406 protein-coding genes, 5 tRNA genes, 1 other RNA gene, 28 pseudogenes and 1 riboswitch (1 of these 441 cut by a window edge) are annotated in these 459448 nt (G+C 59.2%); of the genes and pseudogenes, 253 read left to right on the top strand and 187 right to left on the bottom strand.

Annotated elements, in window-relative coordinates:
* Together gcvP and gcvH are read right to left on the bottom strand one after the other, a co-directional pair.
* Nucleotides 1–1342, bottom strand: the 5' portion of a protein-coding gene (gene gcvP, locus JTY93_RS20275) for an aminomethyl-transferring glycine dehydrogenase (RefSeq protein ID WP_205477484.1). It extends 1508 nt beyond the left edge of the window; 1342 of the gene's 2850 nt are visible here — the first part of the coding sequence; its start codon is at nt 1340–1342; its stop codon lies beyond the left edge, outside the window.
* Between the two features lie 10 nt (nt 1343–1352).
* On the bottom strand, nt 1353–1736 hold the full coding sequence (gcvH, locus tag JTY93_RS20270; protein WP_169999533.1) for a glycine cleavage system protein GcvH: 384 nt from the start codon (nt 1734–1736) through the stop codon (nt 1353–1355).
* A 344-nt stretch (nt 1737–2080) separates the two neighbouring features.
* On the opposite strand from gcvH, the gene JTY93_RS20265 reads away from it, so the two are divergent.
* Nucleotides 2081–6745 carry a hypothetical protein gene (locus tag JTY93_RS20265; RefSeq protein WP_205477483.1) on the top strand — a complete coding sequence of 1555 codons (4665 nt, stop codon included), beginning with the start codon at nt 2081–2083 and terminating at the stop codon, nt 6743–6745.
* Nucleotides 6746–6754: 9 nt separating this feature from the next.
* Here JTY93_RS20265 and gcsR read toward each other — a convergent pair whose 3' ends face one another.
* From gcsR to arcD (JTY93_RS20235), 6 genes are all read right to left on the bottom strand, one after another.
* Complete coding sequence (gcsR, locus tag JTY93_RS20260) at nt 6755–8263, bottom strand: transcriptional regulator GcsR (protein WP_205477482.1); 1509 nt, start codon at nt 8261–8263, stop codon at nt 6755–6757.
* Nucleotides 8264–8673: 410 nt separating this feature from the next.
* Nucleotides 8674–9036: a DUF5064 family protein gene (locus JTY93_RS20255; protein ID WP_205477481.1), complete on the bottom strand. Its 363-nt coding sequence runs from the start codon at nt 9034–9036 to the stop codon at nt 8674–8676.
* Nucleotides 9037–9097: 61 nt separating this feature from the next.
* Nucleotides 9098–10027: a carbamate kinase gene (gene arcC, locus JTY93_RS20250; RefSeq protein WP_029296314.1), complete on the bottom strand. Its 930-nt coding sequence runs from the start codon at nt 10025–10027 to the stop codon at nt 9098–9100.
* Between the two features lie 167 nt (nt 10028–10194).
* On the bottom strand, nt 10195–11205 hold the full coding sequence (locus tag JTY93_RS20245; RefSeq protein ID WP_010169901.1) for an ornithine carbamoyltransferase: 1011 nt from the start codon (nt 11203–11205) through the stop codon (nt 10195–10197).
* A gap of 11 nt (nt 11206–11216) precedes the next feature.
* Nucleotides 11217–12473, bottom strand: coding sequence for an arginine deiminase (arcA, locus tag JTY93_RS20240; RefSeq protein WP_205477480.1), 1257 nt, complete (start codon nt 12471–12473; stop codon nt 11217–11219).
* Nucleotides 12474–12507: 34 nt separating this feature from the next.
* Nucleotides 12508–13935 carry an arginine-ornithine antiporter gene (gene arcD, locus JTY93_RS20235; protein WP_169998892.1) on the bottom strand — a complete coding sequence of 476 codons (1428 nt, stop codon included), beginning with the start codon at nt 13933–13935 and terminating at the stop codon, nt 12508–12510.
* Nucleotides 13936–14384: 449 nt separating this feature from the next.
* On the opposite strand from arcD (JTY93_RS20235), the gene arcD (JTY93_RS20230) reads away from it, so the two are divergent.
* Nucleotides 14385–15812: an arginine-ornithine antiporter gene (gene arcD / locus JTY93_RS20230; RefSeq protein WP_205477479.1), complete on the top strand. Its 1428-nt coding sequence runs from the start codon at nt 14385–14387 to the stop codon at nt 15810–15812.
* 302 nt (nt 15813–16114) lie between these two features.
* Here the strand turns inward: arcD (JTY93_RS20230) and JTY93_RS20225 are convergent.
* From JTY93_RS20225 to JTY93_RS20195, 7 genes and pseudogenes are all read right to left on the bottom strand, one after another.
* A pseudogene (locus JTY93_RS20225) lies at nt 16115–17462 on the bottom strand (CoA transferase).
* A 40-nt stretch (nt 17463–17502) separates the two neighbouring features.
* Nucleotides 17503–18846 carry a sensor histidine kinase gene (locus tag JTY93_RS20220; RefSeq protein ID WP_205477477.1) on the bottom strand — a complete coding sequence of 448 codons (1344 nt, stop codon included), beginning with the start codon at nt 18844–18846 and terminating at the stop codon, nt 17503–17505.
* A 64-nt stretch (nt 18847–18910) separates the two neighbouring features.
* A complete protein-coding gene (locus JTY93_RS20215; RefSeq protein ID WP_029296329.1) occupies nt 18911–19372 on the bottom strand; it encodes an LTXXQ domain protein in 462 nt (153 codons plus the stop codon).
* Between the two features lie 284 nt (nt 19373–19656).
* On the bottom strand, nt 19657–20334 hold the full coding sequence (locus JTY93_RS20210) for a response regulator transcription factor (RefSeq protein WP_169998900.1): 678 nt from the start codon (nt 20332–20334) through the stop codon (nt 19657–19659).
* A 7-nt stretch (nt 20335–20341) separates the two neighbouring features.
* The gene (locus JTY93_RS20205) at nt 20342–20749 is read right to left on the bottom strand and encodes an SH3 domain-containing protein (RefSeq protein WP_070995318.1); all 408 of its coding nucleotides are present in this window, start codon (nt 20747–20749) and stop codon (nt 20342–20344) included.
* Nucleotides 20750–20855: 106 nt separating this feature from the next.
* Nucleotides 20856–21155 carry a YciI family protein gene (locus JTY93_RS20200; protein ID WP_169906744.1) on the bottom strand — a complete coding sequence of 100 codons (300 nt, stop codon included), beginning with the start codon at nt 21153–21155 and terminating at the stop codon, nt 20856–20858.
* A 1-nt stretch (nt 21156) separates the two neighbouring features.
* Nucleotides 21157–21753 carry a septation protein A gene (locus tag JTY93_RS20195; protein WP_169998902.1) on the bottom strand — a complete coding sequence of 199 codons (597 nt, stop codon included), beginning with the start codon at nt 21751–21753 and terminating at the stop codon, nt 21157–21159.
* A gap of 87 nt (nt 21754–21840) precedes the next feature.
* Here JTY93_RS20195 and JTY93_RS20190 point away from each other — a divergent pair, with 87 nt between their 5' ends.
* The 8 genes from JTY93_RS20190 to arfB all read left to right on the top strand — a co-directional run bounded on the left by JTY93_RS20190 (nt 21841) and on the right by arfB (nt 29225).
* Nucleotides 21841–22704 carry a PHP domain-containing protein gene (locus JTY93_RS20190; RefSeq protein ID WP_169998904.1) on the top strand — a complete coding sequence of 288 codons (864 nt, stop codon included), beginning with the start codon at nt 21841–21843 and terminating at the stop codon, nt 22702–22704.
* Nucleotides 22705–22717: 13 nt separating this feature from the next.
* Nucleotides 22718–23347, top strand: coding sequence for an L-threonylcarbamoyladenylate synthase (locus JTY93_RS20185; RefSeq protein ID WP_205479564.1), 630 nt, complete (start codon nt 22718–22720; stop codon nt 23345–23347).
* Complete coding sequence (locus JTY93_RS20180; protein WP_057960502.1) at nt 23348–24166, top strand: segregation and condensation protein A; 819 nt, start codon at nt 23348–23350, stop codon at nt 24164–24166. It begins immediately after the preceding gene.
* A gap of 12 nt (nt 24167–24178) precedes the next feature.
* Complete coding sequence (gene scpB, locus JTY93_RS20175; RefSeq protein ID WP_205479572.1) at nt 24179–25105, top strand: SMC-Scp complex subunit ScpB; 927 nt, start codon at nt 24179–24181, stop codon at nt 25103–25105.
* 37 nt (nt 25106–25142) lie between these two features.
* Entirely contained in the window at nt 25143–25334 is a 192-nt protein-coding gene (locus tag JTY93_RS20170; RefSeq protein WP_205479574.1) for a DUF1289 domain-containing protein, read from the top strand.
* Nucleotides 25335–25468: 134 nt separating this feature from the next.
* Nucleotides 25469–26707, top strand: coding sequence for a 23S rRNA pseudouridine(2605) synthase RluB (gene rluB / locus JTY93_RS20165; RefSeq protein WP_076964731.1), 1239 nt, complete (start codon nt 25469–25471; stop codon nt 26705–26707).
* Nucleotides 26708–27317: 610 nt separating this feature from the next.
* Nucleotides 27318–28739 carry an amino acid permease gene (locus JTY93_RS20160; protein ID WP_205479576.1) on the top strand — a complete coding sequence of 474 codons (1422 nt, stop codon included), beginning with the start codon at nt 27318–27320 and terminating at the stop codon, nt 28737–28739.
* Between the two features lie 72 nt (nt 28740–28811).
* Nucleotides 28812–29225, top strand: a complete 414-nt coding sequence (gene arfB, locus JTY93_RS20155) for an alternative ribosome rescue aminoacyl-tRNA hydrolase ArfB (RefSeq protein WP_205479578.1) — start codon at nt 28812–28814, stop codon at nt 29223–29225.
* Here the strand turns inward: arfB and JTY93_RS20150 are convergent.
* The 5 genes from JTY93_RS20150 to JTY93_RS20135 all read right to left on the bottom strand — a co-directional run bounded on the left by JTY93_RS20150 (nt 29222) and on the right by JTY93_RS20135 (nt 32008).
* Nucleotides 29222–30421 (bottom strand): MFS transporter, encoded by a 1200-nt coding sequence (locus tag JTY93_RS20150; protein WP_205479580.1) that lies wholly within the window; start codon nt 30419–30421, stop codon nt 29222–29224. The two genes, arfB and JTY93_RS20150, sit on opposite strands and share 4 nt — an antisense overlap.
* 119 nt (nt 30422–30540) lie before the next feature.
* A complete protein-coding gene (locus JTY93_RS20145; RefSeq protein ID WP_169998920.1) occupies nt 30541–30723 on the bottom strand; it encodes a hypothetical protein in 183 nt (60 codons plus the stop codon).
* A 74-nt stretch (nt 30724–30797) separates the two neighbouring features.
* Nucleotides 30798–30926, bottom strand: coding sequence for a hypothetical protein (locus JTY93_RS29635; protein ID WP_262381292.1), 129 nt, complete (start codon nt 30924–30926; stop codon nt 30798–30800).
* A 151-nt stretch (nt 30927–31077) separates the two neighbouring features.
* Entirely contained in the window at nt 31078–31668 is a 591-nt protein-coding gene (locus JTY93_RS20140) for an HD domain-containing protein (protein WP_205479589.1), read from the bottom strand.
* Nucleotides 31669–31696: 28 nt separating this feature from the next.
* The gene (locus JTY93_RS20135) at nt 31697–32008 is read right to left on the bottom strand and encodes an Mpo1-like protein (RefSeq protein ID WP_029296363.1); all 312 of its coding nucleotides are present in this window, start codon (nt 32006–32008) and stop codon (nt 31697–31699) included.
* 172 nt (nt 32009–32180) lie between these two features.
* Here JTY93_RS20135 and JTY93_RS20130 point away from each other — a divergent pair, with 172 nt between their 5' ends.
* Nucleotides 32181–33242, top strand: a complete 1062-nt coding sequence (locus tag JTY93_RS20130) for an AraC family transcriptional regulator (RefSeq protein WP_169998926.1) — start codon at nt 32181–32183, stop codon at nt 33240–33242.
* Here JTY93_RS20130 and JTY93_RS20125 read toward each other — a convergent pair.
* The 9 genes and pseudogenes from JTY93_RS20125 to JTY93_RS20085 form a co-directional block, all read right to left on the bottom strand.
* Nucleotides 33199–34653 (bottom strand): TrkH family potassium uptake protein, encoded by a 1455-nt coding sequence (locus JTY93_RS20125; RefSeq protein WP_169998928.1) that lies wholly within the window; start codon nt 34651–34653, stop codon nt 33199–33201. The genes JTY93_RS20130 and JTY93_RS20125 overlap by 44 nt on opposite strands.
* A gap of 259 nt (nt 34654–34912) precedes the next feature.
* Nucleotides 34913–36337 (bottom strand): annotated as a pseudogene (locus JTY93_RS20120) (IS1182 family transposase).
* Between the two features lie 106 nt (nt 36338–36443).
* On the bottom strand, nt 36444–37787 hold the full coding sequence (locus tag JTY93_RS20115) for an imelysin family protein (protein WP_205480936.1): 1344 nt from the start codon (nt 37785–37787) through the stop codon (nt 36444–36446).
* Nucleotides 37788–37948: 161 nt separating this feature from the next.
* Nucleotides 37949–38611: pseudogene (locus tag JTY93_RS20110) on the bottom strand (putative bifunctional diguanylate cyclase/phosphodiesterase); the annotation flags it as partial.
* A 45-nt stretch (nt 38612–38656) separates the two neighbouring features.
* Nucleotides 38657–39806: pseudogene (locus JTY93_RS20105) on the bottom strand (integrase core domain-containing protein).
* An 83-nt stretch (nt 39807–39889) separates the two neighbouring features.
* Nucleotides 39890–41281, bottom strand: a pseudogene (locus tag JTY93_RS20100) (diguanylate cyclase domain-containing protein); the annotation flags it as partial.
* A gap of 235 nt (nt 41282–41516) precedes the next feature.
* Nucleotides 41517–41735, bottom strand: coding sequence for a hypothetical protein (locus tag JTY93_RS20095; RefSeq protein WP_169998934.1), 219 nt, complete (start codon nt 41733–41735; stop codon nt 41517–41519).
* A gap of 130 nt (nt 41736–41865) precedes the next feature.
* Nucleotides 41866–42462 carry a superoxide dismutase gene (locus JTY93_RS20090; protein ID WP_003212997.1) on the bottom strand — a complete coding sequence of 199 codons (597 nt, stop codon included), beginning with the start codon at nt 42460–42462 and terminating at the stop codon, nt 41866–41868.
* Between the two features lie 178 nt (nt 42463–42640).
* Nucleotides 42641–43240 carry a LysE/ArgO family amino acid transporter gene (locus JTY93_RS20085; RefSeq protein WP_205479123.1) on the bottom strand — a complete coding sequence of 200 codons (600 nt, stop codon included), beginning with the start codon at nt 43238–43240 and terminating at the stop codon, nt 42641–42643.
* A gap of 95 nt (nt 43241–43335) precedes the next feature.
* On the opposite strand from JTY93_RS20085, the pseudogene JTY93_RS20080 reads away from it, so the two are divergent.
* The 8 genes and pseudogenes from JTY93_RS20080 to JTY93_RS20045 all read left to right on the top strand — a co-directional run bounded on the left by JTY93_RS20080 (nt 43336) and on the right by JTY93_RS20045 (nt 52109).
* Nucleotides 43336–44230 (top strand): annotated as a pseudogene (locus tag JTY93_RS20080) (LysR family transcriptional regulator ArgP).
* 52 nt (nt 44231–44282) lie between these two features.
* The gene (locus JTY93_RS20075; RefSeq protein WP_205479129.1) at nt 44283–45281 is read left to right on the top strand and encodes an NAD-dependent epimerase/dehydratase family protein; all 999 of its coding nucleotides are present in this window, start codon (nt 44283–44285) and stop codon (nt 45279–45281) included.
* 112 nt (nt 45282–45393) lie between these two features.
* The gene (locus JTY93_RS20070; protein WP_205479131.1) at nt 45394–46236 is read left to right on the top strand and encodes an ATPase; all 843 of its coding nucleotides are present in this window, start codon (nt 45394–45396) and stop codon (nt 46234–46236) included.
* 144 nt (nt 46237–46380) lie between these two features.
* On the top strand, nt 46381–47640 hold the full coding sequence (locus tag JTY93_RS20065) for a D-mannose isomerase (protein ID WP_205479133.1): 1260 nt from the start codon (nt 46381–46383) through the stop codon (nt 47638–47640).
* Nucleotides 47641–47746: 106 nt separating this feature from the next.
* A complete protein-coding gene (locus JTY93_RS20060; protein ID WP_205518902.1) occupies nt 47747–49033 on the top strand; it encodes an ABC transporter substrate-binding protein in 1287 nt (428 codons plus the stop codon).
* 169 nt (nt 49034–49202) lie between these two features.
* Nucleotides 49203–50111, top strand: a complete 909-nt coding sequence (locus JTY93_RS20055) for a carbohydrate ABC transporter permease (protein WP_029296391.1) — start codon at nt 49203–49205, stop codon at nt 50109–50111.
* On the top strand, nt 50104–50946 hold the full coding sequence (locus JTY93_RS20050) for a carbohydrate ABC transporter permease (RefSeq protein ID WP_169998954.1): 843 nt from the start codon (nt 50104–50106) through the stop codon (nt 50944–50946). Before JTY93_RS20055 ends, JTY93_RS20050 begins: the two co-directional genes overlap by 8 nt.
* Nucleotides 50947–50948: 2 nt before the next feature.
* A complete protein-coding gene (locus JTY93_RS20045) occupies nt 50949–52109 on the top strand; it encodes an ABC transporter ATP-binding protein (RefSeq protein WP_205479134.1) in 1161 nt (386 codons plus the stop codon).
* Between the two features lie 8 nt (nt 52110–52117).
* On the opposite strand, the pseudogene JTY93_RS29220 reads toward JTY93_RS20045, so the two are convergent.
* Nucleotides 52118–52207 (bottom strand): annotated as a pseudogene (locus JTY93_RS29220) (outer membrane lipoprotein carrier protein LolA); the annotation flags it as partial.
* Nucleotides 52208–52288: 81 nt separating this feature from the next.
* Between JTY93_RS29220 and JTY93_RS20040 the strand changes: the two are divergent.
* Both JTY93_RS20040 and JTY93_RS20035 read left to right on the top strand, forming a co-directional pair.
* The gene (locus tag JTY93_RS20040; RefSeq protein WP_169998958.1) at nt 52289–53635 is read left to right on the top strand and encodes a carbohydrate porin; all 1347 of its coding nucleotides are present in this window, start codon (nt 52289–52291) and stop codon (nt 53633–53635) included.
* A 229-nt stretch (nt 53636–53864) separates the two neighbouring features.
* Nucleotides 53865–54710: a D-hexose-6-phosphate mutarotase gene (locus JTY93_RS20035; protein ID WP_205479136.1), complete on the top strand. Its 846-nt coding sequence runs from the start codon at nt 53865–53867 to the stop codon at nt 54708–54710.
* A 123-nt stretch (nt 54711–54833) separates the two neighbouring features.
* Here the strand turns inward: JTY93_RS20035 and JTY93_RS20030 are convergent, their stop codons facing one another.
* Complete coding sequence (locus tag JTY93_RS20030) at nt 54834–55694, bottom strand: MurR/RpiR family transcriptional regulator (RefSeq protein ID WP_169851198.1); 861 nt, start codon at nt 55692–55694, stop codon at nt 54834–54836.
* Between the two features lie 219 nt (nt 55695–55913).
* On the opposite strand from JTY93_RS20030, the gene zwf reads away from it, so the two are divergent.
* Genes zwf through JTY93_RS20015 form a run of 3 tightly spaced genes read left to right on the top strand, consistent with a single transcriptional unit; the run spans nt 55914 to nt 58763 of the window.
* Nucleotides 55914–57380: a glucose-6-phosphate dehydrogenase gene (gene zwf, locus JTY93_RS20025; RefSeq protein ID WP_205479137.1), complete on the top strand. Its 1467-nt coding sequence runs from the start codon at nt 55914–55916 to the stop codon at nt 57378–57380.
* On the top strand, nt 57367–58080 hold the full coding sequence (gene pgl / locus JTY93_RS20020) for a 6-phosphogluconolactonase (protein WP_205479149.1): 714 nt from the start codon (nt 57367–57369) through the stop codon (nt 58078–58080). Before zwf ends, pgl begins: the two co-directional genes overlap by 14 nt.
* Before the next feature lie 17 nt (nt 58081–58097).
* Entirely contained in the window at nt 58098–58763 is a 666-nt protein-coding gene (locus JTY93_RS20015) for a bifunctional 4-hydroxy-2-oxoglutarate aldolase/2-dehydro-3-deoxy-phosphogluconate aldolase (protein ID WP_205479151.1), read from the top strand.
* A gap of 122 nt (nt 58764–58885) precedes the next feature.
* On the opposite strand, the gene JTY93_RS20010 is transcribed toward JTY93_RS20015, so the two are convergent.
* The 3 genes from JTY93_RS20010 to JTY93_RS20000 all read right to left on the bottom strand — a co-directional run bounded on the left by JTY93_RS20010 (nt 58886) and on the right by JTY93_RS20000 (nt 61559).
* Nucleotides 58886–59848 (bottom strand): IS110 family transposase, encoded by a 963-nt coding sequence (locus tag JTY93_RS20010; RefSeq protein WP_092232475.1) that lies wholly within the window; start codon nt 59846–59848, stop codon nt 58886–58888.
* 289 nt (nt 59849–60137) lie between these two features.
* Complete coding sequence (locus tag JTY93_RS20005; protein ID WP_205479838.1) at nt 60138–61310, bottom strand: aminotransferase class V-fold PLP-dependent enzyme; 1173 nt, start codon at nt 61308–61310, stop codon at nt 60138–60140.
* A gap of 12 nt (nt 61311–61322) precedes the next feature.
* On the bottom strand, nt 61323–61559 hold the full coding sequence (locus JTY93_RS20000) for a DUF3820 family protein (protein WP_205479841.1): 237 nt from the start codon (nt 61557–61559) through the stop codon (nt 61323–61325).
* A 28-nt stretch (nt 61560–61587) separates the two neighbouring features.
* On the opposite strand from JTY93_RS20000, the gene JTY93_RS19995 reads away from it, so the two are divergent.
* On the top strand, nt 61588–61773 hold the full coding sequence (locus tag JTY93_RS19995) for a hypothetical protein (RefSeq protein ID WP_205479843.1): 186 nt from the start codon (nt 61588–61590) through the stop codon (nt 61771–61773).
* Nucleotides 61766–62233, top strand: coding sequence for a ferritin-like domain-containing protein (locus JTY93_RS19990; RefSeq protein ID WP_205479846.1), 468 nt, complete (start codon nt 61766–61768; stop codon nt 62231–62233). The genes JTY93_RS19995 and JTY93_RS19990 overlap by 8 nt, the downstream gene beginning before the upstream one ends.
* A gap of 138 nt (nt 62234–62371) precedes the next feature.
* Here the strand turns inward: JTY93_RS19990 and JTY93_RS19985 are convergent, their stop codons facing one another.
* On the bottom strand, nt 62372–62842 hold the full coding sequence (locus JTY93_RS19985; RefSeq protein ID WP_032862565.1) for a MaoC family dehydratase: 471 nt from the start codon (nt 62840–62842) through the stop codon (nt 62372–62374).
* 68 nt (nt 62843–62910) lie between these two features.
* The gene (locus tag JTY93_RS19980; RefSeq protein WP_169998981.1) at nt 62911–63855 is read right to left on the bottom strand and encodes an alpha/beta hydrolase; all 945 of its coding nucleotides are present in this window, start codon (nt 63853–63855) and stop codon (nt 62911–62913) included.
* A gap of 210 nt (nt 63856–64065) precedes the next feature.
* Between JTY93_RS19980 and fadD2 the strand changes: the two genes are divergently transcribed.
* Nucleotides 64066–65754, top strand: coding sequence for a long-chain-fatty-acid--CoA ligase (gene fadD2 / locus JTY93_RS19975; protein ID WP_205479849.1), 1689 nt, complete (start codon nt 64066–64068; stop codon nt 65752–65754).
* 384 nt (nt 65755–66138) lie between these two features.
* Entirely contained in the window at nt 66139–67830 is a 1692-nt protein-coding gene (gene fadD1 / locus JTY93_RS19970; RefSeq protein WP_205479851.1) for a long-chain fatty acid--CoA ligase, read from the top strand.
* Between the two features lie 99 nt (nt 67831–67929).
* On the opposite strand, the gene JTY93_RS19965 is transcribed toward fadD1, so the two are convergent.
* A complete protein-coding gene (locus JTY93_RS19965) occupies nt 67930–68307 on the bottom strand; it encodes a hypothetical protein (protein WP_169998990.1) in 378 nt (125 codons plus the stop codon).
* 199 nt (nt 68308–68506) lie between these two features.
* On the opposite strand from JTY93_RS19965, the gene JTY93_RS19960 reads away from it, so the two are divergent.
* The 3 genes from JTY93_RS19960 (at nt 68507) to def (ending at nt 70370) form a co-directional block, all read left to right on the top strand.
* Nucleotides 68507–68698 carry a CsbD family protein gene (locus JTY93_RS19960; RefSeq protein WP_205479853.1) on the top strand — a complete coding sequence of 64 codons (192 nt, stop codon included), beginning with the start codon at nt 68507–68509 and terminating at the stop codon, nt 68696–68698.
* A gap of 175 nt (nt 68699–68873) precedes the next feature.
* Nucleotides 68874–69827 carry a YihY/virulence factor BrkB family protein gene (locus tag JTY93_RS19955; protein WP_169998995.1) on the top strand — a complete coding sequence of 318 codons (954 nt, stop codon included), beginning with the start codon at nt 68874–68876 and terminating at the stop codon, nt 69825–69827.
* Between the two features lie 3 nt (nt 69828–69830).
* Complete coding sequence (gene def / locus JTY93_RS19950; RefSeq protein ID WP_169998998.1) at nt 69831–70370, top strand: peptide deformylase; 540 nt, start codon at nt 69831–69833, stop codon at nt 70368–70370.
* On the opposite strand, the gene JTY93_RS19945 is transcribed toward def, so the two are convergent.
* A complete protein-coding gene (locus tag JTY93_RS19945) occupies nt 70367–70783 on the bottom strand; it encodes a GNAT family N-acetyltransferase (RefSeq protein WP_205479855.1) in 417 nt (138 codons plus the stop codon). The genes def and JTY93_RS19945 overlap by 4 nt on opposite strands.
* Nucleotides 70784–71589: 806 nt before the next feature.
* On the opposite strand from JTY93_RS19945, the pseudogene JTY93_RS30055 reads away from it, so the two are divergent.
* Both JTY93_RS30055 and JTY93_RS30050 read left to right on the top strand, forming a co-directional pair.
* Nucleotides 71590–72318 (top strand): annotated as a pseudogene (locus JTY93_RS30055) (PAS domain-containing protein); the annotation flags it as partial.
* A gap of 18 nt (nt 72319–72336) precedes the next feature.
* On the top strand, nt 72337–72909 hold the full coding sequence (locus JTY93_RS30050) for a methyl-accepting chemotaxis protein (protein WP_375373792.1): 573 nt from the start codon (nt 72337–72339) through the stop codon (nt 72907–72909).
* Nucleotides 72910–73034: 125 nt separating this feature from the next.
* Here JTY93_RS30050 and JTY93_RS19935 read toward each other — a convergent pair whose 3' ends face one another.
* The 4 genes and pseudogenes from JTY93_RS19935 to gntR all read right to left on the bottom strand — a co-directional run bounded on the left by JTY93_RS19935 (nt 73035) and on the right by gntR (nt 75690).
* Nucleotides 73035–73535 (bottom strand): hypothetical protein, encoded by a 501-nt coding sequence (locus JTY93_RS19935; protein ID WP_205479543.1) that lies wholly within the window; start codon nt 73533–73535, stop codon nt 73035–73037.
* A 206-nt stretch (nt 73536–73741) separates the two neighbouring features.
* Nucleotides 73742–73837, bottom strand: a pseudogene (locus JTY93_RS19930) (NAD-dependent epimerase/dehydratase family protein); the annotation flags it as partial.
* Nucleotides 73838–73847: 10 nt separating this feature from the next.
* Nucleotides 73848–74480 carry a glutathione S-transferase family protein gene (locus JTY93_RS19925; RefSeq protein ID WP_205479541.1) on the bottom strand — a complete coding sequence of 211 codons (633 nt, stop codon included), beginning with the start codon at nt 74478–74480 and terminating at the stop codon, nt 73848–73850.
* 178 nt (nt 74481–74658) lie between these two features.
* Nucleotides 74659–75690 carry an HTH-type transcriptional regulator GntR gene (gntR, locus tag JTY93_RS19920; RefSeq protein WP_205479545.1) on the bottom strand — a complete coding sequence of 344 codons (1032 nt, stop codon included), beginning with the start codon at nt 75688–75690 and terminating at the stop codon, nt 74659–74661.
* 213 nt (nt 75691–75903) lie between these two features.
* Here gntR and JTY93_RS19915 point away from each other — a divergent pair, with 213 nt between their 5' ends.
* Both JTY93_RS19915 and JTY93_RS19910 read left to right on the top strand, forming a co-directional pair.
* Complete coding sequence (locus JTY93_RS19915; protein WP_205479539.1) at nt 75904–76437, top strand: gluconokinase; 534 nt, start codon at nt 75904–75906, stop codon at nt 76435–76437.
* 83 nt (nt 76438–76520) lie between these two features.
* Nucleotides 76521–77873, top strand: coding sequence for a GntP family permease (locus tag JTY93_RS19910; RefSeq protein WP_169999016.1), 1353 nt, complete (start codon nt 76521–76523; stop codon nt 77871–77873).
* A gap of 58 nt (nt 77874–77931) precedes the next feature.
* Here JTY93_RS19910 and alaC read toward each other — a convergent pair whose 3' ends face one another.
* Nucleotides 77932–79143, bottom strand: a complete 1212-nt coding sequence (gene alaC / locus JTY93_RS19905; protein WP_029296464.1) for an alanine transaminase — start codon at nt 79141–79143, stop codon at nt 77932–77934.
* Nucleotides 79144–79338: 195 nt separating this feature from the next.
* Here alaC and JTY93_RS19900 point away from each other — a divergent pair, with 195 nt between their 5' ends.
* Complete coding sequence (locus tag JTY93_RS19900) at nt 79339–79818, top strand: GyrI-like domain-containing protein (protein WP_205479536.1); 480 nt, start codon at nt 79339–79341, stop codon at nt 79816–79818.
* A 40-nt stretch (nt 79819–79858) separates the two neighbouring features.
* Here JTY93_RS19900 and JTY93_RS19895 read toward each other — a convergent pair whose 3' ends face one another.
* The 3 genes from JTY93_RS19895 to JTY93_RS19885 all read right to left on the bottom strand — a co-directional run bounded on the left by JTY93_RS19895 (nt 79859) and on the right by JTY93_RS19885 (nt 82345).
* The gene (locus tag JTY93_RS19895) at nt 79859–81079 is read right to left on the bottom strand and encodes an NHL repeat-containing protein (RefSeq protein WP_205479528.1); all 1221 of its coding nucleotides are present in this window, start codon (nt 81077–81079) and stop codon (nt 79859–79861) included.
* A gap of 154 nt (nt 81080–81233) precedes the next feature.
* Complete coding sequence (locus JTY93_RS19890) at nt 81234–81839, bottom strand: pyridoxamine 5'-phosphate oxidase family protein (RefSeq protein ID WP_205479525.1); 606 nt, start codon at nt 81837–81839, stop codon at nt 81234–81236.
* 20 nt (nt 81840–81859) lie between these two features.
* A complete protein-coding gene (locus JTY93_RS19885) occupies nt 81860–82345 on the bottom strand; it encodes a GNAT family N-acetyltransferase (protein ID WP_205479522.1) in 486 nt (161 codons plus the stop codon).
* A 188-nt stretch (nt 82346–82533) separates the two neighbouring features.
* Here JTY93_RS19885 and JTY93_RS19880 point away from each other — a divergent pair.
* The 3 genes and pseudogenes from JTY93_RS19880 to JTY93_RS19870 all read left to right on the top strand — a co-directional run.
* Nucleotides 82534–82644, top strand: a pseudogene (locus tag JTY93_RS19880) (YybH family protein); the annotation flags it as partial.
* A 204-nt stretch (nt 82645–82848) separates the two neighbouring features.
* On the top strand, nt 82849–83325 hold the full coding sequence (locus JTY93_RS19875) for an SRPBCC family protein (protein WP_205479520.1): 477 nt from the start codon (nt 82849–82851) through the stop codon (nt 83323–83325).
* Complete coding sequence (locus JTY93_RS19870; RefSeq protein WP_205479553.1) at nt 83322–83531, top strand: hypothetical protein; 210 nt, start codon at nt 83322–83324, stop codon at nt 83529–83531. Before JTY93_RS19875 ends, JTY93_RS19870 begins: the two co-directional genes overlap by 4 nt.
* 64 nt (nt 83532–83595) lie before the next feature.
* On the opposite strand, the gene JTY93_RS19865 is transcribed toward JTY93_RS19870, so the two are convergent.
* Nucleotides 83596–84450, bottom strand: coding sequence for a LysR family transcriptional regulator (locus tag JTY93_RS19865; protein WP_205479518.1), 855 nt, complete (start codon nt 84448–84450; stop codon nt 83596–83598).
* A 90-nt stretch (nt 84451–84540) separates the two neighbouring features.
* Between JTY93_RS19865 and JTY93_RS19860 the strand changes: the two genes are divergently transcribed.
* Entirely contained in the window at nt 84541–84987 is a 447-nt protein-coding gene (locus JTY93_RS19860) for a multidrug/biocide efflux PACE transporter (RefSeq protein WP_205479516.1), read from the top strand.
* A gap of 82 nt (nt 84988–85069) precedes the next feature.
* Here JTY93_RS19860 and JTY93_RS19855 read toward each other — a convergent pair whose 3' ends face one another.
* Nucleotides 85070–85987 carry a LysR family transcriptional regulator gene (locus tag JTY93_RS19855; RefSeq protein ID WP_169999038.1) on the bottom strand — a complete coding sequence of 306 codons (918 nt, stop codon included), beginning with the start codon at nt 85985–85987 and terminating at the stop codon, nt 85070–85072.
* 119 nt (nt 85988–86106) lie between these two features.
* Here JTY93_RS19855 and JTY93_RS19850 point away from each other — a divergent pair, with 119 nt between their 5' ends.
* The 3 genes and pseudogenes from JTY93_RS19850 to JTY93_RS19840 all read left to right on the top strand — a co-directional run bounded on the left by JTY93_RS19850 (nt 86107) and on the right by JTY93_RS19840 (nt 88932).
* Nucleotides 86107–86931 carry a 5-oxoprolinase subunit PxpA gene (locus tag JTY93_RS19850; protein WP_205479507.1) on the top strand — a complete coding sequence of 275 codons (825 nt, stop codon included), beginning with the start codon at nt 86107–86109 and terminating at the stop codon, nt 86929–86931.
* Nucleotides 86932–87083: 152 nt separating this feature from the next.
* A complete protein-coding gene (locus JTY93_RS19845; RefSeq protein ID WP_205479505.1) occupies nt 87084–87962 on the top strand; it encodes a 5-oxoprolinase subunit B family protein in 879 nt (292 codons plus the stop codon).
* A pseudogene (locus JTY93_RS19840) lies at nt 87959–88932 on the top strand (5-oxoprolinase subunit C family protein). The gene JTY93_RS19845 and the pseudogene JTY93_RS19840 overlap by 4 nt, the downstream one beginning before the upstream one ends.
* A 179-nt stretch (nt 88933–89111) precedes the next feature.
* Here JTY93_RS19840 and JTY93_RS19835 read toward each other — a convergent pair.
* Nucleotides 89112–90728, bottom strand: coding sequence for an inorganic phosphate transporter (locus JTY93_RS19835; RefSeq protein WP_205480875.1), 1617 nt, complete (start codon nt 90726–90728; stop codon nt 89112–89114).
* A gap of 230 nt (nt 90729–90958) precedes the next feature.
* On the bottom strand, nt 90959–91981 hold the full coding sequence (locus tag JTY93_RS19830) for a transporter (protein WP_205480872.1): 1023 nt from the start codon (nt 91979–91981) through the stop codon (nt 90959–90961).
* A gap of 225 nt (nt 91982–92206) precedes the next feature.
* On the opposite strand from JTY93_RS19830, the pseudogene JTY93_RS30045 reads away from it, so the two are divergent.
* A pseudogene (locus JTY93_RS30045) lies at nt 92207–93358 on the top strand (integrase core domain-containing protein).
* Nucleotides 93359–93575: 217 nt separating this feature from the next.
* On the opposite strand, the gene JTY93_RS19820 reads toward JTY93_RS30045, so the two are convergent.
* Nucleotides 93576–93881, bottom strand: coding sequence for a PepSY domain-containing protein (locus JTY93_RS19820; RefSeq protein WP_205479958.1), 306 nt, complete (start codon nt 93879–93881; stop codon nt 93576–93578).
* Nucleotides 93882–94032: 151 nt separating this feature from the next.
* Between JTY93_RS19820 and JTY93_RS19815 the strand changes: the two genes are divergently transcribed.
* The gene (locus tag JTY93_RS19815) at nt 94033–94914 is read left to right on the top strand and encodes a sterol desaturase family protein (protein WP_205479960.1); all 882 of its coding nucleotides are present in this window, start codon (nt 94033–94035) and stop codon (nt 94912–94914) included.
* A gap of 57 nt (nt 94915–94971) precedes the next feature.
* On the opposite strand, the gene JTY93_RS19810 is transcribed toward JTY93_RS19815, so the two are convergent.
* Complete coding sequence (locus tag JTY93_RS19810; RefSeq protein WP_205479962.1) at nt 94972–95649, bottom strand: helix-turn-helix domain-containing protein; 678 nt, start codon at nt 95647–95649, stop codon at nt 94972–94974.
* Nucleotides 95650–96777, bottom strand: a complete 1128-nt coding sequence (locus JTY93_RS19805) for a glycerophosphodiester phosphodiesterase (RefSeq protein WP_205479964.1) — start codon at nt 96775–96777, stop codon at nt 95650–95652. It lies immediately after the preceding gene.
* Between the two features lie 244 nt (nt 96778–97021).
* Here JTY93_RS19805 and JTY93_RS19800 point away from each other — a divergent pair, with 244 nt between their 5' ends.
* Nucleotides 97022–97345 carry a DUF2025 family protein gene (locus JTY93_RS19800; RefSeq protein WP_076962912.1) on the top strand — a complete coding sequence of 108 codons (324 nt, stop codon included), beginning with the start codon at nt 97022–97024 and terminating at the stop codon, nt 97343–97345.
* Between the two features lie 54 nt (nt 97346–97399).
* Here JTY93_RS19800 and JTY93_RS30040 read toward each other — a convergent pair.
* The 4 genes and pseudogenes from JTY93_RS30040 to JTY93_RS19785 form a co-directional block, all read right to left on the bottom strand.
* Nucleotides 97400–97837, bottom strand: a pseudogene (locus JTY93_RS30040) (methyl-accepting chemotaxis protein); the annotation flags it as partial.
* 114 nt (nt 97838–97951) lie between these two features.
* Nucleotides 97952–98719 (bottom strand): annotated as a pseudogene (locus JTY93_RS30035) (PAS domain-containing protein); the annotation flags it as partial.
* Nucleotides 98720–98882: 163 nt separating this feature from the next.
* Nucleotides 98883–99941, bottom strand: coding sequence for a diguanylate cyclase (locus JTY93_RS19790; protein ID WP_205479974.1), 1059 nt, complete (start codon nt 99939–99941; stop codon nt 98883–98885).
* 193 nt (nt 99942–100134) lie between these two features.
* Entirely contained in the window at nt 100135–100758 is a 624-nt protein-coding gene (locus tag JTY93_RS19785) for a TetR/AcrR family transcriptional regulator (protein WP_205479976.1), read from the bottom strand.
* 131 nt (nt 100759–100889) lie between these two features.
* Here JTY93_RS19785 and JTY93_RS19780 point away from each other — a divergent pair, with 131 nt between their 5' ends.
* Nucleotides 100890–101945: an MBL fold metallo-hydrolase gene (locus tag JTY93_RS19780; protein WP_205479978.1), complete on the top strand. Its 1056-nt coding sequence runs from the start codon at nt 100890–100892 to the stop codon at nt 101943–101945.
* Between the two features lie 231 nt (nt 101946–102176).
* Nucleotides 102177–102815, top strand: a complete 639-nt coding sequence (locus tag JTY93_RS19775) for an amidase family protein (protein WP_205479980.1) — start codon at nt 102177–102179, stop codon at nt 102813–102815.
* 22 nt (nt 102816–102837) lie between these two features.
* On the opposite strand, the gene JTY93_RS19770 is transcribed toward JTY93_RS19775, so the two are convergent.
* The 6 genes and pseudogenes from JTY93_RS19770 to JTY93_RS19745 all read right to left on the bottom strand — a co-directional run bounded on the left by JTY93_RS19770 (nt 102838) and on the right by JTY93_RS19745 (nt 107330).
* Nucleotides 102838–103212, bottom strand: coding sequence for a helix-turn-helix domain-containing protein (locus tag JTY93_RS19770; protein WP_205479982.1), 375 nt, complete (start codon nt 103210–103212; stop codon nt 102838–102840).
* Nucleotides 103213–103336: 124 nt separating this feature from the next.
* Nucleotides 103337–104287, bottom strand: coding sequence for a hypothetical protein (locus JTY93_RS19765; protein WP_205479984.1), 951 nt, complete (start codon nt 104285–104287; stop codon nt 103337–103339).
* 118 nt (nt 104288–104405) lie between these two features.
* Complete coding sequence (locus JTY93_RS19760; protein WP_169999488.1) at nt 104406–105059, bottom strand: HAD-IB family hydrolase; 654 nt, start codon at nt 105057–105059, stop codon at nt 104406–104408.
* A gap of 31 nt (nt 105060–105090) precedes the next feature.
* Nucleotides 105091–105225 (bottom strand): annotated as a pseudogene (locus JTY93_RS19755) (HNH endonuclease); the annotation flags it as partial.
* A gap of 88 nt (nt 105226–105313) precedes the next feature.
* Nucleotides 105314–106564 (bottom strand): ribonucleotide-diphosphate reductase subunit beta, encoded by a 1251-nt coding sequence (locus JTY93_RS19750; protein ID WP_205518901.1) that lies wholly within the window; start codon nt 106562–106564, stop codon nt 105314–105316.
* Nucleotides 106565–107060: 496 nt separating this feature from the next.
* Complete coding sequence (locus JTY93_RS19745) at nt 107061–107330, bottom strand: DUF2790 domain-containing protein (RefSeq protein WP_092237663.1); 270 nt, start codon at nt 107328–107330, stop codon at nt 107061–107063.
* A 393-nt stretch (nt 107331–107723) separates the two neighbouring features.
* Here JTY93_RS19745 and acs point away from each other — a divergent pair, with 393 nt between their 5' ends.
* From acs to argR, 7 genes and pseudogenes are all read left to right on the top strand, one after another.
* Nucleotides 107724–109679, top strand: coding sequence for an acetate--CoA ligase (acs, locus tag JTY93_RS19740; protein WP_029294430.1), 1956 nt, complete (start codon nt 107724–107726; stop codon nt 109677–109679).
* Nucleotides 109680–110305: 626 nt separating this feature from the next.
* On the top strand, nt 110306–111091 hold the full coding sequence (gene aotJ / locus JTY93_RS19735) for an L-arginine-binding protein AotJ (protein WP_169887925.1): 786 nt from the start codon (nt 110306–110308) through the stop codon (nt 111089–111091).
* 91 nt (nt 111092–111182) lie between these two features.
* Nucleotides 111183–111872, top strand: a complete 690-nt coding sequence (locus JTY93_RS19730) for an ABC transporter permease (RefSeq protein ID WP_029294434.1) — start codon at nt 111183–111185, stop codon at nt 111870–111872.
* Nucleotides 111869–112567: an ABC transporter permease gene (locus JTY93_RS19725; protein ID WP_029294436.1), complete on the top strand. Its 699-nt coding sequence runs from the start codon at nt 111869–111871 to the stop codon at nt 112565–112567. Before JTY93_RS19730 ends, JTY93_RS19725 begins: the two co-directional genes overlap by 4 nt.
* A 1-nt stretch (nt 112568) precedes the next feature.
* Nucleotides 112569–113683: pseudogene (locus tag JTY93_RS19720) on the top strand (succinylglutamate desuccinylase/aspartoacylase family protein).
* A gap of 27 nt (nt 113684–113710) precedes the next feature.
* Complete coding sequence (locus tag JTY93_RS19715) at nt 113711–114475, top strand: ABC transporter ATP-binding protein (protein WP_205478599.1); 765 nt, start codon at nt 113711–113713, stop codon at nt 114473–114475.
* 217 nt (nt 114476–114692) lie between these two features.
* Complete coding sequence (gene argR / locus JTY93_RS19710) at nt 114693–115673, top strand: GlxA family transcriptional regulator (RefSeq protein WP_205478597.1); 981 nt, start codon at nt 114693–114695, stop codon at nt 115671–115673.
* A gap of 67 nt (nt 115674–115740) precedes the next feature.
* Here the strand turns inward: argR and JTY93_RS19705 are convergent, their stop codons facing one another.
* Complete coding sequence (locus JTY93_RS19705) at nt 115741–121653, bottom strand: dermonecrotic toxin domain-containing protein (RefSeq protein ID WP_205478595.1); 5913 nt, start codon at nt 121651–121653, stop codon at nt 115741–115743.
* Between the two features lie 312 nt (nt 121654–121965).
* Here JTY93_RS19705 and JTY93_RS19700 point away from each other — a divergent pair, with 312 nt between their 5' ends.
* The 7 genes from JTY93_RS19700 (at nt 121966) to astE (ending at nt 129807) form a co-directional block, all read left to right on the top strand.
* Complete coding sequence (locus JTY93_RS19700; protein WP_169999243.1) at nt 121966–123186, top strand: aspartate aminotransferase family protein; 1221 nt, start codon at nt 121966–121968, stop codon at nt 123184–123186.
* Between the two features lie 228 nt (nt 123187–123414).
* Nucleotides 123415–124434 (top strand): arginine/ornithine succinyltransferase subunit alpha, encoded by a 1020-nt coding sequence (gene aruF / locus JTY93_RS19695; RefSeq protein ID WP_205478593.1) that lies wholly within the window; start codon nt 123415–123417, stop codon nt 124432–124434.
* Nucleotides 124435–124485: 51 nt separating this feature from the next.
* Nucleotides 124486–125511: an arginine N-succinyltransferase subunit beta gene (gene aruG, locus JTY93_RS19690; protein WP_169999241.1), complete on the top strand. Its 1026-nt coding sequence runs from the start codon at nt 124486–124488 to the stop codon at nt 125509–125511.
* Nucleotides 125508–126977: a succinylglutamate-semialdehyde dehydrogenase gene (gene astD / locus JTY93_RS19685; RefSeq protein ID WP_205478604.1), complete on the top strand. Its 1470-nt coding sequence runs from the start codon at nt 125508–125510 to the stop codon at nt 126975–126977. The genes aruG and astD overlap by 4 nt, the downstream gene beginning before the upstream one ends.
* Before the next feature lie 152 nt (nt 126978–127129).
* Nucleotides 127130–128476 carry an N-succinylarginine dihydrolase gene (gene astB / locus JTY93_RS19680; RefSeq protein WP_205478592.1) on the top strand — a complete coding sequence of 449 codons (1347 nt, stop codon included), beginning with the start codon at nt 127130–127132 and terminating at the stop codon, nt 128474–128476.
* Nucleotides 128477–128499: 23 nt separating this feature from the next.
* A complete protein-coding gene (locus JTY93_RS19675) occupies nt 128500–128790 on the top strand; it encodes a hypothetical protein (RefSeq protein ID WP_029294458.1) in 291 nt (96 codons plus the stop codon).
* A gap of 12 nt (nt 128791–128802) precedes the next feature.
* Complete coding sequence (astE, locus tag JTY93_RS19670; RefSeq protein WP_205478589.1) at nt 128803–129807, top strand: succinylglutamate desuccinylase; 1005 nt, start codon at nt 128803–128805, stop codon at nt 129805–129807.
* Nucleotides 129808–129923: 116 nt separating this feature from the next.
* On the opposite strand, the gene JTY93_RS19665 is transcribed toward astE, so the two are convergent.
* Nucleotides 129924–130433, bottom strand: a complete 510-nt coding sequence (locus JTY93_RS19665; RefSeq protein ID WP_169999238.1) for a 6,7-dimethyl-8-ribityllumazine synthase — start codon at nt 130431–130433, stop codon at nt 129924–129926.
* A 115-nt stretch (nt 130434–130548) separates the two neighbouring features.
* A riboswitch (FMN riboswitch) is annotated at nt 130549–130718 on the bottom strand.
* A 186-nt stretch (nt 130719–130904) separates the two neighbouring features.
* Here JTY93_RS19665 and ltaE point away from each other — a divergent pair.
* From ltaE to mgtE, 8 genes and pseudogenes are all read left to right on the top strand, one after another.
* Nucleotides 130905–131909: a low-specificity L-threonine aldolase gene (gene ltaE / locus JTY93_RS19660; RefSeq protein WP_205479338.1), complete on the top strand. Its 1005-nt coding sequence runs from the start codon at nt 130905–130907 to the stop codon at nt 131907–131909.
* Between the two features lie 146 nt (nt 131910–132055).
* The gene (gene alaS / locus JTY93_RS19655) at nt 132056–134674 is read left to right on the top strand and encodes an alanine--tRNA ligase (protein ID WP_205479340.1); all 2619 of its coding nucleotides are present in this window, start codon (nt 132056–132058) and stop codon (nt 134672–134674) included.
* 97 nt (nt 134675–134771) lie between these two features.
* Complete coding sequence (locus JTY93_RS19650; RefSeq protein WP_205479349.1) at nt 134772–136013, top strand: aspartate kinase; 1242 nt, start codon at nt 134772–134774, stop codon at nt 136011–136013.
* Between the two features lie 182 nt (nt 136014–136195).
* Nucleotides 136196–136384, top strand: a complete 189-nt coding sequence (gene csrA / locus JTY93_RS19645) for a carbon storage regulator CsrA (RefSeq protein WP_003178872.1) — start codon at nt 136196–136198, stop codon at nt 136382–136384.
* Nucleotides 136385–136446: 62 nt separating this feature from the next.
* Nucleotides 136447–136537: transfer RNA gene (locus JTY93_RS19640), tRNA-Ser, on the top strand.
* A 108-nt stretch (nt 136538–136645) separates the two neighbouring features.
* Nucleotides 136646–136722, top strand: a tRNA-Arg gene (locus JTY93_RS19635).
* Nucleotides 136723–136794: 72 nt separating this feature from the next.
* Nucleotides 136795–136871 (top strand) — tRNA-Arg (locus tag JTY93_RS19630).
* Between the two features lie 380 nt (nt 136872–137251).
* Nucleotides 137252–138695 (top strand): annotated as a pseudogene (gene mgtE, locus JTY93_RS19625) (magnesium transporter).
* A 155-nt stretch (nt 138696–138850) separates the two neighbouring features.
* Here the strand turns inward: mgtE and JTY93_RS19620 are convergent.
* From JTY93_RS19620 to JTY93_RS19610, 3 genes are all read right to left on the bottom strand, one after another.
* On the bottom strand, nt 138851–139177 hold the full coding sequence (locus JTY93_RS19620; protein WP_029294475.1) for an Arc family DNA-binding protein: 327 nt from the start codon (nt 139175–139177) through the stop codon (nt 138851–138853).
* 402 nt (nt 139178–139579) lie between these two features.
* A complete protein-coding gene (locus tag JTY93_RS19615) occupies nt 139580–139759 on the bottom strand; it encodes a PA3371 family protein (protein WP_205479351.1) in 180 nt (59 codons plus the stop codon).
* Between the two features lie 11 nt (nt 139760–139770).
* The gene (locus JTY93_RS19610; RefSeq protein WP_205479353.1) at nt 139771–139995 is read right to left on the bottom strand and encodes a hypothetical protein; all 225 of its coding nucleotides are present in this window, start codon (nt 139993–139995) and stop codon (nt 139771–139773) included.
* A gap of 477 nt (nt 139996–140472) precedes the next feature.
* Here JTY93_RS19610 and JTY93_RS19605 point away from each other — a divergent pair.
* From JTY93_RS19605 to JTY93_RS19595, 3 genes are all read left to right on the top strand, one after another.
* Nucleotides 140473–140547: transfer RNA gene (locus tag JTY93_RS19605), tRNA-Arg, on the top strand.
* A 315-nt stretch (nt 140548–140862) separates the two neighbouring features.
* Nucleotides 140863–142677, top strand: a complete 1815-nt coding sequence (locus tag JTY93_RS19600) for an ATP-dependent nuclease (protein WP_205479355.1) — start codon at nt 140863–140865, stop codon at nt 142675–142677.
* The gene (locus tag JTY93_RS19595; protein WP_205479357.1) at nt 142674–144434 is read left to right on the top strand and encodes a UvrD-helicase domain-containing protein; all 1761 of its coding nucleotides are present in this window, start codon (nt 142674–142676) and stop codon (nt 144432–144434) included. Before JTY93_RS19600 ends, JTY93_RS19595 begins: the two co-directional genes overlap by 4 nt.
* An 818-nt stretch (nt 144435–145252) precedes the next feature.
* Here JTY93_RS19595 and JTY93_RS19590 read toward each other — a convergent pair.
* Nucleotides 145253–145531 carry a helix-turn-helix domain-containing protein gene (locus tag JTY93_RS19590; protein ID WP_073638108.1) on the bottom strand — a complete coding sequence of 93 codons (279 nt, stop codon included), beginning with the start codon at nt 145529–145531 and terminating at the stop codon, nt 145253–145255.
* Between the two features lie 136 nt (nt 145532–145667).
* Here JTY93_RS19590 and JTY93_RS19585 point away from each other — a divergent pair, with 136 nt between their 5' ends.
* Nucleotides 145668–146225: a hypothetical protein gene (locus tag JTY93_RS19585; protein ID WP_205479359.1), complete on the top strand. Its 558-nt coding sequence runs from the start codon at nt 145668–145670 to the stop codon at nt 146223–146225.
* A 1752-nt stretch (nt 146226–147977) separates the two neighbouring features.
* Here JTY93_RS19585 and JTY93_RS19580 read toward each other — a convergent pair.
* The 3 genes from JTY93_RS19580 to JTY93_RS19570 form a co-directional block, all read right to left on the bottom strand.
* A complete protein-coding gene (locus tag JTY93_RS19580; protein WP_205478287.1) occupies nt 147978–148232 on the bottom strand; it encodes a hypothetical protein in 255 nt (84 codons plus the stop codon).
* A gap of 134 nt (nt 148233–148366) precedes the next feature.
* A complete protein-coding gene (locus tag JTY93_RS19575; RefSeq protein WP_205478286.1) occupies nt 148367–149056 on the bottom strand; it encodes a hypothetical protein in 690 nt (229 codons plus the stop codon).
* A gap of 292 nt (nt 149057–149348) precedes the next feature.
* Entirely contained in the window at nt 149349–150323 is a 975-nt protein-coding gene (locus tag JTY93_RS19570; RefSeq protein WP_240357303.1) for a relaxase/mobilization nuclease domain-containing protein, read from the bottom strand.
* A 2209-nt stretch (nt 150324–152532) separates the two neighbouring features.
* Here JTY93_RS19570 and JTY93_RS19565 point away from each other — a divergent pair.
* A complete protein-coding gene (locus JTY93_RS19565) occupies nt 152533–153861 on the top strand; it encodes a ComEC/Rec2 family competence protein (protein WP_122811373.1) in 1329 nt (442 codons plus the stop codon).
* A 216-nt stretch (nt 153862–154077) separates the two neighbouring features.
* Nucleotides 154078–154419, top strand: a complete 342-nt coding sequence (locus tag JTY93_RS30030) for an OST-HTH/LOTUS domain-containing protein (RefSeq protein WP_375373163.1) — start codon at nt 154078–154080, stop codon at nt 154417–154419.
* A gap of 204 nt (nt 154420–154623) precedes the next feature.
* On the opposite strand, the gene JTY93_RS19555 is transcribed toward JTY93_RS30030, so the two are convergent.
* The 3 genes from JTY93_RS19555 to JTY93_RS19545 form a co-directional block, all read right to left on the bottom strand.
* Entirely contained in the window at nt 154624–155625 is a 1002-nt protein-coding gene (locus JTY93_RS19555) for a restriction endonuclease (RefSeq protein WP_205478282.1), read from the bottom strand.
* An 82-nt stretch (nt 155626–155707) separates the two neighbouring features.
* Entirely contained in the window at nt 155708–156328 is a 621-nt protein-coding gene (locus JTY93_RS19550; RefSeq protein WP_205478281.1) for a hypothetical protein, read from the bottom strand.
* 301 nt (nt 156329–156629) lie between these two features.
* A complete protein-coding gene (locus JTY93_RS19545) occupies nt 156630–158351 on the bottom strand; it encodes a sigma 54-interacting transcriptional regulator (RefSeq protein ID WP_205478280.1) in 1722 nt (573 codons plus the stop codon).
* Nucleotides 158352–158540: 189 nt separating this feature from the next.
* On the opposite strand from JTY93_RS19545, the gene JTY93_RS19540 reads away from it, so the two are divergent.
* The 7 genes from JTY93_RS19540 (at nt 158541) to JTY93_RS19510 (ending at nt 165242) form a co-directional block, all read left to right on the top strand.
* Nucleotides 158541–158903, top strand: a complete 363-nt coding sequence (locus tag JTY93_RS19540) for a hypothetical protein (RefSeq protein ID WP_122811380.1) — start codon at nt 158541–158543, stop codon at nt 158901–158903.
* A gap of 62 nt (nt 158904–158965) precedes the next feature.
* Nucleotides 158966–160204, top strand: a complete 1239-nt coding sequence (locus JTY93_RS19535) for a GTPase (protein WP_205478279.1) — start codon at nt 158966–158968, stop codon at nt 160202–160204.
* Nucleotides 160205–160344: 140 nt separating this feature from the next.
* Nucleotides 160345–161988: a ribonucleotide reductase barrel domain-containing protein gene (locus JTY93_RS19530; protein ID WP_205478278.1), complete on the top strand. Its 1644-nt coding sequence runs from the start codon at nt 160345–160347 to the stop codon at nt 161986–161988.
* Nucleotides 161985–162608 (top strand): nucleoside/nucleotide kinase family protein, encoded by a 624-nt coding sequence (locus tag JTY93_RS19525; RefSeq protein ID WP_073638094.1) that lies wholly within the window; start codon nt 161985–161987, stop codon nt 162606–162608. Before JTY93_RS19530 ends, JTY93_RS19525 begins: the two co-directional genes overlap by 4 nt.
* 47 nt (nt 162609–162655) lie before the next feature.
* Entirely contained in the window at nt 162656–163651 is a 996-nt protein-coding gene (locus JTY93_RS19520; protein ID WP_205478277.1) for a GTPase, read from the top strand.
* A gap of 5 nt (nt 163652–163656) precedes the next feature.
* Entirely contained in the window at nt 163657–164343 is a 687-nt protein-coding gene (locus JTY93_RS19515) for a GTPase family protein (RefSeq protein ID WP_205478276.1), read from the top strand.
* Between the two features lie 230 nt (nt 164344–164573).
* Nucleotides 164574–165242, top strand: coding sequence for an ankyrin repeat domain-containing protein (locus JTY93_RS19510; protein WP_205478275.1), 669 nt, complete (start codon nt 164574–164576; stop codon nt 165240–165242).
* Nucleotides 165243–165387: 145 nt separating this feature from the next.
* On the opposite strand, the pseudogene JTY93_RS19505 reads toward JTY93_RS19510, so the two are convergent.
* A pseudogene (locus tag JTY93_RS19505) lies at nt 165388–165870 on the bottom strand (BrxR family transcriptional regulator); the annotation flags it as partial.
* Here JTY93_RS19505 and JTY93_RS19500 point away from each other — a divergent pair.
* The 7 genes and pseudogenes from JTY93_RS19500 to pglX (JTY93_RS19470) all read left to right on the top strand — a co-directional run bounded on the left by JTY93_RS19500 (nt 165792) and on the right by pglX (JTY93_RS19470) (nt 173702).
* Nucleotides 165792–166481: pseudogene (locus tag JTY93_RS19500) on the top strand (ADP-ribosylglycohydrolase family protein). The pseudogenes JTY93_RS19505 and JTY93_RS19500 sit on opposite strands and share 79 nt — an antisense overlap.
* Nucleotides 166432–167124 (top strand): DUF1819 family protein, encoded by a 693-nt coding sequence (locus tag JTY93_RS19495; RefSeq protein ID WP_205478274.1) that lies wholly within the window; start codon nt 166432–166434, stop codon nt 167122–167124. Before JTY93_RS19500 ends, JTY93_RS19495 begins: the two are co-directional and overlap by 50 nt.
* Nucleotides 167121–167693, top strand: a complete 573-nt coding sequence (locus tag JTY93_RS19490; protein ID WP_073638088.1) for a DUF1788 domain-containing protein — start codon at nt 167121–167123, stop codon at nt 167691–167693. The genes JTY93_RS19495 and JTY93_RS19490 overlap by 4 nt, the downstream gene beginning before the upstream one ends.
* A 114-nt stretch (nt 167694–167807) precedes the next feature.
* On the top strand, nt 167808–168035 hold the full coding sequence (locus JTY93_RS19485) for a hypothetical protein (RefSeq protein ID WP_205518900.1): 228 nt from the start codon (nt 167808–167810) through the stop codon (nt 168033–168035).
* A gap of 19 nt (nt 168036–168054) precedes the next feature.
* Nucleotides 168055–171378: a BREX system P-loop protein BrxC gene (brxC, locus tag JTY93_RS19480; RefSeq protein WP_205518899.1), complete on the top strand. Its 3324-nt coding sequence runs from the start codon at nt 168055–168057 to the stop codon at nt 171376–171378.
* 84 nt (nt 171379–171462) lie between these two features.
* Nucleotides 171463–172092: a hypothetical protein gene (locus tag JTY93_RS19475; protein ID WP_205478272.1), complete on the top strand. Its 630-nt coding sequence runs from the start codon at nt 171463–171465 to the stop codon at nt 172090–172092.
* Nucleotides 172089–173702, top strand: coding sequence for a BREX-1 system adenine-specific DNA-methyltransferase PglX (gene pglX / locus JTY93_RS19470; RefSeq protein ID WP_240344492.1), 1614 nt, complete (start codon nt 172089–172091; stop codon nt 173700–173702). The genes JTY93_RS19475 and pglX (JTY93_RS19470) overlap by 4 nt, the downstream gene beginning before the upstream one ends.
* Nucleotides 173703–173713: 11 nt before the next feature.
* Here pglX (JTY93_RS19470) and JTY93_RS19465 read toward each other — a convergent pair whose 3' ends face one another.
* Nucleotides 173714–174742, bottom strand: coding sequence for an IS30-like element ISShes10 family transposase (locus tag JTY93_RS19465; RefSeq protein ID WP_011711660.1), 1029 nt, complete (start codon nt 174740–174742; stop codon nt 173714–173716).
* A gap of 1 nt (nt 174743) precedes the next feature.
* Between JTY93_RS19465 and pglX (JTY93_RS19460) the strand changes: the two genes are divergently transcribed.
* From pglX (JTY93_RS19460) to JTY93_RS19425, 8 genes are all read left to right on the top strand, one after another.
* Nucleotides 174744–176837 carry a BREX-1 system adenine-specific DNA-methyltransferase PglX gene (gene pglX, locus JTY93_RS19460; protein WP_240357230.1) on the top strand — a complete coding sequence of 698 codons (2094 nt, stop codon included), beginning with the start codon at nt 174744–174746 and terminating at the stop codon, nt 176835–176837.
* Between the two features lie 53 nt (nt 176838–176890).
* Nucleotides 176891–178357, top strand: a complete 1467-nt coding sequence (locus JTY93_RS19455) for a DUF262 domain-containing protein (protein ID WP_205518898.1) — start codon at nt 176891–176893, stop codon at nt 178355–178357.
* Nucleotides 178315–178581: a hypothetical protein gene (locus JTY93_RS19450; protein WP_240357229.1), complete on the top strand. Its 267-nt coding sequence runs from the start codon at nt 178315–178317 to the stop codon at nt 178579–178581. Before JTY93_RS19455 ends, JTY93_RS19450 begins: the two co-directional genes overlap by 43 nt.
* Nucleotides 178582–178754: 173 nt before the next feature.
* Nucleotides 178755–179519: a type IV toxin-antitoxin system AbiEi family antitoxin gene (locus tag JTY93_RS19445; RefSeq protein WP_205477946.1), complete on the top strand. Its 765-nt coding sequence runs from the start codon at nt 178755–178757 to the stop codon at nt 179517–179519.
* Nucleotides 179509–180447: a nucleotidyl transferase AbiEii/AbiGii toxin family protein gene (locus JTY93_RS19440; RefSeq protein WP_098950601.1), complete on the top strand. Its 939-nt coding sequence runs from the start codon at nt 179509–179511 to the stop codon at nt 180445–180447. Before JTY93_RS19445 ends, JTY93_RS19440 begins: the two co-directional genes overlap by 11 nt.
* Before the next feature lie 99 nt (nt 180448–180546).
* Nucleotides 180547–183168 carry a BREX-1 system phosphatase PglZ type A gene (pglZ, locus tag JTY93_RS19435; protein WP_205477945.1) on the top strand — a complete coding sequence of 874 codons (2622 nt, stop codon included), beginning with the start codon at nt 180547–180549 and terminating at the stop codon, nt 183166–183168.
* Entirely contained in the window at nt 183152–185206 is a 2055-nt protein-coding gene (brxL, locus tag JTY93_RS19430) for a protease Lon-related BREX system protein BrxL (RefSeq protein WP_205477944.1), read from the top strand. Before pglZ ends, brxL begins: the two co-directional genes overlap by 17 nt.
* A gap of 747 nt (nt 185207–185953) precedes the next feature.
* The gene (locus JTY93_RS19425) at nt 185954–186292 is read left to right on the top strand and encodes a hypothetical protein (RefSeq protein WP_205477943.1); all 339 of its coding nucleotides are present in this window, start codon (nt 185954–185956) and stop codon (nt 186290–186292) included.
* 184 nt (nt 186293–186476) lie between these two features.
* Here JTY93_RS19425 and JTY93_RS30025 read toward each other — a convergent pair whose 3' ends face one another.
* From JTY93_RS30025 to JTY93_RS19410, 3 genes are all read right to left on the bottom strand, one after another.
* Nucleotides 186477–186659: a helix-turn-helix transcriptional regulator gene (locus JTY93_RS30025; protein ID WP_098950608.1), complete on the bottom strand. Its 183-nt coding sequence runs from the start codon at nt 186657–186659 to the stop codon at nt 186477–186479.
* A 537-nt stretch (nt 186660–187196) separates the two neighbouring features.
* The gene (locus tag JTY93_RS19415; RefSeq protein ID WP_205477942.1) at nt 187197–188084 is read right to left on the bottom strand and encodes a TIR domain-containing protein; all 888 of its coding nucleotides are present in this window, start codon (nt 188082–188084) and stop codon (nt 187197–187199) included.
* A gap of 179 nt (nt 188085–188263) precedes the next feature.
* A complete protein-coding gene (locus tag JTY93_RS19410; RefSeq protein WP_205477941.1) occupies nt 188264–188641 on the bottom strand; it encodes a hypothetical protein in 378 nt (125 codons plus the stop codon).
* A gap of 924 nt (nt 188642–189565) precedes the next feature.
* Between JTY93_RS19410 and JTY93_RS19405 the strand changes: the two genes are divergently transcribed.
* Complete coding sequence (locus JTY93_RS19405) at nt 189566–189919, top strand: hypothetical protein (RefSeq protein WP_205477940.1); 354 nt, start codon at nt 189566–189568, stop codon at nt 189917–189919.
* Nucleotides 189920–190434: 515 nt separating this feature from the next.
* Here the strand turns inward: JTY93_RS19405 and JTY93_RS19400 are convergent.
* On the bottom strand, nt 190435–190923 hold the full coding sequence (locus JTY93_RS19400; RefSeq protein ID WP_205477939.1) for a hypothetical protein: 489 nt from the start codon (nt 190921–190923) through the stop codon (nt 190435–190437).
* Nucleotides 190924–191511: 588 nt separating this feature from the next.
* Entirely contained in the window at nt 191512–192948 is a 1437-nt protein-coding gene (locus JTY93_RS19395) for an integrase (RefSeq protein ID WP_205477938.1), read from the bottom strand.
* A gap of 593 nt (nt 192949–193541) precedes the next feature.
* Here JTY93_RS19395 and JTY93_RS19390 point away from each other — a divergent pair.
* Nucleotides 193542–194921, top strand: coding sequence for an MFS transporter (locus tag JTY93_RS19390; protein ID WP_205477937.1), 1380 nt, complete (start codon nt 193542–193544; stop codon nt 194919–194921).
* A gap of 61 nt (nt 194922–194982) precedes the next feature.
* On the opposite strand, the gene JTY93_RS19385 is transcribed toward JTY93_RS19390, so the two are convergent.
* The 4 genes from JTY93_RS19385 to flgA all read right to left on the bottom strand — a co-directional run bounded on the left by JTY93_RS19385 (nt 194983) and on the right by flgA (nt 197567).
* Entirely contained in the window at nt 194983–195732 is a 750-nt protein-coding gene (locus tag JTY93_RS19385) for a flagellar brake protein (protein WP_205477936.1), read from the bottom strand.
* 95 nt (nt 195733–195827) lie between these two features.
* Nucleotides 195828–196295 (bottom strand): flagellar protein FlgN, encoded by a 468-nt coding sequence (locus tag JTY93_RS19380; protein ID WP_205477935.1) that lies wholly within the window; start codon nt 196293–196295, stop codon nt 195828–195830.
* A gap of 48 nt (nt 196296–196343) precedes the next feature.
* On the bottom strand, nt 196344–196661 hold the full coding sequence (gene flgM, locus JTY93_RS19375; RefSeq protein ID WP_057960432.1) for a flagellar biosynthesis anti-sigma factor FlgM: 318 nt from the start codon (nt 196659–196661) through the stop codon (nt 196344–196346).
* Nucleotides 196662–196802: 141 nt separating this feature from the next.
* A complete protein-coding gene (gene flgA, locus JTY93_RS19370; protein ID WP_154841164.1) occupies nt 196803–197567 on the bottom strand; it encodes a flagellar basal body P-ring formation chaperone FlgA in 765 nt (254 codons plus the stop codon).
* Between the two features lie 81 nt (nt 197568–197648).
* Here flgA and JTY93_RS19365 point away from each other — a divergent pair, with 81 nt between their 5' ends.
* From JTY93_RS19365 to JTY93_RS19335, 7 genes are all read left to right on the top strand, one after another.
* Nucleotides 197649–198581, top strand: coding sequence for a chemotaxis protein CheV (locus tag JTY93_RS19365; protein ID WP_029294483.1), 933 nt, complete (start codon nt 197649–197651; stop codon nt 198579–198581).
* A gap of 43 nt (nt 198582–198624) precedes the next feature.
* Nucleotides 198625–199452: a protein-glutamate O-methyltransferase CheR gene (cheR, locus tag JTY93_RS19360; protein ID WP_029294484.1), complete on the top strand. Its 828-nt coding sequence runs from the start codon at nt 198625–198627 to the stop codon at nt 199450–199452.
* A 213-nt stretch (nt 199453–199665) separates the two neighbouring features.
* Nucleotides 199666–200073, top strand: a complete 408-nt coding sequence (flgB, locus tag JTY93_RS19355) for a flagellar basal body rod protein FlgB (RefSeq protein WP_057439685.1) — start codon at nt 199666–199668, stop codon at nt 200071–200073.
* Nucleotides 200074–200076: 3 nt separating this feature from the next.
* Nucleotides 200077–200520 (top strand): flagellar basal body rod protein FlgC, encoded by a 444-nt coding sequence (gene flgC / locus JTY93_RS19350; protein WP_029294486.1) that lies wholly within the window; start codon nt 200077–200079, stop codon nt 200518–200520.
* Between the two features lie 16 nt (nt 200521–200536).
* Nucleotides 200537–201268 carry a flagellar hook assembly protein FlgD gene (gene flgD, locus JTY93_RS19345; protein WP_169999218.1) on the top strand — a complete coding sequence of 244 codons (732 nt, stop codon included), beginning with the start codon at nt 200537–200539 and terminating at the stop codon, nt 201266–201268.
* Nucleotides 201269–201299: 31 nt separating this feature from the next.
* The gene (gene flgE / locus JTY93_RS19340; protein ID WP_205477933.1) at nt 201300–202619 is read left to right on the top strand and encodes a flagellar hook protein FlgE; all 1320 of its coding nucleotides are present in this window, start codon (nt 201300–201302) and stop codon (nt 202617–202619) included.
* A gap of 216 nt (nt 202620–202835) precedes the next feature.
* A complete protein-coding gene (locus JTY93_RS19335; protein ID WP_240344460.1) occupies nt 202836–203828 on the top strand; it encodes a hypothetical protein in 993 nt (330 codons plus the stop codon).
* Between the two features lie 102 nt (nt 203829–203930).
* Here JTY93_RS19335 and JTY93_RS19330 read toward each other — a convergent pair whose 3' ends face one another.
* Nucleotides 203931–206822, bottom strand: coding sequence for a ribonucleoside-diphosphate reductase subunit alpha (locus JTY93_RS19330; protein WP_169999216.1), 2892 nt, complete (start codon nt 206820–206822; stop codon nt 203931–203933).
* 804 nt (nt 206823–207626) lie between these two features.
* On the opposite strand from JTY93_RS19330, the gene JTY93_RS19325 reads away from it, so the two are divergent.
* Together JTY93_RS19325 and JTY93_RS19320 are read left to right on the top strand one after the other, a co-directional pair.
* Nucleotides 207627–208352 carry a response regulator gene (locus JTY93_RS19325; protein WP_205477931.1) on the top strand — a complete coding sequence of 242 codons (726 nt, stop codon included), beginning with the start codon at nt 207627–207629 and terminating at the stop codon, nt 208350–208352.
* Complete coding sequence (locus JTY93_RS19320; protein WP_205477930.1) at nt 208349–209959, top strand: ATP-binding protein; 1611 nt, start codon at nt 208349–208351, stop codon at nt 209957–209959. The genes JTY93_RS19325 and JTY93_RS19320 overlap by 4 nt, the downstream gene beginning before the upstream one ends.
* A 98-nt stretch (nt 209960–210057) precedes the next feature.
* Here the strand turns inward: JTY93_RS19320 and JTY93_RS19315 are convergent, their stop codons facing one another.
* Nucleotides 210058–210774, bottom strand: coding sequence for a 4'-phosphopantetheinyl transferase family protein (locus tag JTY93_RS19315; protein ID WP_205477929.1), 717 nt, complete (start codon nt 210772–210774; stop codon nt 210058–210060).
* A gap of 148 nt (nt 210775–210922) precedes the next feature.
* Between JTY93_RS19315 and JTY93_RS19310 the strand changes: the two genes are divergently transcribed.
* Nucleotides 210923–211600 carry a response regulator transcription factor gene (locus JTY93_RS19310; RefSeq protein ID WP_057960423.1) on the top strand — a complete coding sequence of 226 codons (678 nt, stop codon included), beginning with the start codon at nt 210923–210925 and terminating at the stop codon, nt 211598–211600.
* The gene (locus JTY93_RS19305) at nt 211597–212943 is read left to right on the top strand and encodes an ATP-binding protein (protein WP_169999212.1); all 1347 of its coding nucleotides are present in this window, start codon (nt 211597–211599) and stop codon (nt 212941–212943) included. The genes JTY93_RS19310 and JTY93_RS19305 overlap by 4 nt, the downstream gene beginning before the upstream one ends.
* Before the next feature lie 287 nt (nt 212944–213230).
* Here JTY93_RS19305 and JTY93_RS19300 read toward each other — a convergent pair whose 3' ends face one another.
* A complete protein-coding gene (locus JTY93_RS19300; RefSeq protein WP_205480691.1) occupies nt 213231–214229 on the bottom strand; it encodes an AraC family transcriptional regulator in 999 nt (332 codons plus the stop codon).
* Between the two features lie 334 nt (nt 214230–214563).
* Here JTY93_RS19300 and JTY93_RS19295 point away from each other — a divergent pair, with 334 nt between their 5' ends.
* Together JTY93_RS19295 and JTY93_RS19290 are read left to right on the top strand one after the other, a co-directional pair.
* A complete protein-coding gene (locus tag JTY93_RS19295) occupies nt 214564–215895 on the top strand; it encodes a dicarboxylate/amino acid:cation symporter (protein WP_029300714.1) in 1332 nt (443 codons plus the stop codon).
* 151 nt (nt 215896–216046) lie between these two features.
* Nucleotides 216047–217230 (top strand): annotated as a pseudogene (locus tag JTY93_RS19290) (CaiB/BaiF CoA transferase family protein).
* Nucleotides 217231–217345: 115 nt separating this feature from the next.
* Here JTY93_RS19290 and JTY93_RS19285 read toward each other — a convergent pair.
* Entirely contained in the window at nt 217346–217840 is a 495-nt protein-coding gene (locus JTY93_RS19285) for a SprT family zinc-dependent metalloprotease (protein WP_205477400.1), read from the bottom strand.
* Between the two features lie 129 nt (nt 217841–217969).
* Entirely contained in the window at nt 217970–218572 is a 603-nt protein-coding gene (locus JTY93_RS19280) for a Yip1 family protein (RefSeq protein ID WP_057439628.1), read from the bottom strand.
* 281 nt (nt 218573–218853) lie between these two features.
* Between JTY93_RS19280 and ttcA the strand changes: the two genes are divergently transcribed.
* Nucleotides 218854–219678, top strand: a complete 825-nt coding sequence (ttcA, locus tag JTY93_RS19275) for a tRNA 2-thiocytidine(32) synthetase TtcA (RefSeq protein ID WP_169871661.1) — start codon at nt 218854–218856, stop codon at nt 219676–219678.
* Between the two features lie 67 nt (nt 219679–219745).
* Complete coding sequence (locus JTY93_RS19270; protein WP_032861540.1) at nt 219746–220417, top strand: DNA-3-methyladenine glycosylase I; 672 nt, start codon at nt 219746–219748, stop codon at nt 220415–220417.
* Nucleotides 220418–220514: 97 nt separating this feature from the next.
* On the opposite strand, the gene JTY93_RS19265 is transcribed toward JTY93_RS19270, so the two are convergent.
* From JTY93_RS19265 to arsC, 3 genes are read right to left on the bottom strand one after another with little or no spacing between them, the layout of a single operon-like run.
* Nucleotides 220515–220919: a DUF2069 domain-containing protein gene (locus tag JTY93_RS19265; RefSeq protein WP_169905880.1), complete on the bottom strand. Its 405-nt coding sequence runs from the start codon at nt 220917–220919 to the stop codon at nt 220515–220517.
* A complete protein-coding gene (gene wrbA / locus JTY93_RS19260; protein WP_205477399.1) occupies nt 220903–221517 on the bottom strand; it encodes an NAD(P)H:quinone oxidoreductase in 615 nt (204 codons plus the stop codon). The genes JTY93_RS19265 and wrbA overlap by 17 nt, the downstream gene beginning before the upstream one ends.
* Entirely contained in the window at nt 221514–221867 is a 354-nt protein-coding gene (gene arsC, locus JTY93_RS19255) for an arsenate reductase (glutaredoxin) (protein WP_205477398.1), read from the bottom strand. Before arsC ends, wrbA begins: the two co-directional genes overlap by 4 nt.
* A 115-nt stretch (nt 221868–221982) precedes the next feature.
* Here arsC and JTY93_RS19250 point away from each other — a divergent pair, with 115 nt between their 5' ends.
* The gene (locus JTY93_RS19250) at nt 221983–222444 is read left to right on the top strand and encodes a TlpA disulfide reductase family protein (protein ID WP_169992775.1); all 462 of its coding nucleotides are present in this window, start codon (nt 221983–221985) and stop codon (nt 222442–222444) included.
* Nucleotides 222445–222567: 123 nt separating this feature from the next.
* Here JTY93_RS19250 and JTY93_RS19245 read toward each other — a convergent pair whose 3' ends face one another.
* From JTY93_RS19245 to JTY93_RS19225, 5 genes and pseudogenes are all read right to left on the bottom strand, one after another.
* Nucleotides 222568–222972, bottom strand: a complete 405-nt coding sequence (locus JTY93_RS19245; protein ID WP_205477397.1) for an META domain-containing protein — start codon at nt 222970–222972, stop codon at nt 222568–222570.
* Complete coding sequence (locus tag JTY93_RS19240) at nt 222969–223409, bottom strand: hypothetical protein (protein ID WP_029299734.1); 441 nt, start codon at nt 223407–223409, stop codon at nt 222969–222971. Before JTY93_RS19240 ends, JTY93_RS19245 begins: the two co-directional genes overlap by 4 nt.
* A gap of 71 nt (nt 223410–223480) precedes the next feature.
* Nucleotides 223481–224470 (bottom strand): 2-hydroxyacid dehydrogenase, encoded by a 990-nt coding sequence (locus JTY93_RS19235; RefSeq protein WP_205477396.1) that lies wholly within the window; start codon nt 224468–224470, stop codon nt 223481–223483.
* A 102-nt stretch (nt 224471–224572) separates the two neighbouring features.
* Nucleotides 224573–227326 (bottom strand): response regulator, encoded by a 2754-nt coding sequence (locus tag JTY93_RS19230; RefSeq protein ID WP_205477395.1) that lies wholly within the window; start codon nt 227324–227326, stop codon nt 224573–224575.
* A gap of 273 nt (nt 227327–227599) precedes the next feature.
* Nucleotides 227600–228116 (bottom strand): annotated as a pseudogene (locus JTY93_RS19225) (DUF2062 domain-containing protein).
* A 136-nt stretch (nt 228117–228252) separates the two neighbouring features.
* Here JTY93_RS19225 and JTY93_RS19220 point away from each other — a divergent pair.
* From JTY93_RS19220 to JTY93_RS19165, 12 genes are all read left to right on the top strand, one after another.
* Entirely contained in the window at nt 228253–230508 is a 2256-nt protein-coding gene (locus JTY93_RS19220; RefSeq protein ID WP_240344401.1) for a DNA internalization-related competence protein ComEC/Rec2, read from the top strand.
* A 75-nt stretch (nt 230509–230583) separates the two neighbouring features.
* Complete coding sequence (gene pocA / locus JTY93_RS19215) at nt 230584–231219, top strand: flagellar polar localization protein PocA (RefSeq protein ID WP_029299724.1); 636 nt, start codon at nt 230584–230586, stop codon at nt 231217–231219.
* The gene (pocB, locus tag JTY93_RS19210; RefSeq protein WP_029299722.1) at nt 231216–231644 is read left to right on the top strand and encodes a flagellar polar localization protein PocB; all 429 of its coding nucleotides are present in this window, start codon (nt 231216–231218) and stop codon (nt 231642–231644) included. The genes pocA and pocB overlap by 4 nt, the downstream gene beginning before the upstream one ends.
* Nucleotides 231644–232654: a tetraacyldisaccharide 4'-kinase gene (gene lpxK / locus JTY93_RS19205; protein WP_205477393.1), complete on the top strand. Its 1011-nt coding sequence runs from the start codon at nt 231644–231646 to the stop codon at nt 232652–232654. The genes pocB and lpxK overlap by 1 nt, the downstream gene beginning before the upstream one ends.
* 23 nt (nt 232655–232677) lie before the next feature.
* Nucleotides 232678–232863: a Trm112 family protein gene (locus JTY93_RS19200; protein WP_003174668.1), complete on the top strand. Its 186-nt coding sequence runs from the start codon at nt 232678–232680 to the stop codon at nt 232861–232863.
* On the top strand, nt 232860–233624 hold the full coding sequence (gene kdsB, locus JTY93_RS19195; RefSeq protein ID WP_070994651.1) for a 3-deoxy-manno-octulosonate cytidylyltransferase: 765 nt from the start codon (nt 232860–232862) through the stop codon (nt 233622–233624). Before JTY93_RS19200 ends, kdsB begins: the two co-directional genes overlap by 4 nt.
* Entirely contained in the window at nt 233624–234088 is a 465-nt protein-coding gene (locus JTY93_RS19190) for a low molecular weight protein-tyrosine-phosphatase (RefSeq protein WP_205477391.1), read from the top strand. The genes kdsB and JTY93_RS19190 overlap by 1 nt, the downstream gene beginning before the upstream one ends.
* Nucleotides 234085–235104, top strand: coding sequence for a UDP-N-acetylmuramate dehydrogenase (gene murB, locus JTY93_RS19185; protein WP_205477390.1), 1020 nt, complete (start codon nt 234085–234087; stop codon nt 235102–235104). The genes JTY93_RS19190 and murB overlap by 4 nt, the downstream gene beginning before the upstream one ends.
* A 393-nt stretch (nt 235105–235497) precedes the next feature.
* Nucleotides 235498–235968 (top strand): (2Fe-2S)-binding protein, encoded by a 471-nt coding sequence (locus tag JTY93_RS19180; RefSeq protein WP_169992754.1) that lies wholly within the window; start codon nt 235498–235500, stop codon nt 235966–235968.
* The gene (locus tag JTY93_RS19175; protein WP_205477389.1) at nt 235965–238286 is read left to right on the top strand and encodes a xanthine dehydrogenase family protein molybdopterin-binding subunit; all 2322 of its coding nucleotides are present in this window, start codon (nt 235965–235967) and stop codon (nt 238284–238286) included. Before JTY93_RS19180 ends, JTY93_RS19175 begins: the two co-directional genes overlap by 4 nt.
* Nucleotides 238286–239272, top strand: coding sequence for an XdhC family protein (locus JTY93_RS19170; RefSeq protein WP_205477388.1), 987 nt, complete (start codon nt 238286–238288; stop codon nt 239270–239272). The genes JTY93_RS19175 and JTY93_RS19170 overlap by 1 nt, the downstream gene beginning before the upstream one ends.
* Nucleotides 239269–239847 carry a nucleotidyltransferase family protein gene (locus tag JTY93_RS19165; RefSeq protein WP_240344400.1) on the top strand — a complete coding sequence of 193 codons (579 nt, stop codon included), beginning with the start codon at nt 239269–239271 and terminating at the stop codon, nt 239845–239847. Before JTY93_RS19170 ends, JTY93_RS19165 begins: the two co-directional genes overlap by 4 nt.
* A gap of 297 nt (nt 239848–240144) precedes the next feature.
* On the opposite strand, the gene rne is transcribed toward JTY93_RS19165, so the two are convergent.
* Entirely contained in the window at nt 240145–243363 is a 3219-nt protein-coding gene (gene rne / locus JTY93_RS19160; protein ID WP_205477387.1) for a ribonuclease E, read from the bottom strand.
* Nucleotides 243364–244064: 701 nt separating this feature from the next.
* Here rne and rluC point away from each other — a divergent pair.
* Genes rluC through JTY93_RS19145 form a run of 3 tightly spaced genes read left to right on the top strand, consistent with a single transcriptional unit; the run spans nt 244065 to nt 246684 of the window.
* Nucleotides 244065–245024: a 23S rRNA pseudouridine(955/2504/2580) synthase RluC gene (gene rluC, locus JTY93_RS19155; RefSeq protein WP_005790558.1), complete on the top strand. Its 960-nt coding sequence runs from the start codon at nt 244065–244067 to the stop codon at nt 245022–245024.
* On the top strand, nt 245011–245673 hold the full coding sequence (locus JTY93_RS19150) for an HAD-IA family hydrolase (RefSeq protein WP_205477386.1): 663 nt from the start codon (nt 245011–245013) through the stop codon (nt 245671–245673). The genes rluC and JTY93_RS19150 overlap by 14 nt, the downstream gene beginning before the upstream one ends.
* Nucleotides 245674–245694: 21 nt before the next feature.
* Nucleotides 245695–246684, top strand: coding sequence for a S49 family peptidase (locus tag JTY93_RS19145; protein ID WP_205477385.1), 990 nt, complete (start codon nt 245695–245697; stop codon nt 246682–246684).
* Between the two features lie 132 nt (nt 246685–246816).
* Here the strand turns inward: JTY93_RS19145 and JTY93_RS19140 are convergent, their stop codons facing one another.
* Nucleotides 246817–247395 (bottom strand): Maf family protein, encoded by a 579-nt coding sequence (locus JTY93_RS19140; protein ID WP_205477384.1) that lies wholly within the window; start codon nt 247393–247395, stop codon nt 246817–246819.
* Nucleotides 247396–247500: 105 nt separating this feature from the next.
* Between JTY93_RS19140 and JTY93_RS19135 the strand changes: the two genes are divergently transcribed.
* From JTY93_RS19135 to JTY93_RS19060, 16 genes are all read left to right on the top strand, one after another.
* Nucleotides 247501–248031: a YceD family protein gene (locus tag JTY93_RS19135; RefSeq protein ID WP_029299696.1), complete on the top strand. Its 531-nt coding sequence runs from the start codon at nt 247501–247503 to the stop codon at nt 248029–248031.
* A 13-nt stretch (nt 248032–248044) separates the two neighbouring features.
* A complete protein-coding gene (rpmF, locus tag JTY93_RS19130; protein ID WP_008152339.1) occupies nt 248045–248227 on the top strand; it encodes a 50S ribosomal protein L32 in 183 nt (60 codons plus the stop codon).
* Nucleotides 248228–248231: 4 nt separating this feature from the next.
* Nucleotides 248232–249242, top strand: a complete 1011-nt coding sequence (plsX, locus tag JTY93_RS19125) for a phosphate acyltransferase PlsX (protein WP_169992737.1) — start codon at nt 248232–248234, stop codon at nt 249240–249242.
* Nucleotides 249243–249369: 127 nt separating this feature from the next.
* Entirely contained in the window at nt 249370–250308 is a 939-nt protein-coding gene (gene fabD / locus JTY93_RS19120) for an ACP S-malonyltransferase (protein ID WP_170043757.1), read from the top strand.
* A gap of 17 nt (nt 250309–250325) precedes the next feature.
* The gene (fabG, locus tag JTY93_RS19115) at nt 250326–251069 is read left to right on the top strand and encodes a 3-oxoacyl-ACP reductase FabG (RefSeq protein WP_029299688.1); all 744 of its coding nucleotides are present in this window, start codon (nt 250326–250328) and stop codon (nt 251067–251069) included.
* A 191-nt stretch (nt 251070–251260) separates the two neighbouring features.
* Nucleotides 251261–251497, top strand: a complete 237-nt coding sequence (gene acpP / locus JTY93_RS19110) for an acyl carrier protein (protein ID WP_010165887.1) — start codon at nt 251261–251263, stop codon at nt 251495–251497.
* Nucleotides 251498–251618: 121 nt separating this feature from the next.
* Nucleotides 251619–252863: a beta-ketoacyl-ACP synthase II gene (gene fabF / locus JTY93_RS19105; RefSeq protein ID WP_169992733.1), complete on the top strand. Its 1245-nt coding sequence runs from the start codon at nt 251619–251621 to the stop codon at nt 252861–252863.
* Entirely contained in the window at nt 252863–253678 is an 816-nt protein-coding gene (gene pabC / locus JTY93_RS19100) for an aminodeoxychorismate lyase (RefSeq protein WP_205477383.1), read from the top strand. Before fabF ends, pabC begins: the two co-directional genes overlap by 1 nt.
* Nucleotide 253679: 1 nt before the next feature.
* The gene (gene mltG, locus JTY93_RS19095) at nt 253680–254774 is read left to right on the top strand and encodes an endolytic transglycosylase MltG (protein WP_205477382.1); all 1095 of its coding nucleotides are present in this window, start codon (nt 253680–253682) and stop codon (nt 254772–254774) included.
* A 19-nt stretch (nt 254775–254793) separates the two neighbouring features.
* Entirely contained in the window at nt 254794–255426 is a 633-nt protein-coding gene (tmk, locus tag JTY93_RS19090) for a dTMP kinase (RefSeq protein ID WP_205477381.1), read from the top strand.
* Complete coding sequence (locus JTY93_RS19085; protein WP_205477380.1) at nt 255419–256405, top strand: DNA polymerase III subunit delta'; 987 nt, start codon at nt 255419–255421, stop codon at nt 256403–256405. The genes tmk and JTY93_RS19085 overlap by 8 nt, the downstream gene beginning before the upstream one ends.
* Nucleotides 256406–256470: 65 nt before the next feature.
* Complete coding sequence (locus JTY93_RS19080; protein ID WP_169992723.1) at nt 256471–257253, top strand: TatD family hydrolase; 783 nt, start codon at nt 256471–256473, stop codon at nt 257251–257253.
* A 426-nt stretch (nt 257254–257679) separates the two neighbouring features.
* Nucleotides 257680–258333: a TetR/AcrR family transcriptional regulator gene (locus JTY93_RS19075; protein ID WP_169955218.1), complete on the top strand. Its 654-nt coding sequence runs from the start codon at nt 257680–257682 to the stop codon at nt 258331–258333.
* Nucleotides 258334–258472: 139 nt separating this feature from the next.
* On the top strand, nt 258473–259441 hold the full coding sequence (locus JTY93_RS19070) for a GTP 3',8-cyclase MoaA (RefSeq protein ID WP_205477379.1): 969 nt from the start codon (nt 258473–258475) through the stop codon (nt 259439–259441).
* A gap of 74 nt (nt 259442–259515) precedes the next feature.
* The gene (locus JTY93_RS19065; RefSeq protein ID WP_029299675.1) at nt 259516–260121 is read left to right on the top strand and encodes a DUF4823 domain-containing protein; all 606 of its coding nucleotides are present in this window, start codon (nt 259516–259518) and stop codon (nt 260119–260121) included.
* A gap of 16 nt (nt 260122–260137) precedes the next feature.
* Entirely contained in the window at nt 260138–260704 is a 567-nt protein-coding gene (locus JTY93_RS19060; protein WP_205477378.1) for a DUF1285 domain-containing protein, read from the top strand.
* 121 nt (nt 260705–260825) lie between these two features.
* Here the strand turns inward: JTY93_RS19060 and JTY93_RS19055 are convergent, their stop codons facing one another.
* The 3 genes from JTY93_RS19055 to JTY93_RS19045 all read right to left on the bottom strand — a co-directional run bounded on the left by JTY93_RS19055 (nt 260826) and on the right by JTY93_RS19045 (nt 262769).
* Nucleotides 260826–261083 (bottom strand): hypothetical protein, encoded by a 258-nt coding sequence (locus JTY93_RS19055; RefSeq protein ID WP_169992717.1) that lies wholly within the window; start codon nt 261081–261083, stop codon nt 260826–260828.
* Between the two features lie 53 nt (nt 261084–261136).
* Nucleotides 261137–261475 carry a hypothetical protein gene (locus tag JTY93_RS19050; RefSeq protein WP_205477377.1) on the bottom strand — a complete coding sequence of 113 codons (339 nt, stop codon included), beginning with the start codon at nt 261473–261475 and terminating at the stop codon, nt 261137–261139.
* A gap of 85 nt (nt 261476–261560) precedes the next feature.
* Nucleotides 261561–262769, bottom strand: a complete 1209-nt coding sequence (locus JTY93_RS19045; RefSeq protein WP_205477376.1) for an MFS transporter — start codon at nt 262767–262769, stop codon at nt 261561–261563.
* Between the two features lie 184 nt (nt 262770–262953).
* Between JTY93_RS19045 and JTY93_RS19040 the strand changes: the two genes are divergently transcribed.
* Entirely contained in the window at nt 262954–263433 is a 480-nt protein-coding gene (locus JTY93_RS19040; protein WP_169992712.1) for a GNAT family N-acetyltransferase, read from the top strand.
* A 72-nt stretch (nt 263434–263505) separates the two neighbouring features.
* On the top strand, nt 263506–264309 hold the full coding sequence (locus JTY93_RS19035; protein ID WP_205477375.1) for an IclR family transcriptional regulator: 804 nt from the start codon (nt 263506–263508) through the stop codon (nt 264307–264309).
* Here JTY93_RS19035 and JTY93_RS19030 read toward each other — a convergent pair whose 3' ends face one another.
* The gene (locus JTY93_RS19030) at nt 264310–265362 is read right to left on the bottom strand and encodes an NAD(P)-dependent alcohol dehydrogenase (protein ID WP_205477374.1); all 1053 of its coding nucleotides are present in this window, start codon (nt 265360–265362) and stop codon (nt 264310–264312) included.
* A gap of 181 nt (nt 265363–265543) precedes the next feature.
* On the opposite strand from JTY93_RS19030, the gene JTY93_RS19025 reads away from it, so the two are divergent.
* Nucleotides 265544–266437, top strand: a complete 894-nt coding sequence (locus tag JTY93_RS19025) for an AraC family transcriptional regulator (RefSeq protein WP_205477373.1) — start codon at nt 265544–265546, stop codon at nt 266435–266437.
* Nucleotides 266438–266526: 89 nt separating this feature from the next.
* Here the strand turns inward: JTY93_RS19025 and JTY93_RS19020 are convergent, their stop codons facing one another.
* Nucleotides 266527–268191, bottom strand: coding sequence for an electron transfer flavoprotein-ubiquinone oxidoreductase (locus JTY93_RS19020; RefSeq protein WP_169955228.1), 1665 nt, complete (start codon nt 268189–268191; stop codon nt 266527–266529).
* A 556-nt stretch (nt 268192–268747) separates the two neighbouring features.
* Here JTY93_RS19020 and JTY93_RS19015 point away from each other — a divergent pair.
* The 14 genes from JTY93_RS19015 (at nt 268748) to JTY93_RS18950 (ending at nt 280416) form a co-directional block, all read left to right on the top strand.
* Entirely contained in the window at nt 268748–269497 is a 750-nt protein-coding gene (locus tag JTY93_RS19015) for an electron transfer flavoprotein subunit beta/FixA family protein (protein ID WP_084378987.1), read from the top strand.
* A gap of 2 nt (nt 269498–269499) precedes the next feature.
* Nucleotides 269500–270429, top strand: coding sequence for an electron transfer flavoprotein subunit alpha/FixB family protein (locus JTY93_RS19010; RefSeq protein WP_057960381.1), 930 nt, complete (start codon nt 269500–269502; stop codon nt 270427–270429).
* Nucleotides 270430–270509: 80 nt separating this feature from the next.
* A complete protein-coding gene (locus JTY93_RS19005) occupies nt 270510–271325 on the top strand; it encodes a substrate-binding periplasmic protein (protein WP_205479484.1) in 816 nt (271 codons plus the stop codon).
* 9 nt (nt 271326–271334) lie between these two features.
* A complete protein-coding gene (locus JTY93_RS19000; RefSeq protein ID WP_076961152.1) occupies nt 271335–271691 on the top strand; it encodes a DUF4398 domain-containing protein in 357 nt (118 codons plus the stop codon).
* A complete protein-coding gene (locus tag JTY93_RS18995; RefSeq protein ID WP_169992700.1) occupies nt 271688–272491 on the top strand; it encodes an OmpA family protein in 804 nt (267 codons plus the stop codon). The genes JTY93_RS19000 and JTY93_RS18995 overlap by 4 nt, the downstream gene beginning before the upstream one ends.
* Nucleotides 272492–272798: 307 nt before the next feature.
* Nucleotides 272799–274238 (top strand): aminotransferase-like domain-containing protein, encoded by a 1440-nt coding sequence (locus JTY93_RS18990; protein WP_029299649.1) that lies wholly within the window; start codon nt 272799–272801, stop codon nt 274236–274238.
* Between the two features lie 104 nt (nt 274239–274342).
* Entirely contained in the window at nt 274343–274831 is a 489-nt protein-coding gene (locus JTY93_RS18985; protein WP_169992698.1) for a translation initiation factor 2, read from the top strand.
* A 161-nt stretch (nt 274832–274992) separates the two neighbouring features.
* Nucleotides 274993–275247: a YkgJ family cysteine cluster protein gene (locus JTY93_RS18980; RefSeq protein ID WP_205479487.1), complete on the top strand. Its 255-nt coding sequence runs from the start codon at nt 274993–274995 to the stop codon at nt 275245–275247.
* Between the two features lie 41 nt (nt 275248–275288).
* Complete coding sequence (locus JTY93_RS18975) at nt 275289–275897, top strand: START domain-containing protein (RefSeq protein WP_205479489.1); 609 nt, start codon at nt 275289–275291, stop codon at nt 275895–275897.
* 102 nt (nt 275898–275999) lie between these two features.
* Nucleotides 276000–276236: a hypothetical protein gene (locus JTY93_RS18970; RefSeq protein ID WP_029299643.1), complete on the top strand. Its 237-nt coding sequence runs from the start codon at nt 276000–276002 to the stop codon at nt 276234–276236.
* A 211-nt stretch (nt 276237–276447) separates the two neighbouring features.
* On the top strand, nt 276448–276789 hold the full coding sequence (locus tag JTY93_RS18965) for a ribonuclease E inhibitor RraB (RefSeq protein ID WP_029299641.1): 342 nt from the start codon (nt 276448–276450) through the stop codon (nt 276787–276789).
* A gap of 462 nt (nt 276790–277251) precedes the next feature.
* On the top strand, nt 277252–278661 hold the full coding sequence (locus tag JTY93_RS18960) for a circularly permuted type 2 ATP-grasp protein (protein ID WP_205479491.1): 1410 nt from the start codon (nt 277252–277254) through the stop codon (nt 278659–278661).
* 4 nt (nt 278662–278665) lie between these two features.
* Nucleotides 278666–279616: an alpha-E domain-containing protein gene (locus tag JTY93_RS18955; protein ID WP_205479493.1), complete on the top strand. Its 951-nt coding sequence runs from the start codon at nt 278666–278668 to the stop codon at nt 279614–279616.
* Nucleotides 279613–280416 carry a transglutaminase family protein gene (locus tag JTY93_RS18950; protein ID WP_205479495.1) on the top strand — a complete coding sequence of 268 codons (804 nt, stop codon included), beginning with the start codon at nt 279613–279615 and terminating at the stop codon, nt 280414–280416. Before JTY93_RS18955 ends, JTY93_RS18950 begins: the two co-directional genes overlap by 4 nt.
* 76 nt (nt 280417–280492) lie before the next feature.
* On the opposite strand, the gene JTY93_RS18945 is transcribed toward JTY93_RS18950, so the two are convergent.
* Complete coding sequence (locus tag JTY93_RS18945) at nt 280493–281305, bottom strand: c-type cytochrome (RefSeq protein WP_205479497.1); 813 nt, start codon at nt 281303–281305, stop codon at nt 280493–280495.
* Between the two features lie 688 nt (nt 281306–281993).
* On the opposite strand from JTY93_RS18945, the gene JTY93_RS18940 reads away from it, so the two are divergent.
* From JTY93_RS18940 to JTY93_RS18930, 3 genes are all read left to right on the top strand, one after another.
* Nucleotides 281994–283199, top strand: a complete 1206-nt coding sequence (locus JTY93_RS18940; RefSeq protein ID WP_205479500.1) for an acetyl-CoA C-acetyltransferase — start codon at nt 281994–281996, stop codon at nt 283197–283199.
* A gap of 16 nt (nt 283200–283215) precedes the next feature.
* Entirely contained in the window at nt 283216–285360 is a 2145-nt protein-coding gene (locus tag JTY93_RS18935) for a 3-hydroxyacyl-CoA dehydrogenase NAD-binding domain-containing protein (protein ID WP_205479503.1), read from the top strand.
* Nucleotides 285361–285652: 292 nt separating this feature from the next.
* On the top strand, nt 285653–286375 hold the full coding sequence (locus tag JTY93_RS18930; RefSeq protein ID WP_205477225.1) for an amidotransferase: 723 nt from the start codon (nt 285653–285655) through the stop codon (nt 286373–286375).
* A 24-nt stretch (nt 286376–286399) separates the two neighbouring features.
* On the opposite strand, the gene JTY93_RS18925 is transcribed toward JTY93_RS18930, so the two are convergent.
* From JTY93_RS18925 to JTY93_RS18915, 3 genes are all read right to left on the bottom strand, one after another.
* The gene (locus JTY93_RS18925) at nt 286400–287371 is read right to left on the bottom strand and encodes a magnesium and cobalt transport protein CorA (protein WP_169992677.1); all 972 of its coding nucleotides are present in this window, start codon (nt 287369–287371) and stop codon (nt 286400–286402) included.
* Between the two features lie 83 nt (nt 287372–287454).
* On the bottom strand, nt 287455–288183 hold the full coding sequence (locus JTY93_RS18920) for a lysophospholipid acyltransferase family protein (protein WP_205477226.1): 729 nt from the start codon (nt 288181–288183) through the stop codon (nt 287455–287457).
* A 216-nt stretch (nt 288184–288399) separates the two neighbouring features.
* Nucleotides 288400–289089 (bottom strand): crotonase/enoyl-CoA hydratase family protein, encoded by a 690-nt coding sequence (locus tag JTY93_RS18915; protein ID WP_169992675.1) that lies wholly within the window; start codon nt 289087–289089, stop codon nt 288400–288402.
* 333 nt (nt 289090–289422) lie between these two features.
* On the opposite strand from JTY93_RS18915, the gene JTY93_RS18910 reads away from it, so the two are divergent.
* Nucleotides 289423–289512: transfer RNA gene (locus tag JTY93_RS18910), tRNA-Ser, on the top strand.
* Nucleotides 289513–289643: 131 nt separating this feature from the next.
* Here JTY93_RS18910 and JTY93_RS18905 read toward each other — a convergent pair.
* A complete protein-coding gene (locus JTY93_RS18905) occupies nt 289644–289826 on the bottom strand; it encodes a hypothetical protein (protein WP_205477227.1) in 183 nt (60 codons plus the stop codon).
* A 242-nt stretch (nt 289827–290068) separates the two neighbouring features.
* On the opposite strand from JTY93_RS18905, the gene JTY93_RS18900 reads away from it, so the two are divergent.
* Nucleotides 290069–290368, top strand: coding sequence for a hypothetical protein (locus JTY93_RS18900; RefSeq protein ID WP_205477228.1), 300 nt, complete (start codon nt 290069–290071; stop codon nt 290366–290368).
* A gap of 100 nt (nt 290369–290468) precedes the next feature.
* On the opposite strand, the gene JTY93_RS18895 is transcribed toward JTY93_RS18900, so the two are convergent.
* From JTY93_RS18895 to JTY93_RS18860, 8 genes are all read right to left on the bottom strand, one after another.
* The gene (locus JTY93_RS18895; protein WP_205477229.1) at nt 290469–291653 is read right to left on the bottom strand and encodes an Arm DNA-binding domain-containing protein; all 1185 of its coding nucleotides are present in this window, start codon (nt 291651–291653) and stop codon (nt 290469–290471) included.
* A gap of 269 nt (nt 291654–291922) precedes the next feature.
* Complete coding sequence (locus JTY93_RS18890) at nt 291923–292171, bottom strand: hypothetical protein (protein ID WP_205477230.1); 249 nt, start codon at nt 292169–292171, stop codon at nt 291923–291925.
* 66 nt (nt 292172–292237) lie between these two features.
* The gene (locus tag JTY93_RS18885) at nt 292238–292531 is read right to left on the bottom strand and encodes a hypothetical protein (protein WP_205477231.1); all 294 of its coding nucleotides are present in this window, start codon (nt 292529–292531) and stop codon (nt 292238–292240) included.
* A gap of 15 nt (nt 292532–292546) precedes the next feature.
* Nucleotides 292547–295345 carry a toprim domain-containing protein gene (locus JTY93_RS18880; RefSeq protein ID WP_205477232.1) on the bottom strand — a complete coding sequence of 933 codons (2799 nt, stop codon included), beginning with the start codon at nt 295343–295345 and terminating at the stop codon, nt 292547–292549.
* 4 nt (nt 295346–295349) lie between these two features.
* A complete protein-coding gene (locus JTY93_RS18875) occupies nt 295350–295583 on the bottom strand; it encodes a hypothetical protein (RefSeq protein ID WP_032863637.1) in 234 nt (77 codons plus the stop codon).
* Between the two features lie 75 nt (nt 295584–295658).
* Entirely contained in the window at nt 295659–296024 is a 366-nt protein-coding gene (locus tag JTY93_RS18870) for a hypothetical protein (protein ID WP_205477233.1), read from the bottom strand.
* A complete protein-coding gene (locus tag JTY93_RS18865) occupies nt 296021–296500 on the bottom strand; it encodes a YmfL family putative regulatory protein (protein ID WP_240344381.1) in 480 nt (159 codons plus the stop codon). Before JTY93_RS18865 ends, JTY93_RS18870 begins: the two co-directional genes overlap by 4 nt.
* A 29-nt stretch (nt 296501–296529) precedes the next feature.
* Complete coding sequence (locus JTY93_RS18860; RefSeq protein WP_038448017.1) at nt 296530–296730, bottom strand: BcepMu_gp16 family phage-derived protein; 201 nt, start codon at nt 296728–296730, stop codon at nt 296530–296532.
* 92 nt (nt 296731–296822) lie between these two features.
* Here JTY93_RS18860 and JTY93_RS18855 point away from each other — a divergent pair, with 92 nt between their 5' ends.
* On the top strand, nt 296823–297170 hold the full coding sequence (locus JTY93_RS18855) for a helix-turn-helix domain-containing protein (RefSeq protein ID WP_038442398.1): 348 nt from the start codon (nt 296823–296825) through the stop codon (nt 297168–297170).
* 101 nt (nt 297171–297271) lie between these two features.
* The gene (locus JTY93_RS18850; RefSeq protein WP_205477235.1) at nt 297272–297448 is read left to right on the top strand and encodes a hypothetical protein; all 177 of its coding nucleotides are present in this window, start codon (nt 297272–297274) and stop codon (nt 297446–297448) included.
* 61 nt (nt 297449–297509) lie between these two features.
* Here the strand turns inward: JTY93_RS18850 and JTY93_RS18845 are convergent, their stop codons facing one another.
* The 3 genes from JTY93_RS18845 to JTY93_RS18835 form a co-directional block, all read right to left on the bottom strand.
* Nucleotides 297510–297758 (bottom strand): ogr/Delta-like zinc finger family protein, encoded by a 249-nt coding sequence (locus JTY93_RS18845; RefSeq protein ID WP_080727692.1) that lies wholly within the window; start codon nt 297756–297758, stop codon nt 297510–297512.
* A gap of 65 nt (nt 297759–297823) precedes the next feature.
* On the bottom strand, nt 297824–298675 hold the full coding sequence (locus JTY93_RS18840; protein ID WP_240344383.1) for a phage portal protein: 852 nt from the start codon (nt 298673–298675) through the stop codon (nt 297824–297826).
* Nucleotides 298614–300665 (bottom strand): terminase large subunit domain-containing protein, encoded by a 2052-nt coding sequence (locus JTY93_RS18835; RefSeq protein ID WP_205477236.1) that lies wholly within the window; start codon nt 300663–300665, stop codon nt 298614–298616. The genes JTY93_RS18840 and JTY93_RS18835 overlap by 62 nt, the downstream gene beginning before the upstream one ends.
* Before the next feature lie 162 nt (nt 300666–300827).
* Between JTY93_RS18835 and JTY93_RS18830 the strand changes: the two genes are divergently transcribed.
* The 24 genes and pseudogenes from JTY93_RS18830 (at nt 300828) to JTY93_RS18720 (ending at nt 318310) form a co-directional block, all read left to right on the top strand.
* Complete coding sequence (locus tag JTY93_RS18830; protein WP_205477237.1) at nt 300828–301748, top strand: GPO family capsid scaffolding protein; 921 nt, start codon at nt 300828–300830, stop codon at nt 301746–301748.
* Nucleotide 301749: 1 nt separating this feature from the next.
* On the top strand, nt 301750–302772 hold the full coding sequence (locus tag JTY93_RS18825; protein ID WP_133715328.1) for a phage major capsid protein, P2 family: 1023 nt from the start codon (nt 301750–301752) through the stop codon (nt 302770–302772).
* Nucleotides 302769–303497, top strand: coding sequence for a phage terminase small subunit (gpM, locus tag JTY93_RS18820; protein WP_205477238.1), 729 nt, complete (start codon nt 302769–302771; stop codon nt 303495–303497). The genes JTY93_RS18825 and gpM overlap by 4 nt, the downstream gene beginning before the upstream one ends.
* A gap of 96 nt (nt 303498–303593) precedes the next feature.
* A complete protein-coding gene (locus JTY93_RS18815) occupies nt 303594–304055 on the top strand; it encodes a head completion/stabilization protein (protein WP_205477239.1) in 462 nt (153 codons plus the stop codon).
* Nucleotides 304052–304498 carry a phage tail protein gene (locus JTY93_RS18810; protein ID WP_205477240.1) on the top strand — a complete coding sequence of 149 codons (447 nt, stop codon included), beginning with the start codon at nt 304052–304054 and terminating at the stop codon, nt 304496–304498. Before JTY93_RS18815 ends, JTY93_RS18810 begins: the two co-directional genes overlap by 4 nt.
* Entirely contained in the window at nt 304488–305168 is a 681-nt protein-coding gene (locus JTY93_RS18805) for a phage virion morphogenesis family protein (protein WP_205477241.1), read from the top strand. Before JTY93_RS18810 ends, JTY93_RS18805 begins: the two co-directional genes overlap by 11 nt.
* Nucleotides 305169–305179: 11 nt before the next feature.
* Nucleotides 305180–306295, top strand: a complete 1116-nt coding sequence (locus JTY93_RS18800; protein WP_205477242.1) for a DUF2586 domain-containing protein — start codon at nt 305180–305182, stop codon at nt 306293–306295.
* A 6-nt stretch (nt 306296–306301) separates the two neighbouring features.
* Nucleotides 306302–306751, top strand: a complete 450-nt coding sequence (locus JTY93_RS18795; protein WP_205477243.1) for a phage protein — start codon at nt 306302–306304, stop codon at nt 306749–306751.
* The gene (locus JTY93_RS18790) at nt 306751–306963 is read left to right on the top strand and encodes a TraR/DksA C4-type zinc finger protein (protein ID WP_205477244.1); all 213 of its coding nucleotides are present in this window, start codon (nt 306751–306753) and stop codon (nt 306961–306963) included. Before JTY93_RS18795 ends, JTY93_RS18790 begins: the two co-directional genes overlap by 1 nt.
* Nucleotides 306960–307256: a hypothetical protein gene (locus JTY93_RS18785; RefSeq protein WP_065909425.1), complete on the top strand. Its 297-nt coding sequence runs from the start codon at nt 306960–306962 to the stop codon at nt 307254–307256. The genes JTY93_RS18790 and JTY93_RS18785 overlap by 4 nt, the downstream gene beginning before the upstream one ends.
* Nucleotides 307253–307786, top strand: coding sequence for a lysozyme (locus tag JTY93_RS18780; RefSeq protein WP_205477245.1), 534 nt, complete (start codon nt 307253–307255; stop codon nt 307784–307786). The genes JTY93_RS18785 and JTY93_RS18780 overlap by 4 nt, the downstream gene beginning before the upstream one ends.
* Nucleotides 307786–308241: a lysis system i-spanin subunit Rz gene (locus JTY93_RS18775; RefSeq protein ID WP_205477246.1), complete on the top strand. Its 456-nt coding sequence runs from the start codon at nt 307786–307788 to the stop codon at nt 308239–308241. The genes JTY93_RS18780 and JTY93_RS18775 overlap by 1 nt, the downstream gene beginning before the upstream one ends.
* Before the next feature lie 43 nt (nt 308242–308284).
* Nucleotides 308285–308578: a putative phage tail assembly chaperone gene (locus tag JTY93_RS18770; protein ID WP_068932248.1), complete on the top strand. Its 294-nt coding sequence runs from the start codon at nt 308285–308287 to the stop codon at nt 308576–308578.
* A gap of 23 nt (nt 308579–308601) precedes the next feature.
* Nucleotides 308602–308742 (top strand): DUF6890 family protein, encoded by a 141-nt coding sequence (locus JTY93_RS29630; RefSeq protein WP_032900077.1) that lies wholly within the window; start codon nt 308602–308604, stop codon nt 308740–308742.
* Between the two features lie 7 nt (nt 308743–308749).
* Complete coding sequence (locus JTY93_RS18765; RefSeq protein WP_205477247.1) at nt 308750–310735, top strand: phage tail tape measure protein; 1986 nt, start codon at nt 308750–308752, stop codon at nt 310733–310735.
* On the top strand, nt 310732–311049 hold the full coding sequence (locus JTY93_RS18760; protein ID WP_205477248.1) for a DUF2590 family protein: 318 nt from the start codon (nt 310732–310734) through the stop codon (nt 311047–311049). The genes JTY93_RS18765 and JTY93_RS18760 overlap by 4 nt, the downstream gene beginning before the upstream one ends.
* A complete protein-coding gene (locus JTY93_RS18755; protein ID WP_205477249.1) occupies nt 311046–312221 on the top strand; it encodes a baseplate J/gp47 family protein in 1176 nt (391 codons plus the stop codon). The genes JTY93_RS18760 and JTY93_RS18755 overlap by 4 nt, the downstream gene beginning before the upstream one ends.
* Nucleotides 312214–312738, top strand: coding sequence for a phage tail protein (locus JTY93_RS18750; RefSeq protein WP_205477250.1), 525 nt, complete (start codon nt 312214–312216; stop codon nt 312736–312738). Before JTY93_RS18755 ends, JTY93_RS18750 begins: the two co-directional genes overlap by 8 nt.
* A gap of 10 nt (nt 312739–312748) precedes the next feature.
* Complete coding sequence (locus tag JTY93_RS18745) at nt 312749–314617, top strand: phage tail-collar fiber domain-containing protein (RefSeq protein ID WP_205477251.1); 1869 nt, start codon at nt 312749–312751, stop codon at nt 314615–314617.
* 9 nt (nt 314618–314626) lie between these two features.
* A complete protein-coding gene (locus tag JTY93_RS18740) occupies nt 314627–315193 on the top strand; it encodes a DUF4376 domain-containing protein (RefSeq protein WP_205477252.1) in 567 nt (188 codons plus the stop codon).
* Nucleotides 315190–316114 (top strand): annotated as a pseudogene (locus tag JTY93_RS18735) (hypothetical protein). The gene JTY93_RS18740 and the pseudogene JTY93_RS18735 overlap by 4 nt, the downstream one beginning before the upstream one ends.
* On the top strand, nt 316111–316659 hold the full coding sequence (locus JTY93_RS18730) for a baseplate complex protein (protein WP_205477254.1): 549 nt from the start codon (nt 316111–316113) through the stop codon (nt 316657–316659). The pseudogene JTY93_RS18735 and the gene JTY93_RS18730 overlap by 4 nt, the downstream one beginning before the upstream one ends.
* Nucleotides 316656–317360, top strand: a complete 705-nt coding sequence (locus JTY93_RS18725) for a hypothetical protein (protein WP_205477255.1) — start codon at nt 316656–316658, stop codon at nt 317358–317360. Before JTY93_RS18730 ends, JTY93_RS18725 begins: the two co-directional genes overlap by 4 nt.
* On the top strand, nt 317333–318310 hold the full coding sequence (locus JTY93_RS18720) for a hypothetical protein (protein ID WP_205477256.1): 978 nt from the start codon (nt 317333–317335) through the stop codon (nt 318308–318310). The genes JTY93_RS18725 and JTY93_RS18720 overlap by 28 nt, the downstream gene beginning before the upstream one ends.
* Nucleotides 318311–318314: 4 nt before the next feature.
* Here the strand turns inward: JTY93_RS18720 and JTY93_RS18715 are convergent, their stop codons facing one another.
* Nucleotides 318315–319097 (bottom strand): G protein-coupled receptor family protein, encoded by a 783-nt coding sequence (locus tag JTY93_RS18715; RefSeq protein WP_205477257.1) that lies wholly within the window; start codon nt 319095–319097, stop codon nt 318315–318317.
* 103 nt (nt 319098–319200) lie between these two features.
* Nucleotides 319201–319464, bottom strand: a complete 264-nt coding sequence (locus JTY93_RS18710; RefSeq protein ID WP_205477258.1) for a hypothetical protein — start codon at nt 319462–319464, stop codon at nt 319201–319203.
* Between the two features lie 1336 nt (nt 319465–320800).
* Here JTY93_RS18710 and JTY93_RS18705 point away from each other — a divergent pair.
* The gene (locus JTY93_RS18705; protein ID WP_205477259.1) at nt 320801–321439 is read left to right on the top strand and encodes a hypothetical protein; all 639 of its coding nucleotides are present in this window, start codon (nt 320801–320803) and stop codon (nt 321437–321439) included.
* Nucleotides 321440–321557: 118 nt separating this feature from the next.
* A pseudogene (locus JTY93_RS18700) lies at nt 321558–321929 on the top strand (alpha/beta hydrolase family protein); the annotation flags it as partial.
* Here JTY93_RS18700 and JTY93_RS18695 read toward each other — a convergent pair.
* On the bottom strand, nt 321926–322585 hold the full coding sequence (locus JTY93_RS18695) for a M24 family metallopeptidase (RefSeq protein WP_240344382.1): 660 nt from the start codon (nt 322583–322585) through the stop codon (nt 321926–321928). The pseudogene JTY93_RS18700 and the gene JTY93_RS18695 overlap by 4 nt on opposite strands.
* Before the next feature lie 92 nt (nt 322586–322677).
* Nucleotides 322678–323034 (bottom strand): DUF2784 domain-containing protein, encoded by a 357-nt coding sequence (locus JTY93_RS18690; RefSeq protein WP_029298317.1) that lies wholly within the window; start codon nt 323032–323034, stop codon nt 322678–322680.
* Between the two features lie 115 nt (nt 323035–323149).
* On the opposite strand from JTY93_RS18690, the gene JTY93_RS18685 reads away from it, so the two are divergent.
* Nucleotides 323150–323839 carry an HAD-IA family hydrolase gene (locus tag JTY93_RS18685; RefSeq protein ID WP_205477260.1) on the top strand — a complete coding sequence of 230 codons (690 nt, stop codon included), beginning with the start codon at nt 323150–323152 and terminating at the stop codon, nt 323837–323839.
* A 34-nt stretch (nt 323840–323873) separates the two neighbouring features.
* On the opposite strand, the gene JTY93_RS18680 is transcribed toward JTY93_RS18685, so the two are convergent.
* Complete coding sequence (locus JTY93_RS18680; RefSeq protein WP_205477261.1) at nt 323874–324620, bottom strand: 3-oxoacyl-ACP reductase family protein; 747 nt, start codon at nt 324618–324620, stop codon at nt 323874–323876.
* 127 nt (nt 324621–324747) lie between these two features.
* Here JTY93_RS18680 and JTY93_RS18675 point away from each other — a divergent pair, with 127 nt between their 5' ends.
* Nucleotides 324748–325671, top strand: a complete 924-nt coding sequence (locus tag JTY93_RS18675; protein WP_205477262.1) for a LysR family transcriptional regulator — start codon at nt 324748–324750, stop codon at nt 325669–325671.
* 21 nt (nt 325672–325692) lie between these two features.
* Here JTY93_RS18675 and JTY93_RS18670 read toward each other — a convergent pair whose 3' ends face one another.
* The 3 genes from JTY93_RS18670 to JTY93_RS18660 all read right to left on the bottom strand — a co-directional run bounded on the left by JTY93_RS18670 (nt 325693) and on the right by JTY93_RS18660 (nt 329145).
* Nucleotides 325693–326421 carry an aspartate/glutamate racemase family protein gene (locus JTY93_RS18670; RefSeq protein ID WP_205477263.1) on the bottom strand — a complete coding sequence of 243 codons (729 nt, stop codon included), beginning with the start codon at nt 326419–326421 and terminating at the stop codon, nt 325693–325695.
* A gap of 14 nt (nt 326422–326435) precedes the next feature.
* Entirely contained in the window at nt 326436–327965 is a 1530-nt protein-coding gene (locus JTY93_RS18665; protein WP_205477264.1) for an NCS1 family nucleobase:cation symporter-1, read from the bottom strand.
* Between the two features lie 445 nt (nt 327966–328410).
* Complete coding sequence (locus JTY93_RS18660; protein ID WP_169992667.1) at nt 328411–329145, bottom strand: phosphoadenylyl-sulfate reductase; 735 nt, start codon at nt 329143–329145, stop codon at nt 328411–328413.
* 154 nt (nt 329146–329299) lie between these two features.
* On the opposite strand from JTY93_RS18660, the gene thrH reads away from it, so the two are divergent.
* Nucleotides 329300–329917 carry a bifunctional phosphoserine phosphatase/homoserine phosphotransferase ThrH gene (gene thrH, locus JTY93_RS18655; RefSeq protein ID WP_029298307.1) on the top strand — a complete coding sequence of 206 codons (618 nt, stop codon included), beginning with the start codon at nt 329300–329302 and terminating at the stop codon, nt 329915–329917.
* Between the two features lie 347 nt (nt 329918–330264).
* Here the strand turns inward: thrH and JTY93_RS18650 are convergent, their stop codons facing one another.
* From JTY93_RS18650 to rloA, 6 genes are all read right to left on the bottom strand, one after another.
* A complete protein-coding gene (locus tag JTY93_RS18650) occupies nt 330265–330621 on the bottom strand; it encodes a helix-turn-helix domain-containing protein (protein ID WP_205479861.1) in 357 nt (118 codons plus the stop codon).
* Nucleotides 330621–330923, bottom strand: coding sequence for a type II toxin-antitoxin system HigB family toxin (locus JTY93_RS18645; protein WP_205479863.1), 303 nt, complete (start codon nt 330921–330923; stop codon nt 330621–330623). The genes JTY93_RS18650 and JTY93_RS18645 overlap by 1 nt, the downstream gene beginning before the upstream one ends.
* A gap of 249 nt (nt 330924–331172) precedes the next feature.
* A complete protein-coding gene (gene pabB / locus JTY93_RS18640) occupies nt 331173–332516 on the bottom strand; it encodes an aminodeoxychorismate synthase component I (protein WP_205479865.1) in 1344 nt (447 codons plus the stop codon).
* 115 nt (nt 332517–332631) lie between these two features.
* Nucleotides 332632–333618, bottom strand: a complete 987-nt coding sequence (locus JTY93_RS18635) for an alpha-L-glutamate ligase-like protein (protein ID WP_169992663.1) — start codon at nt 333616–333618, stop codon at nt 332632–332634.
* On the bottom strand, nt 333618–335150 hold the full coding sequence (gene rloB / locus JTY93_RS18630) for an osmotic stress tolerance membrane protein RloB (protein WP_205479868.1): 1533 nt from the start codon (nt 335148–335150) through the stop codon (nt 333618–333620). The genes JTY93_RS18635 and rloB overlap by 1 nt, the downstream gene beginning before the upstream one ends.
* Before the next feature lie 5 nt (nt 335151–335155).
* A complete protein-coding gene (gene rloA / locus JTY93_RS18625) occupies nt 335156–335692 on the bottom strand; it encodes a retropepsin-like aspartic peptidase RloA (RefSeq protein WP_092231868.1) in 537 nt (178 codons plus the stop codon).
* A 273-nt stretch (nt 335693–335965) separates the two neighbouring features.
* Between rloA and JTY93_RS18620 the strand changes: the two genes are divergently transcribed.
* The 7 genes from JTY93_RS18620 to prpD all read left to right on the top strand — a co-directional run bounded on the left by JTY93_RS18620 (nt 335966) and on the right by prpD (nt 344576).
* Nucleotides 335966–336676, top strand: a complete 711-nt coding sequence (locus JTY93_RS18620) for a GntR family transcriptional regulator (RefSeq protein WP_029298300.1) — start codon at nt 335966–335968, stop codon at nt 336674–336676.
* Complete coding sequence (gene prpB / locus JTY93_RS18615) at nt 336673–337566, top strand: methylisocitrate lyase (protein ID WP_169954256.1); 894 nt, start codon at nt 336673–336675, stop codon at nt 337564–337566. The genes JTY93_RS18620 and prpB overlap by 4 nt, the downstream gene beginning before the upstream one ends.
* 28 nt (nt 337567–337594) lie before the next feature.
* The gene (locus JTY93_RS18610) at nt 337595–337747 is read left to right on the top strand and encodes a hypothetical protein (protein ID WP_169992292.1); all 153 of its coding nucleotides are present in this window, start codon (nt 337595–337597) and stop codon (nt 337745–337747) included.
* Complete coding sequence (gene prpC / locus JTY93_RS18605) at nt 337726–338853, top strand: bifunctional 2-methylcitrate synthase/citrate synthase (RefSeq protein WP_205479870.1); 1128 nt, start codon at nt 337726–337728, stop codon at nt 338851–338853. The genes JTY93_RS18610 and prpC overlap by 22 nt, the downstream gene beginning before the upstream one ends.
* 202 nt (nt 338854–339055) lie before the next feature.
* Nucleotides 339056–341650, top strand: a complete 2595-nt coding sequence (acnD, locus tag JTY93_RS18600) for a Fe/S-dependent 2-methylisocitrate dehydratase AcnD (RefSeq protein WP_205479873.1) — start codon at nt 339056–339058, stop codon at nt 341648–341650.
* Between the two features lie 11 nt (nt 341651–341661).
* Nucleotides 341662–342852: a 2-methylaconitate cis-trans isomerase PrpF gene (gene prpF, locus JTY93_RS18595; protein ID WP_205479875.1), complete on the top strand. Its 1191-nt coding sequence runs from the start codon at nt 341662–341664 to the stop codon at nt 342850–342852.
* 239 nt (nt 342853–343091) lie between these two features.
* The gene (gene prpD, locus JTY93_RS18590) at nt 343092–344576 is read left to right on the top strand and encodes a 2-methylcitrate dehydratase (RefSeq protein WP_205480942.1); all 1485 of its coding nucleotides are present in this window, start codon (nt 343092–343094) and stop codon (nt 344574–344576) included.
* Between the two features lie 386 nt (nt 344577–344962).
* On the opposite strand, the gene JTY93_RS18585 is transcribed toward prpD, so the two are convergent.
* From JTY93_RS18585 to JTY93_RS18565, 5 genes are read right to left on the bottom strand one after another with little or no spacing between them, the layout of a single operon-like run.
* Complete coding sequence (locus JTY93_RS18585) at nt 344963–345694, bottom strand: alanyl-tRNA editing protein (protein WP_205476762.1); 732 nt, start codon at nt 345692–345694, stop codon at nt 344963–344965.
* Nucleotides 345695–345696: 2 nt separating this feature from the next.
* Nucleotides 345697–346689, bottom strand: a complete 993-nt coding sequence (locus JTY93_RS18580) for a serine O-acetyltransferase (protein WP_205476763.1) — start codon at nt 346687–346689, stop codon at nt 345697–345699.
* A 23-nt stretch (nt 346690–346712) separates the two neighbouring features.
* The gene (locus JTY93_RS18575) at nt 346713–347627 is read right to left on the bottom strand and encodes a PLP-dependent cysteine synthase family protein (protein WP_205476764.1); all 915 of its coding nucleotides are present in this window, start codon (nt 347625–347627) and stop codon (nt 346713–346715) included.
* A gap of 25 nt (nt 347628–347652) precedes the next feature.
* Complete coding sequence (gene moeB, locus JTY93_RS18570) at nt 347653–349512, bottom strand: molybdopterin-synthase adenylyltransferase MoeB (RefSeq protein ID WP_205476765.1); 1860 nt, start codon at nt 349510–349512, stop codon at nt 347653–347655.
* 26 nt (nt 349513–349538) lie between these two features.
* The gene (locus JTY93_RS18565; protein WP_166647876.1) at nt 349539–350432 is read right to left on the bottom strand and encodes a DMT family transporter; all 894 of its coding nucleotides are present in this window, start codon (nt 350430–350432) and stop codon (nt 349539–349541) included.
* Between the two features lie 160 nt (nt 350433–350592).
* Here JTY93_RS18565 and JTY93_RS18560 point away from each other — a divergent pair.
* Nucleotides 350593–352019: pseudogene (locus tag JTY93_RS18560) on the top strand (aminotransferase-like domain-containing protein).
* Between the two features lie 247 nt (nt 352020–352266).
* Here JTY93_RS18560 and ppsR read toward each other — a convergent pair.
* On the bottom strand, nt 352267–353085 hold the full coding sequence (gene ppsR, locus JTY93_RS18555; RefSeq protein WP_029298286.1) for a posphoenolpyruvate synthetase regulatory kinase/phosphorylase PpsR: 819 nt from the start codon (nt 353083–353085) through the stop codon (nt 352267–352269).
* Nucleotides 353086–353263: 178 nt separating this feature from the next.
* Here ppsR and ppsA point away from each other — a divergent pair, with 178 nt between their 5' ends.
* The 8 genes from ppsA to JTY93_RS18515 all read left to right on the top strand — a co-directional run bounded on the left by ppsA (nt 353264) and on the right by JTY93_RS18515 (nt 361393).
* Nucleotides 353264–355639, top strand: a complete 2376-nt coding sequence (gene ppsA / locus JTY93_RS18550; RefSeq protein ID WP_205476766.1) for a phosphoenolpyruvate synthase — start codon at nt 353264–353266, stop codon at nt 355637–355639.
* 99 nt (nt 355640–355738) lie between these two features.
* Nucleotides 355739–356728 (top strand): alpha/beta fold hydrolase, encoded by a 990-nt coding sequence (locus JTY93_RS18545; protein WP_205476767.1) that lies wholly within the window; start codon nt 355739–355741, stop codon nt 356726–356728.
* Nucleotides 356729–356957: 229 nt separating this feature from the next.
* Nucleotides 356958–357449: a ribonuclease E activity regulator RraA gene (gene rraA, locus JTY93_RS18540; protein WP_205476768.1), complete on the top strand. Its 492-nt coding sequence runs from the start codon at nt 356958–356960 to the stop codon at nt 357447–357449.
* Between the two features lie 24 nt (nt 357450–357473).
* Nucleotides 357474–358469: a divalent cation transporter CmaX gene (gene cmaX, locus JTY93_RS18535; protein ID WP_205476769.1), complete on the top strand. Its 996-nt coding sequence runs from the start codon at nt 357474–357476 to the stop codon at nt 358467–358469.
* An 85-nt stretch (nt 358470–358554) separates the two neighbouring features.
* Complete coding sequence (locus tag JTY93_RS18530) at nt 358555–358800, top strand: hypothetical protein (protein ID WP_029298275.1); 246 nt, start codon at nt 358555–358557, stop codon at nt 358798–358800.
* Nucleotides 358801–358802: 2 nt separating this feature from the next.
* Entirely contained in the window at nt 358803–359627 is an 825-nt protein-coding gene (locus tag JTY93_RS18525) for a mechanosensitive ion channel family protein (protein ID WP_169992634.1), read from the top strand.
* 87 nt (nt 359628–359714) lie between these two features.
* Nucleotides 359715–360305: an RNA polymerase sigma factor SigX gene (sigX, locus tag JTY93_RS18520; protein ID WP_205476770.1), complete on the top strand. Its 591-nt coding sequence runs from the start codon at nt 359715–359717 to the stop codon at nt 360303–360305.
* 107 nt (nt 360306–360412) lie between these two features.
* Nucleotides 360413–361393, top strand: a complete 981-nt coding sequence (locus JTY93_RS18515; protein WP_057444927.1) for an OmpA family protein — start codon at nt 360413–360415, stop codon at nt 361391–361393.
* 60 nt (nt 361394–361453) lie between these two features.
* On the opposite strand, the gene cobA is transcribed toward JTY93_RS18515, so the two are convergent.
* From cobA to JTY93_RS18475, 8 genes are all read right to left on the bottom strand, one after another.
* The gene (gene cobA, locus JTY93_RS18510) at nt 361454–362191 is read right to left on the bottom strand and encodes a uroporphyrinogen-III C-methyltransferase (RefSeq protein WP_205476771.1); all 738 of its coding nucleotides are present in this window, start codon (nt 362189–362191) and stop codon (nt 361454–361456) included.
* Between the two features lie 11 nt (nt 362192–362202).
* The gene (locus JTY93_RS18505; protein WP_205476772.1) at nt 362203–364911 is read right to left on the bottom strand and encodes a nitrate reductase; all 2709 of its coding nucleotides are present in this window, start codon (nt 364909–364911) and stop codon (nt 362203–362205) included.
* Nucleotides 364911–365228: a nitrite reductase small subunit NirD gene (gene nirD, locus JTY93_RS18500; RefSeq protein WP_029298262.1), complete on the bottom strand. Its 318-nt coding sequence runs from the start codon at nt 365226–365228 to the stop codon at nt 364911–364913. The genes JTY93_RS18505 and nirD overlap by 1 nt, the downstream gene beginning before the upstream one ends.
* Nucleotides 365225–367678: a nitrite reductase large subunit NirB gene (gene nirB, locus JTY93_RS18495; RefSeq protein WP_205476773.1), complete on the bottom strand. Its 2454-nt coding sequence runs from the start codon at nt 367676–367678 to the stop codon at nt 365225–365227. The genes nirD and nirB overlap by 4 nt, the downstream gene beginning before the upstream one ends.
* Nucleotides 367679–367951: 273 nt before the next feature.
* Nucleotides 367952–369619 (bottom strand): bifunctional protein-serine/threonine kinase/phosphatase, encoded by a 1668-nt coding sequence (locus JTY93_RS18490; RefSeq protein WP_205518895.1) that lies wholly within the window; start codon nt 369617–369619, stop codon nt 367952–367954.
* Nucleotides 369619–370830: a nitrate/nitrite transporter gene (locus JTY93_RS18485; protein ID WP_032863378.1), complete on the bottom strand. Its 1212-nt coding sequence runs from the start codon at nt 370828–370830 to the stop codon at nt 369619–369621. Before JTY93_RS18485 ends, JTY93_RS18490 begins: the two co-directional genes overlap by 1 nt.
* A 458-nt stretch (nt 370831–371288) precedes the next feature.
* Entirely contained in the window at nt 371289–371864 is a 576-nt protein-coding gene (locus JTY93_RS18480) for an ANTAR domain-containing response regulator (RefSeq protein ID WP_029298254.1), read from the bottom strand.
* Between the two features lie 13 nt (nt 371865–371877).
* Nucleotides 371878–373104 (bottom strand): CmpA/NrtA family ABC transporter substrate-binding protein, encoded by a 1227-nt coding sequence (locus tag JTY93_RS18475; protein WP_205476775.1) that lies wholly within the window; start codon nt 373102–373104, stop codon nt 371878–371880.
* 245 nt (nt 373105–373349) lie between these two features.
* On the opposite strand from JTY93_RS18475, the gene JTY93_RS18470 reads away from it, so the two are divergent.
* From JTY93_RS18470 to JTY93_RS18455, 4 genes are all read left to right on the top strand, one after another.
* The gene (locus tag JTY93_RS18470) at nt 373350–374219 is read left to right on the top strand and encodes a secretin N-terminal domain-containing protein (RefSeq protein WP_240357228.1); all 870 of its coding nucleotides are present in this window, start codon (nt 373350–373352) and stop codon (nt 374217–374219) included.
* A 193-nt stretch (nt 374220–374412) separates the two neighbouring features.
* A complete protein-coding gene (locus tag JTY93_RS18465; RefSeq protein ID WP_240344299.1) occupies nt 374413–374796 on the top strand; it encodes a winged helix-turn-helix domain-containing protein in 384 nt (127 codons plus the stop codon).
* Nucleotides 374793–375257, top strand: a complete 465-nt coding sequence (locus tag JTY93_RS18460) for a transglycosylase SLT domain-containing protein (protein WP_205476777.1) — start codon at nt 374793–374795, stop codon at nt 375255–375257. The genes JTY93_RS18465 and JTY93_RS18460 overlap by 4 nt, the downstream gene beginning before the upstream one ends.
* A gap of 90 nt (nt 375258–375347) precedes the next feature.
* The gene (locus JTY93_RS18455) at nt 375348–376373 is read left to right on the top strand and encodes a quinone-dependent dihydroorotate dehydrogenase (RefSeq protein WP_159908473.1); all 1026 of its coding nucleotides are present in this window, start codon (nt 375348–375350) and stop codon (nt 376371–376373) included.
* Between the two features lie 128 nt (nt 376374–376501).
* Here the strand turns inward: JTY93_RS18455 and rmf are convergent, their stop codons facing one another.
* Nucleotides 376502–376717 (bottom strand): BatR family protein, encoded by a 216-nt coding sequence (gene rmf / locus JTY93_RS18450; RefSeq protein ID WP_002553055.1) that lies wholly within the window; start codon nt 376715–376717, stop codon nt 376502–376504.
* Between the two features lie 534 nt (nt 376718–377251).
* Between rmf and rlmKL the strand changes: the two genes are divergently transcribed.
* Together rlmKL and JTY93_RS18440 are read left to right on the top strand one after the other, a co-directional pair.
* Entirely contained in the window at nt 377252–379522 is a 2271-nt protein-coding gene (gene rlmKL / locus JTY93_RS18445; protein ID WP_205476778.1) for a bifunctional 23S rRNA (guanine(2069)-N(7))-methyltransferase RlmK/23S rRNA (guanine(2445)-N(2))-methyltransferase RlmL, read from the top strand.
* Between the two features lie 135 nt (nt 379523–379657).
* On the top strand, nt 379658–382057 hold the full coding sequence (locus JTY93_RS18440) for a sensor domain-containing diguanylate cyclase (protein WP_205476779.1): 2400 nt from the start codon (nt 379658–379660) through the stop codon (nt 382055–382057).
* A gap of 183 nt (nt 382058–382240) precedes the next feature.
* On the opposite strand, the gene dacB is transcribed toward JTY93_RS18440, so the two are convergent.
* On the bottom strand, nt 382241–383701 hold the full coding sequence (gene dacB / locus JTY93_RS18435; protein ID WP_205476780.1) for a D-alanyl-D-alanine carboxypeptidase/D-alanyl-D-alanine endopeptidase: 1461 nt from the start codon (nt 383699–383701) through the stop codon (nt 382241–382243).
* 237 nt (nt 383702–383938) lie between these two features.
* On the opposite strand from dacB, the gene JTY93_RS18430 reads away from it, so the two are divergent.
* Nucleotides 383939–384283, top strand: coding sequence for a YggL family protein (locus tag JTY93_RS18430; RefSeq protein ID WP_003219101.1), 345 nt, complete (start codon nt 383939–383941; stop codon nt 384281–384283).
* Between the two features lie 51 nt (nt 384284–384334).
* On the opposite strand, the gene JTY93_RS18425 is transcribed toward JTY93_RS18430, so the two are convergent.
* Entirely contained in the window at nt 384335–385525 is a 1191-nt protein-coding gene (locus tag JTY93_RS18425) for a benzoate/H(+) symporter BenE family transporter (protein WP_205476781.1), read from the bottom strand.
* Between the two features lie 354 nt (nt 385526–385879).
* Between JTY93_RS18425 and JTY93_RS18420 the strand changes: the two genes are divergently transcribed.
* Nucleotides 385880–386644, top strand: coding sequence for a GntR family transcriptional regulator (locus tag JTY93_RS18420; protein ID WP_029298219.1), 765 nt, complete (start codon nt 385880–385882; stop codon nt 386642–386644).
* A 105-nt stretch (nt 386645–386749) separates the two neighbouring features.
* On the opposite strand, the gene guaD is transcribed toward JTY93_RS18420, so the two are convergent.
* From guaD to xdhA, 4 genes are all read right to left on the bottom strand, one after another.
* Entirely contained in the window at nt 386750–388054 is a 1305-nt protein-coding gene (guaD, locus tag JTY93_RS18415; protein WP_205476782.1) for a guanine deaminase, read from the bottom strand.
* Nucleotides 388055–388061: 7 nt separating this feature from the next.
* Nucleotides 388062–388904, bottom strand: coding sequence for a xanthine dehydrogenase accessory protein XdhC (gene xdhC / locus JTY93_RS18410; RefSeq protein WP_205476783.1), 843 nt, complete (start codon nt 388902–388904; stop codon nt 388062–388064).
* Nucleotides 388905–389014: 110 nt separating this feature from the next.
* Nucleotides 389015–391414, bottom strand: a complete 2400-nt coding sequence (gene xdhB / locus JTY93_RS18405) for a xanthine dehydrogenase molybdopterin binding subunit (RefSeq protein WP_205476784.1) — start codon at nt 391412–391414, stop codon at nt 389015–389017.
* Nucleotides 391407–392855: a xanthine dehydrogenase small subunit gene (gene xdhA, locus JTY93_RS18400; RefSeq protein ID WP_205476785.1), complete on the bottom strand. Its 1449-nt coding sequence runs from the start codon at nt 392853–392855 to the stop codon at nt 391407–391409. Before xdhA ends, xdhB begins: the two co-directional genes overlap by 8 nt.
* A 267-nt stretch (nt 392856–393122) precedes the next feature.
* Here xdhA and JTY93_RS18395 point away from each other — a divergent pair, with 267 nt between their 5' ends.
* The 6 genes from JTY93_RS18395 (at nt 393123) to ffs (ending at nt 402503) form a co-directional block, all read left to right on the top strand.
* Nucleotides 393123–393782: a GntR family transcriptional regulator gene (locus JTY93_RS18395; RefSeq protein WP_205476786.1), complete on the top strand. Its 660-nt coding sequence runs from the start codon at nt 393123–393125 to the stop codon at nt 393780–393782.
* 2 nt (nt 393783–393784) lie between these two features.
* Complete coding sequence (gene smc, locus JTY93_RS18390) at nt 393785–397273, top strand: chromosome segregation protein SMC (protein WP_205518894.1); 3489 nt, start codon at nt 393785–393787, stop codon at nt 397271–397273.
* A 253-nt stretch (nt 397274–397526) separates the two neighbouring features.
* Complete coding sequence (gene zipA / locus JTY93_RS18385; RefSeq protein ID WP_205476788.1) at nt 397527–398390, top strand: cell division protein ZipA; 864 nt, start codon at nt 397527–397529, stop codon at nt 398388–398390.
* Between the two features lie 88 nt (nt 398391–398478).
* The gene (gene ligA / locus JTY93_RS18380) at nt 398479–400836 is read left to right on the top strand and encodes an NAD-dependent DNA ligase LigA (RefSeq protein WP_205476789.1); all 2358 of its coding nucleotides are present in this window, start codon (nt 398479–398481) and stop codon (nt 400834–400836) included.
* A gap of 178 nt (nt 400837–401014) precedes the next feature.
* Nucleotides 401015–402178, top strand: coding sequence for a zinc-binding metallopeptidase family protein (locus tag JTY93_RS18375; protein ID WP_205476790.1), 1164 nt, complete (start codon nt 401015–401017; stop codon nt 402176–402178).
* Nucleotides 402179–402406: 228 nt separating this feature from the next.
* Nucleotides 402407–402503: signal recognition particle sRNA small type (gene ffs, locus JTY93_RS18370), an RNA gene on the top strand.
* Nucleotides 402504–402648: 145 nt separating this feature from the next.
* Here the strand turns inward: ffs and JTY93_RS18365 are convergent.
* Nucleotides 402649–403551 carry a DUF2167 domain-containing protein gene (locus tag JTY93_RS18365; RefSeq protein ID WP_205476791.1) on the bottom strand — a complete coding sequence of 301 codons (903 nt, stop codon included), beginning with the start codon at nt 403549–403551 and terminating at the stop codon, nt 402649–402651.
* A gap of 190 nt (nt 403552–403741) precedes the next feature.
* Complete coding sequence (locus JTY93_RS18360) at nt 403742–404056, bottom strand: helix-turn-helix domain-containing protein (protein WP_029298195.1); 315 nt, start codon at nt 404054–404056, stop codon at nt 403742–403744.
* A gap of 458 nt (nt 404057–404514) precedes the next feature.
* Between JTY93_RS18360 and JTY93_RS30015 the strand changes: the two are divergent.
* From JTY93_RS30015 to JTY93_RS18350, 3 genes and pseudogenes are all read left to right on the top strand, one after another.
* Nucleotides 404515–404796, top strand: a pseudogene (locus JTY93_RS30015) (PAS domain-containing protein); the annotation flags it as partial.
* A 363-nt stretch (nt 404797–405159) separates the two neighbouring features.
* Nucleotides 405160–406080 carry a methyl-accepting chemotaxis protein gene (locus JTY93_RS18355; RefSeq protein WP_446000216.1) on the top strand — a complete coding sequence of 307 codons (921 nt, stop codon included), beginning with the start codon at nt 405160–405162 and terminating at the stop codon, nt 406078–406080.
* Between the two features lie 18 nt (nt 406081–406098).
* On the top strand, nt 406099–407790 hold the full coding sequence (locus tag JTY93_RS18350; RefSeq protein WP_169992578.1) for a putative bifunctional diguanylate cyclase/phosphodiesterase: 1692 nt from the start codon (nt 406099–406101) through the stop codon (nt 407788–407790).
* On the opposite strand, the gene JTY93_RS18345 is transcribed toward JTY93_RS18350, so the two are convergent.
* Nucleotides 407769–408536, bottom strand: coding sequence for a substrate-binding periplasmic protein (locus tag JTY93_RS18345; protein ID WP_205476793.1), 768 nt, complete (start codon nt 408534–408536; stop codon nt 407769–407771). The two genes, JTY93_RS18350 and JTY93_RS18345, sit on opposite strands and share 22 nt — an antisense overlap.
* Nucleotides 408537–408670: 134 nt before the next feature.
* Between JTY93_RS18345 and dnaX the strand changes: the two genes are divergently transcribed.
* The 5 genes from dnaX (at nt 408671) to JTY93_RS18320 (ending at nt 414228) form a co-directional block, all read left to right on the top strand.
* Complete coding sequence (gene dnaX, locus JTY93_RS18340) at nt 408671–410731, top strand: DNA polymerase III subunit gamma/tau (protein WP_205518893.1); 2061 nt, start codon at nt 408671–408673, stop codon at nt 410729–410731.
* A 66-nt stretch (nt 410732–410797) separates the two neighbouring features.
* A complete protein-coding gene (locus tag JTY93_RS18335) occupies nt 410798–411136 on the top strand; it encodes a YbaB/EbfC family nucleoid-associated protein (RefSeq protein ID WP_003193199.1) in 339 nt (112 codons plus the stop codon).
* A gap of 140 nt (nt 411137–411276) precedes the next feature.
* A complete protein-coding gene (curA, locus tag JTY93_RS18330) occupies nt 411277–412302 on the top strand; it encodes an NADPH-dependent curcumin/dihydrocurcumin reductase (RefSeq protein WP_169992572.1) in 1026 nt (341 codons plus the stop codon).
* Nucleotides 412303–412359: 57 nt separating this feature from the next.
* Nucleotides 412360–412962: a recombination mediator RecR gene (gene recR / locus JTY93_RS18325; RefSeq protein WP_205476795.1), complete on the top strand. Its 603-nt coding sequence runs from the start codon at nt 412360–412362 to the stop codon at nt 412960–412962.
* 117 nt (nt 412963–413079) lie between these two features.
* Nucleotides 413080–414228, top strand: coding sequence for an acyl-CoA dehydrogenase family protein (locus JTY93_RS18320; RefSeq protein WP_205476796.1), 1149 nt, complete (start codon nt 413080–413082; stop codon nt 414226–414228).
* 128 nt (nt 414229–414356) lie between these two features.
* Here JTY93_RS18320 and JTY93_RS18315 read toward each other — a convergent pair whose 3' ends face one another.
* The 3 genes from JTY93_RS18315 to JTY93_RS29185 all read right to left on the bottom strand — a co-directional run bounded on the left by JTY93_RS18315 (nt 414357) and on the right by JTY93_RS29185 (nt 416184).
* Nucleotides 414357–414905 (bottom strand): adenine phosphoribosyltransferase, encoded by a 549-nt coding sequence (locus JTY93_RS18315; RefSeq protein ID WP_205480737.1) that lies wholly within the window; start codon nt 414903–414905, stop codon nt 414357–414359.
* Nucleotides 414906–414995: 90 nt separating this feature from the next.
* On the bottom strand, nt 414996–415730 hold the full coding sequence (gene fnr / locus JTY93_RS18310; protein WP_029298173.1) for a fumarate/nitrate reduction transcriptional regulator Fnr: 735 nt from the start codon (nt 415728–415730) through the stop codon (nt 414996–414998).
* A gap of 124 nt (nt 415731–415854) precedes the next feature.
* Nucleotides 415855–416184 (bottom strand): hypothetical protein, encoded by a 330-nt coding sequence (locus JTY93_RS29185; protein WP_240357227.1) that lies wholly within the window; start codon nt 416182–416184, stop codon nt 415855–415857.
* Here JTY93_RS29185 and JTY93_RS29180 point away from each other — a divergent pair.
* Entirely contained in the window at nt 416183–416356 is a 174-nt protein-coding gene (locus tag JTY93_RS29180) for a hypothetical protein (RefSeq protein WP_240357226.1), read from the top strand. The genes JTY93_RS29185 and JTY93_RS29180 overlap by 2 nt on opposite strands.
* Nucleotides 416357–416362: 6 nt before the next feature.
* Here JTY93_RS29180 and hemN read toward each other — a convergent pair whose 3' ends face one another.
* The 6 genes and pseudogenes from hemN to ccoG all read right to left on the bottom strand — a co-directional run bounded on the left by hemN (nt 416363) and on the right by ccoG (nt 423309).
* Nucleotides 416363–417745, bottom strand: coding sequence for an oxygen-independent coproporphyrinogen III oxidase (gene hemN, locus JTY93_RS18300; RefSeq protein WP_205480726.1), 1383 nt, complete (start codon nt 417743–417745; stop codon nt 416363–416365).
* Nucleotides 417746–417847: 102 nt separating this feature from the next.
* On the bottom strand, nt 417848–418531 hold the full coding sequence (locus JTY93_RS18295; RefSeq protein ID WP_205480724.1) for a sulfite exporter TauE/SafE family protein: 684 nt from the start codon (nt 418529–418531) through the stop codon (nt 417848–417850).
* Complete coding sequence (gene ccoS / locus JTY93_RS18290; RefSeq protein ID WP_169992562.1) at nt 418524–418751, bottom strand: cbb3-type cytochrome oxidase assembly protein CcoS; 228 nt, start codon at nt 418749–418751, stop codon at nt 418524–418526. Before ccoS ends, JTY93_RS18295 begins: the two co-directional genes overlap by 8 nt.
* Before the next feature lie 22 nt (nt 418752–418773).
* Nucleotides 418774–421225, bottom strand: a pseudogene (locus JTY93_RS18285) (heavy metal translocating P-type ATPase).
* A 114-nt stretch (nt 421226–421339) separates the two neighbouring features.
* Entirely contained in the window at nt 421340–421879 is a 540-nt protein-coding gene (locus JTY93_RS18280; RefSeq protein WP_029300032.1) for a FixH family protein, read from the bottom strand.
* A gap of 14 nt (nt 421880–421893) precedes the next feature.
* The gene (gene ccoG, locus JTY93_RS18275) at nt 421894–423309 is read right to left on the bottom strand and encodes a cytochrome c oxidase accessory protein CcoG (RefSeq protein WP_169992557.1); all 1416 of its coding nucleotides are present in this window, start codon (nt 423307–423309) and stop codon (nt 421894–421896) included.
* Between the two features lie 546 nt (nt 423310–423855).
* Between ccoG and JTY93_RS18270 the strand changes: the two genes are divergently transcribed.
* Nucleotides 423856–424134, top strand: coding sequence for a hypothetical protein (locus tag JTY93_RS18270; RefSeq protein ID WP_205518892.1), 279 nt, complete (start codon nt 423856–423858; stop codon nt 424132–424134).
* Nucleotides 424135–424688: 554 nt separating this feature from the next.
* Here the strand turns inward: JTY93_RS18270 and ccoP (JTY93_RS18265) are convergent.
* The 8 genes from ccoP (JTY93_RS18265) to ccoN (JTY93_RS18230) form a co-directional block, all read right to left on the bottom strand.
* Nucleotides 424689–425663 (bottom strand): cytochrome-c oxidase, cbb3-type subunit III, encoded by a 975-nt coding sequence (ccoP, locus tag JTY93_RS18265; RefSeq protein ID WP_169992553.1) that lies wholly within the window; start codon nt 425661–425663, stop codon nt 424689–424691.
* Complete coding sequence (locus JTY93_RS18260) at nt 425660–425845, bottom strand: CcoQ/FixQ family Cbb3-type cytochrome c oxidase assembly chaperone (protein WP_003175465.1); 186 nt, start codon at nt 425843–425845, stop codon at nt 425660–425662. The genes ccoP (JTY93_RS18265) and JTY93_RS18260 overlap by 4 nt, the downstream gene beginning before the upstream one ends.
* Before the next feature lie 5 nt (nt 425846–425850).
* On the bottom strand, nt 425851–426459 hold the full coding sequence (gene ccoO / locus JTY93_RS18255; RefSeq protein WP_029300047.1) for a cytochrome-c oxidase, cbb3-type subunit II: 609 nt from the start codon (nt 426457–426459) through the stop codon (nt 425851–425853).
* Nucleotides 426459–427901, bottom strand: coding sequence for a cytochrome-c oxidase, cbb3-type subunit I (gene ccoN, locus JTY93_RS18250; protein ID WP_057439486.1), 1443 nt, complete (start codon nt 427899–427901; stop codon nt 426459–426461). Before ccoN (JTY93_RS18250) ends, ccoO (JTY93_RS18255) begins: the two co-directional genes overlap by 1 nt.
* A 546-nt stretch (nt 427902–428447) precedes the next feature.
* Nucleotides 428448–429371 (bottom strand): cytochrome-c oxidase, cbb3-type subunit III, encoded by a 924-nt coding sequence (ccoP, locus tag JTY93_RS18245; protein WP_029300050.1) that lies wholly within the window; start codon nt 429369–429371, stop codon nt 428448–428450.
* Complete coding sequence (locus tag JTY93_RS18240; RefSeq protein WP_029300053.1) at nt 429368–429586, bottom strand: cbb3-type cytochrome oxidase subunit 3; 219 nt, start codon at nt 429584–429586, stop codon at nt 429368–429370. The genes ccoP (JTY93_RS18245) and JTY93_RS18240 overlap by 4 nt, the downstream gene beginning before the upstream one ends.
* Nucleotides 429587–429589: 3 nt before the next feature.
* Nucleotides 429590–430198 (bottom strand): cytochrome-c oxidase, cbb3-type subunit II, encoded by a 609-nt coding sequence (ccoO, locus tag JTY93_RS18235; protein ID WP_029300055.1) that lies wholly within the window; start codon nt 430196–430198, stop codon nt 429590–429592.
* 10 nt (nt 430199–430208) lie between these two features.
* Nucleotides 430209–431633 (bottom strand): cytochrome-c oxidase, cbb3-type subunit I, encoded by a 1425-nt coding sequence (gene ccoN / locus JTY93_RS18230; RefSeq protein ID WP_029300057.1) that lies wholly within the window; start codon nt 431631–431633, stop codon nt 430209–430211.
* Nucleotides 431634–431712: 79 nt separating this feature from the next.
* Here ccoN (JTY93_RS18230) and JTY93_RS18225 point away from each other — a divergent pair, with 79 nt between their 5' ends.
* Nucleotides 431713–432405, top strand: coding sequence for an alpha/beta family hydrolase (locus JTY93_RS18225; protein WP_205480489.1), 693 nt, complete (start codon nt 431713–431715; stop codon nt 432403–432405).
* Between the two features lie 324 nt (nt 432406–432729).
* Here the strand turns inward: JTY93_RS18225 and aer are convergent, their stop codons facing one another.
* The 3 genes from aer to acnA form a co-directional block, all read right to left on the bottom strand.
* Nucleotides 432730–434295: a methyl-accepting chemotaxis protein Aer gene (gene aer, locus JTY93_RS18220; RefSeq protein ID WP_205477426.1), complete on the bottom strand. Its 1566-nt coding sequence runs from the start codon at nt 434293–434295 to the stop codon at nt 432730–432732.
* A 119-nt stretch (nt 434296–434414) separates the two neighbouring features.
* Nucleotides 434415–435203 carry a CPBP family intramembrane glutamic endopeptidase gene (locus tag JTY93_RS18215; protein ID WP_205477425.1) on the bottom strand — a complete coding sequence of 263 codons (789 nt, stop codon included), beginning with the start codon at nt 435201–435203 and terminating at the stop codon, nt 434415–434417.
* 154 nt (nt 435204–435357) lie between these two features.
* Entirely contained in the window at nt 435358–438099 is a 2742-nt protein-coding gene (gene acnA / locus JTY93_RS18210) for an aconitate hydratase AcnA (RefSeq protein WP_205477424.1), read from the bottom strand.
* A 190-nt stretch (nt 438100–438289) separates the two neighbouring features.
* Here acnA and rlmM point away from each other — a divergent pair, with 190 nt between their 5' ends.
* The gene (gene rlmM / locus JTY93_RS18205; RefSeq protein WP_029300064.1) at nt 438290–439363 is read left to right on the top strand and encodes a 23S rRNA (cytidine(2498)-2'-O)-methyltransferase RlmM; all 1074 of its coding nucleotides are present in this window, start codon (nt 438290–438292) and stop codon (nt 439361–439363) included.
* A 143-nt stretch (nt 439364–439506) separates the two neighbouring features.
* The gene (gene tusA, locus JTY93_RS18200; RefSeq protein ID WP_205477423.1) at nt 439507–439758 is read left to right on the top strand and encodes a sulfurtransferase TusA; all 252 of its coding nucleotides are present in this window, start codon (nt 439507–439509) and stop codon (nt 439756–439758) included.
* A gap of 159 nt (nt 439759–439917) precedes the next feature.
* Here tusA and JTY93_RS18195 read toward each other — a convergent pair whose 3' ends face one another.
* Entirely contained in the window at nt 439918–441225 is a 1308-nt protein-coding gene (locus JTY93_RS18195) for an MATE family efflux transporter (protein WP_275899790.1), read from the bottom strand.
* Between the two features lie 217 nt (nt 441226–441442).
* Between JTY93_RS18195 and pdxB the strand changes: the two genes are divergently transcribed.
* On the top strand, nt 441443–442588 hold the full coding sequence (gene pdxB, locus JTY93_RS18190) for a 4-phosphoerythronate dehydrogenase PdxB (RefSeq protein WP_205477422.1): 1146 nt from the start codon (nt 441443–441445) through the stop codon (nt 442586–442588).
* Between the two features lie 42 nt (nt 442589–442630).
* Here the strand turns inward: pdxB and JTY93_RS18185 are convergent, their stop codons facing one another.
* Entirely contained in the window at nt 442631–442804 is a 174-nt protein-coding gene (locus JTY93_RS18185) for a PA1571 family protein (protein WP_205477421.1), read from the bottom strand.
* Nucleotides 442805–443049: 245 nt separating this feature from the next.
* On the opposite strand from JTY93_RS18185, the gene JTY93_RS18180 reads away from it, so the two are divergent.
* Nucleotides 443050–444825, top strand: coding sequence for an ABC transporter transmembrane domain-containing protein (locus tag JTY93_RS18180; protein WP_205477428.1), 1776 nt, complete (start codon nt 443050–443052; stop codon nt 444823–444825).
* Between the two features lie 64 nt (nt 444826–444889).
* Here the strand turns inward: JTY93_RS18180 and JTY93_RS18175 are convergent.
* Nucleotides 444890–446819, bottom strand: a pseudogene (locus JTY93_RS18175) (transglycosylase SLT domain-containing protein).
* A gap of 212 nt (nt 446820–447031) precedes the next feature.
* Between JTY93_RS18175 and JTY93_RS18170 the strand changes: the two are divergent.
* Nucleotides 447032–448948, top strand: a complete 1917-nt coding sequence (locus tag JTY93_RS18170) for an ATP-binding cassette domain-containing protein (protein ID WP_205477419.1) — start codon at nt 447032–447034, stop codon at nt 448946–448948.
* 87 nt (nt 448949–449035) lie between these two features.
* Here the strand turns inward: JTY93_RS18170 and JTY93_RS18165 are convergent, their stop codons facing one another.
* Entirely contained in the window at nt 449036–449473 is a 438-nt protein-coding gene (locus JTY93_RS18165) for a universal stress protein (protein WP_029300080.1), read from the bottom strand.
* A 95-nt stretch (nt 449474–449568) separates the two neighbouring features.
* On the opposite strand from JTY93_RS18165, the pseudogene JTY93_RS18160 reads away from it, so the two are divergent.
* Nucleotides 449569–450007, top strand: a pseudogene (locus tag JTY93_RS18160) (hypothetical protein).
* 46 nt (nt 450008–450053) lie between these two features.
* Here JTY93_RS18160 and JTY93_RS18155 read toward each other — a convergent pair.
* Complete coding sequence (locus tag JTY93_RS18155) at nt 450054–450206, bottom strand: hypothetical protein (RefSeq protein ID WP_205477418.1); 153 nt, start codon at nt 450204–450206, stop codon at nt 450054–450056.
* 367 nt (nt 450207–450573) lie between these two features.
* On the opposite strand from JTY93_RS18155, the gene fadB reads away from it, so the two are divergent.
* The 6 genes from fadB (at nt 450574) to JTY93_RS18125 (ending at nt 458089) form a co-directional block, all read left to right on the top strand.
* A complete protein-coding gene (gene fadB / locus JTY93_RS18150; RefSeq protein WP_057438519.1) occupies nt 450574–452721 on the top strand; it encodes a fatty acid oxidation complex subunit alpha FadB in 2148 nt (715 codons plus the stop codon).
* 29 nt (nt 452722–452750) lie between these two features.
* Entirely contained in the window at nt 452751–453926 is a 1176-nt protein-coding gene (gene fadA / locus JTY93_RS18145; RefSeq protein ID WP_029300086.1) for an acetyl-CoA C-acyltransferase FadA, read from the top strand.
* Between the two features lie 94 nt (nt 453927–454020).
* Nucleotides 454021–454257, top strand: coding sequence for a DUF1653 domain-containing protein (locus tag JTY93_RS18140; RefSeq protein ID WP_169992521.1), 237 nt, complete (start codon nt 454021–454023; stop codon nt 454255–454257).
* Between the two features lie 114 nt (nt 454258–454371).
* Complete coding sequence (topA, locus tag JTY93_RS18135; RefSeq protein WP_169992519.1) at nt 454372–456993, top strand: type I DNA topoisomerase; 2622 nt, start codon at nt 454372–454374, stop codon at nt 456991–456993.
* A 142-nt stretch (nt 456994–457135) separates the two neighbouring features.
* Complete coding sequence (locus JTY93_RS18130) at nt 457136–457657, top strand: DUF6586 family protein (RefSeq protein ID WP_029300090.1); 522 nt, start codon at nt 457136–457138, stop codon at nt 457655–457657.
* 198 nt (nt 457658–457855) lie between these two features.
* Complete coding sequence (locus tag JTY93_RS18125) at nt 457856–458089, top strand: hypothetical protein (RefSeq protein WP_029300092.1); 234 nt, start codon at nt 457856–457858, stop codon at nt 458087–458089.
* Nucleotides 458090–458239: 150 nt separating this feature from the next.
* On the opposite strand, the gene sulA is transcribed toward JTY93_RS18125, so the two are convergent.
* Both sulA and lexA read right to left on the bottom strand, forming a co-directional pair.
* A complete protein-coding gene (sulA, locus tag JTY93_RS18120) occupies nt 458240–458719 on the bottom strand; it encodes an SOS-induced cell division inhibitor SulA (RefSeq protein ID WP_205477417.1) in 480 nt (159 codons plus the stop codon).
* Between the two features lie 10 nt (nt 458720–458729).
* On the bottom strand, nt 458730–459338 hold the full coding sequence (gene lexA / locus JTY93_RS18115; protein ID WP_029300096.1) for a transcriptional repressor LexA: 609 nt from the start codon (nt 459336–459338) through the stop codon (nt 458730–458732).
* Nucleotides 459339–459448 lie beyond the last annotated feature (110 nt).

The raw sequence follows: 459448 nt of genomic DNA, 5'->3' as shown, positions 1-459448 counted from the left end.
CGAAGTCTGGCAGGGCTTTACCGCCTGCGAACACGCTCCACAGGGTTTCGATATCGGCTTGGGTGGTGGTTTCGTCCACCGACAGGCCCAGGCGTGCCGCGTCCACGACGCGCAGGTTGATGCGCTGGGCGCGGGCCTTGTCGTGCAGGGCAGCGGTGTTGGCACCGGTGGCCAGGGTCAGGGTGTCGAAGAACGTCTCTTGTTCAACCGTGAGGCCCAGCGCGGTCAAGCCATTGGCCAGGATCGCGGCCAGGTGATGGATGCGCGTGGCGATCTGCACCAGGCCTTTGGGGCCGTGGTACACCGCGTACATGCTGGCGATGTTGGCCAGCAGCACTTGGGCGGTGCAGATGTTGCTGGTGGCTTTCTCGCGGCGGATATGTTGCTCGCGGGTCTGCATGGCCAGGCGCAGGGCCGGCTTGCCGAAGCGGTCTACGGACACGCCAACCAGACGGCCCGGCATATCGCGCTTGAACGCGTCCTTGGTGGAGAAGTACGCCGCGTGCGGGCCACCAAAGCCCAGGGGCACGCCGAAGCGTTGGGCACTGCCGATGGCCACGTCGGCACCGAACTCGCCCGGTGGGGTCAGCAGGGTCAGGGCCAGCAGGTCGGCGGCCACCGCCACCAGGGCGTTGGCGGCGTGCAAGCGTTCGGTCAGTTCGCGGTAGTCGAACACATCACCGTTGCTGGCCGGGTATTGCAGCAGGGCGCCGAAGAACGGGCTGACGTCGGTCAGCTCGCGCTCATCGCCCACTACCACATCAATGCCCAGCGGCTCGGCACGGGTGCGCAGCACGTCGAGGGTCTGCGGGTGGCTGTGCACCGAGGCGAAGAACGCGTTGCTGCCTTTGTTCTTGCTCAGGCGCTTGCAGAAGGTCATGGCTTCGGCGGCGGCGGTGGCTTCGTCGAGCAGGGATGCGTTGGCGATCGGCAGGCCGGTAAGGTCGCTGATCAGGGTCTGGAAGTTCAGCAGCGCTTCCAGGCGGCCCTGGGAAATCTCTGGCTGGTACGGCGTGTAGGCGGTGTACCAGGCCGGGTTTTCCAGCAGGTTGCGCAGGATCGGCGACGGCGTGTGGCAGTTGTAGTAACCCTGGCCGATGTAAGTCTTGAACAGTTGGTTCTTGGCCGCGATGGCCTTGATCGACGCCAGGGCATCGGCTTCGCTCAGGCCATCGCTCAGGCCCAGCACGGCGGTGCCCTTGATGCTTTCCGGGATCACGCTGGCGCTCAGGGCTTCGAGGGAATCAAAGCCCAGGGTCGCGAGCATCTGCTGCTCGTCGTCCTGGCGTGGGCCGATATGGCGGGCGATAAATTCGTTGGCGGTGCTCAGGTTGATACTCATGGCGCGCTCCTCAAGCTTCAGCGTTGGCTTTAATCAGGCGGTCGTACGCATCCTGATCCAACAGCTTAGCTACCGCAGCGGCATCAGCTGGTTTGAAGCGGAAGAACCAGCCTTCGCCCATCGGGTCTTCGTTGACCAGTTCCGGGCTGTCGCTGAGCTTTTCGTTCACTTCCAGGACTTCACCGGTCAGGGGCATGTACACGCCGCTGGCCGCCTTGACCGACTCCACGGTGGAAGCTTCTGCACCCTGGTCGTAGGCCTGCAGCTCAGGCAATTGGACGAACACCACATCACCCAGGGCGTTTTGCGCGAACGCGGTAATACCCACGGTGACGCTGCCGTCGGCTTCGGCACGCAGCCATTCGTGATCTTCAGTAAAACGCAATTCGCTCATGGAAACTCCTCAGGGCCAGAATCGTCTGGTGGACGGGATTGGAATGGGTAAGTCCTTAGCAAAAATGCGGCCAATATATTTTTATCGTTATAAATCAAAGATTTAAAAAATATTGATGAGTGCTCGCTGCTAACGACTGTAGCGAAATCGCTACGCTTCGATGGCAGAAAAAAAGCCTATGCGGATCAAAGCCTTGCATGGCGAAGGACGATCGACGGTGTATTGAAAACGTTCCGCTGTAGCGTTTTCAGTACATAGAGTTTCGCGGTGCATTGATTTATGTAGCGCCTCGCACGCCCATGGCCAGCTTACTTTCCCCGCTCCGAATCAGCAGGACGCGCGACATGAGCCATCCAACGGCGGCACTTCACGACACTTCACAGGCGTATGCCTCCCGCGACTATCTCGGGCGTGTGTTTGCCCTGCGCCCGACATTGATGCAGGTGGCCGAGTCGATGATCCAGGACTGGCTTGACGAAGGGCACGCGGGCGCCGGCCTGCGCGCCACGAGTACCTGGCTCGGCGTGCGAAACCAGGAGGATGACAGTTATGGGCAGCTCACCTCCTTGGGGGATGCGTTGATCCAGCGTCGCATGAACACCCAGGTGCCCTACAGCGCAGACCTTCACCAATTGCTGGTCAGTTCCATCAGCCAGGACCTCATTCCGGCCCCCGTTGGGGTATCGGTCGACGATATCGCACGCATGCTCGACGCCCTGGCCCCTGGATTGTTCGATGCCTTCAGTGCGCAGCTTGTGGGTTTCTGGAGTGCGCCGGTAGCGGATGATCCTGGCCTCAGTCGCTGGGGCGCGGTGGGCAAGCAATTGCGCGCGTGCCTACTCACGGCCCGGCAAAACCCGCCGCTGACGTCGCAGGAGGGCAGGCAGTTGCTGGGCTTGGGCGACGGCCCGCAGCAGCTTTGGGGCTATCTGGCGGATCGCCAGGCGCTGGGCTTGCCGGATGAGCTGCACATTTATCAAGTCTATGCCGCTCAGCAGGGCCGGCCGGGGGAGTGGCTGGCGCTGTTGGTCTTGCAGCGCCAGGTGGCGCAGCAGCCGGTGACCCTGGTCTATGTGCCGGCGATGAGTGTGCTCAAGCTCACGACGCAGGACGAGTTAGGCGCCCTGCTGCCGCGCTATATGAGCAACTACAGGCCCGGCCAGCTCGTCAGTTGGGTGCTCAAGGAGCCCCAGGGCGATGTGTTCGATGCACAGGCCCAGGCCTTGCTGGAGCGCCAACTGCGTAACCTGCAACAGGTCAATTGGCAGGCCCTGCGCAGCGTCGACAGCTACAAGCACCTGTTCAGCCAGCTCACCGCACCCCAGGTGTGGTTCGATGCCGATTATGTCCAGCAACCCCACGAAGAGCAGTTGCCCCTGTGGTTGCAGACGGCCGACAGCGCTGATCGATACACCTATGGCCAGTGGCTTGAGCGCTTGGCGTACCTGCAAAAACGCAGCGCTGGCGCATCGTTCCTCGACGGGCTCGATCCGATCGACGTGTATGCGCGCAAGGCGCTGCAACGCCAGATGCGCCTGGATTACCCGCAACACGTGCCGGTCAATCCGGATGATTGCCAACTGACCTTTGAACGCACCCAAGGCGCAACCGTGGGCTGGACCCAGCGCACCACCAAGAGCTTGACGCTGTGGTCGCTGGAAAATCCCTTTGCCACATCCTACGCCAGCGTGCAGATCCGCCCAGAGGCGCCGGGCGGGTGGGTCACGCCGGGCTACCTGAAAACGCTCATCGAAACCGTTGATGTGGGCCGGCATTATCCGGCGCGACTCAAGACCGCGTTAGTGTCAGACCCGGTAGAGGCGGCACGCCGTCGGCGTTTGTTTGTCGAGCAGATGGCGCTGCAACTGCCGATGCGCGCCCTGGAAAACCGCCTGCGGCAATGCCACGGGTTTACCCCCGCAGGCGTGCGAGTGGTGCAGGCCCTGCTGCAGAGCGATCCGCAAAAGCGCAGCATCGGCCAAGCGGTCATCGTTGGCCGACCCTTGGCGTTTTTGACCCATGCCGGCGGCGCCGCCCATAAAGCCAGCAACCTGTTTGTCATCGGCCCGCGGGACAACAGTGAACTCCCCCATATTCTGTATCGGCCCGATCAGGTCGAGGCCGTGCTCCAACAGTTCCCCAGTCGCCAGGCGTTGCTCGATGCGATCACCCGCACGGGCAGCGATTTACAGGCTGTGGTACTCGAACGTCTTGACGAAAAAAGCCGGGCATTGTTTGCCAATGGCGGTTTTCTGAGCCCCCATGTCCAGCGTTTTCTGCAAGGTGACGAGTACAGCGAACAACCTGCTTCCAGCCCGGCCTTGCTCAGTGACGAGACGGTGCCAGGGGTGTTTCTTGAGGCCGTCTTTGATGAAAACGCCAGGAACCTCTGGCAGACCGCTGAAAGGCAATCCATCTCTACCGAGGCGTTGCGCTGGACACTGTTCAAGAATGACCTCTGGCAGTTGTTCAACGCGCTCTTGCCCATGCTCAGGGGCCCGGTGGCGGTGGCCGGGTGGCTGTCCCTGGTATTTGGCAGTTTCCGTACCGTGCTGGCGTTGCCGGCCACGGCCAGTGAGGAAGACAGCGCCACGGCACTGGTCGAGTTGATGGGCAGCCTGGCGGGCCTGTTGTTGAGCCCTGTCGTCAGCCTCGATGAACGCTTGCGCTTGAGTGAGACCAGAGCGGTCACCCATGGCTCGATTGCGCAGTTCGAGAGCCCGCCAATCACCCATACCCAGCAGGCGTTGTCGACGTTTGCCTGGCAGCGCTCACTGGCGGATATCACTGGAATGGATTTCTCCTGGGCCAACTCGCGTTTGCGCCTCGACCCGGCGCAACAGGCACAGCTTGAGACCTTCCGCTGGTCGCCGGGGCGCGGCGAGCGGTGGCCGGGAACTCCCACGATCACCTCGCCGGACACGCCGGTAAGGGGACAGGTCGCGGTCCAGCGTGCGCAGGGAACAGTCCGCCATGCCGACTACCTGTTGCTCGACAGCAAGGTGTATGGGGTCAAAAAGGTTGCGGGCCGTTGGCGAATTGTCGACCTGCGAGCCCCTCAGCGTCAGGGCCCCTGGCTGCGCAAAGACGCGCACGGGGTATGGAAACCGGACCTGGGCCTGCAACTGCTTGGCGGTCAGCCCAAAACCACGGCCGCCAGCCGCCGCGCGAGCATCCAGCAGCGTAACCAGATGCTTAAAAGTCATTATGAGGCGATGACCCAGCGCCTGACGGAGGTCGAAACGCGGGTGGCAGCTGCGCAAGAGAGCTACCTAAAAACCCACATACGCCAACCGGAGCGTTTCACTGAGCAAGAACGGCATGACCGTCGCGCCCGCTATTTAGTGGAACTGGAGAAGCAATCCCAGGCACAGCTCGCCAAGCTGGATGCGTTGATCGCACGCAACGCTAACCAAGCGGTGGAGAGGTTCGAGCAGGAGAAGATTCTGCAACTTGTAGACCTCGTCGAAAACCTGCGCCTGCAAATGGCGGTGCTGATTACCAGCCGAGCGGCCGAGGCTTTTACCGGTGAGCGCCGCAGCCAGTTGCAAGCGCAACTGAGCAATGAAGACGTCGCCGTCGCCCAGGCCGCACACCAGACGTTTTTCCAGGCCACGCAGAAGATCATCGGCTACAACGACAAACTGATTGAATTGAGCATTCTGGAGCGCAACAACCATGCGCGGCTGGCCCAGATGCCAGGGTATGCCACCCGTGCCGACGCGATGTCGCCCTCGGTGCTCGGGACGCCGCTGGACTGGAAGTCTGTGCAACTCAAAGCGCTGAGTGGCGTGCTGCTGCGCCGGCCGCCGCTCCCCGAGGAATATGACGACTTCATGCAGATCAGGTCGTTGGTCGATGAGGCGATCCAATCGGTCCAGTCACAAAAAACCTTGCGGGCACCCGGGCCCCTGAGTGTGCAGCAGCGCATCGACGGGTATGACGCGCTGCTGCTTGACTATGACAACACCCAGGCGCGCCTGCGCGAGTATGGCGACACGGCAACTGATCTGCTTTACGAGGGCAGCATTGAGAGCGTGAATCGCCTGCTCAACGCCCTCGAACACGAAGTCAGAGACTCCTTGGCCACACTGCTGCGCGAGCGCGAGCGCACCCCCGCGCGTAAGCCGGGGCCCGCGCTGGACGCCGGCAAACGCTTGATCCGCGATCGCAAGAACCGCTACCTGGTGGGGCAGGCCCGTGGTACCACGTCGGCGCAGGATGCGGGGATTGTCGACGTCATCAACCCTGTCGATCAGAGCGTGGTGGCGAGCTTTCGCCAGACACCGGGCAGTGAAACATTTGAGACGCTCACCGAGGCCAGTACACCGCCCGTGCGGGCCGTGCGCCCTCTGGAAAAACTGCTGGGCGACGCGCGCAAACTGCTTGACCGCCAGGCGATTGTGCTCGACCAGGCCCGCAACGAAGCCCGCAACGCCAACCAGCCCGCCAGCGTCGAGGCCAGGTTGGCGCGTCACAGCGAGAAGATGAAGGCGGTGGCCGAAAAGATCCGTAAAGCCCCGGGGCAGGACAGTACTCGGGCAACCCAGAAGCCGTTGCTCGACGAGCTCGCCCAAGGCTCGCGCAATCTGCTGGAGCAAGGCCGGCTGATCCGTATCGAAATGGTCAAGCGCCTGGCACCCGACGAAGAGGGCATTGCCTATCTGCAAAGCCAAAATGAGGTGCAAATCCTGCCGATAGAGGGGCGCATTGCCCTCAAGCGGGCGAATGATTTCCTGCAGGAATATATGGTCAAGGACAAGGACGGAAGAGTCTTGGCCTATGCCCATTTTCATTACCGCACGCCCGCGACCCCGAATGCCGAGTACAGCGCCGGTCATTTGAAACGGCCGGAACAGCGCTTTATGAGCTTTCGCAGCCTGGCCGACAAGACCGACAGCGATGTCATCGCCATCTACTATTCGCGGATCAGCGGGGCGATGGCCCAGCGCCTGTTTTTCAGCGCCAAGGGGGCGGTGGTGCAGCGCGGGCGTCGGACCTTCTGGTGAGCACGTGGCTCAGGGTTTGCCGGGGATCCCGTACTTGCGAAGCCGATGGGCGATCGCCGTGTGGGACGTCTGCAGGCGGTTGGCCAGTTGGCGGGTCGAGGGGTAGCTGACGTAGAGCTTTTCCAGCAGGCTGCGTTCGAAACCCTCCACCGCCTGTTCCAGGCTGTCGACCTCGCCGTCACTCTGGCGGGCGACCGAGGTGCCGGCAATGTCCAGGTCGCCAATGTCCACCAGATTGCTTTCGCAAATGGCGGCGGCGCGGAAGATCACGTTCTGCAACTGGCGCACGTTGCCCGGCCAGCGATTGCCCAGCAGCGCCGGGTAGGTGCCCGGCGCCAGGCGACAGACCGGGCGCTGGATCTGCGCGCAGGCCTGCTGCATGAAGTAGCGGGCCAGCAGCAGGATGTCTTGGCCACGCTCACGCAGGGGCGGGACTTCGACATTCAGTACGTTGAGGCGGTAGAACAGGTCTTCGCGGAAGGTGCCTTCAGTGACCATTTTTTCCAGGTCGCGGTGGGTGGCACTGAGGATGCGCACATTGACCTTGACCTCACGGTCGCCACCGACCCGGCGAAAGCTGCCGTCATTGAGAAAGCGCAGCAGCTTGGCCTGCAAGTACGGCGACATCTCGCCAATCTCATCGAGAAACACCGTGCCCTGGTCGGCCAACTCCATCAGCCCCGGCTTGCCGCCGCGCTGGGCACCGGTGAAGGCGCCGGGGGCGTAGCCGAACAGCTCGCTTTCGGCGAGGTTCTCCGGCAGGGCCGCGCAGTTGAGCGCCAGGAATGGCGAGCTATGACGCGCACTGATGGCATGGCAGGCGCGGGCCACCAGCTCTTTACCGGTCCCGGTTTCGCCCTGGATCAACAACGGGGCATCCAGGGCGGCGACCCGTTGCGCACGGGTCTTGAGGGTGCGGATGGCCACGGATTCGCCCAGCAGCGCATCGAAGCCTTCGGCATGGTCATGATGCAGGGCTGACAGCCGCTCACCGATCCGGTTGGGCGGGTATAGGGTCAGCAGCGCGCCGGCATCGGTGATGGGCGTGGCGTCCAGCAGCAAGGTCTGGCCGTTGACGCTGATCTCGCGCAGGGGCAGGCGAAAGCCATGCTCGAGCAAGGTATCGAGCAGCGCCGGATCGTCAAACAGTTCGGCGATGCTTTCGCCCGCCGGCTCGCGACCATACAGGGCAATCAGCGCCGGGTTGGCCAGCAACACCTTGCCGGCGCTGTCCAGGGCCAGTACCGGATCGGTCATGGCCGCCAGCAGGGCGTCGAGTTGCAGGTGACGGCGCTGGCCGGGAAGGATGTCGACCACGGTCACCGCTTGTACGCCGTGGACATTGAACAGCGCGTCGCGCAGCTCCTCCAACACCTCCACGCTCAGGGTCGGCGCGTCGATGTAGACGTTGGGCGGGATCATCTCCACCGCATCCAGGTTGAGATTGCGCCCACCGAGCAGGGCCAGGACTTCCTGGGTGATGCCGACGCGGTCGATGAAGCTGACGTGGATACGCATGGGGTGGACTTTGATTCTGCAATGCGGAGGGTGGCCAGTATGCCTGAGCGGGGGTGGAGATCAAAAATGTGGGAGCTGGCTTGCCTGCGATAGCCATAGGTATCTACACAACTTTCAGAAACTGACGAGCTCTCCTGTGGCGAGCGGGCTTGTCGGAACGCCGCATCGCCCGCGCTGGGCTGCGAAGCAGCCCCAAAAAGCCCTCCACGTTTCTTCAGATAAACCGCGATGGCCGGGTTTAGGTCTGCTACGCAGCCCAGCGCGGGCGATGCGGCGTTCCGACAAGCCCGCTCGCCACAACTGCGCTATCTGCCTGGATTTAGGCGTTGCGGCAAAGTTGTGTAGATACCTATGGCTATCGCAGGCAAGCCAGCTCCCACATTTGATCGGTTTTGGCCGTGGAGTCGAGGTTATTCCAGATGCTCTGGCTTGATTGGGTCGCCAGGTTTTACATCCAGTTGGTGGCGCACATCCTCGAACATCTGGTCGTACTGTTTATGCATGCTTCCATTGAGCACCGCAGTTTTCGGCATGCCGTATTTCTGTGCGATGTTCATCGCATGGCGGGCAAAGTCGAAGGCCTGGTCCTTGGGCAGGAAGAACTCTTCCTTGAGGTCCTTGCCCTGCACGGAGCCGTGCATCTTGAAGAGCATTCCCTTGCCTTCCTTTGGGTCCTGGCTGACTTCATAGTCGATGCACAGGTCGTAGCTGTGATCCTGGGCATTGAGCGCGTGGCGTTCGACATGCAAGTGACCGGGTTCAAAAATGGCCATAGGCGTCTCTCCTTAACAAGGCATTGGAGAAGGGCGGCTGCAACAACCGCCCGGGGTGTATTTATAAGTAGGTGATGCCAGGTTTTGCCGTGCTGATACGGGTGCCGGCGGTGCCCTGGACAATGGCTTCGATGTCCGAGAGTGAACCGATCACTGCGGTTTTGCCAGTGTTGCGGGCGAACTCACAGGCGGCCTGGACTTTGGGCCCCATGGAGCCGGCAGCGAAGCCGAGTTTTTCCATGTCGTCGGGGTGCGCCTGGCCGATGGCTTTTTGCGTCGGCTTGCCGAAGTCGATAAACGCCGCATTGACGTCGGTGGCGATTACCAGCAAGTCGGCTTCCAGTTGCTGGGCCAGCAGCGAGGAACACAGGTCTTTATCGATCACAGCTTCAATGCCCTTGAGCTTGCCGTTCTCGTCATACATGGTCGGGATACCGCCGCCGCCGGCGCAGATCACGATGCTGCTCTTTTCCAGGAGCCACTTGATCGGGCGGATTTCAAAGATGCGTTTGGGCCGTGGGCTGGCCACGACCCGGCGATATTTATCGCCATCGGGGGCAATTGCCCAGCCTTTTTCGGCGGCCAGTTTTTCGGCTTCGGCCTTGGAGTAGACCGGGCCGATCGGTTTGGTCGGGTTCTGGAAGGCCGGGTCCTTGGCGTCCACTTCGACCTGGGTCAGCAGGGTGGCGAAAGGCACTTCAAAGTCCAGCAGGTTGCCCAGTTCCTGTTCGATGATGTAGCCGATCATGCCTTCGGTTTCGGCGCCCAGCACGTCCAGCGGGTAGGGGGAAACCTGGGTGTAGGCGGCGGCTTGCAGCGACAGCAGGCCGACTTGCGGCCCATTACCGTGGGCGATCACCAGCTCATTGCCGGGATGAATCTTGGCAATCTGTTCGGTGGCGACCCGGATATTGGCGCGTTGGTTGTCCGCAGTCATGGGTTCACCACGGCGGAGCAGGGCGTTACCGCCCAGAGCAACGACGATACGCATAATGCAATCCTTCTAGAATTCGGCCTTGTGAACACAGGACAAAATGTAGGAGCGGGTTTGCTCGCGAAAGCGGTGTATCGGCGAAAGATGCAGCGACTGACACGCAGCCTTCGCGAGCAAGCCCGCTCCCACATTGACTGTGTTTCGACAGTGGGAGCGGTGTTGGTTTAGATATCCGCCAACGCCGACACCAGAATCGCCTTGATGGTGTGCATGCGGTTTTCCGCCTGCTCAAAGGCGATGTTGGCCGGGGACTCAAACACCTCTTCGGTCACTTCCACACCGTTGGCCAGGTTCGGATAACGCGCGGCGATGTCCTTGCCGACCTTGGTTTCACTGTTGTGGAACGCCGGCAGGCAGTGCATGAATTTCACCCGAGGGTTGCCCGAGGCCTTCATCATCTTGGCGTTGACCTGGTACGGCAGCAGTTGCTCGATGCGCTCGTCCCACGCTTCCACCGGCTCGCCCATGGACACCCAGATATCGGTGTGGATGAAGTCGACGCCTTTCACCGCCTCTTTCGGGTCTTCGGTGATGGTGATGCGCGCGCCACTTTCCTCGGCGAACTCCTGGCATTGCTTGATGAAGTCAGCATGTGGCCACAGGGCTTTCGGCGCGCCGATGCGCACGTCCATGCCCAGCTTTGCGCCGATCATCAGCAGTGAGTTGCCCATGTTGTAACGGGCGTCGCCCAGGTAGGCGTAGCTGATGTCATGCAGCGGCTTGTCGCTGTGCTCGCGCATGGTCAGGGTGTCAGCGATCATTTGGGTCGGGTGGAATTCAGCGGTCAGGCCGTTGAACACCGGGACACCGGCGAACTTGGCCAGCTCTTCGACGATTTCCTGTTCAAAGCCACGGTACTCGATGGCATCGAACATCCGGCCCAGGACGCGGGCGGTGTCTTTCATGCTTTCCTTGTGGCCGATTTGCGACGACACCGGGTCGATGTAGGTGACGTGGGCACCCTGATCGTGGGCCGCGACTTCGAACGCGCAACGGGTGCGGGTCGAGGTTTTTTCGAAGATCAGCGCGATATTTTTGCCCTTCAGGTGCGGACGCTCGGTGCCGGTGTATTTGGCGCGCTTGAGGTCGCGGGACAGGTCCAGCAGGTAGTGCAGTTCGCGGGTGGTGTGATGCATCAGCGACAGCAGGCTGCGGTTGCGCATGTTGAAAGCCATGATGGATCTCCTTAGTAGTCGATAGGGTCGCGGATGATCGGGCAGGTCATGCAGTGGCCGCCGCCACGCCCGCGCCCAAGTTCGCCGGCGCTGATGGTGATGACTTCCACACCGGCCTTGCGCAGCAGGGTGTTGGTGTAGGTGTTACGGTCATAGCCGATCACCACGCCAGGCTCTACGGCCACCACGTTGTTGCCGTCGTCCCACTGTTCGCGTTCGGCGGCGAAGCTGTTGCCGCCGGTCTCGACCACGCGCAGAGCCTTGAGGCCGAGGGCGGCGGCTACGGTGTCGAGGAAGTTGGTTTTCTCCCGTTGGATATCGATGCCGTGGGGCTTGCTTTCATCTGGACGCAGGGTGAAGGGCACGATCTGGTTCACCACTTCAGGGAAGATGGTTACCAGGTCGCGGTCGCAGAAGCTGAACACGGTGTCCAGGTGCATCGCCGCGCGGGATTTCGGCAGGCCGGCCACGATCACCTTTTCCACGGCTTTGTTCTTGAACAGGTTGCGCGCCAGTTGGCCGATGGCCTGGTGGGACGAGCGCTCGCCCATGCCGATCAAGACCACGCCGTTGCCAATCGGCATCACGTCGCCGCCTTCCAGGGTGGCAGCACCGTGTTGCAGGTCAGGGTCGCCGTACCAGATCTGGAAGTCGGCGTTAGTGAACTCGGGGTGGAATTTGTAGATGGCGCTCGCCAGCAGGGTTTCCTGACGTCGCGCTGGCCAGTACATCGGGTTGAGCGTCACGCCACCGTAGATCCAGCAGGTGGTGTCGCGGGTGAACTGGGTGTTGGGCAGCGGCGGCAGAATGAAGCTTGAGTGGCCGAGGAAGTCGCGGAACATCTCGATGGTTTTGCCACCAAAGCTGCTCGGCAGGTCATCGGCCGACACGCCGCCGATCAGGAACTCGGCGATCTTGCGCGGCTCCAGGCTGCGCAGCCAGGAGCCGACTTCGTCGGCCAGTCCCAGGCCAACCGTATCGGCAGTGATCTTGCGCTCCAGGATCCAGTCCAGCGCTTCAGGGATGGCGACAATGTCGGTCAGCAGATTGTGCATTTCCAGCACATCGATATCGCGCTCGCGCATCTTGGTGACGAAGTCGAAATGGTCACGCTTGGCCTGGGCAACCCAGAGCACGTCATCGAACAGCAGTTCGTCGCAATTATTGGGGGTCAGCCGCTGATGGGCCAGACCTGGGGAACACACCATGACTTTGCGCAGTTTGCCGGCTTCGGAATGTACGCCGTACTTAACTTTTTCCGTGGTCATTACAGATCCTCCAGTGAACAAAAAGATTCAGGTGTTACAGGGTCAGGAAGCCGTCGTAGAGCCCATAGGCCGCCACCAGGGCGCCAATGACCACTGCGGCGAAAATCAGCTTCTCGACGTTGGTAAAAATCGGTTTGCCCAGTTCACGCTTGGCCTTGGCGAACAGGATCGCGCCAGGGGCGTAGAGCAGGGCGGACAACAGCAGGTACTTGGTGCCACCGGCATACAGCAGCCAGACCGCGTAGATCAGGGCGATGGCGCCGATGAACAGGTCTTTCTTGCGCTCGGCCAGGGCCGCCTCGTAGGTCTCACCGCGTACCGCCAGCAACAGTGCGTAGGCCGCCGACCACAGGTAAGGCACCAGGATCATCGAGGTGGCGAGGTAGATCAGCGACAGGTAGGTACTGGCGGAGAACAGGGTGATGACCAGGAAGATCTGCACCATGGCGTTGGTCAGCCACAGGGCGTTGACCGGCACATGGTTGGCGTTTTCCTTACGCAGGAACTCCGGCATGGTGTGGTCTTTGGCAGCGGCGAACATGATCTCTGCACACAGCAGCACCCACGACAGCAGCGCGCCGAGCAGGGAGATGATCAAGCCGACGCTGATCAGCACTGCGCCCCAATGGCCGACCACATGCTCCAGCACGGCCGCCATCGACGGGTTCTGCAGCTTGGCCAGTTCCGGTTGAGTCATGATCCCCAGGGACAGCACGTTCACCAGCATCAGGAACAGCAGCACGGTGATAAAGCCGATGACGGTGGCCTTGCCCACATCCGAGCGTTTTTCGGCACGGGACGAGAAGATGCTCGCGCCTTCAATACCGATAAACACCCAGACGGTGACCAGCATCATGTTGCGCACCTGGTTCATCACGCTGCCCAGGTCGGGGTTTTTCAGGCCCCAGATATCAGCGGTGAAGATGTCCAGCTTGAACGCGAACACTGCGATCAACACAAACAGCACCAGCGGCACGACTTTGGCGACCGTGGTGACCAGGTTGATGAACGCTGCTTCCTTGATCCCGCGCAGCACCAGGAAATGCACGGCCCACAACAGCACCGACGCGCCAATCACCGCTGCCGGGGTGTTGCCTTCGCCGAAGATGGGGAAGAAGTAACCGAGGGTGCTAAACAGCAGCACGAAGTAGCCGACGTTGCCCAGCCAGGCACTGATCCAGTAACCCCAGGCCGACGAGAAACCCATGTAGTCGCCAAAACCGGCCTTGGCGTAGGCGTATACACCGCCGTCCAGGTCGGGTTTGCGGTTGGCCAGGGTCTGGAATACAAAGGCCAGGGTCAACATACCGACGGCCGTAATAACCCAACCAATCAATACCGCACCGACATCGGCGCTGGCGGCCATGTTTTGCGGCAACGAGAAGATCCCGCCGCCAATCATTGAGCCCACAACAAGAGCCACAAGGGCGCCTAATCGAAGTTTTCCGGGAGATTCAGACATTGTGTGACTCCAATGCAGGAGAAGAGAGATCACAGAATAAAACTGTGCGCTGTTCAAACAACTGACTCAGATCACTTCATTGGCACATTCCATTGTGAATTAAAGACTTATGAGTAAATGCTACGGGCGTATAATTACTCGGATAAGCGCGTTCCAGAGCTTCTGTCCGTTTGGATTAATGCGATATGCGCAAGATGTGGGTGTTTGAAGCTAGCCCTTTTTCACAGATGTGCAAACTTTTTCAAAAGGCTTTGCCAGATACCCCTCAAGGATAAAAAGACAAGTGGTATTTAAATTATAAATTTGCCTAAACTCGATTAATTGAAATGTCATTAAGTTATGAGGCGAGCAGTTTTATTCGCTATAGCTAATAAACGTTGCATCTTTTCGATAAATTAGCCGAGTGCACGGTTGTTAGCTCGAAGACGGTTTTATCTGCAGGAGTTTCTATGTCGCAACCGGCACAAAAGCTGCGCCTCAGTGCCCTGGTGGCGTTGGTGGTGGGCTCGATGATTGGCGGCGGGATCTTCTCGTTGCCGCAGAACATGGCGGCGCGGGCTGAGGTGGGAGCGATCCTGATCGGTTGGGGCATCACTGCCATTGGTATGTTGACCCTGGCCTTTGTGTTCCAGACCCTGGCCAACCGCAAGCCCAACCTAGACTCGGGTGTGTATGCCTATGCCAAGGCCGGTTTTGGTGACTACATGGGTTTCTCGTCGGCCTGGGGTTACTGGATCAGCGCCTGGATGGGCAATGTCGGCTACTTCGTGTTGCTGTTCAGCACCTTGGGCTACTTTTTTCCGGTGTTCGGTCAGGGCAATACGCCCGTGGCGATCGGCTGCGCGTCGCTGCTGCTGTGGGCCGTGCATTTTCTGGTGATGCGCGGCATCAAGGAGGCGGCGTTTATCAACCAGGTCACGACCGTGGCCAAGATCGTGCCGCTGCTGATGTTTATCGTGATCGCCGCTGTGGCGTTCAAGGCAGACATCTTTACCCGGGATATCTGGGGCCTGGGCAACCCGCAATTTGGTGGGGTGATGGATCAGGTGCGCAACATGATGCTGGTCACCGTGTTTGTGTTTATCGGCATCGAAGGCGCCAGTGTGTACTCCGCGCGCGCAGAAAAACGCTCAGACGTGGGACGCGCTACGGTGATTGGATTTGTCGGGGTTTTAGCCCTGCTGGTGCTGGTCAACGTGCTATCCCTGGGGATCATGAGCCAGCCCGACCTGGCCAACTTGCAGAACCCGTCATTGGCGGGCGTGATGGAACATATCGTCGGCCCCTGGGGCGCGATGTTGATCAGCATCGGCCTGGCGGTGTCGTTGCTGGGGGCGTTGTTGTCATGGGCCCTGCTGTGCGCCGAAATTCTCTACGCCACGGCCCATGACAAGACCATGCCGGCCTTCCTGAAAAAGGAAAATGCCAACCGTGTGCCGGTCAATGCGTTGTGGTTGACCAATGTGATGATCCAGTTGTTCCTGGTGATCACGCTGTTTTCCGCCAGCACCTACACCACGCTGATCTACCTGGCCTCGTCGATGATTCTGGTGCCGTATTTATGGTCGGCGGCCTATGCGGTGCTGCTGTGCGGACGTGGGGAAACCTATGAGGGCGCCCATGGCGAGCGGCTCAAAGACCTGCTGGTGGGCGTGATTGCCCTGGGGTACGCGGTCTGGTTGCTGTACGCCGGTGGCTTGAAATACCTGCTGCTGTCGGCACTGCTGTATGCGCCGGGGGTAATTCTGTTTGCCCAGGCCAAGCGCGAGCAGGGCCAGCCGCTGTTTACCTTGTTGGAAAAGGGGATTTTCAGTTGCGTGATCGCCGGGGCGAGCTTGGCGGCGTATGGGTTGTATAGCGGCGTGCTGAGCCTGTGAGCATGACGGTTGAATGATTGTGCAGGTGAGGGCCTCATCGCGGCATCGGTATCTACACAATTTAAACCCGGGCAGATAGGGCTGTTGTGGCGAGCGGGCTTGTCGGAACGCCGCATCGCCCGCGCTGGGCTGCGAAGCAGCCCCAAAAAGCCCGCCGCGGTTCTTCAGATAAACCGCGATGGCCAGGTTTAGGGCTGCTTCGCAGCCCAGCGCGGGCGATGCGGCGTTCCGACAAGCCCGCTCGCCACGGGGGACTTCGTCAGTTTCTGAAAGTTGTGTAGATACCTATGCTCATCGCAACGTCACCACTGTGCCCGATGCGCACCCAATTCCCCTGCCGGCAAATCCCATTGCAGTGGCGTCCCGGTAATAGTGACCGGTGCCAGCAAACGATGTGCCGGCCCCCAGGCCGTCTGTTCCACCAGCAACCCCTGATCAGCGGGCTGTTCTTCACGCAATGCGGGCTGCTTGCCTTGTCCCGCTTCGACCAACAACTTCGCGGTACGCGCCAGCGACAGCCGTGCGGACGCGCCGTGCCCGCTGCTCAAGCGCTGGGCAAAGGCCTGTATCGCACTGGCGGCCATCAGGTAGCCGGTGGCATGGTCCAGTGCCTGTACCGGCAGCGGCACGGGTTGATCCATTTGTTTGCACTGCATGCCGGCGTGGGCGATGCCGCTGCTCATCTGCACCAGGCTGTCGAAGCCCCGGCGATTGCGCCACGGGCCGCTCCAGCCGTAGGCGTTGAGGCTGACGTCGATCAGGCCCGGAGCAATCTGCTGCAGTGCGGTTGCGTGGTAACCCAGTTGTTCCAACGCATCTGCCCGATAACCGTGAAGCAGAATGTCGGCATCCCTGAGCAGGTTTTCAAATAACTTCCGGTCGTTGGCGTTTTTTAGATCAAGGCGTGCGCAGCGCTTACCCAGGGTCATTTCCGGTACGACCCCAGGTTCGTTCCAGTCAGGGGCGTCGATGCGCAATACGTCGGCGCCCAGGCCGGCGAGAAAACGACTGGCCACGGGGCCGGCCAGGACGCGGGTCAGGTCCAGGACCTTGACCCCCGCCAGCGGGCGCGCAACGTTGCCGAGCCAGTGGGTTTTTACCGGCCGCGTCGAAGCGCTCCCGCGCAACCAGAGGTTCCTGATTGACCGCCAACCCTTGGGGATGAACCTGCCATTGCCGCCAGGTACGCATCTGCGCCGCACAGCCGGCTTCGTCGACAATCGCTTGCTCAAGCTCGCCAGCGTTCCACCGGGCGACCTTGAGCGCCATCGCCGTTCGCTGTGTCGCCTGTCCGAGGACGCGCTCGGCGGCTGCGCGATGGTGTGGGGCGTTGGTGTGCAGGCGAATCCAGCCATCGGCGCAGGCGTAGTCGCCGGCAATCGGGTCCCACAACGGCGGAACGCTCCAGCCCAGTGGGCGCAGGGAGTTGGAGAACCAGAACGAGGCCAGGCGCCGGTCGACGCTGACGGCGGGCAAGCGCGCGGTCTGTTGTTCAAGCAGGCGGGCCACCGCCTGACCCGCCGCACCCATGCTGGCGCAGGCCAACTCGGTGACGGCGAAGGCCGACGGCAGAGCACCGGCCTCTGTGGTCGCCAGCGGTGCGGGCGGTAGATCGAGTGCAAGTTGGATCGATGTGAGCAGATCAGTCATCAGGGGCCCTCCTTAACAGAAGGGCCATCATAGAAGATCTTCAGGGGTGGCCTGCAATCCCCGGCTGCAAGGGCAAATCCAGGGTGGCGATAAAACCGCCCTCGGGGTGGTTGGCCAGGCTCAGGCTGCCGCCGTGACGCTCGGCGGCGCGCCGGGCGATGGCCAGGCCCAGGCCGTGACCTTGGGTGGTTTGCCCTGGGGCACGGTAAAACGGCTCGCCCAGTTTTTGCAGGCACTCGGCATCCACGCCCGGGCCGTGGTCGCGCACGCTGATCACAATGCGCTCACCCTCACGCTGGGCGCGCATTTCAATCGGCTGGGTGGGCGGGTTGAAGCGCTGGGCATTGCGCAACAGGTTATCCAGCGCCCGTTCGATCATATGCGGCCAGCCCTTGAGTGTTAGCGCCGGGTCGGCGTGAAGCTGGACCTCCTGGTCCGGAGCGCTGAGTTGGGCGTCCTTTTGCAGGGTACTGAGCAGCCTATTGAGGTCGATGTCTTCGGCGCTGGCGTTGTCGGCGTCAACCCGCGCCAGTACCAGAATCTCGCTGATCAGGGCTTCGAGGCGATCACATTCCAGGGCCAGGCGCGGCCAGAGCTTTTCCCGTGCTTCGGGGGTGGCCCGTTCCGCCAGGGCCAGGGCGATCCGCAGGCGGGCCAGGGGCGAGCGCAGTTCGTGGGAGACATCGCGCAGCAGTTGTCGCTGGCTGCCGATCAGGCTTTGCAGGCGCGCGCCCATGCGGTTGAAGTCGGTGGCCAGCACGCCAAACTCATCGCGCCGGTCGGCCAGGCGCGCCAGGCTGTTTTGTTGGTAGGTGGTCTGGCCCAGATCATGGACCGCACCGCGCAGGCGGCTCAGGGGACGGGTGATCGACAGGGTCACCAGCAGGCTGAACAGGGTCAGCACCACCAACGCAATCGCCAGGGCACTTAATGGCCAGAGCAGGCTGCTGCGGTGCCAGGCATCCAGCTCCGGCAGGGCGATGCGGTAGATCAGCAGGTAGGTATCGCCGGTCTTCTCGCTGGTGTATTCGGCCGTCAGGCGACGCCAGGGCAGCCGGCCCTCGTGGCTCTCATGCTGTCGCGCTTCGAAGGCGGCGGCACGGCGTGGGAAGGTGCCACGCACCACCGGGTCGCCGCTTTCGTTGAGTACTTGCACATCGACGTGGTATTGGCGCTTGCGCTGTTGCAACAGGTCCTGGGCCGCATCCTCGCCTTGGGTTTCGTAGCGCTGGGTCCATTCCTCGGCCAGGTTAGTGAGGCCGGGGTGACGGCTGAGAATCCAGGCATCCTGGTTGAGCATATGCCCAAGCAGGATCGACAGCCCGGCAACCAGGGCGATAGCCAGCCAAAAACTGGCAAGGATGCGCCAGAAGAGTGAACGCACAGGAAACCCTCAAACAGGAAAAGCCCAGTGGCACGGGCCACTGGGCTGGGAGGTAGCTAACGCATTATTGCGCTTTTTGCGGTTGTTGCGCTTTCCAGGCCTGGAACTGCTGCCACTCGGCCTGACGCTCGGCGCGTTTCTTCGCCATTTCGTCGAATTTCTTCTGCTGGTCAGGCTTGAGCAGGGCGCGGATATCCGCCTGGGTTTTCTGCTTGGCGGCGGCCATCTCGTCGTTCATGGCTTTCTGCTCAGCGGCCGGGAGTTTGTCCAGGTACTTTTTGACCAGTTGTTGGCGGCCTTCACGTTGCTCGCCCATCAACTTGCCGATCTGCTGGCGCTGTTCGCGGGTCAGGTCCAGTTGGCTGAAAGGGCCGCCTTTGCCGCGCATGCCGTGTTCACCGCCGTGGCCCGGGCCGCCCATCATGTGGCCTTCCGGGCCGCCCATCGGGCCTGGGCCTTCTGGCATGGCCATGGCAACGGTAGGCAGGGCTGCGGCGAACATCAGAGCGATAAGGGTCTTGCGCATGGTGTTTCTCCTTGTCTCGGTTCCGGTGAGTCCGGATGTGAGTAGATTACGAGGATCAAGGTCAGCGGCGGTCAGGGGAGGGTAAAGCTTGGGTAAAGACGGGTTGGGTGAGGGGCTTACAAAACGTGGGGGGCTGGCTTGTAGGTGCCGGCGTGTCGGGGCGTCGCATCGCTGCGAGGGCGCTAGTTAGAATGCCTCTGGGTGTCAGATACCCAGCATCATCGTTAACGACCATCGCAGGCAAGCCAGCTCCTACAAGGGGGCCGCGCGCGGCGCCAGGTTTATCAGGGGGTGTAGTAGTAGCCACGGCTGCGCAGTGCAACGATCCGCGGGCGGCCGTCGGCATGCGGGCCGATTTTCTTGCGCAGGTTGCTGACGTGCATGTCCAGGCTGCGGTCATACAGGGTCAGCTTGCGGCCCAGGGCGATCTGCGCCAGTTCCTGCTTGTCCAGCGGTTCGCCTGGCTGGCGCAGCAAGGCTTCCAGCAGACGGCTTTCGGACAGGGTGAGGGTCAGTTCCTGATTATCGATGATCACCACGCCACGCACCGGGCTGAAGCACAAGTCACCCAGTTCCAGTTGGGTCGATACAGCCGTCGGGTGGCTGCGGCGCAACACCGCCCGCAGGCGGGCGGTCAGTTCGCGGGGGTCGCAGGGCTTGGCCAGGTAATCATCGGCGCCCAGTTCCAGGCCGAGGATCCGGTCCAGGGGCTCGCCCCGTGCCGAGAGCATCAGCACCGGCAATTCCGGGTGGTCGGCGCGCAGTTGCTTGAGCAACTCCAGGCCGCTGCCGTCGGGCAGCATCACGTCCAGCACCACGGCCGCCGGCGCGGCTTCGGCCAGGGCCTTGCGGGCGCTCACGCCGTCATGGCAAGCGCGCACCTGGAAACCTTCCTGGCTCAACCAACTGGTCAGCAGCTCGCAGAGCTCCTGGTCATCATCTATCAGTAACAGCTCGCTCATGACTCACTCAATTTAGCCATTGTCGACGGCGCCGATGCCCGCCACTGGCGAAGATACCGCACAGCAGGGCAACCAGCGCAACTCCTGCGCCAATCACGAACCATTGCTGCTGGTCGGTGAGCCAGCGGGGCAGGGTGCTGCCTTGTGCGTCCTTGAGTTGCTGGGCCAGGCGCTGGTTCTCCTGGCGCAAGCGGCTCAATTGCGCACTCTCGCGGGCGGCATCGGCAGTTTGCAATTGTTTGCTCAGTTCTTCGCGCAGGCGTTCGCTTTCTTTCAAGCGTTGCTGCAACTCGGTGATCTGGCTGCCGGCACTCAAGGACAGGGGCGTGGAGCTGCCGGTGTTCGAGGTTTCTTCAGCCTGGGCCGTAGCCCCGATCGTTAACACTGCCAACAGACACAACTGACTTAAGCGCATCGGAACTCCTGATTCCACACGAATATTCAGAACGTTGTCGGCAGGTTACCGAGAATAATGAGCGATTAGGCGTTTGCCGAACTCAATAGGTTCAGCACCGCTCGGATCAAGGCAGGACTTGCTTGAAGGGTTTGATCACGACATCGGCATACACACCGGCCGCTACATACGGGTCGGCCTTGGCCCAGGCCTGGGCATCGGCCAGGGAAGCGAACTCGGCCACAATCAGGCTGCCGGTGAAGCCGGCTTCTCCCGGGTCATTGCTGTCGACTGCCGGGTGTGGGCCAGCGAGCACGATGCGCCCTTCGGCCTGCAGCACCTTGAGGCGCTCCACGTGGGCCGGGCGCACGGAAAGGCGTTTTTCCAGGGAGTTGGCGACGTCGGTGGCAATGATGGCGTAGAGCATGTCAGTCCTCGGTTTTTGGCGTGGTGGGATCGGTGTCATGCAGATGGCGCGACAGGTAGATGCCCTGGGCTACCAGGAACACTACGGTCATGCCCAGGCTGCCGAACACCTTGAAGTCGACCCAGTAGCTCTGGAAGGTAAAGGCCACGAACAGGTTGGCCGCGCCACAGAACAGGAAAAACAGGATCCAGGCAATGTTCAGGCGGGTCCAGATCGGCTCCGGCAGGCTCAAGGCGTGGCCCATGATCCGCTTGATCAACAGGCGATCGCCAATGAAGTGGCTGCCGATAAAGGCCAGGGCGAACAGCCAGTTGACCACCGGGGCTTTCCATTTAAGGAAGGTTTCGCTGTGGAAGGCCAGGGTCAGGCCGCCAAAGACCAGGCAGGCGACCAGGGTCAGCCATTGGCTTTTTTCCAGTTTGCGCTGGGAGATGAAGATTGCGCCGTAGACCACCAGGGAGCTGATGATCAGCACCGCCGTGGCACTGTAGATACCGCCGAACGACAGCTCATGGCCGCCGATATCGAAGACCCGTGGGTCGGTTTTGAAGACGATGAAAAACAGCAACAGCGGGATGAAGTCGATGAATTGTTTCACAGTAAGAGCCAGAAGCTGGATGTGGCGGCATAATAACAAACATCCTTGGTTGCGATAGCGCCAGCTGACTTGAGGTTACACACTCCCGTGAATGTTGATTTGCACTGCCATAGCACGGCCTCCGACGGCGCCCTGGCGCCTGCGGTACTGGTTGCGCGTGCGTTTGAAAAAGGAGTGCGAGTCCTGTCGCTGACCGACCATGACACCCTTGAAGGCCTGGACGAGGCGCGCAGTGCCGCCACGGCGCTGGGGATGCACCTGGTCAATGGCGTCGAACTGTCCTGCACCTGGGGCGGCGCGACCATTCATGTATTGGGCTACGGTTTCGACGTCACGGCCCCGCCATTGGTGGCGGCCATTGCCAGTTTGCACGATGGCCGCTGGCTGCGGTCCGAAGAAATAAGCCGCAAGCTAGCGCTCAAGGGCATGCCCAACGCCCTTGAGGGCGCTCGTGCCATCCAGCAGGAGTTGGGCGACAGCGGCAACGCGCCAGCCCGTCCGCATTTTGCCGACTGGATGGTGCGCGCAGGTTACGTCAAGGATCGCGCCGAAGCGTTCCGCAAATGGCTGGGCGCCGGCAAGCTGGGGGACGTCAAGTTGCACTGGCCGACCCTCGAAGACACCGTGGCTACCCTGCGCGCTTCGGGTGCCTGGGTCAGCCTGGCGCATCCCTGGCACTATGATTTCACCCGCAGTAAACGCCGCAAGCTGATAGGCGACTATATTCAAGCGGGTGGCCACGCCATCGAAGTGGTCAATGGGCATCAACCCGCCGAACAGGTTGGCAGCCTGGCGATTCTTGCCCGTGAATTTGGGCTGCTGGTCAGCGCCGGCAGTGATTTCCATGGCCCAGGCGGCTGGTCGGAGATCGGCGAATACCGCCCGGTCCCGGAAGACTTGCCGCTCCTGTCGGGGCGATTCAAGCATGACCCCATTACCGCCACCGTCTGAACAGGTAGAGAACGTGAGTCAATTTTTCCAGATTCACCCGCAAAACCCGCAAGCGCGGCTGATCAAGCAGGCTGTGGAGATCATTCGCGCCGGTGGCGTGGTGATCTACCCAACGGATTCCTCCTACGCTATTGGTTGCCAGATCGGCGACAAGAATGCGGTAGAGCGCGTAAGACGCCTGCGCGAGCTGGATAAAAACCACAACTTTGCGCTGATCTGTAGCGACCTGTCGCAACTGGGTCTGTTCGCCAAGGTCGATACCGGCACCTTCCGCCTGCTCAAGGCCCATACACCGGGGCCCTACACGTTTATTCTGAATGCTACCCGCGAGGTGCCGCGCCTGCTGCTGCACCCGAAGAAGCGCACCATCGGCCTGCGTGTGCCGGAGCACCCCATTGCCCTGGCGCTGCTGGCCGAACTGGGTGAGCCGCTGATGAGCGTGTCGCTGATCATGCCCGGCGAGACTGAGCCGCTGGAAGATCCCTATGAAATGCGCCAACTCCTGGAAAAGCACGTAGACCTGATCATCGACGGCGGGTACGGCGGCAACAAGGCGTCCACCGTGATCAACCTGGCCGACGGCGAGCCGGAGGTGATCCGCGTAGGCTGTGGCGACCCGGCACCGTTCATGGTCGAGGCCTGAATGTCTGCCGTGGAAACCGTCGACAGCCAGGCCGGCGCCCAGCAGGAGCTGCCATTTGCCATGGTCTACGGCCAGGCGGTCATGGAAATGCCCCTGGACCTGTATATCCCGCCGGATGCCCTGGAAGTCTTCCTTGAGGCGTTCGAAGGGCCGCTGGACTTGCTGCTGTACCTGATCCGCAAACAGAACATCAATATCCTCGATATCCCGGTGGCGGAAATCACCCGCCAGTACATGGGCTATGTCGAGTTGATGCAGTCGGTGCGCCTGGAGCTGGCCGCCGAATACCTGGTGATGGCCGCGATGCTGGCCGAGATCAAGTCGCGCATGCTGCTGCCACGCTCGGAGACGATCGAGGCCGAAGAGGACGATCCGCGCGCCGAACTGATCCGCCGCCTGCAGGAGTACGAGCGCTTCAAGGCTGCCGCCGAAGGCATTGACGGTTTGAGCCGCGTGGGCCGTGACGTGGTGGTACCCAAGCTCGACGCCCCGGAAGCCCGGGCACGCAAATTGTTGCCAGATGTGAGTCTGGAAGAGTTGCTGATGTCCATGGCCGAGGTGCTGCGCCGTGGCGATATGTTTGAAAGCCACCAGGTCAGCCGCGAAGCCTTGTCCACCCGCGAGCGCATGAGTGATGTGCTCGAGCGCCTCAAGGGCGGCGGGTTCGTGCCGTTTGTCGAGCTGTTTACCGCCGAAGAGGGGCGCTTGGGCGTGGTGGTGACCTTTATGGCGATCCTCGAGCTGGTCAAGGAGTCTTTGGTTGAGCTGGTGCAGAATGAGCCTTTTGCGGCTATCCACGTGCGGGCGCGAGCCGAATAACGAGCTGAATCGATGAATCTGACTGAACCCCGCGAACTGGCCCCGCTGTTGGAAGCCTTCCTCTTGGCCTCGGGCAAGCCGCAATCACTGGAGCGCCTGTTCGAACTGTTTGAAGAGGCTGAGCGCCCGGAGCCGCCGGTATTCAAGAAGGCCCTGGAAATTCTGCGCAAATCCTGTGAAGGCCGGGCCTTTGAGTTGCGGGAAGTGGCCTCGGGCTACCGCCTGCAAATCCGCGAAAAGTTTTCGCCGTGGGTCGGGCGCCTGTGGGAAGAGCGCCCGCAACGCTACTCCCGGGCGATGCTGGAGACCATGGCGCTGATTGCCTATCGCCAGCCCATCACCCGTGGCGAGATCGAAGACGTGCGCGGCGTGGCGGTCAACAGTCATATCGTCAAGACGCTGCTGGAGCGCGAGTGGATCCGCATCGTCGGTTACCGCGACGTGCCGGGCAAACCGGCGATGTTTGCGACCACCAAGGTGTTTCTCGATCACTTCAACCTGAAGAACCTCGACGACCTGCCGCCACTGGCGGAACTGCGGGAAATCGAGGCAGAACCGGTGCTCGATTTCGACGATGCGCCAGTGCCGGCCGGCTTGCAGGAGCTGGCCGATGCCAGCGCCGAGCCGGAAGAGCCCAAGGATGAGACCAGTTTCCACACGCTGCTGTTGGAACTGGACGATATGGAACAGGGGATCAAGACCGATTTTGATGATTTGCTGCGTGATGGGGCGGTGGAGCCCGAAACGCCGGTGAGCGTTGAAACGGTGTCTGCGGTCGAACCTGAGCCTGAGGAAGACATCCTGGGCGTGGCTGCGGCCCGTGAAAAACTGCTGGCCGCTGTCGCTGCTCTTGAACAACCCGAATTGAGCGAAGAAGAAGCCGAGGCCCGGGCACTGGCTGAAGCCATCGAAAACGAACGCCGCGAATTCGAAGACTGACAGCTCCCACAGAAAAGCCCTGTGCAGTGAGGTAGTGATGAGTTCCACCAAAGACCCCTGTATCAGCCTCTGCAAATTCAGCGACGATATCTGCGTCGGCTGCGGGCGCAGCAAGCGTGAGATCCGCGCCTGGAAGAAACTCGACAAGGTCGACAAGCGTGCGGTGCTGGCCGAAGCCGAGCTACGGCTGCTCGCCCTGGGTGCCACCGGTCGGCGGAAAAGTAAATGAGCCGGCCCATATCGACTAGTCTCTGATGCGCCATGAGCGTATGATTCGCGACCCTTCGGCGATGCGTTCGCCCAAGAACCCAGTTTCAATACCTTCAGGCCACGCCTGAATCGACACACCGGGAGGTGCTTAAGATGAAAGACCAAGACCAGAACGACAGCCAGGAAATCGGCCCAGCAGGCGAGAAACTGCAGAAAGTCCTCGCCCGTATCGGCGTTGGCTCGCGCCGCGACGTGGAAGCCTGGATCACCCAGAAGCGCATCAAGGTCAATGGCGTCGAGGCCACCTTGGGCCAGCGCGTCGACCTGCATGACGCGATCACCATTGATGGCAAGGTCATCAAGCGTGAAGAGGCCGCCGAATCGGTGCGCCGCGTGATCATGTACAACAAGCCTGACGGCGAGATCTGCACCCGTGACGACCCGGAAGGCCGTCCAACTGTCTTCGACAAGATGCCCAAGCCTAAAGAAGGCCGTTGGATCAACATCGGTCGCCTGGACATCAACACCACCGGCTTGCTGATGTTCACCACCGACGGTGAATTGGCCAACCGCCTGATGCACCCGTCCTACGAGATGGACCGCGAATACGCCGTGCGTGTACGTGGTGAAGTCGATGACGAGATGATCGAGCGCCTCAAGGCTGGCGTCGTGCTGGAAGACGGCCCAGCCAAGTTCACTGACATCAAGCAGGCTCCAGGTGGCGAAGGCTTCAACCACTGGTACCACTGCGTGGTGATGGAAGGGCGTAACCGTGAAGTACGTCGCCTGTGGGAATCCCAGGGCCTGGTGGTCAGCCGCCTGAAACGCGTACGTTTTGGCCCGGTGTTCCTCAACTCGGACCTGCCGATGGGGCGCTGGCGCGAAATGAGCCAGTACGAAGTCGACATCCTCAGCGCTGAAGTGGGCCTGACGCCTGTGGCCATGCCGCAGATGAACGCCAAGAGCAAAGACAAGCTGGAGCGCATGCAGCGTAAATCGTCGCGGCCTGTGGCACGCACCGAGCGCGTTGCCCGCACTTTGCGCCCGGCGCTGGATGCACCGGCCACTGGCGGTCGCATTTCCCGTCAGCCGCAGATCGAGGGCGATCGTCGCCCATCGGCTCCGGCCCGTCAGGATGGCGAGCGTGCACCGCGCACGCCACGTCCAGCTGGTCGTGGCGAGGCGCCAACAGGTGGCCGCAGCAACCGTGGCGAAACGGGCCGTGGTGCGCCGCAGACCGATCGTCCGGCCGAAGGGGCCAAGCGCCCAGCCAAGCCCGCGCCGAAAAAGCGCCCAGGGCTCAAACTGGTGGCTGACGAGCCGTCGGGCAAGCGCCGCGGTGCACCGGCCGGTTCCGGCCAGCGCCCGGGCTTCGGTCGCAAGAAGCCTTAAGGGCTGCGACAAGTTTTAAGCTGCGAGCGGTAAAGAGAAAGCGCCAACCTGCGGGTTGGCGTTTTTTTTGCGCCGGACTTTGTGTAGGAGCGAGCTTGCTCGCGAAAAACCCCGAGCTGTCACGCTTATCCAGGATGAACGCGGTGCTCGGGAGTTTGCCGCGAGTAGGCTCGCTCCTACAGATGGTGCCAAGCCCGGTCGTCAGGAATGTCTTCCGCGCTGTAACAATTATTTTACGGATGGCCTGAGCCTACGCCTGTCTTGGTCTCGTGGCTTTTTATCTGTAAAGAAAACTTTCCGATCGGTCAACAATCTCCCTGGTAAGGCTCCCTAACCAATCGAGCGGTGTACAATGCGCCGCGTTTTACTGTGACCCCCCTTGCGTACCCACGCAAAAGGCCTTCAAGGCTGGCTGCCTTGTTAACTCCGCCTGGCCATAAGCCGGACGGGTTCGATTTCGTCACAGATAAAAACAAACAGGTGACGCATGACCGTAAGAAAGACGCTGAACTCCTGGTGCCTGCGCTGGGGTTTGATCGGCGCTGCTTGAGTCGGTTTCAAAGCAGCATCGTGTATTGAACATCATCAAACCTTGCGTGAGACCCTTTTCATGAGTGCAAACAACTCGCCTTCAGGTGAACTGAAGCGCGGCCTGAAAAATCGTCATATCCAATTGATCGCCCTCGGTGGCGCGATCGGTACCGGCCTGTTCCTGGGCTCGGCGGGGGTGCTGAAGTCAGCCGGCCCGTCGATGATCCTCGGCTATGCCATCTGCGGCTTTATCGCCTTCATGATCATGCGCCAGTTGGGCGAAATGATCGTCGAAGAGCCAGTGGCCGGTTCCTTCAGCCATTTTGCCCACAAGTACTGGGGCGGTTTCGCAGGCTTCTTGTCGGGCTGGAACTGCTGGATCCTCTACATTCTGGTGGGCATGTCGGAGCTGACGGCCGTCGGCAAGTACGTGCACTACTGGTGGCCGGAGATTCCGACCTGGGTCTCGGCGGCGGCGTTTTTTGTGCTGATCAATGTGATCAACCTGGCCAACGTCAAAGTGTTTGGCGAGGCCGAGTTCTGGTTTGCAATTATCAAGGTGGTGGCGATTGTCGGCATGATTGCCCTGGGCAGCTACTTGCTGGTCAGCGGCACCGGCGGGCCACAGGCTTCGGTGACCAACCTGTGGGAACACGGCGGGTTCTTCCCCCATGGCGTTGGCGGCCTGGTGATGGCTATGGCGATTATCATGTTCTCCTTTGGCGGCCTGGAAATGCTCGGCTTTACCGCCGCTGAAGCGGACCAGCCACGGACCGTAATCCCCAAGGCGATCAATCAGGTGATCTACCGCATCCTGATTTTCTACATCGGCGCCCTGGTGGTGCTGTTATCGCTGACACCATGGGATAGCCTGCTGGTGACCTTGAACGCTTCCGGCGATGCCTATAGCGGCAGCCCGTTCGTGCAGGTGTTCTCGATGCTGGGCAGCAACACTGCCGCGCATATCCTCAACTTTGTGGTGTTGACGGCGGCGCTGTCGGTGTACAACAGCGGCACTTACTGCAACAGCCGCATGCTGCTGGGCATGGCCGAACAAGGCGACGCCCCGGCGGTGTTGGCGAAGATCGACAAGCGCGGCGTGCCCGTGCGTTCGATCCTGGCCTCGGCGGCAGTCACCCTGGTGGCGGTGTTGATGAACTACTGGATCCCGCAGCACGCCCTGGAACTGCTGATGTCCCTGGTGGTGGCCACGTTGGTGATCAACTGGGCGATGATCAGCTTCTCGCACCTCAAGTTCCGCCAGCACATGAACCGCACCGGCCAGGTGCCGCTGTTCAAGGCGCTGTGGTACCCCTACGGCAACTATGTGTGCCTGGCGTTCGTGGTGTTTATCCTGGGGATCATGCTGCTGATTCCGGGGATTCAGATCTCGGTGTACGCGATTCCGGTCTGGGTGGCGTTTATGTGGGTGTGCTACGTGCTCAAGAATAAGCGCAAGGCGCTGGCAGACTTGAGTGCGGTATCCTCGCTGAACAACTAGCCCAAAATTGTAGGATCTGCGGGGACGCTTAGTCCTCGCCAGATCCTGCAAGTGCTCACGGACCCGCTTTCCATGTTGGTGATCTCCAGTAACGTGCACCTGCCCGATGCCGAAATCGAGTTGACGGCCATCCGCGCCCAGGGCGCCGGCGGGCAGAACGTCAATAAGGTCTCCAGCGCCGTGCACTTGCGCTTCGATATCGGCGCTTCGTCGTTGCCGCCGTTCTACAAGGAGCGCTTGCTGGCACTGCGCGACAGCCGCATCACCAGCGAAGGCGTGCTGATCCTCAAGGCCCAGCAATACCGGACCCAGGAACAGAACCGCGCCGACGCCTTGGAGCGCCTGGTGGAGTTGATCCTCAGCGCGACCAAAATCGAGAAAAAACGCCGCCCGACCAAGCCCACTCTGGGCTCGAAAAAGCGTCGCCTGGAATCCAAGACCAAGCGCGGCAGCATCAAGGCCGGGCGCGGCAAAGTGGATTTCTAGCCGGCGTTACGTTCGTTGCGGTATTTGGGGGCCTGGCGATACAGGTACAGGCTCAACAGCAGCCCGGCGAAGGCCGCCAACGCGGCAAACAGAAAGATCGAAGCAAAGCCGAACCCCGCTGCAATCGCCCCGGCCAGTGGCCCGGTGATACCCAATGACAAGTCGATAAACAGCGAATAGGCACCCACCGCCGCGCCACGGCTGGAGGCGGGCACCAGGTTGACTGCCTCGACGCCCAGCGCCGGAAACACCAGGGAAAACCCGAAACCACTCAGGGCCGCGCCCGCCAGGGCCAGTTCGGCATTCGGCGCCAGCCACAACAGCAGCAGGCCAAGGGTTTCCACCGACAGACAGGCGATTGCCACGCGAAACCCGCCGATGCGGTTGATCAGATTACCGAACAGCAACCGCGCGCCGATAAAGCTGGCCCCGAACAGGCTCAGGCATAGCACCGCGTTATCCCAGTTCTGGGTCGCGTAATACAGGGTAATAAAAGTGGCGATGGTGCCAAAGCCGATGGAGCCCAGGGCCAGCCCGCAGCCGTGGGGCAGTACGCGGCCCAGCACATGCATGAAGGGCAGGCGTTCGCCGACTACGACGGGCGCCGCGACTTTCGGCCAGGCCAGCAGCAGGCCCAGCACCGCCAGGGCAATGATGCTTGCGCCCATGCTCCACAGCCCGAACCGGCTGACCAGCAGCACCCCCAGCGGTGCGCCAATCGCCAGGGCGCCGTAGCTGGCGATACCGTTCCAGGAGATGACCTTGGCGGTATTCACCGCACCGACCCGGCCGATCCCCCAGCCAATGGAGCCCGATCCCACCAGGCTTTCGGCACTGCCCAGGACCAGCCGGCCAATCAGCAGGCTGGCCAGGCTCAGGGCCGGCAGATGGGTCAGGGCGGCGGATGCCAGCATGAACACCCCACTCAAGCCGCAGCCGGCCAGGCCATACATCACCGCGCGCTTGCTGCCGCGGTTATCGATGATGCGCCCGGCGTAGGGCCGGCTCAGCAGGGTGGCCAGGTACTGCACGCTGATCACCAGGCCCGCGATCACCGCGCCAAAGCCCAGATCGCTGTGAACATAGCCCGGCAATACGGCCAGAGGAATGCCGATATTCAGATAGCCGATAAAGGTGAACAGCACGATGGAAACGACTTGTAGCGTGACCGCCATGGGGCGCTGGGTATCTGGCATGGGGAAGGTCCACTGTCGCGGCAGGAAAAGATAGGCTGCTTATGATACCGATGCTTTGCGCTGCGCAGGGCATAAAACCTTTGGCAGCTGAACGACCGCCATCGCCGGCAAGCGGGTTCCTACAGTGGAGCGGGGTTGAGCATGCGTGTAGTCACCAGCGCGGCCAGGGCGTTTTCCTGGGTGCCGAAGCGCTTGAGCAGCAGCGCTTGTTTTTCCGGGCTGAGGCGGCTCCACACATCGACCATTTGCAGGGCGGCGCCGAGTAACGCTTCATCGGGGGAATGCTTGGGAGTGTCGGGCATGTTGCGTGTCTCTTGATTCAGGCGGTGTGGAAAGCGCGCAATGTCACGCTTTCCACACGGTCTGGGTACTGCGGTCAGTCGTCGCTATCGCTGTCGACCGGTGTTGCCTGTGCCGGTGCTGGCTTGTCGCTGCCGGCCTGTTGCGGGGTTGGCTGCTCGGTCTCGTGCAGGCTTGGGAAGGGGAGATTGGGAATCTCGTGCATCGTCGTCGCTCCTCGCAAGGTCTGTTGTGGGATTGCAGATGTACCGCGCTTTTTACAAAGCCTGGGCAGGATACAGCACTGCAAATGACAAAAAGACTTTTATCTCGCCCAATGCACGAACCTTTCGCCCCAAGACGCAAGTGACAAGAGGTCACACGCTGGCCTGGCGCTCCATGGCGGCCTTGTAGATCGAGTTTTTGGGTTGGGCAAAGACCCGGGCCAGCATGGGTTCGAAAAAGCTCAGGGGCAGGGTGGTGTAGGCCGGATCGAAGGCGGCCGCGTCGTACAGCGCGCAGAACTCAATGGTTTGCTCATACTGCGGGTGTTCACCAAATTGCTCGCGCAGGTGGCGATCCATGCCCAGGTGATGAAAGAAATAGTAGCCCTGGAAAATCCCGTGTTTTTCCACCATCCACAGGTTTTGCGGGCTGACGAACGGTTTGAGGATGGCGGCGGCAATGTCTGGATGGTTGTAGGAGCCCAGGGTGTCGCCGATGTCATGCAGCAGCGCGCAGACCACATATTCTTCATCGCGGCCATCGTGCCAGGCGCGGCTGGCGGTCTGCAGGGAATGGGTCAGGCGGTCCACCGGGAAACCGCCGAAGTCACCTTCCAGCAGCCGCAGGTGCGCGAGGATCCGCCCGGGCAACTGGCGGGCATAGGCACTGAAGTCGGCGGCGATGATGGCCCAGTCTTCCTGGGTGCCGTCTTGCATATGGGTGAAGCGGGCCTGCTGGCTCATCGGTGTGTCTCTTATTGTTTTGGGGGGATTAGAACGGCACCTTGCCCAGGATCATGTCGCGGTACATCACGAAATCTCCCAGCAGGCTGTAGAACGGATGCTGGAATGTCGCCGGGCGGTTCTTTTCAAAGAAAAAGTGCCCGACCCAGGCAAAGCTGTAGCCGGCCACCGGCAGTACCCACAGTAGCCACCAGGCACCCTTGCCGATGGCGAACGCGAGAATAAAAATCACCAGGCTGGTGCCGATAAAGTGCAGGCGCCGGCAGGTGCTGTTGCCGTGTTCACTCAGGTAATACGGATAGAACTCGGCGAAGCTATTGAATTGTCTGACATTTTCCATGTTGGCCGGCCCTCTGGTTTTTGTTGTGCCCGACGGATGTTCGGCGGGGAGCTTATTTGAGTCTAGAGTCATCACTGGCAAGGGCCAGTGACAATAGACGCCACTTTAGTATCCTTGGGTTCCTGGCTGCGGTTTCAGCCGTGCCGTCATAGAACGCGTGCAAGAAAACGCCATGAACGAACGAACGACTTCTGCAAGCTGGGCGATGGGGATAGTCAAGGCGCTGGAGCTCGAGGGCCTGGATTGCCGTGCCCTGTTCAAACAGCTGGGCCTGGATTACAGCGCCCTGGATGACCCCGACGCGCGTTTCCCCCAGGACTCCATGACGCGGCTCTGGCAGCGTGCGGTGGAGGTTTCGGGCAATCCGGCCATCGGCCTGAATATGGGCAAGGTGGTGCGCCCGGCGTCGTTCCATGTGGCCGGCTATGCCTTGATGTCCAGCAGCACCCTGGCCGAAGGCTTTACCCGGCTGGTGCGCTACCAGCGGATCATTGCCGAAAGCGCAGACTTGAGCTTTCGCCTGTTGCCCGAAGGCTATGCGCTGATCCTGACGGTACACGGCGACCATCTGCCGCCTACCCGGCAAAGCGCCGAGGCTTCGCTGGCCTGTGCCCTGGCGTTGTGCGGCTGGCTGACCGGGCGCACGCTGCAACCGCGCAAAGTGTTGGTGCAAGGCGCGCAGCCAGCCGACCTGGAACCCTATCGGCAGGCCTTTCATGCGCCGTTGGTGTTCAACGCGCCGTATGACGCGTTGATCTTCGAGCGGGCGGACATGGAAGCACCGCTGCCCACCGCCAATGAAGCGATGGCGCTGCTGCACGATCGGTTTGCCGGGGAATACCTGGCGCGGTTTTCCGAGAGCCGGGTGACCCACAAGGCTCGCCAGGTGCTCTGCCGGTTGTTGCCCCAGGGCGAGCCCAAGCGTGAGGTGGTCGCGCAGACGTTGCACCTGTCCCAGCGCACGCTGCAGCGGCGCTTGCAGGAGGAGGGCACCAGCTTCCAGACCCTGCTCGACGACACCCGTCGCGAACTGGCCGAGCAGTACTTGGCGCAGCCGAGCATGACTTTGCTGGAAATCGCCTACTTGCTGGGGTTCGCCGATCCGAGCAACTTCTTCCGCGCGTTTCGCCGCTGGTTCGATGTCACGCCCGGCGAATACCGGGCGCGGTTGCTGGAAACTTCGGCCAGTGTCAGTGCCGCCAGAACGCCGGAATACACAGCACAAACACCGTAATGATCTCCAGCCGGCCCAGCAGCATGCCCAGGGACAGGATCCATTTGGCGGCGTCCGGCAGCGTGGCGAAGTTACCGGCCGGGCCGATGGTTTCGCCCAGCCCCGGGCCTACGCCGGAGACGGTGCTGGCGGCGCCGGTCAAGGCGGTCATCCAATCCACGCCCAGCAACGAGAGGGCCAGGGCGATCATGCAGATGGTGATGGCAAAGAAGAACGAGAACGTCAGGATCGACCGCACGATTTCTTCGTCCAGGCGGTGGCCGTTGTATTTCTGTTTGATCACCGCTCTTGGGTGAATCAGTTGGTTCAAGTTGGCCTTGAGCAGGATATAGGCGACCTGAAAGCGGAAGATCTTGATCCCGCCAGCGGTGGAGCCCGAGCAACCGCCGACAAATCCCAGGTAGAAGAACAGCATCAGCGAGAAATTGCCCCACAGGCTGTAGTCTCCCAGTGCGAAACCGGTGGTGGTCACCACGGACGTGACGTTCAGCGCCACATGGCGCAGCGCATCCAGCCAGTGCAGGTTGGTGGTCCACCAGTACCAGGTGCCTAGCACGATCCAGGTCACCAGCAGCATCCCCAACAGGCCCTGTACCTGCTGGTCCTTGATCAGCGCCTTGCGGTTGCCGCGCAAGGTGGCGACATACAAGGCAAACGGCAGGCTGCCCATGATCATCACGACTATCGCGACCCAATGCACTGCGGGCTGTTTCCAGTGCGCCAATGACTCGTCGGAGGTGGAGAAACCGCCGGTGGAAATGGCTGACATCGCGTGGTTGATCGAGTCGAACAGGCCCATGCCGGCCCACCAGAAGCCCAGGGTGCCGAGGATGGTGATGCCGACATAGGCCGCCACGATCAGGCGCGCCACCATATGCGAGCGCGGCATGACCTTCTCGGAGCGGTCCGAGGATTCGGTCTGGAACAGGCGCATGCCACCGATGCGCAGCAGCGGCAGGATCGCCACCGCCATGCCGATAAAACCGATACCGCCGAGCCAGTGCAGCATCGAGCGCCACATCAGGATGCCCGGTGACATGGTGTCCAGCCCACTGAGCACGGTGGCGCCAGTAGCGGTGATGCCGGACATGCTTTCAAAGAACGAGTCGGTATAGCTGATGTGTTGGGTCAGCAAGAACGGCAGCGCGGCAAAGATACACACCACCACCCAACTGCTGACGGTCAGCAGGTACATGTCCCTGGGGCGCAGTTGGACTTGTTCCGGGCGACCGGGAATCACCAGGGCCAGGCCAGCGATAAAGGTGATCATGCTTGCCCAGAGAAAGGATGGCAGGTCGCTGGTACGGTCGAAAAACATCAGGGTGGCCATGGGCACGACCATGGCGACCGCGAGGGTAATCAGGAAGATGCCGATGATGAAACCAATGATTCGCAGGGTCGGCATTGCCATCAATTGCGCTCGGGTAACAGTTGGAGGCGCCATTCTACCTACGGCGCAGGGCTTGTAAACCGGGGGTATGGATCTGATGTGGGGCCTGGCTTGTGTGGGAGCTGGCAAGCCAGCTCCCACATGGGGTTTGTTTGGGTTAATACAAAAAAGGCGACCCGAAGCAGACTGTGTGAAAACACAACCTGCCAATGTCAAAAACAAATGCCCCGACTTGTCGGGGCATTTGTTTTTCTAACAGGCGGAACGAAAAAAGGGCCTTTCAGCCCATCAATGCCATCAACTGATGGGCGCCCATCACCTTGATCGCTCTTTTCAGGTTATAGGCCTGCACTGCCAGTGCCATTTCGGCTCTGGCGCCTTTCAGTTGTCGCAGCAAGAACCGGCCATTGCCAAATAGCCATTGCTTGAGATTGCCGAAGGGGTGTTCGACGATGGATCGTCGGCTGACCATCATCTCGGGGTGGGCCTGCATTCGCAGCTTCATCCGTTCAAAAGCGGCTTCATGAGCATGGCGTGTGAGATAACGGCGGCTCGCTTTGGTGCAGCGGCTTTTTAACGGGCAAACGCTGCAATCGGCGATAGTCGCCTGATAAATCCGGTCGCCCTTGCTCATCTGCTTGAGCGTTAGCATCTTGCCGGTAGGGCATTGATAAGCGTCGCTTTGCTCTTCGTATTTGAAGTCCGTGCGATCGAAAAACTCAGTACCGCCACCTTGATTGTTGACTGACCGATTAGGGGGCACGAACGGCGTGATACTGGCGTCTTCACAGGCCTGAAACTGTTCGCCATTGGAGTAGCCGGCGTCGGCAGTGACGCTTAATTGCGATTGCTGTAATTGGGCTTTAGCGGCTTTTGCCATCGGCTCAAGCTGCTGCCGATCTGCGCCATCTTGAGTCACCTCATAGTGCAGAATCAGACAGTGTTCAGCGTCCACGGCGCTTTGGATGTTGTACGCCACGAACTTGCCAGAAGGCGTACGCATTTTTTGCGCATCGGACTCGCCCACAATGTGTTGAACCAGACCTTGAGCTTCCATTAGCACCTGGCAGGTCTGGTTATTGGCCTTTTTACCTGCAACTCCCGAAGCGCCGCCTGCACCGCTGAGCGGTCAATGGACTCCCCTTCCTCGCCATGATCCGCCTCATCGAGCTGCGCCAAATAGCGTGCAATGCGCTTCTCGAGCGCCGCTTCCTGGTGTTTGAGCTTTTTCGGCGTCATGTGCTTTCGATTCGAAGCCACTGCCTGAAACTTGCTGCCATCGATGGCCACCAGCTCGCCAGCAATCAGGCCCGCGTGTCGGCAAAACTGAACAAAGGCGCGGCAGGTGGCGCTGAACGCCGCACTGTTGTCGCGGCGAAAATCAGCGATGGTTTTGAAGTCAGGGGGCCAGTCGGCCCAGCAGCCACATGACTTCAACGTTGCGCTGACACTCGGCCTCGAGTCGTCGCGACGAGCGAATACGCTGGAAATAGCCGTACAAGTAGAGTTTGAGCAGATCGGCAGGATCGTATGAAGGGCGTCCCGTGGCCTTGGGTCTGGCTTTGTCGAAACCCAACTGCTCAAGGTCCAGCAGGGAAATGTAGGCCTCGATCACCCGAACCAGATGGTCATCGGGGATAAGTTCGTCCAGCGAAAGTGGAAACAGCGCGCTCTGGGAGCGGTCTTCACCTTGGATATAGCGCATAAGCAAAATGCCCGTATCTTGCGATACGGGCATTTTCTTTAACCTGCCAGCAGATTGCTAGGTTTTCACACAGTCTGCGAAGGCCGCCTCATTCAAACCGCGCGGATCAGAACTCGTGATCAGCGGTATCCGGGTTCAGGTCACCGATGCCCAGCTTGCCAGCTGCTTGCTCGATCGAACCGGTCTGCTTGACCAGGGCGGCGATGGCGTCGCGCACGATCTGGTTGCCCGCGGTGTTGCCGGCGGCGATCAGTTGGTCGTAGTGCTCACCCTTGTTGGCGTGGTCGACAATGACCTGGATCTTCGCTTCGGTAGCAGCCAGGTCGGCCTTGAGGGCTTCATCGGCAGCCGGATCAACCTTGGCCACCAGGGACGACAGGCTGGCGCCGGTCAGCTTGGTGCCGTCGGTGCGGGTGTACTCGCCCAGGTAGACGTTGCGGATGCCCTTGGCGTCGTAGAAGTGCGAGTAGTGTGTGTTGTCGCTGAAGCAGTCGTGCTCGTCTTCCGGCGAGTTGGCTTCCAGGGACACTTTCATCCGCTCGCCCGCCAGTTCACCCAGGGACAGGCTGCCCATGCCGAACAGCATCTTGCGCAGGCCGTCGGTGCCAGGTTCGGCTTCCAGGGTGGCGCGGTAGTTGTCTTCGACGTTGGGTTTCCAGTTGCCGACCATTTCTTCGAGGTCGCTGACCAGCAGTTGGGTCACGGCGCGCAGGTAAGTGCGGCGACGCTCGTTATGGCCGCCGGTGGCGCCTTCGCCTTGCAGGTAGTCCGACGCTGGACGGTTGCCGGCGCCAGGGCCGGTGCCGTTCAGGTCCTGGCCCCACAGCAGGAATTCGATGGCGTGGTAGCCGGTAGCGACGTTGGCTTCGGAGCCGCCCAGCTCATTGAGGCTGGCGAGTTTCTCCGGGGTGATTTCCTTGACGTCGATCTTGTCTTCGCCGACCTGGATCTGGGTGTTGGCGATGATATTGGCAGTGGCGCCCGGGTTGCCGAGGGCGTGTTCGTAGGATTTGTCGACATAGTCGATCAGGCCTTCGTCCAGCGGCCAGGCGTTCACCTGACCTTCCCAGTCATCAATGATGGTGTTGCCAAAACGGAACACTTCACTCTGCAGGTACGGTACGCGTGCGGCGATCCAGGCGGTACGTGCAGCCTTCAGGGTTTCGTCGTTGGGGTTGGCAAGGAATGTGTCGATGGCGGTCTGCAGGGTTTTTGCAGTGGACTCGGCGTCGCTGTACACCGCGAACACGATGTCTGCGTAATGCGCGACGACTGCCTTGGCGGCTGCCTCGTCAACCTGGCCGGCGTTAGCGGCGGCCGCTGGAGCGGTAGCGCTGGCAGCTGGCGTTGGCGCCTGGGGAGCGGTGGCCTTGTCTTTGCCCTCGCCGCAGCCGGCGAGAGAAATAGCGATGGCCAGCAGACTGGCGGTGGCCAGGGGCATACGAATCATGGCGAACATCCTGCTTCGGTAGTTGATCGGGGCGCAATGCAGCGCGCAAAACTACGACATAATGCGAAAGATTTGCATTTTCTGTAAAGGGTTAACGCAGTAAAAGTTTCACATTCGCGCCCTGGCTGCCCAAGGCTTTGCCCTGGGTGGCCAGCATGGCGCTATAAGATCGCCGCGTTGTTGCGCTCGGCCTGTTTGAGATAGGCCACCAGCTCACGGGCCGGCAGGGGTTTGCTGTAGTGATAGCCCTGACCTTCGTGGCAGCCTTCGCTGATGATGTAGGCTTCTTGCTCGGGCGTCTCCACGCCTTCGGCGATAACCTGCATGCCCAGGCTTTTGCCCAGTTGGATGATCGCCCGCACGATGGTGGCATCGTCATCGTCGTCCAGCAGATCCTGGACAAAGCTTTTGTCGATCTTGATTTTGTCCAGGGGCAGGCTTTTCAGGTAACTCAGCGACGAGTAGCCGGTACCGAAGTCGTCAATGGCAATCAGCGCGCCGGAGCGGCGCAGGCTCAGCAAGTGCTGGGCGGCGGTGCTGATGTCTTCCATCAGGCCGGTCTCGGTCACTTCCAGCTCGAGGCTGCGCGGCGGCAGGCGATAGATCTGCAACAGGTTGTTGACCACCCGTGGCAGCTCGGCGTGGTGCAGTTGCACCGTGGACAGATTGACCGCCATGCGCAGCTCGGTAAAACCCTGGTCATGCCATTCGCGCAATTGCCGGCAGGCCTGGTCCAGCACCCACTCGCCAATGGGGATGATGGTGCCGTTCTGTTCCGCCAGCGGGATAAACAGGTCCGGTGGCACCAGGCCATGTTCCGGGTGTGTAGAACCGTAGACATCCTTTACATCTGAAACCGGGGACATCGTTTACACATTTGAAGCTTGGATGCGGCTCTTGCCGCGTCCAAGTCTGCCTAAGGGATAGTCACATAGGTACAGATCCCAAACATCCTCTTCAGCCTCTTTAAGCCCTATCCGTTCTCCAGATAAAGCCTCGCTGACAAATATCAGCTTGTTCTTCCACAAGATAGAGCCGTCCTGTCTGACACTTCGAACCTGCATGTCTGCCGGATATTCCACGGCGGGTAAGCATCCGGGGTAAGGCCGAGTAGATGGCACATACAACTCTCCCGGACGTTTCATGCCGAGCGCTTCGTGTGGTCGTATATAATTGAATTCATTCCTGAAATGCTCCAGCAACAGCTGTTGCTCAAGCAAGTCGCGTCCTAAAGGCAACTCGAATTTCAAGCTGCGGTGCATTCGCTCGTGGCGACCGTTCTGCGCGGGTCTTCCAGGCATGATTCGCTCGGGGTAGATGCCCAGACGGATCCACCAAACCGCCAATGTAGACATTCTTGCCAGACCAGGAGAGGCAAATGGAACACCGTTGTCAGAACGAATGACTTGCGGCATGCCGTATTCCTGAAAAAGCCTCTCAAATGCCTGTTTTACAGGCTGTGTCATGATCTTGGGGTGGGCCCTGCACGCCAGAATCAGGCGCGATGCGTGGTCAGTCACGGTCAAAGGAAAGCACATCTGCCCGTTAAGCATCTTGAACTGCCCTTTGTAGTCAGCACACCACGTCTTGTTGGGCTCGTTGGCTTCTCGCATTGGGGCGTGGGAAGTGCCGTGTCGACGCTTGAAGCGCCGTTTGCTGACCAATCCAAGCCGATCAAGCCATTGCCCTGCCGTGCTGGGGGCAGGCCAGGTGATGGTTGGATCCTCGATTCGCAATAGCTCGAGAAGCTTCTTCGGCCCCCATTTATCGTGGGCTTCCTTCATGGCCACCACGCGGGCCAAGATCTCATCGTCGGTTTTGTTTGGACTGTTATGAGGTCGTCGGGAGAGCTCGGACAACGACTTCAAATCGCCGTCATGCCGGGCAATCCATTTATCGACGGTAGGCCGACTCACATTGAATCGGTGTGCCAACTGGGTTTTCGTGTAGTTGCCAGAAAGCCAGTCAGCGACCAGTTTGATTCGTTGGTTCATGGGGGGACTCTTGGTTCCAGGGCATGATCAGATACCTCCTGACCATGCGTATTAACCTGTAAACCATGTCCCCGGTTAGAAATGTAAACGATGTCCCCGGTTTGTACCGTGTTGCCAGCGAATCAGCGCCTCGACGCCGACCACGCGATGATCGACATAGCTGATCTGCGGTTGGTACACCAAATGAAACTGGTCGCGGCCCAGGGCTTCGCGCAGGTCTTTCTCCAGCTCGCGGCGCCGGCGCATCTCGCTGTCGACGCTGGCGATATAGAACTGGTAGCGATTGCGCGAGCGGCTCTTGGCCAGGGTCATGGTCTGCTCGGCCTTTTGCAGCAGCTTCTCGGTGCTGTCGCCGTCTTCGGGAAACAAGGTGATACCGATGGTGGCGCGCAGGCGGATCTGCTCATGGTCGAGGGCGAACTCCGCCTCTAGGTCATCGAGGATGCTTTGGGCCAGCTCGGCGGCTTCGTAGGGTTGCTCGATATCGGCCTGGACCAGGGCGAACTGGTCGCCACCCAGGCGGGCGAGGGCGCCGAGGCGGCCACTGTGGGCGCGCAGGCGGTCGGCCAGGGCCAGCAGCAATTGGTCGCCGGCCTGGTAGGTGTATTGCTCGTTGACGCTCTTGAAGTCATCCAGCCCCACGCACAACACCGCGACCCGGCGTTGACGGCGGCCGGCGTCGATGAGGATCTTGTCCAGTTGCTCCTGCAGCTTCTGGCGGTTGGGCAGGCCGGTGAGGAAGTCGTACTGGGCCATGCGCAGCAGGCTGTTTTCTGCTTCATGACGCAGGTGAGTGTTGCGCTCGATAGAGGCCAGCAACTGATTGGCGGTGTTGATCCACAGCCCCAGTTCATTTTTCTCGTGGCCCTTGAGCTGGGGGATCTTGTGCTCGCTGGGCCGGTCGGGGTTGATTGAACTGAGGTGGCTGATGATCCGCGACAGGGGCTTGGTCAGCAGCCAGTGATAGACCAGGTACAACACCAGGCCCATGGCCAGGGCGCGCAGCACCCCAGAGATAAAGATGATCACCGAATTGACGATAAAACCCTGGCCATAAGTGGCCGTGTCGAGGGTGATGCTCAGGTCGCCGTAATACTCGCTATACGGCCCGCGCCCCACCAATGGCGTAGTAAAGGTGCGTTCCTGGCCGAGAATCACGTCCGTCAGCCAGCGGCTTGGGGAGTGCTGCAGCTCCCGGCTCTTTTCGGCGAGCATCGGTTCGTTGGGATGGCCGATGGAGGCCATACGCACTGCATCATCCTGAAACAGGCCCTCGATGACCTGCATGCCCATCTCCCGGTCCAGGCTGTAGACGGCCTGGGTCGAAGGGTCGCGAAACATGTCGAGGATGCGCTGGGCATCGCCTGCTACGGCCTGGCGCGTCTTGTAGGCATCAAAGACGATCTGCGCCACGCTCAATGCAACGCCCACTATCAGTGCCGATAACAGCACCACCCGGAGCAACTTCACCGACAAGCTGTTTTTGAGTTCCAGCTTCAAAGGGTTATTCCTTGTTCCATTCGGGTAGCCTCAATATGCCATGAGTATTGGCAATCCCGTGGTGGCAGTCAAAGGGACATTGAAGCAGTTGCAGCTTTGAAGCCGCGCGGGGCGTTTCCCGGTGAGGCGAGCATCGCTGGCGCGAGGCGGATTTGTATCCGCCTCGCGCCAGCGGGGGGAGGGCGATGTTTAGCGAAGGAGCGGGTTTGGAGGGTCAGGTGCGCAGGTTCACGGCTTAACTGAACGTGATTGTTACGCTCTGTTCTTTTTTCGCAGTGTCGAAATCTATGGACTTGCTTTGCTCATCGCTGGTGTTTTTCAGGGTGTCGCCCAGGGTCTTTGCGGCAACGTCGGCGAAGGGCTGGATCAGGGGCGCGATCGACTTGGTGATATCGGCAGCTGCTTTGGCCAGTTCACCAATCACGGGAAGTGCTGCGAGTGCTGACATAGACATTGTGAAATCTCCGACAGGGATGAGAGGGATATTCCTCATCCACTACGTGGCATAAGCGACACATCGGGTTCCAGATCGAACGCATGAAAAAGCCCGGCAATCGCCGGGCTCTTTGTACTGCAAGGGTTACTTATGCAGTGAAGGTCTTGCCTTCGAACTGCTCGGCAACGAACTTCCAGTTGACCAGGTTCCAGAACGCTTCCACATACTTTGGACGCACGTTGCGGTAGTCGATGTAGTAGGCGTGTTCCCAGACGTCGCAGGTCAGCAGCGGGGTGTCGCCGCTGGTCAGCGGGTTGCCGGCGCCGATGGTGCTGGCCAGTGCCAGGGAACCGTCAGCCTTTTTCACCAGCCAGCCCCAACCGGAACCGAAGGTGCCGACGGAAGTCTTGGTGAACTCTTCCTTGAACTTGTCGAACGAACCGAACGCCGCGTTGATGGCTTCAGCCAGGGCGCCAGTCGGCTGACCGCCAGCGTTTGGCGCCAGGCAGTTCCAGTAGAAAGTGTGGTTCCAGACCTGGGCGGCGTTGTTGAAGATGCCACCCGAAGAGGACTTGACGATCTCTTCCAGGGTCTTGCCTTCGAACTCGGTGCCTGGCACCAGGTTGTTCAGGTTCACGACATAGGTGTTGTGGTGCTTGTCGTGGTGATACTCCAGGGTTTCCTTGGAGATGTGCGGCTGCAGGGCATCGTGTGCGTACGGCAGCGGCGGCAATTCGAAAGCCATGATAATTCTCCTAATCAGGTCAGTTGCGGTGAGCGCAAGGCCGATCACGGGCGGCCAAACAAGCGCCGGGGAGTTTGTACTCTTTGCGGCGCAGGGGCTGGATCATAGCACCGGGGGTGCGGCAAAACCACGCAACAACTGTGTGGGATAGAGGTTCCAGAGCGTTTTGGAATATTGCTCAGTTGCTGATCAGTTGATAGGCCACGCTGAACATCATCACTGCTACCAGCAGGTCCAGTAGGCGCCAGGTCGCCGGGCGCGCCAGCCACGGGGCCAGCCACGCCGCGCCGAGGGCCAGGGCGGTGAACCACAGGAACGAGGCGCTGGCGGCACCTGCGACATAAGCGCCTGGCTCGGTCTGCTGAGCGCCCAGGGAGCCGATCAGCAAAACCGTGTCCAGATAGACGTGGGGGTTGAGCAGGGTCACGGCCAAGGCACTGAGCATCACCGCACGCAGCGAGCGCACCTTTTGCCCCTCACCTTGCTCCAGGCTTTGACGGGAACAGGCCCGGCGCAAGGCCAGGGCGCCATACCACAACAGGAATGCCGCGCCGCCCCAGCGCGCAATCGCCAGCAACAGAGGGTTATGCGCCAGCACTGTCGCCAGGCCAAACACCCCGGCAGCCACCAGCAATGCATCGCACACCACGCACAAGGCCGCCACGGGCAAGTGATGCTCGCGACGCAGGCTCTGGGCCAGGACAAACGCGTTTTGCGTGCCGATGGCCATGATCAGCCCCAAGGCGACCAGCAGGCCGTTCACATAACTCTGCCACATACGATTCACTCTGCTTGTTAATCAATGCTGGCGATTGTCGGCGTTGAGGCGGTATAAGAAAAACAAATATTGCTGATCGCTCATTAGGAAAACTGATGTTTGACTATAAATTGCTATCGGCCCTGGCGGCAGTGGTGGAACAGGCCGGTTTCGAGCGCGGGGCCCAGGTGCTTGGTGTGTCGCAATCGGCCATTTCCCAGCGCATCAAATTGCTCGAAGCCCGCATCGGCCAGCCGGTGCTGGTACGCGCGACTCCGCCGACCCCCACGGAGATCGGCCGGCGCCTGCTCAACCATGTGCAGCAGGTGCGCTTGCTGGAGCGCGACCTGCAAAGCCAGGTGCCGGCGTTGGATGAAGAAGGCATGCCCGAGCGGCTGCGCATCGCCATCAACGCCGACAGCCTGGCGACATGGTGGGCGCAGGCCGTAGGGGGATTTTTGCGCCGAGCAGCATTTGCTGCTCGACCTGGTGGTGGAAGACCAGACCGTCGGCCTCAAGCGCATGCGCGCCGGCGAGGTGGCGGCCTGCGTCTGCGCCAGCGAACGCCCGGTGGCCGGTGCGCGTAGCCTGTTGCTGGGGGCCATGCGCTATCGGGCATTGGCGAGCCCGGCGTTTATTGTCCGGCACTTTCCCGGCGGGGTACGGGCCGATCAGTTGGCGCGTACTCCGGCGCTGGTATTTGGCCCGGATGACTTTTTGCAACATCGCTACCTGGCGTCGCTGGGCGTGGACGGCGGTTTCGAACACCATTTATGCCCGTCCTCCGAAGGTTTTATCCGCCTGACCGAGGCCGGCCTGGGTTGGGGATTGGTGCCGGAGTTGCAGGTGCGTGATCAATTGCAAAAGGGCGTGCTGGTGGAGTTATTGCCAGATAAACCCATCGATGTGCCGCTGTACTGGCATCATTGGCGCAGTGGTGGGCAATTGCTCGGTCTGTTGACCGAGCATCTGGCACGGGCTACCGGCCAATTGCTGGTGCCGTTGGAGTGACCGTCGGCGTCAACGCAACTGCGATGAAAAATGAAAGAACACGGGGTAACACATGAAAATTCTGGTCACCGGCGCAAGCGGCTTCATTGGCGGGCGCTTTGCGCGTTTCGCCCTGGAGCAGGGCCTGGACGTGCGGGTCAACGGGCGGCGCGCCGAGGGTGTCGAGCACCTGGTACGGCGCGGCGCCGAGTTTATCCAGGGTGATCTGAATGATCCGGACCTGGTGCGCGACCTGTGCCGCGACGTCGAAGCCGTGGTTCATTGCGCCGGCGCCGTAGGGCTGTGGGGGCGTTACCAGGACTTCTATCAGGGCAATGTGCAGGTCACCGAAAACGTGGTTGAAGCCTGCCTGAAACAACGGGTCGGGCGCCTGGTGCACCTGTCGTCGCCCTCGATCTATTTCGATGGCCGCGATCACCTGGGACTGACCGAAGAGCAAGTGCCCAAGCGCTTCAAGCATCCCTATGCGGCGACCAAGTACCTGGCCGAGCAAAAAGTCTTTGGTGCCCAGGAATTCGGCCTCGAAGTGCTGGCCCTGCGCCCGCGCTTTGTCACGGGTGCCGGCGATATGAGCATCTTCCCGCGCCTGTTGAACATGCAGCGCAAGAACCGTCTCGCCATCGTTGGCGATGGCCTGAACAAGGTCGACTTCACCAGCGTGCACAACCTCAACGAGGCCCTGCTCAGCAGCCTGCTGGCCACCGGCTCGGCGCTGGGCAAGGCCTATAACATCAGTAATGGCGCGCCGGTGCCGGTATGGGACGTGGTCAACTATGTGATGCGCCAGATGGAAATGCCCCAGGTCACCCGTTACCGCTCCTACGGCTTGTCCTACAGTATCGCGGCGCTCAACGAGGCCTTTTGCGCGATGTGGCCGGGGCGTCCGGAACCTTCCCTGTCACGCCTGGGGATGCAAGTGATGAACAAGGATTTCAGCCTCGATATCAGCCGTGCGCAGCATTATCTCGACTACCAGCCCAAGGTCAGCCTGTGGACGGCCCTCGATGAGTTCTGCCATTGGTGGAAAGTCCAGGAGCCGGGCTCCAGCTAGGGTCGGCAATAGCGGGAAGCGATTTTTCGGTTGTCGCTCGACCAAGGCGACGGGCCAGGGGTTTATACTCCCGCCGCTCTGTTTTTTTATGTGGCTATTTCAAGGTTGATTCATGCGTAACGATACTAAAGACGACTTCGACAATGTGCCGAGCCTGCGCGCCGACATTGGCGACGACGATGATTTTGTGCCGACCGCTGCCACGTCCATGCGCTCGCGCCCGGCGCCGGTGGTCAAGGTCAAGAGCGCCAGCACCGGGCCGTTGTGGGCCTTGGTTGGCGCGCTGCTGTTCGCTTTTGTGGGCTTGGCGTGGTGGAGTTTCCAGCAGATTTCCCTGATGGGGCAGCAACTGGTGGCGACCCAGGAGAGTTTTGCGCGTATCAGCGAGGAGGCCGCCGGCCGTTTGCAGGATATTTCCGGCAAAGTGGTGGCCAGTGAGGCCAACGTCAATACCGGCAGTGAAGCGCTCAAGCTGCAGATCAAACAGTTGGAAAGCCAATTGCTGGAGCAGGGCAAGCAGCAGTTGGGTGTGGCGGGCCAGGCCACCGACCTGGACAAGCGCCTGGCGCAAATGAGTGCCAGCACCACGGAGCTGACCAGCGCCAATACCCAGTTGCAGGCCCAGGTGCAAACCCTTGCAACGGAACTGACGACCCTCAAGGCTGCGCAGGCCGAAGCCGTCAAGTTGAATGCTGAAGTCAAGGAGCTGAGCACGGATGTGGCAGCCTTGAAGAAGCAGGGCAATCCGGCCACGGCCATTGCACGCCTGGAACAGGACCTGTTGGTGATCAAGAGCGAACTGGATAACCGTGCCGCTACTGAAGGGCCGTCGAATAAGGAGTTCGACGTGTTCCGCATCCAGACTACCCGCAACATCACGACCTTGCAGACCCAGATGCAAAACCTGCAACGGGAAGTCAGTGCACCGGCCAGGGTCACGCCCCTGGGCCAGTAACCCCACTGTATAGGGTAGGAGCCGGCAAGCCGGCTCCTACACCAATGTCACTGTTCAGTGACATTCCCCATCCCTTTCGTTACATGTCCCTTCTTGGCCCTTGTTTAGACTGCGGTCATCCCACAAAAACAAAAAGGGCCACCCATGACCATCCAACCACTGCCTGCCAGCAGTTGGCTGAACGCACCTGCCCATCACGCCTGGCTTGCCGCCGAGGGCCGGCGTCTGCTGGCGTTTGCCAAGGCTTCCCGGCTGCCTGAAGGCTTCGGCAACCTCGACGTCCAGGGCCGCCTGCCTGCCGACGCCTGCGCCGAAACCATGAACACCGCCCGTATGACCCACAGCTTTGCCATGGCCCACGCCCAGGGCCTGCCAGGGTATGCGCAGTTGGTGGAACACGGTGTCGCCAGTCTCAGTGGCCCGTTGCGCGATGCCGAACATGGCGGCTGGTTTGCCGTCGCCGGCGCACGTGATGGCAACACTGGCAAGGCCGCCTATCTGCATGCTTTTGTCGCCCTGGCCGCCAGCTCTGCGGTAGTGGCGGGTGCCCCTGGGGCACAAGCCCTACTGGCGGATGCCATCCAAAGCATCGACCAGCATTTTTGGTGCGAGGAGGAGGGCGCGATGCTCGAATCGTTCGCCCAGGACTGGAGCGGCGTGGAAGCCTATCGCGGTGCCAACAGTAATATGCACGCCACCGAAGCGTTCCTGGCCCTGGCTGATGTCACCGGCGACAGCCGATGGCTGGGGCGGGCGTTGCGCATTGTCGAGCGGGTGATCCATCAGCACGCCAGCGCCAACGAATTTATGGTGATCGAACATTTCGACCGCTATTGGCAACCCCTGCATCGTTACAACGAGAACAACCCGGCCGACGGCTTCCGTCCCTACGGCATCACCCCCGGCCACGGCTTCGAATGGGCGCGCCTGGTGCTGCACCTCGAAGCCGCACGCCAGCAGGCAGGGCTCGTCACGCCGCAGTGGTTGCTGGAGGATGCCAAGGGCTTGTTCGCCAGTGCCTGCGAATATGGCTGGTCGGCGGACGGTGCTCCGGGCCTGGTTTACACCCTGGATTGGCACTTTCGTCCGGTGGTGCGCGAGCGTCTGCATTGGACCCACGCCGAAGCCAGCGCGGCGGCCCAGGCCCTGCTCAAGCGCACGGGGGAGTGGCATTACGAAACCTGGTACCGGCGTTTCTGGGAGTTTTGTGAAACCCACCTGATCGACCGGATCCAGGGCAGTTGGCATCACGAACTCGACCCGCTAAACCAGCCCGCCAGCAAGATCTGGGGCGGCAAGCCGGACCTGTACCATGCCTGGCAAGCGGTATTGCTGCCGGGCCTGCCCTTATCCCCAAGCATGGCCAGTGCGTTGGCGGCGGGCGCTTATGTCACCAAGTGGTGACATTTGCCCGTCCCTTTGTTACGTGCCTGGGAAAAATCCCTGTTTAGAATCCTATGCAGCGCAAGCTCCAGACTTGCATGCATAACAACAAGAAAAAGGTAGTCAGATGAACGCGATTAATCGCCTCGCCATTGCTGTTTCCATTGCCTCGTTGTTTCCCCTCAGTGCATTTGCCGCCGACTCGAAAGGGACGGTTGAAGTCGTGCATTGGTGGACCTCGGGCGGTGAAAAGGCGGCGGTGGATGTCCTGAAGGCCCAAGTTGAGAAAGACGGCTTCACCTGGAAAGACGGAGCCGTCGCAGGTGGCGGTGGCGCCACCGCCATGACCGTACTGAAAAGCCGCGCGGTCGCCGGCAACCCGCCAGGCGTTGCCCAGATCAAGGGCCCTGACATCCAGGAGTGGGCATCCACCGGGCTGCTCGATACCGACGTCCTGAAGGACGTGGCCAAGGCCGAGAAGTGGGATGGCCTGCTCGACAAAAAAGTCTCCGATACCGTGAAGTACGAAGGCGATTACGTGGCCGTGCCGGTGAATATCCACCGGGTCAACTGGCTGTGGATCAACCCGGAAGTCTTCAAGAAAGCCGGCATTACCAAAAACCCTACGACTCTCGAAGAATTCTACGCCGCCGCTGACAAGCTCAAGGCCGCAGGCTTCATCCCGCTCGCCCACGGTGGCCAGCCTTGGCAGGACAGCACAGTATTTGAAGCCGTAGTGCTCTCGGTCATGGGCGTGGATGGCTACAAGAAAGCCCTGGTCGACCTCGACAACGCAGCCCTGACCGGCCCGGACATGGTCAAGGCGCTGACTGAACTGAAGAAAGTCGCGACCTATATGGACGCAGATGGCAAGGGCCAGGACTGGAACCTGGAAGCCGCCAAGGTCATCAACGGCAAGGCCGGCATGCAGATCATGGGTGACTGGGCCAAGAGCGAGTGGACGGCCGCCAACAAAGTCGCCGGCAAAGACTACGAGTGCGTAGCCTTCCCGGGCACCGACAAGGCCTTCACCTACAACATCGACTCCCTGGCCGTGTTCAAGCAGAAAGATGCCGGCACCTCGGCCGGGCAGCAAGACATCGCCAAGGTGGTGCTGGGCGAGAACTTCCAGAAGGTCTTCAGCATCAACAAGGGCTCGATCCCGGTGCGCAACGACATGCTCGGCGATATGGCCAAGTACGGCTTTGACAGCTGCGCCCAGACGGCGGCCAAGGACTTCCTGGTCGATGCCAAGTCTGGCGGCCTGCAACCAAGCATGGCGCACAACATGGCGACCACCCTGGCGGTACAGGGCGCGTTCTTTGATGTGGTGACCAACTTCATCAACGACCCGAAAGCCGACCCGGCCGACACCGCCAAGAAGCTGGGTGCGGCGATCAAGTCTGCCAAGTAACCCATAGGGGGAATGGGCTTTAGTGTGGGAGCGGGCTTGCCCGCGATGCAGGCGCCTCGGTGTATCAGTGACACCCAGGTGATCTCTTCGCAGGCAAGCCAGCTTCCACCTAAAGCCGGCCCCCACAAGGTTGTCCGTTAGTCCCTTACTCCTTGCCCTGGATTTCCCCATGAGTTCTGTTGCTGTGTTCAGCAAGGCCTCGCCGTTCGATGCATTGCAGCGCTGGCTCCCCAAGTTGGTGCTGGCCCCAAGCATGTTCATCGTTCTGGTGGGCTTCTATGGCTACATCCTGTGGACGTTCGTGCTGTCGTTCACCAACTCGACGTTCCTGCCGACCTACAAGTGGGTAGGCCTGGCGCAATATGCGCGGTTGTTCGATAACGACCGCTGGTGGGTGGCGAGCAAAAACCTGGCGCTGTTTGGCGGCATGTTTATCGGCATCACCCTGGTGATCGGCGTGCTGCTGGCGGTATTCCTCGACCAGCGCATCCGTCGCGAAGGCTTCATTCGCACTATTTACCTGTACCCGATGGCGCTCTCGATGATCGTCACCGGTACGGCCTGGAAATGGCTGCTCAACCCCGGCATGGGCCTGGACAAATTGCTGCGTGACTGGGGCTGGGAAGGCTTTCGCCTGGACTGGCTGATCGATCCGGATCGTGTGGTGTATTGCCTGGTGATCGCGGCGGTATGGCAAGCCTCGGGCTTTATCATGGCGATGTTCCTCGCCGGCCTGCGTGGCGTTGACCAATCGATCATCCGTGCCGCACAGATCGACGGTGCGAGCCTGCCGCGCATCTACTGGAGCGTGGTGCTGCCAAGCCTGCGGCCAGTGTTCTTCAGTGCGGTGATGATCCTCGCGCACATCGCGATCAAGAGCTTCGACCTGGTGGCCGCGATGACCGCCGGTGGCCCTGGCTACTCATCCGACCTGCCGGCGATGTTCATGTACTCCTTCACCTTCAGCCGCGGCCAGATGGGCATGGGCTCGGCCAGTGCGATCCTGATGCTCGGCGCGATTCTCGCGATCATCGTGCCTTACCTGTACTCCGAGCTGAGGACCAAGCGCCATGACTAGTCTCGCCAAACCTTCCATCAGCTTCAGTCGTATCGCGATCCATGGGGTGCTGATCCTGGCCGTGGTGCTGTACCTGGTGCCGCTGGTGGTCATGCTGCTGACCAGCTTCAAGACCCCGGAAGACATCAGCACCGGCAACCTGCTGAGCTGGCCGACGGTGATCACCGGGATCGGCTGGGTCAAGGCCTGGGCCACGGTAAACGGGTACTTCTGGAACTCGTTCATGATCACCATCCCGGCGGTGCTGATCTCCACCACCATTGGCGCGTTGAACGGCTACGTGCTGTCGATGTGGCGTTTTCGCGGTTCGCAGTTGTTCTTCGGCCTGTTGCTGTTCGGCTGCTTCCTGCCGTTCCAGACCGTCTTGCTGCCGGCCTCGTTCACCCTCGGCAAAATGGGCCTGGCCAGCACCACCACCGGCCTGGTGTTTGTGCATGTGGTTTATGGCCTGGCGTTCACCACGTTGTTCTTCCGTAACTACTACGTGAGCATTCCGGATGCGTTGGTCAAGGCCGCACGCTTGGATGGCGCAGGATTTTTCACCATCTTCCGTCGGATCATTCTGCCGATGTCCACACCCATCATCATGGTCTGCCTGATCTGGCAGTTCACCCAGATCTGGAACGACTTCCTGTTTGGCGTGGTGTTCTCCAGCGGTGATTCGCAGCCCATCACAGTGGCGCTGAACAACCTGGTCAACACCAGCACCGGGGCCAAGGAATATAACGTTGATATGGCGGCGGCGATGATCGCCGGGTTGCCGACCCTGCTGGTCTATGTGGTCGCAGGCAAGTATTTCGTGCGCGGCCTCACGGCCGGCGCGGTCAAGGGGTAATCATGGCTACGCTCGAACTTCGCAATGTAAACAAGACCTATGGTGCCGGCCTGCCGGACACCCTGAAAAACATCGAGCTGTCGATCAAGGACGGTGAGTTCCTGATCCTCGTCGGGCCTTCGGGTTGCGGCAAGTCCACCTTGATGAACTGCATCGCCGGCCTGGAAAACATCAGCGGCGGCGCGATCATGATCGGTGACCAGGACGTCAGCGGCATGAGCCCCAAGGACCGGGATATCGCCATGGTGTTCCAGTCCTACGCGCTGTACCCGACCATGAGCGTGCGCGAGAACATCGAGTTCGGCCTGAAAATCCGCAAGATGAGCCAGGCGGCCATCGATGAGGAAGTGGCGCGGGTGGCCAAGTTGCTGCAGATCGAACACTTGCTCAATCGCAAGCCGGGCCAGCTCTCCGGTGGTCAGCAACAGCGCGTGGCCATGGGCCGGGCGCTGGCGCGGCGGCCGAAGATCTACCTGTTCGACGAACCGCTGTCCAACCTCGACGCCAAGCTGCGGGTCGAGATGCGCACCGAAATGAAACTGATGCACCAGCGCCTGAAAACCACCACGGTCTATGTGACCCACGACCAGATCGAAGCCATGACCCTGGGCGACAAAGTGGCGGTGATGAAGGACGGCATCATCCAGCAGTTCGGCACGCCCAAAGAGATCTACAACGATCCGGCCAACCTGTTCGTGGCGAGCTTTATCGGTTCGCCGCCGATGAACTTCATCCCCCTGCGCCTGCAACGCAAGGAGGGCCGCCTGCAGGCCCTGCTCGACAGCGGCCAGGCGCGTTGCGAATTGCCATTGGGCATGAATGACGCGGGTCTTGAAGACCGCGACGTGATCCTCGGTCTGCGCCCGGAGCAAATTGTGCTGGCCAGCGGCGAGGGCAATGGTTTGCCGAGCATTCGCGCTGAAGTCCAGGTGACCGAGCCCACCGGCCCGGACACCCTGGTGTTTGTCCAGCTCAATGACACCAAGGTCTGCTGCCGCCTGGCGCCGGACGTAGCGCCGCAAGTGGGCGAGAGCCTGACCTTGCAGTTCGATCCGTCCAAGGTGCTGTTGTTCGACGCCAAGACCGGTGAACGCCTGGGCACCGCTGCTGCGCAGCCGGCACAGGCGCATGCCGACAATGTCACCCAATTCAAGGGCCGCTAAAGATCAATAACTGTAGGAGCGAGCTTGCTCGCGAAAAACTTGAGAGCGCCGCGTTTATCCAAGATGCCCGCGTCAGCGTTAACGAGCTTCGCGAGCAAGCTCGCTCCTACTTCAGATAAAGAAGCTGTAAACCGCGTTAGATAAAAACAGTTAATAACAATAAAGACGAGGATGTAGGGATGAAAAAGCAACACAACAACACGCGCTTGATCTGCCAGCTGTCAGCCGTGGCAGCGCTGGTTTTGTCCGCCAATGCGATGGCTGACGAAGCGTTCAGTGCAGACTCCAAGTGGATGACCGGGGATTGGGGTGGCGAGCGGACCAAGCTGATCGAGCAGGGTATCGATATCAAGGCTGACTACGTTGGTGAGGCCGGCTACAACGCTCACGGCGGTTACAACAATGACAAGACTGGTCGTTACGCTGACCAGTTCGGCCTCGGCGTCGCGCTGGACCTGCAAAAGCTGTGGGGCTGGGACAACACCCAGGCCAAGATCCAGATGACCAGCCGTAATGGTCGCAACATCTCCAATGACCGCATTGGCGACCCGCGTGCAGGCACCTTGAGTTCATCTCAAGAAGTGTACGGCCGTGGCCATATGGTGCGCCTGACCCAGTTCTGGATTCAGCACCAGATGTTCGACAACAAGCTGGACGTGAAACTCGGTTACTTCGGTGAAGGCGAAGACTTCAACACCTTCCCGTGCGACTTCCAGAACCTGTCGTTCTGTGGTTCCCAAGTGGGTAACTACGTCAACACCTGGTACAACTGGCCGGTCAGCCAGGCCGCGATCCGCGTGAAGTACCACATCACGCCTGAGTTGTATGCGCAGATCGGTGCGTACAACCAGAACCCATCGCAGCTGGAGCACGGCAACGGCTTCAAACTCAGCGGCAGTGGCACCAAGGGCACTGTGATCCCGGTGGAGTTGGTCTGGTCGCCGAAGGTTAATAACCTGCCGGGCGAATACCGCGTGGGTTACTACAAAAGCGCTGCCGATGCTCCCGATGTGCGTGAAGACGTCAACGGCAACAATGCGGCTTCCACTGGCGAGGACTACCGTACCCGCAGCAGCAAAAAAGGCTACTGGTTCGTTGCCCAGCAGCAACTCACCACTCATAACGGCGACGCTTCCCGTGGTCTGAACATCGCGGCCAACGCTACGTTCCACGACAAGGAAACCAACACGGTCGACAACTATCAGTCGATCATGCTGGTGTACAAGGGACCTTTCGACGCCCGTCCAAAAGATGACGTCGGCATTGGCGCCGCTCGTCTGCACGTCAACGATGACGTGCGCAAGAACGCCCAGTTGCTGAACGAAGCTGGCGGGTTCACCGATTACAGCCAGGTAGGTTATGCGCCACTGCGCAGCACCGAGTACAACTACGAAATCAACTACGGCTTCCACGTCACCAACTGGCTGACCGTACGTCCCAACCTGCAATACGTCACCCACCCAGGTGGCGTGGATAAAGTCGACAACGCGCTGGTGGCCGGTCTGAAAATTCAGTCGGTGTTCTAACGCGCTTGCGATAAGCTCCTTCTCTCTGTGCGCGTTTGCGGGTAGCCATGGCTATCCGCTTTTTTTTGCGAAGGGCGAACAGCCCTGTAGGAGCGAGCTTGCTCGCGAAAAAATTGAGAGCGCCGCGTTCATCCAAGATGCCCGCGTCAGCGTTAACGATCTTCGCGAGCAAGCTCGCTCCTACAGGTATGTACACATTTGCGCGACATGATTATCAGGACCGTGGCACATGCATGAGCAACCGCTGCAACGCTTTTTCAAATCCCTGCGCGAGCAACCGGTGTTTGCCTGGGAGCGCTTCCAGATGCGCGACGTGCTGGTGATCAATCACCCGCTCTGCCAGGCGGTGTTCAGCCGCCAGGGCGCGCAGTTGCTGCACTTCCAGCCTACGGGCCAGAAGCCATGGCTATGGTGCGCGGCAAAGTGGCCGCAAGTCGGGGCGATTCGTGGCGGCGTGCCGGTGTGCTGGCCGTGGTATGGCCGTCATCCTAGCGAAAACGCCTGGCCATCCCATGGCTGGGCGCGCTTGATCGACTGGAAACTGCTGGACAGCAGCACCGGCGACGACGGCGTGCGCTTGCACTGGCAATTGCAGCTGTGCGATTGGCAGGTGGACTTGCATGCGCACCTGGGGGAAAGCCTGGATCTGCGTCTGAGCACCGAGCACCAGGACGAACTGCCGTGCCAATTGAGCCACGCTTTGCACGCTTATTGGCGTATTGGTCACGTTGGTGAGATAGCGCTGTCTGGGCTAGAGGGGGCGCAAGGTTACGACCAGTTGAGCCGCCAGGCCTGCCAGCAGGAAGGTGAGCTGCGGGTCGATGGCGGCTGCCAGCGAGTGTTCCAGCATGAAGGCGAATTGCAGCTCAAGGACCACGCTTGGCACCGCGAGTTGCGCATTGATACGGGTGACAGTGCAGACACGGTGGTTTGGCATCCGGGCAGCCGGCCGTTGCTGGGGGTGAGCTTTAACGAGGCGTCGGGCTTTGTGTGTGTCGAGTCGGCCATGGCCGGGGCGTGTCTGGCGCCGGGGGAGCGGGCGCATTTGAGTTTGCAGGCCCGGGCTGGGGTTTAGCGGTGTTGCTGACGGCGTCTTTGCGGGCAATCCCGCTCCCACATTCGAATGTGTTCACAAATCAAAAATGTGGGAGCGGGCTTGCCCGCGATAGGGCCGGCCCTGATTGAGGAGGTTCCAGCTTTAGTTGAACTCATCGCCAACCGGATACCGGCTGTCGTTCAAACTCTCTTTGATCTTGCGCAAATGCGGCTGAAAATCCACCCCGCGACGCAAGGTCATGCCCGTCGCCAGTACATCCAACACGGTTAATTGAATGATCCGCGAGGTCATTGGCATATAGATGTCGGTGTCTTCCGGCAGCGGAATATTCAGGCTGACCGTACTGGCCTTGGCCAGTGGTGAATTCTCGGCCGTCACGCCCAGTACCGAGGCGCCGTTCTCCCGAGCAATGCGCGCCACTTCCACCAACTCGCGGGTACGGCCGGTGTAGGAAATGATCACAAACAGCTCGCCGGTATGCGCCACCGAGGCAATCATCCGTTGCATCAGCACGTCCGCATGGGCCGTCACCGACAGGTTGAAACGAAAGAACTTGTGCAGGGCATCCATGGCCACCGGTGCCGAGGCGCCGAGGCCGAAGAAGTGGATCTGCCGCGCCTGGATCAGCAGGTCCACGGCCTTGCTGATCAGGTTGGGGTCCAGGGCCTGGCAGGCGCTGTCCAGCGAGGCAATGGCGCTGCCAAAAATCTTCTGTGTGTAGGCCTCGGGGTTATCATCGGCCTCCACCGCGCGGCTGACATAGGCGGCGCCACTGGCCAGGCTTTGCGCCAGTTGCAATTTCAGTTCAGGGTAACCGCTGACGCCGAACGAACGGCAGAAACGGTTGACCGTCGGTTCACTGACCGAGGCGGCTTGGGCGAGGGCAGCGATAGAGAAGCGGGTCGCCTGCTGTGGGTTGAGCAGGATGACCTCGGCGACTTTTTTCTCGGCCTTGTTCAATTCTTCGAGGCGGTTCCGGATCTGTTCCAGAAGATTTCGCACGCGGTCCATTCAGTCTTTCCTTCGGGCGACGATGCAAGTAAGGGCCAGTAATAGGTCGACGAGCGGCCCTTGGCGGTGGCCTATCCTACTGAGGGTAGTTGAACACCACCACTCGCAATGCGTATTTTGGGAAAATGTTGTGGTTATTACTACATTTTTCCTTGAGTGATGCCTTGAAAAAAGGTATTTGTAGCTTAACTTGATAAAAGAACAAACATCATGCCTTCGATAACCGTGGAACCCTGCACCTTTGCCCTGTTTGGCGCCTTGGGTGATCTGGCGCTGCGCAAGTTATTTCCTGCCCTCTATCAACTCGATGGCGCCGGGCTCTTGCACGCCGACACCCGCATCCTGGCCCTGGCCCGCGAAGCCGGTTCCGAGCAGCAGCACCTGGACCACATCGAGCACGAACTGCGCAAATACGTCGGCCAAGAGCTGGATGAAGCGGTGGCCGCGCGCTTCCTCGCGCGTCTGGACTATGTGCACGTCGACTTCATGAACGCCGATGACTACGTGGCCCTGGCCGCCAAGGCCGGCACCGAACAACGCCTGATCGCCTACTTCGCCACCCCGGCCGCGGTGTATGGCGCGATTTGCGAGAACCTGTCCAAGGTTGGCCTGGCGGAAAATACCCGCGTCGTCCTGGAAAAACCCATCGGTTCGGACCTGGAATCCTCGCGCAAGGTCAACGACGCCGTGGCGCAGTTTTTCCCGGAAAACCGTACCTACCGCATCGACCATTACCTGGGTAAAGAGACGGTCCAGAACCTGATCGCCCTGCGTTTTGCCAATAGCCTGTTTGAAACCCAGTGGAACCAGCACTACATCTCCCACGTGGAAATCACCGTGGCCGAGCAGGTGGGTATCGAAGGCCGCTGGGGTTACTTCGACAAGGCCGGGCAACTGCGGGACATGATCCAGAACCACCTGCTGCAATTGCTCTGCCTGATCGCCATGGACCCGCCGGCCGACCTGTCTGCCGACAGCATCCGCGATGAGAAGGTCAAGGTGCTCAGGGCCCTGGCGCCGATCAGCCCGGAAGGCCTGACCACCCAGGTCGTGCGCGGCCAGTACATTGCTGGCTACAGCGCCGGAAAACCGGTGCCGGGCTACCTCGAAGAAGAGAACTCCAACACCCAGAGCGACACCGAAACCTTCGTCGCCCTGCGTGCAGATATCCGCAACTGGCGTTGGGCCGGGGTGCCGTTCTACCTGCGCACCGGCAAGCGCATGCCGCAAAAGTTGTCGCAGATCGTCATCCACTTCAAGGAACCGTCCCACTATATCTTCGCCCCCGAGCAGCGCCTGCAGATCAGCAACAAGCTGATCATCCGCCTGCAACCGGACGAAGGTATTTCCTTGCGTGTGATGACCAAGGAGCAGGGCCTGGACAAGGGCATGCAACTGCGCAGCGGGCCACTGCAACTGAACTTTTCCGACACCTACCGTAGCGCGCGGATTCCCGATGCCTACGAGCGGTTGCTATTGGAAGTGATGCGCGGCAATCAGAACCTGTTTGTCCGTAAAGATGAAATCGAAGCCGCGTGGAAGTGGTGTGACCAGTTGATCGCCGGGTGGAAAAAGTCCGGTGATGCACCCAAGCCGTACGCGGCGGGTTCCTGGGGGCCGATGAGCTCCATTGCACTGATCACGCGGGATGGGAGGTCGTGGTATGGCGATATCTGATTTGAAACTGCCCCAGGGCGTAACACCCCACGAGTACCGCACGCCGGTACTGCTGGCCGAAGGCTTGGCCAATGATGTGGCTGAACAACTGCGCGCGGCCATCAGTGCCCGTGGCGCCGCGACCCTGGTGGTGTCCGGTGGCCGCAGCCCGGTGGCGTTTTTCCAGAACCTGGCCAAGCAGGGCCTGGACTGGTCCAAGGTGACGATCACCCTGGCCGACGAGCGCTGGGTACCGGTGGAACATGCCGACAGCAACGCCGGCCTGCTGAAGAAATATCTGCTGCAAGGCCCGGCGGCCAAGGCCAGATTCTTGAGCCTCTACAGTGCCGCGGCGAACCTGGACGGCGCTGCCGAACAGGCCGATCGCCTGCTGGCCGAATTGCCGGCAATCGATGTGCTGGTGCTGGGCATGGGCGATGACGGGCACACCGCATCGTTGTTCCCCAACAGCCCGAACCTGGCCCAAGCGCTGCAGCCCGAGGGCACACGCCGTTGCTGGCCGATGCTGGCGCCGAGCGTGCCCCATCAGCGCCTGACCATGAGTCGTGCCCTGCTGGCCACCGCCAGTTACACCGTGTTGTCGATTGCCGGCGATTCGAAACTCGAAACCCTGAGCGTAGCGCTGGCTGGCGATGATGTTGCCAGCATGCCGATTCGCGCGTTTTTGCAACCTACTCTAGAGATTTACTGGTGCCCATGAGCCAAGGATCAGCCGCTATGAAAAGCCCCCACCCGACCGTGTCCATGGCGGATAAAGTTGCCCTGATCGACAGCCTCTGCGCCAAGGCGCGGATCCTGCCGGTAATCACCATTGCCCGCGAACAGGACATTCTGCCCCTGGCCGATGCCCTGGCGGCGGGTGGCTTGACCGCCCTGGAAGTGACCCTGCGTTCGCAGTTCGGCCTCAAGGCCATTCAGGTCCTGCGTGAGCAGCGTCCGGAACTGGTCACCGGTGCGGGCACGGTGCTCGATCGCAGCATGCTGGCAGCAGCCGAGGCGGCGGGCTCGCAGTTCATCGTCACCCCTGGCATTACCCGCGACCTGCTCGAAGCCAGTGTCGACAGTCCGATCCCATTGTTGCCTGGCATCAGCAATGCCTCCGGCATCATGGAAGGCTATGGCCTGGGTTATCGCCGCTTCAAGCTGTTCCCGGCGGAAGTCAGCGGCGGCGTGGCGGCAATCAAGGCCTTGGGTGGCCCGTTTGGCGAAGTGAAATTCTGCCCGACTGGCGGCGTTGGCCCGGCCAACATCAAAAACTACATGGCGTTGCAAAACGTGATGTGCGTGGGCGGTAGCTGGATGCTTGATCCGCAGTGGATCAAGAACGGCGACTGGGCACGCATCCAGGAAGTCACCGCCGAGGCGCTGGCGCTGCTGGATTGATCTGATTTACCGAATCGTTGTTGCTGTGCTTCACGGCATGTTTGCGGTGCACTTGGTCGGTGCGCCGCTTTTTTTTGCCTACAGAAAACCTTGAAATCACTGCAGTCCAACTGTGGGAGATTCTATGTTGCAGGTAAACCCTGCAACCTTAAGTTCGGCTGGTATTCGCTCTGGTTTTTCATCAGCGCGAATGCCACTCGGCAGAGCTTGCGGGCGAGGATCACCAGGGCTTGGGTCTTTGCCAGTCCCCGGGCTAGGTAGGACTCGTAGTACGGTTTCCAGGTCGCAGATCGGCTAGCGGCCATCGCTGCGTTGTGAGCAAGGCGCCGCAACTCTGAATCGCCCTTTTTACTCAAGTGCCGAGGGCCGGCCTTTTTTCCGGAATCTTTTGGTCTCAGATCCATCCCCAAGAAAGCGATGAATGCATCGCCATTGGCGAACTGACCGCGCATGAAGGCTGTCGCTAGACCAGTAGCCGTAAGATCACCCACTCCCTCAATGGCTTTGCAGCGCTTGATATTTTCGGTGATGCCCGCCTCTTTACTGACCTTGTGCAGCAACTTCTGAATGACCTGCTCAGCTTGTTTGAAGGACTTTAACTGCTGGGCCAACTCGTCTTTCAAAAGCGGTTCGCCTGACCAGCTCAGTGTAAGGCTTACACGCAAGTTGATAAGCTCTGCACGTCGGTGCAGCAAGCTTTTCAATAACTTGTAAGCCTGCGGAGGTGGACTCCAGAGCCGTAGCCGTTTCTGCTCGCTGCTCAGGTAGCGCGCTAATAAACGTGCATCACAAGGGTCGGTTTTCGCCCGCTGGCCAATGCTTTCGCGGTAATGGCTCAACCGATAAGCGTCTACAACGTAAACCCGATGTCCTATTTCATGGGCGAGTTCAGCTGTGTCCAAGTGGTAAGTGCTGGTGGCTTCCAGGGCAATTGAGCTGTTGGCAGGTAATGTGTTGAGCCAGCGACCAAGAGCATCGCGGTCGTTGGCAATGGCTTGAGTGGCGTTGAGGTCTTCGCGGTAGGCAACGATTTCGGCCTTGGCCACATCGATACCCACAACCGTTGGTGAAGTAAGGATTGTCATAACTAATCCTCGGAGCTAGGGTTTAAGGGCTTGTCGGGGTCTATCCCAGCGCTGGCTTGCCTCTATTGTCGGTTTTCCCGATGAATTCCTTATCGGCGCTTAGGGTAGAAAGGGCGGGACGAGAAGTCTCCCACGGTCCGTACTGGCTAGAGTCGGAATCGGGCTTTTAGTCGCCGCCCACCCCTTCAAGTCTAAACATACAAGCGGGCTTGCTCGCGAATGCGCGGTAACAGTCACTGAATGTGTTGAATGACACACCGCATTCGCGAGCAAGCCCGCTCCCACAGTTTTAATCGGCATTCAGCTTGGTAATCGCGTTGACCAGCACGCCGATGTCTGCCGCCGAAGTCACCAACCCCGGCGTCACCCGTATGCAGGTACCAAATGCAGCCCCACTGCGCAGGGTGGTAAACAGGTTGTACTCATCGAGCAATCGATCCGCCATTACCTGCTGATCGCGCCCGCTGAACTTGAACGCGGTAATCGCGCAATACAACCGTGGATCGTCCGCGGTCAGCACCTCGATCCCCGGTAATGGCCGCACCTGGCTCACCCACAGGTCACGCAGGTATTTCACCCGCGCGCCCTTGGCCTGCGCGCCGCCCAAGGCCCGATGTTCTTCAAGCACCAGCGGTAAGGTCATCAGCGCCGGAAAATTCGCTGTGCTGTAAGGCGTACGAGCACGCACGTCGGTGATCGGGTAATGGAACTCGCCCATGTCCGGATCAATCTGTGCCAGGCGCTCTGGGGCTATGTACAAAAAGCCCAGGGTCAGCGGCGCACCGATCCACTTGTGCAGGTTGAAACCGGCGAACGAGATGCCCAGTTGCCCTAGGTCGAAGTCGATCTGGCCCAGCGCATGGGCGCCATCGAGGATGATTTCGACGCCATATTCCCTTGCCGCCAGGGCGATGGCCTCCACCGGCATGACCAGGCCGGTACGGTGGGTGACATAGGTCAGCGCCATCAGCTTCAGGCGCGGGTGGCGGCTGAAGGTATCGCGATAGGTCTGCACCAGGCTGTCGAAACTGGCCGGGTGGGCGTGGGACACTTCGATCACCTCTACACCCCGGTAGCCGGCGAGCCAGCGCATGGCGCCCTTGACCGTGTCGTATTCCAGGTCGCTGATCAGCACCTGGTCGCCCGGTTGCAGGCGGTTGTAGTTGCGGATCAGCGATTGCAGGGCTTCGGTGGCATTGCGGGTGAAGGCAATGGCTTCTGGATCGACATTGACCAATTCGGCCAGTTGCCGGCGGATCTCGGCATTCTCTCCTTGCTCGAAGCGCTGGCGCACGTGCACCGAGTTGCTGCGATTGATAAAGGCCACATGCTCCTGATACTGCGCCAGCACCGCCCGGCTCATACGGCCGAAGTAGCCGTTTTCCAGGTTGATGGGGCCGGGTTCCAGCTCATAGCGCTGGGCAATGGCCTGCCAGTAGGCTTCGTCGCGGGTGTGGGGCATGGTCAGGCTCGATTAGTGGCGAGGGGCAGGTTTGCCGTGTTTGGCGCGCAGCGGTTCGAGCAGTTCGGACAGGCCGTTGTGATCGATTTCCTGCATCAACGCCAGCAGGCCGCCTAACTCGCCGTGGGGGAAACCTTCGCGGGCAAACCAGTTCAGGTAAGGACCGGGCAGGTCGGCAATGATCCGGCCCTTGTACTTGCCGAACGGCATTTGGCTGGTGATCAGCAGTTCGAGTTTTTCGGGGTTCATAGGTGCTTCAGGCAATCAGGAGGATGCCTTGGAAAATACAGGCATTCTGCATGAAGGCCAAATGACAGATCATGCAAATAAAGCGGATACAGATTTATCGCGTATTTATAACTTGTTGAAAACTAAGGTTTATTTCTTAATTCAAGACCTGGCACGAGCGCTGCAACTACCTCAGTACGTTTCTAAACCTGTGAAGGAATTGAAAAATGACTGACATCAACAAAGAATCGATCTCCGTACTCAACGACCTGATCGAAACCAGCAAAGACGGCCAGGAAGGCTTCAAGACCTGCGCAGAAGACATCAAGCACCCAGAACTCAAGGCGCTGTTCACCAAACGTTCAGCTGACTGCGCCTCGGCGGCTACCGAACTGCAGACAGCCGTGCGCGCCTTGGGTGGTGACCCGGAAGATTCCGGCAGCGTTGCCGGCGCCCTGCATCGTGGCTGGGTAGACGTGAAGTCGCTGGTGACAGGCAAGGACGAAGAAGCCGTCCTCAACGAAGCCGAGCGCGGTGAAGACCATGCGTTGAAGGCTTACAAAGAGGCCATCGATAAAATCAACAAGCACAACCTGGTGGGTATTCGTGATCTGGTCGAGCGTCAGTACCACGGCGCACAGCGCAATCACGACCAAGTGAAAGCCCTGCGTAACCAGGCACGCGCCCAGTCCTGAGTCGCCTCGCAGTAACAACTGTGGGAGCTGGCTTGCCTGCGATGGCGGTGTGTCAGTCGACACCTAATTGACTGATCCACCGCCATCGCGGGCAAGCCCGCTCCCACATTTTTTTTGCTGTCACATGACCAGTGATTTTCAGCCGATGCTGATCGCCGGCAACTCGGTCAAGGTCACAACCTGTTGCTTGCGTGGCGCGAGGATCTCCGCCTCGCCATCCACCACCAACTCATCACGCTGGTTGAACACCTGGGTGGCAATCCGCACGCGGAACTTGGGCAGCTTCTCGAGAATTTCCAGACGTACGGTCAGGGTGTCGCCGATTTTCACCGGTTTCTGGAAGCTCATCTGCTGGCCGATATAGATGGTGCCCGGCCCAGGCAACTCACAGGCGACTGCCGCGCTGATCAATGCGCCGCTGAACATGCCGTGGGCGATACGCTCCTTGAACATGGTCGCCTTGGCAAACTCTGCATCCAGGTGCACCGGGTTATGGTCGCCGGACATCGCCGCGAACAGCTGGATGTCGCGCTCTTCCACGGTTTTGCTGTAGGTGGCTTTCTGGCCGACTTCGAGGGCTTCGTAAGGCGTGTTGGTAACCTGGGTCATCTAATCGTGCATCCTGTGGCTAATCGATAGTCTTAATTCGTTGATTTTAAACGAAAATATTTTTCTGTTCATTCGCAGCGTGCCGGCCGGCGATGGTTCACGGCCTGGGCCATCCACGCCAACACATCGGCGGTGACCGCATCGCGGTTGGTTTCATTGAAGAGTTCGTGCCGTGCCTGCGGGTAAATATTCAATTGCAGGTTCTGGCAGCCGGCATCGCGCAGTGCGTTGGCCAGGCTGGTGAGACGCTTGCCTTCACTGACCGGATCACATTCGCCGCCCATCACCAGGATCGGCAGGCCCGGATCAATCTGTTTGAGATTGGACGCTTTGCTGATTTGCTGCAAGCCACCGAGCAAGTCGATCCACAGCTGGTTGGTGCAGCGAAAGCCGCACAGAGGGTCGTTGATGTACTTGTCCACTTCGTCCGGATCGCGGCTCAACCAGTCGAATGCCGTGCGGTTGGGTTTGAAGGCCTTGTTGAACGAGCCAAACGACAGGAACTCGATCAGTGCGCTGCGCCCCCGCAGGCCCTGGCGCAGGCGTTCGGCCCGGGCGATAAGGCGCGCGGCGCGGTACAGGGCCACCGGCTGGAAATTCGAGCCACTGAGAATCGCCCCGTGCAGGCTGGCGCTGTGATGCAGCAGATAGGCCTGGGCGATGTAGCTGCCCATGCTGTGGCCCAGCAGGATAATCGGCACGCCGGGGGCCTGCTGGCCGATGTGTTGGTTAAGGGCAGCCAGGTCACCCACCACCTTGTTCCAGCCATCGCGTTCGGCGTACAGGCCCAGGGTGCCTTCGTCGGCGGTGCGGCCGTGGCCGCGCAGGTCTGGGGCATACACACCGTAGCCGGCGTCACACAGGGCCTGGGCCAGGCGCGCATAACGGCCGCTGTGCTCAGCCATGCCATGGGCCAGCATCACCAGCGCCGTGGGCGGTTCGTCCGGTAGCCACTGGTTGACGTGCAGGCGGCTGCGGTCATTCGCGGTCAGCCAGAAAGTGGTGTGGTTCATGGCGCTTCCTTTGCTCAGGGTCGTTGCAGTGTATAGCTCATCCGTGGGCGGGCGTCTGATCACCCTTGGCCTCAGGGGCAAGATTCATACAATCAATGACACGTTTTTGTGTATTTGCCTGTTTAGCCATAACTGCTAACGTCCCCGAAGCTCCGCTTCCCATAAACAGCCGGAAGCGGTCGGGCACACTCGGGTAAGAGGACAAGAATAATGCAACCTGATTTCTGGAATGACAAACGCGCGGCCGGTGTGCCCAACGAGCTTGACCTGTCGGCGTACAAGTCAGTAATCGAAGTCTTCGAGCGTTCCTGCAAGGCCTTTGCCGACCGTCCGGCATTCAGCAACATGGGGATCACCCTGACCTACGCCGATCTGGAGCGTCAGAGCGCAGCGTTCGCCGGCTACCTGCAACACCACACAGACTTGAAGCCGGGCGACCGTATTGCGGTGCAGATGCCCAACGTCCTGCATTATCCGATTGCCGTCTTCGGCGCCTTGCGCGCCGGGCTGGTGGTGGTCAACACCAACCCGCTGTACACCCCGCGGGAAATGCGTCATCAGTTCAGGGACGCAGGCATTCGTGCCTTGGTCTACCTCAACCTGTTCGGCTCCAGGGTCCAGGAAGTGGCGGCCGACACTGAGATCGAATACCTGATCGAAGCAAAAATGGGCGACTTCATGCCCGCCGCCAAGGGTTGGCTGATCAACACCGTGGTCGACAAGGTGAAGAAGATGGTCCCGGCCTACAGCCTGCCCCGGGCGGTGTCGTTCAAACGCGCCCTGGGCATGGGCGCAGGCTTGGCCGTGACCCGCCATCCGGTGACCCTCGATGACATCGCGGTGCTGCAATACACCGGTGGCACCACCGGCCTGGCCAAGGGCGCGATGCTCACCCACGGCAACCTGGTGGCGAACATGCAGCAGGTGCGGGCGTGCATGTCACAGGTGCGCGAAGACGGGCATCCGCTGGTCAAGGAAGGGCAGGAGGTGATGATCGCGCCGTTGCCGCTCTACCATATCTATGCCTTCACCGCGAACTGCATGTGCATGATGGTCACCGGCAACCACAACGTGCTGATCACCAATCCCCGGGACATTGGCGGCTTTATCAAGGAATTGAAGAAGTGGCGGTTTACCGGACTGCTGGGGCTTAACACCCTGTTTGTCGCGCTGATGGAACACCCGGACTTCAAGACCCTGGACTTCTCCCACCTGAAGATCACCAACTCCGGCGGCACTGCCCTGGTCAAGGCCACGGCCGAGCGCTGGAAGCAGATCACTGGTTGTTCCATCGGCGAAGGCTATGGCCTGACCGAGACGTCGCCGGTGGCCAGTACCAACCCCTACGGAGATCAATCGCGCCTGGGCACCGTGGGTATTCCAGTGCCAGGTACGGCGATGAAAGTCATCGATGACGCCGGCGTGGAGTTGCCGCTGGGCGAGCGGGGCGAGTTGTGCATCAAGGGCCCGCAGGTCATGAAGGGCTATTGGCAGCAACCGGCGGCCACCGCCGAGACCCTGGATGCCGAGGGGTGGCTCAAGACGGGCGATATTGCGGTGATCGACCCGGATGGCTTTGTGCGCATTGTCGATCGCAAGAAGGACCTGATTATTGTCTCGGGCTTCAATGTGTACCCCAACGAGATCGAAGACGTGGTGATGGCCCACCCGAACGTCGCCAACTGCGCGGTGATCGGCGTGCCCGACGAGCGCACCGGCGAGGCAGTGAAGTTGTTCGTGGTGGCGCGGGCCCAGGGCGTCAGCCTTGAAGAGTTGAAGACCTACTGCAAGGCCAACTTCACCGGCTACAAGGTGCCCAAGCACATTGTGTTGCGGGACTCGTTGCCGATGACGCCGGTAGGCAAGATCCTGCGGCGCGAGCTGCGCGACATCGCCTGATCTCAATCTAGGAGGCTTGTGTAGGAGCTGGCTTGCCAGCGAAGATCGTCAACGGTAACGCGGGGCAACTGTTACCCCGCGGCGGCCTTGAGTTCTTCGCTGGCAAGCCAGCTCCTACATTTACGGTGTAAGTCCGCAAAATAGAGCTGTTTCAGGGGTTATAGAATCTTTGCTCTAAAAATGACTACTGGATATTCTTGAGTCATGTTTATGACCGTAGGGCCCTCTTTTGGCTCTAGGCGGCCCTTTGCAAAGCTGCTACTCTCGGCGCGCTTTGTGACCTCTCGGCCTGCTTGAAACAGCCAGAATCACCTAAAAACACACACAAATAATAATCGCATCAAATGCGGTGAATGAATTCGCGTCGCTGAGGAGTGGGCTTCCATGATCGAAGACTTTTGGAAGGATAAGTACCCCGCCGGGATTGCTGCAGACATCAATCCAGACGAGTATCAAAATATTCAGGCGGTACTGAAACAGTCCTGCCAACGCTTCGCCGACAAACCGGCTTTCAGCAACCTGGGCAAGACCATCACCTACGGTGAGTTGTACGAACTGTCCGGTGCCTTTGCCGCGTACCTGCAACAGCATACCGACTTGCAGCCCGGTGATCGAATCGCCGTGCAATTGCCCAACCTCCTGCAATACCCGGTCGCCGTGTTCGGCGCCATCCGTGCCGGCCTGATTGTGGTCAATACCAACCCGCTGTACACCGCGCGGGAAATGGAACACCAGTTCAACGACTCCGGGGCCAAAGCCCTTATCTGCCTGGCCAACATGGCCCACCTGGCGGAAAAAGTCGTACCCAAGACTGGCGTCAAGCATGTGATCGTCACCGAAGTGGCTGACCTGTTGCCGCCGCTCAAGCGGCTGCTGATCAACAGTGTCATCAAGTACGTGAAAAAAATGGTCCCGGCGTATCACTTGCCTCAGGCGATCAAGTTCAACGATGTCCTGGCCAAGGGCCATGGCCAGCCGGTCAACGAAGTCAGTCCCGCCAGCGAAGACGTGGCCGTGCTGCAATACACCGGCGGCACCACCGGCGTAGCCAAGGGCGCGATGCTCACCCATCGCAACCTGGTAGCCAACATGCTGCAGTGCAAGGCGCTGATGGGCTCCAACCTCCATGAAGGTTGCGAGATCCTGATCACACCTCTGCCGCTTTACCATATCTATGCCTTCACCTTTCATTGCATGGCGATGATGCTGATCGGTAACCACAACATCCTGATCAGCAACCCGCGCGACTTGCCGGCGATGGTCAAGGAGTTGTCGAGGTGGAAGTTCAGCGGCTTTGTCGGCCTGAACACCCTGTTCGTTGCGCTGTGCAACAACGAAGGCTTTCGCAAGCTGGACTTCTCGGCGCTCAAGGTCACCCTGTCGGGCGGTATGGCCCTGCAACTGGCGGCGGCCGAGCGTTGGAAAGCCGTGACCGGCTGCAGCATCTGTGAAGGTTACGGCATGACCGAAACCAGCCCGGTGGCCACGGTCAACCCGATCCAGAATATCCAGATCGGCACCATCGGCATTCCGGTGCCTTCGACCCTGTGCAAAGTCATCTCGGATGAGGGCGTCGAGTTGCCCCTGGGGGAAATCGGCGAACTGTGCGTCAAGGGCCCGCAAGTGATGAAAGGCTACTGGCAGCGGGAGGACGCCACCGCCGAAGTCCTCGACAGCGAAGGCTGGTTGAAGACCGGTGATATCGCGATCATCCAGCCAGATGGCTACATGCGTATCGTTGATCGCAAGAAGGACATGATTCTGGTCTCCGGTTTCAACGTCTACCCCAACGAACTGGAAGACGTGCTGGCAAGCCTGCCTGGCGTGCTGCAGTGCGCGGCCATTGGTGTGCCGGACGAGAAGTCGGGCGAGCACATCAAGTTGTTCATCGTGGTCAAGCCGGGCGCGACGCTGACCAAGGAGCAGGTGATGGAGCATATGCGCGCCAACGTCACCGGCTACAAAGTGCCGAAGGCTGTTGAATTCCGCGAGGCGCTGCCGACCACCAACGTGGGCAAGATCCTGCGCCGTGAATTGCGTGATGAAGAGCTGAAGAAACTGGGCCTGAAGAAGTAAACAAAAAGCCCCGCGAATGCGGGGCTTTTTATTGGGCGCTTGGAATGCAATCCAAATGTGGGAGCAGGCAAGCCAGCTCCCATATTTTTGAGCGCGTGCCTACAGGGCGAACTGCGCGAAGCTAACGCCAGCGCCCGTCGGGCGTACATCCTTGAGGAACGAATCCTTATCCGCGCTCAGCTCCAGGGTAATCTCCGGCTTGCGCTTGCCCGCATTGCGCACCACCAACCCTTCAAGCTTTTCACGCAGGAACGCGGTCGGCACTTTCAGGTGCAACAACTGGTCGGTCTCGGCGTTGTGCATCAACAAGTGAATCCACTCGTACTGGCCGATGGCAATGCGGGCCACTGGCAGGTCGAACCACCAAATGTTGCGCTTGCGGTCCAGGTCGGTGAAGTGGCAGTTGTTGACGCCGAGCACGGCACCGCCCAGTTCCAGGTTTCTGCGGGCGATGGCCTGTGTTTTATTGAGTTTCATAACCTTCCTACGGGATCTGTTATTCAGCGATTTAGCCTGAATCTGCCGGGCATTCTCGGGGGTTGGCGGCAAAACATAAAGCCAAACCTGTATAGGGTGATGAAATGCCTCACGCAAATAATTGAAACTCTGCTCAGAGGCCCAGGGTCAATCCTTAGGTAATGACCAAAACCCTTGATTGTTCTTACGGAGAAATACCATGGGCAGCACAGCGGATAAGGCAAAAGGTTTAGTGAACGAAGCCATCGGCAATATCAAGCAAGGTGTCGGCAAAGCCACTGACAACCCCAAGCTTGAGGTCGAAGGCAAGATTCAAGAGAAGAAGGGCGAAGCCCAGCAAGCGGTCGGCAAGGTCAAGGATGCGGTAAAGAATACGGTCGACAAGGCCTGATTCCGCCGTGTGCAACACGCAATATAACGGCCATCCACGGATGGCCGTTTTTATGTCACGCCCAATGTTTAAAGTTTCGAAATTGTTTCAAGGTCGCCAAATAGGCTACCTTGATGTAGAAAACGGCCCCTGAGTCGCCCACGAACTCAACCTTTTTGCGGCGAAAGGAGACGCTATGATTTTTCCGGTATTAAAAGATCTGCCGCTGCACCGCGTATTGATGCGCACCGTCACAGAGTTCATTGATGACGAGATGCCCACTTATGCCTCGGCACTGGCCTACCAGATGCTGTTTTCGCTGTTCCCCTTCCTGCTGTTCCTGATTGCCCTGATCGGTTTCCTGCACCTGCCGGATTTCTTCAGTTGGCTGCGCCTGCAATCGGAACTGGTGCTGCCGCCCCAGGCTCTGGAGCAAGTCAACCCGGTGATCGACCAATTGCAGCAATCCAAGGGTGGGCTGTTGTCGGTGGGTATCGTCATCGCGCTGTGGACCGCCTCGGCGGGCGTGCGCCTGATGATGAGCGCGATGAATGCCGCCTACGACGTGGTGGAAGGCCGGCCGATCTGGAAGCGTTTCCCGTTGTCGATTCTCTACACCGTGGGCATCGCCGGCATGTTGCTGGCCGCCGCCGCGCTGATGGTCCTGGGGCCGCAAGTGATGGAGTGGCTGGCCGGGCAGATCGGCATGCAGGAGTTTGTCGTTACCTTGTGGACCATCCTGCGTTGGCCTTTGATTGTGATCCTGCTGATGTTCGCCGTGGCCTTGATGTACTACGTGATGCCGGATGTGAAGCAGAAATTTCGCTTTATCACGCCAGGCTCGGTGCTGGCGGTGGTGGTCTGGATCGTGGCTTCACTGGGCTTTGGCTACTACGTCAAGACCTTCGCCGACTACAACGCGATGTATGGCAGCATCGGTGCGATCATTGTGCTGCTGTTGTACTTCTACATTTCCGCCGCGGTATTGCTGCTGGGTGCGGAAATGAACGCGGTGATCGAGCACATGTCTGCCGAAGGCAAGGACCCGGGTGAAAAGGACTTTGGCGAACATCACCCCGATCAAAAACAGCATGTCTCGGGCCTTGGCCGGGACCATTCGATTCCCAAACCCACCCTTGATGAAACCTGACCGATGATTCGTGAAATCCTGAAAATGGGCGACGAGCGCCTGCTGCGTATCGCGCCACCGGTGCCACCGGAAATGTTCGACAGCCCCGAACTGTGGCAACTGATCGATGACATGTTCCAGACCATGGAGCACGTGGGTGGCGTCGGTCTGGCCGCGCCGCAGATTGGTGTCGACCTGCAACTGGTGATCTTCGGCTTCGAAAGCAGCGAGCGCTACCCGGATGCCCCGGCGGTGCCCCAGACCATCTTGATCAACCCGCTGATTACACCGCTGAGCCCGGTGTTGGAGGAGGGCTATGAAGGCTGTCTGTCGGTGCCGGGGTTGCGTGGTGCGGTGGATCGCTATCAGCAGATTCGCTACGAGGGGTTTGACCCCAAGGGCGAGCCGATTGTGCGGATTGCCGACGGCTTCCATGCGCGGGTGGTGCAGCACGAATGCGACCACTTGATCGGCCGCCTGTACCCCTCGCGCATCACCGACTTCAGCAAGTTCGGGTTTATCGAGGTGATGTTCCCCGACCTGGATCCCGCCGCCGACGCTTAGACCTGACGGCACACGCCCATGGCGATCATCGGCTTGTTGCGTTTATAGCGCACCAGGCGCTCGGCCAGCGATTGTGGCAACACCGTCTGCTGGCTGAAACCCTGGGCTGCATAAAACCCTTCCAGGTCCGGGTGGCACAGCAGCCATACCGTGCCTTCGACCGGCGCTATCGCTTGTGCGATCAGCCGCGCCGCCAGCCCTTGCCCACGTAATGCCGGATCGACAAACAGCCCGGTCAGCCACTGGCCACCGACCACGGGGCTCAGGCACAGACCGGCCACAATCTCGCTGTTGCGCGCGACCCACAATTGGCCGCCCTTGAGGGCTTTCATCGATGAGTTGTGGCTGCGGTAGAACTTGTTCAGCAGCGGCCACAGGGGGTCTGCCAGTCGATCAATGTGCAACTCGGGCATGGTGGTTTAACAAACGTGATCAAGGACCGGGGATTATAAGTCGGGCAAAGCGCCTTCTGGTGGGCAATAGGTGTTATACCCCTTGTTACTTCCTCTGTTAGTGGAGCATGCATCATGGCCAAAGGTATGGATTCAAAGAAAGCCGCGAAGAAAAAACCGGCAAAGACCGCCGATGAAAAACGCGCGGACAAAAAAGCCAAGAAGACTGAGACCGGTCTGTTCGGTCACTGAGTACTTCACTGTAGGAGCGAGCTTGCTCGCGAAGAGCGTTAACGAAAACGCGTGTTCGCAGGAAAAACACGGCGCTCTCGAGCTTTTCGCGAGCAAGCTCGCTCCTACAGCGGCATCGATACATCCTGCCCCTGCACATCCCCTCCAACACCTGTCTATAAATGCTGGCTGATTAATGGCCTTGCATAGCGCCAAGCCCTGTCTATGCTCATCCATAACCACTTATGTCGCACGCCATATGAAGCGTTTCGGGTGGGTGCTTGAATAGTGATTGATGAGCACTATTGAAGCTGTGAATAGATAAGTGCGTATGTCAAAGCGCCGGAAAAAAGGAGCCTCAGGTTAAATGGATTTACGTGTGTCGGTTAAAGCGGGCCCCGCACGGGGTCGTCAAGAAAAGGATGCCTTGAAACGGGTGTTGCCCCATGGACTCTCCGATTAGCCATCATTTATCTATCGCCTGACACTTGTCCTGCCTTATGGACAGCTGCGTTTGCCTGTTTTGTGGAAAGTTGTACTGGGTCAAATCCAAGAACTAACCGTCATTCAAAGACAGCGCTGAAGGTGATCCGATCATGTTTAACTTGCACCACAAATCCGACCTGCTGGAAATAGAGCGTTTTTCCTGTGCGCTAACCCAGGCCCAAGCCAAGTTGGCGGCCATCAGTCGTTCCATGGCGATGATCGAGTTTGATCGCGACGGCGTAGTACTGGATGCCAACGAAAACTTCTGCAAGGTCATGGGTTACAGCGCCGAGGAAGTACGCGGTAAACACCATCGAATCTTCTGTGAAGAGTCCTATTACCGCAGCGATGCCTACGCAAAATTGTGGCACGACCTGGGCCAGGGCGAACCCATCAGCGGCACGTTCATGCGCTTGACCAAAAGTGGCCAGGAAGTATGGCTGGAGGCCAGTTACATGCCGGTCTATGGCCCGGATAACCAGGTGCAGAGTGTGATCAAAGTGGCTGCGGATATTTCCGAACGGGTTCACCGCGAGCATGAAAACCAAAGCCTGATCGATGCCATCGGGCGCTCCATGGCGGTCATCGAGTTCACGCCCCAGGGGCAGATCCTCAATGCCAACCAGAACTTCCTGAAGACGGTGCAGTATTCCCTCGGTGAAATCGTCGGCCAACACCACAGCATGTTCTGCCATCACGCCGAGGTGGAATCACCGGCCTACAAAGCCTTCTGGGCCTCACTGAACCGCGGAGAGTTCCACTCCCATCGTTTTGAGCGGCGCAACAAACAGGGTCAGACGCTGTTTCTGGAAGCCTCCTACAACCCAATCTTCGATGCCAACGGACGTCTGTACAAAGTGGTGAAGTTCGCCAGCGATATCACCGACCAGGTCACCACGTTGCGTACCGCTGCCGATTCTGCCCACGCCACCTCGGTGCAGAATGATGCCTGCGCCCGCAAGGGCTCGGAAGTGGTACAGCAGACGGTGCAGATCATCGAAGAAATTTCCCGCGACCTCAACCAAGCGGCAATCAGCATCGACGCGGTAAGCAAGCAGTCGGACATTATCGGCACCATCGTGCAGACCATTCGCGGGATTGCCGATCAAACCAACCTGTTGGCGCTTAACGCGGCCATTGAAGCGGCACGGGCCGGTGAGCACGGGCGTGGCTTTGCTGTGGTGGCGGACGAGGTGCGCAGCCTGGCGGCGCGCACCAGCCAGGCGACGCTTGAGATTGTCGAGGTGGTACGCAAGAACCACGACTTGTCCCTGAGCGCGGTGTCGAGCATGCAGTCGAGCCTGAGTCGTACCGGCCTGGGGGTGGAGTTGGCCAATGAGGCAGGGCAAGTGATCCTGGAGATCCAGGAAGGCTCGCGGCATGTGGTGGACGCCATTGGCCAGTTCAACTCGACCCTGCAACTGCAATAGTGCCTCTTTAGTAGGAGCGAGCTTGCTCGCGAAAAACCTGAGACCGCCACGGGGAACCCGATACCCCGCGTTATCGTTGAAGTTTTTCGCGAGCAAGCTCGCTCCTACAAAGGGCGTGCGCTGAGTCAGATTGCGGCGAGGGCGTCTTTGACGGCCTTGATCTGCGGGTCAGCAGTCTTCTCGGCGAACTGTTCCGCTACCTGCATCTTTAGGCGATCAGCCACTTCCTGGGCAATAGCGTCTTGTTGTTCGACAGGCATCGCTTTTACATCTTCTTCGGTCAGGCCCTTTTCCAGCAGGATCTGATCGCGGATGCGCTCGGCCGGGGTCTTGGTCATATAGTCGGTGAAATCTGCGCGGGCCTGGCTGCTGGTCGCAGTGGTCGGCGTGGCGCTGGTCGGCGGTGTCGCTTGCAACTGCAGGCGGGTCTTGGCAAACGCGGCATCCACGTTGCTGGCCGTGGTGTCAGTGGCCTTTTGCGTGGCCTGCACCTGGGTTGCGGCAGCAGCGTTCTGCACGTTCTGCATCACGCCGCTGTACAGCGCACTGGCGGCGGCGTTGGCGGGGTCCAGGTCGGGGCGTTTGGACTGTTGGATCACGGATGAGACTTGGGTATTGACCAACATGATCGGGCACCTATGGGTTTGAGCGATACAGAGGGTTTAGCAATTAGCGTGCCGAGGGCCAATGCCCCAATTCATTGGCTTTGAGAGCATTGCTTCGTCATGAGGCGTGCCGCCAGCGGCGAATGTTTGCCGCCAGCGGCCATGGGCGATCAGGTGCTTGACCCCCTCGGCCTGCACGAAGCGATGGCCGTCGAGGGCGAAGGGGCAGTGAGGGTGAAGCGGTAACGATCTTTCGAGGCCTCGAAGAAGGTCTTGCCGATCCTGCCGCAGGCACCGGTGAGCAGTACGTTGAGTCCTTTCATCGTGTAATCCTTAGTTGTGACCGTCGAGGGCAAAAGCCTGGAAACCTGGGCGCTGGCTGAGTAGGGCGTAGTACGCCTCCACTGCCGGGTAGGCGGGGCGCTCCATGGGCGTCATCCGCCAGCGGTGTACTGACAGGCCAATCAGGATATCGGCCAGGGTGAAGTCGTCCCCGGCCACATAGGCGCCGGTTTTGATCAATTGCTGTTCCAGCAGTCCCATCTTGTCGTTCCAGCCGCGCACGCCGGCGGCAATGCGCTGCGGGTCCTGAAAGTCCGGGTTCTTGCGCACCAGGGCATGGAAGGCGTAGCCCCAGGATGGGTTGAGCTCGGTGGCTTGCCAATCCATCCATTGCTCGACCCTGGCCCGTGGCGCGGGGGCGGCGGGCAGCAGGTCGTGGCGTTGGTGCAGGCCCACCAGATAGCGGCAGATGGTGTTGGACTCCCATAGCACGCCGTTGTCATCGACGATGACCGGTACTTGGGCGTTAGGGTTCAGGGCGAGGAATTCGGGTGACTGGGTAGGCGTGAAGCCGATGCCCCAATCTTCACGCTCGTAGGGGATAGCCAGTTCCTGGCAGGTCCACAGGACTTTTCGTACGTTGATGGACGAAGTGCGACCCAAAATTTTCAGCGCGTGTCCCATGGTGCTTCCCTGGCTGGTATGAGCTGGGCAATTTAGCAGGGGCGCGCAAGGACAGCGATAGGGTTAAGTGGACACGCTCAAAAATGTGGGAGCGGGCTTGCCCGCGATAGCGGTGTATCAGTGCCAGATGTATTGCCTGACACACCGTTATCGCGGGCAAGCCCGCTCCCACATCGGTTCAGGTACTCTCGCGCACCTTCAACTCAAACCCCATATCCACCACCGGCCGGGCGATCTTGTTGCCTGCCATCACCGTCAGCAAATGCTCTGCCGCGCGTCGGCCAATGGCTTCACGCGGGGTGCTGATGCTGCTCAGGCGCGGCACCATGAAGCTGGAGGCGGGCAGGTCGTTGAAGCCCAGCACTGCGATTTGCTCCGGCACCTTGATCCCGTGGCGCAAGGCTTCGAGCAGGGCGCCGTGGGCCAAGTCATCGTTGCCGAAAAAAATCGCATCCACGTCCGGATGGCTGGCCAGCAGTTGCAGGAACAATTCGCCACCCAGGCCCACCGACGAGGGGCGTGGGGTCAGCAGTTCCAATGCCGGGTCATACAAACCGGCCTTCTGCAGGCCTTGGCGGAAGCCTTCGCCGCGCAGCAGCGTGCGCTGGTCCAACTGTGCGCCAACATAGGCCAGGCGCTTGCGACCCCGGGAGATCAGGTGCGCTGCCGCGGTTTGGCCGGCACTGATCTGCGAGAAGCCCACGCAGTTGAGGCCGGCGGTGGGGTCCAGGTCCATCATGTACACGCAGGGCACATTGCTCGACTCCACCATGCGCCGGGCGCTTTCGGTGCGATCAAAACCGGTCAGCAGCAAGCCCCGTGGCTGATAGGCCATGTAGTTGCGCAGCAGGTTTTCTTCTTCGTCCCGGCAATAGTGGGTGTTGCCGATCAGCACTTCGAAGCCCTTGGGGCGCAACACCTGGTGAATGGCCTCCAGGGTTTCGATAAACAGCAGGTTGGACAATGAAGGCACCAGTACCACCACCGACTGGCTGCATGCCGAGGCCAGGGCGCGGGCGGCCGGGTTGACCACGTAGCTCAGCTCGGCGGCGGCTTTCTGCACTTTTTCCACCAGTTCGGGGGCCACGGTGCTGATGCCGCGCAAGGCCCGGGAGGCCGTGATTGGGCTGACGCCCGCCAGGCGGGCAACTTCGTTCAGAGTAGGGCGCCCCGTCGTGCGGGTATTTTTATCGTTCTTGGAGGTCATCAGGCGGCTTGCCAAACAAAAATCGAGGCACTAAGGTAGCGCTGTCTCCAAAGGCCTGCAAATACTTGCGCAATGGGTTGCCTGATCCTTGCTCAAACGGTTGGAGAGGATGCACGCGTCACTCCATAAAAATGACAATTAGGCGCGGGAAAAGCCTGTTTTTGCACTAGCCTTAGGGCGTGCAAAGGTAGCGCTGTCTGCGTCCTGAGGTGTTTCATGAGTCAACCTGTTACTGCCCTGGTCATCATGGGTGTTTCCGGCTGTGGCAAGTCCAGTGTCAGCGAGGCCCTGTGCCTGTTGAACGGCGCCACCGCCATTGAAGGCGACAGCTTTCATCCGGCTGCCAATATCGAAAAGATGAGCGCAGGCCATCCTCTCAACGACGACGACCGTGCCGGCTGGCTGGATATCCTCTGCGATGAGCTGCGCCGTGCGCTCAAGGCCGGCGAGCATCCGGTGCTGACCTGTTCGGCGCTGAAGAAAAAGTACCGCGATCACCTGCGCGAAGCCGCGCCGGGCCTGGGGTTTGTCTTCCTGGAACTGACCCGCGAGGTGGCCGCCGACCGCGTCTCCCATCGCCCCGGCCATTTCATGCCGGCCAGCCTGATCGACAGCCAGTTCGCCACCCTCGAATCGCCCATCGGCGAGCCGCTGACCCTGGCCCTCAATGCCAGTGAAGACAGCATCGAGGATCTGGCCGCGCAGACCCAGGCCTGGTGGCTGACCCACGGCTTCGAACCTTCCCGATGATTTTTTGGCCGAAAGATAGCGCTATCTGGCGGCACGAAACTCAACACCCGCTTTAATAACAACAACAAACAGGAGAGACCCCCATGTTTGGCATGTCCCACGAGTCGTACCTGCTGCTCGATGCAGTGGTCACTATCATCGGGCTGATCGTGTTGATCACCCGGTTCAAGGTCCACCCCTTTATTGCGTTGATCATTGCCGCAGGCTTTTTGGGCCTGACCTCGGGCATGCCCGTGGACAAGATCATCAAGGCCTTCCAGGACGGTTTCGGCGGGGTGCTCGGGTTTGTCGGGATTATCCTGGCGCTGGGTACGATGCTCGGCAAGATGATGGCCGAATCCGGCGGTGCCGATCAGATCGCCCAAACCCTGATCCGTGCTTTCGGCAAGGACAAGGTGCAGTGGGCGATGATGTTCGCTGCCTTTCTGGTGGGCATTCCGCTGTTCTTCGAGATCGGTTTTGTGCTGCTGATCCCGCTGGTGTTTATCGTCGCGCGCCGCACCGGCGTGTCGCTGATCAAGATCGGCATCCCGCTGCTCGCCGGCCTGTCGGCGGTCCACGGCCTGGTGCCGCCGCATCCGGGGCCGCTGTTGGCCATCGGCGTGTTTGGCGCAGATATTGGCAAGACCATTCTCTACGGCCTGATCGTTGCCTTGCCGACTGCCATCATTGCCGGGCCGATCTTCGGTACGTTCATCGCCAAGCACATCCCGGGCAACCCGTCCCAGGAGCTGGTGGATCAACTGGCCCGCGAGAACGACTCGAAAAACCTGCCTAGCTTCAGCATCACCCTGATCACCGTGCTGCTGCCGGTGTTCCTGATGCTGCTCAAAACCTTTGCTGACATCGCCTTTGCCGAAGGCAATGTGGTGCGCAACTGGATGGACATGATCGGCCACCCGATCAGTGCCTTGCTCCTGGCGTTGCTGCTGTCGCTGTACACCTTTGGCCATCGCCAGGGCATCCACTCCAAGCAGATCCTCAAGCTGCTCGACGCCAGCCTTGCGCCGACCGCCGCGATCATCCTGATCATCGGCGCCGGCGGTGGTTTCAAGCAGATGCTGGTGACTAGCGGCGTGGGTGACGTGATCGGCCATATGGCGGTGACGGCGCAGATCAACCCGATCCTGCTGGCTTGGCTGGTGGCGGCGGTGATTCGCATTGCCACGGGTTCGGCGACCGTGGCCACCATTACCGGTGCGGGCATTGTGGTGCCGGTGGTGGGCATGGTACCGGGGGTCAACCTGGAGTTGTTGGTGTTGGCGACGGGGGCGGGGTCGTTGATTCTGTCGCACGTCAACGATGCGGGGTTCTGGCTGGTGAAGCAGTACTTCAACATGACCGTGGCCGAGACGTTCAAGACGTGGACGGCGATGGAGACCATCCTGTCCATCGTGGCGCTGGGCTTTATCATGCTGCTGTCGTTGGTGGTGTAAACCCCATCAAAATGTGGGAGCGGGCAAGCCCGCTCCCACATTCGTTATCGGGTGGTTATCAGGCTTTGGTGACCAGCCCATCAGCCCGGAACATGGCCCGGATCCCGCGCACCGCCTGGCGAATGCGGTCCTGGTTCTCGATCAGCGCAAAGCGCACATGGTCATCGCCATACTCGCCAAAGCCGATCCCCGGCGATACACACACCTTGGCTTCCAGCAGCAACTTCTTGGCAAATTCCAGGGAGCCCATGGCGGCATACGCCTCGGGAATCTTTGCCCAGACGTACATCGACGCCTTCGGGTTCTCCACCATCCAGCCCAGTTCATGCAGGCCCTTGACCAGCACGTTGCGGCGTTGGCGGTACTGCTCGGCAATGTCTTTCACACATTGCTGGTCGCCTTCCAGCGCGGCAATGGCCGCCACTTGCAGCGGGGTGAAGGTGCCGTAGTCGTGGTAGCTCTTGATGCGCGCCAGGGCGTTGACCAGTTCGGCATTGCCGACCATAAAGCCAATGCGCCACCCGGCCATGTTGTAACTCTTGGACAGGGTGAAAAACTCCACCGCAATGTCCTTGGCGCCCGGCACCTGCATGATCGACGGGGCTTTCCAGCCGTCGTAGACGATATCGGCATAGGCCAGGTCGTGGATCACCAGCACGTCGTACTGTTTGGCCAGAGCGATCACCCGTTCGAAGAAATCCAGCTCCACGCACTGCGCCGTGGGGTTGGACGGGAAGCCGAGGATCATCATCTTCGGCTTGGGGATCGAACCGCGAATCGCCCGCTCCAGCTCGGCAAAAAAATCCACGCCGGGAATCAGCGGCACCGAGCGCACCTGGGCACCGGCAATCACCGCGCCGTAGATGTGGATCGGGTAGCTGGGGTTGGGCACCAGGACCGTGTCGCCCTGGTCCAGGGTGGCCAGCATCAAGTGCGCCAGGCCTTCCTTGGAACCGATGGTGACGATGGCTTCGGTTTCCGGGTCGATATCCACTTCGTAGCGATCCTTGTACCAGCGCGAAATAGCGCGGCGCAGGCGTGGGATGCCTTTGGAGGTGGAGTAGCCGTGGGTGTCTTCACGCTGGGCGACGGTCACCAGCTTCTCCACGATATGCGGTGGAGTCGGGCCGTCGGGGTTACCCATGCTCAAGTCGATGATGTCTTCGCCGCGCCGACGCGCAGCCATCTTCAGCTCGGCAGTGATATTGAAAACGTAAGGGGGGAGTCGATCTATGCGCGCAAAGCGGCGCGGCGAACCTTGGTCTGCCATTGTTGCCTCGGAGTACGTAAGCGCCCGGAACCGTCCGAGCGACGTCGGCCACTGCGGTGGCCTGCGGGGCAGACAATACGGGCGATGACAGCCGGTTGTCCAGATAGCGTAGGAAATTTTTCGATCTGGAGTGTGAAGTGGGTATGCCCCTATACTCGGTATGGTTTTGGTCACTCACCCATGGAGATTGTGCAGATGAACCAACAGGCAACGCTACCCCTGGAACCCCGCATGGAAGAGGGCAAGGCCATGGTGATCGCCGGGGTCGGCGGTCATTACGGCAAGGCCACGCTGGGGGACATTCCGAAGCTGTGGGAGTTGTTCGACACCTGCATCAAGGAGATCAAGAAGCGCATTGGCGGCGTGACCTACGGCGTTTGCTACAACGCCACAGAGGAGGAATTCGATTACATCGCTGGGGTCGAAGTGCCGGCCAAGGGCGATGTGCCAAGCAACTTTGAGTCCATAGATGTGCCGGCCAATCGTTATGCGGTCTTTGCGCACTACGGGCCGGTGTATGCGCTGTCGCAGACCTATGAGCGGATCAAGTACGAGTGGTTGCCGACTTCGGGTTACAAGGTGGCGGGCCCGGATTTGGAGCGCTACAGCGCCGACTTCGATGTGGATAAGGGGACCGGCACCGTGGAAATCTGGCTGCCTGTCGAGAAGTCTTGAGGCACAAGGCTGAGCTGCCTCGGCAGCTCAGCCGGTAGCATTACTGGCTGAGTAGTCGCCCGATAAAAGACTCGCTGTAAATGCTTAGCACACCACTGCTTTGCAGTTTTTCGCCCGGTTGTACCAACTCCAGTGTGTCGATAGAGGAATGCTCGGGCCGTCCTTGCTGATCCTGCCACGCCGTTGCCCTACCTTGCTCGCCAAAACTGGGGTCCAACTGACCGGTCAACGTGTGCCTGAACAGTAGAACCCGGCTGCCATTATCGGTACGTGCCAAAGCAACAATTTTCCCATCGTTCTGGGTCACGACATCGGTATAGGAGTTAATAATGTCGTCAGTCTCCAGCGGTTTTCCTCCATGGAACTGCGGGTTGGCTTGACCGTTGGCGAGTAAGCTGGCGACAAACCTTATCTTTGAAGGCAAGTAATATTCCCCCCCCACGACAGCGATTTGACCATCCGGGCCCTTCGCGAGCGCTGAGATTTGTTTATTTTCATTATTTGAAAACTGCAGTTCAACAAACCCTCCATTACCGAAACTGGAGTCCAGCTCAGCATCGTGCAGGAACCCCATCATGAATGTCTTCCTGATGGGGGCTTTGGCATTAGCTTTGGTTTCGGCTTCGGTTCTGGCACCGGCAATCACAAACCCCCTGCTGGTGATCAGTAAAGTGTTCAAAAGGGTACTTTTTGAATCAATTGGGCCGATACGCCCAAAGTTGATCAGTTCGCCGCTGGCGCTGAGCTGAAAGATAAAACTGTGGGTGCCATCATGGAATACAGAAACGATCTTGTTATCGGCTTGCACCGCCAACCCCCCTCTGGGAAGGAAGCCGGTGTAGATTTTTTTCCCGAGATCTCTGGTTCCCGCAACGCCAAACAATTTATCCGTGTCGCCGTTGTGTGCATTGAAGCGAGTAATAAATGCTGTGGACTCGAGTCCACGCGCAGTCAATAACAGGGGTTTGCCGTCGGGTTGAATGGTCAGGCGAATGAGGATGGTGTGCGCATCAGTGTCCGTAGGCCAAACCCCAAAGTTTAAATCCTGTTCTCCAGCAGGTGTATGTTTGGTGACGACGATACGTTTTTTATTTTCGACGAAACCCAAGCCTACAGTAATGGTTGAACCATCGCTGAGAGTGCGCGAAAGTCCCCCGGAGTTTCGGGCGATAACAGTGCCGTTTTTAGTGGGAGAGTTGCCAAACGAAAGGTCTGGGGCTCCAGCGCTATTGATCGGGTGGTTGTTGGACGAAATGCTCATGGTCACTCTCCATGGGGAAGATTGGAATTCCCATTCCTGCTCGATGCAATCGTTGAGCGACAACCTTGGTAGTTCAGTAAAAACCTAGAGTGAAAGCCCGTATAGCTGTGAAAGCTGACAGTAGACAACGCAAGTTTTGTGTGGAAGTACGGGGTCAATACAGACTGTTCTTTACCCGCTCCGGCATCTCCCGGTCATAGGTCTCTGCATCAAATTGCCCATCATTCAAACGCTTGTGAATGGCGCCCGCTGACGGCAGCGTCGAGCGCTCCACATGTTTGTCCGGGTTCCAGCAATCGGAACGCACAAAGGCTTTCGAACAGTGGAAGTACGCCGCGTCCACCTGCACCACAATCACCGACCGCGCCGGCTTGCCATTCACCGCAAAGCTTTCCAGCAAGCCAGGCTCGATGCAAATCTGCGCCCGCCCATTGACCCGCAGCGTCTCCCCGATCCCCGGGATGATAAACAGCAGGGCGATGCGCGGATCCACCAGCAGATTGCGCAAGGTATCGAGGCGGTTATTGCCCGGCCTATCCGGAATCGCCAGGGTGCGCTCATCGATGATGCGCACAAATCCCGGCACATCCCCCCTAGGCGAGCCATCGATGCCATCAGGGCCGCAAGAACTGACAATCACCAGCGGCGAGGCTCTCACCATCGCCTGGTAATCCTCATTGAGAAACGCGATTTCCTTGCGCAGGGCACGCTCGTGGGGCAGGCCGTAGAGGGTTTCGAGCTGTTCCAGGGTGGTTAGCATGGGAGTCTCCTTGTGCGTAATCAAAACAGTAACGCCAACCGTCGCTCATAGCCAACCCGCCCCTTATACGCCTCGCCCCGGTCTACCCAGCCTTGCTGCAAGTACAAGCCCATCGCCACCACATTGTCGCTGTCCACCGACAACTCCAAGGCGGTGATCTGCGGCCAGGCCAGGCGGGCGGCGGCGGGCAGGGCTTGCAGGCAGGCTTTGCCAAAGCCTCGGCCCTGTTGGTGGCGATCGACTTGCAGGGCATGCAGGGTGGCGCTGTGTTCGTCGGCCCAATGGGGCTGGCAGGGCGCTCGTTTGAGCAGGAGGAACGCCACCGGAACCTCATCGGCCAACAGCGCAAGGCCTTTGACGCCAGGGCTTGGATTGACCAGCAGGGTGTTGAGTGCGCAATACATGTCGCCGCAAAACGGTAACTGCTGCGGGTGAACTTCGATGGCGCCGACTTGCTGTTTTTGCACAGCATTCAGCGCCTCGTAGGCGACGAGACGGGTTTGCATCGGAGTGACCGAACGGCTGCAAAGAAGCGCGCAGTCTATCGGATTTGTGCCATGTGCAATTTTTTTCAGCAAGCTGTCGATTGGCCGGTGGGGTATTCGACCAAGGGTGTCTTGCGTGATTTTCCACCCCCAGGAGTATCGCCATGAGCACCGCAATCACCACTCTGATCGAACAATGGAAACAAGCTGTCGTCGCCGGTTACCCGCGGATCAATGGCCAATGGAAGGTGGTGCATGAGCATTGGTCCACGCCTTTTGATAGGCAAAGCGGCGCCGGTCTGTTCGACCTGAAACCTTGATCACAGCCAACTATAGTCAGTAGTCCGAAGACGGAGAACGCCATGAAATACCTGTGCCAGGTCCACAGCGCCGAAGCCTTACGGTAGTGGCCGCATACTCGCGGCGCAGGCATCCTGGCGACGCGGGTCGGCAGTGTAGAAGTGCGTCCCGTGCGTGAATTGAATCTCTGAACCCAACAATCATAAGACTCAGGAGGTTTATCCATGAACACTCAACCCGCTGCATTCGAACTGTCCATCAGCCGCGTCATCGACGCGCCACCGAGCCGGGTGTTTCGCGCCTGGACCGAGCCTGCCTTGTTGCAGCAATGGTGGGGCCCCCACGGCATGACCACGCCGGAGTGTGAAATGAACCTGTGGGTCGGTGGCCTGTTTCGTACCTTGATGCGCGCGCCTGATGGCAGCGAGTACCCGACCCAAGGCGTATTCCTGGAGATCGACGCGCCGCGCCGCCTAGTGTTTACCGATGCGTTCCTGCCTGGCTGGATTCCATCGGGCAAGCCGTTCATGAGCGCCGAAGTGACGTTCGAGGAGCTCGAGGGCAAGACCCGCTACACCGCCCGCGCCATGCATTGGAGTGAAGCCGACAAACAGGCCCACGAAGCCATGGGCTTTCATCAGGGGTGGGGCGAGAGCCTGGATCGGCTGGTGGCGCTGGTGACCCAGGGCATGCCGGATTGACGGTCAAGGCCCGGGCCGAGGCGGCCTACCACCGTGACTCGCGGCGCATCCTGGCGACCTTGATTCGCCTGCTGGGGGCGTTCTGTCGGCAATTGGGGAGTATGAAAGAGGCGCGCCAGGCCTACGAAAAAGCCCTGCCCCAGCAAATGCCGGAAAAACGCTTTATCGAACGCCGCCTTGCAACCTGTACCGACTCCCCCGTGTAGGACCCGGCTTGCCGGCGATGGCGATTTCACGGTCGCCATCGTCGGCAAGCCGCTCCCTCAGGCGCTATTCGAGCATCTTTTCCAGTAGCCAACTGCCCGCCGGGCCGGGGGGGTGTTGCCGTGACCACAAGGCATCCACCGCCACCGAGCGTGGCCAGCCGCGAGCCTTGAGCTCCACCAGTTGACCATTGGCAAAGCGCTCCACCAACCAGCGCGGCAACGCAGCCCAGCCAAAACCGAGGATGGCCATTTCCATCAGCATCAAAAAGCTGGGGGCGGACCACACTCGGCCGGTCAGCCGGTTTTCATTGGGGTTGATGATGCTTGCCAGGCGCAGCTCGCGATGTTGTTGCAGGGTTTGTTGATCAATGCCACCGAGGCTGGCCAGCGCATGCAGCGGGGAAACAAACAGCGCAAGTTGCGAGCCCTCCTCAAGGGTGGCGTGGGTCAGGTCTGGCGGGTAGACCTCCTGCGCCTCGATAAATGCGAGCTGCGCCCGCCCGCTTTGTACCAGGGCGATGAGGTCTTCATATTCGGCAATCAGCCACTCCAGTTCCAGGTCCGGATAGCGTTGTTCCAGGGCACTGAGCAGCGTTTCGAAGCGCCCCGACTGATAGGTGTCGGACATGGCAATACTGAGCTTGGGCTCCAGCCCCTGGGACAACTGGCTGGCGGCAAGCTCCAGGCGGCTGCTGGCCTCCAGCACCTGCTCGGCTCGTTGTAGCAGGACATGCCCGGCCGGGGTCAGGGTGGGTTTGCGGCTGCTACGGTCGAACAACACCACGTCCAGATCAATCTCCAGGCTGGCCACGGCGGCGCTGACCGTCGATTGGCTCTTGCCCAGTTTGCGCGCTGCCGCCGAAAACGAGCCTTGGGTCGCCGCCTGCACAAACGCTTGCAACACTTCATGAGAAGCCATGATCTATCGCCTTGATCGATGGTTATTGATTATTAAGTATCGGTTTTGCGGGCGATGATGGCAACCCAAGACATTCGCAGAGCAACACTTATGAACACCACCAAGTCCGTCACCGAACGCGTTTGCCAGGCCCTTGGCTTCGAAGGCCTGGCCTTGCTGATCTGTACCCCGTTGCTCGTCTGGATCACCGGTCGGCCGGCCCTGGAAATGGGCGCGGTGACCCTGGCCATCAGCGTGTTGGCGCTGACCTGGAACATGATTTTCAACAGCGTGTTCGACCGCCTCAAGGTGCGCCTGCAACTGGCCAACAGCGTCAAGACCCGAATCATGCACGCGCTGCTGTTCGAGGGCGGGCTGATTCTGTTCGCCGTGCCATTGATTGCCGCGTGGCTGAACATCAGCTTGATGCAGGCGTTTATCCTGGATATCGGCGTGCTGCTGTTCTTCCTGCCGTACACCTATGTGTACCACTGGGGCTACGACGTGCTGCGGGAAAAACTCCTGTGTAGGAGCGAGCTCGCTCGCGAAGGACGTTAACGATGGCGCGGGCATCCTGAACGTACGCGGCGCTCTCGGGTTTTTAGCGAGCTTGGCTGTCGGCCACCTTGAAGGCTCAACGTTAACGGCGTGTCGACAACTGCTGCGGGGCTAGGAAGGCGTCGTGGAAGTAGTCGCGGAACGCCTGCATCGCCGGGGTGAACGCGCGTTCGCGGTGCCAGGCCAGGCCGACGCTCATGGGCGTGACCTTGTCGGTCACACTCACGGTCTCGATGCGCTTGCCTTCCAGTGACCAGGGGCGGTGTACCAGGTCGGATAGAATCGCAACGCCGCTGCCATTGGCCACCATACTGCGCACGGCTTCTACCGAGCTGGTGCGCAGCCGCACCTTGGGCGCTTGTCCGGCCTGTTCCCAGTAGCGCATGGCACTTTGTTCAGCCTCATCCACAGTCAGCAGGATGTAGGGCTCCTGCGCCACATCGGCCAGGCTCACTGCACGGCGTTCGCACAGCGGGTGGTGGCTGGGCAGCCACAGGCGGCGTTCGGAATTGAACAGGATCTGCGAGACGATATCCGGGTGGGTAAGGTTGGCGGTGAGCACCACGGCCATATCGAACTGGCCATCCAGCAGCCCCTGTTCGATGGCCTGGCGCTCCTGCTCGAAGACCTCGATGGTCACGTCCGGATGCCAGTGCTCCATGCGTTGCAGGTGGTGCGGCAGGAAGTAACCCAACACCGTGTAACTGGCCGCGACCCGCAGCACGCCACTGGCGCGGTAGTCCGGCAGCGGGCTGTTCAGGGCATCGTCGACACTGCGCACAATCACATAGGCGCGGTTGAGAAAATGCCGACCGGCATCGGTCAGGTTCATGCCCTGGGCCGAGCGCACAAACAGCTGGGCGCCGAGTAGGGCTTCCAGCTCCTTGATCGCAGTGGTCACCGCCGACTGGGAGATGTTCAGGTGGAGCGCCGCCTGGGAAATCTGGCCGATTTCGGCGGTGGCGACAAAGTAACGAACCTGGCGCAACGTCAGGGACATACACATCTCTCGTGGTGGTATCTGATTTTCAGAAGATGGCCCATCTGATAATAGATCTTCCCAAGGGGTCAAGGGCCAGCCTATTTTCGATGGCACGAACTCTTGCGGAGCAGGCCCCGATGCAAACAGTGGATTTCAATTCGGACATGGGCGAAAGCTTTGGTCCCTGGACCATCGGCGACGGTGTGGATCACGAACTGATGGCGTTTATCAGCTCCGCCAACGTAGCCACCGGCTTCCATGCTGGCGACCCCGGCACCATGCGCCGCACCATCGAGCGCGCCAAGCAGTTGGGCGTGGCTATCGGCGCCCATCCGGGGTTCCGCGACCTGGTGGGTTTCGGCCGCCGCCACATCAACGCCCCGGCCCAGGAACTGGTAGACGACATGCTCTACCAACTGGGCGCCCTGCGCGAATTGGCGCGGGTGCAGGGCGTGACCTTGCAGCACATCAAGCCCCATGGCGCGTTGTACATGCACCTGGCCCGGGACGAAGAGGCCGCACGGCTGCTAGTAGAAAACCTGCAGCGCCTGGAGCCTGAACTGCTGCTGTATTGCATGCCCGGTTCGGTGATCTGGCGCATTGCCAAGGAACTGGGGCAGCCTGTGGTTCGCGAGTTTTATGCCGACCGTGAGTACGATCTGTCCGGTTCCATCGTGTTTACCCGCAACGTACGCGCCCTGGACCCGGCAACGGTGGCGGCGCGGGTGCTGCGTGCCTGCCAGACCGGCCTGGTGCGCACCGTCGAAGGCGAAGACCTGTTTATCGAATTCGATTCCATCTGCTTGCACAGCGATACACCGGGCGCCCTGGCTCTGGTGGAAGCGACCCGGGCAGCGCTGGACCAAGCGGGCATCACTGTGGCATCTGGCAGACCTGTTGTGGCGAGCGGGCTTTCTGTGGCGAGCGGGCTTGCCCCGCGCTGGGGTGCGAAGCAGCCCTAAAACCTGCCACCTAGGTCCATCTGAAGAAACTCGGTAGTCCTATTAGGGCTGCTTCGCACCCCAGCGCGGGGCAAGCCCGCTCGCCACAACAAGTTTCACCGCTACATGGTTTTTTTGCCTGCCTTTCTACAATGATTCCAAGAGGAACAGACATGGCTGAAACATCCCCGATTCGCTACAGCTTTGGCGCTGATGAGCATTTGTTCGCCGAGGTCAGCGAAAGCATGTCCCTGGAGGCGTTCTTCAAGGGTATGGCGGTCACCCGTGCGGTGCAGCGCCTGGAACTGCCCGGCGTGCTGGATATCTGCCTGGCCAATGCCTCGTTCCAGATCCGCTTCGACCCAGACCTGATCGCCCCCCATGTGCTGCTCGACGCGGTGCAAAGCGCCGAGGCCCAGGCTGTGGCCGAGCGGACTTTGCACACGCGCATCATCGAGATTCCGGTGCTCTACAACGACCCCTGGACCCATGAAACCCTGATGCGTTTTCGCGACCGTCACCAAGACCCCACCGCCACTGACCTGGAGTACGCCGCGCGGGTCAATGGCCTGGCGGATGTCGAGGCGTTTATCGCTGCCCACAGTGGCGCGCCGTGGTTTGTGTCGATGGTCGGCTTTGTGGCCGGCCTGCCATTCATGTTCCAGATGGTCGAGCGCGAGCGGCAGTTGCAGGTGCCCAAATACCTGCGTCCACGCACTGACACGCCGAAGCTGACCCTGGGCCACGGCGGCTGTTTTGGTTGTATCTACTCAGTGCGCGGCGCCGGTGGTTATCAGATGTTTGGCGTGACCCCGGCGCCGATCTACGACCCGGCCCAGCAATTGGCCTACCTCAAGGAACATATGGTGTTCTTCCGCCCCGGCGATATCGTGCAGTTCAAGCCCATCGACCGGGATGCCTACGACCTGGCCGTGGCCGAAGTAGAAGCAGGGCGTTTCGATTTGCGCATTCGCCCGGTGGAGTTTTCCCTGGATGCTTTTTTTGCCGACCCGATCGGCTACCCGAAAACCCTGCAGGAGGCGCTTCTATGATCAAGGTGCTCAAGCCTGGCCTGGCGACCTCCGTGCAGGACCTGGGGCGCGAAGGCTATTACCACTTGGGAATCCCGCCGTCCGGCGCCCTGGACCAGTACGCCTTGAGTGCGGCCAACCACCTGGTGGGCAACCCGGCGGGCGCGGCAGGGTTGGAGTGCACGCTGATCGGCCCGCAGCTGGAGTTTCAACAGGATGGGTTGGTGGCGTTGAGCGGCGCGCTGATGTCGCCGCGCCTGGACGGTGAAGTGGTGCACCAGGACACGGCGTTCCAGGTGCGTGCCGGGCAGGTGCTGCGGTTTGAGTTTCCCGTGGCCGGTGCGCGGACCTATCTGGCGGTGGCCGGGGGGGATCGACGTGCCGCTGGTGCTGGGTAGCCGCTCCACATACACCTTGGGTGGGTTGGGCGGGTTTCATGGGCGGCGCTTGCAGGAGGGGGATGTGTTGCCTATCGGCCAGACCCGCGGGCAAGGCCGGGCCGGCAACAGTTTGCCGATGGCCCTGCGCCGCTCGGTGGGCGGCGATGTGACCTTGCGCGTGGTGCCGGGCTTGTATTACGAGCGCCTGACGCCCGAGGCCAAAAGCAGTTTTTTTCGCCGAGCCCTGGACCGTCGGCTCCGAGGCCGACCGGATCGGCTACCGCTTCAAGGGCGGCAGTGCCTTGAGCTTCCAGCCCCGGCAGCAGCCGTTTGGCGCCGGCTCTGATCCATCGAACATCGTCGACAGCTGCTACCCCATCGGCTCGATCCAGGTCCCGGCCGGCCTGGAACCCATCGTGCTGCACCGCGATGCCGTATCCGGCGGCGGCTACGCGATGATCGGCACGGTGATCAGCGCCGACCTTGATTTGATCGGGCAGATGCAGCCCAACCAGCGCGCGGGGTTTGTCGCGGTGACGTTGGAAGACGCGCTGCAAGCGCGGCGGGTCTACAAGAAGCGGCTCAAAGCAATGGCCGGGTTGTTCGTCTGACTCCCCCAATCGAACCTGTAGGAACCGACTTGCCGGCGATGACGCACCTAAGCCTTGCGTTGATTTATCGGGCCTCATCGCTGCATCGGTATCTACACAACGTTCCGACAAGCCCGCTCACCACAACAGCCCTCTCAGCCAGGATCTCAGCTCCTACAGAGTTTGGGGGGCGGGCAGGGTCAGAAGAGTTGGGTGAACAACCAGTACAAGCTACCCGACAACACAATCGCCGCCGGCAACGTCAGCACCCAGGCCATCAGCAAGTTGCGGATGGTCTTCATCTGCAAGCCACCACCATTGGCGACCATGGTCCCGGCCACGCCCGAGGACAGCACATGGGTGGTGGAGACCGGCAAGCCGAACATGTCGGCAGCGCCAATGGTCAGCATGGCCACGGTTTCTGCCGAGGCGCCCTGGGCGTAGGTCAGGTGGGTCTTGCCGATTTTCTCGCCGACGGTCACCACAATGCGCTTCCAGCCGACCATGGTGCCCAGGCCCAGGGCGATGGCCACGGCGATCTTCACCCACAGTGGGATAAAGCGCGTCGCGTTGTCGATCTGTTGCTTGAACAGTTGCAGCTTGCCCTGGGTGTCGGCATCGAAGTTGCCGACCTTGCCCTTGTCCATCAGGCGAATGGTTTCGCTGGTCAGGTACATGTCGTTACGCACGTTGCCCATGGCCTCGGCGGGCACCTTGGCCAGGGAGCCGTAGCCTTTCACTTGTTCGCCGATATGCCCGGTCAGGGCGGCGAGGGCAGGGATCAACTCGGGCGTGACGTCCTTGGTGCGCACATAGGTCGACAGCGTCGGTCGCGGATCGGCCGGGGCTGCTTGCGGCGCGCTCTTGACCAGGGCTTGCTGGGTGACTTCTGCCACGGCGGCAAATTGCAGGGATTGATCGGCCGGCATGGTGCGGTTCAGGGCGTAGGCCATGGGCAGGGTGCCCACCAGGATCAACATGATCAGGCCCATGCCTTTCTGGCCATCGTTGGAGCCGTGGGCAAAGGATACGCCGGTGCAGGTCACGATCAGCATGCCGCGAATCCACCACGGCGGCGGGGTGTTGCCCTTGGGCGCCTTGTACAGCGAGCGGTTTTTCACAAAGCCCCGCAGTGCCAGCAACAGCAGGGCGGCAAAGCCGAAACCGATCAGTGGTGACAGCAGCAGTGCATAGCCGATCTTGATCGCCTGCGCCCAGTCCACGCCGCTGGTGCCGTCACGGCCATGCATCAGGGCATTGGCCACGCCAACACCGATGATCGACCCGATCAGCGTATGGGAAGACGACGCCGGCAGGCCCAGCCACCAGGTGCCCAGATTCCACAGGATCGCCGCGATGAGCAGGGCGAAGATCATCGCAAAACCCGCGGAAGAGCCAACCTGCAGGATCAACTCCACCGGCAGCAAGGCGATGATGGCAAAGGCCACCGCACCACTGGACAGCAGGACCCCGAGGAAGTTGAAGAACCCCGACCAGACCACGGCGAATTGCGGCGGCAGCGAGTTGGTGTAAATCACCGTGGCTACGGCGTTGGCGGTGTCATGGAAACCGTTGACGAACTCGAACCCCAAGGCAATCAGCAACGCCACGCCCAGCAGCAGGAACGGGGTCCAGGTGGTGACCACCGTGCCCAGTTCGTGCATGTCGTGCATCAGGCTGTAGGCGGTGAACAACAGGCCCATGGCGAGTACGGAAAAGAACATGATCACCGTGAGCAGGCTGGGTTTGCTGTCCAGTTGCGGTTTTGCGTCAGTGGCGGCTGCCTGGTGGGAGGCAGTCAGGGAAGGGGTGGCCATGCCGGTGCATCCAGTGTTGGGAGGATGTCGCCCATGATCGTTGCAGAATGTTACGGAGGTGCTGCGTCAAATCAGTGTTTGGTGCAGTCAGCCCGCCGCTGGTCCAAAAAAAACTCGGAACTCATGTGGGCGCGGCGGGGCGAGGGTTTGTATCTAACCTGGAGCACTGCTATCGCGGGCAAGCCTGCTCCCACACAAGCCCGCTTTCACAGGTTGATCGCATTTCGGGCTTAGTAATCCTGGCGCTTGCGAAATGCCCATCGGCCGGCAATCAAGGTGAATGTCGCCACCAACGCCACCAGGATCCAGAACCCTTCGGGGTCCTGGGAGAGCGGCACGCCACCGACGTTCATGCCAAAGAAGCCGGCGATGATATTGATCGGCAGTGCCAGTACCGTCACCACCGTCAGGGTAAACAGCGTGCGGTTGCTTTGTTCGTTGAGGTTGGCGGCGATTTCTTCCTGCAACAACTTGATCCGTTCGCCCAGGGCCGTGAGGTCGTCGATGATCAGGGCAAACTCTTCGGTGGATTTGCGCAGCTCCTTCACGTCTTCCTTTTGCAGCCACTGCGGCGGGCGGTTGAGCAGGCGCAGCAGCGAGCCCGGCTCCAGCGCCAACAGGCGTTGCAGGCGCACCAGCACGCGGCGCATGGCCCCCAGTTCGGCGCGGTTGGTGGACAGGCGTGAGGACAGCAACTGGTCTTCGATCTGGTCCACGCTCTGGCTGGTCTTGCGCACGATCTGTGTCAGCACCTCACCCTGGTCACGCAGCAGATGCACCAGCAACTCCAGAGGGGAACGGAAGTGTTCGCCGGCCTTTACCGATGAGCGCAGCTTGTCCACCGAGTGCAGGGGTTGCAGGCGCGCACTGATCAGCAGGCGGCTGCGGGCGCAGACCCATAAGGTGGAAATGTCCGATGACATCATGCTGCTGAAGTTGAACACCACGTCGTTGACCACCGCCAGCAAGGCTGAGTCCACATGCTCGATACGGGTCGAGCGCGAGCCTTCGTGCAGCGCCTCGAAGAACTCTGGCGGCAGCTCCAGGTGCGCCTGCATCCAGCGCTGGCAGGCCGCGTGTGCCAGGTTCAGGTGCAGCCACAAAAATTGCTCGGGATCGGCCGGGGCTTGCAAGGCCTTGAGCACGGTCGCCGAGTCGATCTGTTCGGCCTTCTCGCCGGGCCGGAAACGGAAACCGTAAAGCAGGCCAAACAGGTCCGAATCCTGATGGCCGTGATCGATGCTGTGGTTCATGGTGGCTCGCAGAGGAAGGCGACAGGTGCGCGTCGCACAATCATTGCAAGGGGATTTGACAGTTTTGTGTCAGTCACCAGCAGCCTGTGGCAAGGCCGCGTGTTGTGGTGAATTAGCGTGTTGTGGCGAGGGGGCTCGTCCCGGTACAAACCGGGGACATCGTTTACATTTCTAACCGGGGACATGGTTTACAGGTTAATACGCATGGTCAGGAGGTATCTGATCATGCCCTGGAACCAAGAGTCCCCCATGAACCAACGAATCAAACTGGTCGCTGACTGGCTTTCTGGCAACTACACGAAAACCCAGTTGGCACACCGATTCAATGTGAGTCGGCCTACCGTCGATAAATGGATTGCCCGGCATGACGGCGATTTGAAGTCGTTGTCCGAGCTCTCCCGACGACCTCATAACAGTCCAAACAAAACCGACGATGAGATCTTGGCCCGCGTGGTGGCCATGAAGGAAGCCCACGATAAATGGGGGCCGAAGAAGCTTCTCGAGCTATTGCGAATCGAGGATCCAACCATCACCTGGCCTGCCCCCAGCACGGCAGGGCAATGGCTTGATCGGCTTGGATTGGTCAGCAAACGGCGCTTCAAGCGTCGACACGGCACTTCCCACGCCCCAATGCGAGAAGCCAACGAGCCCAACAAGACGTGGTGTGCTGACTACAAAGGGCAGTTCAAGATGCTTAACGGGCAGATGTGCTTTCCTTTGACCGTGACTGACCACGCATCGCGCCTGATTCTGGCGTGCAGGGCCCACCCCAAGATCATGACACAGCCTGTAAAACAGGCATTTGAGAGGCTTTTTTCAGGAATACGGCATGCCGCAAGTCATTCGTTCTGACAACGGTGTTCCATTTGCCTCTCCTGGTCTGGCAAGAATGTCTACATTGGCGGTTTGGTGGATCCGTCTGGGCATCTACCCCCGAGCGAATCATGCCTGGAAGACCCGCGCAGAACGGTCGCCACGAGCGAATGCACCGCAGCTTGAAATTCGAGTTGCCTTTAGGACGCGACTTGCTTGAGCAACAGCTGTTGCTGGAGCATTTCAGGAATGAATTCAATTATATACGACCACACGAAGCGCTCGGCATGAAACGTCCGGGAGAGTTGTATGTGCCATCTACTCGGCCTTACCCCCGGATGCTTACCCGCCGTGGAATATCCGGCAGACATGCAGGTTCGAAGTGTCAGACAGGACGGCTCTATCTTGTGGAAGAACAAGCTGATATTTGTCAGCGAGGCTTTATCTGGAGAACGGATAGGGCTTAAAGAGGCTGAAGAGGATGTTTGGGATCTGTACCTATGTGACTATCCCTTAGGCAGACTTGGACGCGGCAAGAGCCGCATCCAAGCTTCAAATGTGTAAACGATGTCCCCGGTTTCAGATGTAAAGGATGTCTACGGTTCTACACCCCCGCTGGGCTGCGCAGCAGCCCCATTAGCACCACCGATGGGTGTCAGGTAAACCGAGGGTGCAGGTTTTAGGGCTGCTGCGCAGCCCAGCGGGGGACGAGCCCCCTCGCCACGGGAGTCCTTTCACAACTGCGCCGCCCGAAGGCGGCGCGTTGTGTTGCCGGGGTAAATTAAGTGTCTTGCTTGTTTTCCAGCACTTCGCCGGTCTTGGCGTCGAGCTTCACATCCCATTTCTTGCCAGTGGTGTCGGTCAGGTCGACTTCGTAGACCAGGCGCCCGGCTTCGTTGTCCAGCTCAGTGTCGTTGATGGTCGCGCCGACGTGTTTGGCCAGGGCGGCGGCATTCAGTTGTTCAAACGGCTTCACGGCACCCGATTGCAGCAGGCTTGGAATCTGGTCCGGGCGAACATCGGCCTGGGCCAGGCCAGCAGTCAGGGTCAGGGCGGCAGCGGCAAACAGAGCGGTCAGATTTTTCATGGTGGAGTCCTTTGGGGTGAGCTGTTTAAGTGGGATCAGATTACCCCGCGCAACTTAATTCACCCTTAATTGTGTAGGAAGTTTGCGTTGTTTGTTCAATCGCCCCGCGCCGGGAGATTTCATGCTGGTGTCTCAACTTCAGGAGGCACACATGAAACAGATACTGGCTTGGCTGTATGCACCCGTGTTCTGGGCGGGATTTATTGGTGGGGGGCTTTGGTTGGTCGCAATTGGGGCATCGCAGTGGTTGCTGGCGGTGTTTGCGCTGGCCATCGGCGTGTCGTTCATTGCCGAGCTGTGCTTGCCCTACGAGCCACAGTGGAACCGCCCAATGGGCGACCGCCGCCGGGATGTCCTCCATGCATTGGTCAATGAAAGCCTGAATGCCCTGGGGCTGCTGGCATTGCCGCTGCTCACGGCATGGCTGGCGATCGAGGGCGCCTGGCCCCGGGCCTGGTCGCTGTGGGCGCAATTGCTGCTGGCAATCGTGATTGCCGATGCGGGCATCACGCTGATGCATTACGCCAGTCACCGCATCGCCGCACTCTGGCGTTTGCACGCGGTGCACCACAGCGTGCAGCGGCTCTATGGGTTCAATGGCCTGATGAAGCATCCCTTGCACCAGATGCTCGAGGCCACGGCGGGTTTGCTGCCGCTGATCCTGTTAGGCATTCCAGTGGAGGTGGCGATGTTGCTGGCGTTGGCCATTGCCGTGCAACTGCTGTTGCAGCATTCCAATGTCGATATGCGCCTGGGGCCGCTGCGCTGGGTGTTTGCCTGGGCGCCGGTGCATCGCTTTCACCACATGAAGTACGGGCGCGCGGGGGATGTGAATTTCGGTTTGTTTTTCAACCTGTGGGACTGGCTGTTGGGGACTGCGTTTTACACCGAGGACTATCGAATGGGCGAGGGCGACCTGGGGATTGGTAGCCGTCCGGATTTCCCGGTGGATTATCTTGGGCAACTGCGTGACCCCTTTACGCCGACCCAGTTGAGTAAAGAACCGCCTGTCCCAAGCGCTCTCCAAATGTAGGCGCGAGCTGTCTGGTTTGATGCGGTGCTCTCGAGTTCTTCGCGAGCAAGCTCGCTCCTACAGGGGGAGGAGGTGTACCTGAAGATGGCGCAACGACGCCCCGGCGGTCACGCCAAACAGTTGCTTCATGGTCCGGGAAAAATGCGCCGAGTCGGCAAACCCCGCGCCGTGGGCTGCTTGCGTCAACGTGTGGCCGTTCAGGGCCAGGTCCAGGGCCAGGCGCAAGCGTCGCCACATCACCAGGCGCCGCACCGGCACGCCGAGCTGGCTGACGAACAGGCGTTCCAACTGGCTCAAGGACAGGTGCGCCGCCTCGGCCAATGCTTGCGCCGAGACCTTGCCGTTCAACTGTTGATCAAGGGTGTGCAATGCGCGCTGCACCCGCTCATCGTCAGCCTGGCGACGTGGAAGTTGTCGCAAAGACTGCTCAAGGCGTTCGGGGGAGAACTCGGCCGTCTCCAGGGCTTTTTGCAACGAATCGAGGTCGAATGCCCCGGGTTCCACATAAGCCATCAACACAGTGCCGGGGGCGTGGACGATGGCGTGGGGCTGGCGAGAGGGGATGAACAGGCGATAGGCCGTTTGCAGGTGCCCATCAAGGCTGACGGTGATGGGGCTGTCCGAGCACAGGATAAATTGATGGGCGTAATGACCGTGGGGCGCGGTGCGCCCCGTCTCACCGAGGATCAGGCCGTAGTCACGGCCCAGCCACAGTTGCCCTGACCATTCGTTCACTCAGTAACCGTTGTCCTGCAGCAGGTCTTGCACGCTGGACGACGGCCAGCGCTTGTAGAACTTCAGCAGTTCGGCGGCGCGGTTGGTGAAGATGCCATCGACCCCGGCGCTCATGACCTTCTCGAAATCCACCGGTTCATCGACGGTATAGACGTGCACCAGCAGGCCTTTGTCGTGGGTCAGTTGGTTCATCTCGGGCTTGACCAGGTCCGAATAGCTCTGGTCGCCGAGGTTCGTCAGCTGTGCGGACGGGCCGGTGCCAATCGCACCGAGGCTCTTGGCTTCATCGACCCACTTCTCGAACTCGGCAGCGTCCTTGGGTTCCTGCTTGGCATAGTAGGCCGCTTTGGTCGGTTCGCCGGATTCGGCGAAGGTCACCTTGGACTTGGGCTCGATGCTGCCTTCACCCACCCACAACAGCAGGATTTTCGGGGTGTTGGGCATTTCTTTCTGCAGTTCCTTGAGGCTGGCGGTCTCGAAGGTCTGCAATACCACACGGCCCTTGCCCTGGCCGACGCCCATGTTGCTCTTGCCCAGCTTGGAACCCACGGAACTGAGCCAACCCTTATCCAGCAGCTTGTCTTTCAGATCGGCTTCGATCCCCGGGAACTGCTTGGGCTCTTTGGTTTCGATGTACAGGCCGGGTTTGTGCTGGGGGTTGCCTTCGGCGATCTTGATGATGTCGTCCAGGCTGAGGATTTTCAAACCGACAAAGCCTGGGCGTGCACGATCCGGGTAGGCGGCGTTGAACCAACTGCCGGCATCCAGGGTTTGCAGTTCTTTCCAGGTGAACTCATTGGCCGGGCTGTCCTTGCGCTCAGGGAACTTGGTGGCCACGTCGGTGGTGCGTTGCAGATTGTTATCATGCAAGGCGAACAGTACGCCGTCCTTGCTGCGTTGCAGATCCAGCTCCAGGTAGTCGGCACCCAGGTCGCGGGCAACCTTGTAGGCGGCGGCGGTGGACTCCGGGGCATCGAAGGACGCACCTCGGTGGGCGATTACGGCAGGGTGGGGAATGCCCTCCTTGGTCGCCATTTCAGCCGGGCTGATGGGGCTTGCAGCCTGTGCGTGGCCAAGGCCCATCATCAGGGCGAGCAGCAGGGCACTCTTGGTAAACGTAGCAGGCATGTGCGAGGTCCTTTCGTGGAGGTAGCTTCAAGAAGGGTTCCTTTTTAACAATTGCCTGCAAATCGCGCCATCACCAAACCGACATTAACGTGCGCATGCGCTATTTTTCTGCGCTTTTGTGCCGTGCTTTGCAGTACTCTTGGCCCCAGCTTCCCCGCCAGAGGGAAGTTCATTGCGTTATTTACCTGCCTCGCGTGTAAACCATCGTTCACTTCCCCTGTGGGATTTTTCAGTGAGGTTTAGCATGCGCATCACTTCAGAACTCATCTGCCAGGCCGCCGACCAACTCAACGGCTTTGTCGGCCTGAACCGCAAGACCGGCCAGTACATCGTACGTTTCAGCGAAGACTCGTTCGGCATGGACGTCGCCGACGACGGCATCATCCCCACCAGCGAGTTCGTCTGGCAGCCCGCAGCCGACCAGGCCATGACCCTGTCCCGCGAGCACATCCAACTGCTGCTGGACCAGAACATCGATGACCGGATCAACATCACTGAACCACTGCGTGTGTACATGCGTCGGGTGGAGATCCCCCAGATCAGTGCAGTGCGCAGCCTGGTCGGTTGACCCCTTGTGGGAGCTGACTTGCCAGCGATGGCGCCAGTAAGAACGCCCCGGTGCCTACAACCCCACCCGGTCATTGGCAAACATACTCACCGCCCGCACGGCATCACTGGTGCCTTCGCGGATCTGCAGGATTACCGTGCCGGCCTGGTTGGCCAGGTCCACGCCTTGGGCGGCGCGCTCGCGGGTGTTGTCCATGCTGTCGATGGCTTGGCGGGTTTCGCTCTGGATCATCTCGATCATGCTCGAAATCTCCGCCGTGGAGCCGCTGGTGCGGGCGGCCAGTTGCCTGACTTCATCGGCGACCACCGCAAACCCGCGGCCCTGGTCACCTGCGCGTGCGGCTTCAATGGCGGCATTCAAGGCCAGTAAGTTGGTCTGATCGGCGATCGCGCGAATGGTGTTGACGATGGTGGTGATCTGCTGCGAGCGCTCGCCCAACTTGGCGATCAGACTGGATGAGCTTTCAATGTCGGCGGCAATGTCATGGATACCGCTGGCGGTCTGCTGAATCACCTCGGCGCCTTTTTCGGCGATCTCCCGGGTCTGCAGGGAGATGTGATAGGCCTGGGTGGCGCTTTGGGCGTCTTCGGCGTGTTTTTCCACCATGGCGGTGACGTCGGACGCGAACTTCACAATCTTGCACAAGCGGCCGCTGGCGTCGTACACCGGGTTGTAGTTGGCTTCCAGCCACAGCGTCTGGCCGGCGTGGGTGATGCGCTCGAACTGGCCGCTGAACAACTCACCCTGGTTCAGCCGGTGCCAGAAGTCGCTGTATTCCTGGCTGTTGGCCAGCTCCGGTTTGCAGAACAGGCGATGATGCTTGCCCTGGATCTGCGCCAGGCTGTAACCCAGGCGCTGGAGGAAGTTCTGGTTGGCGGTAATGATGCTGCCGTCGAGGTTGAACTCGATCACCGCCATGGCCCGGTCAATCGCCTCGAGCTTGGCATTGGCTTCGCTTTCGGCCTGCATCCTGGCGCTAACGTCCAGGGCATACTTGACGATTTTCACCACTCGGCCGGCCTGGTCGCGCACCGGGTTGTAGCTGGCCTCCAGCCACACCGAATGGCCATCGGCAGCGACCCGCTCGAAGGTGCCCGACTGGAACTGGCCATTGCGCAGTTGCGTCCATAATTGGCCGTAATCGGCACTGCGGGCAAACGCCTGGGTGCAGAACAGGCGATGGGGTTGGCCGACGACTTGATCCGCGCGGTAGCCCATGGTTTTGAGGAAGTTGTCATTGGCGCGCAGTACGTTGCCTTGCAGATCGAACTCGATCACGGCCATGGAGCGCTCGATGGCATCCAGCAGGCCGGCTTGTTGGCTGACCGTTTCTTGCAGGGTGGTGATGGTCTTTTTATGGGCAGTAAATAGCATGGTCGCGGGCTCAGTGATGCACAGTGCAAGGATGTATCCATGGTTGCGCTTGCCCACCGTGTAGCCCCAGGCCCACGGCGGACGTGCTCATTGCCGGCTTCCTTTCTACCGGCAGACAGTACAGGTAAGAGCTCTGAGTCATGTGCCCCGGGGGAAGTTCTATTCAGGCGGAACGGGCGACCAGTGATTCAGCGACCGTCACCCGATTGCGTCCAGTGCCCTTGGCTGCGTACAGCGCCTTGTCCGCTGCATTGAGCCACATATGTGCCTGGGTGAATTGCGCTTGGTACGCCGCCAGGCCAATGCTCAGGCTGACCCGCAGTTCCGGAGCTTGCGGGTCGCGGTAGCGGCTGAACATTTCCCGCAGGCGCTCCATTACATAGCTGGCCTGTTCCAGCGGGACGTCTGGGAGGATCACGCAGAATTCGTCGCCGCCATATCGGCCAGTCAGGTCATTTTCCCGCACGTTGCGCTGCAATTCCTTGCTCAGTTGTCGCAGCACGCGGTCACCGACGATGTGGCCATAGGCGTCGTTGATCTGCTTGAAGTGGTCTATATCGATCAGCGCAATGGTGGCCTCGGATTGTTGCTGCTGACACTTGTGGAACTTCAGTTGCAGCAGGTCTTTCCAGGAGCCGTGATTGAGCAGGCCGGTGAGGCTATCGGTACGGCTCAAGGCGCTCAGGGCACGCTTGTGTTCCGAAAGCTTGATGGCCAAACGATAACTGGCCATGCCGATGGCGACGGGATAGAGGATCAACATTGGCAGGCAGGCATACACCTGGATCAGGCCGACGTTGGGGTTGAATGAAGGGCCGAATATCAGCCAGGCGAGTGCCACGCCCACCAGTTGCGCGAGCATGCCCTGGACCATCAACCGCTTGCCGCCCGCCGCGACGTTGTGCATGGTCATCATCGCGAGGATGGTCACTGCGGTCAGTGGTGTGAATTGCGTGGCAGCGGCCCAGAAACCGCCGGACAGTGAGTCATAGAGCAGGTTGCGGCGCTCGGCCTGGTAGGGAAATGCCGAATGGCTCGATAGCTGGTACGCCAGGTGCGGCCAGATAAATGCGTTGAGCAGCCACAACGCCCAGATCCATCCGGGCATGGCCAACGGGTAAAGGGCGGCCAGCACGCAAATGCTGCCAATGCCCAGCCCGATAATGCGCGGCCGATAAATGCGCCGGGCAAACGACAGCCCTTTGCCTCGAAGGTTTTCCATAGATCCCTGCGTCAGTTTTTCTTTTTTTAAGTGGCGAAGGCGTACGTTATGAAAAGGTCATTTACGCCAGATGACAGGCGAATATTGTCAGTTATTTACGTAGGAATAATCAGTGTCCTTCCAAGCCATTTGCGTGGAGAACCAGAGGGATTGCAGCAAAAACGACCTGCATCGTCGTATTGCGACATGGGGCTTATCGGGGGCGGGGAGCAATCTCATAGCCGGCCAGGAACAGATCCATCGCCGATTCGATCACGTTGGCCTGGGTGGCCGCGTCCAGGGTGGGCTGGCCGAGGGTGATTTGCGGCCAGAAGGCGAACGCCTTGAGCATGCTTTGCACCTGATGGGCGGCAAAGCCCGGGTCGACGGGCTTGAGTCGCCCGTCTTCCTGGGCTGCACGCACCCAGAGAGTGAACCCCTGTTCGCGCGCGCTCAGGCGATTGACGATGTCCTGTGCGCGTTCCGGGCAATGGATGGTCGCGGCAATCGCCACTCGGGCCAGGTCGAGGAAGTTGGCGTCCGACATCATTTTCATCTTCGCTTCCAGCAATACCCGCAACTGGTCGCGCAGGGGTTGTTGGCTGCAGTAGCTGACATCCAGTTGCGCCACGCTGCTGGCCCACAGCTTATTCAGGATCTCGGTGAACAACTCCTCTTTGCTGGGGAAGTGGTTGTACACCGTACGCTTGGATACGCCGGCGGTGGCGGCGATCTTGTCCATGCTGGTGACCTCGAAGCCGTTTTCGCGAAACTCGGCAATGGCCGCTGCCAAGATGGCTTCGCGTTTACGGTCGGTGAGGCGTTGAGGTGCAGTCATGGGGGTTCGGCTCTGGGAGGAAAATTACACTCGGTAGTTTACTTGGTCCGGGTTTTGTTGCAATCTTGAAACTACACTGTGCAGTGTAGTTGTTGATCTGCATCAGCAGAACGTACTGGAGTCACTCTGTAATGGCCACGATCTCTAACCGTCTCGACACCACCTCGGCAGCGCTCAAGCCATCCGAGCAGCAGCTAGGTCAATTCAACAATCATGCGCCGGTCAACCGCGCAGGCTTTGGCAAGACCCTGCAGATTTTTTGGAAAATGCTTTTTCACAAGCCTCGCAGTACGCGGCCAGTAGGGGAGATTCCGGTACAGCGCCTGACGTGCGAACAACTGCTCAGCGCCCCGGATCACAGTGTCTACCGCCTGGGGCACTCCACTGTACTGCTGAAAATGCGCGGCAAGTTCTGGCTGACCGATCCGGTGTTCGCCGAGCGTGCTTCGCCTTTCAGTTGGGCGGGGCCCAAGCGCTTTCACCAGCCGCCTATAAGCCTTGACGATCTGCCGCCGATTGAGGCGGTGATTCTGTCGCACAACCATTACGACCACCTGGACCGCCAGGCCGTCGTGCAATTGGCCGCTAAGACCCGCTATTTTCTCGCACCGCTGGGCGTCGGTGACACCTTGATCAAGTGGGGGGTAGCGCCTGATAAGGTGCGGCAGCTGGATTGGTGGCAGGGCACTGAAGTGGATGGCATCCGTTTTGTCGCCACCCCAGCCCAGCACTTTTCCGGGCGTGGCCTGTTTGATGGCAACCAGACGCTGTGGGCGTCATGGGTGATGATCGATGGCGCCCGGCACATCTTTTTCAGCGGCGACACCGGCTATTTCGATGGCTTCAAGCGCATTGGCGAGCAGTACGGGCCATTTGACCTGACGCTGATGGAGACGGGTGCCTACAACGTCGATTGGCCCCATGTGCATATGCAGCCCGAACAAACCTTGCAGGCCCATATCGATCTCAAGGGGCGTTGGTTGCTGCCGATCCACAACGGCACCTTTGATCTGGCATTCCATGCCTGGCATGAGCCGTTCGACCGCATCATGGCCCTCGCTTGGGAGCGTAGTGTGTCGATTACCACGCCAGCCATGGGTCAGGCTTTCATGCTGGCTGCACCTGAGCGCGGACACGCCTGGTGGCTGGATGTCGAGGCCCAGGTGGCTGAACCGCTGGTGAGTTGAAGGTGCTTGTAACGTCCTGTCGGTAGAAGGGCTTTTCAAGGTGTTTCCGCCTTGAGATCTGACTGGAAAAGGATGCGATGATCCCGGGAAAATTATTTCCTGGGAGTGGGGTTGATGGAGGAAAAATGTAGGACCACGTTGTCGCCAGGTACTCCATGTTCCGTGGAGCTACCTTCGGCGCTCAACGCCTTTACTACAATGTCCTGTGCACCGGCTGGGTCGATGGAGCATGTGCCAGCTTCTCGCGGTGGTATTGAGTACCAGCCTGCTACAGCGTCTGCTGCCCAGGGGCCCAGGTTCGATATCCCGGGGCCGATGATGAAGGCCGTGCGTGATCCGTCGTTATCCCTCATTGCCCTAAGCGGCCTGGATCCCGTGGGGCCGGTCATGGTCGAAGTCCCACCCGTCATGGATAACAGCGCCACGAAATCCGCTCCTGCCCTGGCCGATTGGCGTATTGGTTTTGCCGACGAATACCTGCACAACGATGTACGTGAAGTGGTGGAGCACTCCAATGGATTTCTCCAGGCCTTGAAAGTGTTGAAGGCCGCCGGCGCTGAAGTGGTGCCAGTGTTGGCGCTGCTACCGGACTCCACTGCACATTTCACCCTGGCCTCCAATAACGAGATCGATCAGCGAGTGAGCGAGTATCGCCTTGACGCGCTGGTCTCCGACGGCCAAAGCCCAGCTTTCCACGGCTACTGCAAAACCGGGTACCCGGGTGTATGCCAGATATTCAATGACGATCTCCATGGCACCAAGGTCGTGCTCTGGTTCTACGGTGCCCGCTGGGCACGGGAATCACTGTCGGCCTTGATAAGGGCCTATCAACAGGCGATGCAGGCCCGCGCCGACATGCCCGAGAGGTGAACCTGCTGAGTGGCCAGTGGGCTTATGCGCCGTTGGGGTGAGGCGTGTTCGACGATGTCACGCCCAGCAGCCGTGCGATAAGGCTACGGCGACCCGGTTCGGCATCAGCCTGTGGCGCTTGGGAGCGGCGTCCACTCATACCCCACCCCGGCGCGAACCCCGGGAAAAACACCAGGCCTTCGTGCTCCAGGCGAAACGCCAGGGCGATGCGGATGGCGTCATCCACCTCATGATGGCTTTCAAAACGCTGTATGGCGTCCACCCCCACCCCGGCGTGGCGGGCCAGGTCTTCCCGGCTCCAGCCCAGTAGAGCGCGTGCCTGCACACTGTGCCGTGGGGTGAACTGCTGAAGGACGATTTGCTGATCTACGGTGGTGCTCACTGCCAGAGAGGACATGGGGTTTCTCCAGGATGTCGACGGGGGAGGACAAACTATACTGTGTTTTTGTACAGTTGTTTTGACCGTTCATCAACTGGATCACTTGCCGAATGGCCGACCCGTGTTTGGCGGGCGCTTCAGGTCATTTCTCCTCCAGCCCCGGCGCTTCGCGGATCAGCAGGTGGTCCAGGTTCTGGATATCGGCACTGAATACCCCGAATGTCTGCTCGGGGTTTTTCTTGCTCGGCACCTGTTTCAACTCCGGCGTCACGCCATAAAAAAAGCAATACAACGGGTGCTCACTGTCTACGGCGGCCTTGATCTGCTCCAGGAACGCCTTGCGCTTGCGGTAGTTCTCGATCAGCTTCTTGTTCAGGTACACGTTGACGGAGTAGGGCTTCTTGTCCAGCCACACCTTCTTTTCGAAGTCGATGCGAAAGCTGCTGGTGTAGTCCTTGATCGCCTTGATCCGGCCCCAATAGATCAAGCCTTTGTTGTCTTGCAGGTATTCGATCTTCTTGAAAAACGCCCAATAGGTCGCGGTCTGCTCACCGATCTTCAACGGCATGCCCTTGAGCTTGTCCCTGTCGTCAATGTTGGACACGTAGCATTCGACTGGGTGTGCGAAGACGCTGGTCTTGTCCGGTGTCGTTTCGCTGGCACTATGGGAAGCATTGGAGGTTATCGAAGGTTCTTTCGCCGGCGCCTGCGGGATAACGTCTGTGGCGCCTTGGATGGCTGTGTTGCGTTCGTACTGACGCCGAGTCAGCACAAACTCCGATGGGAAGTTCTCCTCGCGCCCATCCTCGGTTTCTCCTGCCAAGACCTTGCGACTGGCATAGCGGCAGCCGTCGATATGTCGGGTACTGGGCAGGTTCTTGAAATGCGGGGTGCGCAGGTAATTGACGTTCTTCCCATTGAACGTACCCAGCACATTGCCCGGCGCAAACGCCGCACGGCAGTTGTCGTCGGGGCACAGGAAGCTGTCCTTGTCGGAATCGAAGGCGGCGGTTTCGTCGAAATTCAGGTCGCGCACGTCATAGATCGACAGCTTTTCGTCCAGGCTCAGGCAATAGGCGGTGTCGAATTTCATCGCAGGCGGATCCGTGGGAAGGTGCGCTATTAATAGCGGGATCGCGGAGGTACTTCAAACATCCATCGGCACTCCACTGTGTAGGAGCCTGCTTACCCCTACAAGAGAGCGCCTACTATTACCGGGCTTTCAGCTTCGGCTTGCCACGGCGCTTGGCCGAATGAAAATGCCGCCAATGGGCATCCTGCGCCGCCGCCAGCAACTCGCGATCCCCGCGCGTGTCGCCCCAGGCCCTGAGCCGATAATCAGCCAAGTCGCCATAAATCGCCTCAAGGCGCAGCACCTTGTTCTCACAGCGGCAGTTGTTGCCCGTCAGGCGTCCACTCAACACCCCATCGACCACCTCGAGCTCGGTGCCGATCAGTTTGATCCCCAGTCGATCAGCAAAAGGCTGCAACACGATTGCCGGCGACGCCGAGCACAGCGTCACCTCGGCGCCGGAGCCAATCTCATCGGCCACCGACTGCAGGCCGGCAGGGCGCATCAGCTTGTTCCAGGAGGCCTTGCAGTACTCCTCGGCTTTCTGCTGGACCCAAGCCTTGTCCACGCCGGTCATAAAGGTGCGAATCAACTGGGCCTTGAGCTCATCCCGGCTCATCTGGCGCAACAAAAAGCGCAAGCCAGGCAATGCCAGCTTGAGCATCCGGCGGTTGAATTCCTGCTTGCCGAAAGCAAACTTGAGGAACGGTACAAAACTGTCGTGGCGGGTCAGAGTGCCGTCGAAGTCGAACACTGAGAGTACCTTGGCGCCCACGGGGCCGGCTTCTAGCATGTCTGGGTTCACGGGGTGGCCTCGGTCCTGTCTACTGTTTTTTTGAATGCATACGTTGCGGCCATCGCTGATGGCAATTGGGGTACAAGGCTACAGCATTGGAGATGGGATCCGAACCCTTCCGGGCCAGGTGCTTGAGGTGATGTACTTCAAGAAATGGCAAACCGCCCACTGTTGATGCGCTTTGACCGGCCCTCATAAAAAAAGCCCTGGGTGCGACCCCAGGGCTTTTTCATGTCGCGACTATGCGCCGATCAATCCCAGCTCAACGCCCCGCCAGTCTGATACTCGATCACGCGGGTCTCGAAGAAGTTCTTCTCTTTTTTCAAGTCCATGATCTCGCTCATCCACGGGAACGGGTTAGTCGTCCCTGGGTATTCTTCCTTCAAACCGATCTGCGACAGGCGACGGTTGGCGATGAACTTGAGGTAGTCCTCCATCATCGCCGCGTTCATGCCCAGCACGCCGCGCGGCATGGTGTCGCGTGCGTATTCGATCTCCAGTTGGGTCCCTTGCAGGATCATCTGGGTCGCTTCTTCCTTCATTTCGGCATCCCACAGGTGTGGGTTTTCGATTTTGATCTGGTTGATTACGTCGATGCCGAAGTTCAGGTGCATCGACTCATCGCGCAGGATGTACTGGAACTGCTCGGCCACGCCGGTCATTTTGTTGCGACGGCCCATGGACAGGATCTGGGTGAAGCCGCAATAGAAGAAGATACCTTCCAGCACGCAGTAGTAGGCGACCAGGTTGCGCAGCAGTTCCTTGTCGGTGTCGACGGTGCCGGTTTCGAACTTCGGATCGGAAATCGAGCGGGTGTATTTCAGGCCCCAGGCGGCTTTTTTAGCGACCGATGGGATCTCGTGGTACATGTTGAAGATCTCGCCTTCATCCATGGCCAGCGATTCGATGCAGTACTGGTAGGCGTGGGTGTGGATCGCCTCCTCGAAGGCCTGGCGCAGGATGTACTGGCGGCACTCCGGGTTGGTGATCAGGCGGTACACCGCCAGGACCAGGTTGTTGGCGACCAGGGAGTCGGCGGTGGAGAAGAAGCCCAGGTTGCGCATGACGATGCGACGTTCGTCGTCGGTCAGGCCTTCGGGGTTTTTCCACAGGGCGATGTCGGCGGTCATGTTGACCTCTTGCGGCATCCAGTGGTTGGCGCAGCCGTCGAGGTATTTCTGCCAGGCCCAGTCGTACTTGAAGGGCACGAGTTGGTTGAGGTCGGCGCGGCAGTTGATCATGCGCTTTTCGTCAACGGCGACACGGGCGGAAGCACCTTCAAGCTCGGCCAGGCCTTCGGCGATGTCGAGTTTGTCCAGGGCGGCCTTGGCCCGCACGATGGCGGCGGAGTCATTGGCGGTCACGGCGCGGGCTTCGATGGCAGCGGCAGCGCCGGCACCGTCGAGGCGGTCCATGTTGGCTTCGGTGGCGTGGCCGGCGTTGGCGCCTTTAGTGGCTACTTCGCCTTCTTCTTCTTTGTCGAATTCGTCCCAGCTCAGCATGACGTGTCGTCTCCTGCGTGAGGGCCAATGGTGCCCGTGTGAAACCGGATGGTTGGGTGTTCACACGGCCCAAGGGCCGCGGTGGATCTTTAAGGAATCGTTTGTTGCAACAGCTCGCGCAGGCATTAAACGGAATAGGGCTACGGGTACTCTGCATGAGGTCTGAGGGGCGGAGCGACTGTGTCGTACTCCTGCGGGGCCTCAGGTCTGGCTCGTTACCCCGTGTAAAGGGATATTGCAGGCCCGATTTACCCGCGCATTATAGGGAAAAATTTGGCTTTGTGTTGCGGCGGATAGCCTCAGCCGAGGGCCAAAATGAGGGTATTTCCGGCCGGGGTACGGGTTTACAAGGGTTTGCCGGGGTAGGATTTTTTTGACGGGCGGTGAGGTATTTTTGGAGCAGGGGGCAAGGCGAGGATTTTGCGGGTGATTCTTTGCCGCAAGGACAATTCCTTGCGGCGAACATTGTCAGGATAGGTTTTAACTAACTAAGTAATTATCCGTTAGAACAACCATTGCCCATGACTTTGTAATTAAGGATATGACGCTGGCCTTGGTGATCTTCATATTCCATGCGCGCTGGAACAACTTCGCAGACATTCGGAATGGAACTCATGGATACCACCTTGGCAATATCCAGGTCAGTGGAGTAGGTGTATTCCTCAACAACGGCGGTGCTCTGGCTGGCTACGTCAGTCGGGATCTCGTCGGCCAGGGCGGCGGTGGCGCACAGGCTGGCAAGGGCCATAACTAATAAAGCTTTCATTTCCAATTTACCTTTTTACAGTCGAAGGGGGTCACGGGGCCCTTGTGAGGCCACGTGTGTAACTTGAGTAGTGAGTTCGGATTAACGTGCCTTCGTGGGGGCTGCAACTTGGTTAATCACGGTGCCTTGTTGGCGAGGCTGATTTTAGGCGCCTGGGTTGCATTCATATACCCGTGCTTTTGATAAACACTATTGGTGGTTTTCGTAACAATCCACGACAGAGGTTTTTTTCCGTGTTGCAAAATGCGCTGCAGGCGCCGGGCCAGAGCGCTGCAAGGGGATATCAGGGTAATTTGTAGGGGCTTGTTACTACCATCGTCGAATGGTTCTATAGGCCTACCCCGGCTAAAACAGGGGCATACAACAACAACTATTGTCACCGAGGTAAGAAAGATGAGTGCGGCTTCCCTGTACCCCGTTCGCCCCGAAGTAGCAGCCAACACGCTGACCGACGAGGCGACCTACAAGGCCATGTACCAGCAGTCGGTGGTCAACCCCGACGGCTTCTGGCGCGAGCAAGCCAAGCGTCTTGACTGGATCAAGCCTTTCACCACGGTCAAGCAGACCTCGTTCGACGATCACCATGTCGATATCAAATGGTTCGCTGACGGCACCCTCAACGTTTCCTACAACTGCCTGGACCGTCACCTCGCCGAGCGTGGCGACCAGGCAGCGATTATCTGGGAGGGCGACGACCCTTCCGAGAGCCGCACCATCACCTACCGCGAACTGCATGAACAGGTCTGCAAATTCGCCAACGCCCTGCGTGGCCAGGATGTGCACCGCGGCGACGTGGTGACCATCTATATGCCAATGATCCCCGAAGCCGTGGTCGCCATGCTGGCCTGCACCCGCATCGGTGCGATCCACTCGGTAGTGTTTGGCGGCTTCTCCCCTGAGGCCCTGGCCGGCCGAATCATCGACTGCAAGTCCAAAGTGGTGATCACCGCCGACGAGGGCATTCGTGCTGGCAAGAAGGTGCCGCTCAAGGCCAATGTCGACGACGCCCTGACCAACCCGGAAACCAGCAGCATCCAGAAAGTCATCGTGTGCAAGCGCACCAATGGCCAGATCAAGTGGAACCAGCATCGCGACATCTGGTACGAAGACCTGATGAAAGTGGCGGGCACCGTCTGCGCGCCAAAAGAGATGGGCGCCGAAGAAGCGCTGTTCATCCTTTACACCTCCGGCTCCACCGGCAAGCCGAAGGGCGTGCAGCACACCACCGGCGGCTACCTGTTGTACGCGGCCCTGACCCACGAGCGCGTGTTCGACTACCGTCCGGGCGAAGTCTACTGGTGCACCGCCGACGTCGGCTGGGTCACTGGCCATACCTATATTGTCTACGGCCCGCTGGCCAATGGCGCGACCACCTTGCTGTTCGAAGGCGTGCCGAACTACCCGGACATTACCCGGGTGGGCAAGATCGTCGACAAGCACAAGGTCAATATCCTCTACACCGCGCCGACCGCGATCCGCGCGATGATGGCTTCTGGCACCGCCGCCTGCGAAGGCACCGATGGCAGCAGCCTGCGCCTGTTGGGTTCGGTGGGTGAGCCGATCAACCCGGAAGCATGGGACTGGTACTACAAGAACGTCGGCCAATCCCGTTGCCCGATTGTCGATACCTGGTGGCAGACCGAAACCGGTGCGACCCTGATGAGCCCATTGCCGGGCGCTCACGCGCTCAAGCCGGGTTCGGCGGCACGTCCATTCTTTGGCGTGGTGCCAGCGTTGGTGGACAACCTGGGCAACATCATCGAGGGCGCCGCCGAAGGCAACCTGGTGATCCTCGATTCGTGGCCGGGCCAGGCGCGTACGCTCTATGGCGACCATGACCGTTTCGTCGACACCTACTTCAAGACCTTCCGTGGCATGTACTTCACCGGCGACGGCGCCCGTCGCGATGAAGATGGCTACTGGTGGATCACGGGTCGCGTGGATGACGTGCTCAACGTTTCCGGGCACCGCATGGGTACCGCCGAAATTGAAAGCGCCATGGTTGCCCACCCGAAAGTCACCGAAGCCGCCGTGGTCGGCGTACCGCACGACATCAAGGGCCAGGGCATCTATGTGTATGTCACCCTGAAAAACGGTGAGGAGCCGACCGAAGCCCTGCGCCTGGAGCTGAAGAACTGGGTGCGCAAGGAGATCGGCCCGATTGCGTCGCCGGACGTGATCCAGTGGGCACCTGGTTTGCCGAAGACCCGTTCGGGGAAAATCATGCGCCGTATCCTGCGCAAGATTGCCACGGCCGAGTATGACGGGCTGGGGGATATCTCCACCCTGGCCGATCCAAGCGTGGTGCAGCATTTGATTGATACCCACAAGACCATGAACGTCGCGTAAGCGGGTTTATGGGACCAAGCCCCATTCGGCGTAGGCCGGGTGGGGCTTTTTTGTGGGAATTTGAATATGAAATAGGGTCGATGTGGGAGCTGGCTTGCCTGCGATAGCGGTGGGTCAGTTTCAAATGGGGTGGGGTGGCTGACAGACCGTTCCCTGCACCAAGCCAATAAATATCGGTTTATCTCGTAGGGCGTTTCCGAATGTTACCCAGCAGTGCAAATGTGTAACCTTGTGCCCAAACATGGGGCAAAGTGCTACATCAGTGCGGCGAAAACGCCCGATTTAGACGCCCGGCAAAATAAGATCAAACGCTACACTTGCCGGAATAGAAGGGTTTGCGAATAATAGGCCCGCAATTTGCAGCGTTAATAGGTTTTATATCTTTTGTCTCTGCATAAAAATCAGAGGCTGTCAATGTGTTGGGGTCGCTTTCTCGGTGCTTCTGTAAATTGTTGTCGCATTGAGGAAATATCGGCTTCCGGCCTGTCGTTAGAATGCCGATCACCCGCTCGTCGTCGCCGTGTTCAACTGGTGTAGGACGCAGCACCGCTATTCGGTTTCACTCAGTCGCATCGTGGGCTATGGCTCATACTGCTGTTTTTGTCCTATACCGATGGAGTCCCAAGATGAAGAAACTCGTGCTGTTGGGCGCCCTGGCGCTGTCCGTGCTGTCCATGCAGGCCTTCGCTGAAGAGAAACCGCTGAAAATTGGTATCGAAGCAGCCTACCCTCCGTTTGCCTCGAAGGCGCCGGATGGCAGCATCGTCGGTTTCGACTACGACATCGGCAACGCCCTGTGCGAAGAGATGAAGGTCAAGTGCACCTGGGTCGAGCAAGAATTCGACGGCCTGATCCCTGCGCTGAAAGTGCGCAAGATCGACGCGATCCTGTCGTCCATGTCCATCACTGACGACCGCAAGAAGTCCGTGGACTTCACCAACCGTTACTACCTGACCCCAGCCCGCCTGGTGATGAAGGACAGCGTAACCGTCAGCGACAGCCTGGATGAGCTCAAAGGCAAGAAGATCGGCGTACAGCGCGGTTCGATCCATGACCGTTTCGCCAAGGAAGTCCTGGCGCCTAAAGGTGCGACCATCGTTCCTTACAGCACCCAGAACGAGATCTACCTGGACGTGGCTGCCGGTCGCCTTGATGGCACCGTGGCTGATGCGACCTTGCTCGAAGACGGTTTCCTGAAGACCGACTCAGGCAAAGGCTATGCGTTCGTAGGTCCTGCGTTCACCGACGCCAAATACTTCGGTGATGGCATCGGTATCGCGGTCCGTAAAGGCGACAAGGCCAACCTGGACCGCATCAATGCGGCCATCGCCGCGATCCGCGCCAATGGCAAGTACAAAGAAATCGAGAAAAAGTATTTCAACTTCGATATTTACGGCGCTGACGCCAAGTAAACCTTCGCAGTTGTCTGTCCAGAATGGCGCAAGCACCAGGGTCTCTGAAGTTTGCGCCATTTTTTCATCCGCCTTTTCGAGGACCTGAATCATGTTGAAAGGCTACGGGGCCGTTATCCTCGATGGCGCATGGTTGACGCTTCAGCTCGCCTTGTCGTCCATGGCCTTGGCCATTGTTCTGGGTCTGATCGGGGTTGCATTGCGCCTGTCGCCGGTACGCTGGCTGGCTTGGCTGGGTGACCTGTACTCCACGGTGATCCGCGGGATCCCCGACCTGGTGCTGATCCTGCTGATTTTCTACGGCGGTCAGGACCTGCTCAACCGCGTCGCGCCGCTCCTGGGCTACGACGACTATATTGACTTGAACCCCTTGGCCGCCGGCATCGGCACCCTGGGTTTCATCTTTGGCGCGTACCTCTCGGAAACCTTCCGTGGTGCGTTCATGGCCATCCCCAAGGGGCAGGCCGAAGCGGGCATGGCCTATGGCATGAGTCCGTTCCAGGTGTTTTTCCGGGTGATGGTGCCGCAGATGATCCGGCTGGCGATTCCCGGCTTTACCAACAACTGGCTGGTATTGACCAAGGCCACTGCGTTGATTTCGGTGGTGGGCCTGCAAGACATGATGTTCAAGGCCAAGCAGGCGGCAGATGCCACCCGCGAACCTTTTACCTTCTTCCTCGCAGTGGCGGCGATGTACCTGGTGATCACCAGCGTCTCGTTGCTGGCCCTGCGTTATCTTGAGAAGCGCTACTCGGTAGGCGTAAAGGCGGCTGATCTATGATCTTCGACTACAACGTCATTTGGGAGGCCATGCCGCTGTACCTTGGCGGCCTGTTGACCACCCTCAAGCTGCTGTTGATTTCGCTGTTCTTCGGCTTGCTCGCCGCCGTGCCCCTTGGTTTGATGCGGGTGTCCAAGCAGCCGCTGGTCAACGGTGCGGCCTGGCTCTACACCTACGTGATCCGCGGCACGCCGATGCTGGTGCAGCTGTTTTTGATCTATTACGGCCTGGCCCAGTTCGAAGCGGTGCGCGAGAGTTTCCTCTGGCCGTGGCTGTCCAGCGCAACGTTCTGTGCGTGCCTGGCCTTTGCCATCAATACCAGCGCCTACACCGCCGAGATCATTGCCGGTAGCCTCAAGGCTACGCCCCACGGCGAGATCGAAGCAGCCAAGGCCATGGGCATGTCACGCTACAAGCTGTACCGCCGCATCCTGCTGCCTTCGGCCCTGCGCCGGGCGCTGCCGCAGTACAGCAACGAAGTGATCATGATGCTGCAGACCACCAGCCTGGCCTCCATTGTCACCCTGATCGATATCACCGGTGCCGCACGCACGGTCAACGCCCAGTACTATCTGCCGTTCGAAGCCTATATCACCGCTGGCCTGTTCTACCTGTGCCTGACGTTCATCCTGGTGCGCCTGTTCAAGTTGGCCGAGCGTCGCTGGTTGAGCTACCTGGCTCCTCGGAAGCACTGATATGGAACGCATCGATCACGTACTGCCCTGGGGCCATCTGGGCTGCGAGCGCCAACTGACGGTGTTCCGTTTCGGCCACGGCGAGCGCAAGGCGTATATCCAGGCCAGCCTGCACGCCGATGAATTGCCGGGAATGCGCGCGGCCTGGGAGCTGAAAAAAGCGCCTGGTCGAACTGGAGCAGCAGGGCGCTCTCAACGGGGTGATCGAGCTGGTACCAGTGGCCAACCCGATGGGCCTCGGCCAACTGCTGCAAGGCAGCCACCAGGGGGCGTTTCGAGGTCGGCAGCGGCAAGAACTTCAACCGTGATTTCGTGGAGTTGAGCGAGCCGGTTATCGCCTTGCTGGAGGGCAAGCTGGGGGATGATCCCCATGCCAACGTGCGCATGATCCGCCAGGCGATGAGCGACACGCTCAACGCGCTGCCTGAGCCGAGCAGCCAGCTGCAAGGCATGCAACGGGTATTGCTGAGCCACGCCTGCACCGCCGATGTGGTCCTCGACCTGCACTGCGACGCTGAAGCCGCGCTGCACATGTACGCGCTGCCCCAGCACTGGCCGCAGTGGCGTTCGTTGTCGGCGCATTTGAATGTGAAAGTCGGCCTATTGGCGGAAGACTCCGGCGGCAGTTCCTTCGATGAAGCCTGCTCGCTGCCCTGGCTGCGTTTGTCGCGGGCGTTTCCCGAGGCGCAGATTCCCCTGGCCTGCCTGGCGACAACCCTGGAGCTGGGCGGTCAGGCTGACACCGGACGCGACGAGGCCGTCTTCCATGCCGAAGGCATCCTCGCGTTCCTCGCTGAACAGGGCTTGATCAAGGGCCAATGGCCGGCGCCGCAATATGAGCCGTGCGAAGGCGTGCCCTTTGAAGGCACTGAATTGCTGTTTGCACCCCATGCCGGAGTGATCAGTTACCTGCGTAAGGCCGGTGACTGGGTGGAAACCGGCGAACCGATTTTTGAAGTGATTGACCCTTTGGCCGACCGCGTCAGCATTGTCTGTGCCGGCACCTCGGGGGTGTTGTTTGCCGTTGAACGGCTGCGTTATGCCCAAGCGGGTTTCTGGCTGGCCAAGGTGGCGGGGCGCGAAGCGCTGCGTCACGGGCGCTTGCTCAACGACTGACCAACTGTTTTTGTGAGAACCGACCGCATGTACAAACTTGAAGTCCAAGACCTGCATAAACGCTATGGCAGTCATGAAGTGCTCAAAGGGGTGTCCCTGGCCGCCGCGGCCGGTGATGTGATCAGCATCATCGGTTCCAGTGGCTCAGGCAAAAGTACCTTTTTGCGCTGCATCAACCTGCTGGAGCAGCCCCACGCCGGCAAGATCCTGCTCAATAACGAAGAGCTGAAGCTGGTGGCCAACAAGGACGGCGCAATGAAAGCCGCCGACCCCAAGCAGTTGCAGCGTATGCGTTCGCGCCTGTCGATGGTGTTCCAGCATTTCAATCTGTGGTCGCACATGACCGCCCTGGAAAACGTCATGGAAGCCCCGGTGCACGTATTGGGCATGTCGAAAAAAGATGCCCGTGAAAAGGCCGAGCACTACCTGGCCAAAGTTGGCGTAGCCCATCGCAAGGACGCTTTCCCCGGCCATATGTCCGGTGGCGAGCAGCAGCGCGTGGCGATTGCCCGAGCGCTGGCGATGGAGCCTGAGGTGATGCTGTTTGACGAGCCGACCTCGGCCCTCGACCCGGAGCTGGTCGGCGAAGTATTGAAAGTCATGCAGGACCTGGCCCTGGAAGGCCGGACCATGGTGGTGGTGACCCACGAAATGGGTTTTGCCCGTGAAGTGTCGAACCAGTTGGTGTTCCTGCATAAAGGCATTGTCGAAGAGCGTGGCAACCCGCGTGAAGTGCTGGTCAACCCGCAGTCCGAGCGGTTGAAGCAATTTCTCTCCGGCAGCTTGAAATAATCAAGGCCGTTGCTCCCGCCTGTAGGAGCGAGCTTACTCGCGAAGATCGTCAACGAAAACGCGGGAAGCCTGATACCCCGTCGTGTTCTCAGGTTTTTCGCGAGCAAGCTCGCTCCTACAGGGAAGCAGGTCTTTATCGTTTTTAAGCTTTGTGTTGGTTTACGGGCTAGCATTGGCCTTTGTCTTCATTACCGTTACTCGCTTCGGATAGCACTCCATGACCGCCCATAAAATTGGTTTCCTGATTTGGCCCAGCACAAAAGCACTCACGCTTGCGCTGGCTGAGGAGGCCTTGCGCGTTGCTCAGCGGGTGCATCCGGATGTGGTGTATGAGCTGTCGTTCCTGCAGGCCGAGCCGCCAGCCGAAGGCGCCTGGCAATTGCCGGGCGAGCCTTGGGCCGGCAAGCTCGAAGGCTTCCAGAAACTGTTCCTGCTGGCGGACGAACCGCCGACCGTGATCGCCTCGCAACTAAGCGCCGCGCTCAAGCAGCTCGTTCGTTCCGGTTGCGTGATCGGCGGCCTGTCGGCAGGCGTGTATCCGCTGGCGCAACTGGGGTTGCTCGATGGCTATCGCGCCGCCGTGCACTGGCGTTGGCAGGACGATTTCGCCGAGCGCTTTCCCAAGGTCATCGCCACCAGCCATTTGTTCGACTGGGACCGTGATCGCCTGACGGCCTGCGGTGGCATGTCGGTGCTCGACCTGCTGCTGGCGGTACTGGCCCGTGACCACGGCGCCGAACTGGCTGGCGCGGTCTCCGAAGAACTGGTGGTGGAGCGCATCCGCGAAGGCGGCGAGCGCCAACGAATCCCCCTGCAAAACCGCCTGGGCTCCAGCCACCCGAAGCTGACCCAGGCCGTGTTGCTGATGGAAGCCAATATCGAAGAGCCGCTGACCACCGACGAAATTGCCCAGCATGTGTGCGTGTCGCGACGACAACTGGAACGGATCTTCAAGCAGTACCTCAATCGCGTTCCCAGCCAGTACTACCTGGAGCTGCGCCTGAACAAGGCACGGCAGATGTTGATGCAGACCAGCAAGTCGATCATCCAGATCGGCCTGTCTTGCGGCTTCTCCTCGGGGCCGCACTTCTCCAGCGCCTACCGCAACTTCTTTGGCGCCACCCCCCGTGAAGATCGCAACCAACGGCGCAGCAGCAGCCCGTTCGAGTTGTCGTCGGTGCCCTCCGAGCGCGGCTGACAAGGCGACGCTGTGGGAGAGGGGCTTGTTCTGGAAAGGATGGTTAAGCCCCCTTACCACAACAGCATCACTCCTCCATGGGCTCCGGCGTACTGGGCGGTGTCAGCGCGATCCCCTCTTCGTCAAACATTGCTTGTTGCACACCCAACTCATAACCCGTCTGCTGGTAATACCTGCGCAATATCGCAATGCTTGCGATGGACAAGGGATTGCCGCTCAGGTCCGAGTCGTCGTTGAGTGGCAGTGGCATTTCCAGCAGGTCTGTCGACAAGTGCTGGATCAGGTTGTCGCTCAAATCCAGGACCCGCAAGCGTGGCAGGCTGAATGTCCCTGGCGGCACCTCATGGAGTTCGCAGTTGTGCAGGTACACCATGATCAGGCGTGTGCAATTGCTCAGGTCGGGGCTGTGGCCAAGCGGGTTGTCGCTCAAGTCCAGGACGTTGAGGTCGGTCAGGCTCGTCAATTGCTCGACGCTGTCCGGCCTGATGCGAATCAAATTGTCGTTGAGCTTGAGCTGCCGCAAACGCTGGAGATTGAACACGCTGTCGGGAATGCTCGGCAGGGCATGGCTCTCCATCGTCAGGCTGGTCAAGTTGGGGAATGCGCGCAGGAAATCGTCTGCGCGTCTGCGACTGCCGTCACCGATCAGTTCCAGTTGCGAGACATGCTCCAGGCGCGCATTGAGCGCCGGCAGGTCCCCGAGAAACTGGCCGTTGAACATCAGCTTGTAGCTGCGGCTGGCTGGCCATTCGTTCTCGTCGTATTCCGTCTCTCTGCGCCAGCAGCGCAGCAGCAATTCCTTGAAGCCCAGGCGGCGAATCTGTTCCTCGGCGCGGGCGTTTTCGTTGAAGGCCGGGTCGCGTACTTCGGCCATGGCGGGGACATTCAGGGCCCAGACTTGCAGGCCGTCGTTGAGCTGTTCGTATTCGGCACTCAGGCGGCTGAGCTGTGTGTCAGCGTCCTCCAGTTCGCCCGGCAGCTCAAAGAAGATGCGCTTGCAGTCGCGCGCCGAGAGCGTGGGGTAAAGGTCATTGAGGCGCTGCAGTTGGTGGGCGGGGATATCGGCGTTCCAGTGTTCTCCCGTGGCCCGGCAATAGCTCTTCACTCGCCGCAAGGTCGAGGGCGACAAGGGGTTGGCCGACAGGTCAAAGGCGCCGCTGACGGTGGGTGGCAAGAGGAAGGCTTCGTCTGTCAGTTCATGTAGGGTGTTTTGGCTCAAATCCACGCGCACACGCATTGTGGGCGGGTTAATCAGCGAGGGTGGCAGCTCGGTCAAGCCGGTGTTGCGCAGTGACAGGCTGGCCAGCTGTGGCATTTGGCTGAAATCCGGCAGCCTCGCCAAGGGGTTGTTGTCTAGGTTCAGATGCTTGAGTTCAGTCATACGCTGCAGGGTTTGCGCGGTGGTGGGCGACAAACCTATGGCGCAGCGATCCAGCACCAGGTAAGCGAGTCGAGGCAGATGGCTGATCTGCGGCAGTTCACCCAGTGTGTAGTTCTCGATGTGCAGCGCGGTGAGCGCCGGAAAACTCTGCAGGAACGCATCCAGCCCCAGGTTCGAGCCCGACCCTTTGAGGGCGAGCACCGACACGTGACTGAACGAGGTGCGCAGGGCGGGCAATTCGCCGCTCACTGGAATGAACAGGCTGAATTCGTAGCTGGGCATGGCTTGACCATGGGCGGCGTCGCCCGCGGTTGTGTCACGACGCCAGCATGCCTCCAGGGCGTTGATGAAGCGCTGGCGCAGGTCGTGTTCCACGGTGTCGACTGTGCTGTCATTGGCCCAGGCCAGGCTGTCGAGGCGGATTTTCGGGAACTCGCCTTCCAGTCGGGTCATCTCGATTCGGCCAGCCGCCAGGTCACCGGGCAGGCTATAGATGAACTGGTTGATCTGATCGGCGCTGAGTGAGGGGAATAGTCGTCTGGCTTGCTCACGATCAGCGTATTGAGGGGCGGCTTCCAGATAGTAATGGTTGCGCTGGAAGTAGGTTTTGACACGTTCAAGCGCTTCGGTTGACAGCGGATTATCGGACAGATCGAAATGCCGCGTGACGTCAGTGGGCAAGTCGAACAGTGCGTCGGGCAGTGTGCTGATCCGGTTATTGGACAGCATCACCAACGTCAGGTGAGTCCTGCTCAACAGGCCGCGGGGGACCTGCTCGATGCCGGTGCTGGCCAGGTCCACGTATTGCAACTGCGGCATCTGCTCAAGGTTTGGAATCAGGCTCAGGGGGTTGTTGTACAGGTCCAGGGTCAACAGGTTCGTCATCGCGCTGATGGTGGCCTGGCTGTGTTCGGTCAAGCGGATATTGCAGTTGTTCAGGATCAGTTCGTTGAGGCTGTTGACTGAAGCAAGGCAAGGCGGCAGCTCGCCTAGATCAAGATTGCGCAGGCTCAAGTACCGCAGCCTTGGAAACAACCGCAGGAAACCATCGACTTCGATGTGTTGATGGGCACCTTGCAGTTCCAGGTGGGATATGTGCTCGAAGCGGGCAGTCAGTGGCGGCAATTCGCCGAGCAGAGGGACGGATAGACGCAGCGTATAGCCGTTGGTGGCCGGTGATTCGTAAAAGTGGTCGATTGCGGTTTCCTGGCGCCAGGCCCGTCGTATCTGGTGGGAAAACAGGCTGCGATCACGGCGCAGGTACTCATGGTCAGTCGCGCTCAACGGGGCGCCGGTGTTGAGGTGGGTACGCGGCGTTTGCGATTCCCAGACCACCAGGGCCAGGTCCAGTTGGATGTATTCGTTGCGCAGCCGCGTCAGCTCCGCCTGTGCACCGCCGGGGGTGTTTTGCAGGGTGGCTATTACTTCGCGGATTCTCGTCGGCGTCAGTTGCGGGCGCAGGCTCTGAAGTTGTTGCTCAAGCGACGGGCCGCGGCGGGGCCCCGGCTGTTCGGGAGCGGCGGGCAGGTAGCCGTCCATACCGCCGCGTAAGCGCATGACATTGGGGTCGTAGGCGGGCTTGTGCAGCGGGTCGGTATCGAGCAGTGTGCGCAGCGTCGGGCGGTCCGCCGGGGATTGGCCGATCGCCTGCTTGAGACGCGGGCCTTGGCCGATATGGATTTTCAGGGCATCGCGCGCACTGTCGGGCAGGGCTTGCAGGATGGCGGTGTAAAAGTCGGTGCTGCCGAACAGCGCACCCTGGCCGTTTTCCGGGATGTACTGGCCGTCCGGCGTGGCCACCAGGGTCCTTTGGGTCAACGCATGGGTGGGGCCGATTGCATCCAGCAGCGGGCCGTCGGCGCGATACTGGCGGACCTCCAGGCGTATCCACGTCGGCCAGCCGCTGAGGTTTTCCAGGGAGTGCAGGGCGAGCCGACACGTGTCCGGGTTCTCTACGGTGTCCAGGTACAGCCCCTCATAGGCGCGGGTGGTGCGCACTTCATGCAGCGACCACTCGGCCAGTTCCACCAGGCGAGGGGGGACTGTGCCGGCGTCGATGGCCTTGAGTTCCTCACCACTGGCGCTGGCCAGCAGTTCTTCGGCCACCGGCGCGGGCAGGCCGGGGCGTGAGACGCTGTCGATGATTTTCTGGGCCCTGGCATCGGAGGTGCGGTCCAGGCCCCGGTAGCGTGAATCGAATAACGAGAAACGCTTGTCTTCGGCAAGCCGCGCCAGGGTCTTGCGCAAGGCGCCGGCGCGGGTGCGGCTGGAGGAGGGCGGCAGGCCGAACTCTTCGTCCAGCAGCTGTTTGCGCTCCGGTTCGCTCAAACCTTCGATCAGGGTCGGCAGCAAATCGCCGTTGTGCAGTTGCGCCTCCAGCACCTGCACGGTGCTGGCTCCGTCTTCACCGGGGAATTCCCAGAGGGTTCTGCCGCTGGCATCGAGTACCCGCAGGGTCTTGCTCGAAGGCCACAGTCCGTAGCTGATGAGTAACTGCAACTGGGTCTGTGGATCGGCCTTGGCATAGACCGCTGGATCGTCGCTGTTCAGTTGCGCCAGGAAGTCCTGCAACTGCTGGTCGATGCCAAAGCGCTTGAGACTGTCCGCCAACAGTGGAGGGGGCGTCTGCTGGGTGGCATGCATTTTACGCAGGGTGTTGTCGTGGGTGGCGCTGCTGTCACGGGCCTGTGCCAGTTGCTCATCGCTGAAGGTGTCGGTCTGATAACCGAGGCGGCGCATCAGGGTGGTGCGGTCCCAACTCAGCGGGTTTTCCAGTTCAGTGACCCAGGCCCCCTGGCCATTGGTCATGACCTGTGGGCGATAGGCTTCAGGGCGTGTGGGGTGGAGGATGAAGTAGCGCCCGGCGTCTTCTTGCACGTGGTAATGCGCGCCGTCGAGGGCAAGGATGGGTTTGTCGTTGTGCAAGTGCAGGCCTTGCGCGTCAGGGCGGGCATCGGCTGGCAGCGTCATATCCTGGCGGTAGGGGTTCAGGTCCGGTTGCCACAGGCGGGGTTGGCCATCGGGGCGCTTGACGGGGTGCAGGCTTTCGAAAAACTCCAGCATCTGCTGGGGCAAGGCCTTGCGCAGCAGTGCGGTGGCGATGGGAATACCGGTGGCAAACAGGCCCAGTTGCACCAGTTGCTCCGTCAGGCCCAAGGCGTGCTCCAGGGCTTTGCGTTGCAGGCCTTCGGCCCAGTCGACAATCCCTTCGAAGGCTTCGTCGAGGACCTGATAGGCGGTGTAGGCCAGCATCAGCGCGCCCAGGGGGGGGATGAATGGCAGGGCCACAAAGGCGATGACCTGTAACACACTTTCGGCGATTTTCTGAATGAGCGCCCAGCGTCGCCAGCGTGCGTTCTGGTCGACACGAGCGGTGGAGACAGCGTGGCTCTGGCTGTCGGCTTGCAGCTTGCTCAGTTTCATCTGGAACAGATGGGCGAACAGGTCGCCTTTGATTTCCAGGCTGCGAAATTGCAGGTTGGGCCGTTGGGTTGGGGTGTCGCGCCAACTGGGCAGCGGATCGCCTGCGGTGTGCGGATGCCACGAGACCTGGCCGAGGCGTTGGTTGAGGTCGGCAAAAAACACTGCGGCGTCTTCATGGTGGACAAACCGGCTGAAAAACTGTTGATAGTCCGTGGCCCGCAGCCTGGCGGCCAGGCTCTGCATGAACGCCGCGCTGCTGGGGTAGTGTTTGACCGGGTGCAGCGGGTCGTCGGGAATATAGGCGATCAGCGGCACCACTTCGGTGCTGCGCTCAAGGTTCGGCGCAAACAGCACGATGCCGGTCAGGTTGCAGTCCATGATCCGCAGGTCATGGGCCACTAGCGGCGGGCAGTCATTGTGTGCGGTATGGCCATTGTTGAGCAGGTTGAGTACCGCGTCATGGCTGGCGGCAGGCAGGTCGTTCTTGAGCAGGGCCATGTACAGCGCCAATTGCAGCGCCCCCAGATGGCTCTGTTTGAGCCAGTACTCCAGGCTGGTGCGGGCCACGGGGTTGTCCAGGTCCAGATACTCATCCAGATAGCGTTGATAGGCCGCGCCGATATCCAGGCGTCGGCACAGTTGGGTGAATTGCGCGATGCTGATCTTTGCGTCCAGATCCGGCAGTTGGGTGAATTGGCCCGTCGGCGTTGGCTGGGTGCTGAATCCTGAGTGCTGCTCGTAGGGCTCGTCGGTTTCGAAATTATGCAGGGCCGCGTCAAGCAACGAGACCGACCATGTCCTCGCCGCCCCCGGCCTGACCGTGAACCCGGCGAGGGTCAGGGGCACATACAGTTGCAGGTAGGTCGTGCGCACGTCGGTGTCGATGCCGAACTCATCCTTGAGCGCCGCCTGCAGGCGTGCGGCGCCAAAGGTCTCGGGGCTCTGCAGGGCGACTAGGGCTTTGTCCACGCGATTTTGTGCGGCCCAGGCGGCGCCGTTCAGGTGCTTGAGATGCGCGTGCTGCTGCTCGGTGGCGCGCAGGTACCAGTCGGCAATGACCGGAGTGTCGATGGCCAGTACCGCACGCTTGGCGGGTGACGCGGTGCCCAGCCAGGGCGGGATGGCATTGGTGAGGATGTCGAAGTGCGGGGATTGGGTTGCAAGCGGTTGCGCCATGGTGCCTGTCCTTGATGGCTCTTGAAGTGCCTTCAGCAAACCAGTGCGCAAGGTTGTACAGGCGGTAGACAGTTAGCGCGGGTGCGTCATGGGGATTTGCGAAGATCCTGTCATCCCCTGCCCACAAAGCCGTTGCACGGTTTAAACTGCGCCTTTGCGACGCTATTTGTCGCATTGGCGTAAACCCGCGAAAAACGCGGGTTGGCGCTATAAGAAGTTGTCGCTTGGCGGCAAGGCCGCTCTGAAAACTGTCCTTACAATCCCTGCATCGCCCGCCAGTTCCAGGCAGGCGTTCCTCTTCAGGAGACTCCGATGTCCGTTGAGCAAGCCCCGGTGCAACGTGCCGATTTCGACCAGGTCATGGTGCCTAACTACGCGCCTGCCGCTTTCATCCCTGTGCGTGGCGAAGGCTCCCGCGTTTGGGACCAGGCCGGTCGCGAGCTGATCGACTTTGCCGGCGGCATCGCAGTGAACGTGCTGGGTCACGCCCACCCGGCGCTGGTCGGTGCATTGACCGAACAGGCCAACAAGCTGTGGCACGTCTCCAACGTCTTCACCAATGAGCCGGCCCTGCGCCTGGCCCACAAGCTGATCGATGCGACCTTTGCCGAGCGCGTGTTCTTCTGCAACTCCGGCGCCGAAGCCAACGAGGCCGCGTTCAAGCTGGCCCGTCGCGTGGCGTTCGACCGTTTCGGCAGCGAGAAATACGAGATCATCGCCGCGCTCAACAGCTTCCACGGCCGCACCCTGTTTACCGTCAACGTCGGCGGCCAGTCGAAGTACTCCGACGGCTTCGGTCCTAAAATCACCGGCATCACTCACGTTCCGTTCAACGACCTGGACGCGCTGAAGGCCGCCGTGTCGGACAAGACCTGCGCGGTGGTACTGGAGCCGGTCCAGGGCGAGGGCGGCGTATTGCCGGCCGAACTTGCCTACCTGCAAGGCGCCCGTGACCTGTGCGATGCCAACAATGCGCTGCTGGTGTTCGACGAAGTGCAGACCGGCATGGGCCGCAGCGGCCACCTGTTTGCCTACCAGCACTACGGCGTGGTGCCCGACATCCTGACCAGCGCCAAGAGCCTGGGCGGTGGTTTCCCGATTGCCGCGATGCTGACCCGTGAAGACCTGGCCAAGCACCTGGTGGTCGGTACCCACGGCACCACCTACGGCGGCAACCCGCTGGCGTGCGCGGTCGCCGAAGCGGTGATCGACGTGATCAACACCCCAGAGGTGCTGGCCGGTGTCAACGCCAAGCACGACCTGTTCAAGGCGCGCCTGGAGCAGATCGGCAAGCAATACGGGATCTTCACCCAAGTACGCGGCATGGGCCTGCTGCTCGGTTGCGTATTGAGCGACGCGTTCAAAGGCAAGGCCAAGGACGTGTTCAACGCCGCCGAGAAAGAAAACCTGATGATCCTGCAAGCCGGCCCGGACGTGGTGCGTTTTGCCCCGAGCCTGGTGGTGGAAGAGGCGGATATCACTGAAGGTCTGGATCGTTTTGAACGTGCTGTAAAAACGCTGACGCAAGCCTGATGGACCGTCCCATGCTCAAGCGATTGAGCATGGGATAAAAATTTTTGTGCCGGGCCCGGTCAATGTGGGAGCGGGCTTGCTCGCGATAGCGGTGGATCAGTCACCTGACTCATCAACTGACACACTGCTATCGCGAGCAAGCCCGCTCCCACATTGGATCTGTGTGAATCCAGATCCCGTGTCCGGCATTTTTTCCTCTGTGAGTTTTTCGAGTTAAGGAGTGACACCATGCTGGTGATGCGCCCCGCGCAAATGGCTGATCTGGGCGAGGTACAGCGTCTGGCTGCGGATAGCCCGATTGGTGTCACTTCCCTGCCGGATGACGTTGAACGCCTGAGCGACAAGATCGCCGCCAGCGAAGCGTCCTTCGCTGCCGAAGTGAGTTTCAATGGTGAAGAAAGCTATTTCTTTGTCCTCGAAGACACCGCCGCCGGCAAGTTGGTGGGCTGTTCGGCCATCGTCGCTTCGGCTGGGTATTCCGAACCGTTCTACAGCTTTCGCAACGAGACTTTCGTCCACGCGTCCCGCGAGCTGAAGATCCACAACAAGATCCACGTCCTGTCCCAGTGCCACGACCTGACTGGCAACAGCTTGCTGACCAGCTTTTACGTGGTTCCGGAACTGGTGGGTTCGGCGTGGTCGGAACTCAATTCCCGTGGCCGCCTGCTGTTTGTCGCCAGCCACCCCGAGCGTTTCGCGGACTCGGTGGTGACCGAGATTGTCGGCTACAGCGACGAGAACGGTGATTCGCCGTTCTGGGATGCTATCGGCCGCAACTTCTTTGATCTCAACTACGCCGCCGCCGAGCGCCTGTGTGGGTTGAAGAGCCGCACGTTCCTCGCCGAACTGATGCCCCATTACCCGATCTACGTGCCGCTGTTGCCTGACGAAGCCCAGGAAGCCATGGGCCAGGTGCACCCGCGTGCGCAGATCACCTTCGACATCCTGATGCGCGAAGGTTTTGAAACCGACCATTACATCGACATCTTCGACGGTGGCCCGACCCTGCATGCACGGGTTTCTGGCATCCGCTCGATTGCCCAGAGCCGCGTGGTACCGGTGAAGGTCGGCGAAATGGTCAAGGGCGTTGGCCGCCAGTACCTGGTGAGCAACGCGCAGTTGCAGGATTACCGTGCGGTGATGCTGGAACTGGACTACGCGCCAGGCAAGCCGGTGACCCTGGACCTGGAAGCAGCCGAAGCCCTGGGCGTCGGCGAAGGCGCCAGTGTGCGTCTGGTAGCGGTTTAAAGCAGAGTTTAACGGGTGGCCTGTAACAGGCGGCCCGTCCGAGGAGATAGCATGATCGTTCGTCCCGTACGCAGCAGCGATTTACCGGCCCTGATTGATCTGGCGCGCAGCACCGGCACCGGCCTTACCACCTTGCCGGCCAACGAAGAGCGCCTGACCCATCGGGTTGGCTGGGCTGAAAAGACCTTTCGCGGCGAAGCCGGGCGTGGTGATGCCGACTACCTGTTTGTGCTGGAAAACGACGAAGGCCGCGTGGTGGGGATTTCGGCGATTGCCGGTGCGGTCGGCCTGCGTGAGCCCTGGTACAACTTCCGGGTCGGTCTGACGGTCAGCGCCTCCCAGGAACTGAATATTTACCGCGAGATCCCCACGCTGTTCCTGGCCAACGACCTGACGGGCAACTCCGAGCTGTGCTCGCTGTTCCTGCATGCCGATTACCGCAACGGCCTCAACGGCCGCATGCTGGCCAAGGCGCGGATGCTGTTCATTGCCGAGTTCCCGCAGCTGTTCGGCAACAAGATCATTGCCGAGATGCGCGGTGTGTCCAATGACGCCGGGCGTTCGCCGTTCTGGGAAAGCCTGGGCCGACACTTCTTCAAGATGGAGTTCAGCCAGGCCGACTACCTCACCGGCGTGGGCAACAAGGCGTTCATCGCCGAACTGATGCCCAAGTTCCCGTTGTACACCTGCTTTTTGTCCGAGGACGCGCGCAACGTGATCGGCAAGGTCCATCCCGACACCGAACCGGCCTTGAGCATGCTCAAGAGCGAAGGCTTCAGCTACCAGGGCTACGTCGATATCTTCGACGCAGGTCCTGCTGTGGAGTGTGAGACCAGCAAGATCCGTGCGGTGCGTGACAGCCAGGCGCTGGTGCTGGCCATCGGCACGCCGGGGGACGACGCCACGCCGTTCCTGATGCATAACCGTAAACGTGAAGATTGCCGCATCACCGCCGCCCCGGCACGCCTGGCGGCCGGCACCCTGGTGGTCGATCCGCTGACCGCCAAGCGCCTGCAACTGGTGGCCGGTGATCAAGTGCGTGCCGTATCGTTGTCTGCTGCCCGGGAGTCGAAATAATGAATTCGCTGTATATCGCAGGGAGCTGGCTGGCTGGCCAGGGTGAACGCTTTGAGTCGCTGAACCCGGTGACCCAGCAAGTGGTGTGGGCTGGTAATGGCGCCACCGTCGAGCAGGTCGAGTCCGCTGTGCAGGCCGCGCGCCAGGCGTTCCCGGCCTGGGCCATGCGCCCGCTGCAAGAGCGTATCGGCGTGCTGGAAACCTTCGCCGCGACCTTGAAAAGCCGCGCCGATGAAATCGCCCGTTGCATCGGCGAAGAAACCGGCAAGCCGCTGTGGGAGTCGGCTACCGAAGTCACCAGCATGGCCAACAAAATCGCGATCTCGGTGCAGAGCTACCGCGAACGTACCGGCGAGAAGAGCGGCCCCCTGGGCGACGCCACCGCCGTGTTGCGCCACAAGCCGCACGGCGTGGTCGCGGTGTTCGGTCCCTACAACTTCCCCGGCCACTTGCCCAACGGGCATATCGTGCCGGCCTTGCTCGCGGGCAACACCGTGTTGTTCAAGCCGAGCGAGCTGACCCCTAAAGTGGCCGAGCTGACCGTGCAGTGCTGGGTCGAAGCCGGCCTGCCGGCGGGCGTCTTGAACTTGCTGCAAGGCGCGCGGGAAACCGGGATTGCCCTGGCCGCCAACCCGGGTATCGACGGTTTGTTTTTCACCGGCTCCAGCCGCACCGGCAACCACCTGCACCAGCAATTCGCCGGGCGCCCGGACAAGATCCTGGCGCTGGAAATGGGCGGCAACAACCCGCTAGTGGTCGATCAGGTGGCCGATGTCGATGCGGCGGTCTACACCATTATCCAATCCGCTTTCATTTCGGCCGGCCAGCGCTGCACCTGCGCCCGGCGCCTACTGGTGCCGGAAGGCGCCTGGGGTGATGCACTGCTGGCGCGCCTGGTGGCGGTCAGCGCGACGATTGCCGTGGGCGCGTTCGACCAGCAACCGCCGCCGTTCATGGGCTCGGTGATTTCCCTGGGCGCGGCCAAGGCTTTGATGGATGCCCAGGAATTGATGCTGGCCAACGGCGCCGTGGCGCTGCTGGAAATGACCCAGCCCCAGGCGCAGGCAGCCTTGCTGACGCCTGGCATCATCGACGTGACTGCCGTGACCGAGCGTGAGGACGAAGAACTGTTCGGCCCGTTGCTGCAAGTGATTCGCTACGCGGATTTCGAAGCGGCGATCCGCGAAGCCAACAACACCCAATACGGCCTGGCCGCAGGGTTGCTGTCGGATTCCGAGGCGCGCTACCAGCAGTTCTGGCTGGAAAGCCGCGCCGGGATCGTCAACTGGAACAAACAACTGACCGGCGCGGCGAGCACCGCGCCATTTGGTGGGGTAGGGGCCTCCGGTAATCATCGCGCCAGTGCGTATTACGCAGCGGATTATTGCGCGTACCCGGTGGCGTCGTTGGAGACCCCGAGTTTGGTGCTGCCAGCAACCCTCACCCCTGGCATTACGCTGATCTAAAAATGTGGGAGCGGGCTTGCTCGCGAATGCGGTCTGTCAGTTGATAGGTTAGGTAACTGGTCCGCCGCCTTCGCGAGCAAGCCCGCTCCCACATTCGATCTGTGGTGTGATGAAGATTGTTTATAAAAACAGATGTTCGTGGAGCCTCGCCGATGAAATCCTGTGAAGTCAATTTTGACGGTCTCGTGGGGCCGACCCATAACTACGGCGGTTTGTCCTACGGCAACGTCGCGTCCCAGAGCAACAGCCAGCAATCCTCCAACCCCAAGGAAGCGGCGCTGCAGGGCCTGGCGAAAATGAAAGCCCTGATGGACATGGGTTTTGTGCAAGGCGTGCTTGCACCTCAGGAGCGTCCGGATGTGGCCGCGCTGCGCCGCCTTGGCTTTGCCGGCAGCGATGCCCAGGTGATCCAGCAGGCGGCCAAGCACGCCATGCCGTTGCTGGTTGCCAGCTGTTCCGCATCGAGCATGTGGGTGGCCAATGCCGCCACTGTCAGCCCGAGCGCCGACACCGTTGACGGGCGCGTGCATTTCACCGCCGCCAACCTCAACTGCAAATACCACCGCAGCATCGAACACCCGACCACCAGCCGCGTACTGGGGGCGATGTTTGCCGATCAGCAGCACTTCGCCCACCACGCTGCGTTGCCGGCGGTGGCGCAGTTCGGTGACGAAGGCGCGGCCAACCACACGCGTTTCTGCCGCGAATATGGCGAGGCGGGCGTGGAGTTTTTCGTGTTTGGCCGCAGTGCGTTCGACACCCGCTACCCGGCGCCGCAAAAGTACCCGGCGCGCCAGACCCTCGAAGCGTCCCAGGCAGTTGCGCGCTTGCACGGCCTGCAGGATGACGGGGTGGTCTACGGCCAGCAGAACCCGGCGGTGATCGATGCCGGGGTGTTCCACAACGACGTGATCGCGGTGGGTAACGGTGAAGTGCTGTTCTATCACGAGGATGCGTTCCTCAATACCGACCAGATGCTCGCTGAACTGCAGGCCAAGCTGGGCAAGGTCGGCGGCAACTTCCAGGCGATCTGCGTACCCCGCGCCCTAGTCAGTGTCGAAGACGCCGTGCGTTCCTACCTGTTCAACAGCCAGTTGCTGAGCCGCGCCGACGGCTCGATGCTGCTGATCGTGCCCGAAGAATGCCGCAACAACGAGCGCGTCTGGCACTACCTGCAAAGCCTGACCAGCTCCGGCGGGCCGATCGGCGAAGTCAAAGTCTTCGACCTCAAGCAAAGCATGCAGAACGGCGGCGGCCCGGCCTGCCTGCGTTTGCGTGTGGCGTTGAAGGAGGCTGAACTGGCGGCGGTCAATCCAGGGGTTATCATGACTGCACCGCTGTATGAAACGCTGACCCAATGGGTCGACAAGCACTACCGCGACAGCTTGCGCGAAACCGACCTGGCTGACCCGCAGTTGCTGCTCGAGTGTCGCACGGCATTGGATGAACTGACGCAAATCCTTAAACTGGGCGCGGTATATCCTTTCCAGATCAATTAATACCCCACGGCTGAGACCTATTTATGACCACCGATACCCTGAAGCTGATCCTTGAAGACACCGACGGCACCCAGCTGGAAACCTCCTGCACTCGCCTGGCCGTGGTATGGCAGGGCAAGGAAATCTGGATCCAGCACGACGGCCGTGGCCAACTGCTGATCGGCGTGGATGTGGAAGAAGGTGATGCCGAATACGCCAACCTGCTGATGCGTCCCCTGGCTACCAACCTGATGAGCCTGCAGCTGGAAATGGAACCGGCCGACGTTGAAGGTGATGATGACGATCACGTCCACGGCCCAGGCTGCAACCACTAAGGAAGCTGCTCTATGCTCGCCCTCGGCAAACTGCTTGAACTGACCCTCGCCGGTCGTGAACCGGCGCAAAAAATTCAACTGACTGTCGACGGCGTGCAAATGCGTTGGCTCAGTGAGGGCGCGCTTGAGGTGCGGCCTCCTGAGGCACGGGACAATGGCGCGGATGTGCTGCTGTCGTCCGGCATCCATGGCAACGAAACCGCGCCGATCGAATTAGCCGACCGCTTGTTGCATGGCATCGCCCGTGGGGAGATCAAGCCCCGCACCCGTATTCTGTTCCTGTTCGGTAATCCCGAGGCCATGCGTCGCGGCGAGCGTTATCTGGAGCATGACATCAACCGGCTGTTCAACGGCCGCCACGAACAAAACATCGGCCCTGAAGCCATGCGCGCCGCCGAGCTTGAGCAATTGGCACGCACCTTCTTCAGCGTGCCTGGCCGTTCGCGCCTGCATTACGACCTGCACACCGCGATTCGCGGCTCGAAGATCGAGCAGTTTGCGCTTTATCCTTTCAAAGAAGGGCGCCAGCACTCCCGCGCCGAACTGGCCCGCCTGCGCGCGGCCGGGATGGAAGCGGTGCTGTTGCAGAACAAGACCTCCATCACCTTCACCGCGTTTACCTACGAGCAACTGGGCGCTGAGTCGTTCACCCTAGAACTGGGCAAGGCCCGCCCATTCGGACAGAACCAGGGGGTGGATGTATCGCGCCTGGAAACCCGTCTCAAGCAGATCATCGAAGGCAACGAGCCGGCCACCGAGAGCCTGGACGGCCTGAAGTTGTTCAGCGTGGCCCGTGAAGTCATCAAGCACAGCGATGCCTTCACCCTGCATTTGCCGGCGGACGTGGAGAATTTTTCGGAGTTGGAGAAGGGCTATCTGCTGGCCGAGGACATTGCCAAGACCCGCTGGGTGATCGAGGAGGAGGGCGCGCGCATCATCTTCCCTAATCCGAAGGTCAAGAATGGCTTGCGGGCGGGCATCCTGATTGTGCCGACCACAGACGCCAGCCTGGCCTGAACCCAAATGTGGGAGCGGGCTTGCTCGCGAATGCGGTGGATCAGTCACCCAATGTATTGACTGATCCACCGCATTCGCGAGCAAGCCCGCTCCCACAATTGGTTTTGCGGTACGGCTTAGACTGCTAAGGCGCGTGGCTCATTGCGGCGGATGGCGCGAATCTTGTGCAGGGTATCGGCACAAGTCTGCGCGGCTTCCTTGCCCTTATGCACAAAGTGCTCAAAGAAGAAGGTGTGATGTTCCTGGCCAGCATGGAAGTGGTGCGGCGTCAGGGACACCGAGAACACCGGCACTTCAGTTTCCAGCTGCACCTGCATCAGGCCGCTGACCACCGATTGCGCGACGAACTCGTGGCGGTAGATCCCGCCGTCCACCACCAGGGCCGCGGCGACGATGCCGGCGTAGCGGCCGGACTTGGCCAGCAGCTTGGCGTGCAGGGGCATTTCAAAGGCGCCGCCGACTTCAAAGAAATCGATATCCGACTCCTGATAGCCCTGGGCGATCATTTCGGCGAGGAAGCCTTTTCGGCTTTGATCAACAATATCTTTGTGCCAGCAAGCCTGGATAAACGCGACGCGCTCACCGTGATGGTTTTTGCTCTTGCTGTCGATTGCGGTGGGTTGCATGTTCTGACTCCTGTTTATGAAAAAAACAGGGCGTTATGAATCGAATGGGATTTAAGGGTACGGCCGAATCGATCATGCCAGGCATGACTTCTCGCACACGGCCCTTAGGCGCCAATCCCGTTCTCTCTTCATCCGGACTATGACCGTCGGCCCCGGGATCACACCGGGTCTGCTGACCTTGCCGCCGTCCTGCGTGAGCAGTTCGAGGCGCCAAGCGCTCGCGGGCTATGCGCATTGCGCGCAATTACCGCCGGTGGGGAATTACACCCCGCCCTGAGAACGTTGCCGCCAGAACCCTGGCAGCGGAGAGTTTTTACCATACATTTCGAAAAACTGCATAGGGTGCTTGTTAATATCGACTATCGATAGTTTTTCAGGCCGTCTCCTACAAGGGTAGGGGTTGATATTTGCCGGTGATACCCGCAGTAATCGGTTACAACAGGGAACTCCCCATACGCAGAGGCCAGCTTGATGTCTGTTATTGATCTTCGTAGTGACACCGTGACCCAACCCACTGCAGGCATGCGTGATGCCATGGCCAGCGCGCCGAGTGGCGATGATGTCTACGGTGAAGACCCCAGCGTCAACCACCTGGAGGCCGAACTGGCCAAGCGCCTGGGCTTTGCCGCCGCGCTGTTCGTGCCCACCGGGACCATGAGCAACCTGCTGGCGCTGATGGCTCACTGTGAGCGGGGCGAGGAATACATCGTCGGCCAGCAGGCCCACACCTACAAATACGAAGGCGGCGGCGCGGCGGTGCTGGGTTCGATCCAGCCGCAGCCCCTGGAAGTCCAGGCGGATGGCTCATTGGACCTGGCTCAGGTCGCAGAAGCGATCAAACCGGACGACTTCCACTTCGCCCGTACCCGGCTGCTGACCCTGGAAAACACCATGCAGGGCAAGGTGCTGCCCATGAGCTACCTGGCTGCCGCACGCGTATTTACCCGTGAGCATGGCCTGGCCCTGCACCTGGACGGCGCGCGGCTGTACAACGCAGCGGTCAAGCTGGGTGTGGATGCGCGGGAGATTGCCCAGCATTTCGACTCGGTCTCGGTATGCCTGTCCAAAGGCCTTGGCGCACCTGTGGGCTCTGTACTTTGCGGCTCCAGTGCGTTGATCGCCAAGGCCCGTCGTTTGCGCAAGATGGTCGGTGGTGGCATGCGCCAGGCCGGTTCACTTGCTGCGGCGGGGCTGTACGCCCTGGACCATCAGGTAGCGCGCCTGGCTGAAGACCACGCCAATGCCCAGTGGCTGGGCGACGAACTGCGCAAGGCCGGCTACAGCGTGGAGCCGGTACAGACCAACATGGTCTACGTGCAGATCGGCGAGCAGGCCCAGGCCCTGAAGGCCTTTGCCGAGGCACGCGGGATCAAGTTGAGCGCCGCTGCGCGCTTGCGCATGGTCGCGCACCTGGACGTCAGTCGGGCACAGATCGAACAAGTGTTGGCAACATTTGTCGAGTTTTCCCGGAAATGACAGTGCAGACCGTCTAATTGACTGTTTCTATCGTATAAACACGCTGTACCACGGGCAAAGGGCCGATATAATGCGGCCCTTTGCCGTCGCTCCGTCTGATGATGTTGCGCACTGGCCTTTGGCCGCAGCCTCCGTGGAAGAACCTAATGAAAAGCGCAGAAATCCGTGAAGCCTTCCTTCGCTTCTTCGAAGAGCAAGGTCACACCCGTGTCTCCTCCAGCTCTTTGATCCCAGGCAATGACCCAACCCTGCTGTTCACCAACGCGGGGATGAACCAGTTCAAGGACTGCTTTCTGGGCCAGGAAAAACGCGCCTACACCCGTGCTGTCAGCAGCCAGAAGTGCGTGCGCGCCGGTGGTAAGCACAACGACCTGGAAAACGTCGGCTACACCGCCCGTCACCACACCTTTTTCGAAATGCTCGGCAACTTCAGCTTTGGCGATTATTTCAAGCAAGACGCGATCAACTTCGCCTGGACCTTCCTCACTGGCGTGCTGAAACTGCCGAAGGAAAAACTCTGGGTCACGGTCTACGCCAGCGATGACGAGGCCTACGACATCTGGACCAAGGAAGTCGGCGTGCCGGCCGAGCGCATGGTGCGTATCGGCGACAACAAAGGCGCCCCGTACGCCTCCGACAATTTCTGGACCATGGGCGATACCGGCCCGTGTGGCCCGTGCACCGAGATCTTCTACGACCACGGCGCCGATATCTGGGGTGGCCCGCCGGGCTCGCCAGAAGAAGACGGCGACCGCTACATCGAGATCTGGAACAACGTGTTCATGCAGTTCAACCGCACCGCCGATGGCGTGTTGCATCCGTTGCCAGCGCCGTCGGTGGATACCGGCATGGGCCTGGAGCGGATCAGTGCGGTGATGCAGCACGTGCACTCCAACTACGAAATCGACCTGTTCCAAAGCCTGCTGGCGGCGGCGGCCAAGGCCATCGGCTGCGCCAACGACGACCAGGCATCGCTCAAAGTGGTGGCTGACCACATCCGTTCCTGCGGCTTCCTGATTGCCGATGGCGTGCTGCCGTCCAACGAAGGCCGTGGCTACGTGCTGCGTCGCATCATTCGTCGCGCCTGCCGTCACGGCAACAAGCTGGGCGCCAGTGGCAGCTTCTTCTACCAGATCGTCGCGGCCCTGGTGGCCGAGATGGGCCAGGCGTTCCCCGAGCTTGCGCAGAACCAGGCGCACATTGAACGTGTGCTCAAGGCTGAAGAAGAGCAGTTCGCCAAGACCCTGGAGCAGGGCCTGAAAATCCTCGAGCAAGACCTCGCCGAGTTGAAAGGCGACGTGGTGCCGGGTGATGTGGTGTTCAAGCTCTACGACACCTACGGCTTCCCGATGGACCTGACCGGCGATATCGCCCGCGAGCGCAACCTGACCCTCGACGAGGCCGGTTTCGAGCGCGAGATGGAAGCCCAGCGCGTGCGTGCACGTTCGGCCAGTTCCTTCGGCATGGACTACAACAGCCTGGTCAAGGTTGACGTGGCCACCGAATTTACCGGTTACACCGCCACCAACGGCTCGGCCAAGGTGATTGCCCTCTATAAAGATGGCCAATCGGTTGACGTCTTGAATGAAGGCGATGAAGGCGTGGTGATCCTCGATCAGACGCCGTTCTACGCCGAATCCGGTGGCCAGATTGGCGACTGTGGTGTGCTCAAGGCAGCCTCCGGCCGTTTTGATGTGCGTGACACCACCAAGACCGGCGGCGCGTTCCTGCACCACGGTGTGCTGGCGTCGGGCAGCCTGGTGGTGGGCGCGCCGGTGGAAACCCAGGTGGACGCCGACGTGCGCCACGCCACTGCGCTGAACCACTCGGCGACCCACTTGCTGCACGCCGCACTGCGCCAGGTATTGGGCGAGCACGTTCAGCAGAAGGGTTCGTTGGTCGATAGCCAGCGCCTGCGTTTCGACTTCAGCCACTTCGAAGCGATCAAGCCTGAGCAGATCAAGGCCCTGGAAGATATCGTCAACGCCGAAGTGCGCAAGAACACCCCGGTGGAAACCGAAGAAACCGACATCGAGACCGCCAAGGCCAAAGGCGCCATGGCGCTGTTCGGCGAGAAATACGGCGACAACGTACGCGTACTGAGCATGGGTGGCAGCTTCTCCGTGGAGCTGTGCGGTGGTATTCATGCCAAGCGCACCGGCGACATCGGCCTGCTGAAGATCATCAGCGAAGGCGGTGTGGCTTCCGGTGTACGGCGTATCGAGGCAGTGACCGGTGCTGCGGCCCTGGCCTATCTCAATGGGGCCGAAGAGCAACTCAAGGAAGCGGCGACCCTGGTCAAGGGCAGCCGTGACAATCTGATCGACAAGCTCTCTGCCGTACTGGAGCGCAACCGCCTGCTGGAGAAACAGCTGGAGCAGTTGCAAGCCAAGGCGGCCAGCGCGGCGGGCGACGACTTGTCGGCCTCGGCGCTGGACATCAAGGGCGTGAAGGTTTTGGCCGCACGCCTGGACGGTCAGGACGGCAAGGCGCTGTTGGCCTTGGTCGATCAGTTGAAGAACAAGCTCGGCCGCGCAGTGATCCTGCTCGGCAGTGTCCATGAGGAAAAGGTCGTACTGGTTGCCGGTGTAACCAAGGACCTGACTGGCCAACTCAAGGCCGGTGATTTGATGAAGCAAGCTGCTGCGGCAGTGGGCGGTAAGGGCGGCGGTCGTCCGGACATGGCGCAAGGCGGTGGTGTAGACGCTGGAGCCCTGGACGCGGCCCTGGCCCTGACCGTGCCATTTGTCGAGGCCGGTATTTAAGGCGCTGTCGGCGGGCCCATGATCTAGTCATGGGCTTGCCTAGGTACTGGAAGATTTGTTTATTGGGCGCTCCTTTACGGGCTGAGGCGGCTTAGAAATGGCTTTGATCGTACAGAAATTTGGAGGTACCTCGGTCGGCTCTGTCGAAAGAATCGAGCAGGTCGCCGACAAGGTTAAGAAATTCCGCGATGCCGGCGACGACCTGGTTGTGGTGCTGTCGGCCATGAGCGGCGAGACCAATCGCCTGATCGACCTGGCCAAGCAAATCAGTGGTGATCAGGCTCCGCTGGCGCGTGAGCTGGATGTGATCGTGTCAACGGGCGAGCAGGTGACCATTGCCCTGTTGGCCATGGCGCTGAACAGGCGTGGGGTTCCGGCGGTGTCCTACACTGGCACCCAGGTACGGATCCTGACAGACAGCGCGCATACCAAGGCGCGCATCCTGCAGATCGACGACCAGAAGATTCGTGGTGACCTGAAGGCCGGTCGCGTAGTGGTTGTCGCCGGTTTCCAGGGCGTTGACGAGCACGGCAATATAACGACCTTGGGCCGTGGTGGCTCTGACACCACTGGTGTGGCGCTGGCGGCAGCCTTGAAAGCTGACGAATGCCAGATCTACACCGATGTGGATGGCGTCTACACCACCGATCCGCGCGTGGTGTCCGTGGCCCAGCGCCTGGACAAGATCACCTTCGAAGAGATGCTGGAAATGGCCAGCCTCGGTTCCAAGGTCCTGCAGATCCGTGCGGTGGAGTTCGCCGGCAAGTACAACGTACCGCTGCGCGTATTGCACAGCTTTAAAGAGGGGCCGGGCACCCTCATTACTATTGATGAAGAGGAATCCATGGAACAGCCGATCATTTCCGGCATCGCCTTTAATCGCGATGAAGCCAAGCTGACCATCCGTGGCGTGCCAGACACCCCGGGCGTGGCGTTCAAGATTCTCGGGCCGATCAGCGGCGCGAATATTGAAGTCGACATGATCGTGCAGAACGTTGCGCACGATAACACCACCGACTTCACCTTCACCGTGCACCGCAACGAGTACGACGCGGCCGAACGTATCCTGCAGAACACTGCCAAGGAGATCGGTGCCCGTGAAGTGGTGGGTGACACCAAGATCGCCAAGGTGTCGATCGTGGGTGTGGGCATGCGCTCCCATGCGGGTGTTGCCAGCCGCATGTTCGAGTCCCTGGCCAAGGAAACCATCAATATCCAGATGATCTCCACCTCGGAGATCAAGGTGTCGGTGGTGATTGAAGAGAAGTACCTGGAGCTGGCTGTGCGTGCATTGCACACAGCTTTTGAACTGGATGCGCCGGCTCGACAGGGCGAGTAACGCGTTGCCAGGAAGGCGCGGTTGATCCGCGCCTTTCTTTTTTGTCGGGTGAGGGTGCAGGCCTGTTCTTTTGCCCGTGCTCGACAATACTTAGGCACGTTGGGTCATAGCCGCTGGGTTATGGGGCCAAGGCTTTTTTTGCAGACTGTTGTTCCCGAAATGAAATGCGTGAGGAGAAAGGTATGCTGATTCTGACTCGTCGATGCGCAGAAAGCCTGATTATTGGTGATGGAGAAATCACCGTGACCGTGCTTGGCGTCAAAGGCAATCAAGTGCGGATTGGGGTCAATGCCCCCAAAGAGGTGGCCGTCCACCGTGAGGAAATCTACCTGCGGATCAAGAAAGAGAAGGACGACGAACCAAGCCATTAATTTTTATCGTTTTTTATGTTTGCAAACGGGGATGAAGCTGGTTAATATACGCCCCGTGTTGCGGAGAGCTGGCCGAGTGGCCGAAGGCGCTCCCCTGCTAAGGGAGTACACCTCAAAAGGGTGTCGGGGGTTCGAATCCCCCGTTCTCCGCCATTATTTGCTTAGTACGTTGCAATCTGGTTTTTTCGCTAAGTTGTTGAAATTAAACGAAAAAATAGCTTTACATAGAGATTGAACGGCCTATAATGCGCGGCAACAAATGCACTCGTAGCTCAGCTGGATAGAGTACTCGGCTACGAACCGAGCGGTCACAGGTTCGAATCCTGTCGAGTGCACCATTTAAGAGTCAGTTGCAGTAATGCAGGTGACTTGGCTCCAACCAGTTGTGATCTGGTATAAAACCACAATCTGCACTCGTAGCTCAGCTGGATAGAGTACTCGGCTACGAACCGAGCGGTCACAGGTTCGAATCCTGTCGAGTGCACCATACAAACAAAAAGCCCGCCTAGTGCGGGCTTTTTGCCGTCTGGGGGTTTTATTTTTCTGCTGCCGGTCGAGTGTTTTTTGTAGGGCTTATCTCGGCTGGGCACGTTTTTCTGTTGCCCATGTGTTTTCTTTTCTGTCGAGGTCGTCGCAGTTTCATACGTGCGGCCAATACTCAGCTTTATGGCGCAAGCGCTTGTTCTTTCCGGTTTTTTAACGTTTAAAGCGCGCGCAGCGTGTATCATTGCGCCCGTTAGCCCCGCCGGGGCTTGTGGAATACCTCCATGGACTTACCCAGTAGTTGCTCAGTACCCCGTTTTACCAATCATGAATTGACTGATTGATCCTTCCGGCGTGCCCCGCTGCTGGGAGTGGAGTTCGCCTATGACCGAAGTAGAAGTAAAGAAAACACAAGAAAGCCTGCAGGACCGCCTGGCGCAAGTCGTCGAGCTGCTCCATCGCCAGCGTGTGGTCGAAGATCTGACCCACCGCCAGGAAGGCCCTCATCAAGACCGGGTCGAGAACCTGGTCCACCGGCAGAATCTCGTCGAATTGCAGCGCAAGCTCGATGACCTGCACTCTGCCGACGTTGCCTACATCCTTGAAGCCCTGCCGTTGGACGATCGTCTGACGCTCTGGCAGTTGGTCAAGGCTGATCGCGATGGCGACATCCTTCTCGAAGTATCCGACTCGGTGCGTGAAACCCTGATCGCCGACATGGACGATCACGAGCTCCTGGCCGCTGCCAAGGGAGATGGACGCCGACGAGTTGGCCGACCTGGCCCCGGAACTGCCCCGTGATGTTGTCCATGAGCTGATGGAGACCCTCGACGGTCAGCAGCGTGAGCGCGTGCGCTCCGCGTTGTCCTATGACGAGGAGCAGGTCGGGGCGTTGATGGACTTTGAGATGGTGACCATCCGCGAGGATGTCAGTCTGGAAGTGGTCTTACGTTACCTGCGGCGCCTCAAGGAGCTGCCGGGGCACACCGATAAGCTGTTTGTGGTCGACTACGAGGGCATCCTCAAGGGCGTGCTGCCGATCAAGCGCCTGCTGGTCAACGATCCAGACAAGCAGGTGGCCGAGGTCATGGCCAGCGACCCGGTAAGTTTTCATCCAGATGAAGATGCCTACGATGCCGCCCAGGCATTCGAGCGTTATGACTTGATCTCGGCTCCGGTGGTCGACAAGAACGGCAAGCTTATCGGTCGTTTGACCATCGACGAAATGGTCGACCTGATCCGTGAGGAAAGCGAAAACGAAGTCCTCAACATGGCGGGCCTGCGTGAAGAGGAAGATATTTTTGCGTCAGTCTGGCGGTCCCTGAGCAACCGTTGGGCGTGGCTGGCAGTCAACCTGATTACTGCGTTCATTGCTTCGCGGGTGATTGGCCTGTTTGAAGGCTCTATCGAGAAGCTGGTGGCGCTGGCGGCGCTGATGCCTATCGTGGCCGGTATTGGTGGTAACTCGGGTAACCAGACCATCACCATGATCGTGCGCGCGATGGCCCTGGATCAGGTGAGTACGGGCAATACCTCGCGCCTGATGCGCAAGGAATTGGCGGTGGGCCTGATCAATGGCCTTGTGTGGGGTGGTGTGATTGGTGTGGTGGCCTATCTGCTGTATGGCAGTTGGTCCCTGGGGGTGGTCATGACTGCGGCCATGACCCTCAACCTGTTGCTGGCGGCATTGATGGGGGTATTGATCCCCATGACCCTGGCGCGTCTTGGGCGCGACCCTGCGATGGGTGCCAGTGTGATGATCACCGCCATGACCGACAGTGGTGGCTTCTTCATCTTCCTGGGCTTGGCTACCATCTTCCTGCTCTGACCCGCAGCTCGCTCCCACTTCTGTAGGAGCGAGCTTGCTCGCGAAAATCGTTAACGATAACGCGGGGAACCATAATAAATCGGTGCCCAAGCTCACTCCCAAATTCCAGGCAAAAAAAAGCCAGCGCAAGGCTGGCTTCAGCTTTCAGTTGCCGATTATTCGGCTTCTGCGGCTGCCTCGACGTCATGGGCGATCAGCGACACAAGCGCATTTTGCTGACGGTGGGACAGTTGGCGAAACCGCTGCAGCAGCTCGCGTTCGTGCAGTGACAGCTCCGGGCTGTCCATGCGCATGCTCAGTTCGTCACCCAACGCGCCTTCCTGAATAAGGCTTTGCTCCATGCGCGCGATGATTTCAGAATTCATGCTGCGGTGATGATTGCGAGCCACCTCGGCAATGCGTTCCCGCATTCCGTCTGGCAGACGTACGACGAACTTGTCAGCCGTACGGCTGGAATAAATTGCCTGTTTCAATGGGCGCATATATTTAACCGGTTAGTTCAGGGGAGCGGTTTTTGGAATTGGCCGCAAGATGTGTGTTAGGACAAGGCTTGCGAACAAATGTTCAACCTGAATTGCAAAGAGGTCGCATCATGCCTCAAATTTGCCAGTTCCTTGGCGTCAATTCTGTGACAAATATTGAACTTACTAAAGGCGTTATGCCAGTACTCATTTTCAAATTTGCGGACTGGTTGGAAAACTTTTCTACGCCGTAAACGCGGCGTAGGCTCTCGAAGCGAGAGGGTTTTCGGGCGCACATCCTATAGCAATATGGCCTTTTGCCCTTAATTTTTAAGACTAGTGGCAAATGGCCGATTTGCGCGCCCAGGCGACATAAGGTCGGGCGGTAGGCGAGGGTTGGAGCGGGGAGGGTGAATCGGCTATTCAGCGCAGGACTGGGTCGAATTTGAAGCGACGCCCGACAATCGCGGTAATTACCCAGGCGCTGGCTGAAATGGCGCAGACGCTCAGAGAAGGGATCTGCCAATAATTCGACGTTGCGTTGAGCCCCAGGATGCCGGTGGCGATTGTCAGGAAAAGAAACAACCAGGTGGTCTTGGTCATGAGCGGCTCGCTTAGAAAATCCAGTGTTCAGAAGTGCTGACGGTCTGTGCGTCTTGTGCCAGTTTGACAGAGGGTTGACCGTTGGCTGTCATCACCGCCAATTGTGCTCGTTGCTGGGTCTGATGGCTGCCTGTGTGACTGAGCTGTGCTGCATCGCTGTCGCTACTGTTCTGGAATTGGAACATCACTAAGACGGCCAGGGCCAGTGCATTCAGAAGCAGGAGGGTGCTGTTCATGGGTGTTTCCCCGTGTTCACGTGCAGGACAGATTGATAAGGGTAAAGAGTGCAGTCATCGTGCCAGTTACAATATCGATAAAATCCCTTTTAAAACAATAAGTTATGATGGTCTCAAAAGTATGGCTCGTTGCAAGATGCAATGATGGCCTTTCGTGCTAGTGCATTTTGCACTATAGGGATTGGCAACCCTGCAGGCATGGGCCGCTCACGGGTCGGGAGTGGTGGCGGCTTACACCTAAAAAGGTGACGGACGACATGACAAAACTCACCTTGGCCGTTAACATGCACGCCGTCTGTCGCAGTGCAATTTGGCTCTGCGCCTGTCATTAGTCCCAGTAGCTCAATTGGATAGAGCATCCCCCTCCTAAGGGCTAGATACGATTTCTTGCAAGGGACAGGGCGCAGTGTTAAGTTGTGATCGTTGTTGGTTTTGTTTTTTGATTTTTCTGTTTATATTCAAGCCGTTATCTCTATAGTCCTTGTAGTTCAACGGATAGAACGGGGCCCTCCTAAGGCTCAGATGCAGGTTCGATTCCTGCCGGGGACACCATCTTAGTCACTACTTCAGTCACTACTTCTCTTCTTGCTCAGCATGACCTTGCTCGGGTCAGCGAGGCCTCGCGCTGACCTGCACATCCATCGCGCCGTAGGCATGCGCTGTGCACTCTGTCGGCAAGCTTCGATTTTCATCCGCTTCGATGGGTATCAAGTCAATGAACGCTCTGTGCGCGATCCTCTACGCATATGAACCGCGTCTGAGTGTCAGCTAGCTCACATTAGGCATAGCTTGTACGCCTTTGGATCCATCCCCTCGTGACGCCGTGCCACTGCTATAGTGGCTCGTAGAATCAACTGAGGGATCAGAATGAAGGTCGTCAAACTCGGGATAGAGAATTTTCGCGGGATTCGGCGCGCCAGTCTTTGCTTCGATGGGCATACCCTGCTGGTTGGAACGAATAACGTAGGGAAAAGCACCATTTGTGAGGCTCTGGATCTGGTATTAGGCCCGGATAGACTCAATCGGTTCCCCCCCATAGATGAGCACGACTTTTACAACGGAATTTATCTGTTCCCTTCTCTAGAAGAGGGATTGCCGCCTACGCCAATTCGCCTGCGCATCGAGGCTGTCCTGGTTGGGTTGAGCGTCGAGGTCAGTAATCGGTGTGGAGGTAACTCGGAGTTTTGGCACCTGTTAGAAAAGCGCGTTCTCGCGGCTGGTGAAATCGCCGCTGCGAATCCACCCGATGTCGTACCTTGCCTAAGGATCGAGACCATTGGTCTCTACGACATCGAGGAGGACGAGTTTGTCGCCAGGACTTATTTCTCTCATAGCCCTGATGCACCATTGGGTGAGTTGACGGCTGTTCCAAAGACCATCAAGCGACAGTTCGGATTTCTGTATCTACGCACCCTTAGGACGGGATCGCGAGCGCTCAGTTTGGAGCGGGGGTCGTTGCTGGACATTATCCTGAGAGCTAAGGGTGTAAGGCACAGCCTCTGGCAGAAAACGATATCTCGGCTGCAAAGCCTAGACATCGAATCTGATGCGACTGAAATAGCTCCCGTCCTTAGATCAGTTGAAAAAAGGCTCTCCAGATATGTAGCCCTTGAATCGCCTGGCAATGCCACGAAGCTTCACGTATCGGAACTCACCAGAGAGCATCTACGGAAAACGCTGACCTTTTTCATGGCTCTGTCCGCTGATCAGGCGCATGTTCCGTTTGCCCATGCCGGCACTGGGACGATTAACACCCTGGTGCTGGCGCTGCTGTCACTTATTGCTGACCTCAAGTCTGATGTGATCTTCGCGATGGAAGAGCCTGAGATCGCTGTTCCCCCACATACTCAGCGAAGGATCGCCGAGTACCTTCTCACCAAAACGACGCAGGCGTTCGTCACGTCTCATTCTCCCTTTGTGATCGAGAAGTTTGAGCCTAGTCAAACGCTGCTGCTTGCCCGACAGGACGCAGGTACTGTCACATCTCGGAAAGTCTCGGATGCGACCGGACTTAAAGATAATGATTACAGACGATTCGCTAAGTCGGGGCTTTCTGAGTGCATGTTAAGTCGCGGTGTCATCGTCGTTGAGGGGGTAACCGAGCTGCATGCTATGCCAGTGATTGCTCGTCGCATGGAAGAACAGGATCCGAGTCTCCAGCCGCTGGATATTTCTGGGGTGGCATTCTTTGACGCGGATGGCGAGTCGAATGTGCCCAAATTCGGCAAGTTTTTTAAAACGTTGGGGCTTCGGACGTTTGCCTTCTACGATCTTCTTCCCAAAGGAAATCGAAAACCCGAGGTGCTCCAAGCGTTGGCCGATACCTATGAGATAAATACTGAACACCCCTACAAGGGCTTCGAGGGTCTGCTTGCTGCTGAGGTTCCAGCGTCACGTCTTTGGTCATTTCTACTCGATCTGAAGATCAGCGACGAGAGTGGAAACGTGATGGTGCCTGAGCTACAGCCAAGTGATGCTGCGGTAAGGTCTTTGGCGATGCAGGCTCTTGGAAGTAACAAGGGCGCGGGATGGGCGGCTCGCTTACTTAATGACTGCGAATATGAGGAGCTGCCCGGAGCGACTAAAGATTTCTTGGCTGGTATCTACAAACTGTTCCCTCGTCCTGTAGAAGCGGAAGAGGAATCGCAGCCTGATGATGCTTGGTTGGATGATCCGATATGACCGAAGCGCGTGATTTGCGCGATACAGTTATCGCCTGCGAGAAGCACATTTTAGTATTAGGCGGCCCCGGAAGCGGCAAAACTACGTTAGCTTTGCGCAAAGCGGTCCACCGGATCAGGCAGGGATTGCTTCCAGGGCAGTCCGTCTTATTCCTCAGTTTTTCACGTGCGGCTGTTGCTAGGATCGCAGATGCGGCGAAGCTGGAGTCCACGACGCAGGAAAAGGATTGCCTTTCAATCCAGACCTTCCATTCATTTTTTTGGACCATTCTTAAGGCGCACGGTTACCTGCTTGGGGCTCCAACTAAGCTATCTATCTTGCTTCCCCAAGATGAAAAAGCTCTATCGGCGGGTATCGACGATGATGATGTAGGTTGGCCTGCTTGGCTTGTGGAGCGTGATCGCTTGTTCAGGGAGGAGGGCAGGGTCGCGTTCGATCTTTTTGCTACCAACGTAGGCGATTTGCTAAAGAGCAGTAGTTACCTGCTTCAATCGGTCGCTGATAAGCACCCACTCATCATCGTGGATGAGGCGCAGGACACCAGCGAGCCAGCGTGGGGCAATATTCAGCTTCTCGCGTCGAGGTCCCGGGTGATGTGCCTAGCTGACCAAGAGCAACAGATTTTTGACTTCTTGCCTGGCGTGGGACCGGAACGAATCTCCGTGATTCGCCAGGTTTTGCAGCCCTTTGCTGTGGATTTGGGAACGCAGAATCACCGTAGTCCGAATTCGGAGATACTTTGCTTCGGGAACGACACGTTGAATGGCGTCGTTCGTGGGGCGCCGTATCAAGGTATATCACAGTTAATGTACCGCCCAGAAAATCCCACCCCTAATTGGAATCATTTGCTGCGTCGTGCTCTTAAGGAGCTGTATGGCTCCATTATCGCGCAGGCCGGCGCCATGCCAGGCACGATCGCCATCCTGGTCGGTAATAATCGCAGCGCTTTAAGGATGTCTAATGCGCTCAACGCACTGGGGCCTAATGTTGGCAAAGCCGTTCAACATAAGCTCCATTTTGACGAAGCAGAATCTCTGCTTTCAGCACGGTTAGCTGCCTTTCTTCTAGAGCCAAAAAAATCAGAGAACGAAGCCTTTGACATAGCATCTAGCATGGATCTAATCGCTGCGGCCCGTAATGCCACGGGCCAGGCAAAAGCTGCTATTGCCACGCTGAAAGCGCAGGCTCTGCAAATGAGGCAGGGTAAGCAGTTGAAGATCAACCTCGTAAAAGCATTGCGAGGTGTGCTGGTGACCCTATCTGAGTCTCCGTTCACGGGAGATCCCGCTTACGATTGGCTGGCGGTGAAGGGCGCGCTGCGGGGAAGTGGCCAGAGCGAGTTGCTCAGAGTGGCGGACCAGCTTGACTACCTTGTGGCCTTCAAGCGTGGTCACCGCATCTCTGCCGCATTGGCAGCGGAGTGGATCCGCGACGGGAAATACACCAATGCTCGGGGTGCCCTCGATCAAGCTTTGGCGCAGGAACAAATTCTTGATGGGGTTGAAGCAATACCTGGTCTTCAGATAATGAATATCCACAAGGCTAAAGGGAAGCAATTCGACGGTGTGATCATAGTTAGAGAAGCAAAGCGGAGCGCCAACGGAGTGGGGTCGTCCTTTGTGTGGAGAGACGACGATCCGCCGTACCCCAAAAGTCGAAGGCTCCTGCGAGTGGGCATCACGCGTGCTCGAACGCACCTCCTACTGCTTAATCCCCTGTGGCCTGTATGTCCTCTCTTAAAAGGGCAGCAACTATAATCGGCTCAACTGAAAAACAAAGATATCTGAATGACGTGCTGACTCGCTTGACGAAGCAGTGGCCAAGTGGAATTGAGCAGCTTTCGGTAGAAGTGGTAGCCAGTTCAATCACGGAAAGCGTGATGTCCCGACGCATAGAGCGATGTTGATGAGGCGGTAGGTGCTTCAGCCAGCCTTTCTCAAGGCTGAACTAGACCAGCGTGGGTGCCGCCAGTGAGGCGTATGCCGGATCAGTCTAGCTCAGGCTGTCAGCCCACAAGATTGGACAATGGAGGTGGCGAGGGTACGAATAAATGAGAAAAATTCTTAATAAAGCATTATTTGTAATCAAAAATATACCCGGCTTTGCCGGAAGATAACCAGGCTTGTTCGGCGAAGGACCTCTAAGAGGTATTTTATGTATATATATACAGTATGTCAAGGTAAAAATTAACCCTTCCTATATTGACTTGTATGTGAGGGTGGGATACGAATTCTGGTTTTTGTATCAACGCTTAACTTTGACTTTCAGCAAGCAGTTGTCGGTTTGAATGAGGAGGGTGTCGTGTTTTGTCGCGGTGTAACGTTTTTATATGGTCTTTAAAGCGCTTTGTTGTTGATGGGTATGCGAGGGTGGCGGCTAATTTCTATCGTCCAGCCTGCGCGCTTGTAGGTGGCTCCTGCTTTTTTCTATGACGCCGCTCGTAGGGCTGCGAAAAAATCCACAAAAGCGACGCAATATTCCACGGCACGGCACCGCATCCTTGACTCTACGGCTTCTTGGTTCATCACTACACCGCTCGGGCTCGCACGGGTTGCGCATCTTCAGGCTGGCTGGATCAGATCCAGTTGCAAACGTCTTCACACAGCTCATTCAGGAAGCTGGCAGAGTCTTGGCTGTCCTGCTCGTAAAACGCTGTCAGGGTGAGTAATGCTGCTGAGGAGACGTTTAGAAGCGCGGCCAATTCGACGATGCGTTCTAGAGTTGGCGAGTGGATTCCTCTTTCCAGTGCGCTGATATATGTCCTTACGACGCCCGGCTCAAACGCCTCTTGCGTCATTCCGCGGGCCTTTCGTATCTGTCTCAAGGCCTTACCAAAAGCGAGCTTCACGTCCATCGTCAAAATACCCCGAGCAAATCCGGACATGAGGAATTTGCTCTGAGGTATTTTCTACACTGTATACCATTCATTTTTATCGAATCGTTGGTATTCTCTCTTCGACATACCGGGCACCTAAACGTGGAGACATTTCATGATTGGCGACATCAATGACGCAATCCTGAGGCTAAAAAGTGACGCTGGCGACCTGCCGTTCACCGGCTATCTTACGAATGCTCACGTCGAAGATCCTCCAAGCGTTAAGGGCGAAATTTGGCGGCACATTCGAGCCGAACCCTCCGGGAAATTCGCGGACGGTCATCGCGTCGAGACATCGCGAATGGTTGAGATTGAGGTCCGTGGCGAGAGCATGTGGGTGGTTACCGAGCAGGGAAGTCGGTATGGCATTCTTTCTATCAGCCCGATCGGTTGGATCTATTTCAGCAGCATCCTTTGTATTAATGAGCGTCTCAATCCAGCGCCAGCGCAAACTCCTCGATTCATAATGGATCTCCAGGCTGTTGATTCGCCGCTGCCGGAGCTTCGCGGCCTTCGGATGAGATCGCCCAAGCAGCCCGATCCTGCTGCTGTGGCGAACTCTTCGTCGATTCGTCGTGTTCTGGATCCGAGCGCGCAGCCGCCCGAGGTTGAAAGTACGGAACGATTGATCGAAGCCTTGAAACGAAATGGCGTGCGCTTTGTGACGCATTAACGATTTGTTAGGACGTACCTATGACGTAGGTTCGGCTGAAATTCTTCCTGAGTCGTTATCGGCCAGTACTGGACGTTTCTGGGGGGGAGGTCTGTCCCAAAAGAATTGTGCCAATGCTGGCCTCAACGGATAGCGAACGGTGGGGGAAAAGTGCACTTTAAAGAACGATTCCCCCCTGGTAAATGATCTTGCCCAGGCCATGTCTGAGATATTCGACAGCGTCACACTAGAGATTGCCTTGGGTGGCGCCAGTCCAGTCATCGGCGACTGGTCGGACCCAGCCAACTAGGGAATGCTGGTCAACGGCGATGGTGTTGGGTGCAAGAGCGGCGTGTATTTGTTTGGTGGCCGAGTAGCTGCTCGCGGTAAGCCTTACGGGTCGTCACTATGGTCGTGGAGGCATCAGCGATGCTTCTAGTGTGCAAGGTAAGCAACTAAGCCAAGCCATTTAGGTCGACCACGCTTTCATTAAGCTGCTGGCGCCGAGGATTTTCATAACCCGCTTCATGTTGTAGGCGAGTACCTGTGCATGAATGGCGCTAGGAACCTCTTTTGTCCGACTTCTGCCGGTCAAGGTTACCCAGAATGCGGGTCTAGTCCGATGAAAGCGACTGGTGAAATCCATGCAATACGCAAAAAAGAATTTCACCGACCGTAACGCATTTTTTTTACGTAACGTAGATGTGTTACAAGCAAAAAAAAGCGTTACGTCGCGGTGGCTAAGGGCCGTGAGAGGGCTCCGAGTCGAAAAATTTCAAGACTGAGTGCCGCTATCCACAATTTCTAGGCATGGGTGACTAGCATTGTGCAAAATTTGCACTTTCCAATTGGCGGATCTGGGTACATCGGTGCCGCCATCGCCCGACAGCGCTGACAGACACGATATCGGCTCAAAGCACTCGGTCAGTAGTCAGCCTCTACACGTGTCTTGGAGACCTTAGAGGTGGTTGTATCGCGAATCAGAGCCCGACGCTCATCTCCACAGCGCGTCGGCGGAGACGCGCGATCGTAAAGCTGCTCTCCGGATGTGAGTGCGCCATTCGATATGGCGGTGAGGCCATACGAGCTGAGCGTTCGGTCGAGAATAATCAGGCTCGTTTGGAAGGGTGGCAGCGCGCTCGTGGCGACGGAAATCTGGTTACGCACGCAGAGCGCTTTCTACGGATTGAGGAACTGGTCGCCAAGGTGGCGGCGGTGAGGTAGCACTCGCTCGTGTATGTATACGGTGTACACTCCTCAGCACCGCAACTATGTTGTGAGAATGCTCATTTCTGCTCAAGGCTCGCTGGAGAATTGCAGTGGATCGATATAGCCAACTTGCATTGTCATCTGGGCGACTGCTAATCGCGGGAATTCCTTGCAACCTTTGGTTAAGTTCCGCATCGCGGGTCTCTAATAGGGCCTTCGATTAACTTGCCGTTTAGCCGCTGTAAGTTGAGTTATGCCGTCACGCACGCTAGATCCTGGAAAACCGATAAGCCGTGTAATGAACTCATGCCCTCTCGTCCGCCCGGTTTAGCCGCAGAACTCACCATGCTCATCAGATTTTTTCGGCCGATCCGCAGATTCGCCAAAACTAGCAGCGTGGTCAACTGAGCCGCGTTTTATCAACCGGCGACAGCTTGATCGAACGTAATCAACTGGCGTTTTATTATCCGAATGAATACCTGATCTCGACGCGTGTCTGAGTTCTACACTATCGCTCACGGTAATCCTGAGCAAGCTCAAGTAACCCTAGCTTAAGTATATGCACTAACGAGGTTCTTCATTGGGGGGGACATAACGACGGCTTCGACCAAATTGATCCGCAATTTTTTTTGCTGCATCACCGAATCGCTTTTCAAAAGCCTCGCGCTCCTTTCGAGATAAGGCTTCAACTTTTGCTGCCGATATTACGCGATGCTCAGCCAGCTCATCCTGGTTTTTGGCCTTCAGGTAAGCGCAGGTATCGAACCCATCTGGACGTTCCGGACCATTCTTAGCGTCCTGATCAATCTGATTTCCCATTTCGGGTTAGCTCCGTCAGATGACGACCCAGGGGGCGTCTCGGGTTTTGGATAATATCAGGTTTGTAGGCCCAGACTGCTTAACCAGCTGCATATCGACTAAATACTGAAGTGACGTCTGATCAACTTAGCGGATCACCTGATCAACTGCACCTCTTTTTTGATTTTATTGAACAGGGTAGTCCCTTGGTCGGCGGGGGAAGGGATTTGTGCGGAGTCGTCTTTTTTGATGACATACCCTATACCACGGCTATCTAATGCACAGCCAAGCGCAGAGTGAGCTACAAGCATCTCTCGGGCGTCTTCGGCGCTACAGTATTTTTTTCCGTTGGTTTGAATTGTATATAGTATGCGTTTGCATATGTTCAATAAGTCAGACTTTACTTCGCTCGTTGCAATCAAAACGTTTTCGAGGCCTTCTCTGTCCAGATCGAGTTCTGGAGTAAGGTGAGTACCAGGGTTTATTAAAATTCCACCAAGTATCACGCCGCTAAACTCACCGATCTTAATTTCAGATTTACCCATCGTTGATTTGGTTTTTGCTTGAGGTATACCGCCGTGCATCCCCTCTGAAGCGTTGCCTAGAAGCGCAATGTGTATGCGACGAATTTGCTCTTCTCGCCAATTTGTGAATCTCTCGGCGTCTTCAGGAGGTATTTCGCAATGCTCTATTTTTTGTTCGTGACTAAACTCAGCAATTTTAACCGTAGAGTTTTTCCTGGCTCCTTTTATGAGGTTGTTTTTTTCGTCATAAGCCACAATGCTTGAGCTAACGGTTTTGAGAACTATGCAGCGGTCGCAATTTTGGGTGAGCTTTATATACATACGCGTGCCTTTTTTATTGTTTTTTATTTTTCAATTGTAACATATGCGCTTGAGGTTGGAGTTAATGTTTTCTGTTCGAAAGTATTATTTTCAATTCTCGTGAGTAGCAATGGGGTTTTGAAACTGTGCTTTTTCGATGGGTAGTGAGCGTTGTGGGTTTACTAGTAATCCTATTCTATCCAAGGCTTCAATAAGGCCGTTATCGCGAAAATACATTTGAGTCTTATTCAGTTTTTCTTCTAGGTTTTCTATCGTCAGGTTTTGAATCGAGATAGTACCTGATGGCTTGATATTATTCGGTGGTAGTAAGAATATTTTGAATATCGGCGTCTGAAAATGCTTTTGCAAAAGGCGTAGCATGTTTTTTGGTGCCAAGATTGACAATGGTTTCCCAGGTCTTCATTTCGTTCTTGCCATTGGGGCGGGTTTGGGGGGTAAAGTTAAAGTTAAATTTGAAGCCGATTTTATAATAATTATCGGTTTCTATGGAAATTACACCTTCTCGATTATTTCGATTAATGAATTCGCGAGCTTGATTTGACAGATGGGTTACTGAGGTCATCATGCCGACGCTTACAGTTTTTACATCCCGCTCAAACTTCGATACTGCTGGGAGCTTAGGGTTCGCACCGAGTCCCAGGGTGGCGTCGTCGCGAGCTGGGGAGAAATTTAGTTTTCCGCACAGGGCCCCGAACGTTAGCACCGTTGACATGATCTTACTTCCGCTTATCCATCTGCCGTCCTCAGAATTAAGCCTATAGCTGAGACCCTTAATTTTTCCAGTCTTGTTGAGCACGGGCTTAATCTGCACGCCGCGTTTTGCCATTGCATGTACGAAGTCACTTACCGTTTCAAGCGGGCTGGACAGTACGCTTTTAGAAATGGCACGAATGATTGACGCTTGGTTTTTGTTATTTACATTGTCTCCAGGAGAAAGAGTCGGCGTTAGCTCATACTTTTGCTCTAGGACTCGTACAATCTCCATCCCGCGCTCGAAATCGTTCTTGTTGGCTAAGAGTCCATAATGGGATGCTAAGCTGCTATCGTCGAATCGTAATTGGACTCGGCACAGTGCGATATGGACATGGCTATGATCAGTGTCGTTATGGCAAGCTGCAAGCCACATCATGCTATTATCGACCCCCATGCCCTCCAAGAATTCCCTCGTGAGCGATTCAAACTCAGTATCTGTGAGTTGGTCTTGGGCGGGTAGAGATAGCACGTGATGTTCTATAAGCTTTTCCCCATTGCCGTGATAGCGTTGTATTTGTATATTAAACTCGTCCTCTAACTCTCTGGTATCAACAACTCTAATATCGCCTCTGTATCCTTTGAACGGGGACCCACTTACGGCGCTTCCACCGAGGTATTCTATGAACGGTCGTTTGTCGATCTCTTTAGTGTTTGCTGCAAAGATGTAGCGTATAAGAGTTTCGCAAGATTGGAATGTGTGGGCTTTTTTTGTAAATCATAATATATACTCATTATTGTTATTGTTATTGTTATTGTTATTGTTATTGTTATTGTTATTTGTGATTCTTTACAGTTTTTTTGGGGGGTGGCAGGTTTAAAAACTTTTCCTCCGATTGCAAAGTGTTCAAGCTCTGATAAGCTGGTGGTCAGTTCAGTGGGAAGTCGAACGTTTAGGCTGAGTAGTCTCAAATGTTCAATTTTGCTTAGTAAGGCTTCTATGTAATCATTTCGAGATTCTATCTCATGAATTATATATCGCTCGTACCCCCGTATTCCTCTCTAATTTGTCAAAGGTATAATCTTTGGCGAAGCGAGAAAGGCTTTTGTATTTGCTCATTTCAGCCTTAAGGTTAACTTGCTCGAATTCGCGTTCGTTGAGATGCATTGTGATACGTCGCGATGCTTTTTTCCGCGTCCGCCTTTTTTTGGTCGGCCACTTTGTTTCTTGGTCAAATTGATGATCATGTTTTTTCTCTTGTTGTTATTATAAATGCGCAGAAATCGAAGATTTTGAGCACTGACAGTTTCATGCGCCAAAAATTCATTTTTGAAGCTTGGAACATAGCTTGCTGAAAATATCTTTATCTAATTATACATTTAAATATCTCGACTGTGGTGGTGTGCTTTTGGGTATTTATATGTTGTGTGATTATTGGTTGGTCCTGAGGCTTTGGTCCTTATTTCGGTTGCTTGCGAGTGTTTCGACGATTAGAACGGTATTTGTCTTTTCGTTAAGAGGGTTTCTGTTGCTTAAAGTGTTTTAGCTATGAAGGTCTCGTACTTTTTTCTATAGGTGTGGACTATTAGGTTGGAACCTCACAATTTACATAGATCGGTGGGTGTCGATGGCTGTTGTTTTTTATTGGCTTTTGGCAAGATTGAAACTTTATTTTTTTGCAATTGAAGTGCTCTAAGCAAGCTTGGATTGTCGTGACCGCGCTACGCGGAATGTACCCAGTGGCCGGATTGGGCGATAAGAGGTTTCCATTGGTAGATTTATTTTGGAAAAGCGTAAAAATATTTTAAGGGTTTAGAATAAATAATGGGCAAAAAACCGTGCTACTATTAACTTGCAACAATCCTGTTGTTTCAATAGATGGCTGGCACCGGGAAAGACTGGTGGTTTCGCTGGCGATTGGTCAGCGAAACTTAATTTCAAACAACGGGAATTCATAATTTTCGTTAGTTATACTTCGCCGTCGCTGCCGCCCAGTCGGTCATTTTTATTGAAATGGGCGCTGGCAACGACCGCCCTCGCTGGGCATTTTCGCGCAGCGGTCGGGATACAGCTTGTATAGCCGTAGTTTCCAACAAACTCTCCAATCAGACAGCCTAGGGTGGCGTCGCATGATAACGTCATAACGCATTAGTTTTTGCTTCTCACGACCACACCTGCGATGAACCCTTAGTAAAAAAGCAGGCATAGATTGGGAAGTTTCTAGGGCGCTCTGTTCATCGTTGAGGCAAATCACGTAAGGTCGTTGTAGCAGGCATCTCTTAGCTCGCCTATGCTCCTCCTCGCCAAAAGATATGGCGCAAAGCCACTTAGAATTCAGGAGTCGGGCGTGATCACGGAATTGAATTGCAGCCATCGGCGAATTAATCTTTTGAGCACTTCCTCTAGCGTATTTGGTAGCTAAGTCGAATTGTGCGTCAGCGCTGAGCATCGCGTGAAGAACGAAAAGATCCGTCATTGCGCTCCACTTACCGATTACCCCGTGATCAAACTGATCAGAACTGCATTCTGAAGGTAGCACCATTGGTGAATGTTCACGAACTCCAGTTTTTCAACTCAAGATTGGTCATCACCAAAGTCGTGGGTGGGGGTGACTTGCTTCGACAGGCGGGTTTACCGAGTCGGTTTCGGAAGCCAAGAAGGTAGAGGTTGAGATTTTTACTAGGTATCTGGCTTTTCGCTATCAATACAGGCCTGCCCGCAGTTACCTTATGGTCTTGCCATTTTTCTGCATTGAGACAGGATTTCACACGTAATGAGATTGGGTATGGACGTCCGGATTAGGTTTCATGGTGTGGGCCAGGGGTTGTTCAGTTCGGGAAGCATTTGCCCGCTTCCGAAGTCTGGCGGTAGTGCATTCAATTGGGTCTACGATTGTGGAACTGATTCGGCACAGCACTATCTCGACAGCTCGCTCAGCGACTTGGATCATAGCATTCGGACGCCCGGAGGGCAGCGGCCCTACCTTGACCTAGTGACCATCTCCCATTTCGATTCGGATCACATCAGCGGTCTCGTAAAGCTGCTGGAGCGCTTCGATGTGGGTGATCTTTTGCTACCGTACGTACCCTTGTGGCAGCGGCTTGTTATCGGTTTTCACGCGCACCGGGCGCACAGTTCACGATTGACGAGATTTTTGGTAAATCCGGTTGCATTCATCGCTGCGGTTCCTGAGGCTAACGTCAAACGTATTTTGTTCGTATCAGGCAGTCCTTCTATCGACGAGTCGCTGCCAGGGCAAGACGGCCCACCTCGACGACCACGACAACTACCAGTGGTAAACGAAGGGGATTCGAATCCTCAAGATTCAGGTTCTATTCCCGTGAAGGTTGAAACCGAGGATTTGAGCGGTCTGAGTGATGTGGATGACAAAAGATTTGATTTCGAAAAAATGGCGCGGGCAGCAGGGAAACGTACGGACGTAGCTTTTATTACCTATGGTAGAGGGATTGTGATTGCGGGGTGTTGGGAGTTTTTGCCATACAACGATGCGCAGTTGGCACCGATGGCTTCTCGAATATTTCGTGATCGCGTTTCACATCTTCGCGACAAACTGCTGGGTAGCGTAAAAGCTATTACTACCCGTGCCTTGAAGGAATTAAAGGATCTCTATGCTAAAGAATTCAACTTCAAGGGCCAGAAAGAAAATCAGAACCTCATCTCGCTGTTTCTTTACGGTGGCCCAATAGGATCGAAACTGGGCAAAATGTGGGTCAGGGGTTCGGAAGTAGACAGGCCATTGCCCCCTCGGAGGCTATGGTGTGTGCCGATTTCGATATGCAAAGGCGGCGTGCTCTATACCGGTGATGGTTACCTCAATACACCGCTACGGTTTGATAGCATGAAGGCTTTTCTGGGGGCTCACCGTGTGAGTGGTCTTTCGCTCCTACAAGTCATGCACCATGGGGCTAAAGCAAACTGGCATGCCGGGTTGGCCTATAAAATACAGCCGATGTTCAGCGTGTTTAGTTCGAATCCCGATCACCAGGGATATCGCCATCCACATACTGAAGTGACCACGGATTTTGCTTCCTACAGGCCACTGCAAGCGAGTAAAGGATCGGCTGTAAACATTGCGCTTTTGCGGTTGCGATAGGTGGGCATTGAATCTGCCTGCGGATCGAACATGCGTGGATGCTATTGAAAAAATTCTACAGTGCGCCTTACACTACTCGCTATCACCTCGATGGTGAGTGGTAACTGAGCAACCACGGTCAAGAAGTCGCCTCCTTGATTGATCGGCTCTAAAGGTTTTCATGACCTTCTCTCTCTAAATCCTTGTTGACCATTCCCTGTTGCCTGGGGCGATGCGGTGCAGTTATCAGCAACTGTGTTAGCGGGGAAAAAAGCGATTTCAGATAGCACGGTTCAGTCCGGCGCCCTCGTCAGGAAGACTGCGAACGAGTTGAAAGGAGACACAAAGCTCTTGAATCTGCTCCGTAATGCCGTGGCGTACGCTGAGAATGAGGACGGATGGGCGCAATTGAGTGTAGTGGGGAGTCGGATAGGCAACCAGGCATCCCTCGATGCTCGAAATTACGGCTATCCACGACTCGTAGATCTACTGGCAGCAATTGATCTGTTTGAAATGAAACGGGTGAACAATCACCCCCAGATTCGGCATAAACGGCGGGTTGCTATCGCCGGTGGGTAATCCGCATTGATAGATGGCGGATAGTAGTCTAAGCCTTGGGTTTGGACGAAACTATTTGGGGGAGTGATTAATAGCCACCGATCACTATCGATATGTGCTTCGCTCATCTAACTAAAGTCTGCCGGCCTTAGCACCACCGGCATTCTTTCTGTTTGATTCTGCCGGGCGCTTACGCAGACGCCATGTCCCAATGATGGTTTCACATTAAGAACCTTTGTAAGTCAGAAGCTCGACCTTGAGTTTGCTCGCCATCTCCAGAGCCGCTGAGGTGAATCCGCTGGTGCTATAAACGATGAATCGGGTACAACCATAATAATGCCCACCTGAGTGTGCCTGCATTACGGCTTCCACACCTACCGCTCCAGCATATTTCTTGCATTGGATTCCGATTTTTTCGGTATTCGATTGAGCAAGAATGTCTATGCCAAAATCACCCGTTGCGCTGGTTTCCGACACGGTATAACCGATTACCCTATAAAGCTCAAACACAGACTTTTCAAGGCTCATTCCCACCGCAGTTGAGCTTGGTTTCGTCGTACCCGTTGAACATTGGCTCAACAAGCGTCCAATAATGACACCCTTGTATGCGATGTACCCATTATGAGGCTCACCAAACTGAGATTTCATAACCTTCAGTATTTTATCGAAATTAAGCTCACCCGTTGCGTATCGGATATTTTGAGTAGAAAAAACCTGAATAATTGAATCCCGTTTGGGAACTATCGAGTGAAGCGCGGTCTGGAAGTGACCTATTTCATAACAAAAATCTCTAAGCCCTTTTGACATGCTCTCTAACACATCTTCGGATAAATCACCGTTTCTGTAGAGATTAAAGCTAGTCATATACCACTTAAAGCTTTTAGGGTCAGTATATTTCTCAAGGGTTTTCGTCAAGTTTTCACTTTCTAGCAACGTAGCTAACACATGAAAGCGTTGGGTAATAGTAAGCTTAGAAGCTTCGTAATCTAGATATTGATCTAGGTCAGGCGGTAGTTGGCACAGTAATGCATATTCAGCCAGTTTTTCTTTAAGTTCGGGAAAGCTACTTGTAACGTCAATCCACCATATCGCGTTCCAAACTTTAAAAAAGTGTTCAGGTATAGCGGTAAAGTTTCCGGTGATTTCGCATAATTTATCCAAAAATGGTTCAACGTTGATGCATGAAATACTTTTGGGGGCATTTTTTCCGTAAAATTGGTAAGACATTTTAACTTCCTTGAACTGAAAAATCCTCAAAAGCGCGTCAACCATGCCTGCGCCGCATTAGCCGTAGTACTGCTGAGGATTTTTATGAGCTTGAAACGAGCTGGATAACGTTGATGTTGTCGGGGTAAGAAGTGGATATGGCGATGCGGTCCACTTCGATGGTCGTATTATAGTATCGACCCGTCTTGGTATCCTTTCGCTCATTGAATCCATAGGCATGGTTCGTGTACGAGCAAGCCACAAGGTAAAGCGCGTTGTCATCGTCACGTCCAACAATCGCTACCCAATGATCCCCCATCCCACCCTCTTCGAATTCAGCCTTCTCTTTCACACAGAGAATCGCCACCGAGTCAGTGAAATTCATCGTTGCCAGAGACTCAATGTTGGAGGGGGTAACCATCGAGGACACAGCGGATCCATCGGTCATCACTTGGAAGCAGGTGGCGATAAACTGTTGCTTGACCTTAGCGTCTGTCGCGTTCCTTAGCTTCCCGAAGTCACTACCTTCGCCCAGTACGAAATTGTGGAGGGATGGCGTGTTACTAATCACCCGTTTCCAAAAATTTGAGTTCCTGTACGCAAAATCTGAAGCTCTTTCGCTAGGACTTCTTAGCGATTTGTACGCGTTGAACAGAGAGTAAATCAGGCACAGCCCATCAAAGTGACCTTGAGCCAAGATCCGTTGAATCGGAATCGATTTCAAGTTTACTTTCCTTTTCTCTAGCCATATCTGAGGTGCTGGTAGGCGCTTCACTCTGATCCGGCATCCACGCCTCGATCAGCAGCCTCTTGAGGCGCCGTGTGTACCCCTGCAAACGGGGGAGGGGGGCGAGTCTGATCAAGTACAATGCAAATGAGTGATCATGTCCAATGCAAACGGCTGGCTAGTAGCAATGCATGCGGCTGGTCAAGTGGAGTTCAATTTCTCATTCTATAGGGAGATGAGCCGACCTGGGTCACATGTCGACTCACTGATCTTGTACAGGATATGAAAAGCTTGTGGTTTAGCCGCGCTTGCCATGCAAAAAGGCGACGATGGCGGTGTGTTCGCGAACCTGTGGTTCAAGGGCATCTTCATTTTGCAGCAGGTAGGCGCGGAGTGCCGCGCGAGATTTGAGCTTGAGGTGAGTAAGCTCGCTCAGACTGCGGGAAATGACATAACGGTTTTTTATCAGCACTCCCTGCACATAGTTGAGTTTTTGCTGCTCCTGACTACGGGGCTGTGGATCTGCGACTGTGGTTTCGTGCCCCTCGCGAGTACGTTCTTCCTTCAATAGAGTGCTGATGAGAGTGTCGTCTATTTCATCGTTTGCCCGTAGTTTCGCTTCTTCAAATAGGTCGTGGCAAAACCGTTCGAACTGACGGAAGTTTCCCGGCCAGTTAAAACTGCTGATGCATGCCAGAGCTTCGTTGCTAATACGAAAGAAGGGCTGCGGCAAAGCTACATCGCTGGTTCTGTCGAATAGATCGGTGATGTCCACGCTGTCTTGCCAATTCCACCGGTAAAGGGTGAGCAGGGCGCGGATAAATTTGAGATTTGCTTGGGGGGTGTTGTGAAATCCGTTGGTACTACTGGCTGTGGGGTAAGGGCTGGTTTGCTCCTGTGTGTCGTGGCCGTCAAAGCGTTGGTTTAGTGAGGGGAGGCGCACCACATTACGCACCCGGTGAAACAGGTCATAGCGCAGCTTTCCTTCTTCTAGCAGTTCGGATAGGGGGCGGTTTACCGCCAATATCAATTTTACGTTCAGTTGTCGCGGCGCGCCTTCTTTGCCCATGGGGCTGATGGAAACTCTATCGCTTATCGCGCTAAGTAGGTCTAGAAGTTGGGTTTGTGCTGGAAGGCTGGCGCTTTGCAGCTCGTCCAGAAACAGCACCGCTCCGTCTGCCAGCTCGAATACGCCCTGCGAATCATCTGTCGCCCCAGTGAATGCGCCTTTTTTGTGGCCGCGAATGCGGCTTTCTAGCAACTCTTCGGTTACGGCCGCTAGGTTCAAGGTGACGAAGCGCTTTTTAAGTTTTCGAGCTATCTGGCGGGCCCCCATGCTTTTGCCAGTGCCGGTTTGCCCTGCGATCAAAATCGGGCCCGGCTTCTGAGCGCGGTGTTCAGAAAGTGCGAGGCTGGACGTAGACATCAGTAGATTCTGCATCACCTCGTCATGAATATTCGGCCCACTGGCTGAGTCGCCTTTAGTGCCGCGCAGTATGCCGATGGTCTCGTTGCCACCTTCCAGACTTTGGTAAAGGAGGGTGCTGAACATCTCTATGCAGGGATGTTCGGCAGGTATCTGGCTTTTGTAGCTCGGCAGCACGAACACAGTATGTCGGGTCATGATGCGCTGTGCTGCGTGAATGAGTTGGCGGTCCCGGCCGGGGGGCAGGTGTTCGAACTGTAGTTGCGACTGGTCGAGCAATCGCTTGCTGTGCTGTGCAATGACCGCGTAGTCGAGCGATTTGAGCATTTCCAGCAGATCTTGCATGTGCGCCGCCGAGGCTTTGCTGGCGCGGATATCACTTTTCAGTTCGGTATCTAGGTAGTAAACCCATTCCTGAGTTCGGGCCTGGGTAATCAATCGTTCTAGAGGTGCAAAGCCCGCTGATTCCGTAGGATCGCTCCCTTTCACTACGAGTTGGTCGTCCTGCAACCCTGCTACGTGTACCGGCGGGTTTTGCGAAAGATTGGCGGTAGTCGGAGTGCAGAATGATATGTAGCGGTAAGAGCTTGTCATGAATAAATCTCAATCTAATGATTCATGATATATCTAAAGATTCATCATACATAAAATTTCAGGGTGATGGATTTATTCATAAGTTATTGAAAAATAACAATAAAAAAATAAATTCAAGACTTGGCACGCTCCTCGCTATTACCTGATTAGCCCGACCTGGGCACCTACAGACTAAACAGGAGTTCCGCGATGCAACCTCGTACCCTGCAAGAATACTTTGCTATCGCCCGCGCATTTATCATGGCTAAGGGCAATGGGCGGCTGTACATTCCAGCATCGTTGAAGTCCGAATTGATGGGGTTGGTGAGTGAATTCGCCAAGGCCCACAAGATCCGGGTGGAGTTAGTAGAGGCGTCCTTAGAGCGTACCCAGCGCTTCAAGTGGGGCGGAGCGCTGCTGGGGGCGTCCATCGGGTATGGCATTGCCAGCGTTAGTGGGGCTGTTGCCGGTGGCGTCATCGGTTATTGCGTCGGGGCCTGTGCCGCGAAAGTGCGCATATCCATTGCGCCCATGCCCAATGGCGACTTCGTGTTCGACATCTCTTCCAACTAATCGAAATTACATTTTGCGCAGGTGCTGCTGCGTGCCTGCGCCGCAATAATGAGGGTTAACACATGGCTACGAATAAGCATCTGGATTTGTCGGAAGTGTTGCAACGGTCGTTGGCCTACGATCCCAATGATGTATTGCCGTTGCTGGAATACTTGGGTATGCCCAAGGACAAGCTCAGGCTGTCCAAAGACAGCACCCAGCAGGACGCCATCGAAATTTCACACTATCTCCGTAAGATGGGGAGCAATGATATCGCCACACTGTTTCGCGGCGGCGACGGGGTGCCCTACGCGGAGGTACTGTGTGATGTGGGGCACAAGCTGAGCGCACCCGGCATCAATAAGGCGAACTCTGTAGAAGAGAACGAGGCGTTCATCATCAAGAAGCTGTTCGCCGATGCATTGGACAAAATGTCTGAGGATGAAAGGCGCCAGTTGTTTAGCACCTTAGGTGTCACTGGGAAAGATATTCCGTACACCTCTGCGGGAGTGATTTTGACCCAGGTGCTACTCAAGGAATTCGGCGGCTTCGCTATCTACAAAGGCTCGCTGGTGCTGGCAAACATGATTTCTCGGGCGTTGTTAGGCTCCGGTCTGCGATTTGCGACTAACGCAGCCATTACCCGTTCTATTGGTATGGCGCTGGGCCCGATTGGCTGGATCGCTTCAGGCGCCTGGCTGGCCGTGGAAATTGCAGGTCCAGCATTCCGCAAAACGGTTCCAGCGGTGATTCACGTAGCAATGCTGCGGCAGATAGTTCTCAAGCGCATCACGGTTGGGGTGGTGGGAGAAGGCTCGGTTGGCAAGGACGCACTGTTCAAGGCGGTGTTCGGCATAGACACGGATAACATCCATCCGGTGGCGGGCTCCACGCAGCAGACTGAAGTGTACAACTGGGGCAATAACGATGCCCTCCGGGTGGTCAACTTTCCGGGGTTTAACGATACGAATATGGATGTGAACAGCCTGACCCAAGATCACCTCAATCACACGGATGTATTTCTAATGGTGGTGGATTTGACCCGGGGTATTAGCGATGTAGAAGTGTCGCGTCTTCGGCAATTGAAGACCTTCGGACGGCCCATCGCGGTATGTCTAAACAAAGTGGATCTTCCACGTCCAGCCGACAAGCCTCGTCTGCTAGAAGCGGCCCGGCAGCGTCTGGAAGGCGTGAAGATATTCGAAACAGCATTCGACCCGGACCCACGACTTTATCAGGATGGCCCATTCGGGGCTGGTGACGTCCGGCATTGGGTGCTAGACCGTCTGCGCGAAGCAGACAAGGACGTCTCTCACCTCTGACATTTGGTAAGTCGCTCTTTAGCAAAGCACCTACCAGGCCGATAGGCTTGGTGGACATTGGTTTCGCCGGATCTGCGGTGGCGCGCTACTCAATCAATACAGGAGTTGGGTTCCCCTTCAGCGGGGCTCATTAGACATCTATGGATCAGACGAAACACGCGGCATGCCATACCATCCCAAATTGGGCGCTCAACAACCCATACCTTGATATTTTGGCTCCTCGCTTCTTTGAAAACACTAGCAAATACGACTGGGCAGACCTTCCTCGTCGTGTTGTGCGAATGTTCACTGAGGTCGAGCGCCGTTACGCCTCGGAAGCCGAATCCCTCGCGTTAGCTGAGAAACTGCATCTTTTGCTGCTTGACGGTGCTTTCCTGCCTAACTCTCCTGTAATGATGAACAGTGAGCACAGCAGCTCTACGAACCTGTTCGCATGCCACGTTTTGGCTCCGCCTGTGGATGCTGAAGCCATGGCGATTGCAGGCAAGATCCACGATGGATGCGGGGGGATTGGCTACGACTTGACGTCGGTCGATGACCCCGTTGCCATGACGATGTTTATTGAGAGCCAAACGGCGGCGCTGAACCCCAATCGTAAACGCAAGGCTCACAGCGCTGTGACTCTTCACGTCGATCACCCTATGGTGGGGCCATTCATCGACATGAGCAGCTCTCTAGAGATCACGCACACGAACGTCGAGCTGGATGCTCCTTTTTTCGCCGCGTTGTCCGCGGAGCAGCCTGGCGTTGTTGGTATATGGAGGTCGGTATGCGCTTCCATCTTCAAGACCGGTAGACCCGCGATTGCTTTCGGCGAACACAAATCCCTGCGGTCTCCCAATGGGGAACGCCTGATTCTGAATGTGTGTGGTGAGTCGCTTTTACGGGAGAATGAGTCTTCTCTGATTGGCTCGTTAAACGCTTCTCGATTTGTCAGTCAGGGTCTATTCGATGAAGGTCGCTTTAAAGTGGCAGTAGATGTGGCCGTACGGTGCTTGGACAACCTTCACGATATTCAGGACCACGCATCTACGACTGTTGCAGAGCGTTGCATGCAAAGTCGCAAAATTGGACTCAGTGTAATGGGATTCGCCGACGCACTTCTGATGCAGGGCATAAGGTATGGGAGCAGCCAGGCCCTAGATTTTGCTGCTTTAGTCATGGGGCTTTTGCAGTCAACCGCCAGGGCCACTAGCGAATCATTGGCCTCCGCTCGGGGTAGCTGTGACCCTTCTTTACTCCGTGCCGGCGAACCATTGCGTCGCAACGCATCACTAATGGCTATCGCTGCAAATGGAACCCTCAGCTTGCTTGCCAACGTGTCGGGCGGTATCGAGCCAATTTTTAGTTATGTTACACGACAGACCGTCGACGGCAGCGTTATCAATCAGATGCAGCCTACGCTCCGTCGATTGCTCGGTGAGCACGGAATGGCGGAAGACGCGATTGCTGAGGTTGCCAACTCTTTAATGAATGGGGCCTTACCTGCTGATCTTGAGCAGATTCCGCCCATCATCAGGCTGGCAATGGTGCGCGCGCACGATTTGAGTCCGAGCGACCATATTCAAACCCAGGCGACCTTTCAATCGTTTATTGATGGTGGAATTTCCAAAACAATCAATCTCCCCGCCAGCAGTACGGTGGATGATATTGCGGCAGCGATTCTCAATGCTCGCGCTAGCGGCTGCGTGGGCATTTCTCTCTATAGGGACGGAAGCATCAGCGGCCAGCCCTCTCAGATTGCTGCGACACAGTCGCTGGACGCAGGAGTGGTCGCCGCTTGAAGGGCCAATTCTTCCTTTCTTTCGACGGCCCGAAGGCTACTGGCAAGACTACAGTCCTTGAATCGGTTGCCGAAGTACTACGAGTTCGTGGGCAGCAACCTGTGGTTTCACTCTGTGAGAAGGAGATTGACCCTTACCGCCATGAAATACTGGATCTAATCAAGGAGCTTGTGGTCAGGCCTGGCTCCACTCTGGAGCGTCGGATATGTGAGCGACTTGCGGATGGGCGAGCATGGATATCGGCGAACGTTTTGAACCAGCAACCCCCAGACGCCATAATCCTGATTGACCGCTGGTATCCATCTGATGCCGCGTTTCGAAAGATTACTCCATTTTCGGAAATCCTGAAGTTGAACATCGACCGAAAGGTTCGAGTGCCTGATTTACATGTCGGTGTCCTGGCTTCTCCGGATATATCGTGGTCGCGTGCGGCGTGCCGACCCCGAGGCTTGAGCAGCGTTGTGATCAGAGATTTTCAGGAGCATGTAGATTGTTCAGCGGCCTTTGAGCGAGCCATCTTTCAGCAAGGTTGGTTTGTATGTCGTAACGAGGGCAGCGTTGAAGCTTCAACGAAAATAGTGACGGATACGATCACCGCTGCCCTTAGAGAAAACTCATAATCATTCCAGCAGTTCTGCGGTTGAAGAAAACGACAATAGGGATATATATGATTCACAGCGATAAGATATTTGAAGTGTTAGAGAAAGACATCACAAATTCAAAAGACATCGATGAGCTGACAAAAAGCAAGCTGCTGAAAAACGTTTTGGCGCTCAAAAGCCAGAAGCTGAATATTATGATTACTGGTGCTACAGGTGCTGGTAAAAGCTCCACGATCAATGCTCTATTCAACACCGACATAGCTAAGGTTGGTGCGGGTGTTGATCCTGAAACTATGGATGTGACACGGTATGAGCTTAATAATCTCGTCCTGTGGGATAGCCCCGGCTTAGGGGATGGCAAGGAAAAAGACAATCTTCATGCCAAAAATATTATTGCAAAGCTTAATGAGCTTGATTCAAAGCAACAGCCATTAATTGATTTGGTTCTTGTTATTGTTGATGGTAGCACCAAAGATCTTGGAACCTCGTATGAACTAATTAATAGCGTGATTATTCCTAACCTAGGTGCGAATCCGGAGGATAGAATATTGGTGGGGATCAATCAGGCTGATAATGCTCGTAAGGGACGAAATGTATGGGATTATGACCACAATAGACCTACCCCTGAAACTGAAGTTTTTCTAAAAGATAAAGTTCGTTCCGTAAAAGCTAGAATCAAAGAAGCTACCGATGTTGATGTTGAACCGGTTTTTTACGCGGCCGGCTTTAAGGAGGGAGATGAAGCCCAAAATCCTTATAATCTGTCAAAGCTGCTTTACATGATTATTAATAAAATCCCCAAGGCTAAGCGAGCGGTCCTTGCAAACAATAACATCTCTAAAGAAGAAGAGATGTGGCAGGATAACGACGATATTAAGAACTATAATGCCGAAATCAAAAAAGGTATCATGGAATCGATCATCGAAACAGCCTCGGCGGGGGCCGATATTGGCCGTAATGTTGGTAAACTATTTGGCAAAACTGGCGAGGCGGTAGGGGCCATGGTCGGCGCTACAGCGGGAGCCGTTTGGGGTGGTCTTAAAAGCATTTTTGGTTTGTGATCATAATGTATTTAAAATATAAGCTTTCGGAGTTTTCCGGGCGTATCAATCGGATGGGTATCAGGCCACTGGATGTCATGCTTGTCGGTAGTACTGGTGCGGGGAAATCCAGCACTATAAATGCGCTATTTTCGACTTCAGTGGCTGCGGTTGGTAAGGGCGTTGATCCTGAAACCATGGACTTGGACTGGTATGACGTGCATGACTACCTCCGTGTGTGGGATACGCCAGGATTAGGTGATGGGATAGCCCGCGATAAAGTTCATGCAAAAAAAATTATAGACCTGATGTACAAGACTTATCCCAAGGAGGGGGTGAGTTTCGGTTTCGTTGATTTAGCTTTGGTAATTATCGACGGGGCAAGCCGGGACTTGGGTACGGCGTATAAGCTGATTAATGATATTTTAATTCCAAATTTTCAATCTGACCGAATAGTCGTGGCTATTAATCAGGCAGATGTCGCTAAGAAAGGGGCACGATGGAATTATGAAACTAACGTCCCCGATAGCGATGTTCGGGACTTCTTGAGTGATAAAGCCTATTCAGTAAAAACACGAGTGGTCGAGGCAACTGGGGTTGAAATTAATATGCCGATTTGCTATTCCGCTAGCTCTGGATACAATGTTTCAGCATTGTTGGACTTGCTTGTAGAATCTGTGCCTGATCAGCGGCGATCCATCGTGGCTTCTTAATTGTCGGTGAGTTTTTCATAGTTACGTGGGGTATCTCTGTTTTTGAAGCGGTATTAAGGCAGGGTTATGTGATAATTAGCGTTTTTTAGGGCGCTTGGTGACGGTTGGGTAAACGTATTGCGGCCGCTCGTACCGACGAGCAGACCGGCTCAGCAAACAGCCCGTTTAGGTGCGCTTATTGGGTTCTGATGGGCAGGTAAAAGCTTAGAATAATTACGGAAAATATAGATATGATCTCGCATCCAATGCTGAAAACGCTGGTCCACAGAGCCCTCGCGCCAACGAGCTACTGCTTAGATGATATGCAGCTGCACGGCATGGGTGACTGGCACGCTGCCGTTTTGTTGGATAATTCAGATCATTTTGATGAGCTTTCTGCCGAAACTCTGAACTCCCGAGATTTCGCAGGTTTTACAGCCTTGGAAATTGCCTACAGGCTTAATCGATCACAACTGATCGATAGATTGCATGCTCTCGGGGCGGAGGGAGATCCCTCGATCTTGGCAGAGCGAGGCGTGGATCATGTCATCGAAAATGAAAGCTATGTTCACTTACCCGCTAAGCAGGGCAAGCTCAAGACTCTTGAAAAACGTTACTTAGAGGGTGGAAGTCTGAACTCCCGAGATTCTGAGGGGAATACCCCTATTCATTGGATCGCATCAAACGGCCACCTCAAAGCAGTGATGTATTTCACAGAAAAGCATTTCATGTTCAATATTGACCTGGATGCGAAAAATCATGCAGGGAACACACCTCGTAACCTGGCGGTATTGGCAGGCCATCTCGATATCGTGAATCAGCTGATGATTTGGGAGCTAGACGATTACATCCTTTCAGCTCGGATTCGTCACAAAATGAGTGCCGGGCTGAAGGAGATGTTGCCTAAGCAGAGGTCATAAGGAAGGTGACACCCAAGCTTGTCGGCTGCGCCGGTTTCCATTGCCTGTGTGATCCTCACAACGATTGAATGAGCATTCCAGTAAAAGCTGAATGACCTAGTCAGCAGGCAAAAGGCGCGTTATCCATCCTGCTTGAGGTGAGCACTTATTCGTAAAGCCATGGCTTCAAGTCGTCTAGATTCCTGACAACGATCTGCTGCGCCGCAGCCTTTGGGTCAAGTTTTTTCGGGTCTATCTGAAAACGCTGAAGGACGTATTTCACTAATGCGCGTCGGGTTGGGATGACAAGAACGCCTGCTTGCATACCAAAGTCCGCCTCAATGATTGCCTTCTGTGCAGGGTTGAGGCGCGAGTCTGGCTCGATGATCACAGCCACCTCTGCGTTTCAGTCATCATCTTCATGAATTAGATTTTCGGTCTGTTTTTCGTATTCTGGCTGGCCGCGAAGTCTGCTTAGAACGAAGTCACGGTATCCACGATTCTTTTCGCAGTAGGCCCGGACATGCCAGCGCATTCCGGTATGCACTAGCGTGTGGGGGGCAATCAAACGTGTCTCGGGTAACGCACGGGCATCCAACTGGGTATCAGGCCGCAGGGCTTTTTGCCGACATTCTTCAGCGCATGGCTGATGGCCGAAAAAGCCTTGAGCACGGCCTCACCGGAAGCCTTGCGGCCCATGGCGACAAGCCAGGGATGGAAGAAACCAGATTGGTCCTTGAGAGGGTGCTTTTTTACTTCAGCGAAGGCTACTGCGCGACGCCTGAGCGTATTGATGAATTCGGCGGCGGGTGGGTCGCGGAAGAGGCTTTGGCAATCGGAGTTTGGTGCGCACTTACCGCAACGTCTTTCGAATAGGGAGTGATCAACGCTGTAAATCACAGCGGGGACAGCGATAGCACTGGACTGATTGCCGGGCATCTGCTGGGTATTCAGCATGGAGTTGCTGCGATTCCGGCGAGATGGTTTGAGCGTCCGGAGCTAAGGCGTGAGATTGAAAAGATGGCTGTAGATATTGAGAGCGTTCAGCGAAATTACTCTGGGCTCGGCGGGGATGACGACTCGACAATCGAGCAGGAGTATCCTGGTGCTTTAAGGTCATTTAGCTACCCGAGGACTGCCAGAAGCCTTAAAGAATTGGTTTGCCAAAATCGGGAGATTCGGCGCGAGTTCGGTCGGCAGACTCAACAGAATGTTTTTTGCGCAGCCAGTGACCTTCTCGCTGGCGCTGCTGGCTCCTGACCGTCAAAATACGGTTCTTGTAGCTGTCGCAGAATCAAAGTCATTTATGAGCATTAAATCCCTAAACGGCTTCACTCGGTGTTCACTCATCGTTCCTGAGACCCGTGTCGTTGCTGCGATGCTTTTAGAGGGGATCAGTAAGCAGGAGTGGCAGAGGCAGATAGTCGAGCTGAACGTCTTGCAGAAGCGAACTGCGAAGACGGCCATGACCTATGCGGGCACGGCTCGCTCTAGATTGGAGACTATGCATCCTGATTTATGGGCGCTGGTGCGAGACGAGAGCCTCCCAGTCGCTACGCAGGCGGTGCTCGCTGCTACCGTGAAGTTTTCTCCACTGCTGGGGGACTTTCTGCGCACCGTGGTGCGTGACCAGTTCCGACGTTTTTCTACACACCTTGAACCGCGCCATTGGAATGCATTTTTAGAGGACCGTCTCCAAGTCGACCTCGACGCTCCGACCTTCAGTGCTTCAACACAGGTCAAGCTGAGGCAAAATGCCATGAGAATGCTTGCTGAGGCCGGTTTCATTGAGGACACTCGTAGCCTGCGGCTGCGCAGTCAACATATTGAGCCTGCTGTTTCCCATTTTTTACATCAGCACGACGAACGATACGTGCTTGACTGTCTTCAGGTGTGCCCGTGAACAATCTTGACGAACGGCTGAACAAAATTCTGGACCGCCTCACTTCCGACGATTTTCTCGGAGGGCAGGGTTTGGGTAATGAGGTTCCTTTTTACGCGTTCGACTATCCCCCGCAGGAGGAACTTAAGGTTCGGGAGCACGTGCAGTTTCTCCAGGGCGCTATTCCTAAACGTCGTCCAGATCTAAAGGTCGCGTGCGTCAACCTCTTCGAGTTAGTACTAGAGATGTTGAGCGGCCGAAACCTGCTTGAAAAATCCATTGAGCGACAAGCCACGAAGGGCGATGAGGCGTTGTTTAAAGCCCTGAAAGCTCCGCTGGATGCCGGCAAGATCGCAAAAGAGTTGGTCGGACGCTATCCACCCACAGAATACGGACTGATCATGGTCACCGGGGTTGGTAGCGCTTACCCGCTAGTACGCACGCATAACTTGCTGAACAACCTGCAACCGTTCATGGGGCAGACCCCCTTGGTGTTGTTCTACCCAGGGCGATACGACGGTCAAGCGCTCCAGCTGTTTTGTCAGTTAGGCGAAAAACCCTACTACCGTGCTTTCCGTCTGGTGAGCTGAAAAGGATGTCCACTTTGTTAATTAAGAATTTGTTCACGCGTCCTATCAACCGCTCCATCAACGGGGTAATCAAGGCTGACCAAGATGACGAAGAGTCTGTCTGGCAGGAGCTTGATGAGTACGTTATTACCCGCGAGTTGGATCAACACCTTCGTAGTTTTTTTCGAAAGCTATCTTGCAGCGCTGGATAATCCTCAAGCAGCGTCGGGGCGTGTAGGTGTGTGGATCTCGGGCTTTTTCGGTTCGGGAAAATCCCACTTCCTGAAAATTCTGTCATATCTCTTAGAAAACAAGCGAGTGAGCAACGCTGGCGAAAGTCGCCATGCTATAGATTTTTTTTGAGCGAAAAATTGCAGACCCAATGCTCGCAGCTGATATCAAGCGAGCGGTTGCGGCTGATACCGACGTGTTGCTGTTCAACATTGACAGTAAGGCTGACAGTGGTGACGGTCGTGACGCAATCCTTCGGGTATTTCTCAAAGTGTTCAACGAGCGTCTCGGTTTCTGTGGCGACCATCCGCACATTGCACACATGGAGCGTTACCTAGATGAGCAAGGTAAGTTTGGCGAATTCAAGCAAGCTTTTGCAGAGTCGTCGGGTTCTACTTGGGAAGAAGAGCGTGACGCTTATCACTTTCAGATTGATGCGCTAGCTAACGCTTTGTCACAGACGTTGGGTCAAGAGATCAAAGATGCCGATGCCTGGGTTGAGCGTTTTGAAAACGACTTCAACTTGAATGTCCAAAGTTTTGCCAGATGGGTCCAGGGTTACCTGGACAAGCGCGGTAAAGATCACAGGATTGTTTTCTTGGTGGACGAGGTGGGCCAGTTCATCGGTCAAGACACCCATTTGATGCTCAGTTTGCAAACCATCACTGAAGAGCTAGGCGTAATCTGTGGAGGACGTGCATGGGTATTGGTAACCTCTCAAGAAGACATCGATGCAGTCCTGGGTGAGGTACGCGCGTCCAAGGCCAATGACTTCTCCAAGATTCAGGGACGTTTCAAAACCCGTTTGTCGTTGTCCAGCGGCAACGTCGATGAGGTCATCCAGCGTCGTCTACTCGACAAGGAGCCAGAACCCAAGGATGTCTTGCGTAAAATCTATCGCGAAAAAGCCGACATTCTGCGGAATCAGTTAAGTTTTACAAATACTGGGCGTACCTATAAGGCCTTTACTGACGAAGACAACTTCGCCGCCGTCTATCCCTTTGTGCCGTATCAGTTCCAGTTGGTACAACGAATCTTTGAAAGTATTCGCAAGGCCGGGGCCACCGGCACTCACCTGGCCCGAGGCGAACGCTCGCTGCTAGATGCCTTCCAATCAGCTGCCAAAGCCGTCAGTGAGAACTCCGTTGGTGTACTGGTGCCGCTTTACCGCTTCTACCCGTCCATCGAAGGCTTCCTTGAAGGGGTGGTCAAGTCGACCATTGACAACGCGGCCAGCAATCTCAGTCTGCAAGAGTTTGACACATTGGTTTTGAAAACCCTGTTCCTCATTCGATATGTCGATGAGATCAAGGGCAACGTAGATAATCTGATCACGCTTTTTATTGATGAGATCGACGCCGACCGCCAAGCGCTTCGCAAGCAGATCGAAGACAGCCTCCAGCGTCTGGAGAAGGAAACCCTCGTCAGTCGTAATGGTGATGATTTCTTCTTCCTGACCAATGAAGAGCGCGATATCAGTCGCGAGATCAAAGAGGTTGATCTCACCAGTGCCGACGAGGCTCGTGAACTGGGTCAATTGTTGTTCGATGAGTCCCTGCGTGGTCAGCGTAAGTTTCGCTTCCCAGACAATGGCAAAGATTTTGGTCTCAATCGCCAATGCGATCTGCATCCCCTGGGTAACCGCGTCGATGGCGATCTGCTGATCTCGGTCATCAGCCCATTGGTGGATGACCGGGATACCTGGAGCGAGCAACGCTGCATTCTCGAATCTAGTCAGGGGGAGGGCAGTGTGCTGTTGCGCCTGGACGATGAGCGCGATTTAGCGCGTGAACTGCGCCTGTACTTGCAGACCGACAAGTTCATCACGCGAAAGAATGATGGGACGCTGCCGCATAACACCAAACGTATCCTTCAGGATCGTGCCGAAGAAAACCGCCAGCGCCGCCAGCGCTTGAGCGCAAGTGTGGATCGTCTGCTGCGTGAGGCAGAGGTCTATGTCGCGGGCAACAAGCTAGAAACTAAGGCCTCCAGTGCACCAATGCTGGCGGAGGAAGCGTTAGATTATTTGGTACGGAACACTTTCAACAAGCTCAGCTATATCCAGCACCTGAGCAGCGATCCGCAGAAGGAAATTCAGGCTTTGTTGGCCACGCCGCTCACACCAGGCCTCGGTCTGGAGAGCACTGGTGAAGCCAATCCGCGTGCGCTCAAAGAAGTTAGCCAGCACATCGAATTGCTGGCCTCGCAATCGCGGCGCATCGTCCTGCACGATCTCGCGGAAAGTCACTATGGTCGGCGTCCGTATGGCTGGCCGGAGTGGGAAACCGTTCTACTTATCGTACGTCTGTTGCTCAAAGGTGAAGTCAGCCTGATCGGCAATGGCGGGCCGTTGGCTCCGCAGCAAATATGGAACGAGATTTCCACCCCAGCACGTTGGCGCACCACTGAAATTCAGAAGCGTCAGCAGGTAGGTTCTGGAGAGCTGCAAAAGGCCCGCCAGCAGTTCAAGGATGTGTTTCAGAAGATTGCCCCGGACGGTGAAGACACCCTCTATGATCACCTGCAAAGCAGTCTGACCAAATGGGAGGGCGAGCTTAAGCAGTGGCGTGTGCTGGCACAAAACGGCCAGTATCCTGGTTTGGACGAAATAGATCTGGGCCTCAAGCTGATTGGTAAGCTTAAGGCTGCTCCCGATAGCTTCGATGCCATCCAATTGTTCCTCAAAGAGCGCAACCCGTTGCTCGATCTCTCAGATAGCTACGGCGATCTGGATAATTTCTACAGCAGCCAGAAAACGGCTTGGGACAAGTTGCGTTCCGCACAGTTAGATTTTCAGCCCAACCGGCCGAAGCTGGAGAAGGACGAAAAAGCGGCCCGTGCTTTGGCGCGTATTGACGAAATCTTGAGTGCCAAAGCGCCGTACAATCTTATTCGCGAAGGAGAAGGGCTGATTCAGGCTGCTACCCAAGTCAACGACAGCTTCCTTCGGGAATCCCATGAGCGCGCCGACTCCTGGGTTGCGAAGTACATAGCCAAGGTCAGCGTTGAGCTGGACGCGCTGCTTGCCAGTCCTGATCAACGAAACCGCAGTTTGCTGCCATTGCAAACCCTTCGTCAGCGCATCGCTAAGCAGCGAAGTTTGGCTCACATCAGCCAAATGCAGGAAGAAGCCAGAGAGCTTGCCGATGTGGCACTGGACCATCTACAGCAGTTGGCGGAGCAAGCCGCAGCTAAAGCCGAAAAGGCTGCCAGCGAACCGGAGCCTAAACCCCCAGTATCGGATAGCGGTACGCCAGATTTGATCGTGGCCGAACCAACCGCCCCGGTTAATAACTCTCCAGCGGCAGTAGTGGCACCAATTGTACCGATCAAAAAGCGCCGGATCATCGATGCTCAGCTGCTTGCCGGTTCTGGATACATCGAGACCCAGGTCGACATTGATAACTTTCTTGCCAAGCTGCGTAAGGAGCTGGAAGAAGCGGTGGCTGACAACCAGCGGGTGGAAATTCGTTAAGGAGTTCCGGTTCAAAAACAGAAATGGCGGCTGTATGGGGTACAGCCGTCGTTCTTCTTAGTCGGCGCATTGGAGCAAGCGACCATGGATGTTGAAAAAGTATTTGGGTCTGCCGATTGGCAGCTTATCAAGGGCGAGGTCCAGTCCACCTATAGCGAGCATTTTTCCCAATACAGTTATGCCAAGTATCCGGCGCTAGACTACCAACGCTTCAAGCAGACTTTTTCAGCCTTCAAACCTGTCGTCGAACTGGATTTGGCATTGCTCTGGAAATGGGGGCACTGGGGGAAGGCCAATTATCCCAGGAAACAGGGGCTATTGATCACTGAAATATCGGCGCTTTGGGGGGAGTATCTCAATTGGGTAGGTGTTCTCCCTGACGCCCCTTCTCCGAAGAATACCTTTCAATGGTGGAACGAGCGGCTTGGGCGGCTGCGCTACATCACTTCGGCTTTCCTGACTCACCTGATTCATCCGAGCGACGTGCCGATTATTGACCAGCATAATTTTCGCGCAATGAATCATTTTCTACGCGTGCAACAGCCGAAGAAAAAGCCTTCTGACTGGCGCGATATTGCTCACCTGAAATGTTTTCTAACCGAAGCAACTAACAAGCTTCATTACTCAGAAAGCGACTTTGACAAATACCTGATGATGTATGGCCGTGCCCTAAAGTCGCATAAGCCCAAGACGTCTAGCAAGGACCAAGCATGAACCGCTCCGCACTCAAGAAGTACGCTCCGCAGGCCCGTTTGGATTTTATTGAGGCAGTCACCCTGCGTGCCCGGCGTTTGGGGCTCGATCCTGCCCTACCAGTTAATATTGAACAAACTGGCGATGTGTTGTTAATCGGTGGCCAGCCTTTTCCGGCCAGCATTGGCAAGCAACGTGCCACTTTGTCCCAGCGTATTCATCAGCAGGGCTTTAGTGTTGTAGTCGAGGCACTGGCTTACACCTGGTTCAACCGCTTTGTCGCCATTCGCTTTATGGAGCTAAAGGGCTACTTCAACCACGGCTACCGTGTGCTAAGCCACCCGCAAGGACAGCATCCGGAGATCCTCGATAATGTCCAGCACCTCGATCTGTTCGGGTTAGACAAAGTCGAAGTCATCCGCTTGAAAACTGCGGGCAATCAGGACGAAGTGCTTTACCGCGAGATTCTGCTCGCCCAGTGCCACGAGCTGCACCGCAATATGCCGTTCCTCTTCGAGGCGCTGGATGATGCCACCGAGCTGTTGCTTCCGGACAATCTTCTGCGCACCGACTCGCCGATAGCTCGTCTGGTCGGAGATGTCGAAGAGAGTGACTGGCAAGAGGTTGAGGTCATTGGCTGGCTGTACCAGTTCTACATCAGCGAGAAAAAGGACGAAGTGATCGGTAAGGTGGTTAAGAGCGAGGACATTCCCGCCGCTACTCAGCTATTCACCCCGAACTGGATCGTTCAGTACTTAGTGCAGAACAGCCTCGGTCGGCTCTGGTTAATGGCCAATCCTGGCTCCAGCCTAAAAGAAAAAATGCCGTACTACATTGAGCCCGCCGAGCAAACGCCGGAAGTCCAGACCCAGCTCGATGCATTGATCAAGGTACGTATGGATGAGGATGGCGGCGCTCTAAATCCCGAATCCCTGACCATCCTCGACCCAGCCTGTGGTTCTGGCCATATCCTCGTCGAAGCCTATAACTTGCTACGCGCCATCTATGAAGAGCGGGGCTACCGCTTGCGCGATATACCCAGGTTGATCTTGCAAAAGAATCTGTTCGGGTTGGATATTGATGACCGTGCCGCTCAGCTTGCTGGTTTTGCTCTTTTAATGAAGGCTCGTGAGGACGATCGCCGCTTGTTCGATGATGACGGTCACCCACCGTATCTCAATGTCATGGCTATCCAGCAAAGTGCAGGTCTGCCGGATAAGGAGATAGCTCAGTGCATCATCAATGCAGCTATCCAGATCGAGGGTGGGGAAGCATTCCACTCGGGGCAGCTGTTTGGTGGTGGGCAGTTGGAAACCCACCATAGCTCTGGGCTTACGGTGCTCGACCTACGCCAGCTGATTCAGTTGTTTGAGCATGGCAAAATTTTTGGTTCGCTGATCAGCGTGCCAGATGCTCTTAAGGTCAAGGTGGGCAGGATTGTCGATCTACTCGCCAGCGTGCGCCGCGAGGGCGATGATCTGTCACGCAGCTATGCCAGCCAGGTGCTTGAGCAGTTTGCTTGGCCAGCCAGTTTATTGGCGCTTCAATACGATACAGTGGTGGCGAATCCGCCTTATATGGGCGGAAAATATTTAAATGCCATGCTAAAGGAGGGCGGTTGCAGGATCTGAGTGCAACACGGTTATTGAATTGAAGCGGGAGCATCATGCCGCATCACCACGGCTTCTTGCATCACTTCGCCCATCACCTCGATCGGGCATTTGAAGTCGAAGCGTTTGCGCGGTCGCATATTCAGTTGCAAAGCGATGGCGTCCAGGGCTTCCTGACTATGCACCGACAAGTCCGTGCCCTTGGGCAGGTACTGGCGGATCAGTCCATTGATGTTCTCATTGCTGCCGCGTTGCCAGGGGCTGTGCGGGTCGCAGAAGTAGATCGCCACCCCGGTCCGCTGGGTGATCTCGGCGTGCCGCGCCATCTCCCGGCCCTGGTCGTAGGTCATGCTCTTGCGCACCGCCAGCGGCATGCCATTGAGCGCCGCACTGAAGCCCTCCAGCGCCGAGGTCGCCGTCGCGTCGGCCATCTTGATCAGCATCAGGTAGCCGCTGGTACGCTCCACCAAGGTGCCCACCGCCGAGGCATTGGCCTTGCCCTTGATCAGGTCGCCCTCCCAATGGCCTGGCATCAGCCGGTCTTCGACCTCCGGCGGGCGCACGTGGATGCTGAGCATTTCAGGGATCTGGCCGCGCCGATCGACGCCGCCAGAGCGCGGCCTGCGACTCGTCTTGCCCTGGCGCAGGCAGATGATCAGCTCCTTGCGCAGGCCACCGACCGGCAGGGCGTAGATCGCGTTATAGATCGTCTCGCGGCAGACGTAGGCCTCTCTGAGGCTGGGTATGTTCATGCTGCGCAGCTTGCCGGCAATCTGCTCGGGAGACAAACCCTCACGCAGCATATGGACGACCAGCTCGAAGCGCTCACTGCCCGGCAGCAGCTTGCACTGAGGCCTGCAGACCTGGCGGCGGACCTGCATCTGCTGCTGGGCAGCACAGGCCTGGTAGCGGGTGCCAGGGGCCCGGTTGCGGCGCAGCTCCCGGCTGATGGTCGAGGGGGAGCGGCCGAGCATCCGGGCAATTCGCCGCTGGCTGAAACCTTGGGCAAGGCCGAGTTGAAGGGTCGCACGTTCGGGGATACTGAGTTCGTGATAGGACATAGTGGCAGCACCGTACCGGAAAGGTCAGGTGTTGCACTCAGTTTTTGCGGCCGCCGAGCATTTGAAACGGAATTTTAAAGGCTTCGATAAGGACTTGTTTTCGGCATTTATAATCCGGAATCTACAGTTGGTAAAGGATTCAGGAAATCTGGGTTATATGTCTCCTTTTGTTTGGATGTTCATTTCATCCTACAAGGAGCTGCGTCAATATATTTTAGGCGCCACTACGCTAACAAGTCTCATACAGCTTGAATATTCTGGGTTTGATGGGGCTACAGTTCCAGTATGCACGTTTACTATTTCGAAGGCGCACATTGCTGGATTTAATGGGTCATATATCAGGCTTTCAGATTTCCGTGGTGCGGAAAATCAGGGCCCTAAAACCTTGGAGGCAATCCAGAACCCAAATTGCGGATGGTTTTATGTTGACAGGCCGGATGACTTTATGAGGATTCCTGACTGCCCTATCGCCTATTGGCTTGGAAGTGGATTTAAGCGGCTATTTAGCGACAATCCATCGATAGCATCTATTTCAACTTCTGCGGTTGGTTTGCAGACAGGCAGCAATGAGAAATTTATGCGGGCGTGGCATGAAGTTTCCTTTGGTTCGATAGGTTTTGGGTGTGAAAACCGAATGGAAGCTTCCGAGTCCAGTAGGAAATGGTTTCCATATAATAAAGGAGGAGCCTATAGGAAGTGGTATGGTAATTTTGAGTATGTAGTAAATTGGGGCAGGGATGGTGTTGATATCAGAGGCTTCAAAGACGACGCAGGAAATTTGAGATCCCGACCACAAAATGTTGATTTTTATTTTAGAGAATCTATTACGTGGTCGGAAATAACTTCATCATGGAAATCATTTAGGTTCTCTCCTGCTGGTTCAATATATGATGTGAAAGGACAATCCGCTTTTTTTGAGAATGGAGATGCTCAGCTCTATGCGCTTGCTTGGTTGAACTCAAATGTCGTTGAGGTTATTACTAAAATTATCAATCCAAGCTTGAGTTTTCAGTCTGGTGATTATAGGAAAATACCTCTACCAGCCTCGGATGAGCCGCGGCACTTCGTAGATGCTGCTCGGCAGGCCATTTCCATTGCTAAGCATGACTGGGATACCCAGGAAGCATCCTGGGATTTTCAGGGGTTGGATTTTTGCACATCTGAATACTACCAAGAGCTTTCTGACGCGTGGGAAGGCTTTAGATCAGAATCCGATGAGAGAGTCCTGACCCTCAAGTCGATAGAAGAAGGCAATAACGAAAGGTTTATTAGCCTGAGTGGGCTTCAAGGAGAAATAGACCCAGAGGTTCCTCATGCTCAAATAACCCTTTGTCGTGCAGAACGTGGCAAGGATATGCAGCGCATGATCTCCTACAGCGTCGGTTGCATCATGGGCCGATACAGCCTCGACGAGCCGGGCTTAATTTATGCCTGTAGTGGCAATCTTGGTTTTGATTCTTCACGCTACACTGAATTTCCGGCGGATGCTGACGGCATTCTTCCAGTTACAGACGAGTCTTGGTTCGAAGACGATGCCGCTGAGCGCATGCGCGAGTTCGTCAAGGTGGTCTGGGGCGCGGACACCCTTGTGGAAAACATGGAGTGGCTGGCTGACAGTCTTGGCCGCAAGACTGGAGAGTCTGCCGACGAAGCTATCCGCCGCTACCTGTCCACCAGTTTCTACAAGGATCACCTGCAAACCTACAAGAAGCGCCCAATTTACTGGTTGTTCTCTAGCGGTAAGCAAAAGGCCTTCGAGTGCCTGGTTTACCTGCACCGCTACAACGAAGGTACGCTCTCGCGCATGCGCATGGAGTATGTCGTTCCCCTGCAAAGCCGCATGCAGGCTCGCATCGATAAGCTTGCTGACGACATCAACAGCGCCACCGGCAGCGCTCAGCAGAAAGCCCTGCAAAAGCGCAAAGACAAATTCACCAAACAACTCGAAGAACTCCGCCGCTTCGACGAAACCCTGCGTCCCTACGCTGACCAACGGATCGCCCTCGACCTAGATGACGGCGTAAAGGTCAACTACGGGAAATTTGGTGATCTACTGGCCGAAGTGAAAGCAATTACGGGTGGCAAGGAAGACTGACTGATTGGCGGCCCACTGATGTGGGCCGCTTTATCTCGACAAGGAAAATGTAGGTGCAAACAGGCAAATCCACGGTCAAAGATATTTTCGACGGCACTCGTATCTTCAATGTTCCCACCTACCAACGTGCCTATTCCTGGATGCGTGAGGACAATCTTGAAGACTTTTTCAATGACCTATGCAGTCAGCACCCGGACAGACCGTATTTCCTAGGGTCCTTTCTCTTCCATCTGAATGGAAACAAGAGCGAGTTCGCGCTTGTGGATATCGTCGACGGCCAGCAACGGCTGACGACCCTGGTCATCTTTATGCACGTGTTACTTGGGGGGCTTATTTCCCAAGGATCTACGCTGGTATCTGAGCGTACTCAACGTATATTCGTGCGTGATGGTGATGTCTTCAAGCTTGAGTCGGCGAATGAAGGTAATGCCTTCCTACATGATCTGGTGTTGGGTGACCGCCCACCTGCAACTGAAGACGTAACACTAAGAACCCATTCGCAACGACTTTTGTTAGACGCACGGCAGTATTTTGATGAGCAGCTGACTCGCCTTGATCTGGCTATGCTTGAGCGAATTTATACGACCGCCATCAATGCTGATGTGCTGCTCTATGTGGTGGACAAAATCAGTACGGCTACCCAAATATTTGAATTGTTGAATGATAGGGGGCGGCGATTGACGGATCTGGAGTCAATCAAAAGCTTCCTGATGTATAACGCGGGAATTGTCTACGATCACCCAGAGCAAGTGATAGGTAAAATCCAAGAAGACTTTGCTGAAATTTATCGTCTGATAGAGTCACACAGCATTAATGATCGGGATGTGCTGCGTTATCACACGCTTGCGTTTGAGACGTACCCGAGCGACTACACTGATAAACCGAAGGCCTACATCAAGGAGAAGATACTCGGATTGGTGAGTGATGCGGAGCGACGGGAGGAGGCGAGATCGCAGATTAGAGACTATCCAGCTCGCCTGAAAAAAAGCTTTCAATTATTTGCTCAGATCCGAGATCGCCGATTCATCGATCCGGAATTGGCGAAAACATTTATGATTGGTCGTGTTGCTCCCTTCTATCCAGCGCTCATGAAGGTGCATAGTGAAAGACCATCTGAGTTTCCGCGCTTGGTTAAAGCCATCAATGCCTTTACTTTCCGCTCCTCTTTAGCTCGACTGCGAAGCAACGGTGAAAGCTATCAGTTTACTTCTATGCGCAACGATAAAGATGTCGTTGAGGTGATCGAGAGCTTTGTTTTGGGGAATTGGTGGAACATTAACGGGCGGGCTCGCGAAGCCTTTGATTATAATAATTATTATGATTGGCTTGAAAAAAAACATAGTTCGATATATTCTTTTTTTCTTACGAGAATAGTCTTCGTCGGCGTAAGGGCTTTCCATTGTTGTCGAGCAGAAACTACGCTTCAAAGGATGCCCGTGAAAAGCTTAGTATTGAGCATATCACTGCAAAGAAAGCGTTGTCTGTTGAGTTTGATGATGACTTTAGAGAGAACTATCTGAATAATCTGGGTAACTTGGTGGTTGATCATGCGGCCTCCAACTCCAGCAAGGGGCGGAAAGGTGGTGATGAGAAGGTTATTCATTTCAATTTAGCGCCTTTAATGTCTCAAAATGAAATAAATGAAGTCGGTTGCGATTGGAATGATCTTGAATCAATAAAGAGATTCATTCGTCACCGTGAGGAAAAGTTAAAGAAGGAAGTTTCGGCTGAGTTTAAGATTTGAATCAGCGTTAGAACGATGGTCATTTCACATCAGTTGATGGTCTTCGGGCAGGGTGCGTAGCCGTGGTTTGGAACGGGCCCCTTAGGAGCATACTTACCGACATCTGACTGGCTGAATCCGGCTAACTGGTTTAAAATCTAGCTGAAAATAATCCTTATGGATAAATACTGGCGGTGAAAATAAACCAGCTCCTTTCCGATTGGCCCTACGGTGCTGTTGCCACGCAAGCGTGGCTACACGAGCATGGCGTAGGGCCAAACCTGGTACAAAAATATCAGCACAGTGGCTGGCTGGAGCGTATTGGTCACGGCACGTGGAAGAGAAGCGGCGATAAGATTGACTGGCAAGGCGGCGTTTTCGCATTGCAACAGGACGAGCCATTATGGATTTGGCCTGGTGGGGCGACGGCTTTGAGCCTGGCTGGATACAGCCATTACCTATCATTCGGGAAAGAGACTGTCGAACTGTTCGCCACAGCCGGCACCAGCCTGCCTGGCTGGTTCAGAAAGTACGCATGGGAAGTCTCGGTAAATTTTCACTCCACCGGGCTCTTCGCCTCAATGGCAGATCCTGCGTTGCAAGCCTTTCAGGTGCCTTACTCTCAATTTCACCTGCAAATTTCCACCCCAGAGCGTGCCGTGCTTGAGCTTATCCATCGAAGCGCGGACGAGAGTCTTTTTAGCGGTGTGGTCGACTTGTTCAGCGGGTTAGGTACCCTTAGCCCCCGCCGCTTGCAAAGACTGCTTGAGGCCTGCACCTCCATTCGCGTCAAACGTGTGTTCCTTTTGCTGGCTCGAAATGCTGGCCACGCATGGTATAGCCGAATAGACGTTTCGAAGGTGGATATAGGCAAAGGCAAGCGTCAGATCACGCCGGGTGGTCGACTTGATAAAGAGTTCCTCATAACCGTGCCAGGGAAATTTGCCAATGTCTCTTGATCCTCGTTACGCCGCTCAGGTCCGTTTGTTGGTCCAGGTGATACCTTACGTGGCGGCTGAGCATTGTTTTGCGCTCAAGGGCGGGACTGCGATCAATTTGTTTGTTCGAGATCTGCCTCGTCTTTCGGTGGATATTGATCTGGCTTACCTACCCAGCTCTGATCGTCACCAGGCTTTGTTGGATGTTCGCGCTGCGCTTGGACGTATTGCAGATGCCGTGGGTCTTGGCTTGCCGAATACAGGTGCAACCGTCCAAAGCAATCGGGACGATGAGTTGCGAATTTTGGTGAGAAGCCAACAAGCTCAGATCAAGGTCGAGGTGTCGCCGGTTCTACGAGGCACGGTTCATCAACCCACTGAGCGTGCTGTGGTCGCGCAGGTGGAGGACGAGTTTGGATTTGCTTCTATCTTATGCGTTTCTTTGCCTGATCTTTATGGCGGAAAAATTTGCGCGGCCCTGGATAGACAGCATCCCAGAGACCTCTTTGATGTCATGCTAATGCTCCGTGAAGAAGGGCTGACACGTGAAATTTTTGAAGGTTTCTTGGTTTATCTGATCAGTCATGGTCGACCTATGGCAGAGCTTCTTTCCCCTCGATGGAAGAAGCTTGATGGGATCTTCCAGGCAGAGTTTTCGGGCATGACGCGTGAGCCAGTTACCCTCGATCAATTGGAATCCACTAGGGCGTCGTTGCTTACTGCAATTCGTGAGCAATTCACCGAGCGAGACGCCGCTTTTTTGCTTTCTCTTAAGCGTGGGGAGCCGGACTGGTCGTTGTTAAATTTGCCTGGGATTGATCAGTTGCCAGCGGTTCGATGGAAGCTGCGTAACATCATGGAAATGTCTGCTTCAAGGCGGGCGGGCGCGGTTGATACTCTGCAAACTGTCGTTGACCAAATACTTGCGGGCCGAGCAACACAAGGCTAGTGATCGGTTCGTGAAACGGTCGGTTTATTTTTTTCTCTTAAAGCACCCTTGTAGGGTTTTATTTCGTAATATTTTAAACCCGCATGGGGGCGGTGAATCATGTCAGAGCAGTCTGCACAACTAGAAAAGATTGGCCAAAGCTTGTTGCAGCTGTTCAGCGTTTGCCGAGTTGTATGGTGGGAAGATGCGGAGGGCGAGTTCAGTGAGCTACTGGATAGCATCGTTCTTCCAGACGTCCAGGTCCTAAGACGCTCCTCGGTGCCCGCGTTAGCGATCAAGAAAACCATAGAAACCGACAGGCCGGACTCTCTTTTTCTCATTTATGAGCAGGCTAGCCCTCCTGCCCCCGAGGATGATTGGCTACTGGATATCCGCCTTTATGCAGCCTCTTTCGCTGCGGATAGGACATCCATGCTACTGCAAGAGCTAGGGTTGCGACGTCAAAGTTTGCGAGATCACTTGAAGGCTCGCAGCGCATTCTTTGCTAGCAAGGATAGGGTCGCGAAGATTCAGCGTCTTTTGAGTCCGGATGACGATGAGGCCGCCGTTGACCTTAAGATCCTGGCTGTGCTCGCGAAAGTTGAGCAAGCGGAGCAGTTTGCGGTTTTTACTGCAATATTTTCGTCGCTTGCTGACGCTGAAAACCTCGAAGAGAACGTGTTGTGGGATTCAATCTGCAAATTCGAGATGCAGGCTGTCTTCTGGCAACTCATGCTACAAGCATTTGGATATCAGCATACCGATCCATCGGTGAAGCATTTTTTTGTGCGTTTGTTTGCTACCGACATTGGTTATGCACTGGGCGCACAGGCACCAAGCAACATGCACTCTCTCCAGTTGAGCACAGTACGTGCGGCTAACGTGGCCGTCTTCCTGTCCCAATGGCGAGACAGTACCCTTCGTCAGCGCGCGTATGATCGGTTGTCCAGCAGACTTGCAATGGAATTGCGGCCGGGTGACTTGCTGGCTCAGACATCTGTGGAGGCACTCATGTTGGTCAGCACTTTTGTCGACGTTGAGCGGCAGATAGCTGAACGGCTACGCGATTCCGTGCTGAGCAACACCAGCGAGATAATGGGTCAGCAGCTACGGGATATGGCGGCTCGTCGAATGGACGGATATTGGGCTAATCCCCGCTGGCCAGATAACGATGACGCGAATCGTTCGGTGTGGCACTCCTATTACCGCTCGCTAATCGCAGCCTCTGAGTTGTTTGAGCTAAGAAGGCGCTATGCGGGTGGTTTCTCCTTCGAGTCTCCGGAAGCTTGTTACAACGCGTATACCCAAGAGCTTTACCGCTTTGATCAGTTGTATAGGATCTACCACGAGGCTGCTGATGTCGTGTATGCCCGAAGCCCGGATGCGTTGTCTCCGTTGACATCTCGGGTTGAGCAAGATTACTTGACGGGTTTCCTCCAGCCTCTCGCACAGAAATGGGGAGCATTCCTCGATGGCGGACTGCTCCAGCAATGGAAGCTCCCAGGGGTTCCTAATCAGCAGAATTTTTATGCCGACCAAGTTGATCGCTATTTGAAGGGTGGCGATGACCGGCGTGTTTTTGTAGTTATCAGCGATGCATTGCGCTATGAAGTTGCTCAAGAACTGAGTGACTCGCTCAACGGCAAGTACAGGTTCGCGGCTGAGTTGGGTAGTCACTTGGGAGTGCTGCCGTCCTACACGAAGCTCGGGATGGCGAGCCTGCTACCCCACAAAACTCTTAGTTACACCGATGCTGGTTTGGTGCAGGTGGATGGGCTGAGCACAGATGGGTTGGACGCGCGCAACAAAATTCTTTCGGCAGTGAATGGTCTGGCCATCCGTGCGGAAGATTTTTTGAATATGAACAAGACTGATGGGCGGGAGCTAATCAAGCCCCACCGGGTTATCTACATTTACCACAACAAGATTGATGCCGTAGGCGACACAGCAAGCACGGAAAGTAGCACATTTACCGCCTGCCGTGACGCGATCCACGAGTTGGAATCCATCGTGAGTCGCATCATCAACAATCTCAATGGGCATCGTGTATTGGTCACGGCCGACCACGGTTTCCTGTTCCAGGACTCAGCGCTAGAGTCATTGGACAAAAGCAAGCTCGTTACCAAGCCTGCCAACAGCGTGGTATCGAAAAAGCGATATTTGATTGGGCGTAACCTCGGTACCAGTGAACAGGTGTTGAGTGGGTACATCCGAGAGACTGCGGGCATTACTGACGATATGATGTTTTGGTCGCCCCGTGGGGTTAGTCGATTCCACTTTGTGGGTGGGGCTCGGTTCATCCACGGCGGGGGAACATTGCAGGAAATTGCCGTTCCTGTGCTGAAGGTCCAGCAGGTGAGAGGCCAAAAGGCCAAAGAGACAGCAGTTAGGAAGGCGCAGGTGACAGTGCTGGGTAACAATTTCACCGTGACGACCAACCGCTATGTATTCAATCTGTTGCAGACCGAGCCTGTGTCTGACCGGGTTCAGCCTGCTGTATTGCGCGTTGGGGTCTTTGACGGCGTTGGAGAGGCGGTTTCTGTTGTCGAGCAGGTGTCGTTCGATAGCGACTCACCAAACCTTGATCAGCGGCAGCGCAAGGTAATCTTGACCCTGCTGAATCGACCGTTCCCTTCTGGCGAGCGGTATTATTTCAAACTGCTTGATGCCGAAACCGATGTTGAGCAGTTCCGTATTGATGTCCGTATCAACCTGGCGATCAGCAATGACTTTGATTTCTGACAGTGAAAACCTCGATCTAGACCTTGATGGCCGCCTGAACGAGTTCTTCATGGGCAAGGTGGTCCGCAAGGATCTCACCAAGCGATTGAAGGAAGGTATCAACGTACCTGTTTACGTTCTTGAGTATCTGCTCGGGATGTACTGTGCATCAGATAACGAAGAAGTGATTGCAGACGGTCTGGAGACGGTCAAGCGCATTCTCTCAGAGAACTACGTGCGCCCCGACGAAGCCGAGAAGGTGAAGTCGAAGATCCGTGAGCGAGGTAGCTTCAAGATCATCGACAAGGTTTCCGTGAGCCTGAACGAGCGTCGAGATATTTACCAGGCGCTGTTCATGAACCTGGGGGTCAAGGATGCCGAAATACCCAGTCGCTTTATCAAAGAGTTCGAGAAGCTGCTGGCGGGCGGTATCTGGTGCATCGTGACGATGAACTATTTGTTCGAAGAGGGCGCCAAAGGCTCACCTTTCACAGTCCATGATCTGAAGCCGATCCAGATGCCAAATATGGACATGGATGCGCTGCTGGAGGCTCGGAAACACTTCACAGAAGATCAGTGGATAGACGTACTGTTACGTTCGACGGGTATGGAACCGGCTCATTTTAACGCGCGTACGAAGTGGCACCTCCTTACGCGGATGATCGCTTTCGTGGAAAACAACTACAACTGCTGTGAATTGGGGCCACGCGGTACCGGTAAAAGTCACATCTACAAAGAAGTCAGCCCGAACAGCATTCTGGTTTCAGGTGGTCAAACGACGGTTGCGAACCTCTTTTACAACATGTCTCGGCGTCAGATCGGCTTGGTCGGGATGTGGGACGTCGTTGCGTTTGATGAAGTGGCGGGTATCTCATTCAAGGACAAGGATGGGGTCCAGATCATGAAAGATTTCATGGCCTCGGGCTCCTTTGCTCGTGGCCGGGACTCCATTTCCGCATCCGCAAGCATGATGTTCGTAGGTAACATCAATCAGCCTGTAGACACACTGGTGAAGACCAGCCATCTCTTGGCTCCGTTTCCCTCAGCAATGATCGACTCAGCATTCTTTGATCGTTTCCACGCCTACATTCCTGGGTGGGAAGTACCTAAGATGCGGCCTGAGTTTTTTACAAATCGCTATGGGTTGATCACTGATTATCTAGCCGAGTTCATGCGCGAAATGCGTAAGCGTAATTTCGCTGATGCCATAGACCGCTATTTCAAGCTTGGGAATAATCTGAATCAGAGGGACACCATTGCAGTGCGGCGTACGGTTTCTGGTCTCCTCAAGCTGCTGCACCCCAGCGCAGATTATGATCGCGAGGCAGTCCGCCGTTGCCTTGAATATGCATTGGAGGCGCGTCGAAGGGTAAAAGAACAGTTGAAGAAAATCGGGGGAATGGAGTTTTACGATGTCCACTTTTCTTACATCGATGCGGACACGTTGGAAGAGACGTTCATCAGCGTGCCGGAGCAGGGCGGTGGTGGACTTATTCCTGAGGGCCAAGGCAAGCCAGGAGTGATGCACCTCGTGTCCACAGGCGCTAACGGACATCTGGGGTTGTACCGTCTGGAGACGCAGGTGACGGCAGGTAGCGGGCGGCTGAATATGTCTGGTCTTGGGAATAGCTCTTCCGCTAAGGAAGCGCTGAAGGTTGCCTTTGATTACTTCAAAGCAAACATCAGTCGGGTGAGTGCTGCGTCAAAAGTGGGGGATCACGACTATCACCTTCATGCGGTCGAGCTTCATAACACGGGCGCACCTAAGGCGCTGACTCTCGCTGGGTTTGTAGCTTACTGTTCCGTGCTGATGCAGAGACCACTCCAGGCGCAGATGGTTGTGCTCGGCGATATGAGCTTGGGTGGCAATGTGATTCCAGTCGAAAACCTCGCAGAATGCATGCAAGTGGCATTTGACGCTGGCGCGAAACGGATTCTCTTGCCTATGGCTAGCGTTACCGATATTCCGACTGTGCCTGGCGAGCTATTCGCGAAATTTCAAACAAGTTTTTACAGCGATCCGGTAGATGCCGCTTTTAAGGCTCTGGGTGTCAGCTGAAGTTTGTGTGTGCGCTTCAATCAATTGAGTTCCCCAAGTCGGTGCACCGACTCCAGGCAACTGCGTAAGGTTTGCTGGAAGTCGAGTTCCTCCGAGTTGCTGCGCTGACTCGCCGATTTGACGTTTCGGATGTGCTGGTGCAACGAACGGAGATCAAACTTCAAGGATTCTGATTCTTACAGGAAAGAGCCCAATTGGTGGAGCGGTGCCCGCTGGGTCCATTCCTGGAGCTTGTCTCCGGGGACCTGCTCCGCAGAATGCACCCACCGGGTCGCTCCTCGCGCGTACTCACCACTCGATTGATATCCATGTAGGAAGTAGCTGACCAGCCACCATCGCCCTTAATACTGGGATTCTGAAGGTGTGTTCGCCGGGCGCTTACCTCGGGATCTGGCATAAGAATGCTACGAGATGCAGGCATTACAGTCTTTGTCGGCTTACTGGCGGAGGAAGCTGCTGAAGACTTAGTTGGTTTTTTGGTAAGCAATTCCGGTGAATCGTCGGATCGCAACGATTAGTAAATCGTTAGCACCTCAGCGTAAGGTGGGATGCCCGGACGGTTACGATTCGAAAGGCGGTATCATTCATCAACTGGCCAAGGTATATCGTGCTGTTCATTACCGGCATGGCGGCTGGAGGAGGATTGGAGTGGATGCAAAAAAACCTATTTGGGTTATTGAGCTGGATTAGCTAACTCGTAACCTACCAAAACCTCACAATCAGGGATAAACCCCGACAAGGAAATGTATGACGTATTTCAATATCTCGCATGACGAATGGCTCATCTTTGCGCAACTGATAATTGCAGGAGTGGCTGGGGCCTGGCTAGCCTGGACGCTATGGTATGTAAATGAGGAGAAAAAACGATACTCCGCCAATCAACCTCAAAGGCTTAAGGAAGGCCGGAGGGCGCGGATGACAATCCTCGTACTCCTTTTGCTTGTTGGTGTCGTTATTGGAGTTGGCGCAGCTTTGCTGGTGTTAGTAGCGAACTGGGATCTCGTTTTGACAACCTTTGCTACCATTGCAACCGCGATGGTGCCTGGAAGATTGGCGAAATTTCAGGCAAAAGGTATTGCGCCCTGAGCTGCGCACCATGTCCTGGCATTGCGGGGCTGGGTAGATGACTTGGCCGGACGGTTACGCTGCATTGACGGTATGCCTCACTATGGGGTGACACTCATCCCTAAGAAGGAGCCAAGAAAAGGCACCCTATAGGTGCCTTTCATAAACGGTAAATCATTCGATTCTCCGCGTCCTGCCGCATGGCTCACAGTGTATCCATAAACTCTTGAAACCGGCTTGCTCGCCAGCCAACCGTCTTATGACTTAGTCGCGTTTTCGGAGGCAGTTGCCCGGCTTTCTCCCAGCGGCCGATAGTCCGTGTTGACACGTTAAATAGATTCGCTGCTTGTTTAATGCTCAAAAAACGATCAGAAATTACTTCATTCATATTGCCTCCCAGTGGCCAGTCGATGCGCTATTTTGGTGGCAAAACAATATTAAAGTCAATATTTTTTGCAAATGTCAATAGAGTTGACGATTTTTTTTAACGGCTGAGTTTGACGCATTTTTCTCCTGTTAAGGGGGGCTGGGGAAAGTTGGATGTGCTTTTGTCGTGCGCCTCAGTAGGTGAGTATGCATGGACTTGACCGCCCATTTGCATTCGACTTGACCAGTCGTTTGCATCGGATTTGACCAATCCGCCAGCCGACCCTGACCGGCAGAAATCGGCCGATTGTGTTGAAAAAGTCGACCCGGCCTGAGTACCCATGCATTGAGCGGTGAAAACGCCTTTTTGCACGCCGCTACGTCAAATCTGAGCCCTGAACCTTCTGCGCAAAACACAGATTTCAATCTCAGACGCGTACTTTTCTGCCATGGAAACCGAAGCCGACTTTTTCAACAGAATCGGCCATAAGCGGTCACCCAACAGGTTTGCTTGCCGCTCATCAATGGAAGGCTGACAAGGAAGAAATTAGAAGCTGGCTTACCCCCGCATGACCTTGTTCCAATCGATCTCATGACCGGCGGCTTCAAGCTCACGGCCCAAGGCTTGTTTCCAGCTATTACCTTCCATGGACTCCCACACCACACCAGCAAAATCACTAGGAATCTCCAGAGTGCCGCGTTTCAACGCACAGACCTTGGCGCGGCCTAAACGGCCCAGAAAATAGCCCAACTCCAGCAGGACGTTCTCCCGGGCTCGCGGCTCCGGCTTGCCACCCTTGGCACACCCCTCGTCGTCCGGCGTCAGCAGCACCACGGCAAAATCCACTTGTCCATGTGCTTCGACCTTCTCCATGACCGTACGGCCCTGATTGGCTTGCTCGTGCAAAATGATCGGCTCAAAGCCCAGCTGCATCAAAAATCGAGCCACGGTCTCACGTGCGCCTTCATCATGGCCATGCACTACAAATACGCGGCGTGATAACGCTGGCTTCACATTGTCTAGGTCGGTAGAAGAAACAGGAATCGCCGCATGATCGTGGTCCGCGAGGTCTTCCCTAAGCGTTCGCTGCGCCTCTGCAAGCATTAGGATTGATTGCTGAATATTTTCCTGAGTGCCAGTCACGTAATGATGCCTAAGCGGGTAGTCAGATGAGTAATACCCAGGGAAGAAGTGCAGGTTTGCTGCGGATGAGAGGCGGTAATAAACCGAGGTGTTTTCACCAAAGCATCGCTCTAGGGTGTCTTGAATTGACGTTGCGAGGGCGGTCAGTTTTGGTGAGTCTCCCTCACCATTGAGTTCTGATACATCAAAACCTTCCAACTCGGTTATGCGATCTTGAAGGCGTTGAATCCCCCGCTGTATTTGGTCTGGGGTCAATTTGAGTTTGGGAGCGACGGTAGTGGTGGGAGCTTTAGCGCGGGCCATCGGCGTGAGTCCTTTTTGTTCTACATGTGATAAAGGACATTATCACTTATAGGCAAGGATAGCGGTGACTGCCTCGGTTACCTGCCGCATCCATGTAGCGGTCAAAATCTTTCTCCGGAACACTATTTTTTTCCCCATTTTTTCGAACCACTTGTAACGTAGTCCGATGATCGACTTGCTCACCGCTTCCCATGTCCGAAGCTACCCGGCAGGCGTGCCCACGAGTCGAGCATATCAACACGCTTTGGCGCCTTCTTCTCCTTCGTAGCAACAGGCTTCACCGGCACTTTTGCTTTAAATTTCGCTCCTGCAAACTCTTCCACACTTACCTTAAAGCTCATATGCGTATTGGGAGGTTTCCCGCTCCTTGCGAAGACGGTTCCCACCGGCCCCATTTTGCTTGTTAGCCCAAGGCGTTCACAGATCCATGCTGAAACGAACAGCTTGAAGTCACGACCTTCGAATACATTCACTAATGCACCGAGAAGGGTGTAATCACCATGCTTCTCCGAATGCTCTATACAGTGCGTAAGCGCCTGGCTATACAGGTAGGACATGAGAACCTTTCTTTCGTCGAGAAGTGTTCGTACAGTGCCTTTGCTCAGGGCTACGATTTGTTTATATGAGTCCTTCATACTGCTTCCAGCTCCTGCCGTTCGTGTATTGAAGTCAATTAAACCTAAAAAGCAGGGTTTTGAATCGTCCATTGTTTCATAGGCAAACCATAACTCAATTTTTGCCAGACGCCACCAGGGCTGATGGTCAGCTTTTGGCCGAATTCTTCCGCAACCGCCAGCTGTGGGTCGCTAGCTGCCCATGAGGAACGGCCGCATCGACCCAGAGCTGGCGGTTGCCCGTCATGCGCGATTGCGTATTTGCGTATTTGCGGGATATTGGGGGAATGTCCCAGTTGTTGAAAAAATTAACGATTAGGCGGAAGCCCCTGATCAAATCTAAACAATCAGGCTAATGAACCAAGGCCAACGATAGGAAAGTCGCATGGAGGACGCCGATGAGGTGTACCAGATCCTTCGAGACACCAAGGTTTTGGCTCGCCGTTATTACCAACTCACTCGCAAACCGCTGGGTGTGACTGGGGAAATCGCAGGGTACGAGGCAGCTCGGCACCTCAACGTCGAGTTGGAACTGGCTAGGCAAGCTGGGTACGACGCGACAGAAGTGAGAGATGGGCTGACAGTCAGAATTCAAATCAAGGGGCGGTATTACACCAGCCCACGAATGCGAAGCGGCCGAGTGGGATCAATCGATTTAAGGCAACCCTTCGATACTGTTTTACTGGTTCTTCTCGACGCGGATTACAACGCTTTCCAGATTTTTGAAGCGGATCGCTCTGCGGTTGAGGCGTTACTGACAAGGCCTGGGTCAAAGGCTCGAAACGAACGTGGCTCTGTCGGTATCAGTCAATTCAAAGCGATCAGCAGACTGCGATGGGCGCGGTCTGAACTATAGGAAATGACGCCATGCGACAGTTCGAACGAGATGATGTGCTTCGGGCTGCCGCTGGGGACGCAGATGCTTTGTTAAGAGTGCAAAGACGCAAGGACGTGCTGAAGTGGAATGCCCAGAAGGGCAGGACAGCGTTGAAGTACGCTACGCCTCTATGGGCTGATCATAAGGCGATTGATGCTGTATACACGGAGGCTAGGCGGCTGTCAGCCGAGACTGGTATTAAGCATGACGTTGATCACATCATTCCGCTTCAAGGTAAAAAGGTCTGCGGACTACACATACCTTGCAATCTGAGAGTGATAACAAAGGCTGCTAACGTCAAGAAGCACGCCAGCTTTGGTGATGAGGATGTCGTAGGTTTTTAGCCGAAATTGGTTATGAAGTAATTTACGGTGTTCGCAACCTGAAGCGGGCAATCAGGATAGGCAGGGGATAACCGGTTCTGCTAGTTAGCCCCGAGGGGCAGGTCATGCTAGAAGTCGCACATCTTCACGGTGAGTTTGTCATCGGACCTGCTACTGAGGCCTCAACTCTTCCATTAGTTGCAATAGCTAGGAGTTATCCGCTGCATACCACCGGCCCTTGATTGAGCCTTTTGCAATACCAAAAAGCGGGTTTAGTACTAGTGAAGACTGATTGATTTGGGTTTTATAAATTCGCAGCGTACAGTTCTCAAGCCCTGCCGGTGACTGAATTGCCACTGTTTCGAAGAAAAGCGGAATGACCGCATTTGGCCGTTTTCTGTCTGTCACGAACGGCTGGAAACGACCGATACTGAACGATTGCTACCTGTCACCAAGGGTCGAGATCACTTCATCCATGCGGTCCAGTCATGCGGCATCAATTCACTCTTTGACGGTCGTGATAGGCTGAAATCGACCTAGGCTTGCCACCACAAGAATCTCGACCAGAAAGTTTTTTTCCTCATCTGTGGAATAGCTACTGATGCTCTACTAGCTGGGAATGGGACAGAAAACGAGATGCGCTGACGAGTCATCTCGTCGATAAGGAATTTTACATATTTCTTATGTTCTATGTCTTCTTCTGTAGGTTCAAAGTTCGAGCAACCGGTCAACGTTAGATGCTTAGACGTTCCTTGGAACAAAACCAAAGACCACAAGCGCTCAGGATTCCCATACCAAGGGCATATATACAAGACGTCTCTTTCGCCTGGCCATATGTTTACTGATCGTTCTTCTATTTCACCATCCCACTCAAAGTGCAGAGTGATTTCATTTTTACAATCATTGCCCCCGCCATAAATTTCTGTGTGGAAATTGGCTTGGCCAAAACCGTCTTTACTCCAAATCTGGGCGCTCTTTATTATCTTGTAAGCAGCGTACACACCGGTTCTATGATGCATTTTCATTATTTAACATTTAACTCCATGTTGAGGCCGAAAATTAACATAAGGGGTAGACAGAAACGTAGTTATTTGCTGTCCAGCGAACGAAGTGGGCGATAGTTGGGCGCATTGCCATCAGGGTAGCGCCAGTGAGGTTGGGTGGTAACCCTCGCCACCATGATCATCACCAGCGGGATGCTATTGGCCGTTAGTAGCCCTTAACGAAGACCTGCTTCAGGTCGAATCCAGCCGGTCAAGGGCATGCAGTGTGTCGGTCAAGTCTCGTGCAGCGCGTGGTCACGTCGAATGCAAACGGCTGGTCAGTGGCAATGCAAACAGGTGGTCAAGTGGAATGCAATTCTCCAGCAGTGTCGCGTTTTGAAGCGGGCGCTCAAGGGCGCCGGTCCGGCAGAGCATGACCATGGCGATATCCCGGCGGCAACACCGTTTGCTCCTAAATCGAAGCCTGCTATGGCTGGCAATGTAATGCGGGTGAGCCGCTGCGGCGCTCTGCTGCACAAAGCTCGGCATCGGGCGTGAGCGCCTACAGTTGAAGTGGTGCCTGACGCTTCGAGCTGTTGGAAAGCCGTTGTTCACAGTTGGGGGAGCTGTTCACTTGTAGTCATCCCCGCGAAGCTCGTTGAGGGATTGTATTTTCAGATCAGGGCGGTACTTTTTTTGCCGAATGTTGTCTAGAAAGTCTCCCCACTTCGTGAGAGCTTCGGTTTTCTCAACAAGATAGCTGTTCCGATCATAGAACTTGTTTTGTACGGACGATCTCCCGTGCGAGAGGATGTGGGCCCTAGTTTCCCGACTAATCCCGATGCCTGCCAGCATTGTCTCGGCAGATACTCGAATGTTTTTCCAAGTGAAATAGCGGGTCTTGGACGCTGCCTCATCTGACCCACCGGCTTCGCTGAGGCGGGTTCCAGCCTCGCTAAATAGTTTGCTAAAGGCGTCAGCTCGTATCAAGTTATGGGTCAAGGCGAAAGGCCCTTCCGCGCTGAGACGCAGGTCGAGCAGTGGCTTAATTATTTCGGTAATACGGGGTGTAAAAGGCAGAAAATAGAGCCTTGGCTTTCCCTTGCCTTTGATATCAATCAGCGTAATGCCGTCGTCAGAAACTCGTTCCCACTTAAGGGCAGCGAGCATTTTAAGACGTTGTCCACCAAAATAGATTGGGGCAAGTGCGATCGCTCTTTGTCGATCCGGCAGGGTGTCGAGATAGATAAGCAGTTCAGCAAGCTCAGCTTGCTCAAGCGACTCGGTATCACCTTTGTAAACATCTTCTAGGCCTCCGACACCTGATACTGGGTTGGTAGTGATATCAAAATTCTTCGAATCTTCGACCTTTCGTTCAAGACTGGTAATGCTGCTCCGCGCTTTTTCAAACGCGGTACTAAGGTAGCCATGCAGGGTGTCGGTGGTCGAACGCATGTTAGAGGCGGGGGCGGGAGTGGTGTGATTTTTGCCTCGATTTTTTGGCTTTCCGGCCAGGACGTGTTTAAGGATGGTCGTGATGTCATAAACAGTGATATCACGGGCTGGTTTTGCCACAATCTCGGGGAAGGGGGTGCTAACGTGGAGCTTGAACATGCCCGCGACCTGCTTTGCTTTCACTCTTCCTCTGGCCAGAAGGTCGTCACAGTAATTATCTAGAAGGTCCTGAAATGTACCCACTCTAGATGCGTCATCGGAGATTTTCGCATCGACCACGCGTTGAGCCTCCTCCTGCGCCGCGTTTTTCTCTAGATATGCCTTGGGGTTGCCGTGCTCCAGCAAAATTGCGACGAGGTCGCGTGCCTTCTCTCGGATTTCCGCTAGCGTGAGGCCGGGAGCATTGGGAGTGGATCGGTATTGGCCTATGCTCAAAAGTCCTGCTTTTTTGTTAATTGTCCAGCGGTAGTAAGCTGTCGTAACGGCGCCTACTTTTTTAAACAGGATGCTCCCAGTCCCGCGACCTAGCATAGACTCGGTAAGAGTGCCCCCGTCGCCGAGCCCTCTTAGTCGTTGATCGTTGACGCGTTTGTCTTGGCTATTGCCTGCCATATGTCGATGCTCTAGGTGACTACTGGTCACTACTTTAGCAACTACTTCTCCTGTCGCTCAAGGTCTTTTAATGGCCGCGAGTGTCTGTCATTTTATTAAAAAAACTCATAAAACAACGAGTTATCCCGGATATGGCGGTATCTGTCATTCTTAGTCTTTAATATCCTATCCCCTCCTAAGGGGAAGGTTGGCCGTTCGAACCGGCCCTGGGACACCATTTGCAGTCCCGCCGCCTACCTGGCCGTGACGTGAAAAAACCCCGACCAGATCGCTCTGGCGGGGTTTTTTTATGGGAGCGTGTTTTCTTGGTCGTTTGGCCAGTGCCTTTGGGCGGGTTGGCGAGATATATTGTCAAAACCTTGTACCTCGTCCCCTGTCTGGGTACGTCTGACACGTAGCTGAACAGCGAAGGAACTGTTGGGTGTCGAGTTCATCGAAGGCTGCATGCTTCGACGATCTCGAGATTGTCTCGTTTGCCGGATCAAAATACCCCCGGGTGCCTTTGTAGTTGGGTACCTGGGTTTAACGACGCTTCGCCCTCAGGCTAGTGTGAATAGCCTGACACCCACTGCAAGGAGCCGCTCGGACCGCCGATGCGCCAGATCTGGAAATCTTTTCGAGCCCTTTATTTTGCCTCCTTGATGATGCTGATCGGCTCCGGCCTGCTCAGTACTTACCTGGCCTTGCGCCTGGCGGCGGATAACGTCGACAGCCTGTGGGTCGGTGCGCTGATGGCCGCCAACTATTTTGGCTTGGTGCTGGGCGGCAAGATCGGGCATCGCCTGATCGCCCGGGTTGGTCACATACGCGCCTATGCTACCTGTGCCGGGATTGTCGGCGCGGCAGTGCTGGGTCATGGCCTGGTGGATTGGCTGCCGGCCTGGATCGTCCTGCGGATCATTGTCGGCCTGGGCATGATGTGCCAGTACATGGTCATCGAGAGCTGGCTCAACGAACAGGCAGATGCCAAGCAGCGCGGCGTGGTGTTCAGCGGTTATATGATCGCGTCGTACCTGGGCCTGGTGCTGGGCCAGTTGATTCTGGTCATGCACCCTCAGTTGGGGCTTGAGTTGCTGATGCTGGTGGCATTGTGTTTTGCCCTGTGCCTGGTGCCGGTCGCCATGACCCGGCGTATTCACCCTGCGCCTTTGCATCCGGCGCCGATGGAGCCGCGCTTCTTTATCAAGCGCGTGCCGCAGTCCCTGAGTACGGTGTTGGGGGCCGGCCTGATCGTCGGTTCCTTCTACGGCCTGGCGCCGCTGTATGCGGCTCAGCAGGGGCTGAGTACCGAGCAGGTCGGTCTGTTCATGGGTAGCTGCATTTTTGCCGGCCTGTTGGTGCAATGGCCATTGGGCTGGCTGTCGGATCGGTATGACCGTGCGCTGCTGATTCGCTGTTTCGCCCTGGCCCTGGCGGTGGCTGCGTTGCCGCTGGCGATCATGACCCAGGTGCCGCTGGAGGTGCTGTTTATCGCCGGCTTCCTGTGTTCATTGGTGCAGTTCTGCCTCTACCCGCTGGCCGTGGCATTTTCCAACGACCATGTCGAAGGTGATCGCCGGGTGTCCCTCACAGCGATGTTGCTGGTGACCTATGGGGTGGGCGCGAGTATCGGGCCGTTGCTGGCGGGTGTGGTCATGAAGCTGTTTGGCAACCAGATGCTCTATGCGTTCTTTAGCTTGTGCGCGTTGATCCTGGTCTGGCGCATTCGACCCAAGGCTGTGACCAACCTGCATCAGGTGGACGACGCGCCGCTGCATCACGTGGCGATGCCCGACAGCATGTCCAGCTCGCCATTGGTGGCCGCCCTCGACCCGCGTGTCGATGAACAGGTGGTACAGGACCAGATGCAAACCGCCGTGCCTGAGCCTGAGCCCGAGGCAGAGCCTGAAGTTGCGCCGCAACCCGAGCCTGAGCCGCCGCAGCATCCCGATCCGGATGATCACCCGCATGACCTGAGTCGGGCCCGTCCCTGAAGCATAAAAAACGGGCAGTTCCCAAAGGAGCTGCCCGTTTTTTATGCCTATGGTTCGACGTTTACATGTCGTCGTCTTTATCGAACCGTCGCGCCTCGCGCTGCAGTTGGTAGACAAAACGCTCGACCTGGCGCTGCACCAGACCGCTCATGTTGTGGAAGCGCACGCCGGCAAAGGTGGTGTTGATCCTTTCTTCAAAGTGCAGGTAACGCAACTCCACCGCCGTGGTCATGCTGCCAAAGGGCAGGGCGGCGATAAAGCGGTCGTAGACCTGGCCCAGTTGCAGGCGCTCGGAGATGTCACCTTCAAAGCGTAGCTTGCAGCCGGTGGCGGAGATATCCAGCAACTTGCCGCTGAGGGGCGACTTGAGTTTCTCGCCGCCCAATTCGATATTTACCAGTTGCGCCAGCTTCAATGCCGCACGAAAGGCATTGCGCCGCTGATGGTAGACCACTTCTTCCGGCAGGCTGCCCTTGTAGATACGGTGGCCGTCCTTTGCGCCAATGGTCAGGGTGCCATTGCTCTCCCAGGCCACGCGCACGCCCTCATGAAAGCCTTCGATACGAAACGCTTCGCCATTCTCCAGGTAGCGTTCACCTTCGGGCGGGATCATTTCGTCCAGGCTCAGGGTCTTGCTGTCCTTGTCGACCTCCACCAGGTAGCTCTGGAAGCGCTGGTTGCGTTCGTGGAAGGTGATGATCAGCGGGTCGTGGCTCTCTTGCAGCAGCCGCAGGGTGCTGGCAATTTCCAGAGGGGTGGTGAGGACCTTGGGTGGCTGCGGAGCATCTTCCGCGCTAAGGGTGTTGAACACGGTTCTTCCATCTCCAGACAAAATACGACTACACGCAAGAACCGGCATTTTGCCAGCATGTGGCGTGCCTTGATAGGGCACGCGATAAACCGGCGTCAGGCTTGGCTGAGGGTGCTGGGCTTGACCAGCCGTGAGGTAGAGCCTTGGGCGTTATACAGCGCTGGAGGTTCGCCACCATGCAGGATGCGCAACTGGTTGGCGGTGGTGGCTTGCTGCAGTTGGATCGACTGGCCATTGAGTACATTGGCCTCTTGGCAGTTGATCAACAACTGATTGAGTGCTGCGCTCTGGGCCAGCAACTGGTCGCCGACCGACGAATGGCTGGCCAGCTGTTCCAGGCCGCTGTGGTCAGCGGGCAGGCCCAGGCTGAGCAGGATCTGGCTGCGTTTCTGGCCGTGTTGTTCGAGCAGGATGATCAGCGATTGCTTGCGTGCCAGGATATCTTCCAGCAGGCGCATATCGCGGCCATAGAGGGCCACGAATTCTTCTTGAAGCAGCTCCAGCAGGTGTTGCGCGGGAGCCAGGTCTTCATTGATCAGTTGCAGCAGATTTTCGTCGTGCATGGCTGGCCTTGGGGTTTAAGCGTCCAAAAGCCTGGCGCAGGCCTTTGCCTAGCGCTCGGCTTTGATGATTTTGCCGGCTAAACGGTCGTTGTCGATCTGATAGCTGCCATCGGCAATCGCCTGTTTCAACTCGGCCACGCGGGCTTTATTGACAACCGGCTGATCGCGCAGCGAGTCCGTGATCTTCTGCAACTGTTGAGCCTCGTTGCTCAAATGCACCGATTCGCCACTTTGGGTCGAAGCGGTTTGTTCTGCCTTGGCGGGCAGTGCCGGGGCCTTGGCTTCAACGCTGTCCTTGGCCGCGTTGGTACGCGTGCCGCCGGGCGTCGCCTGGGCGCTGTTCAATCGGCTGAAATCAATGACCATGTTAAAAAACCTCTGGGTATTTGGACGCTTGCCATGTTTTCGGCCATACCCGGACAAACTTTAGGCTCGATCGACAATAAACCTGTGCACAGCGAGATCATGGGCACAGTGTAGGAAAAGCCAGCCTCCCACGCCAGTGATCTATAAAGCCACCTCCACCTGGCCTGGGGCTGTCACCCGGGCCTTGATCACACGCTTGGAGTTGAGGTTCTTCACGCGAATCTGTTCGCTCATCCCGCCGTTGGCCAGGGCTTCCCCCGGCATTTTCACGTTCAGGCCGCCGCTGCTGGCGGATATCACCACATGGTCGCCCTTGCGCACCACTTCTGCCTGTTCCAGGTGAACCAGGGTAATGACCTGGTCGGTGACCATTGGTCGGGTCAGTTTCTGCCCGACGGCCTGGTCCACGGAGGTGAGGTAGCCCTGACTAATCTGGCTGATGTCCCGTTCACGCAGCGCAACGTCTTCAAAGCCGATGATGCCGGTACGCTTGAGCGGGCGAGTGACGGTCACTACGTCGCGAAACAAGCGGACCTGGGCCGGCACGAACACGGTCCAGGGCGAGCTGCCGTCGCAGCGCACGCGCACGGTCACGCGGCCGATGGGCTGGGCGGGGCTTTCCAGGGAACCTGTCAATTCCTTGTCACACATGGGCATGCGCAAACGCGGGTCCAACTGGTTGACCTGGATTTCATAACGGCCCGGTGTCTGGGTGGTTGCCAGATAATCTTCTACAGTGAACTCAAGAAAGCCTTGAGTGACGCCGATAAGCAGATCAGGCAAGGTGACGTTGTCGGCACGGGCCTGGTGGCCTGCGCCCAAGGCAAGCAACGCCATCCAGGCGCAGAGCAATCTGCGGTACTGTGGCGAGCGAAGGCGTCGGGAAACTGTCGTTTTGATGTCCATGGCCAATAAAAAGCAAAGCGCGTGCCGTTTCGTGTTGGGTACGCGTCGTACCCGTAAGTTTTGTAGCGTAGGAGTCTGGGCATGGCGGGTGTAATGGATTCAGTGAACCAGCGCACACAGCTGGTAGGGCAGAATCGCCTGGAGTTGTTGCTGTTTCGACTCGATGGCAAGCAGCTATATGGCATCAACGTCTTCAAGGTGCGGGAGGTGCTGCAATGTCCCAAGCTCACCATAATGCCCAAGTCCAACCCGGTGGTGTGTGGCGTGGCCAACATCCGTGGCTCGACGATTCCGATTCTTGACCTGGCGATGGCCACCGGTTCTGCTGGTTTGCAGGATCGCGAGAGCCCGTTTGTGATCATCACCGAGTACAACACCAAGACCCAGGGTTTCCTGGTGCGCTCGGTGGAACGTATCGTCAACATGAACTGGGAAGAGATCCATCCACCACCCAAGGGCACCGGGCGTGATCACTACCTCACGGCAGTGACGCGGGTCGATAACCAGTTGGTGGAAATCATCGACGTTGAGAAGATCCTCGCGGAGGTGGCGCCGACTTCGGAGCATATTTCGGTGGGTGTGGTGGATGAACAGACCCAGCAGAAGGCCGTGTCCCTTCGGGTGTTGACGGTGGATGACTCCTCTGTGGCACGCAAGCAGGTGTCCCGTTGTCTGCAGACCGTTGGTGTCGAAGTGGTGGCTCTCAATGACGGCCGCCAGGCCCTGGACTATCTGCGCAAGCTGGTGGACGAAGGCAAGAAGCCGGAAGAAGAGTTCTTGATGATGATTTCCGACATCGAGATGCCGGAAATGGACGGCTACACCCTCACGGCCGAGATACGCAACGACCCACGCATGCAAAAATTGCATATCATCCTGCATACTTCATTGTCCGGTGTATTCAACCAGGCAATGGTCAAGAAGGTCGGTGCCGATGACTTCCTGGCCAAATTCCGTCCTGATGACCTGGCTTCCCGGGTCGTCGAACGGATCAAATCTGCAGATCACGGCTAGGGGCTTTCTCCCTGGCGGTCACACGAGTTAAGAGGCGGTTTCATTGTCTACGGGTAATTTGGATTTCGAACAGTTCCGGGTATTCCTGGAAAAAGCCTGTGGCATATTGCTCGGTGAAAACAAGCAATACCTGGTATCAAGCCGCCTCAACAAATTGATGGAACAGCAGGGCATCAAGTCCCTGGGCGAGTTGGTGCAGCGCATCCAGGGCCAACCGCGCAGCGGGCTCAAGGAGATGGTGGTCGATGCCATGACCACCAACGAAACCCTGTGGTTTCGTGATACCTACCCCTTTGAGGTGCTCAAGAACAAGGTACTGCCTGAGGCCATCAAGGCCAGTCCAGGCCAGCGCTTGCGCATCTGGTCGGCGGCGTGTTCATCGGGGCAGGAACCCTATTCGCTGTCGATGTCCATCGATGAGTTCGAGCGGACCAACATGGGCCAGTTGAAGGCAGGGGTGCAAATTGTTGCCACTGACTTGTCCGGCACCATGCTGACCAACTGCAAGACCGGCGAGTACGACAGCCTGGCCCTGGGGCGCGGTCTGTCCCAGGAGCGCTTGCAGCGCTACTTCGACCCCAAGGGTGCCGGGCGCTGGGCGGTCAAGGCGCCGATCAAGAGCCGGGTGGAGTTCCGCTCGTTCAACCTGCTGGACAGCTACGCCAGCCTCGGCAAGTTCGATATCGTGTTTTGCCGCAACGTACTGATCTACTTCTCGGCTGAAGTGAAGAAGGACATCCTGTTGCGCATCCACGGCACGCTCAAGCGCGGTGGCTATCTGTTTCTCGGTGCATCCGAGGCGCTGAATGGCCTGCCGGATCATTACCAGATGGTGCAGTGCAGCCCGGGCATTATCTACCAGGCTAAATAACCCCCCTCCCACATTTGTTTATGTCACACCTTGGATAGCGGCAACTGCCCATTGCCGCTTTCCTGACGTTTCGCGGAAAGCGCTTGCCGCTTTTCCGGCATTGCCACCGGCAATATCTCCCTAACCCCTTGATTTATTGGACCTGAAAAACCTGGCATGGCGCTTGCTATATCCCTGTTACGAAAAGCAGGTCAGCCCCTAAAGGTTTCCGCCATGAGCATCAGCTTCGATAAAGCGCTCGGTATCCACGAACAAGCCCTGGGCTTCCGCGCCCAGCGTGCCGAAGTCCTGGCTAACAACATCGCCAACGCCGACACCCCGAACTACAAGGCTCGGGACCTGGACTTTGCCGCCGTGCTCGCCGCACAGAGCGACAAGACCAAGAACGGCTCCTTCGCTTTGAACATGACCAATAACCGTCATATCGAAGCGCAGGGCCTGAGCAGTGGCGATGAGTCGCTGATGTATCGCACGCCGATGCAGCCGTCGATCGACCAGAACACCGTCGACGCGCAGTTGGAACAATCGAACTACGCCGAGAACTCGGTGAACTTCCAGGCCAGCTTCACCCTGCTCAACAGCAAATTCAAAGGGCTGATGTCAGCCCTGCGCGGAGAGTAAGCCATGTCTCTATCCAGTGTTTTCAATATTGCCGGTAGTGGCATGAGCGCCCAGACCACGCGTCTGAACACGGTCGCCAGTAACATTGCCAACGCCGAGACGGTCTCGTCGAGTATCGACCAGACCTACCGCGCACGGCACCCGGTGTTTGCCACCATGTTCCAGGCTGGTCAGAACGGCGGCAGCGACTCGTTGTTCCAGAGCCAGGATGCTGCCGGCCAGGGCGTCCAGGTGTTGGGTGTGGTCGAAGACCAGAGCAACCTCGATGCGCGCTACGAACCCAATCATCCTGCCGCGAACGAAAAGGGCTACGTGTACTACCCCAACGTCAACGTGGTCGAGGAAATGGCCGACATGATTTCCGCCAGTCGTTCGTTCCAGACCAACGCGGAAATGATGAACACCGCCAAAGCCATGATGCAGAAGGTCCTGACCCTCGGTCAGTGATAAGGGGCGCTAAAGAATGTCCGTCACTAACGATGTGTCGAGTCAATCGACGATCCAGAGTCTGTTCGACTCCAAGGTCAAGGATGCCAAGTCCAGCCAGGGCAACCTGGCCGATACCGCCAAGGCGGCCTCGGGCAACCAGTCCCTGGGCAAGGATGCATTCCTGCAACTACTGGTCACTCAGTTGAAGAACCAGAACCCGCTGTCGCCCCAGGACAACGGCGCGTTCGTGGCGCAACTGGCGCAGTTCAGCAGCCTGGAAGGCATCAACACCTTGAACGACTCGGTGAACACCATCACCGGCAACTACAAGTCGTCGCAGGCGCTGCAAGCCTCGTCGCTGGTGGGGCGCTCGGTGATTATCGAAACCAACAAGGCCATGGTCGACACCAGCAAGAGCTTTACCGGCTCGGTCGCCGTGGGTTCGTCGGTGGGCAACGTCACTGTCAAGGTCACCGACAAGGACGGCAATCTGGTCAAGACCATCGAACTGGGTGCCCAGAGCGCCGGCAAGTCGGACTTTATCTGGGACGGCAAGAACGAAGCAGGCGAGCAGCTTGACTCTGGCACCTACACCTTCGCGGCCAGCACCAAGAATGACGCCGGTGATCCGGTTGCCTTGAAAACCTCGCTGCCGGCCACGGTCACCAGCGTGACTTTGAGCCAGACCGGCGGCGAAATGCTGCTCAATCTTTCTGGCGGCATGGGCAGCATCAAGCTGTCGCAAATTCAGACTATCGGTACATAGAGCCGGCTAAATACGGCAAGAGGAGAGAAACATGTCTTTTAATATCGGCCTTAGCGGCCTCTATGCGGCCAACAAACAACTGGACGTGACCGGCAACAACATCGCCAACGTCGCGACCACCGGTTTCAAGTCGTCCCGTGCAGAGTTCGGCGACATTTACGCGGCGTCCCGCCTGGGCACTGGCAACAAAACCATCGGTACCGGCGTGAACCTGGCGGCGGTTTCCCAGCAATTCACCCAGGGTGAAGTCAACGGTAGCGGTGGCGTGTTGGACATGGGCATCCAGGGCGGCGGCTTCTTCGTACAGAAGGGCAGCGACGGTTCGCTGGAGTACACCCGTAATGGTTCGTTCCAGGCGAACAAGGACGGCTACATCACCAACAACACCGGCACCTCGCGTCTGCAGGGTTATGCGGCCGATGAAGACGGCAAAATCTCCAAGAGCGGCCTGACCGACCTGCGGATCAACCTGTCCAACTTGCCGCCTAAAGCGTCGACCAAGGTTGACTCCAGCAGCAACCTGAACTCCTCCAAGCCGGTGATCGACCAGACGACCAGCCCGTTTGATCCGACGGTAGCCAGCTCGTTTACCGAGCAGTACGGCACCACCTTGTATGACACTCAAGGCAATGCCCATGAGATGGTGCAGTACATGGTGAAAACCGGCTCCAATACCTGGAAATCCTACACCCTGATCGATGGGCGTAACCCTGACGGTACGCCGGTCAAGGGAACCGGAGCGGTTGCCCCGGTGGCCTCCACGGTAACATTCGATACATCAGGCACCCTGAAGGGGATCGTCACCCCGCCAAGCACTGTATCCAACACCACCCTGACCATCAGCAACTGGAAGCCGGGCGTCATGCAGGACGGCGTGTGGAACCCCGACAACGGGGCTGCTGCCAACCCGGGTGGGATCGCGATCAACATGTCCGATATCACTCAGTACAACTCGGCCAGCTACCGCAACCCGCCGATCACCGATGGCTACGCCACCGGCGAAATCACCGGGCTGAAAATCGACGGCAGCGGTGTACTGTTCGCCACCTTCAGCAACCAGCAGAGCAAGGCCATCGGCCAGATCTCCCTGGCCAGCTTCAACAATGAGCAAGGCCTGCAGCCGGCAGGTGGCACGACCTGGAAAGAAACCTTCGCTTCGGGCCAGCCTGGCTACGATGCACCAGAAGCCGGGACCCTGGGTTCGATCGTGGCCAACTCCCTGGAGAACTCCAACGTCAACCTGACCAATGAGCTGGTGGACCTGATCAAGGCCCAGAGCAACTATCAGGCGAACGCCAAGACCATCTCCACCCAGAGCACCATCATGCAGACCATCATTCAGATGACCTGATGCGCTAACGCTGCACAAGAAGCCCCTCTCCAGAGGGGTTTTTTTATGCCTGTAGGAAAAGCACCGGTGCCGCATTGGGTTACGCACTGAAATGCTTGGGAAAGGAACGCTTCAATCCGGCTGAACCACTGATCGGGGCAAGAGCCCAGGGGGCTCATCGATCAATGGGGGCTGAAAATGTGGAACTCCGGGGTGTCCGCGCCAGGTAATGGGCGCATGGCTTTTGTGCAGACTGTTGCGCGTCGGGAGCCTGCTCCCATCGAACCCGTCAGTGACGTGTCGGCGGTCAAGACGTTGTTCAACCAGTTGTTCGAGGCCGAGCAAACCTCCAAGACCCAGACGGCTCGGGACTTGCGCGACAAGTTGAATGAGCTGCGCCAGAAGTTGGGTGATGAGAAGTTCAAGGAGGCGCTTAACAAGCTGCTCCAGGAAGGGGATGACAAGTTTCTGCAGTTTCTCAAGCGGATGCTGGACGAGTGGTTTCCCAGCGATGATGTAGCCCCTCCGTCGCCCAAAGGTGGCGGCGGAGGTAGAGGCGGTGGCGGTAGGGTGAATCCTGCTGATTTCGGTCCTACCGAGCGCATGAGCAATAAGCCGATCACCAGCGGTGTTAACCATTTCAACTACAAGCCCGACAAGAGCAACCCCGGGAAGAAACCGGACAATATCTGGAGTGGCTTCAGCCAGGGGTCTGATGGCAATTGCGTAACGGTTTCTGCCATAAAGGCCGCAATGATGCATTTCGGCCAGAAGCCTACGGACATTTTCAAGGATGTGAAGGAGACGAGCACAGGCTATGACGTGACCATGCGCGATGGCTTCAAGCTGTCCTTGTCCAGGGATGAGGTGCGTCAGGCGGCTACCCACGCGCGTTTCAATGGGGATGATCCGGCGATGATGACCGATGCCAACTTCTTGTTTGCCGCCAGTGCCAAGCGTGCACAAATGGAAAACAATGATGGCAGGGCTGGACGCAGTTTCATGGCGGCGATGAGCAGTCTCAATGATGGTGAGTACGCGCGTGAAGGTCTGGACCGCCTGGGCCTGAAAGGGCATTACCGGCCGGCCACGGATGCCGACTTGCGAAACAGCAAGGTGGGGACCGTGGAATACAAAGGTCATTCAATGGCCGTGATCAACGGCCGTATTGAATTGTGGGGGGAGCGAGGCATTCAGCCTGAGTCGGGTATAGCAACCGTATTGTTTTAGAGTGCACGGCAGTTTTTGCCAGGCAAAAGAAAACCCCCGATACACCATAGGCCTATCGGGGGCTTTTTATCCTTGGGGGGTTAAACCCAAGGTGCTGTCAGCTTACTGGCAGGCTTCGCAATCCGGCTCGTCAATCGCACAGGCCTTAGGCACTGGCGCTGGGCCGGCCGGTGCTGCGAGAACCGAATCATCACCGTGGTTACCGCTGGATACAGCGTTCAGCTTGCCGGTGTTGATGGTCGACTTCTCGGTGCTGGTCGCGGCCAGGGCGCGGAGGTAGTAAGTGGTTTTCAGGCCACGGTACCAAGCCATGCGGTAGGTCACGTCCAGCTTCTTGCCCGAAGCGCCGGCGATGTACAGGTTCAGGGACTGGGCCTGGTCGATCCACTTCTGACGACGGCTGGCGGCGTCAACGATCCACTTGGTGTCCACTTCGAAGGCGGTCGCGTAGAGCTCTTTGAGTTCTTGGGGGATGCGCTCGATCTGCTGTACCGAACCGTCGTAGTACTTCAGGTCGTTGATCATCACCGAGTCCCACAGGCCGCGGGCTTTCAGGTCGCGGACCAGGTACGGGTTGATCACGGTGAATTCGCCCGACAGGTTCGATTTCACATACAGGTTCTGGTAGGTCGGTTCGATCGACTGCGACACGCCAGTGATGTTGGCGATGGTCGCGGTCGGTGCGATGGCCATGATGTTGGAGTTACGAATACCTTTCTGCACACGGGCACGTACTGGCGCCCAGTCCAGGGTTTCGTTGAGGTCAACGTCGATGTACTTCTGGCCACGCTGCTCGATCAGGATCTGTTGCGAGTCCAGCGGCAGGATGCCCTTGGACCACAGCGAACCCTGGAACGTCTCGTAGGCGCCGCGCTCGTCGGCCAGGTCGCAGGAAGCCTGGATCGCGTAGTAGCTGACCGCTTCCATGGACTTGTCGGCGAACTCGACCGCTGCATCCGAACCGTAAGGAATGTGCTGCAGGTACAGCGCATCCTGGAAGCCCATGATGCCCAGGCCCACCGGACGGTGCTTGAAGTTGGAGTTCTGCGCCTGTGGCACCGAGTAGTAGTTGATGTCGATAACGTTATCGAGCATGCGTACGGCGGTGTTGACAGTGCGTTCCAGCTTGGCGGTGTCCAGCTTGCCGTTGACGATGTGGTTCGGCAGGTTGATCGAGCCCAGGTTGCAAACGGCGATCTCGTCTTTGTTGGTGTTCAAGGTGATCTCGGTGCACAGGTTCGAGCTGTGGACCACGCCCACGTGCTGCTGCGGGCTGCGCAGGTTGCAGGGGTCCTTGAAGGTCAGCCATGGGTGGCCGGTTTCGAACAGCATCGACAGCATCTTGCGCCACAGGTCTTTGGCCTGGATGGTCTTGAACAGCTTGATCTTGCCTGGGTACTGGGACAGGGCTTCGTAGTACTCGTAGCGCTCTTCGAAGGCCTTGCCGGTCAGGTCGTGCAGGTCTGGCACTTCGGAGGGCGAGAACAGGGTCCACTGGCCGTCATCGAAGACGCGCTTCATGAACAGGTCAGGGATCCAGTTGGCGGTGTTCATGTCGTGGGTACGACGACGGTCATCACCGGTGTTCTTGCGCAGCTCGATGAACTCTTCAATGTCCATGTGCCAGGTTTCCAGGTACGCACACACAGCGCCTTTGCGCTTGCCGCCCTGGTTTACCGCGACGGCGGTGTCGTTCACTACCTTGAGGAACGGCACGACGCCCTGGGACTTGCCGTTGGTGCCCTTGATGTACGAACCCAGTGCACGGACCGGAGTCCAGTCGTTGCCCAGGCCGCCAGCGAATTTGGACAGCATGGCGTTGTCATGGATCGCGTGATAGATGCCCGACAGGTCATCCGGCACAGTGGTCAGGTAGCAGCTCGACAGCTGTGGACGCAGGGTGCCGGCGTTGAACAGGGTCGGGGTCGACGACATGTAGTCGAAGGACGACAGCAGGTTGTAGAACTCGATGGCACGGTCTTCTTTGTTCTTCTCTTCGATCGCCAGGCCCATGGCCACGCGCATGAAGAACACCTGCGGCAGTTCGAAACGGATCCCGTCCTTGTGGATGAAGTAACGGTCGTACAGGGTTTGCAGGCCCAGGTAGGTGAACTGCTGGTCACGCTCGTGGTTGATCGCCTTGCCGAGTTTTTCCAGGTCGAAGGTGGCCAGGATCGGGTTCAGCAATTCGAATTCGATACCCTTGGCGATGTAGGCAGGCAGGGCCTTGGCATACAGGTCGGCCATTTCGTGGTGGGTGGCGCTATCGGCAACGCCCAGGAACCCCAGGCCTTCGGCACGCAGGGTGTCCATCAGCAGGCGCGCGGTCACGAACGAATAGTTCGGCTCGCGTTCAACCAGGGTACGGGCGGTCATCACCAGAGCGGTGTTGACGTCGGTCAGGGCCACGCCGTCGTACAGGTTCTTCAGGGTTTCACGCTGGATCAGGTCGCCATCGACTTCTTCCAGGCCTTCGCAGGCTTCGGTGATGATGGTGTTCAGGCGGCCCAGGTCCAGCGGCGCGAACGAACCATCAGCCAGGGTGATGCGGATCGACGGGTGGGCTTGCACGGCTTCGGCGGACGGCGCGTGTACGGCACGTTCCTTGGCGCGCGAGTCGCGGTAGATCACGTAGTCGCGGGCGACTTTCTGCTCGCCGGCGCGCATCAGGGCCAGTTCGACCTGGTCCTGGATTTCTTCGATGTGGATGGTGCCGCCCGACGGCATGCGACGCTTGAAGGTCGCGGTGACTTGTTCGGTCAAGCGGGCAACGGTGTCGTGGATACGCGACGAAGCGGCAGCGGTGCCGCCTTCAACTGCAAGAAACGCTTTGGTGATGGCGACGGTGATTTTGTCATCGGTGTAAGGAACGACAGTGCCGTTACGCTTGATCACGCGCAATTGGCCGGGCGCGGTGGCGGACAGATCCATATTCGAATCAGCGCCCTGCGGCACGGAGCCTTGCGGGTTCTCGCGAGTTGTGTCGGTTTGCATGGGGGGTTGTCTCCACATTCTATATTTATTTGGGCACCATCACGGTGCCCACCGTTCCGTCCTGAAGCACTTACAACAGGCCTTCGCCTGGCATAACAACCTCGGGACAGGAGGAAGGGAGCTGTTCGCGCCGCTTCCATGCCGAAGTCTTCGGTTCCAAGCCCTGGGCTCTTTACCGTATTCCTGTGTGGGTGTCGCTTGTATTGCAACACCCGTACCGCTTTCTCCCATTCGGGCTTGAAAACAGTCGCCATCCGCGTGCGCGGTTTGGGCTTTCGAAAAAGGTTTAAGTTCCACCAAACAGGAGCAAGAAAGCACTTGAGTTTCTTGTCTGATTTGTGTTTGGTCTTTTTGCTTGAAACCCTACATGTAGGGTTTTTTTTGCAGCGAGGTACAAGATAATGCGTTTTGGGGGGCTTAGCAACGCACTACCTGTGGATAACGCTGTGGGTAAAATGTGTATGAAAGGTGGAACCGCCGTGTAGGCCGCAGTACTGCTGCATCGCACCGTTTGTCACCGAATATTCCAAGCTGAAAACACCCGGTTGGATTTTTGCGGGCGCGAACCCTATCACAAAAAAACGCGATCACCGAATGCATTTCCTGGCTTGTGTTCAAGGGCTGGGCCATGGCTACAATCGGCCTTCATTCGTGCGATATCTTGCTCACTCCACATGACAACTGTAGGAGCGAGCTTGCTCGCGAAGGGCGTCAACGATAACGCTGAGTTGCGCAATGAACGCGGCGCCCTTGGTTTCTTCGCGGGCAAGCCCGCTCCTACAATAATTAGAGTTGAGGTAGCGCATGGAGCAAGAAGCCTGGCAGGTATTGATTGTCGAGGATGACCAGCGCCTGGCTGAGTTGACCCGTGACTACCTGGAAAGCAACGGCCTGCGGGTCTCCATCGAGGGCAACGGCGCCCTGGCGGTGGCGCGGATCATTGCCGAGCAGCCGGACCTGGTGATCCTCGACCTGATGCTGCCCGGCGAAGACGGCTTGAGCATCTGCCGCAAGGTGCGCGAGCGCTACGACGGGGTGATTCTGATGCTCACCGCGCGTACCGACGACATGGACCAGGTCCTGGGCCTGGACATGGGGGCCGATGACTATGTGTGCAAGCCGGTGCGCCCACGCCTCCTGCTGGCGCGGATCCAGGCGTTGCTGCGGCGCAGCGAAAGCGCCGAGCCTGCCGCCCCGGAAAAACAGCGGCGCCTGCAATTCGGCCCACTGGTGGTGGACAACGCCTTGCGCGAAGCCTGGCTGCACGATGGCGGCATCGAACTGACCAGCGCCGAATTCGATCTGTTGTGGTTATTGGTGGCCAATGCCGGGCGCATCCTGTCCCGGGAAGAGATCTTTACCGCCCTGCGCGGCATCGGCTACGACGGCCAGGACCGCTCCATTGACGTGCGCATCTCGCGAATCCGCCCGAAAATCGGCGACGATCCCATCCACCCGCGCCTGATCAAGACCATTCGCAGCAAAGGCTACCTGTTCGTCCCCGAAGCCGCTGCCGATATGCTGTCGTGAACTCGATCTTCCTGCGTATCTATGGCGGCATGTGCGCGGCGCTGATCCTCGTGGCCCTGCTTGGCGTACTGGCGCTGCACCTGCTCAATGAGGCGCGCAGCGGCCAGTATCGCGAGCGTCTGGCCCACGGCACTTTTGCCCTGATGGGCGACAACCTGCAGCCGATGAGCAGCATCGAGCGCCGGCGCGCCCTGGCGGTGTGGGGGCGATTGCTGGGGATTCCCTTGCAATTGGAGGCGGTGGCGGATGCCCGCCTGGACCTGGGCCAGCGCAATCGACTGCAGCGCGGCCAGGTCCTGGTGGAGCAGACCGGGCCCCATGCGGCCCGGGTGTTGCGCCTGGTCAGTGAGAAAGAGCAACTGCTGCTCACCGGCGAAGTGCAGCAGATCAGTGAGCAACTTGCCCGGGCCACCATTTATTTGCTGGCTGACGAACTGGTGCGTTTTCCAGTGTCCGAGCAGCCGCAACGCTTGGCCGACCTGAAAGAGGCCAAGGGGTTTGGCTTTGACATGCACCTGCTCAAGCTCGACGAAGCGGACATGGACGAGGACCAGCGGCGTCGCGTGGCCGAAGGCGACACGGTGATGGCCCTGGGCAAGGGCGGCGACTCGATCCGTGTGTTTGCCGGTATGGTCGGCACGCCGTGGGTCCTGGAAATCGGCCCGCTGTACCAGATGAATCCTTACCCGGCGCAATGGCTGGTGCTGATTGCCTTGATTGGCCTGACCCTGATCGGCCTGATCGTGTATTTGCTGGTGCGCCAGCTAGAGCGCCGCCTACGCGGGCTCGAGGCGGCTGCCACGCGCATCGCCAAAGGCAACCTGGAAGCGCGGGTGCCGGCGCGCGGTGCCGACTCGGTAGGGCGCCTGGCGGCGGCGTTCAACGGCATGGCCGAACACTTGCAGCGCCTGCTGGCGATTCAGCGTGAACTGGTGCGCGCGGTGTCCCATGAATTACGAACCCCCGTGGCGCGCCTGCGTTTTGGCCTGGAGATGATCGGCGACGCCGCCACGCCCGAAGCCCGGCGTAAATATATGGAAGGCATGGACAGTGATATCCAGGACCTCGACGGCCTGGTGGATGAGATGCTCACCTATGCGCGCCTGGAACAGGGCTCGCCGGCCCTGAGTTTCCAGCGGGTCGACCTCAGTGCCTTGCTCGACCAGGTGATCGGCGAGCTGGCGCCCTTGCGGCCGGGGATCGAGGTGGCGCGGGGTGTGTGCCTGTCATCGGCGCACCTGGACGCGGCCTGGGTCGATGCCGAACCGCGCTACCTGCACCGCGCCCTGCAAAACCTGGTGAGCAATGCCATGCGCCATGCGCACTCGCGGGTGTTGATCAGTTATCAGGTGGGCCAGGTGCGGTGCCGTATCGACGTCGAAGACGATGGCCCTGGCGTGCCGGAAAACGCCTGGGAGCGGATCTTTACCCCGTTCCTGCGCCTGGATGACAGCCGCACCCGTGCCTCGGGTGGGCATGGCCTGGGCTTGTCGATCGTGCGACGGATTATCTACTGGCATGGCGGGCGGGCATTGATCAGCAAGAGCAACAACCTGGGCGGTGCGTGTTTCAGCCTGAGCTGGCCGCGGGATCAGGACAAGACTTGAGGTGGTCATCGCAGGCAAGCCAGCTCCCACAGTTGACTGCATTCCAAGGGATGTACTCGGTCAACTGTGGGAGCTGGCTTGCCTGCGATAGCGCTATATCAGGCACCGATGGCCACGAGGCTCAACAACTGCCCGTCATTTACCGCAAACTGCCCCTCCAGCTCCTTGCCATAACACCACTCACTGGACAAATCCGTCAGCAATCGCAAGCGCAAAAATCCTGAATCGGACCACTCCACCACCTCGGCATGCTCAAAATAGAAACGCTTGTGCACAATCGGGTAGAGCGCCTTGAACAGGCTTTCCTTGGCCGAAAACGTCAGGGTCACCAGATGCGCAATCTGCTCCCGTGGCCGGGCGGCCATGCGTTGCATCTCATCCTGGGTGAGGATTTCCCCGGCCAGGCGTTCGGCCCGTTCAAGGGGCAGCAGGTTTTCCAGGTCCATGCCCAGCCCGCGCCACTGGGTCTTGTGACCGACGATGGCCGCGGCATGCCCGGTGCTGTGGGTGATCGAGCCACTGATATGGGTGGGCCACACCGGCGCGCGGTCCTCGCCGATGGCGGGGATAAAGTCCAGGCCTTCGAGCTGTTGCAAGGCGCTGCGGGCACACAACCGGCCGGCAAGAAATTCCGCCTGCCGCTTGGCCACCGAACGTTGGATACTGGCCGGCGGCGGTACGGCGCAGCGAAGGAAGTCGCCGGGTTCGAGCAATTTTGGCTCGAAGCGGGTGCTCAGGAACACCGTGCCGGGCAAGGTGGCGGGCAGCGGCCAATGGTCGTCAAGTGGGGTGCAGCAGGCGGGTATCGGGTTCATGCCGGCTATTCTGCACGGGGCGGGACCTGCCTGGGTAGCCCGCCGGTTCAGACTGTGTTCAGTTCAACGGCCGTAAACTGCCCAGGCATACCTTCAGGGCCGCTATGATGGTTCCCTGCGGGACGGTGGATTGGCCTTGGAGAGCATTATGAAATTGCTGGTTGTCGAAGATGAGGCGTTGTTGCGCCATCACCTGTTGACCCGTCTTGGCGACAGCGGCCACGTGGTCGAAGCCGTGGCCAACGCCGAAGAGGCGCTGTACCAGACCGGGCAATTCAATCATGACCTGGCGATCATCGACCTGGGCCTGCCGGGCATGGGCGGCCTGGACCTGATCCGCCAACTGCGGGCCCAGGCCAAGACCTTCCCGATCCTGATCCTGACCGCGCGCGGCAACTGGCAGGACAAGGTCGAAGGCCTGGCGGCCGGCGCCGATGACTATGTGGTCAAGCCCTTCCAGTTCGAAGAGCTGGAGGCGCGGATGAACGCCCTGTTGCGCCGCTCCAGCGGTTTTACCCAATCGACCATCGTCGCCGGCCCGTTGCTGCTGGACCTCAACCGCAAGCAGGCGTCCCTGGACGAACAGCCCCTGGCGCTGACGGCCTATGAGTATCGGATCCTCGAATACTTGATGCGCCACCACCAGCAAGTGGTGGCCAAGGACCGGTTGATGGAACAACTCTATCCCGATGACGACGAGCGCGATCCGAACGTGATCGAAGTGCTGGTCGGCCGCCTGCGTCGCAAGCTCGAGGCCCCGGCGGGGTTCAAGCCCATCGACACTGTACGCGGCCTGGGCTACCTGTTTAACGAGCGCTGCCGTTGATTCGTTCGCTGCGTGTGCGCCTGATGCTGGCGGCCACCACCCTGGCCGTGTTGTTCATGCTGGCGCTGTTGCCGGCGATGCAGGGCGCCTTCAGCCTGGCGTTGCAGGATTCCATCGAGCAGCGCCTGGCGTCGGATGTGACCACGCTGATCTCTGCCGCACGGGTCGATAACAATCGCTTGCTGATGCCGGCGCAACTGCCGGACGAGCGTTTCAACCTGACCGATAGCCGCCTGCTGGGCTACATCTATGACCGTGAAGGCCATCTGGTCTGGCGTTCGCGGGCGACCAGGGAAGAAAACATCAACTACCGGCCGCGCTACGACGGGCGCGGTAACGAGTTTGCGAAGATTCGCGAGGCCAACGGCCAGGAATTCTTCGTGTATGACGTCGAGGTCAAGCTGCTGGGGGGCAAGAGCGCGGCGTTCAGTATTGTCGCCCTGCAACCGGTGCGCGAATACCAGGTGACCCTCGAAGGCCTGCGGGAAAACCTCTACCTGGGCTTCGGCGCCGCCTTGCTGGTGTTGTTGAGCCTGCTATGGATCGGTCTGACTTGGGGTTTGCAGGCCTTGCGCCGGCTGAGCCAGGAGCTGGATGAAATCGAAGGCGGCACCCGTGAAAGCCTCAGCGAGCAACACCCGCGGGAGCTGCTGCGCCTGACCGGTTCCCTTAACCGCCTGCTGCACAGCGAGCGCGAGCAACGCACCCGTTACCGTGACTCCCTGGACGACCTGGCCCACAGCCTGAAAACCCCGCTGGCGGTATTGCAGGGAGTGAGTGAAGACATGGCTCAGCGCCCTCAGGACCTTGAACAAGCCCGGGTCCTGCAGTCGCAGATCGAGCGCATGAGCCAGCAGATCAGCTATCAATTGCAGCGCGCCAGCCTGCGTAAAAGCGGCCTGGTGCGCCACCAGGTGCGCCTGCGCCCGGTGTTGCAAAGCCTGTGCGATACCCTCGACAAGGTCTACCGCGACAAGCGCGTGCGCGTGTCTTTCGCGCTGCCGGAGCAGTGCGACGTGCCCATCGAGCAGGGCGCCTTGCTGGAGCTGCTCGGCAACCTGCTGGAAAACGCCTACCGCCTGTGCCTGGGCGAAGTGCGCGTGACCCTGGATGAAAGTGCCGATGGCGTACGCTTGTGTATCGAAGACGATGGTCCCGGTGTGCCTGCCGACCAACGTGCGCGGATCCTGCAGCGCGGCGAACGCCTCGATCGCCAGCATCCAGGGCAGGGGATCGGGTTGGCGGTCGTCAAGGACATTATTGAAAGCTATGGCGCGCGGTTGACCCTGGGGGATTCGCCTTTAGGGGGCGCGGCGTTCAGGATTCATTTTCCGGCTGTTTGATCTTTATTGGATTGGCCGGCCGCATCACAGCATCGGTATCTACACAACTTTGCCGCAACGCCTAAATCCAGGCAGATAGCGCAGTTGTGGCGAGCGGGCTTGCCCCGCGCTGGGCTGCGAAGCAGCCCTAAACCCTGCCATCGCGGTTTATCTGAAGAAACGCGGCGGGCTTTTTAGGGCTGCTTCGCAGCCCAGCGCGGGGCAAGCCCGCTCGCCACGGGGGGGGCGTCAGTTTCTGAAAGTTGTGTAGATACCTATGCGATGGCGCCCGTCCAAACAATACATCCTCAACTCTCCTGCGCTCGGTAAGCCCCCGGGGTCACCCCCGTCCACTTCTTGAACGCTCGGTGAAACGCCGACGGCTCGGAAAACCCCAACTGCTCGGCAATTTCCTGCAACGACAAATCCGCCCGCCCCAGATGAAAAATCGCAATATCCCGCCGCAGCTCATCCTTGAGTGCCTGGAAGCTGGTGCCTTCCTCACGCAAATGCCGGCGCAGGGTCTGTGGGCTGATATGCAGGTGCTGCGCCACGGCTTCCAGGTCTGGCCAGGGCGTGCGGTCGCGGCTTAACAGGCGACGCAACTGGCTGCTCAGGCTGTCGCCTTCGTCTGGCCGCGACAGCAGGTCGGCGGGGGAGCGTTCGAGGAAATGCTTGAGGGTGCGCTCGTCCTGCAGCAGCGCCAGGCTCAGGTAGCGGCTATGGAACACCAAGCTGCTGCTGGCTGCGCTGAACACCAGGGGGCAAGGGAACAGCAGGTCGTATTCGCTGGCATGGGCCGGCGCCGGGTAGCTGAAAGTCGCTTGCTCCAGGCGGATACGCTGGCCAATCAACCAACTGCCGAGGCGATGCCAGATCACCAGCAGGGACTCGCTCAAGAAGTGATCCGGGTCCCACAGTTGTGAGTCATCCAGGCTCAAGCGTGCCATATCGCCTTCACGGCTCAGGCGCCAACGCGGCCCGTGGGGGAACAGGCCGTAGAACAACAGGCCGCGCTCCAGCGCCTTCTCCAGGGTGCGGCAGTGAATCAGCGCGTGGCACATCATGGCGAAGGTTCCACGCTTGCTCGGTCCATCGGCGAAGCCCAGGTATTCGTCATCCAGGGCCAGCCACAGACTCTGCAATAGTTGCGTGAACTGCTCCGGCGCGATGCGCGCGCGGGGCTCTGCCAGCAATTGCGGGGTAATGCCCAGTTGCTGCAACAGAGTCGAGCAGTCGTAGCCGGCCCGGTGCGCACCGCCCAAGGCCGCGCGGGCGTAATGACTGGCGATGGTGCGTTCGCGCATGCAGGGGCCTCGTCCATTGAGTGGCCGATGGTAGCCATCATGTCTGGGGTGGACAAGGCGGATATCCGCCAAATTGTAGGACGAGATTGGGATGCAGGGCGGATATCCGCCACCTCTAGCAACCCCTGAAACAGCCTTGGATTGCCGTCAGCCCCCATGAGCCAAGGGTTACAGGGTTTTTCAGGAAAGTGGCACGCCGTTTGCGATAAGGAGTACAGACCTGCCAGCCAGCAGTTCGCCAAAACAAATCCCTCCAGTGCAGGAGGGTTCGCAATTCAAGTGTCGTGGGCAATGGCGGATATTTGCCCCACGGGACTCTTGAGGAAACTTTGCAATGACGACTCGTCAGCCGTTCTACAAAACCCTGTACTTCCAGGTAATCGTTGCCATCGTTATCGGTATCCTGCTCGGTCACTTCTACCCGCAGACCGGTGTGGCCCTCAAGCCGCTGGGTGACGGCTTTATCAAGCTGATCAAAATGGTCATCGCCCCGATCATCTTCTGTACCGTGGTCAGCGGCATCGCTGGCATGCAGAGCATGAAGTCGGTGGGCAAGACCGGCGGCTACGCGCTGCTGTACTTTGAAATCGTCTCCACCATCGCCCTGCTGATCGGCCTGGTAGTGGTCAACGTGGTGCAGCCAGGCGCTGGCATGCACATCGACGTTGCGACCCTGGACGCTTCGAAAGTCGCAGCCTACGTCACTGCCGGTAAAGACCAGAGCATCGTCGGCTTTATCCTCAACGTGATCCCGAACACCATCGTCGGCGCCTTCGCCAACGGCGATATCCTGCAAGTGCTGATGTTCTCGGTGATCTTCGGTTTCGCCCTGCATCGCCTGGGTGCCTACGGCAAGCCGGTGCTGGACTTCATCGATCGCTTCGCCCACGTGATGTTCAACATCATCAACATGATCATGAAGCTCGCGCCAATCGGGGCCCTGGGCGCCATGGCGTTCACCATCGGTGCCTACGGTGTTGGCTCGCTGGTGCAACTGGGCCAGTTGATGATCTGCTTCTACATCACCTGCATCCTGTTCGTGCTGGTAGTGCTGGGTGGCATCTGCCGCGCCCACGGCTTTAGCGTCCTGAAACTGGTGCGCTACATCCGTGAAGAACTGCTGATCGTACTGGGTACTTCCTCTTCCGAATCCGCACTGCCGCGCATGCTGATCAAGATGGAACGCCTGGGCGCGAAGAAGTCGGTGGTTGGCCTGGTTATCCCGACGGGCTACTCCTTCAACCTCGACGGTACTTCGATCTACCTGACCATGGCTGCCGTGTTCATCGCCCAGGCGACTGACACCCACATGGACATCACCCACCAGATCACCCTGTTGCTGGTGCTGTTGCTGTCCTCCAAAGGCGCTGCTGGCGTGACGGGCAGTGGTTTCATCGTACTGGCCGCGACCCTGTCGGCTGTTGGCCACCTGCCGGTTGCCGGCCTGGCGCTGATCCTCGGTATCGACCGCTTCATGTCCGAAGCTCGTGCTCTGACCAACCTGGTCGGTAACGCTGTAGCGACCATCGTCGTCGCCAAGTGGGTCAAGGAACTGGACACCGACAAGCTGCAAAGCGAGCTGGCTTCCGGCGGTACCGGTATCTCCGAAACCCGCGAACTGGATGACCTGGGCGTAGCCGAAGGCCCGGCTCCAGCGATCAAGTAAACGCTCAAACACACTAAAAAAACCCATCTTCGGATGGGTTTTTTTATGGGCGGGCGAGCACAACGGTCATTGTCGATGATGGTTACGGTAATTGCCGCTGGCGCCCAAGGCTGACTACTCTGTGCCCCATCGAACTGGAATCGGAGCTCCCATGTCAGGCCCCTTGGCGTCCCTCAAAGTGCTGGATTTCTCAACCTTGTTGCCGGGGCCTTTCGCCTCGCTGCTGTTGGCGGACATGGGCGCCGAGGTACTGCGCATCGAATCCCCCACGCGCATGGACCTGCTGCGGGTGTTGCCGCCCCACGACCGTGGTGTGTCGGCCAGCCATGCCTACCTCAACCGCAACAAGCGCAGCCTGGCCCTGGATCTCAAGCAGCCCGAGGCGCTGGAGATCGTGCGGCAATTGGTGGTCGACTACGACATTGTGCTGGAGCAGTTCCGCCCCGGGGTCATGGAACGCCTTGGGTTGGGGTATGAAGCGCTGAAGGCGATCAATCCGAAGCTGATCTACGTGTCCATCACCGGCTATGGCCAAACCGGGCCCTACCGGGATCGCGCCGGGCATGACATCAACTACCTGGCGCTCTGCGGCGTCGCCAGCTACACCGGCCGCGAGGACAGCGGCCCGTTGCCCCTCGGCGTGCAATTGGCGGATGTGGGCGGTGGCTCGTTGCACGCCGTGGTCGGCCTGCTCGCGGCGGTGATTGCACGCCAGCACAGCGGGGTGGGCCAGTACCTGGATGTGAGCATGACCGACTGCGCCTTCAGCCTCAACGCCATGGCCGGCGCCGCCTACCTGGCCTGTGGCGTGGAGCCGGGGCGCGAAGACCAGGTACTCAACGGCGGCAGTTTCTACGATTACTACCGCTCGCGGGACGGGCGTTGGCTGTCGGTGGGCAGCCTGGAACCTGGATTCATGCAGCAGCTGTGTGGCGCGCTGGGACTCCCGGAGCTGGCGGCCCTGGGGTTGTCGCCCAAGCTCGAGCAGCAAAAGGCACTCAAGCAGGCATTGCAGGTTGAGTTTGAACGGCACAGTTTTGAGGAGCTGTGTGCGTTGTTCGCTGGCTTGGACGCTTGCGTGGAACCGGTGCTCAGTTTGGGCGAAGCCCTTGAGCACCCGCAGTTACAGGCCCGGGAGCTGGTGAGCCAGGTACCCCGTGGGGATGGTTCGTTCCAGGCGCAGATGGCGTGCCCGTTGAAGTTTTCCGAGGGGTTGCCGGCGCCGAGGCATATTGGGGGCTGCGGTGGGGGGCGCACAGTGATGAGGTGTTGGGGGAGTTGGGTTTCAGTCTTCAGCGGATAGCCGAACTGCGGGGTGCCAAGGTCGTAGGATAGTGGCTGTTTGGGCCCCTTCGCGAGCAAGCCCGTTCCCACATTTTGATTTGTGAATACATTCAGAATGTGGGAGCGGGCTTGCTCGCGAAGGGGCCGGAACAGGCACCCAAAAACCTCACTCCACCCGCGTTTCCCCGGTAAATACCAACGTCTCCCGACACCTGCGGCACAAATACCGCCGCCCCTGTTTCACCAACCCATGGCGCTGGGCCGAGAACGCAAAGTCACTGTCGGCACACGGACACCGGTAGATATAGCGGGTCACCCGCCGGCGCTGAATCTCATAGGTATGGCAACGATCAGGCGGCAATTCGTAGACCCCGCGCATGATCAGTTGCCATTCCTCGCCATGGGGCTGGATGCGCTCGCCGAACAATTGGTGGGCGATCAGGTGTGCCACTTCGTGGGCCACCGTCTGTTTGAGGAAGTGCTGGCTGTTTTCTCGGTACAACTGGGGGTTGAAGCGCAGCAGGTTCTCGTGCAAATGCGCGACACCGGCTTTCTGCCCACGTAGCTTGAGGCTGACCTGGGGGCGTTTGAAACTTCGTTTGAAAAAGGATTCGGCTTGCAGGAAACAATCTTCGACGCGGGTATTGAGTTGCTCGGGCATGCTGTACATCTCTCCAGAGATGTCCAGTATGCCGCATCTAAGGGTGTTTCCGAATCTGTCAGGCGCCGAATGGTCATGCATAACGCACAAAGCCACCTTGCGGTGGCTTTTCCTGCGATTGAACGCTGGTCAGTTGGTATAGATCGGTCCTACGCCCAGGCCCCAGACAATCACGGTAAAGGCCATGATCGCCACCAGTACCACCAGGCCTACCGCCAGCACCGAGCTGGAAAACAGGAAGCCTTCGTCCGGGTCGATGCTCATGAAGGTCGGTAACCCCACATATAGCAGGTAGACGGTGTAGCAAATCGCCGCCGTGCCCACGACCATGCCCAGCCACATATGCGGATACAGCGCCGCCAGCCCGCCGATAAACAGCGGCGTGGCGGTGTAGGTGGCGAACGCGACGCAGCGCGCCATGCTCGGATTGGCGTCATAGGTGCGCGCCATCCAGTGAATGAAGGCGCCCATCACCGCAACGCCGCCGAGCATCGCCAGGTACGACATGATGGTCATCCACAACGCACTTTCCTGGGTCAGCATGACCGGGGAGCGATTGCCGATGACCCAGCCGACCTGGGTGGTGCCGATAAAAGCTGATACGGCGGGAATCGCCGCGAGAATCAGCGTGTGAGTGAGGTACATGTGGCCGATGCTTTCTTCTTTATCGCCACGAATTTCCCGCCATTCCTGGTCGGGATGGGTGAAAAGCCCCACGACGTGATGGATCATGCCAGTCACTCCTGTCGTTATTACCATCGCCCCCCAAGCGGAGCGCCCGCCGGCCAAGTGGCCTGAAAGGTCTGGATATGTGTGCGACCTTATGTCGCAGTATAGGAAGTGATGACCGGAAAAAGTGTGGGGCTTTAGAGCAAATTGCGCTGTAAACACTGGGCTTAATCGCGCCTGGGTCTGTGGCGTGGAATGCAGGCCCCCCACATTGGAACTCGCTGCTCCATACCGCTAAAATACCCGGCTTTTCGTCACACACCTTTTTCGCGGATCCAAGCGCCATGGGCACCCTTACCGTCAATCAGAATAAACTGCAAAAACGCCTGCGACGCCTGGCCGGTGAGGCTGTCGCTGACTTCAACATGATCGAGGAGGGCGACAAGGTCATGGTCTGCCTGTCCGGCGGCAAGGACAGCTACACCATGCTGGACGTGCTGATGCACTTGCAGAAGGTCGCGCCGATCAAGTTCGACATAGTCGCGGTCAATATGGACCAGAAGCAGCCCGGGTTCCCCGAGGACGTGCTGCCCGCTTACCTCAAGACCCTGGGCGTCGAGTACCACATTGTCGAGAAAGACACCTATTCGGTGGTCAAGGAACTGATCCCGGAGGGCAAGACTACCTGCTCGCTGTGCTCGCGCCTGCGCCGTGGCACCCTGTACACCTTCGCCGATGAAATTGGCGCAACCAAGATGGCCCTGGGGCATCATCGCGATGACATCGTCGAGACCTTCTTCCTCAACATGTTCTTCAACGGCTCCCTCAAGGCCATGCCGCCCAAGCTGCGCGCCGATGATGGGCGCAACGTCGTGATCCGCCCGCTGGCGTATTGCAACGAGAAGGACATCCAGGCCTACTCCGACTTCAAGCAATTCCCGATCATCCCCTGCAACCTCTGCGGCTCCCAGGAGAACCTGCAGCGCCAGGTGGTCAAGGACATGCTCCAGGAGTGGGAGCGCAAGACGCCGGGGCGCACCGAAAGCATCTTTCGCAGCCTGCAGAATGTGATCCCATCGCAGTTGGCCGACCGTAACCTGTTCGACTTCACCAGCCTGCGTATCGATGAAACCGCCGCTTCGCGCTTCGTCAACATTGTGAACCTCTGAGCCTTTTCCAGGCTCTGACAGACGGCGCTCATGGGCGCCGTTTTCATTTCATTCCGTAGGAGAGGGCATGCGCGATTACAAATGGCTGCACGAATACTGTCTGAACCGCTTTGGTTCGGCGGCCGAGCTGGAAGCCCACCTGCCTGTGCCCAAGACGCCGGCGCAATTGCGCCAGATCAGCGATGACCGCTACTTGTCGACCCTGTCGCTGCGGGTATTCCGCGCCGGGCTCAAGCACAGTGTGGTGGACGCCAAGTGGCCGGCGTTCGAGCAGGTGTTCTTTGGTTTCGATCCAGAAAAGGTCGTTTTGATGGGCGCCGAGCACCTTGAGCGCCTGATGCAGGACACGCGGATCATCCGCCACCTGGGCAAGCTCAAGAGCGTGCCGCGCAATGCGCAGATGATTCTCGACGTGGCGCAGGAAAAAGGCAGCTTCGGCGCGCTGATCGCCGATTGGCCGGTGACCGATATCGTCGGCTTGTGGAAGTACCTGAGCAAACACGGCCACCAGTTGGGCGGGCTGTCAGCGCCGCGCTTCTTGCGCATGGTGGGCAAGGACACGTTTGTGCCGAGCTATGACGTGGTCGCGGCGCTCAATGCGCAGAAGATTGTCGACAAGGCCCCTACCAGCCTGCGGGACCTGGCGACGGTGCAGGCGGCGTTCAACCAGTGGCACGCCGAAAGTGGGCGGCCGATGTGCCAGTTGTCGATGATGCTGGCCTATACCGTCAACCATTGACCTGTAGGAGCGAGCTTGCTCGCGAAAAACCTGAGGGCGCCGCGTGCATTCTGAATGCCCGCGTCATCGTTAACGTTTTTCGCGAGCAAGCTCGCTCCTACATGGCCAACCGCCGATTCAGCTGGAACCGCCAGCGCACATACAACAGCGCCGTGCAGAACACTGCCACGCTCGCCAGCATCTCCAGCACGCCAAACCACTGGCGATTCGGGTCATAGGCCGCCAGGGCGCCCTTGATGAAGTACAGGTTCACCACAAAACACATCCACGAATGCCCGCGCGCACTGCCCATGAGCATGCCCGGCGCGAGGATCAGCAGCGGCACCAGTTCGATCAGCAAGATCACCCAGGGCCGGGCGCCATGCAGGTCGGCGACCAGCAGGTAGTAAACGCAAAGCAGGCCTACCAGGCCAAAAAACGCCAGCAGGCTCAAGGCCCGTGCCACCTTGACCCGGGGTTCCAGCCAGGCCTGGGCCGGTAGGACTTTAGGCTTCTTGGCCACGGCCACTCTCCAGTTTTGCCGCAGTCTTCGCCAGACGCAGGCCCAGGGCGCGGCACAGGGCGATTTCATGGGGGTCCAGGGCACGCTTGCCGTCAGCGCCGGAATGGTGGCTGGCGCCGTAGGGCGTACCGCCGCCCTGGGTGTCGAGCAAGGCCTGTTCGCTGTAGGGCAGGCCGGTGATCAGCATGCCGTGGTGCAGCAGTGGCAGCAGCATCGACATCAAAGTGGTTTCCTGGCCGCCGTGCAGGCTGGCGGTCGAGGTGAAGACCCCAGCCGGCTTGCCGACGAGTGCCCCGGTCAGCCACAGGTTGCTGGTGCCGTCGAGAAAGTACTTCAGCGGCGCCGCCATGTTGCCAAAGCGCGTCGGGCTGCCCAGGGCCAGGCCCGCGCAGTTCTTCAGGTCGTCGAGGCTGGCATACAGCGCACCTTCGGTCGGAATGCTCGGGGCGACGGCTTCGCATTCGCTGGAGATTGCCGGCACGGTGCGCAGGCGCGCTTCCAGGCCGCCTTGCTCGATGCCCCGGGCAATCTGCCGGGCCATTTCGCTGACCGAGCCGTTGCGGCTGTAATACAGCACCAGGACGTAGGGCGCGCTCACGGCAGGATCTCCAGGATATTTTCCGGCGGGCGGCCAATCACGGCCTTGTCGGCGGTGGCCAGGATCGGTCGCTCCATCAACTTGGGGTGGGCGGCGATGGCGGCAATCAACTGCTCCTCGCTGAGGCTGGCGTCGGCCAGGTTGAGAGTCTTGTATTCATCTTCGCCGGTGCGCAGCAGTTGCCGGGCGCTGATCCCCAGTTTGCCGAGCAGGGCTTCAAGCTGCGCGGCGTCCAGCGGGGTTTCCAGGTAGCGCACGACGTTGGGCGCCAGGCCGCGGGCTTGCAGCAGTTCGAGCGCACCGCGGGATTTCGAGCAGCGCGGGTTGTGATAAAGCGTCAGATCGGTCATGTGCGGGTCGCATCTTGCGTAAGGTGGCGGGTATTCTACCTGCGCTGCGGCTTGTCCTTAAACCGTAAGAGGCGATCGGCCGCAGCCCACGTTCATTTTTGCTAAGGATTACCCCATGACACGGCGACTGATAGGCGCACTGGCAGTTATCACCACACTCCTGCTCAGCGGCTGCGGCAATGATTATGGCGTCGACCAATACGGCCAGAAAGTCGCGTCCGAACGCGTCGACAAGCAATGGCTGGTGGTCAATTACTGGGCCGAGTGGTGTGGCCCGTGCCGCATCGAAATCCCCGAGCTCAACGCCCTGGCCGAGCAACTCAAAGGCCAGCCGGTGAGCGTGTTTGGCGTCAACTTCGACAATGTACAGGGTGAAGAGCTCAAGAGCGCCAGCGAGAAGCTGGGCATCAAGTTCACCGTATTGGCACAGAACCCCGAGGCGATTTTTGATATCCCGCGCAGCGAAGCGTTGCCGGTGACCTACATCATCGATGACAAGGGCAAGGTGCGGGCGCAGATGTTGGGTGAGCAGACGGCGGAAGGTGTAATGGCCAAACTCAAAGAGTTGCGCGGCTGAACCCTCGCGATCTCTGTAGGAGCGAGCTCGCTCGCGAAGAATTCACAGGCACCGCGTTCATCCTGGATGCACGCGTTTTCGTTGACGTTCTTCGCGAGCAAGCTCGCTCCTACAGGAGTTGGGTCAGCCTTCTTCCAGCCACAAGCGCAGTGGCTTGCCCTCGGCAGGCCAGAAACGGGTTTGCTCGATGGGTGAAATATCCCAGCGCTGCACCGTCTCCAGGGCCTTGAAGAAGCGGTGCTCCTGCTCCATCAAGGCTTCAGCACACAGCTTGCGGGTACTGCCGATCTTGCCGAAGCTGAGTTTGTTACCGTCCAGGCTGTACGGCGCGAACCAGTGGTTGCAGCCGCCATTGCCATAGGCCCGGCCATCGGCGCCGAGGGTCACGGTCAGGTGGGCGTAATCCATCAGCGGCCGTTCGCCGATCCATTCGACGATGTAGCTGTGATCCTGCTTGAGCTTGACCTCATCGCTGGCGCAGCCGGCGAGGCCGACGCCCAGCGCGGCGAGCACCAGCAGGCGCTTCATTGCGCAGCCTTCTGGCATTTCGGGCAACGGTGTTTATCACCGACCGTGGCCCAGCCCAGCTCGGCGATGCGCGCGGTGGCCGCCGGTTGCAGTGGCTCCTTGGTCAGCTTGGTCTCCACCGAGAACTCAAACTCCAGCACCGCGTCGCAGCTGTCGCAGTTGACCTTCCAGGTGTGAATTTCCAGCTCGCCGAACTTCGGCCCTTGCGCCATGGCGACCCATTGCCCGGCCGGGCGGATGGAGTAGCGCGCATCGCCTTCGACGGTCAGGCGCATCGACAGGGTCTTGCTGCCGCGCAAGGTGACGATCAGCACGTCGCCATGCTTGATCGAGCCACCATTGCCGGTGACTTGGTAACGACCCGGCACCAGGGCGCGGCATTCGATCAGGGTGTGTTGTGGGCTCAGCAAACTGAAGCGGAAATCGTGTTCGGCCATGGATCCTCCAAATAGGCGCGGCATCCTATCACGCTCGCCTGTTCACCATGCGCGCGGTATGTGACCGTTGATCATCCGTGCACCAGGTTCTGCGGTTGACCGTTGGCCCAGGCCTGGATGTTGGCCAGGGTGGTGCTGGCAATCGCTGCCAGCGCTTCGCGCGTGAGGAATGCCTGGTGCGCGGTGATGATCACATTGGGGAAGGTCAGCAGGCGCGCCAGCACGTCGTCCTGCAAGGGCAGGTCCGAGCGGTCCTCAAAAAACAGCTGGGCTTCTTCCTCGTACACATCCAGGCCCAGGTAGCCCAATTGCCCGTCCTTGAGTGCTTCGATCAGCGCCGGGGTATCCACCAGGCCGCCGCGCCCGGTATTGATCAGCATCGCTCCCGGCTGCATATGGGCCAGGGATTGCGCATTGATCAGGTGCTTGCTGTCGGCGGTCAGTGGGCAGTGCAGGCTGATGATCTGCGCTTCGGCCAACAACTGGGGCAGGTCGACATAGCGCGCGCCGAGGGCTTCGACCTGCGGATTGGGATAGGGGTCGTAGGCCAGCAATGAGCAGCCAAATCCGGCCATGATCTTGGCGAAAGTCGCGCCGATCTGCCCGGTGCCCACCACGCCAACGGTCTTGCCCACCAGGTCGAAGCCGGTCAGGCCGTGCAGGCTGAAGTCGCCGTCGCGGGTGCGGTTGTAGGCGCGATGCAGGCGGCGGTTGAGGGCCAGCACCAGGGCCACCGCATGTTCGGCCACCGCATGGGGCGAGTACGCCGGCACCCGCACGATGGTCAGGCCCAGGCGTTTGGCGGCGGCCAGGTCCACATGGTTGTAGCCGGCCGAACGCAGGGCAATCAATTGCGTGCCTCCGGCGGCCAGGTGTTCGAGCACCGGCGCGCTGAGGTCGTCGTTGATAAAGGCACAGACCACTTCGTGCTGGTCGGCCAGGGCCACGGTGTCGAGGTTCAGGCGTGCCGGTTGGAATTGCAGCGCCATGCCTTGGGGCAACGGTTCGGCGAGAAAGCTGTCGCGGTCATAGGTCTGGCTGCTGAAGAGGATGATGCGCATCAAAGGGCTTCCTGCAAGATAGCGTGTGGTACCTGTAGGCGCTGGCAAACCGTGGCCTGCAGGTATGTTGCCCGTCTTGGGTGGTTGGCGTGTTGTCCTGTGTCAGGCGTTGACCCGGGCTTCGCTGGCAAGGCGGGTAATGGCCATGTCCAGCTCATCGAGGGCGGCCATGGCCTTGGCGTCATCTTGCTTGAGCAAGGTTTCGGCGCGCTGGCAGGCGGCGCGTAATTGCGGTACGCCGCAGTAGCGAGTGGCGCCGTGCAGGCGGTGGACCCGTTCGATCAGCGCGTTATTGTCGTTGGCTTCGCGGGCGATACAGACCGCCTCGCGGTCGGCTTCCAGGGATGCCAGCAGCATGGCCAGCATGTCGGCGGCCAAGTCTGCCTTGCCTGCCGCCAGGCGCAAGCCTTCGTCATGGTCCAGCACTGGCAGTTGGGCGGCGGGGCCGTGGCCTTCGACTACGCGTTCCGGGCCTTGATTGCGCAAGGCCAGGCCGGTCCATTTCAGCACCACTTGGGCCAGTTGCCGCTCGCTGATGGGCTTGGTCAGGTAGTCATCCATGCCGCTTTGCAGGAGGGCGCGCTTTTCATTGGCCATGGCATGGGCCGTCAGCGCGACGATAGGCAGTGGCGTGCCGTGGCGCTCGCTTTCCCACTGGCGAATCGCCTCGGTGCTCTGGCGCCCGTCCATGCCGGGCATCTGTACATCCATCAGCACCAGGTCGAAGGCTTCTTTTTTCACCGCTTCGATGGCGCTATAGCCACTTTCCACGGCCTGGACCTTGGCGCCCATGTCTTCGAGCAGGGTTTGTACCAGCAACAGGTTGGCCGGATTGTCGTCGACACACAGCACCCGTGGCGCGCGGCTGGACAACGGCTCCCCCGGCTCGCTGCGCAACGGCCGCGGGCTGATCAGGTCGGACAGTGCCCGGCGCAATTTGCGGGTGCAGGCCGGCTTGGCCTGCAACTGGCTGTTGGGGTTGGGCACCGATAGGTTGAACAGCATCTGCTCGGTGGTCGGGCACAGCACCAGGACTTTGCAGCCCAGGTGTTCGAGGTCCCACAGGTGTTGGTTGAGGCGTTCCGGCGGAATATCGTTGGCGGTGATGCCCAAAACCGCCAGGTCGATGGCATGTTCGGTCTGGTGCGCGCTGGTGATGCCGTTGGTGAGGTTCTCCAGGCTGTTGAACGGCGTGACCTCCAGGCCACAGTCTTCCAACTGGTGTTGCAGGGCCTGGCGTGCCAGTTCGTGATTCTCCAGCACCGCCACGCGCCGGCCCAACAGCGGCGGGGCGGGCAGGTCTTCGATATCGTCGCGGGTCTTGGGCAGATTGAGGCTGATCCAGAACTCCGAACCTTCGCCTGGGGTGCTGTCGACGCCGATTTCGCCGCCCATCTGTTCGATCAGGCGCTTGGAGATCACCAGGCCCAACCCCGTGCCACCGGGTTGGCGCGACAGCGAGTTATCGGCCTGGCTGAAGGCCTGGAACAGGGCGCGTACATCCTGGTTGGACAGGCCGATGCCGGTGTCCTGCACGCTGATGCGCAGTTGCACGCTGTCTTCCTGCTCGTCTTCGAGCATGGCCCGAGCCACGATAGTGCCCTCGCGGGTGAACTTGATGGCATTGCTGACCAGGTTGGTGAGGATCTGCTTGAGACGCAACGGGTCGCCCACCAGGGCCAGGGGGGTATCGCGGTAGACCAGGCTGACCAGCTCCAGCTGTTTGGCGTGGGCGGCTGGGGCGAGGATGGTCAAGGTGTCTTGCAACAGGTCACGCAGGTTGAACGGAATGTTATCGAGCACCAGCTTGCCGGCTTCGATTTTCGAGAAGTCGAGAATTTCGTTGATGATACCCAGCAGGTTATCGGCGGATTTTTCGATGGTGCCCAGGTAATCCAACTGACGGGGCGAGAGCTCGCTTTTCTGCAGCAGGTGGGTGAAACCGAGGATGCCGTTGAGTGGCGTGCGGATTTCATGGCTCATATTGGCCAGGAACTCCGACTTGATGCGGCTGGCTTCCAGGGCTTCCTTGCGGGCCAGGTCCAGCTCGATGTTCTGGATCTCGATGGTTTCCAGGTTCTGGCGCACATCTTCGGTGGCCTGGTCGATGCTGTGCTGCAGTTCTTCCTGGGCGTTTTGCAGGGTTTCGGCCATACGGTTGATACCGGACGCCAATTGATCCAGCTCCTGGCTGCCCAACGGCGGCAAACGGGTTTCCAGGTTGCCATCCTTGAGCTGCGCCACCGCTTGCTTGATCTGCCCGATGGGTGAGTTGATCGTGCGGCTGATGCGCAAGGCCAGGGCCGCGGTGCAAATCAGGCCGATGGCGATCAACAGGAGGCTGGCGAACAGGCTGCGATAGCCGCGTAGCAGCATGCCGTTGTGGGACAGCTCCAGCTCGACCCAGCCCAGCAGACGGTCGGCTTCGTCGGGAATCAGTTCACCGGCGAGGTTGCGATGGCGGCCGAACACGGGCAGCAGGTAGCGGGTGGCGTCATTGCCTGTGCGTTGCAACAGGTGTGAACTGTTGCCGATGGGCGGCGGGTTGAGCATGGTCGGGCCGGCATGGGCCAGGGACGAGCGGTCGGGCGCCAGGAAGGAGACGGCTCGCACATCGACTTGTTCCAGGGACTGGGTCGCGATGCGCTCCAGCAGATCGGTGTTCTTGCTGCCCAGTGCCGGTGCCACCAGCGGCGCCAGCTGTTCGGCGATCATCTCGCCGCGATTGAGCAGTTGGGTTTGCAGGTCCGAAAGCTGCATCCAGGTGAAATAACCGCCCAACAGCAATGCCATCAGGCTGGTAGGCAACAAGGTCAGCAACAGTACGCGGCCTTTTATCCCCATTCTTCTTAGCACGCCACTCTCCCGCTACCACACTGATGTCGACATTCTTCGCAGGCATCCGGCCCGCGCCACCTGCGCAGTGTAGCCATATGAGGGGCTTGGAATCTTGCAAAAGATGATTGAGGGGCCCCCGAATGAATATCGGATTGCGCCCAGCGTGGTTTAAAGGGGCGCCAAGCTCAAAACAAAAAGCAAGGCGGCCTAACCGTTGACGCGTGTGGGAGCAGGCTTGCCTGCGATGGCGTCAGTAAGAGCACCCCGGCGCCTAGCAAGAGAACATGGCCACTACCGATTACGCTGCTGACGTTTTTTCCACTGATGCCCAACCCACCACCGCCAATACATCATCGTCAGGCAATACGCCAACGCGCCCAATACCAACCCCCATCACCACCGAGCCCAGCAGGAACGGCTGCCACATGGTCGACAGTTGCCCGCTGATCCACTCCCAGGTCAGTTCATCGGGCAGGGTGCGCGGCGGGATGTTCATCAGCCAGGTGCCGGTCATGTAGGTGCAGAAGAACACCACCGGCATGGTAATTGGATTGGTCAGCCACACCAGGCTCACGGCGATGGGCATATTGCCGCGCACAGAGATGGCGAGGACGGCTGCCAGCAGCATCTGCAAGGGGATGGGAATGAAGGCGGCAAACAGGCCGACAGCCATGGCCCGGGCAACCGAGTGCCGATTGAGGTGCCAGAGGTTGGGGTCATGGAGCAGCGTGCCGAGAAAGCGTAAGGACTTGTGTTCCCGAATGCTGGTCGGATCGGGCATGTACCGTTTGAATAAGCGCCGTGGCATAAGGGGTCCAGGTCAGTTCGAGGGGCAAGTATGCCCGTATTCTACGAACGGGAAATTCAGACTTTGTGACAAAAAATAATAGTTCGCCCTGAACCCCTCGGCTAACACTCAATGGGTCACTTTCAAGGAATGATCCATGCGTACAGGGATGTTTGCGCTGGCGTTGGGGCTGCTGGCGTTGCGCCTGCTGCCTGTCTTGCCGCCGGTCGGTTGGTTGCTGGTGTTACCGGTGGTGGCGTTGATGCTGCTGCCGTTTCGTACTTATCCGCTGGCATTTTTCCTGTTGGGCCTGGCATGGGCCTGTTTCAGCGCGCAACGGGCCCTCGACGACCGGCTCGTCCCCGGGCTGGACGGCCAGACCCGCTGGCTGGAAGGGCGCGTCAGCGGGCTACCACAGCAGGCCAATGGGGTGGTGCGTTTCGAGCTGAGCGATAGCCGGTCACGTCAGGACCGGCTGCCCCAGCGCATCCGCGTGAGCTGGCAGGGCGGCCCCCCAGTGCGCAGCGGTGAGCGCTGGCGTTTGGCCGTGACCCTCAAGCGTCCTTCCGGACTACTGAATTTCCATGGCTTCGACCAGGAGGCCTGGCTATTGGCCCAGCGTGTGGGGGCGACCGGGTCGGTCAAGGATGGCCAGCGCCTGGCGCCGGCCCGGCATGCCTGGCGCGATGCCGTACGCCAGCGATTATTGGCAGTCGATGCTCGGGGCCGCGAAGCCGGGCTGGCTGCACTGGTGCTGGGTGACGGCTCTGGCCTGGCCGCCGAGGATTGGCGCATTTTGCAGGCCACCGGCACCGTGCATCTATTGGTGATCTCTGGTCAACACATTGGCCTGTTGTCGGGGTTGATCTATGCACTGGTGGCCGGGCTGGCCCGCTACGGCTGCTGGCCCAGGCGCTTGCCCTGGCTGCCTTGGGCATGCGGCCTGGCATTTGCCGCTGCGCTGGCCTATGGCTTGCTGGCCGGTTTTGAAGTGCCGGTGCAACGGGCCTGTGTGATGGTGGGGCTGGTGCTGCTGTGGCGCTTGCGGTTTCGCCATCTGGGGATCTGGTGGCCACTACTGCTGGCCCTGAATGCGGTATTGATCATCGAACCGCTGGCCAGCCTGCAACCGGGTTTCTGGCTGTCGTTTGCTGCCGTGGGCGTGTTGGTGCTGGCCTTCAGTGGCCGCTTGGGGCCCTGGCGTGCCTGGCAGGCCTGGACCCGTGCCCAATGGCTGATCGCTATTGGCCTGTTTCCGCTGCTGCTGATTCTCGGCCTGCCCATCAGCTTGAGTGCGCCGCTGGCCAATCTGTTTGCCGTGCCGTGGATCAGTCTGCTGGTGCTGCCGTTGGCGCTGGCGGGCACGCTGTTGCTGGCGCTGCCGTGGCTGGGCGGCGGCCTGCTGTGGCTAGCGGGTGGCGCACTGGATTGGCTGTTTACGGCCCTGGCCATGCTGGCCGTGCGCTTGCCGGCCTGGATGCCTGCCGAGGTGCCTGTCGGCTACTGGTTGCTCAGCCTGCTGGGAGCACTGCTGTTATTGATGCCCAAGGGCATTCCTTTTCGCCTGCTGGGTTGGCCCATGTTGCTGTTGGCAGTGTTCCCGCCCCGTGAATCGATCCCGTTGGGGCAGGTGGCGGTGGAGCAACTGGATGTCGGCCAGGGCCTGTCGATAGTGCTGCGCACCCGCAACCACGTGCTGTTGTATGACGCCGGCCCTCGGGTGGGGGATTTCGACCTCGGTGAGCGCGTGGTACTCCCGGCGCTGCGCAAGCTGGGGGTTAGCCAAGTGGACTTGATGCTGCTCAGTCACGCTGATGCCGATCATGCCGGGGGCGCTGCGGCGGTTGCGCGCGGGTTGCCGGTCAAACGGGTGGTGGGCGGGGAAACCCAGGGGCTGCCGGCGTTCCTTCATACCCAGGCCTGTGTCAGCGGTGAGCAATGGGAGTGGGACGGTGTGCAGTTCCGACTGTGGCAATGGGCGGATGCCAGCAACGGCAACGCGAAGTCGTGCGTGCTGCAAGTCCAGGCCAATGGTGAACGGTTGTTGCTGACCGGCGATATAGACCGCGAGGCCGAGCGGGCCTTGCTCGCCACGCCCCTGGCGGTCGCCACGGATTGGCTGCAAGCGCCCCATCATGGCAGTCGCAGTTCCTCGTCATGGCCGTTCGTCCAGCGAGTCGCCCCCAAGGCAGTGTTGATCTCTCGCGGGCGTGGCAACTCCTTTGGCCATCCGCACCCGCAAGTGCTGGCGCGTTATCGGCATTTTCACAGCGCCATTTATGACAGCGCCGAACAGGGCGCCATCCGCCTGCGCCTGGGGGCTTTCCAGGCGCCGATCATGGCACGCAGCCAGCGTCGTTTCTGGCGCGCGCCTGTCATTGGCAGTTACCAAAGGCCGGTGCCTGCGACATGATGGCTGTCGGCGGGCAGGCCCTTCCTCGCCAGCCTATATGCTAAAGTGGCGCACTTTTTCGAGGGGACATTCACTGTGTGGGAATTGGTCAAATCCGGCGGCTGGATGATGTTGCCGATCATTCTGAGCTCCATCGCCGCACTCGGCATCGTTGCCGAACGCCTGTGGACCCTGCGCGCCAGCCGCGTGACCCCTGATCATCTGCTGGGGCAGGTCTGGCGCTGGATCAAGGACAAGCAACTGGACAAGGAAAAACTCAAGGAACTGCGGGCCAATTCCCCCCTGGGCGAGATCCTCGCCGCCGGCCTGGCCAACTCCAAGCACGGTCGCGAGATCATGAAGGAGTGTATTGAGGAGGCCGCCGCCCGGGTTATCCACGAGCTGGAGCGCTATATCAATGCCCTGGGCACCATCGCCGCGATGGCGCCGTTGCTCGGCTTGCTCGGCACGGTGCTGGGCATGATCGATATCTTCAGCGCCTTTACCGGCTCGGGCATGACCACCAACGCCTCGGTATTGGCCGGGGGGATTTCCAAGGCCTTGATCACCACGGCTGCGGGCCTGATGGTGGGTATCCCGGCGGTATTCTTCCACCGCTTCCTGCAGCGCCGCATCGATGAGCTGGTGGTGGGCATGGAGCAGGAGGCGATCAAGCTGGTGGAAGTGGTCCAGGGCGACCGTGACGTCGACCTGGTCGAGGGCAAAGCGTGAAATTTCGCCGCAAGCCTCGGGAAACCGTCGATATCAACCTGGCGTCGTTGATCGATGTGGTGTTTATCCTGTTGTTGTTTTTTGTCGTCACCACCACCTTTACCCGGGAAACCCAACTGCGGGTAGAACTGCCGGAAGCCGTCAGCGGCTCGCCGGCCGAAGACCAGCAGCTCAAACAGCTGGAGATCACCATCAGCGCCGAAGGGGTGTTTTCGGTGAACAACCAGTTGCTTGAGAAGAATGACGTAGCCAGCGTGATGGACGCGCTGCAGAAGGAGTCCGGCGGTGATACACAAATGCCGCTGTCCATCAGCGCCGATGGCAAGACCCCGCACCAGGCCGTGATCACCGCAATGGATGCTGCCGGCAAGCTCGGTTTCAGCCATTTGCGCATGACCACCGTCGAGGCGGCGGGGCAACCCTGATGGCCTTGTCCGATCGTTTGCTCAAGGCCTGGTACGATGGCCATCCGGCGCTCAAGCTCCTGCAACCGCTGGAGGCGCTCTATCGCCGCGTGGTCAAGCGCAAGCGCGACCGGTTCCTGGCGGGCGAGGGGACGATCTACCAATCACCGGTGCCCATCGTCGTGGTCGGCAATATCACCGTGGGCGGCACGGGCAAGACGCCGTTGATCCTGTGGTTGATCGACCATTGCCAGCGCAGTGGCCTGCGGGTCGGCGTGGTCAGCCGTGGCTATGGGGCCAAGCCGCCGCAGTTGCCCTGGCGGGTGCAAGCCAGCGATAGCGCGCAAGTGGCAGGTGACGAACCCTTGTTGATCGTGCAGCGCAGTGGCGTCCCCCTGGTGATCGACCCTGATCGCAGCCGTGCGGTGCAGGCCCTGTTGGCCAGCGACACCCTCGACCTGATCCTGTCCGACGATGGCCTGCAACATTACCGCCTGGCCCGTGACCTTGAACTGGTGCTGATCGACAACGCCCGTGGCCTGGGCAATCGCCGCTGCCTGCCCGCCGGGCCGCTGCGCGAGCCGGTCGAGCGCCTGCGCAGCGTCGATGCGCTGCTCTACAACGGCGCCGGGGCTGATCGCGAGGATGGCTTTGCCTTGCGCCTACTCCCCACCACCCTGGTCAACCTGCTGACCGGCGAGCGCCAGCCACTGGACCATTTTCCGCTGGGCCAGCGAGTGCATGCGGTCGCCGGCATCGGCAACCCGCAACGTTTCTTCAATACCCTTGAAACGCTACACTGGCTGCCGATACCCCATGCGTTTGCCGACCATGCGCCCTACAGCGCCGAGGTCCTGAATTTTACGCCGTCACTGCCGTTGGTCATGACCGAAAAGGACGCGGTGAAGTGCCGCGCCTTTGCCCAGGCACACTGGTGGTACCTTGCAGTCGATGCAGCACCGTCACCGGCGTTTATCGCCTGGTTCGACACGCAACTGATGCGGCTGCTGCCGGCTCGACTTTTGCCTTAAAACGCTTTTATCCAGGAATTCCCATGGACACCAAACTGCTCGATATCCTCGCTTGCCCGATCTGCAAAGGCCCGCTCAAGCTCAGCGCCGACAAGACCGAGCTGATCAGCAAAGGCGCAGGCCTTGCGTACCCGATCCGCGACGGCATCCCGGTGATGCTGGAAAGCGAAGCCCGTACCCTGACGACCGACGAGCGCCTGGATAAATGACCACTGCCTTCACTGTTGTCATCCCATCGCGTTACGCCTCCACCCGTCTGCCCGGCAAGCCGCTGCAGATGATCGGCGGCAAGCCGATGATCCAACTGGTCTGGGAACAGGCCTGCAAAAGCAGCGCCCAGCGCGTCGTGGTGGCCACTGATGACCTGCGGATCATCGAGGCCTGCAAGGGTTTTGGCGCCGAAGCGGTGCTGACCCGTGAAGACCATAACTCCGGTACCGACCGCCTGGCGGAAGTCGCCACGCACCTGGGCCTGGCGCCGGACGCCATCGTGGTCAATGTGCAAGGCGACGAGCCGCTGATCCCACCGTGTGTCATCGACCAGGTGGCCGCCAACCTGGCCGCCCATGCCGAAGCGCGCATGGCGACCCTGGCCGAACCGATCGAAGACATTGAGACCTTGTTCAACCCCAATGTGGTCAAGGTCGTCAGTGACATCAATGGCCTGGCCTTGACCTTCAGCCGTTCGACCCTGCCCTGGGCGCGCGATGAATTCGCCAGGCAACGTGACGTCTTGCCAGCCGGCGTGCCGTACCGCCGCCATATCGGCATCTACGCCTACCGCGCCGGTTTCCTGCATGACTTCGTCAGCTGGGGCCCATGCTGGTTGGAAAACACCGAGGCCCTGGAGCAACTGCGGGCCCTGTGGCACGGCGTGCGCATTCATGTCGACGATGCCATGGAGGCCCCGCCGGCCGGCGTCGATACGCCGGAAGACCTTGAGCGCGTGCGTCGGTTGCTGGGGGCTTGATGGAAGTCCTGTTTGTTTGCCTGGGCAATATCTGCCGCTCGCCCACCGCCGAAGGCGTCCTGCGCCATAAATTGCGGGCTGCCGGGCTGGCCGACCAGGTCGAGGTGGCCTCCGCCGGCACTGGCGAATGGCATATCGGCAAGGCGCCGGACAAGCGCAGCCAGCAAGCGGCGCTGCGCCGTGGCTACGACTTGTCGGCCCAGCGTGCCCAGCAGGTGTCGCGCGCCGACTTTGCGCGCTACGACCTGATCCTGGCCATGGACCAGAGCAACCTGCGTAACCTCAAGGCCCTGCAACCGGCCCAGGGCAAGGCAGAGTTGGACCTGTTCCTGCGCCGCTACGACTCGGCGGTGGATGAAGTGCCGGATCCGTATTACGACGGCGAGCAAGGTTTCGAGCAGGTCCTGGACCTGATCGAGGCCGCCTGTGATTTGCTGGTGATTGAATTGAAGGGGCGGTTATGAGTCTGGATCTACAGCCCCAGGTTTCCCTGAAGGCCTTCAACAGTTTTGGCATTGATGTGCGTGCGCAGTTGTTCGCCCAGGCCCATAGCGACGCCGATGTGCGCGAGGCCCTGGCCTATGCGGCGGCGCAACACCTGCCGTTGCTGGTGATCGGAGGCGGCAGCAACCTGCTGCTGACCCAGGACATCCCGGCGTTGGTGTTGCGCATGGCGACCCAGGGTATCCGGGTGCTGCACGACGACGGCCAGCAGGTTGTGGTGGAAGCCGAGGCGGGGGAGGCCTGGCATCCCTTTGTGCTGTGGACCCTTGCGCAAGGGTTCTCTGGCCTGGAAAACCTCAGCCTTATTCCCGGTACGGTCGGTGCGGCACCGATGCAGAACATTGGCGCCTACGGGGTCGAGATCAAGGATGTGTTCGCTGGCCTGACCGCCCTCGACCGCCAGACCGGCGAGTTGCGGGATTTCAGCCTGGCAGAATGCAACTTCGCCTACCGCGACAGCCTGTTCAAGCACGAAGTGGGGCGCTGGCTGATCCTGCGCGTGCGCTTTGCCTTGAACCGTGTGGCGCACCTGCAACTCGGCTATGGCCCGGTGCAACAACGCCTGGCTGAGCAGGGCATTACCCAGGCGACACCGAGCGATGTCAGCCGGGCCATTTGCAGCATCCGCAGTGAAAAACTGCCCGACCCTGCGGTCTTGGGCAACGCCGGCAGTTTCTTCAAGAACCCGCTGGTGTCCCAGGTGCTGGCGGCGCAATTAAAACTGCAATATCCCGATCTGGTGGCGTACCCCCAGGCCGATGGCCAAGTGAAACTGGCGGCCGGCTGGTTGATTGAAAAGGCCGGCTGGAAAGGCTTTCGCGACGGTGATGCCGGCGTGCATCGCTTGCAGGCGCTGGTGCTAGTCAATTACGGCGCGGCCACGGGCCTGGAGATTTCTGGCCTGGCCCAACGTATCCAGCGCGATATCGCCGAGCGCTTCCAGGTTGATCTGGAAATGGAGCCCAATCGTTATTGAGCTACGCTTCTAGCGTGTTGAACAAAGCCCTGCATTGCAGGGCTTTTTTGTTAATGCTGGGTTAACTTAGCAGGCTAACGATGCCTGTTTATCGTTCTATAGATATTGTTTATCAAAGGCCCGGTGAAAGATTGGTGTTGTTCGTGCAGGGAATTGTAGGAGCGAGCTTGCTCGCGAAGATCATCAACGATGACGTGGGCGCTCTGAATGAACGTGGTGTCCTGGCGTTTTTCGCGAGCAAGCTCGCTCCTACAGTGATGCATATTCCCCGACGCAACACCTGTCTTCACAAGAGAGCCCGATTAGCCTGAGCCATCTGCGTGAACCGACTCCGCTCCCCTGAAAGCGGCAGATAGCTCGACCCCATAATCCAATCACTATGCGGGCGTGCCCATGATTACTCTCAAACTCAACGGTCAAGATCATCCGCTGGATGTCACCGAGGACATGCCCCTGTTGTGGGCGATCCGCGACGTGGCGGGTTACAACGGCACCAAGTTCGGTTGCGGCATGGGCCTGTGCGGCGCCTGCACCATCCATATCGATGGCTCGCCGGCCCGCAGTTGCATCACGCCTATTGGCTCGGTCAAGGGGCAGAACGTCAGCACCATCGATAACCTGCACAATGACCCGGTTGGCCAGATTGTGCAGCAAGCGTGGCTGGACACGGCGGTGGCCCAGTGCGGTTACTGCCAGGGTGGGCAGATTATGTCGGCTACGGCACTGCTGAAAACCAACCCCAACCCCAGCGATGCGCAGATTGAAGAGGCCATGGTCGGCAACATCTGCCGCTGCGGCACTTACAACCGTATCAAGACAGCGATCCGCCAGGCCGCGACCCATCTGCAGGGGGCCAAGGCATGAGCCAGTTGCCGAGCAATTTCGCCCTGAACAACCTGAGCCGCCGTGGTTTCCTCAAAGGCGTTGGTGCGACCGGTGCGCTGGTGGTGGCCGCCAGTTGGGGCTTGCCCCAGGCCTTTGCCGAGGAGGTGAAGCAATACGGCGGGGCAGCCATGCCCAACGGCGTGATTGATGACCCCAAGGTTTATGTCAGCATCGCCACCGATGGCACTGTCACCGTGATCTGCAACCGCTCGGAAATGGGCCAAGGCGTGCGCACCAGCCTGACCATGGTGGTGGCCGACGAGTTGGAGGCCGATTGGGCGCTGGTGAAGGTTGCGCAGGCCCCGGGCGACGAAGTGCGTTTTGGCAACCAGGATACCGACGGTTCGCGCAGCATGCGCCATTGGTATGAGCCGATGCGCCGTTGCGGCGCAGCCGTGCGCAGCATGCTGGAACAGGCCGCCGCCGAGCAATGGAAAGTGCCGCTGGGCGAGTGCCGTGCGCAGTTGCATAAAGTGATTCACCAGCCCAGCGGTCGCGAACTGGGCTATGGCGCCTTGGCTGCCGCCGCCGGTGCGCTGGCGGTGCCGGCGCGGGACAGCCTGCGGCTCAAGCAGCCGTCGGAGTTTCGCTATATCGGCAAGGAGGCTACCAAGGCCATCGACGGTGCCGATATCGTCAACGGCCGGGCGGTGTACGGCGCCGATGTGCATTTTGACGGCATGCTGTTTGCGACCATTGCGCGGCCCAAGGTGTATGGCGGCAAGGTCAAGTCGTTCGATGCCAGCGCGGCGTTGAAAGTCCCCGGGGTGATCAAGGTCCTGCAAATCGAAAGTCGACCCATACCCTCGGAATTCCAGCCATTGGGTGGCGTGGCGGTGGTCGCCAGCAACACCTGGGCGGCGATCAAGGGGCGCGAGGCGTTGCAGATTGTTTGGGACGACGGCGCGAATGCCAGCTACAACTCCATCGACTATCGCAAGACCCTGGAATCCGCGGCCCTTGCGCCCGGCAAAGTGGTGCGCAATACCGGCAGCATCGACCAGGCCCTGAGCGATGCCGACAGCACCCTGGAGGCCGCGTATTACTTGCCACACCTGGCGCAGTCACCCATGGAGCCGATGGTTGCCGTGGCCCGTTATCAAGATGGGCAATGCGAGGCCTGGGCGCCAAGCCAGGCGCCGCAGGTCACGCGGGAGCGGGTCGCCGAGCGCCTTGGCTTGCCATTCGATAACGTCACAATTCACGTCACCCTGTTGGGCGGCGGCTTTGGGCGCAAGTCCAAGCCGGACTTCATCATTGAAGCCGCGGTGCTGGCCAAGGAGTTTCCTGGCAAGGCCGTACGCGTGCAGTGGACCCGCGAAGACGATATCCATAACTCCTATTTCCATACCGTCTCCGCCGAGTACCTCAAGGCTGGCCTCAACAAGGACGGCATGCCCTCCGGCTGGCTGCACCGCACAGTGGCGCCGAGCATTACCGCGCTGTTTGCGCCGGGCATGAACCATGAGGCAGCGTTTGAATTGGGCATGGGCTTTACCAACATGGCCTACGCCATTCCCAATGTGCGCCTGGAAAACCCCGAGGCTGCTGCCCACACCCGGGTGGGTTGGTATCGTTCGGTGTCGAACATCCCCCATGGTTTTGCCATCCAGAGCTTTGTCGATGAACTGGCGCACAAGGCTGGCCAGGATCCGCTGAAATATCAGCTCAAGCTGCTGGGCCCGGATCGTCAGATCGATCCACGCACCTTGAGTGAAGAGTGGAATTACGGCGAGTCCCCCGAGCGTTACCCGATTGATACGGCGCGCATGCGTGGGGTGCTTGAGACCGCGGCCAAGGCTGCGGGCTGGGGTCGCACGCTGCCCAAGGGACGCGGCCTGGGGCTGGCGGTGCACTACAGCTTTGTGACGTATGTGGCGGCGGTGATCGAGGTGGAGGTCAAGGGTGATGGCACGTTGATCGTGCACAAGGCGGATATCGCCGTGGATTGCGGCCCGCAGATCAACCCGGAGCGCATCCGCTCGCAGTTCGAGGGCGCTTGCGTCATGGGCTTGGGGAATGCGGTCCTGGGAGAAATCAGCTTCAAGGATGGCAAGGTCCAGCAGGACAACTTCCATATGTACGAAGTGGCGCGCATGTCCCTGGCGCCCCGGGAAATTGCCATACATTTGGTCACGCCGACAGGCGAGGTCCCCCTCGGCGGTGTGGGTGAGCCGGGCGTGCCTCCGATTGCGCCGGCGCTGTGCAATGCGATATTTGCCGCCACCGGCAAGCGCATCCGTAACCTGCCGGTGCGTTATCAGTTGCAGGGCTGGCAGCAGGAGGCGCAGGCCTGATGGACAGCGTGGATCTGAATGTCCTGCGCAGCGTGCTGGAGTGGCGCCGCGCAGGGCAGCGGGTGGTGCTGTACAGCGTGGTTCAGACCTGGGGCAGCGCACCACGGCCGCCGGGGGCGATGCTGGCCCTGCGCGGCGACGGGGTGGTGATCGGCTCGGTGTCCGGTGGCTGCATCGAAGATGACCTGATCGCTCGTCTGCACGATGGCCGCCTGCCAGACAATGGGCCGCCGGTGCAGTTGGTGACCTATGGCGTCACCCGCGACGAAGCGGCGCGTTTTGGTCTGCCATGCGGCGGTACCTTGCGCCTGACGGAGGAGCGTGTGGAGGAATATGCCTGGGTGGCGCAGTTGCTGGCGCGTTGTGAGGCCCATGAAATTGTGGCGCGGGAACTGGACTTGGCGACGGGCAGTGTGCGCTTGAGCGTGGCGAGCAAGTCCGACATCGTCAGTTTTGACGGTGAGCGTTTGCGGACCATCTACGGTCCGCGCTGGCGCTTGTTGCTGATCGGTGCGGGCCAGCTGTCGCGCTATGTGGCAGAAATGGCACGCCTGTTGGATTTTGAAGTACTGATCTGCGATCCCCGCACGGAGTTTGTGCATGGCTGGGAAGAACAGCACGGGCGCTTTGTGCCGGGAATGCCCGATGAGGCGGTGCTCAATATCCAGACGGACGAGCGCACGGCTATTGTTGCCCTGACCCACGATCCGCGGCTGGACGATATGGCGCTGTTGACCGCGTTGAATTCCCGCGCCTTCTACATCGGTGCCCTGGGTTCACAGGTCAATAGCCGCAAACGTCGGGAAAACCTGGCGGTGTTGGGGTTGGGGGCCGAGGCGATTGCGCGGCTGCATGGGCCGATCGGTCTTCATATTGGCAGTCATACGCCGGCAGAGATTGCCTTGTCGCTGATGGCGCACATCGTCGCGATCAAGAACGGTGTGGAAGTGTTGCAAGCCAAACCCGTACGGGAGGCGGTCAGTTGACGAGTGCGATTACCGCAATCGTCCTGGCGGCGGGGCAGGGCAGCCGGTTCCGTGCGCAAAGCGGCCAGGACAAATTGCTGGCTCATTGTGTGGGGCGTGATGGGGTGACACGGCCGGTCGTCGAGCATGTGTTGCTCAATCTGCCTGCCAGCATCACTCGGCGTTGGGTCGTCACATCCCCTGCGTGCAGCGGGGTTATTCGCCTGGCCACGGAGCATGGGTGCGAAGTGCTGCTGCTGGAGTCGGCGGGCATGGGTGACAGCATCGCGGCAGCGGTGGCGGCCAGTGGCCCGGCAGCGGGTTGGCTGGTGGTGTTGGGGGATATGCCGTTTATTCAGGCGTCGAGCATTGAGCGGGTGATAGAGCGCGTGGATGGGATCAGTGTGCCGGTGCATGCCGGCCAGCAGGGCCATCCCGTTGCATTTGGCCAGGCATTGGGGCCTGCCTTGATGGAACTGACGGGGGATCGTGGCGCCAAGGCTCTGTTTGCCCAGGCTGATGTTCGGGAGGTGCCGGTGGGTGATCCCGGGGTGTTGTGGGATGTGGATGTGCCGCAAGCATTGGAATTCAGGTAGGGGCTGGTTTGGCGGCGATGGCGGCCTCAAGCTCACCGCGCCTCTCTCTACCGCCATCGCGGCATAGGTATCTACACAACTTTCAGAAACTGACGAACTCTCCTGTGGCGAGCGGGCTTGTCGGAACGCCGCATCGCCACAACTGAGCTATCTGCCTGGATTTAGGTGTTGCGGCAAAGTTGTGTAGATACCGATGGCCATCGCGGGCAAGCCCGCTCCCACATGATCTCTGTCGTTGAATGAATAAAAAAAGCCCCGCCTGATTGCTCAGGCGGGGCTTTTTAGTTGCCGTTGGAATCAGGCGAGGGGTTTAGGCTCGTGCTCTTCTTCCAGGGCTTTTGGGTTGTGCTCTACCACTTCTTCAACGGAACGCAGGTTCTCGTCGATGACCGGGGCAGTGTGCTCAACTTCAGCTTCGATGGCCGGTGCTTGCGCAACGGCCTCGACTACGGCCGGGGCCGCCGCCGCTGCTGCTTCGGCTTCTTTCTGCAGACGCTCGGCTTCACGCTTGCGACGACGCACTTCACGCGGGTCGTTAGGCGCACGGCCGTTTTCGGTGAGGGCGCTGGCAGGGGCTTCGACCACTGGGGCGGCCACTTCGGCTACCACTGGGGTTTCCACCACCACCGGAGCTGGCTCGGCAACCACGACCGGTTCTGCAACCACCGCAGGTTCGGCGACAGGTGTTGGCGCTTCCTCTGCCGGGGCTGGTGCTTCGGCGACGACGGCTGGCTCGGCAGTCCACTGGAAGGCGGTCTGTTCTTCGCGAACTTCACGCACTTCTGGGGTTGGTTCGGCAACTGGCGCTTCGACAACCGCTTCAACCACAGGCTGTGGCTCAACCACGACCGCAGGTGCAGCCACTACTTCGGCTTCAGGCTGGGCTTCGTGAACCGGAGCAACTTCCACTTCTGGAGCGGCAGGTGCTTCGACCACGGTGGTGGCTTCGACAACTGGCGCTTCGACCACGGCAGTTTCCTGCACGGCAGCGGTGGCACGTTCGGCCTGCTGGTTGGCTTCGGCTTCGGCTGGAGCGCTGATGACCGAGCTGGCAACCGCTGCGGTAACGGCCAGGCCAGCAGCCAGTTCGGTGCTGGTCGGCTCGTTGTTGGCAGCTTCTTCAGTGGCTTCGCCGGTCTCTTCCGAGCCTTCGATCACGTTGCCGCTGGCGTCACGTTGACGCTCGCGACGGTTGCTGCGACGACGCTGGCCACGGGAGCGGCGGCGTGGACGATCGCCTTCGGCGTTGTCCTGGCCATCTTCCTGTGGCTGTTCGTCATTGGTCAGCAGTTCTTCTTCACTGGCGGCGGCAGTTTGCTCGGCACGTGGTTGGCGCTCTTCACGCGGTGGGCGTGGGGCGCGTTCTTCACGGGGCTGGCGGGCCGGGCGCTCTTCCGTCGCGGTATCCACTGCAACAGCGCCAGCGGCGGCCACGGCTGGAGCGGCGTCCAGTGGCTCGCGCAGTTCACGTACACGTTCTTCACGCTCGCCACGCGGCTTGCGATCTTCACGTGGGGCGCGAGGCGCGCGCGGTGCGCGTTCTTCACGTGGCGCACGCTCTTCACGGGGAGCACGTTCTTCGCGGGCTACGGCCGGGGTTTCTTCACGGGCTTCGCGCGGTTGGCGCTCTTCACGTGGTGCGCGTTCTTCACGCGGTGCACGCTCTTCGCGAGGCTTGCGTTCTTCGTCACGGCGACCGTTGCGGTTACGGCTCTGCTGGCGACCGTTGCGACGCTCTTCGTTGCGTGCAGGGCGTTCAGCGGCAGGCTTCTCGACCACGGCTGGAGCAGCAGGCTCTTCCTTGGTGGCGAACAGGCTGACCAGCGACTTCACCAGGCCCTTGAACAGGCTTGGTTCCGGCAGGGAAGCAGGTGCGGCAACCGGGGCAGCGGCTTCAGCCGGCACGGGTGCATTGGCACGGGCCGGCGCGGTCTTGACGGCGGCTTCCTGGCGAACCAGGGTGCGGGTCGCGGCGGCTGGCTGGACTTCTTCGACTTCGGCAGCAGCAGCGGCGATTTCGTAGCTGGACTGGCCGCTGTGGGCTTCCGGGCTGTCGTCACGCAGGCGCTGGACTTCGAAGTGCGGCGTCTCGAGGTGATCGTTCGGCAGGATCACGATGCGGGCACGGGTGCGCAGTTCGATCTTGGTGATCGAGTTGCGTTTTTCGTTGAGTAGGAAGGCGGCGACCGGGATCGGCACTTGCGCGCGGACTTCGGCGGTGCGGTCCTTCAGGGCTTCTTCTTCGATCAGGCGCAGGATCGCCAGGGACAGCGATTCAACGTCACGGATGATGCCGGTGCCGTTGCAACGCGGGCAGACGATGCCGCTGCTCTCGCCCAGGGATGGACGCAGGCGCTGGCGGGACATTTCCAGCAGGCCGAAGCGCGAGATGCGGCCAACTTGTACGCGGGCACGATCGGCTTCCAGGCACTCGCGGACTTTTTCTTCCACGGCGCGCTGGTTCTTGGCTGGGGTCATGTCGATGAAGTCGATCACGATCAGGCCGCCGATATCACGCAGGCGCAGTTGGCGAGCGATCTCTTCGGCTGCTTCCAGGTTGGTCTGCAGCGCGGTTTCTTCGATGTCGCTGCCTTTGGTGGCGCGCGCCGAGTTGATGTCGATGGACACCAGGGCTTCGGTCGGATCGATGACGATGGAGCCACCGGAAGGCAGTTCGACTACGCGCTGGAAGGCGGTTTCGATCTGGCTTTCGATCTGGAAACGGTTGAACAGCGGTACGCTGTCTTCGTACAGCTTGATCTTGCTGGCGTACTGCGGCATCACCTGGCGGATGAAGGTCAGGGCTTCGTCCTGGGCTTCGACGCTGTCGATCAGCACTTCGCCGATGTCCTGGCGCAGGTAGTCGCGGATGGCGCGGATGATCACGTTGCTTTCCTGATAGATCAGGAATGGCGCGGAGCGGTCCAGGGATGCTTCTTTAATAGCAGTCCACAGTTGCAGCAGGTAGTCGAGGTCCCACTGCATTTCTTCGCTGCTGCGGCCAAGGCCGGCAGTGCGCACGATCAGGCCCATGTCAGCCGGGGCGATCAGGCCGTTCAGCGCTTCACGCAGTTCGTTGCGCTCTTCGCCTTCGATGCGACGGGAGATGCCGCCAGCACGCGGGTTGTTCGGCATCAGGACCAGGTAACGGCCAGCCAGGCTGATGAAGGTGGTCAGGGCTGCGCCCTTGTTGCCACGTTCTTCTTTTTCAACCTGGACGATGACTTCCTGGCCTTCGCTCAGGACGTCCTTGATGTTCACGCGGCCTTCAGGGGCTTTCTTGAAGTATTCGCGGGAGATTTCCTTGAGGGGCAGGAAGCCATGGCGCTCAGAGCCAAAATCGACAAAGGCAGCCTCAAGGCTTGGCTCGATGCGAGTAATCCGGCCTTTATAGATGTTGGCCTTCTTCTGCTCGCGTGCACCGGACTCGATGTCCAGGTCGTAGAGGCGTTGGCCATCTACCAGTGCAACACGCAACTCTTCGGGTTGAGTTGCGTTAATCAGCATTCTTTTCATGTTGTACCGTCGGTTTCCGGGCTGCCGGAAACGGCGTTCGGCACACACGACTTCTCACGGTCGGTGTCAGGTGCGTCAAGAGTGGTTGGCCACTCCAGTGTCCAGCAATACTGGCCAATTGGGCTGGTATCGCGACTTACGCGTCCTGCTTGCTGTGGTGACTTAATAAGCACTCAGTCAGGAGGAGGAATCAACCGGCGACTGTGGACGAGATGAAGCGTCTAAATATAAGCCTAGTGCTACACAGTCCGACGGTTGTGCATCTCCACCCTACACGTATCCCTGATAATTCGGGTGCTGCCGCGCGCAGAATCCGCAGCGGGTTGGCATTTACCGTGTTCTCCAATGGGGAGTTCACGCTCATGGCTAATAACAGGCGTTGTTTCCGAAGCATTCGCCGTGGTCTGGTACAAGACTGACTGCACTTTGTGAACTGGCCGTAAATATCGGCGCAATAGGCGAGTAATCACTCTGCTTTTTGCACTCGCTTCAGGCCTCATGTCACCTGCGCTTGTTACAATCTTGAGCCTTCCAGTGTGGCGAAAGCTCCGTAGGACGGCCTCGCGTCCTGATGAATTGCGATGGTCAGGGGCGGCTGTTTGCCGCGAGTCCTCTGCCCAGGCCGCTTTTGGCGGCGTTCGCGACTATAGCAGCAATGATTAAGTGCTTCAATTCCATAAAAAATTGTTATCATTCCCGCCATGACGACTACCACCCCCCCGACCCCCAGCGTCCAGCTGCTTGAGGTCTCGCCGGAATATGCCGGCCAACGCATCGACAACTTTCTTCTGGCCAGGCTCAAGGGCGTGCCCAAGACCTTGATTTATCGCATTTTGCGTAAAGGCGAAGTGCGGGTGAACAAAGGCCGGATCAAGCCTGAGTACAAGCTGCAGGCGGGCGATATCGTCCGCGTGCCGCCTGTTCGCGTGCCTGAGCGTGACGAGCCCGTGCCACTGGCCCAGGGCCTGCTGCAGCGTCTTGAGGCGTCGATTGTCTTCGAAGACAACAAGCTGATTGTGATCAACAAGCCGTGCGGCATCGCGGTTCATGGTGGCAGCGGCCTGAATTTCGGGGTGATCGAAGCCTTTCGTCAGTTGCGTCCGGATGCCAAGGAGCTGGAACTGGTCCATCGCCTGGATCGCGACACCTCCGGCCTGTTGATGATCGCCAAGAAACGCAGCATGTTGCGCCACCTGCATACCGCCTTGCGTGGCGATGGCGTGGACAAGCGCTATATGGCGCTGGTGCGTGGCAATTGGGCGTCCTCTATCAAGAGCGTGCGGGCACCGCTGCAGAAGAGCAACCTGCGCTCCGGCGAGCGTATGGTCGAGGTGGACGAGGAGGGCAAGGAAGCGCTGACCCTGTTCAAGGTGCTCCGACGTTTCGGTGATTTTGCGACCATGGTCGAGGCCAAGCCGGTGACCGGGCGTACCCACCAGATTCGCGTGCATACCCTACACGCCGGGCACTGTATTGCTGGCGATACCAAGTATGGCGACGAGGGATTCTCCAAGGAGATTCGAGATCTCGGCGGCAAGCGTCTGTTCTTGCATGCCTATATGTTGACGGTGCCGTTGCCAGATGGTGGCGAATTGAAGTTGCAGGCGCCCGTCGATGAGATGTGGGCCAAGACCGTGGAGCGCCTGAGTGTCGCGCCCTGACTATAAACTGCTGATTTTTGATTGGGATGGCACCCTGTGCGATTCCATTGGCCGGATTGTCGAGTCCATGCATATGGCCTCGACCCGTTCCGGCTTTGAGTTGTGCAGTGACCTGGCGGTCAAGGGCATCATTGGCCTGGGGCTGCCCGAGGCCATTCGTACCTTGTACCCGCAGATATCCGACGGCGAGCTGGTAGCGTTTCGCGAGCACTACGCCGATCACTACATTGCCCTGGAATCCGAGCCTTCGCCTTTGTTTGAAGGGGTCGTGCAGTCCCTGGAGGCATTGCGCGAGCAGGGCTATCACCTGGCGGTCGCGACCGGCAAGGCCCGGCGCGGGCTGGATCGGGTGCTCAAGGCCAATGGCTGGGAAGATTATTTTGACGCCACTCGCGCCGCCGATGAGACCGCGAGCAAGCCTCATCCGTTGATGCTGGAGCAGATCATGGCCCAATGCGGGGTTTGTGCCCGTGAGTCGTTGATGGTCGGTGATGCCTCGTTTGATCTGCTAATGGCGCGCAACGCCGGTATGGACAGCGTTGCCGTCAGTTATGGCGCCCAGTCCCCGGAAGCCTTGCAGGCTTACGAGCCGCGACTGACGATTGACAGGTTTTCTCAATTGCACGCCTGGCTCAACCAGGCCCGTTAAGTTTTTGCTGGGGTAGATGGCATGACCGATGAATGGAAAGCGCCGACCAAGGCCGGTGCCGACAGTGGCGATGATAAAAGCTGGAAACTGCTAGAAAAAACCCTGCTGGCGGGCGTCCAGGAACAGCGCCGCGCCCGGCGCTGGGGGATCTTCTTCAAGCTCCTGACCTTTACCTATCTGATTGGCATGCTGGTGTTGTTCAGTCCTTTGGTGGATATGGAAAAAAGCGCCGCCCGCAGCGGCAGCTACACCGCGCTGATCGAAGTGCGCGGGGTGATTGCCGACAAGGAGTCTGCCAGCGCCGACAATATCGTCAGCAGCCTGCGTACCGCCTTCGAGGATCCCAAGGTCAAGGGTGTGGTGCTGCGCATCAACAGCCCGGGTGGCAGCCCGGTGCAGTCGGGCTATGTCTATGACGAGATCCGCCGTCTGCGCGCGTTGCATCCAGAGACCAAGCTGTACGCGGTGATCTCTGATCTGGGTGCCTCGGGCGCCTATTACATTGCCAGCGCCGCCGACCAGATTTACGCCGACAAGGCCAGCCTTGTGGGTTCCATTGGCGTGACGGCGGCCGGCTACGGGTTTGTCGGGACCATGGAGAAGCTGGGGGTTGAGCGGCGTACCTACACCTCGGGTGAGCACAAGTCGTTTCTCGATCCGTTCCAGCCGCAAAAGGCTGACGAAACCCAGTTCTGGCAGAGCGTACTCGACACCACCCATCGCCAGTTCATTGCGAGCGTCAAGCAGGGGCGCGGTGAGCGGCTCAAGGATAAAGAACATCCGGAGTTGTTCTCCGGGCTGATCTGGTCTGGCGAACAGGCCTTGCCGTTGGGCTTGATCGATGGCCTGGGCAGTGCCAGTTCGGTGGCGCGGGATGTGATTGGCGAGAAGGAGTTGGTGGACTTTACCGTCCAAGAGTCGCCGTTCGACCGGTTCTCCAAGAAGCTGGGGGCTAGTGTCGCGGAGAAACTGGCGCTGTACATGGGCTTCCAGGGGCCGGCCTTGCGCTGATCTCGCGATTGGCATAGCTCAAAATGTGGGAGCGGGCTTGCCCGCGATTGCGGTGGGTCAGCCAGCCAATGGGTTGCTGACAGGCCGTCATCGCGGGCAAGCCCGGCTCCCACATTGTTTTTTGTGGGGCTCTCAGGGGATTTGCACGCCTTCGGCCAGCAGCATATCTACCAGGCGAATCAGCGGTAGGCCGATGAGGCTGGTGGCGTCCGGGCCTTCGGTGCTTTGAAACAGGCTCACCCCCAGCCCTTCAGCCTTGAAGCTGCCAGCGCAGTCGTAGGGCTGCTCGGCTCGCAGGTAGCGCTCGATTCGCGCTATGTCCAGCTGGCGCATGGTGACGGTGAAGGGGATGCAGTCCACCTGACATTGCCCGGTGTCGCTATTGAGTAGCGCCAGGCCGGTCAGGAAGCTGACCTGTCGGCCACTGGCTGCCAGCAACTGTTCACGAGCTATTTCGAAGGTGTGGGGCTTGCCGATGATTCGGCCGTCCAGCGCCGCGACCTGGTCCGAGCCGATGATCAGGTGCCTTGGGTGGCTGTCGGCAAGGGCGCGGGCTTTCTCTTCGGCCAGGCGCTTGACCAACTCGGCCGCAGACTCATTTGCGCGATGGCTTTCGTCGATATCCGGAGAGCTGCAGATGAACGGTAGCTGCAGGCGATTCAGCAGTTCCCGGCGATAAACCGAGCTGGAAGCGAGTAATAAAGGCAACATGTGGCTCTCCTCAAGGCAGTCGCGGATTCTAGCGAGTGGACAGTCTGGCGCACAGGGCTGAATTTCCTTTGACATGGGCGGGTGCATCCCTATAATGCTGCGCCTATGTTGAATGACCCGATTCCACCTCACGTTGACCCGCGCAAATTGGCTGATCGTGGCACCACCCTCCAAGGTGAAGTGTTGCTGGCCGATTTGGAGAGACTCTGCGACCCGCTTTCCGACAATGTCGGTACGGTGCAGGCTAAATTCGTTTTTGAACGAGATGAACGTAAATCTGTGGTAATTCACAGCTTTATCGACACCGAGGTCAAAATGGTTTGCCAGCGTTGTCTTGAGCTGGTCACCCTGCCGATCCACAGCGAATGCAGTTATGCTGTGGTGAAAGAGGGTGCGAATACCCAGTCGTTGCCGAAAGGTTATGACGTGCTGGAACTGGGCGAAGATCCTTTGGATCTGCATGCACTGATCGAGGAGGAGCTTCTGCTCGCCTTGCCCATTGTGCCTGCTCATCATCCGGAAGAATGCCAGCAGCCGGCGGGGCTCGATGACGAGTCCGAACCGAGCGAGGACGAGGTAACGCGGTCCAACCCGTTCAGTGTATTGGCGCAGTTAAAGCGTGACCCAAACGTTTAGGAGTTAATCAATTATGGCTGTTCAGCAGAACAAAAAATCCCGCTCTGCCCGTGACATGCGTCGTTCCCACGATGCCCTGACGGCAAGCACTCTGTCTGTAGAAAAAACCACCGGTGAAATTCACCTGCGTCACCACGTATCGCCAGAAGGCGTATACCGTGGCCGTAAAGTGATCGACAAGGGCGCTGACGAGTAATCACTTGTCTGCTCAAGTCATCGCGATTGACGCAATGGGCGGGGACTTCGGTCCCCGCAGCATTGTCCAGGCATGCATTGCCAGCCTGTCTGCTACGCCCTCGCTGCACCTGACCCTCGTCGGTCAACCATCCCTACTTGAAGAACTGATTGCCAGCCATCCGGCGGTGGATCGCGCGCGCCTGACGATAACGCCAGCCAGCGAAACCATCGGCATGGATGAAAAGCCCGCCCAGGCCCTGCGTGGCAAGCCCGATTCCTCCATGCGCGTGGCCCTTGAGCTGCTGCGCGATGGCAAGGTCCAGGCGTGTGTCAGTGCCGGCAATACCGGGGCGTTGATGGCCTTGTCCCGTCATGTGCTCAAAACCCTGCCAGGCATTGATCGGCCAGCGATGGTCGCGGCGATCCCGACGCAGCGTGGCTACTGTCAGTTGCTGGACCTGGGGGCGAATGTCGATTGCAGCGCTGAGCACCTGCTGCACTTTGCCTTGATGGGCTCGGTCGCTGCCGAAGCGCTGGGGGTGGTGCGCCCGCGAGTGGCTTTGCTGAACATCGGCACCGAGGACATCAAGGGCAATCAACAGGTCAAGTTGGCCGCCAGTCTGTTGCAACAGGCGCGGGGCTTGAACTACATCGGCTTTGTCGAGGGCGATGGGTTGTATCGCGGCGAGGCCGATGTGGTGGTTTGTGACGGTTTTGTCGGAAATATTCTGCTCAAATCCAGCGAAGGCCTGGCAACGATGATTGCCGCGCGGATCGAGGCGTTGTTCAAGCGCAACCTGGCTTCCCGGTTGGTGGGTGCGCTGGCGCTGCCGTTGATGCGGCGCTTGCAGGCGGACCTCGCCCCGGCGCGGCATAATGGCGCAAGCTTCCTCGGTTTGCAGGGTATTGTGGTAAAAAGCCACGGTTCGGCGGGGGTCCAGGGCTTTCAGAGTGCCATTGCGCGCGCAGTGATCGAGATCCAGGAGAACCTGCCGCAGCGCTTGCATGGCCGTCTTGAGGATCTGTTGCCTTAGGCGAATCGGGCCGGGAATGCTTAAATGTGACCGGCCAGTTCAATTGACCATCCAATCTGTCAGTTTCTTGCGCTCCCAGCTGTGGGGCGTCAATTCACCGACGACCAGATCATTAGGGGCTTGTTACATGTCTACATCCCTCGCATTCGTCTTTCCAGGGCAGGGTTCGCAGTCCCTCGGCATGTTGGCCGAGCTGGGCGCGCAATACCCGCTGGTCCTGGAAACCTTCAAGGAAGCTTCTGCTGCCTTGGGCTACGACCTTTGGGCATTGACCCAGGACGGGCCGGAAGAACTGCTCAATCAAACCGATAAAACCCAACCTGCAATCCTGACGGCTTCCGTCGCGCTGTGGCGCGTCTGGCTGGCTGAAGGCGGCGCACGCCCGGCTTTCGTCGCCGGTCACAGCCTGGGCGAGTACAGCGCCTTGGTCGCGGCAGGCAGCCTGACCCTCGCTGAGGCGGTCAAGCTGGTAGAGCGCCGTGGTCAACTGATGCAAGAGGCTGTTCCGGCCGGGCAGGGCGGCATGGCTGCCATCCTGGGCCTGGACGACGCCGTGGTGATCGAAGCCTGTGCCGAAGCGGCCCAGGGCGAAGTGGTCAGCGCCGTGAACTTCAACTCTCCTGGCCAGGTGGTGATCGCCGGTGCCAAGGCCGCGGTTGAGCGTGCCATCGAAGGTTGCAAGGCCCGCGGTGCCAAACGTGCATTGCCACTGCCGGTCAGCGTGCCATCCCATTGCGAGTTGATGCGCCCGGCGGCCGAGCGTTTCGCCGAGTCCATCGCAGCCATCAACTGGCAGGCGCCGCAGATCCCGTTGGTGCAAAACGTCAGCGCCGACGTGGCGCCTGACCTGGAAACCCTCAAGCGTGACCTGCTGGAGCAACTGTACAAGCCGGTTCGCTGGGTTGAATCGGTCCAGACCCTGGCTGCCAAGGGCGCTACTCAACTGGTTGAGTGTGGTCCGGGTAAAGTCCTGGCTGGTCTCAACAAGCGCTGCGCCGAAGGCGTGTCGACTTCCAACCTCAATACCCCGGATGGCTTCGCAGCCGCCCGCGCCGCACTGGCCTGAACTAAGGAGAAGCCTGCATGAGTCTGCAAGGTAAAGTTGCACTGGTTACCGGCGCAAGCCGTGGCATTGGCCAGGCGATTGCCCTGGAACTGGGCCGTCAGGGCGCGGTAGTGATCGGTACTGCCACCTCCGCCTCCGGCGCCGAGCGTATCGCCGCGACCCTCAAGGAAAATGGCGTGCAGGGCACGGGCCTGGAGCTCAACGTGACCAGCGACGAATCCGTGGCTGCCGTACTGGCCCAGATCACTGCACAATTCGGTACGCCGGCAATTCTGGTGAACAATGCCGGTATTACCCGCGACAACCTGATGATGCGCATGAAAGACGACGAGTGGTACGACGTGGTCGATACCAACTTGAACAGTCTGTTTCGCCTGTCCAAGGGTGTTTTGCGCGGCATGACCAAGGCGCGTTGGGGGCGAATTATCAATATTGGCTCCGTAGTGGGTGCCATGGGCAACGCAGGCCAAGTAAACTACGCGTCTGCCAAGGCCGGCCTGGAAGGTTTCAGCCGAGCCCTGGCGCGTGAAGTCGGCTCGCGGTCGATTACGGTCAACTCGGTGGCTCCAGGGTTTATCGATACCGATATGACCCGCGAATTGCCTGAAGCGCAGCGTGAAGCGTTGCTGACGCAAATTCCGCTGGGCCGTCTGGGCCAGGCCCAAGAGATCGCCAATGTGGTCTCTTTCCTGGCATCTGACGGTGCGGCATACGTGACTGGGGCTACAATCCCGGTGAACGGCGGGATGTACATGAGTTAAATTGTGACGGATCGCTTCAAAAAAATGTCATACGAGCTGTCTAAAATCCGTTATAAAGCTGCAATCTATTTATAGACAGGTGGCCGGTAGGGTACGAGGGTGAAGCTTTCAGTTGAAAAGCTGAAAAGCCTTTCTATACACTTACCCACTGGCCAGCTGCCTGAATTTGTCCATTAGGAGTTAAACAAGGTATGAGCACCATCGAAGAGCGCGTCAAGAAAATCGTCGCCGAGCAACTGGGCGTTAAAGAAGAAGAAGTGACCAACACTGCTTCCTTCGTAGAAGACCTGGGTGCCGATTCCCTTGACACCGTTGAGCTGGTGATGGCTCTGGAAGAGGAATTCGAGACCGAAATCCCGGACGAAGAAGCTGAAAAAATCACTACTGTTCAAGCTGCTATCGACTACGTTACTAGCCACCAGGCGTAATAGTTTGTAATCGTCGCTTGCTGTTATGGAAAAACCGCACTGCTGTAACGGCGTGCGGTTTTTTCATTAGCTCTGATGAAAAGTCAGCTCAAGTGTCGTCATCAAGAAAAAGGAGAGTGCTGTGTCGCGTAGACGCGTCGTAGTCACCGGTATGGGTATGTTGTCGCCACTGGGTACGGATGTGCCGAGCAGTTGGCAGGGCATTCTGGCTGGCCACAGTGGTATTGGTCTGATTGAACATACGGACCTTTCTGCCTATTCCACCCGTTTTGGCGGCTCGGTAAAGGGCTTCAATGTCGAGGAATATCTCTCGATCAAGGAATCCCGCAAACTCGACCTGTTCATTCAATACGGCCTGGCAGCCGGTTTTCAGGCGGTGCGTAATGCCGGCCTGGAAGTGACCGATGCCAACCGTGAGCGCATCGGCGTGGCCATGGGCTCGGGTATTGGCGGTTTGACCAATATCGAAGAAACCAGCCGTACCTTGCACGAATCCGGCCCTCGTCGAATTTCACCGTTCTTCGTCCCGGGCTCGATCATCAATATGATTTCCGGTTTCCTGTCCATCCATCTGGGTGCCCAGGGGCCTAACTACGCCATTTCCACGGCGTGCACCACGGGCACTCACTGCATCGGCATGGCGGCGCGCAATATCGCCTATGACGAGGCTGACGTGATGATCGCCGGTGGCGCCGAAATGGCTGCCTGCGGCCTGGGGATGGGCGGCTTCGGCGCGTCCCGTGCGCTGTCGACGCGCAATGACGAGCCGACCCGCGCCAGTCGTCCGTGGGACAAGGGCCGTGATGGCTTTGTACTGTCCGACGGCGCCGGTGCCCTGGTCCTCGAAGAACTGGAGCACGCCAAGGCCCGTGGCGCGACGATCTATGCCGAACTGATCGGTTTTGGCATGAGTGGCGATGCGTACCACATGACCTCGCCACCCGCCGACGGTGCGGGCGCTGCGCGTTGCATCAGCAATGCCTTGCGCGACGCGAAGATCAACGTCGATCAAGTGCAGTACATCAACGCCCACGGCACTTCGACGCCGACTGGCGACCTGGCAGAAGCCCAGGCCATCAGGTCGGTATTCGGCGAGCACGCCTACAAGCTGGCGGTCAGTTCGACCAAGTCGATGACCGGTCACCTGCTGGGCGCGGCTGGTGCGGTCGAAGCGATTTTCAGCGTGCTGGCGATCAAGGACCAAGTTGCACCACCGACCATCAACCTTGATGAGCCGGATGAAGGCTGCGACCTGAACTTCGTCCCTCACGAGCCGCAGCAAATGCCGATCGACGTGGTGTTGTCCAACTCGTTCGGCTTTGGCGGTACCAACGGTTCCCTGGTGTTCCGCCGGTTCGCCGAGTGATGCACAGCTGGGTCGACGGTCAGCCGGCGGACGCAGTGCCGCTGAAAGATCGCGGCCTGGCCTACGGCGATGGTTTGTTTGAAACCATCGCGGTCAAGGCCGGGCAGCCCGTGCTGCTTGATCGTCATCTGCAACGCCTCGACGAAGGTTGCAGGCGCCTGGCGCTTACTGTGGACCAGGGCCTGGTCCGCAGCGAGTTGCTGGCCTATGCGGCAGCCTTCGGTGACGGTGTTCTCAAGTTGATCCTCACCCGTGGCGATAGCCTGCGCGGTTATGGCATCAACGCAGGCGCCCCAGCACGTCGTATTCTGCAAGGCAGCCCGCCTGCCACCTATCCCGAGGCTCATGGTTCATCAGGCGTTCGCCTTTTCCCATGCGTCACCCGTTTGTCCGAGCAACCCTTGCTCGCAGGTCTCAAGCATCTAAATCGCCTCGAACAGGTCCTGGCACGCGCCGAGTGGCAAGATGCCGATCACGCGGAAGGATTGATGCTGGATATGTCTGGGCGCGTCATCGAAGGCGTGTTCAGCAACCTGTTCTTGGTACATGACGGCCAGTTGCTGACAGCCGACCTGAGCCGCTGTGGCGTGGCCGGCGTCATGCGTGCCGAGCTGTTGGCCAGGGCCGAGGCGTTAGGCATTGTCACCAGGGTTGCCGATATCAGCCTTGCGCAGTTGCAACAGGCTGATGAAGTGTTCGTCTGCAACAGCGTATATGGCATTTGGCCGGTGCTTGGATGTGGGCCAATGAGCTGGTCGGCTGGGCCGCTCACCCGTAAACTGCAAGGCATTGTTCGCGCGCTATTGGGTGTTTGATTTGAGACGTAAAATTGTATTGCTGCTGGAGATCGGTCTGGTCCTGGCGGGTTTGCTGCTGGGCTTTTCGGCCTGGAAGCTGGACTCGGCCTTGAAGCAGCCGCTGAATCTGTCCCAGGAGCAATTGCTGGATGTGGCGGCCGGTGCGACCCCGACCGGTACCTTCAATCGCCTGGAAGCTGACGGCGTGCTTGAGGATGCCTTTTGGCTGCGCCTGTACTGGCGTTTCAATCTGGATGGTCAGCCGCTGCACAGTGGTGAATACCGAATGACGCCAGGCCTGACGGCCCAAGGGCTGATCGGCCTGTGGCAGCGCGGCGAAGTGGTGCAGTACAGCCTGACCTTGGTGGAAGGCTGGAACTTCCGCCAGGTGCGCAGTGCGCTGGCCAAGCACGAAAAAATCGAGCAGACCTTGTCTGGCTTGAGTGACCGCGAGGTGATGGCGAAAATCGGCCATCCCGACGTGTTCCCGGAAGGGCGGTTCTTCCCTGATACCTACCGTTTCGTGCGCGGCATGACCGATGTCGAATTCCTGAAAAAAGCCTACAACCGCCTGGACGATGTACTTGAGCAGGAATGGAGCCGACGTGCCCCGGATGCGCCCTATACCGACCCCTACCAGGCGCTGATCATGGCGTCGCTGGTCGAGAAGGAAACCGGCGTGCCGGAAGAACGTGGGCAGATTGCCGGGGTGTTTGTGCGGCGCCTGAAGATCGGCATGCTGCTGCAAACCGACCCCACCGTGATCTACGGCATGGGCGAGCGCTACAACGGCAAGTTGACGCGCGCGCACCTGAAAGAAGCCACGCCCTATAACACCTACATGATCAGCGGTTTGCCACCGACGCCGATTGCCATGGTCGGCCGCGAAGCGATCCATGCCGCGTTGAATCCGGTGTCGGGCAGCAGCCTGTATTTCGTGGCGCGGGGCGATGGCAGCCATATTTTTTCCGATAGCCTGGATGCCCATAATGCGGCGGTGCGCGAGTACCAACTCAAGCGTCGCGCCGATTATCGCTCCAGCCCTGCACCGGCTGCACCGGCGACGGTTGAGCCTGTCGCGCCTGAAGCTGCGCCCGCGCAAAGCCCGCAATGACTCTGACTAAGGACTGCCTGTGACTGGCTTGTTTATTACCCTGGAAGGCCCTGAAGGCGCCGGCAAGAGTACCAACCGTGAATACCTGGCCGAGCGCTTGCGGGCCGAAGGGATCGAGGTGCTGCTGACCCGCGAACCAGGCGGCACGCCTCTGGCGGAGAAGATCCGCGAGGTGCTGCTGGCCACTGGCGACGAGGTCATGAACCCGGACACCGAGTTGTTGCTGGTGTTTGCTGCACGTGCCCAGCACCTGGCCGAAGTGATCCGGCCGGCGCTGGCCCGTGGTGCGGTGGTGATCTGCGACCGCTTTACCGATTCCACCTACGCCTACCAAGGCGCCGGCCGTGGCTTGTCCCTGGAGCGCATCGCGACCCTGGAGACCTTTGTCCAGGGCGATCTGCGCCCGCACCTGACCCTGGTCTTCGACCTGCCGGTGGATGTCGGCCTGGCGCGGGCCAGTGCCCGTGGTCGGCTGGACCGCTTCGAGCTGGAAGGGCGGGCATTTTTTGAAGCGGTGCGCGCGGCGTACCTCCAGCGTGCCGAAGCTGCACCGTCGCGCTATTGCCTGCTGGATGCCGCGCAACCGCTGGAGCAGGTGCAACGGGCTATCGATGCACTGCTCCCGAAACTGTTGGAGCTTTACCGTGGCTGAGGCCTATCCGTGGCAGGACAGCCTGTGGCAGCAATTGGCCGGACGTGCCCAGCATGCCCATGCCTATCTGCTCCATGGACCGGCAGGCATCGGCAAGCGTGCCTTGGCCGAGCGCTTGATGGCTCGCCTGCTGTGTCAGCAGCCGGCAGAGCTGGAGGCGTGCGGGCAATGCAAATCGTGCCTGCTGCTCAAGGCCGGCAGCCATCCGGACAACTACGTGCTGGAGCCTGAAGAGGCCGACAAGGCGATCAAGGTCGACCAGGTACGTGACCTGGTGAGCTTCGTGGTGCAGACCGCGCAGATGGGCGGGCGCAAGGTGGTGCTGATCGAGCCGGTGGAGTCGATGAACATCAACGCCGCCAACGCCTTGCTCAAGAGCCTTGAAGAACCATCCGGCGATACCGTGCTGCTGTTGGTCAGTCATCAGTCCAGCCGTTTGCTGCCAACCATTCGCAGTCGTTGCGTGCAACAGGCCTGCCCGCTGCCGAGCGAGGCCATGAGTTTGCAATGGCTGGGCCAGGCCTTGCCTGAGTGCAGTGAGCAGGAGCGGGTCGAATTGTTGACCCTGGCGGCCGGCTCGCCCCTGGCGGCGGTCAGCCTGCAGGCCCAGGGCGTGCGCGAGCAGCGTGCGCTGGTGGTCGATGGGGTGAAGAAGCTGCTCAAGCAAGAGCAGTCTGCCACCCAACTGGCCGAGGGCTGGAAAGACGTGCCGCTGTTGCTGCTGTTTGACTGGTTCTGTGACTGGTCCAGCTTGATCCTGCGCTATCAACTGACCCAGGACGAGAACGGCCTGGGTCTGATGGACATGCGCAAGGTCGTTCAGTACCTGGCGCAAAAGAGCGCCCAGGACAAGGTCTTGAACATTCAGGACTGGATCCTCGCTCAGCGCCAGAAGGTCCTGGGCAAGGCCAACCTGAACCGGGTGCTGTTGCTTGAGGCACTGCTGGTGCAGTGGGTCGGATTGCTCGGCCGACGTTGATATTCTTGGGGCCGACGGATGTCTCGTTGGCCAGACACTTCCTGTGACGCAAGTTGTAACTTCTTATGCTCGTAGATTCCCATTGCCACCTTGATCGCCTCGACCTCGCCGCCCACGGTGGCTCCCTGGATGCCGCCCTCGACGCCGCACGCCAGCGCGGCGTTGGGCATTTTCTGTGCATCGGCGTCAGCGCCGAGAACGCCGCCGACGTCAAGGCTCTGGCCGAGCGCTATGCCGACGTGGATTGCTCGGTAGGTATCCATCCTCTGGACCTCAAGCCTGGCGAAGCCCCGGCCCTTGACTGGCTGCTGGGCGAACTCAATCACCCGCGAGTGGTGGCTATTGGCGAGACCGGCCTGGATTACCACTACGAGCCCGAAGCCGCCGATTTGCAGCAGGCCTCGTTCCGACTGCACCTGCAAGCGGCGCAGCAGACCGGTAAACCAGTGATCGTACATACCCGTGGCGCCCGTGCCGACACCCTGGCGTTGCTGCGCGAGGCGGCGTTGCCCCAGGCGGGCGTGTTGCACTGTTTCACCGAAGACTGGGAGATGGCCAAGGCGGCCCTCGACCTGGGGTTCTATATTTCCCTGTCGGGTATTGTCACCTTCCGCAACGCCGATGCCCTGCGGGATGTGGCGCGCCAGGTGCCGGCGGATCGTCTGCTGGTGGAAACCGATTCGCCTTACCTCGCACCGATCCCCCATCGCGGCAAGCCGAACCTGCCGGAATATGTGCGGGATGTGGCGGATTACCTGGCGATGTTGCGCGGCGAGTCAGTCGAGCGTTTTGCCGAGCAGACCACCGAGAACTTCAAGCGCCTGTTCCCGCTGGCGCACGTTCGCTGAATCCCAGGCAAAAAAACCCCGGGTTCTGGGGGGGGAATCCGGGTTAAGACCATTAGGAGTAAATAAAGGTACGCGGTCCATTGGTACCCCTATCGGTGTTTCACTTGGGGGAGATGTCACACCGACAGATGAAGTATTGATCAGTATCCCGTGCAGTCCAGCCGCATCTGATCGTTTTTTAAACAGATTTGGAATACGTGCGCTTCGCTTGAGTTCTCATTGAGCGGCAACACACTGCGCGAGTCGGTGTTTTATTTCTGACCCATATCGCCTGATTCGTTGGCGGGCTGTAAGTTTAGTGTGTGGGTTGTTCATATAGACGTTGCCCAACGACCGCCCAGTCGGGATAATCCCTCGCACCGGGTAAAACGTTCCGTCATCGGAGCACTGAACCCTTCCAATACTGACCTCTGCAGACCTCTTTCTATGCACAAAGAACCCCGTAAGGTCCGTGAGTTTCGCCGCCGTGAGCAGGAAATTCTCGACACCGCGCTCAAATTGTTCCTCGAACAGGGTGAAGACAGCGTCACCGTCGAGATGATTGCGGATGCCGTGGGTATCGGCAAAGGCACGATCTATAAGCACTTCAAGTCCAAGGCCGAGATCTACTTGCGCCTGATGCTCGATTACGAGCGCGATTTGAACGAGCTGCTGCACTCGGCCGATGTCGACAAAGACAAGGAAGCGCTGTCCCGGGCTTACTTTGAGTTCCGCATGCGCGACCCGCAGCGCTACCGACTGTTCGATCGCCTCGAAGAAAAAGTGGTCAAGGGTCACCAGGTGCCGGAAATGGTCGAGGAGTTGCACAAGATCCGTGCTTCGAACTTCGAGCGCCTGACCTTGCTGATCAAGGGCCGGATCAGTGAAGGCAAGCTCGAAGACGTGCCGCCTTATTTCCACTACTGCGCCGCCTGGGCGTTGGTGCACGGTGCCGTGGCGCTGTACCACTCGCCATTCTGGAGCAACGTGCTGGAAGATCAGGAAGGCTTCTTCCAGTTCCTGATGGACATCGGCGTGCGCATGGGCAACAAGCGCAAGCACAGTACCGAGCTGCCGAACCCCGAGACGCCTGCCACGTAAGGCATTCACCCGGGAAATGGCCGGTTGATTTACTGCCGTATGTGATAACCCAGGAATATACTCAGGCAAGGACCTTGCTAAAATCTGATTTATGAGTCAGGTTTTAGCGCGCCCGAATTATCCGCTGCCGGAGTGATCCATGATCGTTGATCGTCAAGGCAGGCGTTTTCGCAATTTGCGGATCAGCCTGACCTCAGCCTGCAATTACGCCTGTACCTACTGCGTGCCCAACGGCAAGCGGTTGGTGGCTGCGCAGGACGAACTCTCGGCCGAAGCCATGGCCCGTGGCGTTGCGTACCTGATCGAGGCGGCAGGCATTGATCGTCTGCGTATTACCGGTGGCGAGCCGCTGGTCAGCCCCAAGCTCGAAACCTTTATGCAGGCCGTCGGGCAGATGGGCTTGAGCGATATCAGCCTGACCACCAATGGCCAGTTACTGGCGCGCAAGTTGCCATTGCTGGTCGATGCCGGCATTCGCCGGATCAATGTTTCCCTCGACACCCTCGATGCCGCTGCCTTTCGCGGGATCGCCAGGGGAGGTGACCTGGCCACGGTCCTCGATGGCATGGACCAGGCGCGTGCGGCGGGAATCAAGATCAAGGTCAATATGGTGCCATTGCGTGGGCAGAACCTCGACCAGGTCATGCCGCTGCTGGAGTATTGCCTGGAGCGTGGCTATGAACTGCGTTTTATCGAGTTGATGCGCATGGGCCACCTTGCGAGCGACTCCAACGCGTTCCTGCAACAGTTCGTCAGCCTGCAACAACTGTTGAGCCTGATTGGCGAACATCACGAATACCTGCAGGCTGACGCCCCGGTCGATGCCACGGCCGTGCGCTATGAAATCCCCGGTCACGGCTTCTTCGGCGTGATCGCCAATGAAAGCGTGCCGTTTTGCCGGACCTGTTCGCGCCTGCGCCTTTCTTCGACCGGCTGGTTGCACGGCTGCCTGTCGTCGAGCAACCGCCACTATGTCGGCGACCTGTTGGACAAGCCGCGCCACCAGGCCCTGCCGGCGTTACAGGGCCTGCTGGTCAAGGCCTTGGGCGACAAGCAGGAAGTGGCGTTTTCCGGCGGGGCTACCGTGATGAAGATCATTGGCGGGTAGCCAGGCAAGCTGGCGCAAAATCTGCATCTGGTGCCTATTCGCCGGTTTTCCGTCACCGGCCTCTGGAGGATAGGATGCGTAGTCTGGTTTTGTTGCTGGCGTCGTTCGCGCTGGGTGGCTGCATGACAGTCAGCGATATGGCCGAAGGCACTCGCTATCAGATGAGCGATGCCGGTTTGCTGGATCACAGCGATACCCGTCGCTCCAACTCGGTTCGCATACAGCCCGATTCGTTTGTATTTATCGCCCAGGGCGCGTTCACGCCGCCGGGCAGCGCCTATCCGCGTCCCAATGTGGTGGCCGAAGAAGCCTTCAATGGTTTTATCGAATACTTCCCCATGGTCCGCCGCGCCCGCGCCCCGCAAGGACTGGAGCAGGCCATGGCCGAAGCCCGCGAGGTGGGGGCCCATTACCTGTTGTATACGCGCTTCGCCAAGGCGGATGATCGCATCGGCAATGCAGATGAGTGGGCCGATCAGGAAGCCCTGGATCGGCTGGGTGTCGACAGCGGGGTGATCCAGATTATGTTGATCGAGACCAGCACCCAGTATTTGATCGATACTGCACGGATTCGCAGTCGTGGCGGTTTACTGACGTTCCACGACAACAAACCCGAAGATCTGCTTGGCCCACCGCTGCGCCAGTATGCCCGCAGCCTGCTGGGCATGAGCGACCAGTAATTCAAAGGAGAACAGCATGACGGATTCGGCCAAAGCCAATGATTTGTTGGCACAGTTGCCCAAGGGCAAGGGACCGGCTCCGGTTCACCTGTGGAACCCGGATTTCTGTGGCGATATCGACATGCGCATCGCCCGTGATGGCACCTGGTATTACCTGGGCACGCCTATCGGGCGTAAGCCGATGGTCAAGCTGTTCTCCAATATCATCCGCCGCGATGGCGATGATTACTTCTTGATCACGCCGGTGGAAAAGGTCGGGATCAAGGTGGACGACGCGCCCTTTGTGGCCGTGTCGCTGGAGGTCGAAGGCGATGGCGAGAACCAGCTCCTGCGGTTTACCTCCAATGTCGAAGACCTGATCGAAGCCGGCCCGGCGCATCCGTTGCGGGTGGTGATTGATCCACACACCCAGGAGCCTTCGCCCTACGTGCTGGTGCGCAACAACCTTGAGGCGCTGGTCCACCGCAACGTGTTCTACCAGATGGTGGAACTGGCAGTAACACGCCGGATCGACGGCGAGAGTTGGCTGGGCGTCTGGAGTGGCGGGGTGTTCTTCCCGATAGGCCTGGAGCCCAGGGACTGATACCGGCAAGCCGGCTCCTACATAGGTTTGGAATGTTTGTAGGAGCTGGCTTTCCAGCGATGACGGCCTGCCTAGCGCTAGATCATCACCAGGCACACTGCGATCGCCGGCAAACCGTCTATTACGCGTCTTCGAGCTTGCGCGCCGCGTCCACGCCGGATGCTGTCAGCTTGATCGGCAGGTGCAATGCGTGTTCGCCGGCATCGTTGCAAGTCACATGGCCTTCCTTGATCAGCCCACGGTCCTGAAGGATCGCCAGGGTACTGGCCACGACTTTTTCGCCCCGGTAGTTATCCAGCACCTCCTTACCCAAACCATTCGGGTGCGCGTGCAGCAAGCGGGTGAGGACTTCTTTCTCAAGGTTTTTATCGACGTTCATGCATACCTCTTCAGGATCAGTGGTGGGGTAGTGTTCGTCTGTCGGCCACGGGCTCAGGGCTGTTTCGGCGCGCCGGGCAGGTTGTCATCGTGGCCGCTTGGGGTGGCATTCTTGCCGGGGCCGATCTTGCCGTTCTCCACATCGGTGCCCAGGCCCTGACGGTTACCGTCGTTACCCTTGGTGCGCGGGTCGGCGCCGTCCTGGATGATGGCGCCGCCATTGGTATCCAGGCCGGTGCCCATGGAGTTTTCGGTTTCTTGGGTGGCGGGGTTGGGCGGGCTGCCAATCGGGTCGGTCTTGCCGGTGGACGGGTCGGATGCGGCGACGCTGGCCAGGGAAACCGCAGACAGCAAGCCCGCGAAGGCGAGGGCAGTCACTTTGGAAGTATTCATGGTGGAGCCTCCATAGGAATAAAGTCCTTACCTTAGGTTGGTCAGCCCACTCTTATTGTTGGTGCCTGGATCACGACGAACGGTGCTAGGTCACCTGTAAGATTTTGTGTTTCGACACCCGGCGCCAAATCAGGCGCAGCACCGTGATCAGCCAGTTGAGCAAGGCGATGCCCAATACACTGGCGAGCAGGGTTGGCACGCCATGCTCGACAATCAGCTTGCCCGCCAGCAGCGGAAACCCGAACACCCCGATAAAGTACGACAGGCTGAACAGCAGCAAGGCTTGGGGCGTGCTGGCAGTTGGCGCTTCGTTGGCGGCCAGGCCGTTGATCACTGAGTAGGTCAGGCCGTAACCCACTCCCAAGGTAATGGCCGCCAGCAAGTAGCTGAAGCTGTCATGCACGCCGAAGCTGAACATCAGGATCGACACCAGCATCAATCCGGATAACACACAGGCCGACCAGTACGCATCGCGCCTGACCACAAAGCTGGCAATCACCAAGCGACTGGTAATTGCCGCACCCATGAAGCCGAGAAAGAACAGCGAATAGTCCAACCCATGACTCGCCGCGTAGCTGGTCTGGAAGCTCGACAGCCCGCCAAACACACAGCCGCCCAGGCCCACCATGATGATTGCGAATACCGCCTTCGACCCCAGTACGCGCCGGGTGCTGGCCCAGGAGATTTTCGACACGGTGCCAGTCCCCAGCAAGTTGGGTTGCTGCTTGAGATAGCTGCCCAGGCGCCAGAACATCAGCACGCCCACCAGGCTGGCGAGGGCTGCAATATAAAATGCGCTTTCCAGAGGCAGGCCCATGGCGCTGGCCGCCCGCCCCAACAGGGGGCCCGAACCGATGCCGGTCATCATGCTCCCCGACAGCCAGGCGAAATACTTGGCCCTGTGGCTGGGCGCCACCAGCATCGCCACGATGATCGGGCCCAGGGTGTAGAACACGCCCCAGCCCAGCCCGAGGGTCAGGCCGAACAGCATCAGGCCCTGGCCAAAACCCGGCGTCAGGGCAAAGCCCAGGCAGGCCACCACCAGCAGGATCCCCAGGCAGGCAATTGAGCGCGCGGCACCCAGGGCATCGGCCAGGTGCCCGGATGCAATCACTGCGATAAACGTACTGAGCATCGCCATGGAAATCACGCTGCCGGCGTCGTGTTCATTGCCGCCTCTGGAATCGATCAGCAGCGACAACAAAAACGTCGAGCCATACGACAGTGACAGCAGGTAGCTGGCAAGGCAGAACAGGGCGAAGAGCGTTCCGCCAACTGGAGCAGTGGGGCGCATGGGCAAGCCTTGGGGTTTGTTGGATTTATGGCGGACTTTTTACCATGGGCCACCCCGTGCTTTGTTCTGTGGTTACTGGCGTCAGCATTGCTGCGCAGCGGAGTAATCGCGTGCATAAATCCCTGCAAGCGGTCATCAAAGCGCCTTAGTATGTGTCCTTTCTTTTTTAGCCGCAGGCCTGTTCATGACCATCGAGATCCGTCCCGCCGTGCCCAGCGATGCTGCGCAGATCCTGACCTTTATCACTGAGCTGGCCGAGTACGAAAAAGCCCGCCACGAAGTGATCGCCAGCGTGGTGGATATCGAGCGCAGCCTGTTCAGCGAAGGTGCCACCGCCCATGGCCTGATCTGCCTGCGCGATGGCTTGCCGATTGGTTTTGCGGTGTTCTTCTTCAGCTACTCCACTTGGCTGGGCAGCAATTGCCTGTATCTGGAAGACCTGTACATCAACCCGGAGCAGCGCGGCGGCGGGGCGGGCAAGAAGTTGCTGCGCCACCTGGCAAAAATCGCCTACGACAATGGCTGTGGGCGCTTTGAATGGAGTGTGCTGGACTGGAACGAGCCGGCCATTGCGTTCTACAAATCCATCGGTGCCCAACCCCAGGAAGAATGGGTGCGCTACCGCATGGAAGGCGAGGCGTTGCGTGAGTTTGCCCAGGGCTGAGATCGGCCCTGCCTTGAGGCTCGGCATTTGCCATAATGGCCGCCGCTTTCGCATTTCTAGATAGGCCCCGACATGCAGGAAAACCCACCGATTCCCGCCAAAGACCCCGCGCCCACGGGCACCCAGACCCTGCTGCGCGGCCTGGGCGTGGTGCAGGCGGTGGCGTCCGGGGCGCGGGATCTCAAGGAGATTGCCCGGCGCATCGGCACCACTCGCAGCACCACGCATCGCCTGGCCAGTTGCCTGGTGGACGAACGCTACCTGCGGGTAGTGCCGCAAGTCGGCTACCTGCTGGGCCCCAAGCTGATCGAGTTGGGCTTCCAGGCCCGGGAAGAACTGCCGCTGGTGACGCTGGCGATGCCTTATCTGGATGAGCTGTCGGCGCTGACTGGCGACACCATCCACCTGGCGATCCGCGAATACGACGATGTGCTGTACCTGCACAAGAATCCTGGGCGCAACGGCCCGGAAATGCGCTCGCGGGTCGGCCACCGCATGCCCCTGGCACGTACCGGGATCGGCAAGGCCTTGTTGCTCGATGATTCGCAAGAGGAATGGCAGCGCCTGTATCAGGCCAGCTTGCCGGTAGGCGGGAAAAACCTGCACTGGCCGCAGCACCCGGAACAATCCTGGGAGCAATTCGAGCAACGCATGCGCGAGTATGTCGCGGGCGGCTATGCGTTCGACCTGGAAGACAACGAACCGTCGATCCGCTGTGTGGCCGCGCCCGTGCGCGATGCCAGCCGGCGGATTGTCGCCGGCATCAGCATCGCCAGTACGGTGCCCTACATGCCGCTGGAAAAAATGGCCGAGCTGATTCCTGTGGTCAAACAGGTCGCAGCACGGCTGTCAGCGGAGTTGGGGGCGAAGGCCTGATCAAGCCTTCAGGGTGGTCATGTCGATCACGAAGCGGTACTTCACGTCGCCAGCAATCATGCGCGCATAGGCCTCGTTGATCTGGCGGATATCGAGCATTTCGATGTCGCAGGTAATGCCATGCTCGGCGCAGAAATCCAGGACTTCCTGGGTTTCGGCAATGCCGCCGATCAGCGAGCCGGCCAGGACTTTACGACCCAATACCAGCTTCGCTGCGTTGACCGGTGGGTCGACCGGTTCGATCAAACCCACCAGGATGTGCACGCCGTCAAAACGCAGGACGTCGAGGTAGGGGTTCAGGTCGTGCTGCACCGGAATGGTATCCAGCAGGAAGTCGAAACTGCCGGCTGCTGCCTTCATCTGCTCGGCGTCGGTGGACACGATCACGTGATCGGCGCCCTGGCGACGGCCTTCTTCTGCCTTGCTCGCGGAGCGGGTGAACAGCGTCACTTCGGCACCCATGGCCTTGGCGAACTTGATGCCCATATGGCCCAGGCCGCCCATGCCGAGAATCCCGACTTTATCGCCCGCCTTGACCCCATAGTGCTTGAGCGGCGAGTAGGTGGTGATGCCTGCGCAGAGGATCGGTGCGGCGCTGGCCAGGTCGAGCTTGGCCGGAATCTTCACCACGAAGTGCTCGCTGACCACGATGCTGTCGGAATAGCCGCCCATGGTGTTGCTGCCGTCCACCCGATCCGGGGTGGCATAGGTCATGGTCGGGCCTTCGAGGCAGTATTGCTCCAGGTCTGATTTGCAGGCTTCGCAGTGGCGGCACGAATCCACCATGCAGCCCACGCCGACCAAGTCGCCGACTTTATGGTCAGTGACGCTGGCGCCGACGGCAGTGACCTTGCCGACAATCTCGTGGCCTGGCATCAGCGGGTAGACGGCGATGCCCCATTCGTTGCGCGCCTGGTGGATGTCGGAGTGGCAGACGCCGCAGTAGAGGATCTCGATCGCCACGTCATCGGCTCGCGGGCTGCGGCGCTCGAAGGACATGGGGGCGAGGGGCGTGGTGGCCGACTGGGCGGCGTAACCGATGGCGGTGTACATGGTGAAAACCTCGCAAAAGCTTGAACGGGAAAGGTGGCGAATTCTGCGCGTGGAGCCGGTGGGCGAACATGGCAAATGCTCCGAGTCTCATGCCTATTCGTCCGGGAGTGCCCCAGGATTGGATTCATTGGCCGCCAGACCTGCGATGATGTTCTCATCCCTTTTTCGCGAAGTTTTTGCCATGTTGTTGACTCGCCATCTTGATGCCAACGCCACGCTGGTTTCTTTGATTGAGGGGCTGACGCCCCGCGATGGTTTTTCCCCGACTCACCTGGCGGGCGTGAAGGTGTTGCGCGCCAGTTGCGACGTAGCGCGCGGGCCGCAGATCTATGAACCGAGCCTGATGTTCGTGGCCCAGGGCAGCAAGGTCGCGTACCTGGGGCCGTGCACCCTGGAATATGGCGCCGGGCATTACCTGATCCAGGCGATGCCGGTGCCGTTCGAGTGCGAGACGTTTGCCATGGCCGCCGACGCCCCGCTGTATGGGGTGACTGTGGGCATTGATCGGGTGGTGTTGGGCGAGCTGGTGATGGCTATGGGCATGCAGGCTGGCCCACCGCCGACGGCGCAGACGTTGGAGTCGATGAGCTCGGTGGTACTGGATGACGCGATGCGCGGTTGCGTCGAGCGGCTGTTGCAGTGCCTGCACGATCCATTGGAAGCCCGGATCATGGGGCCGGCCCGGGTGCGGGAGTTGTTGTTCACCGCCTTGCGCGGGCCCCAGGCCGATGTACTGCGCGCCTTGGTGGAACAGCAGGGGCAGTTCTCGCGGATTGCCACGTCCTTGAACCACTTGCATGCCCATTACGCCGAACCCCTGAACATCGAGACCCTGGCCGGTTATGCACATATGAGTGCGTCGACGTTCCATGAGCACTTCAAGCGTTGCACCTTGTTGTCGCCGGTGCAGTACCTCAAGCGTCTGCGCCTGCTCAAGGCCCAGCAGTTGTTGCTGGTGGAAGGCATGGGCGTGGCGCAGGCGGCGCATAACGTGGGGTATCAGAGTACGTCGCAGTTCAGTCGGGAATATAAGCGCTATTTCCTGCGCAACCCGGGTGAAGAACGCGCCGCGTAAATCCCCAGAGATACCTCGCTCCCACATTAGATTTGCGTCGGCCATAAAAAAGGCTCTCCAGTGGAGAGCCTCATTTTCAAGCAGGTGGCTTACATATTCGGGTAAGTCGGCCCGCCCGCGCCTTCCGGTGTCACCCAGGTGATGTTCTGCGAAGGGTCCTTGATATCACAAGTCTTGCAGTGCACGCAGTTCTGGGCGTTGATCTGGAAGCGCTTCTCGCCGTCTTCCTGAGTGATGACTTCGTACACGCCTGCCGGGCAGTAGCGCTGCGCCGGTTCATCGTAGAGCGGCAGGTTGGTGCCGATCGGGATGCTCGGGTCCTTGAGTTTCAAGTGGCACGGCTGTTCTTCTTCATGGTTGGTGCTGGAGAGGAACACCGAGCTCAGCTTGTCGAAGCTCAGCTTGCCGTCGGGTTTGGGGTAGTCGATCTTCTGGCTGTCCTTGGCCAGCTTGAGGCAGGCGTAGTCCGGCTTGGTGTCATGCAGGGTGAACGGCATTTTGCCGCCGAGGATGTTCTGGTCGAACCAGTTGAAGCCTGCACCGATAATCGGGCCGAACTTGTGCATCGCCGGGCCGAAGTTGCGGGTGGCGAACAGTTCTTCGTAGAGCCAGCTGGCTTTGAAGCTGTCGACGTAGGCGGTCAGTTCATCGCCGCCTTCAGATTCGGCGAACAGGCGATCAGCCACGGCGTCGGCGGCGAGCATGCCGGACTTCATTGCGGTATGGCTGCCCTTGATCTTGGCCACGTTCATCGTGCCCAGGTCACAACCGATCAAGGCGCCGCCTTTGAATACCATCTTCGGCAGCGAGTTGATGCCGCCCTTGGCCAGGGCGCGCGCGCCGTAGCTGATGCGCTTGCCGCCTTCCAGGTACTGGGCCAGCACCGGGTGATGCTTGAGGCGCTGGAACTCATCGAACGGCGACAGGAAGGTGTTGCTGTAGGACAGGTCGACGATCAGGCCTACGACCACCTGGTTGTTTTCCAGGTGATAGAGGAAAGAGCCACCGGTGTTCTCGTTGCTCATGATGTCCAGCGGCCAGCCGGCGGTGTGGACCACCAGACCTGGCTGATGCTTGGCCGGGTCGATTTCCCAGATTTCCTTGAGGCCGATGCCGTAGTGCTGCACGTCGGCATCGCTGTCCAGGTTGAAGCGCTGGATCAGTTGCTTGCCCAAGTGCCCGCGGCAGCCTTCGGCGAACAGCGTGTACTTGCCGCGCAGTTCCATGCCGGGGGTGTACAGGCCTTCTTTTGGATGGCCTTCACGGTCCACGCCGAGGTCGCCGGTGATGATCCCGCGCACCACGCCGTTCTCGTCGAACAGTACTTCCTGGGCGGCGAAGCCAGGGTAGATTTCCACGCCCAGGTTCTCCGCCTGCTGGGCCAGCCAGCGGCACAGGTTGCCCAGGGAGATGATGTAGTTGCCTTCGTTGTGCATGGTCTTGGGCACAAAGAAGTCTGGAACCTTGGTGGAGCTGTCGCTGCTGCGCAGTACATAGATGTCGTCGCGCACGACCGGGGTATTGAGCGGGGCGCCCAATTCTTTCCAGTCCGGGAACAATTCATTCAGGGCGCGTGGTTCAAACACGGCACCGGACAGGATGTGTGCGCCGACTTCGGAGCCTTTTTCGACCACGCAGACGCTGATTTCCTTACCGGCTTCGGCGGCCTTCTGCTTCAGTCGGCAGGCGGCAGACAGGCCCGACGGCCCTGCGCCGACGATGACCACGTCGAATTCCATGTATTCGCGTTCCACAGGCTATCTCCTACTCAAGGCTCAACAGTTTTTTTTCTAATGGGTGGAGGTTCGGTGTTTTATCTGTCGTCTTCTGCGCCAATTTCTTACAAAAGGGCAGGGGAGGACCCACCTTTCTCTCTAGGTGGCGCATTATATCTACACCACTCTCAGCGTCCAATACAAACGTTTGTTTGAATTGCCCGCAAGCTAGGTAAATCAAAGCAACGCGGCTTATATCTGACCATTTTGCTGTATTGACCGGAAAAGGTGTTCCGGTCAATATACGGTCGGTTTTGCGCTTCCCGTAGGCGGACTGCCGGTTTCAAGGCCACGTCCAAAGACAAGGCAATGCTGATGCAGGTTGACGCGCACGTAATGCTGGCGCGCAGTTTACACGTTGCGACGATGAATGACTTGTCAGTCACCCCTGACGAACGGTCTTTATTGTTGAGTACGTGCAACGTTACCTGTCATGACGGCCTGCGTTTTTAGAGGTGCCCTTGTGCGCCGTTGAGCATCTACCGCCAGGTTTATCCGGGCGGCTTCCTTTTCACCGGAGAGTAACGAGGAATCCATGAAGGTTCTTGTAGCTGTCAAACGCGTTGTCGATTACAACGTGAAAGTTCGCGTCAAGGCGGACAATTCCGGCGTCGATCTGGCTAACGTCAAAATGTCGATGAACCCCTTCTGCGAAATCGCCGTGGAAGAAGCCGTACGCCTGAAAGAAAAAGGTGTTGCGACTGAAATCGTCGTCGTTTCCATCGGTCCAACCACTGCTCAAGAGCAGCTGCGTACCGCCCTGGCGCTGGGTGCCGACCGCGCGGTGCTCGTCGAGTCCGCTGAAGAACTGACCTCGCTGGCCGTTGCCAAGCTGCTCAAGGCCGTTGTCGACAAGGAACAGCCGCAACTGGTGATCCTTGGCAAACAGGCGATCGACAGCGACAACAACCAGACTGGCCAGATGCTGGCTGCACTGACCGGTTACGGCCAGGGCACCTTCGCTTCGAAAGTCGAAGTCAGCGGCGACAGCGTTGCCGTGACCCGCGAAATCGACGGCGGCGCGCAGACGGTTTCCTTGAAACTGCCGGCCATCGTCACCACTGACCTGCGTTTGAACGAGCCGCGTTATGCGTCCCTGCCAAACATCATGAAAGCCAAGAAAAAGCCTCTCGAAGTGCTGACTCCGGATGCTTTGGGCGTTTCCACCGCCTCTACCAACAAGACCGTCAAAGTCGAAGCGCCGGCTGCACGCAGCGCGGGTATCAAGGTCAAGTCGGTGGCTGAACTGGTCGAGAAACTGAAAAACGAAGCGAAGGTAATCTAATCATGACTATCTTGGTAATCGCAGAACACGACAACAAGGTGCTGGCCCCGGCCACCCTGAACACCGTAGCTGCTGCTGCGAAAATCGGTGGTGATATCCACGTCCTGGTCGCTGGCCAGAATGTTGGCGCTGTGGCTGAAGCCGCCGCGAAAATCGCTGGCGTGAGCAAAGTACTGGCCGCCGACAACGCTGCCTACGCTCACCAATTGCCGGAAAACGTTGCCCCTCTGGTTGCAGAGCTGGGCGCTGGCTACAGCCACATCCTGGCTGCTGCCACCTCCAACGGCAAAAACATCCTGCCGCGGGTTGCTGCGCAGTTGGACGTTGACCAGATCTCCGAGATCGTTTCGGTCGAAAGCGCCGACACTTTCAAGCGCCCGATCTACGCCGGTAACGCCATTGCCACCGTGCAATCGACTGCTGCTGTCAAAGTCATCACCGTGCGTGCCACCGGTTTCGACCCAGTTGCCGCCGAAGGTGGTTCGGCTGCCGTTGAAGCGGTGGCTGCTGCTCACGATGCTGGCACTTCCAGCTTTGTTGGCGAAGAGCTGGCCAAGTCGGACCGTCCTGAGCTGACCGCTGCCAAGATCGTCGTTTCCGGCGGGCGTGGCATGCAGAACGGTGACAACTTCAAGCACCTGTACGCCCTGGCCGACAAGCTGGGCGCGGCGGTCGGCGCTTCGCGCGCGGCGGTCGACGCAGGCTTCGTACCCAACGATATGCAGGTCGGCCAGACCGGCAAGATCGTGGCGCCACAGCTGTACATCGCGGTCGGTATCTCCGGCGCGATCCAGCATTTGGCTGGTATGAAGGACTCCAAAGTGATCGTTGCGATCAACAAGGACGAAGAAGCACCGATCTTCCAGGTGGCTGATTACGGCCTGGTGGCGGACTTGTTCGAAGCCGTACCTGAGTTGGAGAAGCTGGTCTAAACCAGCCGCTTCACTTATAAAGAGCCCGGTCTTATGACTGGGCTTTTTTTTGCACGCCACTTTTGATCGGGAACCACGCCATGGAACTGCGTCGCTGGACTGTACTGCTGGGCCTGTCACTGCTGCCGACCTTGTCTATCGCTGCCGGCAAATGCGAGCGCCTGGTGGTGACCGGCAGCCCGGATGCGCCGCCCTATTTGTGGCGAGACCCGCAAGACCCCACCCACTTGATCGGCGCCAATGCCGACGTGCTGCAACAAGTGGCCAAGGAGCTGGGGTTGAAAGTCGACCTGTTGTATGGCGGCAAGCGTTCCCTGGCCCTTGATGAAGTCCGCAGCGGGCGCATGGACATGCTGGTCGATGCGCCGCTGAGTGTCAGCGAGCTGGAGACCCTGGACTACATCCATCCGGCACTGATGCAGGCCGATTACCGGGTGTGGACCCGCGTCGACTCGCCCCTGGTCTATACCCATGCAGCCGACCTGCATGGCCACAAGGGCGCGGTCTCGGAGCGGGCGCGCCTGTCCCCTGAGTTTGAAGCCTTTGCCAGCGAACACCTGACCCTGGAACGCCTGCCAACCGTAACCCCGGCCTTGCAGAAACTGCTGCTTGGCGAAGTGGACTACGTGCTGGCCGGCCGTTACTCCGGCATGGCCATGGCGCAGACCCTTGGCATGAGCAAAGACCTGCTGGCCCGTGAACTACCGATTGATCAGCCGGGGCTGTTCCTGGCGATTTCCCACAACTCGGCCTGCAATGATCCGTGGTTGCGCGGACAGCTCGCCAAAAAGATGACAGAATTGTCCGCGTCCGGTCTGACGGAAGCCGCGTTGCAGCGCAATATCGAACGCTGGAAGACGCAGTTGCAGCAACCCGTCAGCACCCCAACAAAGTAGGGATTTTTAGTGACTATTCGACCTCTTTTCGCCGCCCTCGCCGTAGTAACGCTGGCGGGCTGTGCCGCAGATCCTGCGCCGAATGAGCAAATGCGCCTGACCCAGCAAGCCTTGGAGCAAGCCGCCGCCGTGGGCGCTGTCGCTGACGACGTGCCTGAGTTGAAACTCGCCGAGACGAAGCTGGCCCAGGCCAAGGCCGATATGGCTGACGAGTCCTACAAGGATGCCCGCATGCAGGCTGAACAGGCCGAACTCGACGCGCGCCTGGCAGAGGCGCGGGTACTGACGCAAAAGAGTCAGGAGCAGTTGAATGTCCTCGACACTCGTATCACCCGCCTGCGCAAACAGCTGGGAGATGCTCAATGAACCGCCTGACATTTGGGTTGCTATTGAGCAGCCTGCTGCTCGCCGGTTGCGCCAGCCATCCCAATAGCGACGCCGCGTTGCAGCAGGCTGGCAGCGACTTCCAGAAGGTCAAGGAAGACTCCAATGTATTGCGCATCGCGCCCAAGGACGTGATCCGCGCCGGTGAGTCCCTGGCCCGCGCCGACCGCCTTTCCAGCTACTGGGGCAGCGGTGGCGACGTCGTGCATTACGCCTACCTGAGCCAGCGCTATAGCGCCATCGCCCGGGAACATACCGAGTTGGTACTCAACGAAGAACGTGCGGCCAAGCTCGAACTGGAGCGTCAACGCCTGCAACTGGCGCTGCGCGAAGCCAAGTTGTTGAGCGTGCAGCAACAGGGCAAGTGGCTGGAGGAGCAGATCGCCAGCCTGACCACCACCCAGACCGATCGTGGCCTGGTGATGACCTTGGGCGACGTGCTGTTCGACACTGGCCAGGCGGAGCTGAAAAACTCCGCCAACCGTACAGTGCTGAAGATCGTGCAGTTCCTGCAACTGAACCCCAAGCGGGTCGTGCGGATCGAGGGTTATACCGATAGCACCGGCGGCGAGCACGAAAACCTCAAACTGTCCCGTGACCGTGCACAGGCCGTGGCGGACGTACTGGTCGACCTGGGCATTGATGAAAAACGCATCCAGGTGGAAGGCTATGGCGATCAGTACCCGGTGGAAGTGAATGCTTCCGAACGTGGTCGTGCGCAGAACCGGCGTGTGGAAATCGTCTTCTCCGATGAGAAGGGCCAGCTCGGCGCCGCGCGCTGAACCTCAGTGCGCGTACGGTCGATGTGGGAGCTGGCTTGCCTGCGATAGCATCGGCGCGGTGCATCTGAACACTCGCATCGCCAGCATCGCAGGCAAGCCAGCTCCTACCGGGTATGTGGCGCACCCGCTATGCAACCCGATCTTTGATCGGGTTTTTCATGCCTGCGATTCACAGCTCAACCCATACAGTTTTTTCTATCACTGCCGCGCGTCCTCGACTATTGTGGCAACTGTCCCCGTACACTTCTAAACTGTGCCGGTATGTTTCACACAAAAATAAAATACCCGTGAAATCGAGTGCTGCGTCATGACCAATCTCTTGCTTTACCAACGTATCGCCCAGCAGTTGGCTGAGGATATCCGGCGCGGTGTCTATCAACCGGGTGAGCGCGTGCCTTCGGTGCGCAAGATGAGCTCTCAGCTCAATGTCAGTCATGCCACCGTGCTACAGGCCTACGCCAACCTTGAAGACCAGGGGTTGATCCGTGCGCGGCCGCAGTCCGGGTATTACGTGCACCAGACGCCGGCCCTGACCGCACCGACGCCGGATATCGCTCGGGTCGAGCGCCCGGGCCTGGTCACCCGCAGCAGTATCATCCAACAGGTCCTGGTTGAATCCCGTCGCGAAGGGGTGTTCCCGCTGGGGGCCGCTGTTCCCAGTGTCGATTACCTACCGGTGCGGGCGCTGCACCAGCAACTGGCCAAGGTCACGCGCTTTCAGAGCCCACGGGCGTTCAGCTATATGTTCAGCCCGGGCTTCGAGCCGCTGCGGCGCCAGGTCGCGATTCGTATGCGCGATGCCGGAGTGGTGGTCGATCCGTCCGAAGTGGTGATCACCCACGGGTGTGTCGACGCATTGCAGATGTCGTTGCGGGTGCTGACTCGCCCCGGCGACCTGATTGCCGCCGAATCGCCCACCTATTACGGCCTGCTGCAACTGGCGGACTTGCTTGGCCTCAAGGTCATCGAGATTCCCAGCGACCCGGCCACAGGCATGAGCCTGGAAGCCCTGCAGTTGGCGGCCAACCAGTGGTCGATCAAGGCCCTGGTGTTGACCACGCGCCTGAGTAATCCCCTGGGCGGCACCATGCCGGAAGAACGGCAGAAACAGCTGCTGCGCCTGGCCTCGGATTTCGATATCCAGATCGTCGAAGACGATATCTACGGCGAATTGATGTTCGAGTTGGGCCGCACCAAGGCCCTCAAGGCCTATGACCGCCTGGATAGGGTGATCTACTGCTCCAGTTTCTCCAAGACCCTGTCCCCTGGCGTGCGCATCGGCTGGATGATTGCCGGCAAATACCAGCAGGAGATCCAGCGCCTGCAGATGTTCAGTACCCATTCGGCGTGCAGCGTTACGCAGATGGGCGTGGCGGCGTATCTGGAGAATGGCGGTTACGACCGCCATCTGCGCTACATTCGCCAGGAGTACCGCAAGAACCTCAGTGCCTTCCAGTTAGCGGTGCAGCAGTATTTCCCGGAAGGCACGCAGATGAGCCGGCCGACGGGCGGTTTTATCCTGTGGGTCAGTCTGCCGGGCAGGGTCAATACCCAAGAGCTGCACGTGCGGGCTTTGCAGCAAGGCATCAGCATCGCGCCGGGGCTGATCTTCAGCAATACCGAACAGTTCAACCACTGTATTCGGCTCAACTGCGGTACGCCGTGGAACCGAGAAGCGGAGCGAGCCCTGATGACCCTGGGCATGCTGGCCAACCAGTTATGCCAAGAGGCTGCGGGTGGTTTTTGAAGCGCCAAAACGGGGCATGAACGGTAGCTGGCTAATCACCGCGCTTGTCATGCCGCGCTCAACAAGCGAGCATATGGCCTTCTGCCGTTAATGCTGTTGGCGATATGACCTCTATTTTTCCTGCCGCGCTGTTGATCTGTCTGGCGAGCCTGTGCAACACCACTTCTGTACTGGCAGCGCCTGCCAGTGCGCCAGTTGTGCTGGCAGCCGCCGAACAAAAGCCGGCACCGGCTAAAAAAACGACCCAGGCTAAAAAAGCCGCTCCGGTTACGAAAGCCGCCAAGGAAAAAAAGCGCGCGCCCATCGCAAACAAGTCCAAGTCGGCCCGGGAAGTGGCCCAGACCAAACTGGCGCCAGCGCAATTGGACCTGAGTCTGCCCCAGGAAATGGTCCGGCACCTGCAGCCCCTCGGCACTATGCCGCAACCCAAGAATGTGCCGTTGTTGCCGCCGATGTTTGGCGAGAAACCGATCGATAACAGTGCTTTCCAGATCAACGGCCGCCTGTTGAGCAACGAAATGCAACTGCAAATGCGCAATGAAGAGCGGCGCGATGTGGAAGGCGCGGCCCTGGATTTCGAATTCAAGAATTAATCTTGCCTGGCAAAGTGACCTTACCCCCTGACCTTCTGTCGCAGACTGGTCGGTCACTTTTGTTTTCTGCGAAAAACCCCTGTTAGACCATTTTAAAACGGATGTTTTAGGGCGTACTCTAGCCCGGCCATCAACACTTTGTCGTCGAGGACCTACTGGTCATGAAATGCCGTGAAGGCTGTGGCGCTTGCTGTATCGCCCCTTCCATCAGTTCGCCGTTGCCCGGTATGCCCAATGGCAAGCCCGCGGGCGAACGCTGCCTGCATCTGTCGGTCGAACAGCTGTGCCAATTGTTTGGCCTGCCTGAACGGCCTGCGGTATGCGGTGCCTTCGCGGCGGATCTAGAGGTCTGTGGTAGTAGCCAGGAAGAAGCGATCAGGTTGATCGGCTGGTGGGAGCAGATGACGGCGGCGTAGTGGGCTTTAATGTCAGAACTTCAACAATAAGGAATACAACAATGGGTTCGCTGAAACGAATGGCTGTGTTGTGCGGTTTTACGGTGTTGTTTGCGGCTGCCGCACAGGCAGAAGAGTGGCAGGTTGCCAAGGACGAGGAAGGTATCAAGGTCGCCTTGAGTGAAGTGGCCGGGTCCAAATACAAGGCTTATCGCGGCGTTACGGTGATCAAGGCGCCATTGGCCAAGATCCAGGCCCTGCAGGACGATGTCGTCGGTGCCTGTAAGTGGATTCACGAATGCAAGTCGCAGAAGCTGCTCAAGAAGGAAGGCGACAAGAGCTGGACCTACACCCAGTTCAAAGCCCCGTTCCCAGTCACCGATCGTGACTCGATCCTGGAAATCACCACGACCCAGGCTGCCGACGGCAGCGTGACCCGCAAGCTGCTGGAAGTCCCTACCTACCTGCCGGAAGAGAAAGGCTACGTGCGTGTGGCCCAGGTCGAAGGTTTCTGGAAACTGGTGCCCAAAGGCGCCGACCAGACCGAAGTGACTTACCAGGTCCATACCGAGCCTGGTGGCAGCGTACCGTCCTGGTTGGCCAACAAGTTTGTGGTTGAAGCGCCCTTCAATACCTTGAAAGCCCTCAAGGAAAGCGCCGAGAAGCGCTAAGCGCAACCGAGCAGTGCCTCCAGCCTTGAGCGGAACGATCATCGCGCCCTCAAGGTCCAGATAGATGTGAGCCCATCCATGGGCTTTATCGAGGAGGCACTGATGCAAAATTGGCAAGTTACCTTCGTTGATGACCACGGTGTGCAGTCCGTGGAGCAGTTCAGCTGCGCGCAGAAGCCCAGCCTCGAAGACGCCGCACAGATGATCCGCGCCAAACTGCTGCCTATCCCCGCTCAACTGGACCTCAATGACCTGGACGGCCGGATCGCCGAGCCGACGGTTAAAAGCCTGAAGGATCAGAACAGTATCCAGATCCTCGATATTTCTCCCGCCCCCTGAATATTCCCTGTACGTCGTAAAAGCGCTGCTGGTGGAGCTGATAGCTTCGCGCTACTCTGCAAGGGAGATCAGCGAATGAATCGCTAAGGTCTGGTCTTGTCAGCTACATGCTTGTTTTCCTGCGGCGATGTCATTGCCGTCCACCTGCGCCGTTCACGCGCAGGCCCTGGGAAGCACGGAAAGTCTATCCATCGGTTCAGGAGGACGTTTCATGAGCACAGCCTATCAAGAAGACATCAGCACCCACGTGTTACGCCGCATGAAAGAGGGCGGCTTTGACTTCTCGCGTTTCCATCCCATCGAGTTCTACGCCATTTTCCCGGATGAGGAACGTGCGCGCCGGGCTGCGGGTCGGTTTCGTGGGGAGTCGATCAATGCTCAGGTCAGCGCACGGGATGACGGTGCCTGGTTCCTGGAGTTGAGCAAGGTCATGTTCGCCACCTATGACGGTATCGGTGATTTCGAGCAGGACTTTGAGGCGGTAGTCGAGCCCTTGGGCGGGATTATTGAGGGGTGGGGCGTCAAGCACGAGGTTCGTGGGTTACCCATGTAGACACATGATCAATAACGCAGCGTATCGGCTGACCTTTGGGTCGGCCGATTTTGTTTGTGGTGGTGCAAAGTGCTGGGAACTTAATATGAAAAAACCGGCACAAAAAAAAGGCCACCGGAGCAGGGTGGCCAAAAGGGAAGATCGGCATGAAGGGGAACCGATCGGTACATGCACAAGCAAATTACCGGCGGTGATGGGGTGATGCTGTAGGAAGAGTCCTGTTCAGCGAATGTTGGCGATTATCCGCAGGCTTTCCCCGGCAGTGAAATCAACTCTGACTATGCTGGTGATAGGCAACGCCTGCGCCTCTATGAAGCGCGCGGGGCGAGGCCCGGGTATTTGCTGCACCAGGACGGTGCGGCGTTGCCTTTGACTGTATCCAACTGATTGATACTTAAGTGTTTATGCCGCTGGCACGGGCCTTGCGACAGTCCGTTGCGTCCGGGTGACAAGGAGTTCGGCATGATCCGCACTTATTACGATGAAATGTACGATGGGGCCGGCCAGGTCCGACCTCACTATCGCGAGTTCGCCCGTTGGCTGGCTGAAACCCCGCCCGAACTGCTGGCCCAGCGCCGGCGTGAAGCCGATTTGCTGTTTCACCGTGCCGGCATCACCTTCACCCTGTACGGCGATGAGCAGGGCACCGAGCGCCTGATTCCCTTCGATACCATCCCGCGCAGCATTCCCGCCAGCGAATGGCGAGTGGTCGAACGAGGCTGCATTCAGCGGGTCAAGGCATTGAACCTGTTCCTTGCCGACCTGTATCACGACCAACGCATTATCAAGGCCGGGATCATTCCGGCCGAGCAAGTGCTGGCCAACGAGCAATACCAACTGGCGATGCAGGGCCTGGACTTGCACCGTGATATCTATTCCCACGTCTCGGGTGTCGATCTCGTACGCGATGGCGACGGCAGCTACTACGTGCTGGAAGACAACCTGCGCACCCCCAGCGGCGTGAGCTACATGCTCGAAGACCGCAAGATGATGATGCGCCTGTTCCCCGAATTGTTCGCTGCCCAGCGCATCGCCCCGATCGATCATTACCCCAACCTGTTGCTCGACACCCTGAAAAGCTCCAGCCCGCTGGAAAACCCCAGCGTAGTCGTGCTGACGCCCGGGCGATTCAACAGCGCGTTTTTCGAACATGCCTTCCTCGCCCGGGAAATGGGCGTGGAACTGGTGGAGGGCGCCGATCTGTTCGTACGTGACGACCGCGTGTTCATGCGTACCACAGACGGCCCGAAGGCGGTGGACGTGATCTACCGTCGCCTCGACGATGCCTATCTCGACCCGCTGGCCTTCAACCCGGAATCGATGCTCGGCGTGCCGGGGCTGTTGGCCGCCTATCGTTCGGGCAACGTGGTGCTGGCCAATGCCATTGGCACTGGGGTGGCGGATGACAAGTCGGTGTATCCCTTCGTCACCGACATGATCCGTTTTTACCTGGATGAAGAGCCGATCCTCAAGAACGTTCCGACGTTCCAATGCCGCAAGCCTGACGAACTTTCCCACGTACTGGCGAATCTGCCGGAGCTGGTGGTCAAGGAAACCCAAGGCTCCGGTGGCTACGGCATGCTGGTCGGCCCGGCCGCCACGGCCGCCGAAATCGAAGCCTTCCGTGCGCGGATCAAGGCCAAGCCCCATGCCTACATCGCCCAACCGACTCTGTGCCTGTCGACGTGCCCGACCTTTGTCGAAAACGGCATCGCGCCCCGGCATATCGACCTGCGACCGTTTGTCCTGTCCGGCAAGGAAACCCGCGTGGTGCCGGGGGGGTTGACCCGTGTGGCGCTGCGCGAAGGCTCGCTGGTGGTCAACTCGTCCCAGGGCGGCGGCACCAAAGACACCTGGGTGGTCGAGGAATAAAACCATGTTGAGTAGAACTGCCTCGGATTTATATTGGATGTCGCGCTATCTGGAGCGTGCGGAAAACCTCGCGCGCATGCTGGATGTCAGCTATTCACTGTCACTGATGCCCCAGGATGGGCGCGGCGATGGCCTGCACGAACTGGCCATGCCCTTGCTGATTACCGGCACCCTGGACGACTACCGTGAGCGTCATGGCGAGTTGCACGCCGAGCGCCTGCTGCATTTCTTCGCCCTGGACGCCGCCAACCCGGCGAGCATCTACAGTTGCTTGGGGGCGGCCCGCGCCAGCGCCCATGCGGTGCGTGGGCGAATTACCGCTGACATGTGGGAAAACATCAACGCCACCTGGTTGGATATTCGCGTCATAGCCCAGGAAGGCCTGAGCCGTTATGGCATGAGCCGTTTCTGCGAGTGGGTCAAGGAACGTTCCCACCTGTTTCGCGGTGCGACCTACGGCACCATCATGCGCAATGACGCCTTTCGCTTTATTCGCCTGGGCACCTTTATCGAAAGGGCCGACAACACCCTGCGCCTGTTGGACGCCCGCTACGAGATGGCCGGGGACCAGGCCGAAGTGGTGATTGATGGCACCGCCCATGCCTATTACCAATGGAGTGCGCTGCTGCGCGCCTTGTCATCCTTTGAGGCCTACACCGAGATCTACCGTGATGCGCCCGGTGCTCGCCAGGTGGCTGAACTGTTACTGCTGCGCGCCGATGTACCGCGATCTTTGCGCGCGTGCAGTGAAGAAATCGACCAGATTCTCGCCAGCCTGCCTGGCATCAATGGCCGCCCGGCCCAGCGCCTGGCTGCCGAGATGGACGCACGCCTGCGCTTTACGGCCATTGACGAAATCCTCGAGGAAGGCCTGCACGCCTGGCTGACCGATTTCATCCCGCTGGTACGCCAGTTGGGTATCGCCATTCATCATTCCTACCTGGAGGCGGCATGAGACTTTCCATCAGCCACGAAACCACCTACCGCTACGAAGACCAGGTGCGCGCCAGCATCCAATACTTGCGCCTGACCCCTCATGACAGCGAGCGTCAGCATGTGCTCAGTTGGCAGCTCGATTTGCCGCGTCCGGTGCGGGCCCAGTTGGACCCGTTCGGTAATATCCTGCACGTGCTGACCCTGGATGAGCCCCATGAATCGATCATTATCGGCGCCCGTGGCCAGGTGGACATTGACGAGTGGCGCGAGGCCGAGCATGACAGCCAATCGCCATTTCCCTACCAACGTGGCACGCGTCTGACCGAACCGGACGAAGCCCTGCGCGCCTTTGCCCAGCAGCACTGCGGCAAGCGCCGGGATCGCAATGCCCTGATCGACCTGATGCATGCCCTTAACCAGCACATCGCCTACGTACCGGGTGCCACCCAAGTGCAGACCTGTGCGGCCGAGGCGTTCGCCGGGCGTGCCGGCGTTTGTCAGGACCATGCCCACGCCTTCCTGGCCTGCGCGCGTAGCCTGGGGATCGCCACGCGTTATGTGTCGGGGTATTTGTACAGTGAGGACAGCGAGCACCTGGCCAGCCACGCCTGGGCTGAAGCCTGGCTGGATGACGCCTGGTACAGCTTCGATGTGACCAACCAGTTGGCCCGCCCGGAGCGGCATTTGAAACTGGCGGTGGGCCTGGATTATCTCGATGCGTGCCCGGTGCGCGGCATGCGCCGTGGTGGCGGGCATGAGCAGATGCATGCGCGGGTATTTGTCGCGCCGACCCCGGTGATCCTGGTGCAGCAGCAATAACCCCATCACACCCTATGTAGGAGCCGGCTTGCCGGCGACAAGGCCCGAAAGATCGACATCGCCAGCAAGCTGGTTCCTACAAGGCCGCGCCGGTTTTGCGAGCGGCCATATGCTTCAAATACCCCACCAGCAATTCCAGGTCGGCCTCTGGCAACACGCTGGCGGCAAACGCCGGCATCTTCGCCTGCGGCCAATGCCTCAGGCTCTGGGGATCTCGGATGTAACGCTTGAGGAAGTCGCCGCCCAAATACTCGGTCGGGCTGTAGGGCACATTCAGATCCGGCCCTACTTGCGCATCCCCCGCGCCATTTAGGCGATGGCAGGCCAGGCAGTTTTTCTGAAACAGGGCGAACCCCTGGTTGATCGGATCATCCGCCGCTAGAGCCGGGTCGGGCAGCAGCGCCGGGAAGCGTTCGGCAACGGTTTTCAATTGTTTGATCGTCGAGACCTGGAAGGGCCATTGTTCCGGGCTGATCCCGCTCACCTGAGGCTGGGTCCACACCAGATAGAACGGCCCTGCACTGGGTTTGCCATTGGCCAACGGGGGCCAGGGATGGGCCGGATCCTCAACCGCCAGCCACGCTTGCGCGCCGCTTTGCGCAAGCAGCGGCGCGGCGGCCAGTTCGGCGGCAAAACCATCGAGGGCCACGGCCTGCACATGGTTCTGCACCGTCAGGCCCGGTAAGAGTACGGCCAGCGGCACTGCGCGATAGGTCATATTGCGCTTGTAGGAAACGTCATCGACGATCTGCACGGTCTGCGCAGCCGGGTGCTTGAGCAGCTCGGCGGTTTGCCAGGTGGTGCGGCTGTGATCCAGCGCAATGGTTAACTCGGCGGCGCTGGTGGGGCCGGCCAGGATCAGCAGCAGTAGGGCAATAATTTGTTTCAAGGCGAAGCCCATATGGCAATGGCGATACGCGCCCACGATACCGGAAAACTGCCGCTCAACCGTATGCAAAAAAAGACAGCCCCAGCCACGGGAGCGCTTTACGCGGTTGCCCGGGCGGTGCTGCCAAAGGCTGCAATGTCGAGGTGTGACCTGCCTGCTCAGCCAATGATCTTGGTGAGATTGGGCAAAATCAGAATCAGAGTAGTGGCGAAGAGAATTAGCCCCGCCTGGCGAACTTTCGATTGTTTAAACATGGCTGACTGCCTTTTGTTGTTATTCCTGAGCGTCAAATGCGCCGATGCAAGCACCATCCATTCGTTACGTTAAGCCGACTAGATGGCATTTTTCTTACAGCTGCTCCAGCAAGACCCGGCAGCAGCGTCATACACTTCTTACTGATTGAACCTTAGAGCCCATGTGGAGCGTGGTTTAGATCGCTTTCATATCAAGTTATCTTCAAATCCTTTTAAAAGGGTATGAGGCATATAGCCATCTTCGCGCCAGCCCCTTGGCTAGACAGCTAAAACGATTAACCCGGTGTTTCCGACGGCCCTCTACCGTTCGTCTGAGCGCGGTCGTCAAGGTCAATGAGCGCATTGGTCATTGAATCTGCCCTCGTGGCGCTTAAGGTAAGGGCACGGTCGGCTCTCCCCTTGAGAGCTCCATTGCACAGTGGTTCGAGGACGTCATGACCCAAGCTTTGATCTTTGATGCGATACGCACGCCCCGGGGCAAAGGCAAGGCCGATGGCGCGTTGCATAGCGTCAAGCCGGTGAACCTGGTGGCCGGCTTGCTCAGCGCTCTGCAACGGCGCAGCGACCTGGATACCCGCCAGGTGGATGACATTGTGCTTGGCTGCGTCACGCCAGTCGGGGATCAGGGCGCGGATATCGCCAAGACCGCTGCGCTGGTGGCCGACTGGGACGTGAGCGTCGCCGGTGTGCAGGTCAACCGCTTCTGCGCGTCGGGTCTGGAGGCGGTCAACCTCGGCGCCATGAAGGTGCGCTCCGGCTTTGAGGACCTGGTGGTGGTGGGCGGTGTCGAGTCCATGTCCCGGGTGCCCATGGGCAGCGACGGTGGGGCCTGGGTGTTGGATCCGCAGACCAATATGCACAGCCACTTCACGCCCCAGGGGATTGGCGCCGACCTGATCGCTACCCTGGAGGGCTTCACCCGCGAGGATGTCGATGCTTATGCCTTGCACTCCCAGCAGAAAGCGGCACGGGCCAGATCAGACGGTTCCTTCAAGAAATCCCTGGTCCCGGTGCAGGACCAGAACGGTATCGTGCTGCTGGATCACGACGAATTTATCCGTGGTGATTCGACGCTCGAGGGCCTGGGCAAACTCAAGCCCAGCTTCGAAATGATGGGTCAGATGGGTTTCGATGCCACCGCCCTGCGGGTCTACAGCCATGTCGAGCGCATCCACCATGTGCACACACCGGGTAACAGCTCTGGGATTGTCGATGGTGCGGCGTTGATGCTGATTGGCTCCGAGGCCCGGGGCCGCGAACTGGGCCTGCAACCGCGGGCGCGTATTGTCGCCACGGCGGTGACCAGCACCGACCCGACCATCATGCTTACCGGCCCCGCGCCCGCCACCCGCAAGGCCCTGGCGAAGGCCGGCTTGCGAGTCGAGGACATTGACCTGTTTGAAGTCAATGAGGCCTTTGCCTCGGTGGTGCTCAAGTTCATCAATGACATGGGCATCGACGCCGCCCGCGTCAACGTCAATGGCGGTTCGATTGCCATGGGCCATCCGCTGGGGGCCACGGGTTGCGCGATCCTCGGCACCTTGCTCGATGAACTGGAGGTGCGCCAGCAGCGCTACGGCCTGGCCACGCTCTGTGTGGGCGGCGGCATGGGTATCGCCACCATTATCGAACGCCTCTGAGCCTAAGGAATTTGTCATGACCGACGCCATTCGTTACGAAAAAGGCCAGGACCAGATCGTGGTGCTGACCCTCGACATGCCCGGCCAGAGTGCCAACACCATGAACGCGGCCTACCGCGAGGCCATGGCCGCCACCGTCGCGCGCCTGGACGCGGAAAAGGACGAGATTGCCGGGGTCATTATCACCTCGGCGAAAAAAACCTTCTTTGCCGGCGGCGACCTCAATGAACTGATCAAAGTCGACAAGCCTCACGCCAAGGCGTTCTACGACATGGTCCTGGGCCTGAAGGCGCAACTGCGCAGCCTGGAAACCCTCGGCAAGCCGGTGGTGGCCGCGATCAACGGCGCAGCCCTTGGCGGTGGCTGGGAGCTGTGCCTGGCGTGCCAGCATCGTGTGGCGCTGGATCATCCAGTCGTACAGATCGGCTTGCCGGAAGTGACCCTTGGCCTGCTGCCGGGCGGCGGCGGCGTGGTGCGTATGGTGCGCATGCTGGGCCTGGAAAAGGCCTTGCCATACTTGCTCGAAGGCAAGAAGGTCAGCGCGCAAAAGGCCTTGCAAGCGGGGTTGATCGACGAGTTGGCGGCAGACCGTGATGAGCTGCTGGCCAAGTCCCGTGCCTGGATCCTGGCCAATCCTGCGGCCAGGCAGCCTTGGGATATCAAGGGCCACCAGATCCCCGGCGGCACCCCGTCCAACCCAAAAGTCGCGCAGATGCTCGCCATTGCGCCGTCGATCCTGCGCAGCAAAACCAATGGCTGCTTCCCCGCGCCGGAGAAAATCCTCTGTGCTGCCGTGGAAGGCGCCCAAGTGGATTTCGACACCGCGCACCTGATCGAGACCCGCTATTTCACCGAACTCACCACCGGCCAGGTGGCGAAGAACATGATCGGTACGTTCTGGTTCCAACTCAACGAAATCAACGCCGGTGGCTCGCGGCCTGCGGGTTTTGCACCCTATGTCACGCGCAAGGTCGGCATCCTTGGCGCCGGCATGATGGGCGCGGGGATTGCCTACACCAGCGCATCGGCGGGAGTGGAGGTGGTGCTCAAGGACGTGACGCTGGCGGCGGCAGAGAAGGGCAAGGCCCACTCGGCGGCGCTGCTGGACAAGAAAGTCAGCCGTGGGCAACTGACGGCCGAACAGCGCGACAGTACCCTGGCGCGGATCCATCCTACAGACAATGATGCCGACCTGGCCGGTTGCGACCTGATCATCGAAGCGGTGTTCGAAGACCGTGACCTCAAGGCCAAGGTCTCGGCTGCGGCCCAGCGCGTGGTAGGCGCAGACGCGGTGATTGCTTCCAATACCTCCACCTTGCCCATCAGCGGCCTGGCGAGCGCGGTGCCTGATCAAGGCAAGTTTATTGGCCTGCACTTCTTCAGCCCGGTGGAAAAAATGCCGCTGGTGGAAATCATCAAGGGCGCCAATACCAGCGATGAAACCCTGGCCCGCGGTTTTGATTTCGTACTGCAAATCAAGAAAACCCCGATTGTGGTGAATGACAGTCGCGGTTTCTTCACCTCGCGGGTGTTCGGTACGTTCACCAACGAAGGCATCACCCTGCTCGGCGAAGGCGTGGCCGCGCCGATGATCGAGACCGAGGCGCGCAAGGCCGGGATGCCGATTGGCCCTCTGGCGATTTCTGACGAAGTTTCCCTCAGCCTGATGAGCCATATCCGCCAGCAAACAGCCAAGGATCTGCAGGCCGAAGGCAAGACACTGCCCGAGCATCCGGCTTTTGCGGTGATCGACCTGTTGCTCAATGAGTACAAACGCCCGGGCAAGGCGGCGGGTGGTGGTTTCTACGAGTACCCCAGTGGTGGCCAGAAATACCTGTGGCCAGAGCTCAAGGTGCGCTTTGAAAAGCCCGGCCAGCAGATTTCGGCGCAGGACGTGCGCGACCGCCTGCTGTTTATCCAGGCCATCGAAACGGTGCGGTGTGTGGAGGAGGGCGTATTGATGTCCACCGCCGATGCCAACATCGGTTCGATCTTCGGCATCGGTTTTGCGGCCTGGACCGGCGGGGCGCTGCAGTTTATCAACCAGTACGGGCTGAAAGACTTCGTGGCGCGCGCGCGTTACCTGGCCGAGCAATACGGCGAGCGCTTCAACCCGCCGGCCTTGTTGCTGGAAAAGGCCGCCCAGGGCGCAAACTTCTAACCCGTTGTGGTGAGAGGGCAAGCCTAATGCCGTTCAGTTAAGCGAACGAAATGCCCAAAGCAGCGAAGATCAAATGTGGGAGCGGGCTTGCTCGCGAATGCGGTGTATCAGTCAACCTATCCATCACTGACCCGCCGCATTCGCGAGCAAGCCCGCTCCCACAGGGGATCTGCGTTTAACTGAACGGTATTGGGGCTTGTCCCTTCGCCACAGGTCGGGCTTGCCTTGAGCGGGTATTTCAGGGCAGGCTGGTGGGTGTGCGTTATTCCCATCACCGTGTCAGGTATTTTTTATGTCGCTACGCGTCTGCATTCTGGAAACCGATATCCTGCGTCCGGAGCTGGTCGATCAATATCAAGGTTACGGGCAGATGTTCCAGCGCCTGTTTTCACAGCAGCCGATTGCCGCCGAGTTCATCGTCTACAACGTGATGCAAGGCCACTACCCGGCGGACAGCGAAGTGTTCGACGCGTACCTGGTCACGGGCAGCAAGGCGGATTCCTTCGCCACCGACCCGTGGATCGAAACCCTCAAGGCCTACCTGCTGAACCGCTACGAGCGAGGCGACAAGCTGCTCGGCATCTGCTTCGGCCATCAACTGCTGGCGCTGCTACTGGGCGGCAAGAGCGAGCGTGCGAGCCAGGGGTGGGGCGTGGGCATCCACAACTATCAACTGGCCGCCAAGGCCCCTTGGATGAGCCCGGTGGTGGAAGAACTGACCCTGTTGATCAGCCATCAGGACCAGGTCACGGCATTGCCGGAAAACGCCACGGTGATCGCTTCCAGCGATTTCTGCCCGTTTGCTGCTTATCACATCAATGACCAGGTGCTGTGCTTCCAGGGGCATCCGGAGTTTATCCACGATTACTCCCGGGCCTTGCTCGATATTCGCCAGCTCAACCTTGGCGAGCAGATCTATCAGCAAGGCGTCGCCAGCCTTGCCCGCGACCACCACGGCGTCACCGTGGCGGAGTGGATGATGCGCTTTGTGGCCCACAAGCCGCAGGTTGCCTGACCCTGGCCGGCCGGGGTGGGTAGGCTACAGCCACCCCGAGCGCTTGAAGCTGGCCCATAAGCCTGTGCACCCCACCGCGATAAATCCCAATACCGCAAAATAGCCGTAGTGCCATTGCAGCTCCGGCATGTTCTGGAAGTTCATCCCATAGATCCCGGCCACAGCCGTGGGGAAGGCGAGGATCGCCGCCCAAGCCGCAAACTTGCGCTGTACCACGCTCTGGCGCGAGGCTTCGAGCAGCACACCGATCTCGATGGTCTGGCTGGCGATGTCGCGCAGGGTCGAAAGGTCTTCCATCTGCCGTGTGACGTGGATCTCCACATCGCGGAAGTACGGGCGCATGTTCTTGTCGATAAACGGGAAGTCCAGCTTCTGCAGTTCCTCGCTGATCTCTACCATCGGCGCCACGTGCCGGCGCAGTCGCAGTACGTCGCGGCGCAGGCCATGCAGGTTCTGGATATCGCGCTCATTGAGGGAGTTGCACAACACGTTGTGCTCCAGCGCATCGATCTCGGCGTGAATCGCCTCGCTCACCGGCTGGTAGTTTTCGGTGACAAAATCCAACAGCGCATAGAGTACGAAATCTTCCCCATGCTCCAGCAACAGCGGCCGTGCCTCACAGCGCTGGCGCACATAGCCGTAGGACGCCGAGTGACCGTTGCGCGCGGTGATGATATAGCCTTTGCCGGCGAAGATATGGGTCTCGATAAACTCCAGCTTGCCTTCATGGCGCACCGGCGAGTAGGTCACGATAAAGAGTGCGTCGCCAAAGGTTTCCAGCTTCGGCCGGCTGTGTTTTTCCAGGGCGTCTTCAATGGCCAGTTCATGCAGGTTGAACTGGCGTTGCAGGTTGGCCAGCTCCTGGGCGTCGGGCTCTTCCAGGCCGATCCACACAAAGTGGCCGGGCTTGGCCGCCCACGCGGCGCCTTCATCGAGGGTGATATCCCTGACTTTTTTCCCGGCGCTATAGACGGCCGCAGCAACAACTCTACCCATAATGCTGATCGCTTCTTTACAAGTGGCAGTAACCGGCCAGCTTAGCCTGAAACACCACATTGTAGGAGCCGGCCTGCGGGCTCCTACGATTCAGCGGTTTGCAGTTCTTGATCCATGGCATCAATACACTCGACCATCTGCTCCCGGCATTTCTCCATCAGCCCGGGCATGTCATCCATCGTCAAACCAGCCGTAGGAATCGGTGCCAATGACCGGATGAAGATATCGCCACTGTTCCAGCGATTGAGCTTCATCTGTTTCACATAGGTACTGACGCACACCGGCACAATCGGCACTCCGGCGGCGATCGCCATTTGGAACGCGCCCTTCTTGAACGGCAACAACGACTCACCCAGGTTGCGTGTGCCCTCTGGAAAGACCCAGATCGACGTGTCCTCGTGTTGCAGGGTATGAGTGGTGGATAGCATCGACCGTCGCGCCTTCTGGGCATTGCCCCGGTCAATCAACACATTGCCCGCCAGCCAGAACAACTGCCCGAACAGCGGCACCCACTTCAGGCTTTTTTTGCCGATACACACGGTGCGGTAGGGCACCACGGTGCCAAATACGAACAGATCATAGTTGGACTGATGGTTGGCGATAATCACGCAACTGCTGGGCTTGTTGCGCAGCGAGTCCACTTGCGTCTTGACCCGCAGTCGCAGGATCCACATGGCCGGCAATGCATACAGGCGCGCACACAGGCGGCTGTTATCCGGGTTGAACGGCCGACACACCCCGAGCAACACCCCGAGCACACCAGCGATCAGAAAATGCATGCCCATCAATAACATGCGTAAAAAATAGAGCATCGACACGGACCATCGGGACAAAAGGTGGCGCAGTGTACGGACGTGCACTGTATTCGGCAATTACCCCTGTAGAGGTAGGAGATGGGCGATGTTTAAGCGCATGTTTCAACAGATTGAGTCAGATGCCATCTAGAGCGGTTGCAAGGTGATTCGGAACGGCGCGTAAGAAAAAGCCCGACACGAGGTCGGGCTTTGTTTGATACGGGCGTGGGTGACTCAGCCCAGATGCTCCTGGTCCTGGATGATCGCATTATCCAGCAGATCCAACAGGCCTTTACGCACCTTCAGCTTAGTGTGCTTGTGGGCGTTCATATTGATCTTCTTCAACTGCCGCGCTGCCTCCAGGGCCGCAGCCTGCAACTCCTCTGGCGCTACCACCTTGTCGAGGAAACCGGCATTCAATGCCTCCTGCGGGGTAAACATCTCGGCATTGATTACCGAACGATTAAACGCCGACTTACGCAGACGATCACGTGCCAACTCAATGCCGGCATGGTGCATGGTCATGCCGATCATGACTTCATTCAGGCCAATGCTAAATGGCCCCTCGACACCAATCCGGTAATCGGCCGACAACAACAGGAACGCCCCCTTGGCCACCGCATGCCCCGGGCACGCCACAATCACCGGGAATGGGTGCGACAACAGACGGCGCGCCAGGGTCGAGCCCGATGTCACCAGGCTGACTGCCTCTTTAGGCCCGGCCGTCATCACCTTCAAATCATAACCACCGGAAAGAATCCCCGGCGTACCGGTAATGATCACCACCGCGCGATCCTTCTCGGCCTGATCCAGCGCTTCATTAAACGCACTGACCACGGCAGGGGAAATGGCATTGACCTTACCGTTGCTCAAGGTCAGGGTCGCGATACCGTCTTCTAGGTGGTAGGCAATCAACTCACTCATGACGCGATTCCTTGTAATACGTTTAATAGAAGGGCAGGCCGCAGACGTTACCCAGCATGACCGCCCCGGTAAAGCGCCATGACTGACTGGCCAGTCAGCCTTTTCCCCAGCCGCCGGCCTGGAACAGGCCATGACAGCGCTCGCCAGCCACTCTGCACCCCTGTCGACAGGCCTTGAGAATGGCACAATCGCCACCCTTCACCCCATACCAGAGGGATGCAGGTCGAGATAACCGCCTAAGCGCATGAAAATTCTGAAAAAAACCTTTGCCATCGGAAAAGCTTTCGACTACATTAGCGCGCCTCGACAGACTGAATCAGTTTGACGAGATACGGTGAAGTGTCCGAGTGGCTTAAGGAGCACGCCTGGAAAGTGTGTATACAGGAAACTGTATCGAGAGTTCGAATCTCTCCTTCACCGCCACATTCTGAAAACGCAAACCCCTGATTTTCCTAGAGAAAGTCGGGGGTTTGTGGTTTTTGGTGTCTGAAAAATGGCCATATGGGACAGATCTGGGACAGATTGGTCGTTTTTCTATCTAGAAAAGAATCCCTTTATCTGCGGTGATGGTCGTTCTTGTCGAGCATCCGGCGCGGTAAAAAAATCCCATAGAATTTTTCAGGTTCAGATTCAGGCGTCGGTGGAAAGGGCATGGTGGCCAAGAGACGCACAGGCTGGTTGTGGTGAGCGTCCTGGGCAGTGTCGAAGTCAAAAGCCAACTGTTGGGTTATTTGCATATGTTTCTCCTAGCATGTTTTTTGGTTTGGTGCAAACGTATTGTACCATGCCGGCAGGTGCGATTAATTCGCAACGGCTACGCGGCCTTGGAGTTCAAATAACGTCTGTAGTTAAATCTGGGGCAGACAGAGGCTGCTGGTTGAAAGTTGGGCCGCTATGACGGTCGTGATCCCTACTTCTGGCGTACTAGCATGCTACCTTCAGGTTTAAGAGTTAACGCGATAAACATGAGGGGATAGCAATGGCGAGTATGGAAGAACTTTTTTTGCAGGAGCGCCTGACGGCGCTGCGCACTCAAGATCCACGCGTTGGGCAATTCACCGATGATCTGTTTGCCGCCCTGGACTTCAAAAAGATGGTGATGCGTGACCGAGACGTTGCGCGCAGCATGGTGTTTACTCTCTGTATGCCTCTGGCTAAGAGGCCAGCACAGGCCGGTAAACTGGAGGGGTGGCTCCGTCAGTTCGTCAAAGAAGGTTCGCTCAGCCAACTGCAGGCTGATGCGTTTTGGCAGCGGGCCAGAGAGCTGGTAAACGCTTAGGCATGAAAAAAGCCATCGGGGGCCCCTTGCAGGCCGAAGACAGCTGCTTTATCTCGATTTTGACGGCGTTTTACACCTTGATGCTGGGGGTAACCCGGGTTTACTTTGGAGCTGTGACCGGTGAGAGCTTCAGCGCCAACTGCAGCATTCCCACTACGTCAGGCCCGTCCTCGTTTATCCACGTTCCATAGTGCTGGCGGATCATGTTCCCGTTGGTATGTCCCATCTGTTCGGCGATCCAGTCGATCGAAGCTATCCCTGTCGTCAGCAACTGACTGGCGTACGTGTGCCGGCACTGACCAGGTCCACGATAGCGAACGCCGGCGGCGAGCAAATGAGCCTTAAAAAACCTGTCCCGAACCACGAAGTCACTGACGTGCGGTAGGCCGCTTTTCGTATTCAGAAAGACGAAGTGCAGCTTATGCTGCCGCACGGTTTTGTTGTCACGCTCAACGATATCAACGGTTTCCGCCTTCTTTTTTCGATTCAACGCATCGATCTTCCGCAACGCATCCCACGCCGGGGCGAGCAGGCGAACCTTGCGCGTCGATCGCCGAGTTTTCGTCACTCGGTAAGCTCCGCGCACCTTGGACCGACGGAACGTCACCGTGCCTTGCTCCAGGTCTACATCCTCCCAGGCCAAGGCGATGGTCTCGGAAACCCGGGGGCCAGCCCATATCATGAACTGAACCATCAACAGCTCTTGCGTGCGGTTGGTGTGAGTGTCCAAGATCTGTTTGATTTCCGCCCTAGTGAATGGGTCGGGTGCCTCGGGATCTGGCAGTCGCACCATTAAACCCTCGGTCGGGTCGTGCGCCACTTTCATCCTGGTGCGATAGAGCCGGAACACCTGGCGTACGTTGCTGATGATGTCGCGTATGGTCTTGTTTTTGAGTGTTTTCGACAGGGTTACCTGTATCCATTCCTGCAGGTCTAGGTGGTCGATATTGTGGATCTGTACCTTTCCCCAGCGCGGCCGTACGTGAACCTCCGCCTTGTTGGCGTAGCCCCGATAGCTGGACGCCGCGACGCTGTTGGCTTTGATCTTTAACCACAGGTCCAGGTAGTGGCCGAATGTGTTTTCCACCAACTTGACCGAGTTGGGAAAGTGCCGTGCGTAGTCGAATGTGCCGGCCTGGATTTCGTATTCGATGATTTCAACCATGCGTTTAGCTTGGGTCACATTGGCCGGTGTGTTGCCCCCCGGGATTGCTTCCCGGCATTTTTCCCCGTTGTATTGAAAATAGATTCTCACGGATTTTCCGCGAGCTTCGACCCCACTCATGTAAACCCCTAACGCTGTGCTCGTATATCGACAGTCTGACGATCGGAAACAAAAAGGCCCGTTTCCGGGCCAAGTATCTGGAAGCGCATCTTCTGGTGGACGCGGCTTACCGTTTCGGCTTGTGGTTACGTAAATGAGCATTCTGCAGCTGGCGTCGTCGGCTGCATTTCAGATGGTTGCCGTGGGCGCGCCACTTACCGCATTGGTCGCAAACGCTGGTGTAGTCAATGTTCCAGGGAAAGCGTCGTGATGACGTGGCAGGGGGGCTGTTAGACATGGCGCGATTTTCCCCGGGTTGCGGGGTTGGCCAGCAGTTGGGCGATCACGGCTGCATCCGTTTCGCTCAGTTCGCCCAGGGTGCTGGCCATCTGGCTCAGGCTTTCGAGGTGGATTCGTGATTCAGGGGTTTTGTGTACCAGGTAGCCAATGACGGCCGCGCCGATAATCGCGGTGGCCACCAGGTGCCGCGCCGGTGTGGTAGCCTTCGTGCCGCTGCTGCTTTGGTTCTGTGCTTGCATGGTGTAGCCCTCAGTGGTGGTTAGGTGTCGAGGAGCTGCAACTCCTCGGCACTGTTTCTTACAAGGTCAGTCCTTACGGGCCAGGTGAATCACCAGGTCGTCAAAATCCGGCTCATGTTCAATACATGACTGCCATTCCAATACCCTCAAAATCTGTTGCCTGCTGCAGTCGTCCACCAGGATTTCACGCTGGCCACCTACTGCCCGTACTTCTAGGATCTCCAGCAAACCATCCTCCCCATAAGCACCTGCCTGGATGACTGGCGCGCTTTGCCCTGTGAAGTCCAAACGGTCTTGCACTGACTGCAGCTTGCTTGTTTTGCCGTCGCCGGCACTGCCCATAAACACTTGGATTTGCATCGGTCTTGCTCTCCTTTACGCCTTGAATGTCCAGCACTTCACTGTCGTCGGCCGGGGTTGTGAACAGGGATTACGGCTGTTGAACGCAGCACGTACAGCGCTGTGAACGGCCTTGTTGCTATCTAGAAACTTGCGGGAGCGGGACTCTTTGAGCAGGTCGCGCAACGTGGCCACGTCGGCCAACTTTTGTTTGTGTTCGGCGGCGCGCTCGCAGAATTCATTGAGGTTGATTGCGATCACGGTCGGATCGCTGCTGTGGTCAACCACCGGATCTTCACTCAAGGATTCGAGGTAGTCGTAAACCTCCCAAAACTCGGCTACGGCTGCGTGGTCGGAGCTAATCGACGCCTGGCGCTCGATGGCCATTCGCACGATCTGGCGCTGGGTGGCAGCGACTTGGGGGTCACTCAATTTCAGTACCAGGCGAATGCCGTCCAGCAGCGAGAGCATTTGCGCGTGGTTTTTGCTGATGCGCTCCACGCGGATGTAGCCGCGCAGGTCATAGCCGCAACTGGTGCAATTGCCCTGGTCACTGGCATAGGCCGTGCTGCAGGCGAAGCAATGGGTGTGTAAACGGCGCAGCTTTGCTTCGTGTTCGGGCATGCGCTGAGCGAATAACTCAAGCACCGCGGACTCCTTACCCACGGCCCGCAATAGGAAGTGGCTGAGGGTGCCACCATCCAGTGCGTTCAACTGATCAGCTGCAGCACGGCTTTCCGGCGTGACGGTCGGGCGCACAAAATGCAGCTTCACAATCCGCGTCATGATCGCTTCGTGGGCAACCACGGCAGCGTTCTGGCTGATAGCAATAGTTCCCCTGAATGGCGGCTCGTACGTCTCGTTGCCTGCCGTCTTGACGCCTTTCGTGGCCAGGGTGCCGCCGCCGAAGAAGTCTTTCAGCTCGTCCCATTCAAAGGTCTTAGCGTGCGCTCGATCGTCGCTGTGGCGATCAGCTTCCAGGAATACCACCGGCATGCCGGAGACCTGGCCCATTAAACGAGAACGCCCGGCCTTGGTAGATTTCATAGGGTCAAATCCTTCGTAGCCTTCGCGGCCGAGTAGTTTCCAGAGGAGGTTCAACAGGGTTGTTTTGCCGGCGCCGGCTTCACCAGTGGCTTCCAGGAATGGGAACGACTGGTAGCGAGCGCGGATCTGTTCGCAGAACAGCGAGCCGAAAAAGAACACCAGGGCGACGAATCCCTGGGCACCGAAGCAGGTCCACAGCAACTGCACCCACTTCTCGTCGAAGCCCTTTGCTTCGCGCTGCAGCTTGATGGGGACGCCTTTCTGCAGCGTCTTAAGGCGCAGCTTGCCGAACTCGAAATAGTCCTCGCTGTTGACCTTGTAGGTGGTGCCGTCCTTGATCGCGATATCGCCATAGACGTAGCAGGCGTATTCCTTGCTGTAGCCCACGTAGTCGATGGTTGAAACGGTTTTGATACCGAACAGTTGGTCCTTCATGAGCTTGTCGAGCTGCTGGCCACTGCCGGTAAACATTGCACCCGCTGCCATGCCGAGAAGCCGCTTTTTGAATTCGCTTGCGGCCGACAGCTGGCCGCTGGTGAAGGTGTTTTTCACGCTTTCGGAGTCGTGCGGGAAGTCCACGCGCAGGTAGTACCATGATTCGTCCGTTACCTCGTTACGCTGGAAGTACAGGGCTTGTGGGTAGCAGTTGGCAATCTCCACAACACTGCCCGACTGCTGCAGCGCCTTTTCGCGTTGTTGCGCCTGGTTGAGTAACTGGTCGTCGTGGTTCTCGCTGTCCTCGATGTCGGACATGGCTCGGTTGAACTTCTCCATGTCCAACTTGAACCAATACAGACGGCTACCAAAGCCCAGGTGAAATTCGCCGCGCTTGTTCCAGTCGTACATGAGCAACGCTTTTTCCGCTGCGCTCTCTGCCAGCAGCAAGGCGCCCTGGTGACGGGCTTGTTTGAGGTCGGTAGCGATCTGGTCGGCACGTTTGGTGTCGTCCTGGATAAAGGTCCAGCGCTGATGGAGGTCGTTCCAATCAGCCTTGCGGCCGTCGCGTTGGGGGATTTGTGCAGACTCACAGACGAAACCTAGGGCTCGGGCTTCGCGCACCCAGCGCCGGGTGTATGCGTTGGCGCTGGGTTCGTTATCAAGCGCCCAAACCAGCTTGGGCAGCTTCAATCCCTCGCGGGCCTTAACCAGGGCCTTGAGCGAATCGCCAGGGAACGCATTGGAAGACATGGCCGAGACAGCAGCGATGTCGTTATGCACCAAGGCGATGGCGTCGAAGATCCCTTCGACAATCCAGATCTCCTTGGCCTCAAGAAGGTCTACGCAAGGCGGGCACCACCAGACGCCGCGATAACTGTCCTTGGATTTAAAGCGGGCTTTCATCTTGCCGAAGCGGTGGGGCTGATCAATTAGGCGTTCCCACCAGCCGCCTTTCTCCAGTGCGAAGCGCACAGTGGCGCTGCCGGCGTTGTGTTCAGCAGAGTAGAAGGTTTCCTGGGTGAACCAGCCTTGGATCAGCTCAAACCGAAAGCCCCGGGCGAACTCCAGGTAAGCGCGTGCCGTCGCGTTGGGGTGCTGGTCTGTTGCCGGCGCTCGCTTGCTCCAATCTTCAAACAGATCGTCGTACAGCTCTTTTACGTGCAGGGTGTGGCCACACTTCTCAGGGCGACCACAAATCACCATCCAGGGCGTATCAAACCGGGAATACAGCTCTTTCTTTTTGCACTTGGGACAGGTGCCGCCGCGCATGTAGTCGGTGCCCACGCGGTGCTTGAGCCCGAAGTCAGACTGGAGGCGTTGCAGCACGTCGTGGCGAAGATCTTCTTTCATGGGGTTACTTCACTGCTTTAAGGCTGTGGGACAGGGCTGCCATAAGGCGTTTTTGTGCAGCCATTACCGGGACGTGGGCGAGAATTGCGCCGTGACGCTGGCCGTCCGCAACAAGGCGGAACTGGTCGGCGTACCAATGCTCGTTGAGGCTCAAGCGATACTGTTCACGCAGGGCCGCCAGTAACGCTTCGGCCTCTGCGGGGGGCAGTTGAGTGGTGACAATTACGGCGTTTGCCATCGTTAAACCTCGATTTCGGGCGCAGCTCACCCATACCCACGGGATGTGGGGCCGGCGATTGATTGGGGGTGAGTGTTACGGGTTCGTGGAGCGCAAACGCACGTTGTCAGGGGCGTTCAAGATGCGTTCGTAGATCAGGCTGACGGGTACGGACCAGCACAGTCCCTTAATCGGATCGTTGATCACCACAACGGTGTCACTGCTGTAGTCCAGATCAAGGCGCTGTCGGAAGGCAATTTCCACCAGCTCGATGTGGGCAAGCGAAGTCAATTTGATTGCAATCGATTCCGCCACGTCGAAGCTGCTCACCAGGTGATTGATGGTGCGGTTGAAAAGCGCAGACAGGTCGCCCAGGTGTTCGGCTTGATGGCGCTCAAGGAAGGCCAGTGCAGCGTTTTGCATGCATTCCTGATAGTCCAGGGTATTGGTCTTAGCGTTCATATGGTTTTCCCCGACTTGGCGCGGTAGAGGTCGATGGCGGCATAGACTTCGGCAGTCCGTGCAGCCAAGTGGAGGGTGTGAGCGTTCTGTATTGCCTGGGCTTCGGCCTCGGTGATCACGCCATCATCAAGCGCCTGAGCAATGATCTGATCGACCGTTCCCCGCTTTGCGGCACTCTGTACAGATCGTGCGTACATCTCCACGTTATCCAGGTTCTCGGGGCTGGTGACAGGTACGAACATGCCGCCGTACATTGCCGCCACGTAGTTGGCCAAGTGTTGGGTGCCGGTAACTTGCTCCAGTTGGAAGATCTGGGAGTCTGTCAAAGGACGGCAGTTGTTGTTCTCATAGGCGTGGTTATCAAACTTCTTGAGTGGTAAACCGATTCGGGCGGCGGCGCATTCGCGGCCACCTTCAAAGGTGCAAATAATGGCACTGACAACTTCACGGCGTGTTTTTAGAACCTGGCTTTCCATCTTCTGCTGTTCCCTACGTGTGCTGACCATTACTGTGCGATCACGCCGTCTTTGATACCGAGTAACACGGCGGCGCGATGTGCCTCCCCCCGGCGACCTTTGATCCGACCATTCAATAGGTCGCTGACTAAATTTTTGTTCAATCCGTGTTTGCGGCTGAACTCCGCGATGCTCACTCCCTTGTGATCAAGAGCGGCCCGGGCTTGCTCGGGTGTAACGGTGGCGGGCATCATGTCTACTCTGTTCGTTTGTGGTTGTTTCTGTTTGTCTGTGGTGATTCTTGGTCAAAAAATTGATCAGGTCAAGTGTGGTGAATAAAAAAATGCTCATAGCTGACGGAGTAGGTGATCGCCTAAGGGAAGAGCGCGAGCGCTTAGGTTTGAATCAAACTGATTTTGGGACGTTGTTGGGGGTTAGCCGTGGAACTCAGAAAAATTATGAGTTAGGCGCCAATTCGCTGGACCTGCGCTACGTTTCTGCGTTGGTAGAACATAAGGTTGACGCGGGTTACGTGCTTTCTGGGCATCGATCTCCGCCGCCTGGACAGGGGCTCGCTCCTGCAGAGGCGGATCTGGTCGAGCAATTCAGGCGACTACCGCCTGATGATCAAAAAACTGTGCGGCGTATCGTTAAGTCCATGGCCGCCGAGGCCGCTGACCCACTCGATTAACTTGTAACAAACTGCGTATCTCCAATGAAATCGCTGTGTCAGGGCAGGGATCACTGCCCAATACCGTCGATTCAGCAAATGCAAAAAACGGAGTAGTACGCATGTTGGATCGCAACAAATTGGAAAGTAGTTTTTGTGACTCGGCGGGTTGTGAATGGCTGAAACTGACGGATTTAGAAATCCGGCTTATCAAGCTATACCGACAGATATCTGAAAAAGACCGTAAACAGGTTCAGCGCATTGCCGGCTATTTTGCTGAGCCTTCTGACATCGAATAACCTTCCTGACATAACACTGAAAGCATGCGCCGGCCTTCGCGGCTGGCGCTTTCTAACCGTCTTAAGCAACGCCAAGCTGATCGAACAGCTCCCGCTGTTTCGCCTTGGGCATATCCCTCAAACGATCGAACAACATTCTTTCGTATGACTGAGCGGAGGGGCTTAGCGTGTGTGAGAACGTCAAGTTTGCTACCCAAGTGTGCCCGCACGTTGCATCGAGGCACTGGCAATACAGCTTCGCAAAATCCTGCGATAGCTCTTCTCTGGAAGCAATCCGGCCCTTGTTTCCGCATTTGCATACAACTCTCATTGTGTCCCTCCCCAGGGCAGCCAATAGTCACTATGTTGCCATAAGTGTTAGTGGTAATCGCTGCTTTAGCCTTCTTGTGCAGTGTTATTGTCTGTTGAAGTGACTTTCTTCCAGCTAATACTCCTGTCTTTTCTCAGGATGTCATTCAGCTGATTGAACAACTGACAGATGGGCCGGATCTCGTTGCTGGTGTACACGCGATCGATCTTCTCAATGTCCCCAAACCCGCCGCTGTTTTCCGGGATGATTCCTGCCAGGGCAGGGTTCATACGCCAGGCAGCAATCACGTCGTTGCGGGTTATGTTCTTTACCTTCTCCAGCTCGTCTTTGGCCTGGAAGTCCCCCACGGGGATGATCTGGATCGCGTTTTCCTTGCCGTTGGGGATGTTGACGAACATCGAGCGGAAGTTGCCCACGCCCTTGCTGGCGCTGATCTGAGCGCGCAGGTTCTCTTCGTCTTCCTCGGTCAGGTCGGGGTCGTTGGTGTAGAAGATGTAGCCCGCGTGCGCGCCGTTGCTGTAGTAGCGCCGGCGGAACAGGGTTGCGGCTTCGTTGAGCAACAGCGCCTGCAGGCCGCCCAAGTAGTCGGGCACGCCGTAGATGTTCTGCTCTACGTCATAGTCCAGGACGTGCTCAATCTCGTCCTGGTCGAAGTCCATGTACTTGTTGTCGGGTAGCAGCATCCTGAAACCGCCATCGACCTTCACCCGCATATTGATTGCCGGCAGGTGCTGCATCTCCAGGACATGGCCAAAGGCGTTGCTGTCGCGGTAGAAATACGCTTCCCCAAACACCATGTAATCCAGGCCCGCCCGGCCCATGGTCTGCGTGCTGCATCCATCGGACGGGATGAATTCACGCAACAGCAAGTTGCGTTTGAACTTGGGAATGGCGCCGTGGTGCGCGTTGGCGCGCAACAGCTTGGCCAGGCCCGCCCGGGATACCGGCGGTTTGTAGATCTCGCCGTCGTCGCTGGGAAATACCCCCAGGTACTCGCCGATGTTGCCGGACAGCACTTGTTCCGGCTCCCCGAAGGTGAACGCCCGCATGGGCTGTGGCTGTTGCACCTGCTGGCTGGCTCGGGGTTTTCTGCGTCGTTGCTTGGGCATGGTTTCCGCTCGTGACGTAGCGGCTACGGCGCCGCTTGTTGGTGTTCAGGGGTTCATTGGCCAGGGCATGCATCACGGCCCAAGCGATATCGGCGTGGCCGGTAGCGTCGGTGCGCGAAGCGCTGTAGGTGACCTGGCCGCTGGTGGTGGTGCCGCGCTTGATGGTCAGGAAAGCCTGGGCGATATCGGTCCAGCCGGCGTCCCACTCGATGCGACTGCCCTGGATCGTGTCCTGAGCCTTGAGAACCAGGGTGTTTTTGGTTTCCAGGCTGTAGTGGATCGGCGTGGCCTTCGCGTAGAAGTCGCGCACCAGGTCGAATACGCCATAGCCCACGCCGGTGATATCAATACCGATGTGTTGCACGTTGAAACGCTCGGTAAGTTTTTTGACCTGGGCGGCCTGGTAGGTGAACGAATGCCCACGCCAGCTGTGCTTTTCCAGGATGCGGAATTTCGCCCCAGGTTCCAGTGGCGGGGCGACCACCACACAGGTCGCGTCGTCGCGGGTCCGGCTGGGGTCGTAGCCAAGCCAGACAGGGCTGTTGCCGAAAGGCCGATCCAGTTCGGGGTTGTAGTCTTCCCACAACGACAGGTCGGAATAGCACCGCTCTAGATCCTTGAGGCCGAACGCGCTCTGGCTGCTGTCGATGAACTTGCAGTAGAACAACTGCTGGAATTTGTCTTCGTCGTACTCCAGCTGCAGCTGCTCCAGGTCGAACAGATCGCAGCCGCCGGCGATGGCATCGTCCAGGGTGATGGTCTTGCGCCATTGCCCGTCCGGGCACAGTGCGCCTTGAGTGTAGGACGCCTCGGTGGGCCAGGTGCCGCCGATCTTCTTGCCGCGTTTGCTGTTGCGGAATTCTTCACCTGACCAGAACGGGTACGCCTGGTGCGACACGGCGCTGGGTGTCGAAAAATAGGTTTTGCGCCATTTTTTGTGGGTGCCCATGGCGCTGGCCACGGTGCTGAGTTTGTCGAAGTCGCGGATCCAGAAGTATTCGTCGACGTAGACGTGGCCGTGGTAGCCCTGGGCGGTGCTGCTGTTGGTGCTGAGGAAGCGCAGTTCGGCGCCGTTGCTGAGAGTTATCGGGTTGCCGGTCAGCTCAATGTCAAACCATTGCTTGGCAAACTGGATGATGTAGCTGCGGAAAATTTCCGACTGCGATCGGCTGGCCGACAGGAACACCTGGTTGTCGCCGGTTAGCACGGCATCCATGAATGCTTCGCCGGCGAAGTAGTAGGTCAGGCCCACCTGGCGGCTTTTCAGGATGTTGCGGATCCGGCACGTCAGCGGGTTTTGCTTGGCCGCGAACAGTTCCTGCTGATAGCGGTACATCTTGCTGATGAACTTATCCAGGAAGTCGACTTCGGTCAGCCCGCTGATGTCGTTCTTGGCCTTCTTTTCGCGCTTCTTCCCACTGCTTTCCCCACGGCCTGACCGTTCCCCACGCGCGCCCTGGCGGCGTTCCTGGGGCTCGCCGGTAGACTCCCCGTCCGGTGCCGTCGCCGGTTTCACCGCTTGCTTCAACAGGCGCTCACGAACGGTGGTCAGCCGGTCCAGCTCGTTCAGCTCGTCTTTGGTCAGGCTGCTGGCTTTGTCCAGGAGGAGGGTGATCCGCCGGCCGACGGCCGTCAGCGGTTCTTCGTCCGACAGCATGTCTTCCCACCCGCCCTGGCGGATCCAGTAATAGACGATGCGGATGTTGGGCAGGTTGAGCTGCGCCTGAATTTCCTTGGCCTTACAGCGGCGTAGAAACAGGCGTTTGGCGGCTTCTTTAACTTCGGTCGAGTAGTACATGGACCGCAGTCTATGCGGCGAAAACGCAGGAAACGCGGGGTTAAATTCCGCGATCCACCTATATGTCGAATATAGGAGGAGCGCGCAAAGCAACCGTTTGTTTGGGGCTTGTCAGCTCCCTATCGTGGCGGCTCATTCAACCGATTGAGCGCAGTTAAACCCATGCCCCGTTCCCTTGTTTCGTTCTGGAAACGTGTCGCCACCAGCGGAGCCACCGTTGATGGGCGCGTGATCCTTCCCCAGGAACTGCGCGATATCGCTGAAACCTACAAGCCGTCTTTTTACACGGCTGTGATCTGGTGCGATCACGAACGCTGGCCGGGCTCCCACGGCACCGTTTATGCCGTGCGCCTGGTGGAAGAAGCCGAAGATCTGGAGCCGGGCGAGGTGGCGCTGGAAGCGCAATTGAAGCCAAACGACCGCCTGCTGTACCTGAATGATCAGGGCCAGAAACTGTTCTCCAGCATTGAGATCACCCCGGACTTCCGAGGGAAGGGCAAAGCCTATCTGACTGGCCTGGGCGTCACTGACCAACCCGCTAGCGTGGGCACCCAGGAACTCTACTTCTCCCACAAAAACACCCGCGCTTCCTATTACGCCGCTTCGATCGAACTTGGCAGCCTGCAGGACGACAGCCCAGAAACTGCCGAAACCGGACTGATCAAAGCCCTGACCGGCTTTTTCAAGCGTTTCGCCGCTGATGTGCTGCCTGCCGAAACCACCCCACCCAAAACAGAGAGCAAACCCCCAATGGATGAAGCTACAGCAACGGCTTTGACAGCCCTGGTGGCACAGCTGCTGGTTGTCGCTGCCGGCCTTCAAGCTGTCATTGAACCCGCCGCCGCAGATGCGCCAGAGCCAGACCAGGAACTGATTGACGATGTTGGCGCAGCGGTGGACGAGATCGTTTCGACTGCCGAAGAAGAGCGCGAATTCCGCCGCAAGGGTAAGGGCAATCAGTCCGTGCTGGAGAAGCTGGACGCTCTGCAGAAGCAATTTACCGCACTGCAGAACACCCCGGCCGGCCGCCAGTTGCCACGCAACCCAGGCCCGGTAACCCCTAAAAAGCCGCGAGTACTCTGACATGGCCCAGCCGTTAAGCGCCCGTGGCGCCAAGCAATATGCCGAGCTGCAAGAAGCGATGGCCGAAGCGTACGGCGTCGAGCGATCGAGCCGCATGTTCAGTGTGGACCCCACGATTGCCCAGGAACTGAACGACGCTATCACTGCGAAAGCTGACTTCCTGGAGCGAATCAACGTCACCCCAGTCAGCGAGATCAAGGGTGAAAAAGTCTTCATTGGTGTGAATGGCCCGGTCACTGGCCGCACCAACACCAAGACCACCGATCGCGAAGCCAAGGACGCTTCGGCGCTGGACAACACCCAATACGAACTGGCTGATACTCAGTCGGACGTGGGTCTTCCGTACGCCAAGATCGATGCCTGGGCGAAGTTTCCCGACTTCAAAGAGCGTTATTCCGCCGCAGTGCAGAAGCGCATCGCGCAGGACCGAATCGTTATCGGTTTCCATGGGACGCACGCAGCTACCCAGACCGACCTGGAGAAGTTTCCCAAGCTGCAGGACGTGAACAAAGGCTGGCTGCAGCAGCTGCGCGAGCAGGCCCCGCAGCAGGTTCTGAAAGAGGGAACCACCGCCGGTAAGGTCACGCTTGGCGCCGGTGGTGACTACGCCAACCTCGATGCCCTGGTGCATGACACCAAGCAAATGGTGGACGAGATCCTGCGCGAAGACGGCGACCTGGTTGCAATCATCGGCACCGATTTGCTCGCTGCTGACAAGGCCAAGTTGTACACCAAGCAGGGCGACACTCCGACCGAAAAGGAGCGTATCGAAAACGCCCAGGTCATCGCGACCTATGGTGGCCTGCCGGCATTCAGCGTTCCGAACTTCCCGGTTAACGCAGTGCTGGTCACCAGTTGGGACAACCTCTCGATCTACTACCAGGACACCAGCTGGCGTAAGCAGACGATCGAGAACCCGAAACGCTCCCGCGTCGAGGACTACAACAGCCGTAACGAAGGCTACGTGATCGAGCAACTGGAAAAGATCGCGTTCACTGAAAACGTCGAGCTGGTGGTCGCGTGAGTCTGGCCCTGGCGCACAAGCGCCGCACCCTGGCCATGGGCAGCACTGCAGTGGTGGCACTCGCTGCTGCTGCAGGCTTGGCCTACTCGCCTGCGGATGCCCTAAGCAGTCCCGCCAATGCACGCAAGCACTTGCTGCTGCAGGAAGCGGCATTGGACCAGGATCTGGAGCGCCTGAGCGCGATGAAAGGAGCTTTGGCAGGACGCCAGTTACTCAAGCGCGACGAGTTGCTGCCCAAGTACCAGGAATACGTCCAGCGCTACTGCGAGTCGGGGCTGATTTTCCCGAATCGCGTTGCTGTGCAGGTAATGGTGTGGCTGTTCGATACCGCCCAGTTCGAAGACGCGCTGGAGCTGGCCGACTTCCTGATGGAGCAGGGCCAGAAGATGCCGGAGCGTTTCATGCGCCGCGACATCCAGACCTTTGTAGCTGATGCGGTAGCCGAGTGGGCCTATGACGAATACAACGCGGGCCGCAGCCCTGAGCCCTACCTATCCGACCTGTTGCCCCGCGTTGACGGCGAATGGAACCTGCCTGAGCAGATCCCGAGCAAGTACCACAAGTTGATTGGCATGCGCGCTATGGAGGCCGAGCAGTGGGAAACCGCGCTCAAGCATTTGGAGCGCTCCACCGAGCTTTACCCGAAAGCCGGCAATGACACCCGCATCAAAAAGGTCCGCAGGGCTTTGGAAAAACAAGCGGCCGCTAACCCGGCCTCCGAATAACCGACTACCCCCCCAGCGGGGACCTGTGGAAGTGAGCCGTCCATTTATGGACCGTCCCACTGAAAACAGGCTCCCCGCCCTATTTGAGCGGTCAGCATGAGCTTTTCAGGTAAACCCACCACCCTGGTGGAACTGGCGATCGAGAACGACGGCTTTTGGCCGAACCTCGACGTGGCCGAGTTCCAGAAGGGCTATCGCCTGCCGGCGGAATACCTGGTTGAACTGCTGACTGCTGAGTTGACCATGGCGATGGCCGAGGTCAACAGCGACTTGGCCAAGTGCAAAGCGCGCTGGCAGAGCCAGGGTGTCACCACCTTGGAATCTGCTGACCCTATGGTGCTGCCCGAGCGCACATTTCAAGCAGCGACGTACAAACGCGCCGTTTACTGCAGGGCAAAAGCCAGCCTGTTACCGCAGTTCGCGACGATCATCCGCCGCGACACTGCTGAGAATCTGGGCAAGGAATTGCCCGACCGCCCGGAAACCTTCCTGGCATTCAGCCAACAGGCTGTGCGTTCGCTGCAGGGCCGTGGCCGCATCACGGCGGCGTTGCTATGAACAAGCTCCGCGCCCTGACCACCTACCTGATCGGCCTAGACCTGGTGCTGCCCGAGCAGATCGACAGCTGGGCCGAGCAGGTCAACTTAGATTTGATCTGGAAAGACACCACCCAGGGCCTGCACATGGGCGATATGCGTTATCGCGCCGTGGTGGTGATCGAGCGATTCGCCGGCAACCCGGCGCTGTTGATGGCCCTCCTGGGCGGCTGGCTGGAAACCAACGATCCCGATCGGGACGACGATCTGCCGGCGCCGACCTTCGCCGTCGACCAGATCACCCCGGACGAAGCAGATCTGGAATTGACCCTGGAGTTTGTCGAGGCACAGCACTTGGCCGAAGACCCCAACGGTCTGGTCGACGCGTTCGGCAAAAAGTGGGGCCTGGTCACATTCGATCTGTGGACCGCTGAACACGGCGAGGTCCGCGGCGGTGGCGCGTAGCACTTTTGAGCTGGATGTCCGGGGCCACCTGGGCGTTCGCGAGCAACTGGCCCTGCTGAGCCTGCCCCCGCAGCTGCGCCGGCGTTTGCTGAACAACGTCACCAAGCGCGTGCGCACCATGAGCCGTAAGCGGATCCGCGAGCAGCGCAACCTGGACGGCTCGCCTTTTGAGGCGCGCAAGGGCGACGGCAAGGGCAAAAAGAAGATGGAATCCGGCCTGGGCAAGTTGCTCCAGGTCACCAGCGTGAGCGCGGACTCCGCAACCCTGGGATGGCGTAACGGATTAACAGCTTGGGTCGCCGCGCAGCAACACCACGGTGTCAGTGAGCGCCGTACTGCCGCGCAGATGCGCCGGTGGAACAAGGTTCCCGAGGGCCTGGCCGCGACGGACAAACAGGCAAAGCGTCTGCGCCGCCTGGGATTCAAGGTGCGCCAGAAGGGCAAGAAGAGCCTTTCCCGGCCATCGGTGGCATGGATTCAAGAACACGTGAACTACGCCAAGGCGGGCCTGCTGATACGCATCCTGTCCGACGAAAAGGCCGAGGGCAACGGCGCGCAAAGCTGGGAAATCACCCTGCCAAAGCGCCAGTTCCTGGGCGTCAGCTCCGATCGGGATACCAGCCTGCTGGTTAACCAGGTGCTGGAACAAATCCTCAACTCCCCCAAATAACGAGGCACTGCATGGCACTTGGCAAAGTCAGCGTTAACAATCTCAACCTCGGCCAGGGCGCCGTGACCGAGATCGAGCGCTATTTCCTGTTCATCGGCCCCGGCGCAAAGAGCGTCGGTAGCCTGATCGCCCTGAATACCGACAGCGACCTGGATGTCATGTTGGGTCTACCTGTCAGTGATCTGAAAACCCAGGTTGCGGCAGCCAAGGCCAATGGCGGCGACCGCTGGGCCTGTTTGGCGGCTCCGATTGCCGCCGCCGGCAACTGGGCTGATGCCCTTGAAACCGCTCAACAGCAGGGCTTTTCCGTCGAAGCGGTGGTGATCACCACGCCGGTGACAGCAGCAGCGGAATTGTCTGCCATGCATGACGCCGCGATGGCTGTCAGCAACACCTACGGCCGCCGTATGTTCGTGATGGCCAGCACCGTAGGGATTACTGCAGAGCAGACCTGGGCCGACTACTTGGGCCAACAAAAAGCGATCACCAAAGACCTGGCCGCGCCGCGTGTACTTGTTGTACCTCAGTTGCACGGCAATGACCTCGGCGTTCTGGCTGGGCGCCTGGCCAACGCTGTCGTCAGCATTGCTGACAGCCCAATGCGCGTTGCCAGCGGCGCTGTATTGGCCCTTGGCAGCGTGCCCAAGGACAAAGACGGCGTACCGCTGCCGTCTGCGATCCGATCGGAACTCGACAAGGCACGTTTCTCTGTCTCGCAAACCTATCCCGACTACCCGGGTGTGTTTTGGGGCGACGGCAACATGCTCGATGCGCCGGCGAGTGACTTCCAGGTGGTCGAGTACCTGCGTTTGGCCGACAAGGCCGCTCGCCAAGTGCGCCCGCTGCTGATTCTGCGCGTTGCCGATCGCCGCTTGAACAACACGGCCAACAGCATGGCGGCCGCTATCAGCGCGTTAATGAAGCCGCTGCGCGTGATGGCCAAGTCCACAACTTTCGCCGGCCAGGTGTTCCCGGGCGAGATCGAATCCCCGAAAGACGGCGACATCCAGCTGGTCTGGCACACCAAAACCAAGGTGGAGGTGTACATCAAGATCAAGCCCCTCAATTGCCCGAAAGACCTGACGGCGAACATCGCCTTGGACCTTTCCAACGACGATTCGGAGTAATCCCGTATGTCCCGTATTGGCGGTAAAAACTTCGACATCAACCTGGGCGATCTGCAGATCCACGTTGAAAGCTGCACCCTGGACATCACCGATAACACTGCCGTGGCGCAATCCCGGGGTGTGCCCAACGGGCACGTCGACGGCGATGTGTCGTGCAGTGGTGAATTCGAATTCGACACCAGCAACTTCAACCTGCTGATCGAGGCCGCACGCATTGCCGGTAGCTTCCGCCAGTTGGAGCCCTTCGACTCGGTGTTCTTCGCCAAGGCCGGCGACGAAGAGCTGCGCATTGAGGCCTTCGGCTGCAAGTTGAAGGTGTCCAGCCTGCTGAGCGTCGACCCAAAAGGTGGCGAGAAGTCCAAACACAAGGTGCCTTTTGATGTCACCAGCCCGGACTTTATCCGCGTCAACGGCGTGCCGTACCTGGCTGCTGCAGAGATCGAGGGCCTGCGCTGATGGTTTGCCCGTTCGATCGCGCCCAGGCCCTGGAACAACGTCAGCGTGACGCGGCGATCGCGGCCGCACTTGCTGCAGCACGGCCGAGCGGGCCAAGCCTGACCCACTGCGAAGACTGCGATAAGCAGATCCCGGAAAAGCGCCAGGCCCTGGGCGGGATGACTCGCTGTGTTCCATGCCAATCACTTGTTGAGCAAGGACAGCGCCGATGACCGCACGCGCCAAGCCCAAAGGCACCCTGGAAAGCCGTTTCGCGGTGCTTGAGCACCGCGTCAGCGACCTGGAAGAACGCCACGAAACCGTGCCGACCCGTGTCACCCGGTTGGAAGGCGAATTCGAACACATGGCGGTACAGCTCTCGGATTTGAACGATGGCCAGCGTGAGCTAACCGCCACCGTGTCCGACATCGGCACCAAGGTCACCCGCATGTTGGCGGTGCTGACGGTGCTGGGTGTGGTCGCGCAGATGGTCGGGCCTGCGCTGTTGCGGATCCTGTTCCCATGAGCCTGCGCAACAAGATCGCCGCCGGTGCCCTGGTGCTGGCCAGCGCCCCTTTGCTCGCCTTCCTGGGCAAGTGGGAAGGGGAGGGTCAAAACGTCGTCTACGCCGATCGCTTGGCCCGTGGCCTGCCAACGGTGTGCAAGGGCATCACCCGTTATACCAGCCCGTACCCCTTGATCGTGGGTGACTACTGGTCGCCGGCGCGCTGCGCCGAGGTGGAGCAACTGGTGGTCGAGAAAGGCCAACTGGCGCTGGCCGACTGCCTGACCAATCCTGCGATCGGGCAGAAGACCTTCGACGCCCTGAGCAGCCATGGCCACAACTTTGGTACGCCCAGCACCTGCGCCAGTCGCGCCGTGGGCTTGATCAATGCCGGCAAGATCGCCGAAGGCTGCAAGGCACTCGCCTGGGGCCCCGACGGCAAGAGCCCGGTGTGGTCGTCGGTCACTGACGCCCAGGGCCGTAAGCGCTTTGTTCCGGGCCTGCACGCTCGCCGGCGCGCCGAAGCGGCCATGTGCGCGGAGGGCTTGTGATGCTGCGCGAGATCCTGTTTCCGCTGCTGCTGTGCGTGGTCGCATTTATCGGCTTCGACATCCTGGAAGGACAGCGCGACACAGCACGCCAGGAACGTGACAACGCCCTGTTCGAAGTGACGGGCCTACGCGAAGCCGCCCGCATTAGCGGCGAAATGCTGGCCAACCGTGACGCGATCGATCTTAAACGAACCCTGGAGCTGGACCATGAACGCGCTTCAAACCTTGAGCTGCAGCGCGCTGTTGACGATCGCCGTCAGCGGCTGCGTATCAACGCCACCTGCAGCGCCGCCGGCACCGAAAAAACCAGCGCCGGCGGCGTGGCTGATGCAAAAACCGCCGAACTCGCAGCAGACGCTCGACCGGATTATTTCACCCTCAGAGATCAGCTTGCCCTCAGTAAGCAAATGATCCTGGGCCTGCAGGACTACGTGCACCAGGTGTGCCTGCGCTGACCCGAAACCGCCTTTAAAAAAACCACCACAACGGATACGAACAATGAGCCAGACCCAAGCCCGCGAAATCACCCTGGAAATCGGCACCAAGGAATTCACCTTCACCCTGACGCCCCAGGACGTGACCAAGTACTTCAACGCCATGACCGCCAATAACAAGGTCGCACCGTCTTTCAACCTGCTGAGCAGCACCGTGCTGCCGGCTGAAAAAGCCGGTCTGCGTGAGCTGCTGGCCAACCCGGTGATGACTATGCAGGTGGCCGGCGCGCTCCTCGAGGAGTACGCGCCCGACGTCGAGATCATCGTAAAAAAGCCCTTGAGCACGCTGACCGCCTGACCGAAGACGGCCTGGGCCAGTTACTGGCCTTGACCAACCGTTGGCTACCAGGCGCCGAGCCCAGCATTGAAAACATGGGCACGGCCAAGTGGCTGGAAGACGAACACTGGAAACGCATGGAATTTGCCGTTGCAAGCGGCATTGCCCGTGCGTTGAACGGATAGGAACCACATGGCCGATCGTAGCGCCCGCCTGGACTTCATCCTGGCCCTGACCGACAAGGTCACCGCGCCCCTGGGCAAGGTGAAGATGGGCTTTTCCGAGCTGACCGAGCAAAGCGAAAAGAACATCAAGACCATGGGCATGGGGCTGGCCGGTGTGACGGGCGCTTTCGTCGGCATCAACGAGTCGCTGCAGCCGGCGCTGGAGATGAACCGCGCCCTGGGCGAGGTCAAATCATTGGGTGTGGCCGAAGACGCGCTAACCGCGCTGAATCAAAAGGCCCTTGAGTTCTCGGTGAACTATGGCGAGAACGCCCGGGATTTTGTGGCGTCTGCCTACAGCATTGAGGGCGCAATCAAGGGGCTGACCGGCAGCCAGTTGGCCACCTTCACGAACACCAGCAACCTGTTGGCCAAGGCCACCAAATCCGACGCCGAGACCATGGGCGCCTACGTGGGCACCATGTACAACCTGTTCAAAGGCCAGGCTGACGCCATGGGCAAGGGCGAATGGGTTGAAAAACTCGGTGGGCAGACTGCCCTGGCTGTGCAGCTGTTCCGCACCGACGGCGCCCAGCTCAAGGACGCCTTTAAGGAAGTAGGTTCCATCGCGACCGCTGCCGGCGTCGATATTGCCGAGCAGTTCGCGGTAATCGGTTCGCTGAGCAGCACCATGGAAGGCGGCGACGCCGGCGGGCGCTACAAGGCGTTCTTCGAGAACCTGGGCGCTGCGTCCGAAAAAATGGGCCTGAAGTTCACCGACTCCAACGGCAAAGCGCTGCCCATGCTGCAGATCATGGACAAGCTGCAGGGCAAACTGGGCGATCTGACCAGCGCGTCGGCCAGTGCCAAACTGATGGAAGCGTTCGGCGGGGAGGGCGCCCAGGTGATCAGCTCCCTGGCCAAGGACACCGATCGCCTACGCAACGGCATGGACAAGCTGGGCAAGGTGCGCGGCCTTGAGGACGCGCAGAACATGGCAATGGCCATGGTCGACCCCTGGCAGCAGTTCGGTGCTGCAGTCGAGGCGCTGCGTATTGCCTTCGGCCAGGCGCTGATCCCTATCCTGACGCCGCTGATGGCCAAGCTATCGGGCATTGCCGGCACCATGACTCGCTGGACTCAGATGTTCCCCAACATTGCCCGGGTGATCGGCATCGTCACGCTGACGATCCTGGCTCTGATCGCTGTCATGTCCTTGCTGACCTTCGCGGTGGGCGCCGGCCGTATGGCCTGGCTGGCCATGGTGACGGTCTGGAAAGTGGTGCAGATGATCAGCCTTCGGACCACCGCCGTGTTCCTGATGCAGAAGCTGATCATGCTGACCTATATCACCGTGGTTTACGGCTTGACCGCGGTGCTTGGCCTGGTGCGCGGCGTAATGATGTTGTGGCAGGGCGCGATCTGGCTGGTCAACGCGGCACTGCTGGCCAACCCGGTGGTGTGGGTCGTGATTGGCGTTCTGGCCCTGGTCGCGGCGGTGGTCGCCGCCGTTGTGTACTGGGACGAGTGGACGGCCGCGCTGATGAACAGCGAGGCGTTCAAGTGGGTCAGCGACCAGCTCACCGCACTGTCGGACTGGTTCGCCTCGATGGGCGGCTGGTCAGGGATGGCCAAGGCCGCATGGGACGGGATCGTGGCGATCTTTCATACGGCCATCAACAGTCTGATCGAGATGCTGAACAAGATCCCCGGCGTCGACATTGAAACCCGCTTTGGCGCCATGCCCGAGGTGCCCGGTACCGACATTGGCGTTAACACCATGGACAGCGCTGCAGCGGCGCAGCGGGCCCAACAGACCATCAACGCGGCCATTCCAAGCCTGTCGCCGGCGCGGCCCAACGCCGTGCCCCAGGGCGGACTGCTGACCAGCATCCAGAACAACAACAGCAGCCAGAACAAGGGCATGCACGTGGAGAAAGTCGAGATCCACAACAGCAAGCCTATGACCTCCCTGGAGATGGAAAACATGGTCGCCATGTCGGTGGGCGGATGAGCGAATACATCGATCTTCTGATTGTCGGCAATGACCTGGTGCTGGATCCGTCGCGTCAGCCGCTGCTGATCGATGACCGGGCCAGCATCGCCCAGGACATCGCTCACATGATCCGCGACAGCGGCCTGCTGGTCACCCTGGTGGCCGAGCGCGATCGGCTCAAGCAACGCGACTGTATCCAACAACTGGAACTGCTGGTGGAGGCCGACGAACGCCTGGTACCGGGCACGGCGCAGATCACCCAGCTGCAGCCAGGCCAGTACCTGGTCACGGCGACAACCCTGAAATTCGGCGATATTGAGGTGGATTTGTGAGCGACGTAGATTTCAAGCAGGCGCTGGCCGACGCCGGCATTCCCACGACCGAGGCGGGGCTCCTGCAGGCGTGGGAAAAAGAGGTGGCCGCCCAGGGCAGCAAATTGAGCAACACCAGCGCCTATTCGCCGTTCTGGCGTGTGGTGCGCGCCCTGGTGACCAAGCCAGTGCTGTGGATCTTGGAATTTTTCGTGGCCACGGTGCTGCCCAACTTTTTCGTCAAGACCGCTGTAGACGCCTGGCTCGATATGCAGGCCTGGGCCGTCAACGTCGAGCGTAAGGGCGCGACCAAGGCCAAGGGTTTTTTGCTGTTCACCCGCGAAGCCGCCGGCGGCGCCCTGGAAGTACCGGCCGGGACATTGGTGCAATCCGCCCCGATTAACGGCCATGTTTACCAGGTAGTGACCACGGCGGTGGGCATTTTCGCTGACGGACTGATGCAGCAGCAGATCCCGGTCGAAGCGGTCGAGGCCGGCGCCGGTTTCAATTTGGCCCCGGGTTACTACGCGATTCTTCCCGTTCCGGTACCGGGCATTGCCCAGGTTGTGAATAGCGACGGTTGGTTGACCACACCTGGTGCCGATCCTGAGCCCAACGACGAGTTGCGCTTGCGCACCCGCAACCAGTTTTCAGCGGTCAACCAGTGGCACACCGATGCGGTATACCGCGCCATGATCGCCGCCTTTCCTGGTGTGCGCCCCGATGGTGTGTATTTCGAACATGGCGCACCACGTGGCCCAGGCAGCGCCAATGCCTATGTGCTGTTTGAAGCGGACGTGCCGGCGGCGACCTACCTGGAGCAAATCAACGCGCATATTCGCGACCAAGGCAACCATGGCCACGGCGATGACTTGTTGGTGATGGTCATGCCGGAAACCCAGCACGTGCTGAAGTTGGAGATCTGGCCGCGTTCCACGCTGACCGTCGAGCAGCGTGAAGCACTCAGGGAAAACGCCGAGCTGTTCGTCCGCGCAGCCTTTCGAGAAAGCACTGCCAGCGACTTCCAACCGACGCTGACCTACCCCCAGTCGCGCTTTTCATTCAGCCGCCTGGGCGAAGAGCTTCATCAGCAGTTTGCGGGGATCGATTCTTTGCGGTTCGCCACGGCCGACATCATCAGCGAGCTGAACATTCCGCGGATCCAGACCTTGGAGGTACTGCTGCATGATTAAGATCGAACTGCCTTTCTGGCTCGATGGCGCCGAGCTGACCAAGCTCAAGGCGGCGGCTCAGTCCTGGTGGGAAAGGGTCGAGGGCTGGTTGCGCTGGCCGTTACTGCAGATGGATGCCGATACCTGCCATATCAGCGTGCTGGAGCTGCTGGCCTGGCAGCGCGATATAACCCGCTTCAAGGGCGAGCCTGAAAGTCTGTTTCGCCTGCGCGTGAAATACGCGTTCATCAACGCGGTAGACGCGGGCAGCACCGCCGGCATGAAACGCATTTTGCAGCGCCTTGGGGTTGGCTACGTCGAAATTGACGAGCGGATGGCCGGCCGGGATTGGGACGTGGTGCTGCTGCGTTTTTCCGACTCGCAGCTCTCGCAGAACCCAGAGCTATTACGCGTGCTGATCCAGCACTACGGGCGCACCTGCCGCCGGTATGACTTCATCACCTTAACGCCGGTGGCCGTCCATGCCGCCACCGTTCACTTCAATGACGATCAGCAAACGCTGGTTGCCTATCTGTAGGAACCCTTCCATGGCCAACATCACCCTCGCAGGCGAAAGCCTTATTGCCCGCCAGCAGGGCGCCAAGCAACCCCTGGTTATCAGTCGATTCATCTTTGCCAATGTGCCCGGGCTGAACCCGCAGGCGCCTGTTGACCGTGCTGCAGGTAAGCCACCGGCGGGCCAGATCGTGCACGTGTACCAGATGCCGGCGGAAAACGCCGGCTACGTGAACCCCAACCAGGTGGTGTACAGCTGCCAGTTGGGCTCCGACCTGGGTGACTGGGATTTCAACTGGATAGGCCTGGAGAGCGACGGCGGCGTGTTGTTTTCGGTGGCGTACGTTCCGCTGCAGCAAAAGCGCCGGTATATCCCGCCGCACCAGGTGGGGAACAACATCACGCGCAACTTCCTGGTGGCTTTCGACGGTGCCCAGGCGCTGACCAATATCAGTATCGATGCCAGCACCTGGCAGCACGACTTTACGGTACGCCTGGCGGGGATTGATGAGCGCGAGCGTCTGAGCAATCGTGACATTTTTGGCCGAGCCTGTTTTTTTGGCGCCGGCCTGCAGTTGGACAAATCGGGGGCCACTTACTTGCTGAATGGCGGTACTGCCTACATTGAGGGCGTGCGCCTCTACAATCCCGCGACGACCGCTGTGACCCCGACGAGCTTCCCGACCACCGCCTGGCTGGATGTCGTGTTGCAGCGGGAACTCAGTGATCTGGTCGTAAGTTGGAAACTGGTATTTGCCGCTGCCCAATCCGATTACACCGACAGCGCCGGCGCTCGTCATTACTGCGTGCCGCTGGCGCAGTTGTCTGCATCTGGGGCCATTACTGACCTGCGCAAGGTCGAGCCAATCGACGGGCCGCTGGTGGAGCACTTCGCCGCTCGATCAGGGGACTACTCCAAACTGCGCGCACGGGCTACCACCAAGGATGACGTGGGGTTGGGCAAGCTTCCCAACGCCATCAGTGATGATCCAGCCTCAGATAGCAGTGAGGTACTGGCCAGTACCAAGGCGTTAAAAAACGCCATGGAAACTCTCAACCTTGGCACGGCAGAGGGCCCGTACACACTGGTCAAGGTCAATGAGCGCGGCCAAGTCGTCTCCGGCAGCAAACCCAAGAAAATTCGTGAACTGGGAGTCCTGGACGCTTTGATTCCGGGTGACTTCGGTAGTCCGATCGCCGCTACAAGCCGGCATTTTCGTATTTCTTCAGAGATCGAACCACCGACGACGCATTGGAATTCCCTGGTTAACGAAGGCCTGCATTACAAGCTTATCCACGGCACAAACCCAGGCGGGCCAGGCGATGACCAGTATTACTACTGCCGTGTGTACGTTCGCGGCAACGTGTCAGAGTCGGGTATCACCGTGGTGCAGCAATTTGCTGAGCCCTACGCAACGCCGGTGTATGCGGGGAAGTCCTGGTGGCGAGGGAAAAACGATACCTGGGCCCCTTGGGTTGAATCGCTGGACAGCGGGCGTTTAGGGACTATCCCCGAAATGGTCAGCGGTGGCGCGCCGCACAAAATGCCCACCTTTGACACCCTGCTGAACGGCCTGCTGGGCTCCACCAGCGCCAGCCACCTGATGATTCCAGCGCGGGGGGCGGATAACCGTATGCGCTTCAAGCTGGTGCAGATGGGCAAGACAGCCAATGTCCCTTCGGACGGCTCCATCAACGTGACGTTCCCTCTGCAGTTCTCCGGTGAGCCCGTGGTTATCGGCAACATGACGTACCCGACGTTCAGCAATTTGCGCACTAGTAACTTCACGCCGATCGGCGTCACCAGCACCGGTTTTACCGTGGAAAACCAAGCCATTATCGAATCCACCTCACTCAACGTCGGGCCGGCCTACTGGCTGGCGATCGGCGATCCGATTTAAGGAACCCTCATGTACGCCACTTGGATTGAAAAGGACCAGCGTTTTGGTTTTCGCCTGAATGAGGGGGCTCACAAGATCACCGAAGAAGAGCGCGACAGTTTGTTAGCGGCCGAGGCGGCAGGTATGCAATTAGCCCCGGCTCCGTTGACGGGCCGTCCGGTCGTGGTGCCTGCGACGGGGAGCGCGGATGACCCCGCTAAAGAAATCAAAAAGCTGCACCAGCGCGTTACCAGTGAGATCAACCGCGAATGTGAAGCGTCGATCACCGGCGGGTTTTGGTCCAATGCCCTGGGCGCCCGACACCTTTATAGCAGCCAGCAGGCTGACCAGATCAATCTGGCCGGCGCCGTGTCGCTTGGAAAAAGTGTGGAGTATCCCTGCCGGGACGTGTGGGCCGTAAAAGCGTATGTGCTGCACTCGGCACAACAGCTGCGCAAAGTTAGCGATGAGTTTGTGCTGTACAAAATGCAGTTGCTGCAGCGCGCGGATGAACTGAAACAACGAGCCGATGAGGCCCTGGACAAAGGCGATCGGCTCGCGCTGCAGGCCATCAAATGGGAGCAGCCAGCCTTATGACTTGGGCACCTATCAATATGCGTTGGCCAGAACAGTCGACCCGCTGGATGGAGGAACTGGCAGTTGCGCAAGGTCTTGCCGGCGGTGAGCTGGCCAACACCAGCCAGCGCCTGGCCGGCCTTGAGGGCATGACTAGCACCAACCCGGGGCCGGTGGGGGGATGCCGCCAAAGGCGCGATCGAGGCGGGGCGTGCGGCATTGGCTGGGCAAATGGGCGAAACGCCGGCGTGCCTGACGGTGACCCCATTTCAAAGCGGTGTAGGGCAGGGCCGTGGCCACCAGCGTTTTCTGTCTGCGCCGAACTTGCTGCAGCAACTGGCTGCCAAACTGGTCGACGCCAGCGACAGTGGCCGGCCGGCTGGTCCTCAATACGCGCTGTCGATCATGTTCCTGGGCACGCGCCTGGATCAGTTCGCCGAGACCCTGGCGCGCTTCAATGCCCTGCTGCCGATCCCTGACCTGGTGCGCGCTGAACGTCGGGCGCGCAACCTGTCGCGGCTGGAGGCCGAAAAGTGGGAGATCCCCAGCGCCGGGCCTTTGCCGCGCTGGTCTACGCTGCCACTGGAGCGCTGCACGCTGGTCAAAGCGGCCAAGCAATCCATGGCCGGCCAGATTGCGGTCCTGGAAAGCTACGCGGCCGACAGCTCGCCCATGGGCGACCTGGCTGCACTCGCGGGGCGTAAGGCTGGCCAGCAGCAGGACCGCGATAAACAGCTGAATGACTTGAAAGCCTTGCTGGCAGACGGCAACGCCGATCACAGCATGCGTGCGCGAGTCCTGGGCCCAGGTGATAACAACGAGTTACGCCGTGCCTTACTGCAGGGTGATGCACCGGGTCATGAGTGGGTGCTGTGCGCCGGCGTGCTGTTGGTAGGTTCACGGGACGGACTCAGCTTTGTCCGGGAGCTGGTCGGCCTATGACGCTATTACTCGACGGCCAGCAGATCATGGGCAAACGCCTGAAAATTACGGCCAACCTGCGTATCGAGAGCGACGATCTGTCAGGGCAGACCAGCAACAGCCAGACCGCGCACAAGGGCTTCAAACCCAAAACCCTGACGGTCGCCCTGATGATCCCCTTCGTTGACCAGGTGCAACTGCGCAGCCTGATGCGTTTGGCCGAGGCCACCGCCGGCGGTGGCCAGCTCAAAATGTATCGCATCGTTAACGACACAGCCGCCGCGTTCGGGATCCGTGAAGTGCAGTTCTCCGACGGTGTGAGCGCCCGGGAAGACGACACGCTGAACGCCTGGCTGGTTCAGTTCACCCTATCTGAAAAGTTATCCAACCCTGAGCGCGTGGAAAATCGCCGCGCTGGCAACGGCGTTACCTCGCAATCCAGCCCGGGCTCTGCGGTCGGCGGCGGCGCCGCTGGCGGGGGGGACGGTACCGGAAACCCCGAGGAGCTGAGCGGCTTCGAACGGACCTTGAAAAAGGTCGACGACTGGCTGGCACCCACACCATGAAACTGCACAAGGTACTGACGATCGGCGGCACGCCTTACCCGCTGATCAAGGATGAAGTTCGGCTGGACATTAAAAGCCCCGGCCGGGCGACCTTCACCATCCAGGCCGGCGCCCCAGTCAAAGGCCTGGTGATGCTCGATGTCGGCTACAACGAGGGCCCGCTGCAGCGCCACTTCATTGGTTTTGTCGAGCGATCGACGGCCATCAACAGCGTGCAGCAGATTCTGGTCTGCCGTGAACTGGCGGCGTTCCTGTCGCAGCCTATGCCGCTGAACCTGCGCCACGTCGACCTACAGGGCGTGCTGGCTGAGGTCAGCGACAAGACCGGCTTGCGTTTCCGGGTGCCGGACAAGGCATACGCCAAGGTCAAGGCCCCGTACTTCTACAGCCTGGCTGCCGGCTATCTGGCCATGGACAGCCTGGCCAGCGTGTTCAGCATTCCCGACTTCATCTGGCAGCAGCAGGGCGACGGCGAGGTGTTTGTGGGCAGTTGGGCCGACAGCTTCTTTGGCATCCGCTCACCGCTGCAACTGCCGATCGAACTGTTCGACGGCTACCAGGGCAACCAGAGCGCAATGATCGCGGCCCTTCCAGGACTGCGCCCAGGTGCAACCATCAACCAGGGCGAGAGGATCACCAGCGTGACCCTTGCCGGCAACCAAATGGCGATCAAATGGATGACGCAATCCGTCGCAGCGTAGAGCGACAATTTCCCGAACTCACCGGTGGCTATCACCTGCCACGCTTTGGTCGCGTAGTAGCTGTGCCTGATGCGCCGGCCGCGCCTGGCCTGTGCGACGACTTCCGACCGCGCTTTGGCGTCGACGTGGAAGTGCTGCTGCCCGATGGCGAGCCAGACCCAGCGCTGCCGATCCTGACTGGCCTGCCGTTGCCGGCGCCGATGGGCGGGCAAGAGGCTGGCATGTTCGGCTTCCCGGAAGAGGGCACCACCGTAGTGGTCAGCTTTGCCTACGGCCTGCCGCACAAGCCCTTTATCACGCAGATCCTGCCCCACGGTCTGAGCCTGCCCCGGGTGCCGAAGGGCGACCAGGTGTGGCAACACAGCGAAGCCTGCCAGCAACGCGTCGACGCCGACGGCAATTGGCTGCGCCAAACTGACGGCAAGATCCAGGACAAGGCGATCGAGCGCGAAGTGGAGGCGATGCAGAACATGGAGAGCTTCCAGAGCCACACCATGACGGTGGACGACCATTCAACTGAATCAGTGGGTGGTATCAAGACGATCGAGGCGCTGGGCGCGCTCAAGTTGCTGTCGGGCGGATCCGCCAGTCTCGCGGCGGTGGACGATCTGCATCAGGCGACCGGGCGTGATTTGAACTTGGTGGTGGGGCAGAAGCACAACCTGACCGTTGGGGGGGATATGGTGGAAAGAATCCAAGGGATTCGCGAGAGCGTGGTGTCGGTCAGTCAGCGATTGGTTGCGCCTCAGACCTGGCTAGGATCTGAGAGCGTGAACGTACTGCAGGTGCTTTGTGATTTGCTTGACCTAGTGCATCAGATGAACTCGCAATTGGCCAAACACACCCATACGTCAGGCCAAGAGCCTAACCCGGCCGATTCCCAACAATTTGTTGCGCACTCTCTAGCTTCAAAGAGCTTAAAAGTGATTTTATCTTCCATTACTGCCTAGCAAATCAGGGCTGCCTTCCGCCCATTTCTCTCATAAGGTCGACCTGGCCGGTTAAACCTAATACTGAAGAGTTAGGTAGCGGTATTACACATTGATTCAGTAACTTGTGTCTTCGAAAAGATGCCCGTTTCTCGGGAGTGCTGAGCTCGGAGATGTACCAGCACATGAATACTAGTAATTCATCCTGTTTTATTTCTAATTTTAGAGCCTCTATAAGGTCTCCTTTGTAAAGTACAGTCTCTTGCAAGTCTTCTAAATCATTAATTATTTTAAGTGTGGCATTGACGAACTGGACTGCAGAGGAGTATTCACCAGTCAGCATTCTTTGAGATATGCCACAATACTGATTTCTGAGTTTTTCGGGAATATGGCCATTTATGGATGCAATAAATGGCTCAATCGCACTTAAGAAATCTTCCCTGAATTGCTTGAACGCTTCTTTTCCCTCTATATGGTTTTGGCTTACAAAACGGTTAGCCTCTTTTCGGTATAAGGCGATTTTCTCATCAGCGGTAGCTTGTTGTTTTTTGTTCTCGGCTATTTTGGCTTCTTCTTCTTTTTCAATTTTATATCTTTTTTCGTCTTCGTTTTTCTTGAGGTGGCTTGTGTAAATTGGTATGACGGCTAGATAGAGAAATAGCGTGGCTGTAATGCATGCTCCATATTGGCTCCATTCGTTAAACCCGCTCGGGAGTTTCCAGTCTGCTATAAAGAAATACAAAGTATTAGCGACGGCTAGTAGTGTGATCAACCCCACTAAAAAACTTCTGATCCCTGAAAGTTTCATATTTTTCTCTTTGGTTTGGTTTTTAGAAGGTTGTAATGCCTTAGTTAAGCGTTTGTTATACGTGCTTTTTCAGCCCGCCACTAGCGGGCTTTCTATTGATAGTCTAGAACTGCGGATCGCCCCAGTCACCGTAGTCGCAGATCAGTTCACCTGCTACTGTGTCGATAACATGAGCGTCGTATTTGTCGCTGAATTCATCCGTTAACTCTTCTACTACGTCTATCTCAGCGTCGCTATCCCGCCAGACCTCGTCTTCAGCGTCATAACTAGAAAAGTCCTGCATTGGCGTGAAGTTTTTCTTTAGCCAGCTTTCCATCTCCGCCTTTGCGGTGGCCATCTCATTTCTGTAAGTTTCTAGATCGTCCATTAATCCCCCTGCTAACAATTCAAACCTGTAGGTGCTTCCCGTAGAACCTTCAGATACTCCTCTCTGTTAGTGAGGGCGGCTTACTCATTTTCCAAGGGGGCTATTGCCGTCGAAGGAAAAATCCTAACGGTCAGAAAAAAATCGGTGAAAAAGCACTTATCCCCCTCCCGCCGACGGGCTTTGTGTCCCTTTTTTTTGCAAACGGGTAGTGGGGTGCAAACGGTGCCCCAGCTCAAGCCCGCTGCGGGCTCTGGGGGGAGGTTTGGCAATTGCACAGAGTGCAAGGCTTTGCAAAAAAGTGCAGTGGCCTTGCACATACGCCACAAGGCGGTAGGGGAGTGGTCACGCAGACGAGGTGCCCGGTTTACGGGGGCTATGGCTGTGAAAACCTACTGCAGGCGGTGTTTTCGTTTTCGGAACCGTTCATATCAGGGCTCAACCAGTCGCTGTCGGACCCTACGCAAAAACGACTGTGAGGCCCAGCCTGTCGGGGTTTCCAGCATTCTGCGGCATTGCACAGCCTCACCATCAAGTTCAGGCTGTCGGTACCAATCCAGAGCGTGTGGAAAAACAACGCCGAAACGATGGGCGCATGGCCATTTTCCAGGCGAGGGGTGGGAAAAGGGTAATTTTAGTAATTGGCAGGTCAGAATTGGCTGGAGCCCTTATAGAACGTGGCTTTCAGCTATTACCTCGGAGGGTAATATAAGGTAACGAGAGAGGTAATATTTTGTTCAGCCCCCCATTTTGCTGGGTTTGGCAGCTCACTGGCATTACTGTCTCTGAAAGTAATTTTCTAACCATTTACTTACCTTATTATTACCTCTATAAAATATATCAACTATCTGATTTTATTAGACTTTATCCGGTTTTTGACAGTTCATTACCAAAATTACCTTTTTCCCATGGCTCAACATAAATCGTTCAAAACGCCTGTTGTGACCGTTTTCTGCAACCTGGTGCATTTAAGCCATGGGACTGCCATGGGACAGATCCTGTGTGCACCACCGGGCTGCAGCCCTTATAAACCGGGGGCCTTGGTTTCGAAAATCACGAACGGGTAGTTTCGAATCTCTCCTTCACCGCCACATTCTACAAACACAAACCCCCGGTTTTCTTCGAGAAAGCCGGGGGTTTGTGGTTTCTGGCATCTGGAAAAAGGAGATATGGGGCAGATGACTGGTTTTACAGGTCTGCGAACGGTTCCCCACCCCATTGGCCAGCCGGTCTTTTGAGCGAAGCAGCATTTCTGCGTGGCCGGGTGGCAAGTGGGCAACTGCGCGGCCTTCATAGTATCGTTGCGGCCTCCAACCCTCACAGGATATGAAGGTTACCCATGCGTTTACTCTTCCCGCTGGCTGTCAGCCTGGCCCTTATTGGCTGCGCCACGACTAAAACCGATGTTCGCAACGAAGTGCAAATCAGCAAATATGATCCGGCCAACAGTGCTCGTGTTCGCCTGATCACGGGTGATACCACCAACGCGGGCTTTATCAGTGGCCAGACCTGCGAGATGTTTTACAACGAGTCCCTGCTGACCAAAACGCCTGAAGAAGCTGGGTGGCAAACCGCGCATGTCGACTCGGCAGGTCTGTACCCTTTTCGGGCGACAGACAGCCAGAACAGTGTGATTGGCATGCCTGCCAGTAAGGCGAGCAAAGCCATCAATCAGTCGCCCAAGGTGTTTGACGAGCATGTCATTGCGGCCGGCAAACCCTTTATTGCAGGGTTTGGCATGGGGGGATCGCAAATCTCCTGCTTTCCCGCGCCCGTCACACTCATCCCCGAGCCTGGCAAAGACTATGAGATGGAACTTCAAATTATAAAGATCAGCACGTTCAAGGCCGGCTGCGTGATTGCTGTTCGCCAACTCTCCACTCAGGCCAATACCACGGTGGAAACGCCGCTAAGACCGCAGGTGTGTGCCAAGACCCCGTCGGGCTGGTACACCGTCAACGCTGCGCCTTTGCCTTGAAATGCCAGAACAGGACGCAGGTGCAGTGTTGACCGCCGCTTAGGTAAACCTTGAAGCCCGGTGCGCAGTCTTTTAGAGGCTGCTCTTTTCTAAGTGCTATCAGCTTTTTAAAATCACTCGGGTCAGCGCCATTGTTTCACTGGACCTGGGCCTGTCCCGTGGGTTTACCGATCAAAGCCTGGCGGCGGTGTCGGTGCAGACATTGGTGATTGCGGCGGGCGTGCCCTCGACCGAGCTTCCCGCCGCGTTGGAATCCGCTGATCTGGCCAGGCGCCTGCCACCGGCAGCGACGCGTTATGTCGAAATCAGCGACGCCACTCACTTCAGCTTTATGGCGGTGTGCAAGGCGGGCGGGGAGGCGTTGATCGAAGAGAGTTCGCCGGGCGATGGCATGATCTGCCGGGATGGCGCGGGGGCCCGACCGCGTGAGGTGATCCAGCAGCAGACCACCTCATTGATTGTGGAGTTTCTGGCGCGGCAACAAGGCTAGGCCAGTAAGTCCTCATAAAACGCCCCATACGGTTTGCTCGGATGAGCAATCTGGATCTCAAGGATCCACAGCCCTTCATTGGGGTAGTGCGCGAAATCCCCCAAGTCACCGCCACGATGGATGGCATGGGGGTAGTCGCTGACGCGGTGCCCTTTGATGCTCAGGTTCAGTACCCAGCCCATGTCCCGGGCCTGTTCCTCGGCATAGCGATACAGCTCAAGGCCCATGACTTTTTCGGTTTTCCAGCGCAACTGCACCCGGTCGAACAGCTCTTTGGCCGCGCTCGCACAAGCAGCCATTTTCGGGTCGCTGCCGGTGGTAAATGTGGCGCCGGCGTCGCCTTCGTGGCCTTGCCACACCGCACCCATGTCGATAAAGAAGATGTCGTCCTCGGTTAATACTGGATCGCCGTCCGAGCGCTGCTTGAAGGTCTTGAGGGTGTTGGCGCCAAATCGCACCAGCAGCGGGTGCCAGATGCGCTGCATGTCCAGCTCGGCAAGCACGTGCTTGCCCAGTTCGCGGGCCTCGGATTCGAGCATGCCGGGGCGGATCTGCTGGGCCAGTTGCTCGATGGCGCGCCAGGTCATGGCTTGGGCGTGGCGCATGGAGTCGATGCTGTAGGCGGCGCCAACGGCTTCCTTCGAAGGTGCGTTCAACGGGGTGTCCTCGGTTTTTATAGGCTGATCGTTATGTCTTTCACTATATAGCGAAGAATTGTGATCGGGATACCCATGCCTGCACCGAATCGCTACCAGCGCCTGACCAGGCGCGTATACACCGCAATATTAATCACCAGCACCAGCGCGCCCAGGCCCAGTTGGATCTGTGGTGTCAGCCCGGCGGGATAGATCAGGGCAATGATGTAATGCTCGATAAAACCTGCGCCATAACCCTCTTGTCCGGCGAGGTGGCGTAACAGGTTTTCCCAGCGGGTCAGGGGGCAGGGCAGGTGGAAGAACTCGACGGCCATGCCCCAGGCTGCGGCAGGCAAGTGCAGCCAGATGACCCGGCGCCAGCGCAGGGCGAGCAGGCCTCCGAACAGCACAAACAGGATAAAACACAGGTGAAACAGCACCAGGCTGTCGGCAGCAATGCGCAAAAGCATATCGGGTTCGCTTGGACGGGGAGGGCGCCAGTCTAAGGGATAATGAGTTGCTTGCAGGCTGGCAGGGCCGTTATTGTGCTGAATCCTTTTAGTCCTTTGCCACGGATCTTTTGTGATGAGCGCATCGCGTACTGCTGTCGGCCCGATCAAGGCCGTGATTTTCGATATGGACGGGTTGTTGCTGGACACCGAAGGCATCTACACCGAAGTCACGCAGATTATCGCCGAGCGCTATGGCCGCACCTACGACTGGGGCATCAAGCAGCACATCATTGGCCGTGGCGCCCAGGATCTGGCCGAGTATGTGGTCAAGGCGCTGGACTTGCCGATCACGCCTGAAGAGTTCCTGCTCATCCGCGAGCCGTTGATGAGCGAGCGTTTTCCCAAGGCACTGGGCATGCCGGGCGCCGAGGCGTTGGTGCGGCATTTAAAGGCGCACGATATTCCCATCGCCGTGGGCACCAGTTCGTCGCGCCATTCGTTTGGCCACAAGACCACGCTGCACCGGGAGTGGTTTGGCCTGTTCGGTACCATCGTCACTGCCGACGACCCGGAGGTCGGCGCTGCCAAGCCAGCCCCGGACATCTTCCTCACCGCTGCCCGCCGCCTGGGCGTTGCGCCCGAGGATTGCCTAGTGTTTGAAGACTCGCCGTTTGGCGTGACCGCTGCCAAGGCCGCGAACATGACCGCCATTGCAGTGCCTGATGAGGCCATGGCCGACAGCAAGTACGCTCACGCCGACCAGATCATCCGCAAACTTGCGGACTTCGACTTGGTGGCCTACGGCCTGCCGCCGCTGCGCTGAATTGTAGGAGCCGGCTTGCCGGCTCCTACAAGCGTCATGCGCTGAAGCCACCATCGATGGTCAAGCTTGCGCCGGTGATGTACCCAGCCTCCGGCCCTGCCAGGTAAGCCACAAAGCTGGCGATCTCTTCCACCTGCCCATACCGACCGACCGCCATCAGGCCAATCAGGCTCTCGGCAAACTCACTGTTGGCCGGGTTCATATCGGTGTCCACCGGGCCTGGCTGCACGTTGTTGATGGTAATCCCCCGTGGCCCCAGGTCGCGCGCCAGGCCTTTGGTCAGGCCCACCAGCGCGGCTTTGCTCATGGCATACGGGCCGCCACCGGCGAAGGGCATGCGCTCAGCGTTGGTACTGCCGATATTGATGATGCGACCCCCTTCGGCCATGTGCCGGGCCGCTTCCTGGGTGGCAATAAACACACTGCGCACGTTGATGGCCAGGGTCTGGTCAAAGTCCTCCAGTTTGAAATCCTCCAGCGGGCCGACCGCCAGCACACCGGCGTTGTTCACCAGGATATCCAGGCGCCCGAACGCTTCGACAGTGGCACTGACGGCATTGCGGATGGCGCTTGCATCGGCACTGTCGGCTTGAATCGCCAGGGCCTTGCCGCCAGCGCGGATGACGCTGTTTTGCAGGTCTTCAGCCTTGGCGGCGGAGCTGACGTAGGTAAAGGCAACAGCTGCGCCTTGCGCTGCCAAGCGTTGGACGATGGCGGCACCGATGCCGCGGGAACCGCCCTGGATCAAGGCAACTTTGCCGCTGAGGGTTTGTGTGGTCATGTCGATCTCCAGATCATTCAAGGCAGGTCTGCCAGGTTGTTGGAGGCGAGTATCGACGGAGCTGGCCGCTCCCGGTAGACCGTGATTGCTATAGTCTGTGTAAACCAAAAGTTTAGAGTGAGAGGGTATGGAGAGCTTCGGCAGTATCGAATGCTTCGTGCGCAGCGCCGAAGGCGGCAGCTTTGCCGAAGCGGCCCGGCACCTGAGCCTGACGCCGGCGGCCGTCGGCAAAAGCGTCGCCAAGCTTGAGGCGCGCCTGGGCGTGCGGTTGTTTCAGCGCAGTACCCGGCGCCTTACATTGACTGAAGCCGGTAAGTTTTTTCTGCAAGAGGTCAGCGCCAGTCTCACCACTATCCAGAATGCCGTGGCCAACCTGGCCAGCGCCGAAGGCCGGCCCGTGGGTACGCTCAAAGTGAGTATGGGCACGGTATTCGGCAACCGCTATGTGGTGCCGCTGTTGGCAGATTTTATGCGACGTTTTCCCGATATCAGTCCTGATTGGCATTTTGATAATCGCCAGGTCGACCTGATCGGCCAGGGCTTTGATGCGGCCATCGGCGGCGGGTTCGATCTGCCCCAAGGCGTGGTCGCGCGCAAGCTGACCCCGGCCCACCGGATTTTGGTGGCCTCGCCCGATTACCTGGCAAAACGCCTGCCCGTGCGTGTCCCAGAAGACCTGGGCTTGTGCAATGGCATCCTGATCCGTTCGCCGCAAACCGGCCGCGTGCGGACCTGGCAATTGACCAATCGCGCCCGCGAACAGCGGCCCTTGATGCTCAAACCGCGGATGACCATGGGCGACTCCGAAGCCGCGTGCTGCGCCTGCACCCAAGGCCTGGGCATTGCCCTGGTCAGCATGCCGATGGCTGTGCCGTTTCTCGAGAGCGGCGCCGTGGTGCGAGTGTTGCCCGACTGGTACGTTGATGACGGCAATATCTCCCTGTATTACGCCGAGCACAAACTGCTGCCGGGCAAGACCCGGGTGTTTGTCGACTTCATCCTCGAGCAGTTTGCCCAGCAGCAGTTGGCGCAGCGGTTCAGTGCGATCTGAACCGCCATGCCGGCGATGGCCTTACCGCGCGAATCGCCCCGGCCAACCGATGATGTTCTTCGGCCGGGGTGTGGCATAGGTACGCACCTTCGAAGTCGACAACCCCAGCCTTACCAACGCTTCGGCCAGGGTGACAGCAGCCGTCACGCCATCGACCACCGGCACGCCGGTGCGCTGGCGGATTTGCTCATCCAGCCCGGCCATGCCGCCGCAACCCAGGCAGATCACTTCGGCCTTGTCTTCGCTGATGGCCAGCTCGGCCTGACGCACGATGGCTTCCATGGCCCGCAACGGGTGTTCCTCCAGTTCCAGCACCGCCATACCGCTGGCGCGCACCGAGGCGCAGCGCTCATACAGCCCGGAAAGCTTGAGCCGGTCTTCGATCAACGGCACCGTGCGGTCCAGGGTGGTAACCACCGAGTAAGCATGGCCGAGAAACATGGCGGTGCAGGCGGCGGCATCGGTGATATCCACTACCGGCACGTTCAACAATTCTTGCAGGCCTTCGCGGCCATGTTCGCCATAACCGGCCTGGATGACCGCATCGAATGGCTGATCGTAGGCCATCACCCGGTCCATCACCGCGATGGCCGCCAGGTAGCTTTCGAAATTGCCTTCTACCGATTCGGCACCGAAAAACGGCGTCAGCCCGACAATTTCGGTGCCCGCCGCCGCCACGCTGCGGGCCTGCTGGGCAATGGCCTCGGTGATGGATTCGGTGGTGTTGACGTTGACGACGAGAATGCGCATGGAATGCTCCCTGATCAATGACTGACGTTGTCGACAGCGATGCTCTCGCCGCTGATATCGGCGTAGACCGGCTGGCGCTTGGCGATCAGCCAATACAGCACCCCGCCAATGCCGGCGCCAAACAGCCAGGAGAACGGCGAGACGCTGGCAAAACCCGGCAGCAGTGCCAGCACAATGGCAATCACCGCCGCCGGGACAAACGCGGCCACCGCCCGCAGGTTGACCCCGCGGCTGTAGTAATACGCGCCGTTGGGATCTTCGCTGTACAACTGCGGCACGTCGATCCGGCCCTTACGGATCAACCAGTAATCCACCATGATCACGCCATACAGTGGGCCCAGCAGGGCACCGAGGCCGGAGAGGAAGTACACAATCACCAGCGGGCTGTTGTAGAGGTTCCACGGCAGGATGAGCACCGCGAGAAACGCGCTGATCAGCCCGGCGCGGCGGAAGTTCAGGTACTTGGGCGCCAGGTTGCTCAAGACAAAGGCCGGGGCAACGAAGTTGGCCATGATGTTCACCGCCACGGTGACGATCAGGAATGCCAGGCATCCCAGCACCAGGAAGAAGGTATTGGGAATGGCCGCGATGATCTGGGTAGGGCTTTCGATCACCTGGCCATTGAGTTGGAACTGGCCGCCGCACAACAGCACGGTGATGATCGCGAACACCAGGATATTCACCGGCAGGCCCCAGAAGTTGCCGACCTGGATGGTCTTGCGGCAGGGCGATGAACGGGCGAAGTCGCAGAAATTGAGGATCAGGGTGCCGTAGATCGCCAACCACAAGGCGCCACCGGCAAAGATATTGCGCCACATCTCGCCACCGCTCAGGGGCTCGCGGATTGACCAGGCGATATTGCCGCTTGCCTGGAAATACATCCAACCGGCCAGCGCCGCGACAGTCAGCAGGATGACCGGGCCGGCAAAGCCTTCGTAGCGGCGGACCATTTCCATGCCGTAGGCCAGGATCACCAGTTGCACAAACCAGATCAGCACAAAACATGCCCAGCCCAAGGTTGAAAGACCGAGGATCGAGTTATGGTCGTAGTCGGAAAATCCTGGATCAATCGCCACCAATAGAACGCGGAACACCACTGATGCGAGGTAGGTTTGAATCCCGAACCAGGCGATGGCAATCACGGCCCGGATAAGCGCAGGTATTTGCGCGCCATATATGCCGAAACTGATCCGGCTGATCACCGGAAACGGCACACCGGTTTTCTGGCCCATATAGCCGGACAGATTCATAAAGAAATACACCAGCGCCGCGCCGATCCCCAGTGACAACAGAATCTGCCAGCCACCCAGCCCCAGTGCGTACAAGCCGATGGCGAAGGAATAGTTGGCGATGTTGTGCACATCGTTGGTCCACAGGGCGAAGATGCTATAGCCACCCCAGCGCCGGCCTTCGACCTTGGTGGGTGCCAGGTCCTTGTTGTGCAGGCGTGGGCTGAGCACCAGCGGGCCGGGGTTTGCGGCCGTGGGGCTGGCTGTGGAGGAGGGCAGATCCAGTGCGAGATTATTGGGAAGAGTTGTGCGCATTCCGGCAGGCTCCTGGCATCTGCAGCAGGCGCTGGGTTGCAGGGCGCCTGGCATGCGGACACAAAGTGTATGAAGGTTGTTGTTGAAGTTGTATACAAAGACTTCAACTCCCTTAGCCACTTGCGTGCCAGGTTTTTTATCTATCAAAAGTTTGGCTAATTTCGTTTTTGCAGGTTTGATTAATAAATAGCTGAATTTAAACAACTATAAATTGACCGTTTGAACAGGTATTTATTTTGTTGCGGGAATGTAGGTGTGGAGGATGTAGGAAGTTGGCCGAAGTGGGGTGTAACTTTTCGGTGCGAAATAATTGAAGTGCACACAAAAATGGCACTGTTAGTGACAATATTGTGTACGGGATTTTGCGGCGAGCGGAAAAAGTGCGGGGGCGGGCTTGTTGTGGCGAGCCCGCTCGCCACACAGCGCTATATCGGAGGGGGCGGTTTCAGGCCTTGCTGATGATATTCCCCGCATGCAACCCGCATTCCTTCTGGGTTGCTTCTTCCCACCACCAACGGCCTTCGCGCTCATGCTGGTTCGGCAACACCGGGCGAGTGCACGGCTCGCAGCCGATGCTGATAAAGCCGCGTTCGTGCAGGCTGTTGTAAGGCAGCTCCAGCATGCGGATATAGCCCCAGATCTCTTCACTGGTCATTTGTGCCAGCGGGTTGAACTTGTAGAGGGTGCGTTCCGGCGTGGAGAACGCCGTGTCGATTTCCAGGGCCGCCACCTGGCTGCGGGTGCCGGGGCTCTGGTCGCGGCGCTGGCCGGTGGCCCAGGCGCTGACGCCAGAGAGTTTGCGGCGCAGCGGTTCGATCTTGCGCACGCCGCAGCATTCGCCATGGCCGTCCTTGTAGAAGCTGAACAGGCCCTTTTCCTTGACGAAGGGTTCCAGCTTGCTCTGGTCCGGCGAGATCAACTCGATATCGATCTTGTAGAAGTCGCGCACCTGCTCGATAAACCGGTAGGTCTCCGGATGCAGGCGGCCGGTGTCGAGGCTGAAGACCTTGACGTTTTTGTTCAGCTTCCAGGCCATATCCACCAGCACCACGTCCTCGGCACCGCTGAAGGAAATCCACAGGTCATCGCCGAACTGGCTGAACGCCAGCTTGAGGATGTCTTGGGCGGACTTGTTGGCATAGGTCGCGGCGAGTTCAGCGACGTCGAAGGCTTGGTTCATCAGGACGGTTCCTACAGGTCAGTGGCGCTGAGCGCTCTATAGGGGTGGGATGTTAACAAAATCCGCCCTGCGTTGCGGCGGCCAGCGCGAATCGCTAGAGTTCGGCAGTCCTTTTACTCGCTCAACTGAAAAAAAATCCAAATGGGAGTGTCTTGTGGAAATTGCCTGTCTCGACCTGGAAGGGGTGCTGGTTCCGGAAATCTGGATCGCCTTCGCTGAAAAAACCGGTATTGAATCCTTGCGGGCCACCACCCGGGACATTCCCGACTACGACGTGCTGATGAAGCAGCGCCTGCGGATTCTCGACGAGCACGGTTTGAAACTGTCGGATATCCAGGAAGTGATCGCCACCCTCAAGCCGCTGGAGGGCGCCATCGAGTTCGTCGATTGGCTGCGCGAGCGCTTCCAGGTGGTGATCCTCTCGGACACCTTCTATGAGTTCTCCCAGCCGTTGATGCGTCAACTGGGCTTCCCGACCCTGCTTTGCCACCGCCTGATCACCGATGAAAATGATCGGGTGGTGAGCTATCAACTGCGCCAGAAAGACCCCAAGCGCCAGTCGGTACTGGCCTTCAAGACCCTGTACTACCGGGTCATTGCTGCCGGTGATTCGTACAACGACACCACCATGTTGGGTGAGGCGGATCGTGGGATTCTGTTCCATGCGCCGGAGAATGTGATTCGCGAGTTCCCGCAATTCCCGGCGGTGCATACCTTTGAGGACTTGAAGCGGGAGTTCATCAAGGCCTCGAATCGGTCGTTGAGCCTGTAAGTGATTTAGCGAGGCTGACGGCCTCATCGCGAGCAAGCTCGCTCCCCCATTTTCGACTGTGTTTGCAGAGCAAAAATGTGGGAGCTGGCTTGCCCGCGATAAGCATAAGTATCTACACAACTTTCAGAAACTGACGAACTCACCCGTGGCGAGCGGGCTTGCCCCGCGCTGGGCTGCGAAGCAGCCCCAATAAGCCGAATGCGTTGTACCAGATACACCGCAGCTGCTGGTTTTGGGGCTGCTTCGCAGCCCAGCGCGGGGCAAGCCCGCTCGCCACAACTGCGCTATCTGCCTGGATCTAGGCGTTGCGGCAAAGTTGTGTAGATACCTATGCCGCGATAAGGCCCTCAAGCCCCTTCAAACAACCGCTCATAAGGAATGCGCAAACCTTCGTGCAGGCGCTTGATCATGGCCAGGCTCAGCTTGCGCTTGTGGTTCAGCACTTCGGACACTCGGCCGCTGGAGCCGATAAAGGGCTCCAGGTCGCGCGCCGTCAGGCCCATCTGGTCCATACGGAATTTGATAGCCTCCACCGGATCGGAAGGCGGCATGGGAAAGTGTTCGTCTTCGTATCTTTCGATCAGCAGCGCGAGAATTTCCAGCTCATCACCTTCCGGCGAACCGATCTGCGCCCCCCATAACTGATCCACACGCGCCAGCGCAGCGGCCAGGTCTTCTGGGGTACGAATAGGTTTGATGTTCATCACACAGTCTCCGCGTTGATCTGGTCGTACTGGGCATGGGTGCCGACAAACCGTATGAAACCCAGCTGCCGCAAATAGTCGATCGCCACAACCACCCGATACTTATTGCCACCAATATTGAACACGACCCTTCCTCCTTTGAGCGTGCTTGCGGTTCGAAGCACCCTCTTCAGGTCCTGTGGCGTGTGATAAGTGGATTTCTCTAGATGGCGATACCATTCAACCAGTGGTGTTTTTGAGTCGGTATAAGCCGGGCTGCTTTCCCAGAACTCCCTTAAGGCGGCTCTTGCGATTATTCGCATCTATCGAACCTCCCAATTTGGGAGATATTAGGCGTCACTTCCGGGGTTTTCAAGTCCTGGTAGGGAGCGCGATGTGTAGGAAATGGGCTTTGTTTCAACGCAGCAAGCGATACAACGACAAAGGCAACAAGCAGTCGATCCATGTGATCCCTCACAGACGGCCAAGTAACTTCGAAGCGAGACGCTATCCCTGCGCCCCGCTGCTGTCCACGGCGGTTCTGATTCAGGTTCTTTCCCTGGGAGGTGGGTTTACAGCGCTTCCAGCGTCTCCAGCAACACCCGCACCTTGGTCATCGATTCCTGATACTCCGCCTGCCACTGGGAGTCGGCAACGATCCCGCCGCCGCCCCAACAACAGACTTGGCCGTCCTTGACCAGCAGGCTGCGAATGGCGATGGAGCTGTCCATCCCGCCGCGCACATCCAGGTAGAGCAACGAGCCGCAGTACAGCCCGCGGCGGGTGGGTTCCAGTTCGTCGATGATCTGCATCGCGCGGATCTTCGGCGCACCGGTGATCGAGCCGCCGGGGAAGCTGCCGGCGATCAGGTCCAAGGCGTCTTTGCCGTCAGCCAGTTCGCCGGTCACGCTGCTGACCAGGTGATGCACATTCGGATAGCTTTCCAGGCTGAACAACTCCGGCACCTTGACCGAGCCGGTGCGGCAGGTGCGGCCCAGGTCATTGCGCAGCAGATCGACGATCATCAGGTTCTCCGCGCGATCCTTGGGGCTGGCCAGGAGTTCGGCCGCGTTGGCGGCATCTTCTTGAGGCGTCAGCCCCCGAGGTCGGGTGCCCTTGATCGGGCGGGTTTCCACCTGGCGCTGGCTGACCCGTACGAAACGCTCGGGCGACAGGCTTACTACCGCGCCGTCATCCGGCAGGCTCTGGAAGCCGGAGAACGGCGTCGGGCACGCTGCGCGCAGGGCGCAATAGGCGACCCATGGATCCCCGTTGCAGGTCGCGCGAAAGCGTTGGGCGAAGTTGACCTGATAGCAATCACCGGCCTGGATATAGGCCTGGATGCGGGCCAAGGCTTGCTCATAGGCTTCGGCGCTCAGGTCCGGGGTCATCCGGGTGTGCAGCTTGAAGCTGGCCTGGGTCTGGGCGGCAGGTTGGCTGAACAGGGCCAGCAGCCGTTGCAGTTCGCTTTCCTGCAGTTTCGGATGGAACACCAATTGGCTGGTGCGCGCCTGGTGGTCGCTGATCAGCGCCCAGGCGTAGAGGCCAAAACGCGCATCGGGCAGACCCAGGTCGTCGATTGCCTGGTGCGGCAGTTGTTCCAGGTGGCGGCCAAAGTCGTAGCTCAGGTAACCGATCAAGCCGCCGGCAAACGGTAGCTCATAAGGTGCGGGCAGGCTCGCTTCACCCAGCAGCGTCAGGTTTTCCCGCAGGCGTTGCAGGAAATCGCTACCGCTTTCATCCGGCCATACCGCCAACGTTGCTTCCGGCCAGGCGCTGAGCAGGTCATAACGACCCCGCTCGGCTGCTGGTCGGCCGCTGTCCAGCAGCACGGCCCCGGGTGCATGGCGGATCGCCGCAAAATACTCGGCGGGGTTGGCGTGGTAGGGCAGCGGGTGTACGGAGCAGGTCGACATGCGGGGGGTGTATCAGCCATGGGCGCGGGGGGAGGGGATTGTAGTCCCCTCAAGGATTTGCTCCTAGAGGGGATGTCGGGGATTGCTGGATGGAGGACGGAGCCGGGTGCGGATTTCAGCCTTCCACGGGCGGAATATGCCCAAACATTTCCTGGGCAAATCTCACGCGTTCTTCCGCCGTTTCCGTCACGCCCGCCGCCTTCAGCTCTTCAAGGCGAGCCTCCACTGCATGGGTACGCAAGGTCAGGCCGCAATCGTTGGCGATCTGGATGTTCAACCCAGGCCGAGCATTGAGTTCGAGGATCAGCGGGCCTTTTTCCTGGTCCAGCACCATGTCCACGCCGATGTAGCCCAGCCCGCAGAGCTCGTAGCAGCCGGCGGCGAGTTTCATGAAGCCATCCCAGTTGGGCAGTTGCACACCGTCCACCGCGTTGGTGGTGTCGGGGTGCTTGGTGATGATGTTGTTCAACCAGGTGCCGCGCAGGGTCAGGCCGGTCGCCAGGTCCACACCGACGCCAATCGCGCCCTGGTGCAGGTTGGCCTTGCCGCCGGATTGGCGGGTTGGCAAGCGCAGCATGGCCATCACCGGGTAGCCCATCAGCACGATAATGCGGATGTCCGGCACCCCTTCGTAGCTGATGCTCTTGAAGATCTGGTCGGGCACTACCCGATATTCGATCAATGCGCGGTCACGGTGACCGCCCAGGGAATACAGGCCGGTAAGGATGCTGGAAATCTGGTGCTCGATTTCCTCATGGCTGATGATCTTGCCGGACACCGTGCGATAGCGTCCCTCAAAACGGTCGGCGATCACCAGGATGCCGTCGCCGCCGGCACCCTGGGCCGGCTTGATCACGAAGTCGCTACGGCCACCGATAATTTCGTCGAGCTTGTCGATTTCTTTCTCGGTGGAAATGATCCCGTACATCTCTGGCACGTGGATGCCGGCCTGGATCGCCCGTTCCTTGGTGATGATCTTGTCATCGACAATCGGATACAGGCTGCGCTTGTTGTACTTGAGCACGTAGTCGGCGTTACGCCGGTTGATGCCCATGATGCCCCGCGCTTCCAGGGCCTTCCAGGTCTTCCAGAACCCGAACATTACGAATCAGCCCTGAGGAAGGCCTTGAAACGCACCAGCTCGGTCAGGCGGTAGCCACGATAGCGACCCATGGCCAGCATGAAGCCCACGAGGATCAACAGAATCGCCGGGAAGGTGAACACGAAGTAGATCAACTCCGGCACGCTCATGATCAGGTGTGCCAGGGACGCGGCGAACAGGGTGCCGATCGCGACTTTCATCGCATGGCCACCGCCGCGTTCTTCCCAGGTAATCGACAGGCGTTCGATGGTCATGGTCAGGATCACCATCGGGAACAGCGCCACCGACAGGCCGCGCTCCAGCCCTAGCTTATGGCTGAACAGGCTGATGGCGGCGATCAGCACCACCACAAAGGTCAGCACCACCGACAGGCGTGGCAGCATTTGCAGCTTCAAGTGCTCCAGGTACGAGCGTAGAGACAGCCCGAGCGCCGTGATCACCGTAAACAACACGATGCCAAAGCCCAGTTGCGTCTCGCGAAAGGCCAGGGCGATCAGTACCGGGGTGAACGTGCCCAGGGTCTGCAGGCCGATCAGGTTGCGCAGGATCAGGATCACCAGCACGCCAATCGGGATCATCACCATGATCATGAAGGTCTGCTGGGTTTGCAGTGGCAGGCCGTACAGCGAGTATTCGAGGAAGTTGGCGTCGGTGTTCTCGTCCGTCAGCTTGGCCAGGCGGATTGCGTTCATCTCGCTGTTGTTCAAGCTGAAGGTCACGGCGGCTTTCTTGCCGCCATCGACGGTGATCAGGTTTTCATCGCCGGTCCACCACAGCAGGCGATCGGAGGGCAGGCCCTGTTCGCCGGTTTCCGGGTTGAAGTACAACCAGTCGGTGCCATTGAAGCTGCGCAGCCACAGTTCCGGGGTTTGTGGCTGGTCGGCCACCAGACGGAGGGTGTGGACCTTTTCCACCGGTACGTGGGCGATGGACAGCAGCAACTCGACGATCTTGGCCTTGTGCGGCGTCGATGGATCGCCCGCCAGCAGCAGCTTGACGTTGTCGTCGTTGAGGTTGTTGGTGCGCTTGATGGCTTCGCTGATAAACGTTTCGACATCGGCCGAGTGCTGGCGGATTGGCGCCAGCAGGGCTTCGGCGGCGACTTTTTCCGGGCCTTCCACGGCGATGCTGTCGCGGAAGGTCGGGCCCTTGACCTTGACCTTTTCACCGCTGTAGCGCTTGGTCAGCACCAGGCGGTAGTAGAGGGTCTGGTTGCCCTTGGCGCGCCGGGCCGACCAGGTGACCTTGCGGTTGCCGTCGATGCGGTTGACGCTCACCCCGTAGTTATTGGAGATGAAGCTCTCATTGAGGCTGACGAAGTCGCGGCTCAGGGGCGGCACGAACATCTGGACTTTTACCGGGTCCTTGGCGTTGGCGACGAACTCGACCTTGGCGTCGATGTTCCACAGGTCGTCAGTGGCGTCTTCGGTCACCGGGATGCCGAGGACGAAGATCTGATAGGCCGTGACCGAAATGCCCAGTACCACCAGGATGGCGATCAGAATCTTCAGGTGCATAGTAAGAGAGCGCATTGGAATTACTCGGCGGTATGAGCGTCGGTGGCGCAGGCAGGTTTGCCCGCTGCGTATTTAAGACTGGGGTCGACCAGCGCATCAAAGCGTTTCAACGCTTCGGAGCCGATCAGCAGCGGGTATTGGAAGGCGCTGCGGTCAGTCAAGTTCACTTCGATGCTGCGTAAAGCGGTGCCCATGCAGATGTCCAGGGCAATCACCGGACGGGCGGTGTAGTTCTTGTCTTCATCGGGGTCGTAGTCACCGGCGCGTCGCTTGATCTTGCTGACGCGGGCCAGTGGACGTTCGATGGGGTGCGAATGGGCGGTATCGATGGCCAGGTAGAAGCGTACCCAGGACTCACCATTGCGCTTGAAGCGCTTGATATCCCGGGCACTCAGGGACGCAGTCTTGGCGCCGGTGTCGAGCTTGGCGGCGACTTCCAGGTCAATGCCCGCCAGCTTGGCGTATTCATTGAGGCCATAAACGGTCTTCTCGGCAGCGATGCCAAGGCCCGGGAACATCATTAGGCAGAACAATAGGGGGAAGGGCTTGAGTCTCATAGATCCTGAGGCGGTGCAGTGCGATGTTTGATTCAAGGCGACTGGCATTGCTGCGCAAGCTCCCTCGTGCGCCTTTTCATCCGGAGATGTCAGGCAAATGCGGCGGGCATTCTAACATGAAGGTTTTCTGACGCCAGCGCTGGCAGGCGGCCATGCCCCTATAGAGTGCAAGAGGGGCTATTAGACGATTGTCGACAATGTGTATTTATTCTTTGACTATCAGGGGCTGATTGGCTAGTTTTTGCGGCATTGCTTTTAAAGGTGTCGACAATCATGCTGGATCAGCTGGAAATTCCGGTAGCAGGGCAGGACGATTCCCAGACCATGTCCGAGAACGTCTTCCGCCGCATCCAGGCCGCCATCGTCAAGGGCGAGATAGCGCCCGGCAGCAAGATCTCGGAGCCGGAGCTGGCGCGCACCTACGGCATCAGCCGTGGCCCGCTGCGCGAGGCGATCCACCGCCTGGAAGGCCAGCGCCTGCTGGTGCGCGTGCCCCATGTCGGCGCGCGGGTGGTGTCCCTGAGCCAGGCCGAGCTGGTGGAACTCTATGAAATCCGCGAGTCCCTCGAAGGCATGGCCTGTCGCCTGGCCGCCGAGCGCATGACCGACGAAGAAATCGAGGAGCTGCGCCAGGTATTGCACACCCACGAGCGCGATGCCGCGTTCCAGGCCGGGGTCGGTTACTACCAGCAGGAAGGCGACTTCGACTTTCATTACCGGATCATCCAGGGCGCGCGCAACCGCACCTTGACCCAAATGTTGTGCGGCGAGTTGTATCAGTTGGTGCGCATGTACCGCATCCAGTTCTCCGCCACCCCCAATCGTCCACGCCAGGCATTTGCCGAGCATCACCGCATTCTTGACGCGATTGCCGATCGCGACGGTGAACTGGCCGAGTTGTTGATGCGCCGCCATATCGGCGCTTCCAAACGCAATATCGCCCGTCACTTCCCCGACGGCGCCCCCTCGAGAGGTGAGTCATGAGTTCCGATAAAAACAGCACCCCAGGCCAGCGTTTCCGTGACGCAGTCGCCAGCGAACACCCCCTGCAAGTCGTTGGCGCGATCAACGCCAACCACGCTCTGCTGGCCAAGCGCGCCGGTTTCAAGGCCATCTACCTGTCCGGTGGCGGTGTGGCCGCGGGCTCCCTGGGCGTGCCGGACCTGGGCATCACCGGCCTGGATGATGTACTGACCGATGTGCGCCGTATCACCGACGTGTGCGACCTGCCGCTGCTGGTGGACGTGGACACCGGGTTCGGTTCCTCGGCATTCAACGTGGCGCGCACCGTCAAGTCGATGATCAAGTTCGGCGCTGCTGCGATCCATATCGAGGACCAGGTAGGCGCCAAGCGCTGCGGCCATCGTCCAAATAAAGAAATCGTTTCGCAGCAGGAAATGGTCGACCGCATCAAGGCTGCCGTGGATGCCCGCACCGATGATAGCTTCGTGATCATGGCGCGCACCGACGCCCTGGCCGTGGAAGGCCTGGAGTCCGCCCTGGAACGCGCCGCCGCGTGCATTGAGGCCGGCGCCGACATGGTGTTCCCGGAAGCCATTACCGAGCTTGAGATGTACAAGCTGTTCGCTTCGCGGGTAAAAGCCCCGATCCTGGCCAACATCACAGAATTCGGCGCAACGCCGCTGTACACCACCGAACAGTTGAAATCTGCCGATGTTTCCATCGTGCTGTACCCGCTCTCGGCATTCCGCGCCATGAACAAGGCCGCCGAAAACGTCTACACCGCGATCCGTCGCGACGGTACCCAACAGAACGTGATCGACACCATGCAGACCCGCATGGAGCTTTACGATCGCATCGACTACCACACCTTCGAGCAAAAGCTTGACGCGCTGTTCGCCGCGAAAAAATAAAGGCTACATGCTCACTGTAGGAGCGGGCTTGCCCGCGAAAATCGTCAACGATAACGCGGCCAACCTGATTAAACACGGTGCCCTGGCGTTTTTCGCGGGCAAGCCCGCTCCTACAGGGGGCAGTGGTCGTCTTGATAAATATAAGAGTGGAGAAGAACCATGGCTGAAGCAAAAGTACTGAGCGGCGCCGGCCTGCGTGGCCAGGTGGCCGGGCAGACCGCACTGTCCACCGTGGGCCAGGCCGGTGCCGGCCTGACCTATCGCGGCTACGATGTGCGCGAACTGGCCGCCGATGCGCAGTTCGAAGAAGTTGCCTATCTGTTGCTGTACGGCGAGTTGCCAAGCAAAGCCGAACTCGCGGCCTACACCGCCAAGCTGGGCAAGCTGCGCGACCTGCCCCAAGCGCTTAAAGAAGTGCTGGAGCGCATTCCTGCCGACGCCCACCCGATGGACGTAATGCGTACCGGTTGCTCGTTCCTGGGCAATATCGAGCCGGAAAAAGACTTCAGCGTGCAGCGCGATGTCACTGACCGCCTGCTGGCCGCGTTCCCGGCGATCATGTGCTACTGGTACCGCTTCAGCCATGACGGCAAGCGCATCGACTGCGTGACCGACGAGCCGAGCATCGGCGGGCATTTCCTGCACCTGCTGCACGGCGAGAAGCCAAGCGAGCTGCATGAAAAAGTCATGAACGTGTCGCTGATCCTCTACGCCGAGCACGAATTCAACGCCTCGACCTTCACCGCTCGCGTGTGTGCTTCGACCCTGTCCGACCTGTATTCCTGCGTTACCGCCGCCATTGGCTCGCTGCGCGGCCCGCTGCATGGCGGCGCCAACGAAGCGGCGATGGAAATGATCGAGCGTTTCTCTTCGGCCGAAGAAGCCGTCAAAGGCACCCTCGGCATGCTGGAGCGCAAGGACAAGATCATGGGCTTTGGCCACGCGATCTATAAAGACAATGACCCGCGTAATGAAGTGATCAAGGGCTGGTCGAAAAAACTCGCTGATGAAGTGGGCGACAAGGTGCTGTTCCCGGTCTCCGAGGCGATCGACAAGACCATGTGGGAACAGAAGAAACTGTTCCCCAACGCCGACTTCTACCATGCCTCGGCGTACCACTTCATGGGCATCCCGACCAAGCTGTTCACCCCGATCTTCGTGTGCTCGCGCCTTACCGGCTGGGCCGCGCATGTGTTCGAGCAGCGCGCCAACAACCGCATCATCCGTCCAAGCGCCGAGTACACCGGCGTCGAGCAGCGCAAGTTCGTGCCAATCGAACGTCGCTGAGTGAGGAGGCCGTCAGCCCCGAATGGGTAACCGAGTCAAAAATGTGGGAGCGGGCTTGCTCGCGAATGCGGGGCAACAGTCACTGAATGTGTTGAATGACACACCGCATTCGCGAGCAAGCCCGCTCCCACATTTGGACCTCATACCCGTTCTGGGGCGGCGCAGGTCTTCCTTTTGTAACTACCGTGACCGAGTCCTGACGATGAACACTGAATTTCGCAAATCGCTCCCCGGCAGCCGCCTGGATTACTTCGACGCCCGTGCGGCTGTCGAGGCAATCACTCCCGGTGCCTACGCCACCTTGCCCTACACCTCCCGTGTGCTCGCCGAGAACCTGGTGCGCCGTTGCGACCCGGCGACCCTCAATGCTTCCCTGAGCCAACTGATCGAGCGCAAGCGCGACCTCGACTTCCCATGGTTTCCGGCGCGTGTGGTGTGCCATGACATTCTTGGCCAGACCGCTCTGGTGGACCTTGCCGGCCTGCGTGACGCCATCGCCCTGCAAGGCGGCGACCCGGCCCAGGTCAACCCGGTGGTGCCGACCCAACTGATCGTCGACCACTCCCTGGCCGTCGAGGCCGGTGGTTCTGACCCGGACGCCTTCGAGAAAAACCGCGCCATCGAAGACCGCCGCAACGAAGACCGTTTCCACTTTATCGAGTGGACCAAGAAGGCCTTCAAAAACGTCGACGTGATCCCGCCTGGCAACGGCATCATGCACCAGATCAACCTGGAGAAAATGTCCCCGGTGATCCAGGTGCGTGACGGCGTGGCCTTCCCGGATACCTGCGTCGGCACCGACAGCCATACCCCCCACGTGGACGCCCTGGGCGTGATCGCCATCGGCGTCGGCGGCCTGGAAGCCGAGAGCGTGATGCTCGGCCGCGCGTCGTGGATGCGCTTGCCGGAAAGTGTTGGCGTCGAGCTGACGGGCAAGCTGCAACCCGGCATCACCGCCACCGACATGGTGCTGGCGCTGACCGAGTTCCTGCGCCAGCAGAAAGTCGTCGGTGCCTGGCTGGAGTTCTTCGGCGAAGGCGCTTCGGCCCTGACCCTGGGCGACCGAGCGACCATCTCCAACATGGCCCCGGAATATGGCGCTACGGCGGCGATGTTCTACATCGACGCGCAAACCATTGCCTACCTCAAGCTCACCGGGCGTGAAGATGAACAAGTCGCCCTGGTCGAGCAGTACGCCCGGCACACTGGCCTGTGGGCCGACGACCTCAAGGGCGCGCAATACGAGCGTGGCTTGAGCTTCGATTTGTCCAGCGTCGTGCGCAACATGGCCGGCCCGAGCAACCCGCACGCCCGCGTGGCCACCAGCGACCTGGCGGCCAAGGGCATTTCCGGGCAATGGGAAGACGTGCCGGGGCAAATGCCCGATGGTGCGGTGATCATCGCTGCCATCACCAGTTGCACCAACACCAGTAACCCGCGCAACGTGATCGCCGCCGGCCTGCTGGCGCGCAATGCCAACAAGCTGGGGCTGGCCCGCAAGCCGTGGGTCAAGTCGTCCCTGGCGCCGGGTTCGAAAACCGTGGCCATGTACCTCGACGAAGCCGGGCTGACCAGCGAGTTGGAGCAGTTGGGTTTTGGCGTCGTGGCCTTCGCTTGCACCACTTGCAACGGCATGTCCGGCGCACTCGACCCGGTGATCCAGCAAGAAATCATCGACCGCGACCTGTATGCCACCGCCGTGTTGTCGGGCAACCGCAACTTTGACGGGCGCATCCACCCTTACGCCAAGCAAGCGTTCCTGGCGTCGCCACCGCTGGTGGTGGCCTACGCGATTGCGGGCACCATCCGTTTCGATATCGAAAAAGACGTGCTGGGCCTGGATGCGACCGGCAAGGAAATCCGCCTGAAGGACATCTGGCCGAGCGATGAAGAAATCGACGCGGTGGTCAAGGCTTCGGTCAAGCCGGAGCAGTTCCGCCAGGTCTACATCCCGATGTTCGCGATCCACGAGGACACCGGCCCGAAAGTCACGCCGCTGTACGACTGGCGCCCGCAAAGCACCTACATCCGCCGCCCGCCGTACTGGGAAGGTGCCCTGGCCGGCGCGCGTCCACTCAAGGGCATGCGCCCGCTGGCGGTGCTGCCGGACAACATCACCACCGACCACCTGTCGCCATCCAACGCGATCATGCTCGACAGCGCCGCCGGCGAATACCTGGCGAAAATGGGCTTGCCGGAAGTCGACTTCAACTCCTATGCAACGCATCGCGGCGACCACTTGACCGCCCAGCGCGCAACCTTTGCCAACCCGAAACTGTTCAATGAAATGGTCGTGGAAAACGGCAAGGTCAAGCAGGGCTCCCTGGCGCGTATCGAGCCGGAAGGCAAGGTCACACGCATGTGGGAAGCCATCGAAACCTACATGGAGCGCAAGCAGCCGCTGATCATCATTGCCGGGGCCGACTACGGCCAGGGTTCGTCCCGCGACTGGGCGGCCAAGGGCGTACGCCTGGCGGGTGTGGAAGCGATTGCCGCCGAAGGCTTCGAGCGCATCCACCGCACCAACCTGGTGGGCATGGGCGTGCTGCCCCTGGAGTTTTTGCCGGGCACCGACCGCAAGACCCTGCAGATCGATGGCAGCGAAACCTATGACGTGATCGGTGCGCGCACCCCGCGCGCGCAGTTGACCCTGGTGATCAACCGCAAGAATGGCGAGCGTGTCGAAGTGCCGGTGACCTGCCGCCTGGACACCGCCGAAGAAGTGTCGATCTACGAGGCGGGCGGCGTGTTGCAACGCTTTGCCCAGGACTTCCTGGAATCGGCGGCGACGGCCTGAAGAGGATGACCATGACACACGTAGCGCAAATCAAGATCGCCGCCACCTATATGCGTGGCGGCACCAGCAAGGGCGTGTTTTTCAACCTCAAGGACCTGCCCGCAGCGGCCCAGGTCCCGGGTGCGGCACGCGATGCCTTGTTGTTGCGGGTGATCGGCAGCCCCGATCCCTATGACAAGCAGATCGACGGCATGGGCGGTGCCACATCAAGCACCAGCAAGACGGTGATCCTCGCCAAAAGCACCCGCGCCGATCATGACGTGGACTACTTGTTTGGCCAGGTGTCTATCGACAAGCCCTTTGTCGACTGGAGCGGCAACTGCGGCAACCTGTCGGCGGCGGTCGGCTCGTTCGCCATCAGCGCCGGGCTGGTGGACCCCAGCCGCGTGCCCCATAACGGTGTAGCCGTGGTGCGGGTCTGGCAGGCGAATATCGGCAAGACCATCATCGCCCATGTGCCCATCACCGACGGCGCGGTGCAGGAAACCGGCGACTTCGAGCTCGATGGCGTGACCTTCCCGGCGGCCGAGGTGCAACTGGAATTCCTCGATCCGGCAGCGGAAGAAGAGGGCGGCGGTGGCTCGATGTTCCCCACCGGCAACCTGATCGACGACCTGGACGTGCCGGGTGTCGGCACGTTCAAGGCGACGCTGATCAACGCGGGGATCCCGACGATTTTTATCAACGCCGAAGACCTCGGCTACACCGGCACCGAGCTGCAAGGTGCGATCAATAGCGATCCCAAAGCCCTGGCCATGTTCGAGACCGTGCGCGCCCACGGCGCGTTGCGCATGGGCCTGATCAAGCACCTGGACGAAGCAGCCCAGCGCCAGCACACGCCGAAGGTGGCGTTCGTGGCCAAACCTGCCGATTACCAGGCCTCCAGCGGCAAGGCGATCAAGGCCGGGGATGTGGATCTGCTGGTGCGCGCATTGTCCATGGGCAAACTGCACCACGCCATGATGGGCACCGCCGCGGTGGCGATTGGCACGGCGGCGGCGATTTCCGGAACCTTGGTCAACCTTGCGGCGGGCGGCGTAGAACGCAATGCCGTGCGCTTCGGGCATCCGTCCGGCACCCTGCGTGTGGGCGCCGAAGCCAGCCAGGTCAACGGCGAATGGGTGGTGAAAAAAGCCATCATGAGCCGCAGTGCGCGAGTATTGATGGAAGGCTTCGTGCGCGTGCCCGGCGACGCGTTCTAAAGCCCTGCACCGGCCCCAATGTGGGAGCGGGCTTGCTCGCGAAAGCGGTATTTCAGTCAGCACCTGTATTGACTGATCCACCGCTTTCGCGAGCAAGCCCGCTCCCACACAAACCCGCTTCCACTGGGGATTATCGGTAGCTGCTGAATTTATGTACGAGAGCAGGCTTCAGACCTGCCACAAACGACCAACCCTGAGCCTGAGGAAGGAACACACCCCACCTATTTTGGAGTACTGCCATGAGCGCCAACGTCGACCAGAACAACCGCCCCGACTACGACCAGGTTTTGCAGGACATCGCCGATTACGTCCTCAACTACCGCGTTGATTCCCGGGACGCCCTGGACACCGCCCGCAACTGCCTGATGGACACCCTTGGCTGCGGACTGCTGGCCCTGCGTTTCCCAGAGTGCACCAAGCATCTGGGGCCGATTGTCGAAGGCACGGTGGTGCCGTTCGGTGCGCGGGTGCCGGGCACGTCCTATCGCCTGGATCCGGTCAAGGCTGCGTGGGACATCGGTTGCATCGTGCGTTGGCTCGATTACAACGACACCTGGCTCGCCGCTGAATGGGGCCATCCTTCGGACAACCTCGGTGGCATCCTGGCCGTTGCCGATCACCTGTCGCAAAAGCGCGTGGCGCAGGGCGAGGCGCCGTTGACGGTGCGGGCTGTGCTGGAAGCGATGATCATGGCCCACGAAATCCAGGGGGTGATTGCCCTGGACAACTCCTTCAACCGCGTCGGCCTTGACCATGTGCTGTTGGTCAAGATTGCGTCCACAGCGGTCTGTGCCAAGTTGATGGGCGCCAACCGCGAGCAACTGTTGGCGGCGCTGTCCCAGGCGTTTGTCGATGGGCAGGCCCTGCGTACATACCGTCATGCGCCGAATGCCGGTTCACGCAAGTCGTGGGCGGCGGGGGATGCGTCGAGCCGTGGCGTGCGCCTGGCGGATATCGCCATGCGCGGCGAAATGGGCATTCCGGGTGTGCTGAGCGCGCCGCAGTGGGGCTTCTACGACGTGCTGTTCAGCCATACCAACAAGGACCTGGCCCTCAAGCCTGAGGACAAGCGCGCATTCAGCCTGCCCCAGCCCTATGGCACTTATGTGATGGAAAACGTGCTGTTCAAGATCAGCTTTCCGGCGGAGTTTCACGCCCAGACCGCGTGTGAAGCCGCCGTCACCTTGCATCCGCAGGTCAAGCAGCGCCTGCATGAAATCGAGCGGATCGTGATCACCACCCACGAATCGGCCATTCGCATCATTTCCAAGGTCGGCCAACTGGCCAATGCGGCAGACCGCGACCATTGCCTGCAATACATGACGGCCGTGCCCCTGGCGTTTGGCAACCTGGTGGCCGAGCAGTACGAAGATGAGTTCCATGCCGCGCACCCGATCATTGATGAGTTGCGCGAGAAGATGGTCATTGTCGAAGACCCCCGCTATAGCCGCGAGTACCTGGAAGCCGACAAGCGTTCCATTGCCAACGCGGTGCAGGTGTTCTTCACGGATGGTTCGAGCACCGAGCAGGTTGCGGTGGAATACCCGATCGGCCATCGTCGGCGCCGGGCGGATGGCATTCCGTTGCTGGAAGACAAGTTCAAGGCCAACCTGGCGACACGCTTCACCGCGCAGCGCAGCGCCGAGATTTTTGCCCTGTGCAAGGATCAGGCGCGGCTTGAAGCGACGCCGGTGAACCGGTTTGTAGATCTGTTCGTCATCTGACACACGAGGCCCCAATCCCTGTAGGCGCTGGCTTGCCTGCGATAGCATCACCGCGATGCGATTGCGATACCGAGGTGCTCATATCGCAGCATAAGTATCTACACAACTTTCAGAAACTGACGAACTCCCCCGTGGCGAGCGGGCTTGTCGGAACGCCGCATCGCCCGCGCTGGGCTGCGAAGCAGCCCCAATAAGCCCGCCGCGTTTCTTCAGATAAACCGCGATAGCCGGATTTAGGGCGGCTTCGCCGCCCAGCGCGGGCGATGCGGCGTTCCGACAAGCCCGCTCGCCACAACAGCCCTATCTGCCTGGGTTTATGCGTTGCCGCAAAATTGTGTAGATACCTATGCATATCGCAGGCAAGCCAGCCCCTACAGGTGGCCGGTTCAGGTTTCAAACCGCAGGATCACCCTGCGGTTGTGCTTGCTCTTCTTCTCGATTTTCTCGCAGAACACCCGGCCGATTTCCTCGGTGTTGACCACGTGGGTGCCGCCACACGGCTGGATATCGATGCCGGTAATTTCAATCACCCGCACCGCGCCCTGGATCACCGGTGGTGCGACGGCCTGGGTGCGGGTGATTTGCAGCAAGGTTGAATACTCGGAGGCCGGCATCGACAGCGACTTGACCGCATGGGCCTGTTCGATCAGGGCATTCAGGTCGCGGGTGATGCTTTCCTTGTCCAGGGTCATTTCTGGCAGGTCGAAGTCCAGGCGGCCTTTGTCGGCGCTGATGCTGCAACCGGTCACCGGTGCGTCGATGATTGCGCACAGCAGATGCAGGCAGGTGTGCATCTTCATGTGCTGGTAGCGCCGCTCCCAGTCCAGGCCGGCGTCTACCTGCACGCCTGCTCGCAATGATTCGGGGCAATGCTCCACTTGATGCCAGATGATCGAGCGCAGGACCGGGTCGCGCACGGTCCCGGTCACGTTGACCCGGCTGCCGTCGGCCAGGGTGAAATAGCCGGTGTCGCCCGGTTGCCCGCCTCCGGTGGGATAGAACAGGGTGTGTTCCAGGGCAACGCCCTGTTCGCTGACGGCAATCACCCGGGCGCTGAAGGCGTTCTGGTAAGGCGCGCTGTCGAACAGCGCCAGGGTTTCCATTGTGTGCACGGACATGTTCAACCTCCAACGATCAGTGGGCTGGTTTGCAGCAGGCGCCGCACCATTGCGCTCAACCCGGGCGGGGAAAGCAGGGTGACTTCGAACTTCGGCCCGCACACCTTCAGGTTCAGGGGCAGGCGTGGTGGGTAAGTGGGTGTCTGCAGTGTGCGCAGGCGAAATTGCAGGTGGTGACGTTCCTTGACCGTGGGCTCCAACACTAGGCCGCTCAGCGGATGGAAGTCGGCATCCAGCACCGTGATCCGGTGGCTGGTGTTGACTTCGCCGACCACATGCAGACGCTCGTCGAGAGCAAACGCGCCAAGATAGTTACTGGCGTCCGATTCGTCGTTTTTCTGTAGCTGGATCTGGTTGACCACCTTGACCTTGGTGCCTGCAGGCACGTCCTGGGTGATGACACAGGAAGGGCTGATAAACACGTTGTCGCCAATCAGCACATAGCCGAGCACCCTGGCGCCCGAGCCGACTTCCACGTTGTTGCCCAGGCGCGGGTGGCGCTTGCCGTCCGGGTTGTTGGCGATGCCCCGGGCGCCCAGGGTCACGCCACACAGGATGTAGCAGTCATTGCCGATCTCGCAGGTTTCGCCGATCACCGTGCCAAAACCATGATCCAGTACAAAGCGCCGGCCAATGCAGGCGGCCGGGTGGATTTCGGCCCCGGACAGGATCTTGCCCTGGTTGCTCAAGGTCAGCGCGATGGCGCAGAACTGGCCGTGGGATTGGTCGGGAAGGTTCCATACCCGATGCGCCAACCGGTAGTACAGCACGGCCTTGAACGAGGCGTAGGATTCAAGGATCAACTCGCCCCGGCCCCTGGACGCCGGGTCACGCCAGGCATAGGCAATCAGGTCCTCGGCCACTTCCTGCGCCGCTGGTTGGATCAATGCCGCCAGGTGCGGCTGCAGCTGTGTCATCTGCGCCGGCGAGAGGGTCTTGATGAGGTGGGTCAGCAACTCATCGTGCAACTGTTGCATGTCGATAAAGCCTCCCATGGAAGGCACCCCCGCAATTGTCGTTATTCGAAACAGGGCAGATAGCTGTCGGCGCTGTCGTACACCATGGTCAGGACGACGGTGTCGGTGGGCAGTTCCGGGGCGAGCCTGGCGATGGCCACCATATTGGCGGCTGACGACAGGCCCAGGCTGATGGCATCGGTACGCATGATGCGCTTCATCATTTCCAGGCATTCGAGGCGCGAAACCTTGAGCATGCCGTCCAGTACATTCAGGTTGAGAATGCTCGGGATCAGGCCGATGGACAGGCCCTGGATATGGTGCGGCGCATGGCGGTCGCTGAGCAGGTCGCACTCCTCGGGTTCGACACCCATCACGCGGATCTGCGGCCAGGTGGCCTTGAGGGTTTCACCGATACCGGTGATATGGCCCCCGGTGCCGATACCGCTGACGAAGTAATCGACCTGGCGCTCGCCAAAGGCGCGGATGATTTCCGGGGCGGTGGTGTCGCGATGGGTCTGGGGGTTGGCGCCGTTGCGCTGCTGGTTGAGCATGACGAAGCTAGGGTTTTCCAACTGCAGTTCCATGCACTTTTCGCCATGGGAATTGTTGCCCAGGCGGCTGTCCGAGAGCACCACCTTGGCCCCATACAGGCGCAGCAGTTTTTGCTTTTCGGGGCTGTAGTTGTCGGGAATCACCAGCACCACTTTGTAGCCCAGCACATTGCCGGCCATGACCAGGCCGATGCCGGTGTTGCCGCCGCTGGGTTCGATGATGGTCTGCCCCGAGTCGCGAATCAGGACGCCCCGGCGCTCGGCGTCGAGGATCATCCCCAATGCGATCCGCGCCTTGTGGCTGCCGCCCGGATTCAGGGATTCAAGCTTGGCGAAGACCTCGATGCCGAGGTCTTCGGAGAATTGTTCCAGGCGCACGATGGGCGTCTGGCCAATGGCGTCGAGTATGGAGTTATGCAGCATCAGATAAGTCCCCCAAGGCCTGTGATCAGTACAAAGGCATGTCGGGTTCGACGTCGCGCACCCAGTGTTTCATACCGCCTTGCAGCACTCGGGTGTTGGCAAAGCCTGCGGCCAGCAACGTGCTGGCGGCTTGCTCGGCGCGGGTGCCGGCATAGCAGATCAGGTAATGGGTGTTTTCACGGCTCAGGCTGTCGAGTTGCTCGTCGAGCTGGGCCAGGGGGATGTGCACCACGCCGGGTAGTTGGCAGACCTCCAGCTCGCTGGCGTCGCGTACATCCAGCAGGATATCGGCGCTGCTGCGCTGCTCCAACAGCTGCTTGAGCACCTGGGGCTTGATGTAGTGCTCTGCGGCCAGGCTGGGCGCGCGGACGGTATCGGCACACACGGCTGCTGCGGGTTGGTGTTCTTCACGCAGTTCGGAGCAGCACGGGCAGTCGGCGCGGCGCTTGAAACGGATTTCACTGAACTTCATGGCCAGGGCATCAAAGCGCATCAACCGGCCGGACAAGGATTCGCCCAGGCCGATCAACAGCTTGATGGCCTCGGTAGCCTGGATCATCCCGACTACGCCGGGCAGTACGCCGATGACGCCGCCGGCGCTGCAATTGGGTGCCAGCTCCGTGGGTGGCGCGTGGGGGTACAGGCAGCGGTAGCAGGGCCCGCCTTGATAATTGAACACGCTGATCTGACCGTCGAAACGGTAGATCGCGCCATACACCAGCGGCTTGCCGAGCTGTACGCAGGCGTCGTTGACCAGGTAGCGGGTCTCGAAGTTGTCGGTGCCGTCGATCACCAGGTCGTAGGCACCGACCAGTTCCAGGGCATTGTCGGCGTTTAGTGCGGTGTCGTAGGTGTTGATTTGGATATGCGCGTTGAGGTCCTGCAGCCGGCGCTTGGCGGACTCGACCTTGGGCAGGCCCAGGGTGCTGTTGCCGTGCACGACCTGGCGTTGCAGGTTGCTGCTTTCCACCACGTCGAAGTCCACCAGCCCCAGGGTGCCAATGCCGGCGGCGGCCAGGTACAGGCTGATGGGCGAGCCCAGGCCACCAGTGCCGATGATCAGCACCTTGGCCTTCTTCAGGTTCAGTTGCCCTTCGCGGCCAACCCCGGGCAGAGTGATATGGCGCACATAGCGCTGCACTTCCTCGTTGCTCAACGACTCGATGTCCATGCCGCCGGAGGTGGCCAGCAGCACTTCGATCCTGGCCTTTGCGGGCAGTGGCTCGTCGGGGCCGATCAGTTCTTCCCCTGCGGTGAACAGGAAATGCTCCTTGAGCTGGCCGTTGTTTTCGTGGAACAGGTGAGCCCGCAGTTGGGGGTGGCGGGTACAGGTGTCTTCAATGACTTCGCGCAATGTCGATCCGGCACCCTGGAGGGTCGATTCTGGCAACTTGGCCACGCGGACCAGGATGTCGGGGAAAGAGACAGCGTTCATGTACAACTCCGTTTGCAGGTCGTTGAAGGGGTTGAGGGCGAAGTGCGTGCCATCCCAGGCAAACAGCTTCGACCCAAGGGCCTTGCCCTGGCGGACATCCACCACCAGGTAACTGACGGGGTAGATCGGTTCGCCCATGTACAGGGCCTTGTCCTGATCCTCGTCGCTGAAGTAGGCACCGACATCGGGGTGGGAGTGGTAGATCACCACCACCGGGTTGTCGGTGCGAAAGGCCTTGTTCATCAGCAGCGTGTCGGTCACCGAGAAGGTGTAGCCGTTGGCCGCGCTGCGGGGGTAGGCCTCGGGGTTCTTGCGATGCAACTCGTTCTGGATATTGCTGCCCAGGTAGACGCTGCCGTCTGCGAAGACAAAGCCGCAGCACTCTTCGGGGTAAGTGCTGCTGGCGTGGGCGTAGATCTGTTCCAGGGCGGTTTGGCGGAGGACGTCCATGTTTCTCTCGCGTGGTGGGTAAAGGGTCAATTGGCTTTTGCCAGCAACTTTTCGATCGGTAACTTGGTGATGGCAAAGCCGGCCAGCAGGATCGCCGAGTACAGCATCAGGTCCCGGGACAATTCCAGGCCTTCGTACCAGGCGCCGATGATCACGGCGAACACCGGGAAAATAATGAAGACGAACGACAGGATGATCGGGCTCAGGCGCTTGAGCAGCATGAAATACACGATAAACCCGCCGACCGAGGCCACCAGGCCCAGGTAGAACAGGGCGCTCCAGGACCGCAGGGTGATGGCCTCGAAGGTCGGCGATTCAAACCACAGCCCGGCGACAAACAGCATCAGCCCGGCAATCCCGATGGGCAGGGTGTTGTAGGTGATCACGCTGATGGCGCTGCCTTTTTGCTTGGTAATGACATAGCACAAGGCATGCAGGATTGCGGCGGTCAGAATTGCCAGTACGCCGAAGAATTCGGCGTGGTCAAGGTGCAGCCCCTGGCTGCGGATAATCATGTACAGGCTGCCGAAACCGATGCCGATGCCGACGACCTGGGAAAAGTAGATGCGCTCGCGCAGGAACAGCGCCGAGAAGATCAGGATGAACACCGGCATGCAGCTGAACAGCAGGGCGGTGAGCCCGGACGAGACGTGCATTTCGCCGTAGTTGAGCAGGTAGTAGGGCACGCTGAAGTAGCAAAGGGTCACGAATACAAAGAACCAGCGGCTTTCCCGGGGGAACAGGATCGGCTCGCGACGCAGGAAGGCAAAGCACAGGAACAGTGGGAATGCGATCAAAAAGCGCAGCCCCGCCGACGTCAGGGGCGGCACGCTTTCCACCGCGATCTTGATCCCCAGCCAGGTGGTGCCCCAGCTCAGGCAGACAATCAGGAACATCACACTGGTGATCAGGCCAGCCAGCCATTGTTTGGGGGATTTGGTTTTTTCGGTATTTTCGAGAACGGCGGACATTGGCATCGTTTATTGCTTCCCTGAGCCGGAATTGAACTCTATATTGAACTTGTAATTAGAGGTTTCACCCGGTGATTGAACCCGTAAAAGCACACTATTAGGGCGAATGATGGCTGTCAAAACAAATATTGACATGGTGTCAATTATGCGAGAGGGACTGTCCAATGGGCAGGGCGTGAAGTACAAGCGCCTGTCCGACGTCATGGAGCGGGGCATTCTCGAAGGCTTGATTGAACCGGGGCGCAAACTGCCACCTCACCGGGTGCTCTCCGACAATCTGGGAGTGACCATCGGCACTATCAGCCGGGCCTACGGCGAGCTGGAGCGCCTGGGCCTGGTGGTGGCGCGGGTAGGTGACGGAACGTTCGTACGCAAGCGTGGGATGGAGCGCCAGCGCGACGAAGGCTTTCGTAACGTCAGCGAGGAGCCGCGCCAGTACTTCGATATGAGCCGCAATATGCATATCCCGGGGCAGGAGACCACGTTCCTGGCCCAGGGTTTTGAAACCCTGGCCAAGAATGCCAAGTTCCTGCAGGACATCAGTGCCTACACCCCGGACGCCGGCTTGCCACGCTACCGCGCGGCAGGTGCGCAATGGTTGGTGCAGCGTGACTTTCACCCGATTCCAGAGCAGGTCATCTGTGTCAACGGCGGCCAGCATGGGCTGCTGTGCGCGTTGATGGCGTTGGTGCGTGCGGGCGACACGGTCGTCACCGAGCAATTGACCTATCCGGGCCTGATTACCGCCGCGCGGATGCTCGGCATCCGCCTGATCGGCCTGGAAATGGATGAGGAAGGCGTGTTGCCGGCGGCCCTGGAGGAAGTCTGTCGCAATCACCGGGTGTCGGCCTTGTATTGCACGCCGACCATCCAGAATCCGACCACCGCCGTGTTGTCGGTGGCCCGCCGTGAGGCGCTGGTGAAGGTGTGTCGCGAGCACAACCTGCTGATTTTAGAGGACGAGGCGCATGGTGTGTTGGTGGAAGATCGTCCGCCACCCCTGAGTCATTTTGCCCCGGAACGCACGATTCTGATCAGCAGCCTGAGCAAGGCCGTGTCGGCGGGCTTGCGGGTGGGATATGTGCACGCGCCACCAGCGCTGGTCAGCCGTATTTCTGCCGCCCTGCGCTCAACCTGCTGGATGGCCACGCCAGTGACCCTGGAACTGGCCACGCAGTGGATTGAAAACGGCACGGCAGAGTACCTGTTGCATCAGCAGATCCATGAAATCAGCCGGCGCAAGGCGTTGGTCGCAGACCTGCTGACCGGTTTGGAGTACCGAACCCACCCCAACAGCCCGCACTTCTGGATTGAAGTCCCGGAGCCTTGGCGTGCGTCGGAAATCGAGGCAGAGCTCAAGCAGAATAATTACCTGATCGCCACCGCCGAAGCCTTTGCCGTGGGGCAGACCGCGGTACCGCAGTTTATCCGGGCGAGTATCTGCAATACGTCGGGGGGATGATCAGTTGCTGAAGGCTGGGTTTGATGCGCTGGCCACGGCGCTGGGGGCAGGGTGGGGACCGGTTTCACCTGTGAACCCAGTCGTGGCACACGGTTTTTTTGTGTCATACGGGCTTGTTGTGGCAAATGGGCTTGTTGTGGCGAGCGGGCTTGTCGGAACGCCGCATCGCCCGCGCTGGGTGGCGAAGCCACCCCAAAAAACCAAGCTATCGCAGCAGTGTCTGACACACCGAGGCATCTTTATTGGGGCTGCTACGCATCCCAGCGCGGGGCAAGCCCGCTCGCCACAATCAAGCCCGCTCGCTACATAAGCGGCTACGGGTTATTTGAAGCGCCGCTCAACACCCTTTTCTACAAGGATTTTCGCCGAAATCTCTTCCACCGAAAAATGCGTGGAGTTGATGTGCGCAATGTTTTCCCGGCGGAACAGGTTTTCCACTTCCCGCACTTCGAATTCGCACTGGGCATAGCTCGAATAGCGGCTATTGGGCTTGCGTTCGTTACGGATGGCCGTGAGTCGGTCCGGGTCGATGGTTAGGCCGAAGAGTTTGTGCTGATGTTTGCGCAGCACCGCCGGCAGTTGCAGGCGTTCCATGTCGTCCTCGGTCAGCGGGTAGTTGGCCGCGCGGATGCCAAACTGCATGGCCATGTACAGGCAGGTCGGGGTCTTGCCGCAGCGCGACACGCCGACCAGGATCAGGTCGGCCTTGTCGTAGTAGTGGGTGCGGGCGCCGTCGTCGTTGTCCAGGGCGAAGTTCACCGCCTCGATCCGCTCCATATAGTTGGAATTGTGGCCAATGGAATGGGACTTGCCCACGGAGTATGAGGAATGCTCACTGAGCTCCTGTTCCAGGGGCGCAAGGAAGGTCGAGAAGATGTCGATCATGAAACCATTGGAAGTCGCGAGGATCTCACGGATGTCCTGGTTGACGATGGTGTCGAAAATGATCGGGCGCACACCGTCTTTTTCGGCGGCCAGATTGATTTGTTGTACCATGGCCCGCGCTTTATCCACGTTATCGATATAAGGCCGGGTGAATTTGGCGAAGGTAATGCTTTCGAACTGCGCCAGCAGGCTCTGACCCAGGGTTTCGGCGGTAATGCCGGTGCCATCGGAGATAAAGAAAGCAGATCGTTTCATTTGAGCCTTGGGCCTTAAGCTGATGACGAATCTTGGATATGATAGGCGCGATTTTGCCGTCCCACAGTGGGCCGCATTCTCACTTATTTTCCAGGTCCAGGCCACAAACGCCGGTAAATGCTCCTACTGAGCCACCGGCGCCCTGAGCTTTTCCAACACAGTTAGTGGAGAGATCACCTTGGTAGAGTACGTAGTTTCCCTCGATAAGCTCGGCGTCCATGATGTAGAGCATGTGGGGGGCAAGAACGCATCCCTCGGCGAGATGATCAGTAATCTTGCGGGCGCTGGTGTCTCGGTGCCGGGTGGTTTCGCCACCACCGCCCAGGCATATCGTGACTTCCTCGAACTGAGCGGTCTCAACGACCAGATCCACGCTGCCCTGGACGCGCTGGATGTGGATGATGTCAACGCTCTGGCCAAGACCGGCGCGCAGATCCGCCAGTGGATCATGGAAGCCGAGTTCCCCGAGAAGCTCAACGCAGAAATCCGCACCGCCTTCGCCACCCTGTCGGCCGGCAACCCGGACATGGCCGTCGCCGTGCGCTCCTCGGCCACCGCCGAAGACTTGCCCGACGCCTCCTTCGCCGGCCAGCAGGAAACCTTCCTGAACATCCGTGGCGTGGAAAACGTCATCCGCGCGGCGAAGGAAGTATTTGCCTCGCTGTTCAACGATCGCGCCATTTCCTACCGTGTACACCAGGGCTTTGACCACAAGCTGGTGGCCCTGTCTGCCGGCGTGCAGCGCATGGTACGTTCGGAAACCGGTACCGCCGGCGTGATGTTCACCCTGGATACCGAATCGGGCTTCCGTGACGTGGTGTTTATCACCGGCGCCTACGGCCTGGGCGAAACCGTCGTACAAGGCGCGGTCAACCCGGACGAGTTTTACGTGCATAAGCACACCCTTGAAGCTGGTCGCCCGGCGATCCTGCGCCGCAACCTGGGCAGCAAGGCCATCAAGATGATCTACGGCGACGAGGCCAAGGCCGGTCGCTCGGTGAAAACCGTTGATGTCGACAAGGCCGAGCGTGCGCGCTTCTGCCTCAGCGACGCCGAAGTCAGCGAATTGGCCAAGCAGGCGATGATCATCGAGAAGCACTACAAGTGCCCGATGGATATCGAGTGGGCCAAAGACGGCGATGACGGCAAGCTGTACATCGTCCAGGCACGTCCGGAAACCGTGAAAAGCCGCACCTCGGCCAATGTCATGGAACGCTACCTGTTGAAAGAAACCGGCACCGTGCTGGTGGAAGGCCGTGCCATCGGCCAGCGCATCGGCGCTGGCAAGGTGCGGATCATCAAGGACGTGTCCGAGATGGACAAGGTCCAGCCGGGTGACGTGCTGGTCTCCGACATGACCGACCCGGATTGGGAGCCCGTGATGAAGCGCGCCAGCGCCATCGTCACCAACCGTGGCGGGCGTACCTGCCACGCGGCGATCATTGCCCGTGAACTGGGGATCCCGGCAGTCGTCGGTTGCGGCAACGCCACCCAACTGCTCAAGGATGGCCAGGGCGTCACCGTATCCTGCGCCGAAGGCGATACCGGCTTCATCTTTGAAGGTGAACTGGGCTTCGACATCAAGCAAAACTCCATCGACGCCATGCCCGACCTGCCGTTCAAGATCATGATGAACGTCGGCAACCCCGACCGCGCCTTCGACTTCGCGCAGTTGCCGAACGCTGGGGTGGGCCTGGCTCGCCTGGAGTTCATCATCAACCGTATGATCGGCGTGCACCCCAAGGCCCTGTTGAACTACGACGGCCTGCCGGTGGAAATCAAGGACAGCGTCGACAAGCGCATCGCCGGCTACAACGACCCTGTTGGCTTCTACGTCGAGAAGCTGGTGGAAGGCATCAGCACCCTGGCAGCGGCCTTCTGGCCGAAGAAAGTCATCGTGCGCCTGTCGGACTTCAAGTCCAACGAATATGCGAACCTGATCGGCGGCAAGCTTTACGAGCCGGAAGAAGAAAACCCGATGCTGGGTTTCCGTGGCGCCTCGCGCTATATCAGCGAAGCGTTCCGTGACTGCTTCGAGCTCGAATGCCGCGCCCTCAAACGTGTGCGCAATGAGATGGGCCTGACCAACGTCGAGATCATGGTGCCGTTCGTACGTACCCTGGGCGAAGCGAGCCATGTGGTCGATCTGCTGGCTGAAAATGGCCTGACCCGTGGCGAAAATGGCCTGCGCGTGATCATGATGTGCGAGCTGCCGTCCAACGCCATCCTCGCCGAGGAGTTCCTGGAGTTCTTCGATGGTTTCTCCATCGGTTCCAACGACCTGACCCAACTGACCCTGGGTCTGGATCGCGACTCCGGGATCATTGCTCACCTGTTTGACGAGCGTAACCCAGCGGTCAAGAAGCTGTTGGCCAACGCCATCCAGGCCTGCAACAAGGCTGGCAAGTACATCGGTATCTGCGGCCAAGGTCCTTCCGATCACCCGGACCTGGCCAAATGGCTGATGGAACAGGGCATCGAAAGCGTCTCGCTGAACCCCGATTCCGTGCTGGAAACCTGGTTCTTCCTGGCTGAAGGCGAAGCCTCGGCGTAATTGCCATCTGCCGGTCGGCCTGTAGGGCTGGCCGGCATTTCTCATTCTGTACAGGGCGGAACTCCTTCCGGACGCCGCCCTTTTTTGTGCAAGAACATTATGCAAAGCAGCAGCAACCTGTTTCCCGTCGCCTTGCTCAGCGCTGAGCGTCGTGGCGACCTGAGTGAAGATGTCTACCGCCTCAAGCCTGGCAACAGCCCCGACAGCACCGTAGAGCTGGCGGTGACGCGCCTGGGCCTGGCCGATGTCGAGCAAAATCGTGGTGTGCCGGTGGTGCTGGTACACGGCAGCTTTTCCAATCGCCGTTTTTGGTATTCGCCCAAAGGCATCGGCCTGGGTGCGTATCTGGCGCGCCAGGGTTTTGATGTGTGGATCCCGGAAATGCGTGGCCACGGGCTTTCCCGGCGTAACCAGGACTACGCCAAGAATCGTGTCGCCGACTATGCTCGTTACGACCTGCCGGCCATTGCCGCCTTTGTGCGGGAGCAAAGTGCGCAGATTCCGCACTGGATCGGCCATTCGTTGGGTGGCACGACTTTGGCGGCCGCCTTGGGCGGTCAGTATCTGGGCGCGCCGGCGGTGGCGTCGGTGGCGCTGTTTGGCTGCCAGGTCAGCCGCACTTACTGGCCGTTGAAGATTCCGCCGGTGGAGTGGGGTGGGCGCTTGATCTTGAAGCGCTTTGCCCAACTTTCCGGTTCGCGACTCAAGCGTGGCCCGGAAGACGAGCCCATCGGCCTGGCCTTGGAAAGCATGCGCTGGCACGGTTTGTTCGGGCGTTTTGGCGATTCCGAGCGCGACTGGTGGAAAGGCTTGGCTGAGGTCGATGTGCCGCTTCTTGCGGTGAGTGCCGCGGGCGATCATCAAGATCCGGACTGGGCCTGCCGCAAGCTGTTTGACCAAGTGGGCAGCGAGCACCGCCAATACCTGTGCTTGGGGCGCAAGCAAGGATTCAGCGGTGATTTCGGGCATGTCGAGATGCTGGTCAGCAAGGCGGCGCAGGCCGAAGTGTGGCCATTGGTGCAACGTTGGCTGAAAGATCCCCTGGCACCTTTGCCGGGTGCACAGGCGCAGGTGCCTGCGACTGTTTGAGAAAAGGCTCTAAAGAGGGCGTTCCGCTGGAGATTGCTTGCGGCTAAGATATGACGCACCGGGGCATTCTGGTCATATTCAGTCGCGCAGTGGCTATTGCGTTACAGTCTGGCGAGTCTGATCATTGTCGCCCTTGCAGCGGCTGGTCTTAAAGAATGCCCGTTGCGATGCGTTTTCTTGATGTAGCTGTGGATGTTCGACACCTTCTTTCACCGACAGGAGTTTTTCGATGAACCATTACGTTACCCCCGACCTGTGTGACGCCTACCCGGACCTGGTACAGGTGCTGGAGCCGATGTTCGCCAACTTTGGGGGGCGGGACTCCTTCGGTGGCCAGATCGTGACCGTCAAGTGCTTTGAGGACAACTCCCGGGTCAAGGAGCAGGCCGAGCTGGATGGCACTGGCAAAGTGCTGGTGGTCGACGGCGGTGGTTCGCTGCGCTGCGCCTTGCTGGGCGACATGATCGCTGATCGAGCCGCAAAGAACGGCTGGGAAGGGTTGGTGATCTACGGCTGTGTGCGGGATGTGGATGTCCTCGCCCAGACCGACCTGGGCGTGCAGGCCTTGGCCAGCCACCCGAAGAAGAGCAATCGCCAGGGTGTGGGCGACGTGGGTGGAGCTGTGACCTTTGCCGGTGTGACATTGCGCCCGGGCGAATATGTCTATGCCGATAACAATGGCGTGATTGTTTCGCCCAGCCCGCTGAAAATGCCTGAATAACTGCAGTAGCCGACAGGGGTGAGGATGTTCGAGGAAGAAAACGCGCAGTGGGGGCTGGTACATGCCCTGGTACTGGACGGTAAAGGCGGTGCGCGTTCGATTGCCCGGACTGAGCTTGACGACCTGCAATTGCAGTCCCAGGAAAGCCTGTGGCTGCATTGGGATCGCAGCCATCCCCAGACCCAGACCTGGTTGCGCAAATCCAGCGGCCTGAGCGAGTTCGCCTGCGACCTGCTGCTGGAGGAAAACACCCGGCCACGGTTGTTGCCGTTGCCGGACGACGAGTTGCTGCTGTTTCTGCGGGGAATCAACCTCAACCCGGGGGCAGAGCCGGAGGACATGGTGTCGGTGCGTATTTTCGCCTCGGCTGCGCGGGTCATCTCCCTGCGTCTGCGACCCTTGCGCGCCACCGACGAGTTGCTGGTGCAGTTGGCGGATGGAAAAGGTCCCAGGACTGCTTCCGAACTGATCCTGTACATGGCGCAGTACCTGACCCATAAAGTGCAGGATCTGGTCAGCGACCTGTCTGAAATCGTCGATATTGAAGAAGAAAAACTGGATACCGACGAACGGTATACCCCGGAGCATGGCAGTGTCCTACAGATCCGTCGGCGTGCCGCCGCGCTCAAGCGGTTCCTGGCACCCCAGCGCGATATTTTCGCGCAACTGACCCGTATAAAATTGCCTTGGTTCGTCGATGACGATGCCGACTATTGGAATGAATTGAATAACAGTCTGACCCGTTACCTGGAAGAGCTGGAATTGAGCCGGGAGCGCGTGGGGCTGGTGCTGGAGGCCGAGGATAGGCGTTTGAGCGTGCGCATGAACCGCACCATGTACCGCTTCGGGATCATCACCGGGATCTTTTTGCCGATGAGTTTTCTGACCGGGTTGCTGGGGATCAACGTAGGGGGGATTCCGTTTTCAGAGAGCCCCTATGGCTTCGCGATTGCCTGCATGTTGATGGTCTCGGTGGCCCTTGGGCAGTGGTGGTTGTTTCGACGTTTACGCTGGGTTTGACCTGAACGTGACCTGAATGGCGAGCAAGGTCATGTGACCCGGCCAATTTTGCCCTCGTCTTTTAAATCACTTGCCAGAGGTCCCTATGCACGATCCGTTTGAACAGTCTTTGCGTGACATGCTTAACGCTTCGCCGTCCAACCGTGACGACGATGCTTGCCTGGGCCGCGTACTGAAAACCGCCAACCGCCAGGTAGGCGCGGGCGACCTGTTTGGTCTGCTCGGCCGCTGGTTGCCGGCACTGATGATGGCGTTGAACAACGGTTCGGCCCACGTTTCACCTGTTTCTCGTCGTAAACCTATTGCTCGCACTGCTGATAAGGCTGATTGAATATGGAACTTGATCTCTGGACGCAGAGTCTGGTCACTGCAATGACTGCGTTGTGGACCAAGGTGGCGAACTTCATTCCCAACCTGTTTGGTGCGCTGGTGCTGGTGCTGCTGGGTTTTGTCGTGGCCAAGCTGCTCGACACCCTGCTCTCCAAATTGCTCGCCAAGCTGGGCCTCGATCGCTTGATGGCCGGCACTGGTTTGACCAAGTTGCTGGGGCGCGCCGGGCTGCAAGTGCCGATCTCGACACTGATCGGCAAGATCGTCTACTGGTTTGTTTTGCTGATTTTTCTGGTTTCTGCCGCACAATCCCTTGGACTTGAGCGAGTTTCAGCTACGCTCGACATGCTGGCGCTGTATTTGCCGAAAGTATTCGGCGGCGCGCTGGTGTTGTTGGTCGGTGTTTTGCTGGCGCAACTGGCCAATGGCCTGGTGCGCGGCGCCGCTGAAGGTGTAGGTCTGGACTATGCAGGTGGCCTGGGGCGAATTGCCCAAGGGCTGGTGATCATCATCAGTATTTCGGTGGCGATCAGCCAGTTGGAGGTCAAGACAGACCTGCTCAACCATGTGATTGTGATCGTTTTGATTACCGTTGGTCTGGCCGTTGCATTGGCGATGGGCCTGGGAAGCAGAGGAATTGCTGGTCAGATTCTTGCGGGAATCTATGTGCGTGAGTTGTATCAAGTGGGGCAACACGTGCGTGTTGGCGAGGTCGAAGGGCAGATTGAAGAGATCGGCACGGTGAAAACTACACTGCTGACCGATGATGGCGAACTAGTGTCGCTGTCCAATCGGGTTCTGCTGGAACAGCAGGTGAGTAGCCGCTAACCCGGTAAACCCTGCTAATGTACGCCGCCGCAAACCTGGGTATCCAGGATGTGGCGGACATTGACCTGACTGTCGGCACGACTTGTTTTGAATAAAGCCCAAACGCTGTCCACGCGCTATGACCCCCGTGAGCTCTCTGATGAGGAGTTGGTCGCGCGCGCGCACACGGAGCTGTTTCACGTAACACGCGCGTACGAAGAATTGATGCGCAGGTATCAACGCACTCTGTTCAACGTTTGTTCAAGATATTTAGGGAACGATCGTGATGCGGATGATGTCTGTCAGGAAGTGATGCTCAAGGTGTTGTATGGCCTGAAGAACTTCGAGGGTAAATCGAAGTTCAAAACCTGGCTCTACAGCATCACGTACAACGAGTGCATCACGCAGTATCGTAAGGAACGGCGAAAGCGTCGCTTGATGGACGCCTTGAGTCTGGACCCCCTTGAGGAAGCGTCTGAAGAAAAGGCGCCGGCACCCGAGGAGAAGGGCGGACTTGATCGCTGGTTGGTGCATGTGAACCCGATTGACCGGGAAATTCTGGTGCTACGATTTGTCGCAGAACTGGAATTTCAGGAAATCGCTGACATTATGCATATGGGTTTGAGTGCTACAAAAATGCGTTACAAACGTGCTCTTGATAAATTACGTGAGAAATTTGCGGACAGTACTGAAACTTAGTTCGGTGCAAATATCTCTTACGTGTAGGCAAGTTCTGTTAGACTTGTCGCCGAGTTGTCCCCCGGTATGTGGGACTGCTTTACAATCACCAGATGGGGATTTAACGGATGAAACTGAAAAACACCTTGGGCTTGGCCATTGGTTCTCTTATTGCCGCTACTTCTTTCGGCGTTCTGGCACAAGGCCAAGGCGCAGTTGAAGGCGAGCTGTTCTACAAGAAGCAGTACAACGATAGCGTCAAGCACATCGAAGACGGCTTCAATCCTGGCGCTCGCATCGGTTACTTCCTGACCGACGACCTGTCCTTGAACTTGTCCTACGACAAGACCAACCACACCCGTTCGACTGACGGTACTGGCAACCAGAAGATCAAAGGTGATACCGGCAGCCTCGTTGCCCAGTACCACTTCGGTCAAGCTGGCGTCGACTCCCTGCGTCCATACGTAGAAGGTGGTTTCGGTCACCAGAGCCGTGGCAACGTACGTGCTGATGGCCACACTGGTCGCGATCAGACTACCTTCGCTACCGTCGGTACCGGCGTTAAGTACTACTTCACCAACAACCTGTACGCTCGTGCCGGTGTTGAAGCTGACTACGGTCTGGACAACGGCAAGTGGGACTACTCCGCACTGGTCGGCCTGGGCGTAAACTTCGGCGGTAACGCTGGCGCAGCAGCTCCAGCTCCTACCCCAGCACCAGCTCCAGAGCCAGTTCCAGAGCCAGAAGCTCCGGTTGCTCAGGTTGTTCGTGTTGAGCTGGACGTGAAGTTCGACTTCGACAAGGCCGTTGTTAAGCCTAACAGCTACGGCGACGTGAAAAACCTGGCCGACTTCATGGCTCAGTACCCAGCTACCAACGTAGAAGTTGCTGGTCACACTGACTCCGTCGGTCCAGACGCTTACAACCAGAAGCTGTCCCAGCGTCGTGCTGACGCTGTTAAGCAAGTTCTGGTTAAAGATGGCGTAGCTCCTAGCCGTATCACCTCCGTAGGTTACGGCGAGTCCCGCCCAGTTGCTGACAACGCAACTGAAGCTGGTCGTGCTGTTAACCGTCGCGTAGAAGCATCGGTTGAAGCACAAGCTCAGTAATTACTGAGTGGTAGAAAAAAGCCCGGCTTAGGCCGGGCTTTTTTTCGCCTGGAATTTGCTTCAGGCGCTGGCCAGCAACGCTGCTTCCACGGCCGTGGCCGCCACTGCGCCGATCACCAGGATAGCCGGGCTCTTCAAGGCAAACGCCTTGGCATCATCCTGCATGCACGCCAGGGAGCTGCGGCATTCACGCTGCTGAGGCATTGAGGCGTTCTCGATCATCGCCACCGGCATATTCGAAGCCATGCCACCCTCCAGCAGTTGCTGGGCAATTTCTGAAAGTTTCGCCACGCCCATGTAGATCACTAGCGTCGTGCCCCCTTCGGCCAAAGCCCGCCAATTGAGGCTACTGTCGTCCTGGGTATGGGCCGTGACCAGTGTGACGCCGCGACTGATCCCGCGCAGTGTCAGCGGTATATCGCAATTTGTCGCACCCGCCAGCCCAGCCGTGATGCCATTGACCAACTCCACACTCACGCCGCGATCCGTGAGCCATGTAGCTTCCTCGCCGCCCCGTCCAAAAATGCACGGATCACCGCCTTTGAGGCGCACCACACATTTGCCTTGGCGCGCGTAACGCAGCATCAGGCGATGAATAAAATCCTGGGGCGTGGAACGGCAACCACCACGTTTGCCGACGGTAATCACCCGCGTACCGGGGCAATGCTCAAGCACCGCCGGGTTGACCAAGTCATCAATCAACACCACATCGGCCTCGTGCAGGGCCCGTACCGCCTTGAGGGTCAACAACTCCGGATCACCCGGGCCTGCGCCCACCAGCCAGACTTTTGCACTCATATTCATTGCCCTCACACACTGATAGCGATTGGCTGCGAAGTGTTCGCCAAAAGCCGTTTGATTTCGGGGACGCAGGAGCCACATTGCGTACCGCAGCCCAGTTCTTGCTTCAGTCCATCCAGGTCCAGGCCGCGACTGATGCCTGCACATATCGCGTGTTCACTGACGTTCTTGCAATTGCAGAGAATCCTGTTGCTGGTACTTCCACCACCGGGCGGCGCGCTGAGAGGTGCCAGCAGCCAGCGCCGCAGTTGCTCATCGGTACGGCCTTCCAGCCACAGGCTTTGCAGCCAGTGGCGGGCCAGGGTTTCGCCGGCCAGGCGGATTGCAGTAATCCGGCCTTTCTCGATTTTTACCCGTTTGCCGATAGAGCGCCGTGGGTCGTCATAGGCCATGACCGGGCCGTCATTGAGGCCCAGCAATTGGTCGATGTTCTTGAGCAACTGCAGGTCCGGCGCCTCGGTGTGGGCAGCACGCAGCAGCAGCGCCGGCCGTTCACGCCCGGTCAAACTCAGGCTGACGTAGGCAAAGCACTCGCAAAGCGGGCGCAACGCCTCGAAGTGTTGCTGGACGTCACCTTCGATCAGCGCAAACAGCTGCCAAGGCAATTGCACAGCTTCCAGGCGTACACCGCTGTGCTTGAGCTCGGGTTGTTTCGACAAGGGATCGAATGCCGGCTGAGTCAGCATGTTGACGCCGCCCTTGAGGAAGCGATCGCCCCAATGCATGGGCAGGAATGCCTGGCCGGGACGCACGCTGTCATCACTGGTCACCGCCACAATCACCTGGCCACGGCGGCTTTTCAGGCTCACCAGATCGCCCTCTTTGAAGCGGTGCCGGCGCAGTTCGTCCGGGTGCAGGCTGAGCAATGCTTCGCTGACGTGGCCGAACAGTTGCGCAGCCGTACCGGTGCGGCTCATGCCATGCCATTGGTCACGCAGGCGGCCGGTGATCAGGGTCAGGGGAAAGCGCGCATCACGTTGTTCCTTTGCCGCGCGATAAGGCTCGGCGATAAAGTGCGCACGACCACTGTCGGTCGGGAAGATGCCGTCGGTGTACAGCCGTGGCGTGCCGCTCTGCGCCTCGGCGGGAAACGGCCATTGTTGCGGGCCGATCCGGTCGAGCAGGGCATGGCTGATGCCTGACAGGTCCAAGTCCCGACCGCGTGTCAGCAGTTTGAACTCATCAAAAATCTGCGCCGGTTGCGCAAACGCAAACAGGCTCGGTAGGCCCGGTCGCAAGCGTTGCTCCAGGCGCTGTGCGAAATCCACGGTAATCGCCCAGTCCGACCGCGCCTCACCCGGTGGGGCAATGGCCTGGCGTACGTGGGAAATGCGGCGCTCGGAATTGGTCACGGTGCCTTCTTTCTCACCCCAACTGGCGGCTGGCAACAACAGGTCGGCAAAGGCTGCGGTTTCTGTGGTGCGGAAGGCTTCCTGCAACACCACGAATGGGCACGCAGTGAGAGCCTGGCGCACGCTGCTCTGGTCCGGCAACGATTGCGCGGGGTTGGTGCAGGCGATCCACAGCGCTTTGATCTTGCCGGCCTGTACCTGCTCGAACAATTCGATGGCGGTCAAGCCGGTACTGGATGGCAGTTGCTCAACCCCCCAGTAGGCGGCCACTTGTGCGCGGTGCTCGGGGTTGTTGGCGTCGCGATGGCCCGGCAGCAGGTTCGACAGGCTGCCGGTTTCCCGGCCGCCCATGGCGTTGGGCTGGCCGGTCAGGGAAAACGGCCCGCAACCTGGGCGGCCAAGGGTACCGGTGGCCAGGTGCAGGTTGATCAGCGCGCTGTTTTTCGCGCTGCCGGCGCTGGACTGGTTGAGCCCCATGCACCACAGCGACAGAAAGCTCGGCGAGGTACCGACCCACTGCGCACACTGGCGCAGTCGCTCGACACTGATCCCGCACAGTTGCGTGACCATCTGCGGTGTGTAGTCATGGACCAGGCGTTTGAGTTCGACCAAACCATCGGTATGAGCCTGGATAAAGTCCCGATCGATCCAGTCTTCCCACAGCAGTAGATGCAAAATCCCATGGAACAAGGCGACGTCAGTACCCGGCAAAATCGCCAGGTGCATATCCGCCAAGTCGCAGGTATCGGTGCGCCGCGGATCAATGACCACCACTTTCATATCCGGCCGGCGCGCCTTGGCCTCTTCCAACCGGCGAAACAGTACTGGATGGGCGTAGGCCATATTACTGCCGACGATCATCACGCAATCACTGATCTCCAGGTCCTCATAGCTGCACGGCGGCGCGTCGGCACCCAGGCTGCGCTTGTAGCCGACCACCGCCGAGGACATGCAGAGCCTGGAATTGCTGTCGATATTGTTGGTGCCCACCAGGGCCCGTGCGAGTTTGTTGAAGCTGTAGTAGTCCTCGGTCAGCAGTTGTCCCGAGATATAGAACGCCACGCTGTCGGGGCCGTGCTCAGCGATGGTGTCGGCAAATACATTGGCGGCGTGGTCCAGGGCACTGTCCCAATCGGTACGGGCACGGGCCAGGCCTTTGCCCAGGCGCAATTCGGGGTACAACGCCCGTGCTGTCAGGTCGCCGGTCAGGTGCAGGCTGGAACCCTTGCTGCACAATTTGCCGAAATTGGCGGGATGCGTCGGGTCGCCGCTGACCCCGAGGATCTGCGCGCCATCATGCTCGATCAGCACGCCGCAGCCGACCCCGCAGTAGCAGCAGGTCGATGCGGTGACCTGGCGGTTCATCAACCGGCGTCCCGCAGGGCCAGCATCACCCGGCCGTTTTCAACCCGGGCATGGTGATGGTGGGCGCAACCGATATCCGGGGCCTGGGCTTCGCCGGACGCCAGGTCGATCTGCCAGTTGTGCAGCGGGCACGCCACGCGTTTGCCGTAAATCAACCCTTGGGACAATGGCCCACCCTTGTGCGGGCAGCGGTCGTCAAGGGCGAAGACTTCGTCGTCACTGGTACGAAAAATCGCAATTTCACCTTTCGGGCCGCTGACGATGCGCGAGCCCAGTGCGTTGATTTCGTCGAGGGCGCAGATATCCAGCCAGTTCATACCAATACCTCCAGCTGTTTGACGGCGATGGTGTCGAATTCCTTCTTCCGCAACGGCTGCTCCAGGCGCTCTTTCCACGGGTCCTGTTCAAACGACAGGGAGAACTGCAGGCGCTCGTTCAGGGCCTGGCGTCGCGCCGGGTCTTCCAGCACGGCCTTCTTGATATGGTCCATGCCGACCCGCTGCATGTAATGCACGGTGCGCTCCAGGTAGAAGGCCTCTTCGCGGTACAGCTGCAGGAAGGCGCCGTTGTACTCGCGTACCTCCTCGGCGGTCTTGAGCTTGACGAAGAACTCCGCGACCTCGGTCTTGATCCCACCATTGCCGCCGATATACATCTCCCAGCCCGAATCGACACCGATAATTCCCACGTCCTTGATCCCCGCTTCCGAGCAGTTGCGCGGGCACCCGGAGACCGCCAGCTTGACCTTGTGGGGCGACCACATGTTGAACAGGTCATGCTCCAGCTCGATCCCCAGTTGCGTGGAGTTCTGCGTGCCGAAGCGGCAGAACTCGCTGCCGACACAGGTCTTCACGGTGCGGATGGATTTGCCGTAGGCATGCCCGGACGGCATATCAAGGTCTTTCCACACGCCGGGCAGGTCCTGTTTCTTGATGCCCAGCAAGTCGATGCGCTGGCCGCCGGTGACCTTGACCATCGGCACGTTGTACTTGTCGGCCACATCAGCAATCCGGCGCAGTTCGGAAGGATTGGTCACACCGCCCCACATCCGCGGGACTACCGAGTAGGTGCCGTCTTTCTGAATGTTGGCGTGGGCCCGTTCGTTGATCAGGCGCGATTGCGGATCGTCCTTGGCTTCCCCCGGCCAGGTGGAGATCAGGTAGTAGTTCAACGCCGGACGGCAAGTGGCGCAGCCGTTGGGCGTGCGCCAGTTCAGGTAGCTCATGGTGTCGGCGATGGTCAGCAGGTGCTGATCGCGGATCGCCTGACGGATTTGCCCGTGGTTCAGATCGCTGCAGCCGCAGATGGCTTTTTCGCTTTTTGGCTTGACGTCGGCAGCGCCGCCCACGGTGTTGATCAGGATCTGCTCCACCAACCCGGCGCAGGAGCCGCAGGAACTGGCGGCCTTGGTGTGTTTCTTCACCTCATCGACGCTGAACAGGCCCTGTTCCTGGATCGCCTTGACGATGGTGCCCTTGCACACGCCGTTGCAGCCGCAGACTTCGGCGTTGTCGGCCATGCTCATGGCTTTGTCCTGGCCCTGATGGCCGACATCGCCGAGGGCGTTTTCACCGAACATCAGGTGATCGCGAATCTTGCTGATGCCATGGTTCTCGCGGATCTGCCTGAAATACCAACCACCGTCGGCGGTATCGCCGTACAGGCAGGCGCCGACCAATATGTCGTCCTTGATCACCAGCTTCTTGTAGACGCCGCCGATCGGGTCGGAAAGGGTGATGGTCTCGGTGCCTTCGCCGCCCATGAAGTCGCCAGCGGAAAACAGGTCGATACCGGTGACTTTCAGTTTGGTCGAGGTCACCGAGCCTTTGTAGGTGGCGAAGCCCAACTGGGCCAGGTGGTTGGCGCAGACCTTGGCCTGCTCGAACAGCGGCGCCACCAGGCCGTAGGCAATCCCGCGATGGCTGGCGCATTCGCCGATGGCATAGATGCGCGGGTCGTAGGTTTGCATCGTGTCGTTGACCAGGATCCCACGGTTGCACGGGATGCCGGACTTTTCCGCCAGTTCGGTGTTGGGGCGGATGCCGGCGGCCATCACCACCAAGTCGGCGGGAATCACGTCGCCATTTTTGAACTGCACCGAGCCCACGCGGCCATTACCGGCGTCATGCAGGGCCTGGGTCTGTTCGCACAGGCGAAACACCAGGCCACGGCTTTCCAGTTCGGTTTGCAGCAACTGGCCGCTGGTCTTGTCCAGTTGCCGCTCCAGCAGCCATTCGCCGAGATGCACCACGGTGACGTGCATGCCGCGCAGCATCAGGCCATTGGCCGCTTCCAGGCCGAGCAGGCCGCCACCGATGACCACTGCGTGCTTGTGGGTCTTGGCGGTGTCGATCATGGCTTGGGTGTCGGCAATGTCGCGGTAGCCGATCACGCCCTGCAAGGTATTGCCGGGAATCGGCAGGATAAATGGGGTCGAGCCGGTGGCGATCAGCAGGCGATCGTATTCGGCCTCGGTGCCGTCTTCGGCGATGACTTTGCGTTTGACCCGGTCGATCTGCACCACCTTGCGGTTGAGCAGCAACTTAATGTTGTTTTGCAGGTACCAGTCGAGGTCGTTGAGCACGATCTCTTCGAACGTCTGTTCACCGGCCAGCACCGGCGATAGCAGGATGCGGTTGTAGTTGGTGTGGGGCTCGGCGCCAAAGACCGTGATGTCGTACAGCTCGGTGCTCAGTTTCAGCAGTTCTTCAAGGGTGCGAACCCCGGCCATGCCGTTGCCGATCATCACCAGTTTGAGTTTCTTCATGTCGTTCTCCGCAATGGCTCGACAAATCACGCGCAAACAAAAAAAGGCGTCCCGCTAGTTGCCTAGCGAGGACGCCTTTGTCCTGGTCCCGTTCTCTCGGGAAAGCCCCACCTTCGTCGTTGAAGGGTGGGCTGTATGTGGGGGTGTTGCAGAGGTTAATGCAGTGGTTGTGCCAAGTCGTGAAAAGCCGGATTTACTGAGGTTCTGGCGGCTGCCACCAGGTTGTTTCGCACCATTTAAAGGCGCACTGCCCACAACTGGCGCGCCTGCCTCCTACAGAGATAACAGATACAGCAACAGCAGATTGAGCAGCAGCGACACCAGCGCCAGGGTTTGCCAGACCTTGAGAGGCTCGCGCTCCAGCAGCGGCCGAGGGCGCAGGCTCAGCTCGCGGCGGTCGGCCTGTTCCAGTACCAGCAGCCATTCCTCGGCGGTTTCGTAGCGTTGATCTGGTTGTGCCGCCACCGCGCTTTCCAGGCTTTGCTGCAACCAGTCGGGCAGATCCGGTCGATAGCGGCTGGCGCTGACCGGCGTGTTGAAGCGGGGGCGCTGGAAAGCTTCGATTTCACCGTAGGGATAGTGCCCGGTCAGCAGGTAATACAGGCTCACGCCGACGCTGTACAAATCCTGCCGAGGGGTCGGACGTTCACCACTGAAGGCTTCAGGCGCGATAAAGCTGGGGGTGCCCGGCAGCAGGTGAGCGCGGTCTTCGGACAACCCCGGGCAATAGGCCAGGCCAAAATCCAGCACCCGCAATTCGCCGTCATCCCCCAGCAGCAGGTTTTCCGGCTTGATGTCGCGGTGCAGGATCTGCCGGCGATGCAACATGCCCACCGCGCGCAGCAAGCGCTCGGCGATGGATTGCCATTGTGCCAGTGGCAGTGGGCCGTGCCGCTGGAACAGTTCGGCCAGGGTCTGCCCGCTGTATTCACGCATCACGTAGTACAAATGCTGACGCTCGCCGGCCGGATGGACTTCAGGAAATGCCCTTCCGGCCACTCGGCGCAGAAACCACTCCTCTGAGAGCAGGGCTTGGGCGGCGTCGTGGTCATCGTCGCGTCCAGGGGCCAGGGTGTTCAGCAGCCAGGGTTGTTGCTGCTTATCGCGCACCCGGTACAGCAACGATTGGCGACTGTGCGCCAGCACGCTCTCCACCTGCCAGCCTTCAAAGCATTGCCCGGCCTTCAACGGCGGCGGCAATGGCCACTGCTGCAACTGCACCAGTGCATCGCCCAGGGTGGCGGCGCCGAGTTGGTCGATGCGCACCAGCAGGGCGCTGGCATTGTCCTGGCTGCCCGCCAGGTGTGCGGCGTTGACCAGCGTATTTACAGCCAGGTCCAGGTCGGCCTGTTCGCGCAGGATCGCACGGATGCTGTGGTCGGCCAGGGTCGACCACACACCATCGCTGAGCAGTAGGAAACATTCGCCCAGGCGCAGTTCACCGTCGAGAAAATCCACCACCAGATGCTGATCCAGGCCCAGGGCGCGCTTGAGCACATGCTGCATGCCCGGTTGCTCCCAGACATGTTCTTGACTGATGCGCTGCAACTCGCCGTCGAACCAGCGATACACCCGGCAGTCGCCGACATGGGCCAGGGTAAAGCGCTGGCCACGAAACACCAGGGCGCTGAGGGTGGTCAACAGCGGCTGGCCGCCACCATTGGCCTGCAGCCAGCGATTTTGCGCGAGCAACAGCCGGTCCAGGGCCTGGGCCACGCCCCAGGTTTGCGGCGTGGCGTAGTAGTCCAGGGCCAGGGCCTGCAAGGTCGAACGCGCGGCCAGGCCGCCATCGGCGCACTGGCTGACGCCGTCGGCGATAGCACACAGGTAGCCTTTGCTGGCGGCCAGTTCCGGGGCCGGGGTAACCAGGCGCAAGGCGTCCTGGTTTTCCTCCCGTGGCCCGATGGCGCTGGCCTGGGCAACACTCAGTTGCAGGCTCATCAGACCCGCGCTGCGGTGACGGCAGCCGAACCCCAGGTGGTCCTCCAGCGCCGTTTTACGCCATACAGGCCGAACCACGCCAGCACACCCAGGCTGGCGAACAGCCACAGGGCCAACTGATAGCTGCCGGTGCTTTGCTTGATCGCCCCCATGCCTGCTGCCAGGGCGAAGCCGCCGATACCGCCGGCCATGCCGATCAACCCGGTCATCACGCCGATCTCCCGGCGAAAGCGCTGGGGCACCAGCTGGAAGACCGCACCGTTACCGGCACCCAAGCCCAGCATGGTGCAGACGAACAGGGCCAGTGCGGCGTAGGAACTGGGCAGGTTGAAGCCCACTGCGGCGATGCACACGGCTGCCACGCCGTACATGCCCAACAGGGTGCGGATCCCGCCGAAACGGTCAGCCAGGGCGCCGCCCAGAGGCCGCATCAGGCTGCCGCCGAACACGCAGGCGGCGGTGTAGTAGCCAGCGGTGACCGGGCTCAAGCCATATTGGTCGTTGAAGTAGCCGGGCAGGGCGCTGGCCAGGCCGATAAAGCCACCGAAGGTCACGCTGTAGAAGAACATGAACCACCAACTGTCGCGATCGCCCAGGGCTTTGAAATAGTCGGCCATGGATTTGGCTTTGGGCCGTTCGGGGGCGTTGCGCGCCAGCCAGGCAAAGACGATCAGGGTCAGGATCAACGGGATCAGGGCAAAGCCGAACACATTGCTCCAGCCAAATGCGGCGGCGATCAACGGTGCCAGCAGCGCAGCAAACACGGTGCCGGAGTTGCCGGCTCCGGCGATGCCCATGGCCTTGCCCTGGTGTTCGGCGGGGTACCACTGGGACGCCAGCGGCAGGGCAACAGCAAAGGACGCCCCGGCCATACCGAGGAAAAGCCCCAGCAGCAGCGCCTGTTCATAACTGTGGATCCCCAGTTTCCAGGCGAAGAACAGCGCCACAATCACGATCACCTGACCAATCAGCCCGGCGGTCTTGGGCGACAATTTGTCCGCCAACATGCCCATCAAAAAGCGCAGGATCGCCCCCGCCAGGATCGGCGTGGCGACCATCAGCCCGCGTTGCTGGGTGGTCAGTTGCAGGTCGGCAGCGATTTGCACCGCCAGCGGGCCCAATAGGTACCAGACCATGAAACTCAGGTCGAAATACAGGAACGCGGCAAACAAGGTCGGGGTGTGCCCGGATTTCCAGAAGCTTGATTTCATCACGCACCTCAGATTGGGGATCTTGTAGAAGGCCTGGTGATGGAACGACCCGCGAAGGCCGCCCCACCAAAACGAAAAAACGCCGCCACCGGGTTTGCCTGGGCAAACCGGATGTGCGACGTCTTTGTCGTGGAGGGGCAACCGCCGTTGGCTACCTGTGGTCTTTACATAGCAAGTCTTGCGCCAACCGTGACACCGCCATCGCGGCGTCGGTCTCTACGCAATTTTGCCGCAGCGCATAAAACCAGGCAGAGAGGGCTGTTGTGGCGAGCGGGCTTGCCCGCGCTGGGCTGCGAAGCAGCCCCGGTAAGCCGAATGCGGTGTACCAGGTAAACCGTAGCGGCTGGTTTTGGGGCTGCTTCGCAGCCCAGCGCGGGGCAAGCCCGCTCGCCACAGGGGGGGCGTCAGTGTCTGAAAGGTGTGTCGATACCGATGGCGGTTTTGTCGGTGCCGCTATCTCAGCCCAACAACTCACTCATGGCAATAATCTGCTCCGCCACCTGGATCAGCTTTTGCTGGCGGCTCATGGCCTGGCGGCGCATCAGGGTGTAGGCCTGTTCCTCGTTGCAGTCCTTCATTTTCATCAGCAAGCCTTTGGCTAGCTCGATGCGCTTGCGTTCCGCCAACTGCTGGTCGCGGGCTATGAGTTGCGCGCGCAAGGCCTGGTCGCTCTCGAAGCGCGCCATGGCGACATCGAGAATCGGTTGCAGGCGCTGGGCCTGGATGCCTTCGACGATATAGGCACTGACCCCGGACTTGATTGCCTGGCGCATCACGCCGGGGTCATGTTCGTCGGTGAACATCACGATGGGCCGCGGCTGGTCGCGGCTGACCAGCACCACCTGCTCCATCACATCGCGGCCGGGTGATTCGGTATCGATCAGAATCACATCCGGGCGCACCGTTTCGACGCGTGCCGGCAGGTCGATGGTCAGGCCAGACTCATCGATCACTTCAAAACCGGCCTCGGTCAGGGCGCTCTTGAGGCGCCCGACTTTGCGCGGGGTGTCATTGATCAGCAGGATTCGCAACATGGGTGGCCTCCCGTCAGCGCAAGGCGTGGCGGACGACATCGTCGGCCATGGCATGCAGGCGGAAACTGCGGGCATAACCGGCCGGGTCGGAGCCGTCCCAAACCTTGCCGTCGATCAATTGGCTGCTGCGCATTTCTTCGTTCGTGGTTGCCACGCCCACTGCGCTTGCGGCTTGGCGATACAGATCCAGTTGCTGCACCTGACGGGCAACGGCGTGGTAGTCGGGGTCTTCACGCAGCAGGCCCCAGCGGCGGAATTGGGTCATGAACCACATGCCATCGGACAGGTACGGCAGGTTGACCTCGCCATCGCCATGAAAGCGCAGCGCGTGTACGTCTTGCCAGTGGTTACCCAGGCCGTCGTCATAGATGCCCAGCAGCCGTGGCTCGATGCACTCGAGCGGGGCGTCCAGGTAATCCCTGGCGCTGAGCAGTTGTGCGGTGGAGCGACGGTTTTCGAGGCTGCTGTCGATAAAACGGCTGGCTTCCAGAACCGCCATCACCAGCACGCGTGCGGTGTTGGGGTATTGCTCGACAAACGCCTGGGTGCAGCCCAGGACCTTTTCCGGGTGGTCCGGCCAGATCGCCTGGCTGGTGGCAAGGGTGAAGCCCTGGTTCTGTTGCACCGCGCTGGCGCACCAGGGTTCGCCGACGCACAGACCGTCGATTCGTCCGGCTTGTAGATGCGCGACCATTTGCGGCGGCGGGACCACCACACTCTCGACATCCCGCAGCGGGTGAATGCCCTGGCTGGCGAGCCAGTAATACAACCACATGGCATGGGTGCCGGTAGGAAACGTCTGGGCGAAGGTGAGTTTTGTCCGGCTTTGGTGCACCTTGCGCTCCAGTGCCTCAGGACTGGTCACGCCCTGTTGTCGCAGGCCCTGGGACAGGTTGATGCCTTGGCCGTTCTGGTTCAGGCCCATCAGTACCGCCATGTCGGTCGGCGCGACGCCGCCGATGCCCAGGTGTACCGCATAGATCAGGCCGTACAGGCTGTGGGCGGCGTCCAGTTCGCCACTGACCAGCTTGTCCCGCAGCCCGGCCCACGACGATTGGCGCTTGAGGTTCAAGGTCAGGCCATAGGGTTGGGCAAACCCCTGGGTCGCCGCGACCACCAGCGAGGCGCAATCGCTCAAGGCCATGAAGCCCAGGTCGAGGCTGCTCTTTTCCGGGGCATCGCTGCCGTTGACCCAGGCCAAGGGATTGGTTGCCTGGCTGTAGCCGACCTGATCACTCATCAACACCTACCTTCTGTGTGAAAAAAGGCGTCGTTCCGTAGGGTGCCTTGCAAGCCACCTGCGGGTAACGACGCCTTTGTCCTTGAGCCCGTTCCGTCATTGGCGCGGGCTGCCCTAGGCAAGGTAAAGCAAGGCACATGCCACGACGTGCGGCATGGGGTAGGCCGTCAGGCTTTCATCAAGATTGCGCCGTGGGGGCCTTTCACTATGGCGCTCCTTCATGCACATCACCCAGGAAACCCAGCGTGTTCCTTGCTCGATTTATCCCTGCGACCGTCCATGGCCTTTTGCAGCGCTGGCTGCTGGGCGCTCTGCTGATGCTCAATGCGTTGCCTGCGATGGGCGAGTCCTATCTGGCGTGGGACGAAAGCCTGCAAGGCTTCTTCAACCGCCTGGCGGTGCCCCTCGGCCAGCCCATCGTGGTCAGCAAGCTGGCGGCGGGCAAACGTATCAGCGGGCAGTTTGATTTTGCCAATGCGCAAGCCGTCCTGGAGGCAGTGGCGTTGCAGCAGGAATTGATCTGGTACAGCGACGGCCAGGTGCTGCATCTCTACGATGCCGGCGAGGCCAAGAGTTCCGGGGTGACCTTGCGACACATGACCGTCGACCGGCTGCGCGACGTCATGGGGCGCACGGGGCTCGACGAGGCGCGCTACCCCCTTCGCAAGGCCGGCCCCCGTTTGTTTTATGTGTCGGGGCCCGCCAATTATGTCGATCACGTCATGCGCCTGGCGCAGTTGATGGACCGCCCGCGCCCGGTGCGCCGTGAGGACGTGCAAAGAGTCGGGGTCATCCAGGTGCTCAACGCCGACGTCGCAGACCGCCAGTACGACAGGGGCTCGCAGACAATCACCGTGCCGGGTATCGCCACGCTTATCGAGAAACAGCTCGCCGAACTAGATGGCAAGGCACGCACCGGCATCACCGTGATTGCGTATCCGCAGATCAACAGCCTGTTGATCAGGGGCAGTGAGCAGCAATTAAGGCTGATCAGGGTGCGGGTGGCGCAGTTGGATGTGCCCCAGTTTTCCCAGGGGCAGGGCGCTTCGACACCTCTGAGCGCCGATCAGTACGAACGTGTACGGCGCGCGTTTGCCCGGGTAGACGAGCAGTAGTGCCAGGTTTCGAAAGTTCCTACGCAAAACTCCCGCAAAACTTCGACGCAGTGGGCTTTTTCCTAACGTGAAATTGATGATGGGTTTCTATAGTCGCGCTATCTCCCAGACGGTGCGCGACGCAATACCCAGGCGCCGTGAATACCCGCAGACAGGTACAGAGGTTTGAATGGTTGTTGCAGTTGAGGGCTTGATGACGGCGTCCCTCGTCTTTGGGCGTTGGACGTTGCAGGAGGATGGGCGGCTGACCACCGAAGGTCGCGACATTCAGTTGCCGCCCAAGGAGAGTCACGTGTTGCGCCTGTTGCTGGCCACGCCTGGCGTGCTGGTCACCAAAGATTGCCTGCTGGAGCAAGTCTGGCCGGATATCGACGTTGCCGAAGAATCCCTGACCCGCTGCATCTACTCGTTGCGCAAACAACTGGAGGGCGACCGTGCGCTGATTACGACGGTGTATGGTCGCGGCTATCGCTTCAGTGGCCGGGCGCGGGTGGTCGCGCGCCCTGGCCTGGCGCAGGCGGTGGGAGCGCAACTGGGTGCGTGCCCGGCCTGTGGATGGTGTGGTGAGCGGGTATGAAGCGCGCCTGCCGGCTGGGACTGTTGTTGTTGAGCCTGGGTGGGGCAGGCAAGGCCCAGGCGTACTGCTGGGCCGAGGCCGCCCGCCAGTACGATATCGAGCCAGAACTGTTGCAGGCAATTGCCGCAGTAGAGTCCGGCTACCGCGCCGAAGCCATGAGCCACAGCAACAACAATGGCACTCGCGATATTGGCCTGATGCAAATCAACAGCATTCATCTGCCGCGCCTGCTTAAACAGGGGATCACCGAGCAGCGGTTGTTGGATGAGCCTTGCCTGTCGGTGGAGGTGGGGGCATCGATCCTCGCCGCCTTTATCAAGCAGTTTGGCTACAACTGGACCGCCGTGGGCGCCTATAACGCCGGGCCTGGGGCCGGGCCCGAGCGTGATGAGTTACGCTTGCGCTATGCGCGCAAGATCTGGGCGCGCTATGAAGAGTTGATGGCCGCTGGCAAGGGATGATCGATCGGCGGTGTGCCATGCCTCGCGCGCATCCGCCACCCCGGCTATAATCGCCGCCACCTTTCGCCGCCATCCGAGTCAAGCCCGCCCATGTATACCCTGGCCCGCCAGCTGTTGTTCAAACTTTCCCCGGAAACTTCCCACGATCTGTCCCTGGACCTGATCGGCGCGGGCGGCCGCCTGGGGCTCAATGGCCTGGTGTGCAAGGCGCCGGCGAAAATGCCGGTCTCGGTGATGGGGCTCGACTTCCCCAACCCGGTCGGCCTGGCCGCTGGCCTGGACAAGAACGGCGCGGCCATCGACGGCTTTGCGCAACTGGGGTTCGGTTTTGTCGAGATCGGAACGGTCACACCGCGCCCACAGCCGGGTAATCCCAAGCCGCGCATTTTCCGCCTGCCGGAAGCCGAGGCGATCATCAATCGCATGGGCTTCAACAACCTGGGCGTTGACCATCTGCTGTCGCGGGTGCAGGCCGCCAAGTACAAGGGCATCCTCGGGATCAATATCGGCAAGAACTTCGATACCCCGGTGGAACGTGCGGTGGATGACTACCTGACCTGCCTGGACAAGGTTTACGCCCATGCCAGCTATGTGACCGTCAACGTCAGCTCGCCCAATACCCCGGGCCTGCGCAGCCTGCAGTTTGGCGACTCCCTCAAGCAGCTGCTCGAGGCCCTGCGCCAGCGCCAGGAAGACCTGGCGGTACGCCATGGCAAGCGTGTGCCGTTGGCGATCAAGATCGCGCCGGACATGAGCGACGAAGAAACCGTGCTGGTGGCGCAGGCCCTGGTGGATTCGGGGATGGACGCGGTGATTGCCACCAACACCACCCTCAGCCGTGCTGGCGTTGAAGGCCTGGCCTACGGTGACGAGGCCGGCGGGCTTTCCGGTGCACCGGTGCGTGACCAGAGCACCCACATCGTCAAGGTGCTGGCGGCCGAGTTGGCCGGGCGTTTGCCGATCATCGCCGTGGGCGGGATCACCGAGGGCAAGCACGCCGCCGAGAAAATCGCCGCGGGCGCCAGCCTGGTGCAGTTGTATTCCGGGTTTATCTACAAGGGGCCGGCGTTGATTCGCCAGTCGGTGGACGCCATCGCGGCTTTGCCAAAACCCTGATGCGAACGTCCGGCCATTAAAAAGGGCTCCTCGAAGGAGCCCCTGGGCCGAAGCCCGCCGCCCGGATGGGGCGTGCGTGGTTAAGTTGTTGCATTCTTCAAGGTGGTTGTCGGAGTTAAGTGCCCTGATTAGCCGACGGCGTGAAGTTCGTTGAGTCTGTGGATCCCCGCAGTGCCGGTCATACCGTCCCAATTGTCGCCGCGTCCTTCGCGCCACCCGTTAATCCAGGCCTGGCGTACCGACGGTAGAGTAAATGGGCAAAGCTCACGGGATTTGCCATGAACGCCATACTGATATCCGCGTAAAAATGCTCTTTCCAACGGATCACGCTTAAGTCTTCTCATAGGGTGTTTCCCTCACTTGTTGACTGTCTTGATATCCTTCAGCCTCGTCCGAGGCCGGGCAGAGTTTTTCTGCCGTTGGTGTGGCTCGCTGCCGGCGTGGCGAGCCAATGTGTCAGCGTCGTTGTGGCGCTAACCTGTGTTGAGTTCTAACCAATAGGTCACATGGATTCAATGATCGTTTTGTCATAAGCACGTAACGATAACGATGCTATAGCCATAAGCTGGGATGGCTTTTCGCCCCTTTTTTTGGGCAAAGCCAGCTATGATGTGCCCTGTATAGAGGATGGGTTTAATCCTTTAGTGAGAATACCCGCCGTCTGTAGTCGGTTATTATTCGACGAAGGGTCGGAATATTTCCTTTTGTTGCAAAAATTATCTATCTGCCCCGGCAATCAAGGTCCATAAAGCCTGGACGCCGGGGTGGAACGGCACACATTCGTGCCACGCGAGCGCTCTTCAAGAAAAGCGCTTGATTGAAAACCGAACGTGCGATGCGTCGCCCGTTCACTTATTGCTGAAAAGCCTGGAATGCCCATGTCGGACCGTTACGAACTCTTCCTCACTTGCCCCAAGGGCCTCGAAGGCCTGCTGATCGAGGAAGCCGTCGGGCTTGGCCTTGAAGATGCCCGCGAGCACACCTCGGCCGTGCGCGGCATGGCCGACATGGAAACCGCCTACCGCCTGTGCCTCTGGTCGCGCCTGGCCAACCGTGTGTTGCTGGTGCTCAAGCGCTTCCCGATGAAGGATGCCGAAGACCTGTACCACGGCGTACTGGATATCGAATGGCAAGACCATATGGTCCCTGATGGCACCCTCGCGGTGGAATTCAGCGGCCATGGCTCGGGCATCGACAACACCCACTTTGGTGCGCTGAAGGTCAAGGATGCGATTGTCGACAAGCTGCGCAGCCCGACCGGCGAACGCCCGTCCATCGACAAGATCAACCCAGACCTGCGCATTCACCTGCGCCTGGACCGTGGCGAAGCGATCCTTTCCCTCGACCTGTCCGGCCATAGCCTGCACCAGCGCGGCTACCGCCTGCAGCAGGGCGCGGCACCGTTGAAGGAAAACCTCGCGGCGGCGATTCTGATTCGTGCCGGCTGGCCGCGTATTGCCGCCGAAAACGGCGCCTTGACTGACCCGATGTGCGGCGTCGGCACCTTCCTGGTGGAAGGCGCGATGATCGCGGCCGACATGGCCCCCAACCTCAATCGCGAGCAGTGGGGTTTCACCGCCTGGCTCGGTCACGTGCCGGCGCTGTGGAAAAAACTCCACACCGAAGCCAGCGAGCGTGCGGCCATCGGCATGAACAAACCGCCACTGTGGATCCGTGGTTACGAAGCAGACCCACGCTTGATCCAGCCCGCACGCAACAACATCGAGCGCGCTGGCCTGAGCCACTGGATCAAGATCTACCAGGGCGAAGTCGGCACCTTCGAGCCGCGCCCGGACCAGAACCAGAAAGGCCTGGTCATCTGCAACCCGCCGTACGGCGAGCGCCTGGGTGATGAAGCCAGTCTGTTGTATCTCTACCAGAACCTCGGTGAGCGTCTGCGCCAGGCGTGCATGGGCTGGGAGGCGGCGGTATTCACTGGCGCTCCGGACCTGGGCAAGCGCATGGGGATCCGCAGCCACAAGCAGTATTCGTTCTGGAACGGCGCGTTGCCGTGCAAGCTGCTGCTGATCAAGGTCAACCCGGACCAGTTCGTGACCGGCGAGCGCCGCACCCCGGAACAGCGCCAGGCCGAACGTGAGCAAGCCGCTTACGACCAGGCCCCGACCGAGCCGCAAGAGCGTCAGTACAACAAGAACGGTAACCCGATCAAACCCGCGCCGGCACCGGCTCCGGTGGTCGAGCAGGCGCGCTTGAGCGAAGGCGGGCAGATGTTTGCCAACCGCCTGCAAAAGAACCTCAAGTTGCTGGGCAAGTGGGCCAAGCGCGAGGGTGTCGATTGCTACCGTGTGTACGACGCCGATATGCCGGAGTACTCCATGGCCATCGACCTGTACCACGACTGGGTGCACGTTCAGGAATACGTGGCGCCCAAGTCCATCGACCCGGAAAAGGCCTCGGCACGCATGTTCGATGCCCTGGCCGCGATTCCCCAGGCGCTGAACATCGACAAGAGCCGCGTGGTGGTCAAGCGCCGCGAGCGCCAGAGCGGTACCAAGCAGTACGAGCGTCAGAGCGCCCAGGGCAAGTTCACTGAAGTCAGCGAAGGCGGGGTGAAGCTGCTGGTCAACCTGACCGACTACCTGGACACCGGGCTGTTCCTCGACCACCGCCCGATGCGTATGCGCATCCAGAAAGAAGCTGCCGGCAAGCGCTTCCTCAACCTGTATTGCTACACCGCCACTGCCAGTGTGCATGCGGCCAAGGGCGGTGCGCGCAGCACCACCAGCGTCGACTTGTCGAAAACCTACCTGGACTGGGCGCGCCGCAACCTATCCCTCAATGGCTTCTCCGACAAGAACCGCCTGGAGCAGGGTGATGTGATGGCCTGGCTGGAAGCCAGCCGTGATGAGTTCGACCTGATCTTCATCGACCCGCCGACCTTCTCCAACTCCAAGCGTATGGAGGGCGTGTTCGACGTCCAGCGTGACCATGTGCAGTTGCTCGACTTGGCCATGGCCCGTCTGGCGCCGGGCGGGGTGCTGTATTTCTCCAACAACTTCCGCAAGTTCCAGTTGGAAGACAACCTGGGCGAGCGCTATGCCGTCGAGGAAATCAGCGATAAAACCATCGATCCGGATTTTGCCCGTAACCCGAAAATCCACCGGGCCTGGAAAATCACCGCACGCTGATCGACCTTGACGCCGCGGGCCTGGATTTTTCCGGTCTCGCGGCTTTTTTGCGCTGGTCAAAAGTGGGCTCGATGGCTATAACTAAGCTCTTAGCCAAAGTAGCGCCCCTGCACGCTGGTGTTTCGAGTTTTGCCTATGCCGTTGCAAGCCGTCCGCCCGAAAATACTGGGTTTTATCAGCGAACAGGCCTCGGCTTGGCTGGTGGCATCGGTGGTCTTGCTGGTGGGCGTGGTGCTCACCGCCGTGCTGGCGTTGGCCACGGCCGATCTGAATCAGCAGGAGGTCCGCCAGCGTTTTCAGTTGTTGGTCAACGAACGCTTTAGCCGTCTGGAAGAGCGTTTTGAAGACCAGGAACAGCGTCTTGGCAGCCTGCGGCGTTTTTTCGTCAATTCCCATACTGTTTCCCGCGAAGAGTTCGATGGGTTCGCCCAGCCGCTGCTTTTGCGCGCGCGCGCCTATGCCTGGGCGCCACGGATATTTCGCGATCAGCGCCAGGCGTTCGAACAACAAGTGTCACTCCAGCGTGGCGCGCCTTTCTCCATTCGCGAGCTGAACGACAACGGGGCGCTCTTGCCGGCGGGCGAGCGCGACGAATATGTGCCGGTGTTGTATAGCCAGACCCAAAGCCTGATCGGCTCGCCCCTGGGGTTTGACTTGCTGGCCCAGCCACTGCGCCGCTCAACCGTTGAGCGGGCGTACCGTTCCGGGAGCATCGCCGTGTCCCAACCCATGTCGCTGGTGGGGGTGGAGCCGGCGTATACCATGGGGGTGTTGCTGGTAGCACCTGTCAGCCGACCGGGCACCGCGCAAATGTCCTACAACGAACCCTATGGTTTCGTCATGGCGGTGATCAGCATGCGCCAATTGGTGGCCGACGGCTTGCCCAAGCCTGCGCGGGACAATCTGGTGATGCAGATTGTCGATACCTCCGATGATCAGCAGCGAGTGTTGTATGAGTCGGGTAACGCCGTGGGCGATAGCAGCCTGGAGGCGATTCGCCGGCTGACTCTGGGTGATCATGTCTACGCCCTGAGCCTGCGCCCCAGCCAGGTATTTACCCAGGCCAATCACTCCGCAGTCACCAGTATCCTGACCATGGGCTGCTTGCTCAGCCTGTTGCTCAGTGCCTTGCTCTATGTACTGGTCAGCCAGCGTCAGCGGGCGGTGAGGCTGGTACAACAGCGCACCGCGCAATTGCACCAGCGCGAATATGAGCTGCGCGGCGCCCACGGCCAGTTGCGCAGTGTGCTCAACGCCGCGACTCAGGTGGCAATCATTGCCACGGATCTGCGGGGGGTGATCAACACCTTCAATGCCGGTGCCGAGCAGATGCTGGGTTATCCGGCGGAGCAGGTGCTCGGTCACATGACCCTCGAAAGCCTGCACCTGGCGCCGGAGCTGGAAAGCCGTGCCGTGCAGTTGAGCCTCGCGCTGGGCAAACGGATCATGCCGGGCCAGGCGATGCTGGTGGAGGGTGCTGACAGCCTGCATGAGGCCCGGGAGTGGACGCTGGTACGCCAGGACGGCAGCCAGTTGACCGTGAACATGCTGGCGACGGCATTGCTTGACGATCATGGCTTATGGATCGGACACCTGGCGATCTGCCTGGATATCACCGAGCAGAAACGCGCCTATGAGGCCCTGGCGGCACGGGATCGCTTGCTGAAAAAACTCAGTGCCCATGTGCCGGGCGGGATTTTCCAGTTCACCCTGGAGCCCAACGAAAACTGGCGGTTTATCTACGCCAGTGACGGTATGCGCGATATCTATGAAATCGATCCGGGGCTGTTGCAACAGGATGCCAAACAAGTCTTCGAGCGTATTCATCCCCTCGATGCTGAACGCATCCGCGCCTCCATCCGCCTGTCAGCGCTGCAATTGAGCCATTGGCGCGAAGAGTATCGCGTGCAACTGCCAGGCCGCGGCTTGCGTTGGATCCGTGGCGAGGCGACGCCGGAAGAGTTACCCGGCGGCGGTACGCTATGGCATGGCTATGTGTCGGATATCTCCGATCTAAAGCGGGTGGAGGAGGAGCTGCGGGCGCTGTCGATCACCGACTCATTGACGAGTATCCATAATCGCCGCTACTTCCAGGACCGGCTGAAGTCCGAGATGAGCCGGGTGCGGCGCACATCGGGTGCACTGGCCGTGATCATGCTGGACATCGATCACTTCAAGCGCATCAATGACCAGCACGGGCACGCCGCCGGGGATGGGGTGTTGCAGGAGCTGTGTCGGCGGATCAGCCAGCGTTTACGCCGCAGCGATGTGTTCTGTCGCCTGGGTGGCGAGGAGTTCATGGTGCTGTGTCCGAACACCGATGGCGTTCAGGCCTACAGCCTGGCGGTTGAATTGTGGGAAGTGCTGCGCAGTACGCCGATGGAGGGCGTAGGCACAGTGACGGCCAGTTTTGGCGTGGCCAGTTGGCGGGTCGATGACGGTGTGGATGGCTTGTTGTTGCGCGCCGATTCGGCGGTGTATGCGGCCAAGCAAGCGGGCCGGGATCGGGTTGAGGCGCAGCCGCTACCCGCCTGATGGGCTGGTTGTGGCGGGCGGGCTTGTTGTGGCGAGCGGGCTTGCCCCGCGCTGGGCTGCGAAGCAGCCCCACTCGCCTCACTGAGATCCGTCAGATAGACCGCGAAGGCAGGTTTTGGGGCTGCTTCGCAGCCCAGCGCGGGGCAAGCCCGCTCGCCACAACAAAGCTTGCTGGCAAGCTGTTTATAGGCCCGGTGCAGCCGCCGCCAGCTTCGGCTGGCGATACAGGTCCAGCAACACCTGGTCCAGCACCGACGATGCTCCCCACGGCTTCGGATCGTTGAGGATCGCCACCACGGCCCAGGTATTGCCATTGTTGTCACGGCTGAAGCCGGCAATGGCGCGCACGGTGTTCAGGGTGCCGGTCTTGACGTGCGCTTCGCCGCGCAGGGCCGTGGTTTTCAGGCGCTTGCGCATGGTGCCGTCACTGCCGGCAATCGGCATCGAGCTGATGAACTCTGCCGCATACGGGCTTCTCCAGGCGGCTTGCAGCATGGTCGCCATTTCCCGGGCGCTCACGCGTTCGGCACGGGACAGGCCGGAGCCGTTCTCCATCACCAGATGTGGTGCCGTTATGCCTTTTTTCGCCAGCCATTGGCGGACCACGCGCTGCGCGGCCTTGGCGTCGTCGCCGTCGGCATCGGTGCGGTATTGCGCGCCGAGGCTGAGGAACAGTTGCTGGGCCATGGTGTTGTTACTGTATTTATTGATGTCGCGAATGATCTCCGCCAGATCCGGGGAGAACGTCCGGGCCAGGACCTTGGCGGTTTTCGGCACCGGGGCCAGTACGTCGCGGCCCTGGATAGTACCGCCCAACTCTTTCCAGATCGCCCGCACGGCGCCGGCGGTGTAGGTGGCATGGTCGAGCAGCGACAGATAAGTCTGCGAGCTGCAGCCATCGCCCAACTGGCCGCTGACCGTCACGGTGACGCTGCCGTCGGCGGCGGTGACCGGGTTGTAGCGCACGTCACCGGTGCACTGCTTGGCGTTGGTGGCCTTGACCTGATTGTCGATCTGGATGCTGGCAATCGGCGGCTCGACCGAAACCAGCACCCGGCCCGAATCATTGCGGGTCACGAAACGCAGGGCCTTGAGGTTGACCAGCAGGGCGTCCGGCTTGACCAGGAACGGTTTGTTGGCATCGTTGCCGTCGTCGTTGAATTCCGGCAATTGCGGTTGGATAAAGAAGCCGCGATCCAGTACCAGGTCGCCGGTGACTTGCTGAACGCCATTGGCGCGCAGGTCGCGCATCAGCAGCCAGAGTTTCTCCATGTTCAACTTGGGGTCGCCACCGCCCTTGAGGTACAGGTTGCCCCGCAGGACGCCGCCACTGAGGGTGCCGTCGGTGTAGAACTCGGTTTTCCACTGATGGTTGGGGCCGAGCATTTCCAGGGCGGCGTAGGTGGTGACCAGCTTCATGGTCGATGCCGGGTTGACCGAGACGTCCGCATTGAACACCGTGGCGGTGCCGGGGCCATTGAGCGGAATCATCACCAGGGACAGTGCATTGTTCTGCAGCTTGGCTTTCTGCAGGGCTTCCTGAACTTTAGGTGGCAAGGTGGTATTGATCGGGGCGGCGGTGACAGAGAGGGCCATGGGCAAAAGGAAACTGGCGAGTAACAATGGGCGCAATGATTTGATCATAAGAAGTAAGACCCTACTGCATAGGAGGGTGAATATAGCGGGGGCTATGTAAGAAAATCCCCCAGTGGTCATGAAAGTGTCGGCATTATGCCCCAAGGTGGGGCTACTTGTGCCTCAACGATAGCTGCAAATGACGGTTTTTTTTAGCCCTGACGTGCCACCCGTCTTGGATTGCCGGGCAATTCGCGCCTTAAACTGGTAGAGTGCCGGCCGTTAATACTTAAGAGGATTGTTCCAATGGCGACTAACCGTTCCCGGCGTCTGCGCAAAAAACTGTGCGTTGATGAATTTCAAGAGCTGGGTTTCGAACTGAACCTGGACTTCAAAGAAGGTTTGGACGATGAGGCGGTTGACGCTTTCCTCGAAGCATTCCTGACTGAAGCGATGGACGGCAATGGCCTGGACTACGTTGGCGGTGATGACTTCGGTCTGGTCTGCAAAGCCACCCGTGGATCGGTCAACGAAGAACAGCGTGCCGCTGTTGAAGCGTGGCTCAAGGCTCGCCCAGAGCTGACCCGCGTTGAAGTCAGTGCACTGCTGGACGCCTGGCACCCAGAAAAGCCGATCAATCCGGCTGTCTGATGTCATGAAAAAGCGACCCGCCCGGGTCGCTTTTTCGTTTCAGGGTAATAATCAGGCCTTGCGCCAGTTCAGTATCATCAGCGTCAACACCCCCGCGACAATCCCCCAGAATGCCGAACCGATGGAGAACAGCGTCAACCCCGACGCCGTGACCATAAAGGTGATCAGCGCTGCTTCCCGTTCCTTGGGCTCATTCATGGCAATGCTCAGGCCATTGATGATCGAGCCAAACAACGCCAATGCCGCGATCGACAGCACCAGCTCCTTTGGCAATGCGGCGAACAACGCCGCCAGCGTGGCCCCAAATACCCCGGCGACCCCGTAGAAAATCCCGCACCACACGGCGGCGGTGTAGCGCTTGTTGCGATCCTCATGGGCGTGGGGCCCGGTACAGATGGCCGCGCTGATGGCCGCCAAGTTGATACCGTGGGAGCCGAATGGCGCCAGCACCAGCGAGGCCAGGCCGGTGGCGGTGATCAGCGGCGAGGCTGGCACGTTGTAGCCATCGGCGCGCAGTACCGCGACGCCGGGCATGTTCTGCGAGGTCATCGCCACCACGAATAGCGGAATACCAATGCTGATGGTCGCCGCCAGGGAGAAGTGCGGTGTGGTCCACACCGGCGTCGCCACTTCCAGGCTGAACCCGCTGAAGTCCAGTAGCCCCATCAATCCGGACAAGGCAGTGCCGATCAGCAGCGCGGCCAGCACCGCATAGCGGGGCGACAGGCGCTTGATGATCAGATAGGTAAAGAACATGCCCAGCACCAGGGCGGTGCGGTGCTGCGCGGCGACGAAAATCTCGCTGCCGATCTTGAACAGGATCCCGGCCAGCAGTGCGGCGGCCAGCGAGGCGGGAATCTTCTTGACCAGTTTTTCAAAGCTGCCAGTAAGGCCGCAGATCGTGACCAACACCGCGCAGGTAATGTAGGCACCGATGGCCTCGCCGTAGCTGACCCCGCCCAGGCTGGTAATCAACAGCGCTGCGCCTGGGGTCGACCAGGCGATGGTGATGGGGGTGCGGTAGCGCAGGGACAAGCCGATGCTGCACACCGCCATACCGATGGAGATCGCCCAGATCCACGAGGATATCTGTGCAGTGGTCAGGCCAGCAGCCTGGCCGGCCTGGAACATCAGCACCAGCGAGCTGGTGTAGCCGGTCATCATGGCGATAAAGCCGGCGACGATAGCCGAAGGCGAAGTGTCGGCCAGTGGGCGTAAGGGCGCCTGGGTCGCGTCGGTCATGGAAAAGTCTTCCTTGTACCCGGCAACTTGTAGGCGCCGGCTTGCGGGCGAAGATCTTCAACGATGGCGCGGGCATTCTGGTGGAAGGCGGCGCTCTCAGGTTCTTCGCGAGCAAGCTCGCTCCTACAGGGGCATCGGGGCAGCATTGATGGGTGGGGAAATCGTGGAATCAAGCCTAAACTCAAACGTAACTGACTGTTGCAATACAGCCGGCCGCGCAAACAGCCGTACAGTGTGTTGGCGCAACGGGTTGTGTACAATGTGCGCTGTTTTTACGCGATACTTGCCAGCGACCCGCTATACCCTTATTACAGTCAACGTCAATTCGCCGCCGTTCTCCCGACCCGAGTGCCCATGAACGAACAGTTGCAGCCCCTCAAGAAACAGCCGCGAGCCGGTAAGGCCGGTCGCAGTGGAACCCAGGACGATATCGTCTACGCGCATATCTTCGAGGCCATCCTCGAACAACGCCTCGCGCCCGGTACCAAATTGAGTGAAGAAGCACTGGGCGAGATCTTTGGCGTCAGCCGCACCATCATCCGCCGCGCCTTGTCGCGTCTGGCCCATGAAGGCGTGGTGTTGTTGCGCCCCAATCGTGGTGCGGTCGTGGCAAGCCCGAGTGTCGAGGAAGCCCGCCAGGTGTTCCTGGCCCGGCGCCTGGTGGAGCGGGCGATCACCGAGCTGGCGGTACAACATGCATCCACCGAAGAGTTGGCTGAGTTGCGCCAGATGGTCAACGACGAGCGCGACAGCTTCTCCCGCGGGGACCGCGGCGCGGGTATCCGGTTGTCTGGCGAGTTCCACCTGAAACTGGCCGAGGCTGCGAAGAATGCCCCGCTGATCAGCTTCCAGCGCAGCCTGGTGTCCCAGACCTCGCTGATCATCGCCCAGTATGAAAGCGGCAACCGCTCACACTGCTCCTACGACGAACACACCCAGTTGATCGACGCGATCGAGGCCCGGGACTCGGCGTTGGCGGTGAACCTGATGATGCATCACATGGATCACATCGACAGCAAGCTCAACCTCGATGAGGAAAGCGCGTCGGATGATTTGCATGCGGTGTTCTCGCATCTGCTGCAAACCAAGAAGCCGGGCCGCTCCTCGATCAAGCTCTAAACCCGATCAAACTGTGTAGGCGCTGGCTTGCCAGCGATGCAGGCACCGCGGTGTATCTGTTCACCGCGGTGATGCTATCGCTGGCAAGCCAGCTCCTACAGGGGTTTAGCGTTGGTGTACCAGATTGCCCGCTGCATACGTCTGCATCACTGCCCGATCATCCCCCAGCGTCATCAGTACAAACAGCGTCTCGGCAATGTTATTGGCCTGCTTCAAGCGATAGCTGAGCAGTGGCGTGGCGTTGTAGTCCAGGACCAGAAAGTCTGCATCGGTGCCCGGCTGCAGGGTGCCGATCTTGTCTTCCAGGCGCAGCGCTTTTGCACCTCCCAGGGTCGCCAGGTACAGCGATTTGAACGGGCTCAGTCGTGCGCCCTGCAATTGCATGACCTTGTAGGCCTCGTTCAGCGTCTGCAGCAGCGAGAAGCTGGTGCCGCCACCCACATCTGTGCCCAGGCCTACATTAAGCTGGTGCTTCTCGGCCATCGGCAGATTGAACAAGCCACTGCCCAGGAAGAAGTTCGACGTCGGGCAGAACGCCACGGCCGAACCGGCTTCGGCCAGCCGCGCGCACTCGTCGTCGCACAGGTGCACGCCATGGGCGAATACCGAACGTTCCCCCAGCAGCTTGTAGTGGTCGTACACATCCAGGTAGCCACTGCGCTCCGGGAACAGCTCCTTGACCCATTGCACTTCCTGCAGGTTTTCACTGATGTGAGTCTGCATGTACAGGTCCGGGTATTCCCCCAGCAACTGGCCGGCGAGGGTCAGTTGTTCGGGTGTGCTGGTGGGGGCGAAGCGTGGGGTCACGGCGTAGTGCAAGCGGCCCTTGCCGTGCCAGCGCTCGATCAGCGCCTTGCTTTCCTGGTAGCCGGACTCGGCGGTATCGGTCAGGTAGTCCGGGGCATTGCGGTCCATCATCACCTTGCCGGCGATCATGCGCAGGTCCAGCTTCTGGGCGGCCTCAAAGAATGAGTTCACCGATTGCGGGTGCACGCTGCCGAACACCAGGGCAGTGGTGGTGCCGTTGCGCAGCAGTTCCTTGATAAAGATATCCGCGACTTCTTCGGCGTGGGCCTTGTCGGCGAACTGGCTTTCGCAAGGGAAGGTGTAGGTGTTCAGCCAATCCAGCAGTTGTTCGCCGTAGGCACCGACCATGCCGGTTTGCGGCAGGTGGATGTGGGTGTCGATCAGGCCGGGAGTGATCAGAGCATCCTGGTAATGGGTGATTTCGATGTCGGCGGCCAGCGTCGGCAGCAGGTCGCTGGCATGCCCGAGGGCGCTGATCTGACCGTTGTCGATCACCAGCAGGCCGTCTTCGAAATACTCATAGGAGGCTTCGATCCCGACGATGGCGGGGTCGGCGAGGCTGTGCAGGATGGCGGCACGGTAGGCTTTGCGAGTCAAAGGCATGGTCGTCTCAATTGATAGCTTGGCTGCGGCGCGAAACCGGCAGCAGTTTGGCAATGGGTTCGGCACTCGCGGTGTGCTGGCCGAAGTTGGCGTTATAGGTGGCGATGATCTCGCCGGCGATGGAGATGGCGATTTCCACCGGCAGTTTGCCCTTCACCTCGGTGAGGCCCATGGGGCAGCGCATGCGTTGCAACTGTGTGGCCTCGAAGCCGCGCTCACGCAGGCGGTGTTCGAACTTGACGCGCTTGGTCTGCGAGCCGATCAGGCCAAAGTAGGCAAAATCATTGCGCTTGAGCAGGGCGGCGGTCAGTTCCAGGTCGAGCTGGTGATTGTGGGTCATGACGATGCAGTAACTGCCCACCGGCAGGTCGGCAATTTCGTCCACTGGCTCTTCGCTGACGATTTTACGCACGCCTTGGGGGATATGCTCCGGGAATTCCTGTTCCCGCGAGTCGATCCAGCGCACCCGGCACGGCAGGCTGGCCAGCAGCGGCACCAGCGCGCGGCCGACATGGCCGGCGCCGAATACGGCAATCTGCGCCTGCACCTGGCCCATGGGTTCGAACAGCAGCACGGTCACGCCGCCACAGCACTGGCCGAGGCTGGCGCCCAGGCTGAAGCGCTCCAGGTGGGTGTTGTGCTGGCCACGCACGAGCATGTCGCGGGCGATCTGCATGGCCTTGTATTCCAGGTGGCCGCCGCCGATGGTGTCGAAGGTGTGTGCGGCGCTGACGACCATCTTGGAGCCTGAGTTGCGCGGCGTGGAGCCCAGCTCTTCGATGATGGTCACCAGCACGCAGGGCTCGCCCTGGGTTTGCAGGTTGGCGAGGGCACTGATCCAGTTGTTCATAGTCACCTCTTGTGGTGTCTGTCAGGCCGCCTTCGCGGGCAAGCCCGCTCCCACAGGGAAATGCATTCCAAATGTGGGAGCGGGCTTGCTCGCGAATGCAGCGCCTCGGTCTAGAGCGAAGCCAACTCGGTTTCGGTTTCAAGAGCCTTCGCAGCAGTCAACTGCCGCATCTGCTCACAGCCCCACAACACCCGCTCCGGCGTGGCCGGCGCGTCGATCTTCGGCTGATGGCGATAGTCACCCAGGCTCGCCACCGCATCCTTGATCGCGCACCACGAGGCAATCCCGAGCATGAACGGCGGTTCACCCACGGCCTTGGAGTGGAACACCGTGTCTTCCGGGTTCTTGCGGTTTTCCACCAACTTCACCCGCAAATCCAGGGGCATGTCCGCCACTGCCGGGATCTTGTAGCTGGCCGGGCCATTGGTCATCAGTTTGCCTTTGTTGTTCCACACCAGCTCTTCCATGGTCAGCCAACCCATGCCCTGGATAAAGCCGCCTTCGACCTGGCCAATGTCGATGGCCGGGTTCAGCGAGGCGCCCACGTCGTGGAGGATGTCGGTGCGCAGCATCTTGTATTCGCCGGTCAGGGTATCGACGATCACTTCGCAGCAAGCCGCGCCGAAGGCGAAGTAGTAGAACGGTCGGCCCCGTGCCTGGCTGCGGTCGTAGAAGATTTTCGGGGTCTTGTAGAACCCGGTACTCGACAGCGAGACCTGGGCGAAATACGCCTGCTGGATCAGCTCCTCAAAGGTCAGGATCTGCTCGCGCACCCGCACATGGCCGTTGTGGAACTCAACGTCGGCTTCGCTGACGTCGTATTTGCGCGCGGCAAATTCCACCAGGCGTTGCTTGATGGTCTCGGCGGCATTCTGCGCGGCCTTGCCGTTAAGGTCGGCACCGCTGGAAGCAGCGGTCGGCGAGGTGTTGGGCACCTTGTCGGTGTTGGTCGCGGTAATCTGCACCCGGTCGATTTCCACCTGGAAAATCTCGGCCACCACCTGCGCGACCTTGATGTTCAAGCCCTGGCCCATTTCGGTGCCGCCGTGGTTCAGGTGGATGCTGCCGTCGGTGTAGATATGGATCAACGCGCCGGCCTGGTTGAGGAAGCTGGCGGTGAACGAAATGCCGAACTTGACCGGTGTCAGCGCCAGGCCTTTTTTCAGGATCGGGCTGTTGGCGTTATAGCGGCGAATGGCTTCGCGGCGCTCGGCGTATTGGCTGCTGGCTTCCAGTTCGGCAGTCATCTCTTCGAGCATGTTGTGCTCGACGGTCTGGTAGTAATGGGTGACGTTGCGCTCGGTCTTGCCATAGTAGTTGGCCTTGCGCACGGCCAGCGGGTCCAGCGCCAGATGGCGGGCGATGGCGTCCATCACTTCCTCGATCGCCACCATGCCTTGCGGGCCACCGAAGCCGCGATACGCGGTGTTGGACGCGGTGTTGGTCTTGCAGCGATGGCCGTTGACCGTGGCGTCGCCCAAGTAATACGAGTTGTCGGAGTGGAACATCGCACGGTCGACAATCGAGTTGGACAGGTCCGGTGAGCAACCACAGTTACCGGCCAGGTCCAGGTTGATCCCGTGCAGGCGCCCGGTGTCGTCGAAGCCCACGTCGTATTCGATATAGAAGGGGTGGCGCTTGCCGGTCATCAGCATGTCTTCGACCCGCGGCAGGCGCATCTTGGTCGGCTGGCCGGTCAGGCGCGCGACCACCGCACACAGGCAAGCCGGGCTGGCGGCCTGGGTTTCCTTGCCGCCGAAACCACCGCCCATGCGGCGCATATCGACGACGATCTTGTTCATCGATACGTCCAGTACCTCGGCCACCAGCTTCTGCACTTCAGTGGGGTTCTGGGTGGAGCAGTAGACGATCATGCCGCCGTCTTCGGTGGGCATCACCGAGGAGATCTGGGTTTCCAGGTAGAAGTGTTCCTGGCCGCCGATATGCAGGGTGCCCTGGATACGGTTTTTCGCGCTCGCCAGGGCGCCTGCCGAATCACCGCGCTGGTGGGTGTGGCTGTCCAGCACGAAATGTTTTTTGCGAAAGGCCTCGACCACATCCAGCACCGGTTCCAGGTCTTCGTATTCGATCACCGCCGCCATCGCGGCCTTGCGCGCGGTCTCCAGGTCGCGGGCGGCGACGGCCAGCACCACCTGGCCGACGAACTGCACGGTATCGATGGCCAGCAATGGGTCGCCGGGCATCAGTGGACCGATGTCTTTCAGGCCCGGCACGTCTTCGTGGGTGATGACGATCCGCACACCCTCGAAGGCGTAGCAGGGCGCGGTGTCGATACTCAGGATGCGGGCGTGGGCGCGGTCGGACATGCGCGCATACAGGTGCAACTGGTTGGGGAATTCCAGGCGGTCATCGATGTACTGCGCTTCGCCCGACACATGCTTGGCGGCGCTGTCATGCTTGACGCTGCGCCCGACCCCGGACGTCAGGTCCTGGGCAAACAGCTCGGCCATTTCGGCTTGGGTTTTTACCACGGCGTGATGATTAGACATAAGCGGTCACCCGAGTCTCGATGTGCGGTGTTTGCAGCTCGATGAAGTATTTACGCAGCAGGTTCTGGGCGCTGAGCAGGCGGTATTCCTTGCTCGCACGGAAGTCCGACAGCGGGGTGAAGTCCTCGGCCAGGGCCGCGCAGGCCTTCTCCACGGTGGCGCTGTTCCAGGTGGCGCCGATCAGCACCGCTTCGCAGTGTTGCGCGCGTTTGGGCGTGGCGGCCATACCGCCGAAGGCCACGCGGGCATCGCTGATCACGCCGTTGTCGAGCTTCAGGTTGAAGGCCGCACACACCGCAGAAATATCATCGTCCAGGCGCTTGGAAACCTTGTAGGCTCGGAACAACGCGTGGCCCTTGGGCACGATGATTTTCTCGATGAACTCGCTGTCCTGGCGGGCGGTGACGCGGTAGTCGATAAAGTAGTCTTCCAGGGCCAGGGTGCGCCGCACGTTGCCCTTGCACAGCACGATCTGCGCGCCAAGGGCGATCAGCAGCGGCGGCGAATCACCGATGGGCGAGGCGTTGCCAATATTGCCACCGAGGGTGCCCTGGTTGCGGATTTGCAGAGACGCGAAGCGGTGCAGCAGGTCGCCGAAGTCGGGGTATTCGTGGTGCAACGCGCTGTAGCAGTCGGAGAGGGCGGTGGCGGCGCCGATTTCCAGGCGGTCGTCAAAGGTCTCGATGCGTTTCATGGCTTCGATGTTGCCGACATAAATCATCACCGGCAGCGTGCGGTGGAACTGGGTGACTTCCAGCGCTAGGTCGGTGCCGCCGGCCAGCAGCCGGGCTTGGGGATAGGCGTCGTAGAGGTCGGCCAGGTCGGCGACGGTCAAGGGCACCAGGCAGCGCTTGTCGCCGCTGTTCAGCTCGCCGGTTTGCGTCGGTGCGATGGACTTGAGGCGGGCAATGGTCTGCGCCTCGCGGCTGTCGAACTGGTCCTGGGGTTTGTTGCAACAGGCTTGTTCGGCGGCGGCCAGGATCGGACGGTAGCCGGTGCAGCGACACAGGTTGCCGGCCAGGGCTTCGTGGGCCTTGGCGCTGTCCGGAGCGTCGCTGTTTTTTTGCAGGGCAAACAGCGACATCACAAAACCCGGGGTGCAAAAGCCGCATTGCGAGCCATGGCAATCGACCATGGCCTGTTGCACGCTGTGCAGTTGGCCCTGGTGCTTGAGGTCTTCGACAGTCACCAGTTGCTTGCCGTGCAGGGACGAGACAAAGGTCAGGCACGAATTGAGGCTGCGATAGCGAATCTGCTCGGCGCCTTGCTCGTCGGTCTGCAACTCGCCCACCACCACGGTACAGGCGCCGCAGTCGCCGCTGGCGCAGCCTTCCTTGGTTCCGGATTTGCCCAGATGCTCACGCAGATAGTTGAGCACAGTCAGGTTTGGGTCCAGGGCATGCTCGCTACGGAGCTCCTGGTTTAGTAAAAACTGGATCACGGAAGGCCTCGCAGACTCATTATTGTTGTTAACCGCTTTGCGCCGAATCTAGTCATGTCTGACTTTTCGGTCAACGATTTTCTGACCGAAAGGTCAAGAAAGTGCGATTGCAACACCTTTGATTATGGTTCAGATCCTTGTAACCGCCGTTTTAAGCGGTGCCTGGGCTTTATCGTGTGCTTATTTCATGCCAAATTCGGCGTTGTCGGCCCAGCGATTGCGCTACACTGCCGCCCTTGTACCGATAGAAGATTTTGAAGGGAAAACATGACGTTCAAGGCGCCGGACAGTCTCGCCGAGCAAATCGCTCACCACCTCGCCGAGCGCATTATTCGCGGCGATCTCAAGCCTGGGGAGCGGATCCAGGAACAGAAAGTCACCCTGGCACTCAACGTCAGCCGTGGTTCCGTGCGCGAAGCCTTGCTGATTCTTGAGCGGCGGCACCTTATCGCCATCTTGCCGCGCCGTGGGGCACACGTCACCGAACTCACCGCGCATAAGGTGCAGAGCCTGTGCACGCTGATGAGCGAGCTGTACATCCTGCTGGGCAACGCGGTCGCCGAGGGCTGGCAGACCCAGGCCGACATGGCGCCCTTCGTGCAGATCCAGCAACGGCTGGTGAGCAATTTCGAGCGCCAGGACATCCGCGCCTTTGTCGAAGAATGCTTCAATGTCATGCGCGCCGCGTACCCCTTCGCCAATAACCCGTACCTGCAGGAAACCGTCGAGAACCTGCAGCCGGCGATGAATCGCGCCTATTACCTGGCCCTGGATCAGCGCAAGGCATCGATGAGCGAGTACCTGGCGTTGTTCGAGCAACTGCTCGCCGCCGTACTGGCCCGTGACCTGCCGCAAATTCGCCAGGTGCTGTCGGCCTACTGCCAGCGCAGCAGCTCGTTGGTTATCGCAGCCCTGGCGGACGCCTAAGCGTGCGGCTCAAGTGCATCAAACTGGCGGGGTTCAAATCCTTCGTCGACCCGACCACGGTGAACTTCCCCAGTAACATGGCGGCAGTGGTCGGGCCCAATGGCTGCGGCAAGTCGAACATTATCGACGCCGTGCGCTGGGTGATGGGCGAGAGCTCCGCGAAAAACCTGCGTGGCGAGTCGATGACCGACGTCATCTTCAACGGTTCCACTAGCCGCAAGCCGGTGAGCCAGGCCAGCATCGAACTGGTGTTCGACAACTCCGACGGCACCCTGGTGGGCGAGTACGCCGCCTACGCGGAAATTTCCATCCGCCGCAAAGTGACGCGCGACAGCCAGAACAGTTACTTCCTCAATGGCACCAAGTGCCGGCGCCGTGACATTACCGACATCTTCCTCGGCACCGGCCTGGGCCCGCGCAGCTACTCGATCATCGAGCAAGGCATGATCTCCAAGCTGATCGAAGCCAAGCCCGAGGACCTGCGCAACTTTATCGAGGAAGCGGCGGGCATCTCCAAGTACAAGGAGCGCCGTCGCGAGACCGAAAACCGTATCCGCCGCACCCACGAAAACCTGGCACGCCTGACTGACCTGCGTGAAGAGCTGGAGCGCCAGTTGGAGCGCCTGCACCGCCAGGCCCAGGCCGCCGAGAAATACCAGGAATATAAAGGCGAAGAACGCCAGCTCAAGGCGCAACTCTCGGCGCTGCGCTGGCAGGCCTTGAATGACCAGGTGGGCCAGCGCGAAGCGATCATCGGCACCCAGGAAATCAGCTTCGAAGCCCTGGTTGCCGAACAACGCAACGCCGACGCCAGCATCGAGCGCCTGCGCGACGGTCACCATGACTTGTCCGAGCGCTTCAACCTGGTACAGGGCCGCTTCTATTCGGTGGGCGGCGACATTGCGCGGGTCGAACAGAGCATCCAGCACGGCCAGCAGCGCCTGCGCCAGTTGCAGGATGATCTGAAGGAAGCGGAGCGGGCGCGGCTGGAAACCGAATCCCACCTGGGCCATGACCGCACGTTGCTGCTGACCCTCGGGGAGGAGCTGGACATGCTCACCCCCGAGCAGGAAATCACCAGCGCCGCCGCTGAGGAAGCCGCCGCCGCCCTGGAAGAATCCGAAACTACCATGCACGGCTGGCAGGAGCAGTGGGACGCTTTCAACCTGCGCTCCGCCGAACCGCGTCGCCAGGCTGAGGTGCAGCAATCACGCATCCAGCAACTGGAAACCAGCATGGAGCGCCTGGCCGAGCGCCAGCGCCGGGCCCTGGAGGAGCGCGCATTGCTCGCCTCTGCTCCGGAAGACGCGGCGATCATGGCGCTGAGCGAGCAGTTGGCCGAAAGCGAAATGACCCTGGAAGAGTTGGAGGCCAGCGAAGAACAGCAAGTTGAGCGCCTGGAGCAATTGCGCCAGGAGCTGCAACAGGCGACCCAGGCGCAGCAGCAGGCCCAAGGTGATTTGCAGCGCCTCAATGGACGCCTGGCCTCCCTCGAGGCCTTGCAGCAAGCCGCATTGGACCCAGGCACCGGCACCGCCGAATGGCTGCGCGACCAGCACTTGGCCGAACGCCCGCGCCTGGCTGAAGGCTTGAAGGTTGAAGCCGGTTGGGAGTTGGCCGTGGAGACCGTGCTGGGTGCGGACCTGCAAGCCGTGTTGGTGGACGATTTCGGCGGTTTTGATCTGGCGGGCTTTGCTCAAGGCGATTTACGCCTGCTCAGCCCTGCAGCCGATGGCACCCGCGTGCCGGGTAGCCTATTGGATAAAGTCGAGGCGCAGATTGACCTGTCGCCATGGCTGGGCTTGGTAAAGCCGGTGGACTCTTTGGAACAGGCCTTGGCGTTGCGAGGCCAATTGGCCTCTGGCGAAAGCCTGATCAGCCGTGACGGCTACTGGGTAGGCCGGCACTTTTTGCGGGTGCGTCGCGCCAGTGAAGCCGAAAGTGGCGTATTGGCCCGTGGCCAGGAAATCGTCAACCTGAGTGCCGAGCGCGAAGAGCGCGAGGCCACTCTTGAGACCTTGGAAACCCAACTGCAAACCCTGCGCGCCACCCAGCGCCAACAAGAGACCGGCCGCGAACATTTGCGTCGCCTGTTGCAGGACGAAGCGCGCCAGCAGGGCGAATTGAAAGCCCAGCTTTCCGCCAGCAAGGCCAAGGCCGAACAATTGACCCTGCGTCGTACCCGGCTCGATGAAGAAGTGGCCGAGATGGGCGAGCAACGCGCCCTCGAACACGAACAAGTCGGCGAAGCGCGCCTGCAGTTGCAGGAGGCCCTCGACAGCATGGCCCTCGACACCGAGCAGCGCGAGCTGTTGCTGGCCCAGCGTGACAGCCTGCGCGAGCGCCTCGACCGGGTACGCCAGGAAGCGCGCCAGCACAAGGACCACGCCCATCAGTTGGCCGTGCGCCTCGGCTCATTGCGCGCCCAGCACGACTCCACGCGCCAGGCTCTGGAACGCCTGGAGATGCAATCCGAACGGCTGACGGAAAAACGCGAGCAACTGAGCCTCAACCTGGAGGAGGGCGAAGCGCCGCTGGAAGAGCTGCGCTTGAAGCTCGAAGAGTTGCTCGACAAACGCATGAGCGTCGACGAAGAACTCAAGACTGCACAAATCGCCATGGAAGACGCCGACCGCGAACTGCGCGACGCAGAAAAGCGCCGGACCCAGGCCGAGCAGCAGTCGCAATTGATCCGCGGCCAACTCGAACAGCAGCGCATGGAATGGCAAGCCCTCACAGTGCGCCGCAAAACCCTGCAGGACCAGTTGCTGGAAGATGGCTACGACCTGCACGGCGTACTCAATACCTTGACCGCCCAGGCCAACGAGAAAGAAGCCGAAGAGGAACTTGAGCGCATTGCTGCACGTATCCAACGACTCGGTGCGATCAACCTCGCGGCCATCGATGAATACCAGCAGCAGTCCGAGCGTAAACGTTATCTGGATGCCCAGGACGCCGATCTGGTAGAAGCCCTGGACACTTTGGAAAACGTCATTCGCAAGATCGACAAGGAAACCCGTAACCGCTTCAAAGATACCTTTGATCAGATTAATAGCGGTTTACAGGCCTTATTCCCAAAAGTTTTCGGTGGTGGCAGCGCTTACTTGGAACTGACGGGCGAAGATCTACTCGATACAGGGGTAACGATCATGGCGCGGCCTCCGGGCAAGAAGAACAGCACCATCCATTTGTTGTCCGGCGGCGAGAAGGCCCTGACTGCATTGGCGTTGGTATTTGCCATCTTCAAGTTGAACCCGGCACCGTTCTGCATGCTCGACGAAGTTGACGCGCCGCTGGATGACGCTAACGTTGGACGATATGCCCGCTTGGTTAAAGAGATGTCCCAGACGGTGCAGTTCATCTATATCACCCACAACAAGATCGCCATGGAAATGGCTGATCAACTGATGGGGGTGACTATGCATGAACCGGGCTGTTCAAGGCTGGTAGCGGTGGATGTCGAAGAGGCGATGGCGATGGTGGAAAGTTAGCGGCAAGTTGCTAGCTTCGAGCGGCAACAGCGTCGGCTTGAAGCTTTGGGTTTGTAGCTTAATTCCTGCGTCAGCCGACACATTTTGCGCCAACTGTGTAAAGTTATCTTTGGTCGTGCTAGTTTAATGTCAATTTTTCGTATGCGTGGGCAAAACGTCAGTCAGAACATAGAGTTGGCGCCACGTTTTAAAGCGGTTTGCACGGTGCTAAACCCCTTATTTTTCAGCATTTTTTATAGAGGCAAGGGATTACATGGAAATCGGTCTGCGCGAGTGGCTGATCGTCATCGGCATTATTGTAATAGCCGGTATTCTTTTTGATGGCTGGCGCCGTATGCGCGGCGGCAAGGGCAAGCTGAAATTTCGCCTGGACCGTAACCTGTCGAATTTGCCCGACGACGACGGCGCTGCCGAGCTGCTAGGGCCGCCCCGTGTCCTGGATACCCATAAAGAGCCACAGCTTGATGAGCATGACTTGCCGTCGATGAGCGCGCCGGTGCGTGAAGCCCGCGAGCCGTCGTCCAAGCGCGGCAAGCGTGGCAGCGCTGCCGTGGCCGAGCCGCATCAAGGTGACCTGAACCTCGACGTCGACGAAGGCCCGAGCTTCAGCAGCCGTGACGGCGACTTCCCGGATGAAAGCCCGGCCAAGAGCGCGCCGCGTGAGTCCGCCAAGGATCAGCCGGCAGCTGAAGAAGTGTTGGTAATCAGCGTGATCTGCCGCGACTCGGCCGGCTTCAAGGGCCCGGCGCTGTTGCAGAACATCTTGGAAAGCGGCCTGCGTTTTGGCGAGATGGATATTTTCCACCGTCACGAAAGCATGGCCGGCAATGGCGAAGTGCTGTTCTCCATGGCCAATGCGGTCAAGCCGGGCACTTTCGACTTGGACGATATCGACCTGTTCAGCACCCCGGCGGTGAGCTTCTTCCTTGGCCTGCCAGGCCCGCGTCACCCGAAACAGGCGTTCGACGTCATGGTGGCCGCAGCCCGCAAGCTGTCTCAGGAACTCAACGGCGAGCTCAAGGATGATCAGCGCAGCGTGCTGACCGCCCAGACCATCGAGCACTACCGTCAGCGCATCGTCGAGTTCGAGCGTCGTGCCCTGACACAGAAACGCTGAGGATTGGTCCTCCGCGTTGTCAGTAGAATTAAGCGCATTAACATATTGAGCAGCTTCGGCTGCTCTTTTGCTTTATGAGAGAACACCCATGACCGCCGCCCACACCCGCATCCTCGAACTGCGCGCTGAACTGGATCAGCACAACTACCGTTACCACGTCCTCGATGAACCGAGCATCCCGGACGCCGAGTACGACCGGTTGTTCCACGAACTCAAGGCGCTGGAAGCCGAGCATCCGGATCTGGTGACCCGCGATTCGCCGACGCAGCGGGTGGGCAGCGCGGCGTTGTCTGCGTTTACCCAGGTGCGCCACGAGATCCCGATGCTCAGCCTGGGCAACGCCTTCGATGAAACCACCATGCTGGAGTTTGATCGCCGGGTCACCGAGGGCCTCGACCTGCCGGTGGGCGATCTGTTTGGCGGCGGCGCGGCGGTGGAATACAGCTGTGAGCCCAAGCTTGATGGCCTGGCGGTCAGCTTGCTGTATCAGGACGGTGAGCTGGTGCGCGGCGCGACCCGTGGCGACGGCACAACCGGCGAAGACATCAGCGTGAATGTGCGCACCGTGCGCAATATCCCGTTGAAACTACACGGCACAGGTTGGCCGGCGACCCTGGAAGTGCGCGGCGAAGTATTCATGTCCAAGGCCGGTTTCGAGCGCTTGAATGCCACGCAACTGGAAGTCGGCGGCAAGACCTTCGCCAACCCGCGTAACGCGGCTGCGGGCAGCCTGCGCCAACTCGACTCGAAGATTACCGCCAGCCGTCCCTTGGAGTTCTGCTGCTATGGCGTGACCACGGATATCAGCGACACCCATATCGGCAACCTGCAGCAGTTGCAGAAGTGGGGCATGCCTATCAGTCACGAGCTGAAGCTGGCCAAGGGCATCGAGGATTGCCTGGCGTACTACCGCGATATCGGTGAGCGGCGTAACAGCCTGCCCTATGAAATCGACGGGGTGGTGTTCAAGGTCAACAGCATTGCCTACCAGCGTGAACTGGGCTTTCGCGCCCGCGAGCCGCGCTGGGCCATCGCCCATAAGTTTCCGGCGATGGAAGAACTGACCGAGTTGCTGGACGTTGAATTCCAGGTCGGCCGCACCGGCGCCGTGACGCCGGTGGCGCGCTTGAAGCCGGTCAAGGTGGCTGGCGTCACCGTGTCCAATGCGACGTTGCACAACATGGACGAAGTGGCGCGCCTGGGCCTGATGATCGGTGACACCGTGATCATCCGCCGTGCGGGGGATGTGATCCCACAGGTCGTGTCGGTGGTTGCCGAACGTCGCCCGGAAAATGCCCGCGCGGTACAGATTCCTGAGAGCTGTCCGGTGTGTGGGTCCCATGTGGAGCGCACGCAACTGGTCAAGCGCAGCAAGGGCAAGGAAACCGTCAGCGAAGGCGCGGTGTATCGCTGTGTCGGGCGCCTGGCCTGTGGTGCGCAGCTCAAGCAGGCGATCATTCATTTCGTCTCGCGACGGGCGATGGATATCGATGGCTTGGGCGACAAGACCATCGAGCAGTTGGTCGATGAAAAGCTTATCGGCTCGCCGGCTGACCTGTACAAGCTCAAGTACGAGCAGATCATCGATCTGGAAGGCTTCGCCGATGTTTCCAGCAAGAAACTGATCGCCGCTATCGAAAACAGTAAGGCCCCGACTCTGGCACGGTTTATCTACGCCCTGGGTATTCCCGATGTGGGCGAGGAAACCGCCAAGGTGCTGGCGCGCTCCCTGGCGTCCCTTGAGCGCGTGCAGCAAGCCTTGCCGGAAGTGCTGACGTACTTGCCGGATGTTGGCCTGGAGGTGGCTCACGAGATCCACAGTTTCTTTGAGGACAGTCACAACCAGCAGGTGATCGGCGCGCTGCTGTCGCCGGACGAATGCGCGCTGGTCTTGCAGGATCAGGGCGAGCTCAGCGCTGAGTTCGCCGCCAGCACCACCTTGGGCGGCCTTCTCGACAAGTTGCACGTGCCTTCCGTGGGGCCGGGTGCTGCGCAGAAGTTGGCGGACAAGTTCGGCTCCCTGGAGGGTGTTATCCAGGCCGACTGGCTGGACATGCGTCAGGCGCTACCGGAGAAGCAGGCCAAGGCGGTGCGGGAGTTCTTCGATAATCCGGAGAATGCTCGTCGTGCGCTGGCCATCGAGCAGCAGCTCAAGGACTTCGGTATGCACTGGCAGAGCGAGAAGAAGGTGATCGAGGGCTTGCCTGAAGCGGGTCACACCTGGGTACTGACCGGCTCGCTGGAGTTGATGAGCCGCGACGTGGCCAAGGAAAAGCTCGAAAGCCTGGGCGCCAAAGTGGCAGGCTCGGTATCGGCGAAAACCCATTGCGTGGTCGCAGGGCCGGGCGCCGGGTCGAAATTGGCCAAGGCCAGCGAGCTGGGGTTGAAGGTCTTGGATGAGGAGGCTTTCGTCGCCTTCCTGGCCAAGCACCACATCACTGTCTGATACCGGCCCGATCTTGTAGCAGCGAGCTTGCTCGCGAAAAGCCTCAACGATAACGCGGGGTCTCTGGTTCCCCGTGGCGGTCTCAGGTTCTTCGCGAGCAAGGGACTGATTGCATCCACTTTGAACGATCTTGCGTGGGGAATGATCTAGTCTTGGGCACGCCCCTGGAGAGATCGTCATGTTCCGCTACTTCGAGCAACTCAGTTCGCGCATTGCTGCTCCGTTCACGGCGGGAGCGTCGCGCAGCAGCAAGGTGTGGCAGTGCCGTTGCGGGCAGTCGCTGTTCTTTCGCAACAGCCAATGCCTGGCCTGTTCGGCGCTGCTGGGCTACTTGCCCCAGCAAAGCCGGCTGTCGTCCCTGCAGCCGGGGCCCGTCGTCGATACTTGGCTCCAGGACGACAACCTCGACGCCGGTGCCTTTCGCCGCTGCGCCAACCTTGATACCCCGGCCGCTTGCAACTGGCTGATCCCGGCGTACAGCACCGCGCCACTGTGTGTGGCGTGCAGTCTCAATCGCACCATTCCCGACCTGTCGATCCCGGAAAACCACGAGCGCTGGCGCAAAGTCGAAACCGCCAAGCGCCGGCTGGTGGCGCAACTGATCAGCCTGGGGTTGCAAGTCATCCCCAAAACGGTTGATGAAGACAGCGGCCTGGCATTTGACTTCGTGGGCATCGACTTGGAAGGCAAGGCTCCCACGACAGGGCATGCCAATGGCCTGATCACCCTGGATATCAAAGAAGCCGACGACGAGCATCGTGAGAAAATTCGCGTGCAGATGCGCGAGCCGTACCGCACCTTGCTCGGCCATTTCCGGCATGAGGTGGGGCACTATTACTGGGATCGCCTGATCGCCGACAGCCACTGGCTTGAACCCTTTCGCAACCTGTTCGGCGATGAGCGCGCCAGCTATGCCGACGCCCTCGACCAGCACTACCAGAACGGCCCGCGCCCAGACTGGCAGCAAACCTGCGTCAGTGCCTATGCCACCATGCACCCGTGGGAAGACTGGGCGGAAACCTGGGCCCACTATCTGCATATGATGGACGCGGTCGACACGGCCCTGGGGTTTGGCATGAGTGCGCGGGAGATGGATCTGGACTATCAGCCGTTTCCCCTCGCAACCCTCTATGACCCTGAGCATCCTGGCGGGGCAGCGTTTCTGTCATTCGTCAACGCTTGGATCGAACTGGCCGGCATGCTTAACGAGCTGTCGCGCAGCATGGGGCAGCCGGACTTCTATCCGTTCGTGCTGCCGCCGGCGGTGATCGCCAAGCTGCATTTCATTCACTTGGTGATCCAGGAAGAGGGCGGTCGGGCCGACGAAGCCGTTCATCTGTAGGAGCGAGCTTGCTCGCGAAGATCGTTAACGATAACGCGGGCATTCTGGATGAATGTGGAGCATCCGGATTCATCGCGAGCAAGCTCGCTGCTACAGGGCTTCTGCGAAACCAGTGGGCAAGTACTTGAACCTCATAAGATTTTTAATCCTGAACTGACGGTTGTAACTTCCGATGAGATCGGTACAATGGCCCCGCTTGCCGAGAGGCCAGCGTCGTTATGGTGACCCCATCGGTCCCCCCGCAACGATTACCCGTGAACCTGGTCAGATCCGGAAGGAAGCAGCCACAGCGGGAACATTGTGTGCCGGGGTGTGGCTGGTGGGGTTGCCTCCATAACGCTCTCCTTCGCAACACCCTCCTGTTTGCATCAATGCTCAATCCGATAGAATTTTTTGCCTGTCCCAGTCTGTTGTGCCGGGGCAAAGCAGCCGTACGCCGCGATTTCTCGCGGCGTTTTCGTATTTGTCAATCAGCCCTTGTTGCGGTTGAAGAACTTGCGCGCGCCTGCCAGTAACGCCACCACACCAATCACCAGAAATTTCTTCGCCGCCAGCAGGAAGATGCCGATCTTGGCAAACAGCCCGGCCTTGCCGGCTATGCCGCCAGCGACCAGTGCGGCCAGGCCGTAAGAGGCCAGTTTGTCAGTGCCGGGGTTGTAGTCGGTGTAGAGATTGCCGTCGGTGAAGTTGGTGAAAGCCAGGACTTTGGGCAGTTCCTGTTTGATGGTGGGCAGGTCGGCCATGGCGGCGACGGCGTTGAGTTCCAGCACGCCCTCGCGGCCCAGCACGCGGATGCTGTAGTTGAGGGTGTTCTGTTCGGCGTCGTCGGCTTTCAGTTCGCGGGCCCAGTACATCTTGTGGGACTGTTGGTCGTAGTGCGGCGGTTCGGCCCAGCCCAGCAGGTGCAGGCCGGCGTAGCCTTGTTTCTGGCGCTCCCGGTTGTCCTCGGCATCGTCTTCCTGCATTTGCTTGAGCAGTTCGGCGTAGTCGATTTTTGCCGCGTCTTCGTCGGAAATATGCCCGTCGTCCTTGTAGCTGACGATGACGCCCCAGCCACGTGCCGACAGCGGGCTGACGGCCTTGGGTACGATCATGCCCAAAGTGTTGAAACCTGGAGGGTTGCCCCAGCCATCGGTGAGCAGGCGTTCGGTGTCCTTGGGGTCGAGGTAGTAGAACTCGTCGTTGAGCTTGAGCGTGGCGATGCCGCCGGGCAGGGTGACGGTGCCGGTCTGTTGCTTGAGGGAGGCGAGGAAGTGTTCGGCGGTTTCGGCAGGTGCGCTGGCTTCGACCGGCGCCGAGGCTGTGGTGGCATAGATTGGCGCGGCGGGCAGGCTCAAGGCGGCCGCCACCAGCAGCAGGCGAAGGTAGTTCATGGTAGTCCCTTACATTTTGAAATGATTGCGCAGAAGAATACCGAATCCGCCTGTACCGTGCGAGCAGGCTGGCAAAAGGCGTGGCCCAGCGCCTGCCAGGAGAGGGGCTGTCCGGTCGGATCATGTCAGTAGGCAAAGAGCAAAGAACAGGTAGCATCAGCGACCTGCTCTCTTTTATGTCGTACGAGCTCTAAGGCTTGGACAAGGCCTGGTCTACCGCCGCAATCAGCTTTCCCAGATCCTTCGGGGTGGCTTTATGAATGACACCGAACAGATAAGCGCGCTGTTCTTCCTCATCGCCCAGATCGGCAAAAAAGACTTTCAGCTTCACTCCCAGAGCCTCTGCAAACAAGAAGAGAGCGTCAACGCTGGGTGTATAGGTGCCGGTTTCGAAGCGGCTGATGGTTTTAGGGTCAAAACCGGTTTTCTCACCTAGTTCAGCCTGAGTAAGCCCCGCTACCTTTCGATAGCGTCTGATGGCTGGACCCAAACTTGAAATTTGCATCGCTCAATTCCCATTTAGAATCAAGAACTTAACGATAAATATTGGCATTAGACAACGGCACGCACCATCACCTTTTCTTGCAAAATGTGATGTAATTCGTAGAATCGGCGTTTAGGACAAGTATTTGGCGGTGTCGTTTCACAGGGCAGCTTTATGAAACAGGAAATCATTGCTTTCTCCTCACTTTCATAAAGGTAGTTGCAAAACAGTGGCCTGGCCGCAGCGCCAGGCTCGCTCTTGCGCGCCCATGCAGCCCACGCCTCTCACACCAGACGCTCGAATTAAAGCCTAGTTGATCTTCGTCAAATCGAAGGTCAGGTGCTGGGCAAAACCTGGTTTGGCCGCCGAATGGGGCCAGCCAGCCGATTGACGGTTTACCCGTCTGGAAATACCCCTCTACCTGCCCGATCTACAAGATCCCGGGCCGGTAGATCGAATGCTGTCCATGGAGCTTTAAAGTGCGCGTCAATTTGCCGGTCACCACAGTTGAACAGACTTTCGGGGAGCAGCAACGGCTCATTTCCGCAACTGATATCAATAGTCACATCACCTACTGCAACGCTGAGTTTGCAGCCATGAGCGGCTTCACTCAGGCCGAGCTGATCGGCAGCACCCACAACCTGGTTCGCCATCCGGACATGCCGCCCGCAGTCTTCGAGTTGATGTGGCGCTACCTCAAGGCCGGCCAGAGTTGGATGGGCGTGGTCAAGAACCGCTGCAAGAATGGCAATTTCTATTGGGTCAGCGCCTATGTCACGCCAATCCTGGAAAATGGCCGGTTAGTGGGCTATGAGTCGGTGCGGGTCAAGCCGACGCGTGAACAAGTCCGACGGGCCGAAGCGCTCTACGCCCGCTTGCGTGCCGGGCGCTCGGCGGTGTCGCTGCTGCAGCGTCTGGGCCAGGTCGGTAATGCCCTGGCCGTGCCCGCCTTGGCGGCGGTGGTCGCTGGCGGTGCGGTGCAATGGTTGCCCACTGGTTGGGCGCAGGCATCGACCGCGCTGCTGTTTCTCGGACTGGGCGCCTGGGCGCACCTGCGTCTGGGGCGACAGCTCAAGCAGATCGTCGAGCATACACCCAACACCTTTTCCGACCCCATCAGCGCCATGACCTACAGCGATGCGCTGGGCCCGGCCGCGCAATTGGAGATGATCCTGATCAGTGAAGAGGCGCGTTTGAAAACCGCCCTCACGCGCCTCAGTGACCTCGCCACCCAGATGGCCGAGGCGGCGGCCGATTCCAGTGTGTTGTCGGGTAATACCGAGTCGGCGCTGCTGGAACAACGCGCCGAGACCGATATGACTGCCGCCGCCATGACCGAAATGGCCGCGTCTATCGCCGAAGTGGCGACGCATGTACAGCAGACCGCCAGCGAAGCCCGCACCGCCAATGACCTGGCCGGGCACGGCAGCCATGTCGTCGGCACCACACGCGAGGCGATCCAGTTGCTGGCGGCCACCGTCACCCAGATCAACCAGGCGGTTGGCCACCTGGCTGGCCAGACCCAGGAAATCCGCGTGGCGGCGAGCATGATCCAGGCCATCGCCGACCAGACCAACCTGCTGGCGCTGAATGCCGCCATCGAAGCGGCGCGGGCCGGCGAGCAGGGGCGTGGCTTTGCCGTGGTGGCCGATGAAGTGCGGGCGCTGGCGGGCAAGACCCGGGAGTCGACGGAGCAGATCCAGGGCATCATCCAGAATTTGCGCGCTGGCGCCGAAGAAGCCGTGGAAATTGCCAGTACCGGCATTCACGAGGCCGAGCAGGGCGTGCAGCAAGTGTTGCAAGCGCAAGAGGCACTGCAGGGCATCCGCCAGGCGGTGGAGCGCATTACCGGCATGAGTCAGCAAATGGCTGCTGCCTCACAGGAACAATCCCACGTCGCAGAGGATGTTTCACAACAGATCAATAACGTCGCGGCCACGGTACAAAAGACAGCGGGCAATGCCAACGCTGCAGTCACCCGTGGCCGGGAACTCGAAAGCATCTCTTCCGGGTTGCGTGCCCTGGTCGAGCGGTTCAACCGCTAGCCACCTAGAGCCTCATTCATGGATGAGAAATACCGCAGGGCCGTGGATGCCGCCGCCATTTTCTCCGAGACAGACCTCACCGGCCGCATCACCTACGTCAACGACCAATTCTGCGGCATGTCCGGCTACAGCCGCGACGAGTTGCTGGGGCGCAACCACCGGATTCTCAGTTCAGGATTGCACCCCGCCGGGTTTTTCCAGGGCATGTGGCGCACCATCACCGAGGGCAAGGTCTGGCGCGGGGAAATCTGCAACCGTGCCAAGGATGGTTCGCTGTATTGGGTCGATAGCACCATGGTGCCGTTGGTCGATGAGCGTACTGGCAAGGTGCAGAAGTACGTGTCGATTCGTTTTGATGTCAGCGAAAAGCGCCAGTTACTGCAGACTCTGCAATGGCGGGTCGGCCACGATGTGCTGACCGGGCTGCCCAACCGCGCCTATCTCTCCGAATTGCTCGTGCAGTCTTTGGAGTTTTCCCGCAGCGAGCACATCCCCCTGGCGGTGTGCATGCTCGACCTGGACGGCTTCAAGGCGGTCAACGATGGCTATGGCCATGCCTCTGGCGACCTGTTGCTGGTGGAGGTCGCCAGCCGCCTGCGTGACATCATTCGTGGCGAAGATGTGGTCGCCAGGCTCGCCGGTGACGAATTCGTATTGATCCTGCGCTACGTGCGCGACGCCGATGAGTTGAACCGCGCATTGCGGCGCATCCTCACGGCCATTTCCGAGCCGTACTCGATCCTCGGGGCGCAGATCAACGTGTTTGCCAGCATTGGCGTCACGCTGTTCCCGTTGGATGACGAGGATGCCGACACCCTGCTGCGCCATGCCGACCAGGCCATGTATGTGGCCAAGCAAAGTGGGCGTAACCGCTACCAGCTGTTTGACGTGTCCCTGGAGCAGGAGGTCAAGGCCACCCACCAGACCGTGCAGCAGATTCGCCAGGCCCTGGCGGCGGGGGAGTTGTGCCTGCACTTCCATCCCAAGATCAATTTGCGCCACGGCCAGGTCGTGGGGTTCGAGGCATTGTTGCGTTGGCAGCACCCGATACGCGGGCTGGTATCGCCCAAGGATTTCCTGTCGTTGATCGAGCAGACCGACCTGATCGTCGATGTCGGCGAATGGGTCATGGACCAGGTGCTGGCGCAGATACGTCAGTGGCAGGAGGCCGGGCATTGCTGGCCGGTCAGCGTGAATATCGCGGCGCGGCACTTCCAGCGCGCCGATTTTGTTGAGCGCCTGCAACAACTGCTGGCCCAGCATCCCGATGTTGCGCCGCACATGCTGGACCTGGAGATTGCCGAATCGGTGGCCATCGATCATATCCAGCGGGTCACCGAGCACCTTGCGGCCTGCCAGGCGCTGGGGGTGCGGTTTTCCCTGGATGATTTCGGCACCGGCTATTCGTCCCTCAGCTACCTCAAGCGCCTGCCGACGCAGACCATCAAGATCGACAAGTCGTTTGTGCGCGACATCCTCCATGACAAGGACGACCTGGCCCTGACCCAGGCGGTGATCGGCCTGGCCCGGGCATTTGGCCGCGAGGTGATCGCCGAGGGCCTGGAATCCCTCGAACATGGCCAACTGCTGCTGCGTATGGGGTGTGAAGTGGCCCAGGGTTATTACTTCGCCCAGCCGATGCCAGCCGACGAAGTACCAGTCTGGGCGGCGGGCTTCGATCTACTCAACTATGGTGCCGGTGAGGGTTGAGGCGGCTGCTTGCGGTCGCCGGTGTAGAGCCCAATGATGTCGTCAACCTCCCCTGACATCTTCATGCGCAGCAGCGTACGCAAAATCCGTTGGACGGGCAGGGCCGGGTCGTTGCGCACGTAGCAACCCAGGCTTTGCTCCTCGATCACCGCCACCACGTGCAGCCCCGGGCCCTTCGGAAACTGCTGATTAAAGCGCTCCAGGGTCCATTCGTTGGTGATCGCGTACTTGAAGCGGCCCGCCACCAGCTTGTGCAGCACTTGCTCTTCGCTGCGGGCGTCGTCGCGCTTGAGCTGGCCCGTGGCGAACAGCGGTTCAAGGGTCGGGTAGCTGTAGTTGAGCACTGTGCCGATGCTCTGCGCTGCCAGCTTCGTCACATTCACCGACAGCGGCGGGACATGGGCGCTGACCAGCACATTGCGCTGGACCCATAACGGAATGCTCCAGACATAATCGCCAGACAGGTTATTGAGCCACGCCTGTGTGACGTAGCAGCGCACATCGATCTCGCCGTGTTCCATGGCCGGGGCGATGCGGGCTCGGGCCAATACCTGGAATTGCGCCGGGTGGCCGACCTGGTTTGCCAGGCTCAGCATCAGGTCATACAAAATGCCTTGGGTCGGCTGGTCCCCGTCGATCTGCACCATGGGCATGGCCCAGCTGTCGGAAATGGCAAAGCGCAACGGGGTGGGCTCCGCCAGGCTCAGTGTGGTGATCATCCATAAAGCGCCCAGGACTACGCGCATAAATTCTCCGGGATCAGCCCTTTGCGGGGCATGTCACCACCAGCTTAGTCAGATTAGGCGAGCGTGCCGGATGCAATTTCCCCCCTGCTCCGCTAGCATTACCGGCTCCCGCTTCCCAGTTGCGACGGTTTTCGATGAGTTATCAGGTTCTTGCACGTAAATGGCGTCCGCGCTCGTTCCGCGAAATGGTCGGCCAGACCCATGTGCTCAAGGCTCTGATCAATGCCTTGGACAGCCAACGGCTGCACCACGCCTACCTGTTCACCGGCACCCGCGGGGTGGGCAAGACCACCATTGCGCGGATCATTGCCAAATGCCTGAACTGTGAAACGGGCATCACTTCGACCCCCTGCGGTACCTGCTCGGTATGCCGGGAGATTGACGAAGGGCGCTTTGTCGACCTGATCGAGATCGACGCCGCGAGCCGCACCAAGGTCGAGGACACCCGCGAACTGCTGGACAACGTGCAGTACGCCCCCAGCCGCGGGCGCTTCAAGGTGTACCTGATCGACGAAGTGCACATGCTCTCCAGCCATTCCTTCAACGCCCTGTTGAAGACCCTGGAGGAGCCGCCGCCCTACGTTAAGTTCATCCTTGCCACCACCGATCCACAGAAACTTCCCGCAACGATTTTGTCGCGGTGCCTGCAGTTCTCCCTGAAAAACATGACCCCCGAGCGCGTGGTCGAGCATTTGACCCACGTGCTCGGTGTGGAGAACGTGCCATTCGAAGACGACGCGCTGTGGCTGCTGGGCCGCGCCGCCGATGGCTCGATGCGTGACGCCATGAGCCTGACCGACCAGGCCATTGCCTTTGGTGAAGGCAAGGTGATGGCCGCCGACGTGCGGGCCATGCTCGGCACCCTCGACCACGGGCAAGTGTTTGACGTGCTGCATGCGCTGATCGAAGGCGATGCCAAGGCGCTTCTTGAAGCGGTGCGCCATCTGTCGGAGCAGGGCCCGGACTGGAATGGCGTGCTTTCGGAAATTCTCAACGTGCTGCACCGCGTCGCTATCGCCCAGGCGCTGCCTGAAGGGGTCGATAACGGCCACGGCGATCGCGACCGCGTGTTGGCTCTGGCCCAGGCGTTGCCAGCCGAAGATGTACAGTTCTACTACCAGATGGGCTTGATCGGGCGGCGTGACCTGCCCTTGGCACCGGACCCGCGCGGCGGGTTTGAAATGGTCATGCTGCGCATGCTGGCGTTTCGCCCCGCAGACACCGCCGATGCGCCGAGACAGCCGCTAAAGCCAGTGGGGATCAGCCAGGCCACAGTTGATTCCGCCAAACCAGTGGCTGGCGCGGCGGTCGTCGCGCCAGTGATCGCGCCGCAACCTGTGGCAGTCGCTCCAGCCCCGGTCGCGGTCGAGCCTGTGGTGCCGGTAGTGGCCCCGGAGCCGGTTGCCGAGCCTGCGCCAGCGCCGGTGGTCGATCTGCCTTGGAATGAGCCGGTAGAGGCCGTGGTCGAGTCGGCACCTGCCGTCGAGCCCGTGCTGGAAACCAGCGCCGAGCAGCCTGAGCTGACGCCGATGCCGACGCCCACCCCCCCACCCCCCGACAGCGTGGTACCGGACGCGCCGGAATGGGTCTCGGCACCCGTGCCCGAGCCAACTATTGCCGAAGTGGACGCCGCGACCCCAGGTATCGACCTGGATGACGAGCCGCCGCTGGACGAAGATTACATCGAGCCGGACATGGACTCGGCCTACAGCTATTTGGACGACCTGGCCAGCGAGCACACCGCCGAGCCTGCGCCCGAGCCCGAGGCGGAACCTGCCGCCATGCCGGCCACCGGCCTGGCCCTGCAATGGTTGGAGTTGTTCCCGAAGCTGCCGATCTCCGGCATGACCGGGAGCATCGCCGCCAACTGCACGCTGATTGCCGTCGACGGCGATCACTGGCTGTTGCACCTGGACCCCGCCCACAGTGCCCTGTTCAACGCAACCCAGCAGCGCCGGCTCAACGATGCCCTGAACCAGTTCCACGAACGCCCCCTGACGGTGACCATCGAGCTGATCAAGCCCGAGCAGGAAACCCCGGCCCAGGCCGCCACCCGTCGCCGGCTCAACCGCCAGCGCGAGGCCGAGGAGTCGATCCAGGCCGATCCGCTCATCCAGCAGATGATGGAGCAGTTTGGCGCGGTGGTGCGACACGATACTATTGAGCCCGTCGAAGCCCAGGCCGCAGCGGGCTGATAATTGAAGGCGCCGTGCCCCAAGGCACGGCGCCGTATTGATCCACGTACTTTTGAGGTGATTCCCATGATGAAAGGTGGCATGGCCGGCCTGATGAAGCAGGCGCAGCAGATGCAGGAAAAAATGGCCAAGATGCAGGAAGAACTGGCCAACGCCGAAGTCACCGGTAAAGCCGGCGGCGATATGGTCAGCGTGGTGATGACCGGTCGTCACGACATCAAGCGCGTGAGCATCGACCCAAGCGTATTGCCGGGCGTTGGCGAAGACGACCTGGAAATGCTCGAAGCCCTGTTCGCCGCGGCCGTCAATGACGCCGTGCGTAAGATCGAAGCCAACAGCCAGGACAAAATGTCCGGCGTGACCGCTGGCATGCAACTGCCGCCGGGCATGAAGCTGCCATTCTGATCGGCCAGCGCGACACCAAAAATGCCAGGCATCGTGCCTGGCATTTTTGTTTGTGTCGGGCACAATCGAACGTCAGCACTGCAACAGCTGTCTGCACCCTATACCGCTGAATTCAATCACCGATAAAAGGAGCCTTGCTGATGACCCAAGCCATGACCCTCAACCAGCGCATCGTCCTGGTATCCCGCCCGCAGGGTGCGCCCGTGCCGGAGAACTTCCGCCTGGAGCGCGTGGCGCTGCCTGACCTGGCAGACGGCCAGGTTCTGCTCAAGACCCTGTTCCTGTCCCTGGACCCCTACATGCGTGGGCGTATGAGTGACGCGCCGTCCTACGCCGCACCGGTAGAAATCGGCGAGGTAATGACCGGTGGTGCTGTCAGTCGCATCGAACAGTCGCGCAACCCCAAGTTCGAGGTGGGCGACCTGGTGGTCGGTGCCACCGGCTGGCAAAGCCATAGCATCAGCGATGGGGGCAACTTGATACCGGTGCCCAAGGGCTTGCCAAGCCCGTCCATGGCCCTTGGCGTACTGGGTATGCCTGGCATGACGGCTTATATGGGGCTGATGGATATCGGCCAACCGAAGGCCGGGGAAACCCTGGTAGTAGCGGCAGCCTCGGGCGCGGTGGGCTCGGTGGTCGGCCAGGTGGCCAAGCTCAAGGGCTTGCACGTGGTGGGCATCGCGGGCGGCGCCGACAAGTGCCGCTATGTGGTGGAGGAGTTGGGCTTTGACGCTTGCATCGATCACAAGAGCGCGGATTTTGCCGATGAACTGGCCCAGGCCTGTTCCAAGGGCGTGGACATCTATTACGAGAATGTCGGCGGCAAGGTATTCGACGCCGTGCTGCCTTTGCTCAACCCCAAGGCGCGGATCCCTCTGTGTGGCCTGATTGCCGGTTACAACGCCCACGAGGCCCCCACCGGCCCCGATCGGCTGCCGGCGTTGCAACGCACGTTGTTGACCAAGCGCGTGCGCATCCAGGGCTTTATCGTGTTCGACGACTATGGCGACCGCCACCCGGAATTTATCAGCGCCATGGCGCCCTGGGTGCGGGACGGCAAGGTCAAGTTCCGCGAAGACGTGGTCGACGGCCTGGAGCAGGCGCCCGAGGCCTTTATCGGGCTGTTGGAAGGACGTAACTTCGGCAAGTTGGTCGTGCGTATTTGACGCTTATCCGAGGCGCGGGTATAAACCGCGTCTCGTTGTTTTGTCGGACCTTTCCCCATGAGCTTCAGCCCCCTGATTCGTCAACTGATCGATGCCCTGCGCACCTTGCCGGGCGTGGGTCAGAAAACCGCCCAGCGCATGGCGCTGCAACTGCTGGAGCGTGACCGCAGCGGAGGCTCGCGACTGGCCCAGGCCTTGAGCCAGGCCATGGAAGGCGTGGGCCATTGCCGCCAGTGCCGCACCCTGACCGAAGAAGAGCTGTGCCCGCAATGCGCAGATCCTCGTCGTGATGACACGCTGCTGTGTGTAGTCGAAGGCCCGATGGACGTGTATGCGGTTGAACAGACCGGCTATCGCGGGCGCTACTTTGTGCTCAAGGGCCACCTTTCGCCCCTCGACGGCCTGGGGCCGGAGGCGATTGGCATCCCGCAACTGGTGGCGCGCATTGAAGATCAGGGCACCTTCACCGAAGTGATCCTGGCTACCAACCCAACGGTGGAAGGCGAAGCCACTGCGCATTACATCGCGCAACTGCTGACCAACAAAGGCTTGATCACTTCGCGCATTGCCCACGGCGTTCCGCTGGGTGGCGAGCTGGAGTTGGTGGATGGCGGCACCCTGGCGCACTCGTTTGCCGGTCGTAAACCTATCGCCCTCTAACACCCACCACAAATCCCCTGTGGGAGCGGGCTTTGTGCTGTGGTCGAAATTTTCGTTTGGCTTGATAACCAAGCAAGCGCTTGGTAATTTCGCTCCATCTCTGCATGGAGCTTGCCGATGTCTGCCTATCAGGAATACTTCGATCCTAGCCACCAATTGGTCCGCGACAGCGTGCGCCGTTTTGTCGAGCGCGAGATTCTGCCGGGTATCGAGCAATGGGAGGAGGCCGAACACTTCCCCCGCGAGTTGTACCTCAAGGCCGGTGCGGCGGGGATTCTCGGGATCGGTTACCCCGAAGCCCTAGGCGGCAGCCACGAGGGCGATCTGTTTGCCAAGGTCGCCGCCAGCGAAGAGTTGATGCGTTGTGGTTCCGGTGGCGTGGTGGCGGGGCTGGGATCGCTGGATATCGGCTTGCCGCCGATCGTCAAATGGGCCCGCCCCGAGATCCGCGCACGCGTGGCTCCCCAGGTCTTGTCTGGCGAGAAGATCATGGCCTTGGCCGTCACTGAGCCGGGGGGTGGTTCTGACGTGGCCAGCCTGCAAACCCGAGCCGTGCGGGATGGCGACTGTTATCGGGTCAGTGGCAGCAAAACCTTTATCACCAGTGGCGTGCGCGCCGACTACTACACCGTTGCGGTACGCACTGGCGGGCCGGGCTTTGCCGGCATCAGCCTGTTGCTGATCGAAAAGGACACGCCCGGCTTCACCGTTGGCCAGCCGCTGAAGAAAATGGGCTGGTGGGCGTCGGATACTGCCGAGTTGTTCTTCGATGATTGCCAGGTGCCGGTGGGCAATCTGATCGGCGCCGAAAACATGGGCTTTGCCTGCATCATGGGTAATTTCCAGAGCGAGCGCCTGGCCTTGGCGTTGATGGCCAACATGACGGCGCAGATGGCGCTGGAAGAGAGCTTGAAGTGGGCCGCGCAGCGCGAGGCCTTTGGCAAGCCGATCGGCAAGTTCCAAGTGCTCAAGCACCGCCTGGCGGAGATGGCCACGGCGGTCGAGGTTTCCCGGGAGTTTACTTATCGCCAGGCGGCGAAGATGGCCGCGGGCAAGAGTGTGATCAAGGAAATTTCCATGGCCAAGAACCTGGCCACCGACACGGCTGACCGGGTGACGTATGACGCGGTGCAGATTCTTGGTGGGCTGGGTTATATGCGCGGCAGCCTGGTGGAGCGGCTGTACCGGGACAATCGGATTTTGTCGATTGGCGGCGGCACTCGGGAGGTGATGAACGAGATCATCAGTAAGCAGATGGGGTTGTGATTGATAGTGTTTCCAGGGGCCTCATCGCGGGCAAGCCCGCTCCCACATTCGCCCGCATTCCAAAGTTGGAACTCGGTCCAATGTGGGAGCGGGCTTGCCCGCGATGAGGCCCGCCCAGACACAGCAAATCAGCGCTCAGTCAACCCAAACTGGGTCAAACAGAACGTCGGAATCCCCATATCCTCCAACCGCTGCGACCCCCCCAACTCCGGCAGATCAATAATCGCCGCCGCCTCGAAAATCCGCGCCCCCATGCGCCGCGCCAGATTAGCCGCAGCAATCAAGGTGCCACCCGTGGCGATCAGGTCATCGAACATCAGCACCGAATCCCCTTCACACAGGCTGTCAGCGTGCACTTCGAGGAAGGCTTCCCCGTATTCGGTCTGATAGCCCTCGGACAGCACGTCCGCTGGCAGCTTGCCCTGTTTACGGAACAGAATCAGTGGCTTGTTCAGTTGATAGGCAATCACCGAACCGATCAAAAAGCCCCGGGCATCCATCGCGCCGATGTGCGTGAACTCGGCTTCGACGTAGCGATGGATAAAGGTGTCAGCCACCAGGCGCATGGCCTTGGGCGACTGGAACAGTGGTGTGATATCACGAAAGATCACCCCAGGCTTGGGGAAGTCGATGACGGGGCGGATCAGGGGTTTGATGTCAAAGGAGTCGAAAGCCATCGTCGGGAGTCCTGGGGGCAAAGACTCGCCAGTATACCTGCGGCCTGGCCGGTTGGCTTGGCCGCAAGTGTCGCATCCCCGGTGCGGCGGTCAGCCGTCGAGGGAGCCGCCGGCCAGTGCGCAGAGTTGGATCGGGTCGAGGATATGGACTTCCTTGCCCTCGGCGGCAATCAGTTCGTTTTGCTGGAAACGGGTGAACACCCGGGAAACGGTTTCCACCGCCAGGCCCAGGTAATTGCCGATTTCGTTGCGCGACATGCTCAGGCGGAACTGGTTGGCCGAGAAACCACGGGCACGGAAACGTGCCGACAGGTTGACCAGGAAGGTGGCAATCCGTTCGTCGGCGGTTTTTTTCGACAACAGCAGCATCATTTGCTGATCGTCACGGATTTCCCGGCTCATCACGCGCATCAACTGGCGGCGCAACTGCGGCAATTGCAGTGCCAGTTCATCCAGGCGTTCGAACGGAATCTCGCACACCGACGTGGTTTCCAGGGCCTGGGCCGACACCGGGTGAATCTCGGTGTCCATGCCCGACAGGCCAACCAGCTCGCTGGGGAGGTGGAAACCGGTGATCTGCTCTTCGCCGCTATCGCTCAAGCTGAACGTCTTCAAGGCGCCCGAGCGCACTGCATAGACGGAATCGAACTGGTCACCCTGGCGAAATAGAAACTCGCCTTTCTTCAGTGGGCGGCCACGTTTAACGATTTCGTCCAGCGCATCCATGTCTTCCAGATTCAGCGAAAGTGGCAAGCAGAGGGGCGCCAGGCTGCAATCCTTGCAGTGAGCCTGGCTATGAGCGCGCAGTTTAACTGGCTCGGACATTTCTTAAATCCTTGTGGGAAAACACACATAAGACGTAAGGGTACCGCACTGAGGGACTATCAAGCCAGCCTGTACAAAAAACCGGCAGGGGTATAAAGAATTTTGCACAGCGGCCGATGGACTGCTAACGACCAAGAGCTTGGAGGCTCACGATATGCTTTCCATCGACGGCAATCTTCCGTCCCGCACCATGGTGCCGACGTTGCTTGAACCGAAAAAAGCCAGCGCCGTTGGCAATGAGACTGAAACCCCTGCGCTCGGTGAAACCAAGCCTGCCGAAGGCGTGAGCGTGACCTTTTCCGGCGCGTCGCTGAATGCCGCCAAGGCCGAGAAAACGGCCAACAGCGATATCGAAGAAAGCGGGCTGGACGAGAACGTGCAGAAACTGCTGAAAATGATTCGCCAGTTGAAGCAGCAGATCGCGGAAAAAAATGGCAGAGATGTCGGCGGTCATGTCCGACAAGCGCCTGAGCCCGGAGCAGTCCCTGGCGAAACTGAGCGGCGTGCAGTCGGCGTTGGGCGCCCTGCAAGCTTCGCTCACCTCCGCCTATGCGTCGTTGAGCGAAGCGATGAAAAACCTGAGTGCCGAGGATGCGGTGAAGGCCGCCTCGTTGATGGCCAAGTAGTCCGGCTCAGATTACCCGTGAAAATCGCTGCCTATTCTGGTGCTCCAGATAGGCATCGAACACCATGCACACCGAGCGCACCAGCAGGCGTCCGGCTGGCAGTACGCGAATCCCCTCGGCGTTCAGTTCGATCAGGCCGTCACTGGCCATCGCTTCCAGTTGCGGCCAGAGCTCGGCGAAGTAGCCGCGAAAATCCACGGTAAACGCCTGTTCGATGCTTTCGAAATCCAGGCTGAAGTGACAGATCAGCTGCTGAATCACCGCCCGCCGCAAACGATCGTCGGCCGTGCAGAGCAGGCCGCGACTGGTGGCCAGCTGCGCCCCAGCCAGGGCGTTCTGGTAATGATTCAGGTCGCTGCTGTTCTGGCAGTACAAGTCACCAATCTGACTGATGGCCGATACCCCGAGCCCGATCAAATCACAGTGACCGTGGGTGGTGTAGCCCTGGAAATTGCGCTGCAGGGTGGCCTCTTCCTGGGCAATGGCCAGCTCGTCGTCGGGCAGGGCGAAGTGGTCCATGCCGATGTAGTTGTAGCCGGCTGCTGCCAACTGCTCGATGGTTTCCTGCAGCATCTGCAACTTGACGGCGGGGGCCGGCAGGTCGTCGCTGTTGATCCGCCGCTGGGGCAGGAAACGTTCCGGCAGGTGGGCGTAGTTGAACACTGACAGCCGGTCGGGTTGCAGGCTGATGACCTCGGCCACGGTGTTGGCGAAATGCTCCGGTGTTTGTTTGGGCAGGCCGTAGATCAGGTCGATGTTGATCGAGCGAAACTGCAGGGTGCGCGCGGCATCGATCACCGCGCGGGTTTCTTCCAGGCTTTGCAGGCGATTGACCGCCCGTTGCACCTCGGGGTCCAGGTCCTGCACGCCAATGCTCACGCGGTTGAAACCCAGTTCACGCAGCAGGCCCATGGTGGCCCAATCGGCTTCCCGTGGGTCTATCTCGATGCCGTAGTCGCCGGAGTCGTCATCCAGCAAGTTGAAGTGTTGGCGCAGTTGCGCCATCAACTGGCGCAACTCGTCATGGCTGAGAAAGGTCGGCGTGCCGCCGCCAAAATGCAGCTGCTGTACCCGCTGGTTGGGGTCAAGGTGGCAGGCGACCAGTTGAATCTCTTGCTCCAGGCGTTGCAGGTAGGCCTGGGCACGACCGCGGTCCTTGGTGATGACTTTGTTGCAGGCGCAGTAGTAGCAAATGTTCGCGCAGAACGGCACGTGCACATACAACGACAGCGGGCGCACGGCCTTGCGGCTGTCACGCAGGGCGTGCAGCAGGTCGAAGGTGCCGACCTGGCTGGTGAATTGTACGGCGGTGGGGTAGGAGGTGTAGCGCGGCCCCGCGAGGTCGTAACGATGAATCAGATCAGTGTCCCAACGAATGGCGTCGAGCATGCGGGCGTTCCCCGGATTGGCTAGTGGGCCAAGTCTAGGGGCATGGCTGGGCGGTCATCTTGATTTGTATCAACGGGGAGCGGCGCTATGCCACATGGCCTTTTAGTGGCCCATAAGCCAGTGCTGATGGGGGCCGGGTAGGGTCCAGATACCGAACACCATCACCAACAGGCCGCCCGCCATGCGCACACTGCGCTTGCGCAACAGCGCGGTGACACGCTCCGCCGCTAGCCCGGTGGCGAGCAACACCGGCCAGGTGCCGAGACCGAAGGCCAGCATCAACAGCCCGCTATCGATGGCATTGCCTTGGCTGGCCGCCCACAGCAACGTGCTGTAGACCAGACCGCACGGCAGCCAGCCCCATAGCGCGCCCAGCAACAAGGCGCGGGGCAGGCTGGACACCGGCAGCAAACGGTTGGCAAACGGCTGTATATGACGCCACAGGCCGCGCCCGAGGCTTTCGATGCGGGTCAGGCCGCTCCACCAGCCGGCCAGGTACAAGCCCATGCTGATCAACAGCAGGCCGGCAAGGATGCGCATGAACATCGCGGCCGGGCTGTTGGCCACCGCCCAGCCCGCCAGGCCAATCAATACGCCGGCGCTGGCATAGCTGAGGATGCGTCCCAGGTTGTAGGCCAGCAGCAGGCGAAAACGCCGGCTGCGCTGCTCCGGGGGGATTGCCAGGGTCAATGCGCCCATCAGGCCACCACACATGCCCAGGCAATGGCCGCCGCCCAACAGGCCGAGGATCAGCGCAGAAACCAGCAGTGGCGCGAGTTCAAGCATGGGGCGGCGCCGGCTCGTCAGGCTTGGTCGCAGGCTGCGGATGGCTGCTGGCCTCGTCGACGGCGGCCAGGTGCTTGGGATCCTGGTCGTCGAACAGCACGCTATGGGCCGGCCCGTCGAGGTCGTCATACTGGCCGCTGTCCACCGCCCAGAAGAAGATGTAGATGGCGATGGCGACGATCAGCAGCGCCGCTGGAATCATTACGTAAAGAGCTGGCATCGCTACTCCATGCCCGCGCGGCTCAAGCCGGCAGCGGACGGGGCTGTGGGGTGGTGCTCGCGGCGCTGTCGCGCGGCAGGCGAGTCAGGCGCAGGGCATTGAGCACCACGGTCAACGAACTGAGGGACATGCCGATCGCGGCCCAGATCGGCGTGATCCAACCGAGGGCAGCGAACGGCAACATCAGGCCATTGTATAGCCCGGCCCACAGCAGGTTTTCAATGATTACGCGGCGCGTGCGCCGTGCCAGGCTGAAGGCTTGCACCAGGGCATCCAGGCGGTTGGACAACAGCACCGCGTCGGCGCTGGTTTTTGCCAGGTCAGTGGCCGAACCCATGGCCACGCTGATATCGGCGGCGGCCAATACTGGCACGTCATTCACGCCGTCACCGAGCATCAACACTTTGCGGCCTTCCTTGTGCAACTGTTGCAGCACCAGCAGCTTGTCATCCGGGCGCAGGCCGCCATGGGCTTCGTCGATGCCCAGTTCGGTGGCGACGCTGGCGACCATCGGCGAGCTATCACCCGATAGCAACAAGGTGCGCCAGCCCCGTGCCTTGCACGCGGCCAGCAGCGCCGGTGCGTCACTGCGCAGGCGATCATCCAGGACAAACCAGGCCAGGGCGCCGCTGGTATCGCCCAGCAGCAACCATTGGCCGGCGTCTTGCGGCGATTGAGGAATCGCGCAGCCACTCAATTCACAGACAAAGCCGGGCTGGCCGATGCGCAGCAGGCGTTCGCCGACCCGGCCTTCGAGCCCCAGGCCCGGGGTGCTGAGCACCTCATCAGCCGCCAGTGGCGCGCGGCCAAAGGCCCGGGCAATCGGATGTTCGGAGCGGTTTTCGAGGGCGGCGGCCAGGGCCAGGGCTAGGTCGCTGCTCATGCTGCCCAGCGGCCGGATGGCACGCAGGGCCAGGCGGCCTTCGGTCAGCGTGCCGGTCTTGTCGAAAATCACCGTGTCGATCTGGTTCAGGCCTTCGAGCACATGGCCGCGGGTCAGCAGCAGCCCGAGTTTGTGCAGGGTGCCGGTGGCGGCGGTCAAGGCGGTGGGGGTTGCCAGTGACAAGGCGCAGGGGCAGGTGGCGACCAGCATCGCCAGGACAATCCAGAACGCCCGCGAGGGATCCAGCTCCCACCACAGCAGGCCAATCAGCGCGGCGGCGATCAGCGAGCAGAGCAGGAACCATTGGGCGGCGCGGTCGGCGATTTGCGCCAGGCGCGGTTTTTCTGCCTGGGCCCGCTCCAGCAGGCGCACGATGGCCGATAAACGGGTGTCATGGCCCAAGGCGCGTACTTCAACGGTCAACGCGCCTTCGACGTTGAGGGTGCCCGCGGTGACGGTGTCGCCGGCCTGTCGTGGTTGTGGCAGGTACTCGCCGGTGAGCAGCGACTCATCGATGCTCGACTGACCATCCAGAATCACTCCATCGGCGGGCAGGATCGCGCCCGGATGCACCAGCACCCGATCGCCCAGGGCCAGTTCGGTGAGCAGGATACGTTCGCTCTGGCCATCCCCTTTGAGGCGCAGGCACGAGGCCGGCAGCAGGTTGACCAGTTGGGCGGTGGCGGCGGCCGTGCGTTCCCGGGCGCGACGTTCCAGGTAACGCCCGGCCAGCAGGAACAAAGCGAACATGCCCACGGCATCGAAATACAGCTCGCCCACCCCCGTGATTGCGGTCCAAATCCCCGCCAGGTAAGCACCGCCGATGGCCAGCGAGACCGAGACATCCATGGTCAGGTGGCGGGTGCGCAAGTCGCGCATGGCGCCCTTGAAAAACGGTGCGCAACTGTAGAACACGATGGGGGGTGGTCAGAAACAGCGCGACCCAGCGCAGGATCTCGTGCAGCTCGGGGCTCAGGTCGATATTGAATTCCGGCCAAGTGGCCATGGTCGCCATCATCGCCTGGAACCACAGCAGGCCGGCGACGCCCAGTTGGCGCAGGGCCAGACGGTTTTCGCTGGCCAGTTGTTCGGCGGCGCGATCGGCCTGATACGGGTGCGCAGCGTAGCCGATCTGGCGTAGCTCGCTGAGCACCTGGCTCAACGGCAATTGCCCATCGGCCCAGCGCACATGCAGGCGATGGTTGGACAGGTTCAGCCGCGCCTCGGCCACGGCCGGCAGGCTGCGCAGGTGTTTCTCGATCAGCCAGCCACAGGCGGCGCAACTGATGCCTTCCATCAACAGGGTGGCTTCGGCCAGGTCGCCGTCGTGGCGCACGAAGGGTTTTTGCACATCGGCGCGGTCGTACAGTGCCAGTTCGTCGACCAACTGCACGGGCAAGGCTTCGGGGTTGGCCGAGGCCTCGCTGCGGTGTTGGTAATAGCTTTCCAGCCCACCTGCGACAATTGCTTCGGCCACCGCCTGGCAGCCCGGGCAGCAAAGCTCGCGGGGCTCGCCGAGGATCACCGCCGTAAAGCGGCTGCCGGGCGGGACGGGGAGGGCGCAGTGGTAGCAGGGGATTGGGGTGGTCATGGTTTTGGATCTGTGTGGGCGGGGAGGGCCTCATCGCGGGCAAGCCGACTCCTACAAGGTTATCGCACACTCCCTGTAGGAGCCGGCTTGCCGGCGATGCGCGAAGCGCAGACTTTAGTTCTTCAGGTCTTCAGCACCCTGCAACGGCTCGTCACCCAACTTCAAGTCGGTGCCATGGCTGACTTCTTCCTCTTCAAACATGCGCCAGGTGCGGTCACCTTCCACCCCCAGCAGCTCGACGAAGCGCCGGCCTTCAACCTTGTCCGTGACCTGGCCGATATACCGACCCGGCTCGCTCTCGCTGCGGGTGAGCATGACCTTGCGGTCTTTCTCCGGCTGGGTCGGCGAAATCAGGTTCAATTCCAGCGTGGTCGGCCCGCTGTTGCCGGTGAGGTGCAACTCAACTTCGCCGGTCAACTCATCCAGGTGCATGGTGGCGCGCATTTGCAGGGTCTGGGCCAGCAATTCGCGGTCCAGGGAGCGGTTGATGCCTTTGCCCGCCTCGTAGTAGTTGTCGTTGACCAGGTTGTCCGGGTTGTTCACCGCGATGGTCACCATGGACAAGGTCAACGTCACCGAACAGGCCAGGATGGCAATGATGATCCAGGGCCAGAGGTGCTTGTACCAGGGGCTTGCGGCAGTTGCTACGGGCATTGTTCTGCTCTCTTTTAACGAATTTGTGGGCCGATGAACCGGCTCTTGGCTTCAACGTGGACGCTGTCATCATCAGCATCCTTAAGGATGAATTTCACCTCGTTGGTGGTCGATGGCATTTGTTCCGGCGCGCTCGACAGTTCCACCGGCATGGTGAAGATTTCCCCGGCGGCGACCTTGATCTCGCGCTTGCCTTGCAGCTTGAGATCCGGCAGGCCGCTGGCGTCCAGCACGTAGGTGTGGTCGCGCTGGTCCTTGTTCATGATTTTCAGGCTGTAGACGTTCTCGATTCGCCCTTCGGCGTTTTCGCGGTACAGCACGCGGTCCTTGCTGACGTCGAAACCCACCAGCGAGCGCATGAAGAACGCCGCGGCCAGCAGGCTGATCATCGCCAGCAGCACCAGCGCATAGCCGATCAGGCGCGGACGCAGCTTGTGGGTCTTTTGCCCCGACAGGTTATGTTCGGTGGTGTAGCTGATCAACCCGCGAGGGTAATCCATCTTGTCCATGATGGTGTCGCAGGCGTCGATGCAGGCGGCGCAGCCAATGCACTCGATCTGCAGGCCGTCGCGGATGTCGATGCCGGTGGGGCAGACCTGCACGCACATCGTGCAATCGATGCAATCCCCCAGGCCCTGCGCCTTGTAGTCGACACCTTTCTTGCGCGGGCCACGTACTTCGCCGCGGCGCGGGTCATAGGACACGATCAGGGTGTCCTTGTCGAACATCACGCTCTGGAAGCGCGCATACGGACACATGTAGATGCACACCTGCTCACGCAACCAACCGGCGTTGCCGTAGGTGGCGAGGGTGAAGAAGCCGACCCAGAAGTACGACCAGCCATCGGCCTGGCCAGTGAAGAAATCGAAGACCAGTTCGCGGATCGGCGAGAAGTAGCCGACAAAGGTCATGCCGGTGACAAAGCCGATCAGCAGCCATAGCGTGTGCTTGCTGAGTTTACGCAGGAACTTGTTGGCGCTCATTGGCGCCTTGTCCAGCTTGATCCGCTGGTTACGGTCGCCTTCGGTGACCTTCTCGCACCACATGTAGATCCAGGTCCACACGCTTTGCGGGCAGGTATAACCGCACCAGATACGCCCGGCGTACACGGTGATAAAGAACAGGCCAAAGGCCGAGATGATCAGGATGCCTGACAGCAGGATGAAATCCTGGGGCCAGAATGTCGCACCGAAAATGAAGAATTTGCGCTCTGGCAGGTTCCACCAGACGGCCTGGTGCCCACCCCAGTTCAGCCACACCGTACCAAAGTACAGCAGGAACAAGCCGGCACCGCCGAGCATCCGCAGATTGCGGAACATCCCGGTGAAGGCGCGGGTGTAGATTTTCTCTCGCGAGGCGTAGAGATCGACGGTGTCGCTGGTTTTTTTGGCAGGCGGGGTAACGTCATGTACCGGAATCTGGTTGCTCATCATTGCATCCCACGGCAGTGGAGATTTGCCTCGGCCAGTACGTGCCAACCGGGGTCAAAAATAGGGGTCTTGCAGTGGCGTAATGATACGCCTGTAGTTCCTGTGAGCGGGTGCGACCTTTGGTCGCGTTGGGGGAAATCAATTGATGGTGTACGTGATCTGGGTCAATTGACTTGAGGAGTATGGACGGTTTGCGGCGGATGAGCGGCCGGCGGGCAAAAAAAACTGTCCCGCAGGTGCATAGGTATCTACACAACTTTGCCGCAACGCCTAGATCCAGGCAGATAGCGCAGTTGTGGCGAGCGGGCTTGTCGGAACGCCGCATCGCCCGCTCGCCACGGGGGAGTTCGTCAGTTTCTGAAAGTTGTGTAGATACCGATGCCGCAGGTGGGGAGCCGAACCTTCACAAATCATCTCCTCTTTGGCGTTGGTTAATGTAACGCGCTATGTGCTTTGGGAACGAATGACGTCGATTGGCTCACTCAGAGGATGCTCGGCTATATAACTCCTGAGCGCTTTTCTGATGAAGTTAATGATGAGGTATCTATGATCAGTGGCAACATAATGCTGAATGCTTATAACCCTATGACCGTTATTGCGTCTGTTGAAAATCATGCGATCGCTGATGCCCATTCCAATATAAGGGGGGGCGGCGACAAGGCAGGCGATAAGTCATCGGACCAGATTGAGAAAGCGCCCCGCCATTATCAGGCCAGCCCCAATCTGATGGAGCGTAACGAACCCAAACTCCCGCTTGCCGACTATGATCGGGCCCAGAATCTTTTGCCGCGCAAGGAACCCAAGCCCCCCGCTTGCCGACTATGATCGGGCCCAGAATCTTTTGCCGCGTAACGAACCCAAACTCCCGCTTGCCGGCTATGATCGGGCCCAGAATCTTTTGCCGCGTAACGAACCCAAACTCCCGCTTGCCGACTATGATCGGGCCCAGAATCTTTTGCCGCGCAAGGAACCCAAACCCTCGGTTGCCGACTATGGTCGGGCCCCGAATCTGTTACCGCGTGACGAACTCAAGCCAAGAGCTCCCTTTTATCTGACAGGTACTAATAAGTTAGAAGTTGACGCACTCAAGCCAGCAGCGCCCTTTTATCTGACGGGTACTAATAAATTATAAGTTGACGAGCCTAAGCCAATGTTGCGGTGATTGCGAATTGTCAGGTGTTTACTGTGTGCAATGTTCATGCATTCTTTAATTCGCAAGTTGGTTTAGTTATTGGCGAGCTATTTGCCTGTCGTAAGGCCTGCCAAGGTTTGATTTAAGCAGCAGGTGCTTATGTAGTTTTTTGCTGATAGTTATTCCTTTGACGAAAAAAAGCCCCGCCAGCATGCGCTGTACGGGGCTTTTTCTTGCAGCTTGCAGCTTACTTCTGTTCTTGCGGCTCTTTGTGCGAGAGGCTGTAAACATACGCCGCCAGCAAGTGCACCTTGTCGTTACCCTGCAATTGCTCCTGCGCAGGCATCTGGCCCTGACGGCCGTAACGGATGGTCTGCTGCAGTTGGGCGAAGCTGGAACCGTAGATGAACGCGCCCGGGTGGGTCAGGTCAGGTGCGCCCATCGCTGGCGTACCTTTGCCCGCCGGGCCGTGGCAGGCCACGCAGTTGGCGGCGAACAGCTTCTCGCCGTTGGCCACGTCGGCCTTGGCACCTTCCGGCAGCTTGCGGCCATCGAGGTTGGTCAGTACAAAACCGGCGACGTCAGCCACGCCTTGTTCACCGATCACTTCAGCCCAACCCGGCATCACCGCGTGACGGCCCGCCATGATGGTGGCCTTGATGGTTTCCGGCTCGCCGCCCCAGCGCCAGTCGGCGTCGGTCAGGTTGGGGAAGCCATAGGCGCCCTTGGCGTCGGAACCGTGGCATACCGAACAGTTGGAGGCGAATAGGCGGCCACCCATCTTCAGGGCTTGCGGATCCTTGGCCACTTCTTCAATGGGCATGGCAGCAAACTTGGCGAAGATCGGTCCGAACTTGGCGTCGGAGCGGGCCATTTCCTTTTCCCACTCGTGCACGCCGGTCCAGCCGCTCTGGCCGTTGGCGAACGGGGTTTGCTTCTCGTTGTCGAGGTAGGCGTAGCCCGGCAGCAGGCCTTTCCAGTTGCCAAGGCCCGGGTACAGCACCAGGTAACCCAGGGCAAAGATAATGGTGCCCACGAACAGCATGAACCACCACTTCGGCAGTGGGTTGTCGTATTCCTCGATACCGTCGAACGAGTGGCCAACCGTCTCGTCCGTTTGTTCGGCGCGCTGGCCCTTGCGGGTCGACAGCAGCAGCCAGGTCAGGGCAAAAATGGTACCCAGACTGAGGACTGTGACGTACAGACTCCAGAACGTAGTCATTCTTTGTTACTCCTAGAAGCTTGCTCGACGTGCTTGATGGCTTCGGGATCATCCGCAAAAGGCAGCAAGGTCGCGTCTTCAAACTCTGACTTGCGCTTGGGGCTGAACACCCACAACGCCAGGCCGATAAAGGCCACCATCACGACAACGGTGCCCAGGCCTCGAATCATCCCGATATCCATTCAGATCACCGTTTGCTTTTGATGATGGTGCCCAGGCCTTGCAGATAGGCCACCAGCGCGTCCATTTCGGTCTTGCCCTTGACGGCTGCCTGGGCACCGGCGATGTCTTCGTCGGTGTAAGGCACGCCGAGGGTGCGCAAGACTTCCATTTTCTTGGCAGTGTCTTTGCCGTCGAGCTTGTTTTCCACGAGGAACGGGTACGCCGGCATTTTCGACTCGGGCACTACGTTGCGCGGGTTGTACAAGTGCGCACGCTGCCAATCATCGGAGTAACGACCACCCACGCGGGCCAGGTCCGGACCGGTACGCTTGGAACCCCACAGGAACGGGTGGTCCCACACGCTTTCACCGGCGACCGAGTAGTGGCCATAGCGTTCGGTTTCAGCACGGAACGGGCGGATCATCTGCGAGTGGCAGCCGACACAGCCGTTGGCGATGTACACATCGCGGCCTTCCAGTTCAAGGGCGGTACGCGGCTTCATGCCTTCGACCGGCTTGTTGGTCACGTCCTGGAAAAACAGCGGAACGATCTGGGTCAGGCCGCCGATACTCACGGCGATGACCATGAAGAAGGCCAGCAGGCCGATATTCTTCTCGACTACTTCATGCTTCATCAGTGAGCTCCCACGACGGCGATCTTGGTGGCGGCTTCAGCCTCTACAGGGTTGGAGGCACGCACGGTGCGCCACACGTTGTAGGCCATGAACAGCATGCCGCTGGCGAAGAACGCACCACCGAGGGCGCGGACGATGAAACCAGGATGGCTGGCTTGCAGCGCTTCGACGAAGGAGTAGGTGAGGGTGCCGTCGTCGTTGATCGCACGCCACATCAGGCCCTGGGTGATGCCGTTGACCCACATCGAGGCGATGTAGAGCACGGTGCCGATAGTGGCCAGCCAGAAGTGGGTGTTGATCAGGCTGGTGCTGTGCATCTGCGCCCGGCCATAGAGCTTGGGAATCATGTGGTACAGCGCGCCGATGGAGATCATCGCGACCCAGCCCAAAGCGCCGGCGTGTACGTGGCCGATGGTCCAGTCGGTGTAGTGGGACAGCGAGTTGACGGTCTTGATCGCCATCATCGGCCCTTCGAAGGTCGACATGCCGTAGAACGCCAGCGATACCACCAAAAAGCGCAGGATCGGGTCGGTGCGCAGCTTATGCCAGGCGCCCGACAGGGTCATCATGCCGTTGATCATGCCGCCCCAGCTCGGAGCCAGCAGGATGATCGACATGGCCATGCCCAGGGACTGTGCCCAATCCGGCAGTGCGGTGTAGTGCAGGTGGTGGGGACCGGCCCAGATATACAGGGTGATCAGTGCCCAGAAGTGCACGATGGACAGGCGATAGGAGTAGATCGGACGTTCGGCCTGTTTGGGCACGAAGTAGTACATCATCCCCAGGAAACCGGTGGTCAGGAAGAACCCTACGGCGTTGTGGCCGTACCACCACTGGATCATCGCATCGGTCGCACCGGCGTAGGCCGAGTAGGACTTGAAGAAACTCACCGGCAGGGACGCGTGGTTGACGATGTGCAGCATCGCCGTCACGACGATGAATGCGCCGTAGAACCAGTTGCCGACATAGATGTGCTTGGTCTTGCGCTTGACGATGGTGCCAAAGAACACGATGCCGTAGGTCACCCAGACGATCGCCAGAAGGATGGCAAGGGGCCATTCCAATTCCGCGTATTCCTTGGTGGTGGTGAAGCCCATTGGCAGGGTGATGATGGCGCCGACGATTACTGCTTGCCAGCCCCAGAAGGTGAAAGCGGCAAGACCGTCGGAAATCAGTCGCGTCTGGCAGGTTCGCTGCACGACATAGTAGGAGGTGGCAAACAGTGCACATCCGCCGAAGGCGAAGATCACAAGGTTCGTGTGCAGTGGGCGTAGGCGTCCAAACGTCGTCCATGGCAGGTCGAAGTTCAACTCCGGCCAGACCAGTTGCGAGGCGATGAAGACACCGAGCCCCATGCCAAGGATCCCCCAGACCACCGTCATGATGGCGAACTGGCGGACTACCTTATAGTTATAAGCAGTCGGACTGATTGCTGTGCTCATTCTAAGGTTCCACGGTTTAGGTGTTTTATTAGGATAAAAATCGGCCGCAAGTATGGACAATGCGAATTGCCATTGCAACGTAACGCTGACCTGCGTCAATGCGTTTCAAGCCAGATTCTGCGCCCTTTCCCTATTTGGCGTAAGGACAAAATCAAAAATGAAAAGCTGACGGGTTGGACAGGAATTTTGAGGGGGCGCAGGTACTTGCAACGCGATGTGTAGTGACACGCTGCCAAGGTGACGAATGGTTGGTGGCACGACAGCCGGTAACTGTCAGCCCTTGCGCCTGTCACCCTGCTGGAATGTCTGACTCATCGAGTGCAAGTCGAGCTGCGACCGATCAACGCCGGCCCACTGTCGAAACAAGCGTAGACCCGAATGGCGAGAGGGGAAAGAGGTGCTTTAGAAGGGTGTGACAATCTGGCGCAGGACGCAGCGGTTAGGAGCAAGCTGCAAGGGGCAAGTTTGACGCGGGGGAGGGGGAGGGTTGAAAAGGCTGCAAGAGCCGAGTTGAGAACTCTTCTCTTGCAGCTTATAGCGTGAAGCTTACTTCTGATCCTTCTGCGACAGGCTGTAGACGTAGGCCGCCAGCAGGTGGACCTTGTCGTTGCCTTGCAGCGCTTCCTGCGCTGGCATCTGGCCTTGACGGCCGTGGCGGATGGTTTGCTGCAACTGCGCAAGGCTGGTGCCGTAGATGAAACCGGCAGGCTGCGTCAGGTTCGGCGCGCCCATGGCTTCAACACCGTGGCCCTCTGGGCCGTGGCACGCCACGCAGGTGGTATCGAACGCTTGCTTGCCAGCAGCCAGGTCGACCTTGCTGTCAGCCGGCAGCGGCAATTTGGCCAAGTCGTGGCGTACATAGGCGGCGACGTTTTTCACTCCGTCTTCGCCCAGTACTTCACCCCAGGCCGGCATTGCGGCATGGCGACCGTTCATGATGGTCAGCTTGATTGCATCGGCCGAACCACCCCAGCGCCAGTTGTCGTCCGCCAGGTTCGGGAAGCCGTAGGCGCCCTTGGCGTCGGAGCCGTGGCACACCGCGCAGTTGGAGGCAAACAGACGGCCGCCCATTTTCAACGCTTGCGGGTCCTTGGCTACTTCTTCCACGGGCATGGCTGCGAATTTGGCGAAGATCGGCCCAAACTTGGCGTCGGCCTTGGCCATTTCCTTGTCCCATTCCTTGGTCTGGGTCCAGCCGTCTTCATAGCCCGGCAATACGCCTTTCCAGTTGCCCAGGCCCGGATAGAGGATCAGGTAGCCGACGGCAAACACCAGGGTGCCGGCGAACAACATGAACCACCATTGGGGCAGGGGGTTGTCGTACTCCTCAATCCCGTCGAAGGCGTGGCCCATGGTCTGGTCGACGCTGCCCTTGGTCTCGCCCTTGCGGGTGCCGAACAACAGCCAGGTCAGGCCGATCAGGCTGCCGAGGGTCAGTACACAGATCCATGTACTCCAAAAGGTAGTCATGGCCGAATGCTCCTTGTTACAGGCTCTTCTTGAGCGTCGGATGGGGTGCCAATGGCGTCAGGCTTAGGCTCATCGGCAAATGGCAGCAGGCAGGCCTCGGCGAACTCCGGGTTGCGCTTGGAGTTGAACACCCACAGCGACAGGCCGATGAAGGCAATCGCCACCACCAGCGTGCCGAGGCCGCGGATCATTCCGGTATCCAGTTCAAAACCCATGGTTCACCTCTTGCTCTTGATTGCAGTGCCGAGCACTTGCAGATAGGAGACCAGAGCGTCCATTTCGGTCTTGCCCTTGAGGCTGTCCACGGCCGCGGTGATGTCCGCGTCGGTGTACGGCACGCCGAGGGTACGCATGACCTTGAGCTTGGTTTCGGTGTGGCTGCTGTCGACCTGCGCGGTGACCAGCCATGGGTAGGCCGGCATCTTCGACTCAGGCACTACGTTGCGCGGGTTGTACAAGTGCGCGCGGTGCCAGTCATCGGAGTAGCGGGCGCCAACCCGGGCCAGGTCCGGACCGGTACGCTTGGAACCCCACAGGAACGGGTGGTCCCAAACGCTTTCACCGGCAACCGAGTAGTGGCCATAGCGTTCGGTCTCGGCGCGGAACGGCCGGATCATTTGCGAGTGGCACTGTACGCAGCCTTCGCGGATGTAGATGTCACGGCCTTCCAGTTGCAGCGCGGTATAGGGCTTCATGCCTTCTACCGGCTTGTTGGTCACGTCCTGGAAGAACAGCGGGACGATCTGTGTCAGGCCGCCGATACTCACGGCCAGCACCATCAGCAGCATCAGCAGGCCGACGTTCTTTTCAATCGTTTCGTGTTTCATCATCGACTCCTCAGGCCATCTGCGCTGCAGCGGCTACTTCGGCAGGTTGTGCCGAACGCACGGTGCGCCAAGTGTTGTAAGCCATCAGGAACATGCCGCTGAGGAAGATTGCACCGCCCACCAGTCGCACGATGAAGCCTGGGTGGCTAGCCACCAGGGTTTCGACGAAGGAGTAGGTCAAGGTGCCGTCTTCGTTGACCGCACGCCACATCAGGCCCTGGGCAATGCCGTTGACCCACATCGAAGCGATGTAGAGCACGGTGCCGATGGTGGCCAGCCAGAAGTGCGCGTTGATCAGGCCGAGGCTGTACATCTGCTCGCGACCGAAGACTTTCGGGATCATGTGGTACAGCGCGCCGATGGAAATCATCGCCACCCAACCCAGAGCGCCGGCGTGTACGTGGCCGATGGTCCAGTCGGTGTAGTGGGACAGGGCGTTGACCGTCTTGATCGCCATCATCGGACCTTCAAAGGTCGACATGCCGTAGAACGCCAGCGATACCACCAAAAAGCGCAGGATCGGGTCGCTGCGCAGCTTATGCCAGGCACCCGAGAGGGTCATCATGCCGTTGATCATGCCGCCCCAGCTTGGCGCCAGCAGTACCAGCGACATCACCATGCCCAGGGACTGTGCCCAGTCCGGCAGCGCGGTGTAGTGCAAGTGGTGAGGACCGGCCCAGATGTACAGGGTGATCAATGCCCAGAAGTGCACGATGGACAAGCGATAGGAGTAGACCGGACGCTCGGCTTGTTTCGGCACGAAGTAGTACATCATCCCCAAAAAGCCCGCAGTGAGGAAGAAACCTACGGCGTTATGCCCATACCACCACTGCACCATGGCATCCGTCGCACCACCGTAGAGGGAGTAGGACTTGGTCAGGCTGACCGGGATTTCCAGGTTGTTGACGATATGCAGGATCGCCACGGTGATGATGAACGCACCGAAGAACCAGTTACCGACGTAGATGTGCTTGGTGTTGCGCTTGGCCACGGTACCGAAGAACACGATGGCGTAGGCGACCCAGACGATGGTGATCAGGATGTCGATCGGCCATTCCAGCTCGGCGTATTCCTTGGAACTGGTGTAGCCCAGTGGCAAGCTGATTGCCGCCAGCAGGATCACCAATTGCCAGCCCCAGAAGCAGAACGCGGCGACTTTCGGCGCGAACAGCTGGGTCTGGCAGGTGCGTTGCACCGCGTAGAAGGAGCTGGCAAACAGCGCACAGCCACCAAACGCGAAAATCACCGCGTTGGTGTGCAGTGGGCGCAATCGACCGAAACTGGTCCAAGGCAGGTTGAAGTTGAGTTCGGGCCATACCAACTGGGCGGCGAGAAAAACCCCGAGCCCCATGCCGACGATGCCCCACACCACCGTCATAATGGCGAATTGGCGGACCACCTTGTAGTTATAGGCGGTACTTAAAGTAGTGTTCATGGTTCCCCATCCACGGTTCAACCCAAGCAGATGCGGCACTTGGGCTGGAGTTATAGGCAGACTAAAAAGCGAGGCAAGCATGGGCAAAGAGCACAAGGCCAGTATTGACGGGGATCAATGGGCGCAGTGTGTGCGTGAACAGGGTTGGTTATGGAATGCGGCCACGCGCGTTGGCGCAGGCCCCTCACCGACGCTGATCCTCGCCCACGGAGCCGGCGCGCCGATGGACTCGGGCTTTATGGACGACATGGCTGCACGCCTTGCCGGGCATGGCGTGAACGTGTTGCGCTTCGAGTTCCCGTACATGGCCCAGCGCCGTGTGGACGGCGGCAAACGCCCGCCGAATCTGGCGCCGAAACTGCTGCAATGCTGGCGCGAGGTATATGCCCAGGTGCGACGTCATGTCGCTGGGCCCCTGGCGGTGGGCGGCAAGTCCATGGGCGGGCGCATGGCCAGTCTATTGGCCGATGAATTGGCCGCTGATGCGCTGGTATGCCTGGGTTATCCGTTCTATGCGGTGGGCAAGCCGGAAAAACCCCGGGTCGAGCACTTGGCCGGGCTGAAGACGCCGACCTTGATTGTGCAGGGCGAGCGCGATGCACTGGGCAATCGGGCGGCGGTGGAGGGCTATGTGCTGTCGCCGAGCATCGAAGTGATGTGGCTGGTGGCGGGGGATCATGATTTGAAGCCGTTGAAGGCCTCGGGGTTTACCCATGAGCAACATCTGGAGGCTGCGGCGGGGAAGGTGGCTGGGTTTCTCGGCGCCTGTTAGGGCTTCATCGCAGCATAGGTATCTACATAACTTTGCCGCAACGCCTAAATCCAGGCAGATAGCGCCGTTGTGGCGAGCGGGCTTGACCCGCGCTGGGCTGCGAAGCAGCCCAAAAAGCCCTCCACGTTTCTTCAGATAAACCGCGATGGCCGGGTTTAGGGCTGCTTCGCAGCCCAGCGCGGGGCAAGCCCGCTCGCCACAGGAGAGTTCGTCAGTTTCTGAAAGTTGTGTGGATACCGATGCCCATCGCAGGCAAGCCAGCTCCCACATTTTGATGTGTGAATACATTCAAAATGTGGGAGCTGGCTTGCCTGCGATAGCGATCTAACGGTTAAACCGCTCCACCAGCGAATACTGGGTATTGGCCGTATGGGTCAGCTCTTCACTCAACTGCGCCGAGTTCAGTGCCTGCTCCGACGTCTGGTCTGCCAACAGCGCAATAGTGCTGATATTGCGGCTGATCTCCTCGGCCACCGAGCTTTGCTCCTCGGTCGCGGCGGCGATCTGCGTAGTCATGTCGGTAATATGCGCCACCGCCTCGCTGATCCCCACCAGCGCCGCGTCCGCTTCCATTACCCGCGCCACACCTTCTTCGGCCTGGCGATGCCCGGCGTCCATGGTCTGCACGGCGGTGCTGGCGGTCTGTTGCAGCTTGGCGATCAGGGCATGAATCTGTCCGGTGGATTCGCTGGTGCGTTGCGCCAGTTGCCGCACTTCATCGGCCACCACCGCAAACCCACGGCCCATTTCACCGGCACGGGCCGCTTCGATGGCTGCGTTGAGGGCCAGCAGGTTGGTCTGGTCGGCAATGCCTTTGATCACATCTACAACACCGCCAATCTCATCGCTGTCCTTGGCCAATTGGGTCACGGTCACGCCGGTCTCACCAACCACCACCGACAGGCGCTGGATGGCTTCACGGGTTTCGCCGGCGATATCACGCCCGCGCCCGGTCAGGCGATTGGCTTCCTGGGTCGCATCGGCCGTGCGCTGTACATGGCTGGCGACTTCCTGGGTGGTGGCGGCCATCTGATTGACGGCGGTGGCGACCTGCTCGGTCTCCACGCGCTGGCGTTCCAGGCCGGTCGAACTGTTGTGGGCCAGGGTGTTGGATTGACGCGCCTGGTCGTTGAGGTGCTCGGCGGTGTCCTGCAAGCGGGTCAGACAAGTCTTCAGGCGGGCTTCCTGGCTGAGGATCGACATCTCCAGGCGTGCCTGCGCGCCACGGCTGTCGGTGTACATCTGCGCGATCAGCGGGTCGGAGGTGGTCTGTTCGGCCAGGCGCAGCAGGCGTTTGAGGCCACGTTGTTGCCAACTCAGGCCGAGCAGGCCCAGGGGCACCGACAAGGCGGCGGCCAGGGCAAAGCCCCAGTGGGAGTCGAACCAGACGCCGATCAGGAAGCTCAATTGGCTGACCAGGATAAACGGCAGCCAGTCCTGTAGCACCGGCAGCCATTTATCACTGCGCGGGATGGCCGACTTGCCCTGGTTGATACGTTGATACAGCGCTTCGGCACGGCGGATCTGTTCGGCGGTGGGCTTGACCCGTACCGATTCGTAGCCGACCACCTGTTCACCGTCGAACACCGGGGTCACATAGGCGTTGACCCAGTAGTGATCGCCGGTCTTGCAGCGGTTCTTGACGATGCCCATCCATGGCAAGCCTTGTTTGAGCGTCGCCCACATGTGCGCGAACACGGCCGCCGGCACATCCGGGTGACGAACCAGGTTGTGCGGGGCGCGCATCAGTTCATCCCGGGAAAACCCACTGATCTCGACAAACGCATCGTTGCAGTAAGTGATCACGCCTTTGGCATCGGTCGTGGAGATCAACCGTTGTTGAGCGGGGAATGTACGTTCGCGCTGGGTAACGGGTTGGTTATTACGCATGATTGATCAATCCGCAAGGCTTTGATGGGTTGTCGGCCGGTGCGGGCTTTTATTTAGCTTATTTTTGCAATAATCCGCACAAGCGTAGGCCCCTCTCGGCGCGACCTCGGAACTGGCGATCAGGCCAGCATCGGGTAGGTAAACAACCCGAAATGCAGCAGATTCAGGCCAAAGTGTGTCGCAATCGCCGCGCCCAGGCCGCCGAAGCGGTAGGCCAGGCCATAACCCGCGCCGGCGATACTGGCCAGCAGCACCCATTGCCAGCCGGCACCGACATGCACCAGGCCAAACAGTAGCGAAGCCAGGAGCAAGGCGAGGTTTTCGCCGTAGGGCAGTTGCTTGAAGCGTCGGCTCAGGCCGCCCTGGATATAGCCGCGAAACAGCGCCTCTTCAACCAGGGTCACCAGCAACAGGTTATTCAACACCCAGAGCCAGGCCTGGTCTGGCCATTTGGGGGCCCAACTGATGATGCCCAGCAGTACCGCTCCACCCAGGGCGGCGATGGTGGTCAGGGTCAAGGCCAGCGCGGTGGCGTAGATCGACAGGCGCAACGGGCGGCGGGCGACGATCCACGGGCAGGCGAGTAGCAGCCAGAAGCCAATCAGTGGTTTGTCCTGGTTCAGGTACAGCGAGAAGGGCACGGCGTCGGCGGTGAAACGCTGGGGGTCGATGGCGCGACCGTTTTGGAAGCCGGGTAGCCAGTGCATCGCCAGGCCCAGGGCCAATACGATGAACAGGCCATGGCCAAGGTAGCGCGCCCATGGGACGTGCTGTTGGCGTACGGCATAACCTGCGACCAGCAGTAGCCCGATGGAGGCCCCTGCCAGCAAACCCAGTTGCCCGTAGGTCAGGGCCAACCCATAGCCAATGGAAAGAAGGGCCAGGTACAGCCAGGGCAAAGCGGGCATAAAAAAATCCTTGTGACGGTCAACGTGACGCAATTGCTTGATGTAGCAGCCGGTAAGCCGGCGCCTACAAATGAGGGCGCGGATTATAGCGACAGTTGCGGGCGGCAAAAATGAAAACACCGCCCGAAGGCGGTGTTTTGTCTGGCTTGAGGCGTTACGAAGCAATCAACTGACGCAGCACGTAATGCAGAATCCCGCCCGCCTTGAAGTATTCAACTTCATTGAGGGTGTCAATCCGGCACAGCACCTCGACCTTCTCGCTGCGCCCGTCTTCGCGGGTAATTACCAGCGTCAGGTTCATGCGTGGCTCGATCTCGGCATCGGTCAGGCCGAGAATATCGATCTTCTCCTTGCCGGTCAGTTGCAGCGCCTTGCGGTTCTGGTCCAGTTTGAACTGCAATGGCAGCACGCCCATGCCCACCAGGTTGGAACGGTGGATGCGCTCGAAGCTCTCGGCGATCACCGCCTTGACGCCCAGCAGGTTGGTGCCCTTGGCGGCCCAGTCGCGACTGGAACCGGTGCCGTACTCCTGGCCGGCGATCACCACCAACGGCGTGCCGGACGCCTGGTATTGCATGGCAGCGTCGTAGATCGGCATCTTCTCGCCGGTGGGAATGTAGAGGGTGTTGCCACCTTCTTCGCCACCGAGCATTTCGTTGCGGATCCGGATGTTGGCGAAGGTGCCGCGCATCATCACTTCATGGTTGCCGCGGCGCGAGCCGTAGGAGTTGAAGTCCCGTGGTTCCACGCCCTGTTCGCGCAGGTAGCGGCCCGCCGGGCTATCGGCCTTGATATTGCCAGCAGGGGAGATGTGGTCGGTGGTCACCGAATCGCCAAGCAGGGCCAGGATATTGGCGCCCTGCACATCCTTGATCACCGGCAGCGGCCCGGCGATGTCATCGAAAAACGGTGGGTGCTGGATATAGGTGGAGTCTTTTTGCCACACATAGGTCGCGGCCTGGGGCACTTCAATGGCTTGCCACTGTTCGTCACCGGCAAACACCTCGGCGTATTCCTTATGGAACATGCTGGTGCTGACCTGGGCCACCGCGTCGGCGATCTCCTGGCTGCTGGGCCAGATATCGCGCAGGTAGACAGGCGCACCATCCTTGCCGGTGCCCAGGGGCTCGCTGCTGATATCGATGCGCACGGTCCCGGCAAGGGCATAGGCCACCACCAGGGGCGGCGAGGCCAGCCAGTTGGTTTTCACCAGGGGGTGCACGCGGCCTTCGAAGTTACGGTTGCCGGACAGCACCGACGCCACAGTCAGGTCGGCTTTCTGGATGGCTTTCTCGATGGGCTCCGGCAATGGCCCGGAGTTGCCGATACAGGTGGTGCAGCCATAACCCACCAGGTCGAAGCCCAGTTGGTCGAGGTACGGCGTCAGGCCGGCGGCGTTGTAGTAGTCGGTGACCACCTTGGAGCCAGGCGCCAGGGAGCTTTTTACCCACGGCTTGCGGGTCAGGCCCTTTTCCACGGCTTTTTTCGCGACCAGGCCGGCGGCCATCATCACGCTGGGGTTGGAGGTGTTGGTGCAGGAGGTAATCGCGGCGATCACCACCGCGCCGTTTTTCAGGCGATAGGTCTGGCCTTCGAAGGCGTAGTCGGCTTCGCCCACCAGGTCGGCATTACCCACGGCGACACCGCCGCCGCCTTCGCTTTCCAGGCGGCCTTCTTCCTTGCTCGCGGGTTTGAACTGCAAGTCGAGGAAGTCACTGAACGCTTGACCCACATCCGGCAGCGAGACCCGGTCCTGCGGGCGTTTTGGTCCGGCCAGGCTGGCTTCGACGCTGGCCATGTCCAGGGCCAGGCTGTCCGTGAATACCGGTTCTTCACCGGCATTGCGCCACAGGCCCTGAGCCTTGGTATAGGCCTCGACCAGCTTGACGGTGGCGTCTGGCCGGCCGGAGAGGCGCAAGTAGTCCAGCGTCACGTCATCCACCGGGAAAAAGCCACAAGTGGCGCCATATTCCGGTGCCATGTTGGCAATGGTGGCGCGGTCGGCCAGGGGCAGGTCAGCCAGGCCGTCGCCATAGAACTCGACGAATTTGCCCACCACGCCTTTTTTACGCAGCATTTGCGTGACTGTCAGCACCAGGTCGGTGGCGGTGATGCCTTCTTTGAGTTTGCCGGTGAGCTTGAAGCCAATCACTTCCGGGATCAGCATCGATACCGGCTGGCCAAGCATCGCCGCTTCCGCCTCGATACCGCCCACGCCCCAGCCCAAAACGCCGAGGCCGTTGATCATGGTGGTGTGGGAGTCGGTGCCCACCAGGGTGTCGGGGAAGGCGTAGGTGCGGTCATCTTCATCCTTGGTCCACACGGTGCGGCCCAGGTATTCCAGGTTGACTTGGTGACAGATGCCGGTACCCGGCGGTACCACGCTGAAATTATCAAAGGCGCTCTGGCCCCAGCGCAGGAACGCATAGCGCTCACCGTTGCGCTGCATTTCGATATCGACGTTTTGCTCGAAGGCGTCGGCGTTGCCGAACTTGTCGACCATCACCGAGTGGTCAATCACCAGGTCCACCGGCGACAGCGGGTTGATGCGCTGTGGATCGCCACCGGCCTTGGCCACGGCGGCGCGCATGGCGGCCAGGTCGACCACGGCGGGCACGCCGGTAAAGTCCTGCATCAGCACCCGGGCCGGACGGTACTGGATCTCGCGGTCGGAGCGCCGCTCCTTGAGCCAGGCGGCAAGCGCCTTGAGGTCGGCGCCGGTCACGGTTTTTCCGTCCTCCCAGCGCAGCAGGTTTTCCAGCAGCACCTTGAGGGACATCGGCAATTTGTCCAGGTCACCCAGGCTCTTGGCGGCTTCGGGCAAGCTGAAATAGTGGTAAGTCTTGCTGTCGACTTGCAGGGTCTTAAGGGTTCTCAGGCTATCAACGGATGACATCACATGACTCCTTATGGTCCGCACGGCTACGGACCTGACGGGACGAACAGAGCTTACAAGCTAGCCCTGTTTTCAGTAGCAGGCTAATAACTGGACTCTATGGACAAGTCCAAGGTTCCGAACTCAGCTATCATGCGCGCGTTTTCATGACAGGCCTTGCGCTACAGCAAGCGTGTTACCAGGAGAGTTGATGAACACCCTTTTTATGCATTGCCGCCCGGGTTTTGAAGGCGAAGTCTGTTCCGAGATTGCGGAACACGCCGCGCGCCTGAACGTTTCCGGCTATGCCAAGGCCAAGACCGGCAGCGCCTGCGCCGAATTCGTTTGCACTGAAGAAGACGGCGCCCAGCGCCTGATGCGCGGCCAACGCTTTGCCGAACTGATCTTCCCGAGGCAGTGGGCGCGTGGGGTTTTCATCGATCTGCCGGAAACCGACCGCATCAGCGTGATCCTTGCGCACCTGCGCGATTTCCCGGTGTGTGGCAGCCTGTGGCTGGAAATGGTCGATACCAACGATGGCAAGGAACTGTCGAACTTCTGCAAGAAATTCGAAGTGCACCTGCGCAAGGCCCTGCTGGCCGCCGGCAAACTGGTCGAAGACCCGAGCAAGCCGCGCCTGCTGCTGACCTTCAAGAGCGGCCGCGAAGTGTTTATGGGCCTGGCCGAGTCAAATAACTCGGCCATGTGGCCGATGGGCATCCCCCGCCTGAAATTCCCCCGTGACGCGCCAAGCCGTTCGACCTTGAAGCTGGAAGAGGCCTGGCACCACTTTATCCCCCGAGACCAGTGGGACGAGCGCCTGCACGGCGACATGACCGGCGTCGACCTCGGCGCCGCGCCGGGCGGCTGGACCTGGCAATTGGTCAACCGGGGCATGCTGGTGACGGCGATCGATAACGGGCCGATGGCCGAAAGCCTGATGGACACCGGCCTGGTGCAACACTTGATGGCGGATGGTTTTACCTTCACCCCCAAGCAGCCGGTGGACTGGATGGTCTGCGATATCGTCGAGAAACCGGCGCGCAACGCGGCTCTGCTGGAAACCTGGATCGGCGAAGGTCATTGCCGCGAAGCGGTGGTCAACCTCAAATTGCCGATGAAACAGCGTTACGCCGAGGTGAAGCGCCTGCTGGAGCGCATCGAAGAAGGCTTCAAGGCGCGGGGCATTCGCGTGGAAATCGGCTGCAAGCAGCTGTACCACGACCGCGAGGAAGTCACCTGCCACCTGCGCCGCCTGGACGTAAAGAAACCCAAGGCCCGTTGATCCTATGGCTGGCGCCGCTCCAAAATGTGGGAGCGGGCTTGCCCGCGATAGCGTTATAACAGTCGAAATCAATGTTGAATGTGCCCACGTCATCGCGGGCAGCCCGCTCCCATACAGGGGCGGATCTGTTTTCGGAGTGAAGTATGAGTCAGTTTTCGGATTTACCCGTCGACGGCATCCTCGACGCCACCGGCCTCAACTGCCCGGAACCGGTGATGATGCTGCACCAGCACATCCGCGACCTGGCGCCGGGCGGCCTACTTAAAGTCATCGCGACCGATCCCTCGACCCGCCGCGATATCCCCAAGTTCTGCGTGTTCCTGGACCATGAACTGGTGGAGCAGCGCGAAGAGGCCGGTACTTACCTGTACTGGATCCGCAAGAAGGCCACCTGAGACTGATACCTACTGTAGGAGCGAGCTTGTCTCCGGGCGGCGTTCCGACGAAAAAAATGTTAACGATAACGCGAGAAAACTGACACCCCGCGTCGCTCTCAGGTTTCTCGTCGGAACGCCGCCCGGAGACAAGCTCGCTCCTACAGTGGGCAGTCGCGCTTAAACCTGGCGGATGCGCTTGCGCGCACTGCGTGCCAGGCGCACCACCAGCATCGCCGCTGCGCAACTGAGGCCGACGATCAGCCCCTGCCACAAGCCGCTCGGGCCGTTGGCCTGGCCCAGCCAGTCGGTCAGCCCCAGCAAGTAGCCTACCGGCAAGCCCACGCCCCAATAGGCGAACAGGGTCAGGATCATGGTCACCCGGGTGTCCTGATAACCGCGCAGGGCGCCGGCGGCCGTGACCTGGATCGCATCGGAAAACTGGAACAGCGCCGCGAACACAATCAGCATCGCCGCCACCTGGACCGCTAGCGGGTCGGCGGTGTAGATCGTGGCGATCTGCTCGCGGAACAACAGCATCAGGCTGCACGACAGGCAGGCATAGGCCAGTGCGGTGCCCATCCCCACGCCTGCGGCGAAGCGTGCTTCTCGGGGTTCGCCACGGCCCAGGGCCTGGCCGACCCGCACGGTCACGGCCATGCTCAGGGAGTAGGGAATCATGAACACCAGTGAGCTGAAGTTCAGGGCGATCTGGTGCCCGGCCACCACGGTTGCGCCCAAGCTGCCGATCAGCAGGGCGATCACCGCAAAGATGCTCGACTCGGCAAACACCGCGATGCCAATCGGCAGGCCGATGCCCAGGATGCGCTTGATCACCGACCATTTTGGCCAGTCGAAGCGCTTGAATAACTCGCTGGCCTGATAGGCCGGTGCCCAGCGGGTCCAGGCGGCGAAGCCCAGCATCATCGCCCACATCACAATCCCGGTGGCCCAGCCGCAGCCTACGCCGCCCATGGCTGGCACACCGAAATGGCCGTAGATGAACACGTAGTTCAGCGGGATGTTCAACGCCAGCCCGCCCAGGCCGAGGATCATGCTCGGGCGCGTGCGGCCCAGGCCGTCACTGAAACAGCGCAGCACGTAATACAGCGCCACCGCCGGCATGCCCGCAGCGATGCCGTGCAGGTAGCCCATGCAGGGGGCGATCAGCTCGGGGTCGACGTTCATTGCATGCAGGATCGGCTCGGCGCTGATCAGCAGTAATGAGGCGGTACATCCCACCACCAGCGCCAGCCACAATGCCTGGCGTACCAGCGGGCCGATCTCGGTATGGCTGCCGGCGCCAAAGCGCTGGGCGACTTTGGGGGTGGTGGCCAGCAAGGTCCCGGTCATCAATAGATACACCGGAATCCAGATGGAGTTGCCCAGGGCCACCGCCGCCAGGTCTCGCGCACTGACGCGCCCGGCCATCACCGCATCGACAAACCCCATGGCGGTGGTTGCCAGTTGCCCGATCATGATGGGCAAGGCCAGCGCCAGCAGGCTATAGACTTCCCGGCGAACGCGGGCGGGGCGGGAGAGGGGGCAGAGTGGCAGTGTTCACGTGCAGATGTCCGATAAGGGGAGCGCAGGACGGCGCATTCTACGCCTTGACGGATAGGTCAGGAAAATACCTGTGTAGTGGATTTGTAAACGTTCCGGCGGCCGGTGCCTGTACACTGCTGGTCCGCCAAAGGAGCCTGCCATGCTGATTGTTGCCGACGAAAATATCCCGCTGCTCGATGCGTTCTTTGAAGGTTTCGGCGAGATCCGCCGGGTGTCGGGCCGCGCCATCGACCGCGCCGCCATTGAACAGGCCGATGTGCTGCTGGTGCGTTCGGTGACCAACGTCAACCGCGCGTTGCTGGAGGGCACGGCGGTACGGTTTGTCGGCACCTGCACCATCGGCACCGATCACCTGGACCTCGATTACTTTCAAAGGGCCGGGATCCAATGGTCCAGCGCGCCGGGCTGCAACGCTCGTGGTGTGGTGGACTATGTGCTGGGCAGCCTGCTGACCCTGGCTGAAATCGAAGGTGCCGACCTGACCCAGCGTACCTATGGCATCGTCGGTGCCGGTGAGGTGGGCGGGCGCCTGGTCAAGGTGCTCAAGGGCCTGGGCTGGAAAGTGCTGGTCTGCGATCCGCCACGCCAGGCCACCGAAGAAGGCGATTACGTGAGCCTGGAGCAGATCATCGAGCAGTGCGATGTGATCAGCCTGCACACCCCTCTGAAAAAATCCGGCAATGGCTCGACTTGGCACCTGCTGGATCGCCAGCGTCTTGAGCAGCTCAAGCCAGGCACTTGGCTGATCAACGCCAGCCGTGGTCCGGTGGTGGATAACACAGCGCTGCGCGAAGTGTTGCTGGAGCGCGAAGATTTGCAGGCAGTGCTGGACGTGTGGGAAGGCGAGCCTGAAGTGGATGTGGAGCTGGCCGAGTTGTGCGTGCTGGCGACTCCGCACATCGCCGGCTACAGCCTTGACGGCAAGCAGCGCGGCACGGCGCAGATCTACCAGGCGCTGTGCGCGCACCTTGGCCAGCCGGCAAATATTTCGTTGAGTGACCTGCTGCCTGAACCCTGGCTGGCTGAGGTCACCCTCAATGCCAGCACTGATCCGGCCTGGGCCCTGGCGACGTTGTGCCGCAGCGTCTACGACCCGCGACGTGACGACGCGGATTTCCGCCGTAGCCTGGTAGGAACAGTGGAAGAACAGCGCAAGGCATTCGACCTGCTGCGCAAGCACTACCCAGAGCGCCGCGAGATCGATGGTTTGAAAGTGCGGATCAATGGTGAGTCGCCAGCTTTGTCGAGCATTGTCGATGCACTAGGAGCACAAAAAAACGCATAAAAAACCGGCCACTTGGGCCGGTTCTGAAAGAGCTGGGGCGTATCAGCCTTGCTGGGCAGGCTTGACCAGTTTCTGCTCCAGTTCGGCGCAGGCGCCCTGGATCATCTCTTCGGTAATCTGTACTTCGCGGCCATGGGCATCGATGTACGAGCAAGGCAACTGCTGTGGCTGGCGGATTACTTCAACTTTGTCAGTGCTGCTATTTTGCAAGGACATGGCCTGTCTCCTCATCAGGTTGTGTACCTACTCTAATTCCCCCGCGTGACCGAGCTGTTACAACTCCTTAGCCCGACGGCGGATTGAATGCCCAGTCCAGCAGAAATCGTGCTGGATTTCCAGCCGGACTTTAGACCGTTAGCCTCTAGGGCCTAATCTTGCCGGGCATAACTAACCTGACTCATTGTGATTTACCCAAGTTCAATCCGATTGCGGTGTAGGCTTGAGGTTGTCTTCCTCAGGTGATGCTCTCCATGCTTTCTGCCCGTCAACGCCGCGCCATTCGCCTGGCTACCCGCTTTATTGCCCCGTACCGCTGGCAGGCCGTCGGCGCCTTGCTCGCACTGATCGTCACCGCAGGGATTACCTTGTCCATGGGCCAGGGCATCCGCCTGTTGGTGGATCAGGGCTTCATGACCCAATCGCCACACTTGCTCAACCAGTCCATCGGCCTGTTCATGATCCTCGTGCTGGGCCTGGCGGTGGGCACGTTTGCACGCTTCTACCTGGTGTCGTGGATCGGTGAGCGGGTGGTCGCGGACATTCGCAGGCTGGTGTTCAACCATCTGATCTACCTGCACCCGGGGTTTTACGAGAACAATCGCAGCTCGGAAATCCAGTCACGCCTGACCGCCGACACCACCTTGCTGCAATCGGTGATCGGTTCATCCCTGTCGCTGTTTCTGCGCAATGCGTTGATGGTGATCGGCGGGATTGTGTTGCTGTTTATCACCAACCCCAAGCTCACCAGCATTGTGGTGGTGGCGTTGCCGCTGGTGTTGGCGCCGATCCTGATCTTCGGCCGGCGCGTACGCAGCCTGTCGCGCCAGAGCCAGGATCGGATTGCAGACGTAGGCAGCTACGTCTCCGAGACCCTGGGCCAGATCAAGACGGTGCAGGCCTACAACCATCAAGTGCAGGATGAGCAGCGCTTCGCGGTGACAGTGGAGGAGGCGTTCACCACGGCACGCAAGCGTATCGTCCAGCGCGCCTGGCTGATTACCCTGGTGATTGTGCTGGTTCTGGGCGCCGTCGGGGTGATGCTGTGGGTGGGCGGCATGGATGTGATCGCCGGGCGCATCTCCGGCGGCGAGCTGGCGGCCTTTGTGTTCTATAGCCTGATCGTCGGCAGCGCCTTTGGCACCTTGAGCGAGGTGATCGGCGAGTTGCAACGGGCGGCAGGCGCGGCGGAGCGGATTGCCGAACTGTTGCAGTCGAACAATGACATCCAGGCGCCGGCCACGGGGCTGATCACGTTGGCGCAGCGGGTCAGTGGCCGCCTGGAGTTGCAGGATCTGTACTTTTCCTACCCGTCGCGTCCCGATCGCTTTGCCATCGAAGGCCTGAGTCTGAGCATCCGGGCCGGTGAAACCCTGGCCCTGGTCGGCCCGTCCGGAGCGGGCAAGTCCACCCTGTTCGACTTGTTGCTGCGCTTCTACGACCCGCAACAGGGGCGGGTGCTGCTCGAAGGCCAGCCGCTGACCAGCCTGGACCCCTTGGACCTGCGCCGCTGTTTTGCTCTGGTATCCCAGAGCCCGGCGCTGTTTTTTGGCAGCGTCGAAGACAACATCCGCTACGGCAACCCAAAGGCCAGTTTCGCCCAGGTCGAAGAGGCGGCGCGCATTGCCCACGCCCATGACTTCATCCTGCAAATGCCCGATGGCTACCAGACCCACCTGGGTGATGGTGGCATGGGCCTTTCCGGTGGGCAGCGCCAGCGCCTGGCAATTGCCCGGGCCTTGTTGGTAGATGCGCCGATCCTGCTGCTGGACGAAGCCACCAGCGCCCTGGACGCCCAGAGCGAGCACCTGATCCAACAGGCATTGCCGCAACTGATGGAAGGGCGCACCACCCTAGTGATCGCCCACCGCCTGGCCACGGTGAAAAACGCCGATCGGATTGCGGTGATGGATCAGGGGAAATTGGTCGCGGTGGGCACCCATCAACAACTGATCGCCACCAACCCGCTGTATGCGCGGCTGGCGGCCCTGCAATTTAGCGATGGTCACGACGAACCCTAAAAAAAATGCCCGCGTCTCACAACGCGGGCACTTGCAGCTTCAAGCGGGCAGCTTTTACCTGCTGTTACTGGTCATCAAAATAACGCTCGTGCCAATCCACCAATGGCTGTGGCGAGTTGAGCTTCTGCCCGTAGATCACCGAATAAGACAGCACGTTCTGCACATACTGACGGGTTTCGTCGAACGGAATGCTTTCCACCCACACATCGAAACTCAGGTGATCGGCGCCGCGCAGCCATTGGCGTACGCGCCCTGGGCCGGCGTTGTAGGCGGCGGAGGCGAGCACGCGGTTACCGTTGAACTGGCTGTGAACCTGGCTCAGGTAGGCGGCGCCGAGCTGGATATTCTTGTCCGGGTCCAGCACTTGCTGGGGTGATGCCAGCGGGATGCTGAACTTGCGTGCGGTTTCCTTGGCGGTGGCGGGCATCAGTTGCATCAGGCCGCTGGCGCCGACGCCGGAACGGGCGTCATCCATAAAGGCGCTTTCCTGGCGGGTGATGGCAAACACCCAACTCGAATGCAGGCCACGGACCTTGGCTTCACGCACCAGGGTGTCGCGGTGGGCCATGGGGAAGCGGATATCCAGGTCGTCCCAGTACTTGGCCTGGCTGATGGTACGGATCGCCGGGAAGTACCATTTCATGTCATAGGCTAGCTTAGCCTGGGCGACCATTTCGTCACGGTTGAAGTGGCGGCTGACGTGATACCACTCGCGACGGCCGTCGACGATCTGGCCACGGGCATAAAACTCCAGGGCGCGACGCACACCCGCAGTGTTACGTACCTTGTTGATCAGCGCGTGGCTCATGACCAGCGGTTGGTTGTTCAGTTGATAGGGTGCCTGGGAGCGATCTGCGGCAAGGAAACCATAAAAATCCCGCTCCTTGGCCAGGCCTTTGTACAGCACCAGCGCTTGCGGGTTCTTCGGCTCGGCCAGTTCCAGCGCGCGGGCCTGCCAGTAGCGCCAGCGGTTGGTGGTGGCGAGGTCCTGGGGCAGCTTGCGGGTCAACTGGTAGGCATCTTCCCAGCGGGCCAGACGCAGCAGCAGGCGCAGGCGCCATTCGGAGACGGTATTGTCACGCAGCTCCGGATCATATTTGGTCATCACGTCCAGGGCGCGGGGGTCGTAGCGGCGCGCCAGGGTCAGGCCGATTTCCCGGGCGATGGACACTTTTTCATCACGGGAGAAGTGCATGCTGCTGGCATACCCATCCAGCAGGGCCATGGCTTGTTCCGGGTCCTGGCGCGCCAGGCGGCGCAGGGCCCAGGCCGACGGCGTCGGACATGGCTTCTGTGGCGGGCAGGAAGCGCGATGGGTCGCTGAGCATGGTGGGCTTTTGCGCCACATCCACCATCAGGCGGCCCTGGGCACCCAGGGTGGGCAGGGTTTTCACCAGGCTGTTGGCCAGCGGATAGTTGCGGGCTTCGGCGGCGAGCTTGGCGCGGTCCCAGATTTTCTGTTCGGTCAATTGTCCGGCGGCGGCCCATTGGCCAAAGGTGGCATCACAGGCGGCCGGTTGGGATTTGCCGGTCATCCACAGGGCTTCGGCGGTTTTGTAGCCTTCGGCCTTGAGGTTGTTGCTCAGCTGGTATTGGCCGTGCAGGCAGTCCAGCTCGGTGAAGTTGAGCTTGGCGTCGTAGTATTTTTCAAAGGTCTTCCAGTCGCCACGCTCGGCCAGCCAGCGCAACCAGCGCAGCTTCATCCAGTTGGCCTGGGGCAGGTCGCCATGCTTGGCCAGGAACTGTTCGATTTCCTGGTTACTGGCGGATTTGAGGCGTGCGGTCAGCTCGTCGTAGGCCAGGTACGGCGTCAGCGGGTAATCGGCCAGGGCCTGGCTGTATTGCATGTACGGCCCGGTATCGCCTTTGGCCAGGGCACGCTTGGCTTGGTCGTAATATTGGCGTTGGGTGGTCAGGTCCACTGCCTGGGCGGTTTGGACGGCGGTGGAGGAAAGAAGCAGGCAAGATAAAAAGCTGAAAAGGCGACTGCGCATGAGACGTCCGTGCAAAGAAATCAGGACTAGTGCCGACGCTGTCGACACTGATTGCCCCTAGCTTAGCCTTTTGCTCGCAGCCGGTGAAAGCTTTGCAGGCCGCTTCGCCGAAGTTCTCAAGAAATGTCCTACAGAACGTGTCGGTCATGAAAATGCCGGCCGCTTCACCCCCCAACTCAGGTAGAATGCGCGCCCAGTTTTTGGAGAAGCGTATGACCCTGCTCAAATTCAGCGATGTGTCCCTTGCTTTCGGCGCTATGCCGTTGTTGGACAAGGTGTCCTGGCAGATCGCCCGTGGTGAGCGGGTGTGCATCATCGGCCGCAACGGCACCGGCAAGTCCAGCATGATGAAGCTGGTCAAGGGCGACCAGAAGCCCGATGACGGCTCCGTGTGGCGTGCCCCGGGCCTGAAGATCGGCGAATTGCCGCAAGAATTGCCGGTGGCCGACGAACGGACCGTGTTCGACGTGGTTGCCGAAGGCCTCGATGGCGTAGGCGAATTGCTTGCCCAGTACCATCACCTGGCGCAGAACTGCGTCACCGACGCTGACCTGGACAAGCTGATGCACGTCCAGCAAGACCTCGAAGCCCGTGATGGCTGGCGCTTGCAGCAACTGGTCGACAGCACCTTGAGCCGCCTGCAATTGCCGGCTGACAAGACCCTTGCCGAACTGTCCGGCGGCTGGCGTCGCCGCGTGCTGCTGGCCCAGGCCCTGGTGTCCGAGCCGGACCTGCTGCTGCTCGACGAACCGACCAACCACCTGGATATCGGCGCGATTGCCTGGCTGGAAGAAGCCCTCAAGGACTTTCAGGGCGCCGTGCTGTTTATCACGCACGACCGTTCTTTTTTGCAGAACCTCGCCACGCGCATCCTCGAACTGGATCGCGGCGGCCTGATCGACTGGAACGGCGACTACGCCAGCTTCCTGGTGCACAAGGAAGCCACCCTGGCCGCTGAAGAAACCGCCAACGCGCTGTTCGACAAAAAGCTGGCCCAGGAAGAAGTCTGGATCCGCCAGGGCATCAAGGCGCGCCGTACCCGTAACGAAGGCCGCGTACGCGCCCTGAAAGCCTTGCGTGTCGAGCGCAGCGAACGTCGCGAGCGCACCGGCAAGGCCAACATCCAGCTGGATACCGCCGACAAGTCGGGCAAGCAGGTCATGGTCCTGGAGAACGTCAGCTTCCATCACCCGGATGGCCCGTTCCTGATCAAGGACTTCTCCATGGTCCTGCAGCGTGGCGACCGCATCGGCTTGCTGGGCGCCAACGGTACCGGCAAGACCACTTTGCTCAAGCTGATGCTCAACGGCCTGCAACCGACCAGCGGCACCGTGGAAGAGGGCACGCGCATCGACGTGGCCTACTTCGACCAGTTGCGCCACCAGTTGGACCTGGAAAAAACCGTGATCGACAACGTCGCCGAAGGCCGCGACTTTATCGATATCGACGGCCAGAGCCGCCACGTCCTGAGCTACCTGGGCGACTTCCTGTTCAGCCCACAACGTGCCCGCACCCCGGTCAAGGCCTTGTCTGGCGGTGAGCGTGCGCGCTTGCTGCTGGCCAAGCTGTTCAGCAAGCCGGCCAACCTGCTGGTGCTCGACGAACCGACCAACGACCTCGACGTGGAAACCCTCGAACTGCTGGAAGAGGTCCTGCTGACCTTCAACGGCACCGTGCTGATGGTCAGCCACGACCGGGCATTCCTCGACAACGTGGTCACCAGTACCCTGGTCTTCGAAGGTGAAGGCAAGGTGCGCGAATACGTCGGTGGTTACCAGGACTGGCTGCGCCAGGGCGGTTCGCCGCGCCTGCTGGGCGTGACCGAGAGCAAGTCCGGCAAGGCCGACTTGAACTCTGCGGTGGTTGCACCTGCCGCTGCTGAACCTGTTCAGGACGCTGCGCCGGCGGCCAAGAAAAAGCTCAGCTACAAGCTGCAGCGTGAGCTGGAAGCCTTGCCGGGTGATATCGACGCCAAGGAGCAGCAGATCGCAGCCGTGGAAGCCGAAATGGCTGACGCAGGCTTCTACCTGCGCCCTGCGGCGGAAACTGCCAAGGTCATCGAGTCCCTGGATAAACTCAACCAGGAGCTGGAAGTGCTGGTTGAGCGTTGGGCCGAGCTGGATGCCTGATTGATTCAGCGGCAATAAAAAACCGGCGCTCTTACGAGCACCGGTTTTTTTATATGAAATGCAATTCAAGGTTAGGAGCTGGTGTTCTTACGAGCTCTTGACCAGCTTCACCGCCAGCACATCGCAAGGCGCACCGTGCAGGACGTCGTTGGCCGTCGAGCCCAGCAACAACGCCAGGCCATGACGACCATGGCTGCCGACCACGATCAGGTCGCAGTTCTGCTCTTTGGCCAGGTGGTGGATTTCCTGGCGTGGCTGACCATAGGTCAGGTGGCTTTGGTCCTTTTTCAGCGCGGGATACTTGGCAATCAGGCGGTCCAGGCGCTCCTTGGCCTGGTCGAACTGCTGCTGTTGCAGTTGCGAAAGGTCCATCGGTACGTCGCCGCCAAAGGCCATGGCCATGGGTTCGACGATATGCACCAGGGACAGCTTCACGGTATCGCCGGCAATGGCCACGGCGCGCTTGATCACCGGATCGCACTCTTCGGTCAGGTCCACGGCGACCAGAATATGTTCGTAAGTCATGAGGCGTTCCTCCAGGGGACTGCAATAAGTTCAGTATGGCTGCTTTCAAGCGGATGGGGTTGGATCCGCTCATCTAGAAATTCGGGAGTACACATATGACGGTCTGGATAGTGGTGTCAATCCTTCTAGTGGTGTTGAGCCCCCTGGCATGGCTGCGACCTTCGCGCCACCAGAGCGGGCGCATGGCCCTGCGCATGGAGGCCCGCCGCATTGGCCTGGCGATGCAGTTGTCGCCCCAGGAGTGGCCGCACTGGCTCAAGCAAGAGCCGCCCAGCCCGTGTGCGCAGTACTGTCGGCCGCGGCGGGGCAGTAAGCCGGCCCTCTGGTGTTACTGGCAGTTGGAGCCGGGGGTATGGGTCAATCAATGGAGGGAAATCTGCGTCGATGAGAAGTTGTTGCCGCATTTTGCAACGCTGCCGGATAACGTCTACAAAATCGAAGCCGATGGGCAGATGATCGCTTTGTATTGGGGGTGAGAAGGGCGAATTGAGCGTCTTGCAGAATATCAACGCCTTGCTCAAGGCTCTGGCCTGACACCGTCTGCGCCCGAAATCGTCAACGATAACGTGGCAAACCTGGTTTAACGCGGCGCGCTCAGGTTTTTCGCGAGCAAGCTCGCTTCTACAGTGATGAAATTGTAGGCAATAAAAAGCCCGACTTCATCATCGGGCTGGAGTTGGCCAGGCAGGCCGGTAATTGATTCATCACGCCGCGCATTCGCGTAGGCGTTCACACATGCGGCTAGCCTAGCCGGTTATCCGTCGCTGTACAGGCCTTTGCTGGCTGTTTTGGATTATTGATCAGGTGAATGCCTGCGCATTGATTCGGCGTAGCGGTTCTGAAATGACTGAAAAGTCGCGTTTTAGCAGCCCTTTCGAGCGATTGACAATTGTCGGAAATTGGCTGAAGGTGGCGTACCCAAATCAAACGGGCGTATGAATTGAGCGTTTGTCCTTCAGACCGTTCGTACAGAATCCCGACTATCGCGTTGGCGGGTGTGCCTGGCAAATAGGCGTTAGCATCGACGGTAACGTCTGTGTTTACGCTTCGGCCAGCGTCCGACGTGTACTGTTCAGCTTCCATATCGTGGAGATCAGTTGATGATTTACGAAGGTAAAGCCATCACGGTTAAGGCTCTTGAAAGTGGCATCGTCGAATTGAAATTCGACCTCAAGGGTGAGTCCGTCAACAAGTTCAACCGTCTAACCCTGAACGAACTGCGTCAGGCCGTAGACACCATCAAGGCTGATGCATCGATCAAAGGTGTGATCGTCTCCAGCGGCAAGGACGTGTTTATCGTCGGCGCTGACATCACCGAATTCGTCGACAACTTCAAGCTGCCCGATGCCGAGCTTGTGGCTGGCAACCTCGAAGCCAACAAGATTTTCAGCGATTTCGAAGACCTCAACGTGCCGACTGTTGCCGCGATCAATGGCATCGCTCTGGGCGGCGGTCTGGAAATGTGCCTGGCCGCGGACTTCCGCGTCATGGCCTCCAGCGCGAAAATCGGTCTGCCGGAAGTCAAGCTGGGCATCTACCCAGGCTTCGGCGGTACCGTGCGCCTGCCGCGTATCATCGGTGCCGACAATGCCATCGAATGGATTGCCGCTGGCAAGGAAAACCGTGCTGAAGACGCGCTGAAAGTAGGCGCAGTCGATGCCGTGGTTGCTCCGGAAAAGCTCGCAGAAGCTGCACTGAACCTGATCAAGGGCGCCATCAGCGGCGAATTCGACTACAAGGCCAAGCGCCAGCCGAAGCTGGAAAAGCTCAAGCTCAACGCCATCGAACAGATGATGTCGTTCGAAACCGCCAAGGGTTTCGTCGCCGGTCAAGCGGGTCCTAACTACCCGGCTCCGGTCGAAGCGATCAAGACCATCCAGAAAGCCGCGAACTTCGGTCGCGACAAAGCCCTGGAAATCGAAGCCGCCGGCTTCGTCAAACTGGCCAAGACGTCTGCTGCGCAGAGCCTGATCGGCCTGTTCCTGAACGATCAGGAATTGAAGAAAAAAGCCAAGGCCTACGACGAAATCGCCAAAGACGTGAAACAGGCTGCCGTACTGGGCGCCGGTATCATGGGCGGCGGTATCGCTTATCAGTCGGCGTCCAAAGGCACGCCGATCCTGATGAAGGACATCAACGAACACGGTATCGAGCAGGGCCTGGCGGAAGCCGCCAAACTGCTGGTGGGCCGCGTTGATAAAGGTCGCATGACCGCTGCGAAAATGGCTGAAGTGCTTAACGGCATTCGTCCTACGCTGTCCTACGGCGATTTCGGACATGTCGACCTGGTGGTCGAAGCGGTTGTCGAGAACCCGAAGGTCAAGCAAGCGGTACTGGCTGAAGTTGAAGCCCAGGTCAAAGAAGACACGATCCTGGCGTCCAACACCTCGACCATTTCCATTACCTTGCTGGCCAAGGCCCTCAAGCGTCCGGAAAACTTCGTCGGCATGCACTTCTTCAACCCGGTGCACATGATGCCGCTGGTGGAAGTGATCCGTGGCGAAAAGTCCAGCGAGTTGGCTGTTGCCACCACCGTTGCCTACGCCAAGAAAATGGGCAAGAACCCGATCGTGGTCAACGACTGCCCGGGCTTTTTGGTCAACCGTGTGCTGTTCCCGTACTTCGGCGGTTTCGCCAAGTTGGTCAGCGCGGGTGTGGACTTTGTGCGTATCGACAAGGTCATGGAGAAGTTCGGCTGGCCAATGGGCCCGGCGTACCTGATGGACGTGGTCGGTATCGACACCGGCCACCACGGTCGCGACGTCATGGCTGAAGGCTTCCCGGATCGCATGAAAGACGACCGTCGCTCGGCTGTCGATGCGCTTTACGAAGCCAAGCGCCTGGGCCAGAAGAATGGCAAGGGCTTCTACGCCTATGAGACCGACAAGAAAGGCAAGCAGAAGAAAGTTGCCGATCCATCGGTCCACGAAGTGCTGGCACCCATCGTCTACGAGCAGCGTGAAGTGTCCGACGAGGACATTATCAACTGGATGATGATCGCCCTGTGCCTGGAAACCGTACGTTGCCTGGAAGACGGCATCGTCGAAACCGCCGCCGAAGCCGATATGGGCCTGGTGTACGGTATTGGTTTCCCTCCATTCCGTGGTGGTGCGCTGCGTTACATCGACTCGATCGGTGTAGCCGAATTCGTTGCCCTGGCTGATCAATACGCTGATCTGGGCCCGCTGTACCACCCGACTGCGAAGCTGCGCGAGATGGCCAAGAATGGCCAGAGCTTCTTCGGTTAAGCGCCCAGACGACTAGAGCGAGAATATTTATGAGCTTGAATCCAAGAGACGTGGTGATTGTCGACTTCGGTCGCACACCGATGGGCCGCTCCAAGGGCGGCATGCACCGCAACACCCGTGCCGAAGATATGTCGGCGCACCTGATCAGCAAGCTGCTGGAGCGCAACGTCAAGGTCGACCCGAACGAAGTCGAGGACGTGATCTGGGGCTGCGTCAACCAGACCCTGGAGCAGGGCTGGAACATTGCGCGCATGGCCTCCTTGATGACGCAGATCCCGCACACTGCTGCCGGCCAGACCGTCAGCCGCCTGTGTGGCTCGTCGATGAGCGCGCTGCACACTGCCGCTCAGGCGATCATGACCGGTAACGGTGATGTGTTCGTGGTCGGCGGCGTGGAGCACATGGGCCACGTCAGCATGATGCACGGCGTCGATCCAAACCCGCATATGTCGCTGTACGCGGCAAAAGCCTCGGGCATGATGGGCTTGACCGCGGAAATGCTCGGCAAGATGCATGGCATCACCCGTGAAGCCCAGGACGCTTTTGGTCTGCGCTCGCACCAGCTTGCCCACAAGGCAACCCTGGAAGGGAAGTTCAAGGATGAAATCATCCCGATGAACGGCTATGACGAGAACGGTTTCCTGAAACTGTTCGACTACGACGAAACCATTCGTCCGGACACCACCCTGGAAAGCCTGGCGGCCTTGAAGCCGGCATTCAATCCAAAGGGCGGCACCGTGACTGCCGGTACTTCGTCGCAGATCACCGATGGTGCTTCGTGCATGATCGTGATGTCGGCCCAGCGCGCCCAGGACCTGGGGATCCAGCCTCTGGCGGTGATCCGTTCCATGGCCGTAGCGGGTGTGGATCCGGCGATCATGGGCTATGGTCCAGTACCGGCCACACAAAAAGCCTTGAAGCGCGCAGGTCTGAGCATCTCCGACATCGACTTCTTCGAGCTCAACGAAGCTTTCGCCGCACAGGCCCTGCCAGTGCTGAAAGATTTGAAAGTGCTCGACAAGATGAACGAGAAGGTTAACCTGCACGGCGGTGCGATTGCCCTGGGCCACCCATTCGGTTGCTCCGGTGCACGTATTTCCGGCACTTTGCTTAACGTGATGAAGCAAAATGGCGGCAACCTTGGGGTTGCAACCATGTGCATTGGTCTCGGCCAAGGCATTTCCACCGTCTTCGAACGCGTCTAAGCGTTGGGTTGACGGAAGCCGGGGCCCAGTGCCCCCGGTTTTTGTTTTTTGGAATTTTTATTTTTTTTAATAAATTTTGTAAGAGGGCCAGAGCATGAAAGTCGAACCAGGGCTCTACAGGCATTACAAAGGTCCCGAGTACCGCGTTTTCAATGTGGCGCGGCACTCCGAGACCGAGGAAGAAGTGGTGTTCTACCAAGCACTGTATGGCGATTACGGCTTTTGGGTGCGTCCCTTGAGCATGTTCCTGGAGACCGTCGAAGTTGACGGCGAACAGGTCCCGCGCTTTGCTTTGGTGCAGGGTGAACCCAGTCTTTTTTCGGTGCAATAACGGCCGGTTGCGCACAATGCTGTGCTTGACCTCACTGTGTTGCCACTATATATAGCGTTGCCGCGTCAGGCGCCAACCGCCTTTCTCTTCTCGAATTCAGGAATTTTCCGATCCATGGGCAAATCGCTGGTCATTGTGGAATCCCCGGCTAAGGCCAAGACCATCAACAAGTACTTGGGTAACGAGTACGTGGTGAAGTCGAGTATCGGCCATATCCGAGACCTGCCCACCAGCGGTTCGGCTAGCGCCAGCAAGGAGCCTGCTGCCAAGCGCGGCAAGGCGGCTGCGGGCGAAGGTCCGGTGCTCTCGCCTAAAGAGAAGGCGCGTAAGCAGCTGGTCTCGCGCATGGGTGTGGACCCGGACCATGGCTGGAAGGCCAAGTACGAAATCCTTCCAGGCAAGGAAAAGGTCATCGAGGAGCTGCGCCGGCTCGCCAAGGATGCTGACACCATCTATCTCGCAACGGACTTGGACCGCGAGGGGGAAGCCATTGCCTGGCACCTGCGCGAAGCCATCGGTGGGGATGACAGCCGCTATAAACGCGTGGTGTTCAACGAAATTACCAAGAAGGCGATCCAGGAAGCCTTCTCCAAGCCGGGCGAACTGGACATTGATCGCGTCAATGCCCAGCAGGCTCGACGCTTCCTCGACCGCGTCGTCGGCTACATGGTCTCGCCACTGCTGTGGGCCAAGATCGCTCGTGGCCTGTCCGCTGGCCGTGTGCAATCGGTCGCGGTCAAGTTGGTGGTGGAGCGCGAGCGCGAGATCCGTGCGTTCATCCCTGAAGAGTACTGGGAAGTCCACGCCGACCTCGGGACCGCCAAGGGCGCTACCGTACGCTTTGACGTAGCCCGCGAGAAAGGCGAGGCCTTCAAGCCGCTCAACGAAGCTCAGGCCATGGCCGCGCTGGAAAAGCTCAAGGCTTCCAGCTACAGCATCGTCAAGCGTGAAGACAAGCCCACCAGCAGCAAGCCGTCGGCACCGTTCATCACTTCCACCCTGCAACAGGCCGCGAGCAACCGCCTGGGCTTTGGGGTGAAGAAGACGATGATGATGGCCCAGCGTCTGTACGAAGCGGGCTACATCACTTACATGCGTACCGACTCCACCAACCTGTCGGTGGACGCGGTGGCGATGGCGCGTACTTATATTGAAAGCGAGTTCGGCAAGAAGTACCTGCCGGAGAAGCCAAACGTCTATAGCAGCAAGGAAGGCGCACAAGAGGCTCACGAAGCGATTCGTCCCTCCGATGCCAATACCGAGCCAAGCAAACTCAGTGGCATGGAGCGCGACGCTGAGCGCCTCTACGAGCTGATCTGGCGCCAGTTCCTGGCTTGCCAGATGCTGCCGGCGCAATACCTGTCCACGACTGTCACCGTGGGTGCCGGGGAATTCGAGCTGCGTGCCAAGGGCCGTATCCTCAAGTTCGACGGCTACACCCGGGTGATGCCGCAAATCGCCAAGCCAGGCGACGACGACGTGTTGCCGGACATGGCCCAGGGCGATGTGATGAAGCTGATCAAGCTTGATCCGAGCCAGCACTTCACCAAGCCGCCTGCGCGTTATTCGGAAGCCAGCCTGGTTAAGGAGATGGAGAAGCGTGGCATTGGTCGTCCTTCGACCTACGCGGCGATCATTTCCACCATCCAGGACCGTGGCTACGTGGCCCTGCATAACCGTCGTTTCTATTCGGAAAAGATGGGCGATATCGTTACCGAGCGTTTGTCTGAGAGCTTCTCCAACCTGATGGACTACGGCTTTACCGCCGGCATGGAGGAGAACCTCGATGACGTGGCCCAGGGCGAGCGTGACTGGAAAAACGTACTCGACGAGTTCTATGGCGACTTCAAGAAAAAACTCGAAGTAGCCGAGAGCCCGGAAAACGGCATGCGCGCCAACCAGCCGGTGATGACGGATATTCCGTGCACCACCTGCGGGCGGCCGATGCAGATCCGCACCGCGTCTACCGGTGTGTTCCTGGGTTGCTCGGGCTATAGCCTGCCGCCCAAAGAGCGCTGCAAGGCCACGGTCAACCTGGTACCGGGTGATGAAATCGCCGCCGACGACGAGGGTGAATCCGAGTCGCTGGTGTTGCGTGGCAAGCACCGTTGCCCGATCTGCAGCACGGCCATGGATGCCTACCTGCTGGATGAGAAGCACAAGCTGCATATCTGCGGTAACAACCCGGATTGCAACGGCTACGAGATCGAAGAAGGCACCTATCGCATCAAGGGCTACGAAGGTCCGAGCCTGGAGTGCGACAAGTGCGGCAGCGAGATGCAGCTCAAGACCGGCCGTTTCGGCAAGTTCTTCGGTTGCACCAACCCGACCTGCAAGAACACCCGCAAACTGCTGAAAAGCGGTGACGCGGCGCCGCCGAAGATGGACCCGGTGAAGATGCCCGAGCTCAAGTGCGAGAAGGTCAACGACACCTACATCCTGCGTGACGGCGCTTCGGGCCTGTTCCTGGCCGCCAGCCAGTTCCCGAAAAACCGCGAGACCCGTGCACCATTGGTGATGGAGATCGTGCCGCACAAGGATGAGATCGATCCGAAGTACCACTTCCTGTGTGAAGCGCCGAAGAAGGATCCCGATGGTCGTCCGGCTGTGATCCGCTACAGCCGCAAGACCAAGGAGCAGTACGTGCAGACCGAAGTGGACGGCAAGCCTACGGGCTGGAAGGCGTTCTACGACGGCGGTAAGTGGAAGGTCGAGGACAAGCGCCAGGGCGCTTGATCTGTAGGAGCGAGCTTGCTCGCGAAGGTCGTTGACGATAACGCGATAAACCCGATGCACTGCGTTGTTCTCGGGTTTTTCGCGAGTAAACTCGCTCCTGCAAAGCCAGCATCACGTTTATGTCGTTGTGGAGACTGCCGTCATGGCTAACGAACTCTATACCCGTACCAACCAGAAAATTTACTTCGCGGGTTTGTCCCTGGAAGCCCTTGGTCGTGCCGAGGAAGGGAAGGAGATGAACGCTATCGCGCTGGTCCAGGCGGGGCGGGAGTCGGCGTTGTTCCATCTGTATGGCGCCTTGCTGGGGCTGTGTCATGAAATTGCCGGCTTCTATCGCTTGCCCCAGGCGCATGCGCCACGGGCCGAGGATATCCTGACCCGCGAGGTGCTGGAATCCCTGGCCATCCCTGAGTTGGCCGAGTTGGTGGAAATGGCCCGCAGCCCTGACAGCTGGCTGGCACGTTTGCTGGCTGCGCATTCGGCGATGTTCCAGCCCCCGCGTGTGCCGCACAAGCCCAAGGGCGATGTGACCCAGCCGCTGATTGTTGCGGTCAGTCTGGAAGACGAAGGTCCCGAGCCGCTGAGCCGGGCCGAGTTGGAGAGCTGGCGTCAGGAGCTGAAGAAGCTGGCTATCCGCTTTCGGGATGGCTTGAACGAGTGCTGAGAGGCAGAGCAATGTAGGAGCCGGCTTGCCGGCGATAACAATTGATCAAGCAATGCAAAGTTGGCCGGCAGACCGCTATCGCTGGCAAGCTAGCTCATACAGACCATTCATCAAGCCGTAAAGAAAGCTGTTCAGATCCTGAGCGAGGCCGCGTTGATGACTGATATAATGCTGGCCTTTCGTGGAGAACAGATTTTTATGCCAACGTCCTTTCTGGAAATTGTTGAATTGCCCGACGGCCGAATTGAGCTGCGCAGGGCTGAGGACGAGGGTTCTCTGGTGACTTTGGACTTTTCCGAAGATGCCAAGGCATTTCTGCAAGGCCAGCACGTGGAAGTGGCAAAAGCCATGTTGAGCGTGGGTGTGCAGATGGCGGGGCGCTTGGCTGAAGGCGAACCAGAGAAAGACGACGGTCCGCGGATTCTTCACTGAGTCCGTTTGTCGTTTTTAAGATTCAAATTCTCAATCGGCTTCTCAATCCTGTAGAAGCCTTGCGTCCATCGCAGGCACTGACCTGACGTCAGGCTGCAATCGGACGACCTGTAATACTCCCGATAACGCGTTGCGCGTCAGTCTCGGGCTTTACCCCAATCGAATGTTCAAGCTTTGTGCATCGCCTGTGCGTGCCGCACTGATCAACTGTTGCTTGGCTGAAGCGCCCAGCGGATTCAGCCAACTGACGACGGTATGGCTACGCCCCAGTCGCAACGCTTCGCAAGTCAGTTGCTGGGCGCTCTGGGTGCCGCGTGGTTGCAGCAGCAGGATACGCTCGCGGTTCAGGCCCGCATCCCGCAGCCAGGCCTGGGTCAGGCTGGAGGGCGGGGCGATCAGAGTCAGCCAGCGGGCATCCTGCTCCTCGCTCAGTTCACGCAGAATCGGAGCCAGCAAGCTCAGGCAGTTCCCGGCAGCGCCGCGCAACGACAATTCACTGAATACCTCCGGTTCGGCGGGGGCGGTCCATGGGGACTCCACCGCCTCGCTGAGGATCGGTGCAAGTGGCTGGGCCAGGAAGGCCTCAAACAGCGGCAGTTGTGTATGTTGTTGCGCGTGTGGGAACTGCATGATGCCTCCGTTAGCGGCGAATAACGCCGACACTCAAGCCTTCGATCACCAGGTCCTGATCCTTCAGGTTGACTTCAATCGGTGAAAACTCAGGGTTTTCCGCCAGCAGCCAGACTTTGCTGCCCTCGCGTTTGAAGCGCTTGACCGTCACTTCGTCGCCAATGCGCGCCACGACGATCTGACCGTTGCGTGCTTCACGGGTGGTATGGACGGCCAGCAGGTCGCCGTCGAAGATGCCCACGTCCTTCATGCTCATGCCATGGACCCGCAGCAGGTAGTCGGCGCGAGGATGGAAGAAGGTCGGGTTGATATTGCAGGACTCTTCGACGTGCTGTTGTGCAAGAATCGGCGCACCGGCAGCGACCCGGCCGATGATCGGCAGCGTCGATTCGTCAGCCTTGGCTTCGAAGCCAGGGATACGAATGCCACGGGATGCACCTGGGGTCATTTCGATTGCACCCTTGCGGGCAAGGGCCTTCAGGTGTTCTTCCGCAGCGTTGGGGGATTTGAATCCCAGCTCCAGGGCGATTTCCGCCCGGGTCGGCGGATAGCCGTTGTCGTCGAGGCAGCGCTTGATAAAAGCGAGAATCTCAGCTTGGCGTGGCGTCAGTTTTAGCATGTTGATCGCTCTGTCTTTTTATACAGTGACTGGGATTATATACAGTGAACTGCGCTTGGCAATCATCGTTTTTGCCGAGTCCGCCGGACGGTCATCCGTCGGTCCTTGCA

The sequence above is a fragment of the Pseudomonas hygromyciniae genome, from assembly GCF_016925675.1.
Lineage (GTDB): Bacteria > Pseudomonadota > Gammaproteobacteria > Pseudomonadales > Pseudomonadaceae > Aquipseudomonas > Aquipseudomonas hygromyciniae.
Note: the sequence above shows the minus strand (reverse complement) of the source record. Positions and strands in the feature narration are given on the sequence as shown.

Excerpts from the sequence above, each read along its gene's own strand:
- xdhB (WP_205476784.1), bottom strand. The coding sequence starts at position 391,414 with ATGTCTAATCATCACGCCGTGGTAAAAACCCAAGCCGAAATGGCCGAG.
- fadB (WP_057438519.1), top strand. The coding sequence starts at position 450,574 with ATGATTTACGAAGGTAAAGCCATCACGGTTAAGGCTCTTGAAAGTGGC.
- def (WP_169998998.1), top strand. The coding sequence starts at position 69,831 with ATGATTCGTGAAATCCTGAAAATGGGCGACGAGCGCCTGCTGCGTATC.
- JTY93_RS18515 (WP_057444927.1), top strand. The coding sequence starts at position 360,413 with ATGAAACTGAAAAACACCTTGGGCTTGGCCATTGGTTCTCTTATTGCC.
- gcvH (WP_169999533.1), bottom strand. The coding sequence starts at position 1,736 with ATGAGCGAATTGCGTTTTACTGAAGATCACGAATGGCTGCGTGCCGAA.
- ccoS (WP_169992562.1), bottom strand. The coding sequence starts at position 418,751 with ATGCCAGCTCTTTACGTAATGATTCCAGCGGCGCTGCTGATCGTCGCC.
- JTY93_RS19325 (WP_205477931.1), top strand. The coding sequence starts at position 207,627 with ATGGAGCAAGAAGCCTGGCAGGTATTGATTGTCGAGGATGACCAGCGC.
- rloA (WP_092231868.1), bottom strand. The coding sequence starts at position 335,692 with ATGAGACTCAAGCCCTTCCCCCTATTGTTCTGCCTAATGATGTTCCCG.
- JTY93_RS20050 (WP_169998954.1), top strand. The coding sequence starts at position 50,104 with ATGACTAGTCTCGCCAAACCTTCCATCAGCTTCAGTCGTATCGCGATC.
- JTY93_RS18240 (WP_029300053.1), bottom strand. The coding sequence starts at position 429,586 with ATGGGTTTTGAACTGGATACCGGAATGATCCGCGGCCTCGGCACGCTG.
- JTY93_RS18280 (WP_029300032.1), bottom strand. The coding sequence starts at position 421,879 with ATGCCCGTAGCAACTGCCGCAAGCCCCTGGTACAAGCACCTCTGGCCC.
- JTY93_RS19405 (WP_205477940.1), top strand. The coding sequence starts at position 189,566 with ATGCGACAGTTCGAACGAGATGATGTGCTTCGGGCTGCCGCTGGGGAC.
- fnr (WP_029298173.1), bottom strand. The coding sequence starts at position 415,730 with ATGTCCGAGCCAGTTAAACTGCGCGCTCATAGCCAGGCTCACTGCAAG.
- flgA (WP_154841164.1), bottom strand. The coding sequence starts at position 197,567 with ATGGACATCAAAACGACAGTTTCCCGACGCCTTCGCTCGCCACAGTAC.
- JTY93_RS18715 (WP_205477257.1), bottom strand. The coding sequence starts at position 319,097 with ATGAAACTTTCAGGGATCAGAAGTTTTTTAGTGGGGTTGATCACACTA.
- JTY93_RS19585 (WP_205479359.1), top strand. The coding sequence starts at position 145,668 with ATGATTGGCGACATCAATGACGCAATCCTGAGGCTAAAAAGTGACGCT.
- tusA (WP_205477423.1), top strand. The coding sequence starts at position 439,507 with ATGAGTCAGTTTTCGGATTTACCCGTCGACGGCATCCTCGACGCCACC.
- JTY93_RS19800 (WP_076962912.1), top strand. The coding sequence starts at position 97,022 with ATGCGCATCACTTCAGAACTCATCTGCCAGGCCGCCGACCAACTCAAC.
- JTY93_RS18185 (WP_205477421.1), bottom strand. The coding sequence starts at position 442,804 with ATGTCCTTGCAAAATAGCAGCACTGACAAAGTTGAAGTAATCCGCCAG.
- JTY93_RS18345 (WP_205476793.1), bottom strand. The coding sequence starts at position 408,536 with ATGCGCGTAGTCCTGGGCGCTTTATGGATGATCACCACACTGAGCCTG.
- JTY93_RS18355 (WP_446000216.1), top strand. The coding sequence starts at position 405,160 with ATGACCTACAGCGATGCGCTGGGCCCGGCCGCGCAATTGGAGATGATC.
- cmaX (WP_205476769.1), top strand. The coding sequence starts at position 357,474 with ATGTTCGAGGAAGAAAACGCGCAGTGGGGGCTGGTACATGCCCTGGTA.
- JTY93_RS18225 (WP_205480489.1), top strand. The coding sequence starts at position 431,713 with ATGGGCAAAGAGCACAAGGCCAGTATTGACGGGGATCAATGGGCGCAG.
- flgM (WP_057960432.1), bottom strand. The coding sequence starts at position 196,661 with ATGGTCATTGATTTCAGCCGATTGAACAGCGCCCAGGCGACGCCCGGC.
- pabC (WP_205477383.1), top strand. The coding sequence starts at position 252,863 with ATGCACAGCTGGGTCGACGGTCAGCCGGCGGACGCAGTGCCGCTGAAA.
- JTY93_RS20150 (WP_205479580.1), bottom strand. The coding sequence starts at position 30,421 with ATGCCAGATACCCAGCGCCCCATGGCGGTCACGCTACAAGTCGTTTCC.
- JTY93_RS18125 (WP_029300092.1), top strand. The coding sequence starts at position 457,856 with ATGCCAACGTCCTTTCTGGAAATTGTTGAATTGCCCGACGGCCGAATT.
- JTY93_RS19390 (WP_205477937.1), top strand. The coding sequence starts at position 193,542 with ATGCGCCAGATCTGGAAATCTTTTCGAGCCCTTTATTTTGCCTCCTTG.
- JTY93_RS18810 (WP_205477240.1), top strand. The coding sequence starts at position 304,052 with ATGAACAAGCTCCGCGCCCTGACCACCTACCTGATCGGCCTAGACCTG.
- JTY93_RS19040 (WP_169992712.1), top strand. The coding sequence starts at position 262,954 with ATGACCATCGAGATCCGTCCCGCCGTGCCCAGCGATGCTGCGCAGATC.
- JTY93_RS19220 (WP_240344401.1), top strand. The coding sequence starts at position 228,253 with ATGCGTACAGGGATGTTTGCGCTGGCGTTGGGGCTGCTGGCGTTGCGC.
- JTY93_RS18750 (WP_205477250.1), top strand. The coding sequence starts at position 312,214 with ATGATTAAGATCGAACTGCCTTTCTGGCTCGATGGCGCCGAGCTGACC.
- JTY93_RS18480 (WP_029298254.1), bottom strand. The coding sequence starts at position 371,864 with ATGTTGCGAATCCTGCTGATCAATGACACCCCGCGCAAAGTCGGGCGC.
- JTY93_RS19075 (WP_169955218.1), top strand. The coding sequence starts at position 257,680 with ATGCACAAAGAACCCCGTAAGGTCCGTGAGTTTCGCCGCCGTGAGCAG.
- JTY93_RS19410 (WP_205477941.1), bottom strand. The coding sequence starts at position 188,641 with ATGTCCTACCTGTATAGCCAGGCGCTTACGCACTGTATAGAGCATTCG.
- hemN (WP_205480726.1), bottom strand. The coding sequence starts at position 417,745 with ATGCTCGACGCCATTCGTTGGGACACTGATCTGATTCATCGTTACGAC.
- JTY93_RS19140 (WP_205477384.1), bottom strand. The coding sequence starts at position 247,395 with ATGTTGCCTTTATTACTCGCTTCCAGCTCGGTTTATCGCCGGGAACTG.
- JTY93_RS19900 (WP_205479536.1), top strand. The coding sequence starts at position 79,339 with ATGAACCAACAGGCAACGCTACCCCTGGAACCCCGCATGGAAGAGGGC.
- JTY93_RS19575 (WP_205478286.1), bottom strand. The coding sequence starts at position 149,056 with ATGTATATAAAGCTCACCCAAAATTGCGACCGCTGCATAGTTCTCAAA.
- JTY93_RS20130 (WP_169998926.1), top strand. The coding sequence starts at position 32,181 with ATGAACGAACGAACGACTTCTGCAAGCTGGGCGATGGGGATAGTCAAG.
- JTY93_RS18950 (WP_205479495.1), top strand. The coding sequence starts at position 279,613 with ATGAGACTTTCCATCAGCCACGAAACCACCTACCGCTACGAAGACCAG.
- JTY93_RS19910 (WP_169999016.1), top strand. The coding sequence starts at position 76,521 with ATGTTTGGCATGTCCCACGAGTCGTACCTGCTGCTCGATGCAGTGGTC.
- arcA (WP_205477480.1), bottom strand. The coding sequence starts at position 12,473 with ATGACCACGGAAAAAGTTAAGTACGGCGTACATTCCGAAGCCGGCAAA.
- JTY93_RS18270 (WP_205518892.1), top strand. The coding sequence starts at position 423,856 with ATGATCAGTGGCAACATAATGCTGAATGCTTATAACCCTATGACCGTT.
- curA (WP_169992572.1), top strand. The coding sequence starts at position 411,277 with ATGACCCAAGCCATGACCCTCAACCAGCGCATCGTCCTGGTATCCCGC.
- aruF (WP_205478593.1), top strand. The coding sequence starts at position 123,415 with ATGCTGGTGATGCGCCCCGCGCAAATGGCTGATCTGGGCGAGGTACAG.
- JTY93_RS18845 (WP_080727692.1), bottom strand. The coding sequence starts at position 297,758 with ATGAGAGTTGTATGCAAATGCGGAAACAAGGGCCGGATTGCTTCCAGA.
- lpxK (WP_205477393.1), top strand. The coding sequence starts at position 231,644 with ATGGCCTTGTCCGATCGTTTGCTCAAGGCCTGGTACGATGGCCATCCG.
- arcD (WP_205477479.1), top strand. The coding sequence starts at position 14,385 with ATGTCGCAACCGGCACAAAAGCTGCGCCTCAGTGCCCTGGTGGCGTTG.
- JTY93_RS18505 (WP_205476772.1), bottom strand. The coding sequence starts at position 364,911 with ATGAACCGCCAGGTCACCGCATCGACCTGCTGCTACTGCGGGGTCGGC.
- JTY93_RS18295 (WP_205480724.1), bottom strand. The coding sequence starts at position 418,531 with ATGCTTGAACTCGCGCCACTGCTGGTTTCTGCGCTGATCCTCGGCCTG.
- JTY93_RS19135 (WP_029299696.1), top strand. The coding sequence starts at position 247,501 with ATGTTGAATGACCCGATTCCACCTCACGTTGACCCGCGCAAATTGGCT.
- JTY93_RS18365 (WP_205476791.1), bottom strand. The coding sequence starts at position 403,551 with ATGAACTACCTTCGCCTGCTGCTGGTGGCGGCCGCCTTGAGCCTGCCC.
- JTY93_RS19415 (WP_205477942.1), bottom strand. The coding sequence starts at position 188,084 with ATGGCCCGCGCTAAAGCTCCCACCACTACCGTCGCTCCCAAACTCAAA.
- JTY93_RS20040 (WP_169998958.1), top strand. The coding sequence starts at position 52,289 with ATGAAAAAGCAACACAACAACACGCGCTTGATCTGCCAGCTGTCAGCC.
- JTY93_RS19515 (WP_205478276.1), top strand. The coding sequence starts at position 163,657 with ATGTATTTAAAATATAAGCTTTCGGAGTTTTCCGGGCGTATCAATCGG.
- JTY93_RS19190 (WP_205477391.1), top strand. The coding sequence starts at position 233,624 with ATGGAAGTCCTGTTTGTTTGCCTGGGCAATATCTGCCGCTCGCCCACC.
- JTY93_RS19465 (WP_011711660.1), bottom strand. The coding sequence starts at position 174,742 with ATGTCCTATCACGAACTCAGTATCCCCGAACGTGCGACCCTTCAACTC.
- JTY93_RS20215 (WP_029296329.1), bottom strand. The coding sequence starts at position 19,372 with ATGCGCAAGACCCTTATCGCTCTGATGTTCGCCGCAGCCCTGCCTACC.
- prpC (WP_205479870.1), top strand. The coding sequence starts at position 337,726 with ATGGCTGAAGCAAAAGTACTGAGCGGCGCCGGCCTGCGTGGCCAGGTG.
- JTY93_RS19060 (WP_205477378.1), top strand. The coding sequence starts at position 260,138 with ATGACGGATTCGGCCAAAGCCAATGATTTGTTGGCACAGTTGCCCAAG.
- JTY93_RS18870 (WP_205477233.1), bottom strand. The coding sequence starts at position 296,024 with ATGAACGCTAAGACCAATACCCTGGACTATCAGGAATGCATGCAAAAC.
- JTY93_RS19860 (WP_205479516.1), top strand. The coding sequence starts at position 84,541 with ATGAACACCACCAAGTCCGTCACCGAACGCGTTTGCCAGGCCCTTGGC.
- JTY93_RS20085 (WP_205479123.1), bottom strand. The coding sequence starts at position 43,240 with ATGTGGCAGAGTTATGTGAACGGCCTGCTGGTCGCCTTGGGGCTGATC.
- aruG (WP_169999241.1), top strand. The coding sequence starts at position 124,486 with ATGATCGTTCGTCCCGTACGCAGCAGCGATTTACCGGCCCTGATTGAT.
- JTY93_RS20070 (WP_205479131.1), top strand. The coding sequence starts at position 45,394 with ATGCGTAACGATACTAAAGACGACTTCGACAATGTGCCGAGCCTGCGC.
- JTY93_RS18995 (WP_169992700.1), top strand. The coding sequence starts at position 271,688 with ATGAACCGCCTGACATTTGGGTTGCTATTGAGCAGCCTGCTGCTCGCC.
- JTY93_RS18885 (WP_205477231.1), bottom strand. The coding sequence starts at position 292,531 with ATGCAAATCCAAGTGTTTATGGGCAGTGCCGGCGACGGCAAAACAAGC.
- JTY93_RS20265 (WP_205477483.1), top strand. The coding sequence starts at position 2,081 with ATGAGCCATCCAACGGCGGCACTTCACGACACTTCACAGGCGTATGCC.
- JTY93_RS18865 (WP_240344381.1), bottom strand. The coding sequence starts at position 296,500 with ATGGAAAGCCAGGTTCTAAAAACACGCCGTGAAGTTGTCAGTGCCATT.
- JTY93_RS19510 (WP_205478275.1), top strand. The coding sequence starts at position 164,574 with ATGATCTCGCATCCAATGCTGAAAACGCTGGTCCACAGAGCCCTCGCG.
- JTY93_RS18315 (WP_205480737.1), bottom strand. The coding sequence starts at position 414,905 with ATGGCTTTCGACTCCTTTGACATCAAACCCCTGATCCGCCCCGTCATC.
- JTY93_RS29180 (WP_240357226.1), top strand. The coding sequence starts at position 416,183 with ATGTCCGACAAGCGCCTGAGCCCGGAGCAGTCCCTGGCGAAACTGAGC.
- rmf (WP_002553055.1), bottom strand. The coding sequence starts at position 376,717 with ATGAGAAGACTTAAGCGTGATCCGTTGGAAAGAGCATTTTTACGCGGA.
- JTY93_RS19780 (WP_205479978.1), top strand. The coding sequence starts at position 100,890 with ATGGCCACGATCTCTAACCGTCTCGACACCACCTCGGCAGCGCTCAAG.
- JTY93_RS19805 (WP_205479964.1), bottom strand. The coding sequence starts at position 96,777 with ATGCCTGCTACGTTTACCAAGAGTGCCCTGCTGCTCGCCCTGATGATG.
- JTY93_RS18440 (WP_205476779.1), top strand. The coding sequence starts at position 379,658 with ATGCCGTTGCAAGCCGTCCGCCCGAAAATACTGGGTTTTATCAGCGAA.
- arsC (WP_205477398.1), bottom strand. The coding sequence starts at position 221,867 with ATGACCGATCTGACGCTTTATCACAACCCGCGCTGCTCGAAATCCCGC.
- JTY93_RS18915 (WP_169992675.1), bottom strand. The coding sequence starts at position 289,089 with ATGAGTGAGTTGATTGCCTACCACCTAGAAGACGGTATCGCGACCCTG.
- JTY93_RS20125 (WP_169998928.1), bottom strand. The coding sequence starts at position 34,653 with ATGGCAATGCCGACCCTGCGAATCATTGGTTTCATCATCGGCATCTTC.
- JTY93_RS20015 (WP_205479151.1), top strand. The coding sequence starts at position 58,098 with ATGAAAAGCCCCCACCCGACCGTGTCCATGGCGGATAAAGTTGCCCTG.
- JTY93_RS19565 (WP_122811373.1), top strand. The coding sequence starts at position 152,533 with ATGGACGTCCGGATTAGGTTTCATGGTGTGGGCCAGGGGTTGTTCAGT.
- JTY93_RS18545 (WP_205476767.1), top strand. The coding sequence starts at position 355,739 with ATGCAAAGCAGCAGCAACCTGTTTCCCGTCGCCTTGCTCAGCGCTGAG.
- JTY93_RS19985 (WP_032862565.1), bottom strand. The coding sequence starts at position 62,842 with ATGACCCAGGTTACCAACACGCCTTACGAAGCCCTCGAAGTCGGCCAG.
- rloB (WP_205479868.1), bottom strand. The coding sequence starts at position 335,150 with ATGCGCTCTCTTACTATGCACCTGAAGATTCTGATCGCCATCCTGGTG.
- pabB (WP_205479865.1), bottom strand. The coding sequence starts at position 332,516 with ATGTCGACCTGCTCCGTACACCCGCTGCCCTACCACGCCAACCCCGCC.
- brxC (WP_205518899.1), top strand. The coding sequence starts at position 168,055 with ATGCTCGCAGCTGATATCAAGCGAGCGGTTGCGGCTGATACCGACGTG.
- JTY93_RS19280 (WP_057439628.1), bottom strand. The coding sequence starts at position 218,572 with ATGATCCATCACGTCGTGGGGCTTTTCACCCATCCCGACCAGGAATGG.
- acpP (WP_010165887.1), top strand. The coding sequence starts at position 251,261 with ATGAGCACCATCGAAGAGCGCGTCAAGAAAATCGTCGCCGAGCAACTG.
- JTY93_RS19495 (WP_205478274.1), top strand. The coding sequence starts at position 166,432 with ATGTTTTTTGCGCAGCCAGTGACCTTCTCGCTGGCGCTGCTGGCTCCT.
- prpB (WP_169954256.1), top strand. The coding sequence starts at position 336,673 with ATGAGTTCCGATAAAAACAGCACCCCAGGCCAGCGTTTCCGTGACGCA.
- JTY93_RS20095 (WP_169998934.1), bottom strand. The coding sequence starts at position 41,735 with ATGTCTATGTCAGCACTCGCAGCACTTCCCGTGATTGGTGAACTGGCC.
- JTY93_RS19015 (WP_084378987.1), top strand. The coding sequence starts at position 268,748 with ATGAAGGTTCTTGTAGCTGTCAAACGCGTTGTCGATTACAACGTGAAA.
- JTY93_RS19675 (WP_029294458.1), top strand. The coding sequence starts at position 128,500 with ATGACCACCGATACCCTGAAGCTGATCCTTGAAGACACCGACGGCACC.
- arfB (WP_205479578.1), top strand. The coding sequence starts at position 28,812 with ATGTTGGTGATCTCCAGTAACGTGCACCTGCCCGATGCCGAAATCGAG.
- JTY93_RS19700 (WP_169999243.1), top strand. The coding sequence starts at position 121,966 with ATGTCCGTTGAGCAAGCCCCGGTGCAACGTGCCGATTTCGACCAGGTC.
- JTY93_RS20140 (WP_205479589.1), bottom strand. The coding sequence starts at position 31,668 with ATGAGCCAGCAGGCCCGCTTCACCCATATGCAAGACGGCACCCAGGAA.
- JTY93_RS18860 (WP_038448017.1), bottom strand. The coding sequence starts at position 296,730 with ATGCCCGCCACCGTTACACCCGAGCAAGCCCGGGCCGCTCTTGATCAC.
- JTY93_RS19555 (WP_205478282.1), bottom strand. The coding sequence starts at position 155,625 with ATGTCTTACCAATTTTACGGAAAAAATGCCCCCAAAAGTATTTCATGC.
- JTY93_RS18875 (WP_032863637.1), bottom strand. The coding sequence starts at position 295,583 with ATGGCAAACGCCGTAATTGTCACCACTCAACTGCCCCCCGCAGAGGCC.
- JTY93_RS18890 (WP_205477230.1), bottom strand. The coding sequence starts at position 292,171 with ATGCAAGCACAGAACCAAAGCAGCAGCGGCACGAAGGCTACCACACCG.
- murB (WP_205477390.1), top strand. The coding sequence starts at position 234,085 with ATGAGTCTGGATCTACAGCCCCAGGTTTCCCTGAAGGCCTTCAACAGT.
- JTY93_RS18525 (WP_169992634.1), top strand. The coding sequence starts at position 358,803 with ATGGAACTTGATCTCTGGACGCAGAGTCTGGTCACTGCAATGACTGCG.
- JTY93_RS19245 (WP_205477397.1), bottom strand. The coding sequence starts at position 222,972 with ATGAAGCGCCTGCTGGTGCTCGCCGCGCTGGGCGTCGGCCTCGCCGGC.
- ligA (WP_205476789.1), top strand. The coding sequence starts at position 398,479 with ATGACCGCCGCCCACACCCGCATCCTCGAACTGCGCGCTGAACTGGAT.
- fadA (WP_029300086.1), top strand. The coding sequence starts at position 452,751 with ATGAGCTTGAATCCAAGAGACGTGGTGATTGTCGACTTCGGTCGCACA.
- ccoP (WP_029300050.1), bottom strand. The coding sequence starts at position 429,371 with ATGACTACCTTTTGGAGTACATGGATCTGTGTACTGACCCTCGGCAGC.
- JTY93_RS19035 (WP_205477375.1), top strand. The coding sequence starts at position 263,506 with ATGCAGGAAAACCCACCGATTCCCGCCAAAGACCCCGCGCCCACGGGC.
- JTY93_RS19050 (WP_205477377.1), bottom strand. The coding sequence starts at position 261,475 with ATGAATACTTCCAAAGTGACTGCCCTCGCCTTCGCGGGCTTGCTGTCT.
- JTY93_RS19005 (WP_205479484.1), top strand. The coding sequence starts at position 270,510 with ATGGAACTGCGTCGCTGGACTGTACTGCTGGGCCTGTCACTGCTGCCG.
- JTY93_RS18620 (WP_029298300.1), top strand. The coding sequence starts at position 335,966 with ATGCTGGATCAGCTGGAAATTCCGGTAGCAGGGCAGGACGATTCCCAG.
- prpD (WP_205480942.1), top strand. The coding sequence starts at position 343,092 with ATGAGCGCCAACGTCGACCAGAACAACCGCCCCGACTACGACCAGGTT.
- ccoN (WP_057439486.1), bottom strand. The coding sequence starts at position 427,901 with ATGAGCACAGCAATCAGTCCGACTGCTTATAACTATAAGGTAGTCCGC.
- JTY93_RS18740 (WP_205477252.1), top strand. The coding sequence starts at position 314,627 with ATGTACGCCACTTGGATTGAAAAGGACCAGCGTTTTGGTTTTCGCCTG.
- JTY93_RS19945 (WP_205479855.1), bottom strand. The coding sequence starts at position 70,783 with ATGCCCGAGTTGCACATTGATCGACTGGCAGACCCCCTGTGGCCGCTG.
- JTY93_RS19380 (WP_205477935.1), bottom strand. The coding sequence starts at position 196,295 with ATGCACGACGAAAATCTGCTGCAACTGATCAATGAAGACCTGGCTCCC.
- astE (WP_205478589.1), top strand. The coding sequence starts at position 128,803 with ATGCTCGCCCTCGGCAAACTGCTTGAACTGACCCTCGCCGGTCGTGAA.
- JTY93_RS18670 (WP_205477263.1), bottom strand. The coding sequence starts at position 326,421 with ATGCGCATTCTCGTCGTCAACGTCAACACCACCGAATCCATCACCGAG.
- guaD (WP_205476782.1), bottom strand. The coding sequence starts at position 388,054 with ATGCCTTTGACTCGCAAAGCCTACCGTGCCGCCATCCTGCACAGCCTC.
- JTY93_RS18850 (WP_205477235.1), top strand. The coding sequence starts at position 297,272 with ATGTTGGATCGCAACAAATTGGAAAGTAGTTTTTGTGACTCGGCGGGT.
- JTY93_RS20210 (WP_169998900.1), bottom strand. The coding sequence starts at position 20,334 with ATGAGCGAGCTGTTACTGATAGATGATGACCAGGAGCTCTGCGAGCTG.
- topA (WP_169992519.1), top strand. The coding sequence starts at position 454,372 with ATGGGCAAATCGCTGGTCATTGTGGAATCCCCGGCTAAGGCCAAGACC.
- astB (WP_205478592.1), top strand. The coding sequence starts at position 127,130 with ATGAAATCCTGTGAAGTCAATTTTGACGGTCTCGTGGGGCCGACCCAT.
- gcsR (WP_205477482.1), bottom strand. The coding sequence starts at position 8,263 with ATGCGTATCCACGTCAGCTTCATCGACCGCGTCGGCATCACCCAGGAA.
- JTY93_RS18985 (WP_169992698.1), top strand. The coding sequence starts at position 274,343 with ATGACCTCTATTTTTCCTGCCGCGCTGTTGATCTGTCTGGCGAGCCTG.
- JTY93_RS19935 (WP_205479543.1), bottom strand. The coding sequence starts at position 73,535 with ATGTTGGTCAATACCCAAGTCTCATCCGTGATCCAACAGTCCAAACGC.
- aer (WP_205477426.1), bottom strand. The coding sequence starts at position 434,295 with ATGCGTAATAACCAACCCGTTACCCAGCGCGAACGTACATTCCCCGCT.
- sulA (WP_205477417.1), bottom strand. The coding sequence starts at position 458,719 with ATGCAGTTCCCACACGCGCAACAACATACACAACTGCCGCTGTTTGAG.
- ccoP (WP_169992553.1), bottom strand. The coding sequence starts at position 425,663 with ATGACTACGTTCTGGAGTCTGTACGTCACAGTCCTCAGTCTGGGTACC.
- rlmKL (WP_205476778.1), top strand. The coding sequence starts at position 377,252 with ATGTCGGACCGTTACGAACTCTTCCTCACTTGCCCCAAGGGCCTCGAA.
- JTY93_RS19790 (WP_205479974.1), bottom strand. The coding sequence starts at position 99,941 with ATGGAAAACCTTCGAGGCAAAGGGCTGTCGTTTGCCCGGCGCATTTAT.
- ccoO (WP_029300047.1), bottom strand. The coding sequence starts at position 426,459 with ATGAAGCATGAAGTAGTCGAGAAGAATATCGGCCTGCTGGCCTTCTTC.
- JTY93_RS18585 (WP_205476762.1), bottom strand. The coding sequence starts at position 345,694 with ATGTCCGTGCACACAATGGAAACCCTGGCGCTGTTCGACAGCGCGCCT.
- JTY93_RS18900 (WP_205477228.1), top strand. The coding sequence starts at position 290,069 with ATGGCGAGTATGGAAGAACTTTTTTTGCAGGAGCGCCTGACGGCGCTG.
- JTY93_RS19200 (WP_003174668.1), top strand. The coding sequence starts at position 232,678 with ATGGACACCAAACTGCTCGATATCCTCGCTTGCCCGATCTGCAAAGGC.
- JTY93_RS19665 (WP_169999238.1), bottom strand. The coding sequence starts at position 130,433 with ATGCAACCCACCGCAATCGACAGCAAGAGCAAAAACCATCACGGTGAG.
- zwf (WP_205479137.1), top strand. The coding sequence starts at position 55,914 with ATGCCTTCGATAACCGTGGAACCCTGCACCTTTGCCCTGTTTGGCGCC.
- JTY93_RS19875 (WP_205479520.1), top strand. The coding sequence starts at position 82,849 with ATGAACACTCAACCCGCTGCATTCGAACTGTCCATCAGCCGCGTCATC.
- JTY93_RS19925 (WP_205479541.1), bottom strand. The coding sequence starts at position 74,480 with ATGGGACACGCGCTGAAAATTTTGGGTCGCACTTCGTCCATCAACGTA.
- xdhC (WP_205476783.1), bottom strand. The coding sequence starts at position 388,904 with ATGAACAACTGGATCAGTGCCCTCGCCAACCTGCAAACCCAGGGCGAG.
- JTY93_RS18825 (WP_133715328.1), top strand. The coding sequence starts at position 301,750 with ATGGCCCAGCCGTTAAGCGCCCGTGGCGCCAAGCAATATGCCGAGCTG.
- JTY93_RS18935 (WP_205479503.1), top strand. The coding sequence starts at position 283,216 with ATGACCGACGCCATTCGTTACGAAAAAGGCCAGGACCAGATCGTGGTG.
- JTY93_RS20135 (WP_029296363.1), bottom strand. The coding sequence starts at position 32,008 with ATGGAAAATGTCAGACAATTCAATAGCTTCGCCGAGTTCTATCCGTAT.
- JTY93_RS19765 (WP_205479984.1), bottom strand. The coding sequence starts at position 104,287 with ATGAAATTCGACACCGCCTATTGCCTGAGCCTGGACGAAAAGCTGTCG.
- JTY93_RS18360 (WP_029298195.1), bottom strand. The coding sequence starts at position 404,056 with ATGCAAATTTCAAGTTTGGGTCCAGCCATCAGACGCTATCGAAAGGTA.
- JTY93_RS18485 (WP_032863378.1), bottom strand. The coding sequence starts at position 370,830 with ATGAAATCAAGCTTCTGGAAATCCGGGCACACCCCGACCTTGTTTGCC.
- JTY93_RS18335 (WP_003193199.1), top strand. The coding sequence starts at position 410,798 with ATGATGAAAGGTGGCATGGCCGGCCTGATGAAGCAGGCGCAGCAGATG.
- JTY93_RS20045 (WP_205479134.1), top strand. The coding sequence starts at position 50,949 with ATGGCTACGCTCGAACTTCGCAATGTAAACAAGACCTATGGTGCCGGC.
- JTY93_RS18130 (WP_029300090.1), top strand. The coding sequence starts at position 457,136 with ATGGCTAACGAACTCTATACCCGTACCAACCAGAAAATTTACTTCGCG.
- dacB (WP_205476780.1), bottom strand. The coding sequence starts at position 383,701 with ATGATCAAATCATTGCGCCCATTGTTACTCGCCAGTTTCCTTTTGCCC.
- JTY93_RS18635 (WP_169992663.1), bottom strand. The coding sequence starts at position 333,618 with ATGTTCGGGTTCTGGAAGACCTGGAAGGCCCTGGAAGCGCGGGGCATC.
- JTY93_RS20000 (WP_205479841.1), bottom strand. The coding sequence starts at position 61,559 with ATGAACCCCGAAAAACTCGAACTGCTGATCACCAGCCAAATGCCGTTC.
- rraA (WP_205476768.1), top strand. The coding sequence starts at position 356,958 with ATGAACCATTACGTTACCCCCGACCTGTGTGACGCCTACCCGGACCTG.
- JTY93_RS18835 (WP_205477236.1), bottom strand. The coding sequence starts at position 300,665 with ATGTACTACTCGACCGAAGTTAAAGAAGCCGCCAAACGCCTGTTTCTA.
- JTY93_RS19030 (WP_205477374.1), bottom strand. The coding sequence starts at position 265,362 with ATGTACACCGCCATCGGTTACGCCGCCCAGTCGGCCACCACGCCCCTC.
- JTY93_RS18170 (WP_205477419.1), top strand. The coding sequence starts at position 447,032 with ATGACCCTGCTCAAATTCAGCGATGTGTCCCTTGCTTTCGGCGCTATG.
- JTY93_RS18855 (WP_038442398.1), top strand. The coding sequence starts at position 296,823 with ATGCTCATAGCTGACGGAGTAGGTGATCGCCTAAGGGAAGAGCGCGAG.
- JTY93_RS19760 (WP_169999488.1), bottom strand. The coding sequence starts at position 105,059 with ATGCTAGAAGCCGGCCCCGTGGGCGCCAAGGTACTCTCAGTGTTCGAC.
- JTY93_RS18350 (WP_169992578.1), top strand. The coding sequence starts at position 406,099 with ATGGATGAGAAATACCGCAGGGCCGTGGATGCCGCCGCCATTTTCTCC.
- JTY93_RS19235 (WP_205477396.1), bottom strand. The coding sequence starts at position 224,470 with ATGCGCATCATCCTCTTCAGCAGCCAGACCTATGACCGCGACAGCTTT.
- JTY93_RS18770 (WP_068932248.1), top strand. The coding sequence starts at position 308,285 with ATGAGCCAGACCCAAGCCCGCGAAATCACCCTGGAAATCGGCACCAAG.
- JTY93_RS18960 (WP_205479491.1), top strand. The coding sequence starts at position 277,252 with ATGATCCGCACTTATTACGATGAAATGTACGATGGGGCCGGCCAGGTC.
- moeB (WP_205476765.1), bottom strand. The coding sequence starts at position 349,512 with ATGGACGTCCTCCGCCAAACCGCCCTGGAACAGATCTACGCCCACGCC.
- JTY93_RS18930 (WP_205477225.1), top strand. The coding sequence starts at position 285,653 with ATGTCGCTACGCGTCTGCATTCTGGAAACCGATATCCTGCGTCCGGAG.
- JTY93_RS19535 (WP_205478279.1), top strand. The coding sequence starts at position 158,966 with ATGGCTACGAATAAGCATCTGGATTTGTCGGAAGTGTTGCAACGGTCG.
- flgC (WP_029294486.1), top strand. The coding sequence starts at position 200,077 with ATGTCTCTATCCAGTGTTTTCAATATTGCCGGTAGTGGCATGAGCGCC.
- dnaX (WP_205518893.1), top strand. The coding sequence starts at position 408,671 with ATGAGTTATCAGGTTCTTGCACGTAAATGGCGTCCGCGCTCGTTCCGC.
- JTY93_RS18690 (WP_029298317.1), bottom strand. The coding sequence starts at position 323,034 with ATGCTTTTGCGCATTGCTGCCGACAGCCTGGTGCTGTTTCACCTGTGT.
- JTY93_RS19485 (WP_205518900.1), top strand. The coding sequence starts at position 167,808 with ATGAGTACGTTATTACCCGCGAGTTGGATCAACACCTTCGTAGTTTTT.
- JTY93_RS18475 (WP_205476775.1), bottom strand. The coding sequence starts at position 373,104 with ATGAGTGATCAGGTCGGCTACAGCCAGGCAACCAATCCCTTGGCCTGG.
- JTY93_RS19145 (WP_205477385.1), top strand. The coding sequence starts at position 245,695 with ATGACCGATGAATGGAAAGCGCCGACCAAGGCCGGTGCCGACAGTGGC.
- alaC (WP_029296464.1), bottom strand. The coding sequence starts at position 79,143 with ATGGCAGACCAAGGTTCGCCGCGCCGCTTTGCGCGCATAGATCGACTC.
- prpF (WP_205479875.1), top strand. The coding sequence starts at position 341,662 with ATGACACACGTAGCGCAAATCAAGATCGCCGCCACCTATATGCGTGGC.
- rpmF (WP_008152339.1), top strand. The coding sequence starts at position 248,045 with ATGGCTGTTCAGCAGAACAAAAAATCCCGCTCTGCCCGTGACATGCGT.
- JTY93_RS18765 (WP_205477247.1), top strand. The coding sequence starts at position 308,750 with ATGGCCGATCGTAGCGCCCGCCTGGACTTCATCCTGGCCCTGACCGAC.
- JTY93_RS19955 (WP_169998995.1), top strand. The coding sequence starts at position 68,874 with ATGATTTTTCCGGTATTAAAAGATCTGCCGCTGCACCGCGTATTGATG.
- JTY93_RS19855 (WP_169999038.1), bottom strand. The coding sequence starts at position 85,987 with ATGTCCCTGACGTTGCGCCAGGTTCGTTACTTTGTCGCCACCGCCGAA.
- JTY93_RS18800 (WP_205477242.1), top strand. The coding sequence starts at position 305,180 with ATGGCACTTGGCAAAGTCAGCGTTAACAATCTCAACCTCGGCCAGGGC.
- JTY93_RS18720 (WP_205477256.1), top strand. The coding sequence starts at position 317,333 with ATGGATGACGCAATCCGTCGCAGCGTAGAGCGACAATTTCCCGAACTC.
- cobA (WP_205476771.1), bottom strand. The coding sequence starts at position 362,191 with ATGAGTGCAAAAGTCTGGCTGGTGGGCGCAGGCCCGGGTGATCCGGAG.
- JTY93_RS20090 (WP_003212997.1), bottom strand. The coding sequence starts at position 42,462 with ATGGCTTTCGAATTGCCGCCGCTGCCGTACGCACACGATGCCCTGCAG.
- JTY93_RS19915 (WP_205479539.1), top strand. The coding sequence starts at position 75,904 with ATGAGTCAACCTGTTACTGCCCTGGTCATCATGGGTGTTTCCGGCTGT.
- JTY93_RS18375 (WP_205476790.1), top strand. The coding sequence starts at position 401,015 with ATGTTCCGCTACTTCGAGCAACTCAGTTCGCGCATTGCTGCTCCGTTC.
- JTY93_RS19025 (WP_205477373.1), top strand. The coding sequence starts at position 265,544 with ATGTTGTTGACTCGCCATCTTGATGCCAACGCCACGCTGGTTTCTTTG.
- JTY93_RS18830 (WP_205477237.1), top strand. The coding sequence starts at position 300,828 with ATGCCCCGTTCCCTTGTTTCGTTCTGGAAACGTGTCGCCACCAGCGGA.
- recR (WP_205476795.1), top strand. The coding sequence starts at position 412,360 with ATGAGCTTCAGCCCCCTGATTCGTCAACTGATCGATGCCCTGCGCACC.
- JTY93_RS19815 (WP_205479960.1), top strand. The coding sequence starts at position 94,033 with ATGAAACAGATACTGGCTTGGCTGTATGCACCCGTGTTCTGGGCGGGA.
- JTY93_RS20170 (WP_205479574.1), top strand. The coding sequence starts at position 25,143 with ATGAGTTCCACCAAAGACCCCTGTATCAGCCTCTGCAAATTCAGCGAC.
- JTY93_RS29635 (WP_262381292.1), bottom strand. The coding sequence starts at position 30,926 with ATGCACGAGATTCCCAATCTCCCCTTCCCAAGCCTGCACGAGACCGAG.
- JTY93_RS20145 (WP_169998920.1), bottom strand. The coding sequence starts at position 30,723 with ATGCCCGACACTCCCAAGCATTCCCCCGATGAAGCGTTACTCGGCGCC.
- acnA (WP_205477424.1), bottom strand. The coding sequence starts at position 438,099 with ATGTCATCCGTTGATAGCCTGAGAACCCTTAAGACCCTGCAAGTCGAC.
- JTY93_RS19335 (WP_240344460.1), top strand. The coding sequence starts at position 202,836 with ATGGCTTTTGTGCAGACTGTTGCGCGTCGGGAGCCTGCTCCCATCGAA.
- JTY93_RS19895 (WP_205479528.1), bottom strand. The coding sequence starts at position 81,079 with ATGAGCATTTCGTCCAACAACCACCCGATCAATAGCGCTGGAGCCCCA.
- JTY93_RS19890 (WP_205479525.1), bottom strand. The coding sequence starts at position 81,839 with ATGCTAACCACCCTGGAACAGCTCGAAACCCTCTACGGCCTGCCCCAC.
- JTY93_RS19845 (WP_205479505.1), top strand. The coding sequence starts at position 87,084 with ATGGCTGAAACATCCCCGATTCGCTACAGCTTTGGCGCTGATGAGCAT.
- JTY93_RS18645 (WP_205479863.1), bottom strand. The coding sequence starts at position 330,923 with ATGCGAATAATCGCAAGAGCCGCCTTAAGGGAGTTCTGGGAAAGCAGC.
- JTY93_RS18650 (WP_205479861.1), bottom strand. The coding sequence starts at position 330,621 with ATGAACATCAAACCTATTCGTACCCCAGAAGACCTGGCCGCTGCGCTG.
- JTY93_RS19650 (WP_205479349.1), top strand. The coding sequence starts at position 134,772 with ATGGCTTTGATCGTACAGAAATTTGGAGGTACCTCGGTCGGCTCTGTC.
- rlmM (WP_029300064.1), top strand. The coding sequence starts at position 438,290 with ATGAACACCCTTTTTATGCATTGCCGCCCGGGTTTTGAAGGCGAAGTC.
- JTY93_RS18530 (WP_029298275.1), top strand. The coding sequence starts at position 358,555 with ATGCACGATCCGTTTGAACAGTCTTTGCGTGACATGCTTAACGCTTCG.
- arcC (WP_029296314.1), bottom strand. The coding sequence starts at position 10,027 with ATGCGTATCGTCGTTGCTCTGGGCGGTAACGCCCTGCTCCGCCGTGGT.
- JTY93_RS19440 (WP_098950601.1), top strand. The coding sequence starts at position 179,509 with ATGTCTCTTGATCCTCGTTACGCCGCTCAGGTCCGTTTGTTGGTCCAG.
- JTY93_RS19730 (WP_029294434.1), top strand. The coding sequence starts at position 111,183 with ATGTTGAAAGGCTACGGGGCCGTTATCCTCGATGGCGCATGGTTGACG.
- fadD2 (WP_205479849.1), top strand. The coding sequence starts at position 64,066 with ATGCAACCTGATTTCTGGAATGACAAACGCGCGGCCGGTGTGCCCAAC.
- JTY93_RS19980 (WP_169998981.1), bottom strand. The coding sequence starts at position 63,855 with ATGAACCACACCACTTTCTGGCTGACCGCGAATGACCGCAGCCGCCTG.
- flgE (WP_205477933.1), top strand. The coding sequence starts at position 201,300 with ATGTCTTTTAATATCGGCCTTAGCGGCCTCTATGCGGCCAACAAACAA.
- JTY93_RS19425 (WP_205477943.1), top strand. The coding sequence starts at position 185,954 with ATGACGTATTTCAATATCTCGCATGACGAATGGCTCATCTTTGCGCAA.
- JTY93_RS20160 (WP_205479576.1), top strand. The coding sequence starts at position 27,318 with ATGAGTGCAAACAACTCGCCTTCAGGTGAACTGAAGCGCGGCCTGAAA.
- JTY93_RS18685 (WP_205477260.1), top strand. The coding sequence starts at position 323,150 with ATGAGCGCATCGCGTACTGCTGTCGGCCCGATCAAGGCCGTGATTTTC.
- nirB (WP_205476773.1), bottom strand. The coding sequence starts at position 367,678 with ATGAAGAAACTCAAACTGGTGATGATCGGCAACGGCATGGCCGGGGTT.
- JTY93_RS20255 (WP_205477481.1), bottom strand. The coding sequence starts at position 9,036 with ATGGCCATTTTTGAACCCGGTCACTTGCATGTCGAACGCCACGCGCTC.
- JTY93_RS19270 (WP_032861540.1), top strand. The coding sequence starts at position 219,746 with ATGCGCGATTACAAATGGCTGCACGAATACTGTCTGAACCGCTTTGGT.
- JTY93_RS18665 (WP_205477264.1), bottom strand. The coding sequence starts at position 327,965 with ATGCGCACAACTCTTCCCAATAATCTCGCACTGGATCTGCCCTCCTCC.
- JTY93_RS18490 (WP_205518895.1), bottom strand. The coding sequence starts at position 369,619 with ATGAGCCTGCAACTGAGTGTTGCCCAGGCCAGCGCCATCGGGCCACGG.
- JTY93_RS20200 (WP_169906744.1), bottom strand. The coding sequence starts at position 21,155 with ATGCTCTACGCCATCATTGCCACCGACGTCGCCAACTCCCTGGAAAAA.
- JTY93_RS18730 (WP_205477254.1), top strand. The coding sequence starts at position 316,111 with ATGACGCTATTACTCGACGGCCAGCAGATCATGGGCAAACGCCTGAAA.
- JTY93_RS18395 (WP_205476786.1), top strand. The coding sequence starts at position 393,123 with ATGACGTTCAAGGCGCCGGACAGTCTCGCCGAGCAAATCGCTCACCAC.
- JTY93_RS18460 (WP_205476777.1), top strand. The coding sequence starts at position 374,793 with ATGAAGCGCGCCTGCCGGCTGGGACTGTTGTTGTTGAGCCTGGGTGGG.
- argR (WP_205478597.1), top strand. The coding sequence starts at position 114,693 with ATGACCGCCCATAAAATTGGTTTCCTGATTTGGCCCAGCACAAAAGCA.
- JTY93_RS19885 (WP_205479522.1), bottom strand. The coding sequence starts at position 82,345 with ATGCAAACCCGTCTCGTCGCCTACGAGGCGCTGAATGCTGTGCAAAAA.
- JTY93_RS19530 (WP_205478278.1), top strand. The coding sequence starts at position 160,345 with ATGGATCAGACGAAACACGCGGCATGCCATACCATCCCAAATTGGGCG.
- JTY93_RS18425 (WP_205476781.1), bottom strand. The coding sequence starts at position 385,525 with ATGACCGACGCGACCCAGGCGCCCTTACGCCCACTGGCCGACACTTCG.
- JTY93_RS19520 (WP_205478277.1), top strand. The coding sequence starts at position 162,656 with ATGATTCACAGCGATAAGATATTTGAAGTGTTAGAGAAAGACATCACA.
- JTY93_RS18215 (WP_205477425.1), bottom strand. The coding sequence starts at position 435,203 with ATGCCCGCTTTGCCCTGGCTGTACCTGGCCCTTCTTTCCATTGGCTAT.
- JTY93_RS18775 (WP_205477246.1), top strand. The coding sequence starts at position 307,786 with ATGCTGCGCGAGATCCTGTTTCCGCTGCTGCTGTGCGTGGTCGCATTT.
- rluC (WP_005790558.1), top strand. The coding sequence starts at position 244,065 with ATGACGACTACCACCCCCCCGACCCCCAGCGTCCAGCTGCTTGAGGTC.
- fadD1 (WP_205479851.1), top strand. The coding sequence starts at position 66,139 with ATGATCGAAGACTTTTGGAAGGATAAGTACCCCGCCGGGATTGCTGCA.
- JTY93_RS19310 (WP_057960423.1), top strand. The coding sequence starts at position 210,923 with ATGAAATTGCTGGTTGTCGAAGATGAGGCGTTGTTGCGCCATCACCTG.
- ltaE (WP_205479338.1), top strand. The coding sequence starts at position 130,905 with ATGTCTGTTATTGATCTTCGTAGTGACACCGTGACCCAACCCACTGCA.
- JTY93_RS18795 (WP_205477243.1), top strand. The coding sequence starts at position 306,302 with ATGTCCCGTATTGGCGGTAAAAACTTCGACATCAACCTGGGCGATCTG.
- acnD (WP_205479873.1), top strand. The coding sequence starts at position 339,056 with ATGAACACTGAATTTCGCAAATCGCTCCCCGGCAGCCGCCTGGATTAC.
- JTY93_RS18970 (WP_029299643.1), top strand. The coding sequence starts at position 276,000 with ATGCAAAATTGGCAAGTTACCTTCGTTGATGACCACGGTGTGCAGTCC.
- pdxB (WP_205477422.1), top strand. The coding sequence starts at position 441,443 with ATGCTGATTGTTGCCGACGAAAATATCCCGCTGCTCGATGCGTTCTTT.
- JTY93_RS19065 (WP_029299675.1), top strand. The coding sequence starts at position 259,516 with ATGCGTAGTCTGGTTTTGTTGCTGGCGTCGTTCGCGCTGGGTGGCTGC.
- JTY93_RS20010 (WP_092232475.1), bottom strand. The coding sequence starts at position 59,848 with ATGACAATCCTTACTTCACCAACGGTTGTGGGTATCGATGTGGCCAAG.
- JTY93_RS18745 (WP_205477251.1), top strand. The coding sequence starts at position 312,749 with ATGGCCAACATCACCCTCGCAGGCGAAAGCCTTATTGCCCGCCAGCAG.
- brxL (WP_205477944.1), top strand. The coding sequence starts at position 183,152 with ATGACTTTGATTTCTGACAGTGAAAACCTCGATCTAGACCTTGATGGC.
- JTY93_RS19785 (WP_205479976.1), bottom strand. The coding sequence starts at position 100,758 with ATGACTGCACCTCAACGCCTCACCGACCGTAAACGCGAAGCCATCTTG.
- fabG (WP_029299688.1), top strand. The coding sequence starts at position 250,326 with ATGAGTCTGCAAGGTAAAGTTGCACTGGTTACCGGCGCAAGCCGTGGC.
- JTY93_RS19620 (WP_029294475.1), bottom strand. The coding sequence starts at position 139,177 with ATGCGCCCATTGAAACAGGCAATTTATTCCAGCCGTACGGCTGACAAG.
- JTY93_RS18455 (WP_159908473.1), top strand. The coding sequence starts at position 375,348 with ATGTATACCCTGGCCCGCCAGCTGTTGTTCAAACTTTCCCCGGAAACT.
- JTY93_RS20065 (WP_205479133.1), top strand. The coding sequence starts at position 46,381 with ATGACCATCCAACCACTGCCTGCCAGCAGTTGGCTGAACGCACCTGCC.
- JTY93_RS19175 (WP_205477389.1), top strand. The coding sequence starts at position 235,965 with ATGAGCCAGTTGCCGAGCAATTTCGCCCTGAACAACCTGAGCCGCCGT.
- kdsB (WP_070994651.1), top strand. The coding sequence starts at position 232,860 with ATGACCACTGCCTTCACTGTTGTCATCCCATCGCGTTACGCCTCCACC.
- fabD (WP_170043757.1), top strand. The coding sequence starts at position 249,370 with ATGTCTACATCCCTCGCATTCGTCTTTCCAGGGCAGGGTTCGCAGTCC.
- JTY93_RS18925 (WP_169992677.1), bottom strand. The coding sequence starts at position 287,371 with ATGGGTAGAGTTGTTGCTGCGGCCGTCTATAGCGCCGGGAAAAAAGTC.
- JTY93_RS30025 (WP_098950608.1), bottom strand. The coding sequence starts at position 186,659 with ATGAATGAAGTAATTTCTGATCGTTTTTTGAGCATTAAACAAGCAGCG.
- JTY93_RS19705 (WP_205478595.1), bottom strand. The coding sequence starts at position 121,653 with ATGGCGCAACCGCTTGCAACCCAATCCCCGCACTTCGACATCCTCACC.
- JTY93_RS19475 (WP_205478272.1), top strand. The coding sequence starts at position 171,463 with ATGGATGTTGAAAAAGTATTTGGGTCTGCCGATTGGCAGCTTATCAAG.
- JTY93_RS18920 (WP_205477226.1), bottom strand. The coding sequence starts at position 288,183 with ATGCTCTATTTTTTACGCATGTTATTGATGGGCATGCATTTTCTGATC.
- JTY93_RS19610 (WP_205479353.1), bottom strand. The coding sequence starts at position 139,995 with ATGAACAGCACCCTCCTGCTTCTGAATGCACTGGCCCTGGCCGTCTTA.
- JTY93_RS19725 (WP_029294436.1), top strand. The coding sequence starts at position 111,869 with ATGATCTTCGACTACAACGTCATTTGGGAGGCCATGCCGCTGTACCTT.
- JTY93_RS19070 (WP_205477379.1), top strand. The coding sequence starts at position 258,473 with ATGATCGTTGATCGTCAAGGCAGGCGTTTTCGCAATTTGCGGATCAGC.
- JTY93_RS19745 (WP_092237663.1), bottom strand. The coding sequence starts at position 107,330 with ATGAAAGCTTTATTAGTTATGGCCCTTGCCAGCCTGTGCGCCACCGCC.
- JTY93_RS19315 (WP_205477929.1), bottom strand. The coding sequence starts at position 210,774 with ATGAACCCGATACCCGCCTGCTGCACCCCACTTGACGACCATTGGCCG.
- JTY93_RS19615 (WP_205479351.1), bottom strand. The coding sequence starts at position 139,759 with ATGACCAAGACCACCTGGTTGTTTCTTTTCCTGACAATCGCCACCGGC.
- rne (WP_205477387.1), bottom strand. The coding sequence starts at position 243,363 with ATGAAAAGAATGCTGATTAACGCAACTCAACCCGAAGAGTTGCGTGTT.
- ttcA (WP_169871661.1), top strand. The coding sequence starts at position 218,854 with ATGGGCACCCTTACCGTCAATCAGAATAAACTGCAAAAACGCCTGCGA.
- JTY93_RS20205 (WP_070995318.1), bottom strand. The coding sequence starts at position 20,749 with ATGCGCTTAAGTCAGTTGTGTCTGTTGGCAGTGTTAACGATCGGGGCT.
- JTY93_RS19835 (WP_205480875.1), bottom strand. The coding sequence starts at position 90,728 with ATGGCCACCCCTTCCCTGACTGCCTCCCACCAGGCAGCCGCCACTGAC.
- JTY93_RS19395 (WP_205477938.1), bottom strand. The coding sequence starts at position 192,948 with ATGGCAGGCAATAGCCAAGACAAACGCGTCAACGATCAACGACTAAGA.
- JTY93_RS18725 (WP_205477255.1), top strand. The coding sequence starts at position 316,656 with ATGAAACTGCACAAGGTACTGACGATCGGCGGCACGCCTTACCCGCTG.
- JTY93_RS19010 (WP_057960381.1), top strand. The coding sequence starts at position 269,500 with ATGACTATCTTGGTAATCGCAGAACACGACAACAAGGTGCTGGCCCCG.
- JTY93_RS18905 (WP_205477227.1), bottom strand. The coding sequence starts at position 289,826 with ATGCAAATAACCCAACAGTTGGCTTTTGACTTCGACACTGCCCAGGAC.
- JTY93_RS18760 (WP_205477248.1), top strand. The coding sequence starts at position 310,732 with ATGAGCGAATACATCGATCTTCTGATTGTCGGCAATGACCTGGTGCTG.
- JTY93_RS19715 (WP_205478599.1), top strand. The coding sequence starts at position 113,711 with ATGTACAAACTTGAAGTCCAAGACCTGCATAAACGCTATGGCAGTCAT.
- JTY93_RS19285 (WP_205477400.1), bottom strand. The coding sequence starts at position 217,840 with ATGCCCGAGCAACTCAATACCCGCGTCGAAGATTGTTTCCTGCAAGCC.
- JTY93_RS18975 (WP_205479489.1), top strand. The coding sequence starts at position 275,289 with ATGGGTTCGCTGAAACGAATGGCTGTGTTGTGCGGTTTTACGGTGTTG.
- JTY93_RS18420 (WP_029298219.1), top strand. The coding sequence starts at position 385,880 with ATGAACGAACAGTTGCAGCCCCTCAAGAAACAGCCGCGAGCCGGTAAG.
- JTY93_RS18705 (WP_205477259.1), top strand. The coding sequence starts at position 320,801 with ATGCGTTTACTCTTCCCGCTGGCTGTCAGCCTGGCCCTTATTGGCTGC.
- alaS (WP_205479340.1), top strand. The coding sequence starts at position 132,056 with ATGAAAAGCGCAGAAATCCGTGAAGCCTTCCTTCGCTTCTTCGAAGAG.
- JTY93_RS20115 (WP_205480936.1), bottom strand. The coding sequence starts at position 37,787 with ATGATTCGTATGCCCCTGGCCACCGCCAGTCTGCTGGCCATCGCTATT.
- JTY93_RS19240 (WP_029299734.1), bottom strand. The coding sequence starts at position 223,409 with ATGGCCGAACACGATTTCCGCTTCAGTTTGCTGAGCCCACAACACACC.
- pglX (WP_240344492.1), top strand. The coding sequence starts at position 172,089 with ATGAACCGCTCCGCACTCAAGAAGTACGCTCCGCAGGCCCGTTTGGAT.
- JTY93_RS20245 (WP_010169901.1), bottom strand. The coding sequence starts at position 11,205 with ATGGCTTTCAACATGCGCAACCGCAGCCTGCTGTCGCTGATGCATCAC.
- JTY93_RS18790 (WP_205477244.1), top strand. The coding sequence starts at position 306,751 with ATGGTTTGCCCGTTCGATCGCGCCCAGGCCCTGGAACAACGTCAGCGT.
- JTY93_RS18430 (WP_003219101.1), top strand. The coding sequence starts at position 383,939 with ATGGCGACTAACCGTTCCCGGCGTCTGCGCAAAAAACTGTGCGTTGAT.
- JTY93_RS19850 (WP_205479507.1), top strand. The coding sequence starts at position 86,107 with ATGCAAACAGTGGATTTCAATTCGGACATGGGCGAAAGCTTTGGTCCC.
- JTY93_RS19965 (WP_169998990.1), bottom strand. The coding sequence starts at position 68,307 with ATGAAACTCAATAAAACACAGGCCATCGCCCGCAGAAACCTGGAACTG.
- JTY93_RS18965 (WP_029299641.1), top strand. The coding sequence starts at position 276,448 with ATGAGCACAGCCTATCAAGAAGACATCAGCACCCACGTGTTACGCCGC.
- JTY93_RS29185 (WP_240357227.1), bottom strand. The coding sequence starts at position 416,184 with ATGACCGCCGACATCTCTGCCATTTTTTTCCGCGATCTGCTGCTTCAA.
- JTY93_RS19250 (WP_169992775.1), top strand. The coding sequence starts at position 221,983 with ATGACACGGCGACTGATAGGCGCACTGGCAGTTATCACCACACTCCTG.
- pglZ (WP_205477945.1), top strand. The coding sequence starts at position 180,547 with ATGTCAGAGCAGTCTGCACAACTAGAAAAGATTGGCCAAAGCTTGTTG.
- JTY93_RS18660 (WP_169992667.1), bottom strand. The coding sequence starts at position 329,145 with ATGAACCAAGCCTTCGACGTCGCTGAACTCGCCGCGACCTATGCCAAC.
- JTY93_RS18710 (WP_205477258.1), bottom strand. The coding sequence starts at position 319,464 with ATGGACGATCTAGAAACTTACAGAAATGAGATGGCCACCGCAAAGGCG.
- arcD (WP_169998892.1), bottom strand. The coding sequence starts at position 13,935 with ATGTCTGAATCTCCCGGAAAACTTCGATTAGGCGCCCTTGTGGCTCTT.
- JTY93_RS20055 (WP_029296391.1), top strand. The coding sequence starts at position 49,203 with ATGAGTTCTGTTGCTGTGTTCAGCAAGGCCTCGCCGTTCGATGCATTG.
- JTY93_RS18575 (WP_205476764.1), bottom strand. The coding sequence starts at position 347,627 with ATGCTGCATAACTCCATACTCGACGCCATTGGCCAGACGCCCATCGTG.
- JTY93_RS19600 (WP_205479355.1), top strand. The coding sequence starts at position 140,863 with ATGAAGGTCGTCAAACTCGGGATAGAGAATTTTCGCGGGATTCGGCGC.
- JTY93_RS19080 (WP_169992723.1), top strand. The coding sequence starts at position 256,471 with ATGCTCGTAGATTCCCATTGCCACCTTGATCGCCTCGACCTCGCCGCC.
- ccoG (WP_169992557.1), bottom strand. The coding sequence starts at position 423,309 with ATGAGCAACCAGATTCCGGTACATGACGTTACCCCGCCTGCCAAAAAA.
- JTY93_RS19045 (WP_205477376.1), bottom strand. The coding sequence starts at position 262,769 with ATGCGCCCCACTGCTCCAGTTGGCGGAACGCTCTTCGCCCTGTTCTGC.
- JTY93_RS19295 (WP_029300714.1), top strand. The coding sequence starts at position 214,564 with ATGACGACTCGTCAGCCGTTCTACAAAACCCTGTACTTCCAGGTAATC.
- JTY93_RS18780 (WP_205477245.1), top strand. The coding sequence starts at position 307,253 with ATGAGCCTGCGCAACAAGATCGCCGCCGGTGCCCTGGTGCTGGCCAGC.
- JTY93_RS20180 (WP_057960502.1), top strand. The coding sequence starts at position 23,348 with ATGTCTGCCGTGGAAACCGTCGACAGCCAGGCCGGCGCCCAGCAGGAG.
- JTY93_RS19865 (WP_205479518.1), bottom strand. The coding sequence starts at position 84,450 with ATGGCTTCTCATGAAGTGTTGCAAGCGTTTGTGCAGGCGGCGACCCAA.
- JTY93_RS20035 (WP_205479136.1), top strand. The coding sequence starts at position 53,865 with ATGCATGAGCAACCGCTGCAACGCTTTTTCAAATCCCTGCGCGAGCAA.
- JTY93_RS19170 (WP_205477388.1), top strand. The coding sequence starts at position 238,286 with ATGGACAGCGTGGATCTGAATGTCCTGCGCAGCGTGCTGGAGTGGCGC.
- JTY93_RS19180 (WP_169992754.1), top strand. The coding sequence starts at position 235,498 with ATGATTACTCTCAAACTCAACGGTCAAGATCATCCGCTGGATGTCACC.
- acs (WP_029294430.1), top strand. The coding sequence starts at position 107,724 with ATGAGTGCGGCTTCCCTGTACCCCGTTCGCCCCGAAGTAGCAGCCAAC.
- pgl (WP_205479149.1), top strand. The coding sequence starts at position 57,367 with ATGGCGATATCTGATTTGAAACTGCCCCAGGGCGTAACACCCCACGAG.
- JTY93_RS18940 (WP_205479500.1), top strand. The coding sequence starts at position 281,994 with ATGACCCAAGCTTTGATCTTTGATGCGATACGCACGCCCCGGGGCAAA.
- JTY93_RS18320 (WP_205476796.1), top strand. The coding sequence starts at position 413,080 with ATGTCTGCCTATCAGGAATACTTCGATCCTAGCCACCAATTGGTCCGC.
- JTY93_RS19820 (WP_205479958.1), bottom strand. The coding sequence starts at position 93,881 with ATGAAAAATCTGACCGCTCTGTTTGCCGCTGCCGCCCTGACCCTGACT.
- JTY93_RS18680 (WP_205477261.1), bottom strand. The coding sequence starts at position 324,620 with ATGACCACACAAACCCTCAGCGGCAAAGTTGCCTTGATCCAGGGCGGT.
- flgB (WP_057439685.1), top strand. The coding sequence starts at position 199,666 with ATGAGCATCAGCTTCGATAAAGCGCTCGGTATCCACGAACAAGCCCTG.
- zipA (WP_205476788.1), top strand. The coding sequence starts at position 397,527 with ATGGAAATCGGTCTGCGCGAGTGGCTGATCGTCATCGGCATTATTGTA.
- JTY93_RS19330 (WP_169999216.1), bottom strand. The coding sequence starts at position 206,822 with ATGCAAACCGACACAACTCGCGAGAACCCGCAAGGCTCCGTGCCGCAG.
- JTY93_RS19750 (WP_205518901.1), bottom strand. The coding sequence starts at position 106,564 with ATGCTGAGCTGGGACGAATTCGACAAAGAAGAAGAAGGCGAAGTAGCC.
- ccoO (WP_029300055.1), bottom strand. The coding sequence starts at position 430,198 with ATGAAACACGAAACGATTGAAAAGAACGTCGGCCTGCTGATGCTGCTG.
- JTY93_RS18990 (WP_029299649.1), top strand. The coding sequence starts at position 272,799 with ATGACCAATCTCTTGCTTTACCAACGTATCGCCCAGCAGTTGGCTGAG.
- JTY93_RS19400 (WP_205477939.1), bottom strand. The coding sequence starts at position 190,923 with ATGAAAATGCATCATAGAACCGGTGTGTACGCTGCTTACAAGATAATA.
- JTY93_RS19830 (WP_205480872.1), bottom strand. The coding sequence starts at position 91,981 with ATGAACCACAGCATCGATCACGGCCATCAGGATTCGGACCTGTTTGGC.
- JTY93_RS18785 (WP_065909425.1), top strand. The coding sequence starts at position 306,960 with ATGACCGCACGCGCCAAGCCCAAAGGCACCCTGGAAAGCCGTTTCGCG.
- JTY93_RS20060 (WP_205518902.1), top strand. The coding sequence starts at position 47,747 with ATGAACGCGATTAATCGCCTCGCCATTGCTGTTTCCATTGCCTCGTTG.
- JTY93_RS19595 (WP_205479357.1), top strand. The coding sequence starts at position 142,674 with ATGACCGAAGCGCGTGATTTGCGCGATACAGTTATCGCCTGCGAGAAG.
- JTY93_RS18260 (WP_003175465.1), bottom strand. The coding sequence starts at position 425,845 with ATGGATATCGGGATGATTCGAGGCCTGGGCACCGTTGTCGTGATGGTG.
- JTY93_RS18895 (WP_205477229.1), bottom strand. The coding sequence starts at position 291,653 with ATGAGTGGGGTCGAAGCTCGCGGAAAATCCGTGAGAATCTATTTTCAA.
- JTY93_RS20075 (WP_205479129.1), top strand. The coding sequence starts at position 44,283 with ATGAAAATTCTGGTCACCGGCGCAAGCGGCTTCATTGGCGGGCGCTTT.
- JTY93_RS19055 (WP_169992717.1), bottom strand. The coding sequence starts at position 261,083 with ATGAACGTCGATAAAAACCTTGAGAAAGAAGTCCTCACCCGCTTGCTG.
- nirD (WP_029298262.1), bottom strand. The coding sequence starts at position 365,228 with ATGAACTGGCTGGATATCTGCGCCCTCGACGAAATCAACGCACTGGGC.
- JTY93_RS19540 (WP_122811380.1), top strand. The coding sequence starts at position 158,541 with ATGCAACCTCGTACCCTGCAAGAATACTTTGCTATCGCCCGCGCATTT.
- JTY93_RS19580 (WP_205478287.1), bottom strand. The coding sequence starts at position 148,232 with ATGGGAAATCAGATTGATCAGGACGCTAAGAATGGTCCGGAACGTCCA.
- JTY93_RS18815 (WP_205477239.1), top strand. The coding sequence starts at position 303,594 with ATGAGCTTTTCAGGTAAACCCACCACCCTGGTGGAACTGGCGATCGAG.
- flgD (WP_169999218.1), top strand. The coding sequence starts at position 200,537 with ATGTCCGTCACTAACGATGTGTCGAGTCAATCGACGATCCAGAGTCTG.
- lexA (WP_029300096.1), bottom strand. The coding sequence starts at position 459,338 with ATGCTAAAACTGACGCCACGCCAAGCTGAGATTCTCGCTTTTATCAAG.
- JTY93_RS19365 (WP_029294483.1), top strand. The coding sequence starts at position 197,649 with ATGGCGGGTGTAATGGATTCAGTGAACCAGCGCACACAGCTGGTAGGG.
- ppsR (WP_029298286.1), bottom strand. The coding sequence starts at position 353,085 with ATGAAACGATCTGCTTTCTTTATCTCCGATGGCACCGGCATTACCGCC.
- JTY93_RS19590 (WP_073638108.1), bottom strand. The coding sequence starts at position 145,531 with ATGGACGTGAAGCTCGCTTTTGGTAAGGCCTTGAGACAGATACGAAAG.
- JTY93_RS18880 (WP_205477232.1), bottom strand. The coding sequence starts at position 295,345 with ATGAAAGAAGATCTTCGCCACGACGTGCTGCAACGCCTCCAGTCTGAC.
- aotJ (WP_169887925.1), top strand. The coding sequence starts at position 110,306 with ATGAAGAAACTCGTGCTGTTGGGCGCCCTGGCGCTGTCCGTGCTGTCC.
- JTY93_RS19990 (WP_205479846.1), top strand. The coding sequence starts at position 61,766 with ATGACTGACATCAACAAAGAATCGATCTCCGTACTCAACGACCTGATC.
- ccoN (WP_029300057.1), bottom strand. The coding sequence starts at position 431,633 with ATGAACACTACTTTAAGTACCGCCTATAACTACAAGGTGGTCCGCCAA.
- JTY93_RS19960 (WP_205479853.1), top strand. The coding sequence starts at position 68,507 with ATGGGCAGCACAGCGGATAAGGCAAAAGGTTTAGTGAACGAAGCCATC.
- csrA (WP_003178872.1), top strand. The coding sequence starts at position 136,196 with ATGCTGATTCTGACTCGTCGATGCGCAGAAAGCCTGATTATTGGTGAT.
- JTY93_RS18180 (WP_205477428.1), top strand. The coding sequence starts at position 443,050 with ATGCTCTCCATGCTTTCTGCCCGTCAACGCCGCGCCATTCGCCTGGCT.
- JTY93_RS18675 (WP_205477262.1), top strand. The coding sequence starts at position 324,748 with ATGGAGAGCTTCGGCAGTATCGAATGCTTCGTGCGCAGCGCCGAAGGC.
- JTY93_RS19545 (WP_205478280.1), bottom strand. The coding sequence starts at position 158,351 with ATGACAAGCTCTTACCGCTACATATCATTCTGCACTCCGACTACCGCC.
- JTY93_RS20005 (WP_205479838.1), bottom strand. The coding sequence starts at position 61,310 with ATGCCCCACACCCGCGACGAAGCCTACTGGCAGGCCATTGCCCAGCGC.
- JTY93_RS18465 (WP_240344299.1), top strand. The coding sequence starts at position 374,413 with ATGACGGCGTCCCTCGTCTTTGGGCGTTGGACGTTGCAGGAGGATGGG.
- JTY93_RS19300 (WP_205480691.1), bottom strand. The coding sequence starts at position 214,229 with ATGCGCGAACGCACCATCGCCAGTCATTACGCCCGCGCGGCCTTGGGC.
- JTY93_RS19770 (WP_205479982.1), bottom strand. The coding sequence starts at position 103,212 with ATGTCCTCTCTGGCAGTGAGCACCACCGTAGATCAGCAAATCGTCCTT.
- JTY93_RS18165 (WP_029300080.1), bottom strand. The coding sequence starts at position 449,473 with ATGACTTACGAACATATTCTGGTCGCCGTGGACCTGACCGAAGAGTGC.
- JTY93_RS18140 (WP_169992521.1), top strand. The coding sequence starts at position 454,021 with ATGAAAGTCGAACCAGGGCTCTACAGGCATTACAAAGGTCCCGAGTAC.
- JTY93_RS18980 (WP_205479487.1), top strand. The coding sequence starts at position 274,993 with ATGAAATGCCGTGAAGGCTGTGGCGCTTGCTGTATCGCCCCTTCCATC.
- JTY93_RS18580 (WP_205476763.1), bottom strand. The coding sequence starts at position 346,689 with ATGGGAGGCTTTATCGACATGCAACAGTTGCACGATGAGTTGCTGACC.
- rluB (WP_076964731.1), top strand. The coding sequence starts at position 25,469 with ATGAAAGACCAAGACCAGAACGACAGCCAGGAAATCGGCCCAGCAGGC.
- scpB (WP_205479572.1), top strand. The coding sequence starts at position 24,179 with ATGAATCTGACTGAACCCCGCGAACTGGCCCCGCTGTTGGAAGCCTTC.
- JTY93_RS18955 (WP_205479493.1), top strand. The coding sequence starts at position 278,666 with ATGTTGAGTAGAACTGCCTCGGATTTATATTGGATGTCGCGCTATCTG.